This is a genomic window from Methylicorpusculum oleiharenae, from assembly GCF_009828925.2.
Lineage (GTDB): Bacteria > Pseudomonadota > Gammaproteobacteria > Methylococcales > Methylomonadaceae > Methylicorpusculum > Methylicorpusculum oleiharenae.
Genome location: NZ_WUTY02000001.1, coordinates 115,344 through 576,716, shown reverse-complemented (window position 1 = coordinate 576,716; position 461,373 = coordinate 115,344). Strand labels below are relative to the sequence as shown.

The 461,373-nt window shown below is 46.2% G+C and carries 420 protein-coding genes, 5 tRNA genes, 3 rRNA genes, 1 other RNA gene, 5 pseudogenes and 1 riboswitch (2 of these 435 running past the window's edge); of the genes and pseudogenes, 260 read left to right on the top strand and 174 right to left on the bottom strand.

The window, feature by feature from the left end; all coding sequences use genetic code 11:
- From GO003_RS02715 to GO003_RS02705, 3 genes are all read right to left on the bottom strand, one after another.
- A protein-coding gene (locus tag GO003_RS02715) for a tyrosine-type recombinase/integrase (protein ID WP_231088791.1) crosses the window boundary here: on the bottom strand, positions 1–827 show its 5' portion. It extends 241 nt beyond the left edge of the window; 827 of the gene's 1,068 nt are visible here — the first part of the coding sequence; it begins with the start codon at positions 825–827; its stop codon lies beyond the left edge, outside the window.
- Between the two features lie 71 nt (positions 828–898).
- Positions 899–1,102: a hypothetical protein gene (locus GO003_RS02710; RefSeq protein ID WP_159655338.1), complete on the bottom strand. Its 204-nt coding sequence runs from the start codon at positions 1,100–1,102 to the stop codon at positions 899–901.
- Positions 1,103–1,539: 437 nt separating this feature from the next.
- A tRNA-Leu gene (locus tag GO003_RS02705) sits at positions 1,540–1,626 on the bottom strand.
- A 247-nt stretch (positions 1,627–1,873) separates the two neighbouring features.
- Here GO003_RS02705 and GO003_RS02700 point away from each other — a divergent pair.
- The 4 genes from GO003_RS02700 (at position 1,874) to GO003_RS02685 (ending at position 8,800) form a co-directional block, all read left to right on the top strand.
- Entirely contained in the window at positions 1,874–2,506 is a 633-nt protein-coding gene (locus GO003_RS02700; RefSeq protein WP_159655356.1) for a DUF3047 domain-containing protein, read from the top strand.
- Positions 2,507–2,510: 4 nt separating this feature from the next.
- Positions 2,511–3,479, top strand: a complete 969-nt coding sequence (gene arsS, locus GO003_RS02695) for an arsenosugar biosynthesis radical SAM (seleno)protein ArsS (RefSeq protein WP_159655354.1) — start codon at positions 2,511–2,513, stop codon at positions 3,477–3,479.
- Positions 3,480–3,570: 91 nt separating this feature from the next.
- Positions 3,571–6,804 carry a DEAD/DEAH box helicase gene (locus GO003_RS02690; RefSeq protein ID WP_159655336.1) on the top strand — a complete coding sequence of 1,078 codons (3,234 nt, stop codon included), beginning with the start codon at positions 3,571–3,573 and terminating at the stop codon, positions 6,802–6,804.
- Positions 6,805–6,844: 40 nt separating this feature from the next.
- Positions 6,845–8,800 carry an integrase gene (locus tag GO003_RS02685; RefSeq protein WP_159655334.1) on the top strand — a complete coding sequence of 652 codons (1,956 nt, stop codon included), beginning with the start codon at positions 6,845–6,847 and terminating at the stop codon, positions 8,798–8,800.
- A gap of 100 nt (positions 8,801–8,900) precedes the next feature.
- Here GO003_RS02685 and GO003_RS02680 read toward each other — a convergent pair whose 3' ends face one another.
- From GO003_RS02680 to GO003_RS02665, 4 genes are all read right to left on the bottom strand, one after another.
- Complete coding sequence (locus tag GO003_RS02680; protein ID WP_159655332.1) at positions 8,901–9,965, bottom strand: phosphotransferase enzyme family protein; 1,065 nt, start codon at positions 9,963–9,965, stop codon at positions 8,901–8,903.
- Positions 9,966–10,016: 51 nt separating this feature from the next.
- Positions 10,017–10,628 (bottom strand): RdgB/HAM1 family non-canonical purine NTP pyrophosphatase, encoded by a 612-nt coding sequence (gene rdgB, locus GO003_RS02675; protein ID WP_159655330.1) that lies wholly within the window; start codon positions 10,626–10,628, stop codon positions 10,017–10,019.
- Positions 10,625–11,347 (bottom strand): ribonuclease PH, encoded by a 723-nt coding sequence (gene rph, locus GO003_RS02670; protein WP_159655328.1) that lies wholly within the window; start codon positions 11,345–11,347, stop codon positions 10,625–10,627. Before rph ends, rdgB begins: the two co-directional genes overlap by 4 nt.
- 847 nt (positions 11,348–12,194) lie before the next feature.
- Positions 12,195–13,091: a serine/threonine protein kinase gene (locus tag GO003_RS02665; RefSeq protein ID WP_159655326.1), complete on the bottom strand. Its 897-nt coding sequence runs from the start codon at positions 13,089–13,091 to the stop codon at positions 12,195–12,197.
- 53 nt (positions 13,092–13,144) lie between these two features.
- On the opposite strand from GO003_RS02665, the gene GO003_RS02660 reads away from it, so the two are divergent.
- Positions 13,145–13,999: a YicC/YloC family endoribonuclease gene (locus GO003_RS02660; protein ID WP_231088790.1), complete on the top strand. Its 855-nt coding sequence runs from the start codon at positions 13,145–13,147 to the stop codon at positions 13,997–13,999.
- A gap of 139 nt (positions 14,000–14,138) precedes the next feature.
- Positions 14,139–14,768: a guanylate kinase gene (gene gmk, locus GO003_RS02655; protein ID WP_159655322.1), complete on the top strand. Its 630-nt coding sequence runs from the start codon at positions 14,139–14,141 to the stop codon at positions 14,766–14,768.
- Here the strand turns inward: gmk and GO003_RS02650 are convergent.
- Positions 14,765–15,199 carry an RNA recognition motif domain-containing protein gene (locus GO003_RS02650; RefSeq protein WP_159655320.1) on the bottom strand — a complete coding sequence of 145 codons (435 nt, stop codon included), beginning with the start codon at positions 15,197–15,199 and terminating at the stop codon, positions 14,765–14,767. The two genes, gmk and GO003_RS02650, sit on opposite strands and share 4 nt — an antisense overlap.
- Before the next feature lie 351 nt (positions 15,200–15,550).
- Here GO003_RS02650 and GO003_RS02645 point away from each other — a divergent pair, with 351 nt between their 5' ends.
- The 4 genes from GO003_RS02645 to amoB all read left to right on the top strand — a co-directional run bounded on the left by GO003_RS02645 (position 15,551) and on the right by amoB (position 19,912).
- On the top strand, positions 15,551–15,991 hold the full coding sequence (locus tag GO003_RS02645; RefSeq protein ID WP_231088789.1) for a hypothetical protein: 441 nt from the start codon (positions 15,551–15,553) through the stop codon (positions 15,989–15,991).
- Between the two features lie 969 nt (positions 15,992–16,960).
- Positions 16,961–17,713, top strand: coding sequence for a bacterial ammonia monooxygenase, subunit AmoC (amoC, locus tag GO003_RS02640; RefSeq protein ID WP_159655318.1), 753 nt, complete (start codon positions 16,961–16,963; stop codon positions 17,711–17,713).
- A gap of 115 nt (positions 17,714–17,828) precedes the next feature.
- The gene (amoA, locus tag GO003_RS02635) at positions 17,829–18,572 is read left to right on the top strand and encodes a bacterial ammonia monooxygenase, subunit AmoA (protein ID WP_159655316.1); all 744 of its coding nucleotides are present in this window, start codon (positions 17,829–17,831) and stop codon (positions 18,570–18,572) included.
- A 95-nt stretch (positions 18,573–18,667) separates the two neighbouring features.
- Positions 18,668–19,912, top strand: coding sequence for a bacterial ammonia monooxygenase, subunit AmoB (gene amoB / locus GO003_RS02630; protein ID WP_159655314.1), 1,245 nt, complete (start codon positions 18,668–18,670; stop codon positions 19,910–19,912).
- A 1,063-nt stretch (positions 19,913–20,975) separates the two neighbouring features.
- Here the strand turns inward: amoB and GO003_RS02625 are convergent.
- Positions 20,976–22,871 carry a DCC1-like thiol-disulfide oxidoreductase family protein gene (locus GO003_RS02625; protein ID WP_159655312.1) on the bottom strand — a complete coding sequence of 632 codons (1,896 nt, stop codon included), beginning with the start codon at positions 22,869–22,871 and terminating at the stop codon, positions 20,976–20,978.
- 123 nt (positions 22,872–22,994) lie between these two features.
- Positions 22,995–23,126 (bottom strand): hypothetical protein, encoded by a 132-nt coding sequence (locus GO003_RS26085; RefSeq protein ID WP_269144313.1) that lies wholly within the window; start codon positions 23,124–23,126, stop codon positions 22,995–22,997.
- 208 nt (positions 23,127–23,334) lie between these two features.
- Between GO003_RS26085 and GO003_RS02620 the strand changes: the two genes are divergently transcribed.
- Entirely contained in the window at positions 23,335–23,730 is a 396-nt protein-coding gene (locus GO003_RS02620; protein WP_159655310.1) for a hypothetical protein, read from the top strand.
- Entirely contained in the window at positions 23,694–24,179 is a 486-nt protein-coding gene (locus tag GO003_RS02615; protein WP_231088788.1) for a hypothetical protein, read from the top strand. Before GO003_RS02620 ends, GO003_RS02615 begins: the two co-directional genes overlap by 37 nt.
- 283 nt (positions 24,180–24,462) lie before the next feature.
- Here GO003_RS02615 and GO003_RS02610 read toward each other — a convergent pair whose 3' ends face one another.
- Positions 24,463–24,654 (bottom strand): DUF2970 domain-containing protein, encoded by a 192-nt coding sequence (locus GO003_RS02610; protein ID WP_159655308.1) that lies wholly within the window; start codon positions 24,652–24,654, stop codon positions 24,463–24,465.
- Between the two features lie 86 nt (positions 24,655–24,740).
- Between GO003_RS02610 and metH the strand changes: the two genes are divergently transcribed.
- The 3 genes from metH (at position 24,741) to GO003_RS02595 (ending at position 29,412) form a co-directional block, all read left to right on the top strand.
- On the top strand, positions 24,741–28,409 hold the full coding sequence (gene metH / locus GO003_RS02605; RefSeq protein WP_159655306.1) for a methionine synthase: 3,669 nt from the start codon (positions 24,741–24,743) through the stop codon (positions 28,407–28,409).
- A gap of 236 nt (positions 28,410–28,645) precedes the next feature.
- Positions 28,646–29,152 carry a TIGR00645 family protein gene (locus GO003_RS02600; protein ID WP_231088787.1) on the top strand — a complete coding sequence of 169 codons (507 nt, stop codon included), beginning with the start codon at positions 28,646–28,648 and terminating at the stop codon, positions 29,150–29,152.
- Entirely contained in the window at positions 29,152–29,412 is a 261-nt protein-coding gene (locus GO003_RS02595) for a glutaredoxin family protein (protein ID WP_159655304.1), read from the top strand. The genes GO003_RS02600 and GO003_RS02595 overlap by 1 nt, the downstream gene beginning before the upstream one ends.
- Before the next feature lie 8 nt (positions 29,413–29,420).
- Here the strand turns inward: GO003_RS02595 and GO003_RS02590 are convergent, their stop codons facing one another.
- The 6 genes from GO003_RS02590 to GO003_RS02565 all read right to left on the bottom strand — a co-directional run bounded on the left by GO003_RS02590 (position 29,421) and on the right by GO003_RS02565 (position 37,595).
- Positions 29,421–29,870, bottom strand: coding sequence for a type IV pilin protein (locus tag GO003_RS02590; RefSeq protein ID WP_159655302.1), 450 nt, complete (start codon positions 29,868–29,870; stop codon positions 29,421–29,423).
- A gap of 235 nt (positions 29,871–30,105) precedes the next feature.
- On the bottom strand, positions 30,106–35,106 hold the full coding sequence (locus tag GO003_RS02585; protein ID WP_159655300.1) for a PilC/PilY family type IV pilus protein: 5,001 nt from the start codon (positions 35,104–35,106) through the stop codon (positions 30,106–30,108).
- A gap of 50 nt (positions 35,107–35,156) precedes the next feature.
- Entirely contained in the window at positions 35,157–35,666 is a 510-nt protein-coding gene (locus tag GO003_RS02580) for a pilus assembly PilX family protein (RefSeq protein WP_159655298.1), read from the bottom strand.
- Between the two features lie 12 nt (positions 35,667–35,678).
- Positions 35,679–36,434, bottom strand: coding sequence for a PilW family protein (locus GO003_RS02575; protein WP_159655346.1), 756 nt, complete (start codon positions 36,432–36,434; stop codon positions 35,679–35,681).
- A gap of 118 nt (positions 36,435–36,552) precedes the next feature.
- Entirely contained in the window at positions 36,553–36,999 is a 447-nt protein-coding gene (gene pilV, locus GO003_RS02570; RefSeq protein ID WP_159655296.1) for a type IV pilus modification protein PilV, read from the bottom strand.
- A gap of 2 nt (positions 37,000–37,001) precedes the next feature.
- Positions 37,002–37,595, bottom strand: coding sequence for a GspH/FimT family pseudopilin (locus GO003_RS02565; RefSeq protein ID WP_159655344.1), 594 nt, complete (start codon positions 37,593–37,595; stop codon positions 37,002–37,004).
- 497 nt (positions 37,596–38,092) lie between these two features.
- On the opposite strand from GO003_RS02565, the gene GO003_RS02560 reads away from it, so the two are divergent.
- On the top strand, positions 38,093–38,491 hold the full coding sequence (locus GO003_RS02560; RefSeq protein WP_159655294.1) for a hypothetical protein: 399 nt from the start codon (positions 38,093–38,095) through the stop codon (positions 38,489–38,491).
- 159 nt (positions 38,492–38,650) lie between these two features.
- Here the strand turns inward: GO003_RS02560 and GO003_RS02555 are convergent, their stop codons facing one another.
- From GO003_RS02555 to GO003_RS02545, 3 genes are all read right to left on the bottom strand, one after another.
- A complete protein-coding gene (locus GO003_RS02555) occupies positions 38,651–39,181 on the bottom strand; it encodes a hypothetical protein (RefSeq protein ID WP_159655292.1) in 531 nt (176 codons plus the stop codon).
- Between the two features lie 44 nt (positions 39,182–39,225).
- Positions 39,226–39,507: a hypothetical protein gene (locus GO003_RS02550; RefSeq protein WP_159655290.1), complete on the bottom strand. Its 282-nt coding sequence runs from the start codon at positions 39,505–39,507 to the stop codon at positions 39,226–39,228.
- Between the two features lie 347 nt (positions 39,508–39,854).
- Entirely contained in the window at positions 39,855–40,217 is a 363-nt protein-coding gene (locus tag GO003_RS02545) for a PilZ domain-containing protein (RefSeq protein WP_159655288.1), read from the bottom strand.
- Between the two features lie 293 nt (positions 40,218–40,510).
- On the opposite strand from GO003_RS02545, the gene GO003_RS02540 reads away from it, so the two are divergent.
- From GO003_RS02540 to efpL, 3 genes are all read left to right on the top strand, one after another.
- Positions 40,511–40,777, top strand: coding sequence for a hypothetical protein (locus GO003_RS02540; RefSeq protein WP_159655286.1), 267 nt, complete (start codon positions 40,511–40,513; stop codon positions 40,775–40,777).
- Position 40,778: 1 nt separating this feature from the next.
- Complete coding sequence (locus GO003_RS02535) at positions 40,779–41,315, top strand: glutathione peroxidase (RefSeq protein ID WP_159655284.1); 537 nt, start codon at positions 40,779–40,781, stop codon at positions 41,313–41,315.
- 328 nt (positions 41,316–41,643) lie between these two features.
- Complete coding sequence (gene efpL, locus GO003_RS02530) at positions 41,644–42,210, top strand: elongation factor P-like protein EfpL (protein WP_159655282.1); 567 nt, start codon at positions 41,644–41,646, stop codon at positions 42,208–42,210.
- Positions 42,211–42,296: 86 nt separating this feature from the next.
- Here the strand turns inward: efpL and amrS are convergent, their stop codons facing one another.
- Positions 42,297–43,385: an AmmeMemoRadiSam system radical SAM enzyme gene (amrS, locus tag GO003_RS02525; RefSeq protein WP_159655280.1), complete on the bottom strand. Its 1,089-nt coding sequence runs from the start codon at positions 43,383–43,385 to the stop codon at positions 42,297–42,299.
- 132 nt (positions 43,386–43,517) lie between these two features.
- Between amrS and amrB the strand changes: the two genes are divergently transcribed.
- Positions 43,518–44,297 (top strand): AmmeMemoRadiSam system protein B, encoded by a 780-nt coding sequence (amrB, locus tag GO003_RS02520; RefSeq protein ID WP_159655342.1) that lies wholly within the window; start codon positions 43,518–43,520, stop codon positions 44,295–44,297.
- Entirely contained in the window at positions 44,284–44,853 is a 570-nt protein-coding gene (amrA, locus tag GO003_RS02515; RefSeq protein ID WP_159655278.1) for an AmmeMemoRadiSam system protein A, read from the top strand. Before amrB ends, amrA begins: the two co-directional genes overlap by 14 nt.
- A gap of 67 nt (positions 44,854–44,920) precedes the next feature.
- Here the strand turns inward: amrA and GO003_RS02510 are convergent, their stop codons facing one another.
- The 4 genes and pseudogenes from GO003_RS02510 to GO003_RS02495 all read right to left on the bottom strand — a co-directional run.
- Positions 44,921–45,139 (bottom strand): Nif11-like leader peptide family natural product precursor, encoded by a 219-nt coding sequence (locus tag GO003_RS02510; protein ID WP_159655276.1) that lies wholly within the window; start codon positions 45,137–45,139, stop codon positions 44,921–44,923.
- Between the two features lie 366 nt (positions 45,140–45,505).
- Positions 45,506–45,946: pseudogene (locus tag GO003_RS02505) on the bottom strand (AAA family ATPase); the annotation flags it as partial.
- A gap of 36 nt (positions 45,947–45,982) precedes the next feature.
- Positions 45,983–47,541 (bottom strand): IS3 family transposase gene (locus GO003_RS02500; RefSeq protein WP_231088785.1). Its coding sequence is split into 2 segments (ribosomal slippage): positions 45,983–47,079 and positions 47,079–47,541, totalling 1,560 coding nucleotides; the frame shifts between segments, so codons are not numbered across the junction.
- A 49-nt stretch (positions 47,542–47,590) separates the two neighbouring features.
- Positions 47,591–48,877, bottom strand: a pseudogene (locus GO003_RS02495) (AAA family ATPase); the annotation flags it as partial.
- A 252-nt stretch (positions 48,878–49,129) separates the two neighbouring features.
- Between GO003_RS02495 and GO003_RS02490 the strand changes: the two are divergent.
- The 4 genes from GO003_RS02490 (at position 49,130) to GO003_RS02475 (ending at position 52,151) form a co-directional block, all read left to right on the top strand.
- On the top strand, positions 49,130–49,432 hold the full coding sequence (locus GO003_RS02490; RefSeq protein WP_159657358.1) for a DUF6156 family protein: 303 nt from the start codon (positions 49,130–49,132) through the stop codon (positions 49,430–49,432).
- A gap of 57 nt (positions 49,433–49,489) precedes the next feature.
- Entirely contained in the window at positions 49,490–49,948 is a 459-nt protein-coding gene (locus tag GO003_RS02485) for a GNAT family N-acetyltransferase (RefSeq protein ID WP_231088784.1), read from the top strand.
- Positions 49,949–50,114: 166 nt separating this feature from the next.
- Positions 50,115–50,552, top strand: coding sequence for a SoxR reducing system RseC family protein (locus GO003_RS02480; RefSeq protein WP_159657360.1), 438 nt, complete (start codon positions 50,115–50,117; stop codon positions 50,550–50,552).
- 687 nt (positions 50,553–51,239) lie between these two features.
- Positions 51,240–52,151, top strand: coding sequence for a hypothetical protein (locus tag GO003_RS02475; RefSeq protein WP_231088783.1), 912 nt, complete (start codon positions 51,240–51,242; stop codon positions 52,149–52,151).
- A gap of 86 nt (positions 52,152–52,237) precedes the next feature.
- Here the strand turns inward: GO003_RS02475 and GO003_RS02470 are convergent, their stop codons facing one another.
- Both GO003_RS02470 and GO003_RS02465 read right to left on the bottom strand, forming a co-directional pair.
- Positions 52,238–52,783, bottom strand: coding sequence for a response regulator transcription factor (locus GO003_RS02470; protein ID WP_206444697.1), 546 nt, complete (start codon positions 52,781–52,783; stop codon positions 52,238–52,240).
- The gene (locus GO003_RS02465; RefSeq protein WP_159657364.1) at positions 52,740–54,182 is read right to left on the bottom strand and encodes an ATP-binding protein; all 1,443 of its coding nucleotides are present in this window, start codon (positions 54,180–54,182) and stop codon (positions 52,740–52,742) included. The genes GO003_RS02470 and GO003_RS02465 overlap by 44 nt, the downstream gene beginning before the upstream one ends.
- Between GO003_RS02465 and GO003_RS02460 the strand changes: the two genes are divergently transcribed.
- Positions 54,181–54,390 (top strand): hypothetical protein, encoded by a 210-nt coding sequence (locus GO003_RS02460; RefSeq protein WP_159657366.1) that lies wholly within the window; start codon positions 54,181–54,183, stop codon positions 54,388–54,390. The genes GO003_RS02465 and GO003_RS02460 overlap by 2 nt on opposite strands.
- A gap of 199 nt (positions 54,391–54,589) precedes the next feature.
- Here GO003_RS02460 and msrA read toward each other — a convergent pair whose 3' ends face one another.
- A complete protein-coding gene (gene msrA, locus GO003_RS02455) occupies positions 54,590–55,222 on the bottom strand; it encodes a peptide-methionine (S)-S-oxide reductase MsrA (RefSeq protein ID WP_159657368.1) in 633 nt (210 codons plus the stop codon).
- Positions 55,223–55,819: 597 nt separating this feature from the next.
- Here msrA and GO003_RS02450 point away from each other — a divergent pair.
- On the top strand, positions 55,820–56,524 hold the full coding sequence (locus tag GO003_RS02450; RefSeq protein ID WP_159657370.1) for a hypothetical protein: 705 nt from the start codon (positions 55,820–55,822) through the stop codon (positions 56,522–56,524).
- A 109-nt stretch (positions 56,525–56,633) separates the two neighbouring features.
- Here the strand turns inward: GO003_RS02450 and GO003_RS02445 are convergent, their stop codons facing one another.
- The gene (locus GO003_RS02445) at positions 56,634–57,221 is read right to left on the bottom strand and encodes an anthranilate synthase component II (RefSeq protein ID WP_159657372.1); all 588 of its coding nucleotides are present in this window, start codon (positions 57,219–57,221) and stop codon (positions 56,634–56,636) included.
- Positions 57,218–58,705: an anthranilate synthase component I gene (gene trpE / locus GO003_RS02440; protein ID WP_159657374.1), complete on the bottom strand. Its 1,488-nt coding sequence runs from the start codon at positions 58,703–58,705 to the stop codon at positions 57,218–57,220. Before trpE ends, GO003_RS02445 begins: the two co-directional genes overlap by 4 nt.
- 223 nt (positions 58,706–58,928) lie before the next feature.
- On the opposite strand from trpE, the gene GO003_RS02435 reads away from it, so the two are divergent.
- Positions 58,929–59,804 carry a fumarylacetoacetate hydrolase family protein gene (locus GO003_RS02435; protein WP_159657376.1) on the top strand — a complete coding sequence of 292 codons (876 nt, stop codon included), beginning with the start codon at positions 58,929–58,931 and terminating at the stop codon, positions 59,802–59,804.
- Positions 59,805–59,994: 190 nt separating this feature from the next.
- Here the strand turns inward: GO003_RS02435 and GO003_RS02430 are convergent, their stop codons facing one another.
- Genes GO003_RS02430 through GO003_RS02420 form a run of 3 tightly spaced genes read right to left on the bottom strand, consistent with a single transcriptional unit; the run spans position 59,995 to position 63,366 of the window.
- Positions 59,995–61,431, bottom strand: coding sequence for an ATP-binding protein (locus GO003_RS02430; protein ID WP_159657378.1), 1,437 nt, complete (start codon positions 61,429–61,431; stop codon positions 59,995–59,997).
- Positions 61,428–62,090 carry a response regulator gene (locus tag GO003_RS02425; protein ID WP_159657380.1) on the bottom strand — a complete coding sequence of 221 codons (663 nt, stop codon included), beginning with the start codon at positions 62,088–62,090 and terminating at the stop codon, positions 61,428–61,430. The genes GO003_RS02430 and GO003_RS02425 overlap by 4 nt, the downstream gene beginning before the upstream one ends.
- A 46-nt stretch (positions 62,091–62,136) precedes the next feature.
- Positions 62,137–63,366 carry a thioredoxin domain-containing protein gene (locus GO003_RS02420; RefSeq protein ID WP_159657382.1) on the bottom strand — a complete coding sequence of 410 codons (1,230 nt, stop codon included), beginning with the start codon at positions 63,364–63,366 and terminating at the stop codon, positions 62,137–62,139.
- A gap of 426 nt (positions 63,367–63,792) precedes the next feature.
- On the opposite strand from GO003_RS02420, the gene trpD reads away from it, so the two are divergent.
- The 6 genes from trpD to GO003_RS02390 all read left to right on the top strand — a co-directional run bounded on the left by trpD (position 63,793) and on the right by GO003_RS02390 (position 69,338).
- On the top strand, positions 63,793–64,824 hold the full coding sequence (gene trpD / locus GO003_RS02415) for an anthranilate phosphoribosyltransferase (protein ID WP_159657384.1): 1,032 nt from the start codon (positions 63,793–63,795) through the stop codon (positions 64,822–64,824).
- Positions 64,821–65,621 (top strand): indole-3-glycerol phosphate synthase TrpC, encoded by an 801-nt coding sequence (gene trpC / locus GO003_RS02410; RefSeq protein ID WP_159657386.1) that lies wholly within the window; start codon positions 64,821–64,823, stop codon positions 65,619–65,621. Before trpD ends, trpC begins: the two co-directional genes overlap by 4 nt.
- A 123-nt stretch (positions 65,622–65,744) precedes the next feature.
- Positions 65,745–66,971, top strand: coding sequence for an isocitrate dehydrogenase (NADP(+)) (locus GO003_RS02405; RefSeq protein ID WP_159657388.1), 1,227 nt, complete (start codon positions 65,745–65,747; stop codon positions 66,969–66,971).
- Positions 66,971–68,107, top strand: a complete 1,137-nt coding sequence (locus GO003_RS02400; protein ID WP_159657390.1) for an efflux RND transporter periplasmic adaptor subunit — start codon at positions 66,971–66,973, stop codon at positions 68,105–68,107. Before GO003_RS02405 ends, GO003_RS02400 begins: the two co-directional genes overlap by 1 nt.
- Positions 68,104–68,766 (top strand): ABC transporter ATP-binding protein, encoded by a 663-nt coding sequence (locus GO003_RS02395; protein ID WP_159657392.1) that lies wholly within the window; start codon positions 68,104–68,106, stop codon positions 68,764–68,766. The genes GO003_RS02400 and GO003_RS02395 overlap by 4 nt, the downstream gene beginning before the upstream one ends.
- Before the next feature lie 284 nt (positions 68,767–69,050).
- Complete coding sequence (locus GO003_RS02390; RefSeq protein WP_159657394.1) at positions 69,051–69,338, top strand: hypothetical protein; 288 nt, start codon at positions 69,051–69,053, stop codon at positions 69,336–69,338.
- Positions 69,339–69,364: 26 nt separating this feature from the next.
- Here the strand turns inward: GO003_RS02390 and GO003_RS02385 are convergent, their stop codons facing one another.
- From GO003_RS02385 to GO003_RS02355, 7 genes are all read right to left on the bottom strand, one after another.
- Positions 69,365–69,799, bottom strand: a complete 435-nt coding sequence (locus tag GO003_RS02385) for a response regulator (protein WP_159657396.1) — start codon at positions 69,797–69,799, stop codon at positions 69,365–69,367.
- Positions 69,796–71,262 (bottom strand): sensor histidine kinase, encoded by a 1,467-nt coding sequence (locus GO003_RS02380; RefSeq protein WP_159657398.1) that lies wholly within the window; start codon positions 71,260–71,262, stop codon positions 69,796–69,798. The genes GO003_RS02385 and GO003_RS02380 overlap by 4 nt, the downstream gene beginning before the upstream one ends.
- Before the next feature lie 419 nt (positions 71,263–71,681).
- A complete protein-coding gene (locus tag GO003_RS02375) occupies positions 71,682–72,377 on the bottom strand; it encodes a DUF2490 domain-containing protein (protein WP_159657400.1) in 696 nt (231 codons plus the stop codon).
- A gap of 111 nt (positions 72,378–72,488) precedes the next feature.
- Positions 72,489–73,277: a carbonic anhydrase family protein gene (locus tag GO003_RS02370; RefSeq protein ID WP_206444698.1), complete on the bottom strand. Its 789-nt coding sequence runs from the start codon at positions 73,275–73,277 to the stop codon at positions 72,489–72,491.
- A 7-nt stretch (positions 73,278–73,284) separates the two neighbouring features.
- Complete coding sequence (locus tag GO003_RS02365; protein WP_206444699.1) at positions 73,285–74,157, bottom strand: hypothetical protein; 873 nt, start codon at positions 74,155–74,157, stop codon at positions 73,285–73,287.
- A 38-nt stretch (positions 74,158–74,195) separates the two neighbouring features.
- Positions 74,196–75,263: a cytochrome-c peroxidase gene (locus GO003_RS02360; protein ID WP_159657403.1), complete on the bottom strand. Its 1,068-nt coding sequence runs from the start codon at positions 75,261–75,263 to the stop codon at positions 74,196–74,198.
- Between the two features lie 97 nt (positions 75,264–75,360).
- Positions 75,361–75,972, bottom strand: coding sequence for a DUF1264 domain-containing protein (locus GO003_RS02355; RefSeq protein WP_159657405.1), 612 nt, complete (start codon positions 75,970–75,972; stop codon positions 75,361–75,363).
- A gap of 429 nt (positions 75,973–76,401) precedes the next feature.
- Between GO003_RS02355 and GO003_RS02350 the strand changes: the two genes are divergently transcribed.
- On the top strand, positions 76,402–77,268 hold the full coding sequence (locus GO003_RS02350; RefSeq protein ID WP_159657407.1) for a YbgA family protein: 867 nt from the start codon (positions 76,402–76,404) through the stop codon (positions 77,266–77,268).
- 72 nt (positions 77,269–77,340) lie between these two features.
- Here the strand turns inward: GO003_RS02350 and GO003_RS02345 are convergent, their stop codons facing one another.
- From GO003_RS02345 to lpxD, 4 genes are all read right to left on the bottom strand, one after another.
- Positions 77,341–78,036 carry an OmpA family protein gene (locus GO003_RS02345; RefSeq protein ID WP_159657409.1) on the bottom strand — a complete coding sequence of 232 codons (696 nt, stop codon included), beginning with the start codon at positions 78,034–78,036 and terminating at the stop codon, positions 77,341–77,343.
- Between the two features lie 72 nt (positions 78,037–78,108).
- Entirely contained in the window at positions 78,109–78,522 is a 414-nt protein-coding gene (locus tag GO003_RS02340) for an exosortase system-associated protein, TIGR04073 family (protein ID WP_159657411.1), read from the bottom strand.
- 275 nt (positions 78,523–78,797) lie between these two features.
- Positions 78,798–79,235, bottom strand: a complete 438-nt coding sequence (locus GO003_RS02335; protein WP_159657413.1) for an NUDIX domain-containing protein — start codon at positions 79,233–79,235, stop codon at positions 78,798–78,800.
- 27 nt (positions 79,236–79,262) lie between these two features.
- Positions 79,263–80,300: a UDP-3-O-(3-hydroxymyristoyl)glucosamine N-acyltransferase gene (gene lpxD, locus GO003_RS02330; RefSeq protein WP_159657415.1), complete on the bottom strand. Its 1,038-nt coding sequence runs from the start codon at positions 80,298–80,300 to the stop codon at positions 79,263–79,265.
- Between the two features lie 822 nt (positions 80,301–81,122).
- Here lpxD and GO003_RS02325 point away from each other — a divergent pair.
- Positions 81,123–81,926: a serine hydrolase gene (locus GO003_RS02325; protein ID WP_231088782.1), complete on the top strand. Its 804-nt coding sequence runs from the start codon at positions 81,123–81,125 to the stop codon at positions 81,924–81,926.
- Positions 81,927–82,144: 218 nt separating this feature from the next.
- On the opposite strand, the gene ftsH is transcribed toward GO003_RS02325, so the two are convergent.
- A complete protein-coding gene (gene ftsH, locus GO003_RS02320; protein WP_159657419.1) occupies positions 82,145–84,112 on the bottom strand; it encodes an ATP-dependent zinc metalloprotease FtsH in 1,968 nt (655 codons plus the stop codon).
- 210 nt (positions 84,113–84,322) lie between these two features.
- Between ftsH and GO003_RS02315 the strand changes: the two genes are divergently transcribed.
- A complete protein-coding gene (locus tag GO003_RS02315) occupies positions 84,323–85,081 on the top strand; it encodes a rhomboid family intramembrane serine protease (RefSeq protein ID WP_159657421.1) in 759 nt (252 codons plus the stop codon).
- A 49-nt stretch (positions 85,082–85,130) separates the two neighbouring features.
- On the opposite strand, the gene opgC is transcribed toward GO003_RS02315, so the two are convergent.
- From opgC to GO003_RS02280, 7 genes are all read right to left on the bottom strand, one after another.
- Complete coding sequence (opgC, locus tag GO003_RS02310; protein ID WP_159657423.1) at positions 85,131–86,312, bottom strand: OpgC domain-containing protein; 1,182 nt, start codon at positions 86,310–86,312, stop codon at positions 85,131–85,133.
- 324 nt (positions 86,313–86,636) lie between these two features.
- Complete coding sequence (locus GO003_RS02305; RefSeq protein WP_159657425.1) at positions 86,637–89,222, bottom strand: glycosyltransferase; 2,586 nt, start codon at positions 89,220–89,222, stop codon at positions 86,637–86,639.
- Between the two features lie 237 nt (positions 89,223–89,459).
- Positions 89,460–90,770: a coiled-coil domain-containing protein gene (locus GO003_RS02300; protein WP_159657427.1), complete on the bottom strand. Its 1,311-nt coding sequence runs from the start codon at positions 90,768–90,770 to the stop codon at positions 89,460–89,462.
- Positions 90,763–92,040 carry a hypothetical protein gene (locus GO003_RS02295; protein ID WP_231088781.1) on the bottom strand — a complete coding sequence of 426 codons (1,278 nt, stop codon included), beginning with the start codon at positions 92,038–92,040 and terminating at the stop codon, positions 90,763–90,765. Before GO003_RS02295 ends, GO003_RS02300 begins: the two co-directional genes overlap by 8 nt.
- Before the next feature lie 298 nt (positions 92,041–92,338).
- Positions 92,339–93,010 carry a PEP-CTERM sorting domain-containing protein gene (locus tag GO003_RS02290; protein WP_159657429.1) on the bottom strand — a complete coding sequence of 224 codons (672 nt, stop codon included), beginning with the start codon at positions 93,008–93,010 and terminating at the stop codon, positions 92,339–92,341.
- 45 nt (positions 93,011–93,055) lie between these two features.
- The gene (locus GO003_RS02285) at positions 93,056–93,775 is read right to left on the bottom strand and encodes a PEP-CTERM sorting domain-containing protein (RefSeq protein ID WP_159657431.1); all 720 of its coding nucleotides are present in this window, start codon (positions 93,773–93,775) and stop codon (positions 93,056–93,058) included.
- 202 nt (positions 93,776–93,977) lie between these two features.
- A complete protein-coding gene (locus tag GO003_RS02280) occupies positions 93,978–94,751 on the bottom strand; it encodes a hypothetical protein (RefSeq protein ID WP_159657433.1) in 774 nt (257 codons plus the stop codon).
- Positions 94,752–95,466: 715 nt separating this feature from the next.
- Here GO003_RS02280 and rlmH point away from each other — a divergent pair.
- From rlmH to GO003_RS02235, 9 genes are all read left to right on the top strand, one after another.
- A complete protein-coding gene (gene rlmH / locus GO003_RS02275; protein ID WP_159657435.1) occupies positions 95,467–95,937 on the top strand; it encodes a 23S rRNA (pseudouridine(1915)-N(3))-methyltransferase RlmH in 471 nt (156 codons plus the stop codon).
- Positions 95,934–96,509: a Maf family protein gene (locus GO003_RS02270; protein WP_159657437.1), complete on the top strand. Its 576-nt coding sequence runs from the start codon at positions 95,934–95,936 to the stop codon at positions 96,507–96,509. Before rlmH ends, GO003_RS02270 begins: the two co-directional genes overlap by 4 nt.
- Complete coding sequence (rng, locus tag GO003_RS02265) at positions 96,506–97,960, top strand: ribonuclease G (protein ID WP_159657439.1); 1,455 nt, start codon at positions 96,506–96,508, stop codon at positions 97,958–97,960. Before GO003_RS02270 ends, rng begins: the two co-directional genes overlap by 4 nt.
- 227 nt (positions 97,961–98,187) lie before the next feature.
- The gene (locus GO003_RS02260; RefSeq protein WP_159657441.1) at positions 98,188–102,006 is read left to right on the top strand and encodes a YhdP family protein; all 3,819 of its coding nucleotides are present in this window, start codon (positions 98,188–98,190) and stop codon (positions 102,004–102,006) included.
- A gap of 283 nt (positions 102,007–102,289) precedes the next feature.
- Complete coding sequence (locus GO003_RS02255) at positions 102,290–103,102, top strand: carbon-nitrogen hydrolase family protein (protein ID WP_206444700.1); 813 nt, start codon at positions 102,290–102,292, stop codon at positions 103,100–103,102.
- A gap of 36 nt (positions 103,103–103,138) precedes the next feature.
- Positions 103,139–103,813: an outer membrane protein assembly factor BamC gene (gene bamC / locus GO003_RS02250; RefSeq protein WP_159657443.1), complete on the top strand. Its 675-nt coding sequence runs from the start codon at positions 103,139–103,141 to the stop codon at positions 103,811–103,813.
- Between the two features lie 271 nt (positions 103,814–104,084).
- A complete protein-coding gene (gene tldD, locus GO003_RS02245; RefSeq protein ID WP_159657445.1) occupies positions 104,085–105,524 on the top strand; it encodes a metalloprotease TldD in 1,440 nt (479 codons plus the stop codon).
- Between the two features lie 41 nt (positions 105,525–105,565).
- On the top strand, positions 105,566–106,897 hold the full coding sequence (pmbA, locus tag GO003_RS02240) for a metalloprotease PmbA (protein ID WP_159657447.1): 1,332 nt from the start codon (positions 105,566–105,568) through the stop codon (positions 106,895–106,897).
- Between the two features lie 243 nt (positions 106,898–107,140).
- On the top strand, positions 107,141–107,770 hold the full coding sequence (locus GO003_RS02235; RefSeq protein WP_159657449.1) for a Uma2 family endonuclease: 630 nt from the start codon (positions 107,141–107,143) through the stop codon (positions 107,768–107,770).
- Positions 107,771–107,868: 98 nt separating this feature from the next.
- Here the strand turns inward: GO003_RS02235 and GO003_RS02230 are convergent, their stop codons facing one another.
- Together GO003_RS02230 and thiO are read right to left on the bottom strand one after the other, a co-directional pair.
- Positions 107,869–108,882: a quinone-dependent dihydroorotate dehydrogenase gene (locus tag GO003_RS02230; protein ID WP_159657451.1), complete on the bottom strand. Its 1,014-nt coding sequence runs from the start codon at positions 108,880–108,882 to the stop codon at positions 107,869–107,871.
- 46 nt (positions 108,883–108,928) lie between these two features.
- Entirely contained in the window at positions 108,929–110,206 is a 1,278-nt protein-coding gene (gene thiO / locus GO003_RS02225) for a glycine oxidase ThiO (protein ID WP_331001619.1), read from the bottom strand.
- A gap of 349 nt (positions 110,207–110,555) precedes the next feature.
- On the opposite strand from thiO, the gene GO003_RS02220 reads away from it, so the two are divergent.
- The 5 genes from GO003_RS02220 to GO003_RS02200 all read left to right on the top strand — a co-directional run bounded on the left by GO003_RS02220 (position 110,556) and on the right by GO003_RS02200 (position 115,266).
- On the top strand, positions 110,556–111,413 hold the full coding sequence (locus GO003_RS02220) for a porin family protein (protein ID WP_159657453.1): 858 nt from the start codon (positions 110,556–110,558) through the stop codon (positions 111,411–111,413).
- 402 nt (positions 111,414–111,815) lie between these two features.
- The gene (gene pip / locus GO003_RS02215; protein ID WP_159657455.1) at positions 111,816–112,766 is read left to right on the top strand and encodes a prolyl aminopeptidase; all 951 of its coding nucleotides are present in this window, start codon (positions 111,816–111,818) and stop codon (positions 112,764–112,766) included.
- Positions 112,767–112,857: 91 nt separating this feature from the next.
- Positions 112,858–113,433, top strand: a complete 576-nt coding sequence (locus GO003_RS02210) for a UbiX family flavin prenyltransferase (RefSeq protein WP_269144312.1) — start codon at positions 112,858–112,860, stop codon at positions 113,431–113,433.
- Positions 113,434–113,556: 123 nt separating this feature from the next.
- Positions 113,557–114,588, top strand: coding sequence for an agmatine deiminase family protein (locus GO003_RS02205; RefSeq protein ID WP_159657457.1), 1,032 nt, complete (start codon positions 113,557–113,559; stop codon positions 114,586–114,588).
- A gap of 165 nt (positions 114,589–114,753) precedes the next feature.
- Positions 114,754–115,266: a hypothetical protein gene (locus GO003_RS02200; protein ID WP_159657459.1), complete on the top strand. Its 513-nt coding sequence runs from the start codon at positions 114,754–114,756 to the stop codon at positions 115,264–115,266.
- A 27-nt stretch (positions 115,267–115,293) separates the two neighbouring features.
- On the opposite strand, the gene GO003_RS02195 is transcribed toward GO003_RS02200, so the two are convergent.
- From GO003_RS02195 to GO003_RS02185, 3 genes are read right to left on the bottom strand one after another with little or no spacing between them, the layout of a single operon-like run.
- The gene (locus GO003_RS02195; protein WP_159657460.1) at positions 115,294–116,439 is read right to left on the bottom strand and encodes a cation diffusion facilitator family transporter; all 1,146 of its coding nucleotides are present in this window, start codon (positions 116,437–116,439) and stop codon (positions 115,294–115,296) included.
- Entirely contained in the window at positions 116,432–116,665 is a 234-nt protein-coding gene (locus GO003_RS02190) for a sulfurtransferase TusA family protein (protein WP_159657462.1), read from the bottom strand. The genes GO003_RS02195 and GO003_RS02190 overlap by 8 nt, the downstream gene beginning before the upstream one ends.
- Positions 116,662–117,711, bottom strand: coding sequence for a tRNA (5-methylaminomethyl-2-thiouridylate)-methyltransferase (locus GO003_RS02185; RefSeq protein WP_159657464.1), 1,050 nt, complete (start codon positions 117,709–117,711; stop codon positions 116,662–116,664). The genes GO003_RS02190 and GO003_RS02185 overlap by 4 nt, the downstream gene beginning before the upstream one ends.
- Before the next feature lie 165 nt (positions 117,712–117,876).
- Here GO003_RS02185 and GO003_RS02180 point away from each other — a divergent pair, with 165 nt between their 5' ends.
- Positions 117,877–119,049 carry a PilT/PilU family type 4a pilus ATPase gene (locus GO003_RS02180; protein WP_159657466.1) on the top strand — a complete coding sequence of 391 codons (1,173 nt, stop codon included), beginning with the start codon at positions 117,877–117,879 and terminating at the stop codon, positions 119,047–119,049.
- Between the two features lie 224 nt (positions 119,050–119,273).
- The gene (gene dcd / locus GO003_RS02175) at positions 119,274–119,840 is read left to right on the top strand and encodes a dCTP deaminase (RefSeq protein WP_159657468.1); all 567 of its coding nucleotides are present in this window, start codon (positions 119,274–119,276) and stop codon (positions 119,838–119,840) included.
- Positions 119,841–119,876: 36 nt separating this feature from the next.
- Here the strand turns inward: dcd and GO003_RS02170 are convergent, their stop codons facing one another.
- Positions 119,877–120,134 (bottom strand): YcgL domain-containing protein, encoded by a 258-nt coding sequence (locus GO003_RS02170; RefSeq protein WP_159657470.1) that lies wholly within the window; start codon positions 120,132–120,134, stop codon positions 119,877–119,879.
- A 91-nt stretch (positions 120,135–120,225) separates the two neighbouring features.
- Here GO003_RS02170 and GO003_RS02165 point away from each other — a divergent pair, with 91 nt between their 5' ends.
- Positions 120,226–120,810, top strand: coding sequence for a CPBP family intramembrane glutamic endopeptidase (locus GO003_RS02165; RefSeq protein ID WP_159657472.1), 585 nt, complete (start codon positions 120,226–120,228; stop codon positions 120,808–120,810).
- Positions 120,811–120,861: 51 nt separating this feature from the next.
- Positions 120,862–121,335 carry a hypothetical protein gene (locus GO003_RS02160; RefSeq protein ID WP_159657474.1) on the top strand — a complete coding sequence of 158 codons (474 nt, stop codon included), beginning with the start codon at positions 120,862–120,864 and terminating at the stop codon, positions 121,333–121,335.
- Positions 121,336–121,439: 104 nt separating this feature from the next.
- On the opposite strand, the gene speD is transcribed toward GO003_RS02160, so the two are convergent.
- Positions 121,440–122,225: an adenosylmethionine decarboxylase gene (gene speD / locus GO003_RS02155; protein ID WP_159657476.1), complete on the bottom strand. Its 786-nt coding sequence runs from the start codon at positions 122,223–122,225 to the stop codon at positions 121,440–121,442.
- Positions 122,226–122,229: 4 nt separating this feature from the next.
- Positions 122,230–122,646, bottom strand: coding sequence for an OsmC family protein (locus GO003_RS02150; RefSeq protein ID WP_159657478.1), 417 nt, complete (start codon positions 122,644–122,646; stop codon positions 122,230–122,232).
- 143 nt (positions 122,647–122,789) lie between these two features.
- Between GO003_RS02150 and crp the strand changes: the two genes are divergently transcribed.
- From crp to GO003_RS02135, 3 genes are all read left to right on the top strand, one after another.
- Entirely contained in the window at positions 122,790–123,443 is a 654-nt protein-coding gene (gene crp / locus GO003_RS02145; protein WP_159657480.1) for a cAMP-activated global transcriptional regulator CRP, read from the top strand.
- Positions 123,444–123,539: 96 nt separating this feature from the next.
- Positions 123,540–124,019 carry a YchJ family protein gene (locus GO003_RS02140; RefSeq protein WP_231088780.1) on the top strand — a complete coding sequence of 160 codons (480 nt, stop codon included), beginning with the start codon at positions 123,540–123,542 and terminating at the stop codon, positions 124,017–124,019.
- A gap of 296 nt (positions 124,020–124,315) precedes the next feature.
- Positions 124,316–125,695: a GGDEF domain-containing protein gene (locus GO003_RS02135; RefSeq protein ID WP_159657482.1), complete on the top strand. Its 1,380-nt coding sequence runs from the start codon at positions 124,316–124,318 to the stop codon at positions 125,693–125,695.
- Positions 125,696–125,982: 287 nt separating this feature from the next.
- Here the strand turns inward: GO003_RS02135 and GO003_RS02130 are convergent, their stop codons facing one another.
- Genes GO003_RS02130 through GO003_RS02115 form a run of 4 tightly spaced genes read right to left on the bottom strand, consistent with a single transcriptional unit; the run spans position 125,983 to position 129,741 of the window.
- Complete coding sequence (locus GO003_RS02130) at positions 125,983–127,020, bottom strand: vWA domain-containing protein (RefSeq protein ID WP_231088779.1); 1,038 nt, start codon at positions 127,018–127,020, stop codon at positions 125,983–125,985.
- Positions 126,975–127,892: a hypothetical protein gene (locus GO003_RS02125; RefSeq protein ID WP_159657485.1), complete on the bottom strand. Its 918-nt coding sequence runs from the start codon at positions 127,890–127,892 to the stop codon at positions 126,975–126,977. Before GO003_RS02125 ends, GO003_RS02130 begins: the two co-directional genes overlap by 46 nt.
- Positions 127,882–128,715 (bottom strand): DUF58 domain-containing protein, encoded by an 834-nt coding sequence (locus tag GO003_RS02120; protein ID WP_159657487.1) that lies wholly within the window; start codon positions 128,713–128,715, stop codon positions 127,882–127,884. Before GO003_RS02120 ends, GO003_RS02125 begins: the two co-directional genes overlap by 11 nt.
- 9 nt (positions 128,716–128,724) lie before the next feature.
- On the bottom strand, positions 128,725–129,741 hold the full coding sequence (locus tag GO003_RS02115; RefSeq protein ID WP_159657489.1) for an AAA family ATPase: 1,017 nt from the start codon (positions 129,739–129,741) through the stop codon (positions 128,725–128,727).
- 321 nt (positions 129,742–130,062) lie between these two features.
- On the opposite strand from GO003_RS02115, the gene GO003_RS02110 reads away from it, so the two are divergent.
- Entirely contained in the window at positions 130,063–130,473 is a 411-nt protein-coding gene (locus GO003_RS02110) for a hypothetical protein (protein WP_159657491.1), read from the top strand.
- A 104-nt stretch (positions 130,474–130,577) separates the two neighbouring features.
- Positions 130,578–131,507 carry a malate dehydrogenase gene (locus tag GO003_RS26360; RefSeq protein ID WP_159657493.1) on the top strand — a complete coding sequence of 310 codons (930 nt, stop codon included), beginning with the start codon at positions 130,578–130,580 and terminating at the stop codon, positions 131,505–131,507.
- A 145-nt stretch (positions 131,508–131,652) separates the two neighbouring features.
- On the opposite strand, the gene GO003_RS02100 is transcribed toward GO003_RS26360, so the two are convergent.
- Positions 131,653–133,140: a lipopolysaccharide biosynthesis protein gene (locus GO003_RS02100; RefSeq protein WP_159657495.1), complete on the bottom strand. Its 1,488-nt coding sequence runs from the start codon at positions 133,138–133,140 to the stop codon at positions 131,653–131,655.
- A gap of 103 nt (positions 133,141–133,243) precedes the next feature.
- Here GO003_RS02100 and GO003_RS02095 point away from each other — a divergent pair, with 103 nt between their 5' ends.
- A complete protein-coding gene (locus GO003_RS02095; RefSeq protein WP_206444701.1) occupies positions 133,244–134,692 on the top strand; it encodes an HDOD domain-containing protein in 1,449 nt (482 codons plus the stop codon).
- Positions 134,693–134,769: 77 nt separating this feature from the next.
- Here GO003_RS02095 and ispH read toward each other — a convergent pair whose 3' ends face one another.
- Positions 134,770–135,735, bottom strand: coding sequence for a 4-hydroxy-3-methylbut-2-enyl diphosphate reductase (gene ispH, locus GO003_RS02090; protein WP_231088778.1), 966 nt, complete (start codon positions 135,733–135,735; stop codon positions 134,770–134,772).
- Positions 135,736–135,771: 36 nt separating this feature from the next.
- On the bottom strand, positions 135,772–136,257 hold the full coding sequence (gene rraA / locus GO003_RS02085) for a ribonuclease E activity regulator RraA (protein WP_159654815.1): 486 nt from the start codon (positions 136,255–136,257) through the stop codon (positions 135,772–135,774).
- A 339-nt stretch (positions 136,258–136,596) separates the two neighbouring features.
- Between rraA and GO003_RS02080 the strand changes: the two genes are divergently transcribed.
- Positions 136,597–136,986 (top strand): hypothetical protein, encoded by a 390-nt coding sequence (locus GO003_RS02080; RefSeq protein ID WP_159654813.1) that lies wholly within the window; start codon positions 136,597–136,599, stop codon positions 136,984–136,986.
- A gap of 655 nt (positions 136,987–137,641) precedes the next feature.
- A complete protein-coding gene (locus GO003_RS02075; protein ID WP_159654811.1) occupies positions 137,642–139,090 on the top strand; it encodes a vanadium-dependent haloperoxidase in 1,449 nt (482 codons plus the stop codon).
- Positions 139,091–139,187: 97 nt separating this feature from the next.
- Here GO003_RS02075 and trhP read toward each other — a convergent pair whose 3' ends face one another.
- Together trhP and dtd are read right to left on the bottom strand one after the other, a co-directional pair.
- Entirely contained in the window at positions 139,188–140,528 is a 1,341-nt protein-coding gene (gene trhP / locus GO003_RS02070; RefSeq protein ID WP_159654820.1) for a prephenate-dependent tRNA uridine(34) hydroxylase TrhP, read from the bottom strand.
- 237 nt (positions 140,529–140,765) lie between these two features.
- Positions 140,766–141,227: a D-aminoacyl-tRNA deacylase gene (dtd, locus tag GO003_RS02065; protein WP_159654807.1), complete on the bottom strand. Its 462-nt coding sequence runs from the start codon at positions 141,225–141,227 to the stop codon at positions 140,766–140,768.
- A gap of 18 nt (positions 141,228–141,245) precedes the next feature.
- Here dtd and GO003_RS02060 point away from each other — a divergent pair, with 18 nt between their 5' ends.
- Positions 141,246–142,121 carry a thermonuclease family protein gene (locus GO003_RS02060; RefSeq protein WP_159654805.1) on the top strand — a complete coding sequence of 292 codons (876 nt, stop codon included), beginning with the start codon at positions 141,246–141,248 and terminating at the stop codon, positions 142,119–142,121.
- Between the two features lie 343 nt (positions 142,122–142,464).
- Here the strand turns inward: GO003_RS02060 and GO003_RS02055 are convergent, their stop codons facing one another.
- The 14 genes from GO003_RS02055 to GO003_RS01990 all read right to left on the bottom strand — a co-directional run bounded on the left by GO003_RS02055 (position 142,465) and on the right by GO003_RS01990 (position 157,744).
- A complete protein-coding gene (locus GO003_RS02055) occupies positions 142,465–143,028 on the bottom strand; it encodes a chorismate--pyruvate lyase family protein (protein WP_159654803.1) in 564 nt (187 codons plus the stop codon).
- A gap of 3 nt (positions 143,029–143,031) precedes the next feature.
- Positions 143,032–145,122 (bottom strand): ATP-dependent DNA helicase RecG, encoded by a 2,091-nt coding sequence (gene recG, locus GO003_RS02050; protein ID WP_159654801.1) that lies wholly within the window; start codon positions 145,120–145,122, stop codon positions 143,032–143,034.
- A 21-nt stretch (positions 145,123–145,143) separates the two neighbouring features.
- Complete coding sequence (locus GO003_RS02045) at positions 145,144–145,548, bottom strand: RidA family protein (RefSeq protein ID WP_159654799.1); 405 nt, start codon at positions 145,546–145,548, stop codon at positions 145,144–145,146.
- Between the two features lie 62 nt (positions 145,549–145,610).
- Positions 145,611–147,779 carry a bifunctional GTP diphosphokinase/guanosine-3',5'-bis pyrophosphate 3'-pyrophosphohydrolase gene (spoT, locus tag GO003_RS02040; RefSeq protein WP_159654797.1) on the bottom strand — a complete coding sequence of 723 codons (2,169 nt, stop codon included), beginning with the start codon at positions 147,777–147,779 and terminating at the stop codon, positions 145,611–145,613.
- Positions 147,780–147,791: 12 nt separating this feature from the next.
- Positions 147,792–148,031: a DNA-directed RNA polymerase subunit omega gene (gene rpoZ / locus GO003_RS02035; protein WP_159654795.1), complete on the bottom strand. Its 240-nt coding sequence runs from the start codon at positions 148,029–148,031 to the stop codon at positions 147,792–147,794.
- 465 nt (positions 148,032–148,496) lie between these two features.
- The gene (locus GO003_RS02030) at positions 148,497–149,669 is read right to left on the bottom strand and encodes a phosphoglycerate kinase (RefSeq protein ID WP_159654793.1); all 1,173 of its coding nucleotides are present in this window, start codon (positions 149,667–149,669) and stop codon (positions 148,497–148,499) included.
- Positions 149,670–150,070: 401 nt separating this feature from the next.
- Positions 150,071–151,621 (bottom strand): ubiquinone biosynthesis regulatory protein kinase UbiB, encoded by a 1,551-nt coding sequence (gene ubiB / locus GO003_RS02025; protein ID WP_159654791.1) that lies wholly within the window; start codon positions 151,619–151,621, stop codon positions 150,071–150,073.
- A 102-nt stretch (positions 151,622–151,723) separates the two neighbouring features.
- The gene (locus GO003_RS02020; protein ID WP_159654789.1) at positions 151,724–152,347 is read right to left on the bottom strand and encodes a ubiquinone biosynthesis accessory factor UbiJ; all 624 of its coding nucleotides are present in this window, start codon (positions 152,345–152,347) and stop codon (positions 151,724–151,726) included.
- 128 nt (positions 152,348–152,475) lie between these two features.
- Positions 152,476–153,225 (bottom strand): bifunctional demethylmenaquinone methyltransferase/2-methoxy-6-polyprenyl-1,4-benzoquinol methylase UbiE, encoded by a 750-nt coding sequence (ubiE, locus tag GO003_RS02015; RefSeq protein ID WP_159654787.1) that lies wholly within the window; start codon positions 153,223–153,225, stop codon positions 152,476–152,478.
- Between the two features lie 134 nt (positions 153,226–153,359).
- Positions 153,360–153,743, bottom strand: a complete 384-nt coding sequence (locus tag GO003_RS02010; protein ID WP_159654785.1) for a gamma-butyrobetaine hydroxylase-like domain-containing protein — start codon at positions 153,741–153,743, stop codon at positions 153,360–153,362.
- Positions 153,744–153,748: 5 nt separating this feature from the next.
- The gene (gene hslU, locus GO003_RS02005; protein WP_159654783.1) at positions 153,749–155,074 is read right to left on the bottom strand and encodes an ATP-dependent protease ATPase subunit HslU; all 1,326 of its coding nucleotides are present in this window, start codon (positions 155,072–155,074) and stop codon (positions 153,749–153,751) included.
- Positions 155,071–155,628, bottom strand: coding sequence for an ATP-dependent protease subunit HslV (gene hslV / locus GO003_RS02000; protein WP_159654781.1), 558 nt, complete (start codon positions 155,626–155,628; stop codon positions 155,071–155,073). Before hslV ends, hslU begins: the two co-directional genes overlap by 4 nt.
- Positions 155,629–155,910: 282 nt before the next feature.
- Positions 155,911–156,762, bottom strand: coding sequence for a sulfurtransferase (locus tag GO003_RS01995; protein ID WP_159654779.1), 852 nt, complete (start codon positions 156,760–156,762; stop codon positions 155,911–155,913).
- Positions 156,763–156,766: 4 nt separating this feature from the next.
- Entirely contained in the window at positions 156,767–157,744 is a 978-nt protein-coding gene (locus GO003_RS01990; protein ID WP_159654777.1) for an NAD(P)H-quinone oxidoreductase, read from the bottom strand.
- A 107-nt stretch (positions 157,745–157,851) separates the two neighbouring features.
- Between GO003_RS01990 and argC the strand changes: the two genes are divergently transcribed.
- On the top strand, positions 157,852–158,883 hold the full coding sequence (argC, locus tag GO003_RS01985; protein WP_159654775.1) for an N-acetyl-gamma-glutamyl-phosphate reductase: 1,032 nt from the start codon (positions 157,852–157,854) through the stop codon (positions 158,881–158,883).
- Positions 158,884–158,948: 65 nt separating this feature from the next.
- Positions 158,949–159,281 carry an iron-sulfur cluster insertion protein ErpA gene (erpA, locus tag GO003_RS01980; RefSeq protein WP_159654773.1) on the top strand — a complete coding sequence of 111 codons (333 nt, stop codon included), beginning with the start codon at positions 158,949–158,951 and terminating at the stop codon, positions 159,279–159,281.
- Positions 159,282–159,322: 41 nt separating this feature from the next.
- On the opposite strand, the gene GO003_RS01975 is transcribed toward erpA, so the two are convergent.
- The gene (locus tag GO003_RS01975) at positions 159,323–160,432 is read right to left on the bottom strand and encodes an anhydro-N-acetylmuramic acid kinase (protein ID WP_159654771.1); all 1,110 of its coding nucleotides are present in this window, start codon (positions 160,430–160,432) and stop codon (positions 159,323–159,325) included.
- Positions 160,433–160,641: 209 nt separating this feature from the next.
- Between GO003_RS01975 and tyrS the strand changes: the two genes are divergently transcribed.
- The 15 genes from tyrS (at position 160,642) to GO003_RS01905 (ending at position 178,417) form a co-directional block, all read left to right on the top strand.
- Positions 160,642–161,832, top strand: a complete 1,191-nt coding sequence (gene tyrS / locus GO003_RS01970; RefSeq protein WP_159654769.1) for a tyrosine--tRNA ligase — start codon at positions 160,642–160,644, stop codon at positions 161,830–161,832.
- Between the two features lie 357 nt (positions 161,833–162,189).
- Positions 162,190–163,724, top strand: a 16S ribosomal RNA gene (locus tag GO003_RS01965).
- Between the two features lie 68 nt (positions 163,725–163,792).
- Positions 163,793–163,869, top strand: a tRNA-Ile gene (locus tag GO003_RS01960).
- Between the two features lie 48 nt (positions 163,870–163,917).
- A tRNA-Ala gene (locus tag GO003_RS01955) sits at positions 163,918–163,993 on the top strand.
- A 230-nt stretch (positions 163,994–164,223) separates the two neighbouring features.
- Positions 164,224–164,352, top strand: a complete 129-nt coding sequence (locus GO003_RS26070) for a hypothetical protein (protein WP_269144311.1) — start codon at positions 164,224–164,226, stop codon at positions 164,350–164,352.
- Positions 164,343–167,232, top strand: a 23S ribosomal RNA gene (locus GO003_RS01950). The genes GO003_RS26070 and GO003_RS01950 overlap by 10 nt, the downstream gene beginning before the upstream one ends.
- Positions 167,233–167,391: 159 nt before the next feature.
- Positions 167,392–167,507: ribosomal RNA gene (gene rrf / locus GO003_RS01945) — 5S ribosomal RNA — on the top strand.
- Together the 16S, 23S and 5S rRNA genes with 2 tRNA genes alongside form the textbook arrangement of a ribosomal RNA operon.
- Before the next feature lie 130 nt (positions 167,508–167,637).
- Positions 167,638–170,505, top strand: coding sequence for a bifunctional [glutamate--ammonia ligase]-adenylyl-L-tyrosine phosphorylase/[glutamate--ammonia-ligase] adenylyltransferase (glnE, locus tag GO003_RS01940; protein WP_159657742.1), 2,868 nt, complete (start codon positions 167,638–167,640; stop codon positions 170,503–170,505).
- A gap of 45 nt (positions 170,506–170,550) precedes the next feature.
- On the top strand, positions 170,551–171,474 hold the full coding sequence (locus GO003_RS01935) for a branched-chain amino acid transaminase (protein WP_159657740.1): 924 nt from the start codon (positions 170,551–170,553) through the stop codon (positions 171,472–171,474).
- Positions 171,475–172,129: 655 nt separating this feature from the next.
- Positions 172,130–173,170, top strand: a complete 1,041-nt coding sequence (locus tag GO003_RS01930) for a glycosyltransferase family protein (RefSeq protein WP_159657738.1) — start codon at positions 172,130–172,132, stop codon at positions 173,168–173,170.
- Entirely contained in the window at positions 173,170–173,865 is a 696-nt protein-coding gene (locus GO003_RS01925; protein ID WP_159657736.1) for a YrbL family protein, read from the top strand. Before GO003_RS01930 ends, GO003_RS01925 begins: the two co-directional genes overlap by 1 nt.
- A gap of 5 nt (positions 173,866–173,870) precedes the next feature.
- Positions 173,871–174,920 carry a glycosyltransferase gene (locus GO003_RS01920; RefSeq protein ID WP_206444709.1) on the top strand — a complete coding sequence of 350 codons (1,050 nt, stop codon included), beginning with the start codon at positions 173,871–173,873 and terminating at the stop codon, positions 174,918–174,920.
- Entirely contained in the window at positions 174,917–175,969 is a 1,053-nt protein-coding gene (locus tag GO003_RS01915) for a glycosyltransferase (RefSeq protein WP_159657732.1), read from the top strand. Before GO003_RS01920 ends, GO003_RS01915 begins: the two co-directional genes overlap by 4 nt.
- A gap of 169 nt (positions 175,970–176,138) precedes the next feature.
- On the top strand, positions 176,139–177,053 hold the full coding sequence (locus tag GO003_RS01910) for a glycosyltransferase family 2 protein (RefSeq protein WP_206444708.1): 915 nt from the start codon (positions 176,139–176,141) through the stop codon (positions 177,051–177,053).
- Positions 177,050–178,417 (top strand): O-antigen ligase family protein, encoded by a 1,368-nt coding sequence (locus tag GO003_RS01905; protein ID WP_159657730.1) that lies wholly within the window; start codon positions 177,050–177,052, stop codon positions 178,415–178,417. The genes GO003_RS01910 and GO003_RS01905 overlap by 4 nt, the downstream gene beginning before the upstream one ends.
- Before the next feature lie 179 nt (positions 178,418–178,596).
- Here GO003_RS01905 and GO003_RS01900 read toward each other — a convergent pair whose 3' ends face one another.
- The 7 genes from GO003_RS01900 to GO003_RS01870 form a co-directional block, all read right to left on the bottom strand.
- Positions 178,597–179,715, bottom strand: a complete 1,119-nt coding sequence (locus tag GO003_RS01900; RefSeq protein WP_159657728.1) for a glycosyltransferase family 4 protein — start codon at positions 179,713–179,715, stop codon at positions 178,597–178,599.
- Complete coding sequence (locus GO003_RS01895) at positions 179,705–180,622, bottom strand: mitochondrial fission ELM1 family protein (RefSeq protein WP_159657726.1); 918 nt, start codon at positions 180,620–180,622, stop codon at positions 179,705–179,707. Before GO003_RS01895 ends, GO003_RS01900 begins: the two co-directional genes overlap by 11 nt.
- Positions 180,623–180,814: 192 nt before the next feature.
- Positions 180,815–181,669: a hypothetical protein gene (locus GO003_RS01890; protein ID WP_159657724.1), complete on the bottom strand. Its 855-nt coding sequence runs from the start codon at positions 181,667–181,669 to the stop codon at positions 180,815–180,817.
- Between the two features lie 225 nt (positions 181,670–181,894).
- Positions 181,895–182,782: a hypothetical protein gene (locus tag GO003_RS01885; RefSeq protein ID WP_159657722.1), complete on the bottom strand. Its 888-nt coding sequence runs from the start codon at positions 182,780–182,782 to the stop codon at positions 181,895–181,897.
- 184 nt (positions 182,783–182,966) lie between these two features.
- Complete coding sequence (locus GO003_RS01880) at positions 182,967–183,803, bottom strand: hypothetical protein (RefSeq protein WP_231088777.1); 837 nt, start codon at positions 183,801–183,803, stop codon at positions 182,967–182,969.
- Positions 183,804–184,099: 296 nt separating this feature from the next.
- Positions 184,100–184,954, bottom strand: coding sequence for a hypothetical protein (locus GO003_RS01875; RefSeq protein WP_159652062.1), 855 nt, complete (start codon positions 184,952–184,954; stop codon positions 184,100–184,102).
- Between the two features lie 195 nt (positions 184,955–185,149).
- On the bottom strand, positions 185,150–185,842 hold the full coding sequence (locus GO003_RS01870; RefSeq protein ID WP_159652064.1) for a hypothetical protein: 693 nt from the start codon (positions 185,840–185,842) through the stop codon (positions 185,150–185,152).
- A gap of 28 nt (positions 185,843–185,870) precedes the next feature.
- Positions 185,871–185,950, bottom strand: a riboswitch (cyclic di-GMP riboswitch).
- 834 nt (positions 185,951–186,784) lie between these two features.
- On the opposite strand from GO003_RS01870, the gene gspE reads away from it, so the two are divergent.
- From gspE to GO003_RS01810, 12 genes are read left to right on the top strand one after another with little or no spacing between them, the layout of a single operon-like run.
- Positions 186,785–188,497 carry a type II secretion system ATPase GspE gene (gene gspE, locus GO003_RS01865; protein WP_159652066.1) on the top strand — a complete coding sequence of 571 codons (1,713 nt, stop codon included), beginning with the start codon at positions 186,785–186,787 and terminating at the stop codon, positions 188,495–188,497.
- Positions 188,497–189,714, top strand: a complete 1,218-nt coding sequence (locus GO003_RS01860) for a type II secretion system F family protein (RefSeq protein WP_159652068.1) — start codon at positions 188,497–188,499, stop codon at positions 189,712–189,714. Before gspE ends, GO003_RS01860 begins: the two co-directional genes overlap by 1 nt.
- A gap of 6 nt (positions 189,715–189,720) precedes the next feature.
- On the top strand, positions 189,721–190,146 hold the full coding sequence (gene gspG / locus GO003_RS01855; RefSeq protein ID WP_159652070.1) for a type II secretion system major pseudopilin GspG: 426 nt from the start codon (positions 189,721–189,723) through the stop codon (positions 190,144–190,146).
- Positions 190,147–190,199: 53 nt separating this feature from the next.
- Positions 190,200–190,664: a GspH/FimT family pseudopilin gene (locus GO003_RS01850; RefSeq protein ID WP_231088776.1), complete on the top strand. Its 465-nt coding sequence runs from the start codon at positions 190,200–190,202 to the stop codon at positions 190,662–190,664.
- Complete coding sequence (locus GO003_RS01845; RefSeq protein WP_159652072.1) at positions 190,657–191,067, top strand: type IV pilus modification PilV family protein; 411 nt, start codon at positions 190,657–190,659, stop codon at positions 191,065–191,067. The genes GO003_RS01850 and GO003_RS01845 overlap by 8 nt, the downstream gene beginning before the upstream one ends.
- Positions 191,068–191,069: 2 nt before the next feature.
- A complete protein-coding gene (locus GO003_RS01840) occupies positions 191,070–191,735 on the top strand; it encodes a PulJ/GspJ family protein (protein ID WP_159652074.1) in 666 nt (221 codons plus the stop codon).
- A complete protein-coding gene (locus GO003_RS01835) occupies positions 191,732–192,670 on the top strand; it encodes a type II secretion system minor pseudopilin (protein ID WP_159652076.1) in 939 nt (312 codons plus the stop codon). Before GO003_RS01840 ends, GO003_RS01835 begins: the two co-directional genes overlap by 4 nt.
- Positions 192,671–192,681: 11 nt before the next feature.
- A complete protein-coding gene (locus tag GO003_RS01830; protein WP_159652078.1) occupies positions 192,682–193,782 on the top strand; it encodes a PilN domain-containing protein in 1,101 nt (366 codons plus the stop codon).
- The gene (gspM, locus tag GO003_RS01825) at positions 193,779–194,366 is read left to right on the top strand and encodes a type II secretion system protein GspM (protein WP_159652080.1); all 588 of its coding nucleotides are present in this window, start codon (positions 193,779–193,781) and stop codon (positions 194,364–194,366) included. Before GO003_RS01830 ends, gspM begins: the two co-directional genes overlap by 4 nt.
- Complete coding sequence (locus GO003_RS01820) at positions 194,363–194,974, top strand: hypothetical protein (RefSeq protein WP_159652082.1); 612 nt, start codon at positions 194,363–194,365, stop codon at positions 194,972–194,974. Before gspM ends, GO003_RS01820 begins: the two co-directional genes overlap by 4 nt.
- Positions 194,971–197,211 (top strand): type II secretion system secretin GspD, encoded by a 2,241-nt coding sequence (gene gspD / locus GO003_RS01815; RefSeq protein ID WP_159652084.1) that lies wholly within the window; start codon positions 194,971–194,973, stop codon positions 197,209–197,211. The genes GO003_RS01820 and gspD overlap by 4 nt, the downstream gene beginning before the upstream one ends.
- Positions 197,212–197,231: 20 nt before the next feature.
- Positions 197,232–197,594 carry a hypothetical protein gene (locus GO003_RS01810; protein ID WP_159652086.1) on the top strand — a complete coding sequence of 121 codons (363 nt, stop codon included), beginning with the start codon at positions 197,232–197,234 and terminating at the stop codon, positions 197,592–197,594.
- A gap of 274 nt (positions 197,595–197,868) precedes the next feature.
- Here GO003_RS01810 and rpiA read toward each other — a convergent pair whose 3' ends face one another.
- Positions 197,869–198,522 (bottom strand): ribose-5-phosphate isomerase RpiA, encoded by a 654-nt coding sequence (gene rpiA / locus GO003_RS01805; protein ID WP_159652088.1) that lies wholly within the window; start codon positions 198,520–198,522, stop codon positions 197,869–197,871.
- Positions 198,523–198,606: 84 nt separating this feature from the next.
- On the opposite strand from rpiA, the gene ilvA reads away from it, so the two are divergent.
- The 6 genes from ilvA (at position 198,607) to GO003_RS01775 (ending at position 207,375) form a co-directional block, all read left to right on the top strand.
- A complete protein-coding gene (gene ilvA / locus GO003_RS01800) occupies positions 198,607–200,133 on the top strand; it encodes a threonine ammonia-lyase, biosynthetic (RefSeq protein WP_159652090.1) in 1,527 nt (508 codons plus the stop codon).
- A gap of 312 nt (positions 200,134–200,445) precedes the next feature.
- Positions 200,446–202,227 (top strand): HD domain-containing phosphohydrolase, encoded by a 1,782-nt coding sequence (locus GO003_RS01795; RefSeq protein ID WP_159652092.1) that lies wholly within the window; start codon positions 200,446–200,448, stop codon positions 202,225–202,227.
- A gap of 24 nt (positions 202,228–202,251) precedes the next feature.
- Complete coding sequence (locus GO003_RS01790; protein ID WP_231088775.1) at positions 202,252–203,826, top strand: TolC family protein; 1,575 nt, start codon at positions 202,252–202,254, stop codon at positions 203,824–203,826.
- A gap of 13 nt (positions 203,827–203,839) precedes the next feature.
- Complete coding sequence (locus tag GO003_RS01785; protein WP_331001618.1) at positions 203,840–204,730, top strand: phosphate/phosphite/phosphonate ABC transporter substrate-binding protein; 891 nt, start codon at positions 203,840–203,842, stop codon at positions 204,728–204,730.
- Positions 204,727–205,626: a PhnD/SsuA/transferrin family substrate-binding protein gene (locus GO003_RS01780; RefSeq protein ID WP_159652098.1), complete on the top strand. Its 900-nt coding sequence runs from the start codon at positions 204,727–204,729 to the stop codon at positions 205,624–205,626. Before GO003_RS01785 ends, GO003_RS01780 begins: the two co-directional genes overlap by 4 nt.
- Before the next feature lie 141 nt (positions 205,627–205,767).
- Positions 205,768–207,375, top strand: coding sequence for a sensor histidine kinase (locus tag GO003_RS01775; protein ID WP_159652100.1), 1,608 nt, complete (start codon positions 205,768–205,770; stop codon positions 207,373–207,375).
- Between the two features lie 233 nt (positions 207,376–207,608).
- Here GO003_RS01775 and GO003_RS01770 read toward each other — a convergent pair whose 3' ends face one another.
- Positions 207,609–208,073, bottom strand: a complete 465-nt coding sequence (locus GO003_RS01770) for an EVE domain-containing protein (protein WP_159652102.1) — start codon at positions 208,071–208,073, stop codon at positions 207,609–207,611.
- Between the two features lie 224 nt (positions 208,074–208,297).
- On the opposite strand from GO003_RS01770, the gene GO003_RS01765 reads away from it, so the two are divergent.
- Both GO003_RS01765 and acnB read left to right on the top strand, forming a co-directional pair.
- Positions 208,298–209,311 carry an isocitrate/isopropylmalate dehydrogenase family protein gene (locus GO003_RS01765; protein WP_159652104.1) on the top strand — a complete coding sequence of 338 codons (1,014 nt, stop codon included), beginning with the start codon at positions 208,298–208,300 and terminating at the stop codon, positions 209,309–209,311.
- Between the two features lie 191 nt (positions 209,312–209,502).
- Entirely contained in the window at positions 209,503–212,073 is a 2,571-nt protein-coding gene (gene acnB / locus GO003_RS01760; RefSeq protein ID WP_159652106.1) for a bifunctional aconitate hydratase 2/2-methylisocitrate dehydratase, read from the top strand.
- A gap of 66 nt (positions 212,074–212,139) precedes the next feature.
- Here acnB and rpe read toward each other — a convergent pair whose 3' ends face one another.
- From rpe to GO003_RS01725, 7 genes are all read right to left on the bottom strand, one after another.
- A complete protein-coding gene (rpe, locus tag GO003_RS01755; RefSeq protein ID WP_159652108.1) occupies positions 212,140–212,808 on the bottom strand; it encodes a ribulose-phosphate 3-epimerase in 669 nt (222 codons plus the stop codon).
- 116 nt (positions 212,809–212,924) lie between these two features.
- Positions 212,925–213,128 (bottom strand): cold-shock protein, encoded by a 204-nt coding sequence (locus tag GO003_RS01750; protein WP_159652110.1) that lies wholly within the window; start codon positions 213,126–213,128, stop codon positions 212,925–212,927.
- Between the two features lie 132 nt (positions 213,129–213,260).
- The gene (locus GO003_RS01745) at positions 213,261–213,671 is read right to left on the bottom strand and encodes a CBS domain-containing protein (RefSeq protein WP_206444570.1); all 411 of its coding nucleotides are present in this window, start codon (positions 213,669–213,671) and stop codon (positions 213,261–213,263) included.
- Positions 213,668–214,018 carry a P-II family nitrogen regulator gene (locus GO003_RS01740; protein ID WP_159652112.1) on the bottom strand — a complete coding sequence of 117 codons (351 nt, stop codon included), beginning with the start codon at positions 214,016–214,018 and terminating at the stop codon, positions 213,668–213,670. The genes GO003_RS01745 and GO003_RS01740 overlap by 4 nt, the downstream gene beginning before the upstream one ends.
- Before the next feature lie 11 nt (positions 214,019–214,029).
- A complete protein-coding gene (locus GO003_RS01735; RefSeq protein ID WP_159652114.1) occupies positions 214,030–214,806 on the bottom strand; it encodes a DUF1538 domain-containing protein in 777 nt (258 codons plus the stop codon).
- A complete protein-coding gene (locus GO003_RS01730) occupies positions 214,803–215,537 on the bottom strand; it encodes a DUF1538 domain-containing protein (RefSeq protein ID WP_159652116.1) in 735 nt (244 codons plus the stop codon). Before GO003_RS01730 ends, GO003_RS01735 begins: the two co-directional genes overlap by 4 nt.
- Before the next feature lie 270 nt (positions 215,538–215,807).
- Complete coding sequence (locus GO003_RS01725; RefSeq protein ID WP_159652118.1) at positions 215,808–218,192, bottom strand: Ig-like domain-containing protein; 2,385 nt, start codon at positions 218,190–218,192, stop codon at positions 215,808–215,810.
- A gap of 240 nt (positions 218,193–218,432) precedes the next feature.
- Between GO003_RS01725 and clpB the strand changes: the two genes are divergently transcribed.
- Entirely contained in the window at positions 218,433–221,012 is a 2,580-nt protein-coding gene (gene clpB, locus GO003_RS01720; protein ID WP_159652120.1) for an ATP-dependent chaperone ClpB, read from the top strand.
- 90 nt (positions 221,013–221,102) lie between these two features.
- Here clpB and mscL read toward each other — a convergent pair whose 3' ends face one another.
- Positions 221,103–221,507, bottom strand: coding sequence for a large-conductance mechanosensitive channel protein MscL (mscL, locus tag GO003_RS01715; RefSeq protein ID WP_159652122.1), 405 nt, complete (start codon positions 221,505–221,507; stop codon positions 221,103–221,105).
- A 464-nt stretch (positions 221,508–221,971) separates the two neighbouring features.
- Here mscL and GO003_RS01710 point away from each other — a divergent pair, with 464 nt between their 5' ends.
- The 16 genes from GO003_RS01710 (at position 221,972) to GO003_RS01620 (ending at position 244,214) form a co-directional block, all read left to right on the top strand.
- Positions 221,972–223,447 (top strand): MBL fold metallo-hydrolase RNA specificity domain-containing protein, encoded by a 1,476-nt coding sequence (locus tag GO003_RS01710; RefSeq protein WP_206444571.1) that lies wholly within the window; start codon positions 221,972–221,974, stop codon positions 223,445–223,447.
- Between the two features lie 306 nt (positions 223,448–223,753).
- Positions 223,754–225,130: an ATP-binding protein gene (locus tag GO003_RS01705; protein ID WP_231088774.1), complete on the top strand. Its 1,377-nt coding sequence runs from the start codon at positions 223,754–223,756 to the stop codon at positions 225,128–225,130.
- Positions 225,060–225,359 (top strand): PD-(D/E)XK nuclease domain-containing protein, encoded by a 300-nt coding sequence (locus tag GO003_RS01700; protein WP_269144469.1) that lies wholly within the window; start codon positions 225,060–225,062, stop codon positions 225,357–225,359. Before GO003_RS01705 ends, GO003_RS01700 begins: the two co-directional genes overlap by 71 nt.
- 421 nt (positions 225,360–225,780) lie before the next feature.
- Complete coding sequence (locus tag GO003_RS01695) at positions 225,781–226,377, top strand: Uma2 family endonuclease (RefSeq protein WP_231088773.1); 597 nt, start codon at positions 225,781–225,783, stop codon at positions 226,375–226,377.
- Positions 226,378–226,722: 345 nt separating this feature from the next.
- Complete coding sequence (locus GO003_RS01690) at positions 226,723–228,300, top strand: ATP-binding protein (RefSeq protein ID WP_231088772.1); 1,578 nt, start codon at positions 226,723–226,725, stop codon at positions 228,298–228,300.
- Between the two features lie 165 nt (positions 228,301–228,465).
- On the top strand, positions 228,466–228,777 hold the full coding sequence (locus GO003_RS01685; protein WP_159652128.1) for a hypothetical protein: 312 nt from the start codon (positions 228,466–228,468) through the stop codon (positions 228,775–228,777).
- A gap of 343 nt (positions 228,778–229,120) precedes the next feature.
- The gene (locus GO003_RS01680; RefSeq protein ID WP_159652130.1) at positions 229,121–229,885 is read left to right on the top strand and encodes a class I SAM-dependent methyltransferase; all 765 of its coding nucleotides are present in this window, start codon (positions 229,121–229,123) and stop codon (positions 229,883–229,885) included.
- A complete protein-coding gene (locus GO003_RS01675) occupies positions 229,886–230,488 on the top strand; it encodes an HAD-IB family phosphatase (protein WP_159652132.1) in 603 nt (200 codons plus the stop codon). It begins immediately after the preceding gene.
- Positions 230,464–231,117 carry an NTP transferase domain-containing protein gene (locus tag GO003_RS01670; RefSeq protein ID WP_159652134.1) on the top strand — a complete coding sequence of 218 codons (654 nt, stop codon included), beginning with the start codon at positions 230,464–230,466 and terminating at the stop codon, positions 231,115–231,117. The genes GO003_RS01675 and GO003_RS01670 overlap by 25 nt, the downstream gene beginning before the upstream one ends.
- Before the next feature lie 9 nt (positions 231,118–231,126).
- Positions 231,127–236,499 carry a glycosyltransferase gene (locus GO003_RS01665; protein ID WP_159652136.1) on the top strand — a complete coding sequence of 1,791 codons (5,373 nt, stop codon included), beginning with the start codon at positions 231,127–231,129 and terminating at the stop codon, positions 236,497–236,499.
- Positions 236,500–236,769: 270 nt separating this feature from the next.
- Positions 236,770–238,473 carry a flagellin N-terminal helical domain-containing protein gene (locus GO003_RS26355; protein WP_159652138.1) on the top strand — a complete coding sequence of 568 codons (1,704 nt, stop codon included), beginning with the start codon at positions 236,770–236,772 and terminating at the stop codon, positions 238,471–238,473.
- 57 nt (positions 238,474–238,530) lie between these two features.
- The gene (locus GO003_RS01650; protein ID WP_159652140.1) at positions 238,531–238,953 is read left to right on the top strand and encodes a flagellar protein FlaG; all 423 of its coding nucleotides are present in this window, start codon (positions 238,531–238,533) and stop codon (positions 238,951–238,953) included.
- Positions 238,954–238,971: 18 nt separating this feature from the next.
- Positions 238,972–240,990 carry a flagellar filament capping protein FliD gene (fliD, locus tag GO003_RS01645; RefSeq protein ID WP_159652142.1) on the top strand — a complete coding sequence of 673 codons (2,019 nt, stop codon included), beginning with the start codon at positions 238,972–238,974 and terminating at the stop codon, positions 240,988–240,990.
- A gap of 689 nt (positions 240,991–241,679) precedes the next feature.
- Entirely contained in the window at positions 241,680–243,383 is a 1,704-nt protein-coding gene (locus tag GO003_RS26350; protein WP_159652144.1) for a flagellin N-terminal helical domain-containing protein, read from the top strand.
- A 120-nt stretch (positions 243,384–243,503) separates the two neighbouring features.
- Positions 243,504–243,887 carry a flagellar export chaperone FliS gene (fliS, locus tag GO003_RS01625; protein WP_206444572.1) on the top strand — a complete coding sequence of 128 codons (384 nt, stop codon included), beginning with the start codon at positions 243,504–243,506 and terminating at the stop codon, positions 243,885–243,887.
- A gap of 24 nt (positions 243,888–243,911) precedes the next feature.
- The gene (locus tag GO003_RS01620) at positions 243,912–244,214 is read left to right on the top strand and encodes a hypothetical protein (protein WP_159652146.1); all 303 of its coding nucleotides are present in this window, start codon (positions 243,912–243,914) and stop codon (positions 244,212–244,214) included.
- Here the strand turns inward: GO003_RS01620 and GO003_RS01615 are convergent.
- Positions 244,211–245,008, bottom strand: coding sequence for a cytochrome C assembly family protein (locus GO003_RS01615; RefSeq protein WP_159652148.1), 798 nt, complete (start codon positions 245,006–245,008; stop codon positions 244,211–244,213). The two genes, GO003_RS01620 and GO003_RS01615, sit on opposite strands and share 4 nt — an antisense overlap.
- 301 nt (positions 245,009–245,309) lie before the next feature.
- Here GO003_RS01615 and ffh point away from each other — a divergent pair, with 301 nt between their 5' ends.
- The 8 genes from ffh (at position 245,310) to lpxA (ending at position 250,948) form a co-directional block, all read left to right on the top strand.
- Positions 245,310–246,665: a signal recognition particle protein gene (ffh, locus tag GO003_RS01610; protein WP_159652150.1), complete on the top strand. Its 1,356-nt coding sequence runs from the start codon at positions 245,310–245,312 to the stop codon at positions 246,663–246,665.
- Positions 246,666–246,819: 154 nt separating this feature from the next.
- On the top strand, positions 246,820–247,071 hold the full coding sequence (gene rpsP / locus GO003_RS01605) for a 30S ribosomal protein S16 (RefSeq protein WP_159652152.1): 252 nt from the start codon (positions 246,820–246,822) through the stop codon (positions 247,069–247,071).
- A 3-nt stretch (positions 247,072–247,074) separates the two neighbouring features.
- Entirely contained in the window at positions 247,075–247,581 is a 507-nt protein-coding gene (gene rimM, locus GO003_RS01600) for a ribosome maturation factor RimM (RefSeq protein WP_159652154.1), read from the top strand.
- A gap of 8 nt (positions 247,582–247,589) precedes the next feature.
- Positions 247,590–248,351: a tRNA (guanosine(37)-N1)-methyltransferase TrmD gene (gene trmD, locus GO003_RS01595; protein ID WP_159652156.1), complete on the top strand. Its 762-nt coding sequence runs from the start codon at positions 247,590–247,592 to the stop codon at positions 248,349–248,351.
- Positions 248,344–248,688 carry a 50S ribosomal protein L19 gene (rplS, locus tag GO003_RS01590; protein ID WP_159652158.1) on the top strand — a complete coding sequence of 115 codons (345 nt, stop codon included), beginning with the start codon at positions 248,344–248,346 and terminating at the stop codon, positions 248,686–248,688. Before trmD ends, rplS begins: the two co-directional genes overlap by 8 nt.
- A gap of 87 nt (positions 248,689–248,775) precedes the next feature.
- A complete protein-coding gene (locus GO003_RS01585) occupies positions 248,776–249,285 on the top strand; it encodes a methylated-DNA--[protein]-cysteine S-methyltransferase (protein WP_159652160.1) in 510 nt (169 codons plus the stop codon).
- Entirely contained in the window at positions 249,275–250,156 is an 882-nt protein-coding gene (gene xerD, locus GO003_RS01580; RefSeq protein WP_159652162.1) for a site-specific tyrosine recombinase XerD, read from the top strand. The genes GO003_RS01585 and xerD overlap by 11 nt, the downstream gene beginning before the upstream one ends.
- A 6-nt stretch (positions 250,157–250,162) precedes the next feature.
- The gene (gene lpxA, locus GO003_RS01575; protein ID WP_159652164.1) at positions 250,163–250,948 is read left to right on the top strand and encodes an acyl-ACP--UDP-N-acetylglucosamine O-acyltransferase; all 786 of its coding nucleotides are present in this window, start codon (positions 250,163–250,165) and stop codon (positions 250,946–250,948) included.
- 37 nt (positions 250,949–250,985) lie between these two features.
- On the opposite strand, the gene nadB is transcribed toward lpxA, so the two are convergent.
- Positions 250,986–252,617 (bottom strand): L-aspartate oxidase, encoded by a 1,632-nt coding sequence (nadB, locus tag GO003_RS01570; RefSeq protein WP_159652166.1) that lies wholly within the window; start codon positions 252,615–252,617, stop codon positions 250,986–250,988.
- Between the two features lie 155 nt (positions 252,618–252,772).
- On the opposite strand from nadB, the gene rpoE reads away from it, so the two are divergent.
- The 12 genes from rpoE (at position 252,773) to GO003_RS01510 (ending at position 263,388) form a co-directional block, all read left to right on the top strand.
- Positions 252,773–253,363: an RNA polymerase sigma factor RpoE gene (gene rpoE, locus GO003_RS01565; protein WP_159652168.1), complete on the top strand. Its 591-nt coding sequence runs from the start codon at positions 252,773–252,775 to the stop codon at positions 253,361–253,363.
- Positions 253,364–253,375: 12 nt separating this feature from the next.
- A complete protein-coding gene (locus GO003_RS01560) occupies positions 253,376–253,963 on the top strand; it encodes a sigma-E factor negative regulatory protein (protein WP_159652170.1) in 588 nt (195 codons plus the stop codon).
- A 4-nt stretch (positions 253,964–253,967) separates the two neighbouring features.
- On the top strand, positions 253,968–254,918 hold the full coding sequence (locus GO003_RS01555) for a MucB/RseB C-terminal domain-containing protein (protein ID WP_159652172.1): 951 nt from the start codon (positions 253,968–253,970) through the stop codon (positions 254,916–254,918).
- A 259-nt stretch (positions 254,919–255,177) separates the two neighbouring features.
- The gene (locus GO003_RS01550) at positions 255,178–256,581 is read left to right on the top strand and encodes a DegQ family serine endoprotease (RefSeq protein ID WP_159652174.1); all 1,404 of its coding nucleotides are present in this window, start codon (positions 255,178–255,180) and stop codon (positions 256,579–256,581) included.
- 3 nt (positions 256,582–256,584) lie between these two features.
- Positions 256,585–258,384, top strand: coding sequence for a translation elongation factor 4 (gene lepA / locus GO003_RS01545; protein ID WP_159652176.1), 1,800 nt, complete (start codon positions 256,585–256,587; stop codon positions 258,382–258,384).
- Between the two features lie 42 nt (positions 258,385–258,426).
- Positions 258,427–259,203 (top strand): signal peptidase I, encoded by a 777-nt coding sequence (gene lepB, locus GO003_RS01540; RefSeq protein ID WP_159652178.1) that lies wholly within the window; start codon positions 258,427–258,429, stop codon positions 259,201–259,203.
- Between the two features lie 41 nt (positions 259,204–259,244).
- Positions 259,245–259,622: a DUF4845 domain-containing protein gene (locus GO003_RS01535; protein ID WP_159652180.1), complete on the top strand. Its 378-nt coding sequence runs from the start codon at positions 259,245–259,247 to the stop codon at positions 259,620–259,622.
- On the top strand, positions 259,619–260,299 hold the full coding sequence (gene rnc, locus GO003_RS01530) for a ribonuclease III (protein ID WP_159652182.1): 681 nt from the start codon (positions 259,619–259,621) through the stop codon (positions 260,297–260,299). The genes GO003_RS01535 and rnc overlap by 4 nt, the downstream gene beginning before the upstream one ends.
- Complete coding sequence (gene era, locus GO003_RS01525) at positions 260,299–261,180, top strand: GTPase Era (RefSeq protein ID WP_159652184.1); 882 nt, start codon at positions 260,299–260,301, stop codon at positions 261,178–261,180. Before rnc ends, era begins: the two co-directional genes overlap by 1 nt.
- Positions 261,173–261,889: a DNA repair protein RecO gene (gene recO, locus GO003_RS01520; RefSeq protein WP_159652186.1), complete on the top strand. Its 717-nt coding sequence runs from the start codon at positions 261,173–261,175 to the stop codon at positions 261,887–261,889. The genes era and recO overlap by 8 nt, the downstream gene beginning before the upstream one ends.
- A 3-nt stretch (positions 261,890–261,892) precedes the next feature.
- Positions 261,893–262,648, top strand: a complete 756-nt coding sequence (pdxJ, locus tag GO003_RS01515) for a pyridoxine 5'-phosphate synthase (RefSeq protein WP_159652188.1) — start codon at positions 261,893–261,895, stop codon at positions 262,646–262,648.
- A 2-nt stretch (positions 262,649–262,650) separates the two neighbouring features.
- On the top strand, positions 262,651–263,388 hold the full coding sequence (locus GO003_RS01510) for a PP2C family protein-serine/threonine phosphatase (protein ID WP_159652190.1): 738 nt from the start codon (positions 262,651–262,653) through the stop codon (positions 263,386–263,388).
- 30 nt (positions 263,389–263,418) lie between these two features.
- Here GO003_RS01510 and GO003_RS01505 read toward each other — a convergent pair whose 3' ends face one another.
- From GO003_RS01505 to pyrF, 3 genes are all read right to left on the bottom strand, one after another.
- Positions 263,419–264,384 (bottom strand): sigma-54 interaction domain-containing protein, encoded by a 966-nt coding sequence (locus tag GO003_RS01505; RefSeq protein WP_159652192.1) that lies wholly within the window; start codon positions 264,382–264,384, stop codon positions 263,419–263,421.
- Positions 264,385–264,400: 16 nt separating this feature from the next.
- The gene (locus tag GO003_RS01500; protein ID WP_159652194.1) at positions 264,401–265,117 is read right to left on the bottom strand and encodes a sulfite exporter TauE/SafE family protein; all 717 of its coding nucleotides are present in this window, start codon (positions 265,115–265,117) and stop codon (positions 264,401–264,403) included.
- A gap of 298 nt (positions 265,118–265,415) precedes the next feature.
- Positions 265,416–266,141, bottom strand: a complete 726-nt coding sequence (pyrF, locus tag GO003_RS01495; RefSeq protein ID WP_159652196.1) for an orotidine-5'-phosphate decarboxylase — start codon at positions 266,139–266,141, stop codon at positions 265,416–265,418.
- Positions 266,142–266,217: 76 nt separating this feature from the next.
- Here pyrF and GO003_RS01490 point away from each other — a divergent pair, with 76 nt between their 5' ends.
- The 8 genes from GO003_RS01490 (at position 266,218) to GO003_RS01455 (ending at position 273,981) form a co-directional block, all read left to right on the top strand.
- Complete coding sequence (locus GO003_RS01490; protein ID WP_231088771.1) at positions 266,218–267,180, top strand: AEC family transporter; 963 nt, start codon at positions 266,218–266,220, stop codon at positions 267,178–267,180.
- 76 nt (positions 267,181–267,256) lie between these two features.
- The gene (locus GO003_RS01485) at positions 267,257–268,483 is read left to right on the top strand and encodes a competence/damage-inducible protein A (RefSeq protein ID WP_159652198.1); all 1,227 of its coding nucleotides are present in this window, start codon (positions 267,257–267,259) and stop codon (positions 268,481–268,483) included.
- Between the two features lie 5 nt (positions 268,484–268,488).
- On the top strand, positions 268,489–270,381 hold the full coding sequence (locus tag GO003_RS01480; RefSeq protein WP_159652200.1) for an ATP-binding cassette domain-containing protein: 1,893 nt from the start codon (positions 268,489–268,491) through the stop codon (positions 270,379–270,381).
- A 77-nt stretch (positions 270,382–270,458) separates the two neighbouring features.
- A tRNA-Ser gene (locus GO003_RS01475) sits at positions 270,459–270,546 on the top strand.
- A 438-nt stretch (positions 270,547–270,984) separates the two neighbouring features.
- Positions 270,985–271,716 carry a carboxy-S-adenosyl-L-methionine synthase CmoA gene (cmoA, locus tag GO003_RS01470; RefSeq protein WP_159652202.1) on the top strand — a complete coding sequence of 244 codons (732 nt, stop codon included), beginning with the start codon at positions 270,985–270,987 and terminating at the stop codon, positions 271,714–271,716.
- On the top strand, positions 271,713–272,420 hold the full coding sequence (locus tag GO003_RS01465; RefSeq protein WP_159652204.1) for a methyltransferase family protein: 708 nt from the start codon (positions 271,713–271,715) through the stop codon (positions 272,418–272,420). The genes cmoA and GO003_RS01465 overlap by 4 nt, the downstream gene beginning before the upstream one ends.
- A 597-nt stretch (positions 272,421–273,017) precedes the next feature.
- The gene (locus GO003_RS01460; RefSeq protein ID WP_159652206.1) at positions 273,018–273,332 is read left to right on the top strand and encodes a heavy metal-binding domain-containing protein; all 315 of its coding nucleotides are present in this window, start codon (positions 273,018–273,020) and stop codon (positions 273,330–273,332) included.
- Positions 273,333–273,507: 175 nt separating this feature from the next.
- On the top strand, positions 273,508–273,981 hold the full coding sequence (locus tag GO003_RS01455; RefSeq protein WP_231088770.1) for a tetratricopeptide repeat protein: 474 nt from the start codon (positions 273,508–273,510) through the stop codon (positions 273,979–273,981).
- Positions 273,982–274,049: 68 nt separating this feature from the next.
- Here the strand turns inward: GO003_RS01455 and GO003_RS01450 are convergent, their stop codons facing one another.
- From GO003_RS01450 to GO003_RS01440, 3 genes are read right to left on the bottom strand one after another with little or no spacing between them, the layout of a single operon-like run.
- A complete protein-coding gene (locus GO003_RS01450) occupies positions 274,050–274,652 on the bottom strand; it encodes an SIS domain-containing protein (protein ID WP_159652208.1) in 603 nt (200 codons plus the stop codon).
- Positions 274,649–275,032, bottom strand: coding sequence for a YraN family protein (locus tag GO003_RS01445; RefSeq protein ID WP_159652210.1), 384 nt, complete (start codon positions 275,030–275,032; stop codon positions 274,649–274,651). The genes GO003_RS01450 and GO003_RS01445 overlap by 4 nt, the downstream gene beginning before the upstream one ends.
- Positions 275,032–276,900, bottom strand: coding sequence for a penicillin-binding protein activator (locus GO003_RS01440; protein WP_231088769.1), 1,869 nt, complete (start codon positions 276,898–276,900; stop codon positions 275,032–275,034). The genes GO003_RS01445 and GO003_RS01440 overlap by 1 nt, the downstream gene beginning before the upstream one ends.
- A gap of 43 nt (positions 276,901–276,943) precedes the next feature.
- Here GO003_RS01440 and rsmI point away from each other — a divergent pair, with 43 nt between their 5' ends.
- From rsmI to lpxC, 19 genes are all read left to right on the top strand, one after another.
- Positions 276,944–277,807, top strand: a complete 864-nt coding sequence (gene rsmI, locus GO003_RS01435) for a 16S rRNA (cytidine(1402)-2'-O)-methyltransferase (RefSeq protein WP_159652214.1) — start codon at positions 276,944–276,946, stop codon at positions 277,805–277,807.
- A 58-nt stretch (positions 277,808–277,865) separates the two neighbouring features.
- Positions 277,866–278,212, top strand: an RNA gene (rnpB, locus tag GO003_RS01430) — RNase P RNA component class A.
- Between the two features lie 344 nt (positions 278,213–278,556).
- Positions 278,557–279,024 (top strand): division/cell wall cluster transcriptional repressor MraZ, encoded by a 468-nt coding sequence (mraZ, locus tag GO003_RS01425; RefSeq protein ID WP_159652216.1) that lies wholly within the window; start codon positions 278,557–278,559, stop codon positions 279,022–279,024.
- A gap of 16 nt (positions 279,025–279,040) precedes the next feature.
- Complete coding sequence (gene rsmH, locus GO003_RS01420; protein ID WP_159652218.1) at positions 279,041–279,967, top strand: 16S rRNA (cytosine(1402)-N(4))-methyltransferase RsmH; 927 nt, start codon at positions 279,041–279,043, stop codon at positions 279,965–279,967.
- Positions 279,964–280,242, top strand: a complete 279-nt coding sequence (gene ftsL, locus GO003_RS01415) for a cell division protein FtsL (RefSeq protein WP_231088768.1) — start codon at positions 279,964–279,966, stop codon at positions 280,240–280,242. Before rsmH ends, ftsL begins: the two co-directional genes overlap by 4 nt.
- A complete protein-coding gene (locus GO003_RS01410) occupies positions 280,243–281,973 on the top strand; it encodes a peptidoglycan D,D-transpeptidase FtsI family protein (RefSeq protein WP_159652220.1) in 1,731 nt (576 codons plus the stop codon).
- Positions 281,974–281,976: 3 nt separating this feature from the next.
- A complete protein-coding gene (locus tag GO003_RS01405; RefSeq protein ID WP_159652222.1) occupies positions 281,977–283,440 on the top strand; it encodes a UDP-N-acetylmuramoyl-L-alanyl-D-glutamate--2,6-diaminopimelate ligase in 1,464 nt (487 codons plus the stop codon).
- Complete coding sequence (locus tag GO003_RS01400; RefSeq protein WP_159652224.1) at positions 283,440–284,786, top strand: UDP-N-acetylmuramoyl-tripeptide--D-alanyl-D-alanine ligase; 1,347 nt, start codon at positions 283,440–283,442, stop codon at positions 284,784–284,786. The genes GO003_RS01405 and GO003_RS01400 overlap by 1 nt, the downstream gene beginning before the upstream one ends.
- Positions 284,787–284,801: 15 nt before the next feature.
- Positions 284,802–285,884: a phospho-N-acetylmuramoyl-pentapeptide-transferase gene (gene mraY / locus GO003_RS01395; protein ID WP_159652226.1), complete on the top strand. Its 1,083-nt coding sequence runs from the start codon at positions 284,802–284,804 to the stop codon at positions 285,882–285,884.
- Positions 285,885–285,886: 2 nt separating this feature from the next.
- A complete protein-coding gene (gene murD, locus GO003_RS01390) occupies positions 285,887–287,257 on the top strand; it encodes a UDP-N-acetylmuramoyl-L-alanine--D-glutamate ligase (RefSeq protein WP_159652228.1) in 1,371 nt (456 codons plus the stop codon).
- Positions 287,254–288,429: a putative lipid II flippase FtsW gene (gene ftsW / locus GO003_RS01385; protein ID WP_159652230.1), complete on the top strand. Its 1,176-nt coding sequence runs from the start codon at positions 287,254–287,256 to the stop codon at positions 288,427–288,429. Before murD ends, ftsW begins: the two co-directional genes overlap by 4 nt.
- The gene (murG, locus tag GO003_RS01380; protein ID WP_159652232.1) at positions 288,414–289,469 is read left to right on the top strand and encodes an undecaprenyldiphospho-muramoylpentapeptide beta-N-acetylglucosaminyltransferase; all 1,056 of its coding nucleotides are present in this window, start codon (positions 288,414–288,416) and stop codon (positions 289,467–289,469) included. The genes ftsW and murG overlap by 16 nt, the downstream gene beginning before the upstream one ends.
- The gene (gene murC / locus GO003_RS01375; protein WP_159652234.1) at positions 289,466–290,905 is read left to right on the top strand and encodes a UDP-N-acetylmuramate--L-alanine ligase; all 1,440 of its coding nucleotides are present in this window, start codon (positions 289,466–289,468) and stop codon (positions 290,903–290,905) included. The genes murG and murC overlap by 4 nt, the downstream gene beginning before the upstream one ends.
- A 12-nt stretch (positions 290,906–290,917) precedes the next feature.
- Positions 290,918–291,802 carry a UDP-N-acetylmuramate dehydrogenase gene (gene murB, locus GO003_RS01370; RefSeq protein ID WP_159652236.1) on the top strand — a complete coding sequence of 295 codons (885 nt, stop codon included), beginning with the start codon at positions 290,918–290,920 and terminating at the stop codon, positions 291,800–291,802.
- Complete coding sequence (locus tag GO003_RS01365; RefSeq protein ID WP_159652238.1) at positions 291,799–292,728, top strand: D-alanine--D-alanine ligase; 930 nt, start codon at positions 291,799–291,801, stop codon at positions 292,726–292,728. Before murB ends, GO003_RS01365 begins: the two co-directional genes overlap by 4 nt.
- A gap of 10 nt (positions 292,729–292,738) precedes the next feature.
- Complete coding sequence (locus GO003_RS01360; RefSeq protein ID WP_159652240.1) at positions 292,739–293,479, top strand: cell division protein FtsQ/DivIB; 741 nt, start codon at positions 292,739–292,741, stop codon at positions 293,477–293,479.
- 35 nt (positions 293,480–293,514) lie between these two features.
- Positions 293,515–294,741, top strand: coding sequence for a cell division protein FtsA (ftsA, locus tag GO003_RS01355; protein WP_159652242.1), 1,227 nt, complete (start codon positions 293,515–293,517; stop codon positions 294,739–294,741).
- A 29-nt stretch (positions 294,742–294,770) separates the two neighbouring features.
- Positions 294,771–295,931, top strand: coding sequence for a cell division protein FtsZ (ftsZ, locus tag GO003_RS01350; protein WP_159652244.1), 1,161 nt, complete (start codon positions 294,771–294,773; stop codon positions 295,929–295,931).
- A 346-nt stretch (positions 295,932–296,277) separates the two neighbouring features.
- Positions 296,278–297,201, top strand: coding sequence for a UDP-3-O-acyl-N-acetylglucosamine deacetylase (gene lpxC, locus GO003_RS01345; RefSeq protein WP_159652246.1), 924 nt, complete (start codon positions 296,278–296,280; stop codon positions 297,199–297,201).
- A 37-nt stretch (positions 297,202–297,238) separates the two neighbouring features.
- Here lpxC and GO003_RS01340 read toward each other — a convergent pair whose 3' ends face one another.
- Positions 297,239–297,706 (bottom strand): DciA family protein, encoded by a 468-nt coding sequence (locus GO003_RS01340; protein WP_159652248.1) that lies wholly within the window; start codon positions 297,704–297,706, stop codon positions 297,239–297,241.
- Between the two features lie 301 nt (positions 297,707–298,007).
- Here GO003_RS01340 and GO003_RS01335 point away from each other — a divergent pair, with 301 nt between their 5' ends.
- The 5 genes from GO003_RS01335 (at position 298,008) to trmL (ending at position 305,898) form a co-directional block, all read left to right on the top strand.
- Complete coding sequence (locus tag GO003_RS01335) at positions 298,008–298,211, top strand: cold-shock protein (RefSeq protein WP_159652250.1); 204 nt, start codon at positions 298,008–298,010, stop codon at positions 298,209–298,211.
- Between the two features lie 730 nt (positions 298,212–298,941).
- Complete coding sequence (locus tag GO003_RS01330) at positions 298,942–299,106, top strand: hypothetical protein (protein ID WP_164505701.1); 165 nt, start codon at positions 298,942–298,944, stop codon at positions 299,104–299,106.
- Positions 299,107–299,688: 582 nt separating this feature from the next.
- The gene (gene secA, locus GO003_RS01325) at positions 299,689–302,406 is read left to right on the top strand and encodes a preprotein translocase subunit SecA (protein WP_159652252.1); all 2,718 of its coding nucleotides are present in this window, start codon (positions 299,689–299,691) and stop codon (positions 302,404–302,406) included.
- Positions 302,407–302,635: 229 nt separating this feature from the next.
- The gene (locus tag GO003_RS01320; RefSeq protein WP_159652254.1) at positions 302,636–305,140 is read left to right on the top strand and encodes a glycogen/starch/alpha-glucan phosphorylase; all 2,505 of its coding nucleotides are present in this window, start codon (positions 302,636–302,638) and stop codon (positions 305,138–305,140) included.
- Positions 305,141–305,415: 275 nt separating this feature from the next.
- A complete protein-coding gene (gene trmL / locus GO003_RS01315) occupies positions 305,416–305,898 on the top strand; it encodes a tRNA (uridine(34)/cytosine(34)/5-carboxymethylaminomethyluridine(34)-2'-O)-methyltransferase TrmL (RefSeq protein ID WP_159652256.1) in 483 nt (160 codons plus the stop codon).
- Between the two features lies 1 nt (position 305,899).
- Here trmL and GO003_RS01310 read toward each other — a convergent pair whose 3' ends face one another.
- The 4 genes from GO003_RS01310 to GO003_RS01295 all read right to left on the bottom strand — a co-directional run bounded on the left by GO003_RS01310 (position 305,900) and on the right by GO003_RS01295 (position 308,227).
- Positions 305,900–306,895 (bottom strand): NAD(P)H-dependent glycerol-3-phosphate dehydrogenase, encoded by a 996-nt coding sequence (locus GO003_RS01310; protein WP_159652258.1) that lies wholly within the window; start codon positions 306,893–306,895, stop codon positions 305,900–305,902.
- 7 nt (positions 306,896–306,902) lie between these two features.
- Entirely contained in the window at positions 306,903–307,373 is a 471-nt protein-coding gene (gene secB, locus GO003_RS01305) for a protein-export chaperone SecB (RefSeq protein ID WP_159652260.1), read from the bottom strand.
- 62 nt (positions 307,374–307,435) lie between these two features.
- Positions 307,436–307,876, bottom strand: coding sequence for a rhodanese-like domain-containing protein (locus GO003_RS01300; RefSeq protein ID WP_159652262.1), 441 nt, complete (start codon positions 307,874–307,876; stop codon positions 307,436–307,438).
- A gap of 39 nt (positions 307,877–307,915) precedes the next feature.
- Entirely contained in the window at positions 307,916–308,227 is a 312-nt protein-coding gene (locus GO003_RS01295) for an ArsR/SmtB family transcription factor (RefSeq protein ID WP_159652264.1), read from the bottom strand.
- A 367-nt stretch (positions 308,228–308,594) separates the two neighbouring features.
- On the opposite strand from GO003_RS01295, the gene gpmI reads away from it, so the two are divergent.
- From gpmI to GO003_RS01265, 6 genes are all read left to right on the top strand, one after another.
- Complete coding sequence (gpmI, locus tag GO003_RS01290) at positions 308,595–310,139, top strand: 2,3-bisphosphoglycerate-independent phosphoglycerate mutase (protein ID WP_159652266.1); 1,545 nt, start codon at positions 308,595–308,597, stop codon at positions 310,137–310,139.
- Positions 310,140–310,146: 7 nt separating this feature from the next.
- Positions 310,147–311,310 (top strand): murein hydrolase activator EnvC family protein, encoded by a 1,164-nt coding sequence (locus GO003_RS01285; RefSeq protein ID WP_159652268.1) that lies wholly within the window; start codon positions 310,147–310,149, stop codon positions 311,308–311,310.
- A 45-nt stretch (positions 311,311–311,355) separates the two neighbouring features.
- Entirely contained in the window at positions 311,356–312,678 is a 1,323-nt protein-coding gene (locus tag GO003_RS01280; protein WP_159652270.1) for a S41 family peptidase, read from the top strand.
- 222 nt (positions 312,679–312,900) lie between these two features.
- Positions 312,901–313,629: a TSUP family transporter gene (locus tag GO003_RS01275; protein ID WP_159652272.1), complete on the top strand. Its 729-nt coding sequence runs from the start codon at positions 312,901–312,903 to the stop codon at positions 313,627–313,629.
- 81 nt (positions 313,630–313,710) lie between these two features.
- Entirely contained in the window at positions 313,711–314,418 is a 708-nt protein-coding gene (gene crcB, locus GO003_RS26345) for a fluoride efflux transporter CrcB (protein ID WP_159652274.1), read from the top strand.
- Positions 314,394–314,699 (top strand): DUF190 domain-containing protein, encoded by a 306-nt coding sequence (locus GO003_RS01265; protein ID WP_159652276.1) that lies wholly within the window; start codon positions 314,394–314,396, stop codon positions 314,697–314,699. Before crcB ends, GO003_RS01265 begins: the two co-directional genes overlap by 25 nt.
- A 302-nt stretch (positions 314,700–315,001) precedes the next feature.
- Here GO003_RS01265 and GO003_RS01260 read toward each other — a convergent pair whose 3' ends face one another.
- Together GO003_RS01260 and GO003_RS01255 are read right to left on the bottom strand one after the other, a co-directional pair.
- Positions 315,002–315,460, bottom strand: a complete 459-nt coding sequence (locus GO003_RS01260; RefSeq protein ID WP_159652278.1) for a DUF934 domain-containing protein — start codon at positions 315,458–315,460, stop codon at positions 315,002–315,004.
- On the bottom strand, positions 315,447–317,099 hold the full coding sequence (locus GO003_RS01255) for a nitrite/sulfite reductase (RefSeq protein ID WP_159652280.1): 1,653 nt from the start codon (positions 317,097–317,099) through the stop codon (positions 315,447–315,449). The genes GO003_RS01260 and GO003_RS01255 overlap by 14 nt, the downstream gene beginning before the upstream one ends.
- A 160-nt stretch (positions 317,100–317,259) precedes the next feature.
- Between GO003_RS01255 and nhaD the strand changes: the two genes are divergently transcribed.
- The gene (gene nhaD / locus GO003_RS01250) at positions 317,260–318,618 is read left to right on the top strand and encodes a sodium:proton antiporter NhaD (protein ID WP_159652282.1); all 1,359 of its coding nucleotides are present in this window, start codon (positions 317,260–317,262) and stop codon (positions 318,616–318,618) included.
- Positions 318,619–318,667: 49 nt separating this feature from the next.
- Positions 318,668–319,996, top strand: a complete 1,329-nt coding sequence (locus tag GO003_RS01245) for an AmpG family muropeptide MFS transporter (RefSeq protein ID WP_159652284.1) — start codon at positions 318,668–318,670, stop codon at positions 319,994–319,996.
- Between the two features lie 338 nt (positions 319,997–320,334).
- Here GO003_RS01245 and GO003_RS01240 read toward each other — a convergent pair whose 3' ends face one another.
- A complete protein-coding gene (locus GO003_RS01240) occupies positions 320,335–320,556 on the bottom strand; it encodes an exonuclease/endonuclease/phosphatase family protein (protein WP_231088767.1) in 222 nt (73 codons plus the stop codon).
- A 433-nt stretch (positions 320,557–320,989) separates the two neighbouring features.
- On the opposite strand from GO003_RS01240, the gene rpmE reads away from it, so the two are divergent.
- Positions 320,990–321,190 (top strand): 50S ribosomal protein L31, encoded by a 201-nt coding sequence (rpmE, locus tag GO003_RS01235; RefSeq protein WP_159652287.1) that lies wholly within the window; start codon positions 320,990–320,992, stop codon positions 321,188–321,190.
- A 178-nt stretch (positions 321,191–321,368) separates the two neighbouring features.
- Here rpmE and GO003_RS01230 read toward each other — a convergent pair whose 3' ends face one another.
- Positions 321,369–323,747 carry a penicillin-binding protein 1A gene (locus GO003_RS01230; protein ID WP_231088766.1) on the bottom strand — a complete coding sequence of 793 codons (2,379 nt, stop codon included), beginning with the start codon at positions 323,745–323,747 and terminating at the stop codon, positions 321,369–321,371.
- Between the two features lie 253 nt (positions 323,748–324,000).
- Between GO003_RS01230 and GO003_RS01225 the strand changes: the two genes are divergently transcribed.
- From GO003_RS01225 to GO003_RS01140, 18 genes are all read left to right on the top strand, one after another.
- Entirely contained in the window at positions 324,001–325,062 is a 1,062-nt protein-coding gene (locus GO003_RS01225) for a pilus assembly protein PilM (RefSeq protein WP_159652289.1), read from the top strand.
- Positions 325,062–325,631 carry a PilN domain-containing protein gene (locus GO003_RS01220; protein WP_159652291.1) on the top strand — a complete coding sequence of 190 codons (570 nt, stop codon included), beginning with the start codon at positions 325,062–325,064 and terminating at the stop codon, positions 325,629–325,631. The genes GO003_RS01225 and GO003_RS01220 overlap by 1 nt, the downstream gene beginning before the upstream one ends.
- On the top strand, positions 325,631–326,266 hold the full coding sequence (locus GO003_RS01215; RefSeq protein ID WP_159652293.1) for a type IV pilus inner membrane component PilO: 636 nt from the start codon (positions 325,631–325,633) through the stop codon (positions 326,264–326,266). Before GO003_RS01220 ends, GO003_RS01215 begins: the two co-directional genes overlap by 1 nt.
- Complete coding sequence (locus GO003_RS01210) at positions 326,263–326,811, top strand: pilus assembly protein PilP (RefSeq protein WP_206444573.1); 549 nt, start codon at positions 326,263–326,265, stop codon at positions 326,809–326,811. Before GO003_RS01215 ends, GO003_RS01210 begins: the two co-directional genes overlap by 4 nt.
- 16 nt (positions 326,812–326,827) lie before the next feature.
- Positions 326,828–329,125, top strand: a complete 2,298-nt coding sequence (pilQ, locus tag GO003_RS01205) for a type IV pilus secretin PilQ (protein ID WP_159652295.1) — start codon at positions 326,828–326,830, stop codon at positions 329,123–329,125.
- A 69-nt stretch (positions 329,126–329,194) separates the two neighbouring features.
- The gene (aroK, locus tag GO003_RS01200; RefSeq protein WP_159652297.1) at positions 329,195–329,716 is read left to right on the top strand and encodes a shikimate kinase AroK; all 522 of its coding nucleotides are present in this window, start codon (positions 329,195–329,197) and stop codon (positions 329,714–329,716) included.
- A complete protein-coding gene (aroB, locus tag GO003_RS01195) occupies positions 329,713–330,795 on the top strand; it encodes a 3-dehydroquinate synthase (protein ID WP_159652299.1) in 1,083 nt (360 codons plus the stop codon). The genes aroK and aroB overlap by 4 nt, the downstream gene beginning before the upstream one ends.
- Complete coding sequence (locus GO003_RS01190; protein WP_159652301.1) at positions 330,782–332,314, top strand: AAA family ATPase; 1,533 nt, start codon at positions 330,782–330,784, stop codon at positions 332,312–332,314. Before aroB ends, GO003_RS01190 begins: the two co-directional genes overlap by 14 nt.
- 93 nt (positions 332,315–332,407) lie before the next feature.
- Positions 332,408–333,481, top strand: a complete 1,074-nt coding sequence (hemE, locus tag GO003_RS01185; RefSeq protein WP_159652303.1) for a uroporphyrinogen decarboxylase — start codon at positions 332,408–332,410, stop codon at positions 333,479–333,481.
- Between the two features lie 30 nt (positions 333,482–333,511).
- Positions 333,512–333,934 carry a secondary thiamine-phosphate synthase enzyme YjbQ gene (locus tag GO003_RS01180; RefSeq protein ID WP_206444574.1) on the top strand — a complete coding sequence of 141 codons (423 nt, stop codon included), beginning with the start codon at positions 333,512–333,514 and terminating at the stop codon, positions 333,932–333,934.
- Between the two features lie 149 nt (positions 333,935–334,083).
- Positions 334,084–334,533, top strand: a complete 450-nt coding sequence (locus GO003_RS01175; RefSeq protein ID WP_331001617.1) for a DUF411 domain-containing protein — start codon at positions 334,084–334,086, stop codon at positions 334,531–334,533.
- Positions 334,534–334,862: 329 nt separating this feature from the next.
- Positions 334,863–335,975 carry an alanine dehydrogenase gene (ald, locus tag GO003_RS01170; RefSeq protein WP_159652307.1) on the top strand — a complete coding sequence of 371 codons (1,113 nt, stop codon included), beginning with the start codon at positions 334,863–334,865 and terminating at the stop codon, positions 335,973–335,975.
- Positions 335,976–336,123: 148 nt separating this feature from the next.
- Complete coding sequence (locus GO003_RS01165; RefSeq protein ID WP_159652309.1) at positions 336,124–337,599, top strand: type I restriction-modification system subunit M; 1,476 nt, start codon at positions 336,124–336,126, stop codon at positions 337,597–337,599.
- Positions 337,600–337,654: 55 nt separating this feature from the next.
- Positions 337,655–337,903 carry a hypothetical protein gene (locus GO003_RS01160; protein WP_159652311.1) on the top strand — a complete coding sequence of 83 codons (249 nt, stop codon included), beginning with the start codon at positions 337,655–337,657 and terminating at the stop codon, positions 337,901–337,903.
- Between the two features lie 2 nt (positions 337,904–337,905).
- Entirely contained in the window at positions 337,906–338,337 is a 432-nt protein-coding gene (locus GO003_RS01155; RefSeq protein ID WP_159652313.1) for a type II toxin-antitoxin system VapC family toxin, read from the top strand.
- A gap of 134 nt (positions 338,338–338,471) precedes the next feature.
- A complete protein-coding gene (locus GO003_RS01150) occupies positions 338,472–339,650 on the top strand; it encodes a restriction endonuclease subunit S (RefSeq protein ID WP_159652315.1) in 1,179 nt (392 codons plus the stop codon).
- Positions 339,608–340,327 (top strand): DUF3387 domain-containing protein, encoded by a 720-nt coding sequence (locus tag GO003_RS01145; protein ID WP_231088765.1) that lies wholly within the window; start codon positions 339,608–339,610, stop codon positions 340,325–340,327. Before GO003_RS01150 ends, GO003_RS01145 begins: the two co-directional genes overlap by 43 nt.
- 31 nt (positions 340,328–340,358) lie before the next feature.
- Positions 340,359–342,713, top strand: a complete 2,355-nt coding sequence (locus tag GO003_RS01140) for a penicillin acylase family protein (RefSeq protein WP_231088764.1) — start codon at positions 340,359–340,361, stop codon at positions 342,711–342,713.
- Positions 342,714–342,737: 24 nt separating this feature from the next.
- Here GO003_RS01140 and GO003_RS01135 read toward each other — a convergent pair whose 3' ends face one another.
- From GO003_RS01135 to gshA, 3 genes are all read right to left on the bottom strand, one after another.
- Positions 342,738–343,238 (bottom strand): YkgJ family cysteine cluster protein, encoded by a 501-nt coding sequence (locus GO003_RS01135; protein WP_159652317.1) that lies wholly within the window; start codon positions 343,236–343,238, stop codon positions 342,738–342,740.
- 351 nt (positions 343,239–343,589) lie between these two features.
- Positions 343,590–344,312, bottom strand: a complete 723-nt coding sequence (locus tag GO003_RS01130; RefSeq protein WP_159652318.1) for a phosphoadenylyl-sulfate reductase — start codon at positions 344,310–344,312, stop codon at positions 343,590–343,592.
- 32 nt (positions 344,313–344,344) lie between these two features.
- Positions 344,345–345,931 (bottom strand): glutamate--cysteine ligase, encoded by a 1,587-nt coding sequence (gene gshA, locus GO003_RS01125; RefSeq protein ID WP_159652319.1) that lies wholly within the window; start codon positions 345,929–345,931, stop codon positions 344,345–344,347.
- Positions 345,932–346,030: 99 nt separating this feature from the next.
- Here gshA and recQ point away from each other — a divergent pair, with 99 nt between their 5' ends.
- Positions 346,031–348,157 carry a DNA helicase RecQ gene (gene recQ, locus GO003_RS01120; RefSeq protein ID WP_159652320.1) on the top strand — a complete coding sequence of 709 codons (2,127 nt, stop codon included), beginning with the start codon at positions 346,031–346,033 and terminating at the stop codon, positions 348,155–348,157.
- A gap of 8 nt (positions 348,158–348,165) precedes the next feature.
- On the opposite strand, the gene GO003_RS01115 is transcribed toward recQ, so the two are convergent.
- The 3 genes from GO003_RS01115 to GO003_RS01105 are packed head-to-tail and all read right to left on the bottom strand — an operon-like array spanning position 348,166 to position 349,378.
- A complete protein-coding gene (locus tag GO003_RS01115) occupies positions 348,166–348,621 on the bottom strand; it encodes a DUF1249 domain-containing protein (protein ID WP_159652321.1) in 456 nt (151 codons plus the stop codon).
- A gap of 9 nt (positions 348,622–348,630) precedes the next feature.
- Positions 348,631–349,035 (bottom strand): 6-pyruvoyl trahydropterin synthase family protein, encoded by a 405-nt coding sequence (locus GO003_RS01110; protein WP_159652322.1) that lies wholly within the window; start codon positions 349,033–349,035, stop codon positions 348,631–348,633.
- A gap of 43 nt (positions 349,036–349,078) precedes the next feature.
- A complete protein-coding gene (locus GO003_RS01105) occupies positions 349,079–349,378 on the bottom strand; it encodes a PilZ domain-containing protein (RefSeq protein WP_159652323.1) in 300 nt (99 codons plus the stop codon).
- A gap of 244 nt (positions 349,379–349,622) precedes the next feature.
- On the opposite strand from GO003_RS01105, the gene GO003_RS01100 reads away from it, so the two are divergent.
- Positions 349,623–350,636, top strand: coding sequence for a tryptophan--tRNA ligase (locus GO003_RS01100; RefSeq protein ID WP_159652324.1), 1,014 nt, complete (start codon positions 349,623–349,625; stop codon positions 350,634–350,636).
- 112 nt (positions 350,637–350,748) lie between these two features.
- Here the strand turns inward: GO003_RS01100 and GO003_RS01095 are convergent, their stop codons facing one another.
- The 4 genes from GO003_RS01095 to recC all read right to left on the bottom strand — a co-directional run bounded on the left by GO003_RS01095 (position 350,749) and on the right by recC (position 360,612).
- Complete coding sequence (locus GO003_RS01095; protein ID WP_159652325.1) at positions 350,749–351,333, bottom strand: IMPACT family protein; 585 nt, start codon at positions 351,331–351,333, stop codon at positions 350,749–350,751.
- 101 nt (positions 351,334–351,434) lie between these two features.
- A complete protein-coding gene (recD, locus tag GO003_RS01090) occupies positions 351,435–353,459 on the bottom strand; it encodes an exodeoxyribonuclease V subunit alpha (RefSeq protein WP_159652326.1) in 2,025 nt (674 codons plus the stop codon).
- The gene (gene recB, locus GO003_RS01085) at positions 353,456–357,148 is read right to left on the bottom strand and encodes an exodeoxyribonuclease V subunit beta (RefSeq protein ID WP_159652327.1); all 3,693 of its coding nucleotides are present in this window, start codon (positions 357,146–357,148) and stop codon (positions 353,456–353,458) included. Before recB ends, recD begins: the two co-directional genes overlap by 4 nt.
- On the bottom strand, positions 357,145–360,612 hold the full coding sequence (recC, locus tag GO003_RS01080) for an exodeoxyribonuclease V subunit gamma (protein WP_159652328.1): 3,468 nt from the start codon (positions 360,610–360,612) through the stop codon (positions 357,145–357,147). Before recC ends, recB begins: the two co-directional genes overlap by 4 nt.
- 142 nt (positions 360,613–360,754) lie before the next feature.
- Between recC and GO003_RS01075 the strand changes: the two genes are divergently transcribed.
- Positions 360,755–361,252, top strand: coding sequence for a hypothetical protein (locus tag GO003_RS01075; RefSeq protein WP_159652329.1), 498 nt, complete (start codon positions 360,755–360,757; stop codon positions 361,250–361,252).
- Between the two features lie 54 nt (positions 361,253–361,306).
- Positions 361,307–362,176: a SulP family inorganic anion transporter gene (locus tag GO003_RS01070; RefSeq protein ID WP_159652330.1), complete on the top strand. Its 870-nt coding sequence runs from the start codon at positions 361,307–361,309 to the stop codon at positions 362,174–362,176.
- A gap of 2 nt (positions 362,177–362,178) precedes the next feature.
- Here GO003_RS01070 and GO003_RS01065 read toward each other — a convergent pair whose 3' ends face one another.
- On the bottom strand, positions 362,179–363,234 hold the full coding sequence (locus GO003_RS01065; RefSeq protein WP_159655360.1) for an IS701 family transposase: 1,056 nt from the start codon (positions 363,232–363,234) through the stop codon (positions 362,179–362,181).
- Between GO003_RS01065 and GO003_RS01060 the strand changes: the two genes are divergently transcribed.
- On the top strand, positions 363,130–364,824 hold the full coding sequence (locus GO003_RS01060; protein WP_331001616.1) for a universal stress protein: 1,695 nt from the start codon (positions 363,130–363,132) through the stop codon (positions 364,822–364,824). The two genes, GO003_RS01065 and GO003_RS01060, sit on opposite strands and share 105 nt — an antisense overlap.
- A 460-nt stretch (positions 364,825–365,284) precedes the next feature.
- Positions 365,285–365,959, top strand: a complete 675-nt coding sequence (locus GO003_RS01055; protein ID WP_159655960.1) for a response regulator — start codon at positions 365,285–365,287, stop codon at positions 365,957–365,959.
- A gap of 146 nt (positions 365,960–366,105) precedes the next feature.
- Here the strand turns inward: GO003_RS01055 and GO003_RS01050 are convergent, their stop codons facing one another.
- The 8 genes from GO003_RS01050 to GO003_RS01020 all read right to left on the bottom strand — a co-directional run bounded on the left by GO003_RS01050 (position 366,106) and on the right by GO003_RS01020 (position 372,555).
- Entirely contained in the window at positions 366,106–366,558 is a 453-nt protein-coding gene (locus GO003_RS01050) for a hypothetical protein (RefSeq protein ID WP_159655962.1), read from the bottom strand.
- A gap of 207 nt (positions 366,559–366,765) precedes the next feature.
- Entirely contained in the window at positions 366,766–366,951 is a 186-nt protein-coding gene (locus tag GO003_RS26520) for an EAL domain-containing protein (RefSeq protein WP_407942109.1), read from the bottom strand.
- Positions 366,952–367,016: 65 nt separating this feature from the next.
- Complete coding sequence (locus tag GO003_RS01045) at positions 367,017–367,670, bottom strand: DUF2182 domain-containing protein (protein WP_231088762.1); 654 nt, start codon at positions 367,668–367,670, stop codon at positions 367,017–367,019.
- 103 nt (positions 367,671–367,773) lie between these two features.
- A complete protein-coding gene (locus GO003_RS01040; protein WP_159655968.1) occupies positions 367,774–368,385 on the bottom strand; it encodes a DUF1326 domain-containing protein in 612 nt (203 codons plus the stop codon).
- Positions 368,385–369,119, bottom strand: coding sequence for an SDR family NAD(P)-dependent oxidoreductase (locus GO003_RS01035; protein WP_159655970.1), 735 nt, complete (start codon positions 369,117–369,119; stop codon positions 368,385–368,387). Before GO003_RS01035 ends, GO003_RS01040 begins: the two co-directional genes overlap by 1 nt.
- A gap of 115 nt (positions 369,120–369,234) precedes the next feature.
- Positions 369,235–369,888: a DUF938 domain-containing protein gene (locus tag GO003_RS01030; protein ID WP_206444661.1), complete on the bottom strand. Its 654-nt coding sequence runs from the start codon at positions 369,886–369,888 to the stop codon at positions 369,235–369,237.
- A 214-nt stretch (positions 369,889–370,102) separates the two neighbouring features.
- Positions 370,103–372,007 (bottom strand): hypothetical protein, encoded by a 1,905-nt coding sequence (locus GO003_RS01025; protein WP_159655972.1) that lies wholly within the window; start codon positions 372,005–372,007, stop codon positions 370,103–370,105.
- A gap of 149 nt (positions 372,008–372,156) precedes the next feature.
- Positions 372,157–372,555, bottom strand: a complete 399-nt coding sequence (locus tag GO003_RS01020; protein WP_231089166.1) for a putative lipoprotein — start codon at positions 372,553–372,555, stop codon at positions 372,157–372,159.
- Here GO003_RS01020 and GO003_RS01015 point away from each other — a divergent pair.
- The 4 genes from GO003_RS01015 (at position 372,470) to GO003_RS01000 (ending at position 375,529) form a co-directional block, all read left to right on the top strand.
- Positions 372,470–372,781 carry a hypothetical protein gene (locus GO003_RS01015; RefSeq protein ID WP_231089238.1) on the top strand — a complete coding sequence of 104 codons (312 nt, stop codon included), beginning with the start codon at positions 372,470–372,472 and terminating at the stop codon, positions 372,779–372,781. The genes GO003_RS01020 and GO003_RS01015 overlap by 86 nt on opposite strands.
- Positions 372,782–372,946: 165 nt before the next feature.
- Complete coding sequence (locus tag GO003_RS01010; protein WP_159655976.1) at positions 372,947–373,642, top strand: P-loop NTPase family protein; 696 nt, start codon at positions 372,947–372,949, stop codon at positions 373,640–373,642.
- A 124-nt stretch (positions 373,643–373,766) separates the two neighbouring features.
- A complete protein-coding gene (locus tag GO003_RS01005; protein ID WP_159655978.1) occupies positions 373,767–374,576 on the top strand; it encodes a transglutaminase-like domain-containing protein in 810 nt (269 codons plus the stop codon).
- Between the two features lie 197 nt (positions 374,577–374,773).
- On the top strand, positions 374,774–375,529 hold the full coding sequence (locus tag GO003_RS01000) for a peptidase (protein WP_159655980.1): 756 nt from the start codon (positions 374,774–374,776) through the stop codon (positions 375,527–375,529).
- Between the two features lie 302 nt (positions 375,530–375,831).
- Here GO003_RS01000 and GO003_RS00995 read toward each other — a convergent pair whose 3' ends face one another.
- The gene (locus GO003_RS00995) at positions 375,832–376,311 is read right to left on the bottom strand and encodes a PepSY domain-containing protein (protein WP_159655982.1); all 480 of its coding nucleotides are present in this window, start codon (positions 376,309–376,311) and stop codon (positions 375,832–375,834) included.
- Positions 376,312–376,623: 312 nt separating this feature from the next.
- Entirely contained in the window at positions 376,624–378,843 is a 2,220-nt protein-coding gene (locus GO003_RS00990; protein WP_231088761.1) for a TonB-dependent receptor family protein, read from the bottom strand.
- A gap of 345 nt (positions 378,844–379,188) precedes the next feature.
- On the opposite strand from GO003_RS00990, the gene GO003_RS00985 reads away from it, so the two are divergent.
- Together GO003_RS00985 and GO003_RS00980 are read left to right on the top strand one after the other, a co-directional pair.
- On the top strand, positions 379,189–379,578 hold the full coding sequence (locus tag GO003_RS00985) for a hypothetical protein (protein ID WP_159655986.1): 390 nt from the start codon (positions 379,189–379,191) through the stop codon (positions 379,576–379,578).
- Positions 379,579–379,749: 171 nt separating this feature from the next.
- A tRNA-Asp gene (locus GO003_RS00980) sits at positions 379,750–379,826 on the top strand.
- A gap of 56 nt (positions 379,827–379,882) precedes the next feature.
- On the opposite strand, the gene GO003_RS00975 is transcribed toward GO003_RS00980, so the two are convergent.
- On the bottom strand, positions 379,883–380,371 hold the full coding sequence (locus tag GO003_RS00975) for an NUDIX hydrolase (protein WP_159655988.1): 489 nt from the start codon (positions 380,369–380,371) through the stop codon (positions 379,883–379,885).
- 263 nt (positions 380,372–380,634) lie between these two features.
- Between GO003_RS00975 and GO003_RS00970 the strand changes: the two genes are divergently transcribed.
- The 7 genes from GO003_RS00970 (at position 380,635) to GO003_RS00940 (ending at position 389,739) form a co-directional block, all read left to right on the top strand.
- Positions 380,635–381,546 carry a LysR family transcriptional regulator gene (locus tag GO003_RS00970; RefSeq protein WP_159655990.1) on the top strand — a complete coding sequence of 304 codons (912 nt, stop codon included), beginning with the start codon at positions 380,635–380,637 and terminating at the stop codon, positions 381,544–381,546.
- Positions 381,547–381,736: 190 nt separating this feature from the next.
- Complete coding sequence (locus GO003_RS00965) at positions 381,737–382,021, top strand: hypothetical protein (RefSeq protein WP_159655992.1); 285 nt, start codon at positions 381,737–381,739, stop codon at positions 382,019–382,021.
- Positions 382,022–382,427: 406 nt separating this feature from the next.
- On the top strand, positions 382,428–383,522 hold the full coding sequence (locus GO003_RS00960) for an efflux RND transporter periplasmic adaptor subunit (RefSeq protein WP_159655994.1): 1,095 nt from the start codon (positions 382,428–382,430) through the stop codon (positions 383,520–383,522).
- On the top strand, positions 383,519–386,581 hold the full coding sequence (locus GO003_RS00955) for an efflux RND transporter permease subunit (protein ID WP_159655996.1): 3,063 nt from the start codon (positions 383,519–383,521) through the stop codon (positions 386,579–386,581). The genes GO003_RS00960 and GO003_RS00955 overlap by 4 nt, the downstream gene beginning before the upstream one ends.
- 309 nt (positions 386,582–386,890) lie before the next feature.
- Complete coding sequence (locus tag GO003_RS00950) at positions 386,891–387,481, top strand: YcbK family protein (RefSeq protein WP_159655998.1); 591 nt, start codon at positions 386,891–386,893, stop codon at positions 387,479–387,481.
- Between the two features lie 639 nt (positions 387,482–388,120).
- A complete protein-coding gene (locus GO003_RS00945) occupies positions 388,121–389,107 on the top strand; it encodes a sterol desaturase family protein (protein WP_159656000.1) in 987 nt (328 codons plus the stop codon).
- A gap of 131 nt (positions 389,108–389,238) precedes the next feature.
- A complete protein-coding gene (locus GO003_RS00940; protein ID WP_159656002.1) occupies positions 389,239–389,739 on the top strand; it encodes an alpha/beta hydrolase in 501 nt (166 codons plus the stop codon).
- Between the two features lie 152 nt (positions 389,740–389,891).
- Here the strand turns inward: GO003_RS00940 and GO003_RS00935 are convergent, their stop codons facing one another.
- Positions 389,892–390,287, bottom strand: coding sequence for a hypothetical protein (locus tag GO003_RS00935; RefSeq protein WP_159656004.1), 396 nt, complete (start codon positions 390,285–390,287; stop codon positions 389,892–389,894).
- Between the two features lie 16 nt (positions 390,288–390,303).
- Complete coding sequence (locus GO003_RS00930) at positions 390,304–390,870, bottom strand: c-type cytochrome (protein ID WP_231088760.1); 567 nt, start codon at positions 390,868–390,870, stop codon at positions 390,304–390,306.
- A 148-nt stretch (positions 390,871–391,018) separates the two neighbouring features.
- Between GO003_RS00930 and GO003_RS00925 the strand changes: the two genes are divergently transcribed.
- The 6 genes from GO003_RS00925 to GO003_RS00900 all read left to right on the top strand — a co-directional run bounded on the left by GO003_RS00925 (position 391,019) and on the right by GO003_RS00900 (position 397,034).
- Positions 391,019–391,510 (top strand): NUDIX hydrolase, encoded by a 492-nt coding sequence (locus tag GO003_RS00925; protein ID WP_159656006.1) that lies wholly within the window; start codon positions 391,019–391,021, stop codon positions 391,508–391,510.
- Positions 391,511–392,102: 592 nt separating this feature from the next.
- Positions 392,103–392,255, top strand: coding sequence for a hypothetical protein (locus GO003_RS00920; protein WP_164505717.1), 153 nt, complete (start codon positions 392,103–392,105; stop codon positions 392,253–392,255).
- Between the two features lie 9 nt (positions 392,256–392,264).
- Positions 392,265–392,792: a cupredoxin domain-containing protein gene (locus tag GO003_RS00915; RefSeq protein WP_159656008.1), complete on the top strand. Its 528-nt coding sequence runs from the start codon at positions 392,265–392,267 to the stop codon at positions 392,790–392,792.
- Complete coding sequence (locus tag GO003_RS00910; protein WP_159656010.1) at positions 392,789–394,414, top strand: b(o/a)3-type cytochrome-c oxidase subunit 1; 1,626 nt, start codon at positions 392,789–392,791, stop codon at positions 394,412–394,414. The genes GO003_RS00915 and GO003_RS00910 overlap by 4 nt, the downstream gene beginning before the upstream one ends.
- A gap of 2 nt (positions 394,415–394,416) precedes the next feature.
- A complete protein-coding gene (locus GO003_RS00905) occupies positions 394,417–395,061 on the top strand; it encodes a c-type cytochrome (protein WP_159656012.1) in 645 nt (214 codons plus the stop codon).
- 215 nt (positions 395,062–395,276) lie between these two features.
- The gene (locus GO003_RS00900) at positions 395,277–397,034 is read left to right on the top strand and encodes an FAD-dependent oxidoreductase (protein WP_159656014.1); all 1,758 of its coding nucleotides are present in this window, start codon (positions 395,277–395,279) and stop codon (positions 397,032–397,034) included.
- Positions 397,035–397,229: 195 nt separating this feature from the next.
- Here the strand turns inward: GO003_RS00900 and GO003_RS00895 are convergent, their stop codons facing one another.
- The gene (locus tag GO003_RS00895; RefSeq protein ID WP_231088759.1) at positions 397,230–400,148 is read right to left on the bottom strand and encodes a cation-transporting P-type ATPase; all 2,919 of its coding nucleotides are present in this window, start codon (positions 400,146–400,148) and stop codon (positions 397,230–397,232) included.
- A 329-nt stretch (positions 400,149–400,477) separates the two neighbouring features.
- Between GO003_RS00895 and GO003_RS00890 the strand changes: the two genes are divergently transcribed.
- Together GO003_RS00890 and GO003_RS00885 are read left to right on the top strand one after the other, a co-directional pair.
- On the top strand, positions 400,478–401,134 hold the full coding sequence (locus tag GO003_RS00890; protein ID WP_159656016.1) for a DUF5610 domain-containing protein: 657 nt from the start codon (positions 400,478–400,480) through the stop codon (positions 401,132–401,134).
- Positions 401,135–401,321: 187 nt separating this feature from the next.
- Positions 401,322–401,972: a MarC family protein gene (locus GO003_RS00885; RefSeq protein ID WP_159656018.1), complete on the top strand. Its 651-nt coding sequence runs from the start codon at positions 401,322–401,324 to the stop codon at positions 401,970–401,972.
- Positions 401,973–401,975: 3 nt separating this feature from the next.
- Here GO003_RS00885 and GO003_RS00880 read toward each other — a convergent pair whose 3' ends face one another.
- The 3 genes from GO003_RS00880 to queG all read right to left on the bottom strand — a co-directional run bounded on the left by GO003_RS00880 (position 401,976) and on the right by queG (position 406,322).
- A complete protein-coding gene (locus GO003_RS00880) occupies positions 401,976–403,058 on the bottom strand; it encodes a VCBS repeat-containing protein (protein ID WP_159656020.1) in 1,083 nt (360 codons plus the stop codon).
- 193 nt (positions 403,059–403,251) lie between these two features.
- A complete protein-coding gene (locus GO003_RS00875) occupies positions 403,252–405,102 on the bottom strand; it encodes a L,D-transpeptidase family protein (RefSeq protein ID WP_231088758.1) in 1,851 nt (616 codons plus the stop codon).
- A gap of 137 nt (positions 405,103–405,239) precedes the next feature.
- On the bottom strand, positions 405,240–406,322 hold the full coding sequence (gene queG / locus GO003_RS00870; protein WP_159656024.1) for a tRNA epoxyqueuosine(34) reductase QueG: 1,083 nt from the start codon (positions 406,320–406,322) through the stop codon (positions 405,240–405,242).
- 60 nt (positions 406,323–406,382) lie between these two features.
- Here queG and GO003_RS00865 point away from each other — a divergent pair, with 60 nt between their 5' ends.
- The 3 genes from GO003_RS00865 (at position 406,383) to GO003_RS00855 (ending at position 409,754) form a co-directional block, all read left to right on the top strand.
- The gene (locus GO003_RS00865) at positions 406,383–407,849 is read left to right on the top strand and encodes an NAD(P)H-hydrate dehydratase (protein ID WP_159656026.1); all 1,467 of its coding nucleotides are present in this window, start codon (positions 406,383–406,385) and stop codon (positions 407,847–407,849) included.
- Complete coding sequence (gene tsaE, locus GO003_RS00860; protein WP_159656028.1) at positions 407,846–408,268, top strand: tRNA (adenosine(37)-N6)-threonylcarbamoyltransferase complex ATPase subunit type 1 TsaE; 423 nt, start codon at positions 407,846–407,848, stop codon at positions 408,266–408,268. Before GO003_RS00865 ends, tsaE begins: the two co-directional genes overlap by 4 nt.
- A 106-nt stretch (positions 408,269–408,374) precedes the next feature.
- Positions 408,375–409,754, top strand: coding sequence for an N-acetylmuramoyl-L-alanine amidase (locus tag GO003_RS00855; protein ID WP_231088757.1), 1,380 nt, complete (start codon positions 408,375–408,377; stop codon positions 409,752–409,754).
- A gap of 107 nt (positions 409,755–409,861) precedes the next feature.
- On the opposite strand, the gene GO003_RS00850 is transcribed toward GO003_RS00855, so the two are convergent.
- Positions 409,862–410,665 carry a PEP-CTERM sorting domain-containing protein gene (locus GO003_RS00850; RefSeq protein WP_159656032.1) on the bottom strand — a complete coding sequence of 268 codons (804 nt, stop codon included), beginning with the start codon at positions 410,663–410,665 and terminating at the stop codon, positions 409,862–409,864.
- Between the two features lie 256 nt (positions 410,666–410,921).
- Here GO003_RS00850 and GO003_RS00845 point away from each other — a divergent pair, with 256 nt between their 5' ends.
- The 8 genes from GO003_RS00845 (at position 410,922) to GO003_RS00810 (ending at position 419,070) form a co-directional block, all read left to right on the top strand.
- The gene (locus GO003_RS00845; protein WP_231088756.1) at positions 410,922–412,328 is read left to right on the top strand and encodes a sigma-54 interaction domain-containing protein; all 1,407 of its coding nucleotides are present in this window, start codon (positions 410,922–410,924) and stop codon (positions 412,326–412,328) included.
- 11 nt (positions 412,329–412,339) lie between these two features.
- Positions 412,340–413,269 (top strand): HDOD domain-containing protein, encoded by a 930-nt coding sequence (locus GO003_RS00840; RefSeq protein ID WP_231088755.1) that lies wholly within the window; start codon positions 412,340–412,342, stop codon positions 413,267–413,269.
- A 134-nt stretch (positions 413,270–413,403) separates the two neighbouring features.
- Positions 413,404–415,221: a DNA mismatch repair endonuclease MutL gene (gene mutL, locus GO003_RS00835; protein ID WP_159656034.1), complete on the top strand. Its 1,818-nt coding sequence runs from the start codon at positions 413,404–413,406 to the stop codon at positions 415,219–415,221.
- Between the two features lie 2 nt (positions 415,222–415,223).
- Positions 415,224–416,162, top strand: a complete 939-nt coding sequence (gene miaA / locus GO003_RS00830) for a tRNA (adenosine(37)-N6)-dimethylallyltransferase MiaA (RefSeq protein ID WP_407942054.1) — start codon at positions 415,224–415,226, stop codon at positions 416,160–416,162.
- A 113-nt stretch (positions 416,163–416,275) separates the two neighbouring features.
- Positions 416,276–416,683 carry a ketosteroid isomerase-related protein gene (locus tag GO003_RS00825; protein ID WP_159656036.1) on the top strand — a complete coding sequence of 136 codons (408 nt, stop codon included), beginning with the start codon at positions 416,276–416,278 and terminating at the stop codon, positions 416,681–416,683.
- Positions 416,684–416,800: 117 nt separating this feature from the next.
- Entirely contained in the window at positions 416,801–417,289 is a 489-nt protein-coding gene (locus GO003_RS00820; protein ID WP_159656038.1) for a CinA family protein, read from the top strand.
- A 227-nt stretch (positions 417,290–417,516) separates the two neighbouring features.
- Positions 417,517–418,404 carry an OmpA family protein gene (locus GO003_RS00815; RefSeq protein WP_159656039.1) on the top strand — a complete coding sequence of 296 codons (888 nt, stop codon included), beginning with the start codon at positions 417,517–417,519 and terminating at the stop codon, positions 418,402–418,404.
- Between the two features lie 183 nt (positions 418,405–418,587).
- Positions 418,588–419,070: an NlpC/P60 family protein gene (locus GO003_RS00810; RefSeq protein WP_159656040.1), complete on the top strand. Its 483-nt coding sequence runs from the start codon at positions 418,588–418,590 to the stop codon at positions 419,068–419,070.
- Positions 419,071–419,152: 82 nt separating this feature from the next.
- Here GO003_RS00810 and GO003_RS00805 read toward each other — a convergent pair whose 3' ends face one another.
- Together GO003_RS00805 and GO003_RS00800 are read right to left on the bottom strand one after the other, a co-directional pair.
- Positions 419,153–419,362: a hypothetical protein gene (locus tag GO003_RS00805; protein WP_159656041.1), complete on the bottom strand. Its 210-nt coding sequence runs from the start codon at positions 419,360–419,362 to the stop codon at positions 419,153–419,155.
- A gap of 30 nt (positions 419,363–419,392) precedes the next feature.
- Entirely contained in the window at positions 419,393–419,833 is a 441-nt protein-coding gene (locus GO003_RS00800) for a hypothetical protein (protein WP_159656042.1), read from the bottom strand.
- Between the two features lie 516 nt (positions 419,834–420,349).
- Between GO003_RS00800 and GO003_RS00795 the strand changes: the two genes are divergently transcribed.
- From GO003_RS00795 to GO003_RS00780, 4 genes are read left to right on the top strand one after another with little or no spacing between them, the layout of a single operon-like run.
- Positions 420,350–420,784 carry a hypothetical protein gene (locus tag GO003_RS00795; protein ID WP_159658566.1) on the top strand — a complete coding sequence of 145 codons (435 nt, stop codon included), beginning with the start codon at positions 420,350–420,352 and terminating at the stop codon, positions 420,782–420,784.
- Complete coding sequence (gene istA, locus GO003_RS00790; RefSeq protein WP_231088754.1) at positions 420,784–422,406, top strand: IS21 family transposase; 1,623 nt, start codon at positions 420,784–420,786, stop codon at positions 422,404–422,406. The genes GO003_RS00795 and istA overlap by 1 nt, the downstream gene beginning before the upstream one ends.
- Complete coding sequence (gene istB, locus GO003_RS00785) at positions 422,399–423,157, top strand: IS21-like element helper ATPase IstB (RefSeq protein ID WP_231088753.1); 759 nt, start codon at positions 422,399–422,401, stop codon at positions 423,155–423,157. The genes istA and istB overlap by 8 nt, the downstream gene beginning before the upstream one ends.
- Positions 423,154–423,345, top strand: coding sequence for a hypothetical protein (locus tag GO003_RS00780; RefSeq protein WP_159657960.1), 192 nt, complete (start codon positions 423,154–423,156; stop codon positions 423,343–423,345). Before istB ends, GO003_RS00780 begins: the two co-directional genes overlap by 4 nt.
- A gap of 90 nt (positions 423,346–423,435) precedes the next feature.
- On the opposite strand, the gene GO003_RS00775 is transcribed toward GO003_RS00780, so the two are convergent.
- Together GO003_RS00775 and GO003_RS26340 are read right to left on the bottom strand one after the other, a co-directional pair.
- Positions 423,436–423,882, bottom strand: a complete 447-nt coding sequence (locus GO003_RS00775; protein WP_407942052.1) for a hypothetical protein — start codon at positions 423,880–423,882, stop codon at positions 423,436–423,438.
- 508 nt (positions 423,883–424,390) lie between these two features.
- Entirely contained in the window at positions 424,391–425,653 is a 1,263-nt protein-coding gene (locus GO003_RS26340; protein WP_159658580.1) for an MgtC/SapB family protein, read from the bottom strand.
- Positions 425,654–426,040: 387 nt separating this feature from the next.
- On the opposite strand from GO003_RS26340, the gene GO003_RS00765 reads away from it, so the two are divergent.
- Together GO003_RS00765 and GO003_RS00760 are read left to right on the top strand one after the other, a co-directional pair.
- Positions 426,041–426,526, top strand: coding sequence for a DUF6328 family protein (locus GO003_RS00765; protein WP_159658581.1), 486 nt, complete (start codon positions 426,041–426,043; stop codon positions 426,524–426,526).
- A 681-nt stretch (positions 426,527–427,207) separates the two neighbouring features.
- The gene (locus GO003_RS00760; protein ID WP_159658582.1) at positions 427,208–428,329 is read left to right on the top strand and encodes a GGDEF domain-containing protein; all 1,122 of its coding nucleotides are present in this window, start codon (positions 427,208–427,210) and stop codon (positions 428,327–428,329) included.
- 32 nt (positions 428,330–428,361) lie between these two features.
- Here the strand turns inward: GO003_RS00760 and GO003_RS00755 are convergent.
- Positions 428,362–428,682 (bottom strand): annotated as a pseudogene (locus tag GO003_RS00755) (ISNCY family transposase); the annotation flags it as partial.
- A 329-nt stretch (positions 428,683–429,011) separates the two neighbouring features.
- Here GO003_RS00755 and GO003_RS00750 point away from each other — a divergent pair.
- Complete coding sequence (locus tag GO003_RS00750; RefSeq protein WP_159658583.1) at positions 429,012–430,196, top strand: glycosyltransferase family 4 protein; 1,185 nt, start codon at positions 429,012–429,014, stop codon at positions 430,194–430,196.
- Positions 430,197–430,221: 25 nt separating this feature from the next.
- Here the strand turns inward: GO003_RS00750 and GO003_RS00745 are convergent, their stop codons facing one another.
- On the bottom strand, positions 430,222–431,379 hold the full coding sequence (locus GO003_RS00745; RefSeq protein WP_159658584.1) for a glycosyltransferase family 4 protein: 1,158 nt from the start codon (positions 431,377–431,379) through the stop codon (positions 430,222–430,224).
- A 51-nt stretch (positions 431,380–431,430) separates the two neighbouring features.
- On the opposite strand from GO003_RS00745, the gene GO003_RS00740 reads away from it, so the two are divergent.
- The 6 genes from GO003_RS00740 (at position 431,431) to GO003_RS00715 (ending at position 438,603) form a co-directional block, all read left to right on the top strand.
- Positions 431,431–432,093: a PIG-L deacetylase family protein gene (locus tag GO003_RS00740; RefSeq protein WP_159658585.1), complete on the top strand. Its 663-nt coding sequence runs from the start codon at positions 431,431–431,433 to the stop codon at positions 432,091–432,093.
- A 246-nt stretch (positions 432,094–432,339) separates the two neighbouring features.
- A complete protein-coding gene (locus GO003_RS00735) occupies positions 432,340–433,368 on the top strand; it encodes an NAD-dependent epimerase/dehydratase family protein (RefSeq protein WP_159658586.1) in 1,029 nt (342 codons plus the stop codon).
- Positions 433,352–434,161, top strand: a complete 810-nt coding sequence (locus GO003_RS00730; protein ID WP_159658587.1) for a WecB/TagA/CpsF family glycosyltransferase — start codon at positions 433,352–433,354, stop codon at positions 434,159–434,161. Before GO003_RS00735 ends, GO003_RS00730 begins: the two co-directional genes overlap by 17 nt.
- Before the next feature lie 310 nt (positions 434,162–434,471).
- Entirely contained in the window at positions 434,472–436,028 is a 1,557-nt protein-coding gene (locus GO003_RS00725; protein ID WP_159658588.1) for a B12-binding domain-containing radical SAM protein, read from the top strand.
- 93 nt (positions 436,029–436,121) lie between these two features.
- Positions 436,122–437,621, top strand: a complete 1,500-nt coding sequence (locus tag GO003_RS00720) for a B12-binding domain-containing radical SAM protein (RefSeq protein ID WP_159658589.1) — start codon at positions 436,122–436,124, stop codon at positions 437,619–437,621.
- Between the two features lie 4 nt (positions 437,622–437,625).
- Entirely contained in the window at positions 437,626–438,603 is a 978-nt protein-coding gene (locus tag GO003_RS00715) for an NAD-dependent epimerase/dehydratase family protein (RefSeq protein WP_159658590.1), read from the top strand.
- 366 nt (positions 438,604–438,969) lie between these two features.
- Here the strand turns inward: GO003_RS00715 and GO003_RS26515 are convergent, their stop codons facing one another.
- Together GO003_RS26515 and GO003_RS00710 are read right to left on the bottom strand one after the other, a co-directional pair.
- The gene (locus tag GO003_RS26515) at positions 438,970–439,212 is read right to left on the bottom strand and encodes a WecB/TagA/CpsF family glycosyltransferase (protein WP_407942108.1); all 243 of its coding nucleotides are present in this window, start codon (positions 439,210–439,212) and stop codon (positions 438,970–438,972) included.
- Between the two features lie 13 nt (positions 439,213–439,225).
- Positions 439,226–439,546, bottom strand: a complete 321-nt coding sequence (locus GO003_RS00710; RefSeq protein ID WP_231088751.1) for a WecB/TagA/CpsF family glycosyltransferase — start codon at positions 439,544–439,546, stop codon at positions 439,226–439,228.
- 361 nt (positions 439,547–439,907) lie between these two features.
- Here GO003_RS00710 and GO003_RS00705 point away from each other — a divergent pair, with 361 nt between their 5' ends.
- Positions 439,908–441,272: an ATP-binding protein gene (locus GO003_RS00705; protein ID WP_331001615.1), complete on the top strand. Its 1,365-nt coding sequence runs from the start codon at positions 439,908–439,910 to the stop codon at positions 441,270–441,272.
- Between the two features lie 132 nt (positions 441,273–441,404).
- On the opposite strand, the gene GO003_RS00700 is transcribed toward GO003_RS00705, so the two are convergent.
- Positions 441,405–441,743, bottom strand: coding sequence for a hypothetical protein (locus GO003_RS00700; RefSeq protein ID WP_159658592.1), 339 nt, complete (start codon positions 441,741–441,743; stop codon positions 441,405–441,407).
- 2 nt (positions 441,744–441,745) lie between these two features.
- Between GO003_RS00700 and GO003_RS00695 the strand changes: the two genes are divergently transcribed.
- Positions 441,746–442,045: a type II toxin-antitoxin system Phd/YefM family antitoxin gene (locus GO003_RS00695; RefSeq protein ID WP_206444769.1), complete on the top strand. Its 300-nt coding sequence runs from the start codon at positions 441,746–441,748 to the stop codon at positions 442,043–442,045.
- Positions 442,046–442,397: 352 nt separating this feature from the next.
- On the opposite strand, the gene brnA is transcribed toward GO003_RS00695, so the two are convergent.
- The 7 genes from brnA to GO003_RS00660 all read right to left on the bottom strand — a co-directional run bounded on the left by brnA (position 442,398) and on the right by GO003_RS00660 (position 447,704).
- Positions 442,398–442,667 (bottom strand): type II toxin-antitoxin system BrnA family antitoxin, encoded by a 270-nt coding sequence (gene brnA, locus GO003_RS00690; protein WP_159658593.1) that lies wholly within the window; start codon positions 442,665–442,667, stop codon positions 442,398–442,400.
- Positions 442,657–442,920 carry a BrnT family toxin gene (locus GO003_RS00685; protein WP_159658594.1) on the bottom strand — a complete coding sequence of 88 codons (264 nt, stop codon included), beginning with the start codon at positions 442,918–442,920 and terminating at the stop codon, positions 442,657–442,659. The genes brnA and GO003_RS00685 overlap by 11 nt, the downstream gene beginning before the upstream one ends.
- A 71-nt stretch (positions 442,921–442,991) precedes the next feature.
- A complete protein-coding gene (locus GO003_RS00680) occupies positions 442,992–443,522 on the bottom strand; it encodes a hypothetical protein (RefSeq protein WP_231088750.1) in 531 nt (176 codons plus the stop codon).
- Between the two features lie 75 nt (positions 443,523–443,597).
- Positions 443,598–445,075, bottom strand: a protein-coding gene (locus tag GO003_RS00675) for an IS3 family transposase (protein ID WP_407942107.1) whose coding sequence is annotated in 2 segments (ribosomal slippage) — positions 443,598–444,664 and positions 444,664–445,075 — 1,479 coding nt in all. Because the reading frame shifts where the segments join, the coding sequence is not laid out codon by codon here.
- Positions 445,076–445,095: 20 nt separating this feature from the next.
- Positions 445,096–445,515 (bottom strand): AAA family ATPase, encoded by a 420-nt coding sequence (locus tag GO003_RS00670; RefSeq protein ID WP_231088749.1) that lies wholly within the window; start codon positions 445,513–445,515, stop codon positions 445,096–445,098.
- Positions 445,505–447,139, bottom strand: a complete 1,635-nt coding sequence (locus GO003_RS00665; RefSeq protein ID WP_206444844.1) for a DDE-type integrase/transposase/recombinase — start codon at positions 447,137–447,139, stop codon at positions 445,505–445,507. Before GO003_RS00665 ends, GO003_RS00670 begins: the two co-directional genes overlap by 11 nt.
- Positions 447,140–447,143: 4 nt before the next feature.
- A complete protein-coding gene (locus GO003_RS00660) occupies positions 447,144–447,704 on the bottom strand; it encodes a recombinase family protein (RefSeq protein WP_159659520.1) in 561 nt (186 codons plus the stop codon).
- A 284-nt stretch (positions 447,705–447,988) separates the two neighbouring features.
- Here GO003_RS00660 and GO003_RS00655 point away from each other — a divergent pair, with 284 nt between their 5' ends.
- The 6 genes from GO003_RS00655 to cueR all read left to right on the top strand — a co-directional run bounded on the left by GO003_RS00655 (position 447,989) and on the right by cueR (position 453,347).
- On the top strand, positions 447,989–448,327 hold the full coding sequence (locus tag GO003_RS00655; protein ID WP_159659521.1) for a hypothetical protein: 339 nt from the start codon (positions 447,989–447,991) through the stop codon (positions 448,325–448,327).
- Positions 448,328–448,411: 84 nt separating this feature from the next.
- Positions 448,412–448,816 carry a hypothetical protein gene (locus GO003_RS00650; RefSeq protein WP_159659522.1) on the top strand — a complete coding sequence of 135 codons (405 nt, stop codon included), beginning with the start codon at positions 448,412–448,414 and terminating at the stop codon, positions 448,814–448,816.
- Positions 448,817–449,012: 196 nt separating this feature from the next.
- Positions 449,013–449,288 (top strand): PBPRA1643 family SWIM/SEC-C metal-binding motif protein, encoded by a 276-nt coding sequence (locus GO003_RS00645; protein ID WP_159659523.1) that lies wholly within the window; start codon positions 449,013–449,015, stop codon positions 449,286–449,288.
- A 340-nt stretch (positions 449,289–449,628) separates the two neighbouring features.
- On the top strand, positions 449,629–450,453 hold the full coding sequence (locus GO003_RS00640) for a class I SAM-dependent methyltransferase (RefSeq protein ID WP_159659524.1): 825 nt from the start codon (positions 449,629–449,631) through the stop codon (positions 450,451–450,453).
- Between the two features lie 188 nt (positions 450,454–450,641).
- Positions 450,642–452,840, top strand: a complete 2,199-nt coding sequence (locus tag GO003_RS00635; protein WP_164505753.1) for a heavy metal translocating P-type ATPase — start codon at positions 450,642–450,644, stop codon at positions 452,838–452,840.
- Positions 452,841–452,933: 93 nt separating this feature from the next.
- On the top strand, positions 452,934–453,347 hold the full coding sequence (cueR, locus tag GO003_RS00630) for a Cu(I)-responsive transcriptional regulator (protein WP_159659525.1): 414 nt from the start codon (positions 452,934–452,936) through the stop codon (positions 453,345–453,347).
- 162 nt (positions 453,348–453,509) lie between these two features.
- Here the strand turns inward: cueR and GO003_RS00625 are convergent, their stop codons facing one another.
- Both GO003_RS00625 and relB read right to left on the bottom strand, forming a co-directional pair.
- On the bottom strand, positions 453,510–453,767 hold the full coding sequence (locus GO003_RS00625; protein ID WP_159659526.1) for a type II toxin-antitoxin system RelE family toxin: 258 nt from the start codon (positions 453,765–453,767) through the stop codon (positions 453,510–453,512).
- Between the two features lie 85 nt (positions 453,768–453,852).
- Positions 453,853–453,978 (bottom strand): type II toxin-antitoxin system RelB family antitoxin, encoded by a 126-nt coding sequence (gene relB / locus GO003_RS26055; RefSeq protein WP_269144306.1) that lies wholly within the window; start codon positions 453,976–453,978, stop codon positions 453,853–453,855.
- Positions 453,979–454,266: 288 nt separating this feature from the next.
- On the opposite strand from relB, the gene GO003_RS00620 reads away from it, so the two are divergent.
- The 3 genes from GO003_RS00620 to GO003_RS00610 are packed head-to-tail and all read left to right on the top strand — an operon-like array spanning position 454,267 to position 457,399.
- The gene (locus GO003_RS00620; RefSeq protein WP_159652060.1) at positions 454,267–455,508 is read left to right on the top strand and encodes a tyrosine-type recombinase/integrase; all 1,242 of its coding nucleotides are present in this window, start codon (positions 454,267–454,269) and stop codon (positions 455,506–455,508) included.
- The gene (locus tag GO003_RS00615) at positions 455,502–456,413 is read left to right on the top strand and encodes a tyrosine-type recombinase/integrase (protein WP_159652058.1); all 912 of its coding nucleotides are present in this window, start codon (positions 455,502–455,504) and stop codon (positions 456,411–456,413) included. Before GO003_RS00620 ends, GO003_RS00615 begins: the two co-directional genes overlap by 7 nt.
- On the top strand, positions 456,410–457,399 hold the full coding sequence (locus GO003_RS00610) for a tyrosine-type recombinase/integrase (RefSeq protein ID WP_159652056.1): 990 nt from the start codon (positions 456,410–456,412) through the stop codon (positions 457,397–457,399). The genes GO003_RS00615 and GO003_RS00610 overlap by 4 nt, the downstream gene beginning before the upstream one ends.
- A gap of 356 nt (positions 457,400–457,755) precedes the next feature.
- On the opposite strand, the gene GO003_RS00605 is transcribed toward GO003_RS00610, so the two are convergent.
- The 7 genes and pseudogenes from GO003_RS00605 to GO003_RS00580 all read right to left on the bottom strand — a co-directional run bounded on the left by GO003_RS00605 (position 457,756) and on the right by GO003_RS00580 (position 460,460).
- Positions 457,756–458,079, bottom strand: coding sequence for a helix-turn-helix domain-containing protein (locus tag GO003_RS00605; RefSeq protein WP_159658030.1), 324 nt, complete (start codon positions 458,077–458,079; stop codon positions 457,756–457,758).
- Positions 458,072–458,263: pseudogene (locus GO003_RS26510) on the bottom strand (type II toxin-antitoxin system RelE/ParE family toxin); the annotation flags it as partial. The pseudogene GO003_RS26510 and the gene GO003_RS00605, both read right to left, overlap by 8 nt.
- A 17-nt stretch (positions 458,264–458,280) precedes the next feature.
- The gene (locus GO003_RS00600) at positions 458,281–458,427 is read right to left on the bottom strand and encodes a PIN domain-containing protein (protein ID WP_159658029.1); all 147 of its coding nucleotides are present in this window, start codon (positions 458,425–458,427) and stop codon (positions 458,281–458,283) included.
- On the bottom strand, positions 458,427–458,762 hold the full coding sequence (locus GO003_RS00595) for a CopG family ribbon-helix-helix protein (RefSeq protein WP_159658028.1): 336 nt from the start codon (positions 458,760–458,762) through the stop codon (positions 458,427–458,429). Before GO003_RS00595 ends, GO003_RS00600 begins: the two co-directional genes overlap by 1 nt.
- Positions 458,763–459,061: 299 nt before the next feature.
- The gene (locus tag GO003_RS00590; RefSeq protein WP_159658027.1) at positions 459,062–459,331 is read right to left on the bottom strand and encodes a hypothetical protein; all 270 of its coding nucleotides are present in this window, start codon (positions 459,329–459,331) and stop codon (positions 459,062–459,064) included.
- 465 nt (positions 459,332–459,796) lie between these two features.
- The gene (locus tag GO003_RS00585) at positions 459,797–460,198 is read right to left on the bottom strand and encodes a type II toxin-antitoxin system VapC family toxin (protein ID WP_159658026.1); all 402 of its coding nucleotides are present in this window, start codon (positions 460,196–460,198) and stop codon (positions 459,797–459,799) included.
- Positions 460,199–460,205: 7 nt separating this feature from the next.
- Positions 460,206–460,460: a type II toxin-antitoxin system Phd/YefM family antitoxin gene (locus GO003_RS00580; RefSeq protein WP_159658025.1), complete on the bottom strand. Its 255-nt coding sequence runs from the start codon at positions 460,458–460,460 to the stop codon at positions 460,206–460,208.
- Positions 460,461–460,681: 221 nt separating this feature from the next.
- On the opposite strand from GO003_RS00580, the pseudogene GO003_RS00575 reads away from it, so the two are divergent.
- A pseudogene (locus tag GO003_RS00575) lies at positions 460,682–461,070 on the top strand (recombinase family protein).
- On the opposite strand, the gene GO003_RS00565 reads toward GO003_RS00575, so the two are convergent.
- Complete coding sequence (locus tag GO003_RS00565; protein ID WP_231088746.1) at positions 460,994–461,242, bottom strand: DUF5615 family PIN-like protein; 249 nt, start codon at positions 461,240–461,242, stop codon at positions 460,994–460,996. The pseudogene GO003_RS00575 and the gene GO003_RS00565 sit on opposite strands and share 77 nt — an antisense overlap.
- Positions 461,243–461,317: 75 nt before the next feature.
- Positions 461,318–461,373: the final stretch of a DUF433 domain-containing protein gene (locus GO003_RS00560; protein ID WP_231088745.1), read on the bottom strand. 97 nt of this gene lie beyond the right edge of the window; only the last 56 of its 153 coding nucleotides appear in the window; its start codon lies off the right edge, out of view; the stop codon is at positions 461,318–461,320.

The window sequence follows — 461,373 nt, the reverse complement described above, 5'->3', positions numbered from 1 at the left end:
ACCGGCTTATTTGCGTGAATGGTTCCAGGAAATAGTAAATCAGTATCAAGCCGCCTAACTTTGGCGTGTTGTTTCAGCAATTCAAGGCCATGGCCGGAAAGTGGAACGCGCCGCCGTTCGCCGTTCTTGGTTTCGTGCAGAATAACAAAGCCGTCTTTTAAATTTACGTCTTGCCATTTCAGGCCCATTAGTTCGGCTTGTCTCATTCCGGTACTAAGCGCCAAAATTACGCACAGATAAAGTTCTTTGCTGCTTGATTCTTTGCAAGCGGCTAAAAAGCGTTCACGTTCGGCATCATCCAGGTATCTAACCCGGCCGCGTGACTCTTTCGGCTTTTTAACTTTCCGCATGGGGTTATCATCGAGCCACCCCCATTCGTTAACGGCTATGCTGAAGGCATGGCTTAGCGCCGCCAAATATCGAACCACTGTGGCCGGGTTTCTTTGTGTTCCTCGGTAGGTTTGGCCGCTGGCTAGTTCGTCACGGTATTGAACAATTAAGGCCGGGGTTATATCAGCCAGGACATAAACGCCCATTTTTTCGGCCCACCATTCTAATTGTTGTTTTTGTTTAGCTGCTTGCTTAGGTTTGCCGGGTAAAACATCCTTAACATACCGGTTCACCATTTCGGAAAAAGTATGCTTTTTGCTTTCGGCGGTTTTGAAGTGGCGGCCTTCCCTTATTGCACTTTCTGTATCTGCTCCCCATTTACGGGCATCAGTTAGCCGGGCAAAGCTTGCTGTTTGTGCGGGGTAGCCTTTCAGCCGGACTTTTACGCGATAGCTTTTTTCCCCGGTGTCATTGGTGCGGGTTTCGATAGTTGCCATATAGTCCCCTTGGGGGCAATGGCGGTATAATTTGCGGTAGCCATTGCTTAACCCGTTCTGTTAAGTAGTGGTTAGGGCTTGGTTTGTGTTGGTAGCACTTCCAGGCCCGTTTTTTTTGCTTCTTTTGCTTTAGCATAAAGCGAATCGTTAATTCGTCCTGCTTCCTTTGTTATGTTTCTGGCGGTTTCCGGCTGCATTGTTCCATCTGCAACTTGGTTTATTGCATCGCACAGCATTTCTCTTAAGTCACCAGTTGTTTCAATTTTTTTTGGCATTTTATTTCCTTGAGGTGGTTGATTAATTTTTGCGTTTACTATTTGCCGCTCTATAAAAGAGGTTTTATTCCAGCAAGAAGCGCAACGAAAAAGATACTACAACAACCCTCGAAAATTAACAACAAATAACAATCACTTGTACATTGCTGTTTTTCCCTTGATATTCAAAGCCTGAAAGTAAAACGGTTCCCCAATGGGGCAATAAAAAAGGGTTTTAGCTGGTTTAGCTGGTAGGGGGTAAGCGCATTTGAAACTTTTTTAACAGGGGTTTTAGTAGGTTTTGTAGGTAGGGGGTAGGCGTATTTTCAGGAAAAAAAATACCTGTAATTATTGCCGTTTATTGTGGCCTTTTTTTTCTAGGTGTCCCGTGAGTGTCCCATTTTTTCCCGGGCATAAAAAAAGGGCTTAGCAAAAAAATGCTAGGCCCTTGATTTTATTGGTGCCTGGAGCCGGAATCGAACCGGCACGCCCTTACGAGCGAGGGATTTTAAGTCCCTTGCGTCTACCTATTCCGCCACCCAGGCATTGTTGAGTTGACTATGTAGAGCGGCGCATTTTACATGAGGTATAAACTCTTTTTCCAGTGTTTTTTTATGCAATTGAGTTATTGAGTCATTTTTAATGGCGAGCGGTCAGGATTGAGCCGGATTTTAATTTAGCGCTTCACCTTTATTGCGAAAAGCAATCGAGTACAATGGCCGTTTATGTGTGGATTGATTTTGTTTGCGGATTTAAATGATAAAACTAGCGAGTAAAAATTACCGAACGTTTATGCTGACAGCCCTTCTTTGCTTTGGGTTGATGAGCAATGCTCTGGCTGATCGTCTGGTGGTGGGCGATTTTTCAGGGGATTCCTTAGACGGATGGCAACCCAAATCTTTCAGCAGTGAGACAGATTATCGCCTGTTGCTTTTAGATCAGAAGTTGGTTTTGCAGGCAATGAGCGAAAACTCAGCCTCCGGCCTCTTTAAAAAGCAACGCATAGATTTATTGCAAACTCCTTTTATCAATTGGCGTTGGCGTATCGAGAATCGCTTGAGTTTGAGAGACGAACATAGTAAATCCGGTGATGACTATGCGGCCCGGGTTTATGCGGTTGTTGATGGGGGACTTGCTTTTTGGCGGACCAAGGCAATCAATTATGTCTGGGCGGTATCTTCACCTAAAGGGTCCGTTTGGCCTAATGCCTTTGCCGGTAATAATGCGATCATGATGGCGCTTAGAGCCAATGAAGATGCGACCGGAACCTGGTTTAACGAAAAACGGAATTTGCTGGAGGATTTAAGGCAGCATGTTGATAAAAACATTCGATACATTGACGCTGTTGCGGTCATGACGGATACCGATAACGGCAAAGGGAAAGTGACCGCTTACTATGGCGATATTTATTTAAGCAAAGATTGAGATGATGAGGGCGACTACTTTGAATTCCAGCGATACTGATTTTCCAGCCCTTCTTCGAAAAAATCTGGAGATTCTGCAAGTTAACTTAGGGTATGTTTGTAATCTCAGTTGTACGCATTGTCATGTCAATGCCGGCCCTAAAAGAACCGAGGTGATGTCGCTGGAAACTGTCCAGGATGTGCTGGTGTTTATTGATCAGGCCAAAATAAAAACGCTGGATTTGACCGGCGGGGCGCCTGAGATGAATCCCCAGTTTACTTATTTGGTCAGCCGGGCTCGAGCGATGGGGGTCAAGGTGATTGATCGCTGTAATCTGGTGATTCTTGAAGAGCCGGGTTATGAACATATGGCTGCATTTTTAGCCGACCATGAGGTTGAGATCATCGCGTCTTTGCCGTGTTATCTGGAGGATAATGTGGACAAACAACGGGGCAAAGGGACTTTTCAAGCCAGTTTGGCCGCTTTGCAGCGATTGAATGCTTTAGGTTACGGTCAGCCGGGTAGTGATTTACTGCTTAATCTGGTGTTTAACCCTCAGGGTGTCAATCTTCCTCCGGAGCAGTCCGCGCTGGAAAAAGCCTATAAGGATTATTTATTGAGCCATTACGGTATTGTATTCAACCGACTTTTTGCATTGGCCAATTTGCCGATACAGCGATTTGCCAAATATCTTACCAATAATAATTTATTTGATGAGTATATGCAGTTGCTCAAATCCAATCATCAGGCGGAAAATATTGAACGAGTGATGTGTCGCAATACGTTGAGCGTTGATTGGCAAGGATATGTCTATGATTGTGATTTTAATCAAATGCTGACTTTACCCCTGGGTGCGTTACCTGAAAGCAAAGCCCATATCAGCGGGTTGAGTTCCTCTCTTTTAAATGGGCAACCTATTACTGTTCGTGATCATTGTTTTGGCTGTACAGCGGGTCAAGGCAGCAGTTGCACCGGCGCATTGAAAGCAGCGTGAAAGTGTCTCGCAGTGCCGGAAGGCTTTTTTAGTATAAAGATGCCGTTCCCTTATCCATTATCACTCGGCCTCGAGTGAAGTTTGTTCCCGAATGAATCAGAAAGCGATTTTAAATTCAGATATCCGCTACGAATGCAGCGACTCGGCTTTTGCCGGGGGCATGGATTATTTTTTGAACGAAAAAGTAACCGATGTCAGCATCGACGAAAAAAATGATTCAGCGATGCTTGTTTCGTCGGTTAAGGGAGCGGGTAAAAAAGTTTATGAGCAAACAATCACTGTTTTATGGAAAAACAATTTCAGGGCGATCTCCATTAATGGCCGCTGTTCCTGTTCGGTCGGTTATAACTGCAAGCATGTTGCCGCTGTCTGCCTGTACTATCAAAAAATATTGGCCCATCCGAAAGTCATTGAAACGCATACAGCCGATTGTCTGAGATGGCTGGAAGCTTATTCAGCAAAACCTGAGAGTAAACCTGATTATCAGGAGTTCCTGGCCTATTTGTTAATGCCGGGATCAAAACCTTATGGCTACATACTGGATCTTATGGAAACCCGCCAGAAGCCAGCTGGCGGTTTAAGTAAGGGCAAAAAGACCAGCATTAATAATCTGCGCTACAACTATAGCTATAGCTCGTTTATTCAGGCTGAAGATGAGGAAATTATCCGATTGCTCACCGCTCTTAAGCTGACGCCTTCGAGTCAGCCTATCATCGCGGGCGCTGCAGGGCATTTGGTATTGACCAAGCTCATTAGTACGGGAAGATTGTTTTATCTGGATCTTGAAAACTCACCTTTAACACCAGGCGAGCCTCGCCAAATACAATTCAACTGGCAAAAACAAGATAGTGGCGATTATCAATTGCTTAGCGTAATTGAGCCGGAGGCTAAGCTGATTCGCGTTACGCCGCCGCTTTATCTGGATGAAAGCCAGAATAGAATCGGGGTATTAGATACCCGGCCTTTAAGTGCAGAGCAGGCAAGTTATTTAATGACTGCGCCCCCTGTGCCGGAAGTTTTGGTCGAGCAATTCAGTGAAATGCTGATATTCAGTCATCCTGATTTTCCGGTGCCGCCGCCCCAGGCTATGAATTTGATTGAACGGAAGGGTATAGCGCCTCGGCCGCATCTTATTCTGTTAGGAAGAGAGGACGGGGGTCGTCATTACAATCATTTTGTAAAAATGGGTTTTGATTATGGCGATGTTTTGCTGTCTGGCCAAGAGTCCGCATTATCTGTTGTTAAATTGCCTCACGGTGTTTTGCGCATTCATCGCGATCAGGAAAGGGAGCACGAGGCATTGGCGAGGCTCACCGGTTTGGGCTTTGAGTGGTCATCGGCGGATAAAAATGAACGCCTGTTATGGGGGGCTCTGAAAAACCAGAGCATGGACAATCCGTATTTATGGCGCGATTTTCTGGAAGTGGTGTGTCCGCAACTCCAACAAGAGGGTTGGTTCATTGAGAAAGATGCCAGTTTTCTGATGCAGTTTCAAATGTCGGAGTCCTTTGATGCCGAGATAGAAGAAAAAGACAAAGACTGGTTCGACATGAGTTTTAATGTCACTATCGACGGCAAGTCTTTACCTTTGCTGCCTTTGATCATGCCGGTCCTTGAGCATTATGATCTTGATTCTTTGCCGGACAGGCTTAATATTTCTGTAGGGACTCACAACTATCTTTCAATTTCGTCAGACCAACTGCAGCCCATTCTTAATGTTTTATATGAGTTATTTAATACAGGACTGGCAAACGGCAGTGGAACACTCAAACTTTCCCGCTACGATGCGGCAAGTCTTGTTGATATTGAAGAACGAAGCTATGGCGTATTCAGCATCAGAGGCGGTAAATCCTTAAGAGAGTTAGGCCGGAAATTGAAAAATTTTTCGGGTATCGGTTCGGCTGTGTTGCCCCAGGGCTTAAATGCCGAGCTGCGAGGGTATCAACACCAGGGATTGAGCTGGCTGCAATTTTTGAGAGAATATCATTTTGCCGGCATTCTGGCTGATGATATGGGCTTGGGCAAAACCATTCAAACGCTGACCCACTTGTTACTTGAAAAAGAGGCAGGAAGGCTGATTCATCCTTGCCTGATCGTTGCTCCGACCAGTCTGATGGGGAATTGGCGAAGGGAAGCAGAGCGATTTACGCCCGGATTAAAAGTGTTAACCCTGCAGGGGGCAGATCGTAAGAGCCTCTTCGATAAAATTGATAGTCATGATCTGATTTTGACTACTTATCCGCTGTTGTCCAGAGATGCCGATGTGTTGCTAAAGTCGAGCTATTACTACCTTATCCTGGACGAGGCTCAGATGATTAAAAATCCCAAAACCAATGCTTCAAAATTTGTCCGACAAATCAAAGCAGCTCACCGGCTAAGCTTGACAGGAACACCCATGGAAAATCATCTGGGTGAATTGTGGGCTCAATTTGATTTTTTAATGCCTGGATTTTTGGGTGATAGTGCTTTTTTTAAACGGGTTTACCGTTCGCCTATTGAGATGGAAGGTGATGTAGAACAAAAAAACAGATTATCCCGGCGTCTGGCTCCATTCTTGTTGCGAAGAACCAAGCAGGAAGTGGCAAAGGAATTGCCGCCCAAGACTGAAATTATCCGCTCAGTCCCGTTGTATGATAAACAGGCTGCTTTATACGAAAGTATTCGTTTGTCCATGGAGCAGAAAGTGCGTGCGGCTATTGAGGAAAAGGGCTTGGCACGAAGTCACCTCACCATTTTGGATGCATTGCTTAAACTAAGGCAAACCTGTTGTGATCCTCGAACATTGCCTTTGAAAGAAGCTCAAAAAGTCAAGGAATCGGCCAAGCTTGATTTGTTGATGGAGATGTTGCCGGAGTTGCTTGAAGAGGGGCGGCGAATACTGGTATTTTCTCAATTTACAAAAATGCTACGCCTTATTGAAGCTGAGCTGATTGAGCGCAATATTCCGTACACTCAATTAACCGGCCAAACCAAGGACAGGGACGAGGTGATCAATACGTTTACCAGCGGATCGGTCAATGTGTTTTTAATCAGCCTTAAGGCGGGCGGGGTCGGTTTGAACTTGACGCAAGCCGATACGGTTATTATCTATGACCCCTGGTGGAATCCTGCGGTTGAAACTCAAGCAGCAGATCGAGCCTATCGCATCGGTCAGGATAAGCCTGTTTTTGTCTATAAATTAATGACCGAAAATACAGTAGAAGAAAAGATTCTGAAGATGCAGGAGAAAAAACGTGCATTAGCAGATGAGGTTTATCAGGTGGATGCGGGCAAAATTGAAAACCTGACCCTGGAAGATCTGACTTCTCTTTTTAATTCGGTGTGAGTTAATAAACCTTTAATTATGGAAGTATATTCTTAACAGAATGAAAGATTTACCACAAGGCCATTCATCAGAAGCCGGTTTGCCAGCTTTTTTGTCCCCCCAAAAAGCCGTCGTTTTTGGCTTGGCGTTTGGCATTGCTGCTTTGTTGAGTTTAACTTACACTTTCAGTCGGCCGGCAATTTATCAAAGCAGCGCCAAGCTTCTCTATTCAACGGCGGCTGGATTTGATCAAGCTACCGATCTGCAACAAGTTCAGCATTTCATTATTCAACAGCAAGTATTACTGTCGCAAGAGCTTCTTGAAGAAACAATAAGACGATTGGAAATCTCGCGCCCAGGCACGCTTATGGATGTATCTCAGCTTCGAAGAATGCTGATATTGGAGCCCGTTCCGGAGGCCCACTTGATGGAAATTCGGGCGGAAGGTGAAGATGCCAAATTGCTGCCTTTGCTGATTAATACATGGATAGATGTTTACTTGGACGCGCGTGCTGCTGATACATCAAAAAGTAAAAACGAGCTCGCTGAGCAAATCAAAGCCACCCTGGCTGATTTGGAAAACAAAATAGAAGCAGCGCGTATCGCAATGGATAACTTTGAACGAGATAACGCGATTAAATCGGCAGCATCGGAACAGAATGAAACGAAAGCGCGTATCAGAGGGTTAATTTCTTCTTACAGCAATGCCAGTGAGGAAGAGCTTAAAGCCAAGGCTCAGTTGGATGCAATTAACAAGGCTATTGCTAATGGCGAAGTCATTCTTCCGCCACAAGATAATCCTGCAATTATTAACCTTCAGCAACGTTTGCAAAATTTAAAAGATAAGTTGAATGATTTCAGTCAGGATAATTACCGGGCAAACATAGCGATACAGCCGTCATTAAAAATGATTCCGGAGGAAATCAAAAAGCTGGAAAATGAAATAGATGCTCAACGTCTTCTCAGTATAAAAATGGTTCGTTCCAATGCAGAACGCCGTTATTTTAGTGCCAGGCAGATCTCTATAACTTTGAGAAAACAATTGGCCGAGCAAAAGGAACTTGATGATCATTACACGAATGTTCTTATGCAAAACGATAAATTACATCGAGAGGTCGAGGCCCTGGAAAAAATTTACCGTGAGCATCAGGAGCAATTGATGCGCATTAAAACGCAACAACTTGAAAGATACCCTTTAATGAATGTTGTAGCGCGGGCGCTCCAATCCAGGGAGCCAATCCGGCCAAATTACAGTAGTGATGCTTGGCTTGCTCTGTCCGGTTCATTTTTATTTGGGTTAATCAGTGTCTGGATGAGCGGGCTTTTAAGTAGGCAGCCTTCAAATCAGTCCGAATTAGCCAAATTTAACCGTAAACGGCCTCATAAAAAGGCTACCGAGCCTTTACCTGGCGTGTCGCAAAAGTTTCAACCTCCAAAGACACAACTCCCCGAAAATGAAAAGATACAGCCTGCTCCGGTGATCAGAGAATTGTCACAAAATGAGTTGCGTAGTCTTTTAGCTAACGCCAATAACATGAGCAAACAATTGATCAGCTTGTTGCTATGCGGGTTATCTCTTACGGAAGTGGCTCATTTGACCCCCAAAGACTTTAATAAACACACGCAATCAATCAATGTAAATGGAGCCTCGGCTCGCCGGATTGAATTGCCGCCTGGTTTGTCCGTTTTTTTTGAGCAATCCGGGCTTTTTCCGGTTTGGTACACCGGGAAGGCTTTTTCCCTGACTGACCTTTCCGCATGGCTTACATTGACCGCAATAGATTCGGGCGTAGTCAGCCCTGAAGAGGTAAGCCCTCTTTGCTTAAGGCATACCTGTATCATTCATTTATTGAGGAAGGGATTGCGCTTGAGCGAACTTGAAAGAATCGTCGGGTTCTTAAATCCCGCTCACTTGCTGAGTTATGCAGATTTTGCATCACCCGAAGCGGGTCTCAGCATTGAGCAAATTGACACGTTCCATCCCGCTTTGGTCGAGTATTTCCAGGGGCAAACATAAAGACTCACTTTACATAGTTGCCTGCTTGAAGTAAAAAAACCATTAACGCTATCAAGTGTTGCTGAAAAAGCCTTGGAGCAGGCACGGGATATTGACAAGCCTACATGGCCCGGTTGTAAAGGCGTTCAATCAAGCGTTTTATTTCGGCTTCCTGTTTGCTTATGCTTTCGCACAGTTGAAATTGCACAATGGCCCGGCTCCGGTTTTGATGCGGTGTCGTCACTTTAAAATACCGGTTGTCTTCCAGAAAGTCCGTGAAAAAACGCAGTCCCAATTCGAATGGAATCAATTGGATGGCAGGATAAAGATAGGCGTAATCATCTTCAGTCAAAAAGGATCTTGTTTCCTCCAGATAACCGGTCAATAACGCTTCACAAATTTCGAGGTTAAATTGGCCCGTCGGCAATTGGCAAAGTGATCGAACGCAATCGCCGATGTCGTAATGTAATAAACCCGGTTTAACGGTATCCAGATCGATCAGGCTAGTAATTTCGCGGGTGTTCTTGTCAAACAAAAAGTTATTAAACTTGGGGTCGCCATGAATAGCCCGTAATTTTAAAAGCCCTTGTTGTTTTGCCTTTTCCAAAACAATCGTAAGTTCTTCATGTTGATCAATAAAATCAAGGCAAAAGCGGCTGTCAGCGGAGTCATGCAAGGTGTTCGTCTGGCTGAGTACTTGACGGTAACGGGACAGGTATTCTGGCGCGATATGAAAGCCGGGCAGCGTGTCGTTAAGGTCTTTTGGATTCAGTCTATTCAGCAAGCGATGAAAATGGCCCAGTGCAAATCCGGTTTGCCTTGCCTGTTCCGGACTTTCCACCGTCTCAAGGCTGATCGTGTTTGGAATATACGTGATTGCACGCCAGGTATCGCCCTGTTGATCATTAACGCAATATTCTCCTGATTGCGTTTGAATGATACCTGGAATTTGTAGTTTTAGCGTGTTTTGCTCTGTTTCGGCGATATGACGGTTAAGTACAGCCAAATTACGAATAACCAGCTTGGGCTCAGGAAAAACCACAGGATTGATTCTTTGTAACACCCATCCGCCAGTAAATGTGGTGACCAGATAAGTGTCATTAATCAGGCCTTCGCCCAGAGGATTGATGCCGGCAATCTGAGCTGAATCTGTAAACTGAGAGGCAATATCGAGTAAAGACGGCATAGCGGTTATGATCAAGTTGAAAGTCGTCTTGCGGCTGAGTGTGTGTCAGGGTTAAGCGTTTTTTGCAGAACCGAGCGCGGCTATCAATGTCCGTAAGGCTTGGCCTCTGTGGCTGACACTGTTTTTCAGTTCGGGAGACAATTGCGCTGAGGCGCAAGAAAATTCCGGCACCCAGAATACGGGATCATAGCCAAAACCGTTCTCACCTTGTGTCTGCGTCATGATCAGTCCTTCCCAGACACCTTGAGCAATGACCGGGCAGGGATCCATTGTGTGCCTCATGAAAACCATAATGCAAATAAATCGGGCGGTGCGCTGGTTTGCCGGGATACCTTCCAGTTCAGACAATAATTTGTTCAGGTTGTCTTGATCGCTTGCTTCCCTTCCAGCATAGCGGGCTGAAATGACCCCGGGTGCGCCGTCCAATGCATCGACTACTAACCCTGAGTCATCGGCAATGGCGGGAAGTTGCGCATAATGTGCTGCATTACGGGCTTTTAATATGGCATTTTCAACGAAAGTGCTGCCGGTTTCCTCTGCTTCAACGACCTTGAATTGTGATTGGGGCAAAATGGGATGACCCTCCAGTATCGCCTGGATTTCCCGGATTTTTCCGGGATTGCTGCTGGCCAAAACAATCGGTTGAGAACGGCTTACTATCATTTATAGGATTCTATTGCTGCGCGTTGTTTTTCTAATAATCGATTAATGCCCATGTTGGCTAATTCCAGCATGGCATCCATTTCATCTTTACGGAAAGCATGACCTTCTGCGGTGCCCTGAACTTCGATAAAAGCCGCTGCATCGTTCATAACGACATTCATATCTGTTTCGGCTTGGCTGTCTTCGGCATAATCCAGATCCAATACTGGAACGCCCTGATAAATACCAACCGACACAGAGGCAATTTGTCCATGGATGGGGTTGGACTTGATTAATTTTTTGGCCATCATTTGGTTGATTGCCAAGGATAAGGCAACAAAGCCCCCGGTAATCGACGCGGTGCGGGTCCCACCGTCGGCTTGCAGGACATCACAGTCAATTGTGATAGTGTGTTCGCCCAATGCTTTCAGATCAATTGCTGCGCGTAACGAACGGCCAATCAAACGTTGAATTTCCATTGTGCGGCCACCTTGTTTGCCGCGACTGGCTTCCCGTCCCATGCGTTCATGTGTGGAGCGGGGTAACATGCCATACTCAGCAGTTATCCAGCCTTCCCCTTTACCTTTTATAAAGCGGGGGACAAACTTGTCTACGCTAGCGGTACACAACACTCGGGTGTCACCAAATTCAACCAGAACCGAGCCTTCTGCATGCCGTGTAAAGCCGCAGGTAAATTTAATCTCTCTCAGTTGATCCGGGTTTCTTCCGCTGGGTCTCATAGTGTCGCTCTTTTAATAAAAATTTCCACAGTATACCTGAAACAGGATAAATAACGGTTCAGATTTAGCGAGTTTATTCAGGCGTAGTACTAATCGCCTGTTTTGAGTTGATGGTGTAGGTGATTGATTTCAAAGGACGCGTGAAACCTTCCCTGTAGCTCTTTGCTGCGTCCCTGTAGTGCAGGGTAAACGCATTAAAAAAATTAATATATCAATATGTTACCGGTTACTTAGAACGAATAGTCCATTTGGTTTAACTTGTGATGCCTCTCCCTGGGGCCCGTTAGGCCGCGCCGAGCACTGGCTATTTTGCCGAGAACAGCCCGCTAGGGGAGCGGCAGGGATGCCGCTCGTTTTCGGAGGGCCAGGGATAGCCCTTCCGAAAACCCTCGGCAAAATCGTCAGCGCGCAGGATGCAGCGGCCTTCGGGTGTCTTTTCTTTTGGATACTTTTCTTTGGACAAGCAAAGACAAAATCGACGTGAACGATTTTGAAAAGCTTTAGCTGGCCCGAAGGGCGAAACCCAAGGATGGGTTTCGTAGCAGTATCGCGGTTGTCGGTCCGCGAACCGATTCCACATAAACGTCGCGATAGCGACACAAAGCCTTTTTTAGGTTTCAAATCAACCGAATCTTATAGTTAATCCGGAAAAAGGAATATTTTAACTATCTGATTTTCTATAGTGTTTTAATGCGTTTGCCCCCTGTAGTGGAATCCTTTTCAATCAACCATCTACATTCAATAAAATTGGAGGGGTAAACAGATATCTGGCGTGTACGGTTGAATCAAGACTGCATAAAATAATTGAATTAGGTGTAAGCCGCTAATTTTACTATCCATTCACAGGTTATGAATTAAATGCATTTAAGAACTCATTGATAGACTGCGGGCGATCTTTTGGTTGAATTTCCATTGCCCAGTCGATGGCTTCGAGAAAGGGCATGGGAAACTTTTTTTTATGCGCTTTAACAGCAGGTGATAGCGTATCTTTTTTATTTCTTTCCGGAGCCGGTGGCGACGCCTTAAGGTCAAGGCAGGCTCTGATGCTTGCACCTATCGCATAAATATCCGTCCAGGGTCCCAATTGACTGGCGGTATTATATTGTTCAATTGGAGAAAAACCTTTTGTTAGAATTTTACTGTTTTTATTTTTTATAGAATTCGGGAAACTTTGTATAGCACCAAAATCCAATAAAAGAGGATCATTATCGGGGCGAATAAGGATGTTGGCGGGCTTGATATCCAGATGAAGCAGATGTTGCTCATGAATAAGACCGATTCCGGACATCAGTGCTGTAAAAACTTTAACAAGAAAGGCGTGGGTTATTGTAATCAGCCGATCTTTTAAAATTTTATCTAACGAGAAGCCATAGTCGTAAGTCATTACCATATAGACGGTCGAGTTTTCTTGAAAGAAATTGATTACATCGACAATATTGGGGTGTTTTAATGTGGCAAGTGCTTTCGCCTCTTCAAAGAAAAGCGATCTTCCACGCATGAATAAATCCCTGTTTTCATCACTGTGAGCTACAACATGGTTGTTCCAGGTCCGGTGGGCCAGTTTTCTAGGTAAATATTCCTTAATGGCCACCTGGATCTGATCAATTCGTTGCCGTGCAAGATAGACCGAACTAAATCCACCATGCGCAAGTTCCCGCTCTATTATATAGTCGTCTATAATGGTGCCGGGTTGGAGATAGTTCCACTGTTTGGGGTAGGTGGAAGGATCGTAAAAATCAGTCATGAAGGAAATCCTTACAAAGTCCCGGCAATTATAGGTGGAAAATGATCAGAAGTATGACCGCATTTGCAGGTAGTGAGACAGAAGTCAATAACCTCATTATTAGTTGCGAATTAAGATCTGTGAATCACCGCTATTGTGAAATGTCCTTTAAGTTGCCTGAGCGACTGCGACCATTGGAAACAGATTTACGTGGAGTCCTCTCCAACGGTATAAAAAGAGGTAAAGTCGAATGCGGATTGATTTGTAAAAAGCAGACTCATTCCATACAAGAGCTTAATATAGATATGCAGGCAGTGGCGTCACTTTTGTCTGTAACGTCAAAAATTGAAGGCTTAATGCAATCAGCCCGGCCTTTTTCTGCTTTGGAAGTGCTGGTCTTTCCCGGTATCCAACAAGAGTCTGAAGCTGACATAAATCAGCTTAAAACCGAAATTTCTGAATTGGTTCATAGCGCATTAATGCAATTATTGGCGGTTCGAGAAAGAGAGGGCGCGCAGTTAAGCTTGATGATTGAAGAGCGATGTTCCAGGATCAAAGAATTGATTTCAGCAGTACATGTACGCATGCCGCAAGTGCTGCTTAATTTGCGCGAAAAAATAAATAAAAGAATTGCAGAGCTGGTGGCGGAGCCTGATTTTGAAAGGTTTGAGCAAGAGTTTGTTTTTTTGACTCAAAAACTCGATGTCGAAGAGGAATTAGACCGGCTTGAAACCCATGTAACTGAAGTGTTTCGCGTGCTTGATCAGCAAGAGCCGGTAGGGCGCCGACTTGATTTTTTAATGCAGGAAATGAACCGGGAAGCCAATACTCTAGGTTCAAAATCAGGTGATAAAGAGATCACCAATATTTCAATTGAATTAAAAGTATTGATAGAGCAGATGCGCGAGCAGGTCCAGAATATAGAGTAAGCCGACCGGTTTCTGTTCGCAATCTTGATGCCGATATAGTCCAAGATGAGTAAATTAAATCCATCTTCATCATCGTTGGTTGAGTATATTTATTTAGCGATAACATTAATAAGTTTCTACGGTTTAATCAGACAGATTTATGGAAAATGGAAAACTTTATATCATTTCGGCTCCATCAGGGGCAGGAAAAACAAGCTTGGTCAGGTGTCTAGTAAAAGATGTGGAGCGCTTATCGGTTTCTGTATCGCACACTACACGATCCATGCGGCCTGGTGAAATTGATGGCGAGGATTATTATTTTGTCTCAATGGATGATTTTCAAAACGAAATTAGGCAAGATGCTTTTTTAGAGTATGCCAAGGTTTTTGATCATTTTTATGGGACGGCGCTGCAAACTGTCGACGAGCTTTTGCATCAAAATATTGATGTTATTCTGGAGATAGATTGGCAAGGCGCCCAGCAAATTCGTCAAAAACGTTCAGGGGTTATTTCTATCTTTATTTTGCCTCCCTCCATACAGATTTTGGAGCAGAGACTAAGAAATAGAGGTCAGGACAGTGAGTCAACAATTGCGAGAAGAATGGATGATGCCGTAACTGAAATAAGTCATTACGAAGAGTTTGATTATTTAATCGTAAACGATGTCTTTGAGGAATCATTGCAAGCCCTGAAGTGCATCATTTTTGCTAATCGTCATGATAAGGAGAGGCAGATGAGTAAGTTGGCTCCATTGCTCTCTTCATTATTAGGTCGTTCGCAGCATTCCTAAAAAAGACGATTTGTTATATTGTCCCAGTTAGTGTGACTATCAACAGTGGTTTCTTCAACAATAATAAATTTATGTTTTCTCCGTTCGTTTCTTCTCCTGTCTTGAAACGGAAGATTGATGTGGTTACGTCTTAATCTCGGGTCGTTGTGCCAATTTCTTGAGTAAAATTCTATAACTGCAATATTTTTACCATTTATCTGTTTGCCGTTAAGTTGCTTGATTGCGCGTTGACCAACGGGTTCGGGTTCTACTCTGACCAGTCCGTAAAATTCAAAAGCCGTATTTTTATGATTCTTCTTTATCATCATAATTTTTATATCATGAATGTATCCTCGCTTAGCAAAGAAACCTCCTTTTAATGCGGATCCAAAAAAAGAAGAAATCTCATATTTACTGGTATCAGATGGAATTCTTTTCAGCAATACAAGCATGGCTTAATCCTCATAAAACGACTTCTGGGCCTGTGAAGTGATTTTTTATAGTTTATGATTTTCTAATGTCTTTTACGAAATAAATCCAGCCATTTGAGTTGTGCCGGAAGTTTAATTTTATAATTTAAGCGAATCTATCGGCATTTGTATAGAATCGATTTGCTCCTTGATTTGGTCGTCTGGAAGCTAACGGTAATAGGAAAGGAGAGTGCTTAATTCCATATCAGAGATTTACATGGCAAGGATAGAGAGTAAAGTATGCTTAAATTTGATGGTCTAACTTTGAGAGCTCAGCTTTTCTGATAGAATCAATTAAACCCTAAATTAACACAGTTGGTTGCAATAATTACTATGACAAAAAAATATTCTATTTTTATTCTTGGCTTTGGCCTTCTGGGTCTTATCCTGTTTCAAAGAGAGGTGGTCTTGCCCTTTGTGTATAAAGTGGTGGGTTCCGATCTCTTTCTAGTTGACACAGATGATAAGGCAGATATGGAGACCGTTGTCGATGAATACACCGATATGGCATTTGTTCAGTGCAATAACTACATTAAAAAAGAGCTGAGCGATGAGTTTTCATTGTCTTTTTCCGAAAAAGCATTAAATGCATGGAGTATAGGCGATCATCAGTATGTGATAAATGGAGAAGTTGAGGTGAGTAAGCCTAACTCGGAAAACTCTATCAAAAGGTATGTTTGTCGAATTAGTTACGATAAGAAAACTGATCAATCCGGATTGATGGATTCAAATAATTGGTCAGTTTACGGCCTATCTGGAATCGAAGAGATATAGAATAATATGTTAATCAAATCCAGCTGAAATGATTTTTCAGTTGGATTAATTTATTGATCTAATGATCAAGGGTAATGTTGTTGTTGAAACAAGTGGTTCAATTAGGAAAGGGGCGAGGGTTTCCTGAACATTTAAAATCATGATGGAAAGTCGCCAAGTGCGGTGTTGCAAAGAGTGCGATATTAAGCCTCACCTTTTTAAGATGCTGGACTCAAAGTTAAGCTCTAATCTAGTGTCTATAAACTAATCCTCTCATTTCATCTTTTGCATATTTCTGAAGACGCAGTTTGTGTCATATCTTTAAATTCGACGCAATGCGAACAATCATGATTTGTATGAACGGTCTATCCATATAAAACAAGCTTATCCATCATCATAGGGGCTATCGGTATTATTACCCCCAGTTCCCGGTTATAAAAAGTTCTACTTTCTGCAGTTCTGTCCCATCAGTGACACCATGTCCAAATTCAAATTGAACAGCGGATGTAAAATGTCTCTGTGCATAATCTCCCAATTAAATCCGACTGAAGTGTTTATTATGCCTGCGGTACTCTTCGTATAAGAGCTCTAGTGCATTTTCCTTGGTCGGTGATTCAGTCAAGTCAGTGAGAAATACAATTCCAGTGCTCTGAGTGAGTTAATCATCATGAAGGGATAAAAGTGCATTCTTGTTGAAGCATCAGAGATTGATAAATTCGTTTAGCTTAGAGCGATAAGTTATTAAAGAACAAATGAATTAGTCCGATATATGGGAGAAGAGTTCTATCGCACCCGTAAGAATGTGCTCTCAGTAATTAAATTATTGAAGTGATTTTTGTCTTGACAAGGTGCGTTGAGCTGATAAACTGCTCAGCACCAAATTGGATTGGTAGATGCTTTAATTAAGTCAAATTAACAAAGCAAGATATGGACATAAGTTAAAAAACTCCCAGCTAACGTTGGGGATTCAATAATTTTTAGGAGGTAGAAATGGCTGCTACAACTGAGTCAGTTAAGGCTGATGCTGCGGAAGCACCGCTTTTAAATAAAAAGAATATGTTTGCAGGCGCTGCACTTTACTGTGTGTTTTACGCTTGGGTTCGCTGGTATGAAGGAGTTTACGGCTGGTCAGCTGGTTTAGACTCATTTGCTCCAGAGTTCGAAACATATTGGATGAACTTTCTTTATATCGAAATGGTTTTGGAAGTAATGACCGCATCTATCCTGTGGGGTTACATCTGGAAAACTCGTGATCGGAAAGTAATGTCAATTACTCCAAGAGAAGAGTTAAGAAGACATTTCACACACTGGACTTGGTTAGTTATGTACGGTATCGCCATTTATTTCGGCGCTAGCTACTTCACTGAGCAAGATGGAACATGGCATCAAACAATCGTTCGCGATACTGACTTCACACCAAGTCATATTATCGAGTTCTATTTGAGCTACCCAATCTACATCATCACTGGTGGCGCATGCTTCTTATATGCCAAAACTAGACTTCCTACTTACCAACAAGGTCTCCATATGCAATATATGGTAGCTATCGTTGGTCCATTCATGATCTTACCAAACGTAGGTCTGAATGAGTGGGGTCACACTTTCTGGTTTATGGAAGAGTTGTTTGTTGCTCCATTACACTACGGCTTCGTATTCTTCGGATGGGCTGCTCTTGGTGTATTAGGTGTGGTAAATACAGAAATTGCATCAATTGCAAAGCTTCTGAAAAAAGACTTGGCATAATAACCGGTCAAAGAAAGTAAAACTATCTCCTGGCCGCTTTGTAATAACATACAAAGCGGCTCAGATTAAGAGATAAAATAAAAAATATAATTTAAATCCTTTAGGAGGTAAGCTAATGAGCGCATCTCAATCAGCTGTACGTTCACGCGCTGAAGCTGTAAAAGCATCACGCACGTTCGATTGGCTAATTTGTTTCACATTATTCTTTGTAATTTTAGGTGGTTATCATATTCACTATATGTTGACTGGTGGAGATTGGGATTTCTGGACCGATTGGAAAGATAGACGTCTGTGGGTAACTGTAGCTCCTATCGTTTCAATTACATTCCCAGCTGCTGTTCAAGCTATATTATGGTGGAGATATCGTCTTCCATTCGGTGCTGTTTTCTGCATACTTGGCTTATTGTTAGGTGAGTGGATCAACAGATACTTCAACTTCTGGGGATGGACTTATTTCCCAGTAAACTTCGTGTTCCCTTCAAACTTAATGCCTGGTGCTATCGTACTTGATATCGTGTTGTTGTTATCTAACAGCATGACGTTGACTGCAGTATTAGGCGGTTTGGCTTATGGTTTATTATTCTACCCAGGCAACTGGCCGATAATTGCACCATTACACGTTCCTGTTGAATACAACGGTATGATGATGACACTGGCTGACTTACAAGGTTACCACTACGTTAGAACTGGTACTCCTGAATATATCAGAATGGTTGAAAAAGGTACTTTAAGAACATTCGGTAAAGACGTTGCTCCAGTATCTGCGTTCTTCTCTGGTTTCGTGAGCATCTTGATTTACTTCTTGTGGCACTTCTTCGGCAAATGGTTTGGAAAAACTGACTTCGTACAATCTTCTTGATTGCAGAAGTTGTTTTAGATAAATCCATAAGAACAAGTAATTAATATACTTGATACTCATAAAAACTATAGATTCTCTATTATAGAGGAGGATATATGAATATAATTAAAGACAAGGTAGCTAAATTATCCTTTGTCGCACTGCTGGTAACTGTAACCGCAGCGATGTTTTACACTCCAACTGCTTCAGCTCACGGCGAAAAGTCACAGGCCGCATTTATGCGGATGCGTACTATTCACTGGTACGATCTGAACTGGTCAAAAGAAGAAGTCACTGTAAACGACACAATGACAATTTCTGGAAAATTCTTCGTGTTTACAGGTTGGCCTGAAACTGTTGATAAACCAGAAAGCGCATTCTTGAACATCGGTATTCCTGGTCCTGTATTTATTCGTGCAGGTTCTTGGATTGGTGGTCAATTAGTTCCTCGTTCAGTTTCTTTGGAACTGGGTGAAACCTACGAGTTTAAAGTATTGTTGAAAGCACGTCGTCCAGGCGATTGGCACATTCACACAATGTTAAACGTAGAAGGTGGTGGTCCAATCATTGGTCCAGGTAAATGGGTAACAATCTCTGGTAAAATGAGTGATTTCAAAAATCCAATCACTACTTTGACTGGCGAAACTATTGATCTGGAAACTTATAATCTGAGCAATATCTACTTCTGGCACGCTTTCTGGTATGCCTTAGGTTTAGCTTGGGTTGTATATTGGGTACGTAAACCAATTTTCGTTCCACGTCACATCGCTGTAGAAGCTGGTAAAGCAGATTCATTGATCTCAGCAACTGATAAAAAAGTAGCAATGGCATTTGCCGCTGGTACAATCGGTTTGGTTGCATTCTCAATGGGTTCTACAAACGAACAGTATCCTGTAACAACTCCTTTACAAGCAGGTTTGTTGCGCGGTATTAAGTCAATGGAAGTTCCACAATCAACTGTTGCTGTTAAAGTTGTTGATGCTACTTACCGTGTTCCAGGTCGTTCAATGCAAATGACTTTGGAAATCACCAACAACGGTGATGACGCAGTTCGTTTAGGTGAGTTCAACACTGCTGGTGTTAGATTCTTAGACCCTGCGGTTCTTGAAGATGAAACTGGTTATCCAGATGATTTGTTGGCTGAAGAAGGCTTGACTGTTAGCGATAACAGCCCATTAGCTCCAGGTGAAACCAGAACTGTTGAAGTTACTGCATCTGATGCTGCATGGGAAGTTTACCGTTTAGCTGACTTGATTTACGATCCAGATAGCCGTTTTGCTGGATTGTTGTTCTTCTTCAATGAAGATGGAACACGTCAGTTAGTAACTGTTGACGCTCCATTAATCCCAACATTTATTTAATGTTCGGACCTTAGTTAAGGTTAAATGTAACTAAGAAAACTAAACCCCTGGTTAATTATTTAACCAGGGGTTTTTTTTGAGTAAAAAAAATCAAAATTGATAAATGTATATTTAGAAATACTTGGAAAAAAAGGTAAGTTCGTTTTGTTACTAATACCGGAGTTGAAAGTATTGGTGTTGTTTCTAACGAGTTTTGAATTGTAAGTAAGAGTGAAAGTTAATGGCTACGGTTATGGGTATGCCGGCATTAGTTAGGGGGTTTAGTAAGCGTAAAAACAATAAAGATTCAAAAGTCCTATAAATGAAATTCAATGAGCCAAGATGCCTTGTAAATTTCTGTTGAGATCGAAAAGAAGATGTTGAATAGCATGAATTAATGATGATTTTTTTAGTATAGAGACTAATAATTTGGAGGATATCAATATTCTTTACCAGGTCGAATATGTCAGAGGGTAATGAATAGTTACGTATGCAAATGTCTCGTTAATATTCGAAGTAAAAAGGAAGGGTGTACTTTAAGGAAAGATATCCAATAGAAGATCAAAAACTCATTAGAAATCAACTTCTAAATACAAAAGAGATTTGTTAGATTGATTAAGATATGTTTTGGGTTTTAAAGAAGAATAAGTCTTTAAATTAAGAATATAAAATAGTGAAATCTTATAGATAAGTGAAGGGTTTGGGTTCTTAAAGAATCAGCAATAAATGCTTAATGTTTAGCGGGAATTTGATTAAAAAATGGAAGATGAAGAAACAATAAAAATTAATTTAATACATGCAATAAAAAACCCAACTTGCTAGATAACAAGTTGGGTTTTAAATATATTATAGGCTAATAGTAGATTGTTCTACTTTTTGTTTTGATGAATCAGGATCGTCTAAGCAGCCAGACAAACCAACAATCATTAATGCCATTGCTAAAAGAGATATAACTTTTTTCATACTATCCTCCAAAATTTCTATAGAATTATTTTATTTATATAAAGTACTAATCATATAGCACAGCTATTTTATATCACGGGAAAAAAAGCTATGCAACTTGTATTTTAAATAAAAAAAGCGACTAGTCATTGCTCAAGTCAAGTTTAGAAGAATAGGTAAAGTCCTTCCAGGTGGCAATTCCAGAGGTTGACCATTCATTAGAAGCATTAATTCTTCGGAGGTCATAAATCCACTGGTTGGGCGATATGTTTGGTTTTGTTTTAATGTAAAAAGTACAGTCTGCCAGAGATAAGCCTAATTTCGGAGCCCAATAAGCAGTAACTTTCATGATAAATTTGTTTAACCGTTTATGGTCGATATGGGGAGTGACAGCGATATTTGCCCACATCGAGTGAACCCTGCCCCAGTGAGGAGCTAAGATGCGGCCCTCTTGATTGATGAAGGGCAGCCATTGTTCTTTGCCGTTATTGTCAAGATAGGTGATCGCAATTATCTGACTGTATCCGGCAAAGTGATCATGGAGATAAAGAGCGTGCGGAATTATGCCAAGGAAGGTCTGAGAAAGCATTAGCAGTGAATTACTGGCTTGATGGAAGGTTAGGCCTAAAGCGGAGTTTTTTAGATCAATATTGAGCCTGTATAGAAGCCCATAATGAATAGTGCTGTTAAGTTGAAGGATTGCTATTAAAATTAGCGCTTTGGTTAATTTTGAAAGTTTATTTTTTTGAGTTAATGGATCGGGAGCTTCAAAAATAGAGCTGTAAAAACTGAAAGTATTAATCAGTTTTGGTATGTGGCATTCTATGTCACAAGTATTACGTAGGCGATTGTCGGCAATATTGCGGTATTTGACTTTAGCAAAATGATAAATACCCGGGGTTTTGAGTATAAGGCCAATTGGTGATAAATACTGCATTTTAAATAAGATATTGATATAAGTATCAAGGCCTTTATATACATTATTACTGTCAAATGCATAAAGATCAGTTAGCAAAGTGTCAATGGGTATATCTGATAATTGATGATGATTATGAGCATGATCTTGAGCATTTAAAAAAGATAAATTATTAAAGATATCAAAATGTTTTAGTATGAATACAGTCCTATTGCAAAGAGGGCAGTTTTTGTCATAAAAAACAGTCAACTTGGGTGTGTTGGATTCGATGCGTAATCTAAGATAATTCCACCAAGAAAATGGAATCATTAGAGTATAAAAAATTAACATGCCTATCCCAAAGGGATAGATATTTAAAGATAAAGCGATACCAGCATGTAAACCCATGCCAATGAATAAATAAATGGGTTGTAAATAACGATTAAAAAATAAAAAGACAAATGAGAATTGAAAGGCAAAAATTAAATAACCGATAAATTTCTGCAAATATTCCTGATTTAAAAGCCAGGAGAAATCAATGGCAGAGATGTAATAAGGTTGTGTTGAGGGTAGCCACGCGCCCAGGCCGTTTCTCCAATGTTCGGCAAAAAGCTTGTGAATGGCAGAGTCAAAATAAAGAAAGCCAAGGCAAAAAAGAATGGGAACATAATAACAAAGCGCAGGAATCTCATTAATGGCGCTTTTGTGCAGATGAAAAAAAGGATGGGTTAATTTAGATCTTAGTTGATCAATACTGAAGGCTTTGTCAGTAGGTAAAAACATAAGAAAAAAACCAGCACAAATCATAAACGCGTCGAATCCACCATCAAAGTCGCGCTGCATAGGCGTAAATTGGACAAAAATAATCCAGAATATATAGTTTACTATGATTGAGATTTGGCATTGATAGCCAATGAAGATAAAAAAAGAAGATATTGCCCAAAGACAAAGAAAGAAAGGAATCATTGGATATTCGACGTCTATATACGGTATAGGGTCAAATATTAAGTGATCAAAGTAAAGTAGGAATATTATTTCTTGTAGCGTAACAAAGCCGTATAACGAACGGTAAATGCCAATACCAATTGCAGGGGATTTTTGATTATATAGGCGAGTGACTTGATTTCTAATATATTTATACATTGAAAGCTAGAAGCAAATGTATAAAGTATAAAGTATAAGGTGATGAAAAAAAATAAGGCCGTGATAAGATCAGATCTTATTCAACGGCCTAGATTTTGATATAGAGCAGTTTTAAGACTTTTTTTATTTGTCTTCGTCTTTAGGTTCGGCAAATACCCATTTTACTAGGAAGTAACCCGCAGCAATAACAACGATTGCGCCGACCATGCCAGCTGGCTCTTTTAACATTTCAGTTAGATCTAAGATCGCACCCATGAGTGTCCCACCTGTAATTATTAATGATTGAAAGTACTATTTGCATAGCAAATGAGCCATTTATGATACTTCAGGCAAAAATAAAGTCAAGGAAAAAATAAGGGCGTTACTGTTTGAATGTAATCATCCTTTACTAAATTAGGTCTCGTTATACCGTGTGGTATAATCCAGTCTCGTGGGTAAACTAGAGTATGGTGAGGACTGGTTGATGATTAAAAAATTATGTTATAAATTAAGTTACGGCGTGGCTGCAATTACGGTGGCGCTGGCCGCAAATGCAGATGTTATGCTGAAAGATCAATCTGAGATTATTGGCGCCTGGAATGTAACTGCTGAAGCAGCAAAGCTGGATGGAGAAAAAAAACTATTAAATGTTCAGTGGAATTTTAGAACTGATGGCATCCTTCAAACAAAGGCCATAGACACTGGCGGGCGTACTAAGTCGTTCGAAATACCTTTAAAATACAGTGTTGAAGCCGGGATGATTAAAAAGCAGTCAACTCCTGGAAGAGAAAAATACGAGTCATGTAAGGTTATTGAAAAAGAAGGTTCTGACATGATAATCAAGTGTACTTACCTTTATTTCTTTTTAACAAAAATATAATAATTAAATTTCAAGAAGGTATAACAATGATAGGTGGAATTATAATGGTGTTGGTTGCCCTCTGGGTTTTCCAATCAGCGAGTAGGGCGAAGGTAAACAATGTTTTGTTTTGGGTTGCTGCATGCTCGGTTTTGTTTTTGGCCGTACAAGTTCTTTTTGTCAATTTAAACATCTGGATCATTGACGGGATGAAAGGTGTTGAAATTAATCCGGATTATGACAGAGAGCTGACCAGCATTGGAGACAGGAAAACAGGTGGTTCGCAAAGTATTGGCGGCATGTTATTGTCAGTGCTTTTCGAAGTATTACCTCCTTTGGCAGGCATAATCAGTGTGGGCCTTGTCAAAACCAAATTGATGTTGAAAGCGCCACTTACAGTGGCTAACATTTTTAGTGGCTGGAAAGAATTATTTATTGGAATAAAAAATAGCTTTAAAACATCTGAATAAAATGAACTAGACTGCACAGCAAAAAAAACCCAAGTTTAACTTGGGTTTTTTTTGCTGTTTTAAAGCTAGGAATAAATTTAAATGATTAGCTGTGGTGCTTTGAATACTCCTTTTTTGTATCTGCTCACCCTCCAATTTTATTGGGTTTAGGTGGTTGGTTGAAAAGGCTTTTGCATCAGGAATGTTGCAGAGAGCTACAGGGACGTAATCACGGGTTCTTTGAATCAAGCCCTACGCCCTCAACTCAAAGCGGGTGAGTAGTTACCCTTTCTCAATAAATTGTTTAACTACCAATAATCTTGGATACCAAAAAACTCAGGGCTAATATGAACAATACTGTAAATATTAAACCAGCAATGATGTAGCTTGAAAGGGAACCCTCTTCGAAATCTTTTTTCCTGTTTTGATTAGTTTGGACGCCAATTGCAGCGGCTAAGACACTTTTAATGACGGATAAAATATTAGTTTTAGACATGAATTCTCCTGTATCGAACAGTACCGAATACTAAAGTCTGCTGACCATTCCGGCAACAATTAATTATGAATATGATTGACAACTCAATGACAAAACTAAATGTCCTCAAGCAACTTTTATCCAAGCGAATCTTAATTCTGGATGGCGCCATGGGGACAATGATTCAAAGTTACCGTCTGGAGGAAAAAGATTATCGAGGCGAAAGATTTTCTGATTGGCCGGTTGATTTAAAAGGCAATAATGATCTCTTATCATTGACGCAGCCCGAAATCATTAAGTCAATTCACTTGGCTTACCTTGAGGCAGGCGCCGATATTGTTGAGACGAATACATTTAATTCCACCAAGATTGCTATGGCGGATTATCAAATGTCGGAATTAGCCTATGAGATAAACAATGAGTCGGCACGTTTAGCCAAGCTGGCCGTTGATGAAATATGTCAGAAAGATCCTGACAAAACGAGATTTGTGGCGGGTGTTTTAGGTCCAACCAATAGAACAGCATCAATGTCGCCGGATGTGAACGACCCGGGGTATCGCAACGTTACCTTTGAAGAACTGGTTGAAGCCTATACTGAAGCGACGCGTGGTTTGATTGATGGTGGTGCTGATATCATCCTGATTGAAACGATATTTGACACGCTCAATGCGAAAGCGGCCGTTTTTGCGGTGGATCAATATTTTGAGACTTTGGGTTTTAAGTTACCGGTGATGATTTCCGGAACCATCACTGATGCATCAGGAAGAACCCTGTCAGGGCAAACTGTTGCTGCATTCTGGAATTCACTGCGCCATGTGGATCCTATTTCTTTCGGATTCAACTGTGCATTAGGTGCAAAAGAATTACGTCAGCATATTGAAGAAATATCCGGTATCGCTGATGTGTACGTTTCTGCGCACCCTAACGCGGGTTTACCTAATGAATTTGGTGAATATGATGAATCGCCCGAAGATATGGCCGTCCATATCGCTGAATGGGCCGCAAGCGGCTATTTGAACATCATTGGCGGATGTTGCGGGACAACTCCCGATCATATCCGTGCCATTGCCAAAAGTGTGCAGAATTTTAATCCGAGGCTAATACCAACGATTGAAAAACAATGCCGCTTATCCGGATTAGAGCCAATGAATATTGGTCCTTCCTCATTATTCGTCAATGTCGGTGAAAGAACCAACGTTACCGGTTCGGCAAAGTTTAAACGCCTGATCGTTGAAGAAAATTATGAGGCTGCACTGGAAGTTGCCAAGGAACAGGTAGAAAACGGTGCACAGATTATCGATATCAACATGGACGAAGGCATGCTGGAGTCTCAAGATGCGATGGTGAGATTCTTACGGCTTATTGCTGCTGAGCCGGATATCTCCAAAGTACCCATTATGCTGGACTCATCAAAATGGGATATTTTGGAAGCTGGATTAAAATGTATTCAAGGTAAGGGAATCGTTAATTCAATCTCGTTAAAAGAAGGCGAGGCGGTTTTTCTTGAGCATGCAAAACTCATTCGGCGTTATGGTGCGGCTGCGGTGATAATGGCTTTCGATGAAGAGGGTCAAGCCGACACGCTGGAAAGGAAAGTCAACATCTGTCAAAGAGCCTACAAGCTGTTGACTGAAAAAATCAACTTTCCTGCTGAAGACATTATTTTTGATCCCAATATCTTTGCTATAGCAACGGGTATTGATGAACATAATAACTATGGCATGGATTTTATCGAGGCCACCCAAGAAATTAAGAGAACCATGCCTCACGCGCTGGTCTCAGGCGGCGTATCCAATGTATCGTTCTCATTTCGTGGCAATAATCCGGTTAGAGAAGCTATTCATGCCGTGTTTTTATACCACGCAATCAAAGCAGGTATGGATATGGGGATCGTCAATGCCGGACAGCTGGCCATTTATGAAGATATACCCAGAGAGCTGAGAGATGCCGTTGAAGATGTTGTATTAAACAGGACGTCAACAGGAACAGAAAAATTACTAGAAATTGCTGAAAAATACCGTGGCGATGGCAGCGTGGCAGTAAAGGAAGATCTTGAATGGCGAAGCTGGCCTGTCAGTAAACGTTTGGAACACGCATTAGTCAAAGGCATAGCCGATTTCATTGATGAAGACACTGAAGAGGCGCGTCAACAAGCAGAAAAGCCCTTGCACGTTATTGAAGGTCCATTGATGGATGGCATGAATGTCGTTGGCGATTTATTCGGTGCCGGTAAAATGTTTTTACCCCAAGTCGTTAAGTCGGCGCGCGTCATGAAAAAATCGGTCGCATTTTTGATGCCGTTTATGCAGGCAGAACAGTCGGGTGAGATGCAAACGAACGGCACAATCCTGATGGCCACGGTTAAAGGCGATGTGCATGATATCGGGAAAAATATTGTCGGCGTGGTTTTGCAATGTAATAACTACAAGGTCATCGATTTAGGGGTAATGGTCCCTGCCGAAAAAATCCTGCAAACAGCCAGAGACGAAAAAGTCGATATTATTGGCTTAAGTGGATTAATCACGCCATCACTTGATGAAATGGTGCATATGGCCAAGGAAATGGAACGGCAAGGGTTTGATATTCCTCTATTGATAGGTGGAGCAACCACATCACGAGCTCATACAGCGGTGAAAATTGAACCCAATTACCACGGTCCGGTGATCTATGTAACCGACGCGTCCCGCAGTGTGGGGGTGGCCAGTAACTTGCTGAGTGACGATTTCAAGGCGGCCTTTGTAGAGAAAACCCGAGAGGAATACAAAGAGGTCAGGGAGCGACATAAAGGCCGTAAAGCAAAAACAAAACAACATTCGCTGGAAGATGCTAGAAATAATAAATTCTTGTGGAAGGATTTTGAGCCTTGCAAGCCCAGCTTTTTAGGAACTAAAGTATTCGACAATTTTCCGTTGGATACACTGGTTTGGTATATAGATTGGACGCCTTTTTTCCAGACCTGGGAACTGGCCGGAAAATACCCGAAAATTTTCGACGATAAAATCGTCGGTGTTGAAGCAAGAAAATTGTTTGAAGATGCGCAAAGCATGCTGAAGAAAATAATTAATGAAAAATGGCTGAAAGCCAGGGCCGTGATTGGATTTTTCCCTGCAAATAGCGAGGGAGATGACATTGTTTTATTTACAGATGATAGCCGTCAGGAAAAATTGGAAACACTGCATCAATTGCGCCAGCAGAGTTTGAAAGCACCGGGTCATCCTAATTATTGCCTGTCAGACTTTATCGCCCCTGAAGACAGTCATAAGGCTGATTACATTGGCGGCTTTGCCGTAACGACAGGCATCGGCATTGAGGAAAAGTTAGCAGAGTTTGAGCTTGATCATGATGATTACAGTTCCATTATGCTTAAAGCATTAGCCGATAGGCTTGCCGAAGCTTTTGCAGAATACATGCACCAAGCGGTGAGAAAAGACTACTGGGGTTATGCCAAAAATGAAACTTACGATGCGCAAGCACTTATCAGTGAGTCTTATCAGGGTATAAGGCCGGCCCCCGGTTACCCTGCTTGCCCGGATCACACAGAAAAAAGTAAATTGTTTAAATTACTGAACGTGACGCCTACGACCGGAATTGAACTGACTGAAAGCTTTGCCATGTATCCTGCATCGGCGGTCAGTGGCTGGTATTTTTCCCATCCGGAATCACAATATTTCAATGTGGGAAAAATTGAAAGTGACCAGTTAGAAGATTATGCGGCCCGCAAGGGAATCGCCGTTGAAATTGCCGAACGATGGCTTTCGGCGCATTTGCATCATTGATTAATTTTTAACTTTTCAGCCGAATAATACGAAGTTGATGCACCCTGTAGGTTGAGGTTGGCGATAGCCAGCCCAACATTCCAAGGCCATGGCGTTAATTGTTGGGTTGCGAAAAACATGCAACCCAACCTACGCTGAATAATTTCTAATGAATTGTGCCAATAGACCCCCAAGGCCTTAGGGTAAGGGAGTCAAGAGCTTATCTTGTCTTTATTCCTTAATTTTTAAAAAACAGTATGCCGGCAAAAGAAAAAATAGAGCGTTCGATGGAAAGGCTGATGTATGCCAGTCGTTGGATATTGGCACCCATTTATTTGGGAATGAGTGTAGCTCTGTTGGCGCTGGCAATAAAATTTTTCCAGGAGTTGTTTCACATCATTCCCTATGTCCTGGAATTGGACGAATCGTTGTTAATTCTTAAATTATTGACCCTGATTGATTTAACATTGGTTGCCAGCCTAATTGTGATTGTCATGTTTAGCGGTTATGAAAATTTCGTCTCGAGAATGGATTTAAGTGAGGCCGCCGAAAAGCTCGATTGGTTAGGCACGCATGACTACACTTCGCTAAAAATGAAAGTGGCATCATCAATTGTCGCCATTTCTTCAATCCATTTGCTAAAAGTGTTTATGAACATCCATGCAACGGATAATGATAAAATCATGTGGTACGTGATTGTTCATTTGACTTTTGTGTTGTCCGCTTTTTTTATGGGTTACCTTGATAAGCTGACAAAACATTGATGCACACGTTTCTGTTATTGGGCACTGCAGGCTGTCACTTGTGTGAAGAGGCAGAATTGATTTTAAATGAATGCATTCAGTCAAATCCTCAGATGGAAGTACAGCTCATCGATATAGCGGAGGAGGAACACTGGCAAGCCCTTTACGCGATTTGTATCCCTGTTTTGTTGCATGCTGAAAGTCAGAATGAGCTTTGTTGGCCGTTCAATTCGATAGATATTCTGGAATTCATTTCAAAGAATGCAAATCCAGTTGCTTAGGCTTTAATTTACCAACAATCTGCTTTAACAACCCCAGATTCGGCTCCGGTAATTTCCTTATTTCCTGTTTGTGTCAGTGTCAATGTTCCACATTTATCGTTCGCTTGAGCATTTGTAGGGGCAGCATATAACATATAAGTGGTAGCAGTGGCGGCATTGATCGTTAAGTTATAGAAGACAACCTCTCCATCGACAGGACTCGTCGCAGAATAAATGTGGGGATTGCCGGTATCTGAAGGTGAAGCCTTTGTACCAGCAGCTCCCTCATAACTGTTAGTTTCTGTAAAATGCCTTTCCATCGCATTGGCTAAACCTAATAATGAGGCTTTCGCATCGGCACGCCTGGATTTGTTTACGCTATCCTGATAACTAGGTATAGCAATGCCAGCAAGAATGCCCACTATGGCGACCGTTATCATTAATTCAATTAATGTAAAACCTAGTTGTGTTTGTTTCATATTCTGTCCTGTTTTATTAATGCAATTGTATCTGCTCACCCCCTCCCATTTTATTGGGTGCAGGTGTTTGATTTCAAAGGACGCATGAATACGTCCCTATAACTCTCTGCAACATCCCTGTTGAAGAAGCCTTTTCAATCACCTACACCCTTTATTCCTGGCAGGCGAGTAGTTACATGCAATTAAGAGAAATTTAGAAAATCAGTCTCAGATTCGGAATCAAAGAAGCACATATTCATAGCAATTGTCGCCATGATTTTCTTTCTCCAGCAGTTCCAGCACCACCCACTAAGGTTAATTGACCTAATTCACCAGTGGAGCCGGATGCATAACCATGTTTGCCAATGACACTGATATTCTTATGAATACCTATGTCCAAACTAAGCCCGGATGCAGCAACCAATGAACCATCAGATAACTTAACTAGATCATCACTATTGACCTCGCCATCGGGGGAAGGGGAGTTGCCGCCAAATAAGTCAAAAGAGCTGGAAGTTGGCCGTTTACCGGTTAATGCCTCAACTATCATTACACGGCTTTCCCCGCCGGATGCACAAGGGTCTGCGCTTGGAATGAGGGTGGAGAATATCACCAGATCCCTAAATAAAACCGGAGGGCTGACTACCCGTTCGCCTTGAGCAATATCGACAGGTTTGAGCAAATCCATAGCCCAGCCCCTTTTCAGGTTTGATGAGCTACATGTGATTGCCGGGAGGTCATCATTTGAGGCTATTGTCGTTATTGAATAACAAACCGTTTTTCTTGTAGTGACTCTAACTAATCGGGTTCCTACATCGCCATCCTCATTGGTGGGGAAGCCTTCAAAAATAATACTTTGTTCTTGAAGGTCTAAACGATCTGCAATAGGAGTGCTATTGTTATCCCACAAGCCGTAAAATGTCTGAACTTGCGGATCGGTCCCTACCATATTATCGGTTGATTCAAAATACTTGCCGGTGCCAAAGTAAATCATAACCCCGGCTGCAGCCTGATCGGCACCGACTTTACCAACAGTAGGTTTGCCGGTAATGGGTTGACGATTGGCGCTGGAACAGGTTGTGCCAGTAGTTGTGCAGGCAACAAATAAGGGAGCACCATTGTTCGCAACTACCCAATTCGCAGAATCATTTGAACTTACATCAAACTTCCATAAATTGCCTTGTAAATCGCCTGCATATATGGTGTCAATGATATGGTCTCCGTCTATATCGGCTGCTACAGGTGATGAAAGTCCATTTGCACCGATTGCACCTGTGTCGATTTTCTTGATAACACTTCCTGTTGCTGCGTCAAGAATAAATAACACAGCACTACCGTTAGTGCTTTGGTAACCGTTGGCAACAATCACCGCCCAACTGCCATTTTGCATTCTGGCTATGGTGGGCTGGCCAATCGTATAACCCAAGTCCGGATTCTCGTTGCTGGTAAACTCCCATAAGGCACTTGCCGGGCCAAATGAATCAGGGTCAGTAACATCCAAAGCAAATACCGCTTTACCGCCCGCCCCTGTTACACCGACAAGCAACGAATGCCAGGTCGAATTAAAATAAGCATCGCCGACACTGGATATGCCGTCAACGAAGTATCGATGGTTGTATACAGGTGATGTCAATTTACTCAGTTCAGGGAATAACGCATTGGGTATGTAGGCAAAGACTTCCGTGCCACCTGTTGTTATCGTTCCGGTATTTTTTCTGCCGTCAAAGCCATGCAACATCCCGTCATTGGAGCCAACATACAGCATGGGCCGGCGATTCAGATAAGTGCTCGTTGCTCTAAAGCTGGTATAGCTCGTTCCCTCTGAGCCAGGTAGTGAGCTATATCCGTAATCTTCAGTTCCAACATAGATGGGGTCGGAATTGACAATGTCGCCCAGCTTATTGGTATTGATGCTGGCATCGGCAAGATCGGCTTGGGTGGTGATAAACGAGTCATTGAACAGTTTGATTCGGTCTCTGAAGCTGCCGCCCAGGCGCTTCTCCCCGTTATTACCGCCGCGTAACCAGTTCAGCCGGTCTTCGCCTAGCGTGTCAGTGATCCCTTCCAACTGGTTTAAAAAATCCCGTTGTGTCGAGGTAATATCGGACCAGAGAAAATTGATGCCGCGCACACCCGCTGCCGCTGTCTGATCAAAAGTAAAAATGGTTCGGCTGGAAGCGGTTGGCAAGACGCTAGCTGCTTCCCAATTGGGCGTGGCAGTATCAACCGCCCCCGTTTTGTCATCCACCGACAAAGCCAGCAATTGGCCGCTCCAGTCTCGGGGATCAAATTTGGCCTGATAGACTAACGTGCCGGTATCCAGTCGGGTCGTATTGGCGGCAACCGCTGAAGCCGAACTGGCAGTCTCGAGTAGCTTGGCGAAGGCCTTGGCCAGTTGTTCGGACAGCTTGCCTGCGTTGGTCACTAGAAAATAGCCATCGGGAACGTCGTTGGTATCGTCGTCCCATTCATTGGTGTCAAGCAAGCCGTCATTATTTTTATCGGCCACACCCCATTTTGCGGCATACCAGAGTGGATCGTGATTGATGAAGCTGGCGGATGTCGTCGTGCCAACTGAGAAAGTTCTCGAGGCGGTAAGCTCTAAATGCACACCATCTGCCCAAACGCCACCCGGTGGCTGCCCGGGCGGTGTATCCAGAAAATAATCGGGATCACTGCCCTCGGCAGTGTCCAAATCCCTTACTTCCAGGTAAACCCCGTCTTGGGTGGTGCCGGAAATGACATAACCGATGTGGTGAATGATGCCGCCGGCTGCATAGGTTGAGGCCAGGTTAACCACTATCTGATCGTCGGCGTTGACGGTAAAGGTATATTCGACGATCGCGTCCATGTCATGGTCGGCCGCTTGTTCCACGTCTTCATAATTGATACGGAATTTGCCGTAAGGGCGGCCGTCGTTGATAGAGCTGTCAGTGTTGCCAATTGAGGTATTGACAATTTGTTCAACATAAAAGTCAACGATCTGATTGGTCGGTTGAAAGCTACCCGTCGCGCTGATACCTGAGCCGCCCACCGATTTGGCAAAAGGCACCAGCGTAACGGTTTGTCCATTGACCGGAATCTCAATGCGAGGAAGAGGAGAAGCCAATGCAACTGCCAGTGTGTCGGCTTTTTGATCACCCGTTACCGGATTTAAATCGTTACGAGCGCCGAAGAGAGCCACGCTACCGGCATAAAATCCGCCCAGTTTGGTGGGTTCTTCCGGGGCCAGGCCGCGAATGTCCTTGAAACTACTTACCGATTTAGCGGTAGGCGCGCCATCGATGGTCGAGCCTGATTGACCGATGAAGACCGTGCTGGCTTCGGATTCCCCGGCCCAAATCGTATCCGCCAGTGATGACACATTGAGTCCGCTCAAGTCACCGGAAAAAGTATTGAAATAACTACCGGGCAATTGGTCGGTATCGTAAGACGCATTGACATCGCTGATGACCAACTGCATCGGTTTGGCGCAGCTCAGATAGCCGCCGCCACCGCTTGCGGTATCTTGATAAGGGTCCCGCCAGGTAGCAACGGGCAGGCCTAGAGTGGCATCCGGTGTATCGGCTGAGGAAATTGAAAATGCCGAAGTGGGGGCCGCTTTGCCGGCAAAATAACGTAAACCTTCATACATCATTTCGGCTATAGGATTGCCCCATTCGGCGGCTTCCCCCTCATTAATGGCTCGCGTGGTAATCCAGCCTGAAGCATATTCATGACCAGAATAGCTAAATGTAGTGATTCGTAATTTATTGATGGTATTGACGATGCCATTGGTGCTTGTAAAAATGCCGGTATCCGGATCCACCTCATTTTTAAAGGATTCGATATTTTTTCTGAGCACACCACCTGAAGTATTTTTCCGGTAGGATCCGGTGATCAAGCCGAAGGCCATTGCGTCATTATCGCCATAGGTATGCAACAAGCCGGTGGGTTTGTTGGTGGTCGTCGAGCCGTCACTGTAGGCTTTGCAATTGGCTTCCAGTTTGCCGGTTTCGCAGACTTTAACGTTGACGCTGTAGTCCGTCATCGTGGAGGCCGTCAGCGTTCTCTCCCAGCGAAGCACAAAGCTATCCTGTCCTCCTCTCTCTTCATGGCGATATTCAATCGGGTAAGCGGTACCTGCTGTCAAGGCAATCGTACCGTTATAAGTATTGCAATTACAAACGCCATGGCCGCCGTACCAACCGGCAACGACGCTGCCGTCGATCATGACCTCTACCGCATCGTCGCCATCCACGGAGAATGTATAATTGCCGGAGACCGGCACAGTAAGCGTGCCTTTGACTACGGTCAAATAATTATCCGTTGCAAAGGGGTTGCCATTGGCTTGCAGTGTCGTCAGGGTATCGGTGCCCAGCAACCTGTCCGAAACTGCGTAGTTGGTTACCCAGAAGTTGAAGTCAATGTGGTTGGCAGGATGTCCGTCTCCTGTGCCGGCAATGTTGTAAGTTTTGCGTTCCAAGTTGCTCAAAACGGTACTCGGGACAACGGGCCAAGTCGTGCCGCCCGCTTTGACACAATCGGTTCTGGAATTGTTATCATTGTTGCATTGCGTCCCCGCCACGGGCCGTTCAATGGACACCCATTGCCAGATGCGGTGCGGGCTGTCATTAAGTACGCGCATCAGCGGTTGACCGGTATAACTCAACGAGACATTGGCAAAGAGGTGCCGGGTGCCAAGCGAGGGCTGGCTAAGCGGCGTATAGTCGGAAATCAAGTAACCGGGGTTGGCGGCGGGGTCGTATTCCTTGCCCCAAGAGTGGGCATCCTGAGGAATGAATGAGCGCTTTAAAACCGTGGATGAGGTAGTGTCTTCACTTCGGAAACCGCCGTAAAGTACTTTGCGCAAGGCATCGATACGAGCGGTCGTGATGTAATTGAGAAAATCACCGCTCCAGGCCCCGGCTACGGAAGAACATTTTTTATTGACGCTAATGTCCTTGGGTTCAAAGTAGCCGCCAGACGCACTGTTGTAATCATAGCAACGGTATGAATCAAAATAACCATAGTATTCTATGCCGGGTTTATAGCCCACATCGATCAGACCGTCACCATCGAGGTCTGATGCATCGTTATACGCTTCATAATACAGTTTGTGATCGCGTCCCATGGTCAGCATCACCAAGGGAGGCACGCTGTTAGTTAAAAACAGCGGTTGCTGGGCAATCTCTGCCCGAGCGGTAAAAGCCGGATAAAAGAGTTGAGACAAGATCAGTAAAAAGCCGGTTTTTTTGGGGAATGTGTGAGTTTTCATGATCATGGCCTCGGTGTCTTTCTATCGAAAATATAACGCTAGACTTCAGTTCAAATTTGAAAAATGGACTGAAGGATGACAACGGTGTTGGTGGAGCCGCCGGTTGCCCGGACCGTCAGTCGGTACAGATGCGGGCCCGGACAAGGCCCGCCCGGAACGCAGCCCAGGTCTTGGATGATATAACGAGGCGCCGCGATACCGTTACCCAATTCGGTAACCGTGGACGTTGCCACCGTGTTGGGGTTGGTGGTCCAAAAGCTGTCTTTTTTCAGTTCAGCGTCACTGATGTCAGGGGTTGAGGGATCCGAATAAAAGCCGCCGGTACCTGCCGCGCTGAACGTTGGCAGGGTTAAAGCCAGGCTATATTCGGCGACTTTAAGTGCCGATTCGGCTGCTTGGAAGGCCAGGTTTTTATCACGCATGTTGCCGGCCATTTTTTCTTCCAGGCCGGTAGTCTGCATGCCGGTAACGCCAACCAAGGTAAGCAGCAACAACATGATCAAACTGACGACTAATACAACACCGGATTGTTGTTTTAAGGTTTCTATTTGGACATTCATGGTTGTCGTCCTTTAAGGTAATCGGTTACGCAAGGCAATGGTACTGGTAAAAACCCGTCTTAATCTGCGGTCGTCAGGATGTGTTCCGTCTCCAGGCTCGACGTCTGTACCATTAAAGGAATAAGGCACCGGTTGGGCGGCTAGGTTGTCTTCTATGGTCCGGGCCAGCAAGCTGATCCTGATGCTGATGACCTGGCTCATATTCGCGATGGTGGCGGCGTCCACATAATAGTTGGGCACCCCATCGGCGTCGGTATCCTCGCCGTATAAGATTTGCATGTTTTCAATGCCCTCGATCAATTCATTGTTTTCGCCATTGGTATCCTGTTGCAACGTGCCATTATTAATTTTATAGGTTATAGACGATGAGGCATGGGTGTAATAGGTGGCGGTCGTGTCAACCGAACCTCCGCATGCCCCGGTAGGTATTTGAACGAACGCACCTTTCAAGGTTATGGTGTCGGTACCGTCATCGATACTGTCACCGCTGGCGGTGTTGTCATTAGTCCCGGCTATGTCAACGTTAGGACTGATCGGGCTGAGGCAGCCCCAATAGCCTGCCATGCGGATGTCACGGGCCAGGAAATCCATCGCAAAACGTCCGTTTTCCTGCAATCGGGACAGGCCTTCCTGCATGCGGTAGGTTTGTTTGGTATTGATGAAGATCTGTAAAATTCCCCCCAGCAAAAATGCGCCAATCAGCAGAGCGATCATGATTTCTATCAGTGTCATACCAGCTTGGCGGGATCTGAGTCTTCGGGTGGGCATGTGTTTAGTAACGTTCATGACGAAAAATTAATTTTTTGAGGTGAATTAACAAAGCTTTGCCTGAACCCGGCATATTGAGCGCCGTTCAGTATCTCCCATTGCTTAAAGCGCTTATCACTCATAACTGAAAGCTCGTCTGAAAATTGGGATTGTTGTTGTTATCCCCATCATGGTCGTCATCCCAGGTGAGGCTAATGGTGTAGACTCCGCTGGTAACTGTTAGTGTGCCCGCGCCGCCAGGTAAGGTGTTGGTGATGACCTGGTTCCATTCAAAAAGATCGTGTTCGGCCATCTCTTCTTTGCTGCAACCGGTTGTGGTCAGGCAGTCGGCTTGTTCCGTTGCATCCTCGGGATCAATGGATGTATAGGTGGCAATGGCCGCGCTATTGGCCCGGATTCTGTCGGCCAGGTCATAAGCGAGTTGTGTGGCCTGACTGCGGTTGAAGGCGCTTTGGTTGTTTTTGAGGCTGGTTGCTTGCAGTCCGGCAAAGCCCAGCAGGCCGGTTGCCAGTACGATGACGGCGATCAGGACTTCGATCAAGGTAAATCCAACGTGTTTTTTCATAGCTAAAAAGGGGATACCGTACAAGACACAATATCTATGTTGCCATCTTTTTCAGGAATACCGTCATCATTGGTATCGGTTCCTATGCGCACTCGGCCTACCGCATTGACGATAATGAGTCTGGATGCGTTAGGACGTGGTATATTGCTGCCGTCCCTGTTATCGCACAGTGCAAAACTACCCATGTTATTGCTGATACCGTTAGGTTCGTAACGGATAAAATTAACAAAATTATTATTGCCTCTTAATGTGTAGTTGTCTGGTAGCGCTTGATAAACCCGGAGAAGAATATCGTCCGATGAGTTGTAAGTGTTTGCAAAACTACCGTCCCGTTTGATGTCTACGAATACTTGCCATCCATTTTCCCAATTAGTGCCGGTTTTTCTGACAACGACCGGATGTCCTCGTTTGATAGCTTCGCTACGCGCAAAATTAAAAGCCGTAATCAATTCATTTGCCTGCGTCGTCAAACGGTTACTGCGGATGGTGTCATTAAAGCTGGGTATCGCCATTGTGGCTATGATGCCGGCTATGGCAATGGTTATCATTAGTTCAATTAAGGTAAAACCTTTACTGAATAGTAATGAATGGCTCATACAGTATTGGTCCGTTCGTAGCGAGGCTCTTTCTGATGTGCGTATCGAGTTCGTGTATTGAGCCATCTAATGGCTTGGTCCGGCCTTACAGCCGAAAATGAGTTTTTCACTTGATATTCCGAAATAAATTGATATGGGCAGTTAATCGGCGCTGTCATGAAGACTAGTATAGTTGCTGCGGTGCGTCTGTGAAATCAAGCCCAGAATTAATTGTATTGGCATACTGCCGAGCCCTGCCGTTAAGTTAAACCGATACACATGTCATTGATAGTCGCCCTCTATGGCTTCCTGGTTTTGGCAATCCATGCCGGAATGACAGTAACGTTTCAAATATGAATTAATTTGTTTTTTTAAGGTGTAATTCTATTTGGGTCTCTTGGCCGCTTTTTTTGGATTGAAAGGTTACAGAAAGCATCATTCGATACGCTCTGTTTCAAAGTGGGAACATGATGCAAATAGCAGTTATTGTATTCTTCGAATCAAACAGAGAGGTGGATATGTCGACTAATTTTCCAAAAAGCTTGTTATCGGTGGGAATCGGCTTGATTCTGATGGTCAAGATGCCAATGGAGTTGCTGCATGCGGTAGTTTGGACAGTTCAGCACGTCTACATGCTTTTTGAATTTATTTTGGATGAGCTGATTGGGCATTTTTTTGATGCAAGCAGGCGTACTACCCAGATTGCAGTCTTTTATTTGATGGTAATCTTGGGGGGCTTGACAGCGATTTGGCTGTTTCACCGGATAGCTAAATGGTGTGCTGCATTTACGGATTGGTGCAGGGAACAAAAACGTCAAATAGCATGGATTTGGGAAACGTCATCAATTCTGAAAAAAACGCAATTGATATCAGGCGTCAGCATGGGCAGTGCGGTATTGGTAATGTTTGCTTTTTGAAGCAAGATTCGTAATTATTTTGGTTGGGTTGCATGCTTTTCGCAACCCAACAATTAACGTTATGTCCTTGAAATTTTGGGTTGGCTATCGCCAACCGCAACCTACGCGGAGCAAACCCTTGTTTTGTTGTTCTGCTTAATAGTTACAAAAATGCCTGAATTAACGGATATTGTCCGTTTCCTGCGGATTATTAGAGGCACTGATCAGTTTTAAGGTATCGGCTGGATATTCATTGCGCTCATCGTTCTTGGGCAATTCATTTAGATCATTGTGCAGCGTGGTCATAAATGATACGAAGAGCTGTTCATTGATTATTTTTTCATGCAAATCATCGGTTTCCCACATTTTATTCAGTAGGTTTTTGGCGTGATGATGGATTGTAAAAATCATTGCTTCAGGAAGTTGTTGATAATGCTCGCGGATTCTATTTTTTAATTGATCCAGAGCCTTCAGGTAATCACGGTAATCCTTGATATCCTGTTTGTGCCTGATTTGGAGTAAAGCCAGTTCCGACTGATTTTGGCTTTTGATCAGATTTAATTCATGATCAAGGATCAGTTGCCTTTTTTTTAGCAGCGCCTCCAGATCTTTTTCAACCAGACGTTTATTTTTTTTGTAGTGCAGACGTTTTTCCAGTATCTGTGTCTGCCAATCCAGATGCTGTTCCAGCAATGCGTACACAAAAGTCATTACTCCCTGAGTCCATCGTTTAATAAACGCCATGGTTTAGCCGTTCACCGGAGACTAATTTCAAATTGAAGTTGCAACAATCCGGCTATATTTTGAGTCCGATGGTTGTTATGCAATGCTTGACGATAGGCTTGATAGTCGGTTTGAGGCAATGCTCTGCGTTTGGCCTGCAAATGGCTGCGTATGGCTTTTGAAAGCTGTAATGCCTGATTTTTATTATTGGCCTTGATAAACCGGTTGCGCAATTGACTATGCCTGTATAGCAATTGTTTTTTGTGATTTTTGTGTAACTGTGTCTGATGGTGCAGCTTGTACGAGTGACTCAATTCAACTCGAGCATATGCAGCAGGGACTGAAATATAATGCCGGGCACTCCGGAACAACGACTGCATTATTAAGGATAAAAAACCCAGAGCGGCCTTAGCGTATACCAAAGTTAAAAAAAACAGACCGCTATTAAGGAAATAATTTGCCCATTGCTTCAGTTCTAGTTTTTGAAAAAAATAACCGGCGATAAAACAGAAAAAAGCAAAAAAAATGGAAAAGGGGAAAAGCCTGAATAACATAGGGTTACTGAACCTGGCAAAGTCATGTGTCAAAGCTTGGGAATTTACCAGAGTGAGCGATAGCGTCAAGGAATCAATTTAATGGTATTGATTTATAGCTTTCACGGTTAAGCGGTTTTAATCAGCAAAGTCATGTCATTCAATTTGATACATTCGAACATAAGGTCATCAATTGACTCTTCAGAATGACCGGTGTAATGAAGTCCGCATTCATCGTCGTTAAATTGATGTTTGAGCGTGCCGTGCACAATAAATGGAGCGCCCGATTCCGGTAAGGTCATTGTGATTTTTACTTTGCCTTCAATATTGGACGCTAATGGTTTACTTAACTTGATTCTTATGCCGCTATAACTGATATCCAGAATATCACCATTTAAAGGCAGTTCCTGATCGTTAGTCCGGGAAAGAATAATGTCAGCACTCAATCCTTTTGGTTTTATGCGTCTATGGCTGCGTCTTTCGGAATGCATGTTTCTCTCTTATTCTCAATTTTATGGAGTAAAACGCGAAAATAGCTTATATAGTCGCAGTTGTTTAAATATGCAAGTAGCTTAGAAAAAAGAATCTATTCACTCTCACCAATTTTCGGGGTGCAGGCGGTTGATTAAAAGGCCTCTGCAACAGGGATGGTTTCACGCGTCCTTTGAAATCAATAACCTGCATCCTCAAATTCAAAGCGGGCGAGTAGTTACGGAAAAAGAAAAAATACTCACCATTGGCCGCTTGAGTCGGTATCTGAACATTACCAAACGGAGAAATAATAATGCAAAAAACCAACAAAACCCCACTCTGGGTGTTTTTGGCCTTCTCAAGTATTGAAACCCGTAAAGGCGCTTTAATTTTAGTTTGGAGCTCTTTGCTTTTTAGTTTGTATTGTGTACCCTGGGTGGAGTGGTTCCACGACGTCGAGTGGGTCAAGGTATTATTTTTGATTGATGACTGGAGCTGGGTCGCCATGATGCTCCCAATGACTTTTTGGTATTGGTTGAGCCTGCGCTGGGTTGATAAACATTTGGGCTGGAGCAACTGAATTGAGCAAGTTAGCGTTGATACTATTGTTGAGTTATTTAAATGGTGCGGTTATGGCGGCAGAATGTCCCGATTTGCTCAAATTTTCAATGCGAAAATTGAGATCCAGCGAAACACTGGATGTCTGTCAGGCTTTTCAAGGAAAGGTGATTTTGGCCGTCAATACAGCCAGTAATTGTGGGTATACCCCTCAATTTAAATCATTGGAAACCATGTACCAAAAATATAAGGATCAAGGTCTGGTGATATTAGGCTTTCCATCAAACGACTTTAATCAAGAGTTTAAGGACGAGGAAAAAACTGCAAATGTCTGTTACATAAATTATGGTGTGACTTTTCCTGTATTTACGGAAAGCCGGGTTAAAGGCAATGAAGCGAATGCTTTGTTCAAGAAATTGGCCCAGTTGACAGGGGCCGCACCGGAATGGAATTTTTATAAGTACCTGATTGACCGCCAGGGTATTAAAGTGGAAGCCTTCGCCTCGTCCGTTGAACCGGAAGCTATGGAAACTAAAATAAAGGTTTTGTTGGAACAGTAGGCGTTGACTGTTGGGTGAATGAGGGTTTGTCGAGAGCGCTTTACTTATATTTGAACAGGATTGCAATTGTCAAAAGCGATGATTACCCGTTTAATAGCTTTTTTAAGGCACTGCTCACGTTAACAGCTGGCGTCGTCCCGGCACGGATTGCTCGGGACCAGAAGCCATGGATGGTGTATCCTTGCGACCTGGATTCTATTACGCGGTCTAACGGCTCCGGCAATCCATGCCGGAATGACGGCGTGAAGTCCCTTCAACTAATAACGCGAACAGTGCCTTTTTTAAGAATAGCGCTTCATGGGCTTAATATTGTGACGAGGAGTTTTGAGTGGCAAAAGCAGGTGATTTAAAGAAAGGTATGGTGGTTGATATCAATGGGGTCCCCCATGTGGTCAAGCAGGTTGAAGTGCGCAGTCCGTCTTCACGAGGGGCATCGACGTTATACAAGGTTCGGTTCAATAATCTCAAAACCGGTCAAAAGCTGGATGAATCCTTAAAAGGGGATGACTATTTCAAAGATGCCGATTTTGTCAGAGTTAAAGTTCAGTTTTCCTATGTCGATAGTGGGAACTACATTTTCATGAATATGGAAGATTACACCCAATACACGCTGAGTGCTGACGATTTGGAAGAGGAAATGGGTTATTTAACCGAGGGATTGGAAGATATTGCTGCCTTGTTGGTCGATGACGAAATTTTAGGCATTGAGTTGCCGGCTGTTGTGGCATTGGAGATTGTCGAAACGGCGCCGGAAATAAAAGGCGCAACAGCAACAGGACGAACCAAACCCGCGAGGCTGGCCACCGGCATCGAGGTGCAGGTACCTGAATATTTAAAAACCGGTGAGTTGATTAAAATCAATACACTGACCGGGAAATTCATGTCTCGTGCATAAATCTGAATTGAGCCGATGACAGGTATTGGTGATATTGACTGAGGTCTGCGGTTACTTATCTTGTTGAAAAAGCTTTTTTTTCCAGATTAACCGCTGATTCGAACTGATTGGCGCCGTGCACCCCATTGGCCGGGTTGCGCATTAAAAACTCCGGCACAATGCGTTCCACAAGTGCGGCAGTGACCAGATTCATCGAGATGCCAGTCCGATAAAATATAGCCATCCCGGCCAATCAGCATGGCGCCGCAGTGATGACAATAAGTGCTTTGCCCGGTTTTGTTGTGGACATTGCCGACATAGGCATAACGAACGCCGTTTTTTATCGCGATATTACGCGCCATTAACAACGTTTCTTTCGGCGTATGCGGGGTATCCCTCATTTTCCAGTCAGGATGAAATGCAGTAAAATGCATGGGGACATCAGGGCCTAAATGTTCAACTACCCATTGGGTCATTGCTTCCAGTTCGGCTTCGGAATCATTTTTACCGGGAATCAGCAAGGTGGTGAGTTCAATCCAGACTGAGGTTTCGTGTTTCAGATATTTCAGCGTATCCAGGACGGCATTCAGATGACTGCCGGTGATCGTGTGATAAAAACTTTCAGAAAACGCTTTTAAGTCGATGTTGGCGGCATCCATCCATTGATAGAATTCCGCGCGAGGTTCGGGGCAGACATAACCCGCCGTCACGGCGACCGATTTAATGCCCAATTCACGGCAAGCCTTGGCGGTATCTATCGCATACTCATGGAAGATAACAGGATCATTGTAGGTATAAGCAACGCTGGCGCAGTTATGAGCAACAGCCGCTTTGGCGATGGCCTCAGGTGAAGCCAGGCTCATCAAGGCATCCATTTCCCTTGATTTGCTGATATCCCAGTTTTGGCAGAATTTGCAGGCAAGGTTGCAACCAGCTGTGCCGAACGACAAAATAGGCGTGCCGGGTAGGAAATGGTTGAGCGGTTTTTTTTCGATAGGGTCAACAGCAAATCCGCTGGATCGCCCGTAACTGGTCATGACAACCTGGTGATTCAGGTTTTGCCGGATAAAACACAGGCCTCGTTGGCCTTCGTGTAATTTGCAGAACCGGGGGCAAAGATCGCATTGAATGCGGCCATCTTCTAAGGTATGCCAGTATTTTGTTGTTACTGTGTCCTGTGTGATAAAAGTAGTCATTGTCTTTACTCCCGGAACCGTTAACTAAAATAAAAGCCTTTGAAGTTAAGTGGAACAACGCAGTCATGTTAGATGGGAAGGGCTTTCCCATCCAATTCTTCTCGGTGAAAGTTATACAGGATTTAGCTTATGATGAACAGAATGCCCGCTGTTGCAGGCGCGTTTTATCCTGCTGATTCGCAGGAACTGCAAACCATGGTTGACGGCTTACTGAATAATGCGAAGGCCGATGAGCCCGTTCCCAAAGCGATCATTGTGCCTCATGCCGGTTATATCTATTCAGGACCGATTGCGGCCAGTGCTTACCGCCTTATTAAATCATCAAGTTCTCGTATTGATAGAGTGGTTTTGTTGGGGCCTTCCCACCGGGTAGCGTTTCAAGGTCTGGCCGCGAGCAGTGCGGTTACTTTCACCACGCCGTTAGGCGGTGTGCCTGTCGATAGCGATGCTGTTCAGTCACTGTTGCAATTTCCTTTTGTGTCCTGCTTTGATCATGCCCATGTCCTGGAACATAGCCTGGAAGTGCATTTGCCATTTTTACAACGCGTCTTGGGTGTCTTTAAACTAGTGCCGCTGGTCGTTGGGGAGGCCTCACCCGGGCAAGTCAGTCAAGTGCTGGACGCCTTATGGGGTGGTGATGAAACACTGATTGTCATCAGTTCCGATCTCAGTCATTACCATGATTACGCCAGCGCCAAGAAACTGGATCAAAACACCAGTCACTTGATTGAGAGTCTGGATTACGAGCATTTGACCTACGATTCTGCTTGCGGCAGGGCTCCCGTGGCTGGATTATTGAAACTGTTGCGGGATAAATCATTAACGATAAAAACCATCGATTTGCGTAATTCCGGTGATACGGCCGGTGATAAACGCCGTGTGGTAGGGTACGGTGCTTATGTTGTTAATTGAAGCTTATCAACAGCGATTGATCAGTGTTGCCAGAGCCTCTATCGCGCATGGGCTTAAAACCGGTCGTGCCCTGCCGGTGATTTTGTCCGAATATCCGCCTGAATTGCAGGTAATGGCCGCAACATTTGTAACCCTGGAGCGTCATCATGAATTACGCGGTTGTATCGGTATGCTGCAAGCCGTCAGGCCTTTGGTTCAGGATGTTGCCGAAAATGCATTTTCAGCAGCCTTCAGAGACCATCGCTTTGCGCCGTTGTCTGAGATGGAACTTGAAGATCTGGAACTCCATATTTCAATACTCAGCGCACCCGAACCGATGGTATTTTCATCCGAACAGGATTTACTCAGCCAGCTCCGGCCCGGTATTGATGGCTTGATCCTTGAAGATAGGCATCATCGCGGAACTTTTTTGCCTTCGGTGTGGGAGAGCTTGTCCAACCCCCGCGATTTCTTAAAGCACCTGAAACAAAAAGCCGGGCTGTCCGCTCATTACTGGTCCGATTCACTCAAAGTTTCTCGCTACACTACGTCAGTCATTCACGCTATTTATCGCTAGCCGGTTAATGGTCTTCGTAGCGAGCGGCTTCCCTCATTAACCTGACGGAGGCCGCTTAAGGCTAAAATTAAACCCTGAGTAGCGCTTTAGCCATTTTTTCAGAGAGTTGCTCTTCGGTGAATTGCGGTTCGTTAGGCGGGTAAAGCCCAACTTCATCTATTTCGTAGCCGTACTCTTTGGCTAGCGTGATTAATTCCTTGATTTTTAAACACGCTTTTAATTTTTCTTTGAGCTCCGGTTCGGTTTTGGCTTTTTCAGAAAAATCTTTAATGATCTTGGTTGACATGAATTACTCCGTGATTAATAAGTACACACAGATAAGCAAAATCGTTACCAAGTCACCTTAATGTGGTTTTTATTATTTAAATCAATTAATTAAAAGCAAGGTCAACAGGATGAAAACTGTCATTTTTCCTCTAAATCGGCTGATATTGTTGTAGTTGCAACAATGTGTTTTAGGGGGTGAAGTTTCAATGTCATGACGGGATCTGAATAAACCTCTGATGTCTCTTTTCATACTGAAAAAACATTCGACTGTGTCAAAGGTGAGGGATGTGTCGATCATGGGGGCTTGGCGGCACTATCCACGCGGCTGAGATTCTCGTCAAACACACACCACACCGTCCAGAAGGTAGACATTTTTTCGATAAGATTAGGTGTAGTTGTTGCTTTCTGCTATTTCCACTATTTCCAGGCCTCGGAACACCGAACAGCGTTTGAATACCTCCAAATTCGGCGTTAACTGTTTCTGTTGACAGAATTTGGCGACCAGTTTAGTCAATCCTTTGATATCGCGTCCGGTCGCGCCGGGAAAAAGATCTGACAGTTCGGCAATCAAATCATCATTTAAGGGTAAAGAAAATTGCGCAGTCATGACCCGCCAGATTTTCCTGCGATCGGCGTTATTGGGGGCGTGATAGCGAATCATCGCAATGCAGCGGGAAATGATGGCTTCGTCGATGTCATCGACCCGGTTTGTCGTGAGAAACAGCAAGCCGTTGAAATATTCCAGAACCCGCAAAAATACGCCGACTACCGCGTTTGAAGCTAAATTGTCATTGCGCCGCTTGATGTAGACATCTGCCTCATCGACGGTAAATGTCAACGTAGTTGTCGCATGAGTTGAAAATTAATGAACGGTAGTGTCGGTATTTTTTACCGCACTATCGCTCGGTTTATCGGGATTTAAACAGACTTCTGCCTGCCATTCCCAGTTTCGGATATTTCGACTCCAGCGCTCCGGTTTTTTGGCCTTAGCGGCCTCATAAACAGCTTGGCGTTGCCTCAGGATCGCCCGGTCTTCACCCGTGTGACGTTGCTCAGGCGTTACAAATTGAATGCCGCTGTGCCGATGCTCATGGTTGTACCAGTCGACAAAGTCGGTTACCCAGTCCCTGGCGGCGGTGACCGAGGCAAACGGTTGGGTCGGATACTGGGCGTCGTATTTTAGGGTTTTGAACAACGACTCGGAATACGGGTTGTCATTACTCACCGCCGGGCGACTCCGCGAGGGTGTGACGCCAAGCTGCTGCAAGGTTGCCAACAGCGTTGCCCCTTTCATCGGGCTGCCGTTGTCGGAATGTAACACCAACTGGTGCGGTGGAATCCCTTCTCGTTGGCAGAGATCCGTGATCAGATCGGCCGCCAGTTCGCTGTTTTCTTGTTCATAAACTTGCCAGCCGACAATCTTGCGACTGAAGATATCCATGAACAGATACAGATAGAAAAACTGGCCTTTGACGAGGCTGGTCAAATAGGTGATATCCCAACTCACCAGTTGTTTCGGTGCCGTCGCGGTGAGGGCTTTCGGCTTACTACGCTCGACCGATGGACGGCAGGCATGACGGTGTTTGACTTGTTTCGCCTCGCGAAAAATGCGGTAAATCGTCGACTCCGACGCATAATATTCACCGCGTTCGGCCAACATCGGCACGATCTGATGCGGTGTTTTGTCTTTGAACTCATCGCTGTTGGCTAGGGCTAATACCTGAGCGCGTTCTTCGTCACTCAAACGATTACAAGGCACGTGTTGACGGCGCGTGCGACCGTCAACCGGCACGGCTTCGGGACGTTGCCAACGTTGTAACGTGCGCAGCGGTAGGCCCATCACCTCGGCAGCTTTGGCTTTACGGGCTCCGTGATCAAACGCTTCGTTAAATAAGGTGAGTAAATGGGTGCGTTCTGCAAGAGGGATCATGGCGCCTTTTCCTCCCAGAACGCGTGGCACTTTTTTTGAAGGATCAACAAAGCGGCGGCTTCTGCCAAGGCTTTCTCCTTGCGTTGCAGGTCTTTCTTCAGTTGTGCAATCTCGTTCTCCAAGGGTTTCAAGGCTTTCCTTGAGACTTGGCTGGGTTCGGTGACCTCAAGAGGTTTAATAAAGTCTTGTTGCCACGTTTGCAGGTGATGGGTAAACAAACCTCGTTCACGGCAGAAGGCGTTGAGTGCTTCACCTTCCAAGCTCGCGCTGACTAGCAAGGCTTCAAACCGTTGTTTCCGAGTCCAGTCTTTAGGACGTTGTTGTTTCATAGTGTTTGTTGTTGATTTGGATCGTGTCTGTTTAAGCCAGCCTTTCAGAGTAAACACACTGATAGTCAATTCATCGGCAATCGATTGAATGCTTTTATCACCGCGTTGCAATACTTTACTCAGGGCTTGCTGTTTAAATTCTTCACTATAACGGGTTTGCATTTTGTACCTCTATAAAATTTTAGAGGCGACAACTATCCTGACACAGAGGGTCGATCAGCATGACTGCACCCCAGCGCTGGGCACGGATCAGAATATCCTTCAGCGTTTTCTCCATCTCAGCAACGTTCAACCCCAATTGTCCGGAATGGACCCGGTACAGGGGGCGTTTGATTATCTCCGAGTACACCTCCGCAGTCAGGGTTTTTCCAACACCAGCTGGTCCTGCGCACAATACAGTGGTGCCTCCGGATTTTCCGGCAACGATATCGTCCATCAGCATGTCCATTTCGGCGGTCAAAATATCGATCAAGTCCGTTTGTTCCTGGGGCAGAATCAGTTTCTGCTTCAGTTCCGGCTGATAGAGATAAGGCTGGATATCGTCGACATGCACCCAAACATGATGATGTAGTTCCAGATGAAACATCAGGATATAGCCGTGAATCGGCAATTCAGTAAACTGTCCAGCAGGGATTTCATCCTTGAAAGCTTCCACAGCTTGTTCTGCTTTGCTGTCATAACGCATGCTTTTACCGGCTTTGCGCAGGTATTTGCCGAGTATGTCGCCTGATGCATCCAGGCTCAAGGCGCGTTCGTTGAGGATGTTTTCATCATTGACCAATCTGCAAGCGCCGCCCGCAGAGGATAAAACCACGGTATTTTTGCGGGTCCAATCGTTATTGCGGTGGCTGGCGGAAGGGTCGTCCGCATAAAGCCCGGTTCCCCAGCCGGAAAATTGCTCGCCGTAACGTGCGCGCCAGTCAAAATAGCGTTCGGCCGCTTCGTCATAACTGGCCATCAATTCCGACGTCTCTTTGAGGTAACCTTTGCTGATGAAAATTTCGGCGATGGTTTTTTCAGTCAGGTCCTTGCTGCGGATGATCAGTGATTCAATGCTTATTTTTCCCTTGCTGTTGGCTTTCAGTTCTATCAGGATACGTCCGGCTTCTTCCTCTCCCGGCGGGGTGTAATCAATGCGGGTTATCAAATAAGCCAAGGTTCTGCCAGACCTCAGGACCTGAAACATCCAGCCTCGAATTGCATCGTCCAGCAAATAACGGGCGATATCCGGTAGCAGCATTTCCAACTGATCCGCGTGATAGCGTGGGCTGTTATTCATCAAGACTTTTTGTAACGTAGACAGGAGTGCAGCCTGTTGATGAAAAGCCCCGCCAGCTTGGTGATAAATCTCAGCCAAACTGGATAATTCAGCAGCGCTGAGTTGATCGAATAACACCTGTACCTTGTTACCGAAGCGTAACTGTTCGTTCAAGTTTGCTAATCGGGGATGGATGGCTAGCAGCAATTCAAGATGATGTTTTTCTATCTGCAGTTTCATAAATGCTTGAGAAGTTTAAATTCCCAATACCGAGCAAAATCGGCGCCATGAGCCGAGCCTTGATCTATTCAGGTAATGCGGGGACCTGCTTAAGGTGAATTGTTGCAAAGCCAACAAGTGAGCGAAGCAAAAGAGCGAATTGTGACATAGTGAAACGATCAGTCTGCGTCCAACATAGAGCCTCAAGCGTTTATTCTTCTAGGCACAAACCTTGCTGAACTACCGGTATTTAATTAATACAACCGGGATAACATGACTATTGAAACAAGCGATTGCCGTTACTTTGTCAGCTACAGCGGCATGAAATTACCTTTGAAATTGGTCAATGAGCTATCTGGTCGCGATCTTGATAACCGTAATACCTTTTTTCGAGGGTATTTCGATGCAAAAGAACGGCTGATCCGCTGTGAGAAAGTGGTTTATGGCGAAGTCGAATTATTGCATTGCTACCGATATCACGAGAATGGCGAACTACAAGAGGCCAAAATTAGCGGTTTGGATGAGGAAATGACGGTGCTGGTTTTTGATCAACAAGGCCTTTCGGTAAGTGGCTGACCTGATTTTAGCGAAATGTGAAGACTGACCCCAAGCGTTTAACTTAAAGGCGAAATAATGAGTTCAAACATTGACATAACACCGGCATTAGCCAGTGATGTTCCTGCGCTTTGCGGCTTGTTGGAGATTTTGTTTTTGCAGGAGGAAGAGTTCATGCCGGATCGGAATGCGCAACAACGAGGTTTACGCTTGATCATCGACAATCCTGAATCCGGATTGATATTTGTGGCCCGATCGCGCCAGAGGGTTGTGGGTATGGTCAGTTTGCTGTTTACCGTGTCGACCGCTCTGGGTAATCGGGTTGGACTGCTCGAGGATATGATTGTTGTACCTGATCATCGTGGCCAAAGTATCGGTTCGCAGTTGTTGATGCGGGTCATTGAAACCGCAAGACAAAAAGGATGTAAGCGCATTACTTTATTAACAGATCAGGATTGTCTTGCAGCCCATAATTTTTATCAAAGCCATGGCTTTGCAAAGTCACCCATGATCCCGTTACGCATTTTTCTGAATTAGCTTAAAACCAAAAAAGATGACCGTTCTGATTACAAGGTGGCATTGTAACAACTCGCGCGCTTTGAATTGAGGGTTCTCTCGTCAACTTGCAGGACGGAATTTTTCAGCATTTCTTAAAGTGAGGGTAGAATATGGCATTAACGAATAATAGCCTTGGGTATTCGCAATGATAGAAGAAATAGCTGTAGTTGCAAAAGTCGAAAATCATCAAGTCTGGGTTGAGAGTAAGCCTGCATCCGGGTGTGGCGGCTGTAAGCAAAATGGGTCTTGTTCAACGTCGGTACTCAGTAAGATGATCCGTAAAAGATCTGTCGAGGTCGATAGCGATATTGATTTAAGAGCGGGTGATGAGGTGGTGATCGGCATTCAGGAAAGTGTCTTAATTCGAGCGTCCATGCTTTTGTACCTGACGCCTCTGGTGGTCATGGTATTGGTGGGGATGAGTGTGCAGGAATTACTTCCGCCCGAATATGACAAAGCGGATTTAACTGTGGCGGGTATGTCGTTGCTGAGTTTGGGTTTGACGCTATGGGTAATCAATAAAATGCAGGCCTCTTTCTTTTTCCCTTACTTTTCTCGTCCGGTTGTATTAAAGAAAGTGTAATCGGTGTTGGTCTCATGTGTTTGTTACCTTCAGTCAGACCAGCGATATCGGCAAGAAATAAATCGTAAATTTCCGAGTGCAGGGCTTTGAGTTAGTTGTTTATCCTACTGAATCGATCCAAGCACTTTTTCATTTCAACGGTTTCATATGTTTTTGGGCCGCATCATTTAGACACATTTTTCCAGTTGATCTATCTGCTCATGCCCTCAATTCAAAGCGGGCGAGTAGTTACCCGCTAAAAAGATTAGCAACAGCATTATGGCTCCCAATGACTGCACAGTTTTAAGGCTCCATGGGTGCATGGTTTGCACTGCTTGGGTGCGCGTTTTAACCAGCAGCCAGGTTTAACGGGATGGAAAATTTTTGAAGTTTTGACTTACAGCGGTTGAGAAGATTATGTGCTTGGGATTTCAGGTTTGAAGGCCTGATTATTGCAGACAGTCTATGATTAAGCCTTGTTGAAACTTGACTGATCCGCATTGCATTCTGAGTTTAAATCACCGTCACTTGAATAAAAATAGCTTTTAGTAATAAAAAACAATAACTTGTCTGTTGTAGTTTGGGTGAGGCAACTTTGGTTGTCAGAGGTGCAGTTTAAATAATGCACTTCCATGGAACTTGCGGCCGGTTAATGGGTATTTATGATCAAGAGTTTTAAATAGTTTATTAATTAGTTGGAAAAAACATATGAATCCATTAAAAGCGCAATTGAAAGATCTGGACAGTCCGATCAAAGTTCTGTTTTCCGGTTATCTTCTAACCGTTGGCATAGGTTATCTTTTTGCATTGATCCAGATTCTTTTTACGCATGGCATGGCTGACGGTAAATTCGGATTGTCGATTGACGATATTGTTTACAGTTATTACGGCAACCGGTCGGGCACCGTGCTGGAAACGAAACTGAATGGTTCCATGAAGCCTTATGCTTCTGAAGAAGAGCGATTCACCATTATTCAATGGACACGTGATGGTGCAGAGGAAGATGAGTACGAATCCAGCGGTGTGAAAAAAATTATCGAGGAACGCTGCGTGATGTGTCATAACGCCGATTCAGGGAGTGTTCCAAATTATAACGATTTCAAACAGTTGAAATCCCGGGCGGAGCAGGATGAAGGCGCGACTTTCTCATCATTGACTCGTGTGTCACATATCCATTTGTTCGGTATCAGTTTTATATTTATGTTTGTGGGGCTGATTTTCAGCTTTTCTGAAACAGCGCCGAATAGAATTAAAAATATCGCGATAGGAATGCCTTATGCGTTTTTGATTGCCGATATTTTGTCGTGGTGGTTGACCAAGCTGGATCCGATGTTTGCGTGGCTGGTCATTATTGCAGGAACCGGTATGGGTGCTTCTTTCGCCTTCATGTGGTTTGTATCGCTCTCGGAAATGTGGGCTTACAATTACGTTTATGTGGAAGGTTTAGCCATACAGGCAGAGAAACTCAGGTTGTTTTCGGTTAAAAAACTGGAATTGGATGAGCAAACAAAATTGAGTGGAGTTGTTTGTCATCTGGTTAAAAAAGTGACCGGATTTGTTAAGGGTACGTTGTTATATCCTGCATGGTCCTGGGTTAAGTCCAAGACAGGCAAAAGCTAAATAGAACCTTTAATAAATCAAAATAGTTTTTCAATTCTCAAGGTGCAGGGACGCACCGTCATCTTATAACTCTGTCAGTGATATTCTTATTCCCTGACGGGCCTTTTTTCGAGTTTTCTCTGCAAAGTTCTACGGTGCATATTCAGTGCGCGAGCGGCGGCCGAAATGTTTCCGTCGTGTTGCATCAGTACTTTTTGCAGATGCTCCCACTCCAAACGTTTAACCGATAATGGATTTTCGTTAATGCTGACAGAGGTATCGCCCTCATTTTTGTTGAGAGCGTTAACAATTTCATCGGCATTAGCGGGTTTGGTCAAATAGTGGATAGCTCCCAGCTTGATCGCTTCTACCGCAGTGGCTATGCTGGCAAAGCCAGTCAACATCACGATTTGTGTGTTGCCGTCTAACGAAATGAGTTTTTTTACCAATTCCAAGCCTGACTGATAGCCGATACGCAGGTCAATAACTGCATATTCGGGTTCGCTGATCTCGGCCATTTTGATGCCATTTTCTACATCATTGGCAACGATGACTTCGTAATTACGCTTTTCCAATGCATTTTTAAGTACATTGCAAAACGTTTCATCATCATCTACCAATAAAAGACGCGGTTTCTCCAATTCCTGATTCATAGTGATCATCTCTCATAGCAAGCAATGGCAGCACTATTTCTACGCTGGCGCCGCCGGCTTCCAAATTTAAAAAATCAATCTTGCCGCCAATACGGCTGATTGTGCTGCAGGTTAGGAAAAGTCCTACACCCATACCGTGTTTACTGCTGGTAACTGGTTGTTTTCTGGCAAGTTCCAGGATGTTGTCAGGAACGCCCGCGCCAAAGTCTCGAATTTTGATGTAGACATGTTCCAGATCCCAGGAAACATGGAGCTCAATCCCAAGATCCGTTTCGGTAGCTTCTGCAGCATTATTGAGAATATTGATCAACGAGTGGGTCAACGTGCGTTCTGCAATAATTCTGGCATTCGAGGGTACGCAGGGATTGACGAATAATCTGAGCTTGATTTCAGGCTTGTGCGCGCGCCATTGTCTTATGACTTCGTCAATGTATTCTTCAATCAGCATGATTTGTCCGGACTCTGCGCGCATTTCTCCAGCACTTGCCGACATCACAGACAGTGCTTCTTTGCATCGGTTAACTTGTTGCTGCATTATCAGTGTCTTTTGATGGAGGTCAGGAAATCGGTGTATAGGGTATTCGTTTTCTAATTCATGTGCGACTATTGCAATAGTTCCCAGCGGCGTACTGATGTCATGGGCGGCGCTAGCGGCCAATGTGCCCAATGATACTACGCGCTCATCTCGTAATGCGTTTTCCCGGGCTTCAGCCAGCGTCCGTTCTTGAGCTCTTAGTGTCCTTGCAAGTTCAACAACAAAAAAAGCGACCAGACCGGCACTAAATACGAAACCGAACCACATGCCAAAAATATGCAGATTAAAATAATGATGGTCTTTTAGTTCATGGGCATTGCGAAGTATTTGATAATGCTCTTTAGCCGAATGCTGCATATCGGCCTGGTAAATTTCCAGTGCGGCTATATCAGGCTCTATCGAAGGCATATGTGGCTCGATAGAGGGTAGTGGTATGTTGTAAGCAATCAGGATGGTATACATTGAGGTCGTTAAAATGACCATGTACCAGGCATAATTATGAGGCAACATGATAGCCGTGATGATTAACGGCATCAAAAAGACCCAAATGATAGGGTTTGATGCCCCGCCTGTCAGATAAAGGAGCGAAGCGATGCCTAAAACATCAATAACAAGTTGTGAAAATATTTCGAGTTCGGTGACAGGGTCATCTGTCTTGAGACGCATCCAGGTATATAAATTGACGGTCCCTATCGATAAAATCACAAGCCAAAGCTGCTCATGTGGCAATCTTATATTTAACCCGTGAACTGAAATAATGATAAGTAAAGCTTCGCCGGTCATCATCAGATTTCTGAGAATGAATAGCCATTTCAGGTTTTGGCGAGCTGATATTTCGGATTTAGGCAATACTTGAGAAAACATGTTTTTTGGCCTGACGCTTAAACGGGTTAAATATTTTAGAGGTATCGTACTTCAACTCGGTAAATCAGTAATGAATTTTATGGTGTTTGAATATTTTCTCGGCCTATATACTGGCTCTGGATATTTTGGCGTTGAGGAATTGAGCATTGTAAAACCTCTTATGCCAAGTAACATCGGTGCAGTTTGCCTGTTTAAACAGCCAGGATAATCCGTTGATATTGAGACTGCGACAATATGTCACATTTTTTATTGCAAATAGTGTTGCTATTATTAATCTAACTTTTAAGGGAACCAATTTGACCCCTCAGCTAAAAGTTGCGTTATATCCTTCCTAATATCCTTATAAGCGGTTTTTTTTAAACCGCTTTTTTTTGTCTGAAATTTACCAATTGATTATCTTTTTATCATTAAAAACAAACGCCTGCGCCTCTTAAACCACAATATCCATCCGGGTTTTTATGAAGGTATTGCTGGTGATATGTTTCAGCATAATAAAATATATCAACAGGTTCTATTTCAGTGGTAATAAGGGGTAATCCGCTTTGAGTTAATCGGGTTTGATAATGTTCTTTTGACGCTAGTGCAATATTGAACTGAGTATCTGCATAAGTATAAATACAGGATCTATACTGAGTGCCTGTGTCATTTCCCTGCCGCATTCCCTGAGTAGGATTATGAGATTCCCAGAAGATTTTAAGCAAGCTTTCAAAGCTGATGTCGTCAGAAGAATAGACCACAAGAACTACCTCGCTATGCCCTGTTAGACCGCTGCACACTTCTTCGTAAGTAGGGTTTTTGGTATTGCCACCGGAATAGCCCACTGCAGTGCTGAATACGCCAGGGGTTTGCCAGAATTTTCTCTCTGCTCCCCAGAAACAGCCCATGCCAAATAGTACGGTTTGCATGTTTTGTGGAAAAGGCGGCGCAATCGGATTTCCATTAACGCAGTGCTTATTGATGATGGTCAGCGCTTGGTCGCGTCCCGGCAATGAGTCAGAAGGTGATGGTTTTGAAAGCTTTTGGTTTAAAAATGAAAACATGGGTAATTCCTCGCTGAATAGGGGGGGCAAAGGTTTCGATTTAGGGTGGGGTTATCAGTCACTTTGTGACACCTGTTCTTTTCTATCGTTCATGCATGTCCTGAGGGAGCGAATGCTTAAGTTATGAATACGGTAGGCTTTTTATAATTCTTTTTTTATGCAGCGGTGGGTATTTTGATTCAAATTTTTGAATCCATATCATTTTTTTATAAAAAGTCAATGCTGCAGTCAGCTGGGAGAAGACGTAAGTCAGTAGGAATGATCGTGAAGTGACTCATTTTATTGCGCGATTTGCCTCATTCTTAATCTAAAACAGAGGTGAAAATCGTTGGTTTATGTTGCTGATCCCTTGGTTTATCTGACTTTAGCCGATAACGATCAAGGCAAAATGATAATAACGCATCAATAATCGTGCCAATGGCTGTGGCATATCGTCACGCGTCAATATGCCACATTTGCATAACCAGCCGCGGATACTACACTATTTGAAACTCTTGATTGACGCCGCTTTGTCAGACATCCGAGAGTTGATAGCCTTCCTCATTACATGCGGTTGATTAATTTAGCTGCATTCTTTTTTTAAGACAGAGGGTACCCATGAAAAGAAATTACCAAATTGAAGATTCTATACCTCTAGTCCAGGAAGAATTGATCGCGCGCACTGCTTATCATGAGGCAGGCCACGCAGCTGCCATTCATTTGAGCAATCGTCTAAAAAATCTACCACCGGTATTTTTTCAAATCACTATGGGTAATTTATGCTCAGCGGAAGGGGCAAGCCATCACGTAATGGAACGGTCAAAATCGAACTGGCTGGCAACGGTTGAAGGCGGGCATTTAATAGGCAGTTTGCCGGTATCGGTTTTAGAAAGCAGTCGTTATTTTTCCGATCATCAGCTTCACGCTTATCAAGTCGCTTATGAGGCGGACATTATCAACATATTGGCGGGGCCTTTGGCTGAAGCCAAGCATGTCGCTCAATTGGATGATGAATGCTTTAATGCAAGATTGATCAATGTGGAAGCCCTTAAGTATTACGGTGGTTCATCGGATCTTGAGCGTGTGACGGAATATTTGGAGGGTTTTATCGGTGACAAGGATAAACGCCAAGAAAAGCTCAATAGTCTGTTTTTAGAAGCATTTAAGTTTGTTGATCACCCTTATCATTGGTATGCAATCAGTCAGTTGGCCGATCACATTTTGGAAAATGATAAGTCATTGATAAGCTGTGAAGATGCAATCGATGTTTTAGATGAAGCAATGATTAAGATTCAGACTTTGTATTTTCGTCAAATACCATAAGGCTTGTTGATACCCAATAATTTCAGTGTAAATTGCGCGCCTTAAAAAAACTGGCAAGCATAGCTTGATGGTTAGCTTGACGTTAAAATCTTGCAAAAAAGTGCTGTCATCATCCCTGCAAAAAATTTCTGAGCATGTCATGACCCTGTTCGGTCAAGATCGATTCCGGGTGAAATTGAACGCCCTCAATCGGCATTGTTTTATGCCTGACGCCCATTATTTCATCTATATTGCCCTGTCCGTCCTCTGTCCAGGCCGTGACTTCAAGACATTCGGGTAAACTCGACTGTTCAATCACTAAAGAATGGTAACGCGTTGCTGTAAACGGGTTATTCAGATCTTTGAATACGCCCTGATTTTTGTGATAAACCAAAGACGTTTTGCCATGCATAATACTTTTGGCATGGATAATATGGCCGCCGAAAGCATAGCCGATACTTTGATGACCCAGGCAGACGCCTAGAATCGGCAATCGTCCAGCAAATTTAAGGATGGCTTCCACCGAAATGCCGGCTTCCTTGGGAGTGCAAGGCCCCGGAGAAATGACGATTTTATCGGGAGCAATGCGTTCGATATCGGTGACACTCGCTTCGTCATTGCGGACAACGACCACCTCGGCATCCAGTTCACCCAAATACTGAACCAGGTTGTAAGTGAAGGAGTCGTAATTGTCGATCATCACTACTTTTACGCTCATGTCGGATCTCCTTCCAGCCCCGCCTCAGCCATACTGACCGCTCGAAAAATAGCCCGGCCTTTATTCATCGTTTCATCCCATTCGTTTCTTGGCACCGAATCGTAAACAATTCCTGCACCGGCTTGTATATGTAAAGTTTGATCCTTGATCACTGCTGTTCGGATTGCAATGGCGGTATCCAGATTGCCGGACCAGGCGATATAACCCACGGCACCTGAATAAACGCCTCGTTTGACGGGTTCCAGTTCATCAATAATTTCCATCGCCCGAATTTTTGGCGCGCCGCTGACTGTGCCTGCCGGAAATGTAGCCGCCAATACATCAAAGGCATTTTTCCCTTGCTTCAGTTGTCCTGTGACATTGGAGACGATGTGCATGACATGCGAATAACGTTCCACGATCATTTTGTCAGTGAGTTGCACTGAACCTATTTCCGCTACGCGTCCTGTATCATTGCGGCCCAAATCGATCAGCATTAAATGTTCAGCCAATTCTTTTGGATCAGCCAGCAGTTCCTGTTCCAAAGCCAGATCCAGCTCATGCGTCGAACCGCGTGGGCGAGTACCTGCTATCGGCCTTACCGTAACGGTTCCTTCTTCCAGTCTAACCAGAATCTCCGGAGACGATCCGACGATATGAAAATCCTCCAGATTTAAAAAGTACATGTAGGGGGAAGGATTAAGGCAGCGCAACGCACGGTATAGATCCAGCGGTGAGGCAGTATAGGGAATGGATAAACGCTGCGACAAGACAACCTGCATAATGTCGCCATCAAAAATATAGTCCTTGGCTTTGAGTACGGCATCTTCAAAACCCTGTTGCGTGAACCCGGAAACAAAATGCGATTCTTCAACATGTTTGGGAGGGGTGTTAGATTGAGGCCTGGCTTTTAATTCCCGCAACTTGGCGGCTAATTCACGAAGTCGGGTCAATGCGTTGTCATAGGCGTTGTCCTCTTCCGGGTTGGCGTGAGTCAGCAGCAGCATTTTTCCGGACAAATTATCGAATACCAGTATTTCTTCCGAAACCATTAACAGGATATCGGGCGTGCCCAAAGGGTCCGGCTTATTCGATGATTCCAGTCGCGGCTCGATATAACCAATAGTTTCGTAGCCGAAATAACCTACCAGCCCGCCATTGAACCGAGGCAGTGATTTGATGTCCGGGACTCTGTAACGTTCTTTGAAGGATTCAATCCATTCCAGAGGATTGCTGTGCGTAGCCAATTCCTCAATTTGACCGTTATGCTCAACTTCGATCGTATGACCGTTGATTTTAACAAGGGTGCGGCAAGGCAATCCGATAATGGAATAGCGGCCCCATTGTTCTCCGCCATGAACGGATTCGAACAGATAGGAATAAGGTCCGTCAGCCAATTTAAGATAAGCGCTGAGCGGCGTGTCCAAATCAGCGAGAATTTCCCGACTGACAGGGATACGGTTGAAGCCCTGCCGGGCGTATTGATTGAACTCTTCGCGTGTCATTGCAGATATCGATGGTTTATGTTCGGTCTTGTTTGTAACCGTGACGTTTATTGTCCGCACGAATAAAATTTAAAAGGTCCGGGGCTTTGCGCATAACGCTAGGCCAATTTTCCTTGTGCTTACTGGTCACATGCTTTTAGTTTCAGCATTATAACTTTTTTTTGGTCTTTCGCTCTTCGTTATACAATGCCAATCAACAAAAACATCCGGGTATTTAAAAGCGATGAAACTGGCAACTTTTAATTTTGAGGGCAAGACACGTATCGGGGCGGTTGTGGGCGATTGGATTGTGGATAGTTTAGGGGTACAGGCCATACCAGAAGATATGATTGGATTTCTTGAGGGAGGGGCTTCCTCTATCGATGCCATGCAGAAATTGATAGTGAAAAACGTGCAGCGTATCGCTTTAGCGGACGTGATTTTGCAAGCGCCGGTGCCAAGGCCCGGCAAGTTCCTGGGTGTTGGTCTTAATTACGCAGATCATGTTGACGAAACGGAACTGGAAAAACCCGAATATCCCACCTTTTTTACCAAGCAAAGTTCCTGTGTAATAGGGCCGGGCGCTGCGATTCACAGACCCAAAGTGTCCGAAAAACTCGATTATGAAGGGGAGCTGGCTTTTATCATCGGCAAACGCTGCCGTCATGTGGCCATTGATAAAGCTCATGAAGTGATTGCAGGATATACGATTGCAAATGATGTGTCGGTGCGCGACTGGCAATTTCGTTCCGCTACCTGGACGTTAGGAAAATCGTTTGATACCCATGGACCATTGGGTCCCTGGCTGGTCACGCCCGATGAAATAGGCGATCCGCATCAATTATCCCTGGAAACTTGGCTGGACGATGAAAAGCGTCAGTCATCCAATACGCGGCATATGATATTCAACTGTTTTGAGATCATTGCCTACTTAACCCAGGCCATGACCCTGGAGCCCGGCGATGTCATCACAACAGGCACGCCCGCCGGAGTGGGTGTAAAAATGAAACCGCGAGGTTATATGAAGCCCGGGCAAACGGTGCGTATCACCATTGAGAAAATAGGTACGCTGATAAATCCGGTTATCGCTGAGCCGAACAGCATTTTTCCTGTGAAGTAACAAGCCAGGCCCACTTTATACCTTTCGCACTTCAAATTTCGGCAGTGCCTAAGGAGGCAGCGGGTTGTTCGGCAAAAGCTTTGCCAGCATGGATGCTGGCATAGAGCCTATATGGATGTATTTACGGCGTCCTTTGACGGGCACCCCGGTGCCAAATTTCGATCTACGATGAGTATACTTGAAACTTTAATCAGTCTATAACATTACCAAAAAGCGGTTTTTTAACGTTCTTGGCGTTTTTTACAGGATTGGCTTCCGGCAGTAAAGGAAACAGCACGGTCAATTTCAAGCCGCCAAACCTTGATTTATCCATGTGTAACTCCGCATTGTGCAATAAAGAGATCCGTTGAACCATTGATAGTCCCAAACCAGTGCCTTGTACTTTGTTCGCAGTTTCTATGCACCGGTAAAACCGTTTATAAGCGTCGTCGTATTGCTCTATGGCGATGCCCGGCCCCGAGTCTTCAACACATAATTCCAGTGCCTTTCTTTGCGTCAGACTGATCACAACCTTGCCACCTCTGGGCGTGTATTTAACCGCATTGTCCAGGATGTTTCGGATCAGAATGCCGATCAGTGGAACATTGACTTTCACGTAGGCCACGCTGTTATGCTCAAAACTCATACTGATTTGCTTTTTATGCGCTTCAGGTTCCAGTTCGGCAATAATTTGTATCACTTCGCGGCTTAATTCGACATATTGTTTGTTCAGGTAAGACGGGTCTGACTCTATTCGGGAAAACGTCAATAGTTGCTGCACCATGTTGGTCATTCTTTTGACCGCTTGTTCAATGCGCCCCAATGCTTGCTGCCGCATGCCTTCATCAGAAGTTTTCATGGCTACCTGCGCTTGGGTCAGCAGTCCTGCCAACGGTGTTTTTAATTCATGTGAGGCATCAGCAGTAAAGCGCCGCTCGTTTTCGAAGGCTTTTTCCAATTGCAGAAAAAGCGTATTGATCTCTTCGACAACAGGGACAATTTCGGTCGGTAAGTGCCGAGTTGACAAAGGTTTCAGATAATTTGCCTCACGCCGGGCAAGTTGCAGGGTGAGACGATTGACCGGTTTTAGGGCGCGCCTGACGATCAAGCCGATGACAACGCCCAGAAAAGGCAAGCTGAATAACAACGGCTTGATCAGATGACTGACGATTTCATCTTTTAATTCGCGGCGGACATCGTCCCGCTGGCCGACATGGATGATATATTCATCCTTGTCATCCGAAATGCTGAAGACATGCCATAAGTAGCCGTCAATTTCCATTTTGGTAAAGCCGTTGAGCGAATCTGACATGGGTTTGACCGGGGCAGTTCGCGAGCGCAAGATCAATCCTTCCGTCTTGGAGATCAGCTGAAAAGCAATCTTTTGCGTGTATTTGGAATTAAAAGTACTGTGCGTCAATATTTTCTCAGGGCTGTCCAAATCCCACAGTTCATTCAACGAGCCCTCATACAGCAAGTGGCCGACGAAAGAATAAAGAGCATGTGCCGATTGGGCTAATTCCGCATCAAAAAGCTTAACGACTTCGTCCCGGGTAAGCCGGTAACTGACATAGGCGGTGACGCCCCAGATCAGAGCTGACGCCGAGAGCAGGGTAAACAGCAAAATATTCCGTAGCGAATATTTCATTCAGCTTCATCAATGATATAGCCGACGCCGCGGACAGTCCGGATAAATTTGGCGCCCAGTTTCTTTCGTAAATGATGGATATGAACTTCTACCGAGTTGCTTTCAATTTCAGATCCCCAGGAATAAAGGGCTTCTTCAATTCGTGCGCGAGAAATCACGCGGCCGATATTGCTCATTAGAAAATTTAAAATGCCAAATTCTTTTTGGGACAAATCAATACGTTTGTTTTTGACTGTAACGACATGCGATGCCGGGTCCAGCAATACGCCCTGGTGTTCGATTTGCGGGACGCTACGTCCTGACTGCCTTCTTGCCAGCGCCCTGAGCCGTGCGCAGACTTCCGATAACTCAAAGGGTTTTGCCACAAAATCATCAGCACCGCTGTCTAGCCCTTGAATGCGGTCATCCACCGTGTCTTTTGCCGTCAATACCAGTACAGGCGTTTCATCCTTGCGTTTGCGCAATTCTTTTAACACCTCCATTCCTTCCATTCCAGGCAGGTTAAGATCCAATACCACCAGTTCGTAAGAGTTTGTTTTCAGTGCCTCATTGGCAAGATTACCATCCATGACCCAATCCACGGCATAGCCTTCCATGGTAAGGCCGGCCTTGATGCCATCGCCTAAAATTTCATCATCTTCTACTAATAAAAGTCGCATAGTTACGCTCAGAGTTTATAAATTTTTTCAGAATACGAAGCCAAAATCAGTCCGTGTCCAATTTTCCTGTTTTAAGCCTTTCCCATAGATAAGCCAAACAGGTTATGAATAGTGCAGATCCCAGCACGGTTAATGACGCCAGCATATTATTCAGCCATTCCGGTGCCACTAACAACATTATGCCCAGGTTAAACATCATTAAGCCGGATAATAACTTCAACAGGCGGCCTTGTTGTTCTGTCAATTTTCTACTGCCCAAGGTCAGGGTATAGATCACCACGATGACGAGTAGCGGTATGACGTAGACCGTATTATAAAGTGCCAGATAAGCATAATAAGACGGGGTCGATAAGGCATGTAAGGTCAAAACGCGGGTGTAAATCATGGGCAGGCCCGCGGTGCATAAAAGTTCGTAGCTGTTGGCTGCTATAGCCAAGACCACCGTCGCTGCGACCGTGGCTGTCCAGTTTCCGGCCTGCAGGATTGAGCGCATACGTTGAAAAAGCAGGGGCTTGGCCGATTCGGGAATACTCAGGGATAGCCCTCGTTTAAAGAAAAAATAATCCTTGATATTAAAACCGGCGATTAACACTGCGATGATACCGGCCAGCGCTGTGATCAGGTCCAGTTGTTGCGTCATCAAAAAAAGGTTGAGCCAGGCCGCCATGAATATAAAATACATGCCGCCGGAAAATACCACGAATATTCCGCCTATGAGTGCCATTCGCTGCCTGCTGTGGCCATGCGCCATAAGACTTAGCAGGAACAATAAGACAAAAAAAGCGCAAGGGTTGAACGCGTCCAGTGCCGCAATAAATACGGTGAGGAACGGCAGCGAATAAGCCTGATAATCAACTGTGCCCAGCAAGGGCAAGTCCAGTTGCTTATTTTCTGTCGGGCTCTGTTTGGCCTCATGGCATTCGATCAACTCGCGTTCCAGTTCTTTGCCCATCCGGGCTGGACTATCAAAACCCACCCGAATACGGTCACAAAAAATAAAGCCGGGTATTGCGTTGGCCGGATCATTGAGCGCTTTAGCCATCGTGATATAACGCTGTACATTTTCCTGATTATTCACCAAATCATAGCTTTTAACGCTTAGCCAGTCATATCGCGCATCCAATTCCTCGATAAACGGTTTCGCCTCCAGGCAGTGGGAGCATCGATGGGACCAGAAAAAATGCAGTTCAATAGCCGGTTCTGAGGTGTTTTCAGCGCTATAACCGATGTTGAGCCAAGCTCCTAAAAACATAACTAAAAACACTGAATATTTCATAACGGCACCGGCACTTTAGGAGGATCAATTTTATAACGTCTGCAATTCAATAGTCTTTTTTTATCTCTCTACTGGAATGCCTACAGGGATGTAGGTAAGGGGCGTGAGCAGGAGCGGAAGCTTTGCCTACAGGGATGTAGGTAAGGGGCGTGAGAAAATTAAGCCGGTTTGGTAAGCGGTGAACCGAGATGGCAAAAAAAGTTTAGAGGCTTGTTCGCGATCATTAAAAAGTTCAATGGGCAAGGATGGTCAATCGATCGTTTTTGTGGCACGATGCAGACATGCATTCTACTTGGGACAATGATCTTTCTTCGCTAAGCATTCAACCCCCGCGTAAAATTACGAACATCCTCTTATGGACGATATTTGTTAATTCCTTGCCTAAGCAATAACTCAACATTCAGCATTTTATTACTCAATTACACCATGGAAATCAAACAAGCACTGCAGGCACTCCTGGAAAAACGATCTTTAACCGGAGAGCAAATGCACGAAATGATGCATTTAATCATGTCCGGCCAGGCATCTGATGCGCAAATTGCCGCCTTTTTGGTTGCGCTACGCTGCAAAGGTGAAACGGTGGAAGAAATTGCGGCCGCTGCTCAGGTGATGCGTGATTTGGCCGAGCATGTCAGCGTGACCGGTGAACATGTGATCGATACCTGTGGAACGGGGGGCGATGGCGCTCATACGTTTAATATATCAACCACAGCCGCCTTTGTAGCGGCGGCGGCCGGTGCTCAGGTTGCCAAACACGGAAATCGTTCGGTTTCCAGCAGTTCAGGAAGTGCGGACGTTTTGGAGGCGGCAGGCGTTAATCTTGATCTTGGCGCCGAACAAGTCAGCCAGTGCATCAATACAATAGGTATCGGCTTTTTATTTGCCCCCAAACATCATGGTGCCATGAAGCATACCATCGGACCCCGCAGGGAGATGGGGGTCAGAACCTTGTTCAACTTGCTGGGGCCTTTATCCAATCCGGCATCGGCTCCCAATCAGCTGATCGGCGTGTTTGGCAAGGAATGGCTTCGACCACTGGCGGAAGTGTTAAAAAAATTGGGCAGTCGTCATGTACTGGTGGTCAACGCCGAAGATGGCTTGGATGAAATCAGCATTGCCTGCTCGACCCATGTGGCGGAACTTAAAAACGGAAATATCAATTGCTATTCGATCACGCCCGTGCAATTTGGTTTAAAGCGCGGTCAGCTGAGTGATTTAATCGTTGACGATGCGGCGTCTAGTTTAAAATTGATGAAGCAAGTCCTTGATAACCAGCCTGGTGCAGCCCGCGATATTGTTGCATTGAATGCCGGAGCCGCCATTTACGCCGCCAATCTGAGCGACAATTTACAGTTCGGTGTGCAAAAAGCCTTGCAGGTCATTGCCAGTGGCGCCGCAAAAGCCAAGCTGGATGCGCTGGTTGAATTTTCCAATAACATTAATAACAAGTCATCATGAGCGATACTCCGGATATTCTGAAAAAAATTCTCGATACCAAAGTCGAAGAAGTGGCCAAGCGCAAAATGAGCACCTCGATAGACATGCTCAAGGATCTGGCCGGCGTTGTTGAAAGGCCTAGAGGTTTTTATAAAGCCTTACAGCGTCAGGCGGCTACCCGAAAACCAGCCATTATTGCCGAAATAAAAAAAGCCTCACCCAGTCAAGGTGTCATTCGCGAAGATTTTCAGCCGATATTGATCGGCCAGGATTATGCGATGAATGGCGCCACTTGCCTTTCTGTATTAACCGATAAGGAATACTTTCAGGGCTCGGAAGTGTATTTGCAAATGGTCAGAGAGCGTTGTCCGCTGCCGGTGTTGCGTAAAGATTTCATGATTGATGCCTATCAGGTGTTTGAAGCCCGAGCGTTGGGGGCTGACTGTATTTTGCTGATCGTGGCGGCACTGGATGACCAAACCCTGCATGCACTGGCGGACACAGCGAATGAACTGGGTATGGATGTGCTGGTTGAAGTGCATGATGCCGATGAAATGACCCGCGCCTTAACGCTGGACACGCCCTTGATCGGTATCAACAATCGTAATTTGCGGACCTTCGAGACGCGTTTGCAGACGACGCTGGATTTAAAAGCGCAAGTGCCCGACGACCGCTTGATCATTACTGAAAGCGGGATTCATACACCTGACGACGTCAAATTAATGCTGGATAACGGGATATACACTTTTCTGGTTGGCGAGGCGTTTATGCGCGCCGACAGTCCCGGCCAGAAAATGCGCGAGTTGTTTTCTTTATAGGCACTTTTGCCGGGAAAGACTGCCTTTTCCGGCAAATTATGGCTATAAACCGTAACTCTTTGCCCTGATCCGCCACGCCTGATTTTCAAAATACACTCACCCTCAATACTCTTGGAGTCCATCATGAAAAAAATTGTTGTCAACTCGCCCGTTGTCGAAATGGATGGAGATGAAATGACCCGGATTATCTGGCATTTCATTAAACAGAAGTTAATTCTGCCTTATGTGGATGTGCCTATCCTGTATTACGATTTGGGCATTGAACATAGAGATGAAACCGAGGATCAAGTCACTATTGATGCCGCACATGCAATCCAAAAGCACGGTGTAGGAATCAAATGCGCGACAATTACGCCGGATGAAGCGCGGGTTGAAGAGTTCAAGCTGAAAAAAATGTGGAAATCGCCAAATGGAACGATCCGGAATATTCTGGACGGTACCGTCTTTCGTGAACCCATCATCTGCGAAAACGTTCCCCGCCTGGTGCCTAACTGGACAAAGCCTATTTGTATCGGCCGTCACGCCTTTGGCGATCAATACCGCGCCACTGATTTTGTTACAAAAGGTAAAGGCAAGTTGCAGATTACCTTTACTCCAGATGATGGCAGTGAAGGACAAAGCTTTGAGGTCTATCATTTTGAAGGCGATGGCGTGGCCATGGCGATGTACAACACCGACGAATCGATAGCCGGTTTTGCCCGCAGCTGTTTTAACGTCGCGCTGGACAGAGAATGGCCGCTTTATCTGTCCACCAAAAACACCATTCTCAAAAAATATGATGGCCGTTTCAAAGATATTTTCGAAGCCATTTATCAAGCCGAATATCGTGAGCGCTATGAAGCCAAGGGCATTGTCTATGAGCATAAGCTGATCGACGATATGGTGGCTTCGGCGCTTAAATGGAATGGCGCTTTTGTTTGGGCCTGTAAAAACTATGACGGCGATGTGCAGTCCGATACCGTGGCACAGGGGTTTGGCTCGTTGGGCTTGATGACCTCGACGCTGGTTACGCCGGATGGAAAAACCATGGAAGCAGAAGCGGCCCACGGCACTGTCACGCGGCACTACCGCATGCATCAGCAAGGTAAAAAAACCTCTACCAATCCCATTGCATCAATTTTTGCCTGGACCCGCGGGTTAGCCTTTAGAGCCAAGCTGGACAATAACGGGGCCTTGTCCAATTTTTGTGAAACCCTGGAAAAAGTCTGTGTCGATACCGTCGAGGCAGGTCAGATGACCAAGGATTTGGCATTGTGCATTTACGGTGATGATCTGAATGACACCCATTACCTGACTACAGAGGATTTTCTTGAGGTTCTCCGAGTGAATCTGGAAAACCGTTTAGGATAATGCTAAAAAAACTGTTAGCGGCGGCGGTACTGTTGACTTCGGTTGTCGTTTTGTATTATTTCAACAAAGATCCTGAACGGATTGAGGTTGAGTTCTACACGGTTAAAGCAGGCGAGGTGTCGGCCACTGTTTCCAATACCCGTGTTGGAACGGTCAAAGCCTGCCGGCGCGCCTATCTTGCCCCTGCAACCGGGGGGCAAGTGGCTGGCCTGCATGTGGAAAAAGGCGAAGTGGTCAAAAAAAACCAGTTGTTGCTGGAAGTGTGGAATGCGGATCTTAAAGCTCAGGTCGAACTTAACAAGGCTAAGATCAAAGCCAGCTATACAGAGGCCGAACAGGTGTGTCAACGAGCAGCAGGGGCTGAACGTGAAGCCGCACGATTCTCTAAGCTGCGCTCGCGTAATCAGTTTATTTCCGAAGATCAGCTTGATAAATCGGTCACTGAGGCAACAGCACAAAAGGCTCAGTGCCAAGGCGCCGAGCAGGCCATTGAGGTCAGCAAGGCACAGCTGGCCGTTGCTCAAGCAGCTGTCGAGCGAACGTTTATCACTGCACCGTTTGACGGCACCGTTGCAGAAATCAATGCCGAATTAGGTGAATTTGTTACGCCTTCGCCACCGGGCATTCCGACCTTACCCGCCATTGATTTACTCGATTTGAACTGCCTTTATATCTCCGCTCCGATTGATGAAGTTGATGCCGGGCGTATCAGAATCGGGATGCAGGCCTGCGTTTCGCTGGATGCTTTTCCGGAAAAACGCTGTACCGGCAAAGTGTCAAGGATTGCGCCTTATGTTCAGGAAAAAGAGAAGCAAGCACGAACCGTTGAAGTTGAAGTCAAGATTACCGATGCGGATGATTTAAAGCGCTGGCTGCCGGGATACAGCGCGGATATTGAAGTGGTGCTGGCTGAAAAACAGAGCGCCCTGCGCTTGCCTGCCGAGGCCATCATGGAAAATAGCAAAGTTTTACTGATTGCTCAGGGTGACGTGCTGGAAGAACGGACTTTTGTGCCGGGACTGAGTAACTGGAGTTTTACCGAAATTGAATCCGGCTTGCAGGAAGGCGACAGAGTGGTTACGTCGGTTGGTAAAGAAGGCGTTGCCGCCGGTGCAAAAGTCCGTTTTGAGCCATGATTCAACTGGAAAACATTTACAGACGCTTTCAGGTCGGTGATCAAACCGTCCATGCACTAAACGCTATTAACCTGACGATCGCTCAGGGTGAGTATCTTTCCATCATGGGGCCTTCAGGTTCAGGGAAGTCAACGCTGCTGAATACCATCGCACTGCTAGACCAGCCGTCATCCGGGCGCTACTTTTTTAATGGCCGCGACGTAACCTTGCTCAGTGATGATGAGCTGGCCAAAGTGCGGCGAGAAAACATCGGTTTTGTTTTTCAATTTTTCCACTTGATTCCTCGTCTATCCGCTGCCCAAAATATTGAAATGCCGATGATTTTGGCAGGCATTTCACCCAAAGAACGAAAAGGGCGCGTTAAAGAGGGGCTTGCTGCCGTCAGTTTACTGGATAGGGCCGAACACAAGCCCGATCAGTTATCCGGAGGACAGTTGCAGCGCGTTGCCATTGCGCGTGCCATGAGCATGAAGCCTCAGCTTTTGTTGGCGGATGAACCTACCGGAAATCTTGACAGCCAATCAGGCAAGGACATTATCGAGTTGCTGGAAAAGCTTAATCAACAAGGTGTGACCTTAGTGATTATTACTCATGATCCCACTTTGGGCAGTCGAGCGGGGCGTAAGATACGTCTGGTCGACGGACAAATTCAAAATTAGCTTATTTTCCGGATTGCGCTTTGTTTCATTCAGGTTGCCTTGATTAAATCAAAAGGCGGGGTAACCTGACATGGCAATTCAGAATTCCCAGTTGGTTATAAAAAAAGGGTAGGCGTAAGCTTTGCGGGGATGTCGGCAGCAGGGATGCCGCCGACAAGCCTCACAAGCCTCAATAGATGGGTCTATGGCGTTTCTCGCAAGTCTTACTCCTACCATTAAAGCCACGTTTAAAGTTCAAACCGGGAATTTCTGCATTTTTATCACGTTCAGGTCAAGGAGTCGCTATGAGTCAGCTGTGTGAAAAAATACAAAGTCTGCTTAAAACGGATCAACAGGAAGCCGTAATTATTGAGCCTGAAGATCAATTAATTACGACAGCCGCCGTTCCTCATGGGGACGAAGCCGAGTCGATTCATCCCGGCAAGAGGCGATTAAAGGAAAACTACACCAGCCATTGGGATTTGGATTATCTGCCCAAACAGGAAGTTGACAGGATTATGACTGACTGTCTTGTTATAGGCCGGACTGAATCGCTGGCAGTATTTACGCCATCAAGTCGCGAAGCTGAGTAGGGGAGAGAGGCTCAGTAATCTTAAGTCTAAGGCGGTGGTTCATTGATAACCAGCCAATACAGGCTTAATTGCTTGATGGTTTCTGCAAAATCTGTGAAATTAATCGGCTTGCGAATGTAACTGTTGGTGCCGCAGTCATAGCCTGTGGAAATATCTTCCTCCTGGCCTGACGAGGTTAGAATCACTACCGGAATTCTCCGGGTGCGCGAATCAGCGCGAATCCTGCGCAACACTTCCAAGCCATCGATTTTAGGCAGTTTCAGATCAAGCAGAATGACTACCGGTAGATCAGTGAGATTGCGGGTACTGAATTTACCGTTACAGAAAAGATAATCTAATGCTTCCTGTCCATCCTCCGTAACGACCAGGGGATTACTGATGGCGTTTTTCACAAGTGCCCGGCGGGTTAAGCTGACATCGCTGGGGTTATCTTCAACGAGTAAAATTGTCTTGGTGTTCATGCGGAGTCTCCAAGAGTGAAAAAGAACGTGGCGCCGCCGTCCTCATGGGCTTCAGCCCAAATCCTGCCGTAATGGCGGTGCACGATGCGCTGGACTGTTGCGAGGCCGATACCGGTTCCCGGATATTCACTGGCTTTATGCAGGCGCTGAAAGGCGCCAAACAGATTTTGTGCGTGAGCCATATCAAAACCAACGCCATTGTCGCGGACAACGAATAATGGGTAGCGGGTATTGCTTTTCTTGTCATGCTCGATGATATGGAAAAACTCAATTTTAGCTTCGGAACGCGGTGCCGTGAACTTGCAGGCATTGCTGAGCAAGTTGGTTAAAACGACTTCCAATAAACGGGCATCACCTCGTGTAAAGAGGTTCGATTGAATAACAAACTCAATCTTACGTTCCGGTTCCGCTCGTTGCAACCGTTCTGAGACAGCTTGAGCAATTGCGCTTAAATCAACCTTTTCATTATTTAATTCCCCGCGACTCACCCGAGACAACAGCAAAAGGTCGTCAATCAGCTGTCCCATACGCTGTGTTTCCGATCGAACCGTCTCAAGATAGCTGTGAGCCTGTTCATCCATAGTGTGACCGCAGTCTTCCAGTAATGCCAGGCTCCAACCGTCAATGCCGCGTAAAGGGGCACGCAAATCATGCGACACGGAGTAGGCAAAAGCTTCCAGTTCCCGGTTGGCGATTTGCAGTTGTTCTTCGTAAGATTTACGTTCGGTTATATCTCGGGCTGCGGCAAAGACACCGGCGACCTGGCCTGATTCATCTTTGTAAACCGTTGCGTTATAAAGAACATCAGTCACATAGCCCGAGGTATGGTTAATAGCCAGCGGGTAATCCATGACAAAACCCTTGGCATAGGCTTCCTCGTAACCTTGCCGCGCTTTATCGGGTTCCGTGAAATACTCGGAAAAATCACTGCCTATCAATTGCAAGCGCTCGACACCGGTAATTTTTTCTGTTGCAAGATTGACATCCATGATTTTTCCTTCGGTACTGATCGTGACCAACGGATCAAGGCTCGCTTCAATCAGGCTGCGAGCATATTGAGCCGAGCCTTTATACTTGTTATTCGCGGTTTCAAGCTGCTTAACAGAAGGTGCTTTTAATGCTGAAGGCATAATAATCCACAGGACAATCGCGGTTGTCAGGGAAAGAATGGCTGTAATGACGCGGACCAGGGCATCCGTTCCATAATTGGGATACCAAATATTAAGAACATCGAAAAAATGGGTCGTTCCACACGCCATCACAAACAAACCGAACAAGATAATTAGCCAGCGGTTCTGAATGTCAGGACGGCGTTTGGCAAAAAACCAGAGGGCGAAAGGGATGGAATAATAAGAGGCTGCAATAAGCAAGTCAGAAGTGACATATACCCATAACAACAAGGGGTTCCATAACAGGCAATAACCGTGCGGCATCAGATTTGAGGTATCAAACCACTGACTCACTACACTCTGCATTTTATCTATTCACTTCTTTGTTGTTGGCTGTGCCGGGATTGGCATAGCGGGGCAGGGCTCTAAAAGCCTTGCTCGCAATTCATCGACTTCTGATTGGCGTTGTCTTGCGCTGTTGCAGTGGCCTTAACCCAAGCGAAAACTGGCAAAATGCGTAAACTTGCGGTCTCGTATTGGCCTGCCCAGGCCTACTTCAATTCGCCAAAATCAACGGATCATCGCCAATGCTGTCCGGTTCAAACGCATTTTTGGGATTGATGATGTCAGAGAGACGTTTGCTGAAGGGAAAAATTAATTTAAAACCCTTTATGAAATAAGGAAATGATTTCCAGTATAGCAAGGATATCTGTGATGGACAGGCTGCATTTTGCTGCAAAGCCTTGTTAGTGCAAATGCCGTCGGTTGTGCCGTTAGAAGTTGAAGTTCAAATTGGTAAACCAGACATGGTTATAAACATCAGGCGCTCCAAAATTATTGACATATTGCAACTGATAGCCGGTATCTACATTGATTTGCGGCGTTAATTTATAACCAATTCCTGCATAAGATCTGTTTTGATTGATGCCTGGCTGAACGGAAGTTTCGCGAGGACTGTAATTTAACGAATTAAAATAAACAAACAATTCATCCAGGGCAATTAGGTAGGCCTTGGAGTCCGGAATGGAGTATACAAAACGGAAGCGGTGACGTGTACGGTAAGCTACATCAGCATCTACAAAAAATCGTTCTTCAAAACGTAATCGGTACTGAAAATTCAGTTCCGGAGTGAAGTTATGTATCCATTGTAATTGCTGCATTACATCATGGGTGGCGTTATCGAATTTAATCGAAGATGAATCATTGTATTCACCATGCCAAGTGTATCCCAGCCAAAGCTGGAGCTCTTGGGTCAATTTATAACCCACTATTGGACGGATGAGTAATTGACTGAAGTCGCTATTATCGTTTTTGGAGCGAGGTGCCAGTTCCAGGAAAGCCAGATAATTACTGCCACCAAAATCGGTTTGATACGTGTTACTGAGCCAAATGCTCCAGTCATCATTCGAATCAGCGCGAGCTGCCGACGTAAAAAAAAAGGATAAAACTAAAGCCGAGAATTTTTTCATCAAGCCCAAGCCTTCAAAGGTAATTTATAAAGGGAATAATTGTAACAAATTTAATGAAGTTGGCCGGGCGATAGTCGGGTTTATATACTGTCGTTGATAATGAATAACAGATTACTCATCATCAACGAGTCTATCGTTTTTGGGTTCGATATGACGCGCATTATTGCCTTCTATGGTGTTGATAGTCTCGATTTGTTCAGGAGAGGCTTCATAAATCTTTTTCAAAACAAACCAGTCTACGGTCTCTGTATAAGGCGCGGTTGTCAGGGAGCCTGTGTAGTGATAATGATGACCTAGATCACCTGCCGGACTTAAGGATAAGAGATCATTTAATTTTACTGAATTGTCTTTAACGACAGTTTTGCTGTGAGGATGCGGGGGGGTCAGGTTTATAAATTCGTTGATGAATTGATTTTCTTCACCCATTTTGAATAAAACGGCGATGACCAGATAATCAGGAGTGATTGAGTTTTCCGTAGCACTGACGATATGCAATTCCATGGGAAAGGTCATGCCATCAATCAAATGCTCCGAAGGCGTATGAAAGTGCATTTGTTTGAAGGAATACGTTTTGTCTTTGACTGTAATAGTGCTGCCGGCATTGAAATCAAGTTGAATTGTATGCCCCAGATTTTCAACAGCCGTTACTTTGTCTTGAAAATGGACAACAAAATGATCATGGTTTAATTCCTTTTTTGTCCGGTTGGTAAAAATATTGATGGGTGATTGATGAAATCCGGGATCAAGACTGGGCAGGCTGTATTTTTGGGGGGCGTAGTTCTGAGGCGGCAAGTGGCTGCCGGATTCAGCGATTTCTTTACTTGTCTTGTGCGCGCAAGCCTGTAAGCAGAGCAAGGACAGCAGTATCAAAAGCTTATTCATTTTGGATTTTTTTTGCATTGCTCCTCTACTTGTCATGCGTTAAGTGGTGCTGATGGTCCGGAACCGCATGGCGGGCGTGATCGCTCAGTTGAGCATCAAACCATTGATGAAGCGCATGGATGAGTGAGGGTTGATCGCTGGTATAGGTAATTTGAGCGCCATCGGCTAATTCGGTGTAGTCAATTTGAATGTGCTCAGGCTGAGCATTGCGTAATTCGGCCAGTCCCGGCATGGTATCGCCGTGTATTTTAGCCGGATTGGAATAATCGCCATGCTTGAACTCGTCTGCGATTTTGGCAAGATGCGCCCGAATCAGTTCGATTTGTCCGGTATTGGTTTTATCTTTGACTATCACTTGCTGCACTCCGCCTTGCTCGGTTTTTGAAAAAATATGCAAGGTTTGCTCCAGATCAAATGGCATGACATGAGCGCCGCGTTGCGCCACTTCATCAAGCCGGGCGTTGTCTTGATTGCCGATGCGGATCTGATAAGCGTTATGACACGCCGCGCATTTGCCCATGGCTGCACTTAATTGGTGCAAGATTTGTTTTGGCGCGGCCATATTTTTGGCATCAACGGCGATTTGATCGAAGTCCTGATGCAGCGACATGCCCAGGTGCATGAATTCTTTGGGGAGTATCTGATGCAGGTGGTCTTCAGCTTTATGCGCCATGTTCAACCCTAAAGCCTCTGCAGACGCTGCAACACGAGTCATGTCCTCGTCAGCTAAGGCAGAGAGGATTTTTTGAGTACCCTCCAGCAAAGATCGCATTTCGCTCAAAACATGATGGCGCTGGGCTTCTGTCAGTTTTAATTCCTGACGATGATCACTTTCTTCTGCAAATGAAAGGGTGGTTCCCGATAGCCATAAGACTAAAGCTAAACTCGATTTTTTCATGACTAATCTCTTTTTAACAGGTTATGGGTTATGCGTAATTAATTCAGCTCACTTTCAACGCTGGTCAGTGATTTTAAAAAGGCAGCCAAATCGGCTTTTTCCTGAGCGGTCAAATGTAAAGGGAAAATTTTGGGATCGATATAAGCGTTGCTGATGCCGCCTTTATCATAATGTTCTATCACTTCCTCCAGCGTTTTGAGGCTGCCATCGTGCATATAAGGTGCGGTCATTGTGATGTTGCGCAGCGTGGGGGTTTTGAATCTGCCGAGATCCGCAGGTATCCTGGTGACAGCAAACCGGCCCAGTTCAGAACGTTGGGCATCAGTCAGTCCGGTAATGTCGACTTCTTTTTGTTGATTGATGGCTGATGTCAATTCAGTCAAGACCGGTTTCAAGCGCTCGAAACCGATGCCTACATTATAAAAACGATTGTCCGTAAACAAGGCGTTGTTCCATGATATTTCATGGCACGTCATGCAGTTTCCTTTGCGTCGGAAAATACGCGACCCGCGCGCTGCACTGTCCGATAGTGCCGATTGATCCTTGCCAAAATAGTAACGGTCAAAAGGTGAGTCGCCTGCAACCAGTGTCCGTTCGAAGCTGGCAATGGCTTTGGCAATATGCTCGATAGTGATGCTATCAGGTTGAACATTAAACACCTGATGAAACTGTTTTCTATAAGCGGCATCTTGATTGACAACGTCAACAACCTGCCCTAGATGAGTGAAACCATGCTCTACCGGGTTGACCAATGGGCCTTTTGCTTGGGCTTCCAGGCTGCTTTCTCTCCCGTCCAGAAACTGTGTTTCGTAATATGCGGAATTGATGACGGTGGGCGCATTTCGTGTTCCCAATTGCTGCTTGATGCCTTTGGAAACCGGCAGTCCGTCCGTGAAAGCGGTGCCTGAACGATGACAGCTGGCGCAACTGACCGAGCCGTCGGCACTTAAACGTTTATCATTGAAAAGAAGTTGGCCTAGCTTAACTTTTTCAGCCGATTGTGGATTATCGCTGGGGATCGTCAATGGGGGTAAGCCCAGGTTCTTGTCCGCAAAACACGGGGTGGTAACCAGTAATCCCAGCAAAATTTTTATCAATAATCGCATATAAGCCTCCCAAAAAAAACACCAGCGGAGGCTGTGAAGACCTGGTTCCGCTGGCTATAAAGGTGTGTATCGCTACACACTAAGGGGGGTTGAACGGTTAATCTTGTTCAGGCATGTGCTGTACGATCACGATATAGGGTTCGCCTAATGGATATTTATCATCAGGTTTTTGAAAATAAATGACCTTGCCGTAGGTTTCATGGACTGCAGGTAGAATTTTAGCAGCTTCTTCCTGTGTCAGGTCAGGAAATGTCGCATGTGCTTTGGCTACTTCTACTTTATGGTAATGCCAGTATTTTTTCTCTGTTTCCGGCAAGGTGTTGAATTGCTCGGTGGTAATGATGTATTCGAAACCAATTGGTTTGTCCTGGTCTTTCATGCCGGTAGGGAACATCATGCAGACGAAAGTGCCGTCATCGTAAGCTTTACAGTGGTGATGAACGATAACTTGCAGTTTGGGATCATGGACGCTATGGGTGTCCGGCACCAGATGCCTGATTGCCTGAATATGTAAATCATTAAAGCCTAAATGATCAGGATGTTCAATTTGGCGAGGATTTAGTGCTTCGTTATATAGCTTGGCCTGTCCCGGCACTGACAGTTTTGCCTGGCCGTGTTCATGGCTTTCCGCTTGTGATGAGGTCGTAGTTGTTGCGCATCCGGACATCAACAACAGTAAGCTGCCAATGAGTAATAGTTTTTGTTTCATTTTGATTCCCTTAAAGCATGTTATTTTTATGTCGGTCTAAATTTAAGACCGGTGCAATATCTGTATTGCTATAACCATGCCATGGCATATCATTAAATTCAAGCTATTGTTTTTTCAGCGACTTTTGGTTTGTTTTTGTTTTCTGTGTCATGACTCATGTTTCAATAAGTGTTTCTTTAATGGGCTAAGTGAAACTATAAATTGTTTCAATTATGTTGCGTTGAAACGAGGGGTCGGCGAGGAGTTAAGATTTCCAGAATGCCGTAATCCCAATCGTGGATTTAGGACTCGGCCTGAACGGAAGGCCACACTGGCTTATTATTCTGGAAAAATTGCTCTCATCGGGCTGCAGTACAGAATTTTTTTGTATTTCCCAAACTTCGGACATACAATCAGCGCACATCAGTAATCTGGAACTTCGAAAACGCTATGAAAAAAATTCCCATAGGTGTAAGTAGTTGTTTGTTTGATCAGTTGGCAAACAGTGGAGCAATTCCAAAAAAAGATGCGGTTATCAATGAGGCGACCTGTCATTTTTTTGAATTTTTCCCGTTTGCGGTCAGTGAAGAAGCCGATTTAACCGTTTTTCCAACAACCCATTCTGAAGCCATAATCCGACCTGGTTCGGATTATGGCGAATGCACTCAGCTCTGCGGGTATATCATCAAAAAGAAAAGCCTGACTTCAGAGTCTGAGGTAGCGAAGAATTTTGGCAATACTTCCAATGGAAAAGATAGCATTGGGCTTGAGGCGCTAAAAATTATGCGTAATTTTCCGCTGCTGCCGGTAGAGGAAGATATTCGTTTGGAAGATGCTTGTTTTCGCGATAATTTTTTTAAACGGATTCACGTTGTTTATCGTTGGCAATTGCTGAAAAAAGAAGGCTTGACGGCGCATGGTCTTATTGAATTTCATGCCCGCCACAAGTTGATTATTATGAGTCATGCCGATTACCGTGATTTGGGGCAGTTGCTGGCCGGTTTAACCAAAGAAAATCTGGCGGAAGTCGCCAATCAATATATTTTGCAATTGATGAACACCTTATTGACAGTCCCTACGCGAGCCAATCATGTGAACGTTTTGCAGCATATACAAGGCTATCTGAAAAAAGAATTGGGCCGGGATGATAAAGCCGAATTATGCGAGTTAATCGAGTCGTATCGTAACTGTGAGGTGCCTTTGATAGCACCTATCACATTGTTGAAGCATCATTTTCGCAAGTGTCCCGATCCTTACATTCAATCGTCTTATTATTTTGCCCCTTATCCAAGTGCATTAGGCGAGGTTTACCCTTAAGTGAGTTCTGATTGATTTCGAGCGGAAGTGTCTGAAGCTCCGCAACGATGTTTCGCTGCGGAGCTTTTTAGGTTATTGAAGGTCGGGACAGTCTATATAAGTAGGGTGTGCAGTACTGATCATGACAACCCGGTGTTTTTGATTGGCGGTACGGTCTGGCCCTTCGGCTTCACCCAGTGCTTTGGTGCTCAGTTGCGAGGCTCTTGCGCCTTGGGCAATCAACATATTGGCTACTGCTGAAGCGCGCTTTTCTGACAAGATTTGATTGCTTTGAACGCTGCCTACGGTATCCGTGTAAGCGATCACCTGGGCTGTCGCGTCGGGGTGAGTCTCTAGGTATTTGCCCAACGAAGCAATTTCATGATGGTTGGTTTGGTAAGGCACAGCGCTTCCTGTTTTGAAATAGGCCGCTGCGTGCTGTGCAACTTCTCCCTGATGATGGTTGTGACTGTGGACGGATGTTAACCATTTGCACATTTCCTTTTCGGATTCCTTACGATGATGGGCGGCTTCTTCAGCAGCGGTCATGGCTTTTTTACGAAGATCAATGTTCCAGTAATGATCATTTTTCCAATGATCCAGAATTTCATTGGCATCTTCCAAACTTTCCTCTGCAAGTTCCTCATGGTACATCGATTGGCCGTAGTGACCCGCCATTGCTGCATCAATTTCTGATGTAAGGCCAAGGATATCTTTGGTTGGAGGGGTACAAGCCGACAGCGACGCGACTAGTACGGCAAATGGCAAATAAATAAAGTGTTTATTCATAATTTTATCCTCTTGATACGCATCATTGGCCTTGGGGCAATGATTCAAACGTTTATCCAATGGGGTTGATGCTTAATCGCCGTCATCCAATGGGCCATAGGAGGTCCAAAAGCCAGGAAGATTAAGGCCGAAATAGCGCGTGTCTTCACTGAAACGATCCCATACATAGGGTGGCGAGATATAATCATCGGTCGGAATCGGCGAGGTAACCAGTTCAGCTGCACCTACTACAGTCCGGCCAACAGCATGAGCAACGCCGCGAACCGTTCCCCAGGTTAGGCCAACAAAGATGTTTTGATCGTGACTGATATTGATTATGTTTTTGGGTAATTCAATAAAGCCAGTGGTGGTATTGAAAAAACCTTGACTGATTTTATCGCTTAGACAAGAGAAATAGCCGTGTTTATGTTCGTCTGCAAAAGCTGATGGTCCGGTCAGTAAAACCCCGGTCATCATGCAGGCGGTTAGGATTTGCTTTTTATTCATTGTTATTCTCCTCATAAAATTCAAGATTTACGCGTCCTGTGAAATCTTAAACAGTTGTTTTTATGGCATAGACGGTACTGTTTTGATCCGTGTCTGTCATGGTTATTCCCTTTGGGCAACGATCTAAACACCGTTATGAAGTCAACGATGCATGCGGGAAAGTATAGATGGCAATGATGAATATGCCATTTTTTATTACATGTATTTTGTTAGAGTCAGCTGAATGGTAGGGCATTCGAAACGCTGATATCAATAGCAAATAACTCAATTTTTGCTTAAGTTCTAAGCGGTGCCGTTTTGCCGGATGTTCTAAAGCTGAAGTAATCAGCCAAGACCAAGGCATGATCAAAAGCCAGTTCATTAGGCAGTGAATCCGGACTGAAAAGGCCGAAATTCTTTGCATCATCAGCGGCAAGCGGCGTTCCGGTCGCTTGAGCAACATAAACGGCGGTAACGGTATGATTTCTAGGATCACGCGCAGGATTCGAATAGAGGCCTAATAAGGCTGTCAGCACAATATCCAGTCCCGTTTCTTCTTTTGCCTCGCGAATTGCCGCGTGTTCCAGCGTCTCGCCGATATCGACAAATCCTCCCGGTATGGCCCACCCCAAAGGCGGGTAGGCCCGTTCAATCAAAACAAAAGGCTTATCAGGCCTGTCCACCAGTTCAATGATTGCATCAGCTGCCAGCAAGGGTGTAATCGGTTTGGCCATGATCGTTTGTCCTTAAGTCCGGGAGTTTTATTTTTTGTCGAGTAGTGAAATCTTTTCTTCCAGCGCTTTAACTTTCTTCAATAATTCGGGGAGTTTTGCCAGTGCGGCTAATTCCCGCCAGGCGACTTTTTTGTCTTTAGCGGGGCTTCCCCAGACTTGCGTTGCCGGTTCAACATTGCCCGAAATACCGGAGCGCGCCATGACGACAGCATGATGACCGATTCGCACATGATCCGCGACGCCGGTGCTGCCCGCGAGAATGGCGTTGTTTTCAATGATGCATGAGCCTGATATGCCAGATTGGCCGCAGATAATAACGTTTTCGCCTATCGCATTATTGTGGCCGATTTGAACCAGATTATCGATTTTTGTACCGGCGCCGATCACAGTTGAGCCGAAAGTGCCTCTGTCGATGCAGGTATTTGCACCGATTTCCACTCTGTTTTCAATAATGATATTGCCGATGTGAGGCACTTTAATATGTTTTTCATTTTGTTGTTTATAGCCGAAACCATCTGCGCCAATGATGCTTCCTGCATGAATTAAGACGTCATCTCCAATCTGACTGTGATCGTAAATAACCACATTCGGATAGATCCGGCAGTTTTTTCCGATACTGACATGACGTCCAATTCTCGCGCCGCTATGAATTTCTGTACCTTCCCCAATAGACGAATCGGCCTCAATCGAGACAAAAGCACCGACATAAATATTGGCCCCAAGTTGGACGGAGTCTGCAATGGCGGCGTGTTTGGATAGGTCTCGTGCGAACTTTGTTTGGGGATGCAGTGCATTGACGGCCGTGATGAAACTGATATCCGGGTTTTTAGAAACAAGCTTTGCCATGCCTTCAGGAAATTCCAGTTGCGCGGATTGCGTGTTCATAAAGCAAGCCGAAGCCTTGCTGTCAACCAGGTACCTTGCATACTTGGGATCATTTAACACGGTTACTTGATGAGTACCGGCTGATTTGATATCGGCGGCTGAAGTAATTGGGTTTCCGGCATTGCCGCCGATTATTTCGGCGTCACACAGCTTGGCAAGGGCTTCTAATGTGATGGTCATAAGTAATTTATTCTCTATGGTCTGGAGGTATGTGCAGTACGTTTTATTCGAACTACAATGGAACTGGCTTAATAATCTAAAATTATTCAATTGAGCTCCTGGGGCCATTTGATAAAGCCTATGGGTCAGAGTTCACAATTTGGAATGAGGGCTTAGATTATTGAGCAAAAGTATAACAAACTGACCACTGATTAAAACCAAGCTGCACTTACTGAGTTGCCAATAAAAATAAATCAGTCAGTTTTGGCGTAAATTGGTTTCTAACTACTCTTTTTTGTGCGAATTCACACTCAAAGTCTAAAAATCAAGGTTGTTAAATTCGAAGGGTAGGCTATCATAACCGACAATTTGGTTTAAAGTGTTAGTCTAACTGTAAGATTTTGTAACAAATGAGGCGAAGACATCTGCGCTTTTGTTGTCTTGTTTGGCATCCTGGGTTATTGTTGAAATCCTTAAAAATAAAGTTACTATTCAGCAGAACAACAAAAACTACTTAGATGTACAGTGTAGGTTGTGGTTTGCGGTAGCCAACCCAACATTTTAAGGCCATGGAATTAATTGTTGGGTTGTGAAAAGCATGCAATCCAACCTACGCTGAGTTTTTACAAAAATAATTGATCCTGAAGTAATAGTGCGGCCGGAAGATTCGATCATGGTTTATTGTCTTGGTAAGAAATAATCAATTTTTATCTTTCATTAAAGGCTCAGCGTCCAATCCGTTAAGAATGTTTTTATTTTTTGCTGCTATTTAAAGAGTTTATGAGACTGTCACAATCCCCCCTTTTTCAGATAATTCAATTCGTCCTGTTATCGCTATTATTTATGACATCGGCTGCCTCGGCGGGTAACCGCTTGTCTTTGCAGTCGGCCTCTGCGATTGTGATTGATCAGCTGACAGGTAATATTCTTTACGAAAAAAATTCTCAGAAAATTGTCCCGATTGCATCGGTCACAAAATTGATGACTGCGATGGTGCTCCTGGATTCCAAGCCCCGACTGGACAAAATGCTGACCATTGCATCTGAAGATGTCGATAATTTTAAACACAGCCGTTCACGCTTGACGGTAGGTACCTCGATGACGGTCTATGAAATGTTGAGATTGGCGCTGATGTCTTCAGAAAACAGGGCGGCATCGGCACTTTCCAGAAACTATCCTGGCGGTAAGCGGGCCTTTATTAATGCAATGAATCGTAAGGCTTTGGTTTTAGGTCTTAGTCATACTCGTTTTAGGGATCCTACCGGACTGTATGCCGAAAATTCTTCCAGTGCGCGTGATTTGGCCAAGATGGTCGCTGCGGCAGCCAGATACCCACTGATCAGGGAGTTTACGACGACCCAACAACATCATCAGCAAGTCGGTAAGCGCAGTTTAGTGTTCAACAATACAAATCCTCTAGTCAAAAACCCCAAATGGAAGATCGGTGTTTCTAAAACAGGGTTTATCAATGAAGCCGGAAAATGTCTGGTCATGCAATCATGGTTCGAGGAAAGGCCGACCATTATTGTGTTGCTGAATGCCTGGGGAAAATTAACTCCAGTAGGTGATTCTCAACGCATCAAAGAATGGTTGGCGCATAATTCGAAATCGATTTTGGCTTTGGAGTCAGAGTCAGGCGTAAATTAATTCAGAACATCTTTATTCAATCATTGGCTTAAGCCAAAGGCTAAGAATATGGCCGCAAATATTCATCCGGTTTCCCAGTGTTCCGGTATTCTGCGTCGTTAGCCACAAGTCTATCGTAGGTTGGTCTGAGCGTTAGCAAGCCCAACATAATCGGCATAGCTTGAATTTGTTGGGCTTCATTTCATTCAGTAACACTTATGTTGCCTGCTGATAAAAGTTTAACCGGCTTCCATTAAAGACTTCATTTCATCATGCAGAATAACTTCTTTTTCAAGCAGAAGCTCAGCAATCTTGTCTAACACAGGGCGTTTATTGATCAGTATTTCGGTCGCACGTGCAATACCTTCATCAATCAATGCTTTGATCTCGGTGTCGATTAACCGCGCGGTGTCATCACTGAAGTTGCGCTGTTCCGACACTTCAGTTTCAAGAAACTGCAATTGTTGCCGTTTTCCATAAGTAACCGCGCCCAGTTTTTCGCTCATGCCCAATGAACACACCATGGCTCTGGCAATTTCACTGGCTTTTTCAAGATCATTCTGAGCGCCAGTGGATATGTTGCCCAAAGCAATCGATTCTGCCATTCTTCCTCCTAATAGAATAGCGATTTGGTCTTTCAATTCGTTTTCAGTAGATAAAAACTTTTCTTCGACCGGCAGTTGCAAGGTGTAGCCTAAAGCGGAAACGCCGCGAGGAATGATCGATATTTTATGCACAGGCTGGCCGGTAGGCACTGATTCGGCGACCAAAGCATGTCCTGCTTCGTGGAAAGCAACACGGCGTTTTTCCTCAGGTCCCAATAGGCGGCTTTTTTTCTCGGGTCCGGTCAGAATGCGCTCAATGGCTGCTTCGAAATCTTCCATTCTGACTTGAGAATGGTCAGCCCGGACGGCAATAATAGCAGCCTCATTTGCGATATTGGCCAAGTCAGCCCCGACAAGGCCCGGTGTTCTGCGGCCCACCACTGTCAAATCAACATCATTGCCCAGTTGTATGCCTTGGGTGTGCAATTTAAGAATCTTGATCCGGTCTTCCAGATCAGGTTTGTCGACCACAATTTGCCGGTCAAAGCGGCCCGCTCTGAGCAGGGCTTTATCAAGAATTTCAGGGCGATTGGTCGCGGCCATTACCACAACTCCCGAGGAAGGGTCAAAGCCATCCATTTCAGTCAGTAATTGATTAAGCGTTTGTTCGCGTTCGTCATGTCCGCCAATCATCACAGGGCCGCTTCTTGAACGGCCTATAGCATCCAGTTCGTCAATAAAGACAATGCACGGGGCTTTTTGCCGCGCTTGTTCGAATAAATCACGGACGCGCGCGGCACCCACACCGACAAACAATTCAATAAATTCCGAGCCACTGATATTGAAGAACGGAACGCCTGCTTCACCGGAAACCGCTCTCGCCAGAAGGGTTTTGCCGGTGCCGGGAGGGCCTACCAGTAACAGTCCTTTAGGCATGCGACCGCCAAGCCGTTGAATTTTTTCCGGCGCTTTAAGAAAATCGATGGATTCTTTAAGTTCCTGTTTGGCGCTTTCGGAGCCTGCGACATCCTCAAATGTGAGTTTTTGCGTTGTTTCAGGTTGTATACGAACTTTATTGCCCATGTTCATGAACCCGCGTCCGGCACCAGGAGCGCCTCCTGCCATCCGTTTAAAGAACCACAGCCAGATTGCCGCCAGAATCAGCATAGGAATGACCCAGTTAAAGAGCAGGTTGGTTAACCAGTTTTCGCCGCTTCTGACGATAAACTCCACATTGTGTTCGGCCAGTTTTTGAGCCAGCGAGTCATTATGTAAAGGAAAAGTGACAAAATGTTCTGGCGGTTTCGAGTCGTCTTCCGATTTGATCAACCCGGTGATGGCTTTTTCAGTGATGACAGCGCGTTCAATTTTATTTTCGCTGACGAGTTGCAGAAATTTGTTATAAGGCAGTTCGTCCTTTTGAATGTCTTCCACACGATTAAAAATAGACAGAACGAGCAAAACGCCGAGTACAATGAAGAAGATTCTAAGAGGTTGTGATGCGTTCGTGTCTTCTGGAGAGGATGGCTTTTGCTGTTGAGGCGATGGCTTGCCTGATAATGTTTCATAAGCCCATTTCAAAAACTTTTTTACAAAAGTGAATGCTCCGCTTATAAAAGCAAAGAGAGCCTGTACTGGTTTCGAATCTTTGGGTTCGTCCATTTTTATATCCTCGAATGAATGGCTATCAGTGATGACGATTCACTCAATACCGGGTGATCGTCAATTAACATCATAACCTAATCAATTTGATGGTGGTTTACAATAGAACGGTGTTGATTATCTACATCAAAAGTTGCCAAATCCAATATGGCATCGGGTTACTATTTTTCAAGTATTTTTGCAGTGTCTTAACTATCGGGAGCACAATCAATGATACCCATACGCGATGAAAATCCCACGTTACATCAGCCGGTTGTTACGATAGTCATTATTGTGGTCAACATCTTTATCTGGTTTTTTGTTCAAGGCGCAGGCAGTGAGTTGGGGCTTGCCCAATCCTTATGCCACTACGGACTCATTCCGGGAGAATTGCTGGGTTCATCTGCCAGTAACATCAAGATACAAATCACCGGAAACTATGCCTGTGTGTTGGGCGATGGAGGCAGCATAACCACGCTGCTATCTCATGCATTTCTGCATGGGAGCTGGTTTCATTTAATCGCTAATATGTGGTTTCTATGGATATTTGGCGATAACGTGGAGGACGTGATGGATAAAGTGCATTTTGTGTTTTTTTATCTCATGTGCGCATTTGCTGCGGCTGTAGCACAAATTCTTACCGCTCCGGATGCGGTTACACCTATGGTGGGTGCGTCCGGTGCAATTGGCGGGGTTATGGGCGCTTATGCGAGGCTTTATCCAAAAGCCGAAATACAGACAGTAATTCCTATCGGGTTTTATATTACCTCGGCATCCGTTCCGGCTGCATTTATGCTGGGTTATTGGTTTTTGCTTCAGGTGCTCAGTGGCTTACCTGCTTTGGGCGGGTCTACCGGTGGTGTTGCTTTTTGGGCGCATGTAGGTGGTTTTGTAACCGGCCTGGTTTTAATTGGCCCTTTACACCGTCCTGATTATCTTGCCGCGCATAGCGCACTCTCACGAAATCAGCGTTCAAATTTCAGGTTTTAACCCGCTATTGAAAATCCAGCCGATTGCTTGTTTGCCTTCAGATGGGCGTCTAACGAGGAATGATTTTAAATAGAAACTGATTTTTAACCATCCACCAGATCATGATCAGTGTAAAAAGGTGAATGCCGGTGTTGATTAATATATTTTCATAGCCGGGCAATGGAGTGCTGCTGATCAAGACAATAAAGTAAATATGCAGGATAAAAACGTACAAAGAAGCTTGACCGATAGGAATCAAAAACCAACCCAAAAGCTTATTGAATTTGGGCCAATGATAAGTCAAAGCGTTAAAAAAAATAATAAACAGGGCTGCATTATTAATCAGTCTCCCAACACCCAGCCAGGTTTTGTCAAACCAGCGTATGTACATTTCGGTATAGGCTTCCGGGTCAATTAAAGAAAATGTAGGGCCAGGCCAAAAAAGAGCATTGGTATTGTTCATCGCCAGAAAGAAAAGGCTCAACGCAATAAGCCACGCCAGGCTATTTAACCATTGCTGCTTCGGAGCAGTGATGAAGCTGAAAATGGTTTTACGGTGATAGCCCAACGCTATGCCGGTAAAGAACAGCGCTTGCCAGGTCAACAAAGGGAACGCGTATTCGAATTGTGCATGGGTGACATTGAAATGGCAAAAATCGTCCAAAGTAAAGATTGTCCAAATCAACACCAAGACCCAAAGCGTTTTGCCCTGGCGAATCAAAAATAATATGACAGGCGAAAAAGCGATTAACAGGATATAGAGTCCTATGATTTGGAACTGATGTGGGCCCATGCGCAGCAGCAGAGCGCGCTCCAGAAAAGTTGACCAGGGTAAATCCGGATCAGGAAATACAGGGTAGACCAAACCTGAGCTGAAATCTATCCAATGCGTTACTTTGAATGTTTCAATTCCGGGAATCGTTCTGAACACAACAATACTGAAAATGATGACCAGATAGGCAAGATAGAGCTGAACGGATCGCCGCCATAAGCGTTTGGCAGTGGAAAACCAGGTTTCTGTGGTCATCCTTTTTTCGCTGACTAATCCCAAGACTGTGCCTGATAAAAAGACAAATCCTTCCGCGCTGGAGACAAAACCTATACGTTCCCAGGCAAACATGCTTAAAAAGGATAAATAGGATAAGTGAATCAATACGACCAACAGCATGATTAAACCGCGCAAAAAATCGAGCCGCAAGTCGCGTCCGGATTGAATAAAAGCCGAGTAATCAGCGGGGCAGTCAATGTTCATGGGAATTCCCTGGTAGCGTTTGAGCAGGGTTATTGAAAGATAGAGGGGCTTAAAAGCGCTCTTGTTATTATTTATTTTTAAGGTTTTGGCAAACCTGTTTTTAGCTTAAGGAAATAAAAGGTAGTTAGGATCCGTGAACCCTATTTTTCGTTAAAGCTTATAAAACCCTGGGCGAAGATACTTACATTGCGGTCGCATTATATTGCTAACGCCGCTGTCGTGACGAATGCGTCACGACAGTTTCACTTTCGGCTCAGAAAACCGGTTTAGCAGTGTTCGTTTAAGTGTGCCCCTGTATCGATAGTGAAAATGGTAAACGGTTGTTTACGATTTTTTTCTCGAAGGCAAATAATTAGGGGCAATACTCATTAGCAAGATTAGCAATGATGCAATGTAGGGCACCGATTGAACCGCAAGTACGGCAATCCAGAGTTTTCCGCTCAAATTGTCGAAGTGCTCCAATGAGTGCATCGATAGAATGGCGGTAATGAGTAAGGACAACAGCAGTAATTCTTGCCAGATCGTAGCCAAACCGGCAATAAACGGTCCCTGCTTTTCAAGTTTTGGGGTTCGCATAAACGGTTTTCCGGAAGTAAACAAGCCCTGTATCGTGCCTTTCGCTACGGTATGAGTGAGCGATAATCCGGAAAGCGCCGCGCCAAATGATTGTAAGATTGAACAGTTAACCCGGGCTTTATACAGCCAAAGTGTTCTAATGATTTTAAACCCGAACAAGCCAATTGTCGGCAACAGAAGCGCATTGACCGGTAATTCACTGTGCAGCGGATCGGATACCAGCAATGCGGTCATCACAAGACTGGCGATTGTCAACAAAAGCGCTAATGCATCCGAAAACCACGGTAACCAACCGGCAATAAAATAATACCGTTGGGCTGTCGTTAAAGATGATTTTTTACTGGGGAGAAATTGCCGCCAATGATGTTTGATGATCATCATGGCCCCATATACCCAGCGAAAACGTTGTGTCATGTAGCCGGAGAAGGTATCTGGCATCACCCCACGGCCAAACGATTCTTTGCAGTAAACGGAGTCATAACCGGCTTCATACAGACGCAAGCCCAGTTCACTGTCTTCGCAGATACACCACTCACTCCAGCGGCCTGTTTCAACCAGAGCCGATTTTCGAATCAATGTCATCGTACCGTGTTGAATGATGGCGTTGTACTCATTGCGCTGTACCATGCCGATATTGAAAAAGCCTGCATATTCCCAGTAACAGACCTGTTTAAACAGGTTTTCGTGCAGGTCGCGGTAATCCTGAGGCGATTGAACAAAGCCGACAGTGTCATTTTCAAAATAAGGCACCATCGATTTCAGCCAATCGGGTGAAATGATGTAATCGCTATCGATGACCGCAATGATTTCTGCGTCATCAGCGGTCTGATCCAGGCCATAGTTGATAGCTCCGGCTTTATATCCGGGCCAGTTTTCAAGATGGAAAAACCGGAACTTTGCCCCCAGTCGTTCACAATCGTCTCTAACCGGCTGCCAAACTGCCGGATCCCGGGTGTTATTGTCCAGAACCAGCACTTCGTAGTCTGGATAATCAATGTTGGCCAGCGCTTCCAGCGTCTCTCTGACCATTTCAGGCGGTTCGTTATGAATAGGTAAATGTATCGATACTTTCGGAAAGACGAAATTACTTTCCGGTTTTAGCGGCTGAAATGTTCTAGAACTTTTTCTATGCCAGATGACTTCAGCTATTTCAAGGCTTTCGGTCAGCAGGATCAAAATAGCCAGCGCCTGCATCAATAAAAGAATCAGCCAGAATACGATAGAGAAAGTCGTTTGATATTGCTGGGCGGCGATCGATGCCGACCAAATCAGAACAGAGGCGGCAATATTGGCAATTATGCCGAAAAATAGCAGTCCCGGTAATTTAAGCTGGCGTCGGCTGAATAAAAATAGCCCCATCAAAATGAAGCTGAAGATGGCAGCGCCACTTGCCCAGTCCTGCCATTGAGGCATAGCCAGCACATCTCCGACCATCGGAAACTTTGGCTTTCTATCCGCATTGTAGATACCCCAATAAGCGCCGGAAGAGCCTTCCCGTGCGATTTTCCAGGGTTGGTCGAATGCTTCGATTACGTAGTAATTGACTTTTTCTTTTGACGCCCGGTTGAGGAACTGTCTAAGAAATTTGGCCTGATTGGTCAGTGAAGGGGTGGCGTGTTTGAACGCTTGACCATCTGAAGGCCAACCCACTTCCGTGATAATAATCGGTTTGTTCGGGAAAGCCTCTTTCATCGCGTTGTAGCGGAAGAAGATGTAATCCACTGCGTCTTCAACAGCAATGCCTTCCCAGTAAGGCAGAATATGGACCGCGATATAGTCGACTTCGTTTGCCAGTTCCGGGTGAGCTAACCAACGGTCCCAGGTTTCTGAAGTACTGACCGGACGCCAGGTGCGTTTCTTGACTTCGCGAATGTACTCTATGAGTTGTTCAACAGGGATATCGTTTCTTAAAAGAACCTCATTGCCCACCAGCAAACGGACAATGGTCGGGGAATTTTGATTGCTGAGGTTAATCAGGCTCTCAATTTCCCGGCTGTTTTTTTCGAGATTCGTATCGATCCAGGCACCCATCGTAACATTCAGCTTATTTTTTAAAGCAAATTCGGGCACTTGTTCCATGCCGTCAAGAGAGCTGTATGTTCTTATCGCATAGACTTTGTTGGCGAGTAAGCTGACATCTTCCTCGATTTGTTCCAGGGAAGGGTAGCGATTGTTCATCGGATCAGAGTCCCTGCGCATCGGGCTGAATGTCACCCCCATCATCGTTTTGTTCCATGATGGTATTTTTAAAGGGTTATTGACATAGCTCCAGATACTCAGATTGATCAGTAGCAGTATCGAGATGATAAATAAGGTCAGTGTTTTGGCTTTCATTCAGTCGCTTTGGGCTTTTGGGTAGTTGAGATGACAGATCAGTGGGTCAATATGAATGATTTTCAGACTAGGACTTGGATGATTCGATAATTCCTTAGGGTAAAAACAGATAGCATCAAGCCGGTTAATTATAGCTATTGCACTTCAACTGTTGCATATTTATTACAACAGAAGTTTGAACATGTTTTAACCTTCATCTGGTCTGATTTAAGTCGGATAGTATCCTGTGATCGTTGACTACTCGTTCGAGGATTCGGCGCTCTTAATTTCATTAAGTAGATCGGACCGTTGTTTTTCCAGTATCAATAATTCAATATCCCGCCGTAAAAACTCTTCGCTGTGCAGGGTCGCTTCATAACGTTTTCTTTGCTCGTCTATTTGCAGGTCCAGTTCTATGTCTTTTAACCGGCTTTGGTGTCTCAGTTTTTCAGCATGTAATTTTTCTTCAAGTTTGAGCTCTTCGCCTAATTTCAACTCCTGCAGCGAAATTGCGGCTTCAGCTTCCAATTGTTTAAGCCGTTTTTCCTGATTGATTTTTTCAAGTTCCAAATGTTCTTTTGTTTCGTTCCATTGAACCTGTTCTAGCTTAAACTCCTGTATTTGTAGTTCTCTTTCTTTTTCCTTTAATAACTTTTGATGCGCCAGTTTTTCATCAAGCAGTTTTTTTTCAAGTTCCAGCTGATTTCTTTGTTCGACTTCTTTAAGGTGAGCCCGATGGCGTATTTCCTGGAGATGTAGTCGCTCTTCCAGTTGGAATTGATCAAGTTGCTGTTGCTGCTTCTCTTCCAGTTGACGTTTGGTATTATCTGCAATCAACGCCTGTTCAATTCGCTTTAAGTCATCTTCCTTATTGCGCTGTTCTATCATTTTAAGGCGTTTTTCAAGCAGGGATTGCTCGGCATTCTGCTCGTGTTCGAAACGTTCTTTATTCAGTCGCTCTTGAAATTCAAAGTTTTTTTTAAGTACTTTCAGGTAAAGACTTTCTCTTGCAAAGTGATCAACGCCCTGGTTATTGCCTTCTATTTCGCTGAAATGAGGCTTGATGAAACATTGGGTAGTGCATTGTAAATGCTGTGTTATCAGCGTCTCATTGATGCGGCTTTGAATCGCTTTTTCAGTCAATTCCAAGCCGTCTTCAACCCAGTCGTTTTCAGTCAATCGGCGAAGTTCCTGATCAACAATCAGCCGGATAAGACTTTCGCAATTGCTTTGGGCGTATTGGTTAATGCTTTCTACGTGCTCACTGTTTTTTATGACATATTTCAATGTCGCCTGCAGTCTCAGAGACAATGCCGTTTCGAAACGGCAATAGCCATCATATAACGTGGTTTCAACAAGAACTTGCCAGTCCTGAATCGGGATGGGATACAGGCGGTGGTAAAAACGGGGCTTAAAAGCCTCCGGTCTCTCAAAAATACTTTGCCAGGGGCCTAAATGAGCAATAACAATCTGACGGCCTGCATCAAATCCAGGGTCCCACTCTTCGCCCTGAGTGTCAGCTTGGGGATTGATTTCAGCAAGCCAGATGTCTAAAGGCGAATTAGTCATTATGATGATCTCCGGCTTCAGTTCTTTCTGTGGCTGTTTTTGAGCGCATTTTTATCTGTTGAAGCCTGTCACTCATTTTCTCGGCAATCAGGGGATAAAGTGTCGGGGCAAATTCAACGGTTCTGTCATCAATTTTACGCATGAAGCCCCGGCTCAGCAGCAAACCTACCGCAAACATGCGAGGCCAGTCTACATATTTTCTGGCACGTTCAATTTCAGTTTTTTCGATAACCATTTCCAACGCATCATTTTCATTAATACGAAATTCGGTAAATTGCCGAAGGCATTCAAAAACCAGTTCTTCTTCCTGCTCCGTCAGGGGGCCGGGTGCGGTAAATTCCAATCGGTAAGAAAGCAGTACGGTAAAGAAATCGACCATGGCTGCACAGATTAGCGCGAACAGGGAAAAACCGGACCACATGGCAAATGATGGCTTGATACCTTGAATATACTCCGAATACGGCATGAGTCTGGGTGCTGCGGGCAAGCTGTCATGAAATTTTGCTACCTGTTGATTAAACTGTATCTGAATGGCTTGCAAGCCGAGTAGCAGGTTTTGATAGCCTTCTTGTGCTTCCTGCGGATCTTTGTCGAGTAATTCCAGGTTAATGGATGTCTGGTTAATCAAGGTATCCAGTTTTAACAGTTCTGATTCAAAGGTCTTAAACTGCTCCTTTTTCTCCTCAAGCTGTTGCTTGTAGTGCTTATAAAAAGGCCCCTCACCCACCTGGCGCTTATAACTTTCAACAATTTCAGGGTGGGTTCCGAAATAAGCTTGCGAAACTTCTTTAGTGAGTTTGTCTAGCGCAAGTCTTTGTTCGACAAGAACTTCTCCTTTGATAGCCATGATTTTCTGGAGGTATTGTCCAACATCTGTTCTGACCTGGTTAAGCCGGTCAATCCGAATGCTGTCACGTTCGGAGATTTGATAAAACTTGAAATAGGAAAAGGATACGGAGGCCGTTACTGCAATCAGCAGAGACAGCAAAACGCTCAGGTAACGCGGGCGGTTGGCTGTCCAGTGAATTCCGGCGATTTCGACTGAGCAGATCACCATGATGGATTGAATTGCTATCGTAATGATCAGTGCAATCCACGGAGTAATAAAAAAAGACATGCCGTAGTAGGTCGTAAATCCTGACGCCACACTGAGCATGAGTACAATAGGAATGGACCAGATACGCAACAAACTGACAAAAAGCGTCTGAATAATATTAATGAGACGGCCCAACCCGCCATTTTTCATTTTTATGAGAATTCGATTATCCATCGTTCAATTTATTATTGTTATTGTGAACGTAAGCCGCGTTTTAACTGAAGAAAAACGTCGCGCCGTAAATGTGCGGGACATAGTATCACATTGAAATTGAATACTAATTATTGTATTTTTCTGAGAATATCAATCAAAATTTGTCTGTCGCTTGAAGACAGAGAAGAAGGGTTAATCAAGCCGATTTTTTCATCAATCGGAAGTTAATGGCGAGGTGGGGGTGCTGTCAAAAATGACAAGCTGACTGACACTTATGACATCGAAATGCCATAAGTGTCAGTGGGAATCGTCTGGTAAATTAGTTGTGCTGGTATTTGCGAAAAGAACTTATTCCAAACAGGGCCAAGCCCATCAAAGCAAAAGCAGGCGGAAGAGGGACTGGCGTGGTTGCAGTCAATACATTAAATTCGGCATCCCAGCTGACCGGGCCTTTAAAATTGAGCTGGAACTGGCGGAGTCCCTGAAAAACAGAGGCATCATCAAAATCACTGAAGTTGACATACAGATTGCCCGCCCCGTTAATCGCTATTTGATTAGATGAAGATGAGCCGTTGGCAATCATTTCTACAAAGACGCCCGATTGAATATCGATTGCTAAGACTTGCAGCATGATGGCGTTTCCATGCTGCGTAAAGTCGGTCAGGTTGAAGTCCCAGATTACCGACGCATTTCCGGCTGATTGAGACGTGTTGGAAATGGATAAGGCGTTATCGGTTTCGATAGCCGTTTCATGAAAGTCGCTGCCTGTGGCTTGTGCGATAAGGGTTCGGGTTGCTCCGGTCAAATCGGAGCCAACAATAGCAAGCGGACCTTCTGTAGTTGCGCTATTGTCGCCACCTACGTCAGAGATATACTGGTAATCCGAGAAATTGTCGATTACCAGTGCATTAGCCTGGCTGAATGAAGAAAATGCCAAGCCAAAGGCCAATGATAGTAAGGTCTTAATTTTGCTGGTTTTTAGTGAGTTCATGAAGATGGATCTCGGGTATGAATGTAGGCTTATGATGAGCGGTAGTTAAAATTGGATGTGGGTTCGCTTAAGCGCACCGAATACCAGTAAACCTATTGCCAATAAAGCATACAGAGAGGGTTCAGGGACTGCGGCAGTTGATGCTGAACCGGTTCTATTCACGGCAGAAAATTTGAAGTCGAAATCCAGTGCCTCCACGCCTTTTATTATTAACGCAAAATTTTGTACAGAAGCCAGTTCCGAAGGGTTGCTAAAGCTGATGAAATCAATATAAAAACTGCCTGCGCTATTGAAAAGCTGAGGGTCTGAAAATGAATTATTGTTAATAATCAACGCTAATTCAGCATTCAGATCAATTTTAAGAATTTCAATCAGAAAGGCATCTGCATCTCTAGTAAAGTCAATGGTGCCGAAGTTGTCGTAAAGAATTGACGCAGTGCCGTTTGATTTTTCAGAATTTGAAAAAGATAGCAATCCATTCTCAGCGCTAATGTGAGTGTTGATGGAATTCTTTGCTTTCTCGACGTTTGAATTGGGACTTCCATCCGCTGTGGCGCTAAAGGTTCTTTGAACTCCGGTCAGACTGGATGACGAACCACTCAATGCCATTGAGCTGTCGGAGGCTCCTGAGGAAAATAATTTGTCTTTAACTTGTTGACGATCCGTAAAAGTATCGATGATAAGCGCGGCCTCGACAGCGCTGGTCTGCATTACCGTTAAGGTGATGACCGATGCCAGTATTTTGAGGCAGTGAGCGTATTTCATTCGTTATCCTTGCTTTTAGTGGGTAGGTGTTAAATCATAAAATAAGCATTTTCTATGCCATTTATTTCGAGATCTTAAAAGATGGTTCTTCAAATGATTTGGTGTCAGTTGCCGGTTTATTTTTATCTCCCTTTGCTTTGAATTAGGACAGAAGAGACTACTTCGCTAATTGGTAAAAAATAAGCTAATAATTGAGCAATGATTAATTGTTTATTCGAAACGGCGCCACGATAAAAGCGATTAAAAAGCCTGATAACGAAAGGATACACAGCCATGTTGCGAAGCTGAAAAGTTTTCTGAGGCTAGGATTAGCTTTTTTGACTATCTCAAAATCAGTGAGATAAATTGTTTCGCAGGCACCGTTGCCGGTATCGAAACGTGAAGTACTGGTTCCGCGTTTAAAACCGTTTCCTTTGTTTTCGTATTCAGATAAAAAACCTTTCAGTCTGATATGATCGCCGTGTTCGGCGGCGAGTAAGGATTTTTTGATTAAGGTCTGATCACTCAGCAGATGATTATTTGACAACGCTTCATTTTTAAACAATGTGCCTGTTGACGAATCCTGCCATGATGCCCAGCACGTCCAGCTGTCATTTTTAAATTTCATTTGCTCGTAAACACCGGTAGCGACGTTATCACCCCAGATAACGCATAAATCACGAAGATTGATAAAATCTTTCCAGCGTTTATGGTGCCAAATATTGCCGAAACTGCCGGCATTGCTGTAACTGACCACGATGCCGTTCAATTCATAGGTGTATCGAGGTTTAATCAAATAAGTCTGATTGTTAACATCCAGCGTAAACGGCAGGTTTTCTTCGTTCAGCTCGGATTGAACTGGTTCAGGCAATTCGTTTGCATCGTAAAACTCAGGCTCAGGTAGCCGGTCTTTGTAGAGTCCGCTGATGGCTGCGGTCATGAAACTTATCCAGAAAAGCCATTTGAATAATCGTTCAAGAATCAAACTGACCGGCATGTTCAACCTCATTTAAAAAACTAGGAAACTACTCGCCCGTTTGGAATAGAGGGTGTAGGTGCTTGATTAAAATGCTTCTGCAACAGCGAAGCTGCAGAGAGCTACATAGATGGACGTATTCATGCTTCTTTTTAAATCAAACATCTACACCCGATAAAATGAGAGGGTGAGCAGATATAAAATTCGCTTCATTTGATTTAAGAGTAGTCTGCGTGTTCATCTTCGCAAATAGTCCGCCCTTGAGATCTAGTGTCGTTGTCCAGGGAAATAACAACAATTCACAGTTTGATGATATCCCCATCGTAGATCGAAATTCGGCACCGGGGAGCCCGTCAAAGGACGCCATAAAACCATCCATGTAGTCTCTATGCCAGCATCCATGCTGGCATAGCCTTTGCCGAACAACCCGATGCCTCCTTAGGCACTGCCGAAATTTGAAGTGCGAAAGGTATAAATAAAGAGTAGGCATAAGCTTTGCGGGGAGGTCGGCAGCACGGCAGCAGGGATTGCGGCCGTCAAGCCCCAATGGATGGGTCTACGGCTTTCCTCGCAAGGCTTACGCCAAACCCTCACAGCCACATTAAAAGTTCAAGCTGGGAATTGCTGGAGAAATTGGTTTGTCAGCGAGTTTCAATCTATCGCTTGCAAAAGTGGACGAACCAAAGATTTTAAAACCTCATTGCAAGGTGTTGGGGTTCTGTGTATTCTGCCGCGCATGCAAATACAACTCGTTTCAATAGGCCAAAAAATGCCCGCCTGGGTTCAGCAGGGGTTTGATGAATACGCAAAGCGGATGCCCAGGGAATGTGAGTTGGTGTTAAAAGAGATTGCGGCAGGGAAACGAACTAAAAACAGCGATGTTGCACGCATCGTTAAAGAAGAAGGCGAAAGAATGCTGTCCGCGATTGCAAAAGATACGCATGTGGTCACTTTGGATGTGACTGGAAAGCAATGGTCTACGCCTGAGTTATCCCAGGCCATGCAGCGCTGGTTAGGGCAGGGCCGTAACGTAGCCTTGCTGGTCGGCGGACCTGAAGGCTTATCGGACGAAGCGAAAGACTTGGCCGATGAATCCTGGAGTTTGTCACGGCTGACTTTTCCTCATCCTCTGGTGCGGGTCATGATTGCCGAACAGATTTACAGGGCCTGGACCATTCTTAATAACCACCCCTATCACCGCGAATGACGGCTCAAATTATTCTGGCTTCAGCTTCGCCAAGACGGCGGGAATTATTGGATCAGATCGCTGTCCGTTATGAGGTATGTCCCGTGGATATTGACGAGACGCCAAAAATAGCTGAGCCGCCTCTTATCTATGTCCAGCGTGTTGCGGCGGAAAAGTCGGCTGCATGTGCTGCGATTACCGGTGTCTCTAAACCCATTCTGGCTGCCGATACGGCGGTGATTCTAAACGGCAACATTCTGGGTAAGCCGATTAATCGGGACCAGGGCCTGTCAATGTTAAGGCAGTTGTCCGGAACAACGCATCATGTTTTCTCCGCAATTTCGGTCAGAGGCAGCCAACATGAAGAAGCCGTTAGTATTACAGAGGTAAGTTTTCGAAAACTCAGCGAGGCTGAAATAGCTGCATACTGGGAAACAGGTGAGCCTGACGACAAAGCCGGTGCTTATGCCATTCAGGGATTAGGCAGTATTTTTGTCAAGACAATCACCGGCAGTTTTTCCGGCGTAATGGGTTTGCCTCTCTATGAAACAGCCGAGTTACTGGCGAAACAAGGAATTGAAATTTTAAGATGAGTGAAGAAATTCTGATTAATGTGACGCCGCCTGAAACACGTGTGGCCGTTATTGAAAACGGTGTCCTGCAGGAACTGGTCATTGAAAGGACCAGGCAGCGCGGTTTGGTAGGCAATATCTATAAGGGAGAGGTTTGCCGGGTTTTGCCCGGCATGCAAGCGGCTTTTATTGATATTGGTTTACCGAGAGCTGCGTTTCTCCATCTTTCCGATTTATGCACCAAGGACCTGGAAAAAAAAGGATCAGCCAATATTGAGCACTATCTGCATGAGGGTCAGCATATCGTTGTCCAGGTGACAAAAGACCCCATTGGCAGCAAAGGTGCGCGGCTTACCACTGAGATATCTATCCCTTCCCGCTATCAGGTCTATATGCCTTATACGCATAATAGCGGTGTTTCTCAGCGGATTGAGTGCGAGAAAGAAAGGGCTAGGCTTAGGGCCTGTCTTGAGACTTTTCGTGAGAAGAATCAATGCGGCGGGTTTATTGCCAGAACGGCTGCCGAATGTATCGACGAGCCTATCCTCATGTCGGACATGACCTTTCTTTTGAAATTGTGGGAATCGATATCGGCAAAAATTGAGCAGGCAACTCCCCGGCAGTTTATTCACAAAGATTTACCGCTCAGTGTCAGAACGCTTCGGGATCTTTACAAAGAGGGTATTGAACGTGTCCGGGTTGATTCCAGAGAGACGTATCATAAGCTCATCGAATTTGCAGAAGTCTTTGTGCCTGATATTGTTGATGTCATAGAGCATTACACCGGAGAGTGTCCGGTTTTTGATATCTACAATGTTGAAGATGAGATACAGCGGGCACTGGATCGAAAAGTAAAATTGAAATCCGGCGGGCATCTGGTCTTCGATCAAACCGAAGCAATGACCACGGTCGATGTCAATACCGGCAGCTATGTCGGCGGGCGCAATCTGGAAGAAACAATCTTCAAGACCAATCTTGAGGCGGCTCAGGCTATCTGCCGTCAGTTGAGACTACGCAATCTGGGTGGGATCATCATTATCGATTTTATCGATATGCAGAGTAAAGAACACAAAGAACAGGTCTTGCAGGCCTTGGAACGGCATTTGGAAAAAGACCACGCCAAAACCAAAATCACCGAAGTATCCGCTTTGGGGTTGGTCGAAATGACCCGTAAAAGAACCCGCGAAAGTCTGGAGCATATTTTGTGCGAGCCTTGCTCGGCTTGCGGCGGCCGGGGGGTTCTTAAGACGGCGGAATCGGTTTGTCTCGAAATTTTTCGGGAGATTATCCGAGAAGTCAGGCAATATAATGTTCAGAAATTAATGGTTCTTGCTTCTAACGAAGTGGTCGAGATGCTGCTGGATGAAGAAGCCGACATGCTCGCCGAACTGGAAATGTTTCTGGGCGTACGCATCAAGTTCAGAGCGGAAGCGCAGTATAATCAGGAACAATATGATGTGGTACTCCTTTAGTGATGCTGAGTTGTTTGGTCTGTTATCCCTCATAGACTGATCGCATGCCCTGTTTCGGCGAGTGAATTATTCAAAAATAAGCAGCGGCTTTTAACACAATCTCGCTTGCCTGCTTTCCGGTTCAAACTTTACGATATAACACTGCATCCTTTTTAACGATCATGGCAAAGCAATGGAGTTTCCTCGTGCCTTTGACTATATAAGCGGCACCCAGTGGATTTAAATCAGTGATTCATCATCTTACGCGTGCGACGCGGCACCTCATTTTCTGGTCTTTACTGACAGCAGCATTAGGTTTGACGGGAATTCGAATCTTGATGACCGGTGTCGAGCGTTACAAAGCGGTATTGGAAAAGGAGGTCAGTACGTTAATTGAAACACCGGTCAGAATCGGCAAGCTCAGCGCTGGAATGCATCACTTTACCGCCATAGTGAAACTGCAAGAGATTGATATACCCAGTGATAACAATTCGCCAAAAGCCGCAATAAAGCTGGATGAAATAAGGCTGAGTGTCAATCTTTGGGATCTGGCTCTGACCCGTCAGTTATGGTCATCTTCCTGGTTGACATTGGTTGGCGCCGAACTGACTGTAAGGCGCAAGACCGACGGCAGTTTTGCGATTGCAGGTCTCAAAGCCGGTGCCGGCGATGAAAAACCCCTTTGGTTACTGCAAGGCAATAAATTCGAACTATTGCATAGCCGAATTACTTGGCAGAATGAGCAACTTAAAGCCAAGCCCGTGCTTTTTGATCAGGTGGATTTGGTCATTAAAAACGATACGGATGATAACCGGCATACTTTACACATGATATTGGATCTTCCCGAAAAGTTGGGGCGGTCATTGCAGCTGTCCATGGTCTTTGATGGAAATTTATTTGAACCCGGCCAGTTGAATGGACAGGTTTTTCTGGAAGGTAATGATGTACATCTGGCGCAATTTTTGACAGGGGAGATGCCTGCTGAGTTGTTGGTTAACGCAGGTCTTGCCGACTTTAGAGTTTGGATGAACTGGCATCAGTCGCAATTAAAACAAGTTCAGGGTGAAGGGGTTGTCAAAAAACTGGCCGTCAAGACTCGATCCTCCAGGTCACCGCTGGCTCTGGAAAAATTAGAGACCCGGTTTCGCTGGCGGCAGCAAAGTCCAGAGCGGTGGCAACTGGATGTCAATGATTTACTCATTGAGACCAGAGAGTCGATTTGGACTCCCGGACAATTCAGCCTGGCTGTGCAGAATGATTCACAGGGAGCCGCCGGACGTGTTTCATTGGCTGTAAAAAAAATGGATCTGGAGCCTCTTTCAATGCTGCTCAAGTTGATGCCTGAAGCCGAAACAGGGGATGCGGGCCTGCCTAATATGTCCGGGCAGTTGCTGGATTTTAAGCTGGATGCCGATATCAGCACTCAGGCTTTTTATGTTGATGGTAAATTCAGAAACCTGGGGCTTGCCGAAAAGAGCCCATTGCCCGGATTGCAGGGCTTGTCCGGTTATGTAAAAGGTGATTCCAATAAAGGCCAATTGACAGTGGATGCGGAAAATCTCGATTTTTCTGCATCAGAATTGTTTCGTAATCATTTGGCTTTGCAACGCGTTAAAGGCCGGATTTTTTGGCGTCAAACAAAAGACAATTGGAAAATAAGCACCGCGGATTTGGCTCTGGATTCTCAGCCCATCAAGACCTTGAGTCGCGTGAAACTGACTATTCCCAAAAACGGGGATTCACCTTTCCTGGATTTACATGGCGACTTTTCTATTGCCGATGCCCGTGCCGCGAGTCACTATTATCCGGTTGGCATCATGAATCCGGGCGCCTTGGCCTGGTTGGATCATGCGTTTGTCGGCGGACAGGTTCCCCGTGGCGGGCTATTGATTCACGGGAAACTGGAAGATTACCCTTTTAACAAAGGGCAAGGTGTTTTTCAGGTGCTTTTCGATGTTGCAGACGGTGAATTGGAATACAGTCCTGATTGGCCTCATCTGACGAAACTCGATGCTCAGGTCGAGTTTTTGGGTGAGGGTTTGACGGTCGATATTCATTCGGCCCAGTCATTGGCTTGCAAAGTCGATGAAGCCCTTGTCACCATCCCCTCGTTAGAAAACAGCCCGCATGTGCTTATCAAAGGAAAAGCCCAAGGTGAAATGGCTGGTATTATGGCCTATTTAAAAGCAACACCGCTTAAGTCAACCGCAAATTCGCTGCTGGCTGCGATTACGCCAAAAGGAAGCAGCCAGATCAACCTTGATCTCAAAATTCCTCTGGACGATGTGGCTCCGTTGTCTGTCAACGGTGATGCAAGTCTGGAGAATGCCTCGCTGAGAGTGCATGCTTTTGACCTTCCGGTCACACAGATCAAAGGGGCGCTTCGCTTCGATCAGGTCGGTGTTTATGGTAAGGGCATTACGGCCTCGACATTGGGCAGTCCCATTAAACTGGATATCGACACCAAACCGGAACAGACCGATATATTCGTCAATGGTCATGCCGGTATTGAGGCGCTCAGAAAACAATTTGACATGCCTTTCTGGTCGATAGCCGAAGGCAGCTCAGATTATCGCCTGCAACTTCGTTTGCCATCGGCTCAAAATAAACCACCCGAATTAATCATCACTACCGATCTGATCGGTATGAATATTGATTTGCCTGAAAATATGGCTAAATCCAAGCAACAGAAAAAAAGTCTGGTACTTAATTTTGATCTGGGTGATGAGCAATTTCTTCCTATCGGCTTGACCTACGACAATACCCTTAAAGCCGCACTCAAAATTGATGTGCAGCAAAAACAGCTGTATGCCGGACATTTTTTAATCGGACAAGGGGTGGCTGTGGCTCCCGAAGAGAAGCGGGTCCGTTTTGAAGTCAATAGTGAACGGCTGAATGTTAAAGGCTGGTTGAATAGCGGGCCGGTAAAAGGCGGCGTCAGTCCCGATTTTATTGATGAATTCGAAGTTCATACGCAGCACTTGATCAGTAATCAGAACGATCTGGGTGCGGTTTATCTGAAGTTAAAGAGAACCGAATCTCATTGGTTAGGCTCCATTACTGCGGCTATTGCTAAAGGCGAATTTAAAATGCCATTGGATTTATCGGGTAATGACAAAATTACGCTGGATATGGATTTTATCGATCTTCACGGCATCAATCAGTTCCAATTGGAGGGAGGGCAAGCGCAGGCTGATCCTGTCTTGCCGTTATTTGATATCAACAGTAAAAAAATCCTCTGGAATACGGTTGATCTGGGGCAACTCACGCTGACATCAAAGCGAACCGAAGAGGGGATTTATTTTAATAAGGTTGAGCTGACGAGTCAGCGGCATGAATTAAGTTTGACAGGTAGCTGGAAAGTTAAGGATAACCAGACGCAAACACAAGTGAAGGGGTTTTTAAAAAGCGAAAAGTTTGGCCCCCTTCTGAGAAAGCTGAATCTTTATAAAGATATGCGAGGCGGTAAGGTCTTTGATGATTTCGCATTGAATTGGGAAGGGGGGCCGCACCAATTTAACCTGGCCGGCATAAACGGTTATGTCGATGTAAAATGGCGGGATGGCCGTTTATTGAGCATTGAGCCGGGATTAGGCCGGGTCCTGGGGATACTGGCTTTTTCCCAATGGGTTAAGCGCTTACAGCTTGATTTTCGCGATGTGTATAAAGAAGGTTTGATGTTCAACAGCATCAAAGGCCGAATCAATCTGAACCGGGGTATCGCGGATACGCACAATCTGGTGGTTGATGCCGTGCCCGCAAAAATTACGATCACGGGGAAAACCAGTTTGATCGACAAAACACTGGATCAATTGGTCAGCGTGGTACCTAAAAGTTCTGATGCCGTGCCTATTGCTGGTACAATCCTCGGCCGGGTTACCGGACTGATTGCCGGAGCGATGACGAATGATTTCCAGGATGGCTTTTTTTTCCGCTCGGAGTATCAGTTAAAAGGCACCTGGCAGAATCCGGAGATTATTCCTACCCATGAAAACGATGGTTTATTTCAAAAAACCTGGAAGGGCATTACCGGATTTCCATGGGTTACCGATGAAGAGGAGCCGTGATTTTTTAAAAAAGTAATTGGTCAACGGATCATTAAAACAAAGTTGATGCAGCCCATCTGCTGGGTTTCGGCTATCGCCTAACCCAACCTACGCTGAGTGATCCCATAGAATTTAACGATCATCAAGATGCTTTCATCATCTCCGAAAATGAAAGTACCCGGTTTAGCAATGCCATTAATTTAAGCGTGTTGTGTAGGAGCTGGGCATGGCCCGGTCCTACTAAACTGCATTGCCCTCTTATGATCTAGCACTTTGATTGTAAAATAACAAAAAGGGAATAAAAATGAGCAAATGCGCAGCCATACAAATGGCTTCAGGCCCCAGTGTTTCTTCAAATTTAACAGAAGCAGGCCGACTGATAGGTGAAGCCGTCAATGCCGGAGCAAAACTGGTCGTTTTGCCTGAGAATTTTGCGCTGATGGGCGAGCATGAATTGGATAAACTGAAAGTCAAAGAAAAAGACGGGACAGGGCCTATCCAGGATTTTCTTGCTGAAATAGCTCTGAAACATGGCATATGGGTGGTAGGCGGAACCATTCCCCTTGCCGGTGACCAGGAAAATAAAGTCAGGGCCTCCAGTTTGGTTTATAACGACAAGGGTGAACGCGCCGGACGTTATGACAAAATGCATTTGTTTGACGTGGCGGTTCCCGATACCGAGGAAGTCTACCGAGAATCCAACTCGATTGAACAAGGCGATTCGCTGGTCGTTATCGATACCCCGTTCGGTAAACTGGGATTGTCGGTTTGTTACGATCTGAGATTTCCCGAGTTTTACCGTAAGCTGGTGGCTTTAGGCGCAGAAATTCTCTTGGTTCCCTCTGCATTTACGGCTCAGACCGGCGCTGCGCATTGGGAGACGCTTTTGCGTGCCCGCGCGATAGAAAATTTGGCTTATGTTATCGCCCCGAATCAGGGAGGATTTCATATTAATGGCAGAAAAACCTATGGGCACAGTATGATTATTGATCCCTGGGGGCTGATTCTGGATTGTTACAAAACCGGAGGCGGCTTTGTCTGTGCCGAAATTGATCATGAACGCCTTGCAAAAGTCAGATCAAGTTTTCCCGTGTTACATCACCGGCGCTTTGACTGATTAAGGCTAAAAGAATTTGTTAACAACCGAACTGATATGATGAATCGCTCAATTCAAAAAATCGTGTATTGTGTTTTCGCAGGATTTAATGCTGCTGTCTTGATGTCGTGTGCAGAGACTGAATCAAAATACAGAAACACCGAAGTTCTCGAGCGTCCTCCCGAACTGGCTGTGGTCATGCCGGAACATCCTGTCGAGACGATCGATCCGGTTGCAACTTCCGCCTCGATAAAAAAAGGGCTGGGCGATAAAGTCAGGCTGGAAACCAGCGGCATCGCTTCAACGCTGGTGATCAATGAAGCTTTTGATCAGTCCTGGTTTATTTTAGGTCTGGTTTTAAATCAGCAGGAGATCGAGATCACCGATAAAAACCGGGATGAAGGCTATATCTATGTCAGTTATGACCCGGATAATCCCAACCAAAAAGGATTATTGTCAGGATTTTTGTCGGCGGACAATTACGAGGAACGAGTTTATTCGCTGCAGTTAAGAGAGGCGGGAGAAATCACTGAAATTACCGCGAAAATTGTAGAGGACAAGGATAGCGAAAAAACGTTCGGCAAACCGGACGAGCAAACGGATAGGGATGACGAATTAAAAGACGGGCCGGACCGTTTGCTGGATACCTTGTACAAAGTTTTGCGTGATGGCGTCTTTGAAGAAGTTGACGAAAAAGACGGAACGCTCAGCGTGCCGGGTCTTTTCAATTGACGTATCACTATAGAGCGATAGACTGATGCTTATTGATGAGATGCGGCGCCTGCTTCCGGGCTATGACTAACAATACGTTTCACGTTATTTGAGTTTTCTTGCAGGGTGAATTCATTCTGCTTAACCGATGAATTCGTGAAGCGAGTGCGAGTCCAGTCGCAGTAGTCAGCTTATCTTTATTAACGGGCAAAATAAGCATGACTGAGTACTTGTATCCCATGATTGTCATCAGATTAAATCAAACAACCCATAATCAAACCAACTAAAGCATATGGACAGACTTACTCAAGCCAGACAATCGATACTCGCGCCTACAGGTTTGCAAGACAGCGATATCGAAAAAATTATGAATAGCTTGCTCAGTGCGCAGGTGGATGCTGCCGATATTTATTTTCAGTCCAGCCATTTTGAATCCTGGGTTATGGAGAGCGGGATTATCAAGGAGGGCAGTCACAATATTGAAAAAGGTGCAGGCGTCAGAGCGGTTGCCGGTGAAAAAACCGGATTTGCCTACAGTGATAGGATTGAATTGCCGGTGCTGATGGAAGCGGCCAATAATGTCAAAGCGATCGTCCGGCAAGGTCAGGAAGCGCGCTCGGCCCTGTTCAAGCCCAGTCATTCCCAACCTTATTACGGCACATCCAACCCGCTTAAATCGCTGGCGGATCAACAGAAAGTCGATTTGCTGCGCAAAGTAGACAGCGAAACCCGAAAGCTCGATAGCCGGATTGAAGAGGTCATCATCAGCCTCATCGGTGCGCATGACAGTATTCTGGTGGCCAGTCAGGACGGTAAGTTGACTGCCGATATTCGCCCTTTGGTCAGAATGAATGTGACCGTGATCGTGGTCCAGAATGGAAGGCGTGAACAGGGCAGTATGGGCGGTGGCGGCCGGTGTGATTACACGATGTTTTTCGATGAAGACAAAGCGCTGGACTATGGAAAGGAAGCGGTCAGATTGGCTTTGGTTAATCTTGAAGCCGTTGAAGCTCCGGCAGGAAACATGACCGTGGTCTTAGGCTCCGGCTGGCCTGGTATCTTGCTGCATGAAGCTATAGGGCACGGGCTTGAAGGTGACTTTAATAGAAAAGGCACGTCCGCGTTCAGCGGCCGGGTCGGCGAGCGGGTGGGTTCCAGTTTATGCACCGTCGTGGATGACGGCACGCTGCCTGGACGCAGGGGATCATTATCGATAGATGACGAAGGTACGCCTACCGAAAATACCGTTTTGATAGAAAACGGCATTCTCAAAGGTTACATGCAGGATAAGCTCAACGCCCGCTTGATGGGCGTCAGTCCAACCGGAAACGGGCGTCGTGAGTCTTACGCGCATTTGCCGATGCCGCGCATGACCAACACCTATATGTTACCGGGCGCGCATGATGCCGAAGAAATTATTCGTTCGGTTGAAAAAGGTTTGTTTGCAAAGAATTTTGGTGGCGGCCAGGTCGATATCACATCAGGAAAATTTGTCTTCTCGGCAAGTGAAGCTTATTTGATTGAAAACGGCAAACTGACCCGACCCGTCAAAGGTGCCACACTGATTGGCAACGGTCCGGATGTGTTGACCCGCGTGTCGATGGTCGGTAATGACTTGCAACTCGACAGCGGTGTGGGCACCTGCGGAAAAGATGGTCAAAGCGTGCCGGTTGGCGTGGGTCAGCCTACGCTCAAAATCGATGGGTTGACGGTAGGCGGGACCAGTATTTGATGATAATTGTCACTGACCTAAATAATCAATAGGGAATCACTTTGCAAAATCAAGACGAAATCAATCGATTAACCGCGCTGGTCCAGTTGTTATTGGACGAAGCGAAAGAACAGGGCGCCAGTGCTGCAGAAGCCGGTTTAAGCATTGAAAATGGTTTATCCGTAACGGCGCGTATGGGCGACGTGGAAACCATTGAACATCATTGTGATCAAGGTCTGGGTGTTACTGTTTACATCGGGCAACGCAAGGGTTCGGCCAGTACCAACGATTTGTCCGAAGCCTCGATCAAGGAAACCGTCACCGCCGCGTTAAGTTTTGCGCGCTATGCCAATGAAGACGCTTATGCCGGATTGCCTGAGGCAAGCTGGTTGGCGACCGAGTTCCCGGATCTTGACCTTTATCACCCCTGGACACTCACCGCCGATCAAGCCATTAATATGGCGATTGCCTGCGAAGACGCAGCCCGCAGTTACCATGCCGATATCACTAATTCGGAGGGTGCTTCTGTCAATACGCATCAAGGCATTCGCGTCTTGGGTAATAGTTTGGGCTTTTTGCATGGTTATGCTTCAACCCGACATTCCATGAGTTGCTCCGTATTGGGCCAGCGGGGCGACAGCATGCAGCGGGATTACTGGTACAGTGTTGCCAGAGATGCAGCCCAACTGGAATCCGGACCCGAGATTGGCAGAAAAGCCGCCGAACGGACGATTCGTCGTCTGGAAGGTCGTAGGCTGAGTACGCGGCAATGTGCTGTTTTATATGCTGCCGAAGTGGCTTCGGGTTTGCTGGGCTCTCTGATTGGTGCGATCAGCGGCGGCAACTTGTACCGCAAATCGTCCTTTCTGCTGGATATGCTGGATCAGCCTATTTTTCCTGAATTTATTCATATTCACGAGCAGCCTTATTTGTCCGGCGCGTTGGGTAGTGCCAGTTTTGACGCAGAAGGGGTGGTGACGCGTACCCGCGATATCGTCGCGGACGGTATCCTGAAAAGCTATGTGCTGGGGACTTATTCAGCGCGTAAATTAGGCATGCAAAGCACCGGGAATGCGGGTGGCGTGCATAATCTGACTCTGGATTCCGGCGCAGACGATTTTAACGGCATGCTGGCGCGTTTAGGGACCGGTTTACTGGTTACGGAATTGATGGGGCAGGGTGTCAACATGGTAACCGGCGATTATTCCCGCGGCGCTTCCGGATTTTGGGTAGAAAACGGTGTTATTCAATATCCGGTAGAAGAAATCACCATCGCAGGCAATCTTAAACAGATGTTCAAAAATATCGTTGCCGTGGGTAATGACGTGGATTATCGCGGCAACATCAGAACCGGTTCCCTATTGATAGAACGGATGTCTATTGCCGGAGAATAAAAGCAATTCCCGGCAAAAGAAAGATCCTTGTAGGGCGGATAAGGCGAAAGCCGCATCCGCCAATGCTGTTAAAGGTGGATGCGCTGTCGCTTATCCACCCTACCCATCGGCTTTTACGGTAACGCGAGAGTTCTTTTTTAATTCGTTTCGCAGACACTATCGATAATTCCTGCAGCCCAAGCATTATGACAGTCCGTTTTTGAACTTAATGGGCAACTTCAGTAGGGGGTAATAAGAGGTTTTATGTCAGCTCAAATTCAATTAAACGATAATCCGCTTTCGGAGCAAGAATACCTGGAAGGGGAAAAGCTCAGCGAAATCAAACATGAGTACATTGATGGTGACGTCTATGCTATGGCCGGTGCGAGCAAGAATCATGAAAGGATTGCCGGTAATGTATTTGGTGAACTAAGAAATTTTCTAAAAGGGAAGCCCTACGAACCCTTTGCTTCGGATGTAAAAATCAAAGCGGGCAGCCGGTTCTTTTATCCTGATGTGATGGTGGTTTGCGACGATGCAACGCCTAATGAGTATTACACTGAATCGCCGGTGATCATTGTTGAAGTCATTTCAAGATTGACCCGGCGCATTGACCAAACGATCAAACGTACAACTAACCAGACGATACCCAGTCTCAAGGAGTTGGTTTTGATTGAACAGGATTTTGTCGATGTCGAAGTCTGCAGAAAATCGCAAGGCTGGATATCCAACCACTTTTTCATGGGGGACGAGGTTCCCTTTGAATCTTTGGGTCTCTCGCTGGCGGTAGAAGAAATTTACGCCCGAGTCGATAATGAAGATGTGCGCTCGTTTCTTGAAGAGCGCGCGTTACGCGAGCAGGAAGCCGCGCAACCCGGTGCTGAAGAAGGTTAACCGGCCGGGTCTTTATTCAAGCGAAGCTAAACTAAGTTGATGCTCCTACGCGGTCTAACGGCTCCGGCAATCCATGCAATCTAACTTCCGCTGAACAATTACCCGGCTTGTAAAATTTCCTGTATCAACTGCGGTCCCTTATAGATTAAGCCGCTGTAGATCTGAACCAGACTGGCGCCCGCTTTAAATTTTTCCTCGGCATCCATCGCACTGAGTATCCCGCCCGCAGCAATTATAGGGATCTTGCCGCCCAACTCGCCGGCCAGGATCTTAACCACATGGGTTGATTGAGGTTTAACCGGTGCGCCGCTCAATCCTCCCGCTTCATTCGCAAGTGGATGGCCGGTAATCCTGTCCCGCGCAATCGTGGTATTGGTGGCAATGACGCCGTCTATTTCAAAAGCCATTAATAATCCGGCAATATGCCCAATTTCATCATCGCTTAAATCCGGCGCAATTTTTAATACCAGCGGCGTATATTTTCCATGCGTCTGGTTAAGCTTCGCCTGTTCTTCTTTTAAAACAGCAATCAGATTTTTTATTTCATCACCTTGTTGCAATTGTCTGAGGTTTTTGGTGTTGGGCGAGGAAATGTTGATCGTAATATAGCTGGCAGCTTCATAGGCTTTGCGAAGGCCGATTAAATAATCATCGGCCGCTTGCTCCATCGGCGTGTCAAAGTTCTTGCCGATATTGATGCCGATAATACCGGCGTAAGCGCAGTTTTTAACCTGCTGCAACAGATGATCTATGCCTTTGTTGTTAAAGCCCATCCTGTTGATGATAGCTTCATGCTCTTTTAACCGGAATAATCGGGGTTTGGGGTTGCCGGGTTGAGGTCTTGGTGTGACCGTGCCAATTTCGATAAAACCAAAGCCCAGAGCAGCCAGGCCGTCAATGGCGTCACCATTTTTATCCAGTCCTGCCGCTAGTCCGACCGGATTTTTAAATTCAAGCCCCATAATCTTGACCGGGCATTGAACAGCGGGCTTGCTGATAAGCTTGTCCAGCCCGGTTGTATGACCCAGTTTTATCAGTGAAAGCGTCAGTTCATGAGCGGTTTCAGGATCCAGCGAAAACAATAAAGGGCGAAGCAGTGAGTAGGTGTTCATAAGTCAGCAGATCGAAAAAATGAAAGTGCGTTGGGTCATGAAAGATTTAATGTTCAGCGCTCATGCGATAAGGCTCAGGTGATACTGAAGGCGTGCGCTCCAGGATCAGGTCAACCATCAGTTGTGCCGAGGCAGGACCCATAACCAGACCGTAACGGAAGTGGCCGGCATTAATGCTTAAGTTGGTGATTTCAGGATGCCGGTCTATATAAGGTATTCCATGATCTGTTCCGGGTCTTAGTCCTGCCCAGTGGTGAATGATTGGGCAGTTTTTAAGCGCCGGGAAAAGCCGAATCGCAAATTCGCGCAGTTGGGCATTAACTTCAGGGGACGTGGCTTTGTTGTAATCATCATGCTCGACGGTACTGCCCGCCAGAATTTTGCCATCCAGTCGCGGAATCAGGTATTGATCGCCGTCCAATACTATATAAGGCAAGCATTGCGGTGGCGCATCAAAAACCAGCATTTGTCCTTTTACCGGAAAAATTTTGGGTGGCGTGGCATTCTGTCCGCCAAAAAATTGTGCAAACACATCGCCCGTCCATGCGCCTGTCGCAATGATTAATTGATTAACGGCCTGTTTGCCGGCTGTGGTTTCAATCGAAGTGATTGTTTGCCCGTTGATAGCAACCGATTTTAACGCTGTCTGCTCAATCAACTGTACGCCCTTGTTGATCAGGTCGGCTTTTAGCGACTTGACCAGTCGTGGATTGCGGGCGTTGGCAATGTCCGGAAGCCAAAGGGGATTGACCGGCTGAGTCACAAAAGGCGCCAGCAAAGCATCGTTTGCCAGGCTATAAGCCAGATTGTTTGCCCTGCACCAGTTATCCGCTTCGGTAATGTCGGGGTTTTTGGTTATCAAAAGCCCGCAGGGATTCCATTCCGGATCGATAGGTGTTTCTGCCTTCAGCTCTGCCGCCAGGCTGGGATAGAGCTTCAGGCTTTGCAGCACCAGGCGATTGATGGGGTCAGGTTGATGCCAGGGGTATAACGGCAGCAAAATACCGCCTCCGGCCCATGAGGATTCCTGTCCTATCTGATTTTTTTCAATGAGGGTTACCGATGCACCGGCTTTGTTGAATTCGCGGGCTGTCAGTAAACCGATAATGCCGCCGCCGATAATCGTAATGTCTGAGGTTTGCGTCATGTCAACGTAAAAAATATCTGAACTGTGCGCAATGCGCGGGCTGTAATGGCCTGCGATTATACCTTGTTGTGCTTCAAAGCGTAGCCCGTATGTGGCTCTTGAGGAATACAAGGTCATCGAAGCCCTGCGCCCAATACCGTCTATTGATTCATTGCGACGGCCTAAAAGTAACGGCATTGACCCCAAGTCACCCGGATTTCGCTGGCGCTGCATCCAGGCTACTTGTTTGTTGTGGCGGAAATGAGATTTTAACGGGTTAATTTTCAGGCAAGGGATGCCTTGAGATAGTGCCGATATTTATTTCGCAAGACTTGTTGCTTTTTTTAAACACAGCAGGAGTCACGTTAGGATTGCATTGTACTGGTATGATTTTAAAGAAAAAAATGATGATAAAAAAATATTCATAAAACCCGTAAGGAACTTGTAAGGATAGCTTTTAGCTGCTATCATTGCCCTCGTGAAAAAGGTGTTGTTGTTTTAAGGCAAAAACCCATATAACAAAAAATAATCTCTTGAGGGGGAATCGATGAAATTGAAAAAAACTCAAATCGCGCTGGGCTTGGCTACAGCGACATTATCCATGGCGGGCGCCCTAGTTTCTCCGCAAGCGGTTGCTGATGCAAAAGTGGAAGCACTGGAAGCTCAAGTCAATCAAATGTCTGAAATGCTGCAACAAATGCAAAGCGAATTGAGCCGCGTCCGTGACGCCGCCAGCCGTTCTGCAGCAGATACCGCGAAAGTTCAGGAATTGGATGAATGGGCCGCTTCAGTAAAAGCGAACCCGGTTTCAGCTCAAGAGAAAGACCATGTATTTGCTGTTCGTGGTGGTTGGCAGCGTTTTAATAATACTCGTGGTTCTTCTGCAGGTCTTGCTAACTCAGGTGTTGGTGTTGATATACTGACCAGCCCTACTGATGAAGACGCTTTCTATATTGGCGGCGCCATTGATTTCAACATGAATAACGACTTGTTCGGTTTGATGGATGATACTTCATTCGGCATCGAATTAGGTATTGAATACTCTGAATTAGGAGATAGAAAAGATAACGGACTTGATAACGTTGTTGCAGGTGCTGACGTATTGCAAGACGTAACTGTCAACATGCTGAGAATCAGTGCAGCACCGAAAATCAAATTCATGCACGGTAGCAAATTCAGACCCTGGTTGATTCCTGCTGGTTTGGATATCAACATTATCAGCCCGCCATCTGATGCGGTAACCGTATTAAATACCGGCATGCAGTTTGGTGGTGGTTTGGATTATGATTTATTCAGAGGCATAGTTCTGGGTGCCGATGTTCGTTATCACGAATCGTTTGATGATGTCGACGGTGTTGACACTGACGGCTTCACCTTGGGTGGTTCTGTAGGTTTCAAGTTCTAAGTTTAAACACTTAACGAAACCCCAAAAAGGAGGGCGTCAAACCCCTCCTTTTTTTGTGAGCAAAATCAGGTATTGATCTTGGCACTTCGCGTTACCGTGAAAGTCTGGGTAGCAGATGGGTAGGGTGATGATATGGATAAGCGACAGCGCATCCACCTTTAACCGCTTTGGCGGATGCGGCTATCGCCTTATCCGTTCTACAACGGTCTTTCATTTGCAGGGGTAACGCCATTCATGGCTTCTCGATCTCGGCAATCCCCCGGCGTTCCCAGACCGGGGCAGGCTCTGCCGCGACGACCCCCCACTATTAACGCGAACAGTGCTTTTATAATCAGGTATATTTAAGAAGACGCTTGAATCCTGATAGAGATCGATTTGAAAGAAACTAAACCAAACTGATTCATGAAGACTTTATATCCGGCCATTGAACCGTTCCATACCTTTTTCCTGGAAACCCAATCCCAGCACACTGTTTATGTAGAACAATGCGGTAACCCTCAAGGGCTACCGGTTATTTTTCTGCACGGCGGGCCTTGTTCCGGTTGCAAGCCGGATCACCGGCGGTTTTTTGATCCTGAGCTTTATCATATCGTTTTGTTCGATCAGCGCGGCTGTGGCCGCTCTTTGCCTTTTGGCGAACTGGAAGCCAACAACACTGCAGATTTGATCGATGACATGGAGTGTATCCGTCGGCGGTTGGGCATCCAACAATGGGTTTTGTTTGCCGGTTCCTGGGGCGGCACATTGGGCTTACTGTATGCGCAAGCGCACCTTGATGCGGTCAGCGCAATGATCATTCGAGGCGTCTTTCTTGCGCGGCAGCGCGATCTGGAGTGGTTTGCCAAAGACGGCGCCGGCCGTATTTATCCCGAGCAATGGCAGCGTCTGGTTTCCAGTTTGCCGAATGCATCGGGTGATAATTTAATTCGGCAGTTGCATGATGCGCTTTGGGGTGATGATGAAGTTACCCGCTTGCGCGCCGCTAAAGAGTGGATGGCCTGGGGCGGGCAGGTGGCTTTGGGAAATGATTTTAGGCCTTCGGTCCAGCACCCTGTCGATACGTTGCAGTTGATCAAGCAGGCGCGGATGGAAATTCATTACGCGGTTAACCGGTACTTTATCGAAGAAAATCAGATTCTTGAAAACTGCGCGGCATTACGTGATATACCAACGGTCATTATTCATGGCCGCTATGATCTGGTTTGCCCGGTCGAGGCCGCCTTGCAATTGCAGGAGGCATTGCCTCAGGCTGAGCTCATGATCTTGCCCAACGGCGGTCACATTGCTCAGGGCGATGAAATGATAGCCGCATTAATCGATTCGACTGATACTATGGCCAGGCGATTAGCTTAATCTGATGCGTAGGCGTTTTTACGACCTCGATTACCCGGATTTCGCTGCGTTGCACCTGGCTACTTTAAACTAACCCGATTTAACCGCCTTAATGACAAAAATAAAACGATTGGTAATAGGCATGACCGGCGCGACAGGCGCAGTTTATGGCGTCAGAATGCTGCAGGTTCTTAAAGAGCAGGCGGATTGGGAAACGCATTTGGTGATTTCTTCAGCCGGTTTGATCAACTTGAAGCACGAGTTGGACATGTCACGGAAAATGCTTTATGAGCTGGCGGATGTAACGCATGAAGTGAATGATGTGGCGGCTACGATTGCCAGCGGCGGTTTTAAAACCGAAGGCATGGTCATTGCCCCTTGTTCGATGAAAACCCTGGCTGCGGTTGCGCATGGTTTTGGCGATAATTTGATTTCCCGTGCGGCCGATGTCGTTTTAAAAGAACGTCGCCGCCTGGTCATCATGCCCAGAGAAACACCGCTCAATTTGGCGCATATTCGAAATATGGGCAGTGTGACCGAAATGGGCGGCATCATTTACCCGCCCATGCCGGCTTTTTATAACAAAGCCAACTCGATTGAAGCCATGGTCAACGATGGCGTAGGGCGCGTTTTGGCGATGTTCGGCGTCGAAGCGGAAGGACTTTATACGCCTTGGGAAGGGTTGTAAGTCCTCGCGAAGAGCCGGACCCAATCCATCGAACGATAAATTTTCTCGCTAAGGCATAAGAACGTCAGCCTTGGTACAATAACGCATCTGTTTCAAACATCATTTAAAACCCGGGAGTAGTTCATGATCCGTTTTCCAGCTGAATGGGAACCGCAATCCGCCGTCATTATCGCGTGGCCGCATCAAAGCGGCGATTTCACTAATTTGTCGGCGGTTGAAACGGCGTATCGTTTTATTGCGACCACCATCAGCCGTTTCCAGCCACTGATCATCATTTGCAAAGATGCCGGGCATCAAGAGCATATTTTGGCTGAGTTGGCCGCTCATCAAGCTCTTCATTTTATTCAGGCGGATTACAACGATATCTGGGTCAGGGATACCGTTTTTTTGAGTTTGGAATGGCAGCATTCCAAAGCCACGCTACAGTTGGTGAATTTCATTTTTAACGGCTGGGGAAATAAATATCCGCATGCTGCCGATGATGCCTTGAACCTGGCGTTATTTGCCCACCCTTTTTTCAAAGGCCATCCTACGGCTACCGTGAGTTTTGTGCTGGAAGGCGGCAGTGTGGAGTCGGACGGGCAAGGCACCGTGATGACGACTAAAAATTGTTTGTTCAATCCCAACCGCAATCCCAATTTGTCTCAAGCAGCAATCGCCAGCCAAGTGCAAAACTATTTGGGGGCAAAGCGCATTTTGTGGGTTGAACAGGATAATCTGGCCGGGGACGATACCGATGCTCACATTGATACGCTGGCGCGCTTTTGTGATGCCGGGACTATCGCCTACAGCAGTTGCGACGATCGCGAAGATGCGCATTATCAAAGTCTGAAAAACATGGAAACGCAGTTAAAGTCGTTTAAAACTGAAGACGGAGCGCCCTATAAGCTGGTTGCCTTGCCGTTGCCCAAACCCATTACTGATGAAGAAGGGCAGCGTCTGCCGGCCAATTATGCCAATTTTTTGATCATCAATGGCGCCGTTCTGGTGCCGGTTTATGACGATGCGATGGATGCCGTTGCATTGGAACGTCTGGCGGGCTGTTTCCCTGGGCGGGAGATTGTTGCTGTGCCTTGCCGTCCGCTGGTACATCAATACGGCAGCCTTCATTGCGCCAGCATGCAAGTGCCGGCATTTGTAAAACTGAATGTGTAATTATTTAGCGTTGGGTTGCCTGCTTTTTGCAACCCAACAATTAACGCCATGGCCTTGAAATGCTGGGTTGGCTATCACCAACCGCAACCTAAACGGTTCGGCACCTTGTTTTGTTGTCCCGCTCAATAGCTGCTAATTTCTTTTTTCAGAACATAAAAATTTAACATGACCTTGCTGCTTAAATACCTTTCGTTGTGCTTTTTTATCAATAATCCCGCCGAATTAGTGCCGTCAAAATCGTTCATGTGGAAAGTGGTATGGTTCTACCTGATTTCCGGTTTTATTGTCGAGGGGTTGATTTCCGATCCGGCCGACGGCACGCTGGAGGTTTTAATGCGAGCCGTTATGGCGTTTTCCTCCATCGCACTCTTTTTGGTGATGACAAAAAAGTGGCTTTATTTTAATCAGTTGTTCACCGCTATTTTTGTGGGTGAAAACGTGATTATGACCCTGGCGATTGCCGCTGAGGCGCTGGATTTCGTGATGGTAATGAACCATTATGAATACCGCGAAGAAATTTCCATCTCATTGGGTGTGTTGCTGGTCGGTTGGTATATCGCTATCGTAGGCTATATTTTCCGGCAGTTTTTTTGGTACAAAATCCCTGTGAGTCTTCTGATTGCCTTCAGCTATTTTGTTTTAACTTACGGCATGCCAATGCTGTTTATGGATATCTAAATGTTTGAGACCGTCTGTGCCGGAGATTTACTGCTTTAGATACACATCGACTTTGGCAATAGCGTCCAGGCTTTGCTGCAGTGCGGCGCAGTGTTTTTTGATCAGTTCTATTTCTTCAGGCTGAGCGCTCATTAAATGGGGCAGCGCGACTTCAAGCTCAATCAGTCCCTCCAGATAATGAATGGTAAACGAGTCTATGTCCTCGAAGAATTCGCCCAGAGCCGTCTGCAAATGCTTTTGCACTTCAGCGCGTGACAGCAAATCAGCGGGTGCCTCAATAAATTCGTCGTCTTCAGGGTCGACATGGACCAGGACATCGATCACATCATCAAAAGCATCGATCAGATTTCGCCTTACCGCATCTCCTATGATATGGCCTTCGGATACGCTGATGCGTGAATCCACTACGATATGGGTATCAATATAAGCGTCTTCCCCCATTTGCCGCGTTCTTAGCAGATGAATGCCGCGAACGCCCGGGGTTAATTTGATGACGCGGCGAATGTCGTTGACATAATTTTCAGGTAAAGACGTGTCTACCAGTTCCTTAATGCTTTGAGTGATCAGGTTGATCCCGATTTTGGCTATCATCAACGCGACAATCATGGCCGCAACCGCATCGGCAAAAGGGTACCCCAAAACAACGCCGGATACGCCGATGATGACGACGACCGAGGAAATAGCATCGCTACGGTGGTGCCAGGCATTGGCGAGCAATAATTTGGAGCGGGTTTTATGGGCGGCGCGTTTGGTGTAGTGATACATCCATTCTTTGGATAATACCGAAAAAGCGGCAATGCCTATGGTTTCCAGATGCGGTATCAGTAATTTTTCAGGATTGAGTACTCTGTCCAGGGCATCCCAGGCAATACCCGCAGATATTGCCGCCAAACTCAGGCCAAGGGCGACGGTCGCCATGGTTTCATAACGCCGATGGCCGTAAGGATGATCGTGGTCTGCTTCTCTGGCCCCGAAACGGATGGCGAGTATCACCAGAATATCGCTGGCCAAATCAGAAAGCGAATGAACACCGTCGGCGATAAGCGCTGCTGATTGCCACAAGAGCCCAAAAGCGATCTTAACAATTGATAAGAAGATATTGATGATCGCGCCTACGATGGTGACGCGTGCTTTCAACTGGTCCATTTTGACAGCATCGGCGGGTTTACTCATGTTTTCCTACTTCAAGCACTATGATGTACACACCCTGATTTTCCTGGGCACTCATGATCGTATGGCCGTTAATTCGGCACCAGGCCGGAATGTCCTGCATGACACCGGGGTCGGTACACGACACTTCCAATTGGTCGCCGGACTTAAGCTGTTTTACTCTGTCCTGGGTCCGGATGACCGGTAAAGGGCAGAGCAGGCGTTTGGCGTCAAGGCTGTACCGGCTCATATAAACCATTCCTTAAGCAGTTGTTCGACAATTAACGGCCGGGTTTTGATGCGGCTTTCCTGCCCGTCTGTATTGCGGATTGCCACCTCAACCTGTTCCTCGTCTTTGCCTTTGCTGTAACGGGCAATAATTGCTGCGGCCAATTCGAGATCGGCGGCGTCCGGACTTCCGTCAATCAGAGCCAAAGGTCCGGTGTGGCTGGAACAGTGCAAACTGATAAAGTCATTTTTGTAGCCTTCCATAAACCGTCCTTCGCCTTCTTCTCTGGCAATGATCAGCTTGAAATGCGGTTTGGGGCGGATATGGCGCCCGACTTTCAATAACATCACATCATCGAGTTCATAATCACGTGCGCCGCGGGCTTGCCACAAGTCCACGAGTTTTTGTGAATAGCTTTTATCGGTGAGAAAACAGCAGCCGCCTGCGGGTTGTGCATAATCTGTAAAACCGAACTGTTCGGCCATGGCAATTTGGGGTCTTCGGGTGCGGCCGCCAAAATCATGTAATTTGTTTCTATCGACCCAGCCTTCTCGTTCCGGTTTTGTTTCGGGCAGATTCCGTGCGGACAAGGGTCTGAGCAGCAAGTCGTCAGCGCCGGATCTTTCAGCAACCAAAGGCATGGCAAAGCGGCGCTGAGACATGGGTCTTTGTCCTACCACTTCGCCGGTAATGATGAAGTCGAATCCGTTTTCCTCAATCCATTGTTTGGCTTTGTTGACCATAAATATTTTGCAATCCAGGCAAGGATTCAAGTTTGCGCCGTAGCCATGTTTTGGATTTAACAACACATCTTTGTATTCTTCGATAACATCCACAATATGCAGTTTGATGCCTAATTGTTCGGCCGCCCACAACGCATTATTGCGTTTGGGTTTTGCTTTTTCGTTATCTTTTTTCCTGATGGCATGCGTATGACCCTCCACACAAAATCCGGTAAAGAAATTGATGCCCTCGACATGAATGCCCTGATCAAGGATAGTCTTTGCCGCCAGCATTGAATCCAGGCCGCCTGAAATCAATGCTACCGCTTTTTTGGGTTCGGACATAACGCTCTGAAATGATTAAAAAAATGAACATTATACGCTTGAGGGGGCTTTTCACTGCAACTTCTGATGTTATCACCTAGACTTTAGGCCGTTAAGCCATATTCAATTATTGGTCGCCGGACGGGCGCTCAATAAAGTCAAGATCACAGTTGAAGCGGGAAAATCATGGATATTAAAGACTATTTAAAAGTGCTGGTTAGTAACGACGGTTCCGATTTATATCTAACGAATGGCGCACCTCCTGCGGCGAAATTTCAGGGTGTGCTAAGGCCGATAGAGAACGTGAAAATGAGCGCAGAGCGGCTCAAGGAGATTGCTTACGCTCTGATGGATCAGGAGCAGCAAAAGCAGTTTGAGCTGGTTCCTGAAATGAACCTGGCTATATCTGAACCTAATATAGGCCGGTTCCGAATCAATATTTTCAAACAGCGCAATAGTCTGGCGCTGGTGATTCGGAATATCAAAGTCGATATTCCGAATGCCGATCAATTGGGGCTGCCGGAAATCTTGAAAAAAGTCATCATGGAAAAGCGCGGATTGATTCTGTTTGTAGGAGGAACCGGGTCAGGAAAATCGACTTCGCTGGCAGCATTGATCGATCATAGAAATGCTAATTCATCCGGGCATATCATTACCATTGAAGATCCGATTGAATACATTCATCCGCATAAAAAAAGTCTGGTCAATCAACGCGAAGTGGGCGTCGATACGCTCAGTTATGAGGATGCATTAAAAAATACACTGCGGCAGGCGCCCGATGTCATTCTGATTGGCGAAATCAGAAGCCAGGAAACCATGGAGCATGCGCTTGCATTCGCTGAAACCGGACACTTGTGTTTGTCGACCCTGCACGCAAACAACGCCAATCAAGCATTGGATAGAATTATCAATTTTTTTCCGGAAGAACGGCGCAATCAGTTGTTGCTGGATTTATCTATGAACTTGAAAGCTTTTGTCTCGCAAAGACTGGTACCCACCATTGAAGGCAAACGCACTGCGGCGATAGAAATTTTGTTGGGAACTCAATTGGTGAAGGATTTGATTCACAAAGGCGAGATTCACAGCATCAAAGAAGCGATGGAGAAATCCGAAGCGATAGGGATGCAGACCTTTGATAGCCACTTGTTGAGGCTGTTTAAAACTGGCGTTATTTCATTGGAGGAAGCGCTGCAAAATTCCGATTCGCCGAATAATCTCAAATTGAAAATCAATCTCAGTGAAGGTTTGGGTAATTCTTCCAAGCCGGGGCAAGCCGGTGGCGAGTCCAGACGGCTTGATGGTTTGAGTTTGCAGGCCAAAGAGGAAGATGAAGAGGCCAAGGCCAAGGGTAAGGAATAATCCTAAAAGTTTCATAATTATTTAGCGTAGCTTGGATGACCTGCTTTTCGCAACCCAACAAGTTACACCATAGTTTTGAAATGTTGGGTTGGCTATCGCCAACCGCAACCTACAACGGAGCATCATCTTTGTTTTGTTGCTCCGCTGAATGGTCGTGCGGTGGTCACAACAGCAACGGCTGTGTACAATGCTATTTTTGATCGAAACGGGGCTTTAAGACATCAATGGGCATTAAATCGGATAAATGGATCCGCCGTATGGCTGAACAATACGGCATGATAGAACCGTTTGAAGCGGGGCAGGTCAGAGATGCCAGTGGCGGTAAGGTGATTTCTTACGGGACATCCAGCTACGGTTACGATGTGCGCTGTTCTGACGAATTCAAGATATTTACCAATATCAATTCCGCAATTGTTGATCCCAAAAATTTCAGCGAAGCCAGTTTTGTTGATGTCAAAGCGGATGTTTGTATCATTCCGCCCAATTCGTTTGCACTGGCCAGAACCGTTGAGTTTTTTCGAATTCCCCGTGATGTTCTGACCATTTGCCTGGGTAAATCAACTTACGCTCGCTGCGGCATTATCGTGAATGTAACGCCATTGGAGCCCGAATGGGAAGGTCATGTGACGCTGGAGTTTTCCAATACAACGCCATTGCCTGCAAAAATTTATGCAAATGAAGGTGTTGCGCAAATGCTGTTTTTTAGCGGCGATGAAGTGTGTGAGACCTCTTACAAAGACAGGGGCGGAAAATATCAAGGCCAGCAAGGCGTGACGCTGCCTAAAGCCTAACTGCAGTTCTGGCTGTTAGCTTGCACGCTAAAACGTTTATTGAAGTTTTTGGCTGGGAGCCAGTAAAGATGGTGGCATTTGTATGAAGAAACCTTTGTTATTGAGGTTTTCAATTACTTTTTCCGGGTTTTCCCGTGCCAGTTTGCGCCCAGGCGTCAGCTCCAGTTCCATGACGAATTGCAGGGGGCTGACGCTTTGAAACAATGCCTCCGGTAAAGTGGAGAAATCATCTTTTTGGGTTAGATAAAGATAAAGCTGGTCTTTTTTTAAGCTTTTGTAGATAAAGCACTGCATTGAATTGTCCTTTTAGTCTATTGCTACATTTTAAGCCAATTTGGACATGAAACATTAATCCTATCTTTTTTCTCCGTTTTAAGAACACGTTATGACCGATTCGAATAACTCCACGCAATTTTTTAAGACAGCCTGCAATTTTGAAGGCTCACTGATTATCGTTGCGGCTGTGCTGGGGTGGTTAGCCGGTATAAACCCTTTCGAACAACTTTTTTTCTCAGAACAGGCTGTCATGGTCGGTCTGTTGGGAACTGTTCCTTTATTTCTGTTTTTTGTGGGCATGGAGCGCGTCAAGCTTGAGTCCATCCAGAAAATCCGTCAGCTTTTATCGGACACCTTGGGCACTAGCCTCTACCCGTGCCAGTGGACCGACTTGTTTTTTTTGTCAGCCATTGCCGGTTTTTCAGAAGAATTATTATTCAGAGGCCTGATTCAGCCCTGGATGGAAAATGCCTGGGGCGGTTTGATAGGATTACTGGGCAGCAATATCATTTTCGGCCTTGTGCATGCCGTTACGCCTTTATACGCCGTATTGGCAATGCTGGTCGGTATTTATTTGGGGTTGTCGCTGGATTACGGGGATCAGCGAAATCTGTTGGGTCCGATGATTATTCATGGTCTTTACGATTTTTTGGCGTTTCTAATGATCATGCGTGCCTATAAACCAAAAACATAATAGATCTTCGGATCTTATTCACAAATCCCGTCGTCAGGAAATAGCATGTTCATGTCAGAATCAGATAATCCACTCAAAGCAGATCTCAAAGTCCACTGGATCCTGGTGTGGTCGGCAGTATTAAGTTTGATCGTAATGCTTGTGGTCTGTGAATTTTACGGTGATACCTGGCGGCAAGTCATGCCGGAAGATCAGCGGGTATTGATTAGAACACTGTTTTACGTGCTGGTCATCATCGGGTTTCCGCTAACCAACTTGCTGCGCCATATCCTGTTAAGGCTAAACCAAACCATGCCCGGTGAAAAACCGGCTAAACAACGTTATTTGTTGACGGTGATGATGTCGCTGCTTTTTGCAGAAACCATTGCGATTCTTGGTGGTGTTATGTATATCATCGGTGATGACGATAATACCTTAACAATTTTTGCGGTGTTGGCCGGGTTGGCCGTGTTCTTATACCGGCCTAAGGTGGACGAGTATCAGTCAATCATTGATGCGCTTAAAGAAAATAAGGTCAGCAAATAGCCCGTTAATCCGCGTGGCTTCATACGGGCTGTATTTCTAATGCTTTTGAGATGAGTTCGGTGTTGGGTTGTCAAACAGCGGCAACCCAACAAACCATCCGGCTATTAGTTATAATTTCTGCCGTAGAAAATTTCAGCCATTTCTTTCTGAAGCCGGTCTTGGATCTCCAGTTTTTGGTGTTGAGAAAACTCGCTTTCTTTTTCAAAAAGATAATTTTCCAGTTCGGTTTCTTTGAGCATCATTTTGGTGTGGAATAGATTTTCCTGATACACGTTGACATCGATCATCTGATAGTTATTCCGCGTTTCTTCGGAAATGTAATTCTGGATCGAGGTAATGCTGTGATCGATATAGTGTTTTTTACCGGAGATATCCCGGGTAAAACCCCGCACCTTGTAGTCCATGATCACGATATCGGATTCGAAACTATGGATCAGATAATTCAACGCTTTAAGCGGTGAAATTCTGCCGCAGGTCGAGACATCAATGTCTGCTCGAAAGGTGCTGATGCCATTGTTGGGATGGCTTTCAGGGTAAGTATGCACGGTGATGTGGCTTTTATCTAAATGCGCTAATACCGTCTCAGGTAAAGGGCCTGGAGATTCTGCATTCATCTCTTCAGAATCGTCGTGATCCATGCCTTCGGAGATCAGCATCGTCACACTGGCTCCCTGTGGATCGTAGTCCTGATGGGCGATATTCAAAATTTGCGCGCCGATAATTTCAGCAACGTCTTTTAAAATCTGTGTCAACCGGTCTGCGTTATAAGCTTCGTCGATATAATCGATGTAAGCTTTTTGTTTATCGGCAGAAGCGTAACAAACATCGTAAATATTAAAGCTGAGCGACTTAGTTAAATTGTTAAAGCCCTGTAATTTTAATTTTTTCAATTATTTAAACCTCTATTACTTCAAAATCATGGGTTATATCAACCACTTTGCCCAGCATAATGGATGCAGAACAATACTTTTCCGCTGACAATTTGACAGCGCGTTCAACTGCGGATTCTTTGAGATCCTTGCCGGAAACCACAAAATGTAAATGAATTTTACTGAATACACTGGGGATGGCATCGACGCGTTCAGCAGAAACTTCGCAGACACAGTCGACAATATCATTTCGGCCTTTTTGTAAAATTTGGACCACATCAAAAGATGAACAGCCACCTACACCTAAAAGCAGTAATTCCATGGGGCGGGCACCCATATTGCGGCCGCCATGATCGGCCGGTCCATCGATAACAATGGCATGGCCGCTACCGGTTTCGCCGACAAACATGACGCCGTCAACCCATTTGACTTTTGCTTCCATTAAGTCTCCTCCACCGAAAAAATGCGCATAGATTAACATACTAATTCTTAATTGAAAGATAAGCGTAGTTGATTTTTTTCGAAAAATGGGGCACTGTTAACGGATACTTTTTTCACAACAGTGTTATGGGATGATGAGTTGTCATGACGTATATATCGAACGAACCCGCTTATAAAGAGGCCTTGGCGCCTTTTTTACATTTATGCCACACGAAATCCTACCCATCAAAAGCAACGATCATTCGACCGGGTGACGTGGGCGACAGGCTTTATTTCATCATAGAAGGTTCGGTTAGCATCGGCGTAGAAGACGACGATGGCAGGGAATTGATTCTTGCCTATCTGAATAAACACGATTTTATTGGTGAGATAGGTGTTTTTAAACAAACCGAAGCACGTGAAGTCTCGGTAACCACCCGGACGCCTTGCCGTCTTGCCGAGATTGGCTATGAGCGTTTGCGGCAGGCATTAAAAAAAGAGCTGCTGGAATTTGCTCCCGCAATTTTGTATATGCTGGGAGAGCAACTGGCTTCACGTTTATTGATTACCAGCCGTAAATTTCGCGATCTGGCTTTTATGGATGTGGAAGGCCGTATCGCTCGTACTTTGCTTGATCTGTGCAAAGAACCCGATGCAATGACTCATCCGGATGGCATGCAGTTGCACATTACCAGGCAGGAAATCGGTCGTATCGTTGGCTGTTCTCGCGAAATGGCCGGACGGGTGCTTAAAGAACTAGAAGATAAAGGGCTGATTTCCGCGCATGGCAAAACGATAGTGGTATTTGGAACGCGATAGATACGCTCTGTGAGCAAGAATTAAAGCAATAAATCGGTTCGTTGATATCCGTATTTCGCAAGCATTTTTCTTCATACCGCATCAAGGCACAGTACATTGATTTTTTTGACCCCTTGTTTTTGCGGATCAGGTTTGGCTTATCAAGCGTGCTGCGGCATTTATCATGCGGGGGAAGCCGAGCCTGCCGGCGCCGAAGCCTTGATGAGAGCCCGGTATAGCGCTTTTGTAACAAAGAATGAAAGCTATTTGTTATCAACATGGGCCACCAAAACCCGGCCTAGTGTGTTGGATCTTAGCGGCGACCGGACAGTTTGGCAGAAGCTCGAAATTATAAGTACTCAGTTGGGGCAAGAGGGTGAAAGCGAAGGCTGGGTGGAATTTAAAGCGCATTACCAACTTGATAGTGCGTCCCATCTTATGCAAGAGCGCAGCTATTTTCAGCATACTTCAGGCCGCTGGCATTATGTCGATGGCGTTGTTCAGTTTTTAAAACACGCCCTTTCTGAAAAACCCGGTAAAAACGCGCCATGTTTCTGCGGTAGCGGCAAAAAATTTAAACGGTGTTGCGGTCGCTAACCATCTATCAATAATCACAAACTTCTCCTGATATCCATCCATTCCCTCAGTAACAGCAACATAAATTACCCCTCCCAGTAATTACTTTAATTTAGCTATGAGGGTTGGTAAGCCTTGCGAGGGCTACCGACATCCCAGCAAAGCTTACGCCTCCCCTTTTTTTAACATCAAACTGGGAATTGCTGTTCCCCGGCACTTTGTGCACAAAACATAAGCAAACAGTAATACAATAGCCGGTTTTAGCGGGTTTGTAATCGTACAAGCCGGCGTGACTGCTTTGAATCCGGGGAGAGTAAATGGCAGGGGGTTCCGGTAACAAAATTGACGATGCGGTAAATACTTGGATAGCCATCTGCGATGAGGTTGCGGTTCCTCTTCAGGGCCAGTTGTACACCATGATTTGCGCCAGGGCAGAAAATTTCGCTGAACTTTTTTATGACATGATTTTGCAAGATAATCAGGCGGCAAAGTTCCTGACACAGGTTCAGGTTCAGCAACGCTTGCATGCCTCGATGGTGGAGTGGTTAAAAGGGGTTTTTAAAGTTTCGCAACCGGATGAAATCAGAAACAAGGTTGAGCGTCAATTGCATGTCGGCATGGTTCACGCACGATTGCAGGTGCCCGTTTCTGTGGTGGCTAAAAGTGCGGGCAAAATGAAACAGGTTATTGCCAGGGATCTTCAAGGTTCGGATCTTCAGAGAAATGAGCTGGCCAAGGCAATATGCCTTGTCTATGAACTGTTCGACCACGCGATTGATATTATGAATGAGGCCTATATCGAAAATTTCGAATCCCAAACTCGAAATGATGAGTCTTATCGCCGGTTTGCCGTGGGCCAGAACATTGTCGCTGAGCGCGAACGTCTGAGGGCTTGCCTGCTGGGCTGGGAACGCAGTTTTTTGTTACGGGCTAATCAACCGGAAAATTGTTGCGAAATACAAAAGATTGGCGCTTCTGAATTTGGCTTGTGGTTTCGACACAAAGCCATGACGCTGTTTAAAAACGCTACCGAAATTCAGGAAATCACCCAGTTGATTTCAAAAATTGACGATGATTTATTGTTGAAAGTGCAGGATAGATCCGGCGACGTATCAAAAATGGTCAATGAAATAGATGAAACGGTTGCCGGTATCATGTTTATGTTCAGTTCGATGTTTGACCGTTTTTTGGAAGTGGAGAATGGGCGAGACGATTTGACCCATCTGCTCAATCGCCGGTTTTTACCTTCCGTGTTGAGCCGTGAGATTTCGATGAGCATTAAAACGGGCACTCGTTTCGCAATCATGCTGATTGATCTGGACCATTTTAAACAAGTCAACGATACCTGGGGTCATAGCATAGGCGATACTGTTCTTAAAAAAGCGGCTGATATTATCCGCAATTCGCTGAGGATTGGTGATTTTGTGTTTCGCTATGGTGGCGAGGAGATTATGGTCGTATTGGTAGAGGTCAATCAAGAAATCGCCATGAACGTGGCAGAGAACTTACGCTCTAAATTTGAGGCGTTTGATTTTAGTGTTAACGGCAACGAAATAACTAACCTGACAGTGAGCGTGGGTATCGCGTTGCATGAGGGGCACCCCGATTATGAACGGCTGATCAATGCGGCGGACGATGCCATGTACCATGCCAAGAAAAACGGGCGCAATCAGTGTGTACTTGCAAAGACGGATTAATCACCGGTTCTTTTTATGATACTCATCGCAGATCGAAATTCGGCACCGGGGTGCCCGTCAAAGGACGCCGTAAATACATCCATATAGGCTCTATGCCAGCATCCATGTTGGCAAAGCCTTTGCCGAACAACCCGTTGCCTCCTTAGGCACTCCCGAAATTTGAAGTGCGGAAGGTATACTTCCTGGATCCAGTGCATAAGTTCATTGCAATAAATCGGCAGGCAGTATTGAAGAAGCGGGCCATGCCCGCGATTGAACTACTTTGGTCGCGGACATGGCTTTCGCGTTTACAAATAGCGCTTGATCAGTTTCTGTTCGGTTTTTACTTCGAAATATTTAATCAGCAATAACACAAATAAGCCGGCAAGCGTCCACAGATAGCAGGTTTCAGCCAAATCTTTGCGCGGAATTTTTTCTGTGTAACGAATAGGCTTGTTCTCCAGTTCCCCTATTGCTTTAATGGCTTCTTGCAAAGCCTGCGGATTTTCGGCTTCAAAAGACCGGTAAGGAATCCCCATGGATTGAAAATACTGGTGCAGAAAATATTCCGGCGTTGTGGACTCGTTGATATTGGCTGGTTTGGTATCCAGACGTGCGCTGTCCTTGTTGCGCAGGTATACCCAGTACAACATGACCCGGTTTTGATGAAACAGCTGGGTCAGCGTGGTTTGGGTGTCGATGTCAATTTTTGCTGCGCCGTCAGACACCAGCAGGATGACACGGGAACCGGTCACCGGGATGTCGGAAAAATAGCTCAAGCCCATATAAAGTCCAGGTGCGATATTGGTAACGCCTCGTCCTCTGGTTTTAGTCGCCCTGATTGCCGCCAGAATGGCTTCTTTATCCTGAGTGAGCGGCAGCACATGAATGGGCGCCGTGCTGAACGAGATCATCCCGAAAAAATCGTCTTGACGCTGCAAGACAAATTCGCTGAGCAGTTGCCTTGCCATCGCGACTTTACTTTCGCTGGCTCCTCCGCCGAAATAGCGTCCTGCGAAGTTCTCATTCATGCTGGCGCTGCGGTCCAGCAAAATAACGATTTGAGCGCCTTTGCCCATGCGCTCGACTGTTTGTTCCTTCAGATAGGGCTTGGTCAGGCTGACAATCAAAAGCAGCATGACGAGGGCTGTCAGCAGCTTTACGCCGTTAGAAAAAAAGAACGATAAGCCATCAAAAGGCAGAATGCTCAGGCTTGAATAACGCAGCGATTTGGCCTGACGGGCAAAAAAAGGCACTAACGTCAGCGGTAAAAGCAGCAACGCCCAAGGATAGGTCAAGGCTATATCCAACGCCCGCCCCTCTCCAGTTTGCGGTAAAGCAGACATAATTCCTCGATTTTCTCTACAGCAATCATGGTTCTGGTTTCCGGGTGACCTGAAAAAAACAGCCGTTCAGAAGCCTGGAAAAAAATTCCGGTACGGTCTTCAAGCGATTTAAATTGAGGGAAGCGGCTGAAAAATTCGGGTAGTTGCGCTGCAAATACGGTTTCACCGGCTAATTGATTCAGCGCCCGGTGAAAGCATTGCATGGCCTTTTGACTGGTTTCTTGTGACGGGGGTAATTTTTTTAATTTCTTCAGATCCCGGCAGGCTTGGCCGAAGGCACCGGAATAGCGCTCTAAAAATGGAATCTTGCCGTAAAACCAGGCGATGTAAAGCAAGATGAGTGCTGCACAGGTCCACAATACAGTGAGTTTCAGCGCATGCTTGTCCGGGCTGATAGGAACCGCTGACAATTCCGGTTCGGGTAGAATCTGGGCTTCGGGTTTTGATTTAGGCAGCAGCGGGCTATAACCGAACGTCCAGGCCGGAATGTTTGCAGTTTCTGATGTGCCGGTATGTGAAAATCGGATGGGCAAGGCCGGAATGGTCAGTTCGGTGGCTGCATCGACACTTTTAAACACCTGATAGGTAATTGCCATAGCATAATCAAAACCTGATTGTGCATCCAAAAGCTCGACAGAATCCAGTCTCAACCAGTCAGTTAAAGAGCCGGGGTTGGGCAGAAATCCGGTTTCCAGTTGATAAAACAAGGGCGTTTTGATATGGGCTTTCAACGTGATTTTGTCCCCCAGAGAATACCCATAGGCGCGAGGCGTTTCAAGTTCCACGACAACGGCGGATGATTCAGAGCGAGCAATGCTGCCGGTCATCAGTAAAACGAAGAAAACCAGCCAGCTCGGCAAATTATTGTTCATAAAAATAGCGTGTCATCTGGTCTGCCTCAAAGGCATCATTAAGGTAAAAAGGCTGTCGGCCGTATCTGATGAACAGATGCTTGAGCTGCTCACGTTGGGCATTGAAAGCCTGGATGATTTTCTTTTTAAGGCCTGGACGCATCAGCAGCGTTTTTTCACGTCCTGTTTCCGGATCCGATAAGGTAAATAAGCCCCATTCCGGCAACTGCTCATATTCATCGGGATGCCACATAACGACAGGAATAACGTCGTGTTTCAGTAAGGAGTCGAAAAGCGTTGCAATATCCTGAAGCGGATAATGAAAATCGGAAACCAGAAAAATCAGGGCGCGGTGGCGAGGACAGTATTCCTGAACAGTCAGCAGACCTTTTGCGTTGGTCGATGCCGGATGATAATGCCTGAGGCTTTCAGCCAGTTCCGCTGTACCGCCTTTGTACCAGCGAGGCGGCATATAAAATTCAGGAATAATGTCTTCTCCGCAGCCCATAAATCCGAAATGATCACCGCTACGGTACGCTGAATAAGCAGTCTGTTCGGTGAATTTGGCCAGTGTTGCCATTTTGTTCTGAAAGCCCATGGACGCGGATAAATCGGCAATGACTGTGACATTAATCACGCTGCGCTGTCTGAAGGTTCTGACCACATATTGCTGAAACGGATCAAGCAGACTGGCATGCACATCGATATTATGCGCTTCCGGTCTCGAAATCAGCGGGGCATGGCCCTGAAAGTCATGCTCTCCGCCGCTGTGCTTGCCGGGATGGCGTCCCGGATGAGCGCTGCTGGTTCGCCAGGGAATCTGATAATGGAATTCTTCAATCATGCTGGACAATCAGGGTGCGGCAATCTGCTGCAGAATTTTTTTGCTGAGCTGTTCGGCAATGTGCGTTCTGCGCAGTTCATACGTAGGATTAAAGAAAATCCGGTGTGCCATCGCTTCGTGAAAAATATCTCTTATATCCTCAGGCAACACATGATTGCGGTTGTTTAACCAGGCCGTAACCCGTGCTGCGCGCATTAACATGGCTGCGCCTCTGGCACTGGCACCGGCCAGAATCAGCCTGTCCATATCGACATTGTCTATCGAAATGCCAAAGGTCTTTGGATCACGCGTTGCCTGCCATAATTCCAGGGCATAGTTTTGCAGCGTTCCGCTCGCTTGAATCTGATGCTGTATCGTTTGTGCTATGCCGTTGAGTTCGCGGTAGGGCAGGATGCCCGCATCGATGGTTTCAATCAGATGGTCGACATCGTAAAACTTGGGGTTGAACATCAACTCTTTTTGCAAATTTGAATTTTGTGGCGTTTCAATGCGCAATTCCAGCATGAATCGGTCGCGTGCCGCCGAGGGTATTTCGAACGTTTCGTCTTTTTCGACCCGATTGCGGTCGGCAAAGACTTGTAAATGCGGAAAATAATATTCCCGGTTAAATGCGGTGACCGATTTTTCCGCCATCACTCGCAGCAACAATGAATGGACTTGAGGGCGGGCGCGATTGACTTCGTTAAAAAAGAACGTGGCAAGATGTTCGCCGTGTTTAAGAATCGGTCCGGGATCAACCTGCGGTTTACCCAGTTCGTTGATATAGGTGTGATAGACCAGATCATTGGGCATCAGATCGATAGTGCCTTCAATGCGCTCATAAGCACCACCTATGCCTCTTGCTACTGCCCGCAACAGCGTCGTTTTACCTACGCCCACATCGCCTTCGAGCATCACATGCCCACGCGAAAAAACGGCCGTGGTGATCAATCGCACAGGTCTTTCCAGTCCAACCACTACAGAATTGATCGCTTTTTCAAAAACGTGAGCACGCTGTTGCCAATCGGCTAAGTGCTGGTCTGTCATAAATCTGTCCGAAGATTAAAGAGAGCGAAATTAATCTGTTAGGGCATCGCTTGTCAACCTGGTTTAAGTCTTTGCCCAACAAGAGTTCATTTTCGTATGACGGTAACTCAAAAAAATGAATAGCCGCTGAAAGCGCAATAAAACCAGGCGTGGAACTTATTCATGTTGAAAAAGGAAAGTTGAAAGGTTTTTGAAAGAAAGTATCGATACACTACTAGTCGAAAATAGGCAGTCTTGTCGGGTTCTGACTCGGGTTTAATCCGAAGCCGCTGAACTAAAAAAAGACAGGTCTTTTGGTCACTATTTAACGGTAAGGCAAATATGGTCATCTCAACTCACTTAAAACTTGCTTTTGTATTGGTCTCCGCAATTCTCACAGTAATGATGCCTGATGTGGCTTATTCCCTCGTGGAATCAACCTTGGTGGGGCTGTTCGAATTGCTTGAGTTTACCCTGGACGAAATTATCGAACATTTTTTTCATACCAGCCGACATACGACTCAGGTCATCGTGTTTTATATCATGATGGGATTGTTTATTTTTATTGCTTACCGTATTTTCGTTCATTCAAAGAGGCTTTATTTCGTTGTTAGGCGTGAGTTTCCTGATTGGTGGATTCAACAAAAAGAGCGGATTCTTGTGCAATGGTTATCGCTTTCCATAGGGAAAAAATTAAAGATGATTTCAGGGTGTACGCTGGGTGTCGCATGCGTTGCCGTATTGGTTCTATAGTCTTTAAGCCGCTTGTATATCGATTTGAGTCGTCACTTTTTTAAGGCATACGGCAGAGTTAGCCGATATGATAGTGCTCGTTAACTGGGCTAAGGAGGCAAAGTGTGAAAATAGGCATTGTTGGAATGGGTCATGTCGGTTCGGCGCTTGCGTATGCTTTGGTGTTGAAAGGGCTGTGTAATCATCTGGTCTTGGTCAGCCGCGATGAATCGAAGGCGCGAGGCGATGCGTTGGATCTGGAGCATACCCTGGCATTTTGCGAAAGACCGATGATCATTGAGGGAACAACGCTGGAATATGCGGTTGATTGTGACATTGTGGTCATCACTGTTTCTGCGGCAATGACGGCAAAGATGAAATCACGCATGGATCTGGCTGGGGCCAATATTCCTGTTTTCAGGAAGATAATTCCCGCAATAACCGCTGCAAACCCTAACGCTATTTTGATGATCATCACCAATCCTGTCGATGTGATGACTTACCTGGTGGCTCAATTATCGCCGTTGCCTCATTCCAAAGTTATGGGAGTCGGCACACTGGTTGACTCGGCGCGATTCAGGACGCTGTTATCAAAAGCCGAACAAATTCATCCGGATGATTTGCGGGCATATATACTCGGTGAGCACGGTCCGTATCAATTTCCGGTATTCAGTCACGCTTTGGCAGGCGGTGAGCCTATTGAAGATAATTCCGAGCACAGACTGATCTATGAAGAAGTCAGTAAAGCCGGTTTCGAGGTCTACGGGCTAAAAGGCTACACTAATTATGCAATTGCGACCGCTGCCTGCGCGGTGATTCAGGCCATTGTCTACGATGAGCATCGCACCATGCCGATAAGTACCTGTTTTGATGAATGGCAGGGCATTCAGGACAATTGTTTCAGCATACCTGTCGTTGTTGGCCGGGCCGGCATCATCCGGTATTTGCAACCGGAAATGAATCAACAGGAAAAGGCCTCTTTAAACGAAGTTGCCAGGGTTGTTAAACAAAGTATCAACGGTCTGCTGGATTCGTCAAATTCTGGCTCGCTATAGCAGCACAATTCCACCATGGATGGGTTTGCGGCGTTCCTCTCAAGGCTTAGACCGTCTCTCAATGCTACAAAAAGAACAAGCTGGGAATGGCTGGCTCTGTAGCCTGCGCCATCTAAGAGGCTCGCTGAAGAGTTATTTTCAGGGCTCACCGTTGCCTTAGTTTGCGACGGCGCAGATAAGGCCCTATATTCATCAGCACGGCCAGGGCAATATACAATGTTAGCCCCAGTGTCGCAACAAGCCATTCATTCCATTGATATTCCGTCACGAAATAAGGTTTGGCAAAATACAGCAATGTACCTATGACCAGATATCCCGTCACTTTGCCGATAGGGTAATCTATCGGGTAATAATGCCGTCCTAACAGCCATGAAATAAAAACCATAAAAGCATAACAAGCCAGTGTTGCCCAGGCTGATCCTTCGTAGCCCCACAGCGGTATCCACCAGAAATTCAATGCGGCAGTCAACCCCGCTCCTGCTATTGAAACCCACGCGCCAAGACCGGTGCGGTCGGTCAGTTTGTACCAGATCGACAGATTGACATAAATGCCCAGAAATAGATTAGCAATCAGCAGGATGGGAACAACCTTTAGACCTGCCCGGAACGGCTCGCCGATAAAATATTTGAATAAGCCGATATACAAGGTAACGACCAGGAATATAAAAACGCCAAACAGTACGAAGAAGTTCATTACCATCGCATAAGCGCGTTTGGCATCGGCGCGTCCTGCCATATTGAAGAAAAACGGTTCACCGGCATAGCGAAATGCTTGAACAAACAGCGTCATCAGTATGGACAGTTTGTAGCACGCGCCGTAAATTCCCAACATCTGAAGATTGGTATCAAGGTCATAGGGCAGCATGTATTTCAAAATGGCGCGGTCCAGCATTTCATTGACCATGCCAGCAAATCCGATGATGATCATAGGCAACGAATAGGACAGCAGCGTTCGCATAAATTGGCTGTCCATATAAAACCTGATCCCCTTGAATTGAGGATAGAGCAAAGTGAGTTTACATCCACTGGCCAAGAGGTTGGCCAGAAAGATATAGCCCACCCCTATAGCCGGGTCGTACCATTTGGCGATCAGTGAGTCGGGCCATACTGTTTGAATCTTTGGGCAAGCCAGTAGAAAAAAAAGATTTAAACCGATAGTCAGTAAAATCTCTGTCATTTTAATGCCAGCAAAACGCCAGGCCCGGTTTTCGGCGCGCAAACGCGCAAACGGAAGGGCGGTGATGGCATCCAGAGCCAGAATCAGCGAAAACCAGATCAGATATTCAGGATGTTGGGGATAATGCAGCCACTCGGCTAATGGCGTCTTGATATAAGCCATCATGGCGACAAACAAAACATTGATCGTAACTAAAAAGCATAACGCGTTGGTATATACTTCATTACCATCTAATCCTTCCTGTTTTCGAAATCGAAAATAACCGGTTTCAAGCCCACTGGTCAGGACCACGGCAAAAAAACCGGCATAGGCATAAAATTCCGAGACCACGCCATATTCACCGGTTGAAAAGGTGTAGGTGTAAAGTGGCACCAGGAGGTAGTTGAGGAATCGGCCCAGAATGCTGCTTAGGCCGTAAATTGCGGTTTGGGAAATAAGTTGCCGTAAAGGATTCAATGCGTTTATCCGTGTTGTGTTCAGCGATTATTGTAGGGACTTTGCCCGGGATACGCCAAAAGTTAATCCGTTTTGTAGTTCAATAGAAGAATCAATGGTCAACATGAGTGAACCTGCAGTTGAAAATATTTCAGAACCCCTTTCTCTTGAGGAATGGACCTCAGTGCTTTGCGATAGGGACATGCCGATTTTTTCCAGTACCGCATTCAGTATCGATGCCATTCTAAGAGATGATAAAAAAGGCGCGATGGATTTGGCCAATGTCATTCTTCATGATCCTAATCTGACTGCCAAATTGCTTAAAATGAGCAACAGCAGTTACTACAATGTCAGCCGCCAAAAAATGGTGACGGTGTCACGGGCTATTATCGTCTTAGGTTCGGAACTGATAAGAGAGCTGACCTTGGCATGCTCTTTTTTTGAGGCTATTTTACCTGCGGCGAACCGGGAGCGCGCAAATCAAGAAATTGCCCGGGCAGTTCATGCCGCTGTGCAGGCAAAATCATTGGCCTTGTCGGTGAATGATCCTTCGCCGGAGGAGGTGTTTATTGCAGCTCTGCTGCATCAAATTGGTAATGTTGCCTTCTGGTGTTTCAGCGGCAAGCAGGGAGAGCGTTTATTGAGCCTGATCAATAAGGAGAATTGTACACTCGAGGAGGCAGAAAAGCAGGTATTAGGTTTTAAACTGACTGATCTTGCTGTATCGCTCTGTAAAACCTGGAAGCTGGGTGGTTTGATTGAAGACTCGGTCAAAAAAGGTAAGCAAGTCAATCCGCGAGTCAAGCTGGTTAGTCTGGGATATGTGATTACGGATGCTCTCAAGGAAGGTCATCAAAGTAAACAATATGCAGAATGCGTCGATAAAATCAGTGTGCTAACCGGTAAATCCAAGCAGTCGGTAGAGGCGCTAATGGTCCAAAATACCGATACCGCAGTTAACATCGCTAAACAATTCGGCGCAGTTTCCGCCTCCAGGTTAATCAATAAAGAGGCGTTTCAAGCCGAGGAAGAAGAATCAAGGGTACCGGAAGAAGATAAAAAACTGGTGCAAATTCAAATTCTTCAGGAAATTACGGGCATTATGAGCGGCAAAATTGATATTAATTTGCTATTTGAAATGGTTATGGAAGGTATTCAGCGGGGCTTGGGAATCGATAGAGCCCTTTTTGCACTTCTGGCTCAGGACAAAAAGTCAATGAAAGAGAAGCTTTCACTGGGATGGCGCAAAGAGTTTTACGATCAGAAAATAATCTTCAGTATTTCACAATCACCGCTCAATCTTTTTTGCCTGGGGCTAAAAACTCCGCAAGGATTGATGATAAAGGGAGTCTCGGATGGAGTGTTGTTTACCGATGCTGATAAGCGGGTGATTGGTCAGCATGATTGCTTTCTGATGCCGGTTTGTTCAAGCGAACAACCGATAGGGTTGATTTATGCGGACCGTTCATTTTCATCGCAACCGTTCACTGACGACGAATTCAATGGCTTTAAGCATTTTGTTCAACAAGCCAATATCGGCTTGGCAATGTACCGGATGCAAGGCAAAAAATGAGTCATCTGCAAGCCGTGAGCTAGCCCGGAACAGAGCAGTTAGAGCCCGCTCTCTTCCGGATTAAATGAGTTTTAAGTTCAAGCGCCGGCGGAAGATGCACAAGATTTTTTTTGCAGACCTTTGGGTAGCGAAAATACTACTTTCTCCTCAATTCCCTTGTTTTCGATAATAGTCTCGCCGCCCCAGAGTTTGAGTTGATTAATGACTTCCTGAACCAGAACTTCCGGTGCGGATGCGCCGGCAGTTACACCCACTGCATCGATGCCCTCAAACCAGTCTTTCTGCATGTCCTCGGCGGTATCAATCAAATAAGCCGGTTTACCCAATTGTTCGGCAATTTCACGCAAACGGTTCGAGTTTGAGCTATTAGGCGATCCGACAACCAGAATAATGTCTGTTTTTGATGCGAGGTCATAAACGGCATCCTGTCGGTTTTGCGTTGCATAGCAGATGTCGTCTTTTTTCTGCTCCTGGATCGAGGTAAATCGGGCACGTAGCGCGTCTACCATGATTTTTGTATCGGTCATGGATAACGTGGTTTGAGTGACATAAGCCAGATTATCCGGGTTGTTGACTTTAAGATTGGCGACGTCATTAGGTGTTTCGACCAGATAAATGCCGCCGTTTTCGGTGCATTTTTCGTATTGTCCCATCGTGCCTTCAACCTCAGGATGTCCTGCGTGTCCAATCAGGATAACTTCACGGTCTTGTTTGGCGTGTTTGGCGACTTGTAAATGGACTTTGGTGACCAGCGGGCAGGTAGCATCGAAGACGGTAAGATTACGCTCCTCCGCTTTTTTTTGTACCTCTTTGGAAACGCCGTGTGCGCTAAAGATCAAGTAAGATTCGACAGGAACATCGTTCAAATCTTCAATAAAAATAGCGCCTTTTTCTTTTAGTCCGTCAACTACGGTTCGGTTGTGTACGACTTCGTGGCGAACATAGATAGGGGCTCCGAATGTTTCTAGGGCTTGATCAACAATTTCAATAGCGCGGTCAACGCCGGCACAGAAGCCACGGGGATTTGCGAGTACTATTTGCATATCTTGACTAAAAAAGTAGGTTAAGGTGGTTTTATTCTAACTCAACTCTGTTTCCGAGACGATAATTCCGTCACTGTCTGCGTATAAAAAATAATCATTTTTAAATTGAACCCCGGCAAAAGTCACCACAGTGTCAAGATTACCCAAGCCTTTATTGGGACTTTTTAGCGGATGTGCATGTAAAGCGCGTATCCCGATGGTCATGGCATTGATGATTGCCGAATCGCGAATGCAGCCATAGACGACTATACCTTGCCAGCCGTTTTCGAGGGCCAGTTGGGCCAGTTCTTCGTCTATCAATGCGCAGCGATGGGAACCGCCGCCGTCAATCACTAAAATCCGGTGGTTCACTTTTGTCGAAAGGGCGGTTCTGACCAGCGCATTATCCTCAAATACCTTGAGTGTGGTGATTTGCCCGGAAAAAGCCAACGCGGCTCCAAATAGCTTGAAAATAGGTTCCGCTATCTGAAGGTGAGCCTTAGCTGAGTAAGTGTCACAGAGTTTGGCGGTTGCAAAAGTCATACGCAATACCTTGATGTGAATAATATAAATCTACAGGTCTAGAGCAGATAGGAAGTATGTCGGCAGCGGGTCTGCATTTTGATAATCAGACTCAACCGGCGCCATTTAATCGTTATCATATCAGATGCGCAGATTAATATGACCGAGTAAGAGATGATGAGGGCCCTGTTTCCTCCATTCGCTTTTCTCAGTCAGCCGTTGGCAAAGACGAGAGGATAGGATAATTTTACGTCAGCCTTTGATGCTTTACCGGATTTTACGACTTGAGTCAAAATCATGTACCCTTATCTTCCGTGTTACAATTCGGGTTCATAAAAAATAACCCATAAGGTTTTCGCCATGCGATTAAAAAAATTAGCTGTATTTGCTCTAACATTCTTATCATTTTCTGCGTTCGCGGAAGTTCAGTTAACTCAAGCGGATATCCTAGGCGTTTGGCAAATCGACAAAGAATCGCGCAATAGCGACGGTAGCAAGGCAAGAGGTTTGAGTACTACCTGGGAATTCAAAAAGGACGGCACTCTGGAAGGAAATTCGCATGATGCAGATTCCAGTGCTCGCGTAGAGAAGATGCGGGCAGTGGTTAGCTATTCAATTGAGGACGGTAAATTGGTTAAACAGGCGGCGCCAGGCCGTTCAAAAATGGAAACGTGTATTGCTGTCGAGAAAGAGAACGATAAGATGGTGCTTAAATGCCAATCCATTTATTTTTTCATGACAAAAAAATAAGTTGCTGATGTTTTATTGATTTTTTAGGCAACGGCATTCAGGATTTTGCCGTTGTCACCGATCAAAACGACAATCCAGTTGTACCCAAATAACGTTAGACTCCTTTAAATTAGCCCCCTCCTGATTTGTTTGTATTTCTTGTTTCAATATGCACTGCTGTTTATCCATTATTCTTACGAGCAATAAATGTCAGTACTGTCTGCATGGATTAGCGCTGTCAGCCCTCATATGACAATTTTGTCAGCTAGTATCAAAACTTTTAAACGCTTATTTTTTTCTGTCAAAGCTGTATTGTTTTACTCTAGATAACCCTCAGGTCTGCTTATCCAAAAATCTCTGCGCATTCATTGCTTATCAATGGCTTAGATTTTTAATGAGTGGCAATTATCCTGAAAAAAACTAAAAAATCCATTAAAATCATATATTTACCGATTATCATTAAAAATTCGGCATATACATTAACCAGGCCCACTTCATTTCAAAAATGGTTGGTATGAAATATGCCTTAAACCCAGTGTGACTATTTAACAGAATTCACTGAATTTTCCTTTTAGCATATCAATCAAGAGAGTGTCATTACTCGCTTTCTTGAAAGCAAATAAACTTTTAATCTCTTAAAAAAGGAATTTAATATTATGATAAATAAGGTATTTTTATGATAAATCAAACATTTAACCGTTCTCTTCTTGCTGCTTCCGTTTCAGCGATAATGACATTTAGTCAATCAGGATTTGCTGCAACAGGCACTGTGGTTACCCAATGGAATGATGCAGTTCTGGAAGCTATTCGTGTCACCCATCCAGGACCCCCTATTGTTGCCAGGGCGCTGGCAATTGTCGATACCTGTATGTTTGATGCTTGGGCAGCCTATGATGCCAGGGCGAAGGGGACTCGTTACGGGAATAATTTGCGCCGTCCAGGAAGTGAAAGGACTCAAGCAAACAAAGAAAAAGCGATCAGCTTTGCTGCACATGAATGCTTATCCGATCTGTTTCCAACAGAAATAGCGAGTTTCAATGCGTTGATGACGGATCTTGGTTATGATCCTAACGACAACACCTATGATGTAAAAAAGCCTTCTGGTATTGGTAATATTGCCGCCAAAGCGGTATTGGATTTCAGACACCATGATGGATCGAATCAACTCGGCGATCTCCACGCGGGGGCTTATAGCGACTACAGCGGTTATACGCCAGTCAATTCTCCGGATTCCATAGCCGATCCCAATCATTGGCAGCCACTTCAAATAGGTTCAACTGAACAGCAATTTATTACACCCCATTGGGGTAAGGTCGTACCCTACGCGTTAAAATCAGGTACACAGTTCCGGAAAATGACACCGCCGCCTGCTGATTACAATACTGAGCCTGAGCGTTATGAGATTCAGGCTCAACAGGTTTTGGAATACAGCGCGCATTTGACGGATGAGAAAAAAGTGATTGCGGAATATTGGGCGGATGGTCCTCATTCTGAGTTGCCTCCGGGCCATTGGGCATTATTTGCCGCCTATGTTTCTGAGCGAGATCATCACACGGTGGATCAAGACGTTAAGATGCTCTTTGCCTTGTCCAATGCTATTTTTGATGCAAGTATTGCCAGTTGGGATGCCAAACGCTATTACGATTATGTCAGACCGGTTACCGCAATCAATTTTCTATATGCCGGGAAAACAGTCGAGTCCTGGCAGGGCCCCATTGACGGCGCAGATTGGAAACCCTATCAGGCGGCGTCAGTCGTGACGCCTCCGTTTCCAGAATACTATTCAGGTCATAGTATTTTCAGTGCTGCAGGCGCGGAAACACTTAAGCTATTTACCCAAAGTGATTATTTTGGTTTTAGTACTACCGTACTAGCCGGCTCTTCAGCAGTGGAGCCTGGCGTTGTGCCCGCGAACGATACCATTCTTTATTGGGCAACCTTTTCAGATGCGGCTGATGATGCGGGTATTTCAAGACGTTACGGCGGGATACATTTTATCGATGGCGATCTGGTAAGCCGGAAAATTGGACGACTGATCGGTCAGCAAGCCTGGGACAAAACACTTCAATACTTTAATGATGGGAGAGGGGATAAAAATGGAAAAGGACCTCATCATTTTCATTAAAATGTTTTAACAAGCTGGTTGAGGATAGAGGATAAAAGCGTATAACTTTTGTCCTCTATCCTTTTTTGTTAAGGATGATTTAACCCTGTGTTACGCTTCAAATATACCTTGCCAGTAAGCCTTTGTCCGGTCTGATGCCCGGTAGAGGAATTTTGACTTCATACCCCCCGCCTGACGCTTCCTGCATCGGCCTGCCGTGAAGATCTTCCATTCTTTCAATCACAATGTCACGATTGCCCTCGGGCAGGATCAGTTCTAATCTGTCCCCGACCGAGAATTTGTTTTTTACGTCGATTTCAGCCATGCCGCTGTTGGGGTCGAAATTTCTTATTTCTCCGCAGAATTGTTGCTGATGACCTTTTGAATAACCGCTGAGGTAGTTTTGGTGCTCATGGGTGTGGTGACGCTGGTAGAAGCCATCCGTGTAGCCCCGGCTGGCAAGGTTTTCCAGAACACCCAGTAATTGCGGATTGAAAGGGCGGTCAGCCAAGGCATCATCTATCGCTTGGCGATAGGTTTGGGCGGTTCGGGCCACATAATAGTGGGATTTTGTGCGGCCTTCAATTTTCAGGCTATCAACACCGATTTCAACGAGGCGCTGGATATGTTCGATGGCACGAAGATCTTTGGAATTCATGATATAGGTGCCGTTTTCATCTTCCATGATGGGAAGTAGCTCTCCTTTTCTGCCTTCTTCTTCCAGAAAGTAAATATTATCGGCCAAAGGGTGCCGTTCAGCGCCACCACAGCTGGCCGTGCTGATATCGGCCATCGATAAAGCACCGCCATCCTGCACATAATCACCCTCGGCATTTTCATGGGCGGGTAAGGTGTCATATTTCCAGCGGCAGGAATTGGTACAGGTGCCTTGATTCGGGTCTCTATGATTGAAATATCCGGACAGCAGGCAACGGCCGGAATAGGCGATACACAATGCGCCGTGAACGAATACTTCCAGTTCCATGTCCGGACATTCCTGGCGGATTTCTGCAATTTCATCCAGTGATAATTCACGGGAAAGTATGACTCTTTCTATGCCCATGCTTTTCCAGAATTTGACCGAGGCATAATTGACGGTGTTGGCTTGCACAGATAAATGTACCGGCATGTCAGGCCAGGTTTCGCGAACCATCATGATCAATCCCGGATCGGCCATAATCAGCGCGTCCGGTTGCATGGCAATAATAGGCGTCAGGTCTTTGATAAAGGTTTTGATTTTACTGTTATGTGGAATAACATTGGTTGCTAGAAAGAACTTTTTGCCCAGCTGATGAGCTTCGGCGATGCCTGTCGCCAGATTGTCCTCCAGAAAATCGTTATTGCGAACTCGCAGGCTGTAACGGGGCTGGCCTGCATACACAGCATCCGCGCCGTAAGCAAAAGCATAACGCATGTTTTTTAAGGTTCCAGCGGGAGAGAGCAATTCAACGTGTTTCATGATCGTGGTATCGTTTGCCGATGCGGCGGTCGGTTTAAAAAAGGCCATTTTAACACTTTTTGTGTTTTCACGGAAAATAGCCTTTTATATTCAATGATATGGCTTAACGGAGGCATGTATGCTCGCGGCACTGTTTTTTATTTTTATCGCGATAGTTCTGATTATGGCCAGTCTGATTGTATTGCTCAGGCCCGTCAAAACCGGAAAATTAAATCCGCCAGATGACCAATCCGAACATCACGTGGATGATGATCCGCGCTGAGCGACACGTAATGAAAAAGTAACCGGTCCTTCGTTGACTAGTGATACCTGCATATCGGCGCCAAATTCACCAAAAGCCACCGGGTTATGAGACTTTAATGCCAGGGTTTGCAGGTATTCAAATAACTGCCTGCCTTTTTCAGGCGCGGCTGCCGGTGTGAAGCTCGGACGATTGCCGGTGTTGGTGTCGGCTGCCAGCGTAAATTGCGGAACCAGCAATAATCCGCCCCCGATATCCCGTAAACTGAGATTCATTTTGCCGTCTGAATCAGCAAAGATCCGGTAATTAAGTATTCTTTCAAGCAAGCGCCGGGCCTCCTGCTCGGTGTCGTCTTTTTCGACCGCTACAAGTGCTAAAATGCCTTGTTCAATTTGACCGGTAATGTTGTGGTTGACAGTCACTTTAGCTGAACTGACGCGCTGGATGATGGTTAGCATAAAAAGTAAGTGTAACGAATGATAAATATAGAATGTACTGCCCTCTTTCGAGAACTGCCCGAAAGACATTATACAAACAGGATCGCGAAGATTTTATTGATTTTAGTGAGCCTGACCGCTTGTCCTGCACATTCAGAAATTTATGAATGGCGCGATGATCAAGGGCAGGTTCATTTTTCCGATAAAAAAACAGAGCGGGCCAGACCGGTAGAAATAAGCCCCGGCATTGCCTTTTATCATGTCACCAAAGTGTTTGACGGGGATACAATCTTGCTTGCCGATGGGCGAAAGATCAGGCTTTTGGGTATTAATACACCTGAAATCGCCCATCGAAATCAAGAAGCCGAGGCCGGAGGCATTGCGGCTAAAAACTGGTTGTCAGTGCAATTGCTGAATAAGCGGATTCGCCTGGTCATGGATGTAGAAGCTCATGATGCCTATGACAGGTTGCTGGCGCATGTGTTTACCGAGGATTACCGTCATATCAATGCCGAGCTTGTGGAACAGGGCTTTGCGGCCGTGGTGATCCACCCGCCCAATTTGGAATTTCTGGATACTTTGCTTGCGGCTCAGGAAAAAGCTGAAAAAAGCCGTCTGGGTATTTGGCGTTTGCCGGAGTATGAAGTAAAGCTTGCAGATGCTCTGACTCGAGCCAACTACAGAGGATGGCAACGCGTTCAAGGTCAGATCGAGTCTATCCGATGGAGCAAAAAATACGTTTATTTGAACTTGACGCCTCAAGTGGACATAAGGATAGAGCGCAAGCAGTCGGGAATGTTTTCTGATTTAGCCGTTTTACGAGGAAAAACGATCGAAGCGCGCGGCTGGATTAACCGGCGCAAAGATCATTATTCAATGTTGGTCAGACACCCCAGTAGCATCAAGATGCAGTGAAGGTAAAACGGTTCTTCATTAGCAATACGTTTCAACTAAATCCATAAGCCCTTCATGCCCGTCTGGAAATGGGCATCCAGTGCCATGGAGGGTATTCTTCGAGCTATCCATGAGTTCTGGATTTCGGCAATTCCTGCAAAACATATCCAGTAACTCCTCGCCCGCATTGAATTAAGGGCATAGGTGTTTGATGTCAAAGAACGCGTGAATACGTCCCTGTAGCTCTGAGCAACATCCTTGTTGCAGAAGCCTTTTCAATTAACCGCCTACACCCAATAAAAATGGAGGGTAAGGCGATACCCTACGCCTCCCCTTTTTTATCATCAAACCGGGAATTGCTGGTTTAAGGTAACAGCAGCGCGTCAGGCATAAAAAATTCGTTAATCAGCATTTGCCGGTGACGGATGCTGTAGATGGTTCTTCTTCCCCAAACGGATTGGCCAATGTGAGCGGTTCCTATTGCCGCCTCGGTCCATACAGACGGTTCGGCTTCAGTGAAATCCATTTCCAGCCGTTGCAGTTTGGGATAAGAAAAAATAACTTCCCCTAATGGACGGTTTCCTAAATGCGCCAGATTCCTCCTTGCGGCTCTCAGTGTTCGTTCCGGAATAAGGGTGCGGGCCAGAATCAGTGGTTTGCCGTTAATATGCAGCAAGACTTCGCGGGTCAGCGCATAACGGTGAGTAGGCACTCTGAGCATGCGGCTTTCACTGAGAAAAGGCGCTTGCCATTCAAGGAAAAGAATCTCGACTTTAACCCCATCGCCATAATAACTGCGCAAACGCTGGGTAATCGAGCCGGGTTCATAAATCCAGGATTGCGCTGAATCCGGCAGGTGTTGGTGAATACCTTGACGGGCCGCTATCCAGTGCGGTTCGTGGGCAAGTAGAAAGCTTTTTGTAGGCAACGATTAGACCTCTGCGTAATGTGTGGATTTTCCCAGCCAACGGTTGATTAACGGGCTTACCGCTTCAGGTGTTTCAGTTATCAATGAATCGGCGATCTGTTGCACATTATCCAGCAGATCGGTGTCTCTTGCCAGATCGACCACTTTAAATTGCATTTGACCGGTTTGCCGTGTGCCCATGACTTCGCCGGGACCTCGTAATTCAAGGTCTTTCTCGGCAATGACAAAACCGTCGTTACTGTCACGCAAGACGCTCAACCGGTGTTTTGCCGTGTCTGACAGCGGTGATTGGTACATCAGTACACAGTAGCTGGCATCTTGCCCTCTGCCCACCCGCCCCCGGAGTTGATGCAGTTGGGACAGGCCCAAACGTTCGGGATTTTCAATGATCATCAGGCTGGCATTAGGCACATCCACGCCCACTTCAATCACTGTTGTGGCTACCAGTAAATCGTATTCACCGTTTTTAAACGCCTTCATCACGGCATCCTTGTCCGTTGACTTCATTCTGCCATGAACCAGCGAGACTTTTATCCCGGGCAGAGCCTCGCTTAATTGCAGATAGGTTTTTTCAGCCGCCTCGCATTGTAACAGTTCGGATTCTTCAATTAAGGTACAAACCCAATAAGCTTGACGCTTCTGTGCCACCCAACTGCTGATTCTGGCAATGACATCAGGTCTTCGTTCGGCAGGGATAACGCTGGTTATTACCGGTTGCCGGCCGGGCGGAAGCTCGTCGATGATGGAAATATCCAAATCGGAGTAATTGAGCATGGCCAGTGTTCTTGGAATGGGGGTTGCCGTCATCACCAGCTGGTGTGGACGCTGATTTTCAAGGCCGCATTTGTCTCTGAGAGCCATGCGTTGATCAACGCCGAAACGGTGTTGTTCGTCGATAATGACCAGACCCAGCTTATGAAAGTTGACCTGTTCCTGAAACAAGGCATGGGTGCCGATGATGATTCCGGCACTGCCTTCGTTGATCATTTGTAATGCTGATTTTCGGGCACTACCTCGCATTTGGCCGGTTAAATAGACGATTTCGGTCTGGAAGCCTTTAAACCACCCGGTAAAATTGCGAAAGTGTTGCTCAGCAAGTAATTCCGTCGGTGCCATCACTGCGACTTGAAGTCCGGATGTCAGCGCCAGTAAAGCCGCATAGGCGGAAACAATGGTCTTTCCCGAGCCTACATCGCCTTGAACCAGTCGCAGCATCGGATGCGGTTGTTTGCAATCGGTTTCTATTTCAGTGATTACCCGTTGCTGGGCTCCGGTCAGCGTGAAAGGCAAGCTCTTGAAAAAGTGTCGCCGGGTGCTTGGATCCAGGCTGAATACCGGTGCTTGCCAGGCTCTTGCCTGATGCCTGCTCAGTCTAAGGCTTAAATGGTGAGCGAGCAGTTCTTCGAAAGCCAGGCGTTTCAGGGCCGGAACTGATCCGCTGTACAAAGCTTGCACCGTCACGGATTCGTCAGGCGCATGCAAGGTATGAATGGCTTCCATCAAGCTTGGATAATTGAAGGATTTGAGCAGTGAAGACGGTAACCAGTCGGTTAACCATGACGGATTTTCCTGGCACAGGCTCAGCGCATGTTTAATGGCTTTTCTCAAAGTTGATTGCCTGACGCCTTCGGTCAACGGGTAAACTGGAGTCAGACGGCTTTCTGTGATCACCATATCCGCCGAGCTGATGACGGTGTACTCGGGATGAACCATTTCGAAACCGGCATAGCCGTAACGCGACTCACCAAAACAACTGATGACGGTGCCGGGAGTGAGCTGTTTCAGTTGGCCGGCGCTGAAATGAAAGAACCGCAGGCTGATCATGCCTGTGCCATCGCCAATCTTGACAATCAAACTTTTACGGCCCCGGCTGACCACATCGGTTAATGCCACTGTTCCTTTGATTAGCGCCGAGACACCGGGTTTTAATGAGCCGATAGGCGAGATGTGTGTGCGGTCTTCATAACGAAGCGGCAAATGGAAAAGCAGATCCTGTAGGGTAAAAATGCCCAGTTTTTCGAGCTTGGCGGCCGTATTGGCGCCTATGCCCGCCAATGAGACGACCGAACGCTGGGCGGAGTCGGCATGACTCATTGGCAGGTGACAGGGCTTGGCTTAGCAGGCAGGGTATTCTTGCGGCAGCAGATGCATGATCGCATCCATTTCCACGCCGGAACCTTTGGGTAGAGCGGCGACGCCTATAGCGGCACGGGCAGGATAGGGTACGGAAAAATATTCACCCATCACTTCATTGACGATAGGAAAATGGGAAAGATCGGTTAAGTAGACATTGAGTTTGACAATGTCGGAAAGCTCCCCTCTGGAGGCTTGGGCAACCGCGCGCAGATTACAGAAGACCTGATGAATCTGGGCCCTGATATCACCCTCGATTATTTCCATGGTTTCAGGAACCAGTGGAATCTGACCCGAAAGATAAACGGTATTGTCGACTTTTATCGCTTGAGAATAAGTGCCGATAGCTTGCGGTGCTTCCAGGGTATGGATGATTTCTTTATTCATGGACTGTGCTTATTCAGGTAAACAAAAAAGAGTTGTGCGTTGATTGTTGAGGTGTTTTAGATTCAGGCTTTGACGCGGGTAATCTTCAAAACGATCATCAGTTTTCTTAACCGCCGCATGATGTTGGCCAGATGCACCCTGTCCCTGACCGTCAGGGTAATCAAATCGACCGAGACCCGGTCATCCTGGTCAACGACAGTAACATTTTCAATGTTGGAATCCATTTCGGAAATCGTCGCGGCAACGTTTGCCAGCGTGCCCCTCTGATTCAAGAGTTCCAGACGGATTTCTGCAGGAAATTCGCCGGTGGTTTCTTTGCTCCATTCCACATCCAGCCAGCTGGTTTGTTTTTTGCGAATATCGTTACTGTTTCGGCATTCATGGTGATGGACAACGATGCCCCGCCCCGGATTGAAAAAACCTACAATCGAGTCGCCCGGAATTGGTCTGCAACACTTGGCAAGTGTAACCACCATGCCTTCGGTCCCTTTGATGATCAGTGGTGTATCAACGCCCTTTTCGTTATCTTCCAGTTTAATAGCCGCATAAATATCATCCTGACTGAGCCGTTTAGCGACTAGAAAGGGCATTTTATTGCCCAGGCCGATGTCTTCCAATAAGGCATCCAATGAAGGGGAGGAGAGTACGTCCAATAACGTAAAAATACGTTCTTGCGATATGGTTTCCAATTGCAGATTCATTCCCTGCAATTCTTTTTCGAGTAATCGGCGGCCCAGACTGATGGCTTCTTGCTGTTTAAAGTGCTTAAGATACGCGCGAATACTGCTGCGTGCTTTGGCGGTAACGACATAATTCAGCCACAATGGATTGGGTCTGGCCCAGGATGCCGTGATGACTTCGACGGTAACGCCGTTTTCCAGTTGAGTTTGCAGCGGAACCAATTGTTTATCGATGCGCGCGGATACGCACGAGTTACCAATGTCGGTATGAACAGCATAAGCAAAGTCAACAATGGTGGCGCCTCGGGGCAGTTTGATGATGCCGCCTTGCGGGGTAAAAACAAAGACTTCTTGCGGGTATAAATCTATCTTGAGATTATCGATGAACTCCATCGAGTCTCCTGCCGATTTATGAATTTCCAGCAGTTCTCTCAACCATTCATTAGCCCGCATCTGGGCGTGTTCGGTTTTTTCGTTATCGGTTTTGTAGAGCCAGTGCGCGGCTATGCCTGACTCGGACATACGGTGCATTTCCTGCGTTCTGATTTGAATTTCAATGGGAACGCCGTAAGGGCCGATTAATATGGTATGAAGTGATTGGTAGCCGTTGGCTTTGGACAAGGCGATATAGTCTTTAAATCTGCCGGGTACCGGTTTGTAAAGATTATGGACAACACCTAATACCCGGTAGCAGGTGTCGACCTGATCCGACAGAATTCTGAAAGCGTAAACGTCGAAAACATCGTTAAACGAAATCTTTTTGGTCAGCATCTTTTGATAAATGCTGTACAGATTTTTTTCCCTGCCGACCACTTCGCAGGTCAAGCCGGCTTGCTGCAGCCTGTTTTTAATCGAATTTTCAATCGTCTCTACTATTTCCCGACGATTACCGCGGGCTTTTTTGACCGCATTTTTAAGAATCAGCTGCCGCCCCGGATACAGCGCTTTAAATCCAAGCGATTCCAGCTGATGTTTGATTTGATTCATTCCCAGGCGGTTCGCGAGGGGCGCGTAGATGTCCAGTGTTTCGCGGGCTATACGGCGTTTTTTTTCAGGTGGCATTACGCCAAGTGTTTGCATGTTGTGCAAACGATCGGCCAGTTTGACCATGATGACTCTGAGGTCCTTGGTCATCGCCAGAAACATTTTCCGGACATTTTCCGCTTGTGCTTCTGCTCTTGAATGGCTGTCAATCTTGCTTAATTTTGTGACGCCATCAACCAGCTCAGCCACTTCAGTACTGAACAAATGGCCCAAATCTTTTTTTGTCACTGACGTATCTTCCAATACGTCATGTAACAGCGCGGCCATAATGCCTTTGGCGTCCATGCGCATTTCGGCCAGGTAAATCGCCACTGAGACCGGATGACAAATATAGGCTTCGCCACTTTTGCGGAATTGTCCGGTATGGGCTTCCGCTCCGAAATGATAAGCCCGAACGATATCATCGATTTGGGCCTGATCCATGTAGCTTTCCAAAATTGAGCACAAACGCCGCAGCAGTTTATCCTGCGGACGTTCTAGTTCAATGGGATTGGCTACATCCAGCATGATAGGGGGCTCTTAAAATTGGTTGTAATTATCGGAGCTGTCTTCTGCGCGGTGAAGCTGATTGATATTAGTATCGGAAACATGCCCGGCAGCGATTTCTCTCAGTGCGAGAACGGTGTCTTTGTCCTTGCCGCGAGGAATGAATTCTTCAGCTCCCCAGCTAAGCTGGCGCGCGCGCTTGCTGGCAAGAAGAACTAACTTGAAACGGTTTTCTACATGTTTTAAACAATCTTCTACGGTAACTCTAGCCATTTAATAACCTTTCTCTGGATTAATCGATGCGTGTAGCAATCGGAACGTGTGAATAAGGATCCTGAAATCAATTTGGTTGACAGGATATTTTCATTATATAAGAGAGTATTGAATAGACAAAACTCTTACCTTAGGATGAGAATATTCAGTTAAGTCAAATTGTTAGAAGACGGGATTAAAAGTGTTTTCATCAAGAGCAATACCTTCGTCAGGAATCTGATTTGACTATTTGCTCATCGTATAGACCTACTTTAAGTGCAGTATATCGCCAGACAGCGAAAAGTGCTCAATAATCCTGAAATGGACAGTTCGGGAAAGTCGCATAGTTGTAGCTTGCGTTACTCTCGCATCAGGCCTCTTGCCGGATTAAAGGGGTCAGGGAAATGAAGATATTTTTTGTCCAGAGAGCTGGATTGCAGAAACGATCCTGGCCTTCGATGCCAGGATCGTTGGGATGAAGGTTGCCTAAGCGCGTTGAGCCAGGATTGCAACGGCCGGAAGTTCCTTGCCTTCAAGAAATTCAAGGAAAGCCCCGCCGCCGGTAGAGCAATACGATACTTCTGACTCAATGCCGTACTTGTCTATGGCTGCTAATGTGTCGCCGCCGCCTGCAATGGAAAATGCACTGCTTTCGGCAATGGCTTTAGCCATTTCATGAGTTCCGTTGCCGAATTGATCAAATTCGAAAACACCTACAGGGCCGTTCCAGACGATAGATCCTGCGGTTTTTAATATTTTCGCATAGATAGCCGCAGTTTCAGGTCCAATGTCCATAATCAAATCATCGGCTTCAACATCAGCCACTTTCTTGACAGTGGCTTCTGCCGATTCTGAAAATTCTTTGGCACAAACCACGTCAACCGGCACCGGAATTTCACCGCCGTTCTTTTTGGCTTCCGCCATCAGGCGTTTGGCTTCTTCGACCAGATCGGGTTCATACAGTGATTTACCCACCGGGTAGCCCGCTGCCGCGATAAACGTGTTGGCAATGCCGCCGCCGACGATCAGTTGATCAACTTTGCTGGATAATGATTCAAGCACTGTGAGTTTGGTGGAGACTTTGGAGCCGCCAACGATGGCAACCAGCGGTCTGACTGGATTTTCCAGGGCTTTGCCCAGTGCGTCAAGTTCACTGGCGAGCAAGGGGCCGGCACAGGCCACTTTAGCGTGTTGAGCGACGCTGTGAGTCGATGCTTGAGCGCGATGCGCCGTACCGAAAGCGTCCATGACAAAAATATCGCAAAGCGCAGCCATTTTCTTGCCCAGTTCTTCGTTGTTTTTACCTTCGCCTTTGTTGAATCTGACGTTTTCACATAAAACAACTTCACCCGGTTCAATGCTGATGCCGTCGATCCAGTCTTTTTCCAGACGAACAGGTTTGCCTAATAATCCGGCAATATGTTCGGCGACCGGTTTCATTGAAGCTTCTTCGCTGTAAACGCCTTCTTCAGGCCGGCCCAGGTGAGACATCAAAATAACCGCAGCACCCGCTTCCAAAGCGTGTTTGATGGTAGGCAAACTGGCTTGAATGCGAATGTCGCTGGTCACTTTACCGTTTTTGACAGGCACGTTCAGGTCTTCGCGTATCAGTACGCGTTTTCCGGCTAAATCCAGATCGACCATTTTCTTTATCGACATATAAATGCTCCCGTAGAGTTTGTGAGTGGTTAGTTGATCATTAATATTTCTGCGGGAATTATACTGGATTCTCCGCATTAACCTAACGTAGCGCACCGTAATTTCAGCTCTTCCCATTATGATGAAGAAGGGGAGGCAAGCTTTGCGGGGATGTCGGCAGCAGGTATAGCGTTGGACTTTTACATCGGAGGGATCTGGATTTGCTTACGCGGTCTAAGGGCGCCTTCAATCCATTCCGGAATGACGGCGTAGATGTGCTTTCAACTACTAAGGCTAAAATAGCCTGATTTAAATCCGGCACTTGCAAGGCTCTAAATTCGTAACGAAGCTGTAACTAGGGCTCTGAAGGTTGGCTTGGCTTATCGCCAACCCAACCTGCGATTCAATCCAATCAGGCGTTTTTAAGCCATTAATAGCGCTACGCTCACCATCGCCGCGCTGATAATAATCGCCGTCATCAGGCCGTTATGATTTTTTTCGATTTGTTTGCGTAGCTCGTGCATTTCATAATTTTGACGGGTCATTTGTTCGTGAGCATGGGACGCATCGTCCAGCGCTTTAAAAACAAGCATCGGAATTTCGGGGAATTTTTCGGCCAGTTCGGGAAACTGTTGCAGCACTTTTTTGATTTTAGCTTGTGGACCCAAGCGTTCATGAAACCATTTTTCCAAAAACGGTTTTGCGGTTTGCCACAAGTCCAGTTCAGGATAAAGCTGCCGTCCCAGGCCTTCAATATTGAGCAGGGTTTTTTGCAACAGCACCAGCTGAGGCTGAACATGCATATCAAAACGGCGTGCAGTCTGAAATAGTCTTAGCAGCAGATGACCAAAGGAAATGTCTTTTAAAGGCTTTTCAAAAATCGGCTCACAAACACTGCGTATCGCCGATTCAAATTCTTCAACACGTGTTGAACCCGGTACCCAGCCGGATTCCACATGCATTTGTGCGACTCTGTGGTAATCGCGGTTGAAAAAAGCCAAAAAGTTTTCAGCCAGATAGCGTTGATCCGATGGCGATAATGAGCCGACGATACCGAAATCTACAGCCAGATACTTAGCGGGTAATTCGACAAAAATATTGCCCGGATGCATGTCCGCGTGAAAAAAGTTATCTCTGAAAACTTGTGTGAAAAAAATCTCTACGCCGCGTTCAGCCAGTAATTTGAAATCCGCGTTACCTACGCGTAACTGTTCGATATCGCCAACAGGAATGCCGTGTATGCGCTCCATGACCATGACTTTCTGACGGGTCAAAGGCCAGTAAACTTCCGGCACATAAATGAGCTCGGAGTTATCGAAATTTCTGCGCAGTTTGGCGGCATTGGCGGCTTCTCTGACCAGGTCGAGTTCATCCAGCGTGGTTTTTTCAAATTCGGCAACAACTTCCAAAGGTCTCAAGCGCCGGGCGTCTTTCCAGAACCGTTCAGCAAATCGGGCCAGTTCTGATAGTAAGCCTACATCCGACTGTATACGTTTTTCGATATCGGGTCTCAGCACTTTAACGATGACTTTTCTGCCGTCGGGTAATACGGCGGTATGGACTTGTGCGACCGATGCGGAAGCCAAAGGTTTATCGTCAAACTCGGCAAAGGTTTCGCTAATTGTGGCGCCCAGCTCTTTTTCTATGATGGTCCGGGCAACGGCACTGGAAAAAGGTGGGACCCGGTCCTGTAATTTGACCAGTTCATCGGCTATGTCATCCGGCAATAAATCCTTGCGTGTGGACAGAGCCTGACCGAATTTAACGTAAATGGGGCCCAGTTCCTCCAGGGTTTTTCGAATTCTGACACCCCTCGGTTCATTGTGTCGCCCCGTCCAGTAAGCAGGCGATAAATAAACCAAATAACGAATTGGACGAAACAAATGGGTTTTAAGAACAATTTCATCCAGACCGTGGTACACAAGTACCCAGTTGATGTGTATTAAACGCAGCAGAATTTTGGGGCGAATCACGTTTTACCTTTATTTTTATAAAGGCCCAGTGAGCAAGTGGAGGCGGGGCAATCTGGGCTTTAGTGTGGAGCAAGTCGAGCTGGCTATGTTACAAACGCGGCATTAACCGGTTTGTTTTTGTTTTTCTTCTAATAATTTTATTTTATTTAACAGCTGGTCATAATCGCCAGTGAGCGACTCTATGCGGCGAAAGAAAACATCGGTTTCCGGTTTAGACGGCAAATCACGTGTTTCATCCTGCAGAAACTCCCGGATATTCATTTTAAACGTGGACAGGGTGTCCTCATGCCACCGGTAACCTGCCTGCATGAAACTGCTGACATTATGAGCAACGGCTTCACCCGCTATTTGAGAGAGCGGAGTTTGTAGATTGATGTTCAGTTTATCGAATAGTTCCTTGAAGCGGCGGCCGGTTTCAATGTCGCCGGTAATGCTGATTTGGTTGGCATATAAGCTACGTAATGGGGCAAACTTAAAACTCAACAATCCCAGGGCAACCCCCGATCCGGTCAGTGTCGCATCCGGTTCACCTGCAAAATCGTCCATCCATTGGACCATTGATGTCCCCGGGCAGGCATAAACGGTTGAATTGAAGGGGGTTATGACCAGCTTGATTACTTTTCCTGACAAGGGAGACAACAGCAAGCCGATATCGGGATCCAGCGTCAAATAACGGTTGAGTGCAGCTTCAAAAGCCCCGATCAGTAAAGGTTTTAACATCATCATCTTCGTATCGATAATTAAAATGGGCTTTGAATCGGCCTATTGCTCTAGGGCAAAGCCGCTATCCGGTGGGGCTCTCAATATCCTATTTTGATATGTGAGAGCAACCGGTTCCGTGAGTCGGGATTATCTTAAAGTTTGTAGCCCCGGTGCACTGCGACTATACCTTGGGTCATATTATAATAGTCGCAACGCTCCAAACCGGCAGTTTCCATCATGCGCTTTAATTCATCCTGTTTAGGGTGCATGCGGATCGATTCGGCCAGATAGCGATAACTGTTCTCATCTTTAGCGACGATCGCGCCGATTTTTGGCAGCAGATTGAAGGAGTAAAAATCGTAAACTTTTTCCGTCACGGGATCGATGGGATGTGAAAATTCCAGCACGATGACGCGTCCTCCCGGTTTTAAAACGCGATACATGGATCGTAACGCCGCATCCTTATCGGTAACGTTGCGCAATCCAAACCCGATGCAGACACAATCGAAGGTGTTATCTTTAAACGGCAGGCATTCAGCATTGACCTGCGCATAATGAACATTGCCTATCAGTCCATGATCAATCAGCCGGTTTCTTCCGGTTCTGAGCATTTCCGAGTTAATGTCGGCAAGGACTACGCTGCCTTGTTTGCCAACACGTTTTTCAAACAGACGGGTAAGATCGCCGGTGCCTCCTGCCAGATCGAGGACGGATTCGCCGCTCCGAACATTGCTGAGTTGCACTGCAACGCGCTTCCAGATGCGATGGATACCCAGCGACATCAAATCGTTCATTAAATCGTAACTGTTCGCGACCGAGTCAAATACGTCGCGCACAAGAGCCACTTTTTCTTCTTTCGGCACTTGTTTGAAGCCAAAATGGGTGGTGTTTTCGTTTGTCATGTTATTTTCCGTTTAACGGGCAGACCTCTGACGAGCTGCCCATTTTTTCGATTGATGGAAGAGAGCGAGTTATCTAACGGGCTACTCGGAATGATAGGCCACATTAGATTTTCCATTTTTTACTGCTATCCGGTTCAATTTTGGCTGGATCGTTGATAGCCTGCAGCTTTTAGTTTTTCCAGATACGCCGGCCACAGAACCTCCTGTTCATTACCCAGTTGGTAGAGCAGAGACCAGGAGTAAATGCCGCTGTTATGACCATCGCTAAAGTAGGGTGCGACGGCATAATTGCCTATCGGTTTCAATTCGGTAATCGTGACATTCTCTTTGCCGATTTGCAGGATTTCCTGTCCGGGACCGTGTCCAATGGCTTCGGCCGAGGGTGTGAATACCCGCAGGTATTCGTAGGGCAGATTGAAAGTCCGCCCGTCATCGAAACTGATCTCAAGTATTTTGGAAACCTGATGCAACTTGATTTCGGTAGGATTGGTATTGATAGAAGGTGTATTTAATCGCATGATTTTTAGAGAATATAACGGCTTAAATCTTCATCTTGTGCCAACTCATTCAGATTGGCATTAACGTAACTGGCATCAATGATAACCGTTTGCTCATTCAAATCAGGGGCATTGAACGAGATGTCCTCAAGCAGTCTTTCCAGAATGGTATGCAAGCGTCTGGCACCAATGTTTTCAGTGGTTTCGTTGACTTGCCAGCCGAGTTCCGCAATACGCTGAATGCCGTCTTGAGTAAACTGCAAAGTGACACCTTCGGTAGTCAGTAACGCCTGATATTGCTCAGTTAATGAGGCGTCCGGTTCGGTAAGAATGCGCACGAAGTCGTCGGCGCTCAGTGCGTCCAGTTCAACACGGATAGGGAAACGGCCTTGTAACTCGGGGATTAAATCAGACGGCTTGGTTAAATGAAATGCACCTGAAGCTATAAACAAAATATGATCGGTTTTGATCATGCCGTATTTGGTAGAAACAGTACTGCCTTCAACCAATGGCAATAAGTCGCGTTGGACACCTTCACGGGAAACTTCGCCGCCGCCTCCGCCCATTTCGGATCGCTTACAGATTTTGTCAATCTCGTCTAAAAATACGATGCCGTTTTGTTCCACGGCTTCAACCGCACGCATCTTGATGTCTTCCTCATTGACCAGTTTAACTGCTTCCTCTTCCTGCAAGACTTTCAGCGCATCTTTGACTTTCATCTTGCGTGTGCTCTTGCGGTTGCTGTTCAGGTTTTGAAACATTCCCTGCAATTGACTGGTCATTTCTTCCATGCCGGGAGGCGCCATAATTTCAACACCTAAAGAGGTGGCGCGGACATCGACCTCAATTTCCTTGTCATCCAGATCACCTTCGCGCAGTTTTTTACACATTTTTTGGCGTGTTGAATTTTCAGTATCTGAAAAGCCGCCAAATTCTGCGCCCGGCAACAAAATATTTAAGACTTTTTCTTCTGCGGCATCGGCCGCCCTGGACTGAACTTTTTCGACTTCCTCATTTCGCGCCAGTTTGACGGCGGTATCAATCAAGTCGCGAATTATGGATTCCACATCACGGCCGACATAACCGACTTCAGTAAATTTGGTCGCTTCAATTTTGATAAACGGCGCGTTTGCCAAGCGAGCTAAACGGCGGGCAATTTCTGTTTTTCCGACTCCGGTCGGGCCAATCATCAGAATGTTTTTTGGCGTGATTTCTTCACGCATGGCACCGGTCACCTGGCTGCGGCGCCAACGGTTACGCAACGCAATCGCAACGGCACGTTTGGCATTGGCTTGTCCGATTATATGCTTGTCCAGTTCGTGAACGATTTCTTTAGGGGTCATTTGGCTCATTCGGATAACTCTTTGGGTTCTGCGTCCAACTCTTCAATACGCAAATTATGGTTGGTATAAATACAGATATCGGCTGCGATATTTAGAGACCGCTCGACGATTTCGCGAGCGCTGAGATCTGTGTTTTCCAGCAAAGCCCTGGCCGCCGATTGGGCGAATGGGCCGCCGGAACCGATAGCGATCAAATCGTGTTCAGGTTCAATCACATCACCTGTGCCGGAAATGATAAAAGTCGATTTGGAATCGGCAATCGCCAGCAAGGCTTCCAGTTTGCGTAGCGCGCGGTCCGTCCGCCAGTCTTTGGCCATTTCCACGGCTGCTCGGGTCAGATTGCCGCGGTGTTTTTCCAGTTTGCCTTCGAAATGTTCAAACAATGTAAATGCATCTGCCGTGGCGCCTGCAAATCCTGCGATCACCTTGTCATGGTATAAACGGCGGACCTTGCGGGCATTGCCTTTCATGACAGTGTTGCCCAGCGTCACCTGACCGTCACCACCAATGACTACTTTGTCGCCTCTGCGAACGGAGAGAATTGTCGTGCCTCTAAAACTCACGTTTATTTCCTTGGTTAATAATTATTGTTGTCAATTCTACCTGTTCTTGTTCCTTATGGGGAAATGAATCTGAATTGATTGAAGGGGTAATATAAAGGCAGTTTGCCTCAGTTTAAAGGTTTTACGTGAGATGATTTAAATCGAACAGTAAAACAGTCAAAAAGACGTAACTACCCCCCGCATGGAATTGAGGGCATAGGTGCTTGATCCGGCATGAGCAAATTGCATAATAACAGCTCGGTTTAACAAACGAGGAATCACGCCGGTTATGAAAAGTGAGTGTCAGGACTTCTGCTGAACGACAGGGCGGTTTTTATCACGAATCCATTCACTCCAAGATCCTGCATATAATTTTGAGCCTTTCAACCCGGCTATTTCCATAGCCAGCAAATTATGGCACGCAGTAACACCTGATCCGCACATATGAATGGTTTGCTCCGGATTCGTCGTGCCCAGGAGTTGTGAAAACTGCTCACTTAGTTTATCAGCCGGTTTAAATGATCCATCCGCGTTCAGATTTAATTGAAAGGGTCGATTGATAGCTCCTGGCACATGACCCGCGACTGGATCGACTGGTTCTTGAATGCCCTTGAAACGTTCAGGTGTCCGTGCATCGATAAGACAACATTTTTTTCCGGCCAGATCGTTTTGAACCTGTAATGCGTTAACCCAGCGCGAGTCGTCCAGGTAAGGCCTGAACTGTTTGGCCGATAATTTTGGCAAGGTGGTAGTAATGGGAAGCTGGGATTTTTGCCAGTGCGGGATGCCGCCGTCTAGAACAGCGACAGTGTCGTGCCCCAATGTCTTTAATAACCACCACATGCGCCCGGCAAAAGCGCCGCCCGCATCATCGTAAACTACGATTTGTGATTGATTATCAACGCCCCATTGACCGAGTTTTTTGCTCAACAAGCCAAAATGGGGCAAGGGATGGCGACCGGTGAAATCGGTGATGGCTGATGATAAATCCTTATCTAAATGCGCATAGCGGGCATTGGGCAGGTGTCCCCGGCGATACGCACGGGCGCCGGCTTCTGTGTCAGCCAAGGAAAACCGGCAATCGAAAATGATCCAGTTAGGCTGGTTGATAGATGTGGCTATTTGTTCAGGAGAAATGAGTGTTGTGAAGTTCATTACTTTATACCGTTAGTATTATTTTACCGATGTGTTGGCTGCTTTCCATCAGCTCATGGGCTTTATTTGCTTGGGTAAGCGGAAAATGAGCATGGATAATGGGGCGGATTTTACCCGTTTTCAGCAAGGGCCAAACCTGTTCTTTTAGCTTGCCGGCAATTGCTGCTTTGAACACAATATCTCTGGCGCGTAGAGTCGAGCCTGTCAATGTGAGCCGTTTGGCCATCAGAAGCCATAAATTCAGTTCTACTTTGGCGCCATTTTGAATAGCGATTTGGACTAAACGGCCGTCTTCAGCCAGACATTTGAGATTTCGAGCAAAATAATCGCCGCCAATCATATCCAAAACAACATCGATTCCTTGATGGTCAGTCAGCATTAAAACCTCTTTGACAAAATCTCCGGTGCGGTAATTGATGGCCGAATCGGCGCCGAGTTCGACGCAAAATGCACATTTATCTTCTGAACCTGCAGTCACAATGACTTTCGCGCCGAAAGCTTTGGCTAGTTGAATAGCCGTGGTGCCGATGCCGCTGGTACCGCCGTGAACGAGCAGCGTTTCGCCAATTTTAAGCTGGGCCCGGTCAAACAAATTACTCCAGACTGTAAAGAAAGTCTCAGGGAGCGCGGCGGCTTGGACCGTGCTGAATCCATCCGGAATGGGCAAGCATAATTCGGCCGGGGCAAGACAGTATTCAGCGTAGCCCCCACCGGGCACTAATGCGCAAACTTCTGATCCGATGCTCAGTTGGTTAACTGCCGAACCCATCCTTACCACGGTGCCGGCAATTTCTAAACCGGGAATATCAGTGACGCTGGGTGGCGGTGGATAAGCGCCCTGTCGTTGCATTATGTCCGGGCGGTTGACGCCGGCAGCGGCTACGCGTATTAAAACTTCGTTTGGGGCAGGCAGCGGGACAATTCTATTGACTGGCTTTAGGACGTTAAATGAGCCGGGTTCACTTATGTTTATAGCGATCATGTTTTGTGGTATTGAAGCGAGCATTTACAATAGTGATAGGCATGGTTGGAATGAGCTTGATTATAAGCCTCCCAATCGTTTGACAATAGCAATAAGGTAACGAGCGAATGATTAAAGCAGGAATCGTGGGTGGAACCGGTTATACGGGGGTTGAGTTACTGAGGATTTTGGCCTTGCACCCGGCAGTGGAGTTAGTTGCTGTGACTTCGCGTGCCGATGCGGGCAAGCGGATTGATAGCGTATATCCGAGTTTAAGAGGGTTTTGTGATGCCGAATTTTGCGAGCCTTCGGTTGATGCATTGGCTCAGTGCGAAGTGGTCTTTTTTGCGACACCCAATGGCACGGCCATGTTGATGGCTGGTGACTTGCTGGCGCGTGGCATTAAAGTCATTGATCTATCAGCTGATTTTCGGATAAAAGATATTACAGAATGGGAAAAATGGTATGGTTTGACCCATGCGAGCCCGGCTTTGGTAGAAGAAGCGGTTTATGGTTTGCCCGAAGTTAACCGTGATGCGATCAAAAAGGCCCGTTTGGTAGCTTGCCCAGGTTGTTATCCGACTTCGGTGCAGTTGGGTTTTCTCCCGTTGATTGAAAACGGTTTAATTGATAACCGCCGTTTGATTGCCGATGTTAAATCCGGTGTTAGCGGTGCGGGTCGAAAGGCGGAGCTGGCGACATTGATGAGTGAGACGGGCGAAAGTTTTAAGGCTTATTCAGTTGCCGGGCACCGGCATTTACCTGAAATCACCCAGGGGCTCTCTCAGGTGGCAGGGGAAACTGTGGGATTAACCTTTGTGCCGCATTTAACCCCCATGATTCGCGGCATCCATGCGACCTTGTATGCAGGGTTTGACGGTGATTTCGAGACTATTCAGACACTTTATGAGCTACGTTATCAGGACGAAATATTTGTCGATGTGCTGCCCAAAGGTTCGCATCCCGATACTCGAAATGTGCGCGGCAGTAACCGGTGTCAAATTGCGATTCATCAACCCCAGGGCGGTAATACGATAGTTGTGTTATCCGTGATTGATAATTTAGTGAAAGGCGCATCCGGGCAAGCTGTTCAGAATATGAATCTGATGTTTGGTCTAGAAGAAGGTGAAGGATTGCAGACAATTGCTTTGTACCCATAATTCTTGACTAAAACACTAGGTAAAGACATAATTTAATCTAATGCTAATCATTCAAGTAAATTCTTATGACTAATCCAATTATTTTTTCTGACAGTGCCGCAACAAAAGTCGGTGAGTTGATTGCTGAGGAAGGCAACGATAATCTTAAGCTTAGGGTTTATGTATCGGGCGGCGGCTGCTCTGGCTTTCAGTATGGATTTACCTTCGATGAGGAAGTTAACGAAGATGATACCCAGGTTGAAAATGGTGGTGTCACAGTGCTGATTGATTCCATGAGTATTCAGTACTTGAACGGTGCCGAAATCGACTATAAGGAAGATATTTCTGGTGCTCAATTTGTTATTCGTAACCCTAATGCCAAAACAACATGCGGTTGCGGTTCTTCATTCTCTGCATAATCTAAAGAATTGCAGCGGGGCTTTTTTAAAAAAAGCCCTGCTTATCCTTGGTAAATTGCCCCTAATACAACAGCTTTGTTTGCACCGGTAACGGATGCCAGATTTCCAGGTTGATGGTTCATTGTCTGGCGGGCAAGCCAGGCAAAAGCGGTCGCTTCAACATGATCCGGATGCAAATTATAGTGCTCTGTTGATAGCACCTTGATGCCGGATTTCTGCTTCAATAAGTCCATAAGAAACACATTATGCGCGCCTCCTCCGCAAATCAAAATCAAATCTGTCTGATACGCATAACGCTTGATCGCATCGGCGATGCTTTGAGCGGTCAAATGACAAAGGCAGCATTGAATGTCGTTGGGATTGAAATCCGCCAAGCCTTTGACTTTTTTGCGTAGCCAATCTAAAGAAAAGTATTCTTTACCGGTACTTTTTGGCGCGGGATTATTGAAATAATCTTCGTCTAAAAGTTGAGTCATTACTCCCGTCACAGATTGGCCCGATCTGGCCCAATCGCCGTTTGCATCGAAATCCAGGTTTTTATGTTGCTTGATCCATTGGTCCATTAGTCCGTTGCCTGGGCCGGTATCGAAACCTATCACTTTATCAATATGCGTTCCAGGTAAAACAGTGATATTGGCAATCCCACCAATATTCACAACCACACGGTTTTCTTGGTGTGTTCCGAAAAAAGCGTGATGAAACGCAGGCACTAATGGCGCGCCTTGTCCTTTTGCGGCGATATCTCTGCGCCGAAAATCGGCTACCGTAGTAATGCCGGTTGTTTCTGCGATGATATTGGGGTCGCCAATTTGAAGCGAAAATGCAGACTTCAGGCCGGGAGCATGATAAACAGTATGTCCGTGACTGCCGATAGCTTTAATTGCTTGAGAAGGAATATTTGCCTTGGATAAAAGGTTTAAGACGGATTGAGCAAATTGCCGGCCTAATTGAGTGTCAATTGTTCCGTAGTCCTCCAAGAGTATTGGCTGTTGAGCAGAGGTCAGTCTGGCTAGGCGGGATTTAAAAGCGGGTTCATAAGGGCTGTAGTCAAAAGCGATAAACTTTGGCTTTATATCGCTAAAGTCGATAAGCGCGGCGTCAATACCGTCCAGACTGGTTCCTGACATCAGGCCTATGTAAAATTCTGACATTAACTATATATTAAAGTTGAATAGAGCTTAAAGTTTATAGGGATCAAGCTTTGTAAAAATGATTAAGCTGCGATGGTAACAAATGCCTGTCTTTTTCAAAAGCGTTATAAAAAGGGTTTTTTGGAAAAATGAAGCTAAATAAATGATATTATTCGTCGCCTATTAATCGTGCAGATGGCGGTTATTAATGATGACTTGGAGGAGGTAAATTGCAAGATCAACTGAAAAGCCTCAACAGAGGGGCGGATGAAGTTCTGGTTCAGGCGGAACTTCAAAAAAAACTGGAAGAGGGTCGGCCTCTAAGAATTAAGGCAGGATTTGATCCTACCGCTCCTGATCTTCATTTGGGGCATACCGTTTTAATTAACAAGCTTAAACAGTTCCAGGATTTCGGGCACGAGGTACTTTTTTTGATTGGTGATTTCACTGGAATGATAGGTGATCCCACCGGGAAAAATGTAACGCGTAAACCGTTGACTCGAGAAGAAGTGCTGGAGAATGCGAAAACCTATCAGGAGCAGGTTTTCAAGATTTTGGACCCCGCTAAAACCCAGGTTGTATTTAATTCTTCTTGGATGAATGACATGAGTCCTGCCGAGTTAATTCAGTTGGCAGCCAAGCATACCGTGGCAAGAATGCTGGAGCGAGATGATTTTCATAAGCGCTATAAAGGCGGTCAACCAATTGCTATTCATGAATTTTTATATCCCTTGATTCAAGGATATGATTCTGTGGTGATGAAGGCTGACGTTGAATTAGGTGGTACCGATCAAAAGTTTAATTTACTGATGGGGCGCCATTTGCAGGAAACTTATGGTCAGAAACCTCAGGTCGTCATTACGATGCCTATATTGGAGGGGCTGGACGGCGTGCAAAAAATGTCCAAGTCGCTCAATAACTATGTGGGAATTGCCGATTCGCCCGATGATATGTTTGGCAAGCTCATGTCTATTTCGGATGTGCTGATGTGGCGATATTTCGAGCTCCTGAGTTTTCGATCCGAAGATGAAATTGAGAACTGGCGCAGTGCCTGCGGTGCGGGTGCGAACCCCAGAGATTATAAAGTTAAATTGGCACTTGAAATTATAGAAAGATTTCATGATGAATCGGCTGCGACTAAGGCAAAAGAGAATTTCGAAGCAAGATTTCAGAGAGGCTCTATTCCGGATGAAATGGATGAATTTGAGTTTGATGCGTCTGACGAAGGTTATGCCATTGCAAATCTACTAAAGGATGCGGGACTAACCGAGAGCACTTCTGAGTCTATGCGAATGATTAAGCAGGGCGCGGTAAAGATAGATGGGGAAAGAGTTGCTGATGCCAGGATATCAGTATCTGCAGGGAGTGAACATGTTTATCAGGTTGGTAAAAGGAAGTTCGCAAGAATCAAGCTGAAATGACGCGATTAGCCGTCGCCAAAGAAAGTTCAAAACAAAAGCTTGACAGATTAGAAAGATATTGTAGAATGTGCAGCTCTTCAGCGGTCAGGACGACGGTGAGGGGTCAGGGAGGGAAGAAAAGTTAAACAAGGTGTTGACAACGAAAAGCGAGTCTGTATAATAGTCAGGCTCAACAGGGCGAAAGTCCTGGCTCTTTAACAAGTCGATCAAAATAATTTGTGTGGGTGCTTGTGGCGCGATGTCTGGCAGTTAAAAAGATAATCGACGCAAGTATTACACGTTAATTCAAGTAATGACGTTTAATTCTGAAGTCGAGCCAAGATTGGTCACTCATCTAACTGAGTGGCAAACCATATTAAACTGAAGAGTTTGATCATGGCTCAGATTGAACGCTGGCGGTATGCTTAACACATGCAAGTCGAACGGTAACAGGCCTTCGGGCGCTGACGAGTGGCGGACGGGTGAGTAACGCGTAGGAATCTGCCTGGTAGTGGGGGACAACGTGGGGAAACTCACGCTAATACCGCATACGCCCTACGGGGGAAAGCGGGGGCTCTTCGGACCTCGCGCTATCAGATGAGCCTGCGTTAGATTAGCTAGTTGGTGGGGTAAAGGCCTACCAAGGCGACGATCTATAGCTGGTCTGAGAGGACGATCAGCCACACTGGGACTGAGACACGGCCCAGACTCCTACGGGAGGCAGCAGTGGGGAATATTGGACAATGGGCGAAAGCCTGATCCAGCAATACCGCGTGTGTGAAGAAGGCCTGAGGGTTGTAAAGCACTTTCAATTGGGAGGAAAAAAGTAAGGCCAATACCCTTGCTCTTGACATTACCTTTAGAAGAAGCACCGGCTAACTCCGTGCCAGCAGCCGCGGTAATACGGAGGGTGCAAGCGTTAATCGGAATTACTGGGCGTAAAGCGTGCGTAGGCGGTTATTTAAGTCAGATGTGAAAGCCCTGGGCTTAACCTGGGAACTGCATTTGATACTGGGTAACTAGAGTTTAATAGAGGAGAGTGGAATTTCAGGTGTAGCGGTGAAATGCGTAGAGATCTGAAGGAACACCAGTGGCGAAGGCGGCTCTCTGGATTAAAACTGACGCTGAGGTACGAAAGCGTGGGTAGCAAACAGGATTAGATACCCTGGTAGTCCACGCCGTAAACGATGTCAACTAGCCGTTGGGTCTTTTAAAAGACTTAGTGGTGCAGCTAACGCATTAAGTTGACCGCCTGGGGAGTACGGCCGCAAGGTTAAAACTCAAATGAATTGACGGGGGCCCGCACAAGCGGTGGAGCATGTGGTTTAATTCGATGCAACGCGAAGAACCTTACCTACCCTTGACATCCAGAGAATCTGTTAGAGATAGCGGAGTGCCTTCGGGAACTCTGAGACAGGTGCTGCATGGCTGTCGTCAGCTCGTGTCGTGAGATGTTGGGTTAAGTCCCGTAACGAGCGCAACCCTTATCCTTAGTTGCCAACAGGTCAAGCTGGGAACTCTAGGGAGACTGCCGGTGATAAACCGGAGGAAGGTGGGGACGACGTCAAGTCATCATGGCCCTTATGGGTAGGGCTACACACGTGCTACAATGGCCGGTACAGAGGGCCGCGAACTCGCGAGAGTAAGCAAATCCCAGAAAGCCGGTCCTAGTCCGGATTGCAGTCTGCAACTCGACTGCATGAAGTCGGAATCGCTAGTAATCGCGAATCAGAATGTCGCGGTGAATACGTTCCCGGGCCTTGTACACACCGCCCGTCACACCATGGGAGTGGGTTGCAAAAGAAGTAGGTAGTTTAACCTTCGGGAGGGCGCTTACCACTTTGTGATTCATGACTGGGGTGAAGTCGTAACAAGGTAGCCCTAGGGGAACCTGGGGCTGGATCACCTCCTTACAAAGACGCGCCGACACGTGTCATGAGTACCCACAACAAATTATTTTGATCAAGCACGACACGAGCCTGGGCCTGTAGCTCAGTTGGTTAGAGCGCACCCCTGATAAGGGTGAGGTCGGAGGTTCAAGTCCTCCCAGGCCCACCACCTTGCAAAGCGCCAAGGCCGGTAGACGGGCGAGGGAACCTACTTAATGGGGCCATAGCTCAGCTGGGAGAGCGCCTGCCTTGCACGCAGGAGGTCAGGAGTTCGATCCTCCTTGGCTCCACCAAGAAAGACACAGGCTGTCGACGATACATCAACTCTATAAGACTTTATCCTGCCCTTTGTTTAGGCAAGCGGGGCGAGGTTTTATAGACTTGATAAGTAACATCATCAAGGCTCTTTAACAATTTGGAAATCTGTACACTGTAAATTCATAGCTGGAATGCGCAAGCATAAAAGCGAAGAAGATACATAAACGAGTTCAAGAACACCGAAGCGCAAGCGAAGGTGAACTGAATGAGTTCTCAAGCAGAAAAAAAAGCGAACATGTCAGCTGATCAAACCACAGCCGGCCTGGAGCACAGGGTAACCCAGAAACGGGAAGCCACTGAACGCCAGACTGATTGGGGTTATATGGTCAAGTGAATAAGCGCATACGGTGGATGCCTAGGCGATAAGAGGCGATGAAGGACGTTGTAGCATGCGATAAGCCGCGGGGAGTTTGCAAACAAACTTTGATCCGCGGATTTCCGAATGGGGAAACCCAGTCAGGATAACCTGACTATCCTGCACTGAATACATAGGTGTAGGAAGCAAACCCGGAGAACTGAAACATCTAAGTACCCGGAGGAAAAGAAATCAACCGAGATTCCCTTAGTAGTGGCGAGCGAACGGGGACCAGCCCTTAAGCAATTAAGGCATTAGTGGAACAGACTGGAAAGTCTGGCGATACAGGGTGATAGCCCCGTACACGAAAATGCCTCAGTTGTGAAAACGAGTAGGACGGGGCACGTGAAACCTTGTCTGAATATGGGGGGACCATCCTCCAAGGCTAAATACTCCTTATCGACCGATAGTGAACCAGTACCGTGAGGGAAAGGCGAAAAGAACCCCGGAGAGGGGAGTGAAATAGATCCTGAAACCGTATGCGTACAAGCAGTAGGAGCGGACTTGTTCCGTGACTGCGTACCTTTTGTATAATGGGTCAGCGACTTAATCTCAGTGGCAAGCTTAACCGAATAGGGGAGGCGTAGCGAAAGCGAGTCTGAACAGGGCGTTCAGTCGCTGGGATTAGACCCGAAACCGGGCGATCTATCCATGACCAGGCTGAAGGTGAGGTAATACTTACTGGAGGGCCGAACCGGGATCTGTTGAAAAAGATTCGGATGAGTTGTGGATCGGAGTGAAAGGCTAATCAAGCTCGGAGATAGCTGGTTCTCCTCGAAAGCTATTTAGGTAGCGCCTCGTGTATAACTGTTGGGGGTAGAGCACTGTTTCGGCTAGGGGGTCATCTCGACTTACCAACCCGATGCAAACTCCGAATACCAACAAGTTTCAGCACGGGAGACACACGGCGGGTGATAAGGTCCGTCGTGAAAAGGGAAACAGCCCAGACCGTCAGCTAAGGTCCCCAAATCTATGCTCAGTGGGAAACGATGTGAGAAGGCCCAGACAGCCAGGAGGTTGGCTTAGAAGCAGCCATCCTTTAAAGAAAGCGTAATAGCTCACTGGTCGAGTCGGCTCGCGCGGAAGATTTACCGGGGCTAAGCATAGTACCGAAGCTACGGGATTGCACTTTAGTGTAATCGGTAGAGGAGCGTTCTGTACGCCTGTGAAGGTCACTTGAGAAGGTGGCTGGAGGTATCAGAAGTGCGAATGCTGACATAAGTAACGATAATGGGGGTGAAAAACCCCCACGCCGAAAACCCAAGGTTTCCTGCGCAACGCTAATCGACGCAGGGTTAGTCGGTACCTAAGGCGAGGCCGAAAGGCGTAGTCGATGGCAAACAGGTTAATATTCCTGTACCGGTCGTAACTGCGATGGGGTGACGGAGAAGGCTAGGTTAGCTACCTGTTGGAATAGGTAGTTTAAGCGTGTAGGGAGTCAGACTAGGCAAATCCGGTTTGGCAATCCTGAGGCGTGATGACGAGTCTCTTTAGAGACGAAGTAACTGATGCCATGCTTCCAAGAAAAACCTCTAAGCTTCAGGTTACGAGTGGCCGTACCCTAAACCGACACAGGTGGGTGGGATGAGAATTCTAAGGCGCTTGAGAGAACTCGGGTGAAGGAACTAGGCAAAATGGTACCGTAACTTCGGGAGAAGGTACGCCTTGAGTAAGTGAAAGCCCTCGCGGTTGGAGCTGAAAGAGGTAGCATTAAACTGGTGGCTGCGACTGTTTAGCAAAAACATAGCACTCTGCAAACACGAAAGTGGACGTATAGGGTGTGACGCCTGCCCGGTGCCGGAAGGTTAATTGATGGGGTTATCTTCGGAGAAGCTCTTGATCGAAGCCCCGGTAAACGGCGGCCGTAACTATAACGGTCCTAAGGTAGCGAAATTCCTTGTCGGGTAAGTTCCGACCTGCACGAATGGCGTAACGATGGCCACACTGTCTCCACCCGAGACTCAGTGAAATTGAAATCGCTGTGAAGATGCAGTGTACCCGCGGCTAGACGGAAAGACCCCGTGAACCTTTACTATAGCTTGACACTGGACTTTGAACCTATTTGTGTAGGATAGGTGGGAGGCACTGAAGCAGCAACGCCAGTTGTTGTGGAGCCAACCTTGAAATACCACCCTGGTATGTTCGAAGTTCTAACCTAGGTCCATTATCTGGATTGGGGACAGTGTCTGGTGGGTAGTTTGACTGGGGCGGTCTCCTCCTAAAGAGTAACGGAGGAGCACGAAGGTGTGCTCAGCATGGTCGGAAATCATGCGATGAGTGTAAAGGCAAAAGCACGCTTGACTGCGAGATAGACACATCGAGCAGGTACGAAAGTAGGTCTTAGTGATCCGGTGGTTCTGAATGGAAGGGCCATCGCTCAACGGATAAAAGGTACTCCGGGGATAACAGGCTGATACCGCCCAAGAGTTCATATCGACGGCGGTGTTTGGCACCTCGATGTCGGCTCATCACATCCTAGGGCTGAAGCAGGTCCTAAGGGTATGGCTGTTCGCCATTTAAAGTGGTACGCGAGCTGGGTTCAGAACGTCGTGAGACAGTTCGGTCCCTATCTGCCGTGGGCGTTTGAGATTTGAGGGAAGCTGCTCCTAGTACGAGAGGACCGGAGTGGACGAACCTCTGGTGTTCCGGTTGTCACGCCAGTGGCATTGCCGGGTAGCTATGTTCGGACAGGATAACCGCTGAAAGCATCTAAGCGGGAAGCCCCTCCCAAGATGAGATCTCACTGGGACCATGAGTCCCCTGAAGGGCCCTGGGAGACTACCAGGTTGATAGGTCAGGTGTGGAAGTGCAGTAATGCATGAAGCTAACTGATACTAATTGCCCGTGAGGCTTGACCATATAACACCCAATCGGTTTGGGTGGTGTAAGCCGACAGACGCTTTAAATATGCGAGAACGTGTACAGATTTCCAAAGAGACGGCTGAAGCCGACGCACTAGACCCCTAGCGCGCCCTTCGACGCCTCAATGCGGCAGGATTGACCTGCCAAACCAGTTTGCCTGGTGACCATAGCGAGCGTGGCCCACCCGATCCCATCCCGAACTCGGCAGTGAAACCGCTTAGCGCCAATGATAGTGTGGCAGTTTGCCATGCGAAAGTAGGGAATCGCCAGGCTCTTATATCAAACCCCATCCAGGTTAATCCCTCGATGGGGTTTTTTTTTGGTTTTTCTTCTTAATCAGACATCGTTTTTAAGTACAATCACATAAAATAATGCCAAAAACTGAACTTAATTAGGTTTTGAATGCTTATAGATCATCTAAATCCACTTCTTATTTCCTTGACTTCCGAACTACGTGAGTCTTTGATCGGATCAGTTCAAAAATGGGAAGAAAAAACCACAAAAGTAGACCCGTCTTTTCATTATCCCGAAAAACTTTTAGCTTCGATGGGGCAAGTCTGGCTGGCTAGTCCTTTTGTCTCAGAGAGCTGTATTCGTGATTCAGACATATTAAAAGATTTAGTGATTACAGGTGATTTATTTTCAGCCTATAAAGAAGGCGTCTATGCAGAAAAACTAGAAGGTCTTTGTATTCAATCTGAAGCTGAATTGATGGTTGAGTTAAGACGCTTTCGCCGTAGGGAGATGGTCAGAATCGCCTGGCGTGATCTGGCAGGTTGGGCTGGATTAGTTGAAACCTTAACTGAACTGACCTGGCTGGCAGAGTCGTGTATTCAATATGCATTGAATTATTTATATCAGCAAGCTATCGCCATTTCAGGTATTCCATTGTTAGTTGATGGTTCTCCACAACAAATCGTAGTGTTGGGTATGGGGAAACTGGGAGCATGGGAGTTGAATTTTTCATCGGACATCGATTTGATTTTTGCTTTTGCAGAAGACGGCGTTTTAAACGATAGAAAGCAAACTACCTATGGCGAATTTTTTACAAAGATTTGCAGGAAACTGGTTAAAGTTCTGGATGAAGTAACTGTCGAGGGTTTTGTATTTAGAACAGATATTCGTTTACGTCCGTTTGGAGATAGTGGGCCTATCATTATGACTTTCGATGGCATGGAAAATTACTATCTGACTCAGGCCCGAGAATGGGAGCGCTATGCCATGATAAAGGCGAGGCAGGTTGCAGGAGATCCTAAAACCGGACCGCAACTCATGGCGATGTTAAAGCCTTTCGTTTATAGGCGCTATATTGACTACGGTGCATTTGAAGAGCTGCGTAGTCTCAAGTATATGATTACTCAGGAGTTACAAAGAAAAGACCGCTTGGATAATATAAAACTCGGTCCGGGTGGGATACGGGAAATTGAATTTATAGGCCAGGCTTTTCAGCTCATAAGAGGCGGGCAAGAAAAATCATTGCAAAAACGAGGCATTCTTGACGTTCTCCGGACGTTATTAGACTTAAATTTGATCAGACAAGATGATGCTGAGCATTTGATTTACGCTTATCAATTTTTACGCAAAGTTGAAAATCATATTCAGGAATATCAGGATAAACAAACCCATGATCTGCCGACGGATCGCAATGTTCAGTTTATTTTGGCTAGGACTATGGGCTATGCAGAATGGTCGGCTTTTAAAGCAGATTTGGAAAATGTGCGTAAAGCAGTGCATGAGGTATTCGATCAAGTCTTCTCTCTATCCAAACAGGATAAAAAAAATCTCGACGCAGACTCGGCATGGTCAGCTAATAAAGATGATATGGATCTTGTCGATACGCTGCATGTATTGGGTTTTCAGCAAGGCGAAGACATTCTTAATGCAATTAAAGATTTTAAACATTCTGCAGCAATCAGACGATTAACAACCAAAGGCGCAGGTGTTATTGACAGGCTCATGCCTCAGCTGATGGAGACAGTGCAATCTGTCAACAATCCGGATGAAACCTTTAAACGCATACTCACATTATTTGAAGCTGTAGCCGGGCGGAATGTTTATTTATCGTTGCTTTCAGAAAATCCCGAAGCGCTTGCGCAGTTAGTTAAGTTGTCTGCGGCCAGTCCCTGGATCTGTGATTATTTATCTCTTTATCCTATTTTATTTGATGAGTTAATGGATCCTCAAAGGCTTTATGATCCATTAAAAAAACCAGATTTGATGCGTGAGCTCAATCGCATGTTAGCCGATGTTGATCATGAAGATACGGAGCAAGTGATGATGAAACTCAGGCAGTTCAAGCATTTGAATGAGTTGAGGGTTGCTGCTGCCGATATCATGGAGATCATTCCGATCATGGTGGTCAGTGATTATTTAACCTATATTGCGGAAGTCTTATTGGAAAAATCGCTGCAAATTAGCTGGCAGGAACTCACAACAAAGCATGGGCTTCCACCCGAAACCGATAATGAGTACTTGGGTTTCGGTATTTTAGCTTTTGGTAAATTGGGCGGTATCGAGCTGGGTTACGGATCGGACTTGGACTTGGTCTTTCTTTATAACTGTAACGATAATCAAGCCAATACCAATGGTTCAAAACCAATAACATGCTCGCAGTTTTACGGCCGGTTAGGCCAAAAAGTCATGCATATGCTCAATACCCGCATGCTTTCCGGAATTCTGTATGAAGTGGATATGCGACTTCGTCCCAGTGGCAATTCCGGGCTTTTAGTAACGCCTGTCAATACTTATGAGGATTACTTGCGGAACAACGCATGGACTTGGGAGCATCAGGCGTTAGTACGAGGCCGATTTATTGCTGGTGATCCGAAAATCAAAACGGAATATGAACACATTCGTAAACGTATTCTTACCCTGCCCCGAGATACTCACGGATTGAAAGCAGACGTACGTGATATGCGCGAAAAAATGCGGGAAAACCTGGCCTCAAAAAACTCCGCGCTATTCGACTTAAAACAGGGCAAAGGTGGTATTGTTGATATTGAGTTTATAGTACAATTTGCGATACTCAATTTTGCCTCCAAACATGAATCGCTAGTGACTTATACCGACAACATCAGGTTATTGGAAGGCTTAAGTGATTGTGGCTATTTGGCAACGGCGGATGCAGAAGAGCTCAAGCGTGTTTATTGCAAATACAGGGATTTTGGACATAAACAGGCTCTTCAGGGAAAGCGCCCAGAAAGTTCAAATATTGAATTCATTGAGGAACGTGCCACTGTCAGCAGGTTATGGCATGACTTGATGGAATGAATTTTAAGAAAAGCAGATTTCTCATGATAAGTTGGAGACACAATAATGACGATGGACGATAGAGATGGATTCATTTGGCTGGATGGTAAATGGGTTGATTGGCGGGATGCCAAGGTTCACGTATTAACGCACACATTACATTACGGTGCGGGTGTATTTGAAGGCATACGTGCTTATCACGCGGAAGGCGGCACGGCGATTTTTAAATTGGCTGAGCATACAGACCGGTTATTTCGATCCGCTCATATCCTCAATATGAAGATTCCATACAGCAAAGAAGAGCTTAATGAAGCTCACCGAGATGCGGTTGCCAAGAATAATCTGGACAGTGCTTATATCAGAAGCATGTGTTTCTATGGGTCAGAAGGCATGGGGCTGAGAGCTGACAATCTTAAGGTGCATGTGATGATTGCCGCCTGGACCTGGGGCGCTTACTTAGGTGCCGATTGCATGGAAAAAGGTATTCGCGTCAGAACATCCTCCTACACGCGAAACCATGTCAACAGTACTATGTGTAAGGCTAAGGCAAACGGAAATTACATCAATTCAATTTTGGCTCTGCAAGAAGCTTTAAGTACAGGCTATGATGAAGCGCTTTTACTTGATCATGAAGGCTTTGCTGCAGAGGGAAGCGGGGAAAACCTGTTCATCGTCAGAAATGGCAAGTTGTTCACACCAGAAACCACTTCGGCACTTGAAGGCATTACGCGAGATACAATAATGACTATCGCAGAAGAGCAAGGCCTTAAGGTTGTTGAAAAAAGAATCACGCGTGATGAAGTCTATGTCGCTGATGAAGCTTTCTTTACCGGTTCTGCTGCAGAAGTAACTCCCATCAGGGAATTGGATGGTCGAATAATTGGTAGCGGCGCCCGTGGTCCAATTACTGAAAAATTACAAAATTTATACTTTGATTATGTTCACGGAAGAAGAGCTGATCATAAGGATTGGTTGACTTTTGTAAGTTAGTTGAAGTGTTAAACAAAAGCTCCTTTTTAATGGAGCTTTTGTCGCTATACAACACGCTAAATTCGTTTCTATTTATCAAGTTGAGATATAAAATCTTTTGATACTCTAATACTTCTGTTAAATAATGATTGGTATGCTTCATGCCCTCTTTTGGCCAATATTAATCACAGTTATTTCTGATCAATTATTCTAATGCATTAGCTATTTCATCTGGATTCCTGTTTGCTATAAATCTGCCTGACTTTCCGGTTAAACTAAGCCATTGTGTCTTGTGTTATATGACAGTAATGTTTTTTTCAACTTTAAGCTTGATCAAGCGACTTAGATACTGTCAGGGATTTGCCCAAATGACCTGTAATTGTCCGGTGAGTAAATCGTCTTGATCTGCGGCAATTTGATTTGCCCTGGAATATGTCTTTAATTGATTGCTAGGTACTTGATGAGCCAGCGATTGAATCCAGTGCTCCCTTGCTTTTTATGAACGAAAGGTCAGCTCACAGGTGGGGGCGGCTCCTCAATAGACGAGTCCGGAATGTTATTTGTTTCAGCATCAGATATAGACTTTGGCTTCCTTAAGTCACGTCTCCCATCACCGCGCTGAGCCCGTAATCCACTTTTATAACCAATGTTTTCAAGCTCGGAGAATGCTATCAAAATGAGAGTCGTCCATATCGCTTACCAGCAGTTGCGCCGTTATGGAAAATCACGGGTCAGCTGGGCGCGTAAACTTACTCAGGGCCTGATCAAGAACGATCATTTTGTTGAAGTGTTTTCCGATCGAGATGTGGCTGCTTTCGAAGCACCTTTTGGTATTCGGGACTTAGGCATCGGCAAAGCGAACAAACGCTTGCTGGAGACAATCGATGCGGTTGAGCCTGATCTGGTCATTGCCGGTCATTGCGATATTATCAGTAATGATACGCTGCAAGAAATTCGAAGGCGCCATCCCGAAGTCGTAATCGCACACTGCAACAACGATCCCTTGTTCGTTCCTGAAAACGTCGAGCGCATAAAGCACCGTGCTGCTGTAGTTGACGCTGTATTCGTGTCTACCGGAAGTCGCGAACTGGTAATTTTCGAAGGACTGCGGGCCCGTGTTTACCATATGCCCAACCCGGTTGATCCGTCGATCGAAAATCTCGACAACAGCATTCGTAACGATCTGCCGATTGATCTCCTCTTTTGCAGCAACGCCACCGCCTATAGCAAACGCCTTGAATCGGTAAAATGGTTGAAGGAAAAGCTCGATAATGAGTGTAATTTCAAGATATACGGTAGCTTCGGTGAGCCACCTGTTTGGGGGCGTGAATACGACCGCGTGCTGGCCCAGACCAAGATGGGGCTCAACTTTAACCGCCAGGAAGGCTATTATTGGTATTCGTCAGCGCGCATGGCCCAACTCGCCGGAAACGGCATCCTTCAGTTTACGCATTGCTCAAATGGATTTGACGAACTTCTGCCCCCTGAATCGCTGGTATATTTCGACGAGCAGGAAGACTTGCTGGACAGAATCCGCGAATTCAACGCCGACAACGCCAAGCGGCAGGCTTGGGCCGCACGCGCACGCGAATTCTTTCATGCCGAGATGAACAGTCAGTTATTTGCTCAGTACATTGTCGAGGCCTCGCTGCAGAAAACCTTCAGTCATGATTATGTTTGGGCTCGAGATATCCGGCCTGATGGGAGGACAAATTAATGCTCTTGCTAGCCCAGATTGCGCCGTTTGCCCAGGGTGGCAATCGTCTGTGCTTCGTCCACCCGGATGACCCCCTGCGTTGTATCAAGGTGCGGCGACCGGACTTCCCCTTGACGGCTTTGCGGAAAAAGAAAAAGTTCCCTAAGAACCTCAAACCACTTTCCAGCTTTGACGATAACCTTGAAGAGCATCATGTCATGGCGACGCTGGACAAACGCATTGGTCCTGAGTTGTATCTGCACCTGAGTCACTGTTACGGCTTTGAAGAAACTGACCTGGGCCGCGGACTGACATCGGAACTCATACGTGATGCCAGCGGTAGTATTTCCTATTCACTCAAACAGTATTTATGGGAATTCGGTCCAACCAGCAGTTTCGAGAAGGCCTTATCGGAACTCTGTGAGTTTTGGATTAAGCACACTATTCCGTCTCGAGATCTGCTGCTGCACAACATCGTTGCCCAGCGGGATGCAAATGATGAGGTGCGCCGTCTGGTCGTAATTGATGGTCTTGGCAGTCCGGGTTTATGGCCATACCAATGGCTGCCTGCTTCCGCACAGCGCGCCCGGGCAATACGAAAGACCGTTAATCTTAGATTCCGGATGACACGCTATCTCGACGAAATTAATTCAGGGAAAATCCCAGGTAAATTGGGTCGTCTGCTTCATGATGGAACAGGGAGATTGCCTACATGAGGCTAATGCAAATTATGCTCTCTCAATCTGAAGCGGGAGCGGAGACCTATTTCGAGAAAGTGGCTGCTGCTTTCGCGCAGCAGCCGGGCATCATCCAGCAACTCGTTATTGAAGCACAACCTTCGCGCGAAAGGCGCCTTCAGGCAGCACAAGTCAACTTCGTGACTGTCCCCATGGGGGGAATTAAGCGCCCATTGTTTTACAATTTGCGATTGAAACAGGCAGTTGCAAAATTTAAACCCGACATCATCGTCACGTGGGTTAACCGGGCATCGCGAAAATGCCCGGATACTGACGCGTTGGTCGTTGGGCGCCTAGGGGGTTATTACGATATCAACAATTACCGAAAATGTGATCACCTTATCGTGAATGCACCGGATTTGGTGCGACATGTTACCGAGCACGGCTGGAACCCGAATAAGGTCAGCATGATTTCAAATTTTGGTGAGCTTCCCGACGCCTTACAAGAGTCCAGTGCTTTGCCTGAAATTCCCGCAGGGCACACCGTGCTTCTTGCGCTTGGGCGGCTCCATATCAAAAAGGCTCACGATACGCTGATCCAAGCCATGCCAAAAATACCGAATGCGATACTGTTGATTGCTGGAACCGGAGACTTGCAGGCGCAACTGGAGGCATTGGTCAGTTCGTTGGGTATTACTGACCGCGTCAAATTTCTTGGGTTGCGTAAAGACATCCATAGTCTCTTTAAGTTGGCTGATATTTGTGTGTTTCCATCGCGCTTCGAGCCCCTCGGCAATGTAATCCTGGAAGCTTGGGCTTCCGCTACCCCCGTTGTTGCCGCATCAAGCCAGGGTCCATCGTGGCTTATTCAGGACGGCGACAATGGACTGCTATTCCCTGTCGATGATGTGGATCAATGTGCCCTGCAGGTCAACCGCCTGATTGCAGACCCATATCTCCGTGAGAAACTGGTCGCGGCTGGAAGTCGATCATTTGAACAAGAATTTTCGATGCCCGTGATCATCAACAAGTACATCCGTTTGTTCGAAAATCTACTGAAGGATCGTCATGATACCAAGGGCATTGCACGATGAGTTCGCCTTTGCGCATTGCCCAGATACTTGCCGGCGCGGAGAAAGGTGGGGCCGAAAACTTCTTTGTCAGGCTGGTGACGGCACTTCACCAGTCCGGCAAGACGGAACAACTAGCGTTCATTCGGCCGCACCAGCACCGATTGGACTCACTACGCCAAGCGGGCGTTCCCACGCAAGGCTTCCGGTTCGGTGGCCCGCTGAATTTAATTGATCACTATCGCTACGTACGCGCGCTAAAAGCGGCTCAACCCGATATAGTGATGACCTGGATGAACCGGGCCAGTAGCGCGACGCCCAAGAACGACTACCTACTTGTGGCCCGTCTGGGCCACTACTACAACCTGAAGTATTACCGTCATTCCGATTACTGGGTCGGAATCGCCAAAGGCATCTGCGACCACCTGGTGAAGGGTGGCATGCCGGCCGACCGCGTTTTCCATATCCCGAATTTCGCTGATGAAACCCCGGTTACCCCGCTGCCCCGAGATAGTTTCAACACGCCGGCTGACCAGCCGCTGCTGATTGCAGCGGGTCGGCTGCATATAAATAAGGGTTTCGACACCCTGCTTCATGGATTGCGATTGATTCCCGATGCAACCCTCTGGCTGGCTGGTGATGGCCCCGAGGAGAGCAATCTCAAATCGCTGAGCAGGGAGCTGGGTATAGACGCGCGGGTACGTTTTCTCGGTTGGCGAAGTGATGTAACGGCCCTGATGGCGACTGGTGATCTCTTCGTCTGCCCTTCGCGGCACGAGGGGTTAGGTTCGATCGTTATGGAATCTTGGGCGCACCGGTGTCCAATTGTCGCAACCAATTCGCAGGGCCCCGGCGAAGTGATTGAGCACGGCGTGACCGGCCTGGTAGTGCCGGTCGATCAGGACGAGTCTCTGGCTGGCGCGATCAACGAATTGCTTAGGGACTCCGTGTTGCGGGAGCAATTCGCAGCTCAGGCAAAGGCCCATTATCTAAAGCACTACAGCCAGAAAGTTATTGTTGCTCAGTACAACGACCTCTATCGAACCCTGATCGACAAGCCTCGCCCCAAATGATTGCCAATCAAGACACGCGCGATCATATGCCTTGCTGAATCAATACATTCGATTTGTCTGGTGGGAGTGCGGCATCTGGTCATTGATCTTCAAGTGAGGATAACGAATTGGGAAGCCGGTACGGCTGATGTTTGACAAAGTAAATATTATCCAAATCTAGGGTGACACTGTGAAATTTAGCGATATGTTCGGCAAGGGCAAGAACCGGCGCGAACTCGCCTTGGCAAAACAGCAGAAGCAGGCTTTGGCAATGCTGCATTTTCAGAATCTGGCTCTAGTCGAATCGACGCCCGGTGTAGGCAACGACATTGATCAGGAACTCGTTGTTTCGCTAACCACATTCCCGGCGCGAATCAATGATGTTTACCTGACCATCGAAAGTCTGTTTCAACAGTCCCTCAAGGCGGATAAGGTAGTCTTATGGTTGTCGAAAGCGGAGTTCGATCCGCTCGATTTACCGCAGACCTTACGAAACTTAGAGCGGCGGGGATTGACTATTGCATTTTGTGATGAGGATCTGGGGCCTTACAAGAAGTTTTATTATGCTCTGAGCGCCTTTCCGGATAGCCTGTTGATCACGGTGGATGACGACATACTTTATCCGCCAGACATGATCGACCAACTTTATCGTGCGTGGAAGCGCGAACCACAACTCGTGCATTGCCAACGCGCACACAAGATTGCCTTTGGCCGGAACGGTTCGATCCTGCCCTATAAGCATTGGAACAAGACAATACGGGATGAAAAGGCATCACCTTTAATCATGCCTACCGGTGTTGGTGGCGTCTTGTATTTTCCCGGTTGTTTCGACCCGGCAGTCAGCGACAAGGCGCAATTTATGCGACTGGCGCCCAAGGCGGACGATATTTGGTTGAAGGCAATGACCTTGAAGCATGGCGTTCTGTGTCGCAAAGTGCCCGACTTGCGTCCCTGGAATTCACGTTATTTGACCGTTGAGTACTCCCAGCAGTTGGCGCTCAAGCGTATCAACAAAAAAACACTTGGTGGTAACGACCAGAAAATCCTTGATACTTTTGATTACTACAACTTGTGGAGCCTATTGAATGAGGATAACGCAGAATGATGGAGATGCAGGGGGTTGATGCTTTCCGTTCGGTTATGTCTCGACTTCGCGCTACATTTGCTGGGATTTCGTGTTGGGAACCTAACCGGTTCGATGGCGGTAGAAGGTGGCTGGGTTTCCTCGGCGCTTTGACGGTACTTTTGTATGCATTTCTAGGAATTAGTGCGCTGGGATTTGCGGGGAAACTTATTTACGTTCTCATGCTGAGCAGTGTCGTGTTTTTTTTCACTGCCCCCGTTGAGGTACGTCGGTCGACAGTTTTCGTTCTATTATTGGTCTCAGTGTGCGTTCCCTTAGCCAGTTGGGCGTTATCGCTATTGACTCATCCTGAATTGGCCGAAAAATCACCTAAAGTCAATCGAGTGGTCAACTGGTTGTTGCCGATTACAGTTGCGTTTGCTCTGGGGGGGCACACCCGCAATACCCTGCTCGCATGGGCGGCGGCACTGCTCGGCCTGCTTGTGGCGACGTGGTTTGGGGGCGGTTTGAAGGAGATCTTGCGCGGCCTTGACGGTTACCGTGTTGATTTTGGTTTACACAATGCTCAGCATACGGCTATGTATTTTGGAGTGGCTTTGTTGGGTCTTCTCAACTTCTTGCCGAGGTTGATGGCGAGGCAGTCTTCTCGGTGGTTCATCTTTCCGGTTTGGCTTGCTCTCGCAGTATTTATGACAACCTGTGTCATCATCGTCCAGACGCGCGCTGTTTGGCTTGGACTTTCTGTCTCGCTATTGGTTATGGCTGTGATGTTCGCTCAATCGCTACGTCACTATCGAGGGTTGATGCTGGGCCTGATGATTGCCACAGCAAGCCTGCTGTTTCTACTTGGGCAAAGTGAGCTTGTCGAGCGCCGAGTCGAGTCGGAGCTAAAGACCTTCACCTCAGCTTTTCAGGGAAGCTTAGAACAGATCCCGTTCGATAGTTCTGGTATTCGTTTGCGCAGTTGGGTGGAAGCTGCTGATTGGATAGAACAGCGTCCGATATTCGGTTGGGGGGGGAAAGGCCGCGGACTGGTAATGAAGCAGGCCACTTCCTTTCCGGAATCGGTACGCCAGAGATTCCGCCATCTGCATAACTCCTATCTGGATACGCTGGTGAATTTCGGCGCTGTTGGCCTGCTGTTGCTGCTTGGCTTATGGAGCTGGTTGACTTATGCATCGATAGCGGCTTATCGGCGTGGCGTTTTGCCGCGCGACATGTTGCAGTTCTTTATTAGCTTCATGGTATTTTGGGCAACAATTAACTTCTTCGAGTCTTATGTCTATTTCTTTAGCGGTACTTTCGTATTTGCTCTGGTGGCAGGGGGGGTGTTAAGCCATATCTGGTTATACCAACAGATTGATGTATCTAAAGGGGTTCTTTAACGATTGCCTACGAAAACAAGAAAAGGCGAAAGCACCGCACTTATGATGAGAGAAAGGTTATCAACATAACCGGCTTTCAAAAAGAGGGCGACAACGACGTTGATATTTACCGATTTTTATAAAACATTAAATTGCAGATATGAGTTTTGCATGTCTAGTTTATTAATGATTAAGTAAATCTATTGATTTAACAATTCTTCGTATACCTTGAGGGTGTCCTTGCACATTCTTTCTAAGGTAAACAATGAATTGTTTTTTATAACAGGACGATTTGATAAAAAATCCTTTATTTTAGAAGTGGCGGTTTCAATGTCTCCAACGTCAACCAATCCTTCTTGAAATAATTCAGCCATTTGTTCCTCTACACCACCTGTTGCGTAACCTATGACAGGTATGCCCAAGCTTAATGCTTCGGCCGTTGTCCTGCCAAAAGCTTCAGGTTCAGTTTTGATGGTTAAAACAATGCTGGAAATTGACATGATATTTTCAAGGTCATTTCGATGGCCGGTAAACGTTATATTTTTCGATAAACCCGCGCTGATAACTGATTTTTCCAGTTCGTCCCGGTAATAGGTTTTTTTCGGATCCGTGTCTCCTACAATCAGGCCATGCACAGGAAGAGCCAAATCAATTAAGCGGAGCATAATTTTGATAAAGTCTTCATGACCTTTTTTACGCGTCAGACGTCCGGGGATAGTTATTAATGCTTTATCAGCTGTTTCCGGAAATTCTTCATACCATGCCTTCATCCATTCTTTACTTGGCCGGTACTCGGGAGTAAATTTTTGGGTATCAACGCCGCGATGAATAACCTTTATTTTCTTAGGATCGACATTAGGATAAGAGTTGATAATGTAGTTTTTCATCATATTGGAAACAGCAATGACGCGTTCACCGCATGTCATTATTTCGCTATATCGATTAACCGAATGATGACTATGAAATGTGCTGACTAAGTGGGGACGGTCTTTTTCGGGTAATGATTTCCAGGCCAAATAACATACCCAGGCCGGTAAACGGGAGCGCAGATGGACAATATCCGGACGGATATCCAACATTATGCGCCTGAACCAGAGGATATAGCGGACTGTCGAGATTTTTTTTGCTCCTATGTCGGCTTGAATATGTTCGCTGCCTTCATTGATTAGCTGTTGTACCATCCGGCCACCTGCCGATACGACAATGGAGCGATGGCCTTGTTTAGCCAAAAAGCGGCCGATTTCCAGCGTGCCTTTTTCGACGCCCCCACCATTTAATGCCGGTAGGACTTGAATGACGGTAAGTTGTTTATTCGACATAATTAAAGTGTTTAAGAATCAATTTCGCGCAACGCTGCGCTTCATTCAGGTGGAGAGTAGGTTTGGGTATAACCGTTTTATTGGGCCAATCATTGACTCGATAAAGCGCTTTTGCTGTTAATAAATCTTCAATGCCTTGCTGGATGCGGCCGTTTTTAAGAATAGGCACTTCCAATAATCCAGTGGAGGCACCCGAAGTCAATCCTTCGTAGATCATCGATACACTGTCCTCACTGACCCATACAAAACCGGATTCGCAAAGTTGATCCGGAAGCCAGTCAGGTCCGGTTTCTGTATGGGGTGTGATAGTCAGTTTGGTTTTGAGATGATTCAGAAGGGGTAAAAAATCGCCTGGCGTTCGTCTTGATGTGGTTAATTTCCAGCGAATATCGGGGGCGCCGTCAATGATAGTTTCAATTTGTTCTGCCATCTGGTGACTGTTCCAACCATGATGTTTGGAAGGCCCGCCGATCAGAAAAAGCCCTTTGTTTTTGTCGTGGGTTTGACAGGGTTTGATTTTATTGATGGCGCCCAGTGTAGATATCACGTTATTTTGCTGGAAATGCCCGTCATGCTGAGGTATCAAGGCCATATCAAAAAGACTTAACGGAAGCGAGGGCTTCATTAAAACGATCGATTTCCCGCCAAAAAGAAAGCGCCCTATCAGCAGTAATAGATGAGTATTATGTCCAGCAGCTATTATCAAGTCCGGTTTTTTGATCCGGACATCTTTGTACATTGTCACAATCGTTTTAAAGCGTGCCGATAAAGTAAGGCTGGCCTCGTACCTATGGACCTCAATCGGCATTAATTCTGCCAAGGCGTTGGTCAAGCCTTCCAACTGATTTCTATGGCCGGGTTTGTTATCGGTTATCAGCCATAGTTGCAGCGGTTGGGAAGGACTCATAATTTGGGTCATTTACACAAAGGTTAAGGCATTTACGGCCGCCCAGATTAGCATGGGCTAACGCCTTATTCAATGTGATCAACATACGGATTATGCTCACAGAACTAATCAAGGGGCTTGAGAAATAATATTATCTTCTGCTTGATACTTATATCTCCCCCAAATCCCTAAAAATAGGTGGAATGGATCGTCTCAGAACTCACTGGATTTGGGAAGTTCAGATTTTGGCGTTGATTCAGAAATGGTGATCGTGCCTTTGTGTAAAAAGGTATTATCCTTCTTCGGCTCAACAGATGCGCTTTCGATAATAATCCGGCATGCGGATGCGCCGATCAACCTGTCGTTAGATAATAAAACGCGTTTCAAATGCCCACCCACCTTCAGTAATTTGGATTGATTCCAATAAGTATTTTCCGGATATCCCTCAGCGGATAAAGACTGTAACCCCCAGTTGAATAAATACTGGGTTGAATCGGTAGTTTTTTGCTCCTGATAAAAGTTTTTTATTGATGAGTTTTGAAAAGAAATTAAACCGTTATTCAATCCCGATGCGTTCAGATGACTTTCAATAACTACTAGATTTGATTCCTTATTTAGGGTGAATTCACCAGAATATCCGGATATTAACGTTTCTTTCAGTTTACCGTTGTTCTGCTGTTTTATATTAATGGTTTGTCCACGGAAATCGTCCTGGGGATTGAGGCTGGCATTGAGCGCAAGAGGTTCAGTGTTCTCGGGAGAAAAAAGCTTGATGTTATTAGATTGTGGACTTTTAACTGATCCGTTGGCGGAAACCTCAATAGAGTAAACCCCAGCAGTTGACGGGCAACTGTTGACATGAATAACCGACTCTGCAATGTGCATGATACTTTCAATTAGTGCAATACCTGATATATCAGAAGCGCTCAGGTCAATGATTGTTAGAGGCAGAGGGCCGTTATCAAACATGCTGGGAGCTTGAGGAGCCGTTTGTGGCTCTCCGTTTGCGTGAGTCATCACTGCAAAGCTCAAGATAACTGAGCCCAACTTGACAGATGAGTTTTTCATAAATTTAACCTTTTGATTTTCTATCAAGAGTTGTTTTGGAAGTCGAGAAGTATGAGTCTTAAAAAATCAGGGCGCTGTTTGAGGCAAATAAATTAGCCCCAAACAACGAAATCCAATGATCGGGAAGTTATTTCAAGCCGAAAACGAGTAAGGGTGACCGCTTTTATACTCTTCAGCAATCAGAGGACGCATGTCGAGCTTTAAAATCTGACAAAGTAGCATTATTTATTGTAGAGCTGGTAAGTCAACTTCATTAAATGGAAATTCATCAAACGCAGAAACTTGTGCGCTAGGATTAACCGATTCAATTTTTAAACTACCTTCTTGCCAAAAATAATTAATATTGTTGTAGCCGTTCGTGTCTAGGGTGATTCGGCAGGGGGAAGTCTGAATCAGGCTATCCCTGACAAAAACAGTGCGTGCAATATTACCGTCATCACGGCGCGATTTTGATCGCTGCCAATATTTATTCACTGGATAACCCAGTTTAGATGTCATATTGAGGCCCCAATCAGAGATGTTGTAAAAGTCCCTGTCAGATTCACTTAAAGAGTCCCGATAAAGGCTTTTGACGGTATGGGTTGAATAGCTGTCAAGTTCAGCATTTATACTCTCTACCTCCAGTTTGCTGTTCGATGTCATCAGGTTACTTGAGTCGTTATAAGTAACCTGGGCAGTGTAGTCATTGACCTGCATGTCTTCCAGAGTGCCGGGAGAGAGCTGATAAAGCAAAATAGTTACACCGCGTCCAGTCACGGGTTCGCTTGGAATTGCAAAAAGACGGTATGAACCACCGGATGAGGTGAGCAGGACTGTATTGTTTTGCCGACGTCCACGGACACGGCCATCAGAAAAGATGTTAACTTTGTATTCGCCTATTGCATCGCTACAACTGCTTGCATGAATCCTGGCTTCAGCCACATCCATGATGCCATCATACAAAGCGAAAGCAGATCTCTCCGGATCACTCAAGTCGGTGTTCGTAATCAGGGTAGAGTTGGGTTCTATAGCATAAATATCGGTAATTGCAGGTGGATTAAGACTCTCAGCATTCACAATGCTTGAACAGCTTATAATCACCGCCGAGGTTAACAAAATTATGTTGTGGTTCATTAAAAACTCCTCAAGAATTCAAAATAGTTATTGATCCAACGAAATTACGCTGTAAAAAATCCCTTATAACGCGATAGAGATGTTTTATTGGTTACTTAAAACCCTGCAGATGTCTGCGACCAGAGAATAAAATCTAAGCACCTCAGTAATGCGCGTTCACTCTAAAAAAAGGACAGCACCTTTCCTAAAAATCAAATTCATAAGCAGGAGACGGAGGTTCGGTGCTGATAGTCAATGTTCCTGATTGCCAGAAAAAATCTATGTTATTAAAGTCTGATGTGTCGATAACAATTCGGCAGGCATTGGGTCCGACAAGCCTTTCTTTCACAATTACAGTTCTTCCTAAAACGCCGTCGTTACGAAGAGACTTTGAGCGTTGCCAGTATTTTTGAATGGGGTAGCCTAAATTGGATAATGATTTTAGGCCCCAGTCAAAAATGTAAGGGAGACCTGAGACGCTATCGATAGACCGATAAAAATTTTTGAGATCCCGGCTTTGATAAGCTGTAAAGCGTCCATTAATTCCCTGAACGTTAGTGACACTGTCTATGTTGAGTGTCGTGGTATTTGCATCGTAAGTCGCATTGGAATAGTAACCATTCACTTTGGTACGGTTTAAAGAGCCCGGTTCTGTCTGCTTGACTGTGATTGCCTGGCCTCTAAATTGAACCAGTGGATTAATGGTCGCGTACAAGGTAAAAGTTGACGCTGGCGAATCCACGGTTACAAAATTGTAATCTGGGTTATTCACCGTGCCGTCGGTGAATATGAATAATTCGTAAGTCCCTGCCAATGAAGAACAGCTCATGGCGGCAATGACTGCTTCAGTTTGATGCATCACTCCGGCTAAAAGCGCGTAAGCCGCTCTTTCTGGGCCGAATAAACCTGTTTTAGCAACGGGGGGTGATGTAGGTCCGGCTGCATAAATGTCGGGGGGGGGCATGGGATTAGCGGTGGATGATGCCGTCGCAATGGACGCTAAACCTGACAACATTACTGCTGCTATGAGTTTGTAGTTCATTGCTGCTCTTCCTCGAAAGTCTATCGTTTTAGGTAGGTATTTAACTAGTTTTTGATGTTCAAAATGATTAAAAATTTAAACAAATTTAAGTGATAAGGCGAGGTCCCTGGCATGGGCTGCTTTATTAAAATCACTTAAATACTAGTAGCTGTAATGGGCTGCTAACGCATGGCATTAGCAGCCGCTTGGCAACTTGTTTGTCTAAAATTTATGAATTCCGTATGGAGGCTTTCAGCTCCCGGATCATCGAAAATTAGCTAATGCAAGTTTTTTATAATATAACAATCTATTAACCATTAATTGAATGGATGCTCTTCAAATGCTGCTACTGGTGCAGATGGAGCAACAGACTCAATTTTCAGGCTACCATTTTGCCAGAAGTAATCTCTGTTGTTTGATCCAACTGTATCGATAGTGATACGGCAGGAGTTTGCACCCACTAAGCGGTCTTTCACAAATACGGTACGGCCAATATCGCCATTGTCACGGCGAGATTTAGACCGTTGCCAGTATTTGTTAACTGGGTAACCCAATTTTGAAATGGACTGCAGGCCCCAATCAAAGATGGTGTAGTAGTCGTTGCTACTTTTGTTAAGCGCACCACGATAGAAGTCTTTAATGACACGACCTGAATATGAATCAGGTCTGCCGTTGATACCCACAACGTCTACACGGCTGTCAGAAACCATCATGTTATTGACGCTGTTGTAAACCACGTCAGCATGATAAAGGCTCACACCTGTTCCATTCAAATTGCCATTGCCTACTTGATCGACTACCACTTTTTGCCCGCGACCGGCAACAAAAGCGTCTAATTCGGCGTCAAGTTCGAATGTGCTTCCGCCTGAGACGACTTCAACGGAGTTGTCTTTAGACGCATTATTGGTGGTGTAACCATTGGCAAAAATGCTTACATCGGCAGTCAGGCTGGAGCAACCTTGTGCGTGAATTCTAGCTTCTGCGACTTGCATTACACCTTCATAAAGAGCGTAAGCCGCTCTTTCAGCAGCACTCAAATCTGTGGTGGCAACGATGGGTGACTGAGGTCCGTTGCTGTAAATGTCATTAATTAATGGTGGGTTGGCTGCGTTTGCCATTGATGAAATTCCGATCATTACGGCTGACGCTACGATTGTTAATTTTGTGTTCATAAAAAACTCCTTAACTCTTATAAGAGAATAATAGGGTGTCATGTTGACCAATTGAGTCAGCGGGGACATGACAGCCCCGCTGACCAAGAGAGCATATTGCTCAATTCTTTGTTGATAACAGTTTTAAAGGTTTTTTCTGGCCTGACTTATCATCTTGGAAATAAGTAGCGGGCTGGTTTGACTCAATCGTGCTTATCAGGCCGTTTTTTTACGCCAGGTCGATAATAAACCTATGAGTGCTGAGCCCATTAACCACACCGTGCCTGGCAGAGGAACTTGAGAAGGTGGATCAATTGGTCCAGTTGATCCGGACCGTTTTACGCCTTCTACTTTCATGATGAAAGGTCCTTCATCTCCAAATTGAGCGCCTTCGCCCCTGTCAAATGCCCAGTATCCTGATCCGCCATCGTAAGACCATTCGGTTAGAGACGCCTCTGGAGTGGCTGAGAGATAAACCCAATACCAGCTGTTCTTCTGAAATACTGCTGGAGTGTTAGTATCTTGTTCGGGCGCACTAAATACAGCAAACTTGGCAGTTGTGTTGAACGAGCTGGGATTAATCATGCTGATTAATGAACTGCCGGGTGCTGAAGGAGCATCTGTTTGATTGGCTGAATCCGAATAGACTTCTAGTGTAATCCCTGCTGTGGGGCCGAATAATGTTCCGGAACGAAGCAATAAAGTTATATCGCTTACATCACAGCCAAAGGGACAAGCTGATTCGGTTACGCGAAATGCACTTGCCATCCAGCCCGGAGGGACGCCTTGACTGCCAAATTCTTCTAAATTGGTATTGTTATATAAAACATTTGCCGAGGCTGATCCGGCTAAAAGGCCTAAGGCGACAATAGAGCTAAATTTTTTAAATGGTATTTTCGTTTCGAACATAATAAATTACCCCTAAGTGAAATAATTTAAGTGCAACCCGACTGTCTGCTTGTCTGCAGATTCTTGGCTTTCCGTCCCCGGCTCACGGCGGGTTAGGCTTTTACTTAAAGGAACTAAAAAATATCCTTGTTGTCTCGATCTGTGTCTTAAGTAACTGAGTTAAATACTCTCAAACCTCTTGAAATCAAGACATGATCCTGTGTCTGGTAAACTCAGTTTTCGCGCTTGTTTTTAACTCAAAAAATAGTGATCTCAATGCAGTGGTTACCACTTTTCGAATTACAGATAAACATTTCTCCCTTCTTTTTGACTGATGTTAGCGATGTCTGTATTGATAACTGAGCTGAAAAATTGTTAGTAATTTTTCATTTCATTCAAAAGAGATAAATCCGACTTTTTATCGATCTATAAGTCATGTCTGAATAGAAATGATGCACTAACGTTCTACCCCCTGCGTATTATTCAGCCCCCTCTTTCGTTTAAAGTTTCCTTGAAATCCCCTCAAATTTCCATAAAACCAATATCAAAATAAGCTCAAATAACATCGATGATTTCTTGCGAGATGTTTAATATTATGATGTGCGGGGCGGTGACGAGCTTTTTGTTCGGAAAGAAAGGGTAAGCAGCAAGAATGAATGGCAACTGATTGGTTTTTGGATGCTTAGATGTTACGTAAATAATCTTTGCAATCTAAATTCATTGGTATTGTTCGGCTATGAAAGAAAAATCGATGTCTATCCCAAGAAAACACTGCAGGTTCCTGTCTGCATTTTTTGCGAATGAGAAGTTCGACCTATCAGGATTGATTGCCGGTTTATTCTCCAATTGCCGAGCGTTGTAATTTCATTGCCAAATTCCGAAATGACTTTCACACTAACCAATAACGGATTTAATATTTTCTATCGTTTATAATTTGCCAAATTCACAGTTCTGGTAGTCAACATGGATTATTCAACCGCAAAGCTAGCTCCGGAATATCACAGTTTTTTAAGTCACTTGCAGTACCTGGAAAAATTGACCGATGCCGAGTTAAAAAAAGTGGATCGGGTCATGCAGTCTACGGTCGTGGAAACCTTACCGCATTTGCTGATCAAGTTGGGCATTTGTTCCGAATTCGATATTGCTGAGGCGTTTATTGCGACACACCCGATGGAAAAAGTCCGCGGGGAAGACTATCCGCTTGAAACGCCTTTGCCCGATAATGTGTCGCTTCGGTTTCTCAAGCAATACCATGTCATCGGTTTAAGCAAGGACGATGAGCAGATTCAGGTCGCCGTTATGGATCCTGAAAATCATTTTGTGCTTGATGCTTTGCAACTGGCGACTGGAAAAAATATTGCTGCCAAAATCGGGCTGATGTCTGAGATTGATGCTGCATTGGAAATGCAATACGGTGAAGGAAAGTCCCAGATGGACAAACTCGTCTCGAATCTTGAGTCGGATGAGATAGGAGAGGAAGATCTTGAGCATTTGAAGGACATGGCCAGCGAGGCGCCGGTTATTAAAATGGTCAATCTGATCATGCAACGGGCGATTGAAAACCGGGCGTCTGATATTCATATCGAACCATTCGAACAACGCCTGAAAGTACGCTTGCGTATTGACGGTGTTCTGCAAAATATCGATGCGCCACCTGTTACCTCAACCGCTGCCGTGTTATCCAGAATTAAAATCATGGCCAAGTTGAATATCGCCGAACGACGCTTGCCTCAGGACGGGCGTATTAAACTGCAAATGCTGGGTAAAGAACTGGACCTGCGTGTTTCGACGATTCCGACTTTATACGGCGAGAGTGTCGTTATCCGCTTATTGGACAAGGAAGCGACTGTTCTTGATTTTACTGCCCTTGGCTTTGTGGGTAAGCATTATCAAAAGTTTCTGGACGTATTGGCCCAGCCGCATGGCATTATCCTGATTACCGGCCCTACCGGCAGCGGTAAATCGACGACCTTGTATACGGCGCTCAAACAACTCAATACAGCAGAACGTAAAATCATCACGGTCGAAGATCCGGTTGAGTATCAATTGGAAGGCATAAATCAGATTCAAGCCAAACCTCAAATTGGGCTTAATTTCGCCACAGCCCTTCGATCCATTGTGCGGCAAGACCCGGATGTCATTATGATCGGTGAAATGCGTGATATCGAAACCGCCAGAATAGCCGTTCAATCGGCGTTGACCGGGCATTTGGTGTTATCGACGCTGCATACCAACGATGCGGCCGGCGGCGTTACGCGGTTGCTCGATATGGGGATGGAAGAATATTTGCTTAGCTCGACGGTTAACGGCATTTTGGCTCAGCGCCTGGTCAGAAAATTATGCCCTCACTGCAAGGAAAGTTATACCGTTGAGCCCAGTGTGGCTGAAGAATTGAAGTTGCGAAAATTTCAACCGGAAGGTGAATTGAAATTTTATAAAGCCGTCGGGTGTAATGCCTGCAATGGCCTGGGGTACCGCGGGCGAATGGCGATAATTGAGTTTCTGGTCATGAGCGATGCGTTGCGCAGATTAATCATGACCCATGCGGAGGCCGGTGAGATTCATCGGCTTGCCATCGAAGAAGGTATGCATACCATGTATGATGATGGTTTGGTGAAGGCCTTGCAAGGCTCGACCACGCTGGAAGAAGTTTTGCGCGTCACCACTGAATCCTGATGGCGTTATTCGCATTTAAAGTCGTTAACAGTAGCGGCGAATTGGAAGAAGGATTGCGCGAAGCGCTTGATGAATCAGCCTTGATAGCTGAGTTACAAGCCGAAGGCCTCATGCCGATAAAAGTCTCACCTTCTAGGGGCAGGACTTTTCTAGGCATACATTTGGGAGTAAAGCAACTTCGTTTGTCACAAAAGGAAATTTTGCTGGTTACCGGCGAATTGGCAACCTTGTTGGATTCAGGGCTTCCTCTCGATAAATCACTGTCGGTTTTGATCGAGTTGACCGTAGAAAATGAGAAATTGACCAAGCTACTGACTCGCGTACTGGATAAAGTTAAAGGCGGGTCAACCCTAGCCGATGCCTTGCAGAGTCAGGCGGGTGTTTTTTCGAAATTCTACATTAACATGATCCGGGCGGGTGAGGCGGGGGGCAGTCTTGGCAGTGTATTGGTGCGCTTGTCGGAATATCTTGAGCGTTCACGAGAACTTAAGGATACCGTCAGTACTGCTTTGATTTATCCGGTCATATTAATGATCATGTCCTTTGCATCCCTGTTTGTCATGTTGACCTTTGTGGTGCCTCAATTTACCGAAATGTTTGAAAGTGCGGGGCAGGCTTTGCCGGTACCTACCCAGATTGTTGTGGGATTGGCCAATTGGCTGCAAAGCTATTGGTGGCTATTGATGCTCGTTATATTGACTACCTATGTCTTCATGAGCTATCAATTGTCAGATCCTGTTTCACGTAAGGCCTGGGATGCGCGTTTTCTTAAAATGCCGTTAGCCGGTAATATCATCCTCAACATGGAAACGGCCAATATTACCCGCACCCTGGGAACGCTTCTTGGAAATGGTGTGTCTATTATCAGCGCCTTGACGATCGTACGCGAAACGGTATCCAACCTGACGCTGGTAGATGCAGTAAAAGATGCCGAAGAGCAGCTTAAACAGGGGCGCCATATGTCCGATGCTTTACTTGATAAGGCGGTTCTACCTAAAATGGCGATGCAAATGATTCGTATGGGAGAGGAAACCGGACGGCTGGAAGAAATGCTGCTTCGTGTTGCCACCATTTACGATAAACAGCTTAAAGTATCGATACAGCGCATGCTGGCATTGTTGGAACCGGTATTGATCATCACTTTGGGATTAATGATCGCAGGCATTATTGTGTCGATCTTGTTAGCTATTTTGAGTGTTAATGATTTGGCTTTTTAGGAAAAAATGATGAAACAACCGAAAAAGAACAATGGTTTTACTTTGCTCGAATTACTCGTTGTGTTAGGTATTATCGCTATGTTGGCCGGAATTGTCGGTCCGCAGGTCATGAAGCATATGGGCGCTTCAAAAACCAAAGCCGCCAAAGTCCAGATAGAGGGGCTTGCATCTTCGCTTGATATGTACAAACTGGATGTCGGTCGCTATCCGTCAACTGAACAGGGATTAAATGCATTGATAGAGAAACCGTCCGATGTGGAGCGCTGGAATGGTCCCTACCTGCGTAAATCAAAAGTTCCGGTCGATCCCTGGCAACAGCCTTATCAATATAAATTCCCTGGCGAACACGGCAATTTCGATTTGTTCTCGTTGGGAGCGGATCAAAAAGATGGTGGGGAAGGCGAAGATCAGGATGTTGTCAGCTGGTTATAGCAAAAAATAACGTTTTTGCCCTGTCACTAATGAAACCTTCAGGTTATTAAATTGTGCCGCCGAAAATCAGAGCGACCCGGGTAAACCGGGGTTTTACGTTAATCGAATTATCGGTGGTGCTATTTGTTATGGCGCTCGCTTTTGGCGCTATTGGCATCTCGCTCTCGTCCGGTAATGATGCAACCACGATAAAAAGTGCAGCAAGAGACATGATTTCGGCCTTGCGTTATGCCAGAGGTCAGGCCTTGATGCTGGGAGACGAGACTACGGTGACCATCGACTTTGCCGAAAACACCTATCAGATCAGTACGCGGGATAAAATTTATCATATTCCAAAAAAAATCCATGTGACATTAGTGACAGCGCAAAGTGAATTTAGCGGTGATGGCCAAGCCAATATTCGCTTTTTTGGCGATGGTTCATCGACCGGCGGCAGGGTCACGCTGGAGTTGGATCAGTGGGTCTGGCGCATCAATATTAATTGGTTGACAGGCTTGATCGATCTCGCCGATGCATAATCAGCGGGGTTTTTCTTTAATGGAAATTCTGGTGGCCTTCGCTATTATGGCGTTGGCTTTAGGTGTTTTACTCAGAATTTTTTCCGGTGGCGTCAACACGGCGATCGTTGCCGATGATTACACAACAGCGGTTCAATTGGCCGAGTCCCTGATGGCCAGAATCGGTGTGGAAACGCCGATGCAACCCGGTCAGATGTCAGGTATCGAATTTGATCGATATGTCTGGCAAGTCAACGTGAGCCTGGCCGATGTTCAGTTAGAAGCAACCGAAGACAATACGAATGTGCCCCTGCTTTTAAGAATCGATGTCAGCGTCAGTTGGGGCGAAGAAAATGCTGAGCCGCGGGTGTTTGAATTAAATACCTTGCGGCTGGTTCGAAGCGAACAGCCAGCCGGAACCTAGTCATGTTCCGTGCTTGCCGGCAAAAAGGTTTCACTCTGATCGAAATCATGATGTCCATGACGCTTTTGAGCATCATGATGGTATTGTTGTTCGGCGCTCTCAGAATCAGCGCTCAAAGCTGGGAGGCAGGGGAAGGCAAAGTGGCCCAGGTTAACGAAACAGCCATGGTCTATCAGTTTTTTCGCAGGCATTTAGCCGTTGTGCAGCCGTTGTGGCAAGATTTTTCAGAGGACGAAGAAAGGGTTTTTTCATTTAGAGGTAAAGCGGATAGCGTTCAATTTGTCTCGCCATTGCCTGCAAGTGCGGCTCGACCCGGATTGCAGGTGTTCACTGTATTTTTACAACAGGAAAATGGTAATAACGCTCTTAAAGTTGCGATAAAGCCGTTTTTTCCCAGTTCGGACGATGAGGCATGGCAAGACGAGGATGTGGTAATCCTTACGCATGTCAGGTTATTCCAGATCAGTTATTTCGAAGCGGATCCTCTCTCTGAATCCGGAGGATGGCAGCAAGAGTGGGTCGATAGAGAAACATTGCCAAGCTTGATTAAAATCAGAATTGCGCGTGATAACGAGTTGTATTGGCCGGATATCATCATACCGGTCAAATTGAGTGCCGCCGATAGTAATCCCGGATTCTCGGCAGATTCTGAAGGGGACATCAAGTGACGCGGCAAAAGGGCGTTGCATTGGTGTTAGTGCTCTGGATAGTGACTCTCTTGACTATCATGGCGGGAAGTTTCGCCCTCAGCATGCGCAGGGAATCAGCTATAATGTTCGGACTGAAGAGCGTTGCGCAAGCGCAAGCCTATGCTGAAGCTGGAATCGCGATGGCCCAAATGATGATGCTCCAAAATGATCCCTTGAAGCGTTGGCAAGCGGATGGGCAAATCTATGAATTCAGATTTGATCACGCGCTAATACGGGTGCAAATGCTGGCCGAGAGTGGTAAGGTTGACCTCAATCAGGCGGACTTGACCCTATTGCAAAGACTGTTGAGTCAGGCGCCCATAGAGCCAGAAAAACAAACGAGGATTGCCGATGCTATTGTCGATTGGCGGGATAAGGATGATACGGCGCGTGAAGCCGGTGCGGAGAAAAGTGAATATAAGAAGGCGGGATTAAAGTACGTGCCGCGCAACGAAGCCTTTCAATCGCTGGAAGAGCTGCAAATGGTTTTAGGCATGGATTCCGGATTATACGACTGGCTCGAACCGTTTATAACCATACACTCCGGAAAATCCGGCGTCGATTTGCAAAAAGCGTCGGCAGAATTGAAATTGATATTGCAAGATGAAGATGAACAAAGCTTCAAAACCGGAATGAAAAATGCGCCGTCCGCATCCGTGCCTGTTACTCAGGTTGATGAGCTGCCGGGGGATGATTTGGACATGCCTGAAACGGGTGACGAGCAGGATAACAGCAGTAATACAGACGTGTTTACGATCATTTCGGAAGCAATGGTCGATGAAGAAATCACGGCAACTGTTCATGCTTTGGTTAAACGAGTGGATGAGGGAGGCGCGCCTTTTTCTATCATTCAATGGCGGCCCAAATATTCCAAAGCTCGCAGTTTATTCGCAGTCGAAATGGAAAATTATTAAAGACATTACACATGCTGAATCTTGATGCAAACATCGATCTGGATGTAAAAAAGTTTTTTCGCTGGTGGGGCGGAGAGCTGTTACAAATATTGCCTGATAATCTCAAACAGATTCTGGATCAACAGCAGGGACACCTTGTTTTAAGGCTCTATCCAACGCTGTTCCGCTTGTCTTATGAACAAGGCAATGCATGCGAAGACTTCGGCGAATTTAGCAGAGATGCAGCTGGCATTGAGCGCATCAAAAACCTTTTGTTAAATGACAACCGCTTTGAAAACGCTAATCTGGTCTTTCGGCTGACCGAATTGGACGCGGTGAGTAAGGAGTTCGCTTTACCTCTTGCCGCAGCGGAAAACTTGCAGCAAGTCATCGCTTATGAACTGGATCGCTTTACGCCTTTCAACAAGGATCAGGTCTATTTTGCTATCAAGTTGCTGGAAAAAAATAAGCAAACAGGGCTCGTCCGCCTCATATTGGTGTTATCTCCCAGAGAAAAAGTAGATGCCCTGATTGAGGAATTAAATCCTTTAAATATCCGGCCATCCTTGATTGATTATGATTCAGTCATAAATGATCGGGAATCGAATCCATCCTATTACAATCTCCTGCCGGAAGATCTTCGGGAAAAAAAGGTAGAATGGCAAAATTATATTCATGGCAGTTTAACCGCCTTATTTTTTATATTATTCTCCGTGTTTCTGATTTTACCGCTTTGGCTTGAAAATCAGGCTGTCAGCAAGCTGCGTGAAGAAATTGCAGTCATAGAAAAAGAAGCAACCGTTGTTGATAGACTCCAAGCAGAAATCGATACCACTATTGCCCAGACCAAGCAATTGATAACAAAAAAGCAGCAATCACCTTCTGTGGTCACCCTGCTTAATTCGCTTAGTGCACTGATAAAAGACGATACCTGGCTAAACTATTTGAAATACTCCGAAGGACAGCTTCAAATTCAAGGCCAATCGCCGGCGGCATCGGCATTAATTGCAATACTGGAAGGATCGGATTTATTTGCTAACGCCCGTTTTGTTTCACCGGTTACACAAGACAGGATGACGGGTTTAGAGCGTTTTCAACTCACGGTAGATGTAAAATCCAGGAGCAGTGATTGATAAAGCTCATCAATAAATACCCGCCGCAACGATGGTTCGCAGTAGGGCTGTTGATTGCCGTTATTCTGTTGGTTATCGGGTTTTTAATTGTGCCGCTGGTCAATGAAGCGTTGGACTTGCGTGATGAAAAAAACGAGCTGTTGTTTCGTTTGGAGCGCTATCAACGGGTTATCGCTAAAAAAGAAGCCGTCATAGAGAATATTGAACAAATCAAGCAGGCTAAAAGCACGCAGAACTATTTCAGTAGCCAGGGTACAGAGGCTCTGGCGTCTGCTGATTTGCAACAATTTATCAAGACGGCTATTGCCAATGGCGGAGGCCAGTTAACCAGTACGCAGGTTTTGCCCAGCAAAACTGAAGGTGAATTTACCCGTATAGCCGTCAAAGTCAGGATGAATGGGGATATAGAAACCTTGCGTTCCGTTTTATTTCAAATCGAATCGTCAATCCCCTTATTTGTTATTGACGACCTTGATATACGTCCTGAGCGAGGCATACGCAACCGGGTAACCCGTAAAATCGAACCCAGTAACAAGTTGAACATCAGTTTTCAGGCCTCCAGTTTTATGGGGAAAGGAAAATGATCAATGTTGGGCTAATCAAATTACAGGCCGGTGTTTGTGCCATTCTTCTGGTGTTGATCGTCGGAGAATGGTGGTACTGGGCATCTTCAAACGATGAAGCAGATCCTGATGGAACTACTGTCAGTCCCGCATACGATGAGCGGGAATTCCCGCAGTTAAAACTCGATCAGCAGACTGAAGACAGTTACGCCGATTTGGTCAGCAGACCTTTGTTTATTGAAGGCAGACGACCGGTACCGGAAGCGGATACTGATAATTCTCCGAATGCCATGAGCTCAGAAGTATTGGAATGGGAGTTGACAGGGGTTTACACCACGCAACAAAAACAGAGCGTATTGCTGCGCCGGACCAAAATTCAGCCTAACCAGAAAAGCCATACTAAAATTTCCAAAGACCAGGAAGTGGACGGCTGGAAGTTGATCGAAATATTGCCGGATAAAGCCGTGCTTGAACGTGGCGGCGAATCAACAGAATTGATCTTGCGGAAGCCAAAACTGAAAGAGCTGCCCAAAACCAGACAGGCCCCTCCACAGATGCCTCCGGTACCTGAAATGCCGCCTGATGCCGGTCAAAGTGAACCTATTCCTGAAGAAAATCTTACCCAATGAAAAAACATAATCTAATTCAAGCAACAACGTATTTGGCTGTTTTAAGCCTGACGTTAAACGGTTGTGAATTTATGGGGCCTCAGCAAAAACCTAAATTACTGCTGACGCAACCGTTAACCAATGATATCGATCATCAAGGTGTGATTTATGAACAACTGGATAATAAACCGCTAACGGATGAAAAAGATAAGCTGAAAACCGAAATTTATCCGGGCGGTGGCTTGCCGGTTTCCGAACTTGCCGCACGCAGAAGTCCTTCATCTGAGGGTGGGCCTGGTACCTATAGCCTGAATTTTGATGAGGCCGATTTGGGTGAAGTCGCCAAAGTCATCATCAGTGATATTTTGGGGCAGAACTATGTATTGAGTCCCAAAGTGGCGGGAAAAGTGACCCTGCAAACCACGAAACCACTCAGCAAGGAACAGTTGATGCCAACGCTGGAGATGTTGCTGCGTATGAACAATGCCGCGCTCGTCAAAGACGGGGGTGTTTATCATATAGAACCTGCGGGTGAGGCTTTGATGACGTCTTCCTTATCCTTAGCAGGGGGGGCCAAAACCTTGCCTTCCGGTTATCAGGTAAAGGTTTATCCAATCAGAAATGTAGATGTCGCCAACATGGGGGAAATTCTTAAACCCCTGGTCGGCGAAAAGACCATATTACACAGTGATGCGACCCGCAATCTGCTGGTTGTAGGAGGCACGGCAGCCGAACTTGAGCGCGTTCAGGAAATCGTATCGATATTTGATGCGGACATCATGCGTGGCCGTTCGTTTGCGATGTTTCCGTTGTCACATGTAGACCCGCCGACGTTGGTTGAGGAATTGGATCAGATTTTTAATAAAATCGGCAAAGAAGATGAGAGCAGCTTTTTTAGATTTATTCCTATCGAGCGGATGAATGCCATTCTGGCGATCACCCATCAATCGCGTTATTTAACCGATATCGAAAACTGGATTATTCGTCTGGATCGTTCCAAAAAGGCGTCTGGCGGAGGTGTTAACGTCTATAAAGTCCAGCATGTCAATGCGCTCGATTTAGCTATGGTATTGAGCGATATTTATGGTTCCGCCAGCGTTCAGTCCAGGGGCGGACAAGTGGCCGCAGGTCGAAAATCGGTTGAAGTCACAAACCGTCCGGCATCGACATCGTCATCGAGCCGAAACCGGTCGCAATCGACCAGTAATCAGTCCCAAATACAGCAGGTTCAACGAACTTCCCCCGGCCTGGGTAACCTTTCAGGGGGGGCTGGCGGCAGTAATACCAATGTCAAAGTCGCCGGTGTCGGTGAGGTCAAGATTATCCCGGATGAGATTAATAACTCCTTGGTTATCGTGGCAACCGCTCAGGAATACAGCGTAATAAAAGATGTTATCAAGCAGTTGGATGTGATGCCTTTACAGGTGTTAATCGATGCGACCATTGTAGAGGTCACGCTAACAGATGAACTTGAGTATGGAATCCAATGGTATTTTTCAGAAGGAAGTTCAGGTATTGGCAGTGGTTCTGTTTCGAGTAATTCAAATAGTGCTGTGGCTTTAAGCAACGCCGCTGCAACTGCTGCCGCTGCCGCTGCAACCGGGGGTCTCAGCGCTATCTATAGCTCCGGCGCTATCAAAGCGCTACTTAAAGCTCAGGCTAATGATGGCAATATTAACGTCATTTCATCTCCCTCTTTAATGGTTTTGAATAATCAGGAAGCCAATATTCAAGTGGGGGAGGAAAAATCGCTTAGAACTTCAGAATCTACGCCTCTTTCAGGAGGTGCTGGCGAAGACAATGCACTGATTCAAACCACCCAAATTCAACAGCGTAAAACGGGTGTCATGGTTACCGTTAAACCCAGAGTCAATGCCAATGGTTTGGTGACGATGGAAATTGAGCAAAGTGTTGAAAGTTTTGGAAATTCTAGTACAAATGGTAACCCGGATATTTTGACCCGGGAGATTGCCAGCTCGGTCGCTGTGCAAAGCGGAGAAACCATTGTGCTTGGGGGGTTAATTCAAGAGAGAACCACATCTTCACAAAGTGGCATTCCTTTTTTGCATGATTTACCTTTGATTGGTCCTTTATTCGGCTCTACAGTAAAAAATAATGATAAGACCGAGTTGGTATTATTATTAACGCCAAGAGTAGTCACTAATAGACAGGACGCCAGATTGGTCACTGACGAATTCAAGCGTAAATTGACCGGTATCTATCAGGATGTGCCTCTGGAAGTAGAAGTGCTTCAATAATCAATTCGTAGCAACGCATTATGAAAAAAAGAATCAGCTTTTTTATATTATTATCAGTTGTCTTTTCTTGCCCGGTCGCAAATGCTCAACCCGTTGAGGCATCCGACCCCGGCTTTGTACTGCTGGATGTTTTGTTGTACCGGCCGTTGGGATTTGCCGTAACAGTCATTGGCACGGGGGTATTTATCGGGATAAGCCCTTTAACGGCTTTTGCATCCATTCCCTATCCGCACGATGCCTTCATCAAGACAGGCAATATATTGGTTTTAGCCCCTGGCGCTTATACGTTTATAAGGCCCGTAGGTGACAGGAGCTTCCCCTATGTGCCGCCGTCCTATAAACGCAAGCGGATCGTATCGGATAATGACGTGCCGCCAAAATAAGCGCTGTAGGGCGTTTTTGCGCTAGCAAAACGCAGGCGCTTCAAGGCCGTGACAGATTGCCTATCGGCGAATCCGCCTTACGGCAAGAAGACATTCATAAAAGATCCTGATTATAAAGATCAATCAGCTCAGTCAAAAATCGTCATCTCGGCATTCCCTGACCGGGGCAGGCTCTGCCGGAAAGACGTTGTTGCGGAAGCATCTTTATAATCAGGTAAAAGATTGAAACGTCGGAAATTGATAGGGAGCAGCGCGTCCTTGCGCTGGAGATCATTTAGAAGCTGATAATATCCTGGCCTTTACTGACCAAAACCACATCAGCCGGTCTCAGGCTGAAAATGCCGACGGTAACAACGCCGGGAATGTTGTTGATCGTTCTTTCCAGTTCTGAAGGGTTCAGAATGCTGAGATTGTGTACATCCAAAATTTGACAGCCGTTGTCGGTGATACAGTTTTCACGCCATATCGGTTGACCGCCCAGTTTGACCAATTCACGCGCTACAAAGCTTCTCGCCATAGGAATGACTTCCACCGGCAAAGGGAATTTACCCAGCACATCAACCGATTTTGATTCATCCGCAATGCAGATAAACTTTTTGCTGGCGCCGGCAATAATTTTTTCACGCGTCAGGGCTGCGCCACCGCCTTTGATCAGTTGTTTATGCGGGTTGATTTCGTCCGCACCATCGACATAAACTTCCAGTGTGCCGACTGAGTTGAGATCCAGAACCGGAATGCCGATGCGTTGCAAGTGCGTTGTGCTGGTTTCTGAGCTGGACACCGCGCCTTCGATGTCGTTTTTAAAAGCTTTAAGTCCTTCGATGAAATGGTAAACGGTAGAGCCGGTGCCGACGCCGATAATTGAGACGCCTTTGATGTATTCTAAGGCCGCTTGAGCTACTTGTTGTTTTAATTCGTCTTGTGTCATAGCGTATCTGTTAATTAAGGTTAGGTGATATAAATAATGTGTGATAATACCGCGTAACAGCTGATACCTTATCCGTTTTTTAGCATGTTAGCAAAATATATTGAGAGAATTTTAAGAGCGCGGGTTTACGATGTGGCAGAGGAAACGCCGCTGGACTTCGCCCCTAATTTATCCAAACGCTTGGGCAATGCCGTATATTTGAAGCGCGAAGATCTACAGCCGGTATTTTCCTTCAAGTTACGCGGAGCTTATAACAAAATAGCTCTTTTGACTGAAAGGGAGCGCGCCAGTGGCGTTATTGCAGCTTCGGCCGGTAATCATGCACAGGGCGTGGCACTTTCGGCACAGATGCTGGGCATAACGGCATTGATCGTGATGCCGAGAACAACACCGGAAATCAAAGTCAATTCCGTCAGAGGACGGGGTGCTGAGACGATTCTTCATGGCGATTCCTATGATGAAGCTTATGCTTATGCCCGGCAGTTGGCAGAGCAAAAGAAGATGACGTTTATTCATCCCTATGATGATCCCGATGTTATCGCAGGGCAGGGTACGGTAGGAATGGAAATCCTCAGACAAAAGACCGGCTCAATAAATGCGATTTTTGTTCCTGTGGGGGGCGGCGGATTGATCGCCGGCATTACGGCTTATGTCAAGTTTGTAAGGCCTGAAACCAAGATCATCGGTGTTGAGCCGGACGATGCCGATTGCTTGAATCAGGCCTTGAAAGCCCGCAGTCGCGTAACGCTTAAGCAAGTCGGATTGTTTGCCGACGGTGTGGCCGTCAGGCAGATAGGTGAGGAACCTTTTAATGTGGTGCGCGATTACATCGATGAAGTGATCACCGTCAATACTGATGAAATTTGTGCGGCGATCAAGGATATATTCGACGATACCCGCTCTGTCGCAGAGCCTGCGGGTGCTTTAGCGTTGGCGGGTTTGAAGAAATACGTGGAAGTCACAGAGGCTAGTGACCAGACCTTGATTGCCATTGAAAGTGGTGCGAATATCAACTTTGATCGTTTGCGCTATGTTGCAGAACGGGCGCAGGTGGGCGAACATAGGGAATTACTACTTGCGGTGAATATCCCCGAAATTCCGGGCAGTTTCTTAAACTTTTGCCGTCTGCTGGGTAATCGTAACGTGACCGAATTTAATTACCGGTATTTTGATGCTGGCCAAGCGCAAGTATTTGTAGGGGTCTCGTCCAGCGGTTCGGGTGCAGACAAAGCTGAATTGGTCAATCAGTTACAGACTCAGGGTTTTCAGGTCCTGGATATGACAGCTAATGATTTGGCAAAAGAGCATATTCGTTATATGGTTGGCGGGCATACGCCTTGTCAACTGGATGAAATTGTTTATAGTCTGCAGTTCCCTGAAAGACCCGGTGCGTTATTAGGATTTTTATCAGCTTTGGGTGGGCGATGGAATATCAGTTTGTTTCATTATCGCAACCACGGCGCTGCGTTTGGTTTGGTTTTGATTGGTTTGCAAATGCCGAAAGCTGAAAGCCATGCTTTTGAGGCGTGTCTGGATGAATTGGGGTTTGGTTATACGGAAGAAACTGAAAATCCGGCTTACGCATTATTTGCCGGTGGCAACAAAATGTGAGCGGAGTACTGGGTCATGATTATTTTTCGGGTAACAAACTATGATCCGTTAGCCCAACTTGTCGAACGAGTTGAACGGCCTGCACCTGCCACTGATCTCTTAGAATGAAGGGCCTGTTCCGTCTTAAGGTCTGATAAGTTAAAGCCGCCCTTTCCGGGAAAGGCGTTTGGGCTCCATGCCGGTCAAGATATTATGTATATATTCAGGAACGCCGGCCGGCTTAATAACCCTCATCCTAACCTTCTCCCTACGGAGGATGGTCGCTACAAGGAAGGAGGCTGAAAATTTACACTGCTTTTAGGTATGCTGGAAATGATCAAAGACATTCATCGAGACAAACTCTCAAAGCTCAGGATTCTTTATGTAGAGGATGATAGCGAAACCCGCGAGGAACTCAGCATGATTCTTCAATCCTGGGTGGATGTTCTTCATGTCGCGGTGAATGGTAGCGAGGGGCTGAATTTTTATAGAAAGTATGATCCTGATATCGTCATTACCGACATACAAATGCCTATTTTAAACGGACTGGGTATGTCGTCCGAAATCAAGCGCATCAAGCGCGATCAATGCATTGTCGTGTTAAGCGCTTACAATGATGTCGAATACCTTTTTAAAGCGATGGAACTGGGTATTCAGCATTACATCACCAAGCCTGTGATGATAGATCGTTTGCAGGCTAAGCTGACTCAAATTGCAGAGTTTATGAGTCTTGAGAACGAGGCTCTGCGAAGTCGCAAGCTGCTTGAGCAATACAAGCTCATGGTCGACGAAAAAGCGATCGTCTGTAAAATGGATTCTGAAGGCTTTATCACTTATGTCAATCAACATTTCTGTGCCTTATCCGGCTATACAGAACACGAATTGATCGGCCGCGAGTTCCGTTTCTTGTTTGAGTCGGATGAACAGTTTTCGGAAATCCGGTCGGCCTTGTCCGATTTTCGAAAATGGACCGGAATTTTGATCAATACCTCCAAAAAAGGAGGCCGCTATGTGGTTGACGCTTCATTAACTGCGGTTGTCGCGGAAGGTGATCACATTGAAGAGTATGTCGCATTGATGGTCGACATCACGGATATGTACGAGAAACACGAAAGATTATCGCTGCATCTGCAAAACGACTTAAACACGCAAAATCATCTTTTAAACGAGTATGAACGTGCCCTGGAGTTGGGCACTTCATTATGTGTCATTGATCCTGACGGCATCATTGTCAGCGCCAATCCCAGTTTCAGTAACGGCTTGGGCTGTTTGCCCGAGGATTTGGTCGGTTTGCCGTTTGATGAATTAATTCAGGATTACCTCCATTTCAAAGAGTGGGCCTTGCCTCAAATTACAGGACAGGGTTCGCTGTCGCGGGTCATGAATATGCGTTTCAAGGAAGGTTTGGAAAAAACGTTCAGTATCATTATTGTCGCTATCCATGATGTGCAGGGTTCGCTGCATTCCTTGCTGGCGCTAAGTCAGGACATTACCGATTCGATCCGGCTGAATCGGGAAATCATGGATACTCAAAAGGAATTGCTCTACGTCATGGGTGAGGTCGTCGAGAACCGCAGTCAGGAAACCGGCATGCATGTCAAACGTGTAGCCGAACTTTCCAAGTTCATTGCGCTTAAATACGGACTCACCGAACAGCATTCCGAAATGATTAAAATTGCATCCCCTATGCATGATGTCGGTAAAGTCGGCATTTCCGACCATATTCTTCATAAACCGGGCAAGCTGACCGAAGAAGAGTTTAAAGTGATGAAAACGCATGCCCAACTGGGTTATAACCTGCTCAAAAAACTCGACAAGCCGCTGATCAAAATGGCGGCGAACATTGCCTATCATCATCATGAACACTTTGACGGTTCAGGCTATCCGAATGGTTTGAGCGGTGAACAAATTTCGATTGAAGGCAAAATTGTGGCGTTGGTCGATGTCTTTGATGCGCTGAGTAGCGAGCGCGCCTATAAGAAACCCTGGCCGCATGACGCCATTCTGGATTACATCGAAACTCAGAGAGGCAAGCAGTTTGAGCCGGTGTTGGTCGATATTATGCTGGACAATATGGATGATATTCTGGCGCTTCGTAATTTGTATAAAGATTAGTCGCCATAGGCGAAGCGGTTGTTTATGATTCATCTCCCCTCTTTACCGGATATCCGGGCTGGTCAAGCTTGCAATGCTGTTAACTTAAGCGGGCCTGATCATCTGAAAACTCAGTACCGATGCTTGTTGTTTAGGGCTGTGAAGATCAAATACCTTCCTAAAAGACGTGTTTACTTTTTAACCTTCTCTGCCGTCAAGCCGTTGCTGGGGGTGTTAGCCGGCTTCATGCTTGCCGGTAATGTTTGGGCTGAACCGATAAAAACCGAGAATCTCAGTCTTCAGGATTGCATAGAAATTGCCTTGCAACGCAATCAGCAAATGCAGATATCGAGTGCGTCAATTGCAATGGCTGAAGCTCAGTATCAGCAGGCCATGTCCGCTTATTGGCCGCGAATTTCTGCGGATGTCAATGCGCAGCGGGCCGATGAGGACAGGACTTTTTCTGGAAAAACATCAGTAAAACTGCCCCCTGCCTTAGGCGCTGCTTTGGGTGGGGCGGTTGGTGGGGCTCCCATTAGTTCGTTACCTATGGATTTGGATGTCAAATTGTTCGATAGAGACATGCTGACTACATCCGTCAATTTGACCTACCCTATTTTCACCGGAGGACGGCGCGGCGCTATTGTCGATCAGGCTGAAAAAGGGCTTGCAATTGCCGAAATCGGTGAACGCAAAACCCGGCTTGAAGTCATCCGCGATGTCAAAAAATATTATTACGGCGCCCTGTTTGCACTGGATATGGAGCAGTTGGCCAGCGATACGCTGGAGCGTTTTCAGGTGCTGGAAGAACTGACCGAACGGCTTTATCAGCATGGTTCCATGAAGGTTAAAAAAACCGATTATCTGCGCACAAAAACCTCAACGGCCATTACTCGTTCGTTATTGCACGAAGCCAATTATTCCAGGGAACTAGCCCACGAAGCATTAACTAATGCGATGGGGCTGGATTGGAACAGCAACGTGACGCTGGCAAAAGATGAACAACCTCTGCACTTGAATGAGGAATTACAAACCTTGATCAGCAGCGCGCATGATTTTAATCCGGATATCCAGCAGCTTAAATTAGCTGTTCAGGTGACTGAAAATAAAATAACCGAAGCGCGAAGCGGCTATTTTCCGGTAATCGGATTCCAGGCATCGGCTTACAAGTTATGGAACGATTTTGACGGCGGTCTGGTTAACAATGACAACCGCGAAGGCTGGACCATTGGTGTGGGTTTGCAGTGGAATTTATTCGATGGTTTTCAGACCTCAGGTAAGGTCGATTATGCCAAGGCGCAACGAAGACAATTGGAAAGCCAGCAAATCTTGCTGGATCAAGCCATGGCGTTGCAAGTCAAGCAGCAGTTTTTAAGGCTGCGCAGTGCCGGAAAACAAATGGAAGATACCCGCGAAGCTTCGAGTTATGCAAAAGAAAACCGGGAGCTTCACGTTCGCGCTTACCAGGAAGAGATGGTCGAGACCAAGGATGTCATCGAGTCGGAAATTGTCGAAACTTTCACGCAAAGCTCTCAATACCGTTCCCGTCACGAATTGGAAATGGCATTGGTTTCGCTGGAATTTTTAATCGGTCAGAACATTCAATCGTTAAATCAATAACATAGAGAATTTCATGTTCAGATTTCCGGTTTTCCTGATGATATCAGCCCTGATCTGTAGTCAAACGGTAAATGCTGAAGATCACTTCCATGGGCTTTTATTCCGTGTGGGATTTTATGTTCAATCGTTTTCCGATGTATCCCGGGGCGATATGGAAATTGCAATGAAATTTTGGGGAGAGGAGCTGGGTCAGCAGCTGGATCTGACGACTCAAGTGGAGATGTATGACAATATCGAAAACATGGCGGCCGATTTTGCAAACGGTAAAATCAATTTTATAGTTGGATCGCCGCTCAGTGTCATCAAACATTTCAAACTGGACTCGTTAAGTGATGGCTTCAGAGCGGTTAACGATACACGCGATTTCGACAGCCTGGTTTTAGTGGTCAGAAGTGACGAGGGCATCAGCACAATTAAACAAGCCCAGGGAAAAAGGCTGGTATTGCTAAAAGGTGATGAACTAGCCGCCGTTTTTATCGATAACTTGACGCGCAAATCCAGCGGGAGTGATTACAACCGTTTTTTTGAAAATGTAGTTTGGGCGACGAATTCGCATCGGATGGTGCTGGATTTGTTTTTTAAAAAAGCCGATATTGCCCTGGTGTATTTGAAAGCTTATCGTTTGGCGTGTGAACTGAACCCCCAGATCGAAAGAAAGACCCAAATCATTGCAACTTTCTCCTCATTTCCTCGAAGCATCGGATTTTTTCATAAAGATGTGGACAGTAGCTTTCGCGAATATATTCTTACCAAAGCGCTTTTTATTGATCAGTTTCCCAGAGGACGGCAGTTATTGACGTTGTTTAATTCTGAAAAACTTGAGCGTTCACAAGTGAGCGATCTGGACAAAGTGATTTCTCTTTATGAGGAATACAAGCATAACAAGAGCAGAGCGAGGCGGTGATATTTTCTCTGCGAAGTTTGGTTTTAAAGTTATTGATTCCGGTTTTGATCATTATACTGCCGGGGTCGCTCTATGGGCAGGACCCGGCGCGGATCAATATGGGTTTTTATTATCCTTCCATCAATGATATTGCAGATCGTACCGATATTGAAATTTCGTTAACCTTTTGGACGAAGGAGTTGACCGAGGAAGTTGCGATTACTGAATCGCATGCATTTCTTTACGATACCGTTCAAACGATGCGCAAGGCCTTTGACGAGGGCGAAATTGATATGATAATCGCGCCGCCATTGGTTATAGCCAAGTATTTTGATAGGGCCATGCTTGCGGATGGCTTTGTCGGTGTTCGTGAAGGGGGCTTGAATAATGCTTTGCTTTTGCTGGTTAACAAAGACCGAATCAATACAGTAAAGGATTTGCGCGGTAAACGAATCATTCTTCCTGTTAATGATGAGTTGGCGGAAGTGTTTCTAGATACCCTGACACTTAAAGCCTTTAAGAAAAGCTTTAAAAACATTTTTTCGGTCACTCAACCCAAAATCAAAAATAATCGTATTGTGCTCGATTTATTTTTTGATAAAGCCGATGCGGCTATTGTTTACCAGGGCGCATTTGATGTGATGGCCGAATTGAATCCTCAGATTCTTACCAAACTAAAAATTCTGGCGAGCTATCCCGTCCGGGCAAAAAATTTCAGTTATTTCCATAAGGATTACCCGCTAAGAGAATTACTGACCCAAAAAGCCATGAGCTACGGTGAGTTTCCCAGAGCAAAACAAATTTTGGCAGTTTATAAAACGCCAGAGCTGGATTACTGCAAGGTTGAAGAGTTGGAGATGTTCGATGCGCTTTATGCGGAATATCTGGAATTAAAAAAGCAGGTAAAAGGCAATTAGAACAGCTTGCGGCAGGGCTAATGTGTTGTTAAGGCTCCAGCTATTCAATTAACAGGTATTTTCCGATATCAGTTTATGAACTTGACACGAATGAATGCATAAGATCTATAACCGATTTCAATTACCCGGTCATGAGTACGGATGAGCTTTAGCGGTAGAAACAAGATTTTTATCAGGGTGTTTACCGTCTTTGGTACGCTGGTGCTGGCGATCACACTGGTCATTGCGCTGATGATCATTCCCTGGCAGCAGCGCTCTTTGGAACAAATTATGTATACTCAAGCAGTCACGGTATCACAGTCTATCGTTCAGGCTTGTTCTGATGCCATGATCAGCCAGGACTTTGGTTTTATCGTTGAACATAATGTCGAAGTGCTTGAGAAAAATGCCGGCATTCATTATGTGATGATCTCGCCGTTGCGCGGGGAACGTCTCTGGATAGAACCAAAACAATGGAAAATAATGGACGCGCCGGATGCGCGATTTGCCAAATTTGAGACCGCTAAAAACGATTTTCATTTTCTTGATCTTTCCGAATCACGCAAAGTTTATCACTTTGTCTATCCGGTCAGTTTCTCCAGCATAGAATGGGGCTGGCTGCATATCGGATTTTCTACCGATGAATACGATGAATACCTCCGTAATATGTATCAGCAAATTTTTATTATTACCGGTATTTCAATCGTTCTAATTTTGGTGGTCGGGTACTTTTTTGCTCGCTGGATTACGCTGCCGGTTTCAACGATCAGTCAACTGGCGACGCTTGTGGCCGAGGGTGATTTGTCGGTTAAATCGGATATTAAACGAAATGATGAAATTGGCTTGTTGTCCGAGAGTTTTAATCAAATGGTGGCTTCGCTTAGAGAATCGAAGACGCATTTGCAGCATTACAGTGAAGAATTGGAGCAGGAAGTTGACCGGCGCACGCACGAGTTGGACGATTTAAATCAAAGTCTTGATCAACGAGTGAGAGATGAAGTATCCAGACGTCAGCAACAGGAGGAATTGTTGATTCGCCAGTCCCGCTTGGCCGCTATGGGGGAAATGATTGGTGCGATTGCGCATCAGTGGCGGCAGCCGCTCAATGCCTTGGGCTTGGTACTGCAAAACATGCAGTTGACTTATAGCCAGGGTAAACTCGATGACGTCTTTATGTCCCGGAGTATGGAAAAGTCGGAACGATTGATTACTAAAATGTCCACGACCATCGATGATTTCCGTAATTTTTTTAAGCCTAACAAAGAGCCGGAGCAATTTTATTTGCATGGGGCGATTACCGCTGTGCTGGAGCTGCTGGAAGCGACATTTAAAAATAACAACATACACACGGAATTGAATTGCGATGAGCAGTTCAGTATAAACGGCCTGCAAGGCGAGTTTTCCCAGGTAATGCTTAATTTATTGAACAATGCGCGCGATACTTTTATCGAGCGAGGTACTACTTCGCCGCGAGTCAGAATTAATGTACAGCTCATCCGCGACGGCTGGTATAGCATCAGAGTTTCCGACAATGCAGGAGGAATCGCAACTGATATCATGGATAAAATATATGATCCTTACTTTACGACGCGTTCAGATGGAAAAGGCACGGGTATAGGCTTATACATGTCAAAAATGATTGTTGAAAATACAATGCACGGCACGTTGACAGCCGAAAATGATGCCGAGGGCGCCGTTTTTATTGTTGAAGTACCTAAGGTTCCCGGATTTCATTTGCAGATTGAAAGACGGAGAACCGGACGCAGTTAGAAGCAAGCTTGTATCCACTTTCTTGATGTGGTTGATTTAAGTGGAAAAGAGAGTGGCTATAAGCGGGTTTTATACCCATCGTAGATCGAAATTCGGCACCGGGGTGCCCGTCAAAGGATGCCGTAAATTCATCCATGTAGTCTCTATGCCAGCATCCATGCTGGCAAAGCCTTTGCCGAACAACCCGTTGCCTCCTTAGAGACTGCCGAAATTTGAAGTGCGAAAGGTATACATCATTCCAGGGTCAGAATAAATTCCCATTGAGCCGGGGTAACCGGCATAATCGAGAGTCTGTTGCCCCGTCTCAATAAGGCAAACTCTGCAAGTTCCCCATCGGTGTATCTTTTCAGTTCATGAAGACTGATAGTCCTGTTGAGCTTACGTTCAAAAGTCACATCGACCATGAACCATCTTGGTGCGTCTGGCGTGCTTTTAGGGTCATGATGTTTGTCATTCGGATCAAAAGCAAAATGATCAGGGTAACCTTCGCGGGTTATGCGCATAAGACCTACGATTCCGGGCACGTCACAATTTGAATGATAAAAGAAAACCTGATCGCCGTTTTTCATTTCATCGCGCATCATGTTTCTGGCTTGATAATTGCGAACACCATCCCATTGTTCTGTCTGGTGCGGTCTTAAGTAAAGATCATCAATACTGAATTCGTTAGGCTCTGATTTCATTAGCCAATAGCGCATGTGAGGTTCCTGAAGGTTTTTATCAAAGAGCTTGATATTGGCGGTCGTCAAGCGGTTGTTGCCATCTATTGTAACCTTTGTCTTTAAGTGCTTGGCTTGCAAGCACGAGCTTTAGCTTATAAAGATCCTAATTCAATAGATGTTGAGTGGCAAGAAACCTGCTTATTTTAAAACAGTTTAAATCTGTGTATTATCAATTTAATTTTTACTCATGGAGAACATGAATGCATAACGTGACGTTGATCAAAGGGGATGGCATTGGGCCGTCCATTATGGATGAGGCGGTAAGAATTATCGATGCATCAGGCGCTAAAATAAATTGGGAAGAAGCCTATGCCGGTATGGCCGCATACAATAAGTTTGGCACCCCGATTCCTGATCAAACCCTGGCGTCCATCGATAAAAACCGCTTAGCCTTCAAAGGGCCGTTAACTACGGCTGTCGGCGGGACAGGATTCCGCAGTATCAATGTAGAGCTGCGTAAAAAATACGATCTTTATGCAAACGTGCGACCTGCAAAAAGCTGGCAAGGTGTTAATACCCGTTTTACGGATGTCGATATTGTCATTGTCAGAGAAAATACTGAAGGACTTTATGCCGGTCTGGAACATTTTCTCACCCCTAAAAAAGATATTGCTGAGAGCTTGGCTGTTGTTACGCGTCAAGGCTCGCAAAGAATTGTCGAATATGCGTTTGAATATGCCCGTGACAACGGACGCAAGAAAGTTACAGTCTGCCACAAGGCTAATATTCTTAAGTACACGCAAGGCCTTTTCCTGGATACCGCTCGTGAAGTTGCCGCCAAGTATCCTGATATTCAATTTGACGAAAAAATCATTGATGCAACCTGTATGCATATGGTGATGAACCCTCATCAGTTTGATGTGATTGTTACCACAAATATGTTCGGTGACATCTTGTCTGATTTGACTGCCGGTCTGGTCGGCGGCTTGGGCTTGATTCCCGGCGCCAATATTGGCGAAGATGCCGCGTTATTTGAAGCCGTGCACGGCAGCGCGCCCGATATTGAGGGCAAGAATATAGCGAATCCTACTGCCGTCATCATGGCTGGCATCATGATGCTGGATCACCTTAAGGAACATGAGGCGGCGCGGCGAGTACAAAATGCGTTGGAAAAAGTTGTTTCAGAAGGAAAATTTGTCACGCCGGATCTTAATCCTACTTCAGGCGTGGGAACCGATGCGATGGGTCAGGCGATTCTGGATGCGATGAAGTAAGTCATTTAAAGACACTTTCCGTAGAACCGGTGGTCAAAGAGCCGGTACCTTTTGGTGCAAAGTCGGTCAGGTTTGGTGCGTGTTATGCAGAACGTCATAGGCCAGCAGTTGCTTTGCACGGTTATACGTAAATTCGGTCGTACAGGCTAACCTCGCCGGTTAAGGTTTAAAATTTTTGATAAGGGCTCAAAATGTTAGAAGCGTATCGTAAACATGTTGCAGAACGTGCAGCAGAAGGAATTGTTCCCAAACCTTTAAATGCGGAGCAGGTAGCGGCATTAGTTGAGTTGATAAAAAACCCTCCCCAAGGCGAGGAAGATTTCATTCTCGATTTATTGATCAACCGGGTTCCTGCGGGGGTCGATGAAGCGGCTTATGTCAAATCGGGTTTCTTAACCGCTATTGCCAAAGGCGAAGCCGTCTCACCTATTTTAGATGCGGCGAAGGCTACAGAATTATTGGGCACTATGCTGGGCGGCTATAACGTTGCGCCTCTGATCGAATTGCTTGACAGCGAATCGTTAGGTGCGATTGCTGCAAAAGCCTTGTCTCATACTTTATTAGTGTTCGATGCATTTCATGATGTCAAAGAAAAGGCCGATGCCGGGAATGCTTTTGCTCAGCAGGTTCTCCGCTCATGGGCCGAAGCAGAATGGTTTACCAGTAAACCGGTTATGCCTGAAAAATTGACCGTGACCGTTTTTAAAGTGGTGGGTGAGACCAATACAGACGATTTATCGCCGGCACCCGATGCCTGGTCCCGGCCTGATATTCCGTTGCATGCCAAAGCGATGTTGAAAATGCCCAGAGAGGGAATAACAAATGCTGAGCAGCAAATAGAAGATCTGAAGAAAAAAGGCTTTCCTGTGGCTTATGTGGGTGATGTCGTTGGCACGGGGTCCTCACGTAAATCGGCAACGAACTCGGTGTTGTGGTTTACCGGGCGCGATATACCTTGTGTACCCAACAAGCGTGAAGGCGGTGTGTGTATCGGTAGCAAAATTGCGCCGATATTTTTTAATACAATGGAAGATTCAGGCGCTTTGCCTTTTGAGTGCGATGTTTCAGGCATGAGCATGGGCGATGTGATCGATATTTTTCCCTATCAAGGGCTTGTTAAAAACCACGATTCAGATGAAATCATTGCCGAATTTTCTTTAAAAACGGATGTGATACTAGATGAAGTGCAGGCCGGTGGACGGATACCGTTGATTATAGGCAGAGGTTTGACTGATCGTGCACGCAAAGCGCTGGGACTTGAGCCTTCTAGCGTATTCAAGCGCCCGGCAGACCTTGCCGATTCGGGAAAAGGTTTTACTTTAGCTCAAAAAATAGTCGGACAAGCCTGTGGTGTTAAGGGAATTCGCCCCGGTACTTATTGTGAGCCGCACATGACAACGGTAGGCTCGCAGGACACAACCGGCCCCATGACTCGCGACGAACTCAAGGATCTGGCGTGTTTGGGTTTTTCTGCTGATCTGGTCTTGCAGTCTTTCTGTCACACAGCCGCTTATCCGAAACCGGTCGATGTCGAAATGCAGCATACTTTGCCCGATTTTATAATGAATCGCGGCGGTGTTTCACTGCGACCGGGAGACGGCATTATCCATTCATGGCTTAACCGCACGTTACTGCCAGATACGGTTGGAACCGGCGGTGACTCACACACCCGTTTCCCAATAGGGATATCTTTTCCAGCCGGATCCGGTTTGGTGGCTTTTGCTGCGGCTACCGGCGTGATGCCTCTGGATATGCCGGAATCGGTTTTAGTCCGTTTCAGCGGTGAAATGCAACCAGGCATTACTTTACGGGATTTGGTCAATGCCATTCCTTATGCGGCTATCCAAAAAGGCTTGTTAACGGTTGAGAAAAAAGGCAAGAAAAACGTGTTTTCCGGCCGTATTCTCGAAATCGAAGGCTTGCCCGACTTAAAGGTTGAACAAGCCTTCGAATTATCGGATGCTTCAGCGGAGCGCTCTGCGGGGGGCTGCACAATCCGTTTGAGTGAGGCCCCGATCAGAGAATATCTGAATTCCAACATCACTTTGTTGAAATGGATGATCGCGGAAGGTTATGGCGATACCCGGACGATTTCGAGACGAATTAACGCTATGGAAGAGTGGCTGGCTAATCCGGTTTTGCTGAAGCCTGATGCCGATGCCGAATATTTTGAAATCATCGACATCAATATGAGCGAAATCAAAGAGCCTTTGCTGGCGTGTCCCAATGATCCTGACGATGTTAAAACGCTATCCGATGTGGCGGGAACAAAAATTGACGAAGTGTTCGTTGGATCGTGTATGACCAACATTGGCCATTTCCGCGCGGCCGGCAAGTTATTGGATAACTATAAAGGCGAATTACCAACCCGGCTGTGGATGTCTCCACCTACCAAAATGGATCAGTCGCAATTGGTTGAGGAAGGTTATTACGGTATTTTCGGTCGTTCGGGTGCGAGGATGGAAATGCCGGGTTGCTCGTTATGTATGGGTAACCAGGCGCGCGTGGCCGATAATGCGACCGTAGTGTCAACATCGACACGCAATTTTCCTAATCGTTTGGGCAATGGTGCAAATGTTTATCTGGCTTCTGCAGAGCTCGCGTCAGTATGTTCGATTCTTGGCCGGATTCCCACTTTTGATGAGTATATGCAATACGCCATGCAAATCCAGCAAACGTCTGAGGATACCTATCGCTATTTAAATTTTGACAAGATCGATGATTATAAAAACAAGGCTGACGATGTCGCTTTAACTTCTTAGATTGTCTGTAAACAAAACAGCCGTAAGCCCGGTTTTGTGCCGGGCCTACGGCTGGTTTTGTTCTGATTAGGCTTTAGCCAATTCAGCTCGCATTTCGTCGATGATTTGTTTGTAATCGGGTTTTCCGAAAATCGCAGAACCGGCAACAAAAGTGTCTGCACCGGCTGCTTTAATTTCACGAATATTATCTACTTTGACGCCCCCATCAATTTCAAGGCGAATATCATAGCCGCTTTCATCAATTATTTTTCTCACTTGGCGCAGTTTGTCCAGAGCGGATGGAATAAATGACTGTCCGCCAAAGCCCGGGTTGACTGACATCAACAGAATCATATCCAGTTTGTCCATCACATAATCCAAATAATGCAAAGAGGTGCCTGGATTAAACACTAATCCGGCTTTGCAGCCATTGTCTCGGATTAATTGCAATGTTCTGTCAATATGAACAGAGGCTTCCGGGTGAAAAGTGATGAAGTTGGCGCCGGCTTTGGCAAAATCAGGAACAATACGGTCAACCGGTTCAATCATCAAATGAACATCGATAGGTGCTGTTACACCGTGTTTTCTCAGTGCCTCGCAAACTAAAGGGCCAATAGTGAGATTGGGGACAAAGTGATTATCCATTACGTCGAAATGGACTACATCGGCGCCTGCGGCCAATACGTTGTCAACTTCTTCGCCCAAACGTGCAAAATCGGCAGAGAGAATGGAGGGGGCAATCCAATTTTCTTTCATTATGTAATCCTCTGAATCGATAAATAAAAAATTATAACTTTTTTCAGCTTTTAAGGCATAAAAAAGGGCTCTTGTGTTTTACACAAGAGCCCTTTTGGTTCCCAAAAGACTTTTAGTTAAACAGGTGTAACATTGGCAGCGGTTAAGCCTTTTGGACCCGTTTCTATGTCAAACTTTACCGTTTGGCCTGGATTTAAAGTTTTAAATCCGTCACCTTGGATGACTGAATGGTGAACGAATACATCATCTTTGCCTTCTGAAGGCTCGATAAATCCAAAACCCTTTGTATTATTAAACCACTTTACAGTGCCTGTTGCCATTTGAAAAACTCCAACTAATAAAAACTATGTTTGACACAGAAGGATAACATTGACAACCCGAGACTGAAGGTTCGGTTTAACCCAATACTCACATTCTGATGGCCTCATTTTACTGCTAATAATGTAAACCTGTCATCTGCATATTTGATACAAGCCATCCAGGACCAACGAGTTAGGGCTAACCATGCCTATTACCACTCTGTTTTCAACAACAGGTGCTCTTACCAGGTTATAGGTGGCAAACAATCTTGAGCACAAGCGGATATCCATGTCAGGATGAACATGAATGACAGGACAGTTCATTATTTCGTAAACGTTGACCCGGTCCGGTGATTTATCCTTGGCAAGGACGTGCCGGGCAATGTCACCGGAGGTGATCAGGCCGTATTCATCCAGGTCATGGCGTTTGTTAACGATGAGCGTCGAGGTTTTTTCTTCTTTCATCATTTTCAGCGCGGCGCTGACGGTTGCGGCGCCATCAATCAGGGCGTAGCTGGTTTTCATGATATCCCTGACGCGTATTATTTTTGTGGTATCAATCATATTTCGTCTTCCAGTTCGTGAGTGAGTTCTTCAACCTGATGCATGACGCCAATGGCATCCTCTACATCGATTTTAAAGGCGATCCCGGTGCCTGAAGTGCTGTCAAATTCGGCAGCTTTGGCAATCTTTTCTAGAATATGACGGCTCAAATGCTCTTCGACCAGGAACATTAAAACATCTCTTTGCGTTTCGAGGGTCAGGCCGAAAAAGGTCTTGGATGTTTTAAGGCCTTCGCCACGGGCGTGATTGATGACCGTGGCACCTTTAGCGCCACTTTTACGAGCCGTATCAAGCACCAGGTCGGTCTTGGTGTCTTCTACAAATGCAATAATTAGTTTGAAACGCATGATTATTCTCACTATTTTGATGAATTACGGTATTTATTGAGCAGTTCTGCGATTTGGGCATAGGTGAGAACAGCAATAACTGCAAATAGACTGGCAAACGCGATTAAACCAAATCCGTCAATCAATGGATTACGGCCCGGGACTGTCGAAGCGAGACCAATTCCTAAAGCAGTAACCAGGGGAACCGTTACTGTTGATGTGGTTACGCCTCCTGAATCATAGGCTAGTCCGATTATCGGCTTTGGAGCTGATATGGTTTGAATAATGACGAGGATATAAGCGAAAATTATAAAATAATACAACTCACCTCCTGTAATGATACGGATTACGCCTAGCGTGATGCCTAAAGCGACGCCCAGCGATACTGCGATGCGTAAACCCCATGCTTGTATGGTTCCGCCCGAAATCTCTTCTGCTTTCATTGCAACTGCCATCAGGGAAGGTTCTGCCAGCGTTGTAGCAAATCCGATACTGGCGGCAAAGACATAAACCCAAGAATAATTTTGCCAGATAACAGATAGGCTATCAGCCGCTGTGCCAAGAAATTCAGGTGCGGTCAACTGTGTGGCCATGAGTTCGCCAAGCGGGAATAGCGCCATTTTAAGTCCATCCATGAAAAATGTGATCCCTATTAGTACATTGAAGAATCCTAATAACGTTTTAAATGGATGCGCCAGAGGCTTTCTAATTACAAGTAATTGAAAGCCGATAATGATTGCTGCGATCGGTAAAACGTTACGGCACGTTGTCAGCAAATCCCCGGCAAAATGAAATAGCCACTCGGTCATGCCACCATACCAAATGCTAATACAAAAATGATGGGGCTCAGGGAGGCAAAAGAAATTAAGCCAAAACCATCAGTCAACGGGTTACGGCCTTTGATAGAACTTGCTAAACCGACACCTAAGGCGGTTACTAAGGGTACCGTGATAGTGGAAGTTGCAACACCCCCTGAATCATAGGCTACCCCAATAATTTCCGGTGGGGCAAATGGAGTCATGATGATGACTATGCAATAACCGCTTATGATCAAATAATGTAAAGGCCAGCCCCGAATAATGCGGAGTACGCCAATCAAAATCGCAAAACCGACCGCAGTAGCAACTGTTAGTCTGAGGGCTAATGCATAGCTGATTCTGGCCTCGTCGGTATTGGCGATCATGTTACCTTTGCTTGCAATGTTGGCGGCCTCATTAGCTACAGCAATCAGGGCTGGTTCGGCAACGGTTGTGCCGAATCCCAGGCAAAATGAAAATAACAAAAGCCAGAACAAGCTGCCCTTGCGGGCAAATGCATAGGCCATGGCCTCGCCAATCGGGAACAAACTTTGTTCCAGTCCCAGCATGAAAAAAGTTAGTCCCAACACCACAAACAAAGAGCCGACAACCATGTTAATGATATCGGGAATGGGTTGCTGTATGACGGCCAACTGAAAGACCAGTACAACGACTAAAATGGGAGCCAGATCCAGAAAGCTGCTGATTATCTGTTTTACAAAACGACTAGTACGTAAAAACATGAACACTCCTTGACGATACCCGGATTGTATCTTAAAAAAAGACAGTAAATCCAGGTGCTTGACTTAGGCATGAGTTTTTATGAAGTAATGCGGGTCAGTTAATAAATAACTGATTAAATGGAGATTTATTGGAGATTGGGAATTGAAAGGGCCCGTTTTATGTCAGCAGTTTACAAATCGACCAATCTTTCGTTGATTGTTACAAGGAAAAAAAGGCGCATCCTTGCGCCATTAGGGTACATCAGTAAAGCAGGGGGACTTTACTGAGAATCAGGGGGTGACTCTAATTTCATTACTGAAGCCGGATTCTCCTGCTTTGTTGCACGCTGTTACCTTGTATCTGACGGTATAACCGGGATGAGATTCAGCAATATTATTTGTTGAGCTGGTTTTATAAGGGGTGGATGAATAGTTGCAGCTGACTGTCTTATTTCTTCTTGTTCCGGTCAATTGTTCAGTACAGCGAAAGACATTGTAAGTTGTAGCATTGTCAGAGGTATTCCAATTCAACTCGATAAGGGCTTGGCTGGTCTCTTTACCTTTATCAGTGACTGTTAATGTTTTTAAAACGGAACTGGTTAAATTTGACGGAGCATCCGGAGCCGCTAGCGAAGCAATCACTTGAATACTAATGGTTGCTGTTGCGCTGGCCCCAAAACTATCTGTTACATTAAAGCTAAACGTATCGGAACCACTGAAGCCTGAGGCAGGGTTGTAAATGACTTGTCCGTTTGCTTGCAAAGTAACTGAACCATTACCGGGGTTTTTAGTGATGGAAAAAGACAGTGGATCGTTATCAGCATCTGTTGCATTGTTAGCCAAATTGATAGTCAAAGCAGTATTGGCGTTAGTTGAATAGCTGCCGGCAAAGGCTTGGGGGGCATTATTGTTTTGGGTAATGGCGCTAGCTAAGCCTGATAAATCGGTTTCGTTACCATGAGCATCTCTGGCTTTGACTTTATAGCTGTAGCTATAACCTGCCATCAAATTAGTTGCAGAATAGCTTGGATTTGCTTGCCACTTACTGGTAACGCAACTGTTAGGGCCAGCGACACAGACAAATTGATATTCGACTGTTCCGGATGCATCGGTTGCGGTGATTGCTTTCATCGCAATCGTCGCTCTGTCAACGGCTTGAGGCGAAGACTCCCAGCCCATTGGATTGGGTGATGGAGGGGTGTTGTCAGTACTGGCAACCACGCTGCCGGAAATGAAATATTGGCCCAAGCTACCGTATTCGGAATAAGGCACCTTGATATTGCCTGTGCCGCGAACAGTTAGTAGGTATTTGCCGGCAGGGACTGTGACCTTAATAGTGGCATCTGTTTCATCAATGGGATCCACCTTTTGAATCAGTTGGCCAGTCCAGTTATAAAGTGCGGCTTCAATGTCTAAATTGGCGCCTCTTCTGGAGGTGCGATAAAACGCATCCCAAGCAGGGGTTACTGAAATTTCAATACTACCGGCACCGCTTTCGAACATGAATACATCAATATCGGCAGCTGTTTCAATCACACCTTTGTTGAAAGTATTTAAATTGCCAGGGTCGTTTTCAGGGTTGCTTGAAACGATTTTATTGGAAGCATCAACCTGTAAAGGCGTTGGATTTGCAAAGGTATTACCATGGTCATCACTTCTGGTTGTCAGGCGAGTGGTTAAAATACCGATATCGTCTTGAATTTGATTGGCACCTGTATATTCACCTTTACTCCATTGGGTAACGTTGTTGTAGTAGCCAACGCCCATAATGGGGGCCCATGATACAAAGCCTGAGCCATGGCCGGTGTAATAAGAAGAGGTCGATGTGCCATCATGCGACAATCCCATGTTATGCCCAAGTTCATGGGAAGCGGCTTCGGCGATGTAATTGGGGGCAGAGGCTAAATTATTGTAATAGACAAGAGCGGGAGAGTATTTGGTGTGATAATCGGTGCGTCCCCATACACTCACGTAAGCTACACCACCAGCAGTCGAGCTGGGCATGTTGACGTTATTCGCATCTACGTTGCGTGTAATCAGAACGTGGCCTACATTGGGTCCGAATGTTGAGGGCTTCTCAGTGGTAACATCAATATCGAAAGGCGCATAATCTTCAGCGACTCGATGCCATATTTCAGCGATTTGAGTGAGCTCGGTAGCTCCAAAGTTATTTGGATTGCCATCGGTATCAAACGGCCTTGCAATAAACGATTTCACACTGTAATTCCAGGCTGTTCCGGTAATGGTGTGGCCTTTAAAGTTTAAATAAACCTTGTTTTTTGCGCCTGGTTTGCTATGTAAAGTGAACGCTTGTATCGCATCGATCGCTTGAGGCGAATCAACTGGTTCAATTTCACCTGTAGTAATTTCTTCTAACTCGAAATCATCCGCATAAAGGATACCGCCTTCTCTGTCAATTTGTATGTGCTTGAGATCGTGCTCAGCGAAGGTAAAGTTATGCATCCATTTCATTGCACGGTCGCGTGATTTTTTGGGCAATTTGTTCAAGCGATTTTTAACTCGTCCTTCAGGCAAGTCTTTTAGTAAAAAAGGTGAGTTCAAACCGAATTGCCTCGCTTTGTTTCTTTTTAACTCTTTAGCGTCTACGTTAACGAAGCATAAGGTCATAAGGAGTGTGATGGTGATACTGATGATTTTGTTTGATAGTGTGTTCATAGTCTTTCCCCTACCTCTTGTAAGTGTTGAAAACAGTCTAGGGATTGAGGGCAGACTATTTTGAGCGGCAGTTCTCATGTGAAAATTTTTAGTGGGACTGACTTCTCACATTAAAAAAGCGATTAATTTTTATTTGAAGTGGTTCTCGCAAAAGGTTTTATATCTGCGCCGAGTTGAAATGAAGCTAAGCAGGCCCCATTAAGTTGCTAACGATAAGAATTCATTACTGAGGTAAAGAAAATGAGAATGGATAAATTAACCAGCAAATTTCAAATGGCTTTGGCTGATGCGCAGAGTCTTGCCGTAGGCAAAGACCATCAATTCATAGAGCCTGTGCATGTGATGCTGGCATTAATCAATCAGGAAGGCGGCAGCATTAAACCTTTATTGGCTCAGATCGGGGTCAATTCGAATACGATTCAGGCGGAATTAAAGAAGGAACTGGAGCGTATGCCTTCTGTTTCCGGCGTGGGTGGCGATGTTCAGATTTCCAATGAATTGTCACGATTACTGAATGTGACTGACAAACTGGCCCAAAAGAAGAACGACAAATTTATTTCCAGTGAGTTGTTCTTGCTCGCTGCTTGCGAGACAGAAGGTACATTAAAGGAAATACTTAAAAAAGCAGGTTTAACGAGAGCCTCGGCAGAAAATGCTGTTGAAAGTATTCGTGGTGGACAGTCTGTCAATGATGCCGGTGTTGAAGATCAGCGGCAGGCTTTAAATAAATACACCATCAATCTTACTGAGCGGGCTGAAAAAGGTAAGCTGGATCCGGTTATTGGTAGAGATGATGAAATTCGAAGAACTATTCAGGTTTTGCAACGCCGAACCAAAAACAATCCGGTTTTGATTGGTGAACCCGGTGTGGGTAAAACGGCAATTGTGGAAGGCTTGGCACAACGCATCGTCAATGGTGAAGTTCCCGAGGGTATCAAGGGTAAACAGGTATTGGCTTTGGACATGGCCGCGCTAATTGCGGGCGCAAAATTCAGAGGTGAATTTGAGGAACGCTTGAAAGCGGTTTTGAATGAACTGGCCAAACAGGAAGGTCAAGTCATTCTTTTTATTGACGAGCTGCATACTATGGTCGGCGCAGGAAAGGCCGAGGGCGCAATGGATGCGGGGAATATGTTGAAGCCGGCTTTGGCGCGTGGCGAGTTGCATTGTGTCGGCGCAACGACTCTGGATGAGTACCGGCACTATATTGAAAAAGATGCTGCATTGGAAAGACGTTTTCAAAAAGTATTGGTTGATGAACCGACGGTTGAAGACACTGTCGCTATTTTGCGCGGCCTGAAAGAAAAATATGAGGTCCATCATGGCGTGGATATCACCGATCCAGCCATAGTTGCGGCAGCAACTTTATCGTATCGCTATATCTCTGACCGGCAATTACCGGATAAGGCAATAGACTTGATCGATGAGGCGGCCAGCCGGATACGCATGGAAATTGATTCCAAGCCGGAAGCGATGGATAAACTGGATAGGCGGTTGATTCAGCAAAAAATAGAACGTGAAGCATTGAAAAATGAAACCGATGATGCGTCTAAAAAAAGGTTACTTATTTTAGAAGAGTCAATCGCCTCGTTAGAAAAAGAATATTCGGATCTTGAAGAGATTTGGAAGGCAGAAAAAGCAGCCTTACAAGGTACGGCCGCAATCAAGGAGAAGCTTGAGAAAGCCCGCCTGGATCTGGAAGTTGCGAGTCGCGCCAATGATTTGACGCGGATGTCTGAATTACAATATGGCCTTATTCCTTCGTTGGTCAAAGAGCTTGATTTAGCCTCTCAGGCCGAGATGCAGGATATGCGATTGTTGCGTAATAAAGTGACTGAAGAAGAAATCGCCGAGGTGGTCTCGAAGTGGACGGGCATCCCTGTTTCCAAAATGATGGAGGGCGAGCGGGATAAATTGCTGCGGATGGAGGAAGCACTGGGACGGCGCGTTGTGGGTCAGACAGAAGCACTTAAAGCGGTAAGTAATGCTATTCGCAGATCAAGGGCGGGTTTATCAGATCCTAATCGTCCGAATGGGTCGTTCTTGTTTTTAGGCCCTACCGGCGTCGGTAAAACAGAGCTTTGTAAGGCTTTGGCCGAGTTTTTATTTGATACCGTCGATGCGATGGTCCGTATAGACATGTCGGAATTTATGGAGAAACATTCTGTTGCCCGCCTGATTGGTGCACCTCCCGGTTATGTGGGTTATGAAGAGGGCGGCTATTTGACTGAAGCGGTCAGGCGAAAACCGTATTCGGTGATTTTGCTGGATGAAGTTGAAAAAGCGCATCCCGATGTATTTAACGTCTTGTTGCAGGTACTGGATGATGGTCGCTTAACGGATGGTCAAGGCCGTACGGTAGATTTTCGCAACACAGTTATCGTAATGACCTCGAATTTGGGCTCTGACCGCATTCAGGAGATGGCCGGAGAGAGTAACTACAATATGATGAAGTCCGCTGTCATGGCAACCGTTGGGTTGCATTTCAGACCCGAGTTTCTGAATCGTATTGATGAAGTGGTGGTTTTTCATCCCTTGGGGAGAGATCAAATTAAAGCAATTGGCAGCATTCAACTTGAGTTTTTACGCCAACGGCTTTTGGAACGTGGCATTGATCTTTCATTGTCCGAGCAGGCTATGGATAAGTTGGCTGAGGCGGGATATGACCCTGTTTATGGGGCAAGACCGTTGAAAAGAGCCATTCAGCAACAGATGGAAAATCCTTTGGCCCAGGAAATTCTGGGCGGGAAATTTGTAGCCGGAGATACCGTGGTTGTTGGTGTTGAGAATGACATGATGGTGTTTACAAAAACTTCATAAAAAAATGACGAATTTTTCCAGAACACCTAGATAAATAGCTGAATCAATAAAAAGGGGATTATTTCCCCTTTTTATTTTCGGCGTTAACGATTATTTCTTTTCTTTAAGCAAATCACGAATTTCGGCAAGCAACACTTCTTCATTTGAAGGGCCTGGTTCAGGAGCCGGTGCGGCTTCTTCTTGTTTTTTAAGTTTATTGATGAATTTTATGGCGATAAAAATCACAAAAGCCACAATTGTAAAATCGATCAAAGATTGAATAAATTTGCCATAGCCTAATGTAACAGCGGGAGTGTCCATTGTGGCTTCTTTTAGAACAACGGCAAGGTCAGAAAAATCTACACCACCGACCAAAACGCCGATAGGGGGCATGATCACGTCACCAACAAATGATGAAACAATCTTGCTAAATGCCGCGCCGATAATAATACCAACAGCCATGTCAATCACGTTTCCTTTAACGGCAAATTCTTTGAATTCTTTTAATACGCTCATTTGATTTACTCCTTTGGATAATTTTACAGCTGATTTATGTTAATGGATTTGCGGTACTAGTGTAACTCAGGTGACGGGTTTAAAAACAGACCTAAATACCTGTTAAATAAGCAATAAGCAGATTTTGGCCGCTGTGCCTGATGTTGGTTGGAGACAGGTAAACAAATAGACGATTAATGAACCTTGTCTTAATAGTAAATGTTAAGCACTAAAAACAGGACTAGAGAAATGGATTGTGATGATCTTGATGCGGCTGATCAAGCGTGCATGGCAAAGGAACTGTCAAAAGGGATGACGTGGGGGCAGGGACGCTAAAACAGTTGGCTTATTCAGGTTGAATTTTTTGTATTTCGTACTTTTTGCAGACAAGGCGCGAGATCAGTTAAGCCTTTTCATAACTGGTATTAAAAGCGGCATGGGCTATGATTCAGACGGGTCCAATCGATCAAAGTCCGAGCAACAAAATGAATGATTTAATTTATCCCACAATTGAACATCACGGTGCTGTCGATGGTGTAACCGGTTCGTGTCACGAATTAAAAGTCGATCAGGACAACTCAATTCTGATTGATTGCGGGTTATTCCAGGGTGCAGAAGAATCACCCGAAGGAGCAGGTGCCAATCATCTTCAAATCGAGTTTCCGGTAGATAAAATAAAAGCCTTGGTTGTAACACATTGTCACATCGACCATGTCGGACGGATTCCTCATTTGATTGCGGCCGGATTCAGAGGTCCTATTTATTGCTCAGAACCGACGGCGGAGTTATTACCTCTAGTACTGGAAGATGCTGTTGCTATTGGTGTTACTCGTAACAAATCGCTTATCGAGCGGGTTATCAAACTCATTAAATCCAGGATAGCGGCTGTTCCTTATGATCTCTGGCAGTCAGTGGGAATGGGCGAAAACAGTGAGAGCCGGTTACAAATCAAGTTTAAACCCGCCGGTCATATATTGGGTTCTGCCTACATTGAGTGCGATATTGCCGCTAAAGGAAAGAAAAAGCGTGTTGTGTTTTCGGGTGATCTTGGTGGGCCTTATACACCGTTATTACCGTCACCGAAATCGCCCTATCAGGCCGACGTGCTGGTATTGGAAAGCACTTATGGGGACCGCCGGCATGAAAATCGACGGCAACGCAAAGATCAGCTCAAACAGCTGATAAAAAAATGTCTGCAAAATCGAGGTGTAATTTTGATTCCTGCCTTCAGTATAGGAAGGACTCAGGAATTGCTTTATGAGCTGGAAGAGCTTATTCACCGTCATAAAACCGAATCGCTTGCCAAAGGTCTGGTGTGGGAAGACTTAGAAATTATCGTCGATTCTCCTCTTGCAAACCGCTTTACCGAAGTTTATCGAAAACTCAAGCCCTTTTGGGATGCCGAAGCCAAGGCTAAAGTCCGGACAGGCAGGCATCCTTTGGCGTTTGAACAATTGACGACGATCAATTCGCATCAGGATCATCTTGCCGCGGTTGAGTATTTAAAGAAAACTGCGAGTCCTTGCATCGTCATTGCCGCCAGCGGCATGTGTGCAGGAGGAAGGATAGTCAATTATTTGAAAGCAATGATCGAAGACGAACGCACCGATATTCTTCTGGTCGGTTATCAGGCAGCAGGAACACCGGGACGCATCATTCAAACATATGGGCCGCGTCAAGGCTATGTGGATTTGGAAGGAGAGCGATATCACATCAAATCGGGCGTTTATCAGTTAAACGGTTTCTCTGCGCATGCCGATAAGGATTCGTTGCTGCGATTTATCAAAGGCATGCGTATCAAGCCCAGTGAAATACGCTTGATTCATGGTGATGAAGGCGCTAAAAAAGCCTTGAAACAATCAATAAACCAGCTTTTTCCCCGCATCAATGTGTTGATTTCTTCGTATCTCGTTAAAACAACCTCCCCCTTTGAAAAAAGGGGATCGAGGGGGATTTATTAAAATAATCGTGTGATTCGGTATAAGGCGAATTCAACCCATTTAATTAAGCAATTGCTCGCGTGAGGTGTAATCCCGGCAGATATAAGGGATAGCCGGGATCCAGAACACAAGGACGTGCCACGGTCTTTGTCATCCATGGCTTTTGGGCTCATGCCGGGTTGTCCTGCCCGCCACCCTTCGGGCGATTGCCCTCACATCATGCGCAGGACCAGCTTACGCCTTAGTCAAATCAGAAAAGTTTTATAACTGTCAATTAAAGAATCAAACTGTTATAAATTCAACTGAATATTCACACGAATCGCTAACATGACATTACCCAAGCTGCCCTTATCCATACAGAACTTTGCCGAGATCCGCCAAGGCAATATCTGCTATGTTGATAAAACCGAATTGGTCTGGAAACTGGTTGATGCCGGCAAAGCTTATTTCCTGTCACGGCCGAGGCGTTTTGGCAAAAGCTTGTTGATCGATACCTTCAAAGAACTGTTTGAAGGGAATCGAGCCTTGTTCGAAGCTTTATATATTTATGATAAATGGGACTGGAGCAAGACCTACCCCGTCATTAAAATCGATTTTGCTTCGGGCACCTTACAGAGCCGAAAGCAACTCGACGAGCGAATTGAAATCATCTTGACCGAAAATCAACAAAGGCTAGGCGTCGAATCCTGCAACGAGCGAGCCGATATTCCGGGTAAGTTTACGGATTTAATCTTGAAGGCCCGCGAAAAATACGGCCAAAAAGTTGTCGTTTTAGTCGATGAATACGACAAGCCGATTTTGGGCAACATCGACTACCCGGAACGCGCTGCCGAAGTGCGCGAGGGACTGAAAAACATCTACTCGGTGCTGAAAGGTCAGGATGCGCATTTGCAGTTTGTCTTTATGACCGGGGTCACCAAGTTTTCCAAAGTCAGCTTGTTCAGCGGCTTAAATCAGCTCAAAGACATTACCCTGGACGAGAACTACGCCACAATTTGCGGCTATACCCAAACCGATCTGGAAACCACCTTTGCCGGACATTTGGCCGGTGTCGACTGGACGCAATTGAAAACCTGGTATAACGGCTATCAGTTTCTCGGCGAAGCCGTCTACAACCCTTATGACATCTTACTGTTCATCAGCGGCAATCGGCGCTACCGCAACTACTGGTTCGAAACCGGCAACCCCAGCTTTTTGATCAAACTGTTCCAGCAAAAAGCCTATTTTCTGCCTAATTTGGAACAACTCGAAGTCTCTGAAGAAATTCTTGATTCGTTTGATGTGGAAGCCATTGATCCGGTAACGCTATTATTTCAAGCCGGGTATTTGACCATCGAAAAAGCCTACGCCGGCTTTAGCGGTCAATTCATGTTTCTGCTCAAAGTGCCCAACCGGGAAGTCCGTCAAGCTTTAAACTCCCATCTCATCAATGGCTATACCCAAACGTTGGCCAGCGAAAAACTTAAAATCCAGCATCAGGTTTTTGACAGTCTGAATCAAGGTGATTTGCCGCAGCTAAAAACCGTGCTGCAACGCCTGTTTTCCGGCATACCCTGGCGCAATTTCACCAACTACGGACCTGCCCAATTCCGAAGGTTACTACGCCAGCGTCCTCTACGCCTTTTTTGCGAGTCTGAATGCGGTCATCACCCCGGAAGACACCACCAACCAAGGGCAAGTGGATATGACCGTCGAGTTGGGTGACTTTATATATGTCATGGAAATCAAACTCGACAAAAGCCCCGACTACCAAGAGCAAACCCCCAATCCGGCCCTACAGCAAATTCAGGATAAAAACTATGCCCAAAAATACCGGCAGCAAGGCAAGACCGTGTTTGAAGTGGGCTTAATTTTTAACCAACAGCAGCGTAATTTAGTGCAGCTGGATTGGCGGCAACACATAACGTTAACTGAAGTTTCCCAGTATTTATAGGATTTTCCAAGCTTGTTAGAGAACTTTTTTTGCATTAATAGTTATCGTCGTTCCGGCTGGCATTGTCGGGCCCTAGAAGCCATGGACGGCAAGGGCTGTAGCTCGTCCTTATGTTCTGGATCCCGGCAATCCCTACCGAAAGAAGTAGATTGAATACACAAGCTAAGAAATGGCGAATGAATATACTAATGACTTAACCAAGCTCGATGCGCTAAATTTAGGTCAAGAAATGGGTGTAGGTTTGGCTTGTGCGGCTAACCGGATGTTTACTGAAAGTGAAAGATGAGCCCGGTGCCTTTAATCAGTTTGGCATTAAGCACAACACCCTCACTTTTTTTCTAAGGTGTATTTATTCGAAACAATCTTTCGATTGATTTGACAAGCAAAAATTAGCTACATCGTAAGTAATGCATTAGGAATCATGATGGAAATAAACGCAGCACAAAGTCATTTAACCGAAGCGGACTATTTAGATGGTGAGCGCGACGCTGAGATTAGGCATGAATTGATTGGTGGAAAGGCTTATGCCATGACAGGCGCGAGTGATTGCCATAATAAACTGAGTGGCAATCTATTTGCAGAATTGAGGATGGCACTAAAACGAAACAAGTCACCTTGCAGTATTTACATCAACGACATGAAAGTAAAAGTCAACCACAACTTCTACTACCCTGATGTGATGGTGACCTGTGATCATGAAGACATTGGCAATGATTATTACAAAACCCGTCCCATCATCATTGTCGAAGTGTTATCACCCAGCACCCGTCGTTTCGACAAGACCCATAAACGCCTAACCTATCAAAGTCTGGAAAGTTTACAGGCATACGTATTGATCGACCAAGAACGTGCAGAAATTGAAATGTTCACCCGACAAAGCGGATGGCAGGCGGAATATTTTTATCCCGGTGATAGCATTAAATTTGATGGCATTGATGTGGTCGTGGCCGTGGAAGATATTTATTATCAAGTGAATAACGATGACATGCAGGCGTTTTTGCAGACTGGGCAAGCATAAGTAGGGTAGGGATAACAAGAAATCGGCATCGAACCATTCAAATATAACCGAATAGAAAGTACTAACGGATAAGCATAAAATAAATTGTGTCAATATACGCCTTTTGCCTAATTGAGAGGGCTGGGGTGAGAGAGTCTAAAGCCAAACTGATTAGCAATATGTTTCAGCTAAATTCATAAGCCCGTCATGCCTTTCAGAAAACGGGCATCCAGTGCCATGGAGGGTAAGCTTGGAGCTATCCATTTAGTCTGGATTTCGGCAATCCCTTCCGAACTGACTCGGTTCTCTAGAGGAAAATAGTAAGGGCTGAAACACCTTTATAATCAGGTAAAGACAAGATAAACCATGTTAAAAAAACTACCTATCGGAATTAACACCCTGTCATCGATCCGGGATAATGACATGGTCTACGTCGACAAAACCCCGCTCATTTGGCAAATGGTGCAGCAAACCGCGCGCTTTTTTCTATCGCGGCCAAGGCGCTTTGGCAAAAGCTTGTTGGTTGACACCTTAAAAGAACTGTTTGAAGGTAATCGAGCGTTATTCGAAGGCTTGTATATAGATGATAAATGGGACTGGTCGAAACAGTATCCGGTGATCAAGCTGGATTTTGCCAGTGGCGTATTGCAAAATCGAGCGCAACTGGATGAGCGCATAGAAACCCTGTTAACGCTTAATCAGCAACGTTTAGGCATAGACGGTGATCGCCGGTTTGATCTGTCCGGCTGCTTTGAGGATCTGATCCTCAAAGCCCGCGAAAAATACGGCCAAAAAGTTGTCGTTTTAGTCGATGAATACGACAAGCCGATTTTGGGCAACATCGACTACCCGGAACGCGCTGCCGAAGTGCGCGAGGGACTGAAAAACATCTACTCGGTGCTGAAAGGTCAGGATGCGCATTTGCAGTTTGTCTTTATGACCGGGGTCACCAAGTTTTCCAAAGTCAGCTTGTTCAGCGGCTTAAATCAGCTCAAAGACATTACCCTGGACGAGAACTACGCCACAATTTGCGGCTATACCCAAACCGATCTGGAAACCACCTTTGCCGGACATTTGGCCGGTGTCGACTGGGCGCAATTGAAAACCTGGTACAACGGTTATCAGTTTCTCGGCGAAGCCGTCTACAACCCTTATGACATCTTATTGTTCATCAGCTGCAATCGGCGTTACCGCAACTACTGGTTCGAAACCGGCAACCCCAGCTTTTTGATCAAACTGTTCCAGCAAAAAGCCTATTTTCTGCCTGATTTGGAACAACTCGAAGTCTCCGAAGAAATTCTTGATTCATTCGATGTTGAACGCATCAACCCGGTAACTTTACTCTTTCAAACAGGCTATCTGACAATAAAAAAAGCCTATACCGATGTAATGGGCGAACAGGCTTTTGTTTTAGCGGTACCCAATTATGAAGTCAAAATGGCGCTCAATAACCAATTGATTGAAGGCTATTGCCAGATTGATACAGAGAAGAAAGCACTACGTACTGAATTGTTCACGCTATTACATAAGGGCGACATTGATGAACTGAAACCGATGCTGCAACGCCTGTTTTCCGGCATCCCCTGGCGCAATTTCACCAACAACGACCTGCCCAATTCCGAAGGCTACTACGCCAGCGTCCTCTACGCCTTTTTTGCCAGCCTGAATGCGGTTATCCGACCGGAAGACACCACCAACCAAGGGCAAGTGGATATGACCGTCGAGTTAGGTGACTTTATATACGTCATGGAAATCAAACTCGACAAAAAACCCAACTACCAAGAGCAAACCCCCAACCCGGCCCTACAGCAAATTCAGGATAAAGACTATGCCCAAAAATACCGGCATCAAGGCAAGACCGTATTTGAAGTGGGCTTAATTTTTAACCAACAGCAGCGTAATTTAGTGCAGCTGGATTGGCGGCAACTCAGCAAGTCAAGATAAACCATGTTAAAAAAGGCACTGTTCGCGTAAGTAATTGAAAAAACATTAAAGCCCTCATTCCAGAATGGCTTGCCGGAGCCGTTAGACCGCGTAAGCGAAACCAGGTGATAAGGATGTGAAAGTTCAACACCCCTCCTTGTCTTGATCCCGAAAATCGGTGCCGTGGTGACGCCACCAATTAGCGTAAACATAGCCTTAAAAAATACCTATGACTTTGATGGATTAATCAGCTACTCCGACGCGGCTCAAATATTACATAAGGCCGTAACGCGAGAGGTAAAGCATTTTCAAAGAACAGATGCGCGAATAGTTGTGGCGCTTTTAACGCGGGAATTGGCTAAACAACTGGTATTTAATGAAGTCTTGGTAAGACTCGTCGATGCATTTATTAGCCCGTTCGGCCGCTTGTTGGCTGCCCTATTACAGCTATGGTTGATTTTCTGGGTGAGAGAATATGATAAGCGATTGATAAGTTAGATCTCGCTGAGCTCTTGGGCTGGAAAAAAGACCTAGCGTGACATAGATGTAATGCTCAAACTAAGGAACGGCGCATTATTATATTGATGACTTAATCAGAGTCGATTCGCTAAATTTAGGTCGCTAAATGGGCTGCAATTCCCAATTTAAACTCCAAAGCCTAAGCGGTATTAAACGACGTAATGTTCAGAATTATCACCATCGGTTTCCCCAAGACTATTGATGGCACTAATTATGCTTTTTAACTTGGTAGCGTCAATTTTTAGGCGCCGACGCTTAACATTTTGCGAATTCAGGTCAAGATGTTCTATGAGTCATTTTAGATTGGTAATGAGGGGGTCTAGTGCAACATCCACGAAGAATTTTAGGTAAAAGTAAGGCAATAGACTATGCGGCAACTCAAGCATTTTTTGAAGAGCGTGGCATTCGTGAATACGATACCGTTCTAAGCACAACAATGTACCAGGATAAAGATCCCAAGTTGGTCGAGTTGCGTGATCGGTATGAAAAAGCAAATATCGCGGGGCTGCTTAATCTGTACGAGACGAAGAACGTTTTTGACATAGGTTGCGGTATAGGGCGTTGGGGATGGTTTTTTGCAGAGCAGTTTGAAAAAATAGATTATTTGGGGATCGATTTTTCAAGTTCTTTAATAGGAAAAGCAAAGCAAGAATCGATGAAATTAGGATTTACAAATCTCCGTTTTCAAGTTATGTCAGCAATTGAAATGCAATCCGAGAAACTGATTCTATACCCTCCTTATGATTTGATATTGCTATCTGGTTTATTGATCTATCTAAATGATAGTGATTGTTTGAGTGTTTTAAAAAATGCCGCAAGTTTTTGTGCTCCTGGTGGAAAAATATACTTAAGAGAGCCGGTTGGTATAGCTAAGAGAGTTACTCTGGATAAGTTCTACTCTATAGAACTTTCTCATGAGTATTCTGCTATTTATAGAACAATTGATGAGTTGAATTCGTTTTATGATGTAACTTTATATTCTAATAATTTCATAAGAAAGGAAAGCGGATTCTTATTTCCAAACGAGATGGAAAAACGCAAAGAAACAAGACAGTATTTCTCTATATTTCAGAAAGGATTTAGTTAAATGAAAACAGCATATTGCTTTGATTTAGATGGAACACTTACCAATCAAGAAATACTGCCATTAATAGCTTCATCTGTTGGTTTGGAAGATGAAATAGGTGTATTAACAGAGGCTACCATTAACGGCTATTTGCCTTTTGATAAATCTTTTAAGTTAAGGGTGAAACTGTTAAAGGATGCTGATGTGGATTGGATTCATAGAGTTTTGTCTGAAGAGATAAATTTACAGCCCCAAATTATCGACTTTATTTTTTCTCATATTGAGGAATCTTTCGTGGTTACTGGAAACCTCGATTTATGGGTAAAATCAATGCTGGACGACTTAAATATTCAAAGTTTCACTTCAACAGCGCGTATGTGTAACGATAAGTTAGACGGTGTAGAAACTGTATTGCATAAAGGCGATGCTGTTTCTAGTTTACGCGATCGTTTTGACCGCATTGTGGTTGTAGGTGATGGTATGAACGATGTCTCAATGTTTGAGGTGGCTGATTGGCGAATTGCCTTTGGAGGAGTTCATCCTCCTCATAAACAACTCATTAGCCTCAGTGATTTTGTTGTCTATGATGGAGTATCTTTATGCCGCCTATTAAACACGCTGTAATTAGTGCTGCCGGAATAGGTTCAAGGCTGGGCCTTGATAAGCCGAAATGCATGGTCGAGGTTTTGAATCGAACTTTGTTAGATTACCATGTAGAGAGACTTCATGGTGTGGAAACGTTGTGGGTTGTGGTAGGTTTTCATGAAGATGTGGTTATACAGCACGCTTTAAGTTTAAGGCGAGATATCATAATTGTACGAAATCCCGAATATGCCCGCACCAATACGTTGCAGAGTATTTATAGGGTGGCTCGGCATCTTAAGGAGCGAGTGTTAGTTATAGATGCTGATACAGTGCTTGAAGATAATTCTTTTTATAAATTTGTTGTGGCAGCGGAGGAACATTCTAATCTTCTTGGTGTATCACGATACACCACTAGTGATGGGGTAAGGGCTCAGCTTGACACTGTAGGGCGCAATGTGATTGGTTTTAGTCGGCATGTAAGACATGAGTTTGAATGGACCGGAATCGCTGTGATAGAGCCGCATTTAGTCGTGAATAAACCTATCTATGTTTATCAAGCGCTAGAATCTCATTTGCCTTTACCGGCTTTCGAGTTGAAAGCCTTTGATATTGACACGACAGCAGATCTTGATATGGCGCGTCATGTTATGGCTAAGCAGTGGAGCTAATACTAAAAAATGAGCAATAAAAATCAGAGCGATGTCGCCCGGGATTTTTGGCAGCAAACAAATCGGGGGAAAATTGGGCCTGTCGATCTTTACGTTCGGCAAAAACAACTTTTGTCTGATTATGTTTTACCATTGATATTCGCCGGGGATAGCGTATTAGATATAGGCTGTGCCGATGGTGAATTCACACTGTTATATGCCCAAGTAGCCAAGCAGGTAGTGGGGATTGATATTAGTGCAAAATTGATTGATCAAGCCCAAACGAAGGTACGATCCGAAGGCATTCAGAATGTTGAATTTCAGGTCAGGGATGTATTTGAATTTGAATCAGCAGAACGATTTCAGGTAGTAAGCTTAATGGGGGTGCTAACTACTATTAAAGATAATCTTTCCGCAGAGCGAGTGGTACTGAAAGCTTCTTCCTTGCTGGTCCCCGGGGGGTGGTTAATTTTAAAAGATTCTGTGATGCTTACAGGCACAGAATCTAAATTGCTTAAAAATGCAACCTATGAAGCAATATACCGTCCCCAATTTGAATATATCCATCTTGTTCGTTCCTTGGGTTTCGATTTGTTCGCCGAATTTCCCATCCTAACAATGGAAAATTGTGGACAAACCAGAGTCCTATATATTTTTCGTCAGACTTCAGTCATGCCATTTCATGAGAAGATCAAAGGGATGAGGGTAGCTTGTTATGGAAATATGCCTTTTCACTTTCGTTCGCTTAAGCCTTTATCCGAGTGTTTTGAGGAAAGTTTGCTGACTTTATCGATTGACGAAGTGATGGAGTGGAGCCCGGATGTAATCGCGGTGGCAGATGGCTGGTCTGTTGAATTTTGGCGAGATTATTGTGATGCCTATAATGTAGAACTAATTGCGATGCGCCATGGTTCGGTAACGAGATATGGTTATGCCGAATCTCAATATAACTTCGCAGATTTTATGTGCGGCAGTGTATGGGATATAGAAGATACACTGCTTTCGAAAATTCATCCTCGGCGAGGTTTTTTGCTAACTGGCAATGCTTGGGTTGATCAAGTATTTAAGTTGCCAAAGCGAGAGCTTAACCAACAGAACCTCACTATATTATTCGCTCCAACGTATAATCCTGAAATTAGTGCAGCTGTTTTTTTTGGAGATCGATTAGTCCCAATAATTCGACAGGTTTTTCCAAACTCGCGCATCGTAATCAAACCCCATCCGGCAATCGTTCAAAACGACCATGCTTTTGTAGCATATAAAAACCTATTTAAGGGGTTAATGGATGATTGGCATGCTTGGACTCAAAAGGATCCTTTGGTGGAATTGATTGATGCGCCGGAAGCTAGTATTGCTGATAGTTTTGCAGAAGCAGATATTCTGGTGGCAGATGCTTCGTCGTTGATATTTGAGTTTATGACCTTGGATCGTCCTATTTTACTTTACTCAAGCGACATACCAGTTCAACATTGGGCATACAATCCAAATGCACCAGGGAACAGCTGGCGTGACGTTGGTCTTGAGTTTAGTGACGACAAAGGCTTTATTAAACTTTTAAAAAATCCGTTTGAGATACATAAAGAAAGCTGTAGTTTGGCTCAGAGAAAAAGGGCGCAGCAACTTTATGGCTTTTATCAAGATGGGCTTTCAACTGAACGTGTAGCTGCTGCTATTGCACATCTCTCAAAATTCCATATCGTTATTAATGCTCTTGATATAAAAGATGCCGATGCTGCACATATTCTGGACTTGGCTAAATCTTTTCGTGCAGTGCTTTCACTTTCCACCATCAGCGTCATTGGATCATTTGGGCTAAGCGGAGCTACAGTAACAGAATACTCTAGTTGTGAAAGCTGGCGGGATGTTTTTTTAAGAGAATTTGAAGATACCAGTGATTATTTATTATTAGTGGATGGAAGAACCACATATACACCAGGAAGTGCTCATCAAATAAACTCATTTATCGGTAAACTTCAGAGTGGGGCTCTTAAATGTGCAGTATTAGTGAATAAAGAGGATGATCAGCTCAGCATTGATGTGACGGGGGCTCTTGAAAATGATTGGCTACTTAAAAGATTAGTTAATTCAATTTCCAGCTTTCATGAGGTTCCTGCTTGGGTAATGCTAAGCGGCCCAGCTTTTTTGGGAGAACTAAAGCAACTGCCAGAACTAATATCTAAAACCGTTTTCGATATTTGGTGGCGTACCCTATCGATTAAGCAGGGTGCCTCTATGTGGCCAGCAAACGATTTAAATCTTGTATACGGTAAAGGTGTAATTAAGGATGTTGGACGGCAGCGATATATTTTATGTCAAAGCGCTAGCTTTAATATGGTTCCGGCTGTTAGGGGCTTGCCAAGTACTAAATCTGTTTTTATTTCTCTATCAAAGATACCAAATGCTGATTATGACCTATATCCATTTGAAGTGGTCATTAATGTTAATGGAGATATATTCGTTTCATTAGTTATTAATGGAGGAACCACTCGGACACTAGAAATACCTTATCAACCTGATAAAGATGGAAATCAACTTGTCGTAATAAATTGTACTGGGGCAACCGCTGGATTGCGTGGCATTTCAGGGCCGATTTCCTTGTATGCAAAGATTGATGTTAATCCTGTGACGGTCAGTCAATCCGATCAGCCTCAAATTGGTTCGCATACTGCTGTATTAGTTAAAAATAGCCGCCCTAGTGCTGCTATCACAAAGTCAACGTTAAATTCTTATGAAAACTGGCGAGTAAAAAAAACCTTAACCGAAGCCGATCTCATTATACACAATCATAGGTTAGATACTTTCTGGCAAATTTATCCTGTTGTCCATGTCATTATTGAATTAAATGTGGGTGATGAGCAACTCTTAGCTAATACCATTGACAGTCTATCTCAGCAGCTTTATTCCGATTGGCGATTGGTCATTTTGGCACCTTTTTCGGCTCCCGATAATTCCTTCGATGAAATTGATATCGTCAGTTGGGTCGTATTAAATAGTGTGGTCACTCGCGACTCGGTAATACGGTCGCTCCTGAGCGAGGATGAGCGCAACTGGTTGTGGCTGGTACCCGTCGGCGTGCAGTTTGAACCTCAAGCGTTTTTAGTTCTAGGTGATTACATCAGCACCAATTTGCAAGCGTGCTTATTTTATGTTGATGACGATGAACTAGCTGACGGGGGGGCTCTGAAAAATCCACGTTTTAAACCGGACTTTAATCGGGATTATCTGTATTCGTATGATTATCTTGGAGCTTGTGCAGTTTCGAGTCGTGCTCTTAAATCGCTTGAAACGTGGCTTTTGAGCAGTCAGGCACTTGATTATCACTGGGCATTACAATTAATGGAGGTTTTCGGTGAGGCGGCAATTGCGCATATCCCCGAAGTGTTACTGCATTATCCGCAAAGGACCATAAGTGCAAGCCATGATACATCAGTCAAAGTGGCGTTGGAGCAACATCTCCATCGCACTCATCGCAATGCTGAAGTGCAAGAAGGTTATGTTCCTGGTACTTACAACATAGTTTATCAATGGTCAGACCAGCCATTAGTTTCCATTATTGTACCTACCCGTGATCGCCTAGATATTTTGCAACCCTGTATAGCCAGTTTGCTGGCGAAAACGAGTTATGCGCAATACGAGGTGCTCATTGTTGATAACCAGAGTGAATTGCCGGAGACGCTGACCTACTTCAAAACTATACAAGAACAGTACCCCGACACTGTCCGTGTATTGAGTTACCCGAAGGCCTATAACTATTCCGCCATCAATAACTATGCGGCAGAGCTCGCCCTTGGCGAGTACCTTGTCTTGTTGAATAACGATACGATAATGGTGCATGAAAACTGGTTGGAGCGTATGCTTAACCACTGTCAACATGAAGAGGTTGGTATTGTCGGTGCACGCTTGGTGTTTCCGAATCAAACGTTGCAGCACGCCGGCGTGATTTTAGGCATGGGGTCTTTTGGTGTGGCTGATCATCCTCATATTAGTTTGCCCATGACTGATCCAGGTTATATGAACCGCGCCCAAGTGGTTCAAAACTTTTCCGCCGTGACCGCCGCATGTTTGTTGATTCCTAAATCTTTATATTTCGAAGTGGGCGGGCTTGATGAGGAAAACTTTAAAGTTTTGTTCAATGATGTTGATTTATGTTTAAAAGTAAGAGAGCGGGGCTATAAAATTGTCTGGACTCCTTATGCAACAGTTGTTCATCATGGTTCCAGCTCAATAAAAGCTGATAAAAATCCTGATAAAGCCAAGAGAGCTAGACAAGAAGCTGACAAAATGTTGGAAAAGTGGCTTCCTCAGCTAGCCAATGACCCTGCTTATAATCGTAATCTTAGTCTCAAACATCGGCATTTTCAGATTGAAACAGAAACGGATGTAACATGGAATGTCGATTTTCATGATAGGCTTCGGATTTACGCCTTTCCTGCGAATGATTCAGGTGTCGGCGAATATCGGGTTAGATCCCCGCTCCGGGCATTGACCAATGCAGCGATGATTCAAAGCAGTTTATTGCCTAATCACAGCGCCACATTGATTCCTGATATTGTTGAAATTGAGCGGGTTAAGCCTGATCTCTTGTTGCTGCAAAATGGTACTGCTGATTATTTAATCCATGCATGGGAACAGTACAAACGCTTTAATTCAGTATTTAGAATCTACTCGCAAGATGATTTGGTTTTTGCATTGCCTGGCAAGCATCCTTTGCAAGGTAAGTGGCCCAAAGATATGCGCAAACGTCTTAGAAAATTGATGGAGAACTCCGACCGGTTGATTGTGGCGAATGAGCCTTTAAAAGAAGCCTACAGCCGGTGGATTGATGACATCAAAATTGTGCCCAATTATTTGGAAAGTACCCGATGGCTGAATTTGTCGGTCACCAACAGACAACGTACTGGCAATAAACTGCGTGTTGGTTGGGCGGGGGGCGCGCAACATCATGGTGATCTTGAATTTATTATTCCTGTGGTTGAATCCCTAAAAAACGAGGTCGACTGGATTTTTATGGGTATGTGCCCTGATAGGCTTAAGCCTATTATCAAGGAGTATCATGGGGGGGTGTCGTTTGATCTTTATCCTCAAAAACTGGCTGAACTGGATCTTGATTTAGCCATTGCGCCATTGGAGTACAACAATTTTAATACGGCTAAAACGAATTTACGCATACTTGAATACGGCGTGCTCGGTTGGCCGGTAATTTGTTCCGATATTCTTCCTTACCAGAATGCCCCGGTGACCTTAGTCGGTAATAATACTCAGTATTGGCTTAAAGCCATCAGAGAGAAAATCGGTGAACCTGAAGCGTTAACAGCGGAGGGAAATGCATTGCAGCAATGGGTGTTGGATAATTACTTGCTTGAAGATCATTTGGATGATTGGTTGATGGCGTTGACACCTTAGTATTGGGGTAGTCACTGCGACAAAGTCGATTGCTGTAACCGTGTGTATAAATTTGGTGAGTATGAAATTTAGATGGGAGGATGGTATAACAGACTCCCAAGATGATCTTTTAGTTGTCAGTTTACCTGCTGTTGTGACTTGGTTCTCATTTATGTTTCCTCGCAGTGAAAAGTCATGAAAAATTATTAAAGCTTCATGGGGCATGGTCGATAAACAAAGCGAGATTAAACAAACTTGCTTTTTAAGCAAAGACCCTGAAGGAGAGTCATCATGGCACAAGTCATTAATACGAATGTTTCAGCGCTCAATGCGCAACGGAACTTAAATAAGTCACAATCAGCAATGCAAACCAATTTGCAAAGGCTCTCATCAGGGTTGCGTATCAATAGCGCCAAGGATGATGCTGCCGGTCTTGCGATTTCTAATCGTTTCCAAGCACAAGTCAATGGTCTGAATCAAGCGTCTCGAAATGCCAATGATGGTATTTCTCTTGCGCAAACGGCCGAAGGCGCATTGGACGAGGTTACCAACGGTTTGCAAAGAATGCGGACCTTGGCTGTTCAAGCGGCTAACGATACGAATTCTGCCAGTGACCGGCAGTCTATACAGCTGGAAATTGATCAAATTGTCAGCGAAATAAATCGGATTGGTGGAACGACTCAGTTCAACGGAAAAAATCTCTTGGACGGCAGTAATAAGGAGTTTTCTTTCCAAATTGGCGCCAATTCCGGGCAGCAATTATCCGTTAAAATGGGAGATATGCGGGCGAGTGCATTAGGACAACAACCTGGCGCGGTTCAAACGGTAGGAACCCGAGTTGCACTTTCCGGGGATTCAGTAGGAAACATTGGTGTTTCAAGTGGTGGGGCTACAAGTTCCTCTGGGGTGGCCGTAGGATCTGGTGATGTGACGCTAAGCGTTAATGGCGGTGCACAAAACGTAGATATTGCGTTAGCTCGTTATGGTGGCGATATTTCCCAACGTTCAGGTGCGGAATTAACCACTACTTCTGGAACCTATTACGGTGCGGGTCTTGCTAAAGACATAGCAACTCGAGTTAATTCAATCCGTGAGTTAGGTGAGGTGGATTCCACAGGAAAAACTGTATTGGAAGGCGTTTATGCAACCGCACGCACAGAGTTTAATATTTCTGAAGCTGTCTCAGGTGATGTAGGTGTAGCTGGAACTAGTGGCATGCCTGCTTTGGAAAATTCCAATGTGGGTGCTGGTAAGCTGGAGTTTGATAGTTTAAAAATTAATGGTGTTGATGTAGGACCTGTTAACATTCAGGAGAATGATGCTGGTGGTGATCTTGTTAATGCGATCAACTCTAAAACTAACATAACAGGTGTCGCTGCGAGTGTTGACAAAGACGGCCGATTAAATCTTGTTGCCGAGGATGGCAGAGATATAATCATTGAAACGAAGGATGCAGTCGCCTCGAATCTGATTTTCAACGGGGGTGGAGGTGCTGTCAATGGGGCTGGAAATACTGATAATGACTTTACTGGTGCATTAGATCTCAGGATTTCCGGCCAAGTGACTTATTCTGCTACTGACACTATAGTTGCTTCCGGTGCCACAATGGAAAGTGCAGGGTTGGATTCCGGTCAAACCGTATCAGCCGGTCGAGACATACAGGAGAATGTTCAGGCTAAAGGAACCATTGCCAACGCGGATGTCACTACGATTCAAGGCGCTAACACCTTGATGAAATCGGTTGACAGCGCATTGGAGCAAGTCGACTCTTTCCGGGCGAATTTAGGTTCTGCACAAAACCGGTTTGAAATGACCATCCGTAACCTTGATAATGTCTCTGAAAACTTGTCAGCTGCAAATTCTCGAATTAGAGATGCAGATTTTGCTGCGGAAACCACAGCAATGACGAGGAACCAGATCCTGCAACAAGCCGGTATCTCAATGTTGTCTCAAGCTAACGCGCAGACTCAAAATGTGATGTCTTTATTAAGATAGTCTTTAATGCCGGAATAGGTGCTTAGGCATCTATTCCGGCTAAACTAAGAGGAACAGATGATGGACACGGGAATTAAAAATATCTTTCGCACCATTAACCAGGTCCCCTCAGAGCTGGAATCAAAAAAGCCTCATCCTGCTGAAAAACAGGATGAGGCTAAACGTGTTTTAGTAGAGCAGCAAACTAAAAAGCTTGAGTCTGAAGGTGTTGAGAAGAATGAGAAAAAAGAGGCGCTAAACCAGGAAGAGTTAGCAGACGTAGTCACCCAGATCAATACGGCTTTTCAAAATGAAAAGCGGAGTATTCAATTTAAACTCGATGATGATAGCGGTAGGACTGTCATTAAAGTGGTTGATCAAAAAACCGGAGAAGAAATCAAGCAAATTCCATCTGAGGAGATGCTGGAAATTTCCAGAAGGCTCTCTGATCAGTTGGATAAAGAAGATTTGTCCGGCATGCTTATCAAGAGTAGGGCCTAACCTTAAGAGGATAAGAACATGGCAGGAATTCAAGCGCCCGGTGTCGGCTCGAACTTAGACATCAACAGTATCGTTACTCAGCTCGTTTCAGCAGAAAAAGCACCGACTGAGAAACGCTTGAACAGTGATGAAGCGTTAGCGCAAGCCAGACTCTCAACACTGGGTATTGTAAAAAGTTCGGTCTCCGATTTCCAAAGCTCAATTCGGGCGCTGACTTCGCTGTCAGCTTTTCAAAGTAAAACGGTGTCCATTGGTAATGAAAAATTGTTTTCGGCGACCGTCAGCAGTGCGGCGAAAGCCGGGCAGCACAGCGTTGAGGTCAAGCAATTGGCTCAGGCACAAAAGTTGGCATCCAAATCATTTGCCGATAGTTCGGCTAGTGTCGGCAGTGGGACGCTAACCATCCAGTTCGGCTCATATGATAAAGATTTAAACGAGTTCACCGAAAATGCCAATAAGCCCAGCAAATCAATAAGCATTACCCCTCAAAACTCAAGCTTGCAGGGTATAAGGGATGCAATCAATTCCGCTAAGGCCGGCTTGACCGCTACGATTTTGAACGACGGAACCGGTGATCGGTTGGTGTTAAGTTCCGAAAGTGGTGCGGATAATAGCATGCGTATTACGGTCAACGATGATGATGGTAATCATACCAATGATTCAGGCTTGTCTCAGTTGGCTTTTGATCCTGAAGCGGTGGGGATTGATAGTGGAAAAAACATGGAGCAAACACTGGCTGCAAAAGATGCCTTGCTTAAAGTCGATGGTATCAATATCAAGCGATCCACCAACTCTGTTACTGGAGTATTACCGGGGGTGACGCTTGATCTAAAGGATATTGCGCCGGACGCGCCTACCACGCTAACGATAGGTGAGAATAAAACCAGTATCAAAGAGTCGGTGCAAAAATTTGTTGATAGTTTTAATGAGCTAAAAGGTGTTCTAAATAAGGCGACTAAATATGATGCGGAAGAAAAAAAGGGTTCGCTTTTAACCGGCGATCCCTCAATTCGCAGTATGAACAGTCAGATGCAGCGCATTATGGGTGACATGGTTAAAGGCTTGACAACCGACGTCAGATCCTTGGCCGATATTGGTATAACCAGCGCAAGAGATGGCACTTTGTTACTTGAAGGTGGGAAATTAGATCAAGCGCTAAATAACAATATCGATGATTTTGCGGCATTGTTTGCAACGACGGGTCGCAGCAGTGACAGTCTTGTCAGCTATAGCAAGGCGGGCAGCGATACTAAAGTCGGGTCGTATGCGGTTAATATCACTCAGCTAGCGACTCAAAGTTCCTATGTCAGCACAATTGGTAATGGCACTTTTAATATTGATAACAACAATAATACCTTTAAGTTGAAAGTGGATGGTACTGAGTCCGGTTTAATTACACTGAGTACAAGTTCAAATCTGAGCGGTGCAGCGCTGGCTCAGGAGATACAAACTCAAATCAATAAAGATTCGGCTTTACAAGCTGCAGGCCGTTCTGTAACTGTAAGCTTTGATACAGATAGCGGCGAAATGGCGATCAAGTCCAGCCGATTTGGCAGCGAGTCTGCAATTGCTGTGACTCAAATTTCTCCTGCCAGCAACACGTTAGGGTTAACGATTAAATCGGGTACAGCTGGTCTGGATGTCGCAGGCACTATTGGTGGATTTTCTGCAAAAGGATTAGGTGCTCAATTAACCGGAACAGGCGATGCAGAAGGTTTAGTGATTAATGTGGCGGGCGGCCTGACCGGAGACCGTGGCACGGTGGGTTATACCAAAGGGTATGCAGAGCAGCTTAATACTTTGATAGGCGGTTTTTTATCCAGTGATGGAGTATTAACGCGTCAAATGAACGATTTTACCCAGCGCATTGAGTCAATCGGCGAAAGCAGAGTTAAGCTTAATGAGCGAATGGAAAGTCTCGAAGAGCGCTTGCGCAGCCAATTTTTGGCAATGGATTTAATGGTAGGTAAAATGCGTTCAACTGGCGATTTTTTGACAGGCCAGTTGGCAACTTTGCCATTTACCAGAGAAAAATAATCCTAAAATGAGCTTTTGTTGATCGCTTTCCCATCAATACTGAACTTTTCTAAGAGTTTGGTTTGAATTGCATCATAATTTTTAAGCTATTGTTCAAAAATAGCTTTTCGAAATAGAGACGGCAAAAGTTGTTCTTTTTTCACTTGTTTCAAAAGCATTCACTCAAAGCGGTAATTATTTGCCGCTGTCTAGGCAAATAATTGCTGTTCATTTTCATTTACTGCTTTTCAATATTCCTCTTTAATACTTTTCCGCATCACGATATTGATCTGCCATTTAGGCGTGGTTGAGCGATAGCCGCAGCCCAGGGTATGCGCTTTATGAGCTCTAACCCCGCCAACTCTTGATACTTTGTTCTCTATGTCAGATTCTAGTAGGTGTCCGTCATTCCGGCAGGGATGCCCGTTTCCCTGTGGACATGACGGCGTTTTCATAAATCGGACTATGTAGAGTTAGAGAAAAGCCTCTAATACATGAGGTCAAAAAATTGACTGGAAGATGTTTTTTTTCCGTTTTTGATTGAGTTTTGTTTGTATCTAATTGTATTTAAATAATTAAATAAATTTTGGCATGGCTAGTGTATCTGTCTTTGTGACTCAATTCTAAGCCGCATTCGCGGTGTTGGGATGAAATTACAAATTAAATAGCGAAAGTTATTTGACATTGCGAATGCAAATGGGAGAAAGACTATGCCACAAATTATCAATACCAATATACCCGCATTGACAGCACAACGGAATTTGAACAAGTCGCAAACGGCGTTGCAAACCAGTATGCAACGGTTATCTTCCGGTTTGCGCATTAACAGCGCCAAAGATGATGCTGCCGGTCTCGCGATTTCGGATCGCTTTATAGCCCAGATCAATGGCTTGAATCAGGCATCCCGAAATGCGAATGACGGAATTTCTTTGGCGCAAACCGCCGAAGGTGCGTTAGACGAGGTCTCTAACGGTCTGCAGCGGATGCGGACCTTGGCGGTGCAGTCTGCCAATGACACCAACTCAGCCAGCGACCGTCAATCCATTCAGTTAGAAATCGATCAAATTGTCAGTGAGATAAACCGTATTGGTACTACCACTCAGTTCAACGGCAAAAGTCTACTAGACGGAAGTAACAAGGTCTTTAATTTTCAGATTGGAGCAAATGCCGGTCAGCAATTAGCTGTCAATATGGGCGATATGAGAGCGAGTGCTTTAGGTCAACAGCCGGGTGCGGTTCAGACAGTTGGTACGCGAGTAGCTCTAAGTGGTGATTCTGCCGGTAATATAGGGGTAGGTTCTACAGCAGATACCGGAGCCTCAGGTACGGCAGTCACACAAGGTGACGTTACTCTGAGTGTCAGAGGAGGAGCTCTGGATGTTGATATTGCTGAGATACGCTATGGGGGAGATATTGTTCAATTTGCCAGTGGTAATCTTGTTGATAGTAATAATTTAAATTACGGTGCTGGTGTAGCTAAAGACATAGCTGCTCGGATCAATTCAATACGGGAGATGGGGCAGGTAGACAGCACAGGTAAGATAGTGCTAGAAGGTGTGTATGCTACTGCTCGAACTGAGTTTTCAATTGGTGATGCAGCATTAGGTGATGTTGATGTATCAGGGGCTGCAATGCCCGCCTTGGAATATTCTTACGTTGGCGTGGGAAGAATTGATCATGACGGATTAAAAATCAATGGCGTTAGTGTAGGTCCAGTAGATATAAAAACAAAAGATTCTGATGGCTCACTTGTTAACGCAATTAATGCCAAAACTGGCGCTACAGGGGTTGTTGCCAATATTGATAAGGACGGTCGGCTTAATCTGGTGGCTGAAGATGGGCGAGATATAATTATAGAAACAGCTACAACCGAGGCTGCAAATTTAATTTTTAATGGTGGAGGTGGAGCTGTAAATGGCGCTGGTGGCGATACTAATGACTTTAGTGGACCTTTGAGCTTGCGTGTGTCTGGTCAGGTAACAATCTCTGCTACCGATACAATTTCTTCAAGTGGTTCAACACTGGCTGCAGCTGGTTTGAGTTCGGGTTCAACGGTATCGGCTGGGCGTGGAATCCAGCAAAACGTTCAGGCTGTTGGAACAATAGCCAACGCCGATGTTACTACAGTTGAAGGAGCAAATCGTTTGATGAAATCAGTCGATAGTGCGATTAATCAAGTTGACAGTTTAAGAGCGGTGTTAGGTGCTGCGCAGAACCGTTTTGAAATGACGATCAGGAATCTTGATAACGTAGCTGAAAATCTCTCGGCCGCGAATTCTCGGATACGTGATGCCGACTTTGCAAAGGAAACGACTGAAATGACGCGAAATCAGATCTTGCAACAAGCAGGTACAGCGATGTTAAGTCAGGCCAATGCGCAAACCCAAAATGTTATGAGTTTACTTCAAGGCTAAGCGGTCTTATACTCTCATGAAAAAGCCGATTTATTTCGGCTTTTTTTATTTGGACTATTCAAGAAATGAAGGGGCTGCCGATAATTAAGGCATCGAAAAGTTACTTGAAGGAAGATCGACATGAATATGGGTTCCAGAAAATACGCTGTTAATAGTTATAAGTCCGGAATGGCTTCTGAAATTGATGGGGCCAGTCCGCACCGGTTAATTCAAATGCTTTATGAGGGAGGGTTGCAGAAGATTGCCGTTGCCAAAGGGGCAATTCAACGCAATGAAATTGCGACCAAAGGTGAGAATATCAGTCGTGCAATAGCCATACTGGGCGGATTGCGTTCGAGTTTGGATCTGAGTCAGGGTGATATTGCGGTCAATCTGGACAATCTTTATGAATATATGGAGCGCCGTTTGCTTGAGGCGAATATCAAAAATGACGAACAGATTCTGGATGAAGTGAGTGGCTTGCTCAGGGATGTAAAATCTGCGTGGGATGCCATCAGTGTTTAGCTTTTTATTTCCTGTTGGGTTGATATGAGTCCAGCTACCTTAGAGCATGCGCTAGATTTGACGGAGCAAATGCTGATGCTTGCTTTGCAGCAGGAGTGGCAACAGTTAAACCAGCTCGAAGCGTTACAGCGTGAAACGATTCAATCGTTCTTCAATCAGGGGGCGGTTCTGACTCAAAATGATCAGTCGCTCATTATCAAAATTAATTCACTGTTGGATCAAGTGATTGCCTTGAGCGAGGATCAGATGCATTCCCTTAATGATCAAATGACACAGATGAAAAAGGGGCGCGCCGCGGCTAAAGCGTATGGGCAAGGCGAGCCTTAGTGTTTTTTGAGTATCAGTTCCAATACCAGTTTGCTGCCGAAATAAGCTAGCAGTAGCAGAATAAATCCTATCAAAGTCCATTGAATGGCGGTGTTTCCCCGCCAACCATAACGAGAGCGTCCAATCAAAAGACATGAAAAAATGATCCAGGCAAGGATAGAAAGTACGGTTTTATGGACTAAGTGCTGAGCAAACAAATCTTCAATAAAAATAAATCCGGTCAGAAGCGACGCCGATAAAAACAGAAGTCCGTAACCAATCATTTGAAAAAGTAATGACTCCATTGCTTGCAATGGCGGTAATGACCTTATCAGTTTTCTGGGATGGTGACTGCGTAACTGTTGATCTTGAATAGCCAGCAGCGCAGCCTGAAGCGCGGCAATGTTGAGCAGGCTGAACGCCATGATGGATGTGAGTATGTGCGTTGACATTTGCCAGCTGTAAGACACCGGCGTGAATGATGCTTCGGGCATCGCTATTTCAAGTCCAAGCATCAAGGATGCCAGTGGGAATATAACAATACCCAGTTTTTCCACGGGTTTGTCCAATACCGCAATCAGCAGAAGTATGGCAATTGACAGAGAAATTAATGAGGCCGTACTGAAGAAACTGAAATTAAAGCCTTGATGTTTATCTGTGACTAAAGCGATGTTGATGGCATGGAGTGAAACAGCTATCCAGGCAATAATTAAAAAAGGGCGCCGTGTTTTAGCTTTAAACAAGTCTTTTAATAAAAGAAATGTGGCGGATAGATAACCTAGGATGGATAAAATACCGGTTAATAGGGCGGCCATATGTGTGGTTGATGTCAGGTTGTCAATGTTGTCGATCAGTAAAGCTTAAGTATGGATCTTGATCATTCAATTGTAGGGAGTGAAAAGCAACTTTAGCACTCATGCCTTGATTCAGTTAGATCCCGTTTTTCTGTCTTGCAGGATTTTTGCGGTCACTGATTTTGCTTAATTACCCCGGTCTTGCAATCATTAAACAAATCAAAAGGCGTATTCGTTACGTTATGTTAATATATCGAGCTGAATAGTCCTAGCGCATTTACGTATAGGCATATGACTCATTTCTGAAGGTGTAGACGCAGCCATGTTTGATAATTTAACCGATCGATTAAGTAGTACGCTAAAAAAAGTTAAAGGTCAGGGAAAGCTGACTGAGAGCAATATAAAAGAGACGTTGCGCGAAGTTCGCATGGCGCTTTTAGAGGCCGATGTTGCTTTGCCGGTAGTAACCGATTTTATCGAACGCGTTAAAGAAGGCGCTCTAGGCCAGCAGGTTCAAACCAGTTTAACGCCAGGCCAGGCTTTGATTAAGCTGGTTCAAGCGGAACTCGTCAAGGTGATGGGTGAGGCTAATGAAGAGCTTAATCTGAAAATGAACCCTCCCGCTATCATACTGATGGCCGGATTACAGGGGGCCGGTAAGACGACAACGGTTGCCAAGTTAGGCCGCTGGCTGCAGTTGAACAAAAAGAAAAAAGTCGGGGTTGTCAGTGCTGACGTTTACCGTCCAGCGGCGATCAAGCAATTGGAAACATTGGCTAACGATCTGGATTTGACGTTTTTTGAGAGTGATATTTCTCAAAATCCGGTAGATATTGCCCGCAATGCAATTGAGGCGGCTAAGAAGAAATTTCTGGATGTGGTCATAGTCGATACCGCGGGCCGTCTTCACGTCGATGACGAAATGATGGCTGAGATTAAGGCCTTACATGCGGCGATCAATCCTATCGAAACCTTGTTTGTTGTCGATAGTATGACCGGCCAGGATGCGGCAAATACGGCCAAAGCGTTTAATGACGCTCTGCCGCTTACCGGTGTGATTTTGACCAAGGCTGATGGTGATGCCAGAGGCGGTGCTGCATTATCAATCCGGCATATCACTGGTAAACCCATCAAGTTTATCGGGGTGGGTGAGAAAACTGATGCGCTGGAGCCTTTTTACCCTGATCGGTTGGCTTCGCGTATATTGGGGATGGGCGACATCCTGGGTTTGATCGAAGAAATTGAGCAAAAGGTTGATAAAGCCAATGCTGAAAAACTCGCCAAAAAACTGCAAAAAGGTAAAAGTTTTGATCTGGAAGATTTGCGCGAGCAGTTAGTGCAAATGCAAAAAATGGGTGGCGTAGGATCCATGCTGGAAAAATTGCCGGGAATGAGCGATATTCCGAAAGAAATGAAAGAAAAAGTTAAGGATAAAGACATAGCAAGGCAAGTCGCCGTTATTAATTCAATGACGATGAAAGAGCGGCGCTACCCTGATTTAATCAAGGGTAACCGCAAAAAACGAATTGCAGACGGATGCGGGCAAGAGTTGCAGGACGTCAATCGTATTCTCAAGCAGCATAAAATGATGGAAAAAATGATGAAACGATTCAAAAAGGGCAATATGGCCAATATGGTTCGTGGATTGAAATCCAATATGCGCGGCATGAAAATGTAGGTGATACAACAAGCGTTCGCAATGAGTGAGCGTTTGAGCAAGATAGAGTAATATTCCGTACCAAAGCCAGTTTAGAAATTTAGCCCTTCACATATTTCTAAAAATGCGTAAAATAGTGCGATTAATTTTTTGAATAATGTTTCGAGGAAACTAGATGGTAACCATTCGTCTTTCAAGAGGTGGCGCAAAAAATCGCCCTTTCTATCAAGTTGTAGTGACTGACAGTAGAAGTAGCCGTGATGGACGCTACATCGAACGTGTAGGCTTTTTTAATCCTATCGCTCGCGGTAATGAGCAAAAATTACAGTTGGATGTTGAGCGGATTGCTTTTTGGCAAGCTAGAGGCGCACAGCCTTCTGAACGCGTTGCAAGCTTGATAAAAAACGCAAAAAAAGCAGCAGCTTAAAATTTGTCTAAGTCTTATTCAATCGATGTCGGTGAAATTTCCGGCGTTTTTGGTTTAAAAGGCTGGGTAAAGATATTCTCATTTACGAACCCGCGTGAAAATATTCTGTCCTATTCACCTTTGGTTTTAACGAAGGGTGGAAACAGTAAATCCGTAGAGGTTGTAGAAGGGCAAAGGCAAGGAAAAACAGTTGTCGCTCATATCAAAGGCGTCAATACCAGAGAAGATGCTGAAGCGCTTTTGGGTTCGAAAATCTCTGTTGATCGTAGTCAACTGCCTGATCCGGATGAAAATGAGTATTACTGGACCGATCTTGTTGGTTTGAAAGTGCTCACTACTGAAGGTTTAGATTTAGGTTTGGTTGATCATTTACTGGAAACCGGGGCAAACGACGTGCTGGTTGTTATTGGAGACAGAGAACGGTTAATCCCGTTTGTCATGAATGATTATGTCATCAAAGTCAATTTTGAAGACGGTCAGATTATAGTGAATTGGGATCCGGATTTTTAGCTTTAGACATGCGATTTGACATCATAACGTTGTTCCCCGAGATGGTTATCGGAGCCTCAGGTTATGGTGTGACTGGCAAAGCCATTCAGAGTGGACTGGTAAGTTTAAAGGCCTGGAATCCAAGAGATTTTACTGTAGACAAGTATCGGACAGTAGACGATAGGCCTTATGGCGGTGGACCGGGGATGGTTATGAAATACCAGCCTTTGTTCGATACGGTCAACGCTATAAAAGCCGAACAGAAAAATAAAAAACTCAAAGTGGTCTACTTAAGTCCGCAGGGATGGCCTATCAGTCAGAGTTTGTTAACGCAAGCGGTGGAATTGGAGCAATTGATCTTAATTGCCGGCCGATATGAAGGGATTGATGAACGCTTTGTTCAACACGTTTGTGACGAAGAATGGTCTTTAGGCGATTATGTGATCAGTGGCGGCGAACTGGCTGCGCTGATTGTGGTGGATGGTATTACACGTTTGTTGCCGGGTGTGTTGGGGGATGAAGAGTCTGCAAAGCAAGACTCGCACATGGACGGGTTGCTTGATTTTCCTCATTACACGCGACCTGAGAAAATTGATGAGAATAGCGTACCGGCGGTTTTATTGAGTGGCAATCACGCGGAGATTGAGCGGTGGCGTACCAAGCAGGCATTGGGGCGAACCTGGCTTAAACGTCCGGATTTGTTGAAAAACAAGCCATTAGATGAAATGCAGCGCAAACTGCTGGAAGAATTTATTGTGGAATTGAATAATTTAAGGTGTGGTAATGAGTAATATTATAGATGTTTTGGAAGCGGAACAGCTGAGAAAGGACATACCCGTGTTCGGCGCTGGTGATACCGTTGTTGTACAAGTTAAAGTAAAAGAAGGCGAACGGGAAAGAATACAGGCTTTCGAAGGAATCGTAATTGCTAAACGCAATCGCGGTCTGAATTCATCGTTTACCGTCAGAAAAATATCACACGGTGAAGGTGTTGAGCGGGTTTTTCAAACCCACAGTCATTTGATCAGCGAAGTGCAGGTTAAAAGACGCGGTGCCGTCCGCCGCGCTAAGTTGTATTATTTGCGTGACTTGACGGGTAAAGCGGCTAGAATCAAAGAAAAAATTTAATTCGGCATCGAAATACCGAAAAAAGGCAGCCTAGGCTGCCTTTTTTGTTGGAGGCAAAGCATTAATTCCTTACTTACTCTTAATGTCATGACGTTTAGTGTTGAATGGGTTGATACGGCAGAAGGTCTGCAGGAATCCCAGATTATAAATCTCCCATTTGCTGATATAAAAATTGACCGGCGGGGAGATGTGATAGTTTCTGCTGACTGGGTGCTAAGTGCCGATCCGGTGGCTAAAAAGCACGCTGATGTAACGATGACATCTGTTTGGCTGGAGTGCTGGCAGCAAGCGGATAAATCAACAAGCCTCAAATTACTTAAGCAAGGAACGTGCTATCAGTTTAAAGTTTGGCAGGAATTGCTCAAAATTCCCTTTGGACACACAATGACCTATAAAGCCTTGGCGTTGCAAATCGGTTCAGGGGCCAGAGCGATTGGTAACGCCTGCAAAAAAAATCCCTATCCTTTAATTATTCCGTGTCATCGGATCGTTGCGGCTCACGGCTTGGGCGGATATAGCGGAGAAACTCAAGGCGATTTAGTGGCAATCAAGCGAAAGTTATTAGCGGCCGAAGCAATGTTTAAATATGTCACTTGATTTAATCGACACATTTCTTGACATGCTGTGGGCTGAACAAGGCGTGAGTGAAAATACCTTGTCTGCCTATGGCAGCGATTTAAAGATATTTTCCAAATGGTTAAAAGAAAAATCCCTGATAGAGGTTATGTCTGATGATATCTCAGCTTTTTTAGCCTATCGCTATAAGCAAGGTATTGGTAACCGCTCAACTGCGCGAATCCTGTCTAGTCTGAGAAAGTTTTATGGTTACCTGCTAAGAGAAAATCAGATTGTTATCGACCCAACCTCGCTTATCGATTTACCCTATATCGGCAGAAAATTGCCGATATCACTTTCGGAGCAAGATGTTGAGAGTCTTCTTAATGCGCCGGAGACAGTCCATGTGCTTGGGCACAGGGACAGAACCATGTTGGAAATGCTTTATGCGACAGGTTTGAGGGTATCGGAGCTGGTCGGGTTAAGATTAGAACAAGTCAGTTTCAGGCAAGGTGTGGTGCGCATTACCGGTAAAGGCAATAAGGAGCGTTTGGTGCCGGTGGGCGAAGAAGCCATGACCTGGTTGCAAGAGTATTTTGAAAGGACACGGCCGCAGTTGCTGAAGGAACGGCGCTGTGAGTTCCTTTTTGTAACGCAACGCGCTGAAGGCATGACACGACAGGCGTTTTGGCATATTATCAAACGGCATTCAAAGCAGGCCGGTATCACTAAGGATTTATCGCCTCACACGCTGCGTCATGCCTTTGCTACGCATTTGTTGAATCACGGTGCTGATTTGCGTGTCGTGCAGTTGCTGTTAGGGCATTCGGATTTATCAACGACACAGATATACACCCATATTGCACGTGAACGTTTAAAAGATTTACATGAAAAATTCCACCCCAGAGGATAAATGCAAATGGCAAAATTGATTCATCCAACCGCTTATATAGCCGATAAAGCCGAATTGGCTGACGATGTCAAAGTGGGTCCTTTCGCAGTGATTGAAGAGGACGTTCAAATCGGTCCCGGCTGCCAAATAGGCGCGCACGCCGTTGTACAGCGCTATGTCAAAATGGGCTCAGGAAATGTTTTGCATCCTCACTCCGTGTTGGGAGACTTGCCTCAGGATCTTGGTTTTAAACCGGAAACCGTTACCTGGCTGGCTATTGGCGATAATAATGTATTCAGAGAGGGTTTTACCGCGCACCGAGCCACTAAAGAGAACGGTGAAACGCGGATAGGTTCAGGCTGCTATTTTATGAATAACAGTCATGTCGCACACGATTGTGTCATTGGGGACAACACCATATTTGCCAATAATGTCGCGATTGGAGGCCACGTCGAGGTAGGTCATAAAGTATTTATGGGGGGCTCGGTGGTGGCGCATCAGTTTTGCCGAATCGGTGCATACGCGATCGTACAGGGTACCACCGGTCTTAATATGGATGTGATACCTTTTATGCTGATTGGCGGCCGCCCCGCCCGGCATTATCGTCTTAATACCATAGGATTACGACGCGCTGGCATTACCGGTGACCGTTATAAAGTGCTGGAAACGGCATTTCGGCTGCTAAAAAAGAAAAAAAGCATAGATGAGCTGGAGGAAACTGAAGAGATTCTGCTGCTTAAAGAGTGGCTGTCTGTTAAATCCAAACGGGGCTTGCACGGTTTTATCGAGCTTTCCAGGGCAGAAGACCGATAAGTCGGATTGGATACCCGTATCCAGTTTACGGGTATCCTTAATTCCGGGGGAGTAAATTGTCGGGCGTTAACAGCGTGTTTACCGCCGGTTTAGAGTTATCTGCTTCTGGATAATCCAGCGTGTAGTGTAGGCCCCGGCTTTCCTTGCGTTGCTGGGCGCAGCGAATGATCAACTCCGCTACAATCACCAGATTCCGAAGTTCCAGCAAGTCGCTGGTGACTCTAAAGTGACTGTAGTATTCGGTGATTTCGCTTTTAAGCAGTTCAATACGGCGCATGGCCCGGCTCAAGCGTTTATCTGTTCTGACTATGCCGACATAGTCCCACATAAAGTTTCTGAGTTCGTTCCAGTTATGAGAAACCACGACTTCTTCATCCGAATCACCGACTTTCGATTCGTCCCACTCAGGAATGGCAACAACAGCGGGTGTGGAGGCTAGATTTTTTAAAATATCGCGGCTTGCCTGCTCTGCAAATACCAAGCACTCCAGCAGTGAATTGCTGGCCATGCGATTTGCGCCGTGCAAACCCGTAAAAGCCACTTCGCCCACAGCATAAAGATTGCTGATATCTGTGCGGGCGTTTTGGTCGGTGACAATGCCCCCGCAGGTATAATGGGCGGCGGGAACCACGGGTATCGGTTGTTTTGTAATATCAATACCCAGCTTCAGACACGTTTCATAAATATTCGGGAAATGTTCCAATATGAACGAGTTGGGCTTGTGGCTGATATCCAGATAAACGCAATCAATTCCGCGTTTCTTGATCTCGTGATCAATTGCTCTGGCAACAATGTCCCTAGGCGCCAGTTCTTCCCGTTTATCGAATCTTGCCATAAACCGGGTGCCGTCAGGCAGGATTAACTTTCCTCCTTCACCTCTGACCGCCTCACTAATCAGGAAAGAGCGGCCAAGCGGATGATAAAGACAGGTCGGATGGAATTGCATGAATTCCATATTACCGATCCGGCAGCCTGCCCGCCACGCTAATGCAATGCCATCGCCGGTAGCAATTTGAGGGTTGGTGCTGTATAGATAGACTTTGCTGGCGCCCCCGGTTGCCAGGGCAAAAATACGGGCTGCAATAGATTTGACTTTTCCGGCTTTAACATCCAGGACGTAGGCTCCAATTACCCGGTCAGGTGCTTTGCCACATTTAGGGGTTGTAATCAGATCAATGACGTTGTGGTGTTCAAAAATTGTAATATTCGGATGTTGCTTGGCTCTGCTGACTAACGATTCTGATACCGCTTTACCCGTGGCATCGGCTGTGTGCACAATACGTCGGTGAGAATGGCCACCCTCGCGGTTTAAATGGAACTGCGTCTCTCCGCTGCTGGATTGTTCCTCGGTAAATGCGACTCCCTGGCTTTTAAGCCACTCGATCGATTCTTTGCCATGGGTGACTGTGAGTTTCACTATTTCCGGGTCGCATAGCCCGGCACCTGCATCCAGCGTGTCAGCGATATGGGATTCCAGAGAATCCTGCGCATCCAGTACTGCTGAAATTCCGCCTTGCGCATAAGCAGTACTTCCCTCAGAAACTGTAAACTTTGATAAGATGGCAATGCGCGTATAGTCAGCCAGTTTAAGTGCCAGGCTTAGCCCTGCAGCGCCACTACCGATTATAAGTACATCATAGTTTTGTTGAATGTTGTTACTTTCTGACATTACTGATAATTTTTTTTACGAGAAGTATTCAAACCCGTATAGCTCGATTGCTAAGGTTAATGGATAATAACGTTTTTTTTACCGATAGCAATTTTTTTTGCATCCATAGAACTTGTACGGTTTGGTTTGGTCTATTTGAATGAATTTAGAATGCTGTGAAAAATAAAACAGGGAACAGCGAAGAGCTTGATCAAGACTTGGTGCTGCGTGTGCAGCAGGGCGACAAGTCGGCCTATGATTTGTTGGTGATAAAATACCAGCATAAAATCATTCAATTGGTTAATCGTTATGTCAAAGATCAAAGCGAAGCTCAGGATGTTGCTCAAGAAACATTCATAAAAGCTTACCGCGCACTGGGAAATTTCAGAGGCGACAGTGCTTTTTATACCTGGCTTTACCGGATTGCCATAAATACGGCAAAAAATTATTTGGTCGCCAGAACGCGACGTGGTTCAGACAGTGAATTGGATATTGATGACGAAGAGCAAGTCCACAATATCAATGAGCTCAAAGGTCTGGATACGCCGGAACAGCTGTTATTGAATGATGAAATTATAGAAACAATCAGATCAGCGATAGAGAAATTACCTGAAGAAATGCGCATTGCAATCACTCTGCGGGAATTCGAGGGCATGAGCTATGAAGAAATAGCTGAGGCAATGGATTGTCCGGTAGGTACGGTGCGTTCTCGTATTTTTAGAGCTCGTGAGGCAATAGATAGTAAATTGAACCCTTTATTGGGATAACGGTGGTTTTTGATGATTGAAGAACTGAATCAAAAAATTTCTCAATTAATTGACAATGATTTAGACAAAGAAGAGGCGCTAGTCCTTCTTAAAAAGATGAAGCAAGACCCTGTTTTGCAGGCAAAATTAAGCCGCTATGAAACGATAGGTCATGCCATCAAATCGGATGTTTTCCTGTCGGTTGATTCTGATTTCGCAGCCCGGGTAAATCAGGCGATTCATAAAGAACCTGTCTACTTATTGCCCAGACGAAAGGCTGTGTTTAACCCTAATTTGAGACTTTCCGCATTAGCGGCATCCGTTGCATTGCTGGCTGTTTTGGTTTCTCAGGGCTTTCAAACCTATAGTCCGTCTGAAGCCCTCACTAAACCAAGCCTAGTTATTGCTTCAAACACTAAGCCAGAACCTTTAAATACATTGGTCCAGGTATATCCTCCGGTGGTTCCGTCAGACAGGCCCTTGGAAACAAAGGCGGGGACGGTTCAGCCATCCGTGTCACGTTTTGCGGAATACCTTCAAGCCCATAACAGCACCCGTTATATTGACGGGGGATTTGAGCGTCAACCTTATGCTCGAGTCGTGAGTTACAGTCAGGAATAACCCCGTGTTAAAACTGTTTAGTCTTATTCTGATCCTGGCTGCGGCAAATGTTTTCGCGGATGAAGCTCAGCCATCACCAAGCCAAACGCTGATGAAAATGCAGCAAGCCATGGATTTGCTGAATTACCACGGTACTGTAGCTTTCCTTAGAAATGGAAAATTAAACACGCTCAAATATTCTCACGCTTCAATTGAAGGGCAAAATCAGGAGCGTCTTATTACGTTAAACTCTCCCATGCATGAAGTTATCCGGGATGCAGATAAGGTCAGTTGTTTCTTTGAGACAACTTCCAGGGTAGTTGTCGATCACCGGCCGTCCGCCCGTTCATTTCTAATGGATTTGCCTGAGCGTATGGACGGCGTTGAAGAATATTATGACCTGACTTTTTCAGGTGAAGAGCAGGTCGCTCTTCTGACGGCGAGAGTTTTGGATATCAAGCCTAAAGACGCTTTCAGGTATGCCAGACGGATCTGGGTAGAAAAGCAGCAGTTTTTGCCTTTGAAAATTGAAGTCTATGATCAAAACAACGATACGATTGAGCAGGTGGTCTTTACAGAAATGACGCTGGAAAAGTCGCTGCCCCTGGTTGATGTCAATGCCAGCTTTTCTGGACGGGAAATACAACATATCCATGACCGAATGCCCATGCCTTTTGATCAGGCTGGATTTGAGCTGACGCAAGTGCCGGGTGGTTTTAATCCTCAATTTTACATTCAGCTCAATATGAGTGATGCAGAGCAGCCTGTTGAGCATTTATTGCTGAGTGATGGATTTTCATCGGTGTCTGTTTATCTGGAACAAAAAAATGAAAAGATGGAGTTGGGCGCTAGTTCATCCGGTACAGTCAATTCATTTAGCCGCCTGGTTGATGGTTACCTTCTCACCGTGATGGGTGAGGTGCCTCCGGCAGCTGTTAAGCTGATAGCAGAAGGGGTCAGGCTTCGTTCTGATTGAAATCGCCAATCCGTTTTCCTGATAAAAGAAAATTATGGGTCATCTGATAGTTGATAAAAATGATACTCGAATTCTTTCAGGCCCAACGTCCAGTGTTTTTGAGTGTTTCGGCAAACCCCTTTCTACGCATTATCATTTGGATTCTAAAGTTTTAGCTGTATTCTTAGACGTCTAAATCCCCACAAAAACTGAATTAGCTGGTCTAACCATTTACGGGGACAGCGCTGGATTTTTTTATTTGAGTCTACCCGGAGGTTTTATGCTCAAAAATAGTTACGGAATTTTCTTGCTGTTGTTGATGGCTGCGCAATCAGCGATTGCTCAACTGCCTGATTTCACCAACATGGTCAAAGAAAATGGTAAAGCTGTCGTTAATGTCAGTACAAAACAAAAAATGCCTGAAAATGACATGGTCGGAACAACTGAAATGCCTCAGTTACCGGAAGGCATTCCGCCGGAAATGGAAGAATTGTTCAAACATTTTTTTCAAGGACCGGGTGGCGGCATGGCGCCACGTGAAACTAATTCTTTGGGTTCCGGATTTGTTATATCCAGCGATGGCTATGTGTTAACTAACCACCATGTTGTTAATAATGCCGATGAAATCATCGTAAAACTATCTGACCGCAGGGAAGTGCCGGCCAAGTTAATTGGTTCAGATGCCCGGACTGACGTGGCTTTATTGAAAATAGAGGCTACAGATTTACCTGCGGTTGTCATCGGTTCTCAGGAACAGTTGCAAGTGGGGGAATGGGTCTTGGCGATAGGCTCACCGTTTGGATTTGAGCAATCAGTGACAGCGGGTATCGTAAGCGCTAAAGGCCGGAGTTTGCCGGGGGGGAATTATGTGCCTTTTATTCAAACCGATGTTGCGATAAATCCGGGTAATTCAGGCGGTCCGCTGTTTAACATGGATGGTAAAGTGGTCGGCATAAATTCTCAAATCTATAGTCGTACGGGCGGTTTTATGGGGCTTTCTTTCGCCATTCCAATGGATGTGGTGATGAACGTTGTTGATCAGATTAAAACTAAAGGGAAAGTGTCACGCGGTTGGTTAGGTGTTCAGATTCAAGATGTTACCCGGGAATTGGCCGAGTCATTTGGGATGAAAAGACCTGTTGGTGCATTGGTCGCAAAAATTGTTTCCGGAAGTCCTGCAGAGGATGCGGCGTTGCAAATTGGCGATATCATCACCGAGTTTAACGGTACCCCGATAGAAATGTCTGGAGATTTACCGCCCATAGTTGGCATGACTCCGATTGATCAAAAAGCCAGCTTAACTTTGATCCGTCAAGGTGAGAAAAAAACAATACCGATTAAAGTAGGCTTGCTGCCCGAAGAAGAAAGTGAGCAACCGGTCGAGAAAAAAGAAGTTAAGCCGACTAATCGTCTGGGAATTTCAGTCACTAATTTAACTGATGAGCAAAGAGAGCAATTACAAGTCATTAAAAATGGCGTTCTAGTTGAGATAGTTGCCAGAGGACCTGCATCGCAAGCGGGTATTCAAAGCGGTGATGTGATTTTACGCATCAATAATAATATCGTCCGTGATGTGGCTGATTTTGATAAGATAGTCAGTCAACTTTCTGCCGGGAAATCAATTGCAGTTTTGATCCAGCGTCGCGGAAATCCGGTATTTTTAGCAATTAAACTAGACAAGTAACCAGTGGATTTAAAAAATATAAGAAATTTCTCCATTATTGCGCATATCGATCACGGAAAATCGACCTTAGCAGATAGGTTTATCCAGATTTGTGGAGGACTCACAGATCGGGAAATGGGTAATCAAGTGCTTGATTCCATGGATATTGAGCGCGAACGCGGCATTACCATCAAGGCACAAAGCGTTACTTTGTTTTATACTGCAAAAAATGGTGAAACCTATCAGCTTAATTTTATCGATACGCCCGGCCATGTGGATTTTTCTTACGAAGTGTCGCGGTCTCTCGCTGCGTGCGAGGGCGCTTTGCTGGTTGTTGATGCCGCACAAGGTGTTGAAGCCCAAAGTGTAGCCAACTGCTACACCGCTATAGAGCAAGGCCTTGAAGTGGTTCCTGTGCTTAACAAGATTGACTTGCCTTCTGCCGAGCCGGAGCGAGTCGCTGCCGAAATAGAAGACGTTATCGGCATTCCAGCGGATGCGGCTTTAAAAATTAGCGCAAAAACCGGAATAGGTGTTGAAGATGTTTTGGAACAGATTATTGATCTGGTTCCTTCTCCCAAGGGCAACGAGCAAGGGCCCTTACAAGCGCTGATTATCGATTCATGGTTCGATAGTTATCTTGGCGTAGTTTCCCTAGTAAGAATATTTAACGGTAGTATCCGTAAAAAACAGAAAATTACGATCATGTCTACGGGCAAGTCGTTTCTGGTTGAGAAAGTGGGCGTATTTACGCCAAAGCGTCAAGAGCGGGACGAGCTTAAAACCGGTGAAGTCGGTTTTATGGTAGCCGCTATAAAGGATATTTACGGTGCTCCGGTGGGTGACACGATTACCTGGACTGATAATCCTGCAGATGAACCTGTTGCCGGATTCCAAAAAGTTCAGCCACGCGTTTTTGCGGGCCTTTATCCGGTCAGCTCCGATGATTATGAGGATTTGCGTGAAGCGCTGAACAAGCTCAGGCTTAATGATGCGGCATTGCAGTTTGAGCCTGAAACGTCTCAAGCGTTGGGCTTTGGTTTTCGTTGCGGTTTTCTTGGCATGTTGCACATGGAAATCATCCAGGAGCGGTTGGAGCGGGAATATGATGTGGACCTTATTACCACGTCACCCACCGTAATTTACGAAGTGACAACTCATAACGATGAAGTTTTGATGGTGGATAATCCGGCAAAACTTCCCGATACCGGTACTGTCCGGACCATCAAAGAGCCGATCATTCGCGCAAATATCTTGGTTCCCCAGGATTATTTAGGCGCAGTCATCTCTCTGTGCATTGAAAAGAGAGGATCGCAAAAAGATATGCAGTATGTGGGGCGTCAGGTTTCCTTGCATTATGAGCTGCCATTAAGCGAAGTGGTACTGGACTTTTTCGATCGATTAAAGTCGGCAAGTCGTGGTTTTGCGTCGTTTGATTATGAGTTTCTCCGGTTTCAGGAAGCCGATTTGGTCAAGTTGGATATATTGATAAACGGTGACAAGGTTGATGCCTTGTCCATCATAGTGCATCGGGAAATGAGTCATATCAAGGGCCGCGATCTGGTCGAAAAAATGAAAGACCTGATACCTCGCCAAATGTTTGAAGTAGCCATTCAAGCCGCAATTGGTTCTAAGGTTATTGCCCGATCCACAGTAAAAGCGTTGAGAAAAAATGTCACAGCCAAATGTTATGGCGGTGATATCACGCGCAAAAAGAAACTACTCGAAAAACAAAAGGCCGGCAAAAAAAGGATGAAGCAAGTCGGTAATATTGAGATACCTCAAGAAGCCTTTTTAGCGGTTCTTCAGGTTAATAAAGAGTAATTTCCGCCTAACCATTTTCTTTACATCACCTATCAATTAAACATGGATTTTGATTTCTCTTTTTTTTTGCTGATGGCAACGGTTGTAACAGGTGTTATCTGGGGCGGTTATCTTTTACTGCTCAAATACACACATAAAGAGCCGACTCCTGAAAACGAACCTCTGATTGTCGAATATGCACGATCTTTTTTTCCTATCGTATTGATCGTTTTGGTGTTGCGTTCATTTTTAGTGGAGCCTTTTAGAATTCCATCAGGTTCCATGATGCCGACCTTGTTAATTGGCGACTTTATTTTGGTGAACAAGTTTACGTACGGTGTTCGTTTGCCTGTCATCAATACCAAAGTCATTGACATGAATCAGCCTGAAAGAGGAGATGTTGTTGTCTTCAGGTACCCAAAAGAGCCGACTGTCGATTACATCAAACGGATCATCGGTTTGCCGGGTGATAAAATCGCTTATTACAATAAAAATCTTTATGTCAACGGCTCGCCGGTTCAGCGAGTTTCCTTGGGTATGTACCACGGCGTCGGTCAAGGCCAGTCAATGACCGGTGCTGAACATTTCCAGGAAGATCTTCAAGGGGTTGAGCACAGTATTCTGATACATAATGGCGCGCCTTCGGTGGAAGGTGTTTATGTCGTGCCGAACGGGCACTTCTTCGTCATGGGTGACAATCGCGATAACAGTAACGATAGCCGTTATTGGGGCACGGTTCCCGAGGACAATCTGGTTGGCAAGGCCTTTTTTATATGGATGAGTTGGGATTGGCAGAATAAAGGGATTGGCTTTGACCGAATTGGCACCTTGCTTAAGTAAACTACACTTAATGAGTTCGAATCTGACTCAGGAGTTTTCTAATGAGCTTGTCATCTAATCGCGAAAGCGGTCTGACCTTAATAACCTTGACACTGTTGCTGGGTTTTATTGCCTTTATTACGTTGCTGGTTTTAAAAATCGCGCCAATATATATCGACCACAGCAAAGTGAAAAGTGCTTTGACAGGGGTAGAGCAGATGGAAAATATTGAGACGGTGACCCGGGAAGAGGTATGGAGTTCTCTGGAAAAGCGCTTCAACATGAATTACGTCACGGATATCACTAAAGACAATGTCAAGGTAACGCGCCGTGGCGGCTATTTGAAAGTTGAAATCGAATATGAAGTCGTTAAGCCCATCGTCGGCAATTTGAGTGTGCTGGTAAATTTTTATGAAATTATTGAGGTAGGGCAGGAGTGATAAAAAACCCGGAAGTGCTTTGTAAGAAACTGGGCCTTAAATTTAATGACCCCCAGTTATTTGTCATGGCGCTGACGCATCGAAGTGTAGGTGCGAGAAATAATGAACGATTAGAGTTTTTGGGTGACGCCATTTTAGGTTTTGTCATTGCCGAAAAGCTGCATGAGATTTTTCCCGAGGCCAGTGAAGGCGTGCTAAGCAGGCTCAGGGCCAGCCTTGTGAATCAGTGTTCTTTGGCCGATGTGGCTAGGAAACATAATATTGGTGATTATCTTATTTTAGGTACTGGTGAATTAAAAAGCGGAGGGTTCAGGCGCGATTCCATTTTGTCTGATGCTTTTGAAGCAATTATCGGTTCTCTTTTTAAAGATCAGGGCATTGAAGTCTGCAAACAATGGATTCTGACCATGTTTGACGAAAAATTTACTTGTCTATCGCTGGAAAACTGGCAAAAAGATCCTAAAACTCAGCTACAGGAACTGATGCAGTCTAAAAAACTCAGTCTGCCCGAATATACGCTTTTATCCATGTCAGGTTTGCCTCATGAGCAAACGTTTAAAGTCAAATGCGCTATCGAATTGACTGATAAATTCTCAGTTGGAAAAGGCGTTTCAAGAAAGAGAGCCGAACAGGATGCCGCAGAGCAAATGTTGATCTTGCTAAAGAGAGATAATTAATGAATTGTGGCTATGTTGCTTTAGTGGGTCGCCCCAACGTTGGAAAATCTACATTGATGAATCATCTGCTGGGGCAGAAGATCAGCATTACCTCAAGAAAACCGCAAACAACCCGTCATCGGATTCTGGGAATCAATACCACCGATGAAGGTCAGGCTATCTATATGGATACGCCAGGTATGCATAATAACGAGAAAAAAGCGCTTAACCGTTATCTGAACAGAACAGCAGAATCCACATTGGCGGGCGTTGATGTCGTGGTCTGGTTGATCGATGGTTTGGCGTGGCAGGAATACGATGACGTTATTTTTGCCAAATTAAAACAAGCCGGTTTGCCTGCAATTCTCGCTGTCAATAAAGTGGATAAGGTTAAGGACAAAGACACGATGCTGGCTTTTTTTGCAGAAGCCCAGGCGCGTTTTCCATTTGAGCATATCGTTCCTATATCGGCACTTAAAAACACTAATTTACAGATGCTGGAATCCCTTATCATGAAATTATTGCCGGAGAGAGAATTGATCTATCCGGCAGACCAGATTACCGACAGACCGGAGCGGTTTTTATGCGCTGAAATTGTCAGGGAAAAATTGACTCGACGTTTGGGCGACGAATTGCCTTATGCGCTCACAGTTGAGATCGAGCGCTACGAAGAGCATCCCACCCTGTCAAAAATATACGCCATTATCTGGGTTGAACGGAACTCTCAAAAATCGATTGTCATCGGCAAGCAAGGTGAAATGCTTAAAAACATAGGCACCGATGCGCGTCATGACATTGAGCGCCTGATCGGGCAAAAAGTGTATCTGCAACTTTGGGTCAAGGTTAAACACGGCTGGTCTGATAATGAGCGTGCATTACAGAGCTTAGGATTTAATGAGTGAAAGGCTTGTCACTCTGCAGCCAGGCTTTTTAATACGGCATTGGCCCTATGGGGAAACGAGTTTACTTACGGACGTTTTAACGCGTGATTTTGGCCGGATTTCAATACTGGCCAGAGGCTTGAGAAAGCCAAAATCGAAAATGGCCGGTATTTTGAGGCCATTTTTTCCTTTACTGCTTTCCTACGGTGCCGGGCGCGGTGAATTACATTATTTGTCCCATGCCGAACCTCAGTTCCCTGCTTTTGACAGTTCTCTTCACGGTAAAGCGCTTTTTTGCGGATTTTATATCAACGAACTCATAACGCATTTTCTTCATCAATCCGATCCCCATCCTGAAGTATTTGAGCTTTATCAGCAGACTCTTTTGGCTCTGCAAAATGGCGATGAAGTAGAAAGTTGTCTGCGTTGTTTTGAGGTTAATTTGCTGGAGTTGGTGGGCTATGGTTTGGACATTCGCTATGACAGCCAAACCCATCAATTGGTAGAGGCCGATAGAAAATACCATTTTAGTGTTGAGCGGGGGCCGACGGAAGCGGTTAACGGGGAAATCAATGGAGCCACTTTGCACGCTTTGCATTCTCGTCAGTTCAAAGATAAAGAATCGTTAATGCAAGCCAAAAAAATCATGAGAATGGTGATCGACTTTCATTTGCAAGGCAAGTTGCTTAAAAGTCGCGAGACCATTGCTAAAATCATTAAACAGTTGTGAAGAATGAAAATTACAAATATTTTGCTGGGCGTTAATATCGATCATGTGGCAACTTTAAGACAGGCGAGGGGAACAAAATACCCGGAACCTGTTCAGGCCGCTTTAATAGCAGAGCAGGCCGGTGCGGATGGTATTACCGCGCATCTTCGTGAAGATCGCCGGCATATACAGGACAGGGATATTTATTTGTTGAGTGAGATGCTGCACACCCGCTTGAATTTTGAAATGGCAGTCACTGATGAAATGGTGGCGTTAGCAATAGATGTTGCACCGGCCGCTTGTTGTTTGGTTCCGGAAAAGCGAGAGGAATTAACAACGGAAGGCGGCCTGGATGTGGTCGCCAGTCAACAAAGTATGGCAAAAGTGTGTGATGTGCTGGGTGAGGCGGGCATTGAGGTATCGTTGTTTATAGATCCTGAGCTAAGGCAGATAGACGCTGCGGTTAAAGCGGGCGCTCCTGTTGTTGAATTTCATACCGGCCGTTACGCAGATGCCCGCAATTCAGCACAACTGGCTGTAGAATTGGCAAGGATACAACAAGCGGCGGCCTATGCCCATTCGGTGGGTCTTCAGGTGAATGCCGGTCATGGCTTGAATTTCGCAAATGTGGAAGCTATCTGTCGAATACCTGAAATCGTTGAATTGAACATTGGTCATGCGCTGATTGCACAGGCCTTATTTTCCGGTTTAGCCAAGTCAGTGTCTGATATGAAACAGTTGATGAGACAGGCTCGTTTGGAAAGCATTTGTGCGAAATAGATATGAAACTTGTTTGTTATCAATTAACTTCTGCCGGTGATAGAGAGACTAATCAAGATGCAATGGCGCATCAGATTAACGAAGACTATGGTCTTTTTATAGTGGCAGACGGCTTGGGAGGTTATCAATCAGGCGAAAAAGCGGCTCAATTTTTTTGTCAGGCTATGATGCAATTGGCCGAGCGATACACCGATACCATCCGTTCGTTTCCATTGGATGTGTTATCGGCTTGGGTAGAAGATGCTATCGATGAAATGAAGCGTTTATTCGGTAATGATCCTACTGCAGATGAAGCGCACACGACCTGCGCCATATTATTTGTCAATGACCGGTTTGTTTTGACCGCTCATTGTGGTGACAGCCGGGTTTACCGTATGAGTCCGCGCAAGGTCATTTGGCGCACCCGGGATCATTCGGTTTTACAGAAATTGCTGGATCAGGGCGAGATTACAGAAGAAGAGATGGGCTTGCATCCTGAGCAGAATCAACTCACGCGAAGTATCAATATTGCGAAAAGTCATCCGGTTGAAGTCAATCTTTACCCGTCGATGGAGCCGGGTGAAACCTTTGTGTTATGTACCGATGGCTTTTGGGAACACGTCAAACTACTGGAATGGCTGCAATTGGCAGAGCCTGCCGGCGGACGTGTGGAATTGGGCAAGATGGCGCGTTTGTCGGTGCTGAGAGCGAAAGGAAAGAGTGATAATGTGACCGTCCAATGGGTCAGGTATTTAGCGTAAGACCTTCCGTGGTCCTGGTTGGCCTGATGATTAATGTGTAGCCAGTCCGTGTTTTTGAATACGATAAAGCAGCGTGTCCCGGGAAATACCCAATAGTCGGGCTGATTTGCTGCGATTGCCATTGGTTCTGGATAAGGCCTGATGGATTAAATCGAGTTCCAGGGCTTCCAGTTTGATTCCGGTTGCAGGCAACGTGAAGTCAGTATTAGACGGCTCACTTAAAGTGGGTGTGCTGGGCTTGAATTCATGCGGTAAATTTTCCGGTTCAATCGTTCTTCCTGCCAGTAAAATACTGAGGCGTTCGCATAAATTACGTAGTTCTCGAATGTTTCCCGGCCATGAATAGCTTTTCAGAGTTTTTAATGCCTGTTTGCTAAATTTAGGCGCTGTAATGCCGTGAGTTTCTGAAAAGTGATTAAGGAAGTGCCGTATCAGTTTTTCAATGTCATCGGTGCGTTGAGACAGAGGGGGGATGTCAAGTGGGACAACATTCAGGCGGAAATACAAATCGCGTCTGAAATCGCCTCTTTCAATCTGCTGCAGCAAGTCATTGTTGGTAGCGGCAATGATTCTTACGTCAACAAAATAAGGTTTGGTATCGCCGACCGCCAGACATTCGCCAGTTTCCAGAAAACGCAGTAATTTGGCTTGTATGGTCAAAGGCAGGGAATTGATTTCGTCCAGAAATAAAGTGCCCCCGTCAGCTGCCTGGAATATACCCAGCTTGTTGCCGGTTGCGCCGGTGAAGGCTCCTTTTCTATGACCGAATAATTCGGATTCGACCAAGCTTTCAGGGAGGGCGCCGCAATTGATGGTGATAAAAGGTTTATTGGCCCGGTTGCTTTCTTTTTGAATCGCTTTGGCAAGAACTTCTTTACCGGTTCCTGTTTCTCCTTTGAGAAGTATAGTGACATCGGTAGCGGAAACCATCTTGGCGCTACGAATTAAAGATTCGAGTGCAGGAGACTGACCAATAATAGAATTAAAATGATCCACTGGAACCTCGACTTAATTAAATGTGTTGTAAACGCATGGGGTTTAGCCACGGAAGGGCTGCAAACAAGGCCAAAATGATCATAAAAAGGCCTACGGCCTGTTTAAAATACCGCATCCTCGATAACCTTGTCAGTATGCCGGTCATTATACCGACACCGATGACGGCAGGTAAAGTCCCTATTCCAAATGAGAGCATGGTCAATGCGCTTCGGGTGATGTCACCCGTAGTGGCTGCTAGAGCCAATGCGGCATAAATTAATCCGCACGGAAGCCAGCCCCATACCATTCCGAACAGGAAAGCCTGCAGTCGGGTTTTTACAGGAATCAGTTTTCGTCCGTAGGGTTCTATCAATTTCCAGAAGCGTGAACCTGCTTTTTCAATATAGGCAAAGCGGGGAAACCAGCCCGCAATGTAAAAGCCTGCACCGATCATGATGACTGCGGACAGCATCTGAAACAGGCGGTAAGCAATGGCTTCACCAAAAGGCAGCATCAGTAAAAATTGAACGGCCCCCGCCAATCCACCCGCTATCGTATAGCTGAAAATCCGGCCCAGGTTATAGTTTAAAACATAGGGAAGAAGCCGTGTTTTGTTGTTGCGAATTTCCGGTTTCAGGCTGAGTGTCAATGTGCCGATTATGGAGCCGCACATGCCGATACAATGCATGCTGCTTAATAGCCCCATCAAAAATGACACGAGATAGGAAGAAGTAAAGGATATGTGAAATTCCATAGGCCCAAGACATTAACACAGAAAAAAATATATACAATAGTTCAGTGCGGTCAATTAATTAAAACAGGTTATTTGACGTAAAAAAATCAGTTAAATAACATTGATTAATAGAAATAAGCCGTTTTGACCACGCGAATGTGGTTTATCGGCGAGGGCAATAAGACAAGTGCGAGAAGTATAGATGATAAAAAGCAGGCACACCGGTGCAGCAAAATAAGGGGACATCCGCAATTTTGTGTGTACCTCGCCTGGATTCGGCTGGTGCTTTATCCAGGTTAGGTGTTTAAAGTGAACTCTGTTATTTGAACTGCGCCGCTATTTGCTGCTGAATTTTTTCAGCCATGGCTTGTCTGTTATCTGCATCTCGAATGGGCCTGCCAACCACGATGTAATCGGCGCCATTCCTAAAGGCCTGTTCTACACTCACGACTCTTTTTTGATCATCTTCCTCGCGATTGTCTAAGGGCCTGATACCGGGTGTGATGATCAATAAACGATTATCCAGTTCCTGTCTTAACATTGGGGCTTCAAGTCCGGAGGAGACAATGCCGTCGCAGCCTATTTGTAAAGCGCGCTTTGCCCGTGATAAAACCAGTTCCCTGACATCGCATTGAAATCCCAAATCATCTAAATCGCCGCGATCCAGGCTTGTTAAAGCGGTTACAGCGAGGACTTTGAGTGAGCCTTTTTCTTTGGCGGCAGCTTCCATAATGGCATCGTTGCCGTGAATAGTCGCCAGATCAACGCCTTTTTGGCTAAGGGCGCGAATGGCCCGTCCCACCGTAGCCGGCACATCAAAAAACTTTAAATCGACAAAGACCTTTTTATTGCGCTGTTTAAGCCATTCGATAAAGCCGAAATAATCGCCGGCCATAAATAATTCCATGCCGACCTTATAAAAAACGACTGCATCGCCCAGTTCTTCAACCAAAGCTTGGGCCTCGGGTATGCTGGGTACGTCCAGCGCCATTATCAGACGCTCACGGGTAGGTATGGGTTTTTTGGAGATAAAAGAATCAGTCATGTCTATTGGTTCAGGGCTAAGGGTTAAGTCGAAAAAATGCAGCAGGCTATATTACCGGAACTTGTTTTGAGCGTGAATGTTAAAATACGCCGTTTCGTTGAGCACTACGCCTGATATGATGTCTACCTTGATTCAAATGGCTTTGCTGATCGCCTGCGGCGGAGCTTGGCGCCTGTTTCAGCCGGGCGGTTTGACTGCGGAGCAAGCGCGGCCTGTTCTGACAACAGTCGTTTACTATTTATTTCTACCGGCTATGGTGCTTGATGTCTTATGGCAGGCGAACATCGGGATGCAGTCTTTGCAATACACTTTGCTTGGCGTAACAGCTATTGCCTTTGCTATGGTTTGTATTGTATTGATCGGTCGTCTTTTAAGGTTCGATCGGCACCGGCTGGGAGCGATGATACTTGCGACGGCCTTTCCAAATGTGACCTACCTGGGTTTGCCGGTGCTGGAGCAAACTTACGGTTATTGGGCTCGTTCGGTCGCTATTCAAATGGATTTATTTGCGACAGCACCTTTTCTGTTTACGATTGGTATCATGGTCGTTAAACGCTTCGGCGATGCGGAAGCGGGTGAGTCAAAAGCTGTGTTATCGTATCTCAATGCGCCACCGTTTTGGGCTGCATTTCTCGCGGTCGCTTTGAATTTAAACGAGATAGCCATGCCCGGCTGGCTTAGCGGTGTTTTGCAGAAATTGTCGGCAGGCGTGGTGCCGATCATGTTGTTTTCATTGGGATTGGCGTTAAGCTGGAAAGACGTGACCGTTCGAAATCTGCCTTATGTACTGCCGGTAATTACTATAAAAATGGCTATCATGCCTTTATTTGCGCTTTGGGTGACCGGTTTTTTGAGTCTGGAGGGCGATCATAAAGCGGCCGCCATTCTTGAAACAGCCATGCCGAGTATGGTCTTGGGTATTGTTTTCTGTGATCGTTACCGGCTGGACAGCGGCTTATACGCCATGGCCGTCACCTTGACGACGACCTTAAGTTTAATAACCTTGCCGTTTTGGCATCAAATATTGTCAGTTTCGTAAGATTCAATCAAAACGTTAAAAATAGGCGCATTATCGTCTTCCCACTTATGACATTTACTTCAAGCACAGCCAAAACATGAATCCGAAACTAGAGCTATTTTCCCAGGGAGAAGAAGTTGTCACCGGTCAAACAGTCGATACCAATGCCGCCTGGCTTGCCCAAGCCTGTGTGAATTTGGGCTTTATGATAAGCCGCCAAACGGCAGTCGGCGATAAATTGGAAGATTTGGTCACGCTATTGAACGAAATAGCCGGGCGTTCGGATTGTTGTATTTGTACCGGGGGATTAGGTCCTACCAGCGACGATTTAACGGCTCAGGCCGTAGCTCAGGCATTTTCACTGCCTTTGGAATTTGACCCGGTGGCTTTCGAACAAATCGAGCAGTTTTTTTTAAAACGAAAACGCGCCATGCCTGAAGTCAACCGTAAACAGGCTTATTTACCAAAAGGTGCTCAGCGGATTGATAATGAATGGGGTACGGCCCCTGGTTTCACGTTGCGATACAACGATTGCTGGTTCGTATTTTTACCCGGTGTACCCAGTGAAATGCGTCAATTGTTTGATAGTTTTGTCAGGAGTCATCTAGGCAAACAGTTCGCATTGAAACCCAAGCTGCTAGTTTCGCTTAAAACAGTGGGTATCGGAGAATCCGACATTCAAACTGCGGTTGCATCGATTAAAATTCCGGAGACAGTGCAATTGGGTTTTCGTGCCGGTGTCGATCATGTGGAAACCAAATTATTATTTCCTTATGACTACGATCCGGCCCTCATGACGGAATTGATCAATGACTTCGCCGGAAATATTGGCGACTTTGTGTTTGGCATCGACAGGCCGGGTCATGCCTCCGGTGACTTGGTCAATGTTGTTGACAAGTTGATGCAGGGACAGCAGCAAAAGGCAGTCTTCATCGAAACCCTGAGTCAAGGTTTGCTGTCGGCTAAATGCATCGATTGCGATTGGCTAATCGAAAGCTCTTATTATGCCGAAATCCGGCAACTGGCCGAAGATTTTGACCTGACGGTAAACGACAAGGCCGACATGGGTCTGCTTGCAGCAGCTATCGCAGAAAAAATCAAGCACCGGAAAGCGTTGGATCTGGTGCTGATTCAGCTTCATCAAAGCGACAGGAGCACGATACGCGATAAAAATATCGCCGTTGAAATCAATACGGCCTTGTTAACGCCGCATGGACTTTGGCAGGTCAAGCATACGATCAGCGGTCCGGCGCAACGCAAACAAAATCAGTCAGCTGTACTGGCCCTGGATACTTTAAGACGTTACTTACAACTTCATCATTAATCACTATGCCCTTATTACGCTTAACCAATGTTTCAATCGCTTTTGGTACCCATTTATTACTGGATAACGCTGATTTTCAACTGGACCCCGGTGAACGAGTCGGTTTATTAGGAAGAAACGGCGAGGGCAAATCCACGTTGATGAAAATTATTGCCGGCAATATTTCTGCCGATCACGGCGACATTTGGAAGCAACCTGAGCTTAAATTGGCATGGCTGGAGCAAGCACCTGATTTGCCTGATGAGGCAACTATCTATGATGCTGTGGCCAGTGGTTTGGGCGAGTTGGGTCAATGGCTGACCCGTTATCACACCCTGTCTTTGACTATGGGTAGTGCCGATGAAAAAGCGCTGCAGGAATTAGGCGATTTACAACACAAATTCGAAGCCAAAAACGGCTGGCATTTTCAACAGCGTGTGGAAAGTACGCTCAGTCGTTTGAATTTACCCCCGGACTTGCTGGTGAACAGCTTATCAGGTGGCTGGAAGCGTCGGGTGGCGCTGGCTAAGGCGTTAGTCATAGAGCCTGAAGTCTTATTGCTGGATGAGCCTACCAACCATCTCGATCTGGAAAGCATCACCTGGCTGGAAGATCAGATGCTTAATTTTCAGGGAGCTGTGCTGTTTGTAACCCATGATCGCGCTTTCCTGCAGAAACTGGCGACACGTATTGTCGATTTGGACCGGGGGCAGCTGGTTTCCTGGCAGGGCACTTATGATGATTATTTGTCCCGGAAAGCAGCCGCACTGGAAGACGAAGCGAATCAAAATGCTGAGTTCGATAAAAAACTGGCGCTGGAAGAAGCCTGGATAAGACAAGGCGTAAAAGCCCGCCGCACCCGGAACGAAGGCCGGGTAAGAGCGCTTAAAAAATTACGGGAAGAACGGTCACAGCGTCGAAACCTGCAAGGCACGACAAAACTGACGATGGAAAAAGGTGATGCCTCCGGCAAAAAAGTGATTGAAGCGATCAATCTTTGCAAAAGTTATGACGGCAATCCGGTGGTCAAGGATTTTTCAACACTGATTCAACGCGGTGACAAAATCGGATTAATCGGTCCTAACGGAGCAGGAAAATCAACTCTGTTAAAACTGTTGCTCCAGCAAATCGAGCCCGACAGCGGCTCCGTAGAGCAGGGCACCCGCCTGCAAGTGGCCTATTTTGATCAGTTGCGCGAACAGTTGGATCCTGAAATGACGGTCGTAGACTCGATTGCCGACGGCAACGACTATGTCGAGATAGCCGGAAACAAGCGCCATGTCATGTCCTATCTTGGCGATTTTCTGTTTGCGCCTGCCAGAGCGCGTTCGCCGGTTAAAAGCTTGTCGGGCGGCGAAAAAAATCGCCTGTTGCTGGCACGCTTATTCACCAAAGCCGCCAATCTGATCATTATGGATGAGCCTACCAATGATCTGGATCTGGAAACCCTGGAATTGCTGGAAGAGAAACTGGTCGATTACGAAGGCACGCTGCTGCTGGTCAGTCATGACCGTGCGTTTTTGGATAATGTCGTGACCAGTGTGCTGGTCTTTGAAGGCCAAGGCATCATTAATGAATTTGTCGGTGGTTACAGCGATTGGCTAGCTTATTGTGCGCAACAACAAAAAGAGCAATCAGTAAAGAAAAGCGAATCCCCCGAGAAAAAAACCAAACCGGAACCGGCAAAAAAGAAAAAGCTCAGTTATAAAGATCAAAAAGAACTCGAAGCGCTGCCGGAAACCATTAACCGGTTGGAAACAGAGCAAGCCAATCTGTCGCTGAAAATCAGCGCGGCCGATTTTTATAAAAATGACCAGGCGCTGATTGCCAAGACGCTAGAGGACCTAAAGAACATTGAAGCCCAACTGGAACAAGCTTATTCTCGCTGGGATGAACTGGAAACTCTGGCCGTTGAGTAAAAAAATCCGTCAGGGGCATTGCATCAATTGCAAATCTCCTTTATTCTTGCGCGTTCTCATCTGATGGGCATGCAAGTGGAGAGGTGGCCGAGCGGTCGAAGGCGCACGCCTGGAAAGTGTGTATACGGCAACGTATCAAGGGTTCGAATCCCTTTCTCTCCGCCACTATAAGCAGCTGATTAAAAGGGAAAAAATATTTCCTGTCGTGGCTCAATAACAGCGTCTGCTACAAAACACTGTTACATAATGGCTGCGAATATGTCCAAAATTCCCAACCTGATTAGTGGTAACGTATTTCGCTTTCACTGCGCGATTCAATGGGCGCACCGTGATAAATTCAATGCCGTGGGGTTTGTTCTGAGCCGAAAGACTGAGAAGCGCGCAAATACCCCCGCTTTTAGCATCAGGACTCGCCTGCGGAGGTCACAAAGATTTTCATCGATAGAAAGTACTAACTGGCAATCAATATCCAGTTTTTGTCACCGTCAACATTGAATACTTTCCAGCAACAAGAAATTACTCTTTATATAAGTAATGCGTTGTATATAATTTCTCTGGAAACGCCTGTTCATTTTCTTTAGCGTCTTAAATACTTATTTTTTTATGCCAGATAAAGATCGTGTTTTTCAAGAAGAACTTAAAGTGGCCACTGACTTTAAATTCGGTTCTGCAGTGGCGAATGTTTTTGATGATATGGTTAATCGATCGGTGCCTTTCTACGGAGAAATACAGCGAATGATGGCCGAGTTAGCCGCAGATTATGCCAAGCCGGGCACAGATGTTTACGACTTAGGTTGTGCCACCGGCACCACCTTGATCGGTATGAATACCAGCGTATCCGAAGATATACGATTCATAGGTATTGATGACTCGACCGAAATGCTGGATAAATGCCGAATCAAACTTAATGAAGCTGGCTTTTCCCGGCCTTTTGATTTGCGTGTGGCTGATTTGAATCGTGATGTTGAGATTTCCAATGCCTCTGTCGTTGTTTTATGCCTGACATTGCAATTTGTTCGACCGATTTCACGAGAAAAACTTTTGAAGAGGATATTCGATGGGTTGGAAAGCGGGGGTGCTTTAATTCTGGTTGAAAAAATACTGGCAGAAGACAGTGTATTCAATCGCGAATTTATTAAGCAATACTATAACTACAAGCGCCGGAATAACTACAGCGAAATGGAAATTTCGCAAAAACGAGAAGCCCTGGAAAACATTCTTGTTCCTTACAAACTCAGCGAAAATATTAGCTTGCTTCAGGATATTGGCTTTGAGCATAGTGAAGTGTTTTTTAAGTGGTATAACTTTTCCGGACTCATCGCGAGAAAACAATGATTCAAATCGGTAATTTCTTTTTTAAATATCGTAACTGGGTATTTGTTCCGTTATACATGGCATTATTTTTTCCATCGCCTGTCATCTTGTCGGATGTGAATCATAACTGGCTTTTATTCTTTGGCTTATTCATCACCATCTTCGGTCAAATAATTCGAGGCGCTACTATCGGATTAGCTTACATCAAGAGGGGTGGTCTCAAGAAAAAAGTTCATGCGGTTAATCTGGTGACCGAGGGTATTTTCAATCACTGCCGAAATCCGCTCTATGTTGGCAATATATTGATGTTGGTAGGCATTGGAATTTTATCCAATTCCTTGATTTTCGTAGGCTTAGTTATCCCTCTGTTTCTGTTTATTTTTCAATCCATAGTGATGGCGGAAGAGAATTTTTTGCAGGAAAAATTTGGCACTGAGTTTGATAGTTATTGCAAACGCGTGAATCGTTGGATACCTAATTTTAACGGTTTAAAAAGTACATTTAATAGCATGGAATTTAATTGGCGACGCTGGCTGTCAAAGGAAGTAAGTACTTTGCATGTCTGGCTGATGGGTATTACGTGTATAACCTTGTTGAAATATCCCGAATTATCTGGCTTTGATGATGGGCGACGCAATGAGCTTTTGATAATTATAGGATTATTGCTGATAACCTCTTTTTTTAGTATTCGCTATCTTAAAAAATCCGGAAGATTAAGGGGATAAGGCTGCAGTGTATTAACACAATAAAAATATTCGCTCTTTTAAACTGAATAGGTCAGGAATGATCTTGCCCGGATTTTACAGTCACCAGCAAAGAAAGTTATCTTTGAGCTTAAGGAATAATGGGGAAGCGAGCAAAACAGAAAGTGGATTAACCAAACGCAGTCGTTCACCTTAGCGCATGATGGTCAGCGTTGGTGAGCCGAACCCATTAAAAAATACAAAGCTGTAACTCACATCAACCAACCCTTGCCGGTATTACCCCACCTTACTGACTCAATGTTTTAGTTGGCGCACCTGATTAGAAATGGGTATCGGATTTCACCTCTATCCTTGGATGGAGGCTGGCTTGATTTGATGCCGACTTTACCTTATTACGTCATCGTGCATTCGGATCTCGGTAACCCCTTGTGTCAGGATAGTTGTCGGGTGAAGAAACTGATTTTAACGTGGATCATCTTGATTGCCTGGGTTTTATGCGGCTATGGTTTGCGACTTTTAAAATAATAACAATTTTGCAATGCGTGTTGAATTCGATCCATAATGCCCGGCTATCGCCTTACCTTGTAGGGTTTTTATTCAATAAGCGGAAAATTAAAGATGATATTTACGACAACTCCAGATGTGCCGGGACGAGAAGTTAAAGAGTGTTTGGGCGTGGTAGTGGGCAATGTGGTGCAATCCAAGCATGTCGGCCGTGATTTAATGGCGGCTTTAAAAGGGCTGGTGGGTGGAGAAATAAAAGGCTATACCGAAATGTTGGCCGAGGCCAGGGATATCGCCATTGAAAGAATGGTAACCGAAGCAAAAGGGCGCGGTGCCGATGCCATCGTCAATATTCGCTTTACGACCAGCAATATCATGGCTAATGCGTCCGAAATTTTGGCTTACGGGACTGCGGTCAAGCTTAAATGAAGCGTTGATTTTACTATCCAGTCGCTCAGTCTGAATTGGCAGGAACAAACTGGCCTATGTATAAAGCATGATTCCGCTTTTAGACGACGCTATTAAATAATGAAATTTTCTGGTTATTGAGTCAATATGCCCAGGCCAATAATAAATTATTCAAATTGGGCGGGAAGGTGACGAAATGATAAAAATAATAAAATTGATAGTGTGTGTTTTTGTCTTGTCCGGCACGGCTATGACTCATGCCGAAGAGGCCGCACAAAAGACACCCATAAAGGAATCGGCCGAACAGGGCAATGCGCTTGCCCAGGCCCAATTAGGGGCGTTGTTTTTACTGGGTAGAGACGGCTATGAAGTCAATCTTCAGGAAGCGGCGGCCTGGATGCTTAAAGCGGCCGAGCAAGGTTTACTGGAAGCTGAGGTGGTTGTGGCGGCGATGTATGACAGGGGTTTGGGCATGTCGCAGGATGTCAAAAAAGCCACACAATGGTATGAAAAAGCGGCGGCTAAAGGTCACGGTGCATCATTGGCTATTCTGGGCAAAAATGAAGCCGCCAAGGGCAGCGTGGCTTTCAATTATCAAGCGGTGCGCTTAAAAGCAGCTACTCAAATTCCAAACGAGTATGCAAAAAAGATATTATTGAAAACGAAATAAGGATATGGCTTGTCAACAGAACAGACTTCCTTTTGAAGTCTGTTCTGTCACTTTGGGCTATCAGCGTATTACCGTGATGGGCTGTTGTCGCCAAACAGTTGTTGATCGACCAGGTCCAGCAAGCAATGCGTAATCAATAAATGCGTTTCTTGAATCCGGTGTCTTATGTTTGAAGGCACGCGTACTACTATATCTGTTTCATTGAATATGGGTGCCAGCATGCCGCCTTCTTGGCCGGTTAAGGCAATGACTGAAATATCTTTGTCATGAGCCGCGCTGACTGCTTTGACCATGTTGGCCGAATTGCCGCTGGCGGTATACAACAAAAGAATGTCGCCGCTTTGTCCCAGCGCTCTGATTTGTTTGGCATAAACATCATCAAATAGAAGGTCATTTGCAATCGACGTGATAGTTGAGGTATCGGTTGTGAGTGCAAAAGCGGGTAAGGACGGACGTTCACGGTCAAAACGGTTGAGCATTTTAACCACGAACTGCGTGGCATTGAGGGCAGAGCCGCCGTTTCCGCATGTTAGAATTTTATTGTCATTCAGCAGCGTTGCGACCAATCTCAAAGAGGCAAACTCAATGATTTCGCTTAAGTTGAGCAGTGCTTCCTGTTGAGTCAGGGTATTTTGAGTGAAATGTTGTTCGATACGATCTTGTAAACTCATGAAATCCACTCTGTTTGAAATGCGTTTTTTATCCAATTCACAGGGTTGCCTCCTGTTATTGCGACAACATCAAAACGAATGGAGGCCCCCGTTTTGTGCTGGGTTAAATAATAGTGGGTGGCGGCAATAATCTTTGCTTGTTTCTGCCGGGTGACACTGGCTTCCGCGCCGCCGTAACGGTTGTTTTTGCGATATCTGACCTCGATTATCACCAGGGTTTTGCCGTCGAGCATGACAAGATCCAGTTCCCCGCTTTGGCAGCGGAAGTTTCTATCCACCAGTTTGAGCCCCTGGCTTATAAGGAATTGGCAGGCTTGCTCTTCAGTTGCAGATCCTTTGGTTAAATGAGACGGTTTGTCTCTGTTGGGAATAAGCGCCATTATTCAGTGGAAAGGTTCTCTGGTGCAGCAGGCAAATTATCCATCTGAATCAGGCTGTTAACAATGCCCGTTGCTAGCGGTCGGCCTTGATTAAACTGAGCGCAGACAAGATTGCGTTTAATACGGTTACCTTCTGTCAGCGTCAGATTGCCGCTGGCTCCTTTAAACGGCTCGTTTGCGAGGTGATTCAGTTGAGTGGACAAGTGGTAAGCATCTATACCCATCGCGATCAGGCGCAGGTAAATAGGCGGGAAGCTTTCCCTGACATTTACCAGAGCGGAAAAGCTGAGCGGGCCTGGGTAGGCGTCATCGAACAGCCAGGGCGTATCACAAAAAATAATGTTTTCCAGATCAATATCGCTGGATGGATTGGGATTGCCGGTATAGACCTGAGGTGTCGCGTAAACCGGTAAATGAGCCGCCTGCAAGTATTTGAGCTGCGGGTTGATCGACCGGGCGGCCGTCTCATAAGCGTTAAGCAAGACTAATTCGGCATCGTGGCGAACTCGGGGTGTAAACGTGATGTCCGGAATGTGTTGCCGTAAATTTTCGAAGCGATAAGTGCTCTCATCCAGATTAAGTAGTTTTTTGATAGGTTCCGAAAAATCAGTTTGTTTGGGGTCGTAGCTCTGAGTTTCCAAAAGAGCGGTGTCGCCGCTTTCCCAAAGCTGCTGAAAAAACCCCTGGATGCGAGCGCCTTGTTCTGTTTCAGGAATCAATAGCAACGCTTTTTTGTGGCCGTCTGACCAGGCTTTGGCGCTGACTTGCTCGGTATCATCGAAGGGATTGAGGCCGAACTGATACAGATTGTCTCTGGCTATTTCAGGAACATTGTTTAATGCCAGAACAGGGATATCCAAGTTTGCAGTGCCTGCCAGTTCGATAATATCCGGTTTGCTTAATGGGCCGATTACCAATTGGGCGCCTTCGGCTTTGGCTTGGGTGTAAAGTGCGGATGCGGGTGATTGTTCACTATCATAAAAGCGCAGTTCTGATTTGGACGCACTGTTATCCTGATGATACGCAGCCATCACGCCTTCCCGGACGGCTTTGCCGGCCATTGCATAAGTGCCCGAGCCGGGCAAAATGATGGCAATAATACCAGGCAGGTTTTGCAGGCCGGCCAGAATTTGAGGAAGTAAATCATTGGCGGGGTGGCCGGGAAATGCTTTTTGCCATTGCACGAAGTCGTTTTGAAGTTGAACGCGATTTTGAGAATCCTGGCGGACCAGTCTGGCCAGCGACAACCAACCGGTCAAATAACCTGAGCTGCGAGCCTGGGTTTCTTGAAGCGTGTTTAAAGGCACCAGGCTGAGCGCTTCCAGTATCGCCGAGTTGTTTTTGGCTTGTTGATCGGGTGGAAGCAAGGGGCCTAGCGCTATGCGCGAGGTTGCGCTCTTAATCAGGTCGCCGGTCAATGAGTAAGCAAAGGCATTGGATTGATAGAATTTAATCAAGTCATTGTTTTGCAGCAGTTCGGGGCGGATTTGTTCCAGGCGGACGGCAGCTTGTTCTGCCTCACCAAAGCTCAGGTCAATCTGGGCTTGATAGAGATTAAGCAGACTTTGTTGTTGGGCTGACAATTGATTGGCATTGATAGCCTGAGCGTAAGTTTTTGCGGTATTAATGTCGCCTGACAAAATCATTGATTCAATCGCCAAAAGGCGAAATTGATCTTGCAAATCCGTTTCGTTATCAGCCAGATGTTGATAGACTCGAGCCGCTTTTTTGGGTTGGCCTTGCTGCATATAAGTTTTGGCTGCTTTGGCGTCTTGCTCATAGCTTGAATCTTGAATTCCTGTTTTGCCGCAAGCCGACAGCAAAACGACGCCCGACAAGAGTAAATTAGAATGATAAAGCCGTCTCATGGTGATTGTCATACCCTCACAGCAGGAAATCAGGTGAAAATAAATGAGTGATCAAACAGGCCGATTATACGTTGTTGCAACGCCAATAGGTAATTTGGCTGATTTTAGTTTTCGTGCGGTTGAGGTTTTAAAGACTGTTGATTTGATTGCGGTTGAAGATACCCGGCATGTGTTGCATTTATTCCAACATTACAATATCAATAATAAAATGGTGTCTTTACATCAGCATAATGAGGATAGGGTTTCGGTCGATCTTTTAAATAAATTGCAACAGGGGGTATCGATTGCTTTGGTCTCGGATGCCGGTACGCCTTTGCTGAGTGATCCCGGCATGCCTTTGGTGCGGCTGGCTAAGAATGCAGGAATCGATGTGGTACCCATTCCCGGAGCATGTGCATTGATTGCTGCTTTATCAGTCTCTGGACTGCCGGTTTCCAGGTTTACTTTTGAAGGCTTCTTGCCTAGAACGTCCTCGGCAAGAGTGGCATTTTTTACCGATCGTTTAAATAACCCGGCAACCTGGGTATTTTATGAGTCAAGTCATCGCATATTGGCTTCTTTGCAGGATATGGCCAAGGTTTTTCCTCTGGATCATCAGATTGTCATCGCCAGAGAAATGACCAAAATGCATGAAACGATTATTAAATCGAGCCTGGAAGAAATGCTGGAAAAGGTCGCGCAGGATGAAAACATGCGAAAAGGCGAGTTTGTGGTCATTGTCGACGGTTTTGTTTCTCAAAAAGGTCATGACGAAATAAATGATGAACAACTTAAGGTGTTAAAAATCTTGTTGCAAGAATGTTCCATCAAAACAGCGGCCTCCTTGGCGGCTGAAATCACGGGCGTTCGCAAAAAAGTCCTGTATCAGCTGGCTTTGAGTTTGGTTGGTCAAGCCGAGAGTGATTAACACGGTTTAATGTTTTTTCTGGTCAACTCGAGGTAATCACGTATAATCGGCGCGATCAAGAGTTGGCTGAGCAGTCGCTGTCTCACTTTCAGTGGGATGGAGGAAAGTCCGGGCTCCATAGGGCGGAGTGCCAGGTAACGCCTGGGGGGCGTGAGCCTACGGAAAGTGCCGCAGAAAATATACCGCCGGATGTAAATCCGGTAAGGGTGAAATGGTGCGGTAAGAGCGCACCGCGCAACTGGCAACAGGTGTGGCAGGGTAAACCCCACTCGGAGCAAGATCAAATAGGGGAACATACGCGTGGCCCGCGCGGTTCCCGGGTAGATTGCTTGAGCTGCAGGGTGACTTGCAGCCTAGATGAATGGCTGTTCCAGACAGAACCCGGCTTACAGGCCGACTCTTGATACTCTTCAAATACTTCTCTCTATCCCATCCTGCCAATGTGTTTTTGGCGCATTTTTCCTTCCTTTTTTACATCTGTCCTCTGTCATTTCAAGTTTGACGGTCCGGATTTTTTTCGTTTAAGCCGATACTTCAATTTCTATTATTAACCTCATGATATTAGATGGAATTTATCGGAGCTGGCTTTGCTTCGTTTTTGGCCTCCTTTTTTTCAGCCTCTAAGTCATTGTAGAAAAAGAAAGAATTTAAATTAATTGACCCTTGACTAAGGCCTTAATGAAATCTATAGTGGATTAAAATTGTTGTGTTGTGGTGAGAAAGGGATTTTTTGGGAGAGTCCGAAAGGCATGTTAAGAGGTATCAGTTCAATCAATCTCGATCCAAAAGGACGCATTGCGATTCCTACTCGTTATAGAGAGGAATTGCAGGAATGCTGTGATCGTCAGTTGGTTGTTACTGTGGCGGTTAATGATCGTTGTGTAGGTGAGCCCGGTTGTTTGTGGCTGTACCCTTTGCCTGAATGGGAAAAGCTCGAACAAACGATTGTCAAGCTACCCACCCTGAATAAAATGGCCGGCATGTTGCGGCGTTTTGTAATTGGCAATGCCACTGAATGTGAAATGGATGGCCAGGGGCGGATGTTGATTCCCGAGAAATTAAGAGAATTTGCCCAAATGGACAAAAAAATTATGCTGGTTGGGCAACTCAATAAATTTGAGCTTTGGAGTGAGCTTGCCTGGACCGCAAAAGAACATGAATGGATGGACGGTGGCGATACGGAAGGGCTTGAGGAGTTAGGAACATTATCGTTTTAATCATTGGGAAGACTTTGTGCAGCACCGACCGGTTTTATTTGTAGAGGCGCTGCAGGCTTTAGCCATAAAAGAACAAGGCACTTATATCGATTGCACTTTCGGGAGAGGAGGGCACAGTCAGGGTATATTGGCCGGTCTTGGCAAGCAGGGGCGTTTGCTGGCGTTGGATAGAGATAAGGCGGCCATTGATTCGGCTGTTGCCCAGGAACTGCAGCAAGATGCCCGATTTACTTTGGTGCACAGTCGCTTTTCGGCATTGACATTGATTGCCGGTCAGCATGATTTACTGGGTTGTGTCGACGGGATTTTAATGGACTTAGGTGTTTCCTCGCCGCAGCTTGATAGGCCTGAGCGTGGTTTCAGCTTTATGAACGATGGACCTTTGGACATGAGAATGGATATTCATCATGGCGAAACCGCCGCGCAGTGGCTTTCGCATATTGATGAGCAAAGTTTGGCCAAGGTCTTGTTTGAATACGGTGAAGAGCGTTTTGCCCGGAGAATTGCCCGGACTATCGTTTCATCCAGGATGACAAATCCGATTTTAACGACCCGTCAACTGGTCGAGTTGATTGAAGACGCTGTGCCGGTGAGAGAGAAACATAAACATCCTGCCACGCGTACTTTTCAGGCGATTCGCCTGGAAATCAATCAGGAATTGAACGAACTCAAGTCAGCGCTGGATCAATCGGTTGAGGTACTAAAGCCGGGAGGCCGGTTGGTTGTCATATCGTTTCATTCATTAGAAGACCGCATCGTCAAGCGTTTTATAAGAGCGGAGTCGGGCGGCAAATATGACCCGGGTCGGCTACCGGTAAAAGAATCCGAGATAAGTAAAGGACTGCTAAAAAAGATGGGTAAGGCTATAAAAGCCGGTGACGAGGAAGTGTCTGAAAATCCCAGATCCAGAAGTGCCGTTATGCGGGTGGCTGAAAAAATATGAATGTGGTCAAGATTAAGGTCCTGTTGATGATGGGGCTTGTGGTTGGGCTTTTAGGTTCGGCTTTGGCGGTTATTTACAGTAAGTACCAATCGAGGTTGTTGTTCATTGAGATTCAAAAGCAAGAACGGGAACTCGATCGCTATGAAGTCGAATGGGGTCAGTTGCAACTTGAGCTAACGACTTTAGCGGAAGAAAATAGAGTTGAACAAATTGCGCGCGAGAAGCTGAGGCTGGTTTTGCCGCAACGGGAAGCGATTATTTACATTAAGCCCTAGATGCGCCGTTTTAATACACAGAAACAAACAAGGAAGCCGGTCAACGATTTTGCGGTAAGACGTAAAGTGTTGCTGGCTTTTATGTTGGGGGGAATGGCATTACTGGTAGGTCGCGCCTTTGATTTGCAAGTGCTGAATAAGCAGTTTTTAAAGCAGCAAGGTGATATGAGGCATGTTAGCGAAGTGGCGGTTTCTGCCTATCGAGGCATGATTCTGGATAGGAATGACGAGCCTTTGGCCATCAGTTCCCCGGTTGAGTCTGCGTGGGTCAACCCAATGGAGTTGGCTGAAGTTGCCCCTTCGGATATTAAACAAGTCGAGCAACTGCTGGGTTTGTCTGAAGGTAAAATTGCCAAGTTGATAATACCCGGATCAAAGCGCCAATTTGTTTATGTCAAAAGACGTATCAATCCGGATCTGGCAGAGCGGGTAAAAAAGCTCAGTATTAAAGGCGTTTATTTCGATCGTGAATTTAAGCGGTATTACCCTGCAGGTCCTATCTCTGCTCAACTGGTGGGCTTCACCAATATTGATGATGTTGGGCAAGAAGGCATTGAACTGGCTTATGAAAGTCTTTTAAAGGGCGTAACCGGCCGAAAACGTGTAATCAGGGATGGCAAGCGGCAAATTATTGCTGATATTGAAGCCATTAAAGCACCCATTAACGGACAAAACATAAAGCTAAGCATTGACGAGCGTATTCAGTACATTGCTTATCGGGAATTGCAGGCAGGCGTGATTGAAAATCAGGCTGATGCCGGAGCGCTGGTGCTTTTGGATGCAAAAACAGGCGAGGTGTTGGCTAATGTCAATTACCCTTCCTTCAATCCGAATATGCCTACCGGGACAAACAAAGGTGCATTTCGAAACAGAGGTCTGACTGATTTGTTTGAGCCCGGATCAACCGTCAAGCCATTCGTGATAGCGGCGGCATTACAGGGCGGTTTTATCAAGGAAGGTATAAAAATTGAAACGGACGGCGCTTACCGGGTTGGCCGAAATGTTGTTAAGGATATTCACAATTACGGCACCATGGATTTAACGCAGGTTTTAAAAAAATCCAGCAATGTTGCAACCAGTAAAGTCGCGTTGACTATGCCACCTAAATATTTTTGGGGGTTTTATCACCGACTGGGTTTTGGTGTCTCGGCGGGTTTGGACTTTCCCGGTGAAGCCAACGGCAGTTTATTGGATTACCACCGGTGGAATAACTTTGCTCAAGCGACCTTGTCGTTCGGTTATGGTGTCAATACCTCGGTCTTACAGTTGGCGCGAGCTTATACCGCATTGGCTGATGATGGCGTTTTACATTCAGTCAGCTTGCTGAAAAGAGATGAAGATACGGACGAAAAGCGTGTGTTTTCATCAAAAACAGCCAAACAGATACGCAGCATGCTTGAACATGTGGTGATGCAGGATGGAACAGCCTATCTTGCAAGGGTCGATGGTTACCGAGTTGCGGGTAAAACCGGTACTGTCAGAAAAGCCGGTGCCGGCGGGTATAAGGAAAAAAAGTATTTGTCGGTATTTGTCGGTATGGCTCCTGCCAGTAATCCACGCTTAGTCATGGCGGTTATGGTGGATGAGCCCAAAGCCGGGAAATATTATGGCGGACTGGTCTCTGGGCCGGTTTTTTCAAATGTGATGGCGGGCGCATTGCGGGTATTGGGCGTAGCTCAGGATCAGGTCGAAACCATGCCTTTATTACTTTCAAATAAAACGGTCCAGTAAAAAATGAAGCTAAGCAGCTTACTGGAGGGCTATGCCTCGGTAATAAATGATATTTCCATTCAGGGTTTGACGTTAAACAGCCGTGAAGTTAAGCCTGGAGATGCTTTTATTGCGTTGTCGGGGGCCAGGCAGCATGGCTTATTGTTTGCTGAAGACGCCATAAAAAGAGGTGCGGTAGCCATCATTTATGACTCCGCTTCTTGTGAAGATGTGAAGTTTAATCAGGATCAGGCGGTTTTTTTCGTTGCAGTTGAGCAGTTACATGCGCGCTTGGGTGATATTGCCGGGCGCTATTATGCTGAGCCTTCTGCAGCTATGAGCCTGATTGGCATAACTGGAACCAACGGTAAGACGTCTTGCAGTCAGTTTCTGGGTCAAGCGATGGATGACTGTGGCATTATCGGAACGTTAGGCTGGGGTAGTTGGGGTGAGCTTAAAACAACTCAAAATACTACGCCTGATGCGCTGGCGATCCAGGCCATGCTAGCCGCATTTAAACAGGAAGGAAAAAGGTCGGTAGCAATGGAAGTGTCGTCTCACGGATTGGAGCAAGGCCGTGTTAATGGGATCACATTTAAAGGTGCGGTTTATACCAATATCAGCCGTGATCACCTGGATTATCACGGTTCAATGGAAAATTATGTCGAGGCAAAGTTAAGGCTTTTAGCCAAACCGGGTGTGCAGTTTGCGGTTATCAACTTAGACGATAGTTACAGTGCCGCGATACTAAAGGCTGTGCCTCCCTCAGTTGCCGTATGGGGTACAAGCTTACAGGGCAAGCAGTTAGAAAGTGGCGAAACGGTTTTGGCCAAAAGAATTGAACAGGGATTGGACGGTATGCAGTTTGATGTGTGCTGGCGTGACCATTGTCGGCGGGTCAGCGTTGAATTGTACGGCGATTTTAATGTTGAAAATCTTCTTCTGGTTTTTGGCGTATTGCTGGCTACGGGCTACTCCTTTGATGAATCTGTTCGCCGGATTTCAAACATCAAGCCGGTTGCCGGGCGTATGACACGGTATGGCTCTGAATCGACGCCATGGATTTTTGTGGATTATGCGCACACGCCGGATGCGCTGGATAAAGTGTTAACCGGATTGAAAAAACATTGCCCCGAAAAATTATGGGTAGTAATGGGTTGTGGTGGCGACAGGGATGCGGGTAAACGTCCGTTGATGGGGCAAATCGCTGAAAAATGGGCGGACCATATTGTTCTAACCGATGACAATCCCCGCAGCGAAAATTCGTTGCGGATCATTGACGGAATCAAGCAGGGATGCAGTAGCACCAAGATCCGTGTGATTCAAGACAGAGAGCAGGCAATAAAAACCGTGGTTAGAGAAGCTGAAGATCAAGACTGTATTCTTATTGCCGGTAAAGGTCATGAGGCCTATCAGGAAATTAACGGTGTAAAAATACCTTTCAGCGATGCCGAAGTGGTTATCAGAGCCTTGGAGGATATTCGATAATGCGAGTTTTGTTGAGCCAAATAGCGCAATGGATCGATGCCGGGCTGACCGGCGAAGATATTGAAGTTGAACGGATCAGTATTAACACGCGGACCTTGCAGCCCGGCGATCTGTATATAGCCATCAAGGGCGGCCATTTCGATGGTAACGATTTTGTTGATCAGGCCGAACAGGCAGGGGCCTGCGCGGTTATTGTAAGTAAGCCAGTTGAAACCCGTTTGCCGGTTCTTGAAGTGGAAGATACCCGGCTGGCCTTGGCTAAAATAGCAGGCCATTGGCGAAACCTCATGCCGGCGCGTATTGTTGGCATTACCGGCAGTAACGGCAAAACGACTGCAAAAGAAATGACAGCGGCAGTTCTGGGGAATGACGACTCGGTGCTGTTTACAGCCGGTAACCTGAATAATGACATTGGCGTGCCGTTGACCTTGCTGCGGCTGGAAGAAAAACATCGGTACGGCGTGATCGAAATGGGTGCAAACCATGCAGGGGAAATAGCTTACACCAGTCGTTTTGTGCAGCCCGATGTGACGATTATTACCAATGCAGGACCGGCTCATTTAGAAGGATTCGGCAGTGTTGAAGGCGTTTCCAGGGGCAAGGGCGAAATTATCGGTGCTTTAAAGGAGTCCGGGACGGCCGTACTCAATCACGATGATGTTTATTTTGATTACTGGCACGGTCTGGCCGGTAAGCGAAAAGTGATTTCATTCGGAATGAATCCTGGCGCAGATGTTAGCTCAGATGGATTCAAGACTGAAATTTCGGAAAATCGTTTTTGTACGGCGTTTACCCTTCGTTATAAAAACGCATTTATCGAGATCCGGCTTAATCTGGCAGGCCGTCATAACGTACTTAATGCCTTGGCAGCCAGTGCGGCAGGTTTGGCGCTGGGTCTGGATTTGGTCCAAATCAAGCGAGGTTTGGAGTCCGTTCAGCCGGTCAATGGCCGTTTGTGTCCTCGTGCCGGTCAATTGGGCAATATCGTTATCGACGATACTTATAATGCCAACTTTGCTTCATTAAATGCGGCGCTGGCGGTTCTGATGGACTGCAATGGCGAGCCTTGGGTTGCTCTGGGCGCTTTTGGTGAATTAGGCCCGGAAAGCTCATTGATTCATCAGGACATGGGTAAGCAAATGAAAGCGATGGGTGTTAAAAGGCTTTTTGCGACAGGAGATGACGCACGCCATAGCGTTGAGGCCTTCGGCGACGGCGGGGTTTATTACGAAACACAGCAGGCATTGACCGATGCCCTGAAATCCGAACAGAAAGGCCAAGAAGCAATATTAGTGAAAGGCTCACGGTTTCAGCGTATGGAAAATGTTGTCAATGCCATTGTTTAAGACACAGGAATAAGAATGCTACTTTATTTGACTGATTATTTAATGACCTTGGATAGTGCCTTCAGAGTATTTCAGTATCTTACTCTGAGAGCTATTTTAGGGGCATTGACGGCGCTGATTATCTCTTTCGTCGTCGGTCCGGTCATGATCAGAAAACTGACCCGCAGAAAAATCGGGCAAAGTGTTCGTTCAGACGGACCTAAAAGTCATTTTGATAAAGCCGGGACTCCGACTATGGGCGGTGCGTTAATAATCGTTGCAGTCGCAGTCAGCACGTTGTTGTGGAGCAATCTTGGCAATCGCTATGTTTGGGTAGTTTTGCTGGTCACCTTGGGCTTCGGAATTATCGGTTTTGTAGACGATTACCGGAAAGTGATGTTGGGCAACAGCGATGGCCTCTCGGCAAGAGCCAAGTATTTCTGGCAATCGGTTATCGGCCTTACTGTTGCGATATTTCTTTATATGACCGCTACGGTTCCTGCTGAAACCCAGTTCATCGTGCCGTTTTTCAAAGATGTCATGCTCAATATGGGCTTGTTTTATATCGTCATGGTCTATTTTGTCATTGTCGGTACCAGTAACGCGGTTAATTTGACAGACGGGCTGGATGGTCTGGCGATCATGCCTACGGTAATGGTTGCAGCAGGTTTGGGCATCTTTGCTTATTTGTCGGGACATGCCGAGTTTTCCAAGTATTTGGCCATTCCATTTTTACCCAATAGCGGAGAACTGATCGTATTTTGTGCGGCGCTGGTTGGCGCAGGATTAGGGTTTCTTTGGTTTAACGCGTACCCAGCGATGGTCTTTATGGGTGATGTCGGTGCTTTGGCACTCGGTGGAGCATTAGGTGTTTTGGCGGTTCTGGTCAGGCAGGAAATTGTTCTGGTCATCATGGGCGGTATTTTTGTGATGGAGACACTGTCAGTCATGATTCAGGTTGCATCATTCAAAATGACCGGAAAGCGAGTATTTAGAATGGCTCCTATTCATCATCATTTTGAATTAAAAGGCTGGCCTGAGCCTCGCGTGATCGTCAGATTCTGGATTATTACTTTTATATTGGTCTTAGTCGGTTTATCGACATTGAAACTGAGATAACTATGGTCGTTCCGGATATCAAGCAAGCACTTGCGACACATTTAGGATTGGATCCCAATGCCTCTAAAGTTTTAGTAGTAGGTTTGGGCGATACTGGATTTTCGGTTGCCCGTTTTCTGAATGAACAGCACATCCGCTTCGCGGTAGTGGACAGCCGGGACAGGCCGCCTTTACTGGCAAAACTGGCGGATGAGATTCCCGATGCGCCGATTTTTACCGGTGGATTTGATGAAGCGGCTTTCAAGGTGGCATCGCATTTGATCATCAGTCCCGGTGTCTCGTTAAAGGAATACCCGATTGTCAAAGCGATAGCCAGAGGCGCAAAAGTCTTCAGTGATATAGATCTGCTGGTGAGTTGCATCAGTGTTCCCGTTGTTGGCATTACCGGTTCGAACGGAAAAAGTACCGTGACCACCATGGTGGGTGCCATGGCTAAGGAAGCGGGCAGACAGGTCGCCATAGGCGGTAATCTGGGAACGCCGGCGCTGGATTTGTTACAGGCGGATTGTGATCTCTATGTATTGGAATTGTCGAGTTTTCAACTGGAAAGAACGTCTTTACTTAATGCAGCGGCTGCTACCGTTTTGAACGTCACCGCGGATCACCTGGATCGTCATGACAGCATGGCGGACTATGCTGCTGAAAAACAAAAAATATTTAACGGCGACGGCGTGATGGTCATCAATCTGGATGACCCCTGGGTTGAAGCGATGGCCAATCCTGAGCGAAAAGTCAAAACCTTTTCGATTAAAACCCAGGCTGATTATTGTCTGCAAAGTGAAGGTTCAGTTGACTATCTGGTCAGCAAGAATCAACGTTTAATGGCGTTATCGGAATTGCCTTTGGAAGGGCTGCATAATGCATCAAATGCATTGGCCGCTTTAGCCCTGGGAGATGCAATTGGGCTTGATGAGCGGGCTATGTGCAATGCCTTGCGGAAATTTAAAGGCCTGGATCATCGCATGCAACGGGTTGCCCAGATTAAAGGGATTACGTGGGTCAATGATTCCAAAGCTACAAATATTGGGGCTTGTTTAGCCGCACTGCAAGGTTATAAAAATAAGGTCATTCTCATCGCAGGCGGTGACGCCAAAGGCGCAGATATGAATGAACTGGTACCGGTCCTCAGGGAAAAAGCCAAGGCGGTGATCCTGATGGGTAAAGATGGTCCAATGATTGAAAAAGCCATCAACGGGAGTGTACCTGTTTATTCGGTTAAGAACATTGCTGAGGCTGTTAATGTGGCTTCCGGTTTGGCTGATAAAGGAGAGACGGTATTGTTATCCCCGGCCTGTGCCAGTCTGGATCAATTTAAAAGTTATAAAGAGCGTGGCGAAAAGTTTGCTACGGCCGTTTTCGGGTTACAACAATGAGTGCATCAGATTCTAATAAACCAGGAAAAGAGTTTTATCTGGATTATCAGGTTATAGGCATCAGTTGTGCCTTGTTGATCATCGGTTTCATCATGGTGTCATCGGCGTCATTTCATTTGGGTGAAAAAATGCAAAGCAGCAACTGGCATTACCCGATGATGCAGATGATCCATATCGTTATCGGATTGGTATTTGCTGTCGCCATGTATTGTGTGCCGTTGAGTTTTTGGGAGCGCTACGGGCAATGGTTATTTTTGGGTGGATTGGCTTTGTTGTTGCTGGTATTCGTTCCCGGCTTAGGCGTGAAAGTGAATGGCAGTACCCGCTGGATTTCGTTGGGCGGATTTCGAATTCAGGTCTCTGAAGTTGTCAAACTGATTTCAGTGATCTACATGGCGAGTTATGTGACGCGATATCAGGACACATTAAGAAATTCGACGTTTGGCGCTTTTAAACCTTTAGCGTTGTTCGTCGTTGCCAGCGTTTTATTGCTGTTGGAGCCCGATTTTGGTTCTGCAGTAGTGATAGTGTCGATGGCGATGGTGATCATGTTTTTGAGTGGCGCGAGATTAGGCCAATTTGCGGCATTACTGCTGATCTTCGGTTCAGCCGCAGCGGCCTTGGTGATTATCTCTCCGTATCGATGGAAGCGGATCGTTTCTTATCTCAATCCTTGGGCCGATCCGGAAAATACCGGATTTCAGCTGGTGCAGGCCTTAATATCGTTTGGCCGGGGAGAATGGATAGGTGTCGGGTTGGGCAACAGCTTGCAGAAACTTTTTTATTTGCCTGAGGCGCATACCGATTTTCTATTTTCAGTGTTAGCCGAGGAGTTAGGTTTGCTGGGCATTACGCTGGTGATTCTGTTGTTTGCTTTATTGGTATGGCGTGCATTCAAAATAGGCGTGACGGCCGAAAACGCAGGTCTGGCATTTCCCGCCTACGTTGCCTATGGCATAGGATTCTGGTTTGGATTTCAGGCGTTTATCAATATGGGCGTGAATATGGGCATATTGCCGACCAAGGGGATTACCTTGCCGCTAATGAGTTATGGCGGCGGCAGTATGATTGTGATGTGCAGTGCAATTGCCTTGCTGTTAAGAGTCAGTTCGGATGCTCATGTATTAAAGGCCTCTTTACCAAAAGGGAATCCGTTATGGGCAAACGCATAGTGATTATGGCTGGCGGAACAGGCGGACATGTTTTTCCGGCGCTTGCTGTTGCTCATTATTTACAGGAGCAGGACTGGCAAGTCAGCTGGATGGGAACTTTAAACGGCCTGGAATGCAAGGTGGTTCCAGCAAACGGGATTGAAATTGACTGGTTGCCAGTGGCCGGATTTAGAGGCAAGGGTTTGGCCGCAAAATTTAAAGCGATCGGATTATTGATCAGGGCTTGTTTCGCAGCCTTAAAAATTCTGCGTCAGCGTAAACCCGATGTAGTGCTGGGTATGGGCGGATTTGTTGCCGGGCCTGGAGGGATAATGGCTAAACTGCTGGGTATTCCGTTGATTATTCATGAACAAAATCGCGTACCGGGCACAACTAACCGTTTGCTTTCTAAATTGGCAAATCAAGTGCTGGAAGCTTTTCCTGATAGCTTTAAAAAGAATGTCAATGCCAAATGGGTGGGTAATCCACTGCGTAAAGAATTATTGTCGGTCACCAAAAATAAAGCAGGCAAATCAGCCGGGGTGGTGCGCATTTTGGTCTTAGGCGGCAGTCAAGGCGCCAAGGTTCTGAATGAAATTATGCCTGATACGGCTTCCAGGCTTGAATCGGTGCGGATCAAACATCAGACGGGTGAGTCCATGCTCGCCGAAGTGACTCAACGGTATCAGGATTTAGGAATTGATGCACAAGTGACAGCGTTTATTCAAAACATGGCTGAAGCCTATCAATGGGCGGATCTGGTTGTCTGTCGCTCAGGCGCCATGACGGTCAGCGAAGTCGCTGCGATGGCGCTTCCGGCTGTTTATATCCCGTTTCCTTATGCAATCGATGACCATCAGACCGCCAATGCGAAGTATGCCGTTGATGCCGGAGGAGGCCTGTTGTTGATGCAACATGATTTAACACCTGAAAATCTGGCGGGCCGGATCAAGCATATTATTGACCATCTCGACGAGATGGGGCGTGCAGCCCTCACTTGTGCAAAGCTGGATGCAACCCGGTGTGTTGCTGATAGTTGTATTGCGGAGGCCCGTCCATGAATTTTCCGAAAGTAAAGATGCCTACTAAAGCACTAGGTAATGTTGATCGCATACATTTTGTCGGAATTGGCGGCACGGGTATGAGTGGCATTGCCGAAGTGCTTTCCAATCTGGGTTACCAAGTGTCCGGTTCGGATATCAAAACCAGTGCAGTAACCGAAAGACTGATTAAACAAGGTGTGTCAGTCCATATCGGGCATAAACGCGAGCACGTTGCTGGTGCTGATGTTGTTGTCGTTTCTTCTGCAATTGATCGCAGCAATGATGAGGTTGATGAGGCTTATCTGAACAGGATACCCGTGATTCCTCGCGCAGAAATGCTGGCTGAATTGATGCGCTTTCGTTTCGGCATTGCTGTGGCCGGGACGCATGGCAAAACGACGACGACCAGCCTGGTTGCGAGCATTTTGGCAGAAGCCGGGATGGATCCCACTTTTGTGATCGGTGGGCGGCTTAACAGCGCAGGCACCAATGCCAAGTTAGGTCAGGGTCATTATCTGGTTGCGGAAGCCGATGAAAGCGACGCTTCATTTTTGTACCTGCAGCCCATGATGGCGGTCGTGACGAACATCGATCAAGACCATATGGCAACCTATCAGGGTAGCTACGACAAGCTTAAAGCGACATTTATCGAATTTTTGCATCATTTGCCTTTTTACGGCCTGGCCGTTTTGTGTCTGGACGATGAGGGTGTCAGGGAGATTTTGCCGAAACTGTCCAAGCCGGTAAAAACCTATGGTGTCCATGAACAGGCCGATGTCAGGGCGATTGAAATTCATCAATGCGGAATGAACACCTCTTTCACCGTGTTGCGCTCGGGTAACTATGAACCGCTCAGAGTTCATCTGAATATGCCAGGGTGGCACAACATGTTGAATGCATTGGCGGCTATCGCCATTGCAACCAGTCTGGATGTGGATGATGACGCCATCGTTAGAAGTCTGGGCGCATTTCATGGCATAGGCCGCCGTTTTCAAATCAATGGAGATATCCCATTTGAGGGCGGCCGGTTAACCCTGGTGGATGATTATGGGCATCATCCCCGTGAAATTGCCGCAACCCTTGAGGCGTTGCGACAGGCTTGGCCTAAACGGCGGGAAGTCATTATTTTTCAGCCCCACAGGTATTCCCGGACCCGTGATTTGTTTGAAGATTTCGTCCAGGTCTTATCATCCGTGGATGTTTTAATTTTGCTGGATATTTATTCGGCAGGCGAATCTCCTATCACCGGAGCAGACGGGCGGTCATTGAGTCGAGCCATTCGCGTCAGAGGGCAGGTGGATCCGGTATTTGTAGAAGATTGGCGGGAATTGCCAAAATTGTTGGCGGGTATTGTCAGGAAGGATGATGTGATTTTGACCTTGGGCGCAGGAAATGTTGGGCAGATCGCTACCGATTTGCCGGTTTTGTTGGCTGAAGCGCTGGTCATGCGATAGGCAGAGAGGATCATGGTGGTCGATTTAAATGGCCGGTTACTCAGTAATGAGCCGCTTGCAAAATATACCAGCTGGCGTGTCGGGGGACCGGCAGATCGGATGTATATACCGGAAGACAAGAACGATTTAATTTTATTTATACGGTCTATCGATAGTTCTGAGCCGGTCATGTGGCTGGGTTTAGGCAGTAATGTATTGGTCAGGGATGGCGGCATTAGAGGAACGGTCATTAACACCCGTAATCGCTTGAAGCAATTGCGCCTGATAGCGGACAACACCGTTTACGTTGAGGCAGGTGTCCCCTGCGCGTTGGTCGCCAGATTTTGCGGCGAACAAGGTCTGGTCGGCGCAGAATTTCTTGCCGGTATTCCGGGAACCATGGGTGGAGCACTAAAAATGAATGCAGGCGCTTTTGGCGGGGAAACCTGGAACATTGTCAAAAGTGTGGAAACAATTAACCGGCAAGGTGACGTATTGGAACGAGCGCCCGACTATTTTCAGATAGCGTATCGATCAGTCAAAGGATTTGAAAACGAATGGTTTTTGTCGGCCGTGGTGCAATTGGAAACCGGTAATGCGGCGGTGAGTCAGCAAAAAATAAAGTCATTACTGGAAAAGCGTGGACAAACACAACCGACCAATCAGCCTAGCTGCGGTTCTGTTTTCAAGAATCCCGACGGAGATTATGCCGCAAGATTGATTGAAGCCTGCGGATTGAAAGGTTATGCCATCGGAGGGGCTCAGGTTTCTGAAAAGCATGCCAATTTTATAATTAATACAGGCAATGCCAAGGCTGAAGAGATTGAAATGCTGATCAAATTTGTTCAGGACACGGTAGCCGAAAAGCAAGGCATCAGGTTAGCGACAGAAGTGTGTACGGTAGGGGAAAAAGAATGAAGCCGAAGGCGATTGAGATGCCGCAGCAGTTTGGGCGTGTAGCGGTAATGATGGGTGGAACTGCCGCAGAACGTGAGGTTTCATTAAGAAGCGGCACTGCTGTTTTTAATGCGCTTAAAGAGTCGGGTATAGATGCCGTCGCGATTGATGTGACTGGAAATCCGGTGCAGGCCTTGGCAGGCGAGCGCTTTGATCGTGTATTTAATATCATCCACGGCCGCGGCGGCGAAGACGGTGTGTTACAGGGTGCGTTGGAAGCCATAGGCATGCCTTACACAGGCAGTGGTGTTTTGGCATCGGCACTCAGTATGGATAAGCTCAGAACCAAGATGTGTTGGCGGGGTGTTGGTTTGCCGACGCCTCAATGGACCTTGCTGAGACAGAGCGGCGATATTGATACGTGTATTGAGAAGCTGGGTTTTCCCGTGATTGTCAAGCCGGCCAAGGAAGGATCCAGCATCGGCATGAGTAAAGCTTCAGATAGAGATGAATTGATCCAGGCGTTTGAATTGGCCTCCGAATATAACTGTGATGTCTATGCCGAGGCCTGGGTCTCAGGGCGGGAGTTCACGGTAGCGGTTGTTCAGGGAGAGGCATTACCGGTTATTCGATTGGAAACACCCAATGTTTTTTATGATTACGATGCGAAGTACAAGGCTAATACCACCCAATATCATTGCCCGTGCGGACTCAGTGACCCAGAAGAGCAATCGTTGCAGGCTTTGGCGGTCAGTGCTTGCGAGGCGCTCGGAGTTGAAGGTTGGGGCAGGGTCGACGTATTTATCGATCAGGACGGTCATAACCAATTGATTGAGGTCAATACCGTACCGGGTATGACCGATCACAGCTTGGTACCTATGGCGGCAAAACAGGCCGGGATAAGTTTCACTGAGTTAGTTTGGCGAATTCTTGAAACCAGCTTTTAACTGAGGTGATATGCAGATCACCAAGTTTGTGTGCATAGGGTTGTTATTGATAGGGCTAATATGGACTTTTTGGGACAAAGCAAAAACCTACCAGTCGGATGCGGTACCTATCAGGTATGTAAGAATTGAAGGTGTTTTTCAATACATCAGTAAAGAGGAACTTAAGCAGACCGTTAAGCCTTTGGTGACGACCGGCATCTTTAGTGCCGATATGCTGGCAATACAGCAGGCTATGATGAAGTTGCCGTGGATTGCTAATGTCAGGGTTAAGAGGGTATGGCCGGATGCGATTGATATTAAGGTCTACGAAAAAATGGCAGTCGCCCGATGGGGTGAAAATGGTCTGCTATCTATACGGGGAGAAATATTTAGACCGTCGAATACGGTACAGTTTGAAAATCTTCCCAAATTGCATGGCCCCGAAGGCCAAGCTGCCAAACTTCTTGAAATCATGAGAGGTTTGAGAACAACCCTGGCGGATCATTCATTTGGATTGGCAGAGTTTATTGTTAACGAACGGCGGGCCTGGAAGATCGTGTTAACGAATGGTATGGAAATACAACTAGGCGGAAAAGAACAACTGAGAACTTTTCAGCGGTTTTTAAAGACCTTGAGTTTATTAAATCAAGATCAAATAGAGTCAATTGCAAAAGTCGATTTAAGGTATCCGAACGGCTATGCAGTTACATGGAAACCCGGCGTTCCGGAAATAGACTGGAAGAAGATTGCTGAAGGACAACAGCAGCCTTAACAGCTACAGATTATGGTGTTCTAAGAGTAAATAAAATGGCAAAAAAAACAGATAGGAATTTAATAGTTGGACTGGATATTGGAACATCAAAAGTTGCAGCCATCGTCGGTGAACATACCGGGAATGGCGAAATTGAAGTTATAGGTATCGGTTGCACACCTTCTCGCGGCTTAAAAAAGGGGGTTGTGGTTAACCTTGAGTCTACTGTGCAGTCAATTCGTCGAGCGATCGAGGAAGCCGAACTGATGGCGGGATGCGAAATCACCTCGGTATTTGCGGGTATAGCCGGAAGTCACATAAAAAGCCTCAATTCCCACGGGATTGTCGCTATAAAAGAAAAAGAAGTGACTCAATATGACATTGACAGAGTGATTGATTCTGCTCGAGCAGTGGCAATCCCTGCTGATCAGAAAATTTTGCACATTCTGCCTCAGGAATTTGTGATTGATTTGCAGGATGGTATCAAAGAACCTATCGGGATGTCAGGCATTCGCTTGGAAGCCAAGGTTCACATGGTGACCGGAAGCGTCAGCGCGGCGCAAAACATTATCAAATGTATCCGCCGGTGTGGGCTGGAAGTAGACGATATCGTTCTGGAGCAGCTGGCATCGTGTAATTCCGTTCTGACCGATGATGAAAAAGATTTGGGCGTTTGTCTTATTGATATAGGCGGCGGGACCACAGACATTGCTGTTTTCTCCCACGGTGCGATCAAGCATACCGCTGTTATTCCGATTGCGGGTGATCAAGTCACCAATGATATAGCCGTAGCCTTAAGAACACCTACCCAAAATGCAGAACAAATCAAGCAGAAATATGCTTGTGCACTGACACAATTAGCCAATACTGATCAGTTGATTGAGGTGCCTAGTATTGGTGATAGAGCACCCAGAAAAATATCCGTGCAAAATCTGGCGGAAATCATTGAGCCTCGTTATGAAGAGTTGATGTTGTTGGTTCAAGCTGAGCTAAGGCGAAGCGGGTATGAAGAAATGATTGCCGCCGGTATTGTCATTACTGGCGGGAGCGCGAAAGTAACAGGGGTAATCGAATTAGCGGAAGAGATATTCCATATGCCGGTCCGGATGGGACTTCCTCAGCATGTTTCAGGGCTGACGGATGTTATCAGAAATCCGATCCATTCAACCGGTGTGGGTTTGTTGCTATATGGAAAAGAACACAGGGGTGGCTTTGACAGTTTTGATGCGGATAGCACCGGCGTGTTGGCCAAAATGAAAAAATGGTTTCAGGGTAATTTTTAAGAATTATTACGTTTGCAAGGGGAACAATTATGAAATATGAACTAATGGACATCGGTGCTGAAAATGCCGTAATAAAAGTCATCGGCGTCGGCGGCGGTGGCGGTAATGCAGTCAATCACATGGTGGAAAAACACATTGAAGGTGTGCAATTCATCTGTGCAAATACCGATGCCCAAGCACTAAGAAAAATGAATGTGGATACTATCATTCAATTGGGCGCGGAATTGACCAAAGGTTTGGGTGCGGGGACCAATCCTGATATCGGTAAACAAGCGGCGTTGGAAAACAGAGAGCGAATCAAGGAAGTCATTCAGGGTGCCGATATGGTTTTTTTAACCGCAGGCATGGGCGGCGGCACAGGTACTGGAGCCATTCCCACTATTGCTGAAATAGCCAGAGAATTAGGCATTCTTACCGTTGCAGTTGTGACCAAGCCTTTCCATTTCGAAGGCAAAAAGAAAATGGAAGTCGCCGAACAAGGTATCAAAGAACTTGAAAAATATGTCGATTCTTTGATCACGATTCCCAATCAAAAACTGTTGCCGGTTTTAGGCAGCAACATTTCATTGGTAAGCGCATTTAATGCGGCCAACAATGTGCTGCTGGATGCGGTGCAAGGCATTACCGAATTAATTACTCATCCCGGTATGATCAACGTCGATTTTGCTGACGTAAGAACCGTTATGTCGGGTATGGGTGCTGCGATTATGGGTACGGGATCGGCCTCAGGTGAGAACCGTGCTAGAGAAGCCGCTGAAAAAGCCATCGCCTGTCCTTTGCTGGAAGATATCAACTTGCAAGGTGCACGCGGAATTCTCGTCAACATTACCGCTGCGGATATGGGGATTGCCGAGTTTGATGAAGTAGGTAACATTGTTCACGAATTCGGATCGGAAGACGCCATCATTAAGATCGGAACAGCCATCGATCCTTCTCTGGGTGACGAGATCAAGGTGACTGTCGTGGCAACGGGTATGGGCGGACAAACCGTTGCAGCGCATCCACACATCAAGTTGGCGGTAAAAGCCGTGACGGCGGGCGAAATTAATTATGAAAAGCTGGATAAGCCCACTGTCATAAGACAAAATCGTGCTGAACTTCGTGAGACGCGTTTTGGTGCTCAGCCTAAAAAAGAGATCGATATGGACTATTTGGACATCCCTGCGTTTTTAAGACGTCAAGCGGATTAATCGAGCCTGTTTATTATCGATGTCAGTTAATTTCCACTGCCAGGGATGGCCGGGGAAGGACTTCTGCTCAGCCATAATGGAGCACATCGAATTCATTTATTTACCGGCCTCATTCTGATAGTTAATGGGTAATTTATTATTAAGCCTGCAAAATTCTGCCAGTCGCCTGTTTCACCTCTTTTGCGGATAACGTGTCTTGGCGAATGGCCGAAATTTAATGTGCGCTTTCTGGCTGGATAACGCCCGAAAAATCAAAGTCATTTGTAGTCTGATGGTTTGAATGACTGGCTAATATGATATACTCCCACAGTTTCCTGCCCCAATAAATTAGGCATTATTGAAATCTATGATCAAACAGCGTACTTTAAAAAACACGATTCGGGCCACCGGTGTAGGGCTGCATACCGGCGATAAGGTTTATGTGACTTTGCGTCCGGCAGAACCCAATACCGGTATAAGGTTTCGTCGTGTTGATCTGGACGAGCCCGTCACCATTATTGCGTCACCGGGAAATGTTGGAGAAACCACCCTTTCAACGACTCTCATTCAAGATGGTGTAAAAATATCTACTATCGAGCATTTGCTTTCCGCATTTGCAGGTTTGGGGATCGATAACGCTATTATTGATCTGAGTGCCGCTGAGGTGCCTATCATGGATGGCAGTGCCGGGCCCTTTGTTTTTTTATTACAGTCGGCCGGTGTAGAAGAGCAGGACATTCCGAAACAATATCTTCGGATAAAACGCAGCATCCGTGTCGAGGATGGCGATAAATGGGCCGCATTTGAGCCTTTTAATGGCTTCAAAGTCACGTTTACAATCGATTTTGAACATCCTGCTTTCGCTGAGCACTTAAAGACAGCTGTGATGGATTTTTCCTCGACAACTTTTGTTAAGGAAGTGAGTCGGGCTAGAACCTTTGGCTTTATGAAAGATATTGATATGCTCAGGCAGAATAACCTTGCTTTGGGCGGCAGTCTGGATAACGCCATTGTTGTCGATGATGACAAAATCCTTAACGAAGACGGTTTGCGTTACGCCGATGAGTTTGTAAAGCATAAAATTTTGGACGCAATCGGCGATTTGTATTTATTGGGGCATAGCCTGATTGGGGAATTTGTCGGGTATAAATCCGGGCACGGACTGAATAATAAATTACTCCGGACGTTGCTTGAAAACAAGGATGCGTGGGAAATGGTAACTTTCGATGATGAGAAGGATGCCCCCATTTCGTTTATGCGCAGTGCAGGGGATGTTGCCGAGCCTGCATAAGTATTTCAATCAGTTGAAGCGATGGATCAGCTTCGCTTCAACTTTCTGCTGGTTTTTTAGATAATTTTTCTAAAGTCAAACTCAAGCGCATGAGGGCCTGATCCAGCGGATCAGCCGATTTTGATGCTTGATTATTCCTAAGTGCCTTGATAATAGCCATAGACGGAAGCTTCGGTCCTGGCTTTCTGACACGGTATTCCTGACGCAAAGTTTCTGTTATCCGTATCTGCAAAGACAAAACTTTAGCGTGCGTTGCCAGGCTGGCAGCATCTAATAAGGTGGGGCCATGAAATCTCAGTTTTGTCGCATTAGCCGCATTGTCAGTATAAACCTGGAGTTTGCCGCCCGAGACAGCGAGATATTTTATAGAGCTGGTCAGTTCATCAGGCAGTCTTGCGCGAATGGCGTTAAGAATGATCGATTGCTGTTTTGCATGTAAGGCGATCACGGCAAGCGTTTTATTGGGAAATGCCAGCGGAGTTTTAAACGAGTGATATTTAGCCATTGACCTGAAGACAGAGTGATACAGATTAGTTCTGATTGAATTTAACGGGTTGTTTTAATCCATTAAATCACATTGTTGATAGACAAGTTCTATTCTTCCAAGTGCATAGATTGACTTTAAGCTGATTTGGCATAAAATAGCCGCGGCTAGAAAGTGATAAAGCTTAATTGTTTGCTGTTACGATGTTTTTTCTGTAGTACTCCGTACCCCTAAGTCCTCGTTCTGTTCTGCATTAAGTCATTTCAATATTTCCCGCTGCACATCGCTTCAAGCGTTACATTTTTTTATTCAGGAGTTACACATGGCTACTACAGGCACAGTTAAATGGTTTAATGCGGACAAAGGTTTCGGTTTTATTCAACAAGAGCAAGGACCCGATGTTTTTGTTCATTTTCGCAATATAGCGGGAACAGGATTTAAATCCTTAAACGAAGGACAAAAAGTCCAATTTGTTGTGACTCAAGGTCAAAAAGGACCGCAAGCCGAAGAAGTTACGATTATCTAATCAGCGGTTACTGGCTGGGTTGATTGGGTATCACTACTCATTGAGTATTTTTCCTGATCACCTGGCAATAACCCGCCAGTTTTCCTCTAAAAATTACGGATCATTTTTTAAAAATGCGCAGGGAAGTTATAATAAGCTCGTTAATCCTTCCTGATTGATCCGCGAGTCTTTCTTTTCAAGACACTCATTCCTCTTGTTCGAGCGGTCTAACCGCCTCTGAAATTCTTAAATTGCTTTAATAACGCTAAAGGCCGAACTGTTTTATTCCGATTTCTTCTGGCAATCGGCTGAAAAAATTCAGCTACAAAGGTGAGTATTCATTTTTTGCTGCAGGAAACCGGTTTTTAGAACATAAAAGCTATGTTAAATGGAAATAATGATAGCTTTACTTCGCGCGGCCACATTTGCGGTTTTCTGACGCGCTCTTTTGTCCGATAGCGGCGTTGCCTCCATGGATGGAGGTAAGGGGCGTGAGCAGGAGCGGAAGCTTTGCGAAAGCAGTTACAGAGCTTGCCATACCCCTGTTCCCGCGCCTTGCTCTCGAACTAAATAGCCTTGCCATAAAAGCCGAAAACATGACCGCGCGAAGTATGATCATTCCTTTCTAGAAGCTGTTGGTGACTGATAGGAAATAATGCATAAATACCTAGTGTGATTGTAAAGAATTGGAATCATCCCTATAGTTAAGTTTGTGTAGTTTTTTCTCAATTATTTATAAAGGAATAGAGTTATGAGTGATTTTTACCGAGATGTATTAACGGGTGCGGTTTTTGTAAGTGGTCTAATAGGCTTTGTTTCAGGCGAATTTGTTATTTCATCCACACTGTTTGCAACGGCGACTATTGCCAGTAATTTAAATATGAACCGTAAACTTGGCAAAACAGGCAGTGAATGATGCAAATCAATTCTTCAAAGGAGTTGTCTGGTAAACAAAGATTTAAACATCCGGGAATTTTTTCCCGGATGTTTTAAACAAGTCCCTTCGGCATTCATCGCTGATGTTACGCATTTTCTGCAAAATACACGAAATCCCTTGAACTATTTGCTTAGCCGTCACTTGTGGATAACGGTTGACGTTAATCAATATACTTAACCGCATCCCTGCCGCTTTCAGGAATTCAGCCTTTGGTCTTCAAAACAAGGTACTCACTGCATTAATATTTCATTTCTCATCCGTTCTTGATGAATCCGCTTAAAATCCGCAATCCACCCAATCCTATTTTTCGTGCCTTTTGTGGCTATTGATCATGCCACATGCGCCATATTGGGTGGTTCTCTCTAATGTACCCGTGGCAGTAATTGGCCTCTGAGGTGTCGAACCGGAAAGTGTGTTTATTTGTAATTTCGGAAATTCTACTGTCTGTACAGTATCGATATCAGTTTGCCAGGGTTGTTTTTAACTGTAAAAAAAGGGCCACTCGTTATATAATCGGCGCTATTTGAAAATGCAATCTCACAAATCACATCGGAAAAAAGCATGCTGGGTAATCTGGTTAAAATTGTAATAGGCAGTCGAAATGATCGCTTGATCAAGAAAAAAAGGAAGCTGGTAAAAAAAATCAATGCGCTGGCGGCCGATTATGAAAGATTATCCGACGAGGAACTAAAAGCAAAAACGCTGGAGTTCCGTGATCGTCTGGAAAAAGGCGAAACAATAGATGATTTGATTCCTGAAGCTTTTGCTACTGTCAGAGAGGCGTCTTCCCGGGTATTTGGAATGCGTCACTTCGATGTTCAGTTGATCGGCGGTATGGTACTGAATGACGGCAAAATTGCCGAAATGAAGACCGGAGAAGGTAAAACATTGATGGCAACGCTGGCGGCTTATCTTAATGCCTTGCCGGGGAAGGGCGTACATGTCGTTACCGTTAACGATTATTTGGCGGCTCGTGATGCGGATTGGATGGGCAAGTTGTACGGTTTTCTCGGCTTGACAACTGGGGTTATTGTGAGCCAAATGGATAGCCGTGAGCGTCGTACCGCTTATGCTTCCGACATTACCTATGGAACAAACAATGAATTCGGGTTTGACTATCTGCGCGACAATATGGCGTTCAGCATGGCCCAAAAAGTTCAGCGTGAGCTGGCATTTGCGATTGTCGATGAGGTGGACTCCATTCTGATTGACGAGGCAAGAACCCCGTTAATCATTTCCGGGCCGACAGAAGGCAGTACCGAAGTTTATATGAAAGCGAACGAAATTGTTCCTTTCCTTACCAAACAGGAAAAAGAAGACGAGCCGGGCGATTTTTCTGTCGATGAGAAAACCAGACAGGTTTATTTGACTGAAGAAGGTCATGAACGGGTCGAGCGGTTAATGATAGAGCATGGTTTGATGGCGGAAGGTGGAAGTTTGTATGACGCTGCTAATATCAGGCTCATGCATTATCTGAATGCATCGTTGAGAGCACACAATTTATTTCAAAAAGATGTTGATTATATCGTCGCAAACAATGAGGTCGTCATTGTTGATGAGTTTACCGGGCGTGTTATGCCTGGGCGACGCTGGTCGGAAGGCTTGCATCAAGCGATAGAAGCAAAAGAGCATGTGGCTATTCAAAACGAAAATCAAACTTTGGCCTCCATCACCTTTCAAAATTATTTCAGGCTTTATGAAAAGCTGTCCGGTATGACCGGTACTGCAGATACGGAGGCATTTGAATTAAATAGTATATACGGTCTGGAAGTGGTTGTGATTCCTACCCATAGGCCGATGATCAGAAAAGATCTGGGTGATTTGGTCTATCTGACGGCTATAGAAAAATATCAGGCCATTGTCGAAGATATTAAACAATGCGTTGAGCGTGGGCAGCCGGTTTTAGTGGGTACCACGTCAATTGAAAATTCCGAAATTATATCCAGATTGCTGACTCAGCAAAAAATCAAGCATGAAGTGCTCAATGCCAAGCAGCATGAACGCGAGGCGCATATTATCGCCCAAGCCGGTATGCCCGGAGCTGTAACTATAGCCACCAATATGGCGGGTAGGGGAACGGATATCGTGCTGGGGGGAAACCTGGACGAAGAATTGAAAGCATTGCCTGAGGGAACAAGCGAAGAAGAGATACAAAAAGTCCGTGGAGCTTGGCTGGATAGACACCAGCTTGTGCTGGATAGCGGAGGGCTTCATGTCATCGGTTCAGAACGGCACGAATCCCGCCGGGTCGATAATCAGTTAAGAGGCCGCTCCGGACGCCAGGGTGACCCGGGTTCAACACGTTTTTATCTGTCCTTGGAAGATCCTTTGATGCGTATTTTCGCTTCGGATCGCGTGGCATCGTTGATGCAAAAACTGGGCATGGGACATGGCGAGGCGATTGAGCATCCCTGGGTAACCCGCTCGATTGAAAGCGCCCAGCAAAAAGTGGAAAACCGAAATTTTGATATTCGCAAACAAATATTGACTTACGATGACGTGGCGAATGATCAGCGGAAGGTTGTTTATGCGCAACGTAATGAGTTGATGGCGGCAGAAGATATTTCCGACATCATCACGCAGATCAGAAAAGATGTGGTCAACAATGTGATTACTCAGTATATCCCTCCAAAAACCATGGAAGAGCAATGGAATACCAAAGGGTTAGAAGAGCATTTACATCAGGAGTTCAATGTGGAAATTCCAGTTCGGCAAATGCTTGCCGACGATAAAAAATTGCATGAAGCAATATTAAGAGACCGCATTGTCGAACTGGTTGAGCAGTCTTATAAACAAAAAGAAGAGAGAATTGCGCCTGACGTGCTAAGGCACTTCGAAAAATCGGTCATGATGCAGGTGTTGGATAACAGCTGGAAAGAACATCTTGCTGCAATGGATCATCTTCGTCAGGGTATTCATTTTAGAGGCTATGCGCAAAAAGATCCGAAGCAGGAATATAAACGTGAATCGTTTGATATGTTTACGGCTCTTCTGGACCACATAAAGTATGAAGTCGTTGGGATTCTTGCGAAAGTTCAGGTGCAAGAGGAAGAGGATGTTCGGGCAATTGATGAGCAGCGTCAGGAGCCTCAAGAGTTGCATTTTGAACATGCTGAAGCCGAGTCATTTGTTCAGGCGATCGAGCATGATGCGGATGTGACGGGTGAGGCAGATGCCGAGCAGCCTTTTGTCCGTGATGGAAAAAAAGTTGGAAGGAATGATCCTTGTCCCTGCGGTTCCGGAAAAAAATATAAGCAGTGCCATGGTCAGATAAGTTAATTTCAAGTAAAAACAATACTGCTTTGCTGCTATACCTGCGCTTGCTGTAATAATCATGTTATTCGATAGAATTTGGGTACGGCCTTAATTTCCAAAAGCCTGCAATGAAAAACGAATGGGTGGGAAGTTACAAAACTAGCTTCCCAACATTACATTGCAGACAAGCTGTTTTAGGCCATGACGCGTTAATAACCCGAGTAGAATTTTTTTTAAATCAAGTGGTTCAACTATGCATTCCAAAAAATTCACAAGCAGTAAACCGGCAGCTAATATTACCAAGCTTTCACCTTTAGGATTAGAGAGCAATCATCTGGTAGCAGATTTCAAGAGGTACTATGGCCATCGTTTAGGTCGCGACGAAAACTGCAGATCTCCCTATTATGCTTATGAAGCGTTAGCTCTGGCGATCAGTGACCGTCTCATTGAGCGGTGGAAAGCGACGTACAACGCTTATAAAAAGGAAGATTGCAAAAGAGCATTTTATTTGTCGATGGAATTTTTGATGGGGCGCACGCTCAGCAACGCAATGCTAAATTTGGGCGTTACCGATGTTGCAAAAAGTGCAATGTACGAGCTCGGTCTGGAAATCGAAGAACTCATTGACAGCGAGCCTGATGCGGGCTTGGGCAATGGTGGTCTCGGGCGATTAGCCGCTTGTTTCATTGACAGTTGCGCGACACTTCAATTGCCGGTGACAGGTTATGGTTTGCGCTATGAATACGGCATGTTCAGCCAGACGCTGGTCAATGGTGAGCAAGTTGAAAAACCGGACCATTGGTTACGCAATGGCAATATTTGGGAGATAGAAAGACCTGAATATGCTCATAGAATCAAGTTTGGCGGGCACACCGAATCTCATATCGATGAGCGCGGAAAAAAGAGGGTCTGCTGGATAGATACGCACGATGTGCTTGCGGTGCCTTTTGATACTCCGATTCCCGGTTACAAAAATGGTACTGTCAATACCTTGCGCTTATGGAAAGCGACGGCAACTGAAGAATTTGACTTGCAGGAATTTAATGCAGGGGATTATGCTGAATCGGTTGCGGCAAAAAATACTGCAGAAAACATTACCATGGTGCTCTATCCGAACGATGCCAATGAAAACGGCAAAGCTCTTCGATTGCGCCAGCAATATCTTCTGGCTTCGGCCAGCTTGCAGGATGTCATTGCCAATTGGGTAGGGCGGCATGGCAACGATTTTTCTCAATTTGCAGAAAAAAACTGCTTCCAGCTTAACGACACTCATCCCAGTATCGCGGTTGCCGAGTTAATGCGTCTGTTGATCGATATTCATGGTTTGGATTGGGATCATGCCTGGAAAATTACCAGAAATACGATGGCTTATACCAACCATACGCTGCTGCCGGAGGCTCTGGAGCGTTGGTCTGTTAATTTGTTCGAAAGTTTATTGCCTCGTTTGCTGGAAATCATTTACGAAATCAATTCTCATTTTATAGCAGAAGTTTCAGTGCATTGGCCTGGTGATCATGATCGTATGAGACGGATGTCATTGATTGAGGAAGGTAATGAAAAACAGGTCAGAATGGCATACTTGGCAATAGTGGGCTGCTATTCTGTTAACGGCGTGGCGGAACTTCATTCAAAGCTGCTACAGGAAGGGCTTTTCAGGGATTTCTACGAACTATGGCCTCATAAGTTCAACAACAAAACCAATGGCGTGACCCCAAGGCGCTGGTTGGCGGCTTGTAATCCGGATTTGGCTAAGTTGATTTCCGAAACCATTGGTGATGGCTGGTTGACTGATTTGTCGCAGCTTGAAAAGCTCAAGCCCTATGCAGACGATCCGAAATTCAGAGAAAAATGGTACAACATCAAGCAAGAATGCAAAAGTAAGCTGGTTGAATATAAAAGAACCGAAATGGGCGTTGATTTAAGCACGGATGCCTTATTTGATGTTCAGGTTAAGCGCATTCACGAGTACAAACGTCAACTGCTCAATGTGTTGCATGTTATCCATCTGTATGACCGGATCAAGCGAGGAGAAACCAAAAACTGGACAAATCGCTGTGTACTTATTGGCGGAAAAGCGGCACCTGGCTATTACATGGCCAAAAAAACCATTAAATTTATCAATAACGTTGCTGATGTCATCAATAACGACCCTGATGTGGGCGATAAATTAAAGCTGGTTTTTTTGCCTAACTACCGTGTGTCGGCGATGGAAAAAATATGCCCCGGTGCGGACTTATCGGAACAGATTTCCACGGCAGGAAAGGAAGCGTCTGGTACCGGCAACATGAAATTCATGATGAATGGAGCGCTCACTATAGGCACTCTGGACGGGGCTAATATAGAAATAAGAGAAGAGGTCGGTGATGATAACTTCTTTTTATTCGGTTTGACCGAAGGTCAGGTAGAGGAACTGCGCTCGCATTATGATCCTCTATCGATTATTGAGCAGGATGAAGACTTGAAGAGAGTCATCAAGCTCATTGAGTGCGGCCATTTTAGTTTGCTTGAGCCCGGCATTTTTGACGATGTGGTTAATTCTATCAGGAGTTCTAACGATCCGTGGATGACCGTTGCCGATTTTCGCAGTTATGTCGATGCTCAAAATCGGGCGGAAATTGCTTATCTGGATAAAGATAACTGGACTAGAATGAGTATTCTGAATTGTGCGTCCAGCGGAAAGTTCTCGACGGACCGGACAATCAGTGACTATAACCGTGAAATCTGGAAATTGACGCCCGTTGCACCATTGATCAGTTAATGGTTCGTCATCTGGATGAAGAAGGCGCATCTTCAGCTTTGTCGCCCAATTGCAGTTCTATTTAATGCGCTAATGCCGGGCTTAATAAGGGTCAATAGCCTTTTAAAGCCCGGTCTTAGAGGATTTCCAGTAAACGTCTGATTAAGCCGTATTAAACCAAGTGTGAGTATCCACGCCTGAGAGCGAGAGCGCATTCGGTTTTAGTTGTTAAAAGCTTAGGTTTAAGTCAGCCCTCAAAATATCATCTTTTTTCTGCCTGTTTCATAGACTTTCATATGTTCGATATAGTGCTCTATGAGCCCGAAATTCCTGCAAACACCGGTAATATTATTCGGCTTTGCGCCAATACCGGCGCGCATCTTCATTTAATCAAGCCTTTGGGATTTAAGCTGGAGGATAAAAAATTAAGACGGGCGGGGCTGGATTATCATGAATGGGTTGACATACAAGTGCATGACTCGCTGGTTGCTTATCACGAAGCTAATAAACCTAAAAGGCTTTTTGCGTTGACGACTAAAGGCAAGAAAATATTCTCTGATGTCCCTTTTGCCGCAGGAGATGCATTTTTGTTTGGACCTGAGACACGGGGCTTGCCAAATGCTTTGTTAGCAGCGATGCCGGCTGATCACTTGTTGTGTTTGCCTATGAAACCGGAAAGCCGGAGTATGAACTTATCCAATACGGTCGCCATAATGCTATACGAGGCTTGGCGTCAGAGAGGTTTTGATGGGGCGAGTTTAAAACCAGCAATTAACTAAGCTAGTTTTCGGGTTTTTGCTCTCTTTCCAGCAGGTTTTGAACGGCGATTAAAGGCGATAAGTCGTTGTACAGAACATTGTAGGTTTGTTCGGTAATTGGCATGTCGATGTTGAATTTTTTTGCCAGCAAATACGTTTCTTTGGCGGCTGAAACGCCTTCAATTTCCTGGTTGATTTCTCGTTTGGCGGCTCCTCTGTCTCTGTTTTGTCCTATTGCCAATCCAAATCGTCTGTTTCTGGATTGATTGTCGGTACAGGTTAAAATCAAGTCACCTAAACCAGCCAGTCCCATAAACGTTTCCTGGCGCCCGCCCATTTTTAAACCTAGGCGGATTATTTCATGAAGGCCTCGTGTAATCAGTGCTGCCCGGGTATTGGCGCCAAAGTTCAAGCCATCTGCGATACCGGCAGCAATCGCAAGCGCATTTTTCACTGCGCCGCCAACTTGAACACCAATCAAATCCGAACTGGTGTAAATTCTGAAGCGGGAACTGTGCAGCATTGAGGTGAGTTCATCTGCAAAAGCCATTTTATTGGAAGCGATAGTTATCGCGGTGGGCAAGTCCGCTGCAACCTCTCTGGCAAAAGTAGGTCCAGAGAGCGCCGCAACAGCGGTATCTGCAGAAAAAATGGAATGAATCGAATGGTGGAGTAACGATCCATCTTCAGGGTTAAATCCTTTTGTTGCCCAGGCAATTTGTATGTCTGGCGATACTAAAGGAGATAACTTGAGCAGGGTGTCCTTAAACACCCGGCTTGGTACTGCAATCAAAAGGGTATCGCAGAATTGTGCGGCCTCTTCAAGATCTGACGTTAATTTCAGAGTGGCAGGCAAAGCCACGCCCGGAAGATAGCGTTCGTTAGTTCGTTGTTCAATGGTCGAAGCGATATGGTCGGCGTTATGTCCCCATAGCAATGTCTGGCAGCCGTTTCTGGCTGCCTGAATAGCCAGAGCAGTGCCCCAGGAGCCTGCGCCAAGCACGCATATTTTTTTCATACGGCAATCAATTAACTTGATTGGAGCCCGGTACCTGTTGTTTCAATTGTTGGAGATGTTGATGGTAAAGTGCGTCAAAGTTAACAGGTGCCAGCAGCAATTGTGGAAATCCGCCTTTTGCAACCAGATCAGACACGGCTTCCCGAGCATAGGGAAACAGTATGTTGGGGCAAAAGCTGCCTACCATCGGTCCCATTTCCTCTTCACTAAAACCGCTTAAAGAGTAAATGCCGGCTTGGCATACTTCAACCAGATAGGCGGTCATTTCGCCGCACTTTACCGTGACAGTAACGGTCAGCGTGACTTCATACATGGAATTGTCCAAGGGTTGAACATTTGTTCCTAAATTGAAATCAACTTTAGGCTCCCATTTTTCGGTAAATATTTTAGGGGAGTTAGGCGTCTCAAAAGAGATGTCTTTAGTATAAATTTTTTGAATGGAAAACTGTTTTTCAGGAGCTTGATTAACTTCAGCCATGATCTTCTTTGATTAATGAGGGGTTAGATTAAGGGAGATCGTTTTGGGATGCGATTCTTGGGTTAAGCTTTTTGTTTCTTGCCTGCTTTGATCGGGAGTTTATTGTCCTCCCAGGATTGCATGCCGCCAGTGATAGTGTAGATATCTGTAAAGCCGGCTTTTGTCAGCGATCTGCAAGCAGGAATAGAGCGTGTTCCCGTTTGGCAAACCACAATGACGGGGGCGGATTTGCTTCCTGACAGCTGACTGATTTGTTCTTCAATTTTGCCGGCGGGAATATTGATGGCATCTTCAATATGACCTTTTGAAAATTCGGCGGGTTCTCGAACATCCAGGATTGTCGCGCCTTGGCTGTTCATTTTAACGATTGCCAGCATAGGGGATAGTGACTTGAATTTATTGGTAAAGCTCTCGATTAAGTCTTGTATCAATAAAAAAGTAACCACCGCCAAGGCGAGGGATAGCAAGTAATGGTTTAGGACAAACTCTATTAAACGTTCCATGGATTTACAAAAATTAGTTAGAAAAGAAATGTGAAAAAATCAGTGCGAACAGAAAACGTCGCGCATCATTTTAATGAGTTTGAGCATGCGTTCATCATCGATAAAGTAAAAAACCCGGTTGGCTTCCTTTTTTGAGCCAAGAATGTTTTTTTCTCTGAGGATGGCAAGATGTTGCGAGATATTACTTTGGCTTGTTCCAACCTGCTCCACAATGTCTTGGACGCTGATGGCGTTATTGCCTAGAACACACAGGATTTTGAGTCTTAGTGGGTGCGACATGGCTTTTAAGCAGCGGGCCGCTCTGGCGATGTCTGCATCGTTGTAATCTATGTGTTCGTTGTCTTTGTCCATGTTAACTGATTTGGGTTTGCGGGGGTTGCCAAAAAGAGGCTCAGAATTTTTTTGCACAGCGGCAAGTTACGTGTATTAATATAGCGTCAGCCAGAACGCTTATTTGCTCGAATCACAAAATGTACTGCACGCAATTCAAAGTTCCGTTTACAAATCCCCTACACTCTTGCTTATCCCGGATATATCAGGAATCGAAGAACTGGAAATTGAAATGCTTTAAGTACATAAATGGTCAGCGAATTTAACAAAACAACTTACTAATTTCAATGCTTTTTAAGCAATACACTTATAATATACGCTTTGGGAAAGGATTTCATAATTCTGTCGCCCCTACTTTTTTTGTTTTATCAATCGGAGATGAAAAAATATGAAAATTCGACCGAAGCCGCTGGTCTTATTAATCCTTGATGGATTTGGTTATAGGCAGGAAACAGATAACAATGCGATAGCTTTGGCCAAAACGCCCTGTTGGGATTCCCTCAGTGAAGAATACCCGATGACCTTGATAAACTGCTCCGGCCGTGTCGTAGGATTGCCTGCTGATCAAATGGGTAATTCAGAAGTGGGTCACCTGCACATAGGTAGCGGAAGGTATGTGCCACAGGATCTTTCAAGAGTCAACGATGCTATTGAAGACGGTAGTTTTTTTGAAAATCCGGCTTTGTGCGATGCGGTGGATCAGGCGATTGCTAAGAATAAAGCGCTTCATGTGATGGGCTTGTTGTCACCGGGTGGTGTTCACAGTCACGAATTGCAAATTATAGCCATGCTTGAACTTGCAGCCAAACGAGGACTTAGACAAATTTATTTGCATGCCATTCTGGATGGTAGGGATGTGCCGCCGCAAAGCGCTATGGATTCGATTAAATTGATTGAAGAAAAATTCAGCGAGTTGGGTGTGGGCAGGATTGCTTCCATTGTGGGCCGTTTTTATGCGATGGACAGAGATAAACGCTGGGAGCGGGTCAAAGAAGCTTGTGACTTAATCGTGAAGGCTCAGGCCAGCCATCAGGCGGTTACTGCAAAAGAGGCGCTTCAAGCAGCTTATGATCGAGGCGAAACAGATGAATTTGTTCTGCCCACCGTGATATTGGATCAGCACCATCAAGGGGCTCCACTGGATCAGGAAGATTCCATTGTTTTTATGAACTTTCGTGCAGACAGGGCGCGAGAAATTTCACAAGCAATTACCGATGAAGAATTCAATGGTTTTGAACGCGATTTCCAGCCCCATAAAGGTTGTTATGTCACATTGACCGAGTACCATGAAAAATTTAATTATCCCGTGGCCTATCCTTCGCTGGAAGTTAAAAACGGTTTGGGTGAAACGCTTTCAAAGTCAGGGTTGACTCAGTTACGCTTGGCCGAAACGGAAAAATATGCGCATGTCACCTTTTTTCTTAATGGCGGCACCGATGAACCGTTTCCTGGCGAAGACAGAATATTAGTGCCTTCCCCGAAAGTTAGGACTTATGACCTTCAGCCTGAAATGAGTGCGGAAGAAGTGACCGACCAACTGGTGGGTGCCATACTTGGGCAAAAATATGATGTCATCATATGCAATTACGCAAATTGCGATATGGTAGGGCATACAGGCATGCTCGATGCGGCAATTATTGCAGTCGAAACAATCGACAAATCTCTGCAGAGAATTGTTGAAGCATTGAAATCGGCGGGAGGCCAGATGCTGGTGACAGCCGATCATGGCAACATTGAACAAATGAGTGATGAGCAGTCTGGGCAGCCACATACCGCGCATACAACCAATTTGGTACCCCTGGTTTATGTTTTAGGTGATAAGCCTTTGCTGGAAGGCGGTGGTTTATCAGATTTAGCGCCTACCATGCTGGAAATATTGGGTGTGCCTCAACCGGTTGAAATGACCGGGCGTTCTTTGCTGGGAGCAAAATAGGCAGCAGATGAGGCGTAAATTACTCTCAGGGCTTCTTTATCTGCTCTGCGTGGCAATAGTTCAGGCAGAGCAGGATAAAACGGCCGAAGAATTAAGCCGTATTCAAAGCGAGATCAGTCAAGCCAATCAGACGCTCTCGGAAAATCAAGAACAGCAGGGCAAGTTGATGGCTGAGCTGGCTGAAATTGAAAAGCAATATGGGATAACGGTTGTCTCTCTTAAAGCGATGGAGAAACAAATTGCCGAAAAGCAGCAAAAATTGCGTAAAGTCAAAGATGAGACTAATTCGCTGAGTTCGGACATCAGAGAGCAAAAAACAGCTCTGGAAGTTCTTATTAAAGCGGCTTATGCGATGGGTAAAAAGGACAAGCTCAAGCTCATGCTTAATCAGCAGGATCCGGCGCTATCCAGCCGTATTCTTGTTTATTATGACTACCTGAACAAAGATAGGCTGGCAAAGCTGGATTACATTTTGGAAGCGCAGTCCCGATTAACCGCTCTGCAACTCGAACAGGCCAAAGATAATGAGATTTTAGAGCAAAATCTCAAGGTTAACGAAGCTCAACAAAAATTGCTGGTTGACACGCAGGCCAAAAGAAAAGAGTTATTGGCTTTATTGGAAAAAGATTATTCTTCGACACAAGCTAAATTAAATCAGTTGCAGGAAGGCGAGCAACGCTTGCATAAAGTGGTTGCCGGACTTCAGCGATTCAATTTCAAGGAAGTGATAAAAAGTGTTTTTGACCTGTCTTCAGATCAGCCTTTTGAGAATTTAAAAGGAAATCTACCCTGGCCGGTAGAAGGCCAAATAGTACAAAAATTTGGAAGCCGCCGGATGGATAGCCGATGGGACGGTGTACTGATTGAAGCCAGTGAAGGCACCGAGTTAAAAGCAGTTTCCAATGGGCGTGTGGTTTTTGCGGATTGGCTCAGGGGGTATGGATTACTCATTATTATCGACCACAACGATGGCTATATGACGCTCTATGCCTTTAATCAAAGTTTGTATAAATCGGTAGGTGATCAGGTTAAGGCAGGCGAAGTGATCGCCGCAGTAGGCAAAAGCGGTGGAAGAGATCAGCCCGGACTCTATTTTGGTGTTCGAGAACAAGGAAAGCCGGTCGATCCGTTATTGTGGTGCAAGCAGCCGGAACCCGGCGATGTGGGCTAAATTATTAATTTTTTGGAAAATCAGGTGGTTGGAGTTTTAATGTCCATGCTTAAGAAAAATAGTGTATTGGTATTGGTTTTGGGATTTATTCTGGGCTTGTTTGTCAGCGTAGGCGGTAACGTTCTTGCTGAGCGCGAAAGCGTTGTAAATGAGGCTGAGGATACGAGTGTTTTGCCTTTTGAGGATTTACGTACGTTTACGGAAATTTTCGGGAGGATCAAACGGGATTATGTTGAAACTGTTTCAGATAAGCAATTACTGGAGCATGCCATTCGAGGCATGTTAAGCGGACTGGATCCGCATTCTGATTATTTGACGGTTGATCAGTATAAAGAATTGCAGGAAGGAACGACCGGCCAATTTGGTGGTTTGGGCATTGAAGTCACCATGGAAAACGGCTTTGTGAAAGTCGTATCCCCGATAGATGATACGCCTGCTCAAAGAGCCGGCGTCAAGGCCGGAGACTTAATTGTCAGATTGGATGATCAACCCGTTAAAGGTATGGCATTAGGTGATGCAGTCAAGTTAATGCGGGGAGAGGCCGGCAGCAGCATTTTGTTGACCATTGTCAGAGAGGGTGAAGAGGCACCATTGAAGATAAGCATTACTCGGGACATTATCAAAGTTAAAAGTGTAAAAAATCGCTTGCTGGAAAAGAACTACGGCTACGTTAGAATCAGTAGTTTTCAGTCAGGAACAGGAGAAGGCTTAAGAAAAGCGCTGGAAGAGCTAAGCAAGGAAAATACCGGTAAACTCAGAGGTCTTGTTCTGGATTTAAGAAATAATCCCGGTGGTGTGCTGAATGCGGCAGTTGAAGTCAGCGATATTTTCCTTGAGAAGGGTTTGATTGTCTACACCGAAGGCCGCATTGAAAATTCAGAAATGCGTTTCAACGCTGCTCCTGATGATTTACTTGAAGGTGCTCCGATGGTGGTCTTAATTAATTCCGGTTCTGCTTCCGCTTCAGAAATTGTGGCCGGTGCTCTCCAAGACCATAAGCGTGCAGTCATCATGGGTGATAAATCGTTTGGAAAAGGTTCCGTTCAAACCATTCTGCCTACGAGTAATGGCGGTGCCGTTAAGTTGACTACAGCGCGCTACTATACGCCATCCGGACGTTCTATTCAGGCCGAAGGCATTGAGCCGGACATTCAATTGGATCGCATAAAGCTTGAGACCGTAGAAGCGCCTGACTTTAAGCCTGTAAAAGAAGCTGATTTATCAAGGCATTTAAAAAATGGCAGTAAAAACAAGGTGGAAGAGTCAATGAATCAGGAAGGTACAGAGAAAAAAGATCTTGCGACAACCGATTATCCTTTGCATGAGGCTTTGATGTTGTTGAAAGGTATTGCTATCTTGAAGAAATAAAAAGTTTAATAGCTTACAAAAAACCCGGCTTGCCTTATGGCTGCCGGGTTTTTTTTGCCATTATTCCAGGCTTAACGCAAGTCAACTGTGTAATGAGCCATAGTGTTGACGAGTGTATGGACAAGGTTGATATAAAAGACGGTCTCGTTATAATGCAGGAAAGATGCCTGTTTTGATAATGCTGCCGGAACAGTCTGTTTCTCAAATTACTTTGGAGATTTCATGTTTGTTGAAGTCATGCTTACCGTGGTGGCGACGTCCATTATCCAGTCTGTGTTTGGCGCAGGTGTTTTGCTGTTTGGAACGCCGTTATTGCTTCTCTTTGGGTATGAATTCGTCGATGTATTGACTATATTACTCCCTATTTCAATCGCGATTAACCTGCTGCAAATCCTCAAAGACCATACTCAGATTGATTTTGTGTTTTACCGGAATATAGCGATATTGACGTTGCCGTTTATCGCCGTGTTTTTATTTTTGGTGACCCATGCTCGAATTAATATCAGTTTTTTGATCGGTGGTTTTTTGTTGTTTATTGCTTTTAAGGAATTTCTGCCATCTGTCGCACGCATCATTGATGGCATGATGAAGTATGAAACCCCTTATTTTATAATCATGGGTATTGTTCACGGTGTCAGTAATCTCGGTGGATCATTATTGACCGCGATGATACATCACAAAAAATATCAAAAAGATGTCGCGCGTGTGACAGTGGCAACATCTTATTGTACCTTTGCCCTGATTCAGTTGTTGACACTGGCTCTGTTTAGCAAGCAGCAGATTGATTTATCTATCAATCAAACCGGAATTTATGCGATTGTCGGTGTGCTGGTTTTTATGTTCAGTGATGAGGTGTTGTACACGCAGATTGACAGAGAAAAGTATCAACGCATCTTTGCCGGTTTTTTAGCGATATCAGGCGTTGTGTTGATGCTGAGGTCTATGGTCTGATGAATCGGTTTGGCTGGCTATTCATGTTCATGGGTCAAGCCTATTTGTTTCAGGTTTACTTGTAATGCTGGGTGGCTACTCATGAATCAATTAATAGCAATTGCCTTGGGCGGTTCTGTAGGTGCTGTTATGCGCTTTCTGGTCGCTAACGGGATTTATGCCTGGCTGGGCCGGAGTTTTCCTCACGGAACTTTGTTTGTTAATGTAACCGGCTCGTTTCTGATGGGTTTTCTGTCGGTACTCATGATTCAGCGCTTTTCCATTGCGTTGGAATACCGTGCGGCTATTCTGGTTGGTTTCCTGGGTGCTTATACAACGTTTTCAACATTTGCGCTGGAAACCATAAGTTTGTTTGAAGCCGGCAGTTTGCTTAAGGCCTGTTTGAATGTCTTTCTTAGCGCCTTGTTATGTTTGGTCGCAGTCTGGTACGGATTAATTTTGGGGCGGCAGATGTTTGCGACGGACCCTTATCCGTGGGTGGGGCAGGGCTTGCCTTATGTTGATCTGGGGTTGGCGCTGATAGCCGCTTTTTTTATTTCTTGCCTGGCTGAATGGCTGCATCACCGCCTTGATTTCACGCTGGAAGTGCGAGCCGTCATTTTGATTCTTATCTTAGGTGTGGTGACTATTGCATCGACCCTTTGGTTAGTCTTTAAGTTATCCGAAATTCGCTTTGAATTTCACGGCTTATTGAGTTTGTTCGTTATTAACGCACTATTTGGCGTAGCGGCGGTGTGGTTGGGTATCTTAATGGGGAATTGGTTATGGCAACTCAAACTGTCACAGTAGTGCGAATCTATTTACGCGAAGGCGAGCATCTTCTGAGCAAAATTTTGAAAATGCTTCATGAAAATGGCAAGGCGAAAGGAGCAACCGTTTTTCAAGGGATAGCCGGATTTGGTGAGGATGGCGTTTTGCGTACAGCCTCATTGACCGATCTGGCGATGGATTTGCCGTTGGTTGTGGAGTTTTATGGGGAGCCGGTCCACATGGATGAGTTGATGGCTGAATTAACAATGCGCGTTACTTTGCCCCATATTGTCAGCTGGTCGGCTGTCAGTCATGCTTAATGTTGATCAGGTTGCAATGGATTTGTGGATGAATCGATACAAGGGGGTGCTTGGGATAACTCTGCAGTAACAGCCTGTTACACGCAGAGTTAAAAAAAGGATTATTCAACCAGCAATTCCCAGTTTGAACTTTCAATGTGGCTTTGAGGGATGGCGTAAGCCTTGGGAGGAACGCCGAAGACCCATACGTGGGGGGCATGATGGCAGCATCCGTGCTGCCGACACCCCCGCAAAGCTTACGTCTACCCTTTTTATCATCAAACTCGGAATTGCTGTTGTTCAACAGTCAATCCGGCAAGATATTAAAACTGATTAGCCGGTTTTTGGTAGCTCACTGAAAAATCGTTCAACATCGAAAGCGCCAGCGTCAAATTCTGGTTACCCTCAAAATTAAAGGCGTTGAACCCTGACTGGCTAAGATAAAAAATCTGGTCCGCCAAAAAATTCCCTACGGCACGAATTTCTCCAGTGAAGTGATATCGGTTCTTGAGTAGCCATGCTTTGCTGAATGCGCGGCCGTCAGAAAATATGACGAAATTGATTTCGACTAATGGAATTAATGCCAGGTCACTGGATAACTTTTCCAGATTATCGGTCGATTCGATGCGAACGCCGACTTTTCCGCCATGACTCAGCAGCTGTTCCTTTTCTGTTAGCCAGCGGTCCAGAGTAACTGTGCAATCTCCAGGCAATAAGGGCTGCTCGTCTGCAATAAATTGCCAGTTGTCTTCAATAATATTTCTATCTTTAATGATTTGCATAAACTTGATCTTTAAATGGAGTTAATCCGGCTCTTTTTACCATCTCTAAGAAAGACTCGTCTTCGATGCGGTTTTTGACGTAGACGTCCAAAATGGTGGCAACAGCTTTTGCAATTTGATCTTTAGGTACGGATGGCCCGAGTCTATCGCCAATGGCGGCTTCGTTTTCAGAGGAACCGCCCAGTGTAATCTGGTACCACTCTTCCCCTTTTTTATCGACACCGAGTATACCGATGTGCCCCACGCTCTGATGAGCGCAGCCGTTCATGCAGCCGGAAATATTGATTTTGATATCGCCCAGGTCGTGCAGATAATCCAGGTTATCAAGGGTTTCATTGATTTCACGGGTAATGCCGATTGAGCCCGCGTTTGCCAACGAACAAAAGTCCAGGCCTGGGCAACATATGATATCAGTCGCTGTTCCAATGTTCGGCGTAGCCATTTTGGTTTTGTTCAATTGCTGCCACAAGTCGAACAAGTCTGCCTGTTTCACATCGGCAAAAACCAGGTTTTGCCGATGTGTACTTCGAACTTCTCCAAAGCTGAAGCGATCGGCAAGATCAGCAACCAGTTCCAGTTGATTGTCGGTGATGTCGCCTGGTGGTTCATCGGGCGCTTTTAAAGAGACGAAAGCAGCTCTGTAGCCTGTGGCTTTGTGTTCAACAGTATTGTGTTTAACCCACGTTGCAAAGGCATCATCCGATTCCAGGTGGCTGTGAAAAGTCGAATCGGCAGCTGCGTTGTTGTCATAAGCAGGTAGAACAAAATGAGATTGAATCGCTTGGATACGCTCATCGCTCATTTCCATTCCGTCCTTGATTTGAAGCCATTCTTCATCAACCAGTGCCTTGAATTTTTCCAACCCTTCTTCTTTGACCAGAATCTTGATACGCGCTTTGTATTTGTTATCGCGCCGGCCAAATAAATTATAGATACGGAGAATCGCTTCCAGATAGGATAAAAGATGTCTTTTTTCCAAATAAGGTCTTATCACTTGGCCGATGACCGGAGTACGGCCCAAGCCGCCGCCTACAAAAACCTTAAAGCCGGTTTCACCCTGTTCATTTTTAACCAGATGCAAGCCGATATCGTGAAACTGAGTGGCCGCCCGGTCATGTAAAGCACCGCTGACCGCAATTTTAAATTTGCGGGGAAGGTAGGCAAATTCAGGGTGTAAGGTCGTCCATTGGCGGATGATTTCGCAATAGGGCCGGGGGTCCTCGATTTCGTCCTTGCAAATGCCAGCCAAGTGGTCTGAAGTCGTATTTCTCATGCAGTTGCCGCTGGTTTGGATGGCGTGCATCTGTACTTCTGCGAGTTCTGCCAAAATATCAGGCACTTCTTCAAGTTTTGGCCAGTTGTATTGTACGTTTTGTCGTGTTGTAAAATGACAATAGCCTTTATCGTATTTTCGGGCAATATGGGCTAGTTTGCGCAATTGTGTGGATGACAGTAATCCATAGGGAATAGCAACACGCAGCATGGGGGCGTGAATCTGGATGTACAAACCGTTCATGAGCCTTAACGCACGAAACTGGTCTGCATCGAGTTCGCCCTTTAAAAAACGTTCGGTTTGGTTTCTAAATTGAGCCACGCGCTCATTGATGAGAGTTTGATCGTCTTGATTGTACTGATACATAGGAGGTTGAGCTAATAAGCCTATTTGGCAAAGGTGAGGTCAATTGAAAATAATATACTGCGAGTCTTAAAATGACAAAGTTTATTATATGGTTATAATATTCCGACTTAAATAAAAGAATCGTTTTGAGTAAATTAATTAAAAAAATTAGGGGGTTATTTTGGTACGTTTTTTATTGGTGTTATTGATTCTGGTTTTGCCGGAGTTGGCACTTGCTTCTGGTTTCGAAAGTTTAAAATTAACAGGGACTGAACGGGGTATCTACACTGTCATCATATTTGTCATTGCCTACGGTTTTGTGATGGCTGAAGAGTTTACCGGCATGAAAAAATCAAAGCCGGTTATTCTAGCAGCGGGTATTATCTGGGCTCACGCCGCGGTTTTAGCCACTTCGGCAGGTGTTACCACTGAAGCGCTGCATGAAGCTTTTGAATACAACTTAAAAGAATATGCAGAGTTGATGCTGTTTCTTTTGGTCGCAATGACTTATATCAATGCCATGGCAGAACGGAACGTCTTTGAAGCGCTCCGGTCCTGGATGGTTCGCAAACAATTCGGTTATCGCAAGTTGTTCTGGATCACCGGCATCATTACTTTCTTTCTCTCCTCAGTAGCGGACAACCTGACCTCTGCGCTTCTTGTCGGAGCCGTCGTATTGGCTGTAGGTGCTAACAACGCTAAATTCGTCAGTGTAGGTTTTGTCAATTTGGTTGTTGCGGCCAATGCGGGCGGAGCATTTTGTCCGTTTGGCGATATAACAACACTGATGGTATGGCAGGCCGGTTATGCGGAGTTCTTCGATTTTTTCAAATTATTCATTCCGTCATTAGTTAATTATGCTGTGCCTGCTGCGTTTATGTATTTTGCTGTTCCGGATGAGCAACCGGAAGCTTCAAATGAAGCTGCTGTTGTATTAAAACCAGGTGCAATTCAAGTTTGTGTGTTGTTTTTCCTGACCATCGCTTCGGCAGTCTCATTCAAGCAGTTTCTGCATCTACCTCCTTTTATGGGCATGATGGTCGGTATGTCTGTGTTGATGCTCTATGGATTCCGTATAACAACACTCTACAGAGCCGATGAAAATAACCAGTTCGATATTTTTAACCAAGTTCGTGATGCAGAATGGGATACTTTGCTGTTCTTCTTTGGTGTTGTTTTTGCGGTTGGCGGTTTAGGTTATATTGGCTATCTGGAGCTGTTATCAGCCGCCATGTATGACGGATTAGGTTTTACTACAGCTAATATTCTGGTAGGTGTCATTTCTGCCATCGTCGATAACATTCCAGTTATGTTTGCCGTATTGAACATGGGTCTGGATATGGATCTTTATCAATGGATGTTAGTCACTTTGACGGCAGGTGTGGGTGGATCAATGTTATCGATTGGCTCTGCTGCAGGTGTTGCTTTAATGGGCCAGTCGCAACATAAATACACTTTCTTCAGCCATTTGAAGTGGACCCCGGTCATTGCGGCAGGGTATGCGGCAAGTATTTTTACTCATTACCTGGTCAATGGATGATTTGTTGTCTGAATAACGCCAGTTGTTGTGGTTTAGGCGCGGTCGATAGATGACGGCGTCGAAAACCTGGCGAGATGCCTTCCTCATTTATGCCCAGCCCCAAGTGCTGGGCATGATTTTCCTCGGATTTTCTGCCGGTCTTCCCTTTCTTTTGGTGTTTTCTACGCTGTCAGCCTGGTTGAGAGATGAGGGTGTTGAACTCTCGGTGATTGGTTTTTTCAGCTGGATAGGGGTGACCTATTCCATAAAAGTCTTTTGGGCTCCGGTTGTTGATAGGCTGGCGCTCCCTTTGTTGTCCCGATGGCTAGGAAAAAGACGCTCATGGATGCTGCTTGCCCAGTTGGGTATTGCTTTTGGCTTATTTGTCATGGGCAGTCTTGATGTCAAGACACAATTGGAATTGATAGCCTTGCTCGCTGTATGGGTCGCCTTTTGTTCTGCAACACAAGATATTGTTATTGATGCTTATCGTATTGAAGCTGCGGTTGCTGAATATCAGGGCGCTATGGCGGCCACGTATGTGCTGGGTTACCGAATTGCCTTGCTGGTTGCGGGTGCCGGTGCTTTTTATCTGGCCAATTATTTCAATTGGAGTGTCGCTTATGGCGTAATGGCGTGCACCATGCTGGTTGGTATCATTGCAACACTGTCGATCAATGAGCCTGATCATCTGGCGGCTGAGCGTCATTTGTCACTGGGGTTGCCTAGGCTGCAGGGAAGTCAGGAAAAAGGCGTGTCGTTTTTTTTACGTTGGCTCAGGGATATCGTACTCAGTCCATTCGTTGAGTTTTTTGTCAGGAACGGTAAGCGCGCTATTTTTATTTTGATGCTCATCGCGTTGTATAAAATGAGCGACATCACGATGGGGGTGATGGCGAATCCTTTTTATTTGGATTTGGGCTTTACCAAAAAAGAGATTGCTGACGTCAGCAAGATTTTCGGTTTTTTCATGACGATTGCCGGTGCCTCTCTGGGGGGCGTGCTGGTAGTCAAGTTAGGAATCATGCGCGCTTTATTATTAGGCGCGGTCATGGTCGCAGTGACTAATTTGTTGTTTGCTGTTCTTGCTACGACAGAACCCAGTCTGGCTTTACTCGCCGGCGTGGTAAGCGCCGATAATTTAAGCGGAGGCATGGCGACTTCTATTTTTATCGCTTATCTTTCAGGCTTGACCAGTAAGCTTTATACGGCGACTCAGTATGCATTGTTCAGTTCGCTCATGACTTTGCCGGCCCAGTTACTGGGCGGTTTTTCCGGAATAGTCGTCGAGCGGTTCGGTTATTTTGTGTTTTTCGGTTATGCGGCTGCCGTTGGCGTGCCAGCTATCGTATTGGCGCTTGTTTTGATGAAGATGCGTCCTGTCAGTGATCAAGGCTAATGTTATAGTCCATGATCAGTGGCGCATGGTCAGAGAACATTTTCTCCTTATAAATCGTAGTGCTTACTATCTTGTCAGCCAAGTTGCCGCTGATGATTTGATAGTCAATTCTCCAGCCCACATTTTGGCCCAGGCCTGCCCTCTGTTAGACCACCACGTATATTCTTCGGGGTTTTTGTTGAGCAATCTAAACGCACCAGCCATGGCTGATCAGCGAATAGCGTGTCCAGCCACGCCCTTTCTTCCGGCAGGAAACCAGAGCTTTTCTGTTTGCTGCACCAGTTTTTTAAATCGATTTTATGATGGGCAATGTTCCTGTCGCCGCATACTATGGAGTCTCACGTACTTTGGTCTAACGCATTAAGGTAGATCAAAAAGCGGTCAAGAAACTGATATTTGAAAGATTGGCGATGCTCGCCGGAAGTGCCTGAAGGTAAATAGAGTGATATGACGCTGAGATGTTTAAATTGGATTCCAATGAATCGTCCTTCTTTGTCAACATCCGGCCAGCCAATGCCGCTGATGGTTTTTTGGGGCTCGGCTTTTGAGTAAATGGCCACGCCGCTATAGCCTTTTTTCTGCGTCGTGATAATGACAGTGATAACCTTCGGGGCAAAACGCGGGTTGGGTCAGTTAATGAATTTGGGCTTTGGTTTCCTGTAGGCAGGCAACGTCGGTGTTTTGCTGCAATAACCAGTTAAAAAACCTTTTCGTTCGGCAAAGGTGATGACTCGTTAAATCAGCAATTCCCAGTTTGAACTTTTAAAGTGGCTTTGAAGGTTAACGTAAGCCTTGCGAAGAACGCGGTAGACCCATTCATGGGGACTTGATTGTGCAGACCTCACCGCAAAGCTTACGCCTCTCCCTCTTAATCATCAAACAGGGAATTGCTGACATTAAATATTGCTAGTTGCGATTTAACAAGTGAATCAGTATTATACGCAGTTCTCAAATAAGTATGTAACCCGTTTAAGGTCCTGTGGAAGCAAAACAATGAAACCAGACATTCATCCAGAATACAAACAAATCACTGTAACATGTGGTTGCGGTAATACATTTGAAACCGCTTCAGTTATCGGTCGCGATCTTCATATAGAAGTATGTTCCGCCTGCCATCCCTTTTATACCGGTAAACAAAGAGTTTTAGATACCGCTGGACGTGTAGATAAATTCCGCAAAAAATACGGTAAATAAGTACTTCTCTGTTGCAGGGAGTATATGCTGTTCGATGCCTAAGGATAGGCCATGCATGAAATTAACTGGTTTCGGGTAGTGGGTGATAATAGCCTTAAAGAAGCATCAAGCTTCGATGTTGTCATCAGATCAGATAGCCCGGAACCGGTAATTGCAAAAATCAATAGTACAAGTTTTCTTAAAATAAGGTCTCTACCGAGCTTTTATCCTCATTTGAGTTAGACGTTGGTGTTGATGTTTTAGGAGATATCTCGTTTGGAATCGTATCCGGGCGCGTTGTATCAAAATACTCCCATGTTCCTGGTGGCGCAGTCTCAGGCGTTAATGACGCATAGTTTGCACCTATAAATCGTTTGATAATTCCATCGGGTGGTGTCAATGTTGTTTCCGGAATTCCTTCCAGCGCGTAACGCATAAAATCAATCCACATAGGCAGTGCTGCTGCGCCGCCCGTTTCCTTTGAGCCCAGTGGGCTTGTGTTATCAAAGCCAATCCATGCGGTAGCCGATACGGTATGGGTATAGCCATTAAACCAGGCATCTCTCTGATCGTTTGTTGTACCGGTTTTTCCTGCCAGATCCTGGCGACCCAAAACTTTCGCGCGCGTCGCGGTCCCGCTTTGAACCACATCACGTAACATTGAATTCATAATGAAATTAATTTGCGGTGAAATTGATCTGGGCGCGGTCCCGGGTTCCAGAAAGGGAGCATCTGCAGCGCAAGTACTACAGGAATGCAACGGTCTGGTCTGGAACAAAAGTTCGCCTTCACTTGATTCGATGCGTTCAATAAAAAAGGGCTCAATTAGAAATCCACCATTAGCGAAAACAGCATAAAGTCTGGCCATCTGCATGGGGGTCGCTTTGCCGGCTCCTAAAGCCAGACTCATTGTTTTTGGTAGCTGGTTTTCAGTAAAGCCGAATCTTAATGCTGTTTCAATGGCCTTATTGACGCCTATCTGCTGAAGAATACGCACGGAAATCATGTTGATGGATTTCTTCAGAGCGGTTCTTAAAGGAGTAGGGCCGCGAAATTTTCTATTATAGTTTTCAGGCCGCCAGCCATTTGCCTGGCTGGGGTCCGCGATAACGATAGGCGCATCATTGACCAGGGTGGCAGCGGTATAACCATTTTCCAGGGCTGCGGTATAAATAACCGGTTTAAATCCTGAACCGGGTTGACGGATAGACTGTACGGCACGGTTAAATTTATTGTTATAAAAATCATAACCGCCAGCAAGTGCCAGCACTGCGCCGTTATAGGGATTTAAGGCAACAAAAGCGCCTTCGGCTTCAGGGACTTGGGCCAGGCGCCAGGATTGGTCCTCAAGTTGCCGAACATAAATAACATCGCCATTTTTCAAAACCTGACTGACATATTCAGGCTCCGCACCTCGTGCGTCCCGGGAAATATATCTTTTGGCCCATTTCATGTTTTCCCAGGAAATGACGATCGCTGTACCGTTTTGTAATTGAGCAATAGCGGCGTCAACGCCTAATTGAGTCACTATCGCGGGTAAACAGTCACCGATGGCTGGAAGTTCAGTAAAGAGGTGTTTCTTTTTATTGAGCGCCGTGTGGGCAGCGTATCGGTACCCATGCCTTTCATCATAGGCATGCAGGGTATTTCTTAAAGCGCGATTGGCAGTTGTTTGTAGCGGCTGGGTTATGGTGGTGTAAACCCGCATGCCCGAGTTGTAGGCTTCTTCACCGTATTGTTCGACAATTTTTTTGCGCACCATTTCAGCGACAAAAGGGGCGGGTAACGTGATGTTGCTTTTTTGAGGTTTGGCTGTGTTCGGTTGTTTTAACGCGGTTTCAAATTCCTCTGCATTGATATGGTTTAGTTCATGCATGCGGCGTAATACGTAATTTCGCCGTTCAAGCGCCCTGGCCTCGTTAGTAAAGGGATTAAATAAAGAAGGCGCTTTAGGAAGACCTGCAATTATTGCGCTCTCGGCTATGGTTAAATCATCCAGTGATTTTCCAAAGTAAGTCTGAGCAGCAGCAACTACGCCATAAGAGCGGTGACCGAGATATATTTTGTTGAGGTAAAGTTCAAGAATCTTGTCTTTGCTGAACGTTTGCTCAATTTGTAATGCCAGGATGATTTCCTTGATTTTACGGGTAAAGGTTTTTTCGCTGGTGAGCAGGAAATTGCGGGTAACTTGCATTGTAATGGTGCTTCCGCCTTGAGATTTCTTGCCGGTAAGTGCGAGTTGTATGGCTGCGCGGATAATGCCTTTATAATCGACGCCGGGGTGTGTTTCGAAACTGTCGTCTTCAGCCGATATGAAAGCATGGATGAGGTTTTTGGGAACCTTGTCGATTGTAACGGGGGTCCGTTTCTTTTCCCCGAATTCTGCAATTAGGGCACCGTCCTTGCTGAATATCTGTAAAGGTATCTGGTAATGAACTTCTTTTAACTGGTTGACATCAGGAAGTTCCTCCAGAATTTTTTTATAAAACAAATAACTGCCAATCATGCCCGTTACAGCAAGCAGTGCCAAGGAAAAAGCCAGCCATTTCAGTAGTTTAAACAGCAATTTTTTTGCCACAAAAAGTCCAGGTTGTTCGCGGTTTGGATTTTTATTCCTTAAAAACTAACCGGAACAAAAACATGTTGCTCAAAATAAACTTGATTCTACTTAAGAGCAACATTTAACTGAAATTTATTAGTTTTTTTATGATGAATTTTAAAAGGCTACTATACTTTGGGCATTATTTATTTCTGCGATCTACTCAATAAAGAAGGCAATACGGTGTCTTTTAACAATCTCACTTACAATTTAGTTTTGCATGGGTTCGGTTATGAGCTGGTTTAGCAGAAAACAAGTGCCTGTTTTAGGCTTGGACATCAGCACGGCAGCAGTCAAATTATTGGAATTAAGTTTGACCGGGGTGCGTTATAAAGTAGAGAGTTACGCGGTTGCTCCCTTGCCTCAGGATGCCGTTGTGGATAAAAATATTGCGAATGTCGATGTTATCTCTGACGCCATTCGCCAGGCGGTTAAAATATCAGGGACAAAATTGAAACATGCCTGCGTAGCGGTTGCAGGCTCTGCTGTGATGACTAAAACCATAAGCATGTCTGCAGCACTAAGCGAGGACGACATGATTGAACAAATCATGGTCGAGGCGGATCAGTATGTGCCTTATGCGTTGGATGAGGTTAATATCGACTTCGAAGTCCAAGGCAAGAATGCAAAAAATCCGGATATGGTCGATGTTTTACTCGCCGCGTCTCGAAGAGATAATGTCGAAGACCGGGTGGAAGCTTTAAGCAAGGCAGGGATAAAAGCCAGGATTGTCGATGTAGAAGCCTTTGCCATGGAAAATGCATTTACTTTGCTTTCCGGGCAGTTCAACGATAAAGGCGGGGCAAACACAGTTGCCATTGCTGACATTGGAGCCACAATGGCTACGTTGAACGTGATTCATCAAGGAAAAACCATCTACACGCGGGAGCAGGCGTTCGGAGGCAGGCAATTGACAGACGAAATTCAGCGGCGTTACGGCTTGTCTTATGAAGAGGCGGGTTTGGCTAAACGGCATGGCGGATTGCCGGACAATTACGCAATGGATGTTCTGGATCCTTTTAAAAAAGCCATGGTTCAACAAATTGCACGGTCACTGCAGTTTTTCGTGTCTTCAAGTGCAAATCGCACCATTGATAATGTCGTCTTGGCGGGTGGTTGCGGGTCTATTCCCGGTATCGCAAAACTCGTCGAGCAAAGTCTGGGTGCCCCGGCTTATGTGGCAAATCCCTTTATCAACATGGCGCTATCCAATAAGGTAAGGCCCCAAAGTTTGAGTAACGATGCTCCGGCCATGATGATAGCCTGCGGTCTGGCAATGAGGAGTTTTGACTGATGGCTCGTATTAATTTACTTCCTTGGCGTGCAGAGCAAAAAAAACAAAAACAGAAAGATTTTTTTTACGCAGGATTGATTGCGCTTTTTATAACAGTTCTGATCCAACTGGCAATTCATATGTATTACGAAGATGCCAAAGCCTACCAGGAAAGCAGAAACCAGTATTTAAAAAGCGAAATAGCGATTGTTGATAAGAAGATTCAAGAGATCCGAGTCATTGAAGAGAAAAAGAAGCAGTTATTGACCAAGATTGATGTCATACAAAAATTACAGGGCAGCCGCCCTTTAATTGTCAGGTTATTTGATGAATTGGCTAAAACGGCTCCGGACGGTGTGTATTTGACCAGTTTTAGCCAGACCGATGACAGGCTTACTTTTAACGGCAAAGCCGAATCTAATGCCAGGGTCTCGGCATTTATGCGTTCAATTGATGCGTCAAGCTGGATGCATAGTCCCACCCTGCAAATTATCCAGGCAAAAGATAAAACCAAGGTTGAGCAACTGAGTGATTTTGTTTTGGTTGCCAAGCTAGGTGCTAAGCCCGTCCAACCCAATGGTAATAAGTGATGAATTTATCGGAAATTAATTGGGATATCAACGAGGCCGGAGTTTGGCCGCTACCTATTAAAATCATCGCAATCCTGATCGTCTGTATAGCGGCGGCTGCAGCTGGCTATTACTACGATACCGTGGATCAAATGGATCAATTGGCGGCTTTGGAAAAAATCGAAATTGATTTGAAGAGTAACTTTGAAATCAAACAAAAAAAAGCCGTTAACTTGCAGGATTACAAAGATCAGCTTCAACAGATTGAGTCCCTTCTCGAAGAAATGATCAGACAAATGCCCACCAAAGCTGAAGTGGCCAGTTTGTTGGTCGATATTTCCCAAACCGGATTAGCCAGTGGTTTGGAATTTCGTTTATTCAAACCAAGTCAGCCTATTAAAAGGGATTTTTATTATGAATTGCCCATAGATATTCAGGTTATCGGAAAATATGAAGAACTGGGTTTGTTTGTCAGCGGCATATCTTCATTGCCCCGTATTGTTACAGTGCACAACGTCAAGATTACGCCTTTGGCCAAGAACGATGCCATGGTCATGAACACAACGGTTAAAACCTATAACGAGGGAAGCGATAATGATTCAGGTGCTCCTGCTGCCGGAAAGAAGGCAGGTGCTGCTAAAAGGATCAAAAAATGAAGCTGTTGCTGAGAAAAAATCCAAATTATCTGCCCCTCTTGTTAATCATGCTAGGATCAAGCGTGTTTACAGGATGTGCTGATAAAGATCCATCCGACCTTAGAAGCTTTGTGGCCGAGATTAAGGCGCGTCCCAAAACTCAAATTGAGCCCTTGCCCGAAATAAAATTGGTTGAGCCTTTTTTGTTTAAACCCAACGGACTAAGGGATCCTTTTAGACCCAACGAAAAAATTGATCTGGCCGAAACTGCCGGAGCAGCAGTGGGCTCAGGCGTCAAGCCTGATAATACAAGGCGAAAAGAAGAGCTGGAAGCTTACCCGCTGGACTCTTTGCGCATGGTGGGTACCGTCAAAAAGGACGGTATTTGGGCGCTGATCAAGGCTGTGGATAAGACGGTCCATCGTGTGCAAGTAGGTAATTACTTGGGAAAAAATCACGGAAAAATTATCCGAATCGTCGAAGATAAAATCGAATTGATGGAGATAGTGGCTGACAAGCCCGGCACATGGCGAGAGCAGCAAACTTCACTGGCTTTAGCGGAATGATGTTGGGAATAACACAATGATTACTAAGAATAACGGTATTACAGTGAAAATATTTTCTCAGCTCTCATGGAGCACGGTTTTATTAAGTACGTTACTGATACTTGGCTACTCTGTCGGCAGTTTGGCCGAAACGCGTCAAATCAAATCACTGGACTTTACCAAAAGTGCTGGAGGGGCGCTGCAATTGCAGATTGAAATGGATGGTCCGGTTATTGAGCCTCGCATTTTTCATACCGAGAACCCTGCTCGTATTGCTCTCGACTTTAGCGGTGTAAAAAGTGCGCTGGCACAAAAGAAATTTCCCATCAATCAGGATGCCGCAGATAGCGTCTATGTCGCCGAATCCGGAGACAGGGTGCGAGTCGTAGTGAACCTGTTGTCGTCAGTCCCTTATGAAACGAGGACTGAAGGAAATCTTTTTTTCCTTACCTTAAATCAGGCGGCAGAAGTAGCCGCTCCGGTTTTGCCCCAAGCTTCATTTCTTCCGGCGGCGATTGGCGCAGATCGTAAATCGGTGGTCGCAGAGCTGATGCCGGAACAGGATATCAAAGGCGTTGACTTCAGACGTGGGGATAAAGGCGAAGGCAGGATACTCGTGTCTTTAAATAAACCCAATACGATGGTGAACACTAAGGAAATAGGGGGTAAGGTCGTGTTAAGTTTTGTCAACACCACATTGCCACCTAATTTGTCCAAGCGTTTGGACGTGTCCGAGTTCGCTACGCCAGTCAAATACATAGACACGGTTTACTCGCTTCAAGAAACCACCATGACGGTGGAGTTACAAAATCCGCTTTACGAGTATTCGCTGTTTCAATCCGAAGGTTTGTTGACCGTCGAATTCAGGCCGTTGACTCAGGCTGAAAAAGATGTGCGGGACAGTCAAAAAGACCGTTTTGTCGGTGATCGCTTGTCACTGAACTTTCAGGACATCGATATTCGCAGTGTCATTACGTTACTTGCCGAATTTACCGGACAAAATGTAGTAGCGGGTGATGATGTGGTCGGTATGGTGACATTAAAACTCGATGATGTTCCCTGGGATGAAGCTTTGGCTTTTATCATGATGACCAAGGGGCTGGAAAAATACCAATCCGGCAACGTGACCCTGATAGCGCCGGTCGGTAAGATCAAGGATTACAAGGAAAAACAACGTGAAACCGAGCGAGTGGTTGAGCAACTGGAGCCCTTGCAAACGGAGTACATTAAAATTAACTATGCGCGTGCAGAAAATCTTAGCAATTTACTCTATGGACGCAATGCCGGTTCATTGGGTGTTTGCGGTGTGACCAGTGCTTCAACAACGACAGCTCAGCAAGGCGGCGGGCAAGGTCAAGCGGGTGCTCAATTGCAAGGTGGGCAATCTGCTCAAGGGGGACAAGGTGGACAAGGCAGTCAGGGGCGATCCGGCGGTCTGGATGATAAATTTTCCTTGATGTCACCAAGAGGCACTGTCGTAGTTGACGGTAGAACGAATACTTTGATTGTCCGGGAGACAGCGGCCCGAATAATTGAAATAAAAAAACTGATTCGCGAACTGGATGTGCCGGTCAAACAAGTCATGATCGAATCGCGCATTGTGATTGCCGATAATACCTTTGCGCGGGATTTGGGTGTTAGGTTCGGCGTGGCCAAACAAGGTTCAATAGGTGGTTCGGATTTTGGTGTTGGTGGCGCAGGCACCCAGTCAGATATCAGTGGAGCTCAACAAGTGACTGAAATGCTGGTGGATTTGAGTGCGACCAATCCTTACGGGGCTTTGGGTATGACGTTGGCAAGAGGTGCCGATTATGTGCTTAATCTGGAATTGTCCGCTTTGCAAGATGAAGGGCGTGGCGAGATTCTATCCAACCCCAGAGTCATGACGTCTGATCGCTGTGAAGCTAAGATCAGTTTGGGCCAAGAAGTACCTTTTCAGGCGTCCAGTGCGAACCAGGGTGCTAACATCAGCTTCAAAGAAGCGCTTTTAGAATTGGCTGTGATGCCTCAAATTACGCCAAACGGGAGCATTCTGATGGCGTTGACCATCACTAAAGACGAGCCCAATTTTGCCAGAGCAATCGGCACAGAGGGTCAACCGCCCATCATTAAACGTGGCATTGAAACCAATGTTAATGTAATGGATGGTGAAACAGTCGTATTAGGAGGTGTTTTTGAAGGCACGCAAAGAAATAATGTCAATAAAATTCCTTTCTTTGCAGATTTGCCGGGTATCGGTTTTTTGTTTAAGAAAACAGTTACACAAGATGACAAATCCGAGTTGTTGATATTTGTAACGCCCAAAATTGTTCAGACCAATACAGCTAATAACTGATTGCTTCTACTAAGAGCCAAAAGGGGGCATAATGCCCCCTTTTTTAATGCCGAAAAATCGACTCACTTCATGGCGAAATCAGAAAATATATATTTAATCGGCCTAATGGGAGCGGGTAAAACGACAATTGGCAGACAGTTGGCCAGAGCGTTAAAGTTTCCTTTCTACGACAGCGATAAAGCGATTGAAGAGGCGACAGGTGTTGATATTCCGACAATATTTGAATTTGAGGGCGAGGAAGGTTTTCGGGATCGCGAGGAAAAAATGATCCATCAGTTAACCGATCTTAAGGGAATTGTTCTGGCGACGGGAGGGGGCGCTATTTTACGTGAGGAAAATCGTAAACGCCTGCAGTCGAACGGATTTGTTGTTTATCTTCAGTGCTCCATAGAGAGAATCCTGGAGCGGACCCGTCGTGATAATCACCGCCCGCTTTTACAAACTGAAAATCCCCGGGATCGTTTGGAAAAGTTATATGAACTGCGTGAGCCGTTGTATCTCAGCTGTGCTGACACTCAGGTGAATACCGGTATAATGTCCAGCAAAACCGTGGTCAAGCATATCCTCGATAAATACGAATCTTTGAAATGAATACATTACAGGTTGACTTGGGTGACCGGAGTTACCCCATCTATATTGAAGCAGGTTTGTTAAATCAAGCCGATTGGGTTCGCAAACATATCCGCGCTCAACAAGTGCTGGTACTGACCAATGAAACTGTGGCGCCGCTTTATCTTGCGACACTGATGAGTCATCTGGAGGGCTACTCGGCTGAGACGGTAGTGCTACCTGATGGCGAGCAATACAAAACGCTGGACTATCTCAACCGGATTTTTGATCAGCTGCTGAGCAAGAAATTCAGTCGTAATGCCACGCTGATCGCGTTGGGCGGTGGCGTTATCGGCGACATGGGTGGTTTTGCCGCCGCGTGTTATCAACGGGGTATTGTTTTTATTCAGATTCCGACTACGTTATTGGCTCAGGTCGATTCTTCCGTGGGGGGTAAAACCGGAGTCAATCATCCCTTGGGTAAAAACATGATTGGGGCTTTTTATCAGCCGCAGTCTGTCATTATCGATACGGATGTTCTGGATACCTTGCCCGACAGAGAGCTTTCTGCCGGATTGGCCGAAGTCATCAAATACGGGCTCATCAGGGACCCCGATTTTTTTATGTGGCTGGAAGACAACATTGACAAGCTGCTGGCCAGGGATAAACCGGCATTGTCGTTTGCCATTGAACGGTCGTGCCGGAACAAAGCCGAAGTGGTTGCTGCCGATGAACTGGAAGCGGATGTAAGAGCAACATTAAATTTGGGACACACGTTTGGTCATGCGATAGAAACAGGGTCCGGCTACGGTTATTATCTGCATGGAGAGGCGGTTGCTATCGGTACCTGTCAAGCCGCTGACTTATCTGTGCGACTAGGCTGGTTAAAAGAAAGCGAGCGTGATCGCATTATCGCTTTGTTTCAAAAAGCAAATCTTCCGGTGCTGCCGCCAGAGTCGATGGATTCAGACCGATTTATCGAGCTGATGGCTGTAGATAAAAAAAATCTGGATGGTAAGGTTCGTTTAATTTTGCTAAAAAAAATCGGCGAGGCGACATTGCCCGTTAGTGTTGAAAAAGAATTATTAGAAATGACACTTAAAACCTATGGCAGAGAATGAGGTATTGACTGCAAAAGTTGGTCAATCAGTGACTGCGTCATCAAAACAAGCGACTCAATCACTCATAACCACTGAGCGTTCACAAAAACTGGATTTACTGATCCATCTGATCAGTAATCTGGTGCAGCCTATCATTGTCTGCGGACCGCATGGCATCGGTAAAACAACGTTGCTGAATCGGCTGGTTGAAAAAATAACAGCCGATTGTTTATGCTGTTATGTAAAAAGCGCCAACCACCTCACTTTTGAGTCTATACAGAATCAATTGACTCAGTTTCTTAGTCAGAACACAGTTAAAACCGACTCACTCAGTTTGCCCGCTTTACTTCAGCGACTGGAAAAACAGCATCAAAAACTGGTTTTGATTTTAGACGAAGCAGGCGGCTTGGAGCCGGGGCTGATCAATCGACTAGCACATTATGCTGAGGACAATTCGGCATTAAGAATCGTTTTTGCGTTGACCCAAGATGAACTCTATGTAAAAAACACTACGGACAATGTAGTAGAGGATTGTCATTTTGTGGAATTGCCGCCGCTTTCTGAAAAACAGTGCATGGAGTTTTTACAGAATTTATCCGGAAAACCTGGAGCGGCTTTACCTTTTCAGGCGATCACCGAAACGATGGTGGCGGATCTTTACCGTGAAACACACGGCATTCCCGGTTTGATTGTCGCTGAATTGCCGCATGTGTCAAATTACAAAAAAAGAAGGGTAAAACACAGAAGATCAAGTCTTCTATTTGCTGTTTTGTTAATCGCTGCTGCTTTGATTTATTTTGCCTGGCAAGAAACAGAATTAGAAGAGCTAAGCTCAATCTCGCTGCCTTTTACGGAACAAACAGAAGATACCTCAAAGCTTGATCAAGTTGCCGTCCCCATCGAAACAACAGCGGTGCCCGAGCCGTTGCATAGCCAGGGTGAGCAGGAATTTGCAGAGGCGGATATCTCCAGCAGGTACTTAGAGCAAGATCAGGCTGTTAGCGAGGAAGAGCCGGCTCCCCTGGAGGATAAAACAACCGAATTTGAGCCAGAAAATACAGAAGTGGTTCAGGCTGAACAGCCTAAACCTATTGTGTTAAAAGAACAGCAGGCAGAGCCTCCAAAATTAACGGAGCCAGTTAAGGCTAAACCGGTTAAAAGCCTAACGCCGGATGCAGAACAGAAAAAAGAACCTTTGCCTTATAAACTGGTGTCTCCTACGGATCAAAAAAGCGGACCTGTCAATGATCACAAGTCTTGGGTGCAGGCACAACAAGCCAGCGGCCATACAGTGCAAGTGATGGTATTGTCCAGCCTTCAGGCGGCCCAAGAAGTGGTAAAGAAATATAACAAATTGCCCCAGCCTTTGCGCTATATCCGGACAACGATAGGCGGTAAAGAAAAGTTCATTGTGGTTTACGGGGCTTTTAGCAGTGCCGCTGCCGCGGAAAAGGCAATTCAAACGTTACCTAAAGAACTCCGGCAATCCTGGGTTCGCAGTTTTAACGGCTTGCAATCGGAAACCCGAAAAGAGCCCTGATCAAAAAGTTATAACGAGTCAGCGTGGAGCGCAAAAGCTCTTGCTCCTGATCTGAAAAGTTATAAATATTTTATTAAGCCAATAGCCACTTAAATGACTTTATTACAAAACGATATTTTTATTCGCGCCTTATTAAGGCAGCCTGTAGACAGAACGCCGGTATGGATGATGCGTCAAGCCGGGCGTTACCTGCCAGAATACCGGCAAGTCAGAGACCGCGCAGGTAGCTTTATGGGGCTGTGTACCAATCCCGAGTTGGCTTGTGAAGTGACGCTTCAGCCTTTGGATCGTTTCAAATTCGATGCGGCCATTCTTTTCTCCGATATCTTGACTGTCCCCGATGCCATGGGCCTGGGATTGTACTTTAGTGAAGGCGAAGGACCCATTTTTGAACGTCCTATCAAGACGGCAGCCGACGTTGACCAACTGCCGATACCCGATCCTGAGCAGGAACTGCGCTATGTGATTGATGCGGTTCGCTTGATCAGATCGACGCTGCAAGGCCGTGTGCCCCTGATCGGATTTTCAGGCAGTCCGTGGACTTTGGCAACTTATATGGTCGAAGGCAGAAGTAGCAAGAGCTTTCAAAAAATTAAGACGTTTATGTATGAACAGCCTGCAACGGTTCATAAATTGCTGGATAAGCTGGCGCAGTCGGTGGCGCTGTATCTCAATGCCCAAATCGCTGCCGGTGCTCAAGCCGTGATGCTGTTCGATACCTGGGGTGGCATGTTGACCACCGAAGATTACTTAGAATTTTCGCTGTACTATGCAAAACAGGTTTTAGCCCATTTAAATACGGATGTGGCGGGTCAAAAAATCCCTACTATCTTGTTTACCAAAGGTGGCGGTTTATGGCTTGAAGATATGGCCGAAACCGGTTATGACGCCTTGGGTCTGGATTGGCAAACCGATATTCATGCGGCTCGTGCCCGTGTCGGCAATCAGGTTGCACTGCAAGGGAATATGGATCCCATCTCTTTGTATGCTTCCCCTGAAGTAATACGAGAAAAAGTTAAAGCTATCTTGGCAGGTTACGGAGCTGGTTCTGGTCATGTGTTTAATCTGGGGCACGGCATTTTACCCGATGTCCCACCGGACCATGTAAAAGCCATGGTTGATGCTGTGCATGAATTCAGTCCTGCTTTTCATGTGCCGGCTGTTTAGATCCTTAATGTGTAATGTGATGATTGACTGATGTGGTTACAAAAGACGCTGAGACTCCAGCCTAAAAAACGAGGATTTCATCTGATCACTTCGGATATTGTTTCGGCTGTGCCGGAAATAGCCAATATCAGCATGGGTTTGTTGCATTTGTTTATTCAGCATACGTCCGCTTCATTGGCAATAAATGAAAATGCCGATGGGGATGTTCGATGGGATATGGAGGCTTATTTCTCAAGGCTTGCGCCGGAGAACGAGCCATATTTTCAGCATACGCTTGAAGGAGCTGACGATATGCCTGCCCATCTTAAAGCGGTTCTGATCGGTTGCCAATTGACCGTACCTATCGGCAGCGGCAGGCTTCAGTTGGGCACCTGGCAAGGGGTTTACCTCAATGAACATAGAGATCATGCCGGAGCCAGAACAGTTATCATCACTTTGCATGGACAAGCTTAAGATAAACCGGGTTATTCAGAGCTGGGGATAAATCCGTCTTAATCCGACTTAAGGCTAATTTTTATAACCCCTCCAGTGAACCTTGGGTATAAAACGGAATCTTACCGAAGTCATCAACAACAGCCTACCGCACAAGGTTAATCATGAAAATGAATAGAAAACTCTTAGCGTTGGTAATGCCGCTCAGCATTATTTTCCAGTCCGCCATCGCAGAAAATACTAAAGAAATTTTGGTTTATCGAAGCCCAACTTGCAGCTGCTGCGGCAAATGGCTGGAGCATTTGAAACAGAATAACTTCGAAGTCAAAGATATTGTCACTGAAGATATGGATCAAGTTAAGGCAAAATTGGGCGTGCCCAAACAACTGGCGTCCTGTCACACGGCGGTAATCGACGGCTACGTGGTGGAAGGACATGTGCCTGCCGCCGATATCGAGAAAATGTTGAAGGATAAGCCGAGAATTGCCGGTATCAGTGTGCCGGGTATGCCTATGGGTACTCCGGGTATGGAAATGGGTGGGCGGAAAGATCCCTATCAGGTCATATCTTTTGACAAAGACAATAATCAGCAAATCTATAACAGCTACGAAAACGAATAAGCCTTGCGGTTATGCAACCAGGTGACGATTGAAAAAATAAGTATCTGTTAAGGCATTCAACGATTCTGTACCGGTCGATTTTCACAATTCCTGTATCATGAATTCAAATCTTTTAAGTCGAAATGGTATCTGCTCACCCCCTCCCATTTTATTGGGTGTTGGTGTTTGATTTCAACGGACGCATAAATACGTCCCGGTAGCTCTCTGCAACATCCCTGTTGCAGAAGCCTTTTCAATCACCTACACCCCAATTCCAAACGGGCGAGTAGTTACTCGAAATTTTAAGATCCAAAGTGTGAGTTGAGTGATCTGCAACTGAGGGTAATGAAATGAAAATCGGTGTACCAAAAGAAATCAAAATACAAGAAGGCCGTGTCGCGATGACACCCGAAGCTGCAAAACTGTTGATAGAGAAAGGTCATCAGGTTTTTGTTGAGTTTGATGCTGGTCTGGACTCCGGATTCAGTAATGAAGGCTACCAATCTAATGGTGTTACATTAGTGACTGCTCAAGAGGCTTGGAACGTTGATCTGGTTGTCAAGGTTAAAGAGCCGATGCAGTCGGAATATCAGTATTTTGATAAGCAAATGTTGTTTACCTTTTTTCATTTGTCCGGAGTCGATTCGGCATTAACCGAGGCTTTATTAAACTCTAAAGTAACCGCAATAGCTTATGAAACCCTGGAAAACGAGGAGGGAAGATTACCCATACTCGCGTCTATGAGTGCTATAGCCGGCAATATGGCTACCTTGATTGGGGCTTATTATTTGGCCAAACCCCATCTGGGTAAAGGCGTTCAGCTTGGAACGGTTATGGGTAAACAATACGGTACCGTATTGGTCGTGGGAGACGGCATAGTTGGACAGCATGCCGCACAGGCGGCCTGCGGTCTTGGCGCTAAAGTAACGGTAGCGGGAATTGATACGGCCTGGATGCAATGGCTAAAAGTCTCTATGTTGCCGGAAGTAGACTTTATTGTTTCAACGCAAGAAACGCTTGAAAAACAAGTCGCCCAATCTGACCTGGTGGTGGGTGCCGTCCTTTGTCGCGGTGCTAAAGCGCCAAAAATTATTACTGAAGCCATGGTGAAAAATATGTCCAAGGGTTCCGTGATTGTTGATGTGAGCATAGATCAAGGCGGATGCATGGAAACATCCCAACCTACAACTCATTCTGAGCCGGTGTTTGTCAAACATGGCGTCACACATTATTGCGTGACGAATATGCCCGGTGCTTATCCCGTTACGTCGACACTGGCTTTAGTTGATGCGACTTTGCCGTATATCAAAAGTCTGGTAGAAACCGGATTGCAAAATTTAATCCGAAATGACAAAGGCTTTTCAAAAGCCATATTGGTTTATCAAGGACAGCTGACCAGCGAACAAGTAGCCAATGACTTGGGTTTGCAGAGCCGCTTTAAGCACCTTCACCAGCTGATTTAGGTTATATATTCGACGGGGCAACAAAACGAAAGTGATGCACCGTGTGTTTGCGGTTGATGATAGCCAATCCGACATACAGTCTTTTGGAAGGTCAATACTTCGCTTTTAGGATTGTACTCTACCAGCTAACCCGACCTATGTCTTTTCAATGATTGAAAAAAAGCTAACCCTCTCCCAACTAGAACAATACCTTTCCAAAGCGGCCTGGATTCTCAAAGGTCCCGTCGATGCTTCGGATCATAAGGTCTACATCTTCCCCTTGCTATTCTTCAAGCGTATTTCCGACGTTTACTACGAAGAATACAACCAAGCTATGGTCGAATCCGGTGGAGACGAGGATTACGCATTGCTGCCGGAATTTCACCGATTTGATATTCCGCAAGATTGCCACTGGAATGATGTGCGCGAGACGGCCACTCATGTCGGATTGTCAATTGAAAAAGCCCTGCGGGGTATAGAGCAAGCCAACCAAGAGTTTCTTTACGGCATTTTCGGCGATGCCCCGTGGAGCAACAAAAACAAATTGTCCGACAAACTGTTGATCGATCTGATTGAGCACTTTTCTCAATATCGGTTAGGCAACGAAAACGTCAACCCCGATATGCTGGGGCAAGCCTACGAGTACCTCATCAAGCACTTTGCCGATCTTACCAACAAAAAAGCCGGTGAGTTTTATACCCCGCGTTCTGTGGTTCATTTACTGGGACTGATCCTCGATCCGCACGAAGGCGAAAGCATTTATGATCCCGCCTGCGGCACCGGTGGCATGTTGCTGGAATGTGCTTTGCATTTAAAAGACGAAGGCAAGGAATGCCGCACCCTCAAGTTGTACGGACAGGAAATCAATCTGCTCACTTCCGCCATTGCCCGCATGAACATGTTCATGCACGGCATCGAGGAATTCAGCATCGTGCGTGGCAATACCTTGACTAATCCGGCCTTCCTGGAAAACGATGAACTGAAAACTTTCAACGTCATCCTCGCCAACCCGCCATACTCGATAAAAGCCTGGGACCGCAAAGCCTTCGAGAGTGATCCGTATGGTCGCAATCTCTGGGGCACGCCGCCGCAGGGATGCGCCGATTATGCGTTTCAGCAACATATTCATAAAAGCCTGGATAAAGATAATGGCCGCTCCATTTCTTTATGGCCGCATGGCATCCTGTTTCGCGATGCGGAAGCCGGTATGCGCCGCAAGATGATTGAGCAGGATTTGGTGGAATGCGTAATCGGCTTAGGGCCAAACCTGTTTTACAACTCGCCGATGGAAGCCTGTTTGCTGATAACCAAGACCAATAAGGAAGTCGGTAGAAAAGGTAAGGTGCTAATCATCAACGCAGTCAAGGAAGTTAGACAAGACAAGAATATTGCTTTCTTGGAGCCTCAGCATATTGAACGTATTTATCAGGCCTATCAAGCGTTTCAGGATCAGGACGGCTTTTGTAAGGTTGTCGATCTCGATGAGGTGCTCAGCCGCAACGCCAGCTTAAACATGTCGCTATATGTCAGCAATGTCGATAGTTCGGCTGAAAAAATCACGCTGGATGAAGCTCTGCAAAATTGGACACAATCATCGGCTGAATTAAAAAACAGCATGGACGAATTATTCGCAGCACTCACTTAAAGTAGTATTTTTCCCGGCAGAGTATTACTATTTGCCCGTAGTGGAGGTGTAAGCTATGCAAAGAATTAGTATTACCATTGAAGATCAGTTGAAAGCCGAATTGGATCATATTACCGGCAAAGGCGAACGCGCAGCCTTTATCAGCCAGGCCATACAAAAAGCGGTGGATGACTGGCATAGACAACAAGCATTAAAAAAAATTCTGGATTTCAAGCCCTATAAAATCGATCGGGATTCGGTCGATGTCTTGCGAGAAGTCAGAGAAGGGCGAATACAACAAGTGCTTGAGTCCAGCCAGGAATAACCATGCAACGCTATGTCATCGACAGTCCGGTATTCAACAAGCTCTATCTGGATGAAGCCGATCGAGATAAGGCGCAACATCTTTTCATTAAAGCCGCATCTGCAGAAATCATGTTGTTAGCACCGGACTTGCTGTATTTGGAAGTGGTGAATACCGCGCAACGCTGCGGAGTTCCGATCGATGCCGTGGTCGAGTTATTGGAAGCCCAGCGTTATTTAATGCAAATGCGGGCCTTAACCAACGATGAACGGAATCTGGCGCTACAAATTATCGGCAGCGGCCATGATAAAAGCGGCTACCCTTCCATTTACGATGCGATTTTTCATGCCATGGCCTTATGCAACAATGCGGTTTTGGTAACGGCGGATAAACGCCATTATGCGAAAACGCAAGAATTGGGAAGTATTCGTTTGCTGAGTGAATTGAAAGTTTGAAACAGTACAATCTAATGATTGTTAGCGTATGGATACATTATTTTCGACTCTCCTCGGTGGCACCGTGTCAAAACAGAAAACGTCTGCAGCCACAAACCAACAGCAGGTACAGTGATGATAGGGATACACGGAAGATGGATTTAAAAAATCTGGATAAATCCAATTGGCAAACTTATCGATTCGATCAAATCGCCAAGAACATTTCCGAACGGGTTGACCCCAATAATACCGGCTTAAAGGTATATATTGGCCTGGAGCATATCGATTCGGAATCCATTCATATTAAACGCACCGGGTCGCCGGATGACGTTAATGGGCAAAAATTAAGGTGTTATCCGGGCGATGTGATCTTCGGCAGACGCCGGGCTTATCAACGCAAGGCCGCCATTGCCACGATTGATGGTTTTTGTTCGGCGCATGCCTTGGTATTACGAGCGAATCCCGAGGTAATCGATCCGCAGTTGTTTCCGTTTTTTCTGCATTCAGATGCGTTCATGCACCGGGCGGTGGATATTTCGGTAGGCTCCTTGTCGCCGACGATCAATTGGGGAACACTCAAACATCAGGAGTTTCTGCTTCCGCCCAAAGACCATCAAGCGAAACTTGCTGAACTGCTTTGGGCTATGGATGCCGTGGTTGAAAAAGAAATGAGTTTGTTAGTAAGTATTGAATTATTAAGAGATACAAATAGGGAAAAGCTTTATACATATGGACTAGATGCCCTAAAAAATGAAAATACTACTAATCTTAAAGTTAGTAAATGCGGACTGATACGTAATGATTTGTTAGAAAAAAAGTTTTTCGATTGTGTAGAAATAACAATCGGCCAAGTTGATCCAAAGGTCGATAAATACTCAAAACTCTACCAAATTGGTTCAGAACGTATTGAACCAAATACTGGACAAATCAGCGAACTTAAAACTGCAAAAGAGCTGAATATCTCAAGCGGAAATTATTTGTTTACGGAAGAAGATGTTATTTACTCGAAAATAAGGCCTTATTTCAAGAAGGTTGCTAATCCTAATTTCACTGGTTTATGTAGTGCTGATATCTATCCTCTCAGGCCAAAAGATAAAAGTTTGAGTAAAGAGTTTCTTTTCTGTTACTTACTTACTGAAAAATTTACTCGTCGATTACTGAGGTTTCAAAATAGGACTGGAATGCCAAAAGTAAATAGAGATGAACTAAGCTCAATGTACATTCCATTACCTTGCAGAACGCCATCAACAGTAACGAGAAAAAGGATGCCTTTGCTCGCGATTTTAAGTATTTGGCAAAGCTATGGGAATCCTTATCCCCTGATAATCTACTGAACTTGTATCAGAGCGACTATAAGTGGTTGGCTCAGGTCTACGAGTCTGTAAAACCAGCGTCAGACAATATTGTCAAGTTGCTGTGGCTGTCATTAGGTGCGCAGACAACACAATTGATTCATGAAAATATCCATGTCGGTGATGTGCATGTTTTAGAAGAATATGTACTGGACGCCGATGTCATCAAGGACATTTTTAATCATCCAGACCAGAAGAAAATTAAGCAACTTGAAAAAATGCTGGTCAAGCGATTTCAAAAACATGCCGACCTGCCGCAATTCATAAAGCTCAGCGAATTGTTGGAAGCATTACGCGACAAGGCAGAAAAAGGCCTGATCAGCTCGATTGAGTTCGTCAAAGAGCTTTGTAAAATCGCCAAAGAAACGGTTCAGGCTGAAAAGGAATTGGATGAAGTCGTGCAAGATAAAACCCCGCAAGCGGCATTGACTGAGCTATTCCTGAAATTGAAAACCGACCAGACTCCGGCGGTAGTAGAGCGCATCGTCGCAGATATAGACGCGATCGAACGGGTGGTGCGTTTCCCTGGTTGGCAGCACTCCACATCGGGTGAACGGGAAGTTCAAAAGTCGTTGCGCAAGGCCTTGTTGAAGTACCAGTTGCATAAGGATCAGGCGTTGTTTGATCGGGCTTATGCTTATATCAAGGAATATTATTAATCTCAAAATGTTCCCAGGATACTCCGTGCGAATGATACGAATCGCTTCTTTGTCTCTGTTATTCCTGGCAATCGTGGCTGGCGGCAGTATTGTCGGATTGATGCTGGCGTCATTGCCGGTTGAAGAGGGTGAAATAACCTTGCCTGGTTTGGTGGCAAGGGGGATTGTGCTTGGCGACGATCTGGGTGTCCCCTCCATAACGGCGGATAGCAGAGCGGATGCTCTGCGTATCTTGGGCTATCTTCATGCCCGGGACCGCTTATTTCAAATGGAACTGATGCGCCGCAAGAGTGCCGGCCGTTTGGCGGAACTCTTCGGTGCGGCAGCGGCTCAATTGGATCGTAAGCAGCGCACTTATCAGTTATCGAGAACCGCCGGAATAATCGTCAACGATTTGCCGCCTGAGCAACGTCGGGCATTACACGTGTATGTCGAAGGCGTTAATGCCTATATCGAACAGGCGCGTGTTTTACCTCCGGAATTTCTGGTTTTGCAGTATCAACCGGAACCGTGGCAAGCCGAAGACAGCATTCTGGTTGTTTTGGGTATGTTTCAAACCTTGAACGGTCAGGAACAGGGCGAACGCATGGTCAGCGTGATGGAACGGGCACTTCCCTCTGATTTGCTGACTTTCTTGACGCCAGATACCGATAGCTATGCCACAGTTTTGGTAGGAGGCCCGGTTTCGCGGCGGTTTAATCCAACCCTTCCGGCAGCAGCGCTGGCGGCATTGCCGAAAGCCGAGGGCTATGCGGCCAATCACCGGGTCGATGCTGAGAATGTTGTGGCAGGTTCCAATAATTGGGTGGTGTCTGGCATTAAGACGGCGGATGGGCGGGCTATTGTCGCAAACGACATGCACCTTGGCTTGAGTGTTCCCAATGTTTGGTATCGCGCAGAATTGGCCTATCAACAACGGCATCTTTTCGGCGTCACATTACCGGGCGTGCCGGGCATTGTTGCCGGTGGCAATGATGATGTGGCCTGGGGATTTACCAATGTGACTGCTGATTTGGTGGATTTGATCAGTCTGGAGGTCCGTCCCGGTCAACCGGACTCGTACCGCACCCCGCAAGGCTGGCAAGAATTTGGTCAGCACACTGAAACAATTAAGGTTAAAGATGCGGCCGATATTGAAATAACCTTGCAAGACACCGTCTGGGGACCGGTTTCAGATAGCTCTTTGCTGGGGCGGCCGGTCGTCATAAAATGGACTGCATTAGAACGGCATGCAGTGGATTTGGGGCTGCTGGATATGGATAACGTAAAAACTACCCAACAGGCGATAACGGCTATGAATAACACGGGTGGTCCGCCTCAAAATGTGGTGATTGCCGACAAGGAAGGCCATATCGGCTGGACCTACATGGGACGTTTTCCAAGGCGGATCGGCTTTGACGGTTTAGCCAGCCGTTCCTGGGCCGATGGTCATTTGGCTTGGCAGGGTTATATTCCTCCGGAGGAACTGCCGCGGTTACTGGATCCCCCCGAAGGATTTATTGTAACGGCCAATAACCGCACCTTAGGCAGGGAGTATCCTTACGTCATTGGTCATAATTGGGCTCTGGGGTATCGCGCTTTTCGTATTGCCGAATTATTACGCGATCGTCAGGGGCTCACGGAACAGGATCTGTTGGCTGTCCAATTGGATAATCGCAGCGGGGTTTTGGATTTCTATCAACAACTGGCGCTGAACGCACTGCAGGGGCTGGGAACTAAAGATGCCGAATTACAAGACGTCGAAGCAGCGCTTCACGCTTGGGATGGCCGCATGCAGTCCGGTAGCATTGGCGCTGCTTTTTTAGCGGAATTCAGGAACCGGTTAGCGCAGGAAGTATTTGCGAAAGTGGTGGCGGCCTGTCGTGTCTATGATCCCGATTTCCGTTACGCCTGGAGGGAAATGGAGACACCGTTACGGCAGTTGTTAATTGAGCGTCCACAAGGGGTGTTGAATACCCGTTATCATGATGATTGGCCGCAGATGATCATCGATATCATGCGTCAAACCAGCCGCGCATTGCATCAGCAATACCCGGAAATTAGTCTGACGCAATTGACTTGGGGACAGACGCGTTCCGTCAGCTTACAGCATCCTTTTAGCAAGTCAGCCTCCTTTTTGGGTAACGTACTGGATATGCCACCCTTTGAAATCGATGGATGTGCGAGCGTCTGCGTCAAAGTTTTAGATACCGCTCATGGCGCCAGCGAAAGGCTGGTGCTATCGCCTGCGCACCCGGAAAACGCAATTTTTCATATGCCGGGAGGCCAATCTGGGCATCCCTTGTCGCCCCATTATCGAGATCAGCAGAGGTTCTGGCAGAAGGGCATTGATGCACCTTTACAATCAACTACCAAGCCTTATCATTTGTCGTTTTTGCCCCAGTGAGAGGGATCACAGGATAGTGCCGGTTTAATCCATGCTTTCTGCATCCTGCCAACGTGCAAACCACTCGGTCAATTCGCGGGTATCGCCCATGCGGTGGTCGACAGCGTCCTGGTTGCCCCATACCACATCGGCCCAAGCGCCATTTTCCACGCGTGATTCGATCTCCTTACAGTAAAGCCCCAAGTCACGCTGGACATAAAATCCGTAAGTTCGGCAAGCTACCGGGCGGTGCGCGTAGACCCTGCAAGCTCCAGCTTCCTGGTCCAGCAGCGGGCAGACGATGGGACGTGATGACTCCCCGATCAGCGCAGCGATCTGCTGGCCGATTTCCCGTAGCAACTCTTGCGGCAACACGGCCAACCCCGACCGAAGCCAATTCCATTCTTCCGCAGTGAGCCGGGGTATTTCGGCAAGCCGCCGGCAACAGCCGTCACAACCCCGGCGGCATAGCCAATCGGGATTCTCGTCACGGATGACGCTGACGCGTGCTTCGATCTCAGCATGAAGTTGGGTGAGCGTATTCATTTTGATAGAAGGCCTTTTACCGTGATGTAAAAAAACTGTGATGATTCAGCTGAACAACAAAACGATGGTGATGCGTATCTGCTCACCCCTTCCCGTTTTATTCGGTGTAGGTGCCTGATTTCAAAGGACGCATTAATACGTCCCTGTAGCTCTCTGCAACATCCCTGATGCAGAAGCCTTTTCAATCAATCATCTACACCCCCTATTTCAAGGGGGCGAGAGTAGTTACGGTTATTCACAGGCTGGGTTGAGTTAGCTTGGAGAGCGTAACCCAAGAAGCGAAGCATTTAATTTCTGTTGGGTTACGAAAAGCATGCAATCTAACCTAAGCGGGCTACCAGCATCGTCACCTCAGCTTTTAATATTATCTACATGCAGTCCACATTCTTTTTTGTGAGAGGCTTCCCACCACCAGCGGCCTTCGCGTTCGTGTTGGTTCGGCAGGACAGGGCGTGTGCAGGGTTCGCAGCCGATGCTGGTAAAGCCGCGTTCATGCAGGGCGTTATAAGGTACATCATAAGCTTCTATGTGATCCCACACTTTAGCTGAGGTCCAATTCGACAGCGGGTTAAACTTTATCAGCGAATGATCCGGCGTCGAAAAGGCGCTGTCGATTTGAACTTCCGGTAAATCTTGCCGTGTATCCGTGCTTTGATCCTTGCGTTGGCCGGTTATCCAGGCATCCAGGTGGGCCAGTTTTTTTCTTAAGGGTTCAACTTTTCTGATGCCGCAACATTCCTTATGGCCGTCTTCATAAAAGCTGAACAGCCCTTTGCTTTTGACGAAGGGGTCCAGCACAGTGTAATCAGGCGTTATCAGTTCAATTTCAATGCGGTAGTGAAGCCGCACTTTTTCGATAAACCGATAAGTTTCAGGGTGCAGGCGGCCAGTATCCAGGCTGAATACTTTGATATCGTCTCTGATCCGCTTGGCCATATCGATCAGCACCACGTCTTCGGCTCCGCTGAATGAAATGGCAATAGTGTCAAAGCTTTCAAGCGCCTTTTTAAGAATTTTACGCGGATTGGCCTGATGTAATTCAGTTTGGGCCTCTTCAATGTCGAATGCGGTCATGCTTTATCAAATATGCGGTGAGTGAGAGGGGGTTATTTCTGGGCAAAATAGTGAGCCAGAAAATCATCGAAAGGAATTTGATCTTTTTGTTCCAGTTCTCTTTGTTTGGCCAATGATTGGCTGGCCATTTCATTGAAGGTATGGGTCAGTTTGGGATCAAGATGATGCTTGCGGAAGTGTTTTTCATGTTCCGCCGAGGCGCGAATTGCGAAACAGGCAAACGCTTCTTTATGATCGGTCATTTGCTCCAGAATTTTGGCGGAAGGCGTCAATTCCTGATCCTGAACGGTTTCCTGCATCTTTTTTAGCGCGTCCCTGTATGGCGATGCTTTTTGATCGGCATCAAGCAACTGACAGATAGGTTCCATTGCGGCAAAAATTTGGTCAGCCCAGTCATCCAGGGGCATTTCCTCGCCATCCTGTTCCAGTTCCAGGCCTCGTTTGCGGCCGTGATTGGCAACTTTTAACTGGTTCTGGTTGTTGGTGCGGTGATCTTCCTGAGATAAGGGTGGGCTTTTCTGGAAGAAACAGGTGATAAGAAACGCTTCTACGAAATAGGCGGTTTCCGGTTTTATCCCTATGGGGCTGAACAAGTCGAGATCCAGCGATCTCAGTTCAATGTAGCGAACGCCGCGGCGTTTTAATGCAAGTGTTGGCTTTTCGCCGGAAAACGCAATTTGTTTGGGGCGGACGATGCTGTAAAACTCATTTTCAATTTGCAGCAGATTGCTGTTCAACTGCCGGTATTGGCCATCAACTTTGACTCCGATTTTTTCATAATCAGGAAACGGCGTTGATATGGCCTGGCTTAAACTCTCAACATAGCCGGATAACGAGTTGTAATCGATGTGCAGGTTTGCCTGGTTCTTGCTTTTGTAACCGATATCGCTCATGCGAAGCGAAGTGGCATAAGGATGATAAAGCGTGTATTGATCAAATTCTTCAAATTGATCCATCAGATGCGGACGGCTTTTAAAGAATTTTTTACAAATGGCCGGAGAGGCGCCGAACAGGTATAAAATCAACCAGCCTTGACGCTGGATGTTGCGAATCAGGTCAAAATAGGCCGCCGCGGTGTAATCTTCCAGCGATAACGGGCTTTTTTCCAGTTTGTGCAGTTTTTTAAGCAGAGCGGTGGGCAATGAATAATTGTAATGGATGCCAGCAATTGCCTGCATGGTCCGGCCGTAACGATGCCAAAGACCGGTGCGGTAAATATGTTTCATCTTTCCGATGTTGGACGTCCCGTACTCGGCTATCGGGACACTTTCGTCGCCATCAATACCGCAGGGCATGCTTGCTGCCAGCAGCATTTCTCCTTTGACCTGGTCATAGACGTACTGGTGTATGTTATTCAGATAATCCAGCGTATCTTTGGTATCTGCAAAAGGCGGTGTAATAAACTCAAGCAGCGCTTCGGAATAATCGGTGGTGATATGCGGATGCGTCAGTGCTGCTCCCAGCGCTTTCGGATGCGCAGTATGAGCGATGACGCCATCGGCAGAAATTCGTAAGCTTTCTTTTTCTATCCCCTTCAGGCCGCCGCTGATTAAGTCCTGGCCATTGTTGTCAAGAAGCAGTTCAAGCCGTTTAGGTAGTTTATAGTTTAAATTGGTCATAAGGTGGGCGATGGGGCCCTTCAGTCCTGATATAATCGGTGCATTATAAAGGTTTAACCAGATTGAAGAAATATTATCGAAAATCAGGATGTTTCTATTATGCCGGGCAAAGCCCTAGAAGTTTTAAAAACTGTTTTTGGCTACAGTAGCTATAGAGGCCATCAACAGGCCATCATAGAAGATTTATTGCTGGGAAAGGATGTACTGGTTTTGATGCCAACCGGGGGTGGGAAGTCGCTGTGTTTCCAGGTTCCCGCCATCGTCAAGTCCGGTGTGGGTATCGTGATATCGCCCCTGATTGCGCTGATGCAAGACCAGGTGAGTGCGATGCATCAACTCGGCGTAAAAGCGGCTTATCTTAATTCGTCCATGACTGCTGATGAAGTCAATTCAACCGAGCAGCAATTGCGCAAAGGCCAATTGGATCTGTTGTATATCGCGCCGGAACGTTTGAAATCGCCGAGAACCTTGTCTTTGCTGAATCAGCTTGAAATTGCCTTGTTTGCGATTGACGAAGCGCATTGCGTTTCTCAATGGGGTCATGATTTCCGGGTGGATTATCTTCAGCTTTCCATTTTGCAGGAAAATTTTCCGCGTGTGCCGCGAATTGCGCTGACAGCCACAGCGGATGAAAAAACCCGGCAGGAAATTATTCACCGTCTGGGTCTGGAGCAGGCCAATATCTATATCAGCGGGTTTGACCGGCCCAATATCCGGTATCGCATTGTCCAAAAACAAAAGCCCAGAGAGCAGTTATTCGATTTCATTCAAACCGAACATTCCGGTGATGCCGGTATCGTCTATTGCTTGTCGCGCAAGAAAGTCGAAGAGACGGCCCATTGGCTTCAGGAAAGAGGCATCACCGCCTTGCCCTATCATGCCGGCCTGGACAACGCGGTTAGAAAAAAACATCAACACCGCTTTTTGATGGAAGAGGGCCTGGTGATTGTTGCAACGATTGCGTTTGGCATGGGGATAGACAAGCCGAATGTCCGTTTTGTCGCGCACTTGGATTTGCCCAAGAGTATTGAAGCTTATTATCAGGAAACGGGACGGGCTGGCCGGGACGGATTACCCGCAAATGCCTGGATGGCCTATGGCCTGCAGGATGTCATCATGTTGCAGCAATTGCTGGCCGGTTCAAATGCCGATGAAAGCCATAAGCGTATCGAATACCACAAACTGGATGCGATGCTGGCGCTGTGCGAGCAGGTCAGTTGCCGCAGACAGGCCTTGTTAGGGTATTTTGGTGAACAGCTGGAAACCGCCTGTGGCAACTGTGATACCTGCCTGGAACCGGTTGAAACCTGGGATGGATCGCTGGTAGCTCAGCAGGCCTTGTCCTGTATTTACCGGACCGGACAACGGTTTGGCGTCAATTATCTGATCGATGTGCTGATGGGGCGCTCCTCCGAACGTTTAAAGAGCTTCGGTCATGACAAACAGTCGACCTTTGGCATAGGTAAAACCATTGACGAAAAGCAGTGGCGGTCGGTGTTCAGGCAATTGGTGGCAAGAGGCTTGGTTGCCGTTGATTTTACGGCCCACGGGGCGCTCAAATTAACCGAGGCATGCAGGCCGATTCTGCGTGGCGAACAGAATCTCATGTTAAGAAAAGATGTGCTATTCACCAATAAGAAGCAGTCCGGCCGAGCGGACAGGGTTAATAAAGACAATCAGAAAAATTCCTCATTATGGGAAGCGCTTCGTGCACTACGGCGGGAACTTGCCGAAGCCCAGGATGTTCCGCCTTATATGATCTTTGGTGATGCCACATTAAACGAAATGCTGGAAAAAAAGCCGCTGACTCACGCCCATTTTATTGCACTTTCGGGGGTAGGGCAGAGAAAGCTGGATTTATACGGTGACAAATTTATTGCTGTTATTAAAACCTGGAGTGCGGCTGCGCAAGACAGCGATACAGTTGCAAAAACGCTGGATTTGTTCCGGCTGGGTTATAAGGTTCAGCAGATTGCAGAGCAACGTTCATTGACGATGGATACGGTATACAGCCATCTTTCCAGAGCGCTTGAACTGGGCCTGGCTGAGCTGGCGGAGGTTGTCGAATTATCGCAAGCCCAGATTCAAAGCATTGAGGATGTCATCATGAATTTACCGGAGGAGCAAAAAAATGCCTTAAAACCGGTGTTTGATTTCTTTGACGGGCAATACAGTTACGGCATTATACGCTGCATCCGGGCGGCGTTTTATCATAAAATCGGTTAGGATTTTGTTTAACTGAGCGCGCTGCTGGTTTGGTTCTCATCCTTAAACGTGTAAACGGTTGTCAGACAGTGATCCAGCCATTTTTCCAAAAAATAATTCAATCGCCATTTGTAATTGAGTATCTCGGTGATTTGGGCCGGGTCTTTATAGACTCGGTAAACTTCGGATCGATCGCAATCGTTCAGCACTTCGGCAAGCTGGGCGTCTTTATACATTCGAATGGTCACGTCCGGTGTGATGGGGTAGTCAGTCGCATAACTGAACCGATGGCTCAGCTTTATCGTCAACGTGTAGTGGGATCGCTCGATGATAGACAAGGTTAAATCCGGCCGTTCAGGTGAGATGCCAACCGCAGTTACGTTAATTTTGAGCAGCTCGGGTATAAGTTTTATCAGTTTCTTATAATTCGATTCGCACAATAATTCCAGACAAGCCGCTTTGTTGATAGGGTTAACGTAGCCCATGGTTTTTTATTAATCTTCCCGGTAACACGCATAAGCGCTGGCAGTTTCCCACAACACCACTTGATCAATATCAAAACCTGCACTTTTAATATAGCGATATATCATTTTACTGAGTATTTCGGCAGTGGGGTGTTCGTCTAAAGCGAGAAACCTTTCCTGGTTTTGTTCAAGAAGCGGAATGATGGGATCGTCTTTATGAAGAAGAAAATTATGATCGAGTTGCTCATCAATAAACGACTCGACACAGTCTTTTATATCGGAGAAATCGCAAACCATACCCTGATCATTGAGCTGATCCCGTTTGATAGATATGGAAGCTTTTACGCTATGACCATGTAAGTTACGGCATTTTCCGGGATGGTTCATCAGACGGTGACCGTAACAAAAATAAACTTCTTTGGTAATGATGTGCATATTCGATGGGTACACTGTCCGTTTTGTATTAAGTGAATGTTGATCAAGTGCCTTTGATGCTTTTGATGGTGGCGGCTATTTCAAAGCGGCCATCGTCTTGAAGTGTGTTTCTGACCACCTCAATAAATGCCGTCATCGGAGGTGTTACTGAATTTTTGGGCATGATGTTAACTTCCATCGCCTTACCGGGCTCAAATGCAGTGTCAGCGATAAAAGAAACGCCTGATCCACTGATTGAAGTACAGTTACCCGTTTTTATTTCAGCCGAATCGGCAAGTCTGTAGCTCAGCTCGCAATCGACGTTCATACGGATGTAATTTCGTTTTTCATCATATTCCAGCATAGAAATCCTCTTTAATTTTTGCCTGGCTTGCCGCTTATTTCAAAGCATTTTATATAGACCATAGCACCAGAGTTTACTATAAAAAAAGGCTGTATTGATCAAATATAATGACTTTCGGGAATTGATTACAGCTGTATTGCATCAATATTCGGGCAAAAAAGACTTTGCTCTGGCAATTGATAAAAAATGATGTAATATCTAGCCCCCTGAATCCTGCCTTTCCCCGTATGATTAGGTTAAACGAATGACTAAAGCGACAGTATTGACCGGCATTACCACTACCGGCACACCCCACTTGGGCAACTATGTGGGTGCGATCAGGCCTGCAATTTCAGCCAGTAAAGATCCTAATGTTAGCCCATTTTATTTTCTTGCCGATTATCACGCGCTGATTAAATGTCAGGAGCCTGAACGTGTAAGGCAATCCAGCCTGGAGATTGCTGCGACATGGCTGGCGTTAGGGTTGGATACCTCAAATGCCGTATTTTATCGCCAGTCCGATGTGCCGGAAATCATGGAATTGACCTGGCTATTGACCTGCGTTACATCTAAAGGCTTTATGAACCGGGCACACGCCTACAAAGCGGCTGTCGCCGAAAACGAGCAAAGCGGTGAAAACGATCCCGATAAAGGCATCACGATGGGCTTGTTCAGCTACCCGATTTTAATGGCCGCTGATATTTTAATGTTTAATGCACACAAGGTTCCGGTCGGTAAAGATCAGATTCAGCATATTGAGATGGCCCGGGATATTGCCGGACGTTTCAATCATATCTACGGCGAGCATTTCGTGATTCCAGAAGCGGTCACCAGCGAAAATGCAGCGACTTTGGCCGGTATGGACGGCCGTAAGATGAGTAAGAGTTATAACAATACGATTCCGTTGTTTGAGCCCGAAAAAAAGTTAAAAAAATTAATCAATAAAATCAAAACGAATTCCCTGGAGCCAGGCGAACCTAAAGATCCCGATACCTGCACACTGTTCGGCATCTATCAGGCTTTTGCATCGGCGCAGGAAGTTGGGGTGATCCGCCAGCGTTATGCTGAGGGCATAGGCTGGGGGGAAATGAAATCGGTACTGTTCGAATATATCAACGAACATATTGCACCTTCGCGCGAACGCTATGAAGCCTTGTTACAGGCGCCGCATCACATTGAAGAACAACTCCAGGAGGGTGCTGAAAAAGCGAGGGCCGTCTCTGTACCCTTCATGAAAGAGTTGCGAAAAGCGGTAGGCATATCGAAAATCACCGCTTAACTTATTCGTAGGTTGGGTTGGCTATCGCCAACCGCAACCTACCCGGTGCATCACTTTTGTTTTGTTGCAACGCTGAATCGTTACCCTATTTTTAACTTATCCCATCAACGCCTCAGTGGGATTCGACTGAATCACACTGAGGGTAATGTTCAATCAGCAGCGATTTATTGTCTGCAGGCAGTTCGGCCAACAAGGCAATCTGCCCTGAAAATTGTTGATCAACAATTCTGCCGTTCAGTTTATTGAGCTGATATTCAAACTGTTGCAACTGATTATAATCCAGCGTGAGTTTTACCCTCTCAAAGACAACATACTCAATAATCTCGGTTGCTTCGATGGCTTTTTTGGCGACATTCCCATAGGCACGCGTCAATCCGCCTGCGCCCAGTTTCACGCCGCCAAAGTAGCGGATGACGGCAACCACCACGTTAACCAGATCCTTTCCCTGTAAATGCTGAAAAATCGGTTTTCCCGCCGTTCCTGAGGGTTCGCCCGCATCGAAAAACCGGCAGACCATTCCTTCCTGCGTTAAAATTCGGTAGGCAAAGACAATGTGGCTGGCATCGGGATGCGACTCATGAAGACCTTTTATAATGAGTAAGGCTTCCTGTTCATCGGCGCAGGGCGACACAACACCGATAAATCGTGATTTTTTTAGCGTTTCTTCAACCGTTTGTCCGGTATTCACACAATACATGGGTGACTCATTTCTTTATATTTGCGGCATGATAACACTGCGCTCAAACCGTTGATTTTGGCTAGGCCCAATCCACGCAGCGTTACTGATTAAGCGTTGCATTATTTGCAGCTAGCCAAAACGGCTTGATTAAACACATCTGCTTGACTTTCCAGCAATGTGAAATGAGCTTTGGCACGGGTAATGCCCGTATAGACCAGTTCGCGGGTCAGAACAGGGCTTAGGGTTTCAGGCATGATCAATGCGACATGATTAAACTCGGAGCCCTGGGATTTATGTACCGTCATTGCGAACGCGGTTTCCACATCCGGTAAACGCATCGGAGATATCCAGCGGATAGAAATCTGGTCGCCGGTGTCAGGAAACGCCACTCTCAATTTCCCATTAAAGTCATTCAGTGCGATACCGATATCGCCATTCATCAAGCCCAGGTTGTAATCGTTGCGAGTAATCATAACCGGCCTTCCCTCATACCAACGGTCAAGACGATGAGATTCGCCGGAGGAATCATAACTTTTTCCCGGCGTTAAACCCGTAACAGCGTCAGTTGGGCTTTCAGCGTTTGGAACCGGTTTATGAACGCTAAACAGCCATTGCTCGATACGCTGATTTAAACCTTCTACTCCCCAAGGGCCCCGGCGAACGGCGCACAGGACCTGAAACGTATCAAAAGCATCCAGAACCTGTTTCGCCCATTGATTGAAGTGGTGGCTGTCTTCAGGGCGCTGCTGACAGATCACGTCAAGAAAATAGCGATAGCCCTGACGTTGTTGAGGATTGCCGCCGGCCGTGATCAGTTGTTTCAAGCGGCTGTCGGCAGGATCGTCAAGTAATAAACGGGTCAGATCCTGGTAAGTCGCCGTATCATTCAAGATCGCCTGGGCCTTCAGGGCCTTGCCCGCATTAACCGCTCTGGCCAATTGGCCTATGCCGCTGTGCTCGCCGAACCGATGGCTAAAGCGCAGCATGACGGTTTGCTGATTGATCGCTGAACCTTTTAAGGCGGATTCTGCCAATGTCACGCCTGCAGTCTGTGCTATCCAGTCCCGGGTCGGCAGGTCATATGCCTGATTTTCTGCACCTTGGCACAAATCACCCATCACCGCTCCAGCTTCCACCGAGGCCAGCTGGTCCTTATCACCCAGCAATATCAATTGAGCTGACTCCGGCAAGGCATCAAGCAAGCCTGCCATCATTTCAAGATCGATCATTGAGGCCTCATCGATGATGACGATATCTGCGACCAAAGGATTATTGCGATGATGAATAAATTGTCGGGTGCCTTGCCGACTGCCCAAAAGCCGGTGCAAAGTGCTCGCTGATTTGGGAATCAGTTGTTTGATGGCGTCATCAACAGTCAGTCTGGCTAATGCCTGACTGATCGATTCGCTGACTCTCGCCGCTGCTTTACCGGTAGGGGCCGCCAACAGCACTTTGAGCTTGCGTGTCATGCCTGCATCGCTTTTCGACAACTGAATCAGCAACGCTAAAAGTTTGGTCAGGGTTGTGGTCTTGCCGGTTCCAGGTCCACCGGTAATAATTGCGAATCGGGATCTTAGCGCCAGGGCGCAAGCAATTTTTTGCCAATCCGGTTGCTCCCGGTTGTCCTTAAACAAGCCGGTTAGCTGCAAGAGCAACGCATCAGGAAGTCCGCTTCGAATAGGTTGCAGCCGTGATTGAATCGACGCATTTAAAATTTGTTGATACTGCCAGTAACGGCGCAGATACAAACGATGACCTTCCAGAACCAAAGGCGTAGGCGTATTGCCGCACCCCGAGGAGATCAACTGCGAGCCTGCAAGCTCCTGTTTCCAGTGTTGCAGGGTATAGGCTTTGAGTAGGTTTACTTCGGCAAAAACAGTTTCGTTGCCTGAGCGGCGGACATCATGACCGGGAATGGCCAGTGTCAATTCGGGTTGCCGGCTGAGTTTTTCCAGATCCAGAAACACTTCGCCTTGCTCGAGTTGATGGCTCAGCAATGCTCCGGCCCAAAGCACAGCTTCGTTTGCCTGTGCGTCCTGAGATAGCAGAAAGCGCGCAAAAGCCCTGTCTAATTGACTCAACCAGCCACGAACGAGCCATTGGTCAATGTGTTTCAATACAGCGAGTTCTTGTTCTTGATTCATGAACGTGCTCCTTGCCGGGTTGAGCCTGAAAACAGTTTATCCATGCCGTCAATCAGGGTTTCGGGCGGCTTATCGAACATCCGCCCCCCGGACGGATGTTGACTGCCCCGCAGGAACAGATAAAGTCCGCCGCCTAGGTGTTGGTCATAATCATAACGCTCGCCCAATCTGGCTTTTAACAGCCGATGCAAGGCCAGCAGATACAGCGCATATTGCAGGTCATAACGTTTGGCCAGCATCGCCGATTCCATCGCCTCAAGCGTATAAGCATCATCGTTGTTGCCCAGCGCATTGAATTTGTAATCGATGACGTAATACTGCCCCTGATGTTCAAACAGCAAATCAATAAAGCCTTTCAATAAGCCGTTAAGATGATTAGGGAGCAAGCGTGGCCGGGGTTTTCCGCCAAATGTGTGCCGGGTGACCAAGCGGTCCAGAGCCTGAATATTGACATCATCGGCGCCGATCAGAAATTCAGGCTCAGCCTGATAACGGCTTTTGCCCAGCGAGGCCAGGGTGATGTCTTGGTCCTTCAGCAAAGGCAGGTTTAACCACCGGTTTAACCCTTCGACTATGATGTCATGTTGATCTATCCAGTCCGTTTGATGAAAGATCGATTCAATCAGTTGCCTGCGCAGTTGTTGATCGGCATGGACGGTTTGAAAACCCTGTTGAGCGCATTGCTCCATCAATTCATGAATTAATACGCCGGGTCCGGCGCCTCGCGGCAAGCTATGGATGCCTTGTGCAACCAGTGAAAATTCTGACGGGGTATCGGCTTCATCACTTTGTTTGTCGTCCAGAAAGTTTTCCGGCGCTTCGGGCGTATAGCCTTCGCTGTGGATAAAACCCTGGTCCTCGGTTTTCAAAGCACTGTAACTGGCTATCCACCAGTTATCGGCGATAGGCGCGGTTGAGGTTCTGGGCGATTCTATTGCAGGCTGTTGCTGTGAAAGCCGGTAGAGATCAGTACCGGGCTCGGGCAATGCTTCGACTGTAATACTCTCGCAATCGCCTTTAAGCAGGCCCAATTGTCGGCCTAATTCACCGGCCGCCATTTTGGCTTGCCAGCCCAGCAAATAGCCCATTGCACTTTTTTCTAGCTGGCAAGTTTTGGAATTGCCGGTTTTGACTGGCGCTATACCCAGCCAGCAGGCATATTGTGCTCGCGTGATTGCAACATACAGCAGGCGTAAATCCTCCTGCAGGCGCTCGTTCTCGTTCAGTCTCTTGTTTTCATCGCGCTTGCTTAAATCGATGGTTAAGGTCTGGTGTTCATCGTGGAAGCGGTAATAACGGGTGCGCTGGCTGTTGATTTCCCTGAAACTGCAGATGAACGGCAGAAACACCAGCGGGTATTCAAGGCCTTTTGATTTATGAATGGTAATGATTTTGATCAAATTGGCATCACTTTCCAGGCGGATGATGCTTTCATCTTTGCCCTTAGCGTTCTCTCTATCGGTGATAGCCTCGGCCAAATGCCGGATCAGCGCCTGTTCGCCTTCAAGCTGGCCACCGGCTTGCTGCAACAATTCTGCCAGATGCAGCAGGTTGGTGATGCAGCGTTCGCCTTCGTTGTCCCCGGTCAGTCTTGCGTGTACGCCATAGTCGCTGAGCAGTTGCCGCACCGTTGGCAAAATGCCGTCTTGCTGCCACCGTTTCTGGTAGGCTAGAAAACGTTCCAATTGTATTTCCCAGGCAGGCTCATCCAGTGTGAGCTGATGCAGCGTTTGGTAGGACCAGCCCATTGTAGCGGTGCTTAAGGCTGCGCGCACTTTGCGTTCGTTGCGGGGTTCGGCCATCGCTTTCAACCAGATCAGCAGATCGGCTGCTTCGCGGCTGTCATAAATCGAGTCACGTTCTGAAAGGTAAACGCAGCGTAATTGCCGCTTCGCCAATGCGGCACGCATGATTTTAGCTTCCATTCCGGTGCGGACCAAAATCGCAATGTCCGCAGGTTGAACGGGTCTTAAGGGTCCTGATTTCGCTTTAAATCCGGTCTGCAGAGGGTGGGTCGAGTTCAGCAAGCGGACGATTTCACTGGCTGTGACGTCGGCCATTTGCGTTCTGTAAACGGGCAAACCGACGCCTTCCGAACTCTCCCAATGCCAAAGCGTCACCGCCGGAACCGCCGCTTGTCCGTTGATCTGCCAGGCCTCTTCGCGGCCTTTGGCCTCAACCGGAATGAACGGTAACGGATTGACCTCGCCGTTTTTGAATCGAAACGCGCCCTCTTGCTGTTGATCGGCAAAGACAAAGACCTGATTGACGGCATCGACCAGGGCTTTAGTGGACCGGTAATTGGTACCCAAGGTGTAATGTTTGCCTGCCGTGGCATGGTGGGCTTTAAGATAGGTATAGATGTCGCCGCCCCGGAATGAATAGATGGCCTGTTTGGGATCGCCGATCATAAAGCAGCCCAGTCCGGCGTCATCGGAATAGACACGCGAAAAAATCCGGTACTGCACCGGGTCGGTATCCTGAAATTCGTCGATCAACGCGATAGGGTATTGCTGAAGAATGACAGTTTTCAGGCGCTCGCCGTTGAGTCCGGACAAGGCTTTATCCAGTCGCGTCAGCATATCGTCAAAGGTCATGCTGGCGATGCGTTGTTTTTCTGAATCGTAACGGTTTCTAATCCAGTGGATGGCATGTAAGGTGAGTTTTTCGGTGATGTCTTCTTCTTGTCCGGTATGACTGACCAACCGGTCTATCGCTTCAAACGCGGCGTGTTGCAAAGGATCGGCCTGTTGATGGGCTTTAACCAGGCCTTCCGTTAATTTTTGCCGACCGAATTTTGCCAGATCCTCAATAGCCAGCGTATAACCTTGATGAGCCCATGCATCCAATTCAGCCAATTTGTCGGCGAATCCGGCTCTACGGTAACGATTGCCGTTCAGCCAGCCCCCCTGAGAGGCTTTGTTTAGCAAGGTTTCGATTCCCGTCTGATCGGCAGACCACAGTGTGCGAGCCTGGTTTTCCAGGCCTTGCCGCTGTAATTCCCAGGTTTCCCACCGGTTAAATACGGCGGCTAAGTCATCATCGACGCATTCAAGGCCTTGTGCTTCTGTTTCCGTGAGTAAAGGCTTGAGTTCCCGGATCAGGTCATCCGGTGAGCGGGCCAGTTTGAATACAGCCTGACACTGAGTTTCAGTAAGCCGGTAATAAAAAGTCCGCCAATAATCCCTGACCGTTTCATTCAAAAGACCGGTGTCATCATTGTCGACCTCTTGACGAAACAGACTGCCGCTGTCAAACGCATGTTGCTGCAGCATGCGATTACACCAGCCGTGAATGGTATAGACCGCCGCTTCATCCATCCAGTTAGCGGCCAGTTCCAGACGACGGGCGAAAGCAGGCCAAAGGTCAGGCGCATAGCAGGTTCTTAATTCGGTCAGAAACTCATCGCAGTCCGTGCTTTGTTGACGAAAAAAAGCGGCTGCCTGTGTCAGGCGAGCACGGATGCGTTCACGCAGTTCTTTGGTAGCGGCATCGGTAAACGTAACAACCAGAATATCCGGCGGCAGTAAATCCCGCCCCTGTTCAGAGAATTCCTTTGTTGTGCCAAGTATCAGGCGGACATAAAGGGCGGCAATGGTATAGGTTTTTCCGGTGCCGGCGCTGGCCTCGATCAATCGCGTGCCCTGCAATGGAAAATCAAGTGGGTTTACCTTGTTGACGTCTGTCATACCGGACCTCCCTGTTGCCGAATCTGCTGAAAAGCGGCCTGATAAAGCAGAACGGCCCAGGCTTCAAAAAGGTCAGGGTTCAAGCTGATAAAAGTCGGGAAAAACCGTGCCAGATAAGGATCAAAGTCTACTTCGCCCGGCTTCCAGTCGCCGCCGTCATATTGCTCTTGGGCCGCTGCCATGGCTGAAACGGGCGGGGCGCCTAACCAGGCAAAAGCCGTCCGGCATGCAACCGGAAGCGGGGCTTGCATGCCTTGATACCAGGCTTCGGCTAGCGTTTTGAGCAGTTCCAGCGCGTCGGCTTGGGGCAGTGGGGCTATGTCAAGCTCCGTATCGGCGCCTGCCAATATCGATTGGACCGCCATGCCGCTCGCACACGTAGCCAAGTGCTGTACCCAGTAGTGCAAAAGATTGGCATATTTGATCTTGTCACTGTTCATCAGTTTCTGAGCGGTTAAATGAAGCATGCTGAGTGATGATCCCTTGCTGCTTTTTCGCAAATGATCGAGGTCACCCTGTAAGGTAATAGTGACCCCGGCATCCATTTCAAAATGGAATTCAACTGATTGCGGTGCCATTTCAACAGGCCAATCCGGCAGGAGGGTTTGGTATTGCCGCCAGGCTTGTTTAACGGGTTCAGCAATTGTGTTGAAGGCCTGTCGCGCAAAGCCGCCGTAAGGAAGCCGGCCTTTTTGAGTCATCGTCCTGCGCTGATTCTCGAAGAAGCGTTCCGGATTCGCGGGTTTTTCGCTTTGCAAGGATGACAATAACTCATTAGCCAGCAGATACGATTCCAAAGCGTTAAAGCTGAAAGGTTCATTATCTTCGCTGGTTACAGTCTCTTCATCAAAACCGAACTTAAGCGTATGAAGGCAAAACGCTTTAACCGGCGCTTTCATAAATCGGGCCAGGGACTCGAGGTTCAACGTAAACGTTTTTTCATCAGCCACCCTGTTTGACGTCAAGGTCAACTTATTCTGGGTTTGCTCATACCATTCCTGTGCATAAGTGAACAGTCGCGAGTCGCGGTTTTTGGCCACATAATGAAGGCTGAAAGGCTGTAGCGGGTGCTCAACCGTTAATACTTCAAGCAAGAGTCGGTCTGTTTCTGCCAGCCTCCAGCCTTGAGCCAGGACATCGCGCAATTGACTCACCAGGACTGATGGCGGCCGCTCACTGTTATCACGAATACTGCGGCCCACCCAGCTGATATAAAGTTGATCTCTGGCTGACAGTAGCGCTTCCAGAAACAGGTATTGATCATCCTGTCTGCGTGACCGGTCGCCAGGGCGGTACTGGCCTCGCTGACTCATCAGATCGAAGCTGTGACCGTGTTGAGTCCGGGGATAATCACCGTCATTCATGCCCAGCAGGCAGATCAACCGGAAAGGGATTGCGCGCATCGGCATCAGCGTGCAGAAATTGACCCGGCCGCTGAGAAACCGTCGGTGCAATGAGGGCTCATCTACTTCAGTCAGCCAGGCTTCCCGGACTACAACCAGCGGCAAGGTATCGTTAGACGTTAATCCGGACTGTTCGCAGATCTGTCCCCAGTCGGTTAATGTGCGGCTCAGCGTTTCCAGCATTTTTCTATCTCGTTCATTGCCTGCACTAAAAAAATCGTCCAATAAAGCCGACAAAGTCTGTTGCCAGGTTTCGACATTGTGTTCATGGCGCAGGAGTCGTGTATATTTTTCAAGCGTTTCCAGGCAAACAGACAAACTGCCCAGCCATTTCGCGTCCAGTCCGCCGATTTCTTGATAAGGTTCTATGTCATTGAAGGCTCCTCCGGCACCTACGGCAAAACCCAGCAGCATTCTTCGCAAGCCGAATTGCCAGGTGTTGGCATCCAGATGGTCGGGCATGGCGACTGTTTGCGTGCGTTGTTGCGCATTAAGTCCCCAGCGGATGCCCGATTCCTCTATCCATTGATGCAGTTTGGGAACCGCAGATTCATCGATAGCAAAGCGCTCTCTAAAAGCGGGGACCTCCAACAACGCGAGAAACTCACTGACGGTGAAACGCGATTCCGGCAACTTCAGCAACGCTTCGACAGCGACCAGCAGCGGGTTAAGGCCTCTCTGTTGCTGATCGGTCAAACTGAAGGGTATATAACGTGGATCATCAGGTTTTACCTGTCCGAAGACGGCAAGAATATGCGGCGCATATTTGTTAATGTCGGGCACCATGACAATGATGTCGCGCGGGAATAACGTCTCGCCATTTTGACCAGAGGCATTAAACCGGGCCAATAACTGGTCATGCAGAATTTCGACTTCACGTTGCGGACTGTGAGCAATATGAAACGTCAGTGAATCATCCGCTGCGTTAATCTGAACAGGTGCTCCGGGGATGGGCTCCAGATCCAGAATCGATTGTTGCAGATGGTTCAGCAAACTCCGTTGGCCGGGCTCCCCGTAGTTATTGAACAAGTCGATTTTGTTATCCGGCCAATGCCAGTTTACGTAGGTCCGGGTTTCGTCAAAGTGATCCAGCAAGCGGATATAGTCGCGTCCCTGTTTACCCCATGCGGCCAGTAAAGGATTGGCATGAAGATGCAGTTCGTCATCGGATAGCGCGGTGGACATTCCGGATTTATAGTTTTGCCTGCGCCGTTCGGCTTTCAAAAGTTCTTTGTCTTCAATGATATCCGCCCAGTAATACCGGCACGGGTTTGGAATAAACAGCACAATCTGGCAAAATTTTCCCAGTTTGGCCACGACTTCCAAAGACTGTTGAGGTAAGGACGACAAGCCGAACAATATCACTCTTCGCGGCAGTCCCTCCGGTCTTGTGTCTATCCCGTCTATAGCGTGCATGAAACGGTCATGCACCAACGCACGGCTCGCAAACGCGGTATCGGCTTCATTTAAATCGGCCATGACGGCTCGCCATAAAGCGGCTTGCCAACGATGTTGACCGCCAAGCGTTAAAGGCTCTCCGTGTGGGCTGCGCAAAAAATCATGACCTTCCGCCCAATCTGCAATCCAGTCCGAACGATAAACCTGATATTGATCGAACAGATCAGCCAGCTGTTCTGCCAGTTGGTAACGTTTGCGGCGGCTGGTGTCTTCGGCCAGAAATGTGGCCAGCGTTTCAAATTCAGGTTGCGAAACCAGCGCCGGCAGCAAACGGTATAAGCGCCACGTCAGGGGGGCTTTGGCGAGCAATTGTTGCTTGGGAATCTGCTGTCCCAATACCGCCCGGTAAACACTCCAGATGAATAGCGAAGGTAATTGCACCGTCATTCCTGCCGCGATACCCAGCGAATTGTTTTGAGCCAGGCTTTGCTTCAACCATTGCCCCATGCCGTTACTTTGGACTAAAAAAACCTCATTTTCCAGAGGCGCCAAAGGATGCACCTGCAGCCAGTGTTCAACCACATCGCGCAACGTTTCCAATTGATTGGAATGGATGATTGCAATGCCGTTTTCAAGCGGTGTGCACGGAGGTTTTTCAATCATATTTTAATGTCAGTAATGTGTGTAAGTCGTTGTGTTCGTATAACTGCTTAATTTAATTAGTAAGTTTCATGAAAGCTTGGTGAAAGGCCAATGAAAGTATTTATCAATACTATGAATTTGCAGCAATTTTCAGAGGCTTGACATGATGAATCGAACAATTTTGATCCCGACCGATTTTTCAGTGGGATCACTGAACTTGGTGAAACAGACCATCGATAGCAGCAACAACAATACACTTCATTTTGTACTGACACACTGCCTGTTTCTCCCTGACGAGCCCGGCGAACTGCTGTATTTTTCAAAAACCGAATTGATCAGGTCTTTGAAAAGCAGAGAGTTTAATCGGGCATGCAAGACAATTCGTGAACGTTATCCGGCCGAAAAAATGCGGATTACATCCGAACTGTTTACCGGTCTCAACCAAACGGCCTTCAATCATTTCATCGATGCGAATCAGATCGATGAAGCAGTCATTCCAAAACAATACCAACCTACGTTAAACCTTAAAAGCAGTTTCAACCCACTTCCTTTTATTCGTAAAAGCAGACTGAAAATAACCGAGATTACGGTTTCAGAGCATTCAGATTTAACTATTAAAAATAATTTAGAACGACTGGCAAATAGCTTCATTCGTGCTTAGGCAGCTGAATGGGCAATTTATTGAGATAACTGACCCCCCCATAAGATTATGAAAATGATCGAAAAAACTTTAAACGATCGATCTGATATCGAGAGCGTGAGATCGAGCCCATCCCAAAAGCCTGGTGAAGGCTACGGGCATGTAATTTTACAGCGGCTGAAAATTTTTAATACCTTTTTGGACAGCCGATTTGAAGATTTGACCCGGGAAACCTGGGTCAAAACGACTTACCGCGATTTAAGCGCGGGACTGATTGTCGCATTAACCGCAATTCCGATGGCTATGGGGTTCGCCATGGCTATGGGCTTAAGACCTGAACAAGGCATCATTGCCGGGGCGCTGGCCTGCGTGATCGGGCGTACATGGGGCGGATCAAAATATCAGGTTTACGGTCCCACGGCTGCATTTATTCCCATTATTGCAGCGCTGATGGCTAAATACGGCGAGGCAGGCGGCGGCACTTTTGCCGAGGCACACGGTTTTCTGGTTTTTGTATCGGTTATCTCGGGCGTCATACTCATGCTGATGGGGATTTTTGGGCTAGGTAAATATGCCAAGCTGGTGCCCAATTCCATTATTGTGGGATTTACAGTAGGGATTGCAGTCGCAATCGCCTTAAGTAACTTTGAGTCAATCCTGGGGATTGAGAGTTTTTCTGATTTATTGGGTGAGGACGAGGATCTCACCGGAGGGCTATTGCATAACCTCACCATGGCCTACGAAAACATCGACAAAATCAACCTGTGGTCGGTTTCTCTTGGTCTGGCCACGTTTGTTCTGACCAAGGGCTTGTTACGAATCTCCATCTTTATCCCTGCACCGTTATTGGCCATCGCGACCAGCACTCTATTGGCCGCTACCGTGATGTCCGGCAAAGGCGTTATTCTGGTGAGAGATATTTACGGTTCTATTCCTAATAACTGATGTTACGCAGCCCGTAATTTCTGCAACTCTGCATAAGCTATCTGGTTAGCTTTTATGAAAAGTTTAGCCCGCATGGCGAAATGGTTGGTTTTATGTTTGATCTTCAAACATTCCAGCTTGAACACGGCATAGATGGTCATGAATATGTGGTTGTTTTGGGTGGTGACGGTGCGGGTAGGCGACTTTGCCAGCCCCGCATTGGATTTTAATGATTTATGGAACTCCTCGACCTTCCACCGTTTTTCATAGAGGGTTGAGGCTTGTCCGCCGTCGCACGCCAAATCGCTGCACACCAGATTCAACAAACCGGTGCTGCCGTCTTTGTTTGTAAAGACCCGCCGGACGAACAGCACTTCCTGGGGGAAGCCCTTCATCCAGCCGCGCACCGCCTGTTGATCCGTCAATTCCAGCTGACTGATCCGCACAAAGCGCCCTTCGTTCTTGTCTGTTTCGGTCAACGCCACCAAGCGGTTGTCCTTCAAGGCGCTGATGAAGTGTTTGCCTTTCTTGAGGATGAACTCGAAGTTCTCTTTCGACGCAAACCAGCTGTCGGTCAGGACATAGCGGAACTTGATGGCGTTCGCCACGCAGGTGGCGACCATTGACCGCATCAGTTCGTTCTTGGTGAACTCCGCCGCCCGCTTGACCTTGCGGGTTTTTATGTCGCAAAACTGATGGGGCTTCTTCACCACTTCGAAGGCGACCGGGATCGACACGTCCCCGCTGTGGTACAACGCATTCAACAGGTTGATGCCTTTGACCGAGCGGCCTTTGCAGTGGTCATAGTGCCAGCACATCATCTCGTTCTCGTCAGTAAACGCCTTCTCCTGGACGGTGTCGTCGAAGATCAGACAGCCGTCGTCCCGCTCGATCTGACGCACGGTGGGTTTGACATCAACCCACAGGTCTTTTGAGGTGTATAGCCTCGCGGACAGGTGGCGGGTTATTTGGTCATGACTCACTTCACCGTCGAGCATCGCCGACAGGCTGGTCGCCGTTGCCAAGCCTTGGTTGCAAATCAGGTAGTCTGTATAGAGCGCTGTTTTTTCTTTATCCATCCTGAAATGATACGCTTTTTGGGATGGGGCTGCGTAACATCAGCTAATAATTTCTTTGTTTTTACTCCGCCCATCATGCCGGCTATCAGTGGTGGTGTGATCATTGATATTCTTTATTTTGTCTCCGCGATCGTTTTTGTTTCCGCAGTAGAAAGTCTGTTGTGCTCATCTATGGCTGATCGCATGGCCGATAACCGTAAAACGCCTTTTAACCCCGACAAAGAGTTTTGGGGGCAGGGGCTGGTCCAGATTATCACGCCAATGGTTAATGGTTTTCCTTGCACCGGTGCTTTGGCCCGGACGGCGACCAGTATCAAAGCCGGAGCTGTAACACCGCTGGCGGGTTATTTTAAAGCGATTTTCAAGCTCTCATTGGCTTATTACATTGCCGCTTATCTGGAAATGGTACCGATGGCCTGTATTGGCGGCATCCTGTTGTGGGTTGCGTCAAATATGATCAAGGTTTCTGAAATCAAGGAAGTGTTCAATCACAATAAGTTTCATGCCGGCTTGATGGTATTTACTGCCGTAATGGTACCGGTAACCGACTTTTTGACCGGTGTTTTATCTGCTTTGGTTATCTATTTTGTGGCTTATCGCTTTCTTGATAAGCCCGTTACTGAAAAGGAAAAAGGAACGAAGCAAGCTGTATCGGTTAAGCCTGAAGCGGTGCTTTCAACGCCCGGAAATTTCAACAATGTGACGATTCCTTTGGCTCTGACAACCGAGGATGTTGGGCTTTTGCGCTACGCCGCACGTCTGGCAAAATTGGGTGTTGCTAAAGAGTTTCACTTTGTCCATGTGGTTACCCCACATGAAAAATCACGACATTCAAGTTCAGCTAGTCAATTGAAAAAAGGCATGGCAGAAGAAGTCATGCAATATTTTGATGGCACCCTGGAACAGGTAACAGTGGATTACCAGACGATAGATGGCTCCAGTCGTATGGACGAGCTGGTCAAGTTCACGCTGGCGGCCCAATCCGATCTCATATTGCTGGGGCACCGCAAAAACAGGACAGGTCAACGCTCGTTGTCCAGACGCCTGGCGATGATTACCCATTGTTCGGTATGGATGGTGCCGGAGGACTGCGGTCCTGACATTCAGCGTATTGTCGCACCGGTCGATTTCTCTGATCCTTCTGCTGATAGCTTGTCGCAGGCAACAGCACTTGCCAGAGTCAATCATATTTCCGAGTGCATGGCGTTGCATGTGTTTTTTGACGAATCTGTCATTCGCTACGATGAGCACGAAGACATTGTGCGTGGCGAAGAAGAAGCCGCTTTTGCCAAATTCATGACGCGTATCGATACGCATGGCATCACTGTCAAGCCGGTATTCGAGGAAAGCTTTAATGTCGCTCATGCGGTGCTTCGCAAAGCTGAAGAATACAACGCTGACTTGATTGTGATCAGTACGCGCGGTCATAGTCGCGCCGCCACCATGTTGCTGGGTAGCGCGACATCTCAAGTCATGGCGGAATCGAAAATACCGGTTTTGGCGATCAAACATTACGGCGATCAACTGTCAATTATGAAGACCTTGCTGGCCAGCCGTTTCTGGGAGCGATCTGACCCTAAAACCAACTGATAAACTGATTGAGTAATGAGTTTGGCCACTGTTGCGTCACCTTTTTAGCATTGGCTGAACCTTTTACATCATGTTTGCTCGGGCCCGTTGTTATCTACTCCTATCTGATCTAAAACCGTCTGGTTTTCGGGAGTGCGGAGTGTGTCGGGCGAGGATGTCGGCAGCAAGGATGCTGCCGTCAAGCCCCCATGGAAGGGTTCACGGTGGTCCTCAGGCACACCCTGCACCTTTCTCGGTTGAACGATGTTTGAGTAGAAAAGGAATAACCTGTCTGAACAAAATCCCCACTTGATTTTAATGAGGGGTCAATACTAATGATTGTAGGGAAGCCTCCGTATTTTTAATTTTTTCAATGATTTAGGATTATTGAAAAGGGTGAAAATTTTTTGATTCCTGGCTGGGGAGCAAGTCAAAAGTGACTGGGTCAGGATAATAATTCACTACACCAAAAAATTTTAAGATGAAAATTTTACTTGTAGAAGATGACCCGGTTCTGTCAGACGGCTTAAACTACACCTTGAGCTTGTCCGGTTATGTTGTCACCTGTGCGATGACCGGTAATTACGCAGAAGGTCTCTTGCTGGCACAAGATTTTGACCTGATTATCCTGGATCTCGGCTTGCCCGATATGGATGGAACTGAGATTTTGTGGAAGCTGCGTGTGCGCAAAATCAACATTCCCGTGATGATTTTGACAGCCAGAGATGCGATCAACGACAAAATAGAAGGATTAGAACGGGGAGCGGACGATTATATGGTCAAGCCGTTTGATCTTCGAGAACTGGAATCCCGGATTCATGCCTTGATTCGCCGCAGTTATGGCAATTTCAATAAAGATATCGAGGTCGGCCGGTTAGCATTGGACACGCTTGATCATCTGGTGCTGGCAGATGGACAGCCTTTGATTTTGTTTCCGCGTGAATTCGGTGTGCTTGAAGTACTCATGTTGCAAGTGGGCCGGGTGGTGAGCAAGGATAAAATCGCACAACGCTTGTCAACCGGCGAAGAAGAGTTGGGCGATAATGCCATCGAGGTTTATATCCACCGGTTGCGTAAGCGAATTAAGCCCTATGACGCCAATATACGCACTGTTCGTGGCCTGGGATATATGCTGGAAAGCGGTGCCGGTGGATAAAACAGTTTTCTGTAACTACTCGCTCGCTTGGAATTGAGGGTGTAGGTGCTTGATTGAAAAAGCTTCTGCAACAGGGATTCATGCGTCCTATGAAATCAAGCACCTACACCCAATAAAATGGGAGAGGGAGCAGATACGGTTTCCCTTTATTGACATACTTTATAAGGCGAGCCGTCGACCAAGGCCTGGTATTTGGCTTCCAGTTTAGGTCCGCCAGGATAGTTAAATTCTGTATCAACCGACAACACACCTTGTTTATCTCCCGCGTTGAAGGTCAGTAGTAGCGGTCTGTCTTTATTCGGATCGTAATAGGGGAAAAACCAAAGGCTTATGCCTTCGTAAAAATTCCCGCCATAGCTAGCGGCGTATTCCGGATGGGTCGCTTGCTCTGATTTTCCGTTAACTTCGAAGGTAAATCCTGTGCTGTCCACAACGATCTGGGGTTGTTTTTTGCAGTCACCGGAAGGTGCGTAGCGTCCGAAAATGGCCTTGAAATCATCTAAATTATTGACCTCAATGGCCGTTGTAACTGATGAAAATAATGAAGCGGAGATCAGTACTGCTGTCAGCAGCAATTTCTTGAATGATAGTGGTTTCATGTTTATCCCCCCTGAAAACAGTCGGTATACGATAAACTAAATTTTGCCGGGGTTAAAGTCTTGCCATTGGAGAAGCCCGGTAATTCGCTATCCAGTTGATTATGGACTCAGGCGGCATGGGAGCAGCGATAGCAAAGTCTTGCGTGAGCTGGCAATCCAGTGCTACCAAGTGTAAATCATGCTCGACTGTTCCCACGCTCTCGGTGATTACTTGCCGCATGAACGCATGAGACAGTGCAATAACGCCATTGATAATGCATCATCACTGGCAGTGGTCAGCATGTTACGCCCGAATCTGTAGTTAATTTTAATGGTGTCGGCAGGTAAATGGCGCATGTGGGTCAGCAACGAATATCCAGCGCCAAAGTCGTCCAAAGTAATCTTGGCGCCCAGCTCGGTGCTTCAGAAAAAGTAAGGATACCGGCAAAGGTGATGTCTTCAAACCGTGAAGAACGGTTTTACCAGTATATTTTCAGGCAGTAAGCTGCCCATGCCAGAAAGAAAATACCGATAAAGCGGCTGATGATTTTTGTTTTGCCGGGCAGCCATTTTTCAACAATCACCAGCAAGGTGATAAAAATCATGCCCCACAGGTTCATGACACCGACAACGAACATAAGCAGCATTTGCACCCAGCAACAACCGAGGCAGTTAATGCCGTGTATTATGCCCAGTTGAACGGCACCGGATTGACCGGGACGCCATTCATTGATCAAAAATCCAAAAGGGGTGCGGCAATGTTGCAGACAGGCGTTCTTTACTGGCGAGAATTGGTAAAGGCCGGCGGCAATTAAAATTGCGGCAGCCAGTAAAGGATGGCGATTTTCCATCATCGGCGACAACCAGGCCATGCCGTGAAACAACCATTGCAAACCGGTCATTACCAGGCTGAAGCCAAACCATACCGTTAAATAACCACTGATAAACCATAGGGTAAGGGGGCCGTTTGATAACTGCTGACTTTTGGCGTAGCGGGAAAATGCCCTGATCATCGGTAATGCAGTTGGAAGCATCATCGCCGCCATCATGACCGCCCACATGCTGTACACCCAGATAAAACCGGTTAGCGGCCAGAGCGATAAGGATGCGGGCGGCATCCACATTTCTGACATAGGAATTTGGCTCATTTGCCAGGCGTGATAGAACAAATAGCCCCATGCGGCACAAACAAGAGCGAAAACACCTGTTAGTGATTTGATCGGCACGAATAATTAATCAAGGCTGATAAATAAAAGGGGAGTGAAATCCGTTGCGCTGGGAAAAATTCCACGCTTGATCATTATCCTGGTAGCGAAAATAGTTGGATTTGGAGACTACCGAGGCATGACTGGGCACCACGCACAAGGGCGGGTTATGTATGGTCGCGTTACCACCGGCTATGCCCTGGATGCTCTGAATTTCAGCTTCAGCTATACCCGGTATTATAAGCCGGTGGATATCGCAGGAGTGCTGATAGTCCATGGATACCGATTTTATGCCCCAGACTTCACTGACGAAGCCCATCAGAACACTTAAGTGGCCTCCTGCCCGACCGCTGAAAATCTGAATAATCGCTTCGGTTTGCGCCGTGTCGGCCAATTCATCAATATACAATGCCGCGCCCCAATTACCTTCAATCATGGTGCCGGGTGCATAACATGCCAAAGCCACGCTCAAGTTATCAAGGCCTACGTCTTCCAAATGGCCTTTATCGATATGCCAGGCTGCCAGCAATTTACAATTACCTTCAGTGGGAGGCTGTAACCATAGACAGGGACAGGCCACTTCACAATTACACGTTTCAAAATAGTGACCTTCCAGTCGCCAATCAGGGTAGCTGTTGTTCATTAAAATATCTCCTTGAATGGACGCAGATCTATTTCGTGCGTCCACGCACTTGGGTGTTGTTTATGTAGCTGCCAATAAGTATCGGCAATCGCATCAGGTTGTAATAAGCCGTCCTGACCTTTTGCACTTACAAACTGGGGAAATTGAGCGCGAGCCCTGTCGCCGTCGATGACGCCATCAATGACGGCATGAATTACATGGATACCCTGCGGACCGAATTCTCTGGCCATGCCTTGCGCAAGCGCCCGCAGACCGGCCTTGGCAGCGGCGAATGCCGTGAAGGGCGGTTTTGCGCGCAATGAGGCGGTGGCGCCGGTAAAAATCAACGTTCCCCGTTGCCGGGTCAGCATGTGTGTGATCGCCTCTTTTCCAAACAAGAAAGCGCCAAGCGCATTTTGCTGCCACAGTAAAGTAAACAGTGCCGCATCGGTTTCCAGCAGCGGCGCAGGGATATTACTGTCAACGTTATAAGCGGCAATTTCCAGTTCACAATGGCTTTGGCCTATGGTTTTAAACAGATTGACACTATCCGTCTCAACCGAAGCATCCGCAACGATGGGCGTTGCTACGCCTCCTGCTTCATTAATGCCGGCGGCAACGGCAGCCAATTTGGAAGCGCTGCGGCCGGCAATGAAAACATGTAACCCCTCTTCTGCAAAACGCCTTGCCAGCGCTGCGCCTAAACCCTGTTCAGGCCCTACGCCCAAAACCAAAGCTGCTTTTGTCGATGTCATCAGTTATCTCGTTAGGTTTGAGTTAAGAGGCGGGGCAGGCCGGGAATAGGAAGTTTGTTTCGGCTGGCAGCTGACGTTTTATTGAGAAGCAGGTACATGAGGCTTTCCTTGGGGTTTATTTGAGGCCGAAAATAAGTGAAAAATTATTGGCAGGCATATCAATGATTTCTTTTAATTCCATGCCGTGATTAGCGGCCGCTTTTTTCAAATCGGCCACATCTTTCAATCCCCACTCGGGCACTTCATAGGACGCCAAGGTCTTATGGAATTCTTCGTTTGAATCGGTGGTGAATCCGCCTTCCATTTTGAACGGGCCGTAAATCAATAAAACGCCCTTATCACTCAACAGGTGAGAAGCACATTCCATCATGCCGTCAGCAATGGAAATGGGCGCAACCTGAAAAATATTGATACAAAAAATGGCGTCAAAAGAGTTTTTTTCACCCGGATTAAACCAGGTTTCAGGATCGGTCAGATCCAGATGGACGGGATCGGCAATATTGTCGTTGCCGTGTTGGTCGGTCAGATTTTTGATGTTGTCGAAGACTTCAACGTCTCTATCGGAGGGATGGAAGTGCAAGTGATCGAAGTGCGGGGCAAAATAATTGATATGCATGCCGCTGCCGCTGGCCATTTCCAATACGCGTCCTGATTCCTTGGGCAGTTTTTCTTTCAATACGCCAAGAATGGGTTCACGGTTGCGGTTGCCGGCCCAGGCAACATATTCACTTAACGGGTGCGGGTTTAAAGGTGGTTTATCGGTGCTCATCAGTGTCTCCTCAATTGGTATTGGCTTTATAGTTATGAGACAAAACAGATACATGCTGCTTGTCTAGGCACATAGATAGCAAGCAACAGGCCAATAAATAAGTTTATTAATATCAATAAATATCAATGGGTTAAGGTTATGAGTAAAAAGCCAAGTGAAATATGATTTCAAAAAATGAAAATTAACTTCACTTTTCCAGGGAGGAAATGAGGGCTTACTGAAGTTTCGTGTACGGTAAATAGGGGTAACTGCCCTTGCGCATATTGAAAAAGACCAATTCGGGCAGGCTCATTAGAACGCCTGTTGTGCCTGATTTTAAATTTTTTCCCGAATCAAACGGCCAACTCAACAAGCCGAGTAAGCCTTGCCCCAGGCCTGCTGTGGTATTGATCGCACCAAACAAGGGTCTGAGCGGGATGTTGTCGTCGGTAAAAAAAACAAATAAGGCATCATCCGGGTTATAGCGATACAACGTGCTGCTGAGAACATTCGATTCTTGCAGGCGGGTAAGCAGTTGCTGTCCGCTTTCATAACGTTTGTTCATTTCCTGGTGCCGGTAAGACGGCAGGGTTTCGCTGCGGCTGATGCGGTATTGATCAAGCACTGATTGGTAAGATACAAACGGTATAAAGTTATAAACGGGTGTGACATAACCACCCAGGCGGTTTTTGGCGATTGCCTTGATATGCTCGACCTCATCGTTGGCGCTAAGGGGCTGCGGGTCTTTTTGTAACAACGCACTATCGATGCTGCGGAAAATTTCAGTGACGCAATTGCGGGTGATCAGATCGTAGTGGTAATGCTGTTTTAACTGGTCCATTAAATGATCTCGATAAATATCCAGTTCTGCTAAGGCCGCCCTCAGTTGTTGTCTGGACAAATCGGGTCTGGGGTCTTTTGGTAAATCGATGCCTAAACTGGGCAGAGCCTTTTGTCCGTAAAATCTTAGGGGCATTGGCTGCAGCCCCTTCACTAATTCAGCGTATCGATTGGCTGCAAACTCCAGTTCACTGTATTCGCTTTCAGAAGCGGCATCGGATTGAATCAGCGTTGACCGGAAGTTGTCCAACCTGATTTTTGCCTCGTCAATCAGCTGCTGCAACTGGTGCGGATCGTTGATAAATTCTGCAGGCTCTATCCATTCGGCTGTTTCGCTAAAGCCATCGATAAAAATCCATTGGCCCCGTTGCAAAGACATATCAACGGCGATATAGCGGGCCGTATTGATCATTGTTGCATAGCCCCAATCCGGACGTCCCGAGTTTAATGATCGCAACAGGGCGGCTTCCAGGTGCTTGCGCAAGACGAGCAGCGACTTTTTTTCGGCGTCAGTCAATGGCTGGGTTTGCGGGTCCAGCATGAAGAACGCGTCAGGTTGCAACGGCCGGGCTTCCTGCAAGATTTTGATGGCGAACAATCCGCTTAACGCATCGATAGTGTGATCGGTAAAAGAATAGGGGGGGGCAAGGCGTTTGGTCTCTATAGGTATTGGATAAGCGGCCGACCAGTCAAGCGGTTTTAATGCTTTTATCTCTGCTTCAAGGGCAAGACGCGTCCGAAGCAAAAAATCCCGGCCATGGTTTTGTTCGATTGTATGTCGCAGCTGATCGATCGTGCCGGATTGCCTGACGGCCAAATCGGCGTCTGGACTTTGGCGATTCGTGTGACTGCTTGGGTAAAATAAACCAGCGCCTTTTATGCGCAGCGCTGAATCACCTTCCGGCTCATCTAATAGCTGCTGAATCAATTGATACTCTTTATTGACGGCTTCCAGATGTCTGTAATGTTGTTCCTGTTCTAAATACTGCCACTGAAAATAATCGTTCAGCGCATTGAATGTCACTTCAGAAACTTCAATCTCGCTGAGATGAATGGGGCGGTTCTGCAAATAGCGGTAGGAAAAATGAAAATCGTTTGGGTCTTGTCTGAATAAACGAATCAGACCCGGGTCGATGTATTGATAATGGTAAATGTATTCGCCAAATTGAATGGCGCTGTGGCCGCCGCTGGAATTGCCTTCGTTTGCTTCTATATACAAATAGTTGAAAGTGGCCGCTGAAGTGGTTGCTGATAGCAAACACCCGAACACAAAAATCGTAAAAGAAATGATGATTTTCATGTTCCGGTTCCTGGCTTTGCACTATCAGCTGGAATGAGTGCTGTTAAGCGTAGTTTGTAGGAGCGGGCCCATGTCCGAGATTGAACCGCCTTAGTTCGCGGGCATGGCCCGCTCCTACGGTAAAGTCTATCGACTTGTTGAGATGCCGTTTATTTTTCTGAGTCGTAACCGTCTTGAATGTGGCCCATGTTTTCTTGGCTGTAATGAGCAAAATTCTTTTTGTAGGTTTCGTAGGCAATACCCTCTACTCCGGCTTTTTTGAGGCCTTTGCCGATGGCGATATAGGTTTTAGGATTTTGATCCCAGTTGGCAATGCCGATTTTCTCGGCTATGTCGCTAATACCTTTTAGATAGCTGTTGTAATCAGCATCAGGATCGGATGATTTGACGTAGGCCATGGTGTAGTCAGCCACATCTTTTTGATATCTCTTTTCCTTATTCGATGCTGATGAAGGACTGCTGATGACCGAACTTGCCGAATCCGAAATACTGCCGGAGCTGTCTGATGAGCTCTCCGAGCTTGTTGAAAATGAGCATGCACCAAGCATGAGTGGCAAACAGACAAGCGCTAGGTTTATTCCTTTTGAAAGGGAACGGTGCGAACATAAATGCATGATTTTCTCCTGGCTGATCAAAAAAAATGGATTCATCGCGTTTATTTCGACACCTGGAATTCTTCCCTGTTTGAGCGAAGATGATGTGAGTGTCTGCATAAAACCGAAATCTGGCGTGCCTTTGGGCTCAATTGAAGGCGATTATAACAGTTCATATTAAAAGAAAGAAAAGCGGAGTGAACGCTTCGGCTTGGATAGACATAACCGGATTTCGAATCGGTCAGATTTTGTTGATTTGAATGTGATACGATTAACTGCCGTTCAAATTAACCGGCTTTATCTCTTAACTTCAACAACTTATCTGAATTAATTTTACGGGGAAAACATGAGTACTATTCATCTCATTGGTGGAGAAAAAGGCGGTGTGGGTAAATCTGTGGTTGCGCGCTTGCTGGCGCAATATATGATCGATAGCGATATTCCGTTTGTCGGATTCGATACCGACCGCTCGCATGGCGCATTGCTGCGCTTTTATACCGATTATGCATCACCTACGGTCATTGATGATTACCAAAGCCTTGATGCCATTATAGAAACTGCTGTGGAAAATCCGGGATCACGGATGTTGGTTGATCTTGCCGCTCAAACCCATTTTCCGTTGGCGAGATGGATCGATGAATCCGGCGTGCTGGAATTGGCCGAAGAGATGGGCATTGCTTTATGTTACTGGAACGTCATGGATTCCGGTAAAGATTCGGTCGAGCTCCTCAGCAAATTATTGGATCAATTCGGTTCAAAACTTAACTATGTGCTGGTGCAGAATCAATTGCGCGATGACGATTTTTCTATTTTGGAACATTCAGGTGTAAAAGATCGTGCATTGGCGTTGAATGCAAAAGTCATCACATTGAAAAAGCTGCACGCGCCGGTCATGACCAAGATTGACGGCAACAGTTCAAGTTTTTGGGCCGCGCAAAACAAGGATGGCGAGAACGCTAATGCCTTGGGGTTGCTGGAAAGGCAAAGGGTCAAAATGTGGTTAAGACATGCTTACAACGAACTGCAATCGGTTGGTATTTAATAAACTGAATGTAAATTGGCTAAATCCCATTGCAGGGACCTCGCCGATTTGAATTTAACAACATGGCGGCATTGTTTTGTGGCGATGCCGTCAGCTGCGTTGCTTGTTACGCCCATCATTTAATATGAGCATAAAACTCAGAGTCAGTTGTAATCTCCGTTTCAAGATAGAAGACGCCAGCGCATTGATATTCATGCTGCGCCCGTTCAGGGGTATCAATCAATGGATTATGCGCGAAATGTATACCATCAAGCCTTCTGTTCCGGTTATTGAAAGTACAGACAGCTATGGCAATTCCTGTCAGCGCTTAGTCGCTCCCAAAGGTAATTTAGTTATCCATAGTTCGGCTGAAGTCATTACCGATGCGCAGGCCGATTTTGCCCCTGGTTTGGGCTTTGTCGAAATTCAATACCTTCCCAATGAAGTGTTGCCGTTTTTGTTGCCAAGCCGTTATTGCGAGTCTGACCGCTTTGGTGAACTGGCCAGAGATATAGTGGCCGATGCGCTTCCGGGCTACGATCAAGTCAGTCGAATTGTTTACTGGATTAGATCATCAGTACAGTACCTTCCCGGTTCCAGTGATATTCCTCTTTCTGCAATGGAAATATACAGCCGCCGCTTCGGTGTCTGTCGTGATCTTGCTCACCTGGGCATTGCCTTATGCCGCAGTATCAGTATCCCGGCGCGTTTCGTGGCGGGTTATCTGCAGGGACTAGAACCCATGGATTTGCATGCCTGGTTTGAGGTCTTCGTAGGCGGGCGCTGGTATACCTTTGATCCTACCCAGGCAGATTTGACCGGAGGGAGAGTCGTGGTTGCGTTTGGACGTGATGCGGCGGATGTGCCGGTGTTTCACCAGTTTGGTTTGGGTTGTATTTTGAGTGCAATGGTTGTAAAGGTAGAACCCTTAGACACTCATCTCTCTGCGGTTTGATAAAGTTTCTGCCGGGTGCTGCGTGAATACATTTTGGTTTGCTTTGGCTGTAGGGTTGTGTTTTAGATAGCCCGATAAATCAATAGCCTGCGCCTTTGTTATAAGACTCGCTGAATAGTTAAGGTGATAGTAACTAGATAAGAAACAACACCTAGGATAAACTGACGGTTGTTTCTGCTTAATTTCGAATTTTATATATGACTTATTGCATTGCGGCTTCCATAGACGAAGGACTTATTTTGCTTTCTGATTCAAGGACCAATGCCGGTATCGATAATGTCAGCACGCACGGAAAAATGCATGCATTCGATACCAACAGTGACAGGACGATTATTTTACTGTGTGCAGGTAATCTGGCAACAACTCAAGCGGTTCTGGAGCAGTTGCACCGGGATAAAATCAAGAAAGCCGAAGTTAATATCAATTCTGTGGAATGTTTATCAGAGGCGGCTGATTATCTGGGTTATGTCAGTGTTGAAAAACAAAAGCAGCATCTAAGTGCCAAAGGCCAATCGGTTTTTAACCCCTCTGCGAGTTTTATACTGGCCGGTCAGATAGGCAGTGAGCCGCAAGGCGCCTATATGATTTATAGTGAAGGAAACAGTATCACCAGTTCAGCAACGACCCCTTTTTTACAAATCGGCGAGAGCAAATACGGTAAACCGATACTCGATCGATTTCTTAAATTGGGCACTTCTATAGACGAAGCCGCCCGATGCTGTTTGGTGTCCATGGATTCTACCATTCGAAGTAATGCCAGTGTGGGGCCGCCGATTGAAATGCTGATTTACCGTAAAAACAGCTTCAGACTGGATGAATATTATTGTTTTGACGATGACGATGACTATTTATTGCAACTCAGAAGAAGCTGGGAAAATAAACTTCGCGAGGCTATTGCCGGTTTACCCGCCCTGGATAAAGTCGCTGTAAAAAAAATGAGAGTGGATTTGTAAAGTATACCTTTCGCACTTCAAATTTCGGCAGTGCCTCAGGAGGCAACGGGTTGTTCGGCAAAGGCTTTGCCAGCATGGATGCAGGCATAGAGTCTACAAGGATAAATTTACGGCGTCCTTTGACGGGCACCCCGGTGCCGAATTTCGATCTACGAAGGGTATAATAAAAGATGGCAAGTCCGGATCAGGCTAATGCCCAGAATTTGTCCGGCATTAATTTTTCGGATTCTTATTTAGGGGCGATTTGAATCGCCCCTAAATAAAATTAATAAGTGGGAAGTTATATCAGGTCATCAAGACATTCAATCTTTCTCTGCTTTTACAATTTTACCGGTAGCGGCATCGACTTCGACTTCCATTTCGCTTCCATCCTCCATTTTGATTTCGAACTCGTAGATTGCAATTCCGTTTTCAATTTCATATTCCACTTCGGTAATTGTGCCGGGATGCGCTTCCAGGGCAATTTTACGCGCTTGTGTTTCGTCGATTTTTTTTAATGCTGTAAACGCAGGGTGATCAGCGCTAGTTAATTCCTGTTCAGTTTCGATGATTTTACCGCTGGCCTTATCGCACTTTATTTCCCATTTATTGCCGTCAGCTGACTTAATATCAATTTCATAGACTTCCATACCTTTTTCTTTTTCCAGTTCGATCTTGGTGATTTCACCTTGAGCGATTTTGTTAGCGGCATTGCGGCACACGTCCATTGGACTATTTTCCTGGGCTAAGGCGCTGGATGCGATTAAAGTTAACAGTCCTGCCAAACAGTATCGGATGTTCATAACAATTTCCTCTAAAAAAACAGCTGAAGTTGGGAGCTAATAGTAACCCGTTATTCTGAGAGAAGGTATAAGGGGCAATACGCACTAAGAGACAGGCAATGTAAATAAACCTGTTGATTATGAGAAAGCTTTTATACAGTTAATATGTAGATTGTTCGAGCTGAATCGAGTCGGAATATAGACGATTCTAAAACGCGTTTACCGGTCTGGTAAATGATAAAAATACCGCTCACTCTAGGAGGGATCTCAGGGTGAACGGCATTTTGAGTCAATCAACGGCTCTTTGTTAAGCTAAAAATTAAATAATTCAAATTAGAAACTCCATCTCACGCCGCCCATCATTTGAAAGCCTTGACCTGGGTGAATACCGTCGATTCGGCTGGCAATGTATTTTTTGTTGCTCAAGTTGTAGCCGTTCATGAAGATATTCACATCTTTGATGACTTGGTAATTGGCCGAGACATTGTAAGTCGTATAACCGGGAATGATGCCTTTTTGCCCATCTTCATCCTCGTCAACGGTGTTTTCAATATCGCTGAATTGTTCACTCACGCCTTGTATGCCAAAACGCAGATCCAGGCCCCAGGGTGTTTCAACACCAATATTGGCATTGACTAAATGTTCAGGTGTATAGGGTAAGCGACTGTCTTTTACAATCGCTGCACTCGCCACATTACTGTCGAAATACGCATCGGTATAGGTATATGAAGTTGTAAGGTAATAGTTGTATTCAGTACCGAACAGTTTGTCCGAATCAAGACGGAAAGCTGTTTCCATGCCTTGGTGAACACTTTCTCCAGCATTGATCCATAAATCCTCGTCCACTTCAATTTGGTTGACGATTTGGTCTTCGAAATCAATGCGGAAATAGGTCAATTCGGCACTGATGCCTGGAATTGGTGAGGTGCGCACACCGGCTTCGTAATTTAAACTCATTTCCGGATTCACTTGTCTTAAAACACCGCTCTCCGGATCCAAGACGTCGTCAATTCGCGCAGGGGCAAAGCCTCTATGTATGCCGGCAAATAAAGTGACATTGTCTATGCCGTTGTAGGTCGCGCCGATACCGGGTAAGGCTTCAGTGCGTGAATAGGATTCAGAGGCTTTGTTGATGTGGTTGGTATTTTCCTGTTCGTAGTGTTCTACACGAATGCCGGGCGTGACGGTAAAATCGCCCAGGAAAAAGCGGTTCTGAGCAAAGAAAGACATGGCTTGCGTATCCAATGAATTATCTTGGTGACGATTTCGACCATGATTATTGGGTCCTGTGCCTTGTGATGTGTCTCTGGGTCCGTCATTGCCTACATAGCGGTCCCGGTCGGCCCATTCGAAGTGACCACGAATTCCCGTCGTGGTTTCACTTTGCACACCGAATAAATTGTGCGTAAATACCAGTTTGGGCTCTATTCCGAAAACATTGTAGGTTCTGGGGCGTTGTTCATTGCCGCAGCTTGGCGCCACGTCTGCGGAAATCGCTTCACCTCGAACAGTACAGTTGTTCATCGATGAGGAGTCATTCGCCTGGCGTATCGATTCGCGGAACATATGGTTGCCGTAGATGTTGGTGCTGAATTGCATCGAATCGGACACGTCGAATTCATATAAGGCTTGACCCGAATAGCGGCGAACTTCGAAGGTATCGTTCCGCAAAAAATTGGTGCGCGGGTTGTTGCGGTACATTGCACGGGTGATGCCTGCTTCACCCATGTCCGCGTCTTCATGAGTCAATGTGCCTTTCAGCATGAGACGGTGCCGGTCATTGAATTTGATCAAACTTTTCAACGCTAAATCGTCAACTTCCTGGTGCTGGCCGCTTCGATTGCCATCAGCCTCCTGCCTAATATAATCCAGGGAAAGGCCGACATTATCGATGGTACCGCCCATTCTCAGATGGGTGTCGTAATAACCGTTATTACCGCCTGCAGCCGAAATTGAACCGGCAAATTCTTCAGGAATAGGCGCACTGACAAAGTTAATCGCACCTCCTACGGTTTGTGGTCCATACATGATTTGACCAGAGCCTTTTAAAACTTCGATATGATCGACTCGTTTACTGGACGGCAGGTAATGGTTACTGGGGTCACCGTAAGGCGCCAACTGAATGGGTGCGCCGTCTTCCAATAACTGGGTCCGGGTTGAGCGTCTAGGATCCAGGCCGCGAATACCGATATTGATCCGGCGTCCCAGCACGTCTTCGTCGACTATATGAATACCCGGCACGGTGCGTAAGGCATCTTTATTGGATAAGGGACCTTGACGATCCAGTGTGGTTTTGTCGATAACGAAGGCAGACCCCGGTATGTGCTCCAGCTGCGTAGGCGCTTCACCGATAATTTCCAGGCTGGGCAATTGCAGGGCCGGTGGCGCATCGTCGAACCTTTCTGCCATGGCTGCCGGTATATTCAGGGCAGTCAATACCGCAACAGTAATCAAGGCCTGTTTTTTACGGGCAAAGACAGGTTCACAAGGCGAGCCAAGGTTATTTCCGGTGTGTAATAAACTCGTATTGCTATCGGGTTTGTTTAAGGACATGGTTATACGCTCATTAGCCATTTATATAAGAAGCGAACTATTCTAGTGAGCATTTTTCATGATCCCTATAGGAAAAAATCCCTTATGTAAGCGCGGCGGTCTTAGCTCGATAAGTGTTATGTTCGATAAAAAAAATTTATGGCAGGGCAGATATCGTTAAAAGAACGTTACCAGGTAGCTTGTTTTGACCTGTTGAAATACTTATAAACCGCCACATTGCTAGGGTTTAACTTATCGATATCTTGATAAATTTGTGAATATTAGGGATTACTAATAATATTGCGATACATTTGCGCAAATGTGAGCGTAAAATGTCAATTCAGTACTCACAACAAGGGGAAAATCATGAAAAAAATTAATTTGGCTGCAATTCTGCTGGTTTTGTCGGCTTTTACAGGGATAGTCAGTGCCGAAGTTGCCTTTCAGTCCAATCAAGATGTTCAAGGAGCCTGGAAGCTTGAATACACTAAAAAAACAGCCAGCTCTACAGAAAAAATCCCAAGGGAAGACTCATGGGCATTCAGTGGCGATAAAGTCACAATTACTCATATTCCCAGAGAAGGTATCTATTACGATCAAACGCCCGTCAACTATTTAGTTGAAGACGGAAAATTAAAAATATCTCTTTTGGGCCGGTCTGATAAATTTGATACTTTTTCTCTGGTTGAAAAAGACGATAAAAGCATGACGTTAAAAGGTAAATACGGCGATATTTATCATTTTATAAAAAAATAAAGGCACTTCTATTCTAAATATAGAGCTCGCTAAGTGAGCAAAACCCGCAGTGAAAGGCCGAGACCTTTTGCTGCGGGCAATCTTTCGTTTTTAGCCAGTCTGTACTTACTGATATTTTTGTTAAAACGCTTGACGAAAGGTCTGATTAAGTTAGAATACGCCCTCTTTTGCGGAGCGGTAGTTCAGTTGGTTAGAATACCGGCCTGTCACGCCGGGGGTCGCGGGTTCGAGCCCCGTCCGCTCCGCCAAAGTATTTCTGCAATCATGCGGAAAATCTGCATTTCGAATGTTCACTCCTTTTTGCTTAAATCCTGCTCCAAATCATCTTGATAATACCCGTCAACATCATGTCGTCGTTTTTTATGCGGGTAGACATTTCTTCATAAGAAAACCAGGCACCGGTTTCAATTTCATCGGTGTTTAAACAAAACGGGCCGTTTGCTACGCCCTGATAAACCTGAATAAATTCCTTGCCGGTAACCGCTGCAGCAGGAATTTTAAATAAAAATTCAAGAGGGCAGTCAATCAGCCCTAACTCTTCCTGAAGTTCCCGATAAGCACATTGCTCATACGTTTCGCCTGCATCAACATGTCCTGCAGCTGAACTATCCCAAAGTCCCGGATTGATATCCTTTGACAGTGATCGTTTCTGTAAAAAAAGGGAATGATCATCATTAAACAGCAGGATATGAACGGCCCGATGTTTTAATCCCGCAGCATGGATGCGTTGTCTTGAATCTATTCCCATTATTTGGTCATTATCATCGACCACATTAAGCCATTCTGTTAGCATTCTAATCCAGAGATATTGTTTATAATCAGACGCTAAATTATAAGCCACTAGTGACTTGCTTAAGCTAGAAATGTGGGGCTAAGACAGGGAAGTAAAGTGGAAGGAGCCGATTTTTGTGATTACAACCGCCTAAACTCAATGATAAATCATTGAATAAAGGCGGTTATCACTATCTCCGAGCAACAGTGTATCAGTGTGAATTAAATTTCAAATAGGCGATTAGGTTTATAAAATATAAACCTATTGTTTATATTAGGGTTGCCATGGATAAATTAAATAACATCAGGGTTTTTTGCCGGATTGTCGAACTGGGTACTTTTGTTGCCGTTGCCAGAGAGATCAATGTATCGGCGATGATGGTGAGTAAATACATTGCGCAGTTGGAAGAGTCTCTGGGCGTTGCTTTGTTAAACAGAACTACGCGCCGTATCAGTCTGACCGAAGCCGGTGAAAGTTACTACGCCCGCAGTAAACCCTTGTTAGAGGAATTGGCGGAACTGGATGAGGATATTTCTGAATTAGGCAAAAATGTCAAAGGCATATTGAAAGTGACTGCGCCCATCGATTTTGGCGGGATTTATGTGGTGCCGGCCATTGAGGCTTATCAAAACCAGCATCCGAACGTGAAAATCATGATGTCTTTACAGAACAGCCATATCAATCTGAGCGAGGGAATTTATGATGTTTCAATTGTTGTTTCCAATTCGGTTGATCTGGGGGTCGTTGCGCGAAAAATTGCCGAAACCAAGTTATGCACTTATGCATCACCGGCTTATATTGCCAAATACGGCGAGCCGCGCGATATCGATGAATTGAATCAGCACTTGTGCCTGCATTATATCGATACGCCCCATGAAGATTTTTGGGTTTTTAATGTGGCCGGTGAAGAGAAAAAACTTAGAACAACCTGGCATTTTGCCTCCAATAACGGGAGAGCGCTTTGTCAGGCGGCATCTTTGGGTATGGGAATTACTCAGGCACCGGAATTATCGGTGGCTAATTATCTGGAACAAGGCCGATTGGTCGAAATTCTGCAGGATTTCCGGATACCGGCGCTGTCTATTTACGCGACCTACATGCAAAGACGGTTTATTCCGGCCAAAATAACCACTTTTGTAAATTTTATGAGTCATTTTTTTGATAAACAAAATTTTGAGAGTATTCATAAATTTTAGTAAAAGTAGGATCTCAAATAAAACTCAAAATTAAATCAAAATCACTGGATTTGATGGGCGATCAGAACTAATCAGCTAAAATTAAGTCACATCTCCGTTATAAAAAACCGGGAAAAGAATGAGTCAACCCAATGGGGTTCAATCTGAATCTCAAGTTGGTCAGCCAAAAATTAATCTGAGGTAACCCACTATGTCTACCTGGCTCAGCAAGTTGGAAAAAGAAGAATTTGCCGCTCAACTCAGAGCGCATTTTGCTGAAATCCGGAATGAGCTTATCAGGGAATCGCAATTGCATAAGGGACCTGAAGACACTCAAAATCAAAGTGACAGTGAATATGATGGATATCTGGATTTACTTTTTGATTTGAATTTCGGTCTTGTTGATTTGGCTGAATCCAGTCAGGGTCTGCAAGGCTTATCCTTATTATCGTCTGAGCTGGGTCATAAAAATAATGGAAAAGGAAGTCTCATTTAACATTAATTAATGTAGGTAAAATGAGTTCATGACGTTTTTGAATCCGCATTTAAACTTACCCCATACCCCTCAATAATGGGTTTGATCGAATAATGGTTGTATCAGACTGATTATTTGATTGCCGCTTAGTTATCCATCAATAGCTATCATAAAGCTTTGTCCGGATGCCTCTTGAATGAACCCTTTTATAAACTTCGTGTCACAGGGATTCATCATCATTATCGGACTGTTAATCTGATGAGAGCAGTTGAAATCTGCTAGAGTCTGTTAAACTGCATTCATGATTTATATTTCTTTTTACAAATGGCCTGAACAATTTATCGGCATTTAATAAGCCTGAAGTCTTGGCCAATTTCATTACTTCCATCTTGATTCAATCAGGCGTCATATCCGGCGCAAACAAACTATGCTTAAACGATCTTTAATTATCCTGCTGATTACGCTATTCATTTTTGGTGGCTTATTCGGATTGAAATTCCATCAAATAAGTCAATCGGCTGAGGCATTTAAGCCGCCGCCACCGCCGATTGTGGCGGTTACTGAAGTTATACAGGAGGATTGGCCGTCGACCATAACGGCCGTCGGGTCATTTGTCGCAGTGGCTGGTATTGATGTCAGCAGCGAGGTGACCGGAATTGTCAAAGCCATTCATTTCGAATCCGGGCAAACAGTAAAAAAAGGGCAACTGCTTCTTGAACTCGACGCGTCTACAGATCGGGCTGAACTCGATGGGTTGCAGGCTGAATTGAGGTTTGCTGAAGTGAGGTTCGATAGAAGCGCTCAATTAATCGATAAAAAATTTGTTGCAAAGTCTATCTATGATCAGAACAAAGCGTTGCTGGAAGAGGCGATTGCAGCCGTACAGACCAAGAAAACGCTGATCGACAAAAAAATGATTCGAGCGCCATTTGACGGTGAAATTGGGATTCGTCAGGTGAATTTAGGCCAGTATCTTGCGCCCGGTTCTGCCATTGTATCGCTGCAAAAACTGGATCCTATTTACATTGATTTTACGGTCCCTGAGCGAGATTTGAGCGGCATAAAAATAAATCAACAGATTACAGCGAGTATTCAGGCCTATCCTGAGCAGGTTTTTACAGGAAAAATCAGTGCCGTCAGTCCTGCCCTGGATCAGGATTCCCGCTCAGTTAAAATTCGCGCGGTACTGGGTAATAAAATGCGATATTTGCGCCCGGGAATGTTCGCTCAGGTCAATATATTATCGCAACAGCCGCTGAAAGTGCTGACGATACCGGATACGGCCATCACCTACAATCCCTATGGCAGTACCGCCTTTGTTGTCGTGTCCGGGGAGCAAGGATTTACAGTTCAGAATAGACAGGTCGAAACCGGAATAACCAAAGCCGGCCGAGTTCAGATTGTTAAAGGCTTAAATCAGGGAGAAAAAGTCGTCAGTGCCGGACAAGTTAAATTGCGTAATGACATGCCTGTGACGCTTGATAACAAACCCGCTCCTGGAGAAAGAGAGGGGCAGCCGTGAAATTTACTGATTTGTTTATTGAACGGCCGGTACTGTCCAGCGTAATCAGCTTGCTGATCCTGGTTATCGGCTTAAGGTCGTTGACGGCGTTAGAATTGCGTCAATACCCCGAGACTGAAAATACCGTAGTGACGGTGACCACCTCTTATCCAGGCGCGAGCAGCGATCTGGTTCAGGGCTTTATCACCACGCCTTTGCAACAGGCGATAGCAGAGGCCGATGGCATTGATTATCTATCATCGAGCAGCCGCCAGGGGATTTCGACCATTGAGGCGCATATGCGGCTCAATTATGATCCGAATGCTGCCGTATCCGAAATACAGGCCAAAGTCGCCAGTCAGCGCAATGTTTTGCCTTCAGAATCTGAAGATCCGGTCATTACCTCGCAAACCGGTGATACCACTGCTTTGATGTATATCGCCTTGTACAGCGATACGATGTCTGCCTCTCAGATCAGCGATTATATGCTCCGGGTTGTGCAGCCTAAAATTCAGGCGGTACCGGGCGTTGGAAAAGCCAAGCTGTTAGGTAACAAAACCTTTGCCATGCGGATCTGGCTTAAGCCTGAACGCATGGCGGCATTAGGCATAACGGCAGAGGATGTCTCCGATGTGCTCGAGGACAATAATTACCTTTCAGGAGCCGGACAAACCAAAGGTAATTTCGTCAAAATCGATTTGAGTGCGACGACCGATGTGATCGATGAAGCCGGATTCAATAATCTGGTGGTAGGCAACCGCAACGGAACTTTGGTCAGATTAAGAGATATTGCCGATACTGAAATGGGCAGCGAAGATTATGAATCGGTCAACTGGTATAAAGGGAAAATAGCCATTTTTATGGGCGTTGAGCAAGCGCCAGGTGCCAATCCCTTGACGGTTGCCAATGCGGTCAGGGCTCAGTTGACGGAAATTGAAAAGGATTTGCCGGAATCGCTGAATGTCTTGCTGCCTTATGATGCCAGCCAGTTCATCCAGGATTCGATTGATGAAGTATTTCGGACATTGTTCGAGGCAGTCATCATCGTTTTGTTGATCATCTATTTGACGCTGGGATCTGTCCGGGCGGCTTTGGTGCCATCGATAACCGTGCCGTTGTCGTTGGTTGGCGGCGCAATTCTGATGCTCTCATTGGGCTATTCGATTAACTTGCTGACCATGCTGGCCATGGTGCTGGCAATTGGCTTGGTGGTCGATGATGCCATTATTGTGGTGGAAAATATTCACCGGCATATTGAAATGGGGGAGTCCCGGATTGATGCGGCAATATACGGAACTCGAGAGTTGGTGTTGCCTGTTGTAGCAACCACGGTGGCTATCATCGCCGTTTATCTGCCTATCGGATTCATGGGAGGGCTGGTCGGTACATTATTCACAGAGTTTGCCTTTTCATTGGTCGGAGCCGTTATTATTTCCAGTATCGTGGCACTTACCTTAGCGCCGATGCTCAGTTCCAAAGTACTGAAAGAGAAAGGCCAGGCAGGCCGCTTTGAAATTTTTGTGGAACACGCGTTTACCCGCTTGTCCGAGGGATACCAGCGCACTTTGCGGCCCTTGTTAGACTATCCGTCATCGATTGCAGCATTTGCTGTGTTGGTCATGATCAGTATTTATTTCATGTTTAATTTTTCGCAAAAGGAATTGGCACCGACAGAAGATCAGAGCATTCTGTTTTTTATGGCGACAGGTCCGCAAACAGCCACTTTGGACTACAACGAAACCTATACCCGGGAGCTGATCAACGTTTTTGAAACATTTCCTGAATACAAAGAGAGTTTTTTGTTGCTGGGTTTTGGTGGCGATAACAATGTGGTATTCGGCGGCTTTAAAATGCCTTCAGCTTTTGATCGTGAACGCTCTCAAATGGCGATTCAGCCGGACCTGCAGACCAAAGTAAACAACATAGCCGGATTTCAAACAGCTATCATTCCAAGGCCCAGTTTGCCCGGTTCCGGCGGTGGTTTGCCTTTGCAATTCGTCATGATCACTGATTCCGATTATCAAACACTGGATAAGGTTGCGGATCAGATTGTTAGCAACGCGATGCAGAGTGGACGTTTTTCTTTTTTGATGAAGGACGTCGAATTTAACCGGCCCAAAGCAACCTTGGTAATAGATAGAGACAGAGCGGCGGATTTGGGTCTTACGATGCAGGAAATCGGTAAAAATCTGGCGACCCTGTTAGGCGGGCAGTATGTCAACCGGTTCAGTCTGCAAGGCCGAAGCTACAAAGTAATTCCTCAGGTTGATGATTTGGCCCGACTGGATACCAGTAAATTCGATAATTATTACCTGAGAACGGCGTCAGGAGGGCAGGTGCCTCTATCCTCTCTGGTGCGTATCGAGCATTCGGTTGAACCGAGTAAACGGACCCAGTTTCAGCAGCTGAATAGTTTGACATTAAACGGCATGATGGCGCCGGGTGTGTCGTTAGGCGATGCGATGGCCTATCTTGAACAGGAGGCTGAAACCGTTTTTCCTCGTGGTTTCAGTCATGATTACACAGGAAGTTCAAGGCAATACGCGCAACAAGGCAGCGCCTTGATTGTAACTTTCTTCATGTCTTTATTAGTTATTTATCTGATGCTGGCGGCTCAATTTGAAAGCTGGCGCGATCCGCTGATTATTTTGATCTCGGTGCCGTTATCGATAGCCAGTGCATTGGCTTTTATTATGCTGGGTTTTGCCACAATCAATATCTATACCCAGGTTGGATTGATTACCTTGGTCGGTTTGATAGCAAAAAACGGCATATTGATTGTTGAGTTTGCAAATCAGCTGCAGCTTACGGAAGGCATGTCCAAGCGCGATGCGATTGAAGAGTCTTCAAAAATCAGGCTGCGACCAGTATTGATGACGACGGTTTCAATGATAGTGGCGATGGTACCCCTGTTAATGGCATCAGGCCCCGGAGCAGCCAGCCGATTTGATATCGGTTTGGTTATCGCCAGTGGATTGGGGGTTGGCACCTTGTTTACTTTGTTTGTCGTGCCCGCATTTTATTTATTGATTGCGCGAGATCGTAGTCTGGAGGTTAAAAAAACGTTACCCATAGTCTAAATCTGATTTTGCCCGGCCATTTTGCCTATCAGGAAGGCACTGTGTGCCGGAAATTAATACTTTATAAAGGCTGGAGCTTTAAAATTATCCAGGCTGCAATTTGCAGCATTATAAGCAAAATTTATACGCTAGGCGGCAAACGGCAAGACCAAAGAGTTGATCTTTTTTTTCAAACATGTCAGGAAAGTTCTGCGTTTTATTTTGAAAAAATGAAAACAAGATCACAATATTTTTTATTTAAGCTAAATTTAAGACAGACTGTTAAGAATGAGTCTGTATTAAATTGATTAACAAACAGAAGTATCAACTATGACAAAGCATATTTTAGAAAACCATGGTCACGACGAGGATAGTGTGGTTGCGTCAAGGCGGCGGTTCTTGAAAAACATGGCTTATGGCACACTGCTGACGATAGGAACACCTGTCATTGCCAACGCATCGGTAAGACGTTTTCCGGTTTATAAAACGTTGGCTTTTCAAAACATGCACACCGGCGACAAGTTAAAATTGACTTATTTCGAGCAAGGCCGTTATATCAGCGAGGCATTGCGGGAGATCAATTATTTGCTTCGCGACTATCGTTCAGGCGATGTGCATCCTATTGATCCTGCTTTACTTGACCAATTGTATGATCTTCGGATGATGTTAGGGGTCAATAAACCTTTCAATATCTTGTCGGCTTACCGGTCTCCATCTACGAATGCCATCTTGAGAAAACATACTCACGGTGTTGCAAAGCACAGCTTGCACATGCAGGGAAAAGCTGTAGACATTCGGTTGCCGGGTGTGGATACAAGAAGAATTCGGAATGCCGCTTTGGCTATGCGCCAAGGCGGGGTAGGCTACTATGGCCATTCTGATTTCGTGCATATTGATACCGGAGATTTTAGAACCTGGTGATTTTTCAATAATTCATTCATCGCATCTTCTCACCCCAACTATTTTATTGGGTGTATGTGCTTGATTTCAAATCTCGCATGAATAAGTCCTTGTGGCTTCTGCAACATTCCTGTTGCAGAAGCCTTTTTAATCAATTACCTACACCCTTTATTCGTATTGGGAGAGCAGTTACGCTTCGTATTAAAGAAACGGTACATTTTTTTAATATCTACCGCTTTTTTATTAGTGTATTTTCCTTGCCCGTTTTATAGAAAGCGGATTGTGGTAAGTCTTTTCAGGCCTGACCGGCTTCATAGCGAAGGCTCTCTTAAATTCCCTCCAGCTAATTCATGCGTTTTTACGGTCTAGCCTAAATTTGGCGGATTCAAGAAATCAAAGTGAACCATATGAGTGCAAAAAACAACAAAATCGTGTGATTCAAAAGCTGTCATATTATTTTAATAAATAAAATGTACAGTTTTATCAGGGAGATATATTGAAAATTACGATTTTGGCACAATATTAGCTTATGTTGCTATATATCGACAAATACCAGTTGTTTTTTCCCAGCCTTGGATATGTTATTTGTTTCATGATTTTTATCCAGGCTGAGCACCCTGAAGACAACGGTTTGATGGTTTGAATAATGGGAGAAATGCTATGTTAAACCCTGTTAATTTATCCTCTGATGTTTTGGGCGCATTACTGGATTGGAGTGATATCAGTACCGGCCGGTTAGCATCGGCGGCATTGTTGATGTTTTTTTCGATACTGTTGTCCCTGGAAGCGCATTCGCCTTATAAAAAGTGGACTTTCAAGGAGTGGTGTCAATCCTGCCGGACAAATGCCTCATTATTTTTATTTAACAGTGTGGTGCTATCGATTTTCTCGGCCGGGCTATTGCTTTTTTCAGCGGATTTAGCCGATGGCAGTGGTTTGCTTTCGATTATTGATAGTCCTCTGCTTAAAGGGGTTTTTGCGTTCTTATGGTTCGATCTGCTGTTTTATCTCTGGCACCGAGCCTGCCACCATTTTGAAGGGCTGTGGCTGTTTCATAAGGTCCATCACAGTGATGCTCATCTCAATACTTCGACTGCATTTCGGGTGCATACCCTGGAGCTCTTACTGACCAATCTTTTGAAATGCGGATCAGTCTTGTTGTTAGGCGTCGATAAGACAACGGTTTTGTTGATCGAAGCTGTGACGACATTATTTGTAATGTTTCATCACGCCAATATTGCCTTTCCCTTTGAGCGGTCGATGGGTCGGCTATTTATTGTGCCGTTTTTACATCGACTTCATCATTCCAAGGAAAGAGCCGAGCATGATCGCAATTTTGGCGCGGTTTTTTCAGTTTGGGATAGGATGTTGGGGACTGCCGCAGAAGCTGTGCCATTAGAAATCGGCTTAAAAGATAATTCATCACCAGGGTTTTGGGCTCAGCTTAAATTTGGCTTCATCAATACGGCAAAAAATGCAAAAGGCCAGTTGCCTATAATGAGCAGTGAAAATATCCAGACCATGGTAGCCGAGGCGGCTTATTACAAAGCCTTGAAGCGGGGGTTTTCAACTGGAGATACATTTAAAGATTGGGTGGAGGCGGAACGTGAGATCAGAATGCAATTCATTAGTCTGCAGAGCGAATAGAATGATGCCTTTATTACAGCCGGGTTTGGCTTTATCGAGAGAAGCCGGCTGTTCTTTACTTTAAGAGGATGAAGCAATAAGATTGCGGATGTTTGCTCGTATTGCCCTGCATAAAGGATGAATAAGCGCTGATGAAAAAGAAAGTTATTTATAGTCACGGTAAAGACAGTATGCCCTGGGGCGAGAAAACCCGGGCTTTTGCAGACGTGGCCAAGCGCCATGGGTATGTGGTTGAAAGTCCTGATTATCGGGCACAGCCGGATCCGGATGAGCGGGTTAAGCATCTATTGGCGACTGATTGGCAGGAATATAACAGCGTGGTGCTGGTGGGATCCAGTATGGGCGGCTATATATCGACGGTGGCTTCGCCTGTTATCAAACCCAAGGGGTTGTTCTTGCTGGCACCTGCTTTTTATCTGCCCGGTTACCAAATAACCGGGTTTGCTCCTGTAGCTGAGGCGATCGCCGTTTTTCATGGGTGGCAGGACGACATTGTTCCGCCTGAGCATGTCTGGCGATTTTGCCAGGCCTATCGTCTTCGCTTGAATCTTTATGACGCCGATCATCGATTGATGAGCGTGCTGCCGGAATTGACTGCTGAATTTGACCGCTTTCTTGCCGGATTGAGTTGAGAGGGTTTGATTTTAAGTCTTTCAGTTCACGCTGATTATTGGGTATGGCAAAGTATTAACTTTAAAAAATGCCCCCGCTAGCCTGCCTTTAATGGCAATCCCTTGCCGGTTGACGGATTAGGTAAAGGACCTTGGAATTAATGGCGCAGGGGTTAGAGGGGTTGAGGCTGTTTGGGGGAGGTTGCCATTTCACGTTCCTCAAGTGCCTTTTTGATCGCATTGGCATTGCTCTCAATCTTGTTTTCTATTTCGTCGTCTTTAGTTAACTGCTCCTGCAGCACCTGATGACGGTTTCGTTTTTGCTCGAATGCCTCATAGCTGTCTTTGGGCACTTTACTTTCCATCTCTTTAGTCCATACCTTTTTTTGGAGCTCCTCTTTTTGGGCTTCTTTATCAAGATAGCGTTTATGTTTTTCCTCGAAGATGGCTTGTTTCGCATTCATCGACTTCCGGATTTCCGGAGCTTGCTTTGTTTGTTCTGTCAGTCCCTGAATTGAAAATAACAGTCCAGCCAATCCAGTGGACACTAACAATAATTTTTTTATCATGTATTCTCTCTTAACTCTATAATGAGCCCAGATAGGCGGCTATTGCCTGTATCTCGGCTTCAGAAAATTGTGCGGCTACGGCCGACATAGGTCCGCCTTTCCGGTCGCCTTTCTTGAAAGCGGTTAATTGTTTGATCAGGTAATCAGGCTGCTGGCCGGCTAAGCGAGGGATATGATGGTTGCCTTTTAAAGCTGCGCCATGGCAGCCCATACATTGGCTAACCAGCGCCGAACCTTGTTTTAACAGGGCCGGTTCACCACCTGCGCTTTGGGGTTGCTGGCTGTTGAAAAAGGCTGCGAGCTGTTCCATCTCGGATTGACTCAGACTAGCGGCCTGAGCGTTCATGATTGAATTTTTCCTGCGACCTTCTTTAAAGGCTTTAAGCTGTGCAATCAGGTAGGCCGTTTGTTGTCCTGCCAGATTAGGAAAATCGGCAGAGCCGCTAGTGCCCTGAGCGCCGTGGCAACCTGAGCAATTGGTGGCCAGTTTTTCTCCGGCTGAAGTTTCCGCCGCGGAGCAGGGCATGGCAAGCAAACCAATGATTGACGTGTATAAAAGCCATAAAGATTTTTGGTTTAGCATGACAGTCTCCCGTTTTTAAATAAGAGGGAAGGTGGACATTGTGTTTACAGGCTTCTTTTTAGCAATAGCGATAATTTGAGAGCCGGACTTCACTATAAACCCAGATTAACCTTTATGTCAGTAAATTATTATTCATCAATTCAGTGTCATGACCATCCTTGTTAATAACCCTCCAATTCCTGCTATTGGCGTTAGCGGTATCGTATTTAACGCCCAGCATAACGTGTTGCTGATCAAGCGCAATCAGCCACCGGCTTTGGGGCTTTGGTCCATTCCAGGAGGCAAACTGGAGGCCGGAGAAACGTTGGTCGAAGCGTGCCGTCGCGAAGTTAAGGAAGAAACCGGCATGGATATTCGGGTAGTGTCGATAGTCGCCGTGGTGGAAAGGAAGATTGATCGGTTTCACTATATCATCGTTGATTTTTTGGCTGAACTTGAGTCGGTTTGTTCTGCTACGCCTGTTGCCCAGACCGACGTTTCAGAAGCCCGCTGGGTCAGTATGCAGCAATTGGATGATTTTGAGTTGGTGCCAGGACTTAAGGAAATCATGGTCAGAACCTATGATGCTTTTTGCCGAGGAGAATATCCGGGGTTTTGTGATGCTTCAAGCGTAGGTTCGGACTTCATCCTGCCGGCGTAAGGCGGTTTTTTAATTCAGATCATCAAAAAGAAAAGATATCTGCTAACCCCTTCTCATTTTTTTGGGGTAATTACAACAAAAGAAATTATTTCGCGTAGGTTGGGTTGCATGCTTTTCGCAACCCAACAATTAACGCCATGGCCTTGAAATGTTGGGTTGGCTATCGCCAACCGCAACCTACAGGATGCATCACTTTTGTTTTGGAGTTGCGCTGAGTAGTTACAAAGAAAATAGCTCAAATCAAGGTGCGGCTTTACTGTCTGACTTTACAAATTTAGGTCCTGTACATTAGGATGCATCCCATAATTACAATAAAAAATGTGTGTATACTTTTCGCACTTCAAAATACGCTGCCTCTATTCACTCGCTTGTTGACGGTCTAAATGGCTTCAGAAATTGGCCAATGCCGGAATAATAGTTTTAAAGCCTGGGTTTAGGGGGAACTGAAGAATGATATTTGAAGTGCGTGACAATATTTAAGTCCCTCGCTAAAAGTCATGCCATTGCCGATTTGATAGTGATTTGTCAGATCAACGCAAAACATCGAATCCATAAGTTCATCATAATTTTTTAATCATTCAAGGGGAAGGCCATGAATCAGCTGAGTGAAGAAGAGCGCAAACGAATTCTCGAAAGCGCACCGATAGGCACCTGGGTGCTGTTATTGACAGTGGGGGCTACGATGGTTGTTGCCTGGCTGTTTTTGTATTATGGCGTTTTTTTACCGCGCGGCGGCATTCAATAGGGGGCGGTGATGCATATTGATCCTTTAGAGAGGAAATGGGCTTATACGGCACTGGGTATGGCGGGTCTTTTTGTCAGCATCATTATGGTTGATGCATTGATCCACGGAATCAATGCGCCCAGTCATGTTGAAACGATTGATTCGGCGCGCCTGCATTTAAGCGAGGAGTTTGCCGAAGATAATCTGGGCGTCAAGGTTGACGCCCAAGGCGATATCACAGTAAGAATGGTCGCAGGCCGTTATTCATTTTATCCCAAGCACATTTCGGTGCCTTCGGAAACCAAAGTGACATTTAGATGGGTCAGTACCGATGTCCTGCATGGCGTCCATATTCCTATGACGAATATGAGTACGATGATTGTGCCAGGCTATGTGGCTCAGGTTACAACCTCTTTTCCAAAACCGGGGGAGTACCCTGTTTTGTGCAATGAATATTGCGGGCTGGGTCATGATCACATGTGGAGCAATATTTCTGTCGTTGCCAAGGAAAACTGGACGGCTTCGACCAACGCGCCTGTTACCGGAGATGCGAAATGAATAATGCGGTAGAAAATAAATTTATCCTGAGCCACCTGTGGGTTGCTTTTATTGCTTTCATACTGGCGTGTTTTATGGGGGTTTATCAGGTCCTCGAGCGCAGCGGATTTATTGAAGCACTGACTTCTCCTTCCGTGTACTTTGCCTCGGTGAGTACTCACGGCGTGTTGATGGCATTTGTTCTGACCACCTTTTTTATTATGGGGTTTGGGTATTATGTTGCATCAACCAGTCTGAAAATGCCGATCTGGAATAAACCTTTGGCTTGGACTGGTTTCTCAATTGCCTTGGGCGGCACAGTGCTGGCCGCGATTCCGTTATTGATAGGCAAAGCCTCGGTTCTTTACACGTTCTATCCTCCGTTACTGGCCCATGTCTCTTTCTATATCGGAGCGACATTGCTGGTCGTGGGTTCGTGGTTTTGGTGCGCCATCATGGTGGTGATGTTCTACCAGTGGAAAAATGCGAATCCCAATCAGCCGGTGCCGTTGGCAATGTTTGCCACGACTGCCAATGCTTTATTGTGGTTGTGGACCAGCGCCGGAGTGGCATTGGAAGTCTTGTTTCAGTTGATACCATTGGCTTTGGGCTGGATGGATACCATTGATCCGGGTCTGGCCAGAACGCTCTTCGCCTGGACCTTGCACCCAATTGTTTACTTCTGGTTGATTCCCAGTTACACCGCCTTTTATGTGTTCGTGCCCAAACAAGCCGGCGGGTTTTTGTTCAGTGATGAAATGGCGCGCGTTGCTTTTATTATTCTGGTGGTATTCGGATTACCCATCGGCTTTCACCATTTATACATGGATCCTGAGCAAGCCAGCGGATGGAAGTTGCTGCATGCCTTCGGTACCTTTGTGGTCAGTTTTCCGACGCTGATTACCGGATTTACCGTTATTGCATCACTGGAAATTGCAGGTCGCTTGCGAGGTGGAAAAGGCTTGTTCGGCTGGATAGGTACTTTGCCCTGGACAAACCCCATGACGCTTTCTGTGATATTGGCGTTGCTGATGCTGATATTCGGCGGATTTGGCGGTTTGGTTAATGCCAGCTATGCGATGAACGCGATGGTACATAATACGGCATGGGTTCCCGGACATTTTCATCTGATTTTTGGTGGAACCACCATCATCATGTATTTCGCTATCGCTTATTATTTCTGGCCGATTTTGACCCGCAAACCGTTGTTTTCGGATTCGCTGGCGCTGATACAGCTATGGACCTGGTTTATCGGTATGGCGATTATGACAACACCCTGGCATGTACTGGGCTTGTTGGGTCAGCCTCGTCGAATTTCGAGTGTGGCCTATAACAGTCTGCTGACTTTATCCTGGGATCCTTACGAATTTGTCATGATTTTCGGCGGTTTTGTGTTGTTGGGTTCAGCCTGCCTGTTTATCTACAATGTGGCCAAAACTCAATTGAGTTCTGCGTCTGCCGAGTTTGTGCAGCAAGTCGAATATGCTGAACCGATTCATGCGGTCGAATCGTTACCCGAATATCTCAATGACTTTAAACTTTGGAACAAGGTGATTGCCGTCCTGATGTTTATCAGTTTCGGTGTGCCGATTTTACAATTTTTCTTTATGGATACCTTTGGTTCTAGCGGTTGGGGTTATTGATCATGAAATATATTATTCTGTTTATTTCTTTACTCGCCCCTGTGCTCGCTAGTGCAGGTCCTTCGACCGAGGTTGCCTGGACGCCGGAAACGCTTAATCGGGTCAAAGAGGCTGATCTGGTCAAAGGAAAAAAGCTGGCCGAATCTTGTGCCGGATGCCATGGCGAAAACGGGGTTAGCGCAATGTCCGAGTATCCGTCACTGGCAGGGCAAGTTGCCAATTACACTTACAAGCAATTAATGGATTATGCCAAAGGTCACCGAGTCAATACCTTGATGACATCCATTGCTGGCGGCCTGAGCGAGCAAGACGCCGCCGATTTAGCCGGCTGGTTCAGTTCTCTACCGCGACCTGCGGCAAAGAAAGCTGATAATGAATTGGCCAAAGCGCTCAAATTGGTTGAGGCGGGCGACGGCAAGCGGATTATTCCACCCTGTTTTACCTGCCACGGTGGTAATGGCCAAGGCGAAAAGATGGATATTCCCGCGCTGGCCGGTCAACAAGCAGACTATACGGCGAATACCTTGCTGGCTTATAAAAAAGGCGAGCGCCATAATGATATCTACAGCCGGATGCGGTTGATAGTCCAGCAGCTCAGTGAATCTGAAATCAGAGAGCTGGCGCAGTATTATCAACAAATGGAGTAATTATTCAGCGTAGGTTGATGCTTTTGACAACCCAACGAATAACGTTCTGGCCTTGAAAAGTTGGGTTGGCTATCGCCAAACGCAACCTAAACGCTGAATCATCTTGGTTTTGTTGCTCCCCAACGCAGGGTAAGTAAAATTTTACCCTGCCATTCACTTTTCGGCTGACAGGTTGATGCCTGTCTGCCGCTATCCAAATGCGAGGAACGCTGATCATGACCGGTAAACGTATTTTGATCGTGGGAGGAGTTGCTGGCGGCGCCAGTTGTGCTACCCGTATTCGGCGCTTGTGCGAAGAATACGAGATCATCATGTTTGAAAAAGGTTCTTATGTTTCATTTGCCAATTGTGGCTTGCCTTACTTTATCGGCGATGTGATCGTTGAAGAAGAAAAACTGTTGGTGGCAACGCCTGAGCTGTTTAAGAACCGGTTTAATATTCAGGTTTGTTCGGATACCGAAGTTTTAACTGTTGACAGAGATTCAAAAGCCTTGACCGTGCGCGACCTTAAAACGGGCGTCGATCGAATCGAGCCCTATGATGCGTTGGTATTGTCAACAGGTTCCAGCGCCGTGTGGCCTTCAATAGAAGGGATCGATTTATCCGGCATTCATGCGTTAAGAACCATACCGGACAGCCGCAAAATAAGAGCTGAACTGCCGGATATGAAACATGCCGTAGTTATGGGCGCCGGTTATCTGGGACTGGAGCTTGCCGAGAATTTGGTCAAACGCGGCGTCAAAGTGACTGTCCTGCAATCATCAGGTCAAATCATGCCTACGCTGGATCTAGAAATGGCCCGGTTCATGACCACCTATTTAATTAAGCACGGCATTGATCTGCGTTTAAATGCGCAGGTGATCAAGTTTCAGAAGGATACCGAGGATCGTCTGGTTGTGGCATTGACAGAGGGTGCGTCAATAACCACCGATGCTGTGATGATTTCCATTGGCGTCAAGCCGCAGACGGCGCTTGCCGTGCAGGCGGAATTGAGTCTGGGTGATCAGGGCGGGATTCGAGTCAATGAGTTCATGGAGACATCCGACCCCTTCATCTGGGCAGTAGGCGATGTGATAGAAGTCAAGAATGTGCTGACCGGCCAATGGCAGCTGTTTCCTTTGGCAGGGCCTGCCAACCGCCAAGGGCGTATTGCAGCTGCGAATATTGTGGCCAAGCTGTCGGGGAAAACACCGCCAATGACTTACCGGGGTGTTCAGGGGACTTCGGTGTGCGGACTGTTTGGCGTTACTGTTGCCACAACAGGTGTTAACGAGAAAATGCTGAAAGCCGCCGGCATGACCCATTTTGAAAAAGTGTATCTGCATCCCGGCAACCATGTCGGCTATTATCCCGGTGCCAAGCCTATTCACATCAAACTGTTGTACGACACACGCAACGGCATGATTCTGGGTGCGCAAGCGCTGGGTGAATCCGGTGTTGCCAGACGGATTGATGTCATATCGTCATTCATTCAGATGGGCGGTACCGTGTATGATCTGGAAGAGGCCGAACTGTGTTATGCGCCGCAATTCGGAGCAACCAAAGACCCGGTCAATCTGGCGGGCATGATTGCTGCCAATCAGTTGCGCGGCAATCATCCTTTGGCAAAATGGGAAGAATTGTTCGATAGCAACACGCACGTCAGTGATGATCAGGATGAAGCCGGTCAATGGCTTTCCTTGATTTTGCAAGACCCTTATGAACAAGCTCAAGTTGTTGATGTGCGTACCGAGGCCGAATTTGCTCAGAAGCATATTCCAGGTGCTGTGAATATTCCACTGGATGCATTAAGGCAGCGGCTTGATGAATTATCCCGGGAAAGAGAGGTTTGGGTGGTCTGCGGCGTCGGGCAGCGAGCCTATAACGCTACGCGCATTTTGCAGCAACACGGTTTTGACGTAAAAAATTTGTCAGGCGGCATGCAGACCTATGCGACATTTGAAGAGGTTGATCCGTCTAAACATTTTTTGTAACTCATTTACCTGCTCACCCCCACCTCCCATTTTATTGGGTGTAGGTGCTTGATTTTAAAGAATATATGAAACCATTCCTGTAGATCTCTGCAACATTCCTGCTACAGAAACCTTTTCAATAAAGCCGCTACACCTCCTATTTTTAGATGGATTGGCGCGGCCGCAACGTCCTTTCGGGCGGCCGTGGAACTTAAATTAACGTATAGTGCCGGTCCTTCCTGGTCTAGCCGGTTTATCGTTTGGCGTTACCGGATGAAAGAATTTACGACGCACCCCTTTTTCAAGTTCCAGCAGTCCGAACACGATTAAACCTATCGCTAAGATTTCAAAACCATGCACAAAATCTACCGGGCGAGTATCGAAAAATTGTTCCATAAAGGGCGCATAAGTGAAAATGAGCTGCAGCGTTATGACAGTGCCAACCGCATAAATGACGGCATGAGAATTAAACATGCGTTGAAAGTTTAGAGCGGAAGCCCGCAGATAACGAACACTGAGCAAATAAAACACTTCCATCATAACCAGGGTATTGACCGCATAAGTTCGTGCCTCCTCCAAACTCGATCCCTGCTGTTGGCTCCACTCGAAAATACCGAATATACCCAGAGCAAATAAACTCGATACCAAACAAATTCGCCACACTAGAAACCCGGAAAGAATCGGTTCATTTGCCGGGCGAGGCGGGCGTTGCATGATGTCGGGCGCCGGGGGATCAAAGGCCAATGCCATTGCCAAGGCTACCGAACTGACCATGTTGACCCAAAGAATTTGCAGCGGCGTAATGGGAAGGGTGAAACCAAACAAGATGGCAATAATAATGCTGATGGATTCGCCGCCGTTGACTGGTAACAAAAACACAACCGCTTTTTTCAGGTTTTCGTAGACTGTTCGGCCCTCTTTAACGGCATGAACAATGGTCGCAAAATTGTCGTCCGTAATCACCATTTCAGAGGCTTCCTTGGCTGCTTCTGTACCTTTATGACCCATCGCGATACCTACATCCGCGCGGCGTAGCGCCGGTGCGTCATTGACGCCATCGCCAGTCATCGCGACAATGGCGCCGCCGCTTTGCAACAAGGTTACCAGACGCAGTTTGTGTTCCGGACTGACTCGGGCGAAGACATCAATCTCCTGAACGCGATTCAGTAACGCCTCATCATCCATGGTGTCCAGCATTTTGCCGGTAATGGCTTCTTTGCTGTTGTTCAGATTTAACTGAGCGGCAATGCTGCAGGCGGTGACTTCATGGTCGCCGGTAATCATTTTCACACGAATGCCGGCATTATGACATTCATTGACAGCAGCAATCGCTTCGCTGCGGGGCGGATCTATCAATCCGAACAGTCCCAAAAAGATCAACCCATCGTCTAGGTCATTAAAACTAAGTTCAGTTTGATGAGGTTTTGCTGATTTATACGCCACTCCCAGTACGCGCTGACCTTGTTTGGCCAGGCTTTCAATAGCTTCATGCCAGGCATCCAGATTGATAGGCTGGTCGCCAGTCGCGGTTCGCTCTAGTGGACACATAGCCAGCAGACGTTCAGGGGCGCCTTTGACATGAATCATGGCCTCGCCTTTATGATTGTGATTCAATGTAGCCATAAACTTGTGTTCCGATTCGAAGGGAATCAGATCCCTGCGAGGCCATTCTTTCAGTACTTCATCAGAATACAGGCCGGCTTTCAATGCGGCAACCAGCAACGCTGCTTCCATAGGGTCACCGTGAATTTTGCAGGTGCCGTCAGCAAGTTCAAATGTCGAATCGTTGCAATATAATGCCGTTTGCAAGGTTGCCAGCAGGGTTGAGTCGGTCTCCGGAGCAATGGATTGTCCCGCGTATTGAAAATCGCCTGCCGGTTCATAGCCTGTGCCTGTGATATCAATAGTCCGACCTTGTGTGACTATGGAACTGACAGTCATTTCGTTGCGGGTTAACGTACCGGTTTTGTCGGAACAGATGATGCTAACGGCGCCTAGCGTTTCAACTGCCGGCAGACGCCGGATAATTGCATTACGCCGTGCCAGACTTTGCACGCCTATGGCCAGTGTCACTGTCAGAATAGCGGGCAGCCCTTCGGGTATGGCCGCGACCGCAAGTCCAACGACCGTCATGAACATATCGACAGTATCGCCGCCGCGCACGATTATGCCGAAGGCGAATACCAGTCCGGATAGAACAATGACGGCCGCTGTTACCCATCGCGCAAAGACAGCCATTTGCAACAGCAAAGGTGTGGTTAAAGTCTGGACCTGGGAAACCATTTGGCTGATGTGACCGATTTCGGTTTGAACACCCGTGCCGACAACGACACCTTTTGCCTGGCCAAACGTCACAAGCGTGCCCGAGTAGGCCAGATTAAACCGGTCGCCAAGTACGGCATCTTTAACAACTTCTTGATGCCGTTTTTCGATAGGGACTGATTCGCCGGTTAGAACAGCCTCTTGTATCTGTAAGTTTTTAACTGTGATTAAGCGTAGATCGGCCGGTACCTTATCGCCCGATTGCAACATCACAATATCGCCAGGCACCAAGTTGGCTGCCGGAATGGTTGTTTTTTTGTCATTTCGCAAGACCAGCGCATGAGAGGAAAGCATTTTCTTGATGGCTTGCAAGGCGTCTTCGGCTTTTCCCTCTTGTACATAACCGATAATCGAGTTCACGAGTACGACACCAAGGATAACAAAAGTGTCAGCCCAGTGGTCCAGCATTGCGGTTATGGCGGCGGTAGCTAACAACACATAAATCAGCAGGTTATGGAACTGGCTGATAAAACGAATTAATGCGCTGCGCGGTTTTTGTTCGGGTAAACGATTTGGCCCGTATCGGGTTAAACGCTTTTGAGCTTCCTCGTCACTGATTCCTTGATCCGGGTTGGTTTTTAACTCGGCCAACACAACTTCAGCTGGCATTGCATGCCAGGCCAAAGGTTCAGGCAAAGATTCTTTTTTTAGCTCAGATTCCTGCTTGTGTCTGTTTTTGATGAATAGCCAGGCCAGTCCGCTTAAGAAAAAAAGACCTATGATCAATAAACCGGCAATTAATGCTATTAAGTTGTCTGAAATCAATGCGTCAGCCGAATGCAAAATCATTTTCCAGTTCAATTGATCGTTCATGATAATTTCCTTAGTATTCTTGGTATTATTTCAATGCAAAATGATGCTTGGAGACTTAAGTGCGGCTCATTGGCTTTGAGTGCCATGGTACTCTGATTTTTGAACAATAACTGAGCATAGTGCTATCTGCTCTCGATGATAGGGTGCTTGGATCTTGATAGCAGAGGGAAGCGGACCATGCCGTTGGCTGTTTCAATTGCCCGAGAATAATCCATAAGGCTTACAATTGCCTTACTCTTGAGTAAATCGGATATTTGTCTGTTAAAAACTTATAATTTTATCGAGTTTGCCGATATGCATTAGGTAGCTGTTTATCAAGGACTCACAAGATGAAAATCAATATTCAACCGTTCGGTCAGACGGTCAGTCAATTGGCCAAAGATCCTGCCAACAAATCCGAAGAGCCTTTTGGAAAAAAGGTGTCGGAACTCGCTCATGCAAAAAATTCAGAACAGGTTAAAGCTCCGGATGTTTCACCTAAAGATGCACTCAATCAAGGTATTCTCGAGGCTTCTTATGAGGTGAGTCTGGAAACGGGTAATCAACCGTTAACCCTGGCCTATAAGGCGGCCTTAGAAGGCATTAATGCGGAATTGAAAGCTGAATTCGGCGATGATGCGCTGCAGAAAGCTTATGATGAGGGTATCGATGTTTCTCCCGAGGCAACCGCCGACCGTATCGTTAAATTCGGAACTGCCTTTTTTGAACAATACCGAGCAAATCACAGTGAGTTATCGGATGAAGACGCTATGGGGCAATTTGTCCAATTAATTGGCGGAGGTATTGACAAGGGCTTTAGCGAAGCAAAAGATATTTTGCAGGGATTGCAAGTGCTGGAAGGCGATACTGTCGGCACTATTGACAAGACTTATGAACTGGTACAGGCCGGCCTGAAAGCCTTTGCTGAAAACTATAAGAAAACACCTGTTTCCAGGGTAGAATCTTCGTCAGGCTCCGAGGTTGTTGAAACAGATGTCAACCTATGAGCCCAAAAAAACTGATAGTCTAGGGCACTTAAGAAAGACACTAAAAACAATCGGTCTTTTCTCTTGGCGTGGCGGTGTTCATTTGGGGCTATGAGTTGAATAATTTCGTGCTTTTAGAGTTTTTCGTGGATCAGCGAGCAGATGATTTTTTCGAATTACATGGATAAATTTTGTTTTCGGTAGCTTCATGTTAGAAATTGCCGCCGTCGCCATGGCGACACTGTTTACGACCATCGGTCCGTTAGATGTGGCTGCGGTCTTTGCCGTATTGACTGCCGATGCCTCACCTGACGAAACGTCTACCTATGCATGGCGTGGAACATTGATTGCCTCAGCTATCTTGTTTCTATTTGCTTTAACAGGTGATTTTTTATTAATGGGGCTTGGAATATCGATTGCTGCGTTAACAACATCAGGTGGTATTTTGCTGTTGATGATTGCAATTGATATGGTATTTGCACGCTCATCCGGAGCAACTTCTACTACCGAAGAAGAAGTTCATGAAGCCCGATTGAAAAGTGATATCTCGGTATTTCCACTAGCAACTCCACTGATTGCCGGTCCAGGCGCGATGGGAGCTGTGGTTTTACTAATGGCTCAGGCTAAAGATAACTGGGCGCATCAAATGATTATTTTGGGCTCATTATTTCTGATGATGTTGTTGACTTTGTTGGCATTGCTGATGGCGAGCCGAATTCAACGATTTTTAGGTGTTACGGGTATTCAGGTCGTCACCCGCATATCCGGTATCTTGCTGTCAGCCTTGGCCGTTCAGTTTATTTTTGATGGAATTGCGCAAAGCGGCTTACTCACTCCCATTGCGGCAAATGGAGGTTAGCAATCAGGCTGCCAAATCAATTTGTTGCACAGTACCGGCAGTCCCGTTTTCATTAAGGAACAGCCCCGTACTTTTGATTTGTCCATAAAGCTGGTTTTGATTGTTTTTGAGTGAAAAGCCCGTACTGGTCTGGCCCAGATAAATCGCGCCGATTTCCTTTTCAGTCAGTGTGCTTAAAGTGTCATGACCTTGTTCATCTTTTGTCCAGAGTCGAAGATTTTTAAAAACGCCATCATTTTCATCAATCCATAAATTCTTGTCATCATCGTAGGTGGTTAACTCTTCGAAGCCATCGCCGCTGACTGCGCCAAACAGTTCCTGGCCGTTATTCACGCTGCCGTCCCCGTTCTTATCGATCACCAGAAAGCCGCTGCCGGAACGGACAAACGCTATTTGATCTTCGATTCCGTCAGAATCAATATCGAAACTGAATTTTGTATCGGTGAGTTGAACGGCTAGTCCATTGAAATTAAGCACTAAAGGGTCTTTCATGACGGCATCACCCAAACGAACGCTGACCTCATTCTGTTCAAAATATTCCCGGCTCATGGCCAAGTGAACTGACAAGTGAAGGGTTTTTCCGTCTGCGGTGTTTACGATTCCTTTAGCTGAAAATGTGGTCTGCTCTGCTTCGTAAACCGTTTCAACTCGATGATATTCGAGCCCGAAACCTGCCGTGGGGTTAGGTGGTGCCTGAGTGGTCCCTGTATTCGCATCAGGCGAAGTAATTTGCTGCTGTTCATCAACTGACTCCAAAGGATTTATGCCGGTGAGATGGATTTTTTGCCCTGTCAAAGCTTCCAGCATGCGTTTCATGAGTTGAAGACGCGGATCATTTTCCAGCGCTTTTTCCGGGTCAATTTCACCGCTGGGTTGGGCTTTGGTTTTTGGCTCTTCGGAGAAACTTGGGATCGAAAGGCTCACTCTATCGGCTAATAGCGGATTATTTTGAGTTCGTCGCGAGTCAGAAGAGGCTTCATCCGGTTGTTGACGGCCAATCCATGCGTTCAACGATTCACGGGTTGTTCGTGTTTCAGTTGCTGAACGTTGGCCGGAAAGCTGGATAGTTGAGCTCTCAATTTTCATCTGCGCCGCCTGTAAAAAATCGGTTTGGCCATGTTATCGGCTGGATACAGAATAATGTGAGCTTTATATACCGGTTTTGTTAGATGAGTAGGCAGTAGGCAGCAGGGTGAATTTTTAAGGCGACTAAGCGCGGAGTGGGTCTATGAAATAAATGCGTTGAACGGATCAACGCATTTATTCTTTCGTGTTGAGATTATTCTTTCAAAGGCTCTTTGTCGTCGCCAAATGAGAAGAAAGGAAAGCGAAAGCTTTTTGATTCAGCAGGGATGACTTGCGGGGCAATGGCTTCTTGTTCAACCTTAACCGGAATATCCAATTTAGGAGGGGCTGTGATCATATCGGCTTTGGGTGGTTCAGGAGTGGGGACGGGGAGCGTCGGAGTTTGCTTAACCGACGTTATTTTTTCCAGCGCACTCATCAACTGACGGTCACGATCATAAATGTCTCTAAGGAAATTGATGGAGCCGTCTTCATTGGCCCATGCTGTCCAATAAGAAATATGGACAGGTATGGGATTGAGTAGTGTCACTGTTTTTTTATCAGTACTTTTTAACGCGCTCTGAATGACTTCGGGTGCCAGGCGAGTGTTATTTTCAAGTACGGCATTCAGCAGCGTGTGGGGTTGTGAAACTCGAATACAACCTGAACTGAAAGACCGCTCGCTTCTCTTGAAAAGATTGGGTTCCGAGGTGTCATGCAGATAAACATTGTGCTTGTTGGGCAGCATAAATTTTATCTTTCCCAATGCGTTATTCGGTCCGGGTTTTTGCACAATGCGGAAAGGAAAGTTGTTGGGATTGATGCCCGACCAGTTGACCGAGTAAGGATTGATTTCTACTGCATTGGATCCTTGGCCGCTATAAAGTACCATGTTGTGCCGTTTCAGATAGGAAGGGTCCCTTCTCAAGATAGGCAATTTGTCTTTGCCGGCAATGCTTTTTGGCACAGTCCAGGTTGGATTGATGACAAGATAGGTCATGTTTTCGGTAAAAATAGGCGTTTCCCGGGTGATTTTTCCTACAATCACCGGCATTTCCAAAACCGTTTTGTCATTTTCTTTCATGGTCAGTTTATAGCCGGGGATATTGACCATAATATGACGCTTGCCAAGGTCTGAAGGAAGCCAGCGCCAACGCTCAAGGTTAGCGATAATTTGTCCAATGCGTTCCTCGACACTGATATTCAGAGCCTGTTGAGTTCCTGTCCCTATCACTCCGTCACCATCAAGGCCGTGGCGTTTTTGGAAGCGGACTACAGCCTGTTTGAGTTTTTCATCGTAGATTTTGCTTTTAGTGTTATCTTCCGGAGAGGCATCATTGGTCGCTATCAGTCTTTCACGCAGTTGAATGATGCGTTTGTCGCTGGCGCCCTTGATGAGTTTTGAACCTTCCGGCACTCGAGCCCACCCTCCCGTGCGTTGAATGCTCCGGTATTCAGAAAGCGTTTTGAGTAGTGACTGATAGCTAGCGTGCCGTGGAATCAATTGTGTCAACGATTCTTCAACGCTGTTGTTTTCCAATGAGCTTTTTAGTAGCCCCAGTAAATCGGTTGAACGTTTTCCTGCCCGCCATTCGGGTCTTAGTGTTTCGGGGTTGACCTGGCCGAAAAGGATGTGAGAGCTGTAGGTTAGGAATGCATCGGTTAGCAGTAAATCAAGATCAACCCATGCGGATGAGCTGCCGTTGCCGCTGTTGAGTTCGGTTAATAATTCTGTAATCGCCGAAGTATGGTAAACCTCGGGGTTCATGCCGTGCTCTTCAGTATGCGCCAAAGCCTGTCTTAGCGCTTGAATGGAGGGTGTCAGTTTTTCGCTGTTACTCCAGGCGGGCTGATAAAGACGTTCAGAATAAAACTTGATCATTTCCTCTTGGGCATGCAGGGTTTTTTGCTTGACGACCATAGGCGTTCCGGCCATGGCTGATTCGAAGCGTTCCCTGATTTGATCTTCAAAGCTGCTCTCATTGGCATGAGCAGAAAATATGAATAAAAACACGCAGCTCAGGATTGCGAATCGGTGTATTACGTAGTTATATTTTCTATGCATTTTGTGGCAACTTTTTCTTAAATTCAGTAAGGCAATAAATCCCTCTAAAGATACTCTAAGCTGGTGTTTAAAGCCAGTCCAACCTGTTTTTAAAGAGGGTTTTCAGGTTAAGTCTAGCGTAATTCTTCCTTGTATCATCAAGCTAATTTATCAAATTTATCCTGCTGGCGATTGATAGCCCAGATGATATGCTCTCTAACCACTTCTGAATTATGTGAGCGTTGTGTGTTGAGTTTCTCAATTATCTCGTCAGATGGGGGAGCATTTCCCAATGCGACGGCAATGTTTCTTAGCCAGCGCGTATGCCCGATCCGGCGAATTGCCGAGCCTTCCGTATAAGTCAGAAATGCGGGTTCATCCCAGCCGAAAAGATCCATCAACTGCCTGCTGTTAAGTCGGTGACGGGGGTTGAAATCCTGTTCTGAAGTCAATCTCGCAAAACGGTTCCAGGGGCAAATCAACTGGCAATCGTCGCAGCCGTATATCCGGTTACCGATCAGCGGTCTTAACTCTTCAGGAATTGATCCTTGTAATTCTATCGTAAGATAGGAGACGCATAATCTTGCATCAACCTGATAAGGTGCCACAATGGCTCGGGTCGGGCAGATGTCAATACAGGCAGCGCAGTCTCCGCAGTGAGATGATGCGGGCACATCAGCAGGCAAGGGTAAGTCAGTGTAAATTTCGCCAAGAAAAAACCAGGATCCTGCCTTCCGGTTGATCAGATTGCTGTGTTTGCCTATCCAGCCGATGCCTGCTTTTTCGGCAATCGCCTTTTCCATGACCGGAGCGCTATCGGTGAACACGCGATAGCCGAAAGGTCCTGTTATTTCGTGAATACGATCAGCCAGTTTTTGCAGCCGTGACCGTAATACTTTGTGGTAGTCGCGGCCTAACGCGTAGCGGGATATGTATGCAGCGAGAGGCGCTTCGAGGTTTTGGGTCATGGCCGGCTCCGCTTCGGTCTGGTAATCCATTCGAACGGATATGATGCTTTGGGTGCCGGGTTCCAGCAGGGCCGGCCGTGACCGTTTAAGGCCATGCCGCGACATATAACTCATTTCGCCCTGGAAGCCATTCTGGAGCCAGTTTTCAAGATGTTGTTCGGCTTCGCTGAGATCAATGCCGCTAATCCCGACTTGCTGAAAGCCTAACTCAAGACCCCAGGTCTTGATCTGATGGGTTAGTCCGGCAAAATCGGTGAGAGTTTGTTTGTTCATGGCAAATAATAGAAAATAATCAATACTTAATCAGGTTTTAACAATTTAAGTAAACATATCATGCAAGATCTACCTATAGAACTTTATCGTGTTAATCAAGTAAGAACATTCGATAGAATTGCGATCGAGGAATACGGCATTACCGGCTATGAGTTGATGTCAAGGGCTGGCGACTTTATTTTTAATACCATAGTAAGCAACTGTCCTGATTGCCGGAATTGGGCTGTTTTTTGCGGCGGCGGCAATAATGGCGGGGACGGTTACGTAGTTGCAAGGCTTGCATTGGAAGCGGGTATAAACGCCTGTGTTTACCCGATTGTTGACGGTGCGGCACTCAAGGGCGATGCCCGTCTGGCTTTTGAGGCTTACACACTTGCTGGCGGGATTTTTAAACCATTCACGCCGGACTCTGCGCTTGAAACAGATTTAATTGTAGATGCCTTATTGGGCTCAGGGTTGGATCGGCCTGTTTCAGGACTTTATGCAAAGGCCATTAACGCAATCAACGCCTCTGCAAGTCCGGTGATAGCGGCGGATATACCTTCAGGCCTAAACGCCGATACAGGCAAAGTGATGGGGGAGGCTGTCAAAGCTGATTACACCGTATCCCTGGTTGGGCTTAAACAAGGCCTATTCACGGGCGATGCGGCGGATTTCTGCGGAACCATCCTTTTTTCGGATCTCGATATTCCTCAGCAAGTTTACGAAAGGCAGCACTGTTCAGCGCGCCGGTTGATGCGTATTCCGTTTGCACGCCGGAGCCGCTGCGCGCACAAGGGGGTAAACGGCCATGTACTGATTGTTGGTGGCGATTATGGTTTTTCGGGGGCGGTAAGATTGGCGGCCGAAGCCGCGCTGCGAATAGGGGCGGGTCTGGTGACTGTCGCAACACGGCCCGAGCACGCATTGACTTTGAATCTGGATAGGCCGGAGATCATGTGCCATGGCATTTCTGATGCTTATCAGTTGAGTGAGCGAATCAAGCGTGCCAGTGTCATTGTGTTGGGGCCCGGGCTGGGCAGCCAGCTTTGGGGTCGGTCTTTGTTTGATGCGGTTTTGCAGTCTGACAAACCGATTGTGATGGATGCGGATGGACTCACTATATTGTCCAGGGGGACTGTCCACCGTGACAACTGGGTGCTGACGCCGCACCCTGGCGAAGCGTCAAGATTGTTGACCGCATCGATTGCCGCTATTGAAGCTGACCGGTTTTATGCCGTCAGTGAAATGCAAAAAGCCTATGGCGGTATTGTTGTATTAAAAGGTGCAGGTTCTTTAGTTGCCAATAAAACCGATATCGCCATTTCACCCACGGGTAATCCCGGTATGGCGTCCGGGGGCATGGGAGATGTGCTTTCCGGAGTGATTGGAGGCTTAATTGCCCAAGGATTAAGTTTGCAGACCGCCGCCGAACAAGGGGTATATATTCATGGACTGGCCGGCGATTTGGCTGCCCAGGCGGGCGGTGAAAGAGGCTTGTTGGCGGGGGATTTAATGTCTTATCTGAGACAGTTGGTGAACGAGTGATCGTCGAACTGCAAGATACCGAAGCAACCGAAGCGGCTGGTGCAGATTTATGGCCGCTGTTGCCGAAAAAATGCATCGTTTACCTGCAGGGTGAACTGGGGGCGGGCAAGACAACCTTTGTCAGAGGTTTGTTGAGGGCTGCCGGTTATCAGGGGGTGGTGAAAAGCCCAACCTATACCGTCGTCGAGGAGTATTTAACCAGCGATCGCACACTATTTCATTTTGACTTATATAGGATCAGAGACCCTGAAGAATTGATCTGGATGGGCATCGAAGATTATCTGGCGCAAGAGGCGGTCTGTTTGTTTGAATGGCCTGAAATGGGGCTGGGCATTTTGCCCGAGGCCGACCTTCTGATCCGTCTGGATTTACTGGCACAAGGCCGTTCGATGCAAATGGAGTGGAGGAAGGAGGGGTAAAAAAATAATTCCAAACTGACATGAAAAAACAAAGACATATTGTTATACTTTAATCCAGTTTATTATTATTTCAGGTAAATATATGCATAGCGTCTGGAAACTCCTCATGATTCCGGTACTGCAATTGATAACATTTTGTGTTCATGCAGATCAGGCGGGTTTGAATGCATTACACCACTGGATAGCGTCCGATCACACTCGAATGGTTTTTGATCTCACTGCAGAGTCTGATCAACAGGTTTTTTTACTGGATAATCCGCCGCGCATGGTGATCGATTTCAAAAATGTCAGGTTATCAGGGCCATTAGACCAGCCTTCAAACAATCATCCTTTGTTTTCAAGAGTTAGAAGCGCTTTGCGTAACGAGGGTGATTTGAGAGTGGTTATTGATTTGAAAAAATCCGGAACACCCAGGGTTTCTCCTGTATCGGGTGGAAAAGCTAAAGGCCATCAATTGATTGTTGATTTTTTTCCTAAAGGCGTTGATCCGGATAAAGCATCCAAACCGCGTATGGCTAAAACCGTCCCGGCTAGTGAATCGGTATCAGCAGCTGTGACTAAAGAAACAGAGAAACCGGTTAAGGTAGAAAGCGATTCCAAGAAGGATTTTACTTCTGAAAAACCGGTAACAGTGGCTGCGAAAGAACCTACTCCGGCTCCGGTTGAAAAAGCCGCTTCACAAGCAGAAACGTTATCCGTAAAAAACGAAGTTGAGGCAAAGGAACCTCTTTTGCAAACAAAATCGGCTGCTGAAAGAGCAGGGGATATCGTTATCGCGATTGATGCCGGACATGGCGGTGAGGATCCTGGTGCTCATGGCCCAAAAGGTACGCATGAAAAAGAAGTGACTTTGGCTATTGCCAAAAAACTGGCCGGAATGATCAACGCTAAATCCGGAATGAAAGCGGTATTAGTCCGAAAAGGGGATTACTACATCAGTCTCAGGGAGCGTATGAATATCGCTAGAGACGCCAATGCCGATTTATTCGTTTCGATACATGCCGATGCATTCCAGCAGGCCGATGTACAAGGTGCCTCGGTTTTTACGCTGTCTACTGCAGGGGCTAGTAACGAGGCTTCTCGTTGGCTGGCGGACCAGGAAAATGCAGCGGATTTGATCGGAGGCGTCAGTCTGGTTGACAAAGATGATGTGTTAGCCAAAGTTTTACTTGATCTTTCACAGACGGCTACCCAGGAAGCCAGTGTTAACGCAGCCTCGACTGTTTTGAAAAGCTTGAAAAAAGCAGGTCAGGTTCATCAGAATGCGGTTCAAAAGGCCGAGTTTTTAGTCTTGAAATCACCGGATGTACCTTCTATTTTGGTTGAGATGGCCTTTATTTCCAATCCGACGGAGGAGGAGAGGCTAAAGAATAGTGCGCATCAGGATACGTTAGCCAGAGCTGTGTTTAACGGCATTGATAGTTATTTCAAACATTTTTCACCGATGGAAACACGCGTTGCAAGTACAGGTAGCGATAACCTATAAGTTGGACGTGGTGTTAAGCTGGGAATAGCCAGAAATTTTACAAAAAAAGGGCAAGTTCATGATGAACTTGCCCACCGCTCAGTTTAAGCAAGGGGATTGTGTAATCTTTAAAAACTCGTTTTTTTCCTCCGCACCCAACTCATACCGAATAAACCCAGTGACATCATAAGCAGGCTGCCTGCCTCCGGTACGGTTACCGGCGGATCCACGATGATAAAATCATTGGCGCACAGTTGAGTCCAATGGATATTGAAGCTGGAACCGTTCCAGCCGGCATCTCTCAATAAACCAAGTCCCAAACTGATTTCATAAAAATAGTGAGTGTCATTTTTCCATTGACCGTAGCCAGTTTGCGGGCCGCTGATAGCCATGTCTGCGATGCCTAACAGCGTGCCTGCCAAAATGGCGGTGGGATGTTCCGATTTTAAATACCCAGGAGCGTTGCCATTCTCCCACAAACCATAAGCCCACTCGTCAACCCGATAGAGACCTTTCGCTACTCCAAAAGTATCCCAGTCCGGTTTTACATTGATACCCACTTCATAAGTTCCATCCAAGCCAAAGTCGATGGCAAAGTCTCCGGCGCCGTAACTATTTCCTAATGGATTGTTAGGCGTGTTGGGATTGTGACCCGTTGCCAGTGCGATGAATAAATGCGAGTCAGTGATATAGGCATATAAAGCTTCAGCATCATAAGCCTGTCCGCCATAGCCGGGATTGAGATATTGATTAAGATTTCCGGTTTGATCTTCAACAGTAAAATGAATGCCGGGGTTTGGCGTCCAGTCATTTGCATTGCCATTACGTTTGATACCCCAATCAGTTAAGTTACCATCGACAGTTATGCTGGCTTGAACCGGCAGCATGGTACCTGTAAACAGAGCGAGTATCAGTGCGGTGTTTTTAATCATGAGCTTTCCCAGTAAAAAGTTTTTGAATAATTAGGCATAAACAAAATTAATGCCAATGTTGAAAATACTGGTTTTGCCTGACTCTTAGGCTAGAATTAGCAACCGGACTGACAGAAATGTCATTTAAGAGGTCAATCATGTCATGCAGGTATTACATGTCAGATTATTTTCATAGGAATATTCAGGCATTTGGACAATTGATTTCAGTTCATCATTTTAGAGTGAAAACCTTTAGGGACTTAACTTCATTAGCGTTATGTTAAAAAATTCAGTCACGCTTGAATCTTTATTAGAAACGCACGACACCCCTTTTGTGATAATTGACGCTTCGTTGAATGTGGTTGCAGTCAACAAGGCCTGGGAATTGCACTTCGGCATGAGTCGCGAGAAACGGATGAGTCTTCCTTGTTGCCATGAGGCGGGCAAGTGCAGGCATTCACAGCTGTTTAAGAGCATAGAACCCTATGTGGGACTCTATACTGACAAGCTGGATAATCAAGAACAACGCTTGTTACGGGTGCGAGGTTATCCACTACTTGACTCGGACGGTCAACTGTATCTTGGGGAATCGCTGATTATCTCGGGCACAACAAGTTCTGTAACCGAAAGTCCCAGAATGATTGGGGCATCACCGGGTTTTTTGAAGCTTAAAACCAAATTGCAACAAGCCGCCCAGTCGCATGCAGCCGTGATGCTTAACGGCGAGACCGGAACAGGAAAAGAGCTGGCTGCCGAGTATATTCACCGCCAGTCAAAAAATGCCAATGGAGAGTTTGTTGTTGTAGATTGCACCATACTCAATGAAGACTTGTTTGAAAGTGAACTTTTCGGTCATGAAAAAGGCTCATTTACCGGTGCGGCTGGCGTAAAAAAAGGCTTGTTCGAGCTGGCTAATCAAGGAACCTTGTTTTTGGATGAAATTGGTGAATTGCCGCTCTCATTGCAGCCCAAGCTTTTAAGAGCTCTAGAGAGCGGACAATTTAGACGGGTTGGCGGCACTTCGACGCTAAAATCCACTGTTAGAGTGGTGAGTGCGACTCACCGGGACCTGGCGGCCATGGTTAAGGAAGGCCGGTTCAGGGAGGACTTATTTTACAGGCTCGCTGTTTTTCCGATTGAAATTCCCCCATTAAGGGACAGAAGCGAAGATATGCCTTTATTGGTACAGCATTTGCTCAAGCAAATCAGTCATAAAGAAAACTTTACGTTCAGTATTTCTATTGATGCATTAATGAAACTGAACAATCACAAATGGCCGGGAAATATTCGTGAGCTTAAAAACTGCTTACAATTAGCAGCGAGTCTTTGCAAGAATGATCAAATTGAAGCATCAGACGTTCTCATTATGCGGCGTCAATCTCAAGACTCAAATCATTTGAAATTGGAGAGAAGAGGGCAATCCATGGATCAACAGTCCCGGATTACTCCTATCGATGAAAGTGCCCGTCATATTGACGGTAACTTCTCAGGAAATGTCGCGACCAAAGGTTTTTGCCGCTCCGAGCCGGACAGTAAGAACCTGACGCCAATGGAAATTATGGAAGCCGAGTTTATCAGGCAGTTGATCAGTAAATACCAAGGCAATCGTAAATTGATTGCGACTGAAATGAATGTCAGTGAAAGAACGTTGTATAGAAAACTTAATCGATTGAATTTAAATTGAAATGGCCGGATATGATGGATGCAACTTTAATTAATTGGACACTTTCGAATATTGCCGCTCCGTTTGAGCATTTTTCGCATCCTTCAGATATGCGCAGTGCAGTTTCAAAAGTTAAAGAACTGCCGCCATTGCCGGGCATTGCTGCCAAAGTCATAAAATTGGCTGCGGATCCTCTGGCTGATGCCGCCAGACTGGGGGCTATTATTGAACTGGACCCCATATTAACAACACAGGTCATTCGCTGGGCCAGTTCTCCACTCTATGGCTACAGAGGCAAGATTACTACGGTTAAAGACGCTATCAGTCGAGTTTTGGGTTTTGATTTCGTTATGAACCTGGCATTGGGGTTAAGTGCATTACAACCGCTTCGGGCGCCTAAACACGGAGTTATCGGCACAGAAATGCTTTGGATACAGGCCTTGGCGGGAACGCGCCTGATTAAGCTGCTTAACCGGCACTTGACGCTTGAAAAACAAACACGTCCGGATGTCTTGTTTTTGTCGGCGTTGATGCACAACATCGGTTTTCCTCTGCTGGGACATGAATTTCCGAAAGAGTTTCTCTATCTGAATAAAATCATTTCAGTCAATCCCTCATTGAATATTTATAATGTCGAACAGTTTGCTTTTGGTGTTGACCATACGCAGTTAGGTGCCTGGCTAATGACCAGTTGGGCTATGCCCAAACCCATACTTGATATTGTTTATCATCACCATAACCCCTATTACCGGGGAGAGCATTACGTGCTCAATCTTCTGGTTTACTTGACGGATTCCTTGTTAGGTACGCTGCGGATTGGGGATGCGCAGAATCAACCGTGTGAGGATGATGTTTTCGTTGAGTTGGGCTTGGATGCAAAAATCTGCGAATCCGCTTTGAATGACATTAACGCTGTATTGCCTGACATCAAGGCGACAGCGGCGAGCCTGGTGGGCGGTTGATGTCTTTTAAAAATGCAATCCATGCTGTTTTTAGTCGGCATAACGCTTTAATTCAGGTTAAGAGCTCTTCCTAAATCAGAACTACATTCCGTGGTCACTTCAGATAAAATAGTCCTTTTTGGATTAGCTGTTCTATGCGTATACACGCGCTTCCTACCCAACTTGTCAATCAAATCGCTGCCGGTGAAGTGGTTGAAAGACCGGCTTCTGTCGTTAAAGAATTGGTTGAAAATTGTTTCGACGCCGGTGCCGGGCAGATCTCTATCGATATTGAACAAGGCGGAGCCAGACTGATAAAAATCAGGGATGATGGCTGTGGCATTGATAAGGAAGATCTACCGCTGGCGTTATCCCGGCACGCGACCAGCAAAATAGCTTCACTGGATGATTTGGAACATGTTGCGACCATGGGTTTTCGGGGCGAAGCCTTGCCCAGCATCAGTTCTGTAGCGAGGCTCACACTTATTTCAAGACCGCCGGAGGCCGATTGCGCCTGGCGCGTTTCAGCGGATGGCACGGAAACAGATTTTGATCCGCAACCGGATCCCCATCCACCAGGCACAACTGTGGATGTGCGCGATCTGTTTTACAATACACCGGCGCGCCGGAAATTTCTGAAAGCCGAAAAAACCGAATTTGCACACATTGAAACGTTGATTAAACGGATGGCGCTAAGCCGGTTCGAAATGGGTTTTAAGTTAACCCATAATCAAAAGGAAGTATTCAATTTAAAACCCGCGCTGACTGACGAACAGCAAGAACAGCGTATTGCCGATGTTTGTGGAACGGCGTTTATCGAAAATTCAGTCAAAATCGATTTTGCTGCATCCGGTCTGCAATTGTCGGGTTGGGTGGGTTTGCCTACGTTTTCACGTAGTCAACAGGATATGCAGTTTTTTTATGTCAATGGTCGGCTGGTTAAAGACAAACTGGTGTCCCATGCCGTCAAGCAAGCCTATCAGGATGTACTTTACCAGGGGCGGCATCCTGTGTTTGTACTTTATCTTGTCCTGGATCCTGCTTTGGTTGATGTCAATGCGCATCCTGCCAAATTGGAAGTCCGGTTTCGTGAAGGGCGTTTGGTTCATGATTTTCTATTTCAAGCCCTGCACCGGTCATTGGCTGATATTCGGCCGGAACATCGGGTGACTCGGATCGATGCCGTTGACGAGACTTATCCCGTTGAAAAAAATTCCGCTTCCCGGGAATTTCAAGCGCCACGGAGAGACCCGGGTTATTCATCGCGGCCTCAGCAAGCACCGCTTCCTATCCATGTGGAAGAACAGATACAAGCCTACACCGCCCTTTATCCGAGATCGATAAATCAGGCGCCTGCGGAGATCAGGCATCAGCAAGCCGGCCAGACTAAGCCGCCTTTGGGCTATGCCATCGCGCATTTGCAGAATATTTTTATTCTTGCGGAAACCCCCACCGGCATTATTTTGGTTGATACCCATGCGGCACATGAGCGAGTGACTTATGAACGGCTTAAAAAGCAATTTGCGCAAGGCAGCATTGTCAGTCAGCCTTTATTATTGCCGATCACGATTCAAGTGACCGGCATCGAAGCTGAATTGGCTGAAGATCAGCATGACTTCTTTTATCAGCTGGGTTTCGATATTAATCGCTCGGGCCCGGAAAATATCATTTTGCGATCAGTGCCTGCACTTTTGGTTGGCGCGGATATGGAGGCATTGATCCGCGATGTCTTAGCCGATTTTATCGAGCACGAAGCGAGTCTGAAGATTGAGGAAAAAATCAATGAAATCCTGGCTGCAGCCGCCTGTCACGGTGCTGTTCGGGCCGGACGTAAACTGACTATCGATGAAATGAATGCACTGTTGAGAGATATGGAGCAAACAGAAAGAATTGGACAATGTAATCATGGCCGTCCGACCTGGGTTGAATTGACGACGTCCGATCTGGACAAGTTTTTTTTAAGGGGTCAGTAGTCTTGCATAAACATGAACAAGCGGTCGTGATTGGCATCATGGGGCCGACCGCATCGGGGAAGTCGGCTTTGGCAATGCAACTGGCGAGGCGTTTGAACGGCGAAATAATCAGTGTCGACTCGGCCCTTGTTTACAAAGGGATGGATATAGGTACGGCTAAACCCGGTTTGGCTGAGCGGGCTGAAATTCCGCATCATCTGATTGATATAATCGATCCTGCCGAATCGTTTTCAACAGGTGCATTCCGGAATCAGGCGCTGAGCTTGATTGATCAGATTCTGGCTCGTGGCAAACTGCCGATTCTGGTAGGCGGCACCATGTTGTATTTCAATGCGTTGACCCAGGGCTTGGCGCAATTGCCGGTAGCCGATGAGGCAGTCAGAAACCGGTTGGATAAAGACTGCCGGGAATTGGGCAAAGAGGAGATGCACCGGCGTCTTGGTCTCATTGATCCTGCAGCGGCTCAGCGTATTCATCCTAATGATCCGCAGCGTGTCCAGCGGGCATTGGAAGTCTATGAGCTAACCGGCACGCCGATCAGCGAATTGATCAAGACCGAACAGGCCAATAGTTTTCCTTTTCAAATAGCTAAAATCATTATTGCCCCGAATGACCGTAAGCTGCTCCATCAGATGATTGCACAACGTTATATGCAGATGCTGGATCAGGGGTTTATCGACGAAGTACAAGGCCTTTTTTCTCGAGGCGACCTGAGTGAAAAATTGCCTTCGATCAGAGCCGTGGGTTATCGTCAGATTTGGTCTTATCTTAAAGGCGAATACGACTACGCCACGATGGTAGAAAAAGGTATTGTTGCCACCCGTCAGTTAGCCAAGCGTCAGTTTACCTGGCTACGCAGGGAATCGGAGGCGCATTGGTTTGAATCGGCAGAGGAAAAGCTGGTAGAGCAGGTAATGCAGCATTTAAGGCGTTTTCTGTAATGACTAAAAAATAATAGTAACTCTTCAGCGAGTCTGCCTCCATTTTTGTTAGGAGAACTGAGGCTTAAAACTATAAAATATCCAATTTAAAGTTCAACTTACTCGAGATAGATATGAATCAAGAAACCATAAACCTCATACAAAATTACTACAACGCTTTCAATTCGGGTGATATGGATACTTTTTTAAGCCTGTTGACGGACGATGTGGTTCATGACATCAATCAAGGCGACCGCCAAGTCGGTAAAGCGGCGTTTAAACAGTTCATGGCCTGTATGAATAATAACTATAAAGAACAATTGGTCGATATGGTGATCATGGCAACAGCAGATGGACACCGGGCAGCGGCTGAGTTTGTGGTTTTGGGCGAATATATAAAAACGGATGAAGGTTTGCCGGAAGCAGAAGGTCAGAAATACCGTTTGCCCGCAGGTGCTTTTTTTGAAATCAGCGACAATAAAGTGGCCCGTATTACCAACTATTACAATCTGAAAGATTGGATCGCTCAAGTTAGCGGTTAATCAAGCAACCGGTTAAAGAGGAGATGCGAATGATTGGCTTCTCATCTCCTCAGACCGGTTCAGCCAACGAATTATTCATCAGCAGGCAATCACCATTCACTTAATCCCATCAGGCTAATGGACAATCAGTTAGTTAGTTTGGCAAAAGATTTAGGCGTCCTTTTCAAAAGCAAAGGGGAGGTCATTGTTACTGCAGAGTCTTGTACCGGCGGTGGCATTGCTCAAACGTTGACCGAAATTCCCGGAAGCTCTGCCTGGTTTGATCGAGGTTTTGTAACCTACAGCAATGCATCGAAAATTCAAATGTTAGCTGTTAAGCCTGAATCCTTGGTAACATTTGGCGCAGTAAGTTCTGAAACAGCAACAGAGATGGCTTTGGGCGCATTGAAAAATAGCTCGGCAACACAAGGGGTTGCTGTAACAGGTATTGCAGGACCAGACGGCGGGACCGAGGAAAAGCCGGTTGGAACTGTTTATATTGCTTGGGCCTCTATTCGCAATGAGATTTTCTGTCAAAAGTTCTTATTTTCCGGCGGTCGAAGTGAAGTAAGGCGGCAAACTATTATAGAAGCGCTTAAGATTTTGATGTCAAACACGCGGTTATGATCCTGGGCAGCCAGCTTGGAACAAGATCTCTTGATGGCTTGTATGGACAGGGTTTATGAAATAAAAATGGGTAAGGACGATCTCCAGTTGCCTTGTCGGCCGCTGAATAAAACTTTTTATTCAGCTCAGCTTTATTATTATTTTCTAGGCTATCACCTTGTTTTTGGCAAGATCAGTTATCAATTTCAGTGTTGGTCAAATATTTCTAACTATTCGGGTACGTTCATATGAAAAATAAATGGGTTATGTTTGCTATCAGTTCAACTTTGCTGGCAGGTTGTGTTACAGATCCTTACACAGGAGAGTCACGAATCAGTACAACGGCCAAAGGGGCCGGTATAGGCGCTGCAGTCGGCGCTGGAGCGGGAACATTATTTGGAGGAAATGATCTTAAAAATGCCGGATTGGGAGCCTTGGCGGGTGGTTTGCTGGGCGCAGGGGTTGGCGCTTATATGGATCATCAGGAGCAGGAAATGCGGGAATCATTGCAGGGAACAGGGATTGAAGTGCAGAGAACGGCAGAAAATACGCTTAATCTGACCATGCCTGACAATATTACTTTTGGTTTTGATTCTGCTCAACTGACGCCACAAGCTTTTACGGCGCTGGATTCTGTTGCTAATGTGTTAAATCAGTACCCTGAATCCAGGATCAGCGTTACCGGGCATACTGACGATAAAGGTAGTGAAAGTTACAATTTAAAGTTATCTGATCAGAGAGCTACCAGTGTTTCCAATTACCTGACTCAGCGAGGCGTCGCTTACAATCGGATTACCCAGCAAGGTATGGGTAAATCCATGCCTAAAGTCCCAAATACCAGTGAAGGAAACCGGTCTATCAACAGACGTGTTGAATTGGCCATAGTGGCAAATCAAACGCCTGCGCCTCAGCAGCAACCTCAAGGTGCATATCCACAGCAACAACAAGGCTACCCTCAGCAGCAGGGCTATCCCCAACAGCAAGGTTACCCTCAGCAACAAGGTTATCCGCAACAGCAAAGCTATCCTGCTCAAGGCGGCTATCCTCAGCAGCAATACCCACAACAACAATATCCGCAACAGCAGTATCCACAGCAGCCGGTCTACCCTCAGCAACAATATGTCTATCCAAGGTAAGTCTGTATTCGATGTTGTTTTGCTAGTAGTGCGGGGTTCGTAGTATCAACAAGCTTTGGGTGCTGATAATTCAGCACCTAATTTGAGGTTCATTGATCTTGGTTTTTGCCAAATTTTGTTAGCTTATTGGCATTGAGCCTGCGGTATAGAATTTTTACCTTTATTAACCCGTGATGCAACGTCATGCGCTGTTTATTAATTAAATTGATTCAGGTGATTTTACCGACACTTTTGTTATTTGGATGCGCCAGCCAGCCAAATAAACCCGAGGTGCCGCGTTTGACCTATTCCGAACCTGTTTTAAAGAAACTGTTCTATGATCAGTTTCAGGAATGGGCGTCCGTTCGTTACAGAAATGGCGGCTTATCGAAAGCAGGTGTTGATTGTTCAGGCTTTGTTTATTTGACCTATCAGCAAAAGCTGGGCATTCGTTTACCCCGCTCTTCCGGTCATCAGTCTCAAACTGGTTATCCGGTTCGCCAGAATGAACTGAAAGCGGGTGATCTGGTATTCTTCAAAACCGAGTCCACGCAAAATCATGTCGGCATTTATCTCGAACAAAGACGATTCATGCATGTATCCTCTACCAAAGGTGTCGCTATTTCGAGTCTCGATAACCGTTATTGGGCGAGTAAATACTGGAAATCAATCAGAGTGCTTGGCTAAAGATAAGAGCCATTTTGAATTGCGACAAACAATACACTGTATATCAGCAATTCTCAATTTAGGCGGATCACCCTAAGAGCTTTCATCGGGGAATAGGGATATTCAAACCATCAAGCAAAAATTCCATCAAATGTTGCCAGTTATCAAAACAGACATAACGGGTGAGCGCCCTTAAATCGTTAAAAAACGTCTTCCGACTGTACAATTCTTCACGCAGCAATCGATAACATTGATCGAACCATTGCAACACCGTATGAACCAGAAAAGCCAGGATGATCAGGCTGGCTAACAAGGCGGCGAGGTTTTTTTCCCATGGCCGAAGTTATGCGCGAAGTGATATCCCTTGGTTTTCAACGTGTTGTTGTTTTCGTTTTTCGATTTTCCAGCGGGTGCGACCGGCGCTGACGATTTCAGCAACATTCTGCGCATCTACTGCATAATCAGTGGCGAACGCGTTACGGTAAACGAGCTGGCCTTGCTCATCCATGATCTCGATTTCGCACCAATTCATTAATAGGGCATCATCGCTGTCGCGTAACGGCACTTGCCGAGCGATGCGGTAGCGTTCGGTCAGCCGTTGTTTGCCTGTCCAGCGGCGTTTTTCGATCACGTCAACCTGCCCGAGCCGCTGAAAATCCTCAACCCACTCGTAAAGGGTTTTATGGGATTCCGGCTTGCAGACCAGGATGAAATGTTGGCCCTGTTGCTTGAGGCGTTCGCAAAAAGGCTGTTTGCAATATAAATCGTCCCCTAAAAACGTCACGTTCCTTGGCAGATTGCCACCTTCGCGCTCCAACCAGCGCCGAGCGGCAGCCAGTCCATAATCTTGCTTATCGTTCCCATCTTGCGGTGCGATAAATTCCGGCGCCAGGGGAATGACATCCGTCTGATGCGGCGAAACGATTACCGGGGTTACCGCGCTGTGAGCATAGTGGATAGCACCGTTCTTCAGCGTCTTCGTCGAGCAGCATGCGCAATTGTAAAAACCAGCCCAAATCCGCAGTTATTTGCCGAATAGTAAAATCCCCCCGTTATCCCCCAGCTTTAAATAGCATGCTGAAATAATCGTGATGGCTGTTTTTTCACGAACACCATTCATCAATAATCAAGCAAAACAACACGGTCAGCGGTATAAAGAGCGGTGTCGTTGAGAGAAGGTATGACGCCACAAAGATTTGACGGTCAACGCTGACGCCATACCCCCAAAACCGTGCCGAAGCACGATCCTCAGTGTGACATATCTGAGGAATAAATTCAGCCCTCATCGGCCTTTGTGTCGATGTGCCGCACCGCCCGCCTTTATTATTGTCACCGTTGTCATACACAGGTCATCATCTGCTCACGTTGTGATCGTGGTCAGCGTTATTGCACCGGCGGATGCGCCGCGTCCGCCCGTTTAGAGTCCCGCAGGCGCGCCGGGAAAAAATATCAGTCCACACGCTCAGGACGCTTCCATAATGCCAGCCGTCAACAACGGTTTCGAGAACGACAGAAACAAAAAGTAACGCATCAGGGTTCCCTACAGGTGACCGCTCATGATGTACTGAAACGTAAGCGCACCGGGCTCGAAAAAACCGAAACCATCGAACTCATGGACGGTCATTTGCGTTGTCACCATTGCGGTGCCGTTTGTGCGCCTTTGTTACGCCGGGATTTTGTCCATGCCGGCCGGATTTTACCTGTATTCCGGAACCGCTACGCGGGTGAGGGGTGATGATGACCCTAAATAAAGACATTGAAGCGAAAATACTGCGTTATCATTTTGTGGAGCAGTGGCGAGTCGGCACGATTGCCACACAGTTGGGCATCCATCATTCTGTTGTTGACCGCGTGTTATCGCAAGCAGGCCTCCCGAAGGTTGAACGCTCACCGCGGCCATCGATCATCGATGCGTATTTGCCGTTTATCATGGCGACATTGGCGCAGTTTCCGACCCTGACGGCCGCAAGATTGTATGAGATGGCGAAACAACGGGGTTATCCCGGTGGCCCCAGCCAGTTTCGCCAGCGCATCAGTCAACTGCGCCCGCGCAAACAGCCGGAAGCCTATTTGCGCTTAAAAACCTTATCCGGTGAACAAGCCCAAGTCGATTGGGGACACTTTGGTTCGATTCACATAGGCAAAGCCAAACGACCGTTAATGGCGTTTGTGATGGTGTTAAGTTGGTCGCGGCAAATCTATTTGCAGTTTTACCTCAATCAACAAATGGAAAACTTTTTACGCGGTCATGTGGCGGCGTTCGAGGCCTGGAATGGCTTACCCAAGGTGCTGCTCTATGACAATCTCAAGTCGGCCGTGCTGGAACGCCAAGGCGACGCCATCCGTTTTCATCCCACGTTGCTGGCCTTATCCGCGCATTATCGCTTTGAGCCACGCCCGGTCGCCGTCGCGCGCGGCAATGAAAAAGGCCGTGTGGAGCGGGCGATTCGTTATATCCGGGATAATTTTTTTGCCGCGCGGCATTTTCAAACACTCGAAGAACTGAATCAACAGGCCGATCAATGGTGTCAAGGCGTTAGCGGCGAGCGGCGCTGCCCGGAAAATACCGAGTTGACGGTGAAGGAGGCTTTTCATCAAGAGCAACCGAGTTTACTCAGTCTGCCGGACAACCCGTTTGATACCCGTGAAAGGAAACCGGTCACGGCCCGAAAAACGCCTTATATCCGCTTTGACTGGAATGATTACTCGATTCCGCATCAGCACGTCCAAAAACCGCTGACGGTGATCGCCGATCTTAAGCAACTATGCATCCTAGATGGCGAACACGTGATTGCCGAACATCGACGCAGTTTTGATAAAGGCAGGCAAATCGAAGATGAAAGCCATATCAATGCCTTATGGCTGCAAAAAACCAACGCCAAGCAGCACCGCGGGCAAGACCGCTTAAGCGCCGCTTCCGCGCATATTCCCCTTTTCCTGCAGCAAGCCATCCAACGGGGTCATGTGTTAACCACCACCCTTCGCTTACTGAATCAGCTATTGGATGACTATGGCCGGGACGAATTGCACAGCGCGCTCGACGAAGCGCTCAAACAGCAATCGCCCTACCCGCAAGCGGTGCAACAAATCCTGGAACGCCGGCGTGATGAAAAACGGCAACCGCCGCCCCTGGCTGTCGCGGTACCCGATAAAGTCAAGCCGTACCACATCAAAGCGGTCAACCTGGCTGACTATGACCAACTCAATCCCAGTCATGAGGACGGCCCGGTCAATGACAGCGAAACAGAGCAGGACAAGGAGAAGGAGAAGGAGAAGGAGAAAAAGAATGAGCAAAAGAAAGAACCAGAGCCGGAGAACGCTATAACAGCGATAACCAAGGAGGAAAACCATGATTGATGCCGAACAACTCAAGCAACAAGCGATTGAGCTCAAGTTTCATGGGGTGCAGGCGCATTGGCATGAACTGACGCAAGCACAGTATCCCTGGCTGGAAACCGTATTAAATTGGGAACGGCAAGAGCGAAAACAGCGTTCACTGGAGCGCCGTTTAAGTCACGCCAAACTAGGACGCTTTAAACCTTTAACCGAATTTGATTGGCAGTGGCCGGACAAAATAGATCAAAAAGCGATGCATGCGTTAATGCAATTGGATTTTTTAACCGGGGCCAATAATCTCATCCTACTGGGCGGTAACGGCGTGGGCAAATCAACCCTGGCGCAAAACCTCGGCTATCAAGCGGTGATGCGCGGCCATACGGTCTTGTTCACAACGGCCGCCAACATGCTCAATGACCTGGCCGCCCTGGACAGTGACAACGCCCTGCGGCGAAGAATCAAGCACTACGCCAAACCGGCTTTGTTAATCATCGATGAAGTCGGCTATCTCTCCTACAGCAACCGCCACGCGGATCTGCTGTTTGAAATCGTCAATCAACGCTATGAACAACGTTCAACGCTGGTCACCACCAATCGCCCGTTCGCCGAATGGAACGACGTCTTCCCCAATGCCGCTTGTGTCGTCTCTCTGGTTGACCGACAGGTTCATCATAGTGAAATCATCGCGATCGAGGGAAAATCTTACCGCATGAAAGAGGCCAAAGAACAAGCGGCGGAACGACGCAGCAGACAACAAGGGGGCGCCAAATGAAAATACTGAAAATAACCACCCATTGGACACCGGAAGAGGCCGATTGCGTCTATCAGTTCCTCGATGATTTGAAAGAAGCCATTTGGCAACGTTATGGTGAGGAAATCCTGGACATGTACAAAACAATACAGGATGAACAACAGGCGGAACATGAGGAGTGCGATTTCAATGATGAGATCCCATTTTAGCGGGGCGTTTGATAATGCTTTGAAGATGTGCCGTCCGCCGTATTTTTTTGATTTTATCCTGCGGCAAATAGTTGCGGGTTTATGTCGGCGTTAACAGCAATGAATCTTCTGCGAACCGAAGTATTCCACACCATCCAACGCCACTAATACGCTGTCGCCCAGCACATGAAATTCTTTGAGTTTGCCTTGCCCTTCCAACGCTTGCAACAGCCAGCGGTACAAAGGCCAGAGGGCGTCGGGCGACACCGCATCCAGCAGATTCCGAATCTGATTGTCACTCGGAATTTGATAGACCCCAAACAAACTCTGTGCGTTATTCTTGCCGCGCTCTTTTTGCATCGTCCTCTGATACTCCAGAAACGAGGGCGATTGCATGAAAAACACCGAAAACGCACTCAGCGCTGCATCGACCATGGTGTATTTCTGGTAAACGCCACTTCCACTACGACCGTCGGGCACTGGTTCGAAAACTTGCCTGATTCGCTCGACCCAGCGGGATTGCGTGAATTGTTCTTTTGGGTTAAATGGGTAAGCCATCGTCCGTTTACGGATATGAAAAAATCAACACAGTTTACCAGCATTGGCTAAATTGAGAATTGCTGGCTTTCCGAGGTTGGTAGACCGATCAAACCGCTCATAATCAGCGTCCGGTGACGTCCACGTTAAACGACAGCTTTGTATTTTAAAGCCGACGACCTACGCAGAAATACTTGAATGTCGCAAAATGGCCTACTGCCGCCGTTGGCCGGCGATATATTTCAGTTGCAAATAAATCGGTTTGCGGCGGGTGATTGCAGGTTCAGTTGTAAATATTCTCGGTTTGAATGCCCGTCAGTTGCAGCCAATTCCGGTCGAAAAATGCGCTGATTGCTGGTTTGCGAATTTGCTTTCAAAAACGGAAAAGAACCACAGCTACTATTTCAAAATTACAGTGCCTGCGCTTAATTTAATCCCTACTACAACATCAGATAAGTTAGCGGACAGTCGCTTTAAGCGCACTACCGTACATTATATTACAGACGTCCGGAACTTTTGGCAGTGTTAGTCAAAAGTATCCTAGAGTGAATGCTGCGCCAAGCCAGGCTGCAAGAATAACCAGAACCAGTCCTGGGATGATTACACTGACAAACCGCCAGTTGCCGCTCAGGATAGCGAGTACGATCTTCGTGATGGTGTTTGTCGTCAGGCTCGCAAGGATAGGCAATGCGGCTTCGTTGGCGCTGAGTTTCCCGGCTGCCACAAGGGAAGCCACCGCGACAGCCGCGGAATGGGTATCGGCAAAGCCAGCAATCGCAGCGGCTGCGATGACACCTTCTTTGCCTAACCACTGTTGAAGAGCGGCGGCGAGCAGCATGACGGCTGAAACAGTCGCAGCGAAGAGCAAGGCTGTCTTGAGACTGAATGGTTGCCCCAGGCTAACAGCATCCGGCGCTTTTTGACGCAGGGCTTTTATGGTAAAAATCACGCCATAGGCTGCTGCAGTAGTGCCGGCACAGGCCAGCGGCAGCCATAGCACAAAAAGTGTTGCCTGATTGGTTGCCTCTAAAACCACGGTCATTTGAATAACGGTGGCTACGGTCGATAAGACCGCACCCGCTACGGCGCCCCACAAAAGGTTTGGGTCCTGAACGGCTCGTGCTCCCATTGAACTGATGGTGGCGGCGCTTGATACAAAGCCCGAAGTGAGACCTGTGATGGGAAGACCGATACGCGGCCCCATTATCCGCAGTGAGATGTACCCAGTTGAGCTGATGGCCATGATAAGGATAACAATTTTCCAGATCGTCCGAGGATTTAAGGAGTTGAAAGGACCCAAGTACTGGTCTGGGGCGAGGGGTAACAACACCAGCGCTGCAGCAGCGAGAATCAGCGCGTCGTTGAGTTCGGTCTCACTCAAGATTGTGCTGACAAAACGGTGAAGGAAGCTTCGTGCGGTCAGCAAGATAGTCAGGATTACGGCCAGCCCTGAAGCCAAGGCGGGCTCGTGCATTGCTAAGCCGCCAAGGAGAAGGGTTAGTAACAGTGCCACCTCGGTTGTCAAACCTGGATCTTGCTCGTGACTGAGCCGAAAAGTCATCGCGGTGAGCCCTGCAACAGCTAATGCTATCACCGCAAGCAGCGCCGAACCGCCTAGCGTTAAACTCACAGCACCCAGAAGAGAAGTCGTGGAGAACGTTCGAATGCCCATTGCTGAGCGAGTGGGACCGATCCCTTTACGCCGTTCGCGTTCGGCGCCAATGAGCAGACCAATGCCTACCGCAATGCCATAAGCAAGAATGGGTTGAGCTGTGAGGGTGATCGAGTTCACGTATTCTCCGCTGTGACTCTCTATTTAGAGACCAATTGTCTTCGAGTGGCTGGAAACATGAAAGTTAAATCAAGCTGAACGCACGGTTGATAAACAGCTCATGTGTAGGTGGATCCGGTTTTGTACAAAATTAGACCGCACTTTAGTGGGATTTTGCTGCTTATACTGCCTTGTTGATTGGCAGCGAATTAAACCATACGGTATCCTGGACATTTCAGTCAAGAGAAGAATGTAGACCATTGCACAGTGTAAATCACCCCTCCTTTGTATCGTTAACACCCAAAATAACTGTGCCCGCCGATAAGTGCAACTTTTCACTTTATGAATAGTTGCAACATAACCGTGTAAAATCGGCGTTCAGGAGATTCGTATTAACAAGAAGTAAAAATGATTGACGAAAATACCAAACACCTTGCTGAACCCGAGGCAAATGATAGCGAAGTTTCCGAAGAGGGAAGCCTGGACGACATGTTGCAGGAATTACGGATTTTGCTGCAAGGCGCTCAGGTGCTTACCGCTTTCTTGATTGTGCTGCCTTTCAACCAGGGATTTGACAAAATTCATGACTTCGAGAAATGGGTTTATGCCGCAACCTTTCTCTGCTCTATTACCAGCATGATCTTTTTTAGTGCCCCAGCTGCCCATCATCGCCTGGCCCGCCCCTTGGGAAACCGGGTGTTGTTCAAAACTTTTGCCACCCGGATGATTCTAGTGGGCCTGGTGGCTCTTTCCTTCGCCCTGATCCTGGTTACACAACTGGTTCTTTCGCAGGTAATCGGCTCGATCGTGAGCCTATTCGTAACAGCATTCGTAAGCTTGCTTATTCTTATAATCTGGTGGTTGCTTCCTCTAACCTATAAAAAACGATTGTAGGCGAGCCAGCAATTATCCGGCCCAGGCTAACCTTGGGTAGTTACCAAATAACGGTTGAAAGTGCCATCCCACGTTTGGTTAAAAATGAACCGAGTCAAAACTATATTTTCGTCAGATAATTGCAGTTGCCGACGGCAGCAGTTCGGGTAGTAACCACCCGCCCAACCCACACACAAACGGTTCGAAAAAATCCATGTCCTTAACGCTGAGTTAATGTTCGTTGTCGCACCGTCTCTTTTCCCTTTTGTGTGTATATCTTAATTTCAAATAGATATCACTTAACACCTATCTCCTTAGCGGCTGTCACTAAAGACTACAACTTAGCGGTTTGCTTTTGGCCTGAATTACCAGTCCAAAGTCAAATACAATTAAAAATTTCGAGTGGCCGCTTAATGGGCTTTGTACTCACAACACCTCATTTTTATGCTCTGAATGGAATCAAAAAAATGAGAAGTTCTAAAAGATAAAATCACTTAATGTGATAAGGCAAAATCCCAGTGGCACTTAATGTGAGAAAAACTGAACTTTTAAAACCAATTAATCTGAGATGAAAAGCCGGATAGGTGCAAGAAAAACCGATTATGAAATCAAGAAACTAAACCTGAGCAATCATTGGAATTATAACGTCGACATGCCTTATAGATCAGGTTGGCTAGCGCACATAATTTAAGGGGGATTTTCATGCAGTCATTTCAATGGGGGGAAATGTATCTAACCGGATTGGCAGATGTTGACGATCAACATCATAAATTGGTGGATATGATGAACGAGTTTGGCGAGCTATTAACAGAAAATGAGTTAAAGTTGGCCGATATCGAGGATTTGTTGAGTCGACTGGCTGATTACGCTCAATATCACTTTCAGGACGAGGAGAAACTGATGCTTGAGTCGGGAATAGACGACAGGCATCTCCAATTTCAAAAGAATGAGCACAATAGTTTCATGCAGCAAGTTTTTGCTATGAAAGCAGAGCTTTGTCCTACATCTGGTGCAGGCAGTGAGCAGTTATTAGGTTTTCTGATTAATTGGCTGGCCTACCATATTTTAGGAGTGGATCAGGATATGGCTAGGCAATTGGCCGCGATAAAGGCGGGAAAATCTGCACAAGACGCTTATTTGGCTGATGAAAAAAACCGTTCGCAAACCACTGAACCCCTATTGGCTGCCTTAACTGGTTTATTCCACCAGTTATCCGCACGTAATTTGGTATTGCAAGAGATGAACAAAACTCTGGAATCAAAAGTTCAGGAGAGAACACAAGCATTGAGTGATGCCAATGTTCAACTAGAAAAAATAGCCATGACGGATGTGTTGACCGAATTACCCAATCGTCGCTACGCCATGAATGTATTACGCCAACTTTGGAGTGCCACCGATGCAAAAGCTTCGCTGTTGGCTTGCATGATGATTGATGCCGATGGTTTCAAACAGATCAATGACAACTATGGTCATGATTCTGGCGATGCTCTATTGCAAGTCTTGGCTCGAGAATTGAAATATAGCGTCCGGACCGATGAAATTGTTTGTCGTTTGGGTGGAGATGAATTTCTCATCATTTGCAGGGATACGCCCCTGGAAGGAGCAATCAATTTAGCGGAATTGATACGTAAGAACATCGCCAACTTGCAGGTAACAGTCGGTGAAGGTATTTGGTTAGGTAGCATTAGTGTGGGCGTTGCTGTACGTAAAGATGTGATGGAAACACCAGATGCTCTATTGAAGGCAGCAGATGAGGGCGTATATCTGGCAAAACGTGATGGCAAGAATTGTGTCAGGAGCAGTCAGGTTACGAGTAAAAAATAGTATGTGAATGTTGCGGTAAATGTCAGCGTAGTTGTCGCATGCTGATTGGCCAATTCTTGAATGCGGTCGTAATCGGCATTCAGCCCTAAACGCAGTACACCCAGCACCAGGATCTTCCAATGCACCATACCGGGACGTCCTGTTGTTACGCTCGCCTTACCTGGCGCGCCCACTCGCTCGGGCAGCACATCCTTGAGAATGGCGAAGATGCGTTCGCGCAAGGCCGGTTCGGTGTAAATGCATTGCAGGCCGCGCAAGAGTTGAGGGATATCGTCACGCGACTTGGGCTCGATGACAATAGCGACAATATTCATTTCGCCAAGTTTCAGTTGCGGCTGGATGACAGTGCGCATGTATTTTCACGTGAGGAAGATTGTGTGGATTTATCCACTCACAAGCCAATTTTAGGCGGATGAGTGGTAAGATCGGTGTTAGCACGATAGGTCTTGGTGCTTCTGTTTAATTATAACATATTGTGTTGTATAGCTTAATTGGGTTTTCTTTCAGGCGCTAACTATACTCAACAAACTAAAACATCAATGAACTGGCAAGATCACTCATTAACAATTTATCTTTATGTCTGCAAGGATTATCAAAACTACCTGTGGCTTTAATCAAGAAAAAGAAAAACTGTCCAAAATGAGTAAGTGGTAAAAACAACATGACAAAGTCGAACTAAGTGATGTTTAGAAAATTAAGAGCTTTATTTAGAGGCTCTAAAGTCACTTATTACATGCGTGCTCGCGTTCTTATCGTCCAGCCGGTGGTTCCGCACTATCGATCGAAGCTTTACGAATTGCTCTATCAACATTTACTACAGAATGATATCAAGCTGCAAGTTGCCTATGGGACACCGAATGCCGACCAAGCTGCCAAGCGTGACTTAGTCGATTTGCCTGAGTCAATTGGTCTGAAGGTCAAAAACTACTGGTTTTTTGGTGGTAAGGTGCTCTACCAACCGATATTTTGGCGGATGCTATCCTCAGATCTAGTCATTGTGCTCAACGCTAACGGGCATTTGTTGAATTACCCTCTTAGCATTGTCGCGCTGTTAGGACGTCCCAAACTTGCTTACTGGGTATGGTGGAAGAAGTTACGAACCGGTGAGGGTTCGTTCACGGAGCTGCTGCGTCGTACAATAACGCGAGCAGGGCAATGGTGGTTCGCTTACACGGCAGGGACACGCGACTACCTGTTACTTGATGGCATACCAAGTAAGCAGATTACCGTCCTCAACAACAGCGTGGATGTTTCCGGCTTTCGCTCGGCACTGTTGTCGGTGACAACGGCTGAGTTACAAGACTTTGCAAAAGTAAATCATATTCCTATCGATGCGCCAATTGGCGTGTTCTGCGGCGGGTTGTACGGCGATAAGCGTTTGGAGTTTTTATTTGAGGTGGTGAAATTAATTCATGCCGATCGGCCCGACTTCCACTTGCTGTTGCTGGGTGATGGCGTCATGAGGGATCTAGTGCGACAGGCTGCCGACAGTGATCATCGTATTCATTATCTCGGTCCTTCTTTCGGTAAGGAAAAGGCGTTGTGCTTTCGCCTGTCAAAATTACTCCTCTGTCCGGGACTTGTTGGGCTCGTTATCTTGGATGCCTTCGCCGCAGGATTGCCGTTGATCACTACCGATATTCCGGTTCATAGTCCCGAAATCGATTACCTAAACGATGGCGTAAACGGGCTGTTGATTGTCGACGATGTCCGGGTTTATGCAGACGAAATTATTTCTTTGCTTGGAGCAGAATCCCGTCTGCAAGAGTTAAGTAATGGTGCATTAATCAGTTCACAGCAATATACTATTGAAAATATGGCGGAACGCTTCGCCGAAGGCATTATGTCATGCCTTAAACACCCTTAAACTCAGCACGAGTGCGTACCAGCTTTTAGACCTTTGCTTGTGCAGATTCATATATTTGAATAAGCTGCCGGTAATTTTCGTGTTCGTTGTATCTGGCCTCATAAACACGCCGTGCAGCAACGCCCATTTCCGCCATTCGTTCAGGGTGGGAAATCGCCCAATTAACCTTTGCCGCTAAGTCGTTGGCATCTCCGGAGATAAAATGCAGGCCGGTGACGCCGTCATCGATAATTTCGGCCATAGCGCCCAACCGGCTGGCAATAACCGGCAAGCCGTAGGCGAATGCCTCCACGATGACCATTCCAAATGTTTCAATCCATTCAGACGGCATCACCAAAAACTCGGCTTGGCTCATGAAACGCCCAACTTCAGAATTAGGTTGATGTCCGAGAAATGTCAGGCATGGGTTGGGTATTCTTTGAAGGTTTTTCATCAGGGGCCCGTTTCCAAGAATACTTAATGGATATCGGATATGTTCCCATGCCTTAATCAGTGTTGTTATGCCTTTTTCAGGACTAAGTCGGCCAGCGAATAACGCGCCTTTGCGATTTTCACAAAGTATATAGCCTGGATCCTTGATGAAATTAGGCTTGACGATGATGCGGTCGTCCGGCAATCCGGCAGCAACAAACCGGTATTTCGATGCTTCCGATGGTGCAATAAAACGTTGTATTTGCCGCTGCAAGGTTTTGTGCCGCCGATGGAAATCGAGCGTATGTGATAGCACAAGGGAGCCAACCCAAGACCCTCGGTAGCAACGGTGCCAAGCCCCCCAATAGGACGAGCCGGTCACGCAAAGCTCGCATGGCAGTTCTTTCCTATAAAGGAAGGCGCCGGCGCAGCAAAAAGAACGAAAATCGTGCAAGGTCTGCACTATCGGCACGTTAGCCTCTCGTGCAGCATCATAAGCGGCCGGGGTAATACGGGGAAACAGGTTATGGCAATGCATCACATCCGGACGAAATTTAGCAATATGTTTAGCCAGAGCCGCTTTCACTTTGTGGTTATAAGTCAAATTCAGCGCTGTTTCGATTTTAGGTCTCAAATGAGTGAGGTCGTCATTTCGTAAACTCCACAATGACACTTCGTGCCCCTTTGATTGAAGGAGCGAGGTTTCGGCCGCAACTACAACATCGTCGCCGCCGAAACCAATGTAGTGGTTCTGAATAATTAAAATACGCATTTTACGTCCGGACTGGGATGGTGTTTGGGACTGCGTAAGTCCGCAGGAGATTTGCATAGAGATGTATTTTCCGGAATCTTCGAATACAATGCCGAAATGGCCGCGAATCATAACATCCTAATATTGTCCCCGCACATCGACGATGAGGTGTTGGGCTGCTTTTCCTTTTTAGGGCCTGACTGCTTTGTGCTTTACTTCGGCGCAGAGGACCGGCCTACTGTTTCTCGTAACGAACGAATACAAGAGCTGGAACGAGCTGCCGGAATGCTCGAGTTCCAATGGGAAGTGCTCGATAATCCGGTAAACAATTACCGGATGCCCGATCTTATCCCTACCATAGAACAAACCATAAACCGGCTGAAACCTCTTACCGTGCTTATGCCCGAGCCTTCTTATAACCAAGATCATCGGGCGGTATACGATGCCGGATTGGTGGCTACCCGGCCGCATGACAGCAATTGGTTTGTGCCGAATGTGCTGATATTTGAACAGCCCGACAGTGTGGTCTGGTTTCATTCGGCGCCAAGCGAACCAACCTACTTCCGTGAGATACAAATCGAGCGCAAATTAACGGCTTACGCGCTTTATGCCTCACAGGTCCGTGGACACAGGTCACCGGAAACCCTTCGTGCTCAAGCCTGCCTGCGTGGCGCGCAAATATGCAAATCCTATGCTGAAGCGTTTCGGGTCAAGCGAATTGTCGATAGCCGATAAATATTCCAGCGTCTGGTATTTATTAGACCGTACCCGTCAATTCGACAATTATAATTCCGTCATTATCTTTTACTGTTTACAAAAAATAAGCCGCCCCGTTCCTTGGAAAGAATTCCAGTTGGGCATTGATTTATTACATTAAGACAATGATATTTTTTGTTAGAATAAACAAATGCGTTGGAGTCGGACTTAATTGCCTCCGTTTTGCAAATCTCAAGGAATAATCAAACCTACAGGTGTTCAATAATGGAAAAGCAAATTCTCGTAAGCGGTGGGCTTGGGTTCATAGGCTATCACCTCTGCAAGCGCTTATTGGAGACAGAACCGGACAGCAGGATTGTAGTTGTTGACAATCTAAGCTCGACCCAACTGGATTTTTCCGATCTGATTGGCCGTATCACAATTCTCACCACAGATTTTCGAACCATGTCCGACGACATGGGCATATTTAACGAGGTCTATCATCTAGCTAGTCCCGTAGGATCGCTCGGCATCTTGGAAAAGTACGGTTACATCGCACAAGAAATTCTCGCCCTGGCAGAGAAAGCTGCTCGGATTGCAAGCCATTCAGGTGCCCGTCTCCTCTACGTCTCATCGTCAGAGGTTTACGGGCGGGACGGGCGGTTTCAAGAATCCGCTGAGCAGATTGTGCCATGCAAGCGCGGCGCCAGAATGGAGTATGCACTTGCTAAGTTAACGGCTGAACATGTGTTGCTGAACCTCGCCGAGGAAGGCGCATTCGAACTCCGGATTGTTCGACCATTCAATGCAATGGGAGAATGGCAAAGTTCAGCCATTGGTTTCGTCATCCCTAAGTTTTTCGAATCCGCACTAAGTGGACAAGAACTGCAAATTTTCGGCACCGGCCAACAGGTTCGTTCTTTCTGCCATGTTCTCGATCTTGTAAACGGTATCATCCAGGTGCAGGCAAAAGGACGGCTGAACAATATTTACAACATTGGTCACCCGGATAGCGTCATTAGGATAGAAGAATTAGCATTAGCCATCGTGCGCTTGTGCAATTCAAGCTCCACGTTGCAGTACGTGGATCCGGTAAGCCTCTATGGTAATCGGTATATCGAAGCCTTCGACAAGGTTCCAGACATCGCAAAAGCCATTGCCGATACGGGATGGCGGCCAAGTATCAGCTTGTCGAACGGCCTTGAACGCATTTTAAACCACTACCGGGCCCGTGCGATCAAGAACGCTCGACAACCAACCGTTAGCGGACACAGTAGCAGCGAATTAGGCAATGACCGTGCTTACTGCCACTAATTTTGGCATAAAGCCCTATAAGTTCGGCAGGTTGCCACTACATACCGGTAACCTGCCGGAGTTAGATGCTTTTCTACAGGAGTGGATACGCAAGCCCGCCAGACAAGGCCAACTTGTGGGCTTTCTTAACCCGCACGTATACAATTTTGCCCATCGCGAACCGGTTGTGCGCAAGTTTTTGCATGCATGCGACCTTATTTGCATTGACGGTGTAGGTGTCTCCTTGGTGTTTCGTATTTTGTTCAGGCAAACGCCGCCCCGTGTGGTTGCAACGGCATTGTGTGACCGTGCGCTGGACTGGCCTCCTTTCCAACGTATCAATGCGCTTCTCATCGGCGGTACGCCGCACCAAGTAAAACTTGCCGCCGAGTATATCAATACGCGCCAAGGTGCTTGGCGAATCGCCGAAGCATTTCATGGCTTTTCAGATGCCGACGCTTATAAGGAAATTTTGCGCAAACATTCGGATGTTGATGTTGTCCTGGTAGGTGCGGGTACCCCGAAATCAGAGCGAATCCTGCTGGATGCCCGCGAAATATGCAGTGGTGCACTGTGCTGGCATATTGGCGGGGGCACGATCGGCGTATATGCAGGCGAAAAATACCGGGCGCCATTCTGGGTCTCCGCTCTGGGTGTTGAATGGATTCACCGCTTCATCCATGAGCCCCATTACCGGTCGAGGGTTTATCCGGGGGCTTTCGAGTTCGCAAGTCATGTTCTTAAAGATCGTTTTTTTGCTATAAACAAGGTCGAGTCTTGGCTTCTCCCTACTCTAAAGGAAGGGGATTCCTAATTCAACGAACGATGCTTATGCGGACTAACCGAACATGACTAACTCAATCTCCAAAGGCTATTAACGAGCAGCCCGCTCGCGTTCGCATTGATGTCGCGATCAAGTGTTGTTGAATACTCTGGACACGTCCAAGATCATTCATCGTGCGGCAATTTATATGCGTTATTACCCATGTTTCAATTTTTAACTTAAATAATGTGAATTAACTACAACCAAGTAAGCCAAATTACGGAGAATGCGTGGAGAGGGTCGGCTATGGCTGACGCGCTTACCTCCTCGCCCTGAACGGCGGGGTTTCACGCGCAATTAAATGAATATTTTGATCGCCAATCCAGCCTTTCGCCGCCCTCTATCCGACGGACTGGAACGCTACATGCTGGGCTCGGGCATGCGTTTCCCGCTCACTTTATTGAAACAGTCAACCGAACGGCCGCGTTATGTGACCTTTCCTTTCTTCCTCGCGTATACTGCGGCATTACTCGAGCGCGAAGGTTTTAATATTTCCGTGATCGACGGCGTCCCATTGAATCTTTCCGAGAATGAGTTTTTGCAGGGTGCACTCGAAACAAAGCCGGCCGTTATTCTTCTGGAACCGAATACCGCCGTGATTGTTGATGCATTGCGATTTTCCTATCAACTCAAAGAACAAACCGGAGCAAAAATCGTAGTAGCAGGCTCTCATGCCAGTGTGTTTGCAAGTGAATTACTGAAGCAGCACTCTCATATCGATTTCATACTGATAGGCGAATACGAGCTGGCATGCCTTAACTTGACCAAAGCCTTGCGAGAGGGTGTCCCGCTGGCAAATGTGGCAGGATTAGCCTATCGGGCAAATGATGGACGAGTACTTGTCAATCCGCAGGCGCCCCTTATCGATCCTCTTGACCAATTACCGCCGCCTGCACGGCACCTATTTCCCCGGAATTCGGAACCGGCAATCACCGCTTATTATGACGGGATGTTTCAACATACCCCGACGGCAAGCATGCACACTAGCCGCGGATGCCCCTATCGCTGTAACTTCTGCGTCTGGATACAAGTGTTGTACCGTGGCGAGCCGCAACGTTACTTCAGCGCCCCGCGCATCGTTGACGAGATGCAACTGCTGATTAACAAGTTTGACGTCAAGGAAATCTATTTTGATGATGACAACTTTACCTCGAATAGGAAACATGTGCGTCAGCTTTGCGCTGAGATCAAACGGCGTCATTTGAATATTGCCTGGTCGGCGATGGGCGATGCCATTGCCTTAAATGACGAGATGCTGGAATGCATGGCGGATGCAGGCTGTGTGGGCCTGAAGTTCGGTTTGGACAGTGCTGACTCAGAAATCCTTGATGCAATAAAAAAACCGCTCAAGGTGCATCGCCTGGAAAAACTGATCGATAAGGCAGGTAAACTCGGCATCAAGACTCACATGTCCGTCGTATTCGGATTAACAAACGAAACCCGGGAGACGATGGAGGCAACATTCGAATATGCCTGCGAGCTTGATATCGATTCAGTTCAGTTCAGCATGGCGACACCCTGTCCCGGTACAGATTTCTATAACGAGCTTGCGGCTGAAGGCAGGATCCGGTCCTTCAGATGGGAAGAATATGACGGCAGCAACATGAGTGTTATCAACTACCCGGATTTTTCCTGCGAATATCTGGAGCGTTTCACTACCGATGCGCACACCAGTTGGTTACGGCGTAAGTTCAGAAAGCCCGGATGGCTTTGGCGGCAGGCGCACTACCTGGTTCGTCTGACACGCGGGCAAGGATGGTCTGGGTTATCCAAGCGTTTTTGGCGAGCGATACAACTATTGACAGGCGACTCTGTCATCATATCCAAAACCGATGTGGCACGGGTTATGCGCAGGTGATGTTTCTTTTAGAGACTCATTGTAACGCAAACACGAAACAAACTGCGAAGTCAGGTCCTTGTCGGAAGAAAAACCATTCGGGAATCCATAACAATGAAACTTATGCTTTGTGTGCCGAATCAACGCGTTCAATTGGATGGTATGAAAGCCCGGCCTGCTATAAGCCCGCCGGTGGGTTTGCTGTCTATTGCCGCATATCTGCGGGAAAGCCAATGGCGCGGATCAATTCAGATCTACGACGCGCGCATGAGCGCGGACATACGGAATGAAGGCAAGCAATGGATTTTCGGCGATACCGACGAGCAGATGGAAGCCCGGATTCGTGCGGCCAATCCCGATGTTATCGGGATCTCCAATATGTTCACAGCGCAAATCGAACGGGCTTATCACTTTGCCGATCTGGCCAAGCGTATCGCACCCGATGCGATTGTTGTCATTGGCGGACCGCACGTCTCGGTTTTTCCTATCGAAGCGCTAATGCGCCCATCTATTGATTATGTAGTCGTGGGTGAAGGCGAGGAGCGCCTGACTCAGCTGTTGATTGCCTTGCAGCAAGGCGAGAATAATCCGCATTTACCCGGTGTCATCGGCGAGCCGGAGGACTTGAAGTTGCTTCGATCTAACCCGCGCGCGCCGGTGTCGTTTATAGATCCATTAGACGAATTACCACTACCGGCTTATGATCTTATTCCGATGGAGGAATATTTTGCGCTGGCTCGGCGCGGACTATCGCCGCGGTTTCGGGAATGGGGTGAGCGGCCGATCAGTTTACTGACCAGTCGCGGTTGCCCGCATAAGTGTGTATTTTGTTCCATTCAAACCACGATGGGTTACAAGTTCCGGGCGAATTCGCCTGAGTACACACGCAGGCACATCAAGCTTCTGGTAGACGACTACGGCGTCGACTTTATTCATTTCGAAGACGACAACTTGGTGCATGTTCCCGGGCGTTATGATGAAATCGTCGATTACATGATGACCTTCAACCCCAAAATTAAATGGGATACCCCAAACGGCGTTCGTGGAGATGCGTGGACCCTGCCTCGAGTCCACCGCGCCAAGGAATCAGGCTGCCAATTCCTGACCGTCGCTATTGAATCGGGCGTGCAAAGCGTTATCGATAATATCGTTCGCAAGCGGCTGGACCTCCAACAAGTTGAAGCAATGATGCGTTATTGTCACGAAGCCGGTCTTCGTCTTCATGCTTTTTATATCATCGGTTTTCCTGGCGAAAGCCTGAGCGATATTCAAGCAACCGTTGCTTATGCGCTGGACCGCTATTGGCGGTTCGGCGTTGTGCCGATGTTACAGCCATTGATACCTATTCCCGGCACCGATGTTTACCATGAAATTGCCGCACAAGGCTTGCATAATGGGACAATTGAAACTGAATACAATCAGGTCAAGACTGCCGATTTCGACCCCGAAATCATTCAATCGATTTACCGTGCCTATCTACGCAAGCGTCTCATCATTTTTGCGCTCAGATCGCTTATATCCATTAGCGAACTTATCTACAACGTCCGTCTGATTCTACGATACCCTAAAGGTGCAATATACGCTATCCGAAACGCTATCCGGGCTAACGGCTAAGTTTGTGGAAGTATCACTGGTAACAGGTGCAACGGGATTTGTCGGCAGCCACTTGATTCGCAGGCTGGCCGCTGATGGGCAACAGGTAAATGCTTTAACGCGAGGCGGCACGAATATTCTGAAAATTCAAGGCGTACAGTGGTTCCGCGGCGATATTACCGTTAAACAATCGATAACGGCAGCGCTTCGAGGAGTCTCGGTGGTCTACCATCTTGCCGCAATCGTTCCCGGCAAGGGCGGGCATTCAGCACAATGGCACATTAACCGCGACGGCACTCGAACGCTGCTACAGGCTTGCCTGGTAAACGGAGTAAAACGGTTGGTTTTCCTTAGTTCTGTCTGCGCTTATTCGCCTCCACTCAAGACATTGATTGATGAAGATTGCCCGCTGGGAGGCGATGACAGCTACGGTCAAAGCAAGGCCGCTGCAGAACTCGAAATTACCCGTGGCGCTCCGGGTGACTTTTGCTACGTGATACTCCGCCCTTGTCAGGTATACGGTCCCGGCGATATATGCGGATTTACTGGACTCGTGACGTCAATGCTTGGCAGCAACTATGTGTTCACCGCTGGTCGCACTCCACGTCGCTTCTCGCTCGTGTATATCGACGACTTGATCGAGGCTATCATTAGAGCGGGCACGTCAAATATCACAGGTTCATGTACTGCCAATATTGCTGGTCCGTCACTCACCAGCCTTCAAGCCATCGTTTCTGCTTCAGCGGAAATTAAAATCCACGTTCCGAAGCTCGTGCCGGTGCCCGTCCGTGTCGTACGGGTTGCTCAGGAACTGCGTTGGATTAACCGTAACTTAGGTGCGACAGGAATGCTGCCACATTGGAAGTCATACTCGTCGGATCATGTCTATGGGTCTCTTTTGTTAGGAGGCCCAGAATACTCTCAGCAACGCGCTAGATCAGAATTCGGGTTTGAACCTACGACCTCAGTTGGGGATGGACTAGCAAAAATCCTACTTCGGTAAATGCCACCGTAGCTGTCGAATGAGTTGAAAAATTTATGAACGGTAGTGTCGGATATTTTTTATCGCATTATCCGTCGGTTTAACGGGATTGAAGCGGACTTTGGCTTGCCAATCCTCGTTCCGGCCTGACACAGAGGGAAACCAATACTCTTTAAAAATTTGATCACCGGATTAGCCAGACTGACTGGTTAAACCTTGCTGACGCTGACATGGACTTTTTCCTGAATACTGGCGGACACTAATTTCGCGGGATTGGCTTGCGGCGTGATGGTTCATCATAATCATGACTACTCAATTGCTGGATATGAATAAATACTATTATTGATTTAAGTTTATTTTGACTTTCTCAGTGCTTGTTTGCAGGATTTAAGTAGAAAAATTCCTAATCTTTGCGTTGATGAAATCTCTTAAAAACAACGCCAAAAATACCGGATTGGTCATCAAATAGCGCTTAATCAACCGGCGATCCTGGAGCATGCGATAGACCCATTCCAAGCCCGTTTTTTGCATCCAGACAGGTGAACGTTTGACATGTCCCGGATGAAAATCGAAAGCGGCACCCACGCCGACTTGTACCAGAACATTGACACGGGCAAGATGCGCAGCAATCCATTTTTCTAGTTTAGGCGCGCCTAACCCGACCCATAAAAAAATCCGGTTGCAGGCTATTGATCATCTCAACCAAAACGGTATCTTCTTGTTCGGACAATGCCCTGAAAGGGGGAGAATGCCAGCCCACGATTTCAACATCGGGAAAGCGCTCCCGCATCTTGCTAACCAAATCAATCAGTACGGCGTCTTTACCGCCCAGAAAAAAATGCCGCCAGACTTTGCTCCGGCCTTCATCCAGACAGCGCAGCATCAACTCGGGCCCACAGACCCGATCTTTAAGGTTAGCGTTATGTACACAATTGGCGTACCAAACCAGCGGTAATTCGTCCATTGTTACCAAGGCTTTAACGAACAGGGACTGGTCTTTTCAGCTACGAGTATGAGAAAAAAAGCGGTCGTCTAGCGCAAAGAAAAATAAGCTCAAAAAACACAACCCGATGTAAAAATCGATAACCGATAGGGCGTTTTCGCTATAGCAAAACGCCAATATTTTTCAAAGTTATGGCGGATTGCCTGATGGCGAATCCGCCTTACGGATTAGGCAAATGTTGGCATTTAATTTTTACTCTTGTTATTACAGTTATTTCGAACGCCCAATTATTACTGTATCAGTAATAAATATTTCCAGTTTTTATTATATCCGGTAATATTAATTGCTGGATTGGCAGGTTTACCATGTCAGCTCCATCTAAATGAGGATTAGCGACCGCAGCTCGATAAGAGGCAAAATGATCGATACATTGAAGGAAATAATCCTGGATTTTCAGGAGATTGATTTAAACACAGGAACTCCACGACTCATTGAAGTGACGCCCGTCACAGAGAAGGCCACTATTTGTATAGGCGTTCGACGCGGCGGTAAATCGACTTTTCTATTCCAGCTGATGAAGCGCTTACTCGACAGCGGAGTAGACAGGCAGAATATCCTTTACCTTAATTTTTTCGATGACCGTTTACACCGCCTTCAACATGAAGGCTTGGCCGCAATACTCGAAGCTTACTTCTCACTGTTCCCGGAAAAAAAGAACAAAGAAAAAATCTACTGTTTTTTTGACGAGATACAGATGATCCATGGCTGGGAGCCTTTTGTGGACCGCCTGATGAGAACAGAAAAATGTGAAGTTTACATTACCGGTTCATCGGCGCAAATGTTGTCGAAAGAGATTGCGACGCAGATGCGGGGACGGGCCCTGTCATGGGAAATTTTCCCTTTCTCTTTTCAGGAGTTCCTTGATTGCCGTGGTATTGAAAATCGGGGGCCGCTTTCGACGCGGAAACGACTTCTTATACAGAAAGGGTTTGAAGATTTCTGGACGGCTGGAGGTTTCCCAGAAGTTGTAAACCTTGATAAATCGCTACGGATAAAAATTCATCAGGAATATTTTAGCGCGATATTATTCCGTGATCTCGTCGAACGGCATGATATTTCTCACCCGAGAGCGGTTGTGGATCTTGCGCACTGGCTGATCGACAACACCGCATCGTTGTATTCAATCAACAACCTGACCGGCTATCTCAAGTCGCTTGGACATAAGGCGCCAAAATCTGCCGTATCCGATTATCTTGAATGGTTTGAAGACGCCTATGTCATGTTCACGGTGCGTATTTTTGATGCATCTTTGGCCAGGTCGAATACAAACCCAAAGAAGATCTACTGCATCGATCACTCCCTGGTTACTTCCGTAAGCTCGGGAATCCTCATCAACTCAGGACATTTATTGGAAAACTTAGTGTTCACTGCTTTGCGCCGATTAACTCCCGATATTTTTTATTTCAAAACCAAAGCGGGTAAGGAGGTGGATTTCATAGCCAAGGAAAGCGATGGTTCCCGAATGCTTGTTCAGGTCTGCGAGTCAATTGCTAACTCCAAAACAAAGAACAGAGAAGTAGCCGCGCTTAACGAGGCAATGTCCGAGTTGCAGTTATCTTCAGGCATCATTGTCACCCGCAATGAAGAAGACAAAATTGTTGTCGACTCCGGTCAAATCAACGTTGTTCCTGCTTGGCGTTTCATTTTAAACGTCGCCGAGCGGAGAACACTCAAGATCATTAACTAGAGTGAGTGTGAATAGGGCAGAGAAACCAAGACCGGAATCAATCATCTTCATCGTTAACGCAAAATATGCTGACATCGAGCAAACGGATCAGACAATCATCCATGAAGCCGTTGGCGTAACCATGGCTCCGGATCAATTAAGGGAGTCATTGAATTTGGTGGAGACCCACCTGATAACCTTAGTTCGCAAAAGCTTCCCATGCGGGTTATCAGGAGGTCGCGCATAAATTTGTTTTCTTGCAAAGGACAATGGGGACCACTTTAGTGCAACATCTTCATAAGATGCCTTAGCCTCTTGCGCAACACTGGAAATCAGGGATTCTTTTTGCAATGCGGCCGATTTATGTGGAGGAGAGAATGGAATCGGCTGTGAAAAAGCCTGTTTGAATGCATGCCTTACCGGGTTGATACGGGACAGAATTTCCAAATGGCTGGGAGAGTCCAGAGCGGCAAGAATGTCGGCTTTAGTCATTTTTGGCTCAGTTTAATTGGCCATTAACAAGAACAGACAGTATCTATTCACTGACCGATTTTCAGCGTAACGCGCGCACGCATCTCGACCGACTAAAACAATCTGGCCAACCTGAAGTCCTGACGGTTAATAGCCAAGCAGAAATCGTGGTGCAGGATGCAACCACCTATCAAGCCATGATAGATAAGCTGGAAGCTATTGATGGGATCCGCAAGGGCTTAGAGTCCATGAAACTGGGGAAAGGCCGGAACATCAAGGCATTTTTTGAAGAATTCGAGCGTATACATGCGATTGAACGGTGAAGCGTTAATCAGTCATTATTCTTCCTGAGGTCGAACAGGACATCAAGGATGACTATCTTTATATGAAGATTCACCGCAAAACGCGATGAATTGGTATCGGAACATCTACACTAAGTTCCAATCGCTCTCTTCGTTTCCGTTACGTTGCTCACTCGCTCCGGAAAATAATTTCTTTCTGGAAGAAACGTCATCTGATCATTCACAACTATCGGATCCTATACACCGTCACGATAGCAAAACGCCAATATTCTTCAAAGCCATGGCGGACGGCCTGTTAGCGAATCCGCCTTGCCAGGCTAGGCAAATGTTGGCATTCAATTTTACTCTGCCCCCAGATATTCCTATTGCTCCGCTAATGTGTGCTGTTTGAGGTGTCACTATTCTGCGGCTTGTTAGCTGCTTCAGCCTTTAGACGCTCAACCAGCCAGACTTTTATAATTGATTGCCGCGTAACACCTATGCGAGCGGCTTCACGATCTAGAGATTCGACCACCCAAGATGGGAAATCGACATTGATACGTTTTTGAATGTGGTTGACACGACGACCACGCGAAAGGTCAAGATCGTCAATAATATCTTCTTTTCCTTCATCAAATTTTTTATCGAAATCTTTAGCTTTCATATAACTCTACCTCTTTCTTGCGAGATCGCCTGACAGATATCAGACGGACTTTCTCATTTCTGTAGGTGATAACGGCCGACCAGTGCTTTGCCCCGATACGGCCAATGACAAGAAATCGAGGTTCATTGTCGGATTTGGCAGGGAACTCGAGAAGATCAGGGTCATCCCAAAGTTCTTGGGCCGCATGGAAGCCAATTCCATGTTTTTCCAAATTGGCCTGACTCTTATCGTCATCGTATTCGAAATCATTCATGAGTATAAAATATTCCTTTTTTACTCATTTAGCAAGGCAGAAAGTTGGGAGTAAATTATTAGTAAGCACACTTACTCACCCTGATATTCGAACTGCTCTACCAGATCTTTGACTTGATAGCCGTGTCGGGTTAATGTTGGCTTCAGGTCGCCCAGTTGGCGTGACAACACCGATTCAACTAGATCGCCCGATACTGGCGTTCCGCCGGTTGGGTAGCTCGCTTCAAGCGACAAAGTGAGATGCAGTTGGATTTGCAACAGTGTCCGCAATCGCGTTGCTAACAGGTCAATGGCTTCCTGTGTCAGAATGGATTCAACGGCAATGTCGCTCTTCGTGCATGAACTGATTAGCCAATGGATGTATTCACGCTGGCTGCCGGCAATACCATCCAAGTTGAACACATCGGTACGAAAACCAATCTCTTCCATCGTTGGTCGCCGCAGATCGTTGCGTAACTTCGGATGTCCGGAAAGAATTACGGACAATCGGCCATCGCCATCCTCAATCACTTCTATTAAACGCTTCAGACCGGTTAGCGTATGGCTGTTCAGATCGTGTGCCTCATCGACAAACAAGGCGATTGGACGCTTGTTCTTACGCACGAGGTCCGGAATGTGTCAATGACTTTGAGACACCAAGTTGTTTTATTTAGTGTCTAACTGTTGTGTATTTATGGGTCAAGTTTCTCCCTTTGTGTTAATAGGCGGATTAATCCAAACGGCGTTAGGCAAGCTGGGTGGTAAAGGGCACTTTCCTTTGAATCGCTTTGGATTGGCGAGGAAGGCAATCTCCAGGGTTTTTGCGCGTGCTTGGTATACCGTAGCCGCTTGGTCGAAATGGACGGTGTCCGGGGTCATGTAACCGATGCCCGAGTGGCAATGGGACTGGTTGTACCACAAGAAGAAGCGTTGGCAATGGCTGCGGGCATCTTCAAGGCATCCGAAGCGGGCGGGGAAATCAGGCCGATATTTCAGGGTTTTGAACTGGGCCTCGGAATAGGGATTGTCATCTGAGACATAAGGCCGGCTATGGGTCTTGGTGACCTCCAGATCAACCAGCAAGGCGGCCACCGGCTTGCTGCGCATGCTGGAACCGCGGTCGGCATGCAGCGTCAGCGTATGCGGCGTGATGTTGTGCTTGGCCACTGTTTCGGCGATGAGCTGCTCGGCCAGTTCGGCGGTTTCCCGCGGAGCGACCATCCAACCGACCACATAGCGGCTGAAAATATCCAGGATCACATACAGGTGGAAACAGGTCCATTTGGCCGGGCCTTTGAGTTTCGTGATATCCCAGCTCCAGACTTGATTGGGCGCGGTGGCCAGGAGTTCCGGTTTGGTGTAAACCGGGTGCATCCGTTGGCGCCTGCGCTCCGCCGACAGGCCGTCCGCCTCCAGGGCGCGGTACAAGGTGCGCACCGAGCCGATGTAGCGCCCCTCGTCCAGCAGGGTGGCATAGACAAAATACGGCGAGCAGTCGGCGAAGCGTTCGCTGTTAAGCACCGCCAGCAGTTGCTGCCGCTCATTGGTCGAGAAAGCCAGCGGGGCAGACGGACGAGGCAGCCGTGTTACCGGCACAGGTACCAAGAGGCGCCGGCGGGCATCCTCGCGATAGACCGAACTGCGGTTCAAATTCAGGGCCGCGCAAGCCGGCGCCAGGCCGACCTCCGGGGCCAACTGGTTAAGGGCTTGCATCAGCAGGACTCGCTCGGCGTCTCGTCCGTCGGCAGACCGAACAAGACGCAAAGTTTTTTTTGGACATCAATAATGGCATTGGCCTGAGCCAGTCTGCGGCGCAGACGCTCATTTTCCTGGGTAAGTTGGTGCACACGACGATCCTCGGCCTGCGCAGGGTCGGCCTTACGCCCACGTTTTTGCGGCGCCAGCGCGGCGCGCTCATCGGCAGCACGCTGCCTACGCCAAGTGGACAGATGGGAGGAGTAAATCCTTTCTTTGCGCAATAAAGCGCCAATCTCACCCAGCTGGGTACAGCGATCAGCGGCCTCCAGGATGCGGCGCTTGTCGCTGCTGGTAAATTGTCGGCGCTGGGCGGTGGCAACCACCTCTGGGTCGGGCCGCGCGCCGGAGGTCGCGTTTTCAGCCGCCCTACGGGCGTCTTCCAACGCGACCTCCGGCGCAGTTACTTGTGGTGATTCCATGGTCTCTGCTTTTGATTTGCTCATGATTCTGGCCTACCTTTATACTCTAATTTCCGAGGGGTAGGTGTCTCAGGTGATATTGGCACAGGGGGGTCGCGCAATTCCCGTTCGCGCTGTTCGCCCTTGGGTATATGCACTTTCTTGTCGGTGGAGATATCGTAAAATAAGGCTGCAATCAGCGTGGTCAGCTTAACGCTGTGCTTCTCGACCGTCAGCGATTTCGAGACGGTGACTTTGTTTTCTTCCTTCAATTGCTGCTGTAAACGCCGCATGGTCACGGTCTTGCCGCTACCAACAACTCCGCACACAGCAATGAGCCGACCTTCCTGGATGGCCCCCTTGATGTCCTTGAGCAGCTGCTTGTGTAGCTCTGTTTCGAAATATCCGGTCTGACTGAATGGCTGTGTAAGTCCGTAATGCTGCATCACGTCAACTCGCATGTTCTTCTCCTCTTTTTGGGTCACGGAAGTAGCTACGCTCCCGTGACAGCACAACGCTACGCGTCAGGGTCTCGGCCAGAATCTGGTCGATGAAAGCGCGGTCAGATGCCGAAAGTTTTGCTAACGGTTTGGCTAAGTCGTCAGCAATGGCCAACTTGGCGGCAATCGCATTGGGAAACGTATATTCCAGTATCTGGGCATCAAAGGGCTGTTTAGGTATATCCACAGCCACCGCAGGCGGTACCAAGCGCACATCGTCGCCAGACAGCGCTGAAATCGGTAGGCCAAGCTGATCAGCCAAGGCCCGAATTCGATCCGCACGTTCTCCGACTTTGCCGCGCTTGAATGCGCGGTACCGATGCAGTGGGATTGGACCAGATATTGGGTGGTAAGGCCCAAACTTTTCACCATCGAACTCAACATACATTTCGTCGTCGAATAGGCGCCATAGTATGACAACTGACTCACCCGCCATGTCTGGTTCCACCTCGTAAGCAGTGCCGGGAAACGTAATTCGCGCATCAATACCTACTTTGCGCGATTCGCGTTCACGAGCAAAACGACAGAATTGTTCCCAGGTACACATGTCGCGCAACCCCTCTGTGGGTAAATGGGTCAGCCAATCCGTCAAACGGGAATGTTTTTCGGAGCGGTGATTCTGATCGTTGTAACTCAGCAGGTAACGCATCAGCCAATGATTAGCCTGCTTCTCAGTTTCCGGCTTATGAAAATGGTATAGCGTTTCGTGAGCCTCTTTCACTGTTCGGAATGGACGCTCGACCTTACCTTTAGAACGAGCTGTTGTGCGGTTGCCATCTTTGCCAGCCGGAATGTGGGTTTGCCATTCAATGCCGAGTGCCTGCATCACGTTCTGGAACACCCTGCTTTTGGCTACCGGCCCATTATCCAGATAGATCATCTTGGGGCGCCCCTGAAACGGGAAGCCGGCATCAGCTTTGGCTGCCATCGCATTGAAGAGAAAGCGTAGCGCGGACTCTGCATCTTCGCCATACACGCATCGATATTCCTGATAGCAGACGCCACTACGATCATCCACCACACTAAACAACATCAAGGTCGGTTGTCCCTTTGATGGATCGATCCATTCAGGTTTGTCGATGTGTTTGAGATCGGATGGCGACATGTCGAATTGCCAACAATCGTTGCTATACTCTGCCTGGAATCGAACGGCTGGTGGTTCGCGCAACAGGCGAGGCTGATCCAGTCGCAACAACAGCAGATAGCGATTGACCGTTGGGCGGCGCAATAGCCCCTTGGGAGCTTTGACCAAACCCTGTGCGGTTTCCACACCGTAGTCTTCCATGAGCTCAATGGCTCGTCCAGTGGAAAGGTGGCGTCCCTTCTTGTTTGTGGTGCGTAGCTTCAGTGCCGCTATCAGTTCACAGTAGCGCTCCAATTCAGCTTGTGGCAATAGCCGTGGCTTGCCATGGTCGGCACGATGGGCGGCATGCGGTTTTCGGAAGGCATGTAGGGCTCGATAGACGGTTGTTATTGAAATGCCGTACAGTTCGGCTACCGCCGCAACCTGGGTAGCTCGTTCAGGACTTTTCGGCGGCAAGCAATCAAGCCGCTGCCGCAATTGCAGAAGTGAATCAACTGGAATGACCTTATGCTTGTTGTTCACGGTTAGCCAGTGCGCGATACACTGTGGCACGACCAACACCCAGCCGCCGCGCAATTTCTGTTGCGCCCAGTTTATCTTCGAGACGAAGACGCTGGATTTCGGCAGTATTAACCGAAGGCTTGCGACCACGGTAGACGCCGCGAGATTTTGCGGCAGCAATACCTTCAAGCTGCCGTTCACGCCGGAGATTGGTTTCAAATTCGGCAAAAACGCCCAGCATGTCCAGGAAAGCTTTACCTGCGGCACTGCGCGTGTCGATAGGTTGCTCTGTCGCCTTTAGAGTGACACCTTGCTCCTTCAGCGTGTATACGATGTCTTGAAGATCTTTTATGCTCCGCGCAAGACGGTCGATTCGAGTGACAACAAGCGTGTCCCCAGGCCGCAAGAAATCCAGTAGCACCTGAAGTTCAGTCCGATCAGTCCGGCTGGTTCCGGATACTTTCTCTGCCCTGATGACTTCACAGCCAGCAGCGCGTAATGCTTGTTCTTGCAGAGTAAAATCTTGATCGTTAGTGGAAACGCGAGCATATCCATAGAGTGCCATAAATCAATAGTGTCTCATTAGCCTTTAGAGCCTTAGAAGGTACCATATCAAAATTGGCAAAACAATCCTATTGAGACAAATAAAGTGTCTCAACAAAACGACTCGCTGGGGTATACCCCTATGGGGCAATGAATTTCGTGAAAATACTTATGGTTTTTTTTCGCTCATCAATAACATGGCGGCGATCGGCACAGAGCCATAGGTCATGATAGTATCTTGTAAACTTTTCTATGATCAATAAATCGTCTACCGTTCAAAACACGCTAAATTCTAGAAATTTGACTATGTCGCCTAATGAAGCAAAATCAATTATAGAAGCTCTTGCAAAGGGTGTTGATCCAGAAACTGGTGAAGTCCTCTCGGCACAGAGTGTTTTCAATAATCCTCTGGTTATTCGCGCTCTTTTCATTGCTACGAAAGCACTCGATAGCTTGGCAAAAAGAGAACAACGGGAAAAGACCCTTCCAGATAACGCGGGTAAGGCATGGTCAGAACTCGAAGACAGCGAATTGCTCAGCGCTTTTGATGTTGGCCGCTCCATTAAAGACATCGCGGCTAAACAGGGTCGTACCGAAGGGGCAATTTCAGCCAGGCTCATGCGTCTCGGCCGCATCAAGAAATGATTGTTGCTAGCTATACAAGGTCGTCTTTCGGCTTGCTGGCTTGCGGTTGGTCTACATTGGATGAGTTAATGAGTGGCAAGATCGATGGTTTCCAAAGATAAAATATCAAAGTCAAATAATGTAAAGAAAATCCACCCAGTCTATCAACAGATTTCAGAAAATTTGGCTGCTATCGATGTAATCAGGTATATAAAAATTTACAATGAAAGCATTAAAGCATCTAATTTACTTAGTGAAAACGGTAAAAAAGAACCCGTCATAAAATTAGGCGATGAAAATATAGTGGGTGTTGAACTATTGGTAGATATTCCCAATAAAACCATTCAGTTTTATTCCATTACATCATCTGTGAAAGGATATGGTGAAAAAATAGTGTCTTCAGTAGTTAATTCAGCTCCTAAGGACTGGGAAATTGTGGTGGTAATGGATTGGAGTATGGGCTTTTGGCAGGTTATGGCTGACAGGTATCCGAGACTGTCAGTGTTATAAAATTGATGGTCCAGAGCTAGGTATTGGTACAGTATGCGACAGGGATATTGTATATTTACCGAATTTGAAAAATATCCAATCAAAAGTCGGGATTATTGCCTAACTAACGATTCGTAAAGGATGCCATACGGGAATCCTATCTTTACCTATAATTGCCCGTTAGCATCCGGAAAAAACTAAAAAGAGTGAAACAAAAATGGCTAAATTGGGAACAGAAAAAAGACCGATCATTGTTCGAGTCCACACCGATGATAAGGCAAGATATGTTGCCGATACCTGTGCAAAAAATGGATGGCATTACATTATAGGTTTCGAGCCTGATAAGCCGGAAGATATTTCTGATTTAGAAAAAATGTTGAATCCACCAAAACCAGTGATGACAGATAAAATAGGCAGAAACGACTCTTGTCCATGTGGTAGCGGTAAGAAATACAAAAAATGTTGTGGTGCCAGTGATGTGTTATTAGCGTAAGCCTTAAATAAGTGCAGTTCAAATGCGCATCATCCTGAATGTTAACTCGGTTTTCCGTTCCACTTCGCCTCAAACCCCAAATACAGGGCCTTTAACGATCCTCAGCTGCCGTTCGCAATCCCACTGATCAAACGTCCGGTTCTAATTGCTAATCGGACCGTCAATGTATTTCCATTTGAATATGGAGGTCATCGCACCTCTCCGCCATGGTGACTTGACATTCCAATAATGTCAAATGCTAGATTTTCTATGCCAAAAGATCATATTACATGAGTACTTGGCAAAAACACAGTACGCTTAATTTCGGCAAATAAAGCCGACAAAACCTTCAGGAGACTCTATGGATAGCTACGAAGAAACCAAGATTAAAACTGCTAATACTTATAATGCCGCAGCCGAATTATTCGATCACCCTGCCAACACATTCTGGAATCGTTTCGGCAACAGTACTGTTGAACGATTGCAACTTCTGCCAGGAGAGTATGTGTTGGATGTGTGTTCTGGGACTGGCGCTTCGGCGTTGCCGGCGGCTATAAAGGTCGGGCCTCACGGGAAAGTGGTTGCCGCCGATCTAGCGGCTAAATTGCTGGCTGAAGCAAAAATTAAAGCTGAAACAAAAAATTTAAAAAATATCGAATTTCGGGTTGGCGACATGCTTTCACTGGATTATGCCGATGCCAGTTTTGATGCGGTAATCTGCGTTTTCGGTATTTTTTTTGTGCCTGATATGGCTGCTGCGGTAACTGAGCTATGGCGAAAAGTACGTCCTGGTGGGCGGTTAGCTATTACAACATGGGGGGAGAATTTATTTGAACCGGCCAATAGTTTATTTTGGCAAGCCGTGCGTGACGAACGTCCTGATTTATACAAAGGCTTTAATCCTTGGGATCGCATTTCCACACCCGAAAATCTGGGCGAGATGCTGGCAGAGGCGGGTATACATCAAGTAGAAATTGTTACCGAACATGCTCTTCACCCGTTAAACACTCCTGATGACTGGTGGATGCTGGTGCTGGGAAGTGGTTATCGGGGTACCTTGGATCAATTAGATCCCATCCAGTTACAGAGGGTAAAGCAATCCAATTTATCGCAACTACAAACTAAATCGATTACTGGTATCGACGCAAATGTGATTTATGCAATTACTAACAAACCGCTGTCTTAATGGCTTATATCTTCATCACAATAGCGACAGGCTGGGTTCTCAGAACAAGCTGACGGTTCGAGCCGCTATTAGCAATTCAATCGCGAATTTTTTAACAAATTACAACGGAGTTTAAAAAAGAGCTTGACCTTCCCATCGTGGTAAGCCGAATACTTTGATCACATTCATTTACTACAGGAAACATGCTCATGAATACGACAACCATTGACAAACCAGAAGACAACTCGATTTCCCTGATGATTGAAGGTATGACCTGTATGTCTTGTGTCGGACGATTGGAAAATGCGCTACGCAAAGTGGAAGGTGTAGTGCATGTGAGCGTGAATTTGGCGACCGAAAGCGCTTTAGTCCGTGTCAGCAAAGCTATCGATGTTGGGGACTTAGTTCAGGCTGTCAAAGACATTGGCTATTTTGCGACCCGGCGAAATCAACGCGCAAATAACAAGTCCCATCGCCATGTCGGACTTGCAGTGATTTTTTCAGCACTGCTATCACTGCCATTGATGGCACCCATGCTATTCGAGTTATTTGGCATCCATTTCATGTTGCCAGGCTGGTTGCAAATGGTTCTGGCGACACCGGTCCAATTTGGCTTTGGCGCCCGTTTTTATCGAGCCGGTTGGAAAGCGTTGAAAGCAGGCGTCGGCAATATGGATTTATTGGTGGCGTTGGGTACCAGCGCCGCCTATGGCTTAAGCGTCTATCAGTTAAACACACAAACTTCCGGGCTGACGCCACATTTATATTTCGAAGCGTCGGCCGTGGTAATCAGTTTGGTATTGGCAGGCAAATGGCTGGAAGCCTGGGCCAAAAACCAAACGGCTTCGGCTATTCGCGCTTTGCAGGTATTGCAACCGGCAACCGCCCGAGTGCGCCGAGACGGCATAGATAGGGAACTAGCCATCGCAGACGTCAAACTTGGCGATTGGGTGATTGTCCGTCCTGGCGAGCGCATTTCGGTGGATGGTACAATCATTGAGGGACACAGCCATATTGATGAGTCGCTGATTACCGGCGAGAGCGTACCAGTGCCGAAACAACCTGGCGATAAGGTTACTGGCGGCGCTATTAATACAGATGGCTTGATAATAGTGCATACCGGTGCCGTAGGTTCGGAAACCGCGCTGTCCCGGATAATTCGGCTGATTGAAAATGCCCAATCCGCCAAAGCACCTATCCAGCATCTGGTCGATAAAGTCAGCGCCTGGTTCGTACCTGGGGTATTGATCATCGCATTAATCACCTTTATCGGCTGGTGGTACGACAGTGGCAATATTGAAATGGCCATTATTAATGCAGTGTCAGTGTTAGTGATTGCCTGTCCATGTGCGCTTGGCTTGGCTACGCCGACTGCACTAATTGCCGGCACGGGGGTGGCTGCCAAATACGGTATTCTGATAAAAGATGCTGAAGCGCTTGAGATTGCCCATAGCATTACGACTGTCATCTTCGACAAAACCGGAACGTTAACGCAAGGAAAAGCCTACTTGGTAGAAAATATTCCCTTTAACATAGATCGTGACAGATTATTGCAGCTCGCTGTTTCAATGCAGAATGGGAGCGGACATCCGCTCGCTAAAGCTGTAATCGATGCAGCTGACGCCTTGTCCATTGATCCGCTGCCGGCAACAAACTCTAAAGCCTTACCCGGAAAAGGTATTGCCGCAAATGTAGATGGCCTCGAGCTGAGATTAGGCAATAGCCGTTTAATGTCTGAACTTGGTATCGAGTTGAGAGAACTAGCTAAGCCTGCCGTTCAATTTGAGAGATGGGGCAATAGTATTTCATGGCTGGCGGAAGTAGGGCCGAATAACAGGATACTGGGCATGTTTGCCTTTGGCGATAAAATCAAGCCAAGCGCGCGTCATGCGGTGCAACGCTTGCAAGCCTTGGGTATTTATACCGTATTGCTGACGGGCGATAATTCCGGCAGTGCTGTAGCGGTGGGTAGTGCTTTAGGCATTGAACACGTGGTTGCTGAGGTATTACCTGATGAAAAAGCCAATCAGGTTGCTTTGTTGAAACAAGCAAATCATCGCGTGGCGATGGTGGGCGACGGCATCAATGATGCCCCGGCACTGGCTACTGCCGATGTTGGCATTGCGATGGCAAGCGGTACCGATGTGGCCATGCACACGGCAGGAATTACGCTTATGAACGGCGATCCGTGCTTGGTTGGCGATGCGATTGATATTTCCCGGAGAACCTACCGAAAAATTATGCAGAACCTGTTCTGGGCGTTCGGTTATAACCTGGCCGCGCTCCCTCTTGCTGCATTTGGCCTACTAAATCCACAGTTAGCGGGTGCGGCAATGGCTTTTAGTTCCCTGAGCGTAATCGGCAACGCCTTACTATTAAGGGGCTGGAAACCTGCTGGTCATATTTGAAATCTGATCGGCTTTACTGAAACGGTATGTGGGTGGCGGATGCGTCACCCACATTAAAAATGCGCTTCTGTTTTTTCATTTAGGAGAAATATCATGAACATTAGCCAAGCAGCAAAATTGACTGGTGTATCGGCAAAAATGATACGTTATTACGAAAGCATCCATCTGATAAAGGAAAGCGTTCGTACCTTGTCGGGTTACCGGACTTATAACGAAAATGACTTACATGTCTTACGCATGATCAAAAAATCCAGAAGCTTAGGATTTTCCCTGGATCAAATTTACGAGTTACTGTCTTTGTGGCAAGACCCCAGCCGGGCAAGCGCGAATGTAAAGGCGATTGCACAAGCCCATGTTGATGACTTGAATAAGCGTATTTCCGAACTGACTGAAATGCGCGACATTCTGGCGCAGCTTGCTCAAGCTTGTACGGGTGACCATAGGCCGGAATGTCCTATTATCCAAAATTTGGCAACGCCTCAACAATTGACTAACGTTAATAACTAAGCATCTGAAAACGGGGTTTGAGGCGCAGTGGAACGAAAAACCGAGTTAGCGTCCTTTCTGATGCGCTTCTTGATTGAACGCTCTGGCCTTGGTTCACTCAAAGCATTCGTGAGTGCCCGAATCACTGGCTTTATTTTACTTATATATACCCTGTTTCTGATCTCACTTATACACTTCTCGGCGATTGCCGATCTTCAGTACTAAGACGCACAACACGCCGTCCTGAATTTCACAAATTAATCGATAGTCGCCCTCTCGATAACGCCACAAACCGCCAAGTGGACCTGATAAAGCCTTGCCTGTATTGTCGGTAGCAGCCAAACGCTCCCTCAAAAATTTCGTGATACGCCTCGCTTCGGCCTTATCGAGCTTTGCTAGTTGCTGATTCGCCGTCTCTGTCAGTTCAATCCGCCAAGCCAAGCGCGTTCTCCACTTCATCCAATGAATAAACGCGTTCTTCACCTTTGCGAACCCGTTCTAACACATCGGTGGCCAAGTAATAATCTTACATATCATCCAGTCCTTTCTCGATGATCTCTCGTAAATAAAATGCCTTTGTACGGCCGGTTTGGCCTGCCAGATAATCAAGCCGTTTTTCAACTTCCGGTGAAAGTCTTATTGAGGTGGCCATGTATAGTCTCCTTTACGTCAAATATTGAATACATGTAATCAATGTATCACAAACTGATTTTACCCGGAACAAAGAATAAAAAGCCGACAACCAGGCTATTATTGCCCATCCCCCGAAATATGCTGAGCTCAGCATATTTCGGGATATGTGGAGTTCAGGAATATGCCGAGTATAATTGCCACTGGACGGCAGTAACCGCATAAAATCATCACGTTTGCGCCATTCGATCCACTGATTTAATCCGCATATTATTGCCGTCTTTCATCTCACCGATTTAAGGAGGTCAGTATGCTTACAACATATCTTAAACGCCAGACTACTCTTACCACTTACTACACCAGCTCTGCTGGACCATATTTGGATGAGTTCACTGACTGGTTAGCTCAGTGCGGGTTCCACGATGAAGTCATATGCCAATATCTTCCGGGCGTCAGCGAGTTTGCGGCCTGGGTTGATGCCACCTATGGCAACCTGACTTCATTTCCAGTTAACGCACTTAATCATTTTCACGATTACCTCGCTACACGCGGTCGATTGCGCTATTCAAAAGGTCAGCACTCGGTATACTGGTTGGGTGCACATCACTTTGTCGAGTTTCTCCAGAGTCAGAACAAAATCGTCGTCACCGAGATATCACCGAAGACGACACAACCGGAGCTCTTCCGTCAATTTGAACACTGGATGCAAACACACCACGGAGTGCAGTCTTCAACGCTACGCAATTACCGCCAGCATATCGTTGAACTGCTATCAACGCTCGGCGAACATCCTGAACAGTTCACCGCAGACGCGTTGCATACCTTTATCCTGAACTACGCTCTCGGGCGCAGTCATGCACTCGCTAAGAAGCGAGTGACGGCAGTTCGTATGTTTATTCGGTTTTTGATCACAATGGGGCATTGCCAGCCAGGCCTTGAGGCAGCGATTCCGGCTCTTGCCGAATGGCCACTTGCGCGGTTGCCTCGTTATTTACTTCCAGAAGAGGTTGATCGTGTCCTTGCCCATATTAATCGTACCACGCCAATCGGCATCCGCGACAAAGCAATCCTTTTACTACTGGCTCGATTGGGATTGCGAGCCAGTGAAGTCGCTGAACTAGCGCTTCCTGATATCGATTGGTCTGCGGGAACATTTTCCGTTATTGGCAAGAGCCGACGAGAGGCGAAGCTACCTTTGCCACAGGAGGTTGGTGATGCCTTGTTGGAATATCTTGAGAGTGCACGCCCATCGGTTAAAACTGACCGTGTCTTCATCACTGCAATCGCTCCCTGGATGCCAATAACCCGGCATGTTGTCAAGCAAGTTGCCGCTCAAGCGATACGGCGTGCTGGAATCAATGCACCATCGTTTGGCGCCCATGTCCTGCGTCATTCAGCTGCTACAGGGATGCTGCGTCAGGGAGCGTCGCTCCAGGTGATCGGCGAGGTATTGCGGCACAGTTGTCTTGAGACTACGGCTCATTACGCGAAAGTGGACATAGCCTTGTTGCAGCAGGTCACGCGTTCGTGGCCGGGAGGAGCATCATGCTAAAAGATGCCATCGATACTTATTTGGCCGTACGCCGCGCTGCGGGCTTTAAGCTCACAGACGATGCGTTTTATCTGTTTCACTTCGCTCGATTTGCCACTGCCCAGGGAGACACGCATGTAAAGTCACAGACGGCTATCGCTTGGGCAGGACAGGCACGAACTGAATCACAGCGCGCTATCCGCTTGAAAGCGGTTATTCGCTTTGCCCGCTTTAGCTATGCCGCCGACAACCGCCATGAAATTCCACCACAAGGTGTATTTTGCTTTCAACGTCATCGACCAATTCCCTATCTCTATACCGAAGCAGAGATTCAGGCATTGATGGGTGCGGCAGCACGGCTGGAGCCAGCAGATTCGTTTCGTCCACTGATGTATCGCACCTTGATTGGGTTACTTGCGTCTACGGGATTGCGTATTTCCGAGGCGCTCGGCTTGTGTTTTAAGGACATTATGGCGGATGGGCTGCTGATTCGGAAAACGAAATTTGGCAAAAGCCGGATAGTGCCGCTCCATCCCACGACGCATTTAGCACTGGAAGAGTATCTTGTCGAACGCGCTAAACTCGCCACTACTGATGATCATTTGTTTATCTCGAAGTGGCGTCGTGGGATGTGCCGCCAGACGGTATATGCCACATTCAAAGAGCTCCTGAAGATGGCCGGTCTCCCTCGCCAATCTGGGCTGCCACGACCAAGGCTAATCGATTTTCGTCATTCCTTCGCGTCGAATGCACTCGTAGACGGCCCGGATCGTCGCGATCAGGTCGGTCGCCACACGCTGGCGTTGATGACGTACTTGGGTCATGCCAGCCCAAACAGTACGTTTTGGTATTTAGAAAGTTCACCGCTCTTAATGGATCACATCGTTCGCGCCTGCGAACATTTCGTCGAGGAAAATACACCATGACTCCGATCGCCCCTCATATCACCGCATTTCTACAAGAACGATTGCCGCTACAACGAGCCGCGAGCGAGCATACCTGCGACAGCTATGCCTACGCTTTTCAACTGTTGTTTCAATTTGCCGCCGCTCGGTTGCATGTGACACCCTCCGCGCTCTTCCTTGAGCAACTCGATGCCGCTTTGGTGATGGATTTCTTGCAATATCTGGAAACGGAGCGCGACAACAGCCCGCGCACACGCAATGCTAGGCTCGTTGCGATCAAGTCATTTATGCGCTTTATGGAATATAGAGAACCCGCTCTCTTAGAGCAGAGCCGACGTATCTTAGCCATTCCCGCAAAGCGAACAGATACACGGCTAATCAATTATTTGTCATTAGACGAAATGCAGGCACTGCTCAATGTACCGGATCTGAAACGCCGCGACGGTATCCGTGATCGAGCTATGATCCACCTCTGTTTTTCGGCAGGACTGAGAGTATCCGAACTGGTTCATCTCCCATTACAGGCGCTGGAGTGGCAACCATCACCCAATGTACGCATTTTCGGTAAAGGGCGTCGAGAACGTCTATTGCCACTCTGGAAGCAGGCAGCTTCCGATCTGCGTGCATGGCTTGCCGTGCGAGGACAACCAGCTGCGACAGAACTCTTCCTAAATGCACACGGAGAACCCATGACCAGATCGGGCTTCGAGTATGTGCTGAAGAAACATGTGGAAGTGGCTGCTAAACGTTGCCCATCTATTGAGAAAAAACGGATATCTCCTCATGTCCTACGTCACACCGCCGCGATGGTGGTATTGCAAGCAACAGGCGATATCCGAAAGGTATCGTTGTGGCTTGGACATGGGGATATCCAGACGACCGAAGTCTATCTACGCGCTGATCCGACCGAAAAACTTGAGGCGATGAGTGCGATGGTCCCGCTTACGCTTAAACGTGGTCAGTTCCGTGCGCCGGACCAGTTGATTGCCTCTCTACGAGGCGGCTAGAATATGCTGAGTAGTTCGGAGCCGAACGACCCATGTTGTTCGGCTCCTCCGTTCGCCACTTTCCATATTCCTGAACTCCGCATATCCCGAAAATGTAAAATTAGATCAATGGTGCTGAAATGGAGGTCCGAGGCGCAGCGGAAAATATAGAAACATTCAAGATGATGCGCGATGAGCTTGACCTGTTAGGGCTTACGCCAATGACACGTCATTGCACCACAATAGTTTTTGAATTTCTTTCCACTCCCACATGCGTCTGTGGTTTCTATCGATTTTATCAGCCATCACTGGCTGGGGTGCCGACGATTTACACCAAACTGATAAAATTTGGGAAGCCATTCCTGAATGCGTGGCAACTATGTAAGTATTTGCAAGCCGTGCTTCTGGACAATAGCTAAGAGCTTTAGAGCCATACAGCTGGGACGCTTTGCGCCGGTTTCCCATTTCTGTACTGTCGATTCGCTGGTGTTTAGGTAACGGGCGAAGATGGGCTGGCTGACATGGTTGTTTTCACGGATCAGTTTTATCTGTTGCGGCTCTATCTCCAGAGGTACGGAAAGGCAAGATTCGTCAAACTCGCGCATGGTTGTCTTATCAATACCGCCGGCTTGAAATAGGCCTTTAGCCCCGCTATGGATGGCTTCAAACGCGTCGCTTTTAAATTGAGGTTTTTTAGGCATTGCAAATCTCCAATAAATCGCCGTTTTTTATCGCGGCATCAATTGCCACATCGGTCTGTAGGCCATATAGGGCGGCCAACTTCTTAAACTCGGCTAGCTCATCACTGCTAATTTTATCCCGGTCTTTCTTGGCAAAAAGATAGGTATAAACCCAGTGCCGACCACCCTTAGCAAGAATGATGGAGCGGTGTCGATTATTGTTTAGGCGTTTCTAGCGCCGTAAAACAGTTCAGCTTTGGTGATAACGCTGACCGCGATATTGGCCGGTCCTATCGTTCTGAGGGTTTGGATGATAGCCGGATTGCCTTTGTAAAATTCAATCAGAATATTGGTGTCACAGAGAATCATCAGCGCCGATCCAGCCAGGATTTTGCGCGAATACTGGCTTGGTCGATGTCTTGATGTTCCCAAATGCCTGCATAGTTAAAGAAATCGTCCCCGGATGCAGGTTGCGCAATGGATTCCATTTCTTTCATCACTTCGTCATGCTCGATGACTTCGCCACGATCAGCGGCGGTTATGCCTTTTGTGATTTTTTCAATGTGCTTGGCATGGGTTTTCAGGTATTCGCGCAAGGCTTGGTTGACCAAGTAATTGCGGGAACGATCTAACGCTCCGGCCATGCTATCGAGTTGATGCACGATCTCTGTTTCAGCTCTAATAGTAAATGCTTCAGTTGCCATTATCGCTACTCCGGTTTATTGTGGTTCATTTGTAGTCATAGCTTATACTTTAATATATGGTCCATCCACTTTTCTTTGATCACTAAAACCACAAAATAGAGTGGTACCCTTTCCTCTCCTTAATGAGGGGTTTGAAGTCCCATGTTACGAAAACGTACGTTAGCGTCTATGTTAAGGTGCATTTCGATTAATCGTAAACAGCACCTAATTTTTATCACACTTATCATCTCACGAGATTCGAGAGCTCTTACCGACTCACAGCGACCCATTAGACAATAAATTAACCTCTATTTTTAATATTATCTGATTGTAAAGCCAAACTTTCCGAGCCATCTCTCCAGTTTCACATATAGCTCAATCAAATTTGAAGCTTTAATCACATGTTTATCTGGGGGCATTGGAGCAAACGAGCGAATACCTGTAAATTCCAATTGAATTGTAATTGGTTGTTTACCTGAATCTGTAATTTGAATAATAGACTTATATTCTATGTAGTCTTGTGATTGAGGATGGTTAAACTTTGCATAAACAGTAGGTCGATCTTCGTAAATAATTTTTGATTTTGCCATATTGTCCTAACTTTCTTTCATAACGCTTACATTTTCTCAGCTTAATTATTTTTTAGGACCAAAAGTTTCCTGATCTTTAAATTGCCTGCCTAATCCTATATTTTCATTTTCACAACCTTTACCCAGGAATATCAAAAATGTAGGATCTCAATTTTTTTTGGCTTTTGTCTTTAATAAATAACAAAAATTGATTGTTGTTACAGGCATCTTTATATTGCTTTTCAGTTCTATCCCGAGTTCTTTCAGTTAAGTGTAGCGGCCCGATAACATAAATCACAGGAACCGATTACATCCATTTTTCGGGACCACATTAGCTGATAATATCGGAGCACTCCAGCCCACATTAACTGAGAATGAGCCCACATTAATTGAGAACCGCCCGATAACATCCGCCAGGAACCACATTAACTGAGAATGAATAAGAGGCACGCCGAAAGCCGCACGCAGGCCCCGATGACGGCCTCATTATACGAATGGGTTGAACACGGACACTTGAAAGCGTTCAAAATCACGGATGTTTCGGGTGACTACAGTAAGCTTGTGCACAAGCGCACTGGCCGCGATCATAGCATCTTCATAGACCGTGTCCGACTGACGGTGCATCAGTTTCGCCAATAGCCGAAAGGTCACAGCGTCCATGGGCAATACATTATAGGTAGCTCCCGCCTGATCGGCCCATGCCTCTATATCCGCAGCCTTGGCAGGGTCTTGCTCGCGTGTGATTTCAATGCCTGCTTGGATTTCACCGAGTGTCACAGCAGACAGGTAAATTTCAGCATCGGCTACGCCTTCGATCCACGCTACTACCGCTCCATGGGGGCGAACCTTGCGCAACTCCGAAACAACATTAGTATCAAGAAGGAACATGACGACCTTACAGCTCAACGGACTTTCGACGCTTTGCCCGTCCGCGCTGAGGCAAATCAAAGCCGGCGCGGCCCACGTCGGACATTAGTAACTCCTTGAGTGAGGGGCGTGCGGTATTATTCAGGCGCTTCCATTCGGCGATAGGCACGAGTACAGCGGTTTCTGTCCCGCGACGGGTCACTACCTGCGGCCCTTCGTTTACACAGGTATCCAGTAATTCACTGAAACGGGCTTTAGCGTCTTGTACCGGCCAAATTTTCATAATAAACCTCTGTTGACTAGGCATGTAACTAGTCTATCAACCTTTTTTCTGCACCGCAAGCAGTTCGACAAAACGATCATTTTGTCGAACGCCGGCAGCAAGGCCATTTTCCGTCGAAATCAGCCTATTTTCAGTGCAGAATACTGGTTCTATAAAACAACGTTCGATTTACTATTCTGCGATGAGTATAATGGACTATTATCAGACCCGAAAAATATTCCATGAATATTGGTTACGCCCGTGTCAGTACCCGTGATCAAACCGTAGCGCTTCAGGTCGATGCGCTGAAAGAAGTTGGCTGGGCCAAGGTTTACACGGAAGTCATTAGCGGAGCGGCAACTGAGCGGCCCATATTGGCCAAGCTTCTCGACGAAGTGCGACCGGGCGACATCGTGGTGGTTTGGAAGCTGGATCGACTGGGGCGTTCGCTCAGCATCTGGTGGAGACCGTCAACCTGCTGTTAAAGCAGGATGTTGGTATCAAAAGCCTAAATGATCCGATTGACACGACAACGCCGCAAGGACTTTTGGTGTTTAATCTTTTCGCCTCCCTGGCTGAATTTGCACGACGCTGGGCTTCTTGCCATGCGTGGCGGCAAGGATCGCGCTGAAGTCCAAATCGTGTGTGAGGACCACATAGTCGTTCGCGTTGGCATAAGCCATGATTTTCGAATCCGGAGCATTTTTTTCACCCAGCGTTGACCAGTGCTCAGCCTCAATGCCAGCATCGACTAACAATCCGATCCAGCGCGGGGACAGGTTCATATCGACGAGCAGCTTCATGCGGAGCCTAGTACGACCTCGCGTTCTTCGGCTAGCCAGGCAGCGTAACGAAGCGCCTGCATGATGTCTTCGCGCTCAAGGTAGGGGTAAATCGGCGAGAATTTCATCAACGCTGTGTCCCGCGCCGATTT

What these genes read in the sequence shown, in the direction of transcription:
- pilV (WP_159655296.1), bottom strand. Translation starts at nt 36,999, where the DNA reads ATGAAAAAACACGTTGGATTTACCTTGATCGAAGTCCTGATCGCCGTC.
- pip (WP_159657455.1), top strand. Translation starts at nt 111,816, where the DNA reads ATGAAGACTTTATATCCGGCCATTGAACCGTTCCATACCTTTTTCCTG.
- GO003_RS02395 (WP_159657392.1), top strand. Translation starts at nt 68,104, where the DNA reads ATGATTCAACTGGAAAACATTTACAGACGCTTTCAGGTCGGTGATCAA.
- mutL (WP_159656034.1), top strand. Translation starts at nt 413,404, where the DNA reads ATGCGTATACACGCGCTTCCTACCCAACTTGTCAATCAAATCGCTGCC.
- fliS (WP_206444572.1), top strand. Translation starts at nt 243,504, where the DNA reads ATGAATATGGGTTCCAGAAAATACGCTGTTAATAGTTATAAGTCCGGA.
- GO003_RS02230 (WP_159657451.1), bottom strand. Translation starts at nt 108,882, where the DNA reads ATGAACACCTACTCACTGCTTCGCCCTTTATTGTTTTCGCTGGATCCT.
- lpxA (WP_159652164.1), top strand. Translation starts at nt 250,163, where the DNA reads ATGGCAAAATTGATTCATCCAACCGCTTATATAGCCGATAAAGCCGAA.
- amoB (WP_159655314.1), top strand. Translation starts at nt 18,668, where the DNA reads ATGAATATAATTAAAGACAAGGTAGCTAAATTATCCTTTGTCGCACTG.
- GO003_RS01585 (WP_159652160.1), top strand. Translation starts at nt 248,776, where the DNA reads ATGACGTTTAGTGTTGAATGGGTTGATACGGCAGAAGGTCTGCAGGAA.
- rpsP (WP_159652152.1), top strand. Translation starts at nt 246,820, where the DNA reads ATGGTAACCATTCGTCTTTCAAGAGGTGGCGCAAAAAATCGCCCTTTC.
- murG (WP_159652232.1), top strand. Translation starts at nt 288,414, where the DNA reads ATGGGCAAACGCATAGTGATTATGGCTGGCGGAACAGGCGGACATGTT.
- GO003_RS00635 (WP_164505753.1), top strand. Translation starts at nt 450,642, where the DNA reads ATGAATACGACAACCATTGACAAACCAGAAGACAACTCGATTTCCCTG.
- rng (WP_159657439.1), top strand. Translation starts at nt 96,506, where the DNA reads ATGAGTGAAGAAATTCTGATTAATGTGACGCCGCCTGAAACACGTGTG.
- GO003_RS01620 (WP_159652146.1), top strand. Translation starts at nt 243,912, where the DNA reads ATGAGTCCAGCTACCTTAGAGCATGCGCTAGATTTGACGGAGCAAATG.
- GO003_RS02315 (WP_159657421.1), top strand. Translation starts at nt 84,323, where the DNA reads ATGATACCCATACGCGATGAAAATCCCACGTTACATCAGCCGGTTGTT.
- GO003_RS02690 (WP_159655336.1), top strand. Translation starts at nt 3,571, where the DNA reads ATGAATCAGAAAGCGATTTTAAATTCAGATATCCGCTACGAATGCAGC.
- GO003_RS01015 (WP_231089238.1), top strand. Translation starts at nt 372,470, where the DNA reads ATGACCGAACTTGCCGAATCCGAAATACTGCCGGAGCTGTCTGATGAG.
- GO003_RS02075 (WP_159654811.1), top strand. Translation starts at nt 137,642, where the DNA reads ATGATAAATCAAACATTTAACCGTTCTCTTCTTGCTGCTTCCGTTTCA.
- GO003_RS02555 (WP_159655292.1), bottom strand. Translation starts at nt 39,181, where the DNA reads ATGACTTTTGTGTACGCATTGCTGGAACAGCATCTGGATTGGCAGACA.
- GO003_RS01480 (WP_159652200.1), top strand. Translation starts at nt 268,489, where the DNA reads ATGCCCTTATTACGCTTAACCAATGTTTCAATCGCTTTTGGTACCCAT.
- GO003_RS01730 (WP_159652116.1), bottom strand. Translation starts at nt 215,537, where the DNA reads ATGTTTTTACGTACTAGTCGTTTTGTAAAACAGATAATCAGCAGCTTT.
- brnA (WP_159658593.1), bottom strand. Translation starts at nt 442,667, where the DNA reads ATGAAAGCTAAAGATTTCGATAAAAAATTTGATGAAGGAAAAGAAGAT.
- GO003_RS01675 (WP_159652132.1), top strand. Translation starts at nt 229,886, where the DNA reads ATGAAAACAGCATATTGCTTTGATTTAGATGGAACACTTACCAATCAA.
- amrA (WP_159655278.1), top strand. Translation starts at nt 44,284, where the DNA reads ATGTTGTTAATTGAAGCTTATCAACAGCGATTGATCAGTGTTGCCAGA.
- GO003_RS01165 (WP_159652309.1), top strand. Translation starts at nt 336,124, where the DNA reads ATGATTGAAAAAAAGCTAACCCTCTCCCAACTAGAACAATACCTTTCC.
- GO003_RS00745 (WP_159658584.1), bottom strand. Translation starts at nt 431,379, where the DNA reads ATGCGTATTTTAATTATTCAGAACCACTACATTGGTTTCGGCGGCGAC.
- amoA (WP_159655316.1), top strand. Translation starts at nt 17,829, where the DNA reads ATGAGCGCATCTCAATCAGCTGTACGTTCACGCGCTGAAGCTGTAAAA.
- GO003_RS00900 (WP_159656014.1), top strand. Translation starts at nt 395,277, where the DNA reads ATGACCGGTAAACGTATTTTGATCGTGGGAGGAGTTGCTGGCGGCGCC.
- GO003_RS01535 (WP_159652180.1), top strand. Translation starts at nt 259,245, where the DNA reads ATGAGCTTGTCATCTAATCGCGAAAGCGGTCTGACCTTAATAACCTTG.
- mscL (WP_159652122.1), bottom strand. Translation starts at nt 221,507, where the DNA reads ATGAGCGTATTAAAAGAATTCAAAGAATTTGCCGTTAAAGGAAACGTG.
- GO003_RS00585 (WP_159658026.1), bottom strand. Translation starts at nt 460,198, where the DNA reads ATGTTCCTTCTTGATACTAATGTTGTTTCGGAGTTGCGCAAGGTTCGC.
- GO003_RS01175 (WP_331001617.1), top strand. Translation starts at nt 334,084, where the DNA reads ATGAATAGAAAACTCTTAGCGTTGGTAATGCCGCTCAGCATTATTTTC.
- GO003_RS02290 (WP_159657429.1), bottom strand. Translation starts at nt 93,010, where the DNA reads ATGAACTCACTAAAAACCAGCAAAATTAAGACCTTACTATCATTGGCC.
- nadB (WP_159652166.1), bottom strand. Translation starts at nt 252,617, where the DNA reads ATGTCAGAAAGTAACAACATTCAACAAAACTATGATGTACTTATAATC.
- GO003_RS01710 (WP_206444571.1), top strand. Translation starts at nt 221,972, where the DNA reads ATGAATGATTTAATTTATCCCACAATTGAACATCACGGTGCTGTCGAT.
- GO003_RS02030 (WP_159654793.1), bottom strand. Translation starts at nt 149,669, where the DNA reads ATGTCGATAAAGAAAATGGTCGATCTGGATTTAGCCGGAAAACGCGTA.
- GO003_RS01335 (WP_159652250.1), top strand. Translation starts at nt 298,008, where the DNA reads ATGGCTACTACAGGCACAGTTAAATGGTTTAATGCGGACAAAGGTTTC.
- GO003_RS02295 (WP_231088781.1), bottom strand. Translation starts at nt 92,040, where the DNA reads ATGGATAATCGAATTCTCATAAAAATGAAAAATGGCGGGTTGGGCCGT.
- tldD (WP_159657445.1), top strand. Translation starts at nt 104,085, where the DNA reads ATGGACAGACTTACTCAAGCCAGACAATCGATACTCGCGCCTACAGGT.
- GO003_RS01705 (WP_231088774.1), top strand. Translation starts at nt 223,754, where the DNA reads ATGACATTACCCAAGCTGCCCTTATCCATACAGAACTTTGCCGAGATC.
- pyrF (WP_159652196.1), bottom strand. Translation starts at nt 266,141, where the DNA reads ATGACTGATTCTTTTATCTCCAAAAAACCCATACCTACCCGTGAGCGT.
- GO003_RS01130 (WP_159652318.1), bottom strand. Translation starts at nt 344,312, where the DNA reads ATGACCGCATTCGACATTGAAGAGGCCCAAACTGAATTACATCAGGCC.
- GO003_RS02375 (WP_159657400.1), bottom strand. Translation starts at nt 72,377, where the DNA reads ATGAAAAAATTCTCGGCTTTAGTTTTATCCTTTTTTTTTACGTCGGCA.
- GO003_RS02365 (WP_206444699.1), bottom strand. Translation starts at nt 74,157, where the DNA reads ATGAAAAAATCGAGTTTAGCTTTAGTCTTATGGCTATCGGGAACCACC.
- GO003_RS01110 (WP_159652322.1), bottom strand. Translation starts at nt 349,035, where the DNA reads ATGCACATCATTACCAAAGAAGTTTATTTTTGTTACGGTCACCGTCTG.
- glnE (WP_159657742.1), top strand. Translation starts at nt 167,638, where the DNA reads ATGCTTATAGATCATCTAAATCCACTTCTTATTTCCTTGACTTCCGAA.
- GO003_RS01115 (WP_159652321.1), bottom strand. Translation starts at nt 348,621, where the DNA reads ATGGGCTACGTTAACCCTATCAACAAAGCGGCTTGTCTGGAATTATTG.
- GO003_RS01770 (WP_159652102.1), bottom strand. Translation starts at nt 208,073, where the DNA reads ATGCGCTATTGGCTAATGAAATCAGAGCCTAACGAATTCAGTATTGAT.
- GO003_RS01440 (WP_231088769.1), bottom strand. Translation starts at nt 276,900, where the DNA reads ATGAGACGGCTTTATCATTCTAATTTACTCTTGTCGGGCGTCGTTTTG.
- GO003_RS00970 (WP_159655990.1), top strand. Translation starts at nt 380,635, where the DNA reads ATGGATAAATTAAATAACATCAGGGTTTTTTGCCGGATTGTCGAACTG.
- GO003_RS02420 (WP_159657382.1), bottom strand. Translation starts at nt 63,366, where the DNA reads ATGAAATATTCAGTGTTTTTAGTTATGTTTTTAGGAGCTTGGCTCAAC.
- GO003_RS02360 (WP_159657403.1), bottom strand. Translation starts at nt 75,263, where the DNA reads ATGCGATTATTGATAAAAATTTTGCTGGGATTACTGGTTACCACCCCG.
- gspG (WP_159652070.1), top strand. Translation starts at nt 189,721, where the DNA reads ATGATGAAACAACCGAAAAAGAACAATGGTTTTACTTTGCTCGAATTA.
- trpE (WP_159657374.1), bottom strand. Translation starts at nt 58,705, where the DNA reads ATGACACGCGAAGAGTTCAATCAATACGCCCGGCAGGGCTTCAACCGT.
- GO003_RS01220 (WP_159652291.1), top strand. Translation starts at nt 325,062, where the DNA reads ATGGCTCGTATTAATTTACTTCCTTGGCGTGCAGAGCAAAAAAAACAA.
- msrA (WP_159657368.1), bottom strand. Translation starts at nt 55,222, where the DNA reads ATGTTTTCATTTTTAAACCAAAAGCTTTCAAAACCATCACCTTCTGAC.
- GO003_RS01890 (WP_159657724.1), bottom strand. Translation starts at nt 181,669, where the DNA reads ATGAAAAACTCATCTGTCAAGTTGGGCTCAGTTATCTTGAGCTTTGCA.
- GO003_RS01745 (WP_206444570.1), bottom strand. Translation starts at nt 213,671, where the DNA reads ATGATTGATACCACAAAAATAATACGCGTCAGGGATATCATGAAAACC.
- GO003_RS01330 (WP_164505701.1), top strand. Translation starts at nt 298,942, where the DNA reads ATGAGTGATTTTTACCGAGATGTATTAACGGGTGCGGTTTTTGTAAGT.
- ftsL (WP_231088768.1), top strand. Translation starts at nt 279,964, where the DNA reads ATGAATGTGGTCAAGATTAAGGTCCTGTTGATGATGGGGCTTGTGGTT.
- cmoA (WP_159652202.1), top strand. Translation starts at nt 270,985, where the DNA reads ATGCCAGATAAAGATCGTGTTTTTCAAGAAGAACTTAAAGTGGCCACT.
- GO003_RS00875 (WP_231088758.1), bottom strand. Translation starts at nt 405,102, where the DNA reads ATGCATAGAAAATATAACTACGTAATACACCGATTCGCAATCCTGAGC.
- rraA (WP_159654815.1), bottom strand. Translation starts at nt 136,257, where the DNA reads ATGACTTTTGCAACCGCCAAACTCTGTGACACTTACTCAGCTAAGGCT.
- GO003_RS00935 (WP_159656004.1), bottom strand. Translation starts at nt 390,287, where the DNA reads ATGATAAAAAAATTATTGTTAGTGTCCACTGGATTGGCTGGACTGTTA.
- clpB (WP_159652120.1), top strand. Translation starts at nt 218,433, where the DNA reads ATGAGAATGGATAAATTAACCAGCAAATTTCAAATGGCTTTGGCTGAT.
- GO003_RS01300 (WP_159652262.1), bottom strand. Translation starts at nt 307,876, where the DNA reads ATGGAACGTTTAATAGAGTTTGTCCTAAACCATTACTTGCTATCCCTC.
- GO003_RS02160 (WP_159657474.1), top strand. Translation starts at nt 120,862, where the DNA reads ATGTCAGAATCAGATAATCCACTCAAAGCAGATCTCAAAGTCCACTGG.
- amrB (WP_159655342.1), top strand. Translation starts at nt 43,518, where the DNA reads ATGAACAGAATGCCCGCTGTTGCAGGCGCGTTTTATCCTGCTGATTCG.
- GO003_RS02680 (WP_159655332.1), bottom strand. Translation starts at nt 9,965, where the DNA reads ATGCCGTCTTTACTCGATATTGCCTCTCAGTTTACAGATTCAGCTCAG.
- GO003_RS02115 (WP_159657489.1), bottom strand. Translation starts at nt 129,741, where the DNA reads ATGACAGACCAGCACTTAGCCGATTGGCAACAGCGTGCTCACGTTTTT.
- GO003_RS01020 (WP_231089166.1), bottom strand. Translation starts at nt 372,555, where the DNA reads ATGCTTGGTGCATGCTCATTTTCAACAAGCTCGGAGAGCTCATCAGAC.
- GO003_RS01010 (WP_159655976.1), top strand. Translation starts at nt 372,947, where the DNA reads ATGAGTACTATTCATCTCATTGGTGGAGAAAAAGGCGGTGTGGGTAAA.
- GO003_RS02125 (WP_159657485.1), bottom strand. Translation starts at nt 127,892, where the DNA reads ATGAACAATAATTTGCCGAGCTGGCTGGTTTTCTTCGTTTTACTGATG.
- murD (WP_159652228.1), top strand. Translation starts at nt 285,887, where the DNA reads ATGGTCGTTCCGGATATCAAGCAAGCACTTGCGACACATTTAGGATTG.
- secB (WP_159652260.1), bottom strand. Translation starts at nt 307,373, where the DNA reads ATGGCTGAAGTTAATCAAGCTCCTGAAAAACAGTTTTCCATTCAAAAA.
- GO003_RS00990 (WP_231088761.1), bottom strand. Translation starts at nt 378,843, where the DNA reads ATGTCCTTAAACAAACCCGATAGCAATACGAGTTTATTACACACCGGA.
- GO003_RS00795 (WP_159658566.1), top strand. Translation starts at nt 420,350, where the DNA reads ATGTGCCGCACCGCCCGCCTTTATTATTGTCACCGTTGTCATACACAG.
- GO003_RS01895 (WP_159657726.1), bottom strand. Translation starts at nt 180,622, where the DNA reads ATGAGTCCTTCCCAACCGCTGCAACTATGGCTGATAACCGATAACAAA.
- GO003_RS26350 (WP_159652144.1), top strand. Translation starts at nt 241,680, where the DNA reads ATGCCACAAATTATCAATACCAATATACCCGCATTGACAGCACAACGG.
- GO003_RS01135 (WP_159652317.1), bottom strand. Translation starts at nt 343,238, where the DNA reads ATGAATACGCTCACCCAACTTCATGCTGAGATCGAAGCACGCGTCAGC.
- cueR (WP_159659525.1), top strand. Translation starts at nt 452,934, where the DNA reads ATGAACATTAGCCAAGCAGCAAAATTGACTGGTGTATCGGCAAAAATG.
- GO003_RS02665 (WP_159655326.1), bottom strand. Translation starts at nt 13,091, where the DNA reads ATGACTGATTTTTACGATCCTTCCACCTACCCCAAACAGTGGAACTAT.
- GO003_RS02475 (WP_231088783.1), top strand. Translation starts at nt 51,240, where the DNA reads ATGAATCCATTAAAAGCGCAATTGAAAGATCTGGACAGTCCGATCAAA.
- GO003_RS00595 (WP_159658028.1), bottom strand. Translation starts at nt 458,762, where the DNA reads ATGGCAACTGAAGCATTTACTATTAGAGCTGAAACAGAGATCGTGCAT.
- trhP (WP_159654820.1), bottom strand. Translation starts at nt 140,528, where the DNA reads ATGAAACACGTTGAATTGCTCTCTCCCGCTGGAACCTTAAAAAACATG.
- recQ (WP_159652320.1), top strand. Translation starts at nt 346,031, where the DNA reads ATGCCGGGCAAAGCCCTAGAAGTTTTAAAAACTGTTTTTGGCTACAGT.
- GO003_RS02710 (WP_159655338.1), bottom strand. Translation starts at nt 1,102, where the DNA reads ATGCCAAAAAAAATTGAAACAACTGGTGACTTAAGAGAAATGCTGTGC.
- rplS (WP_159652158.1), top strand. Translation starts at nt 248,344, where the DNA reads ATGAGTAATATTATAGATGTTTTGGAAGCGGAACAGCTGAGAAAGGAC.
- GO003_RS02170 (WP_159657470.1), bottom strand. Translation starts at nt 120,134, where the DNA reads ATGCAGTGCTTTATCTACAAAAGCTTAAAAAAAGACCAGCTTTATCTT.
- GO003_RS01320 (WP_159652254.1), top strand. Translation starts at nt 302,636, where the DNA reads ATGCATTCCAAAAAATTCACAAGCAGTAAACCGGCAGCTAATATTACC.
- GO003_RS02700 (WP_159655356.1), top strand. Translation starts at nt 1,874, where the DNA reads ATGCTGACAGCCCTTCTTTGCTTTGGGTTGATGAGCAATGCTCTGGCT.
- lpxC (WP_159652246.1), top strand. Translation starts at nt 296,278, where the DNA reads ATGATCAAACAGCGTACTTTAAAAAACACGATTCGGGCCACCGGTGTA.
- GO003_RS00610 (WP_159652056.1), top strand. Translation starts at nt 456,410, where the DNA reads ATGACTCCGATCGCCCCTCATATCACCGCATTTCTACAAGAACGATTG.
- dtd (WP_159654807.1), bottom strand. Translation starts at nt 141,227, where the DNA reads ATGCTAACCATCATCCAGCGCGTCAGTTCAGCTAAAGTGACTGTCAAC.
- GO003_RS00850 (WP_159656032.1), bottom strand. Translation starts at nt 410,665, where the DNA reads ATGATTAAAAACACCGCACTGATACTCGCTCTGTTTACAGGTACCATG.
- GO003_RS00965 (WP_159655992.1), top strand. Translation starts at nt 381,737, where the DNA reads ATGTCTACCTGGCTCAGCAAGTTGGAAAAAGAAGAATTTGCCGCTCAA.
- GO003_RS01670 (WP_159652134.1), top strand. Translation starts at nt 230,464, where the DNA reads ATGCCGCCTATTAAACACGCTGTAATTAGTGCTGCCGGAATAGGTTCA.
- GO003_RS00865 (WP_159656026.1), top strand. Translation starts at nt 406,383, where the DNA reads ATGCAAGATCTACCTATAGAACTTTATCGTGTTAATCAAGTAAGAACA.
- GO003_RS01225 (WP_159652289.1), top strand. Translation starts at nt 324,001, where the DNA reads ATGAGCTGGTTTAGCAGAAAACAAGTGCCTGTTTTAGGCTTGGACATC.
- trmD (WP_159652156.1), top strand. Translation starts at nt 247,590, where the DNA reads ATGCGATTTGACATCATAACGTTGTTCCCCGAGATGGTTATCGGAGCC.
- GO003_RS01785 (WP_331001618.1), top strand. Translation starts at nt 203,840, where the DNA reads ATGTTCAGATTTCCGGTTTTCCTGATGATATCAGCCCTGATCTGTAGT.
- GO003_RS00580 (WP_159658025.1), bottom strand. Translation starts at nt 460,460, where the DNA reads ATGAAAATTTGGCCGGTACAAGACGCTAAAGCCCGTTTCAGTGAATTA.
- GO003_RS02135 (WP_159657482.1), top strand. Translation starts at nt 124,316, where the DNA reads ATGGCAGGGGGTTCCGGTAACAAAATTGACGATGCGGTAAATACTTGG.
- GO003_RS02165 (WP_159657472.1), top strand. Translation starts at nt 120,226, where the DNA reads ATGACCGATTCGAATAACTCCACGCAATTTTTTAAGACAGCCTGCAAT.
- ilvA (WP_159652090.1), top strand. Translation starts at nt 198,607, where the DNA reads ATGTTAGCAAAATATATTGAGAGAATTTTAAGAGCGCGGGTTTACGAT.
- GO003_RS00975 (WP_159655988.1), bottom strand. Translation starts at nt 380,371, where the DNA reads ATGCTAACAGAATGGCTTAATGTGGTCGATGATAATGACCAAATAATG.
- GO003_RS01455 (WP_231088770.1), top strand. Translation starts at nt 273,508, where the DNA reads ATGATAAAAATAATAAAATTGATAGTGTGTGTTTTTGTCTTGTCCGGC.
- pdxJ (WP_159652188.1), top strand. Translation starts at nt 261,893, where the DNA reads ATGAAAATTACAAATATTTTGCTGGGCGTTAATATCGATCATGTGGCA.
- rpe (WP_159652108.1), bottom strand. Translation starts at nt 212,808, where the DNA reads ATGAAAGAAAATTGGATTGCCCCCTCCATTCTCTCTGCCGATTTTGCA.
- GO003_RS02185 (WP_159657464.1), bottom strand. Translation starts at nt 117,711, where the DNA reads ATGTCCGAACCCAAAAAAGCGGTAGCATTGATTTCAGGCGGCCTGGAT.
- GO003_RS02650 (WP_159655320.1), bottom strand. Translation starts at nt 15,199, where the DNA reads ATGCTTGTATTGCTGAAAAGAATTCCATCTGATACCAGTAAATATGAG.
- GO003_RS01095 (WP_159652325.1), bottom strand. Translation starts at nt 351,333, where the DNA reads ATGTATTGTGTGAATACCGGACAAACGGTTGAAGAAACGCTAAAAAAA.
- gmk (WP_159655322.1), top strand. Translation starts at nt 14,139, where the DNA reads ATGGAAAATGGAAAACTTTATATCATTTCGGCTCCATCAGGGGCAGGA.
- GO003_RS02150 (WP_159657478.1), bottom strand. Translation starts at nt 122,646, where the DNA reads ATGGAAGCAAAAGTCAAATGGGTTGACGGCGTCATGTTTGTCGGCGAA.
- GO003_RS02220 (WP_159657453.1), top strand. Translation starts at nt 110,556, where the DNA reads ATGAAATTGAAAAAAACTCAAATCGCGCTGGGCTTGGCTACAGCGACA.
- trmL (WP_159652256.1), top strand. Translation starts at nt 305,416, where the DNA reads ATGTTCGATATAGTGCTCTATGAGCCCGAAATTCCTGCAAACACCGGT.
- GO003_RS00640 (WP_159659524.1), top strand. Translation starts at nt 449,629, where the DNA reads ATGGATAGCTACGAAGAAACCAAGATTAAAACTGCTAATACTTATAAT.
- GO003_RS01025 (WP_159655972.1), bottom strand. Translation starts at nt 372,007, where the DNA reads ATGAAAATCATCATTTCTTTTACGATTTTTGTGTTCGGGTGTTTGCTA.
- GO003_RS01830 (WP_159652078.1), top strand. Translation starts at nt 192,682, where the DNA reads ATGCTGAATCTTGATGCAAACATCGATCTGGATGTAAAAAAGTTTTTT.
- GO003_RS01060 (WP_331001616.1), top strand. Translation starts at nt 363,130, where the DNA reads ATGACTCACTTCACCGTCGAGCATCGCCGACAGGCTGGTCGCCGTTGC.
- GO003_RS00905 (WP_159656012.1), top strand. Translation starts at nt 394,417, where the DNA reads ATGAAATATATTATTCTGTTTATTTCTTTACTCGCCCCTGTGCTCGCT.
- GO003_RS01750 (WP_159652110.1), bottom strand. Translation starts at nt 213,128, where the DNA reads ATGGCAACAGGCACTGTAAAGTGGTTTAATAATACAAAGGGTTTTGGA.
- GO003_RS01615 (WP_159652148.1), bottom strand. Translation starts at nt 245,008, where the DNA reads ATGGCCGCCCTATTAACCGGTATTTTATCCATCCTAGGTTATCTATCC.
- GO003_RS01510 (WP_159652190.1), top strand. Translation starts at nt 262,651, where the DNA reads ATGAAACTTGTTTGTTATCAATTAACTTCTGCCGGTGATAGAGAGACT.
- trpC (WP_159657386.1), top strand. Translation starts at nt 64,821, where the DNA reads ATGAGCGATACTCCGGATATTCTGAAAAAAATTCTCGATACCAAAGTC.
- GO003_RS02465 (WP_159657364.1), bottom strand. Translation starts at nt 54,182, where the DNA reads ATGTTTTCTCAAGTATTGCCTAAATCCGAAATATCAGCTCGCCAAAAC.
- GO003_RS02110 (WP_159657491.1), top strand. Translation starts at nt 130,063, where the DNA reads ATGGTCATCTCAACTCACTTAAAACTTGCTTTTGTATTGGTCTCCGCA.
- GO003_RS00810 (WP_159656040.1), top strand. Translation starts at nt 418,588, where the DNA reads ATGCGCTGTTTATTAATTAAATTGATTCAGGTGATTTTACCGACACTT.
- GO003_RS01360 (WP_159652240.1), top strand. Translation starts at nt 292,739, where the DNA reads ATGCAGATCACCAAGTTTGTGTGCATAGGGTTGTTATTGATAGGGCTA.
- GO003_RS00855 (WP_231088757.1), top strand. Translation starts at nt 408,375, where the DNA reads ATGATTCCGGTACTGCAATTGATAACATTTTGTGTTCATGCAGATCAG.
- GO003_RS02210 (WP_269144312.1), top strand. Translation starts at nt 112,858, where the DNA reads ATGACAAAAATAAAACGATTGGTAATAGGCATGACCGGCGCGACAGGC.
- GO003_RS02385 (WP_159657396.1), bottom strand. Translation starts at nt 69,799, where the DNA reads ATGAACACCAAGACAATTTTACTCGTTGAAGATAACCCCAGCGATGTC.
- ftsZ (WP_159652244.1), top strand. Translation starts at nt 294,771, where the DNA reads ATGAAATATGAACTAATGGACATCGGTGCTGAAAATGCCGTAATAAAA.
- GO003_RS01190 (WP_159652301.1), top strand. Translation starts at nt 330,782, where the DNA reads ATGGCAGAGAATGAGGTATTGACTGCAAAAGTTGGTCAATCAGTGACT.
- GO003_RS02625 (WP_159655312.1), bottom strand. Translation starts at nt 22,871, where the DNA reads ATGTATAAATATATTAGAAATCAAGTCACTCGCCTATATAATCAAAAA.
- rpoZ (WP_159654795.1), bottom strand. Translation starts at nt 148,031, where the DNA reads ATGGCTAGAGTTACCGTAGAAGATTGTTTAAAACATGTAGAAAACCGT.
- GO003_RS00620 (WP_159652060.1), top strand. Translation starts at nt 454,267, where the DNA reads ATGCTTACAACATATCTTAAACGCCAGACTACTCTTACCACTTACTAC.
- GO003_RS26355 (WP_159652138.1), top strand. Translation starts at nt 236,770, where the DNA reads ATGGCACAAGTCATTAATACGAATGTTTCAGCGCTCAATGCGCAACGG.
- GO003_RS01365 (WP_159652238.1), top strand. Translation starts at nt 291,799, where the DNA reads ATGAAGCCGAAGGCGATTGAGATGCCGCAGCAGTTTGGGCGTGTAGCG.
- erpA (WP_159654773.1), top strand. Translation starts at nt 158,949, where the DNA reads ATGACTAATCCAATTATTTTTTCTGACAGTGCCGCAACAAAAGTCGGT.
- hemE (WP_159652303.1), top strand. Translation starts at nt 332,408, where the DNA reads ATGACTTTATTACAAAACGATATTTTTATTCGCGCCTTATTAAGGCAG.
- GO003_RS00720 (WP_159658589.1), top strand. Translation starts at nt 436,122, where the DNA reads ATGAAACTTATGCTTTGTGTGCCGAATCAACGCGTTCAATTGGATGGT.
- GO003_RS00815 (WP_159656039.1), top strand. Translation starts at nt 417,517, where the DNA reads ATGAAAAATAAATGGGTTATGTTTGCTATCAGTTCAACTTTGCTGGCA.
- ubiE (WP_159654787.1), bottom strand. Translation starts at nt 153,225, where the DNA reads ATGACAAACGAAAACACCACCCATTTTGGCTTCAAACAAGTGCCGAAA.
- GO003_RS02280 (WP_159657433.1), bottom strand. Translation starts at nt 94,751, where the DNA reads ATGCCGGTCAGTTTGATTCTTGAACGATTATTCAAATGGCTTTTCTGG.
- GO003_RS01690 (WP_231088772.1), top strand. Translation starts at nt 226,723, where the DNA reads ATGTTAAAAAAACTACCTATCGGAATTAACACCCTGTCATCGATCCGG.
- GO003_RS02120 (WP_159657487.1), bottom strand. Translation starts at nt 128,715, where the DNA reads ATGATTGAAGAATTCCATTATCAGATTCCCTGGCGAACCAGCAGCGCT.
- GO003_RS02590 (WP_159655302.1), bottom strand. Translation starts at nt 29,870, where the DNA reads ATGAAACAAACACAACTAGGTTTTACATTAATTGAATTAATGATAACG.
- GO003_RS02255 (WP_206444700.1), top strand. Translation starts at nt 102,290, where the DNA reads ATGAGCAAATGCGCAGCCATACAAATGGCTTCAGGCCCCAGTGTTTCT.
- GO003_RS01725 (WP_159652118.1), bottom strand. Translation starts at nt 218,192, where the DNA reads ATGAACACACTATCAAACAAAATCATCAGTATCACCATCACACTCCTT.
- GO003_RS02205 (WP_159657457.1), top strand. Translation starts at nt 113,557, where the DNA reads ATGATCCGTTTTCCAGCTGAATGGGAACCGCAATCCGCCGTCATTATC.
- GO003_RS02190 (WP_159657462.1), bottom strand. Translation starts at nt 116,665, where the DNA reads ATGAGCCGGTACAGCCTTGACGCCAAACGCCTGCTCTGCCCTTTACCG.
- relB (WP_269144306.1), bottom strand. Translation starts at nt 453,978, where the DNA reads ATGGCCACCTCAATAAGACTTTCACCGGAAGTTGAAAAACGGCTTGAT.
- GO003_RS00880 (WP_159656020.1), bottom strand. Translation starts at nt 403,058, where the DNA reads ATGAAAATTGAGAGCTCAACTATCCAGCTTTCCGGCCAACGTTCAGCA.
- GO003_RS02130 (WP_231088779.1), bottom strand. Translation starts at nt 127,020, where the DNA reads ATGTCTGCTTTACCGCAAACTGGAGAGGGGCGGGCGTTGGATATAGCC.
- GO003_RS02610 (WP_159655308.1), bottom strand. Translation starts at nt 24,654, where the DNA reads ATGTCTAAAACTAATATTTTATCCGTCATTAAAAGTGTCTTAGCCGCT.
- GO003_RS02595 (WP_159655304.1), top strand. Translation starts at nt 29,152, where the DNA reads ATGCACACGTTTCTGTTATTGGGCACTGCAGGCTGTCACTTGTGTGAA.
- GO003_RS01040 (WP_159655968.1), bottom strand. Translation starts at nt 368,385, where the DNA reads ATGAACAACAGCTACCCTGATTGGCGACTGGAAGGTCACTATTTTGAA.
- GO003_RS01925 (WP_159657736.1), top strand. Translation starts at nt 173,170, where the DNA reads ATGCTCTTGCTAGCCCAGATTGCGCCGTTTGCCCAGGGTGGCAATCGT.
- GO003_RS00705 (WP_331001615.1), top strand. Translation starts at nt 439,908, where the DNA reads ATGAGGATTAGCGACCGCAGCTCGATAAGAGGCAAAATGATCGATACA.
- GO003_RS02510 (WP_159655276.1), bottom strand. Translation starts at nt 45,139, where the DNA reads ATGTCAACCAAGATCATTAAAGATTTTTCTGAAAAAGCCAAAACCGAA.
- GO003_RS02580 (WP_159655298.1), bottom strand. Translation starts at nt 35,666, where the DNA reads ATGAATGTCCAAATAGAAACCTTAAAACAACAATCCGGTGTTGTATTA.
- era (WP_159652184.1), top strand. Translation starts at nt 260,299, where the DNA reads ATGAATTGTGGCTATGTTGCTTTAGTGGGTCGCCCCAACGTTGGAAAA.
- GO003_RS02350 (WP_159657407.1), top strand. Translation starts at nt 76,402, where the DNA reads ATGAAAAAAATTCCCATAGGTGTAAGTAGTTGTTTGTTTGATCAGTTG.
- GO003_RS01490 (WP_231088771.1), top strand. Translation starts at nt 266,218, where the DNA reads ATGTTAAAATACGCCGTTTCGTTGAGCACTACGCCTGATATGATGTCT.
- GO003_RS00950 (WP_159655998.1), top strand. Translation starts at nt 386,891, where the DNA reads ATGACAAAGCATATTTTAGAAAACCATGGTCACGACGAGGATAGTGTG.
- GO003_RS00945 (WP_159656000.1), top strand. Translation starts at nt 388,121, where the DNA reads ATGTTAAACCCTGTTAATTTATCCTCTGATGTTTTGGGCGCATTACTG.
- istB (WP_231088753.1), top strand. Translation starts at nt 422,399, where the DNA reads ATGATTGATGCCGAACAACTCAAGCAACAAGCGATTGAGCTCAAGTTT.
- rpiA (WP_159652088.1), bottom strand. Translation starts at nt 198,522, where the DNA reads ATGACACAAGACGAATTAAAACAACAAGTAGCTCAAGCGGCCTTAGAA.
- GO003_RS01460 (WP_159652206.1), top strand. Translation starts at nt 273,018, where the DNA reads ATGATATTTACGACAACTCCAGATGTGCCGGGACGAGAAGTTAAAGAG.
- GO003_RS01255 (WP_159652280.1), bottom strand. Translation starts at nt 317,099, where the DNA reads ATGTATCAGTACAATCAAGACGATCAAACTCTCATCAATGAGCGCGTG.
- thiO (WP_331001619.1), bottom strand. Translation starts at nt 110,206, where the DNA reads ATGCCGTTACTTTTAGGCCGTCGCAATGAATCAATAGACGGTATTGGG.
- istA (WP_231088754.1), top strand. Translation starts at nt 420,784, where the DNA reads ATGATGACCCTAAATAAAGACATTGAAGCGAAAATACTGCGTTATCAT.
- GO003_RS01820 (WP_159652082.1), top strand. Translation starts at nt 194,363, where the DNA reads ATGATCAATGTTGGGCTAATCAAATTACAGGCCGGTGTTTGTGCCATT.
- GO003_RS01155 (WP_159652313.1), top strand. Translation starts at nt 337,906, where the DNA reads ATGCAACGCTATGTCATCGACAGTCCGGTATTCAACAAGCTCTATCTG.
- GO003_RS01070 (WP_159652330.1), top strand. Translation starts at nt 361,307, where the DNA reads ATGATCGAAAAAACTTTAAACGATCGATCTGATATCGAGAGCGTGAGA.
- GO003_RS01295 (WP_159652264.1), bottom strand. Translation starts at nt 308,227, where the DNA reads ATGGACAAAGACAACGAACACATAGATTACAACGATGCAGACATCGCC.
- argC (WP_159654775.1), top strand. Translation starts at nt 157,852, where the DNA reads ATGATTAAAGCAGGAATCGTGGGTGGAACCGGTTATACGGGGGTTGAG.
- GO003_RS00750 (WP_159658583.1), top strand. Translation starts at nt 429,012, where the DNA reads ATGTTTAGAAAATTAAGAGCTTTATTTAGAGGCTCTAAAGTCACTTAT.
- rpmE (WP_159652287.1), top strand. Translation starts at nt 320,990, where the DNA reads ATGAAACCAGACATTCATCCAGAATACAAACAAATCACTGTAACATGT.
- GO003_RS02645 (WP_231088789.1), top strand. Translation starts at nt 15,551, where the DNA reads ATGACAAAAAAATATTCTATTTTTATTCTTGGCTTTGGCCTTCTGGGT.
- arsS (WP_159655354.1), top strand. Translation starts at nt 2,511, where the DNA reads ATGAGGGCGACTACTTTGAATTCCAGCGATACTGATTTTCCAGCCCTT.
- GO003_RS01140 (WP_231088764.1), top strand. Translation starts at nt 340,359, where the DNA reads ATGATACGAATCGCTTCTTTGTCTCTGTTATTCCTGGCAATCGTGGCT.
- GO003_RS02565 (WP_159655344.1), bottom strand. Translation starts at nt 37,595, where the DNA reads ATGAGCCATTCATTACTATTCAGTAAAGGTTTTACCTTAATTGAACTA.
- GO003_RS00710 (WP_231088751.1), bottom strand. Translation starts at nt 439,546, where the DNA reads ATGGACGAATTACCGCTGGTTTGGTACGCCAATTGTGTACATAACGCT.
- GO003_RS00590 (WP_159658027.1), bottom strand. Translation starts at nt 459,331, where the DNA reads ATGGCAAAATCAAAAATTATTTACGAAGATCGACCTACTGTTTATGCA.
- GO003_RS00655 (WP_159659521.1), top strand. Translation starts at nt 447,989, where the DNA reads ATGTCGCCTAATGAAGCAAAATCAATTATAGAAGCTCTTGCAAAGGGT.
- GO003_RS01100 (WP_159652324.1), top strand. Translation starts at nt 349,623, where the DNA reads ATGACTAAAGCGACAGTATTGACCGGCATTACCACTACCGGCACACCC.
- recB (WP_159652327.1), bottom strand. Translation starts at nt 357,148, where the DNA reads ATGACAGACGTCAACAAGGTAAACCCACTTGATTTTCCATTGCAGGGC.
- GO003_RS01875 (WP_159652062.1), bottom strand. Translation starts at nt 184,954, where the DNA reads ATGAACACAAAATTAACAATCGTAGCGTCAGCCGTAATGATCGGAATT.
- GO003_RS01795 (WP_159652092.1), top strand. Translation starts at nt 200,446, where the DNA reads ATGATCAAAGACATTCATCGAGACAAACTCTCAAAGCTCAGGATTCTT.
- GO003_RS01035 (WP_159655970.1), bottom strand. Translation starts at nt 369,119, where the DNA reads ATGACATCGACAAAAGCAGCTTTGGTTTTGGGCGTAGGGCCTGAACAG.
- amoC (WP_159655318.1), top strand. Translation starts at nt 16,961, where the DNA reads ATGGCTGCTACAACTGAGTCAGTTAAGGCTGATGCTGCGGAAGCACCG.
- GO003_RS00960 (WP_159655994.1), top strand. Translation starts at nt 382,428, where the DNA reads ATGCTTAAACGATCTTTAATTATCCTGCTGATTACGCTATTCATTTTT.
- GO003_RS01880 (WP_231088777.1), bottom strand. Translation starts at nt 183,803, where the DNA reads ATGAACTACAAACTCATAGCAGCAGTAATGTTGTCAGGTTTAGCGTCC.
- GO003_RS02480 (WP_159657360.1), top strand. Translation starts at nt 50,115, where the DNA reads ATGATAGAAGAAATAGCTGTAGTTGCAAAAGTCGAAAATCATCAAGTC.
- GO003_RS00735 (WP_159658586.1), top strand. Translation starts at nt 432,340, where the DNA reads ATGGAAAAGCAAATTCTCGTAAGCGGTGGGCTTGGGTTCATAGGCTAT.
- GO003_RS01990 (WP_159654777.1), bottom strand. Translation starts at nt 157,744, where the DNA reads ATGATCGCTATAAACATAAGTGAACCCGGCTCATTTAACGTCCTAAAG.
- xerD (WP_159652162.1), top strand. Translation starts at nt 249,275, where the DNA reads ATGTCACTTGATTTAATCGACACATTTCTTGACATGCTGTGGGCTGAA.
- GO003_RS01150 (WP_159652315.1), top strand. Translation starts at nt 338,472, where the DNA reads ATGGATTTAAAAAATCTGGATAAATCCAATTGGCAAACTTATCGATTC.
- GO003_RS00765 (WP_159658581.1), top strand. Translation starts at nt 426,041, where the DNA reads ATGATTGACGAAAATACCAAACACCTTGCTGAACCCGAGGCAAATGAT.
- GO003_RS00615 (WP_159652058.1), top strand. Translation starts at nt 455,502, where the DNA reads ATGCTAAAAGATGCCATCGATACTTATTTGGCCGTACGCCGCGCTGCG.
- GO003_RS01975 (WP_159654771.1), bottom strand. Translation starts at nt 160,432, where the DNA reads ATGTCAGAATTTTACATAGGCCTGATGTCAGGAACCAGTCTGGACGGT.
- GO003_RS01405 (WP_159652222.1), top strand. Translation starts at nt 281,977, where the DNA reads ATGAAGCTAAGCAGCTTACTGGAGGGCTATGCCTCGGTAATAAATGAT.
- GO003_RS02620 (WP_159655310.1), top strand. Translation starts at nt 23,335, where the DNA reads ATGATTAAAAAATTATGTTATAAATTAAGTTACGGCGTGGCTGCAATT.
- GO003_RS02285 (WP_159657431.1), bottom strand. Translation starts at nt 93,775, where the DNA reads ATGAAATACGCTCACTGCCTCAAAATACTGGCATCGGTCATCACCTTA.
- GO003_RS02390 (WP_159657394.1), top strand. Translation starts at nt 69,051, where the DNA reads ATGAGTCAGCTGTGTGAAAAAATACAAAGTCTGCTTAAAACGGATCAA.
- rdgB (WP_159655330.1), bottom strand. Translation starts at nt 10,628, where the DNA reads ATGATAGTAAGCCGTTCTCAACCGATTGTTTTGGCCAGCAGCAATCCC.
- GO003_RS00895 (WP_231088759.1), bottom strand. Translation starts at nt 400,148, where the DNA reads ATGAACGATCAATTGAACTGGAAAATGATTTTGCATTCGGCTGACGCA.
- GO003_RS01550 (WP_159652174.1), top strand. Translation starts at nt 255,178, where the DNA reads ATGCTCAAAAATAGTTACGGAATTTTCTTGCTGTTGTTGATGGCTGCG.
- GO003_RS02470 (WP_206444697.1), bottom strand. Translation starts at nt 52,783, where the DNA reads ATGAATCAGGAATTGGAGAAACCGCGTCTTTTATTGGTAGATGATGAT.
- GO003_RS02685 (WP_159655334.1), top strand. Translation starts at nt 6,845, where the DNA reads ATGAAAGATTTACCACAAGGCCATTCATCAGAAGCCGGTTTGCCAGCT.
- GO003_RS00600 (WP_159658029.1), bottom strand. Translation starts at nt 458,427, where the DNA reads ATGATTCTCTGTGACACCAATATTCTGATTGAATTTTACAAAGGCAAT.
- GO003_RS02370 (WP_206444698.1), bottom strand. Translation starts at nt 73,277, where the DNA reads ATGCAAAAAAAATCCAAAATGAATAAGCTTTTGATACTGCTGTCCTTG.
- secA (WP_159652252.1), top strand. Translation starts at nt 299,689, where the DNA reads ATGCTGGGTAATCTGGTTAAAATTGTAATAGGCAGTCGAAATGATCGC.
- GO003_RS01215 (WP_159652293.1), top strand. Translation starts at nt 325,631, where the DNA reads ATGAATTTATCGGAAATTAATTGGGATATCAACGAGGCCGGAGTTTGG.
- GO003_RS01030 (WP_206444661.1), bottom strand. Translation starts at nt 369,888, where the DNA reads ATGAGCACCGATAAACCACCTTTAAACCCGCACCCGTTAAGTGAATAT.
- GO003_RS01885 (WP_159657722.1), bottom strand. Translation starts at nt 182,782, where the DNA reads ATGAACCACAACATAATTTTGTTAACCTCGGCGGTGATTATAAGCTGT.
- gpmI (WP_159652266.1), top strand. Translation starts at nt 308,595, where the DNA reads ATGAAAATTCGACCGAAGCCGCTGGTCTTATTAATCCTTGATGGATTT.
- GO003_RS02180 (WP_159657466.1), top strand. Translation starts at nt 117,877, where the DNA reads ATGGATATTAAAGACTATTTAAAAGTGCTGGTTAGTAACGACGGTTCC.
- mraY (WP_159652226.1), top strand. Translation starts at nt 284,802, where the DNA reads ATGCTACTTTATTTGACTGATTATTTAATGACCTTGGATAGTGCCTTC.
- GO003_RS02540 (WP_159655286.1), top strand. Translation starts at nt 40,511, where the DNA reads ATGCAAAAAACCAACAAAACCCCACTCTGGGTGTTTTTGGCCTTCTCA.
- GO003_RS01310 (WP_159652258.1), bottom strand. Translation starts at nt 306,895, where the DNA reads ATGAAAAAAATATGCGTGCTTGGCGCAGGCTCCTGGGGCACTGCTCTG.
- GO003_RS02300 (WP_159657427.1), bottom strand. Translation starts at nt 90,770, where the DNA reads ATGACTAATTCGCCTTTAGACATCTGGCTTGCTGAAATCAATCCCCAA.
- GO003_RS01105 (WP_159652323.1), bottom strand. Translation starts at nt 349,378, where the DNA reads ATGCTGGAATATGATGAAAAACGAAATTACATCCGTATGAACGTCGAT.
- bamC (WP_159657443.1), top strand. Translation starts at nt 103,139, where the DNA reads ATGATGAATCGCTCAATTCAAAAAATCGTGTATTGTGTTTTCGCAGGA.
- GO003_RS02325 (WP_231088782.1), top strand. Translation starts at nt 81,123, where the DNA reads ATGACATCGGCTGCCTCGGCGGGTAACCGCTTGTCTTTGCAGTCGGCC.
- murC (WP_159652234.1), top strand. Translation starts at nt 289,466, where the DNA reads ATGAATTTTCCGAAAGTAAAGATGCCTACTAAAGCACTAGGTAATGTT.
- queG (WP_159656024.1), bottom strand. Translation starts at nt 406,322, where the DNA reads ATGAACAAACAAACTCTCACCGATTTTGCCGGACTAACCCATCAGATC.
- GO003_RS00940 (WP_159656002.1), top strand. Translation starts at nt 389,239, where the DNA reads ATGAAAAAGAAAGTTATTTATAGTCACGGTAAAGACAGTATGCCCTGG.
- GO003_RS00605 (WP_159658030.1), bottom strand. Translation starts at nt 458,079, where the DNA reads ATGCCTAAAAAACCTCAATTTAAAAGCGACGCGTTTGAAGCCATCCAT.
- rsmI (WP_159652214.1), top strand. Translation starts at nt 276,944, where the DNA reads ATGAGTGATCAAACAGGCCGATTATACGTTGTTGCAACGCCAATAGGT.
- GO003_RS02400 (WP_159657390.1), top strand. Translation starts at nt 66,971, where the DNA reads ATGCTAAAAAAACTGTTAGCGGCGGCGGTACTGTTGACTTCGGTTGTC.
- GO003_RS01930 (WP_159657738.1), top strand. Translation starts at nt 172,130, where the DNA reads ATGAGAGTCGTCCATATCGCTTACCAGCAGTTGCGCCGTTATGGAAAA.
- GO003_RS02485 (WP_231088784.1), top strand. Translation starts at nt 49,490, where the DNA reads ATGAGTTCAAACATTGACATAACACCGGCATTAGCCAGTGATGTTCCT.
- GO003_RS01915 (WP_159657732.1), top strand. Translation starts at nt 174,917, where the DNA reads ATGAGTTCGCCTTTGCGCATTGCCCAGATACTTGCCGGCGCGGAGAAA.
- GO003_RS01005 (WP_159655978.1), top strand. Translation starts at nt 373,767, where the DNA reads ATGAGCATAAAACTCAGAGTCAGTTGTAATCTCCGTTTCAAGATAGAA.
- GO003_RS00660 (WP_159659520.1), bottom strand. Translation starts at nt 447,704, where the DNA reads ATGGCACTCTATGGATATGCTCGCGTTTCCACTAACGATCAAGATTTT.
- GO003_RS01275 (WP_159652272.1), top strand. Translation starts at nt 312,901, where the DNA reads ATGTTTGTTGAAGTCATGCTTACCGTGGTGGCGACGTCCATTATCCAG.
- GO003_RS02430 (WP_159657378.1), bottom strand. Translation starts at nt 61,431, where the DNA reads ATGAAATATTCGCTACGGAATATTTTGCTGTTTACCCTGCTCTCGGCG.
- GO003_RS26070 (WP_269144311.1), top strand. Translation starts at nt 164,224, where the DNA reads ATGAGTTCTCAAGCAGAAAAAAAAGCGAACATGTCAGCTGATCAAACC.
- GO003_RS01445 (WP_159652210.1), bottom strand. Translation starts at nt 275,032, where the DNA reads ATGGCGCTTATTCCCAACAGAGACAAACCGTCTCATTTAACCAAAGGA.
- mraZ (WP_159652216.1), top strand. Translation starts at nt 278,557, where the DNA reads ATGTTAAGAGGTATCAGTTCAATCAATCTCGATCCAAAAGGACGCATT.
- ftsA (WP_159652242.1), top strand. Translation starts at nt 293,515, where the DNA reads ATGGCAAAAAAAACAGATAGGAATTTAATAGTTGGACTGGATATTGGA.
- GO003_RS01265 (WP_159652276.1), top strand. Translation starts at nt 314,394, where the DNA reads ATGGCAACTCAAACTGTCACAGTAGTGCGAATCTATTTACGCGAAGGC.
- GO003_RS02450 (WP_159657370.1), top strand. Translation starts at nt 55,820, where the DNA reads ATGAAAAGAAATTACCAAATTGAAGATTCTATACCTCTAGTCCAGGAA.
- GO003_RS00650 (WP_159659522.1), top strand. Translation starts at nt 448,412, where the DNA reads ATGGTTTCCAAAGATAAAATATCAAAGTCAAATAATGTAAAGAAAATC.
- aroK (WP_159652297.1), top strand. Translation starts at nt 329,195, where the DNA reads ATGGCGAAATCAGAAAATATATATTTAATCGGCCTAATGGGAGCGGGT.
- GO003_RS02305 (WP_159657425.1), bottom strand. Translation starts at nt 89,222, where the DNA reads ATGAAAGCCAAAACACTGACCTTATTTATCATCTCGATACTGCTACTG.
- GO003_RS02585 (WP_159655300.1), bottom strand. Translation starts at nt 35,106, where the DNA reads ATGAAAACTCACACATTCCCCAAAAAAACCGGCTTTTTACTGATCTTG.
- GO003_RS00760 (WP_159658582.1), top strand. Translation starts at nt 427,208, where the DNA reads ATGCAGTCATTTCAATGGGGGGAAATGTATCTAACCGGATTGGCAGAT.
- GO003_RS02060 (WP_159654805.1), top strand. Translation starts at nt 141,246, where the DNA reads ATGATAAATATAGAATGTACTGCCCTCTTTCGAGAACTGCCCGAAAGA.
- GO003_RS02020 (WP_159654789.1), bottom strand. Translation starts at nt 152,347, where the DNA reads ATGATGATGTTAAAACCTTTACTGATCGGGGCTTTTGAAGCTGCACTC.
- GO003_RS00930 (WP_231088760.1), bottom strand. Translation starts at nt 390,870, where the DNA reads ATGCTAAACCAAAAATCTTTATGGCTTTTATACACGTCAATCATTGGT.
- GO003_RS01045 (WP_231088762.1), bottom strand. Translation starts at nt 367,670, where the DNA reads ATGTCAGAAATGTGGATGCCGCCCGCATCCTTATCGCTCTGGCCGCTA.
- GO003_RS01695 (WP_231088773.1), top strand. Translation starts at nt 225,781, where the DNA reads ATGATGGAAATAAACGCAGCACAAAGTCATTTAACCGAAGCGGACTAT.
- opgC (WP_159657423.1), bottom strand. Translation starts at nt 86,312, where the DNA reads ATGAACATTGACTGCCCCGCTGATTACTCGGCTTTTATTCAATCCGGA.
- GO003_RS01650 (WP_159652140.1), top strand. Translation starts at nt 238,531, where the DNA reads ATGATGGACACGGGAATTAAAAATATCTTTCGCACCATTAACCAGGTC.
- GO003_RS02355 (WP_159657405.1), bottom strand. Translation starts at nt 75,972, where the DNA reads ATGAAACAAAAACTATTACTCATTGGCAGCTTACTGTTGTTGATGTCC.
- gspE (WP_159652066.1), top strand. Translation starts at nt 186,785, where the DNA reads ATGGATTATTCAACCGCAAAGCTAGCTCCGGAATATCACAGTTTTTTA.
- GO003_RS02270 (WP_159657437.1), top strand. Translation starts at nt 95,934, where the DNA reads ATGACGGCTCAAATTATTCTGGCTTCAGCTTCGCCAAGACGGCGGGAA.
- GO003_RS00885 (WP_159656018.1), top strand. Translation starts at nt 401,322, where the DNA reads ATGTTAGAAATTGCCGCCGTCGCCATGGCGACACTGTTTACGACCATC.
- GO003_RS02600 (WP_231088787.1), top strand. Translation starts at nt 28,646, where the DNA reads ATGCCGGCAAAAGAAAAAATAGAGCGTTCGATGGAAAGGCTGATGTAT.
- GO003_RS01410 (WP_159652220.1), top strand. Translation starts at nt 280,243, where the DNA reads ATGCGCCGTTTTAATACACAGAAACAAACAAGGAAGCCGGTCAACGAT.
- GO003_RS00725 (WP_159658588.1), top strand. Translation starts at nt 434,472, where the DNA reads ATGAATATTTTGATCGCCAATCCAGCCTTTCGCCGCCCTCTATCCGAC.
- GO003_RS01050 (WP_159655962.1), bottom strand. Translation starts at nt 366,558, where the DNA reads ATGAAACCACTATCATTCAAGAAATTGCTGCTGACAGCAGTACTGATC.
- GO003_RS01840 (WP_159652074.1), top strand. Translation starts at nt 191,070, where the DNA reads ATGTTCCGTGCTTGCCGGCAAAAAGGTTTCACTCTGATCGAAATCATG.
- GO003_RS01900 (WP_159657728.1), bottom strand. Translation starts at nt 179,715, where the DNA reads ATGTCGAATAAACAACTTACCGTCATTCAAGTCCTACCGGCATTAAAT.
- pilQ (WP_159652295.1), top strand. Translation starts at nt 326,828, where the DNA reads ATGATTACTAAGAATAACGGTATTACAGTGAAAATATTTTCTCAGCTC.
- GO003_RS02445 (WP_159657372.1), bottom strand. Translation starts at nt 57,221, where the DNA reads ATGAGCGTAAAAGTAGTGATGATCGACAATTACGACTCCTTCACTTAC.
- GO003_RS01860 (WP_159652068.1), top strand. Translation starts at nt 188,497, where the DNA reads ATGGCGTTATTCGCATTTAAAGTCGTTAACAGTAGCGGCGAATTGGAA.
- GO003_RS00920 (WP_164505717.1), top strand. Translation starts at nt 392,103, where the DNA reads ATGAATCAGCTGAGTGAAGAAGAGCGCAAACGAATTCTCGAAAGCGCA.
- GO003_RS01180 (WP_206444574.1), top strand. Translation starts at nt 333,512, where the DNA reads ATGTGGTTACAAAAGACGCTGAGACTCCAGCCTAAAAAACGAGGATTT.
- murB (WP_159652236.1), top strand. Translation starts at nt 290,918, where the DNA reads ATGGTGGTCGATTTAAATGGCCGGTTACTCAGTAATGAGCCGCTTGCA.
- GO003_RS02460 (WP_159657366.1), top strand. Translation starts at nt 54,181, where the DNA reads ATGTTTTTTGGCCTGACGCTTAAACGGGTTAAATATTTTAGAGGTATC.
- GO003_RS00700 (WP_159658592.1), bottom strand. Translation starts at nt 441,743, where the DNA reads ATGACTAAAGCCGACATTCTTGCCGCTCTGGACTCTCCCAGCCATTTG.
- GO003_RS26085 (WP_269144313.1), bottom strand. Translation starts at nt 23,126, where the DNA reads ATGGGTGCGATCTTAGATCTAACTGAAATGTTAAAAGAGCCAGCTGGC.
- GO003_RS02345 (WP_159657409.1), bottom strand. Translation starts at nt 78,036, where the DNA reads ATGAATAAACACTTTATTTATTTGCCATTTGCCGTACTAGTCGCGTCG.
- GO003_RS02080 (WP_159654813.1), top strand. Translation starts at nt 136,597, where the DNA reads ATGCGATTAAAAAAATTAGCTGTATTTGCTCTAACATTCTTATCATTT.
- rlmH (WP_159657435.1), top strand. Translation starts at nt 95,467, where the DNA reads ATGCAAATACAACTCGTTTCAATAGGCCAAAAAATGCCCGCCTGGGTT.
- GO003_RS02195 (WP_159657460.1), bottom strand. Translation starts at nt 116,439, where the DNA reads ATGAGTAAACCCGCCGATGCTGTCAAAATGGACCAGTTGAAAGCACGC.
- dcd (WP_159657468.1), top strand. Translation starts at nt 119,274, where the DNA reads ATGGGCATTAAATCGGATAAATGGATCCGCCGTATGGCTGAACAATAC.
- GO003_RS02560 (WP_159655294.1), top strand. Translation starts at nt 38,093, where the DNA reads ATGTCGACTAATTTTCCAAAAAGCTTGTTATCGGTGGGAATCGGCTTG.
- GO003_RS01055 (WP_159655960.1), top strand. Translation starts at nt 365,285, where the DNA reads ATGAAAATTTTACTTGTAGAAGATGACCCGGTTCTGTCAGACGGCTTA.
- GO003_RS01245 (WP_159652284.1), top strand. Translation starts at nt 318,668, where the DNA reads ATGACGGCGTCGAAAACCTGGCGAGATGCCTTCCTCATTTATGCCCAG.
- GO003_RS01450 (WP_159652208.1), bottom strand. Translation starts at nt 274,652, where the DNA reads ATGAGTTTACAAGATCGTATCGAACAACATTTCACTCAAAATACCCTG.
- amrS (WP_159655280.1), bottom strand. Translation starts at nt 43,385, where the DNA reads ATGACTACTTTTATCACACAGGACACAGTAACAACAAAATACTGGCAT.
- GO003_RS00565 (WP_231088746.1), bottom strand. Translation starts at nt 461,242, where the DNA reads ATGAAGCTGCTCGTCGATATGAACCTGTCCCCGCGCTGGATCGGATTG.
- GO003_RS00820 (WP_159656038.1), top strand. Translation starts at nt 416,801, where the DNA reads ATGGACAATCAGTTAGTTAGTTTGGCAAAAGATTTAGGCGTCCTTTTC.
- GO003_RS00995 (WP_159655982.1), bottom strand. Translation starts at nt 376,311, where the DNA reads ATGAACATCCGATACTGTTTGGCAGGACTGTTAACTTTAATCGCATCC.
- gspD (WP_159652084.1), top strand. Translation starts at nt 194,971, where the DNA reads ATGAAAAAACATAATCTAATTCAAGCAACAACGTATTTGGCTGTTTTA.
- metH (WP_159655306.1), top strand. Translation starts at nt 24,741, where the DNA reads ATGACAAAACTAAATGTCCTCAAGCAACTTTTATCCAAGCGAATCTTA.
- GO003_RS00915 (WP_159656008.1), top strand. Translation starts at nt 392,265, where the DNA reads ATGCATATTGATCCTTTAGAGAGGAAATGGGCTTATACGGCACTGGGT.
- GO003_RS01485 (WP_159652198.1), top strand. Translation starts at nt 267,257, where the DNA reads ATGAATCCGAAACTAGAGCTATTTTCCCAGGGAGAAGAAGTTGTCACC.
- GO003_RS01260 (WP_159652278.1), bottom strand. Translation starts at nt 315,460, where the DNA reads ATGCAAATCATTAAAGATAGAAATATTATTGAAGACAACTGGCAATTT.
- rph (WP_159655328.1), bottom strand. Translation starts at nt 11,347, where the DNA reads ATGAGACCCAGCGGAAGAAACCCGGATCAACTGAGAGAGATTAAATTT.
- GO003_RS01775 (WP_159652100.1), top strand. Translation starts at nt 205,768, where the DNA reads ATGAGCTTTAGCGGTAGAAACAAGATTTTTATCAGGGTGTTTACCGTC.
- GO003_RS02425 (WP_159657380.1), bottom strand. Translation starts at nt 62,090, where the DNA reads ATGCGACTTTTATTAGTAGAAGATGATGAAATTTTAGGCGATGGCATC.
- GO003_RS00845 (WP_231088756.1), top strand. Translation starts at nt 410,922, where the DNA reads ATGTTAAAAAATTCAGTCACGCTTGAATCTTTATTAGAAACGCACGAC.
- GO003_RS01870 (WP_159652064.1), bottom strand. Translation starts at nt 185,842, where the DNA reads ATGTTCGAAACGAAAATACCATTTAAAAAATTTAGCTCTATTGTCGCC.
- GO003_RS01920 (WP_206444709.1), top strand. Translation starts at nt 173,871, where the DNA reads ATGCAAATTATGCTCTCTCAATCTGAAGCGGGAGCGGAGACCTATTTC.
- GO003_RS00910 (WP_159656010.1), top strand. Translation starts at nt 392,789, where the DNA reads ATGAATAATGCGGTAGAAAATAAATTTATCCTGAGCCACCTGTGGGTT.
- GO003_RS01560 (WP_159652170.1), top strand. Translation starts at nt 253,376, where the DNA reads ATGATTGAAGAACTGAATCAAAAAATTTCTCAATTAATTGACAATGAT.
- GO003_RS02235 (WP_159657449.1), top strand. Translation starts at nt 107,141, where the DNA reads ATGTCAGCTCAAATTCAATTAAACGATAATCCGCTTTCGGAGCAAGAA.
- GO003_RS01285 (WP_159652268.1), top strand. Translation starts at nt 310,147, where the DNA reads ATGAGGCGTAAATTACTCTCAGGGCTTCTTTATCTGCTCTGCGTGGCA.
- GO003_RS01280 (WP_159652270.1), top strand. Translation starts at nt 311,356, where the DNA reads ATGCTTAAGAAAAATAGTGTATTGGTATTGGTTTTGGGATTTATTCTG.
- GO003_RS02490 (WP_159657358.1), top strand. Translation starts at nt 49,130, where the DNA reads ATGACTATTGAAACAAGCGATTGCCGTTACTTTGTCAGCTACAGCGGC.
- GO003_RS02010 (WP_159654785.1), bottom strand. Translation starts at nt 153,743, where the DNA reads ATGCGATTAAATACACCTTCTATCAATACCAATCCTACCGAAATCAAG.
- recC (WP_159652328.1), bottom strand. Translation starts at nt 360,612, where the DNA reads ATGATTGAAAAACCTCCGTGCACACCGCTTGAAAACGGCATTGCAATC.
- spoT (WP_159654797.1), bottom strand. Translation starts at nt 147,779, where the DNA reads ATGCTGGATGTAGCCAATCCCATTGAACTAGAACGTCCGCAGGATAAA.
- GO003_RS00775 (WP_407942052.1), bottom strand. Translation starts at nt 423,882, where the DNA reads ATGGCTTACCCATTTAACCCAAAAGAACAATTCACGCAATCCCGCTGG.
- GO003_RS01845 (WP_159652072.1), top strand. Translation starts at nt 190,657, where the DNA reads ATGCATAATCAGCGGGGTTTTTCTTTAATGGAAATTCTGGTGGCCTTC.
- GO003_RS02045 (WP_159654799.1), bottom strand. Translation starts at nt 145,548, where the DNA reads ATGAATAAAGAAATCATCCATACCCTGGAAGCACCGCAAGCTATCGGC.
- GO003_RS00985 (WP_159655986.1), top strand. Translation starts at nt 379,189, where the DNA reads ATGAAAAAAATTAATTTGGCTGCAATTCTGCTGGTTTTGTCGGCTTTT.
- ispH (WP_231088778.1), bottom strand. Translation starts at nt 135,735, where the DNA reads ATGCAAATAGTACTCGCAAATCCCCGTGGCTTCTGTGCCGGCGTTGAC.
- GO003_RS01810 (WP_159652086.1), top strand. Translation starts at nt 197,232, where the DNA reads ATGAAAAAAAGAATCAGCTTTTTTATATTATTATCAGTTGTCTTTTCT.
- GO003_RS00780 (WP_159657960.1), top strand. Translation starts at nt 423,154, where the DNA reads ATGAAAATACTGAAAATAACCACCCATTGGACACCGGAAGAGGCCGAT.
- GO003_RS02335 (WP_159657413.1), bottom strand. Translation starts at nt 79,235, where the DNA reads ATGGCCAAACCGATTACACCCTTGCTGGCAGCTGATGCAATCATTGAA.
- GO003_RS00645 (WP_159659523.1), top strand. Translation starts at nt 449,013, where the DNA reads ATGGCTAAATTGGGAACAGAAAAAAGACCGATCATTGTTCGAGTCCAC.
- GO003_RS00925 (WP_159656006.1), top strand. Translation starts at nt 391,019, where the DNA reads ATGACCATCCTTGTTAATAACCCTCCAATTCCTGCTATTGGCGTTAGC.
- GO003_RS02200 (WP_159657459.1), top strand. Translation starts at nt 114,754, where the DNA reads ATGACCTTGCTGCTTAAATACCTTTCGTTGTGCTTTTTTATCAATAAT.
- ald (WP_159652307.1), top strand. Translation starts at nt 334,863, where the DNA reads ATGAAAATCGGTGTACCAAAAGAAATCAAAATACAAGAAGGCCGTGTC.
- GO003_RS00825 (WP_159656036.1), top strand. Translation starts at nt 416,276, where the DNA reads ATGAATCAAGAAACCATAAACCTCATACAAAATTACTACAACGCTTTC.
- ftsW (WP_159652230.1), top strand. Translation starts at nt 287,254, where the DNA reads ATGAGTGCATCAGATTCTAATAAACCAGGAAAAGAGTTTTATCTGGAT.
- gshA (WP_159652319.1), bottom strand. Translation starts at nt 345,931, where the DNA reads ATGACCAATTTAAACTATAAACTACCTAAACGGCTTGAACTGCTTCTT.
- GO003_RS01160 (WP_159652311.1), top strand. Translation starts at nt 337,655, where the DNA reads ATGCAAAGAATTAGTATTACCATTGAAGATCAGTTGAAAGCCGAATTG.
- GO003_RS00685 (WP_159658594.1), bottom strand. Translation starts at nt 442,920, where the DNA reads ATGAATGATTTCGAATACGATGACGATAAGAGTCAGGCCAATTTGGAA.
- aroB (WP_159652299.1), top strand. Translation starts at nt 329,713, where the DNA reads ATGAATACATTACAGGTTGACTTGGGTGACCGGAGTTACCCCATCTAT.
- recO (WP_159652186.1), top strand. Translation starts at nt 261,173, where the DNA reads ATGAGTGAAAGGCTTGTCACTCTGCAGCCAGGCTTTTTAATACGGCAT.
- GO003_RS00670 (WP_231088749.1), bottom strand. Translation starts at nt 445,515, where the DNA reads ATGCGAGTTGACGTGATGCAGCATTACGGACTTACACAGCCATTCAGT.
- GO003_RS01400 (WP_159652224.1), top strand. Translation starts at nt 283,440, where the DNA reads ATGCGAGTTTTGTTGAGCCAAATAGCGCAATGGATCGATGCCGGGCTG.
- GO003_RS02545 (WP_159655288.1), bottom strand. Translation starts at nt 40,217, where the DNA reads ATGCATTCCGAAAGACGCAGCCATAGACGCATAAAACCAAAAGGATTG.
- lpxD (WP_159657415.1), bottom strand. Translation starts at nt 80,300, where the DNA reads ATGACCATCACATTAGAAGCCCTTGCCAAGCTGTGTGACGCCGAAATA.
- GO003_RS02405 (WP_159657388.1), top strand. Translation starts at nt 65,745, where the DNA reads ATGAAAAAAATTGTTGTCAACTCGCCCGTTGTCGAAATGGATGGAGAT.
- GO003_RS01665 (WP_159652136.1), top strand. Translation starts at nt 231,127, where the DNA reads ATGAGCAATAAAAATCAGAGCGATGTCGCCCGGGATTTTTGGCAGCAA.
- hslU (WP_159654783.1), bottom strand. Translation starts at nt 155,074, where the DNA reads ATGAGCCAAATGACCCCTAAAGAAATCGTTCACGAACTGGACAAGCAT.
- GO003_RS01740 (WP_159652112.1), bottom strand. Translation starts at nt 214,018, where the DNA reads ATGCGTTTCAAACTAATTATTGCATTTGTAGAAGACACCAAGACCGAC.
- GO003_RS02435 (WP_159657376.1), top strand. Translation starts at nt 58,929, where the DNA reads ATGAAACTGGCAACTTTTAATTTTGAGGGCAAGACACGTATCGGGGCG.
- ffh (WP_159652150.1), top strand. Translation starts at nt 245,310, where the DNA reads ATGTTTGATAATTTAACCGATCGATTAAGTAGTACGCTAAAAAAAGTT.
- GO003_RS01995 (WP_159654779.1), bottom strand. Translation starts at nt 156,762, where the DNA reads ATGAACTTCACAACACTCATTTCTCCTGAACAAATAGCCACATCTATC.
- GO003_RS01500 (WP_159652194.1), bottom strand. Translation starts at nt 265,117, where the DNA reads ATGGAATTTCACATATCCTTTACTTCTTCCTATCTCGTGTCATTTTTG.
- lepB (WP_159652178.1), top strand. Translation starts at nt 258,427, where the DNA reads ATGGATTTTGATTTCTCTTTTTTTTTGCTGATGGCAACGGTTGTAACA.
- GO003_RS02095 (WP_206444701.1), top strand. Translation starts at nt 133,244, where the DNA reads ATGAGTGAACCTGCAGTTGAAAATATTTCAGAACCCCTTTCTCTTGAG.
- GO003_RS00840 (WP_231088755.1), top strand. Translation starts at nt 412,340, where the DNA reads ATGATGGATGCAACTTTAATTAATTGGACACTTTCGAATATTGCCGCT.
- crp (WP_159657480.1), top strand. Translation starts at nt 122,790, where the DNA reads ATGACGTATATATCGAACGAACCCGCTTATAAAGAGGCCTTGGCGCCT.
- crcB (WP_159652274.1), top strand. Translation starts at nt 313,711, where the DNA reads ATGAATCAATTAATAGCAATTGCCTTGGGCGGTTCTGTAGGTGCTGTT.
- recD (WP_159652326.1), bottom strand. Translation starts at nt 353,459, where the DNA reads ATGAATCAAGAACAAGAACTCGCTGTATTGAAACACATTGACCAATGG.
- GO003_RS01340 (WP_159652248.1), bottom strand. Translation starts at nt 297,706, where the DNA reads ATGGCTAAATATCACTCGTTTAAAACTCCGCTGGCATTTCCCAATAAA.
- GO003_RS02575 (WP_159655346.1), bottom strand. Translation starts at nt 36,434, where the DNA reads ATGCCCACCCGAAGACTCAGATCCCGCCAAGCTGGTATGACACTGATA.
- acnB (WP_159652106.1), top strand. Translation starts at nt 209,503, where the DNA reads ATGTTAGAAGCGTATCGTAAACATGTTGCAGAACGTGCAGCAGAAGGA.
- ftsH (WP_159657419.1), bottom strand. Translation starts at nt 84,112, where the DNA reads ATGGACGAACCCAAAGATTCGAAACCAGTACAGGCTCTCTTTGCTTTT.
- GO003_RS01935 (WP_159657740.1), top strand. Translation starts at nt 170,551, where the DNA reads ATGACGATGGACGATAGAGATGGATTCATTTGGCTGGATGGTAAATGG.
- GO003_RS02340 (WP_159657411.1), bottom strand. Translation starts at nt 78,522, where the DNA reads ATGAATAAAAAGCAAATCCTAACCGCCTGCATGATGACCGGGGTTTTA.
- trpD (WP_159657384.1), top strand. Translation starts at nt 63,793, where the DNA reads ATGGAAATCAAACAAGCACTGCAGGCACTCCTGGAAAAACGATCTTTA.
- GO003_RS01075 (WP_159652329.1), top strand. Translation starts at nt 360,755, where the DNA reads ATGATGAATCGAACAATTTTGATCCCGACCGATTTTTCAGTGGGATCA.
- GO003_RS01765 (WP_159652104.1), top strand. Translation starts at nt 208,298, where the DNA reads ATGCATAACGTGACGTTGATCAAAGGGGATGGCATTGGGCCGTCCATT.
- GO003_RS01210 (WP_206444573.1), top strand. Translation starts at nt 326,263, where the DNA reads ATGAAGCTGTTGCTGAGAAAAAATCCAAATTATCTGCCCCTCTTGTTA.
- fliD (WP_159652142.1), top strand. Translation starts at nt 238,972, where the DNA reads ATGGCAGGAATTCAAGCGCCCGGTGTCGGCTCGAACTTAGACATCAAC.
- GO003_RS01790 (WP_231088775.1), top strand. Translation starts at nt 202,252, where the DNA reads ATGATTCATCTCCCCTCTTTACCGGATATCCGGGCTGGTCAAGCTTGC.
- recG (WP_159654801.1), bottom strand. Translation starts at nt 145,122, where the DNA reads ATGAGTCATGCCGACTCCGCCCAGCGTTCGGTCGTCTCATTGGCGGGC.
- GO003_RS01065 (WP_159655360.1), bottom strand. Translation starts at nt 363,234, where the DNA reads ATGGATAAAGAAAAAACAGCGCTCTATACAGACTACCTGATTTGCAAC.
- GO003_RS01000 (WP_159655980.1), top strand. Translation starts at nt 374,774, where the DNA reads ATGACTTATTGCATTGCGGCTTCCATAGACGAAGGACTTATTTTGCTT.
- GO003_RS01735 (WP_159652114.1), bottom strand. Translation starts at nt 214,806, where the DNA reads ATGACCGAGTGGCTATTTCATTTTGCCGGGGATTTGCTGACAACGTGC.
- GO003_RS02660 (WP_231088790.1), top strand. Translation starts at nt 13,145, where the DNA reads ATGACCGCATTTGCAGGTAGTGAGACAGAAGTCAATAACCTCATTATT.
- GO003_RS01905 (WP_159657730.1), top strand. Translation starts at nt 177,050, where the DNA reads ATGATGGAGATGCAGGGGGTTGATGCTTTCCGTTCGGTTATGTCTCGA.
- GO003_RS01465 (WP_159652204.1), top strand. Translation starts at nt 271,713, where the DNA reads ATGATTCAAATCGGTAATTTCTTTTTTAAATATCGTAACTGGGTATTT.
- GO003_RS00890 (WP_159656016.1), top strand. Translation starts at nt 400,478, where the DNA reads ATGAAAATCAATATTCAACCGTTCGGTCAGACGGTCAGTCAATTGGCC.